Annotated in this window: 403 protein-coding genes, 4 tRNA genes and 1 riboswitch (2 of these 408 cut by a window edge); of the genes, 174 read left to right on the forward strand and 233 right to left on the reverse strand. The window is 47.5% G+C overall.

Annotated features, from left to right (window positions below; genetic code table 11):
• Positions 1-82, forward strand: partial view of a DUF6157 family protein gene (locus WBG78_RS11715; protein WP_337326614.1) — the end only. 329 nt of this gene lie to the left of the window's left edge; the window shows 82 of its 411 coding nt (coding positions 330-411); its start codon lies off the left edge, out of view; its stop codon occupies positions 80-82.
• 9 nt (positions 83-91) lie between these two features.
• Here the strand turns inward: WBG78_RS11715 and WBG78_RS11720 are convergent, their stop codons facing one another.
• From WBG78_RS11720 to WBG78_RS11745, 6 genes are all read right to left on the reverse strand, one after another.
• Complete coding sequence (locus tag WBG78_RS11720; RefSeq protein ID WP_337326615.1) at positions 92-1,441, reverse strand: glucoamylase family protein; 1,350 nt, start codon at positions 1,439-1,441, stop codon at positions 92-94.
• A gap of 27 nt (positions 1,442-1,468) precedes the next feature.
• Positions 1,469-3,448 carry a glucoamylase family protein gene (locus WBG78_RS11725; RefSeq protein ID WP_337326616.1) on the reverse strand — a complete coding sequence of 660 codons (1,980 nt, stop codon included), beginning with the start codon at positions 3,446-3,448 and terminating at the stop codon, positions 1,469-1,471.
• A gap of 96 nt (positions 3,449-3,544) precedes the next feature.
• Entirely contained in the window at positions 3,545-4,627 is a 1,083-nt protein-coding gene (locus tag WBG78_RS11730) for a LamG-like jellyroll fold domain-containing protein (RefSeq protein ID WP_337326617.1), read from the reverse strand.
• Between the two features lie 25 nt (positions 4,628-4,652).
• Positions 4,653-6,194 carry a RagB/SusD family nutrient uptake outer membrane protein gene (locus WBG78_RS11735; protein WP_337326618.1) on the reverse strand — a complete coding sequence of 514 codons (1,542 nt, stop codon included), beginning with the start codon at positions 6,192-6,194 and terminating at the stop codon, positions 4,653-4,655.
• Between the two features lie 5 nt (positions 6,195-6,199).
• The gene (locus tag WBG78_RS11740) at positions 6,200-9,229 is read right to left on the reverse strand and encodes a SusC/RagA family TonB-linked outer membrane protein (protein ID WP_337326619.1); all 3,030 of its coding nucleotides are present in this window, start codon (positions 9,227-9,229) and stop codon (positions 6,200-6,202) included.
• Between the two features lie 532 nt (positions 9,230-9,761).
• The gene (locus WBG78_RS11745) at positions 9,762-11,681 is read right to left on the reverse strand and encodes a 7TM diverse intracellular signaling domain-containing protein (protein ID WP_337326620.1); all 1,920 of its coding nucleotides are present in this window, start codon (positions 11,679-11,681) and stop codon (positions 9,762-9,764) included.
• Positions 11,682-11,850: 169 nt separating this feature from the next.
• On the opposite strand from WBG78_RS11745, the gene WBG78_RS11750 reads away from it, so the two are divergent.
• The 19 genes from WBG78_RS11750 (at position 11,851) to WBG78_RS11840 (ending at position 29,268) form a co-directional block, all read left to right on the forward strand.
• Positions 11,851-13,284 carry an ArnT family glycosyltransferase gene (locus WBG78_RS11750; RefSeq protein ID WP_337326621.1) on the forward strand — a complete coding sequence of 478 codons (1,434 nt, stop codon included), beginning with the start codon at positions 11,851-11,853 and terminating at the stop codon, positions 13,282-13,284.
• 523 nt (positions 13,285-13,807) lie between these two features.
• Positions 13,808-14,722 carry a DMT family transporter gene (locus WBG78_RS11755; RefSeq protein WP_337326622.1) on the forward strand — a complete coding sequence of 305 codons (915 nt, stop codon included), beginning with the start codon at positions 13,808-13,810 and terminating at the stop codon, positions 14,720-14,722.
• Between the two features lie 35 nt (positions 14,723-14,757).
• Entirely contained in the window at positions 14,758-15,300 is a 543-nt protein-coding gene (locus WBG78_RS11760) for a GNAT family N-acetyltransferase (protein ID WP_337326623.1), read from the forward strand.
• Positions 15,301-15,317: 17 nt separating this feature from the next.
• Positions 15,318-15,815, forward strand: coding sequence for an OsmC family protein (locus WBG78_RS11765; protein ID WP_337326624.1), 498 nt, complete (start codon positions 15,318-15,320; stop codon positions 15,813-15,815).
• A 29-nt stretch (positions 15,816-15,844) separates the two neighbouring features.
• Positions 15,845-16,369 (forward strand): DinB family protein, encoded by a 525-nt coding sequence (locus tag WBG78_RS11770; RefSeq protein WP_337326625.1) that lies wholly within the window; start codon positions 15,845-15,847, stop codon positions 16,367-16,369.
• Between the two features lie 84 nt (positions 16,370-16,453).
• Entirely contained in the window at positions 16,454-17,881 is a 1,428-nt protein-coding gene (locus WBG78_RS11775) for a pyridoxal phosphate-dependent decarboxylase family protein (RefSeq protein WP_337326626.1), read from the forward strand.
• 146 nt (positions 17,882-18,027) lie between these two features.
• On the forward strand, positions 18,028-19,104 hold the full coding sequence (locus WBG78_RS11780) for a branched-chain amino acid aminotransferase (RefSeq protein WP_337326627.1): 1,077 nt from the start codon (positions 18,028-18,030) through the stop codon (positions 19,102-19,104).
• Positions 19,105-19,224: 120 nt separating this feature from the next.
• Positions 19,225-20,223: a zinc-binding dehydrogenase gene (locus WBG78_RS11785; RefSeq protein WP_337326628.1), complete on the forward strand. Its 999-nt coding sequence runs from the start codon at positions 19,225-19,227 to the stop codon at positions 20,221-20,223.
• Between the two features lie 106 nt (positions 20,224-20,329).
• Complete coding sequence (locus WBG78_RS11790) at positions 20,330-20,740, forward strand: GNAT family N-acetyltransferase (protein ID WP_337326629.1); 411 nt, start codon at positions 20,330-20,332, stop codon at positions 20,738-20,740.
• Positions 20,741-20,833: 93 nt separating this feature from the next.
• Positions 20,834-21,475 (forward strand): pyridoxamine 5'-phosphate oxidase family protein, encoded by a 642-nt coding sequence (locus WBG78_RS11795; protein ID WP_337326630.1) that lies wholly within the window; start codon positions 20,834-20,836, stop codon positions 21,473-21,475.
• 127 nt (positions 21,476-21,602) lie between these two features.
• A complete protein-coding gene (locus WBG78_RS11800) occupies positions 21,603-22,100 on the forward strand; it encodes a DinB family protein (RefSeq protein WP_337326631.1) in 498 nt (165 codons plus the stop codon).
• A gap of 3 nt (positions 22,101-22,103) precedes the next feature.
• Entirely contained in the window at positions 22,104-22,493 is a 390-nt protein-coding gene (locus tag WBG78_RS11805; protein ID WP_337326632.1) for a VOC family protein, read from the forward strand.
• Positions 22,494-22,538: 45 nt separating this feature from the next.
• Positions 22,539-22,949, forward strand: coding sequence for a Dabb family protein (locus WBG78_RS11810; protein ID WP_337326633.1), 411 nt, complete (start codon positions 22,539-22,541; stop codon positions 22,947-22,949).
• A gap of 341 nt (positions 22,950-23,290) precedes the next feature.
• Entirely contained in the window at positions 23,291-24,706 is a 1,416-nt protein-coding gene (leuC, locus tag WBG78_RS11815) for a 3-isopropylmalate dehydratase large subunit (protein ID WP_337326634.1), read from the forward strand.
• 22 nt (positions 24,707-24,728) lie between these two features.
• Positions 24,729-25,313, forward strand: coding sequence for a 3-isopropylmalate dehydratase small subunit (leuD, locus tag WBG78_RS11820; protein ID WP_337326635.1), 585 nt, complete (start codon positions 24,729-24,731; stop codon positions 25,311-25,313).
• A gap of 6 nt (positions 25,314-25,319) precedes the next feature.
• Positions 25,320-26,426: a 3-isopropylmalate dehydrogenase gene (gene leuB / locus WBG78_RS11825; protein WP_337326636.1), complete on the forward strand. Its 1,107-nt coding sequence runs from the start codon at positions 25,320-25,322 to the stop codon at positions 26,424-26,426.
• A gap of 77 nt (positions 26,427-26,503) precedes the next feature.
• Complete coding sequence (locus WBG78_RS11830; protein WP_337326637.1) at positions 26,504-27,664, forward strand: 2-isopropylmalate synthase; 1,161 nt, start codon at positions 26,504-26,506, stop codon at positions 27,662-27,664.
• Between the two features lie 266 nt (positions 27,665-27,930).
• Positions 27,931-28,770: a sugar phosphate isomerase/epimerase family protein gene (locus WBG78_RS11835; protein WP_337326638.1), complete on the forward strand. Its 840-nt coding sequence runs from the start codon at positions 27,931-27,933 to the stop codon at positions 28,768-28,770.
• A 114-nt stretch (positions 28,771-28,884) separates the two neighbouring features.
• Positions 28,885-29,268, forward strand: a complete 384-nt coding sequence (locus WBG78_RS11840; protein WP_337326639.1) for a hypothetical protein — start codon at positions 28,885-28,887, stop codon at positions 29,266-29,268.
• A 109-nt stretch (positions 29,269-29,377) separates the two neighbouring features.
• On the opposite strand, the gene WBG78_RS11845 is transcribed toward WBG78_RS11840, so the two are convergent.
• From WBG78_RS11845 to WBG78_RS11875, 7 genes are all read right to left on the reverse strand, one after another.
• Complete coding sequence (locus tag WBG78_RS11845) at positions 29,378-30,961, reverse strand: MutS-related protein (protein ID WP_337326640.1); 1,584 nt, start codon at positions 30,959-30,961, stop codon at positions 29,378-29,380.
• A gap of 206 nt (positions 30,962-31,167) precedes the next feature.
• Positions 31,168-31,308: a hypothetical protein gene (locus WBG78_RS11850; RefSeq protein ID WP_337326641.1), complete on the reverse strand. Its 141-nt coding sequence runs from the start codon at positions 31,306-31,308 to the stop codon at positions 31,168-31,170.
• A gap of 131 nt (positions 31,309-31,439) precedes the next feature.
• Entirely contained in the window at positions 31,440-32,114 is a 675-nt protein-coding gene (locus tag WBG78_RS11855) for a M15 family metallopeptidase (RefSeq protein WP_337326642.1), read from the reverse strand.
• A 45-nt stretch (positions 32,115-32,159) separates the two neighbouring features.
• Complete coding sequence (dtd, locus tag WBG78_RS11860; RefSeq protein WP_337326643.1) at positions 32,160-32,612, reverse strand: D-aminoacyl-tRNA deacylase; 453 nt, start codon at positions 32,610-32,612, stop codon at positions 32,160-32,162.
• A 60-nt stretch (positions 32,613-32,672) separates the two neighbouring features.
• On the reverse strand, positions 32,673-33,308 hold the full coding sequence (locus tag WBG78_RS11865; protein WP_337326644.1) for an oxidoreductase: 636 nt from the start codon (positions 33,306-33,308) through the stop codon (positions 32,673-32,675).
• Positions 33,305-33,703 carry a YkvA family protein gene (locus WBG78_RS11870; RefSeq protein ID WP_337326645.1) on the reverse strand — a complete coding sequence of 133 codons (399 nt, stop codon included), beginning with the start codon at positions 33,701-33,703 and terminating at the stop codon, positions 33,305-33,307. Before WBG78_RS11870 ends, WBG78_RS11865 begins: the two co-directional genes overlap by 4 nt.
• Before the next feature lie 63 nt (positions 33,704-33,766).
• Positions 33,767-34,288: a DUF7935 family protein gene (locus WBG78_RS11875; RefSeq protein WP_337326646.1), complete on the reverse strand. Its 522-nt coding sequence runs from the start codon at positions 34,286-34,288 to the stop codon at positions 33,767-33,769.
• Positions 34,289-34,355: 67 nt separating this feature from the next.
• Between WBG78_RS11875 and WBG78_RS11880 the strand changes: the two genes are divergently transcribed.
• A complete protein-coding gene (locus tag WBG78_RS11880) occupies positions 34,356-34,679 on the forward strand; it encodes a HesB/IscA family protein (protein WP_337326647.1) in 324 nt (107 codons plus the stop codon).
• A 5-nt stretch (positions 34,680-34,684) separates the two neighbouring features.
• Here the strand turns inward: WBG78_RS11880 and folB are convergent, their stop codons facing one another.
• From folB to WBG78_RS11895, 3 genes are read right to left on the reverse strand one after another with little or no spacing between them, the layout of a single operon-like run.
• A complete protein-coding gene (gene folB, locus WBG78_RS11885; protein ID WP_337326648.1) occupies positions 34,685-35,044 on the reverse strand; it encodes a dihydroneopterin aldolase in 360 nt (119 codons plus the stop codon).
• The gene (locus tag WBG78_RS11890) at positions 35,041-35,763 is read right to left on the reverse strand and encodes a DivIVA domain-containing protein (protein WP_337326649.1); all 723 of its coding nucleotides are present in this window, start codon (positions 35,761-35,763) and stop codon (positions 35,041-35,043) included. Before WBG78_RS11890 ends, folB begins: the two co-directional genes overlap by 4 nt.
• Entirely contained in the window at positions 35,760-36,689 is a 930-nt protein-coding gene (locus tag WBG78_RS11895; RefSeq protein ID WP_337326650.1) for a WD40 repeat domain-containing protein, read from the reverse strand. The genes WBG78_RS11890 and WBG78_RS11895 overlap by 4 nt, the downstream gene beginning before the upstream one ends.
• Positions 36,690-36,738: 49 nt before the next feature.
• Between WBG78_RS11895 and WBG78_RS11900 the strand changes: the two genes are divergently transcribed.
• A complete protein-coding gene (locus WBG78_RS11900; protein ID WP_337326651.1) occupies positions 36,739-37,374 on the forward strand; it encodes a 4'-phosphopantetheinyl transferase family protein in 636 nt (211 codons plus the stop codon).
• Positions 37,371-37,946 carry a redoxin domain-containing protein gene (locus WBG78_RS11905; protein WP_337326652.1) on the forward strand — a complete coding sequence of 192 codons (576 nt, stop codon included), beginning with the start codon at positions 37,371-37,373 and terminating at the stop codon, positions 37,944-37,946. The genes WBG78_RS11900 and WBG78_RS11905 overlap by 4 nt, the downstream gene beginning before the upstream one ends.
• Before the next feature lie 46 nt (positions 37,947-37,992).
• On the opposite strand, the gene WBG78_RS11910 is transcribed toward WBG78_RS11905, so the two are convergent.
• A complete protein-coding gene (locus WBG78_RS11910; RefSeq protein WP_337326653.1) occupies positions 37,993-38,424 on the reverse strand; it encodes a cytochrome B in 432 nt (143 codons plus the stop codon).
• A gap of 172 nt (positions 38,425-38,596) precedes the next feature.
• Between WBG78_RS11910 and WBG78_RS11915 the strand changes: the two genes are divergently transcribed.
• The 3 genes from WBG78_RS11915 to WBG78_RS11925 are packed head-to-tail and all read left to right on the forward strand — an operon-like array spanning position 38,597 to position 41,315.
• Complete coding sequence (locus tag WBG78_RS11915) at positions 38,597-39,421, forward strand: SMP-30/gluconolactonase/LRE family protein (protein ID WP_337326654.1); 825 nt, start codon at positions 38,597-38,599, stop codon at positions 39,419-39,421.
• 53 nt (positions 39,422-39,474) lie between these two features.
• Positions 39,475-40,764: a DUF2157 domain-containing protein gene (locus WBG78_RS11920; protein ID WP_337326655.1), complete on the forward strand. Its 1,290-nt coding sequence runs from the start codon at positions 39,475-39,477 to the stop codon at positions 40,762-40,764.
• Entirely contained in the window at positions 40,761-41,315 is a 555-nt protein-coding gene (locus WBG78_RS11925) for a GDYXXLXY domain-containing protein (RefSeq protein WP_337326656.1), read from the forward strand. Before WBG78_RS11920 ends, WBG78_RS11925 begins: the two co-directional genes overlap by 4 nt.
• Before the next feature lie 6 nt (positions 41,316-41,321).
• Here the strand turns inward: WBG78_RS11925 and WBG78_RS11930 are convergent, their stop codons facing one another.
• The 6 genes from WBG78_RS11930 to WBG78_RS11955 form a co-directional block, all read right to left on the reverse strand.
• Entirely contained in the window at positions 41,322-42,215 is an 894-nt protein-coding gene (locus tag WBG78_RS11930) for an MBL fold metallo-hydrolase (RefSeq protein ID WP_337326657.1), read from the reverse strand.
• Between the two features lie 104 nt (positions 42,216-42,319).
• The gene (locus tag WBG78_RS11935; RefSeq protein ID WP_337326658.1) at positions 42,320-44,077 is read right to left on the reverse strand and encodes an OmpA family protein; all 1,758 of its coding nucleotides are present in this window, start codon (positions 44,075-44,077) and stop codon (positions 42,320-42,322) included.
• A gap of 197 nt (positions 44,078-44,274) precedes the next feature.
• A complete protein-coding gene (locus WBG78_RS11940; protein ID WP_337327154.1) occupies positions 44,275-45,129 on the reverse strand; it encodes a transglutaminase-like domain-containing protein in 855 nt (284 codons plus the stop codon).
• Positions 45,130-45,189: 60 nt separating this feature from the next.
• On the reverse strand, positions 45,190-46,818 hold the full coding sequence (locus WBG78_RS11945; RefSeq protein ID WP_337326659.1) for an acyl-CoA carboxylase subunit beta: 1,629 nt from the start codon (positions 46,816-46,818) through the stop codon (positions 45,190-45,192).
• Between the two features lie 209 nt (positions 46,819-47,027).
• On the reverse strand, positions 47,028-47,978 hold the full coding sequence (locus tag WBG78_RS11950; protein WP_337326660.1) for an MlaD family protein: 951 nt from the start codon (positions 47,976-47,978) through the stop codon (positions 47,028-47,030).
• A 38-nt stretch (positions 47,979-48,016) separates the two neighbouring features.
• Positions 48,017-48,796 (reverse strand): N-acetylmuramoyl-L-alanine amidase family protein, encoded by a 780-nt coding sequence (locus WBG78_RS11955; protein ID WP_337326661.1) that lies wholly within the window; start codon positions 48,794-48,796, stop codon positions 48,017-48,019.
• Between WBG78_RS11955 and WBG78_RS11960 the strand changes: the two genes are divergently transcribed.
• Entirely contained in the window at positions 48,765-51,662 is a 2,898-nt protein-coding gene (locus tag WBG78_RS11960; protein WP_337326662.1) for a putative LPS assembly protein LptD, read from the forward strand. The genes WBG78_RS11955 and WBG78_RS11960 overlap by 32 nt on opposite strands.
• Before the next feature lie 545 nt (positions 51,663-52,207).
• On the opposite strand, the gene lysS is transcribed toward WBG78_RS11960, so the two are convergent.
• A complete protein-coding gene (gene lysS, locus WBG78_RS11965; RefSeq protein ID WP_337326663.1) occupies positions 52,208-53,944 on the reverse strand; it encodes a lysine--tRNA ligase in 1,737 nt (578 codons plus the stop codon).
• A gap of 139 nt (positions 53,945-54,083) precedes the next feature.
• Entirely contained in the window at positions 54,084-55,301 is a 1,218-nt protein-coding gene (locus tag WBG78_RS11970; protein WP_337326664.1) for a proline dehydrogenase family protein, read from the reverse strand.
• Positions 55,302-55,369: 68 nt separating this feature from the next.
• Here WBG78_RS11970 and aroB point away from each other — a divergent pair, with 68 nt between their 5' ends.
• Positions 55,370-56,410: a 3-dehydroquinate synthase gene (aroB, locus tag WBG78_RS11975; RefSeq protein WP_337326665.1), complete on the forward strand. Its 1,041-nt coding sequence runs from the start codon at positions 55,370-55,372 to the stop codon at positions 56,408-56,410.
• A gap of 9 nt (positions 56,411-56,419) precedes the next feature.
• Here the strand turns inward: aroB and WBG78_RS11980 are convergent, their stop codons facing one another.
• On the reverse strand, positions 56,420-56,614 hold the full coding sequence (locus WBG78_RS11980) for a hypothetical protein (protein ID WP_337326666.1): 195 nt from the start codon (positions 56,612-56,614) through the stop codon (positions 56,420-56,422).
• A 97-nt stretch (positions 56,615-56,711) separates the two neighbouring features.
• Here WBG78_RS11980 and WBG78_RS11985 point away from each other — a divergent pair, with 97 nt between their 5' ends.
• Positions 56,712-57,938: a 3-phosphoshikimate 1-carboxyvinyltransferase gene (locus WBG78_RS11985; RefSeq protein WP_337326667.1), complete on the forward strand. Its 1,227-nt coding sequence runs from the start codon at positions 56,712-56,714 to the stop codon at positions 57,936-57,938.
• 362 nt (positions 57,939-58,300) lie between these two features.
• On the opposite strand, the gene WBG78_RS11990 is transcribed toward WBG78_RS11985, so the two are convergent.
• From WBG78_RS11990 to WBG78_RS12010, 5 genes are all read right to left on the reverse strand, one after another.
• Positions 58,301-59,344: a PAS domain-containing sensor histidine kinase gene (locus WBG78_RS11990; RefSeq protein ID WP_337327155.1), complete on the reverse strand. Its 1,044-nt coding sequence runs from the start codon at positions 59,342-59,344 to the stop codon at positions 58,301-58,303.
• 72 nt (positions 59,345-59,416) lie between these two features.
• Complete coding sequence (locus tag WBG78_RS11995) at positions 59,417-59,929, reverse strand: YfiR family protein (protein ID WP_337326668.1); 513 nt, start codon at positions 59,927-59,929, stop codon at positions 59,417-59,419.
• A gap of 91 nt (positions 59,930-60,020) precedes the next feature.
• Positions 60,021-60,203: a hypothetical protein gene (locus WBG78_RS12000; protein ID WP_337326669.1), complete on the reverse strand. Its 183-nt coding sequence runs from the start codon at positions 60,201-60,203 to the stop codon at positions 60,021-60,023.
• A 99-nt stretch (positions 60,204-60,302) separates the two neighbouring features.
• Complete coding sequence (locus tag WBG78_RS12005) at positions 60,303-61,373, reverse strand: M42 family metallopeptidase (RefSeq protein ID WP_337326670.1); 1,071 nt, start codon at positions 61,371-61,373, stop codon at positions 60,303-60,305.
• A 110-nt stretch (positions 61,374-61,483) separates the two neighbouring features.
• Complete coding sequence (locus tag WBG78_RS12010; RefSeq protein WP_337326671.1) at positions 61,484-63,055, reverse strand: acyl-CoA carboxylase subunit beta; 1,572 nt, start codon at positions 63,053-63,055, stop codon at positions 61,484-61,486.
• A 118-nt stretch (positions 63,056-63,173) separates the two neighbouring features.
• Here WBG78_RS12010 and WBG78_RS12015 point away from each other — a divergent pair, with 118 nt between their 5' ends.
• Positions 63,174-64,124 (forward strand): Ppx/GppA phosphatase family protein, encoded by a 951-nt coding sequence (locus tag WBG78_RS12015; protein ID WP_337326672.1) that lies wholly within the window; start codon positions 63,174-63,176, stop codon positions 64,122-64,124.
• 3 nt (positions 64,125-64,127) lie between these two features.
• Here WBG78_RS12015 and WBG78_RS12020 read toward each other — a convergent pair whose 3' ends face one another.
• Together WBG78_RS12020 and WBG78_RS12025 are read right to left on the reverse strand one after the other, a co-directional pair.
• Complete coding sequence (locus WBG78_RS12020) at positions 64,128-64,640, reverse strand: YfiR family protein (protein ID WP_337326673.1); 513 nt, start codon at positions 64,638-64,640, stop codon at positions 64,128-64,130.
• 5 nt (positions 64,641-64,645) lie between these two features.
• Complete coding sequence (locus WBG78_RS12025) at positions 64,646-66,622, reverse strand: TonB-dependent receptor plug domain-containing protein (RefSeq protein WP_337326674.1); 1,977 nt, start codon at positions 66,620-66,622, stop codon at positions 64,646-64,648.
• Positions 66,623-66,950: 328 nt separating this feature from the next.
• Here WBG78_RS12025 and WBG78_RS12030 point away from each other — a divergent pair, with 328 nt between their 5' ends.
• Positions 66,951-68,039 (forward strand): Ldh family oxidoreductase, encoded by a 1,089-nt coding sequence (locus WBG78_RS12030; RefSeq protein ID WP_337326675.1) that lies wholly within the window; start codon positions 66,951-66,953, stop codon positions 68,037-68,039.
• 54 nt (positions 68,040-68,093) lie between these two features.
• Here the strand turns inward: WBG78_RS12030 and WBG78_RS12035 are convergent, their stop codons facing one another.
• The 33 genes from WBG78_RS12035 to rplC form a co-directional block, all read right to left on the reverse strand.
• Entirely contained in the window at positions 68,094-68,639 is a 546-nt protein-coding gene (locus tag WBG78_RS12035) for a hypothetical protein (RefSeq protein WP_337326676.1), read from the reverse strand.
• An 8-nt stretch (positions 68,640-68,647) separates the two neighbouring features.
• Positions 68,648-68,941 carry an FtsB family cell division protein gene (locus WBG78_RS12040; protein WP_337326677.1) on the reverse strand — a complete coding sequence of 98 codons (294 nt, stop codon included), beginning with the start codon at positions 68,939-68,941 and terminating at the stop codon, positions 68,648-68,650.
• Positions 68,942-69,234: 293 nt separating this feature from the next.
• Positions 69,235-70,512: a phosphopyruvate hydratase gene (eno, locus tag WBG78_RS12045; protein WP_337326678.1), complete on the reverse strand. Its 1,278-nt coding sequence runs from the start codon at positions 70,510-70,512 to the stop codon at positions 69,235-69,237.
• A gap of 39 nt (positions 70,513-70,551) precedes the next feature.
• Positions 70,552-71,661, reverse strand: a complete 1,110-nt coding sequence (gene carA, locus WBG78_RS12050) for a glutamine-hydrolyzing carbamoyl-phosphate synthase small subunit (protein WP_337326679.1) — start codon at positions 71,659-71,661, stop codon at positions 70,552-70,554.
• 243 nt (positions 71,662-71,904) lie between these two features.
• Positions 71,905-72,468 (reverse strand): 50S ribosomal protein L17, encoded by a 564-nt coding sequence (rplQ, locus tag WBG78_RS12055; RefSeq protein ID WP_337326680.1) that lies wholly within the window; start codon positions 72,466-72,468, stop codon positions 71,905-71,907.
• Positions 72,469-72,472: 4 nt separating this feature from the next.
• Entirely contained in the window at positions 72,473-73,462 is a 990-nt protein-coding gene (locus WBG78_RS12060) for a DNA-directed RNA polymerase subunit alpha (protein ID WP_337326681.1), read from the reverse strand.
• 29 nt (positions 73,463-73,491) lie between these two features.
• Entirely contained in the window at positions 73,492-74,097 is a 606-nt protein-coding gene (gene rpsD / locus WBG78_RS12065) for a 30S ribosomal protein S4 (RefSeq protein ID WP_337326682.1), read from the reverse strand.
• 30 nt (positions 74,098-74,127) lie between these two features.
• Positions 74,128-74,526: a 30S ribosomal protein S11 gene (rpsK, locus tag WBG78_RS12070; protein WP_337326683.1), complete on the reverse strand. Its 399-nt coding sequence runs from the start codon at positions 74,524-74,526 to the stop codon at positions 74,128-74,130.
• 17 nt (positions 74,527-74,543) lie between these two features.
• Positions 74,544-74,924, reverse strand: coding sequence for a 30S ribosomal protein S13 (gene rpsM / locus WBG78_RS12075; RefSeq protein WP_337326684.1), 381 nt, complete (start codon positions 74,922-74,924; stop codon positions 74,544-74,546).
• Positions 74,925-74,930: 6 nt separating this feature from the next.
• A complete protein-coding gene (ykgO, locus tag WBG78_RS12080; protein ID WP_079690082.1) occupies positions 74,931-75,047 on the reverse strand; it encodes a type B 50S ribosomal protein L36 in 117 nt (38 codons plus the stop codon).
• A gap of 103 nt (positions 75,048-75,150) precedes the next feature.
• Positions 75,151-75,369 (reverse strand): translation initiation factor IF-1, encoded by a 219-nt coding sequence (gene infA, locus WBG78_RS12085; protein ID WP_073141607.1) that lies wholly within the window; start codon positions 75,367-75,369, stop codon positions 75,151-75,153.
• The gene (gene map, locus WBG78_RS12090; RefSeq protein ID WP_337326685.1) at positions 75,348-76,142 is read right to left on the reverse strand and encodes a type I methionyl aminopeptidase; all 795 of its coding nucleotides are present in this window, start codon (positions 76,140-76,142) and stop codon (positions 75,348-75,350) included. Before map ends, infA begins: the two co-directional genes overlap by 22 nt.
• Before the next feature lie 6 nt (positions 76,143-76,148).
• Entirely contained in the window at positions 76,149-77,465 is a 1,317-nt protein-coding gene (secY, locus tag WBG78_RS12095; RefSeq protein ID WP_337326686.1) for a preprotein translocase subunit SecY, read from the reverse strand.
• Complete coding sequence (gene rplO, locus WBG78_RS12100) at positions 77,465-77,911, reverse strand: 50S ribosomal protein L15 (protein ID WP_337326687.1); 447 nt, start codon at positions 77,909-77,911, stop codon at positions 77,465-77,467. The genes secY and rplO overlap by 1 nt, the downstream gene beginning before the upstream one ends.
• A 1-nt stretch (position 77,912) precedes the next feature.
• Positions 77,913-78,092, reverse strand: a complete 180-nt coding sequence (gene rpmD / locus WBG78_RS12105) for a 50S ribosomal protein L30 (protein ID WP_337326688.1) — start codon at positions 78,090-78,092, stop codon at positions 77,913-77,915.
• Between the two features lie 5 nt (positions 78,093-78,097).
• Positions 78,098-78,616, reverse strand: a complete 519-nt coding sequence (gene rpsE / locus WBG78_RS12110; protein WP_025538643.1) for a 30S ribosomal protein S5 — start codon at positions 78,614-78,616, stop codon at positions 78,098-78,100.
• 12 nt (positions 78,617-78,628) lie between these two features.
• Positions 78,629-78,976, reverse strand: a complete 348-nt coding sequence (gene rplR, locus WBG78_RS12115; protein ID WP_337326689.1) for a 50S ribosomal protein L18 — start codon at positions 78,974-78,976, stop codon at positions 78,629-78,631.
• A 62-nt stretch (positions 78,977-79,038) separates the two neighbouring features.
• Entirely contained in the window at positions 79,039-79,596 is a 558-nt protein-coding gene (gene rplF / locus WBG78_RS12120) for a 50S ribosomal protein L6 (RefSeq protein WP_337326690.1), read from the reverse strand.
• A 10-nt stretch (positions 79,597-79,606) separates the two neighbouring features.
• Entirely contained in the window at positions 79,607-80,005 is a 399-nt protein-coding gene (rpsH, locus tag WBG78_RS12125) for a 30S ribosomal protein S8 (RefSeq protein WP_337326691.1), read from the reverse strand.
• Positions 80,006-80,166: 161 nt separating this feature from the next.
• Positions 80,167-80,436 carry a 30S ribosomal protein S14 gene (gene rpsN / locus WBG78_RS12130; protein ID WP_337326692.1) on the reverse strand — a complete coding sequence of 90 codons (270 nt, stop codon included), beginning with the start codon at positions 80,434-80,436 and terminating at the stop codon, positions 80,167-80,169.
• A gap of 3 nt (positions 80,437-80,439) precedes the next feature.
• Complete coding sequence (gene rplE / locus WBG78_RS12135) at positions 80,440-80,997, reverse strand: 50S ribosomal protein L5 (protein ID WP_337326693.1); 558 nt, start codon at positions 80,995-80,997, stop codon at positions 80,440-80,442.
• Positions 80,997-81,353 (reverse strand): 50S ribosomal protein L24, encoded by a 357-nt coding sequence (gene rplX, locus WBG78_RS12140; protein ID WP_337326694.1) that lies wholly within the window; start codon positions 81,351-81,353, stop codon positions 80,997-80,999. The genes rplE and rplX overlap by 1 nt, the downstream gene beginning before the upstream one ends.
• A 3-nt stretch (positions 81,354-81,356) precedes the next feature.
• A complete protein-coding gene (gene rplN / locus WBG78_RS12145; RefSeq protein WP_337326695.1) occupies positions 81,357-81,725 on the reverse strand; it encodes a 50S ribosomal protein L14 in 369 nt (122 codons plus the stop codon).
• 2 nt (positions 81,726-81,727) lie between these two features.
• A complete protein-coding gene (rpsQ, locus tag WBG78_RS12150) occupies positions 81,728-81,982 on the reverse strand; it encodes a 30S ribosomal protein S17 (protein WP_337326696.1) in 255 nt (84 codons plus the stop codon).
• A 5-nt stretch (positions 81,983-81,987) separates the two neighbouring features.
• Complete coding sequence (gene rpmC, locus WBG78_RS12155) at positions 81,988-82,182, reverse strand: 50S ribosomal protein L29 (protein ID WP_337326697.1); 195 nt, start codon at positions 82,180-82,182, stop codon at positions 81,988-81,990.
• Between the two features lie 72 nt (positions 82,183-82,254).
• Positions 82,255-82,677, reverse strand: a complete 423-nt coding sequence (gene rplP / locus WBG78_RS12160; RefSeq protein WP_025538658.1) for a 50S ribosomal protein L16 — start codon at positions 82,675-82,677, stop codon at positions 82,255-82,257.
• 71 nt (positions 82,678-82,748) lie between these two features.
• Positions 82,749-83,594, reverse strand: coding sequence for a 30S ribosomal protein S3 (gene rpsC, locus WBG78_RS12165; RefSeq protein WP_337326698.1), 846 nt, complete (start codon positions 83,592-83,594; stop codon positions 82,749-82,751).
• A complete protein-coding gene (rplV, locus tag WBG78_RS12170; protein ID WP_337326699.1) occupies positions 83,594-84,064 on the reverse strand; it encodes a 50S ribosomal protein L22 in 471 nt (156 codons plus the stop codon). The genes rpsC and rplV overlap by 1 nt, the downstream gene beginning before the upstream one ends.
• Before the next feature lie 2 nt (positions 84,065-84,066).
• Positions 84,067-84,345 (reverse strand): 30S ribosomal protein S19, encoded by a 279-nt coding sequence (gene rpsS, locus WBG78_RS12175; protein WP_337326700.1) that lies wholly within the window; start codon positions 84,343-84,345, stop codon positions 84,067-84,069.
• Positions 84,345-85,172 (reverse strand): 50S ribosomal protein L2, encoded by an 828-nt coding sequence (gene rplB, locus WBG78_RS12180; protein WP_337326701.1) that lies wholly within the window; start codon positions 85,170-85,172, stop codon positions 84,345-84,347. The genes rpsS and rplB overlap by 1 nt, the downstream gene beginning before the upstream one ends.
• A 10-nt stretch (positions 85,173-85,182) precedes the next feature.
• Positions 85,183-85,470, reverse strand: coding sequence for a 50S ribosomal protein L23 (gene rplW / locus WBG78_RS12185; RefSeq protein WP_337326702.1), 288 nt, complete (start codon positions 85,468-85,470; stop codon positions 85,183-85,185).
• Positions 85,470-86,102 carry a 50S ribosomal protein L4 gene (gene rplD / locus WBG78_RS12190; RefSeq protein WP_337326703.1) on the reverse strand — a complete coding sequence of 211 codons (633 nt, stop codon included), beginning with the start codon at positions 86,100-86,102 and terminating at the stop codon, positions 85,470-85,472. Before rplD ends, rplW begins: the two co-directional genes overlap by 1 nt.
• The gene (rplC, locus tag WBG78_RS12195; protein WP_337326704.1) at positions 86,102-86,734 is read right to left on the reverse strand and encodes a 50S ribosomal protein L3; all 633 of its coding nucleotides are present in this window, start codon (positions 86,732-86,734) and stop codon (positions 86,102-86,104) included. Before rplC ends, rplD begins: the two co-directional genes overlap by 1 nt.
• Positions 86,735-86,919: 185 nt before the next feature.
• Between rplC and WBG78_RS12200 the strand changes: the two genes are divergently transcribed.
• From WBG78_RS12200 to glgP, 3 genes are all read left to right on the forward strand, one after another.
• Positions 86,920-87,936 (forward strand): FecCD family ABC transporter permease, encoded by a 1,017-nt coding sequence (locus WBG78_RS12200; protein ID WP_337326705.1) that lies wholly within the window; start codon positions 86,920-86,922, stop codon positions 87,934-87,936.
• Positions 87,937-87,982: 46 nt separating this feature from the next.
• Positions 87,983-88,945, forward strand: a complete 963-nt coding sequence (locus tag WBG78_RS12205) for an ABC transporter ATP-binding protein (protein ID WP_337326706.1) — start codon at positions 87,983-87,985, stop codon at positions 88,943-88,945.
• Positions 88,946-89,219: 274 nt separating this feature from the next.
• Positions 89,220-90,869 (forward strand): alpha-glucan family phosphorylase, encoded by a 1,650-nt coding sequence (gene glgP, locus WBG78_RS12210; protein ID WP_337326707.1) that lies wholly within the window; start codon positions 89,220-89,222, stop codon positions 90,867-90,869.
• Between the two features lie 175 nt (positions 90,870-91,044).
• Here the strand turns inward: glgP and WBG78_RS12215 are convergent, their stop codons facing one another.
• Complete coding sequence (locus WBG78_RS12215; protein ID WP_337326708.1) at positions 91,045-91,623, reverse strand: DUF4956 domain-containing protein; 579 nt, start codon at positions 91,621-91,623, stop codon at positions 91,045-91,047.
• A 292-nt stretch (positions 91,624-91,915) separates the two neighbouring features.
• Between WBG78_RS12215 and WBG78_RS12220 the strand changes: the two genes are divergently transcribed.
• From WBG78_RS12220 to WBG78_RS12235, 4 genes are read left to right on the forward strand one after another with little or no spacing between them, the layout of a single operon-like run.
• Positions 91,916-92,767 (forward strand): MOSC domain-containing protein, encoded by an 852-nt coding sequence (locus WBG78_RS12220; protein WP_337326709.1) that lies wholly within the window; start codon positions 91,916-91,918, stop codon positions 92,765-92,767.
• A complete protein-coding gene (locus tag WBG78_RS12225) occupies positions 92,748-93,278 on the forward strand; it encodes a CopD family protein (RefSeq protein WP_337326710.1) in 531 nt (176 codons plus the stop codon). The genes WBG78_RS12220 and WBG78_RS12225 overlap by 20 nt, the downstream gene beginning before the upstream one ends.
• The gene (locus WBG78_RS12230) at positions 93,275-93,976 is read left to right on the forward strand and encodes an SCO family protein (RefSeq protein ID WP_337326711.1); all 702 of its coding nucleotides are present in this window, start codon (positions 93,275-93,277) and stop codon (positions 93,974-93,976) included. The genes WBG78_RS12225 and WBG78_RS12230 overlap by 4 nt, the downstream gene beginning before the upstream one ends.
• The gene (locus WBG78_RS12235) at positions 93,976-94,410 is read left to right on the forward strand and encodes a c-type cytochrome (protein ID WP_337326712.1); all 435 of its coding nucleotides are present in this window, start codon (positions 93,976-93,978) and stop codon (positions 94,408-94,410) included. Before WBG78_RS12230 ends, WBG78_RS12235 begins: the two co-directional genes overlap by 1 nt.
• 45 nt (positions 94,411-94,455) lie before the next feature.
• Here the strand turns inward: WBG78_RS12235 and WBG78_RS12240 are convergent, their stop codons facing one another.
• Positions 94,456-95,709, reverse strand: a complete 1,254-nt coding sequence (locus WBG78_RS12240) for a serine hydrolase domain-containing protein (RefSeq protein ID WP_337326713.1) — start codon at positions 95,707-95,709, stop codon at positions 94,456-94,458.
• A gap of 118 nt (positions 95,710-95,827) precedes the next feature.
• Positions 95,828-96,247: a DUF2141 domain-containing protein gene (locus WBG78_RS12245; RefSeq protein ID WP_337326714.1), complete on the reverse strand. Its 420-nt coding sequence runs from the start codon at positions 96,245-96,247 to the stop codon at positions 95,828-95,830.
• Between the two features lie 319 nt (positions 96,248-96,566).
• Here WBG78_RS12245 and WBG78_RS12250 point away from each other — a divergent pair, with 319 nt between their 5' ends.
• From WBG78_RS12250 to WBG78_RS12270, 5 genes are all read left to right on the forward strand, one after another.
• Positions 96,567-97,046: a (2Fe-2S)-binding protein gene (locus WBG78_RS12250; protein ID WP_337326715.1), complete on the forward strand. Its 480-nt coding sequence runs from the start codon at positions 96,567-96,569 to the stop codon at positions 97,044-97,046.
• A gap of 21 nt (positions 97,047-97,067) precedes the next feature.
• A complete protein-coding gene (locus WBG78_RS12255) occupies positions 97,068-99,236 on the forward strand; it encodes a xanthine dehydrogenase family protein molybdopterin-binding subunit (protein ID WP_337326716.1) in 2,169 nt (722 codons plus the stop codon).
• 144 nt (positions 99,237-99,380) lie between these two features.
• On the forward strand, positions 99,381-99,791 hold the full coding sequence (locus tag WBG78_RS12260) for a c-type cytochrome (protein ID WP_337326717.1): 411 nt from the start codon (positions 99,381-99,383) through the stop codon (positions 99,789-99,791).
• A 92-nt stretch (positions 99,792-99,883) separates the two neighbouring features.
• Positions 99,884-101,041 carry an XdhC family protein gene (locus tag WBG78_RS12265; protein WP_337326718.1) on the forward strand — a complete coding sequence of 386 codons (1,158 nt, stop codon included), beginning with the start codon at positions 99,884-99,886 and terminating at the stop codon, positions 101,039-101,041.
• 137 nt (positions 101,042-101,178) lie between these two features.
• Positions 101,179-101,808, forward strand: a complete 630-nt coding sequence (locus tag WBG78_RS12270; RefSeq protein WP_337326719.1) for a nucleotidyltransferase family protein — start codon at positions 101,179-101,181, stop codon at positions 101,806-101,808.
• 144 nt (positions 101,809-101,952) lie between these two features.
• Here the strand turns inward: WBG78_RS12270 and rpsJ are convergent, their stop codons facing one another.
• The 22 genes from rpsJ to recF all read right to left on the reverse strand — a co-directional run bounded on the left by rpsJ (position 101,953) and on the right by recF (position 124,363).
• Complete coding sequence (gene rpsJ, locus WBG78_RS12275) at positions 101,953-102,258, reverse strand: 30S ribosomal protein S10 (protein ID WP_025538266.1); 306 nt, start codon at positions 102,256-102,258, stop codon at positions 101,953-101,955.
• Positions 102,259-102,304: 46 nt separating this feature from the next.
• Positions 102,305-104,416, reverse strand: a complete 2,112-nt coding sequence (gene fusA / locus WBG78_RS12280; protein ID WP_337326720.1) for an elongation factor G — start codon at positions 104,414-104,416, stop codon at positions 102,305-102,307.
• Between the two features lie 18 nt (positions 104,417-104,434).
• Entirely contained in the window at positions 104,435-104,902 is a 468-nt protein-coding gene (rpsG, locus tag WBG78_RS12285) for a 30S ribosomal protein S7 (protein WP_025538269.1), read from the reverse strand.
• A 12-nt stretch (positions 104,903-104,914) separates the two neighbouring features.
• Complete coding sequence (gene rpsL, locus WBG78_RS12290) at positions 104,915-105,337, reverse strand: 30S ribosomal protein S12 (RefSeq protein WP_337326721.1); 423 nt, start codon at positions 105,335-105,337, stop codon at positions 104,915-104,917.
• A gap of 315 nt (positions 105,338-105,652) precedes the next feature.
• Positions 105,653-106,792: an IPT/TIG domain-containing protein gene (locus tag WBG78_RS12295; protein ID WP_337326722.1), complete on the reverse strand. Its 1,140-nt coding sequence runs from the start codon at positions 106,790-106,792 to the stop codon at positions 105,653-105,655.
• 247 nt (positions 106,793-107,039) lie between these two features.
• Positions 107,040-108,233, reverse strand: coding sequence for a MauE/DoxX family redox-associated membrane protein (locus WBG78_RS12300; RefSeq protein ID WP_337326723.1), 1,194 nt, complete (start codon positions 108,231-108,233; stop codon positions 107,040-107,042).
• Positions 108,234-108,251: 18 nt separating this feature from the next.
• A complete protein-coding gene (locus tag WBG78_RS12305; protein ID WP_337326724.1) occupies positions 108,252-108,578 on the reverse strand; it encodes a DUF3467 domain-containing protein in 327 nt (108 codons plus the stop codon).
• A gap of 60 nt (positions 108,579-108,638) precedes the next feature.
• Positions 108,639-112,952 carry a DNA-directed RNA polymerase subunit beta' gene (gene rpoC, locus WBG78_RS12310; protein WP_337326725.1) on the reverse strand — a complete coding sequence of 1,438 codons (4,314 nt, stop codon included), beginning with the start codon at positions 112,950-112,952 and terminating at the stop codon, positions 108,639-108,641.
• Between the two features lie 70 nt (positions 112,953-113,022).
• On the reverse strand, positions 113,023-116,895 hold the full coding sequence (gene rpoB, locus WBG78_RS12315; protein ID WP_337326726.1) for a DNA-directed RNA polymerase subunit beta: 3,873 nt from the start codon (positions 116,893-116,895) through the stop codon (positions 113,023-113,025).
• A gap of 153 nt (positions 116,896-117,048) precedes the next feature.
• On the reverse strand, positions 117,049-117,429 hold the full coding sequence (gene rplL, locus WBG78_RS12320) for a 50S ribosomal protein L7/L12 (RefSeq protein WP_337326727.1): 381 nt from the start codon (positions 117,427-117,429) through the stop codon (positions 117,049-117,051).
• 37 nt (positions 117,430-117,466) lie between these two features.
• A complete protein-coding gene (gene rplJ, locus WBG78_RS12325; protein ID WP_337326728.1) occupies positions 117,467-118,003 on the reverse strand; it encodes a 50S ribosomal protein L10 in 537 nt (178 codons plus the stop codon).
• Positions 118,004-118,014: 11 nt separating this feature from the next.
• A complete protein-coding gene (rplA, locus tag WBG78_RS12330; protein WP_337326729.1) occupies positions 118,015-118,713 on the reverse strand; it encodes a 50S ribosomal protein L1 in 699 nt (232 codons plus the stop codon).
• Between the two features lie 8 nt (positions 118,714-118,721).
• Positions 118,722-119,165 carry a 50S ribosomal protein L11 gene (gene rplK / locus WBG78_RS12335; RefSeq protein WP_337326730.1) on the reverse strand — a complete coding sequence of 148 codons (444 nt, stop codon included), beginning with the start codon at positions 119,163-119,165 and terminating at the stop codon, positions 118,722-118,724.
• 7 nt (positions 119,166-119,172) lie between these two features.
• Positions 119,173-119,730, reverse strand: a complete 558-nt coding sequence (gene nusG, locus WBG78_RS12340) for a transcription termination/antitermination protein NusG (protein WP_337327156.1) — start codon at positions 119,728-119,730, stop codon at positions 119,173-119,175.
• An 11-nt stretch (positions 119,731-119,741) separates the two neighbouring features.
• Positions 119,742-119,933 (reverse strand): preprotein translocase subunit SecE, encoded by a 192-nt coding sequence (secE, locus tag WBG78_RS12345; protein ID WP_337326731.1) that lies wholly within the window; start codon positions 119,931-119,933, stop codon positions 119,742-119,744.
• Positions 119,934-120,192: 259 nt separating this feature from the next.
• A tRNA-Trp gene (locus WBG78_RS12350) sits at positions 120,193-120,268 on the reverse strand.
• 191 nt (positions 120,269-120,459) lie between these two features.
• Positions 120,460-121,647, reverse strand: coding sequence for an elongation factor Tu (gene tuf, locus WBG78_RS12355; protein WP_337326732.1), 1,188 nt, complete (start codon positions 121,645-121,647; stop codon positions 120,460-120,462).
• A 393-nt stretch (positions 121,648-122,040) separates the two neighbouring features.
• Positions 122,041-122,112 (reverse strand) — tRNA-Thr (locus WBG78_RS12360).
• Between the two features lie 109 nt (positions 122,113-122,221).
• A tRNA-Gly gene (locus WBG78_RS12365) sits at positions 122,222-122,294 on the reverse strand.
• A gap of 198 nt (positions 122,295-122,492) precedes the next feature.
• Positions 122,493-122,575 (reverse strand) — tRNA-Tyr (locus WBG78_RS12370).
• Positions 122,576-122,901: 326 nt separating this feature from the next.
• The gene (locus WBG78_RS12375; RefSeq protein ID WP_337326733.1) at positions 122,902-123,201 is read right to left on the reverse strand and encodes a DUF721 domain-containing protein; all 300 of its coding nucleotides are present in this window, start codon (positions 123,199-123,201) and stop codon (positions 122,902-122,904) included.
• A gap of 58 nt (positions 123,202-123,259) precedes the next feature.
• On the reverse strand, positions 123,260-124,363 hold the full coding sequence (recF, locus tag WBG78_RS12380; RefSeq protein WP_337326734.1) for a DNA replication/repair protein RecF: 1,104 nt from the start codon (positions 124,361-124,363) through the stop codon (positions 123,260-123,262).
• Between the two features lie 75 nt (positions 124,364-124,438).
• On the opposite strand from recF, the gene pdhA reads away from it, so the two are divergent.
• The 3 genes from pdhA to ribH all read left to right on the forward strand — a co-directional run bounded on the left by pdhA (position 124,439) and on the right by ribH (position 126,869).
• Positions 124,439-125,482 (forward strand): pyruvate dehydrogenase (acetyl-transferring) E1 component subunit alpha, encoded by a 1,044-nt coding sequence (pdhA, locus tag WBG78_RS12385; RefSeq protein WP_337326735.1) that lies wholly within the window; start codon positions 124,439-124,441, stop codon positions 125,480-125,482.
• 95 nt (positions 125,483-125,577) lie between these two features.
• Positions 125,578-126,267, forward strand: coding sequence for a tetratricopeptide repeat protein (locus tag WBG78_RS12390; RefSeq protein ID WP_337326736.1), 690 nt, complete (start codon positions 125,578-125,580; stop codon positions 126,265-126,267).
• A 128-nt stretch (positions 126,268-126,395) separates the two neighbouring features.
• Entirely contained in the window at positions 126,396-126,869 is a 474-nt protein-coding gene (gene ribH / locus WBG78_RS12395; protein WP_337326737.1) for a 6,7-dimethyl-8-ribityllumazine synthase, read from the forward strand.
• Between the two features lie 107 nt (positions 126,870-126,976).
• Here the strand turns inward: ribH and icd are convergent, their stop codons facing one another.
• Complete coding sequence (gene icd / locus WBG78_RS12400; RefSeq protein ID WP_337326738.1) at positions 126,977-128,203, reverse strand: NADP-dependent isocitrate dehydrogenase; 1,227 nt, start codon at positions 128,201-128,203, stop codon at positions 126,977-126,979.
• 211 nt (positions 128,204-128,414) lie between these two features.
• Here icd and WBG78_RS12405 point away from each other — a divergent pair, with 211 nt between their 5' ends.
• The gene (locus WBG78_RS12405; RefSeq protein ID WP_337326739.1) at positions 128,415-128,990 is read left to right on the forward strand and encodes a CAP domain-containing protein; all 576 of its coding nucleotides are present in this window, start codon (positions 128,415-128,417) and stop codon (positions 128,988-128,990) included.
• A gap of 162 nt (positions 128,991-129,152) precedes the next feature.
• Complete coding sequence (locus WBG78_RS12410; RefSeq protein ID WP_337326740.1) at positions 129,153-129,404, forward strand: hypothetical protein; 252 nt, start codon at positions 129,153-129,155, stop codon at positions 129,402-129,404.
• 248 nt (positions 129,405-129,652) lie between these two features.
• Here WBG78_RS12410 and sucD read toward each other — a convergent pair whose 3' ends face one another.
• The 4 genes from sucD to WBG78_RS12430 all read right to left on the reverse strand — a co-directional run bounded on the left by sucD (position 129,653) and on the right by WBG78_RS12430 (position 134,074).
• Positions 129,653-130,534, reverse strand: a complete 882-nt coding sequence (gene sucD / locus WBG78_RS12415) for a succinate--CoA ligase subunit alpha (protein ID WP_337326741.1) — start codon at positions 130,532-130,534, stop codon at positions 129,653-129,655.
• 151 nt (positions 130,535-130,685) lie between these two features.
• Entirely contained in the window at positions 130,686-131,573 is an 888-nt protein-coding gene (locus WBG78_RS12420) for a hypothetical protein (RefSeq protein WP_337326742.1), read from the reverse strand.
• Between the two features lie 284 nt (positions 131,574-131,857).
• The gene (locus tag WBG78_RS12425; RefSeq protein ID WP_337326743.1) at positions 131,858-132,736 is read right to left on the reverse strand and encodes a hypothetical protein; all 879 of its coding nucleotides are present in this window, start codon (positions 132,734-132,736) and stop codon (positions 131,858-131,860) included.
• Between the two features lie 21 nt (positions 132,737-132,757).
• Positions 132,758-134,074, reverse strand: coding sequence for a CHASE2 domain-containing protein (locus WBG78_RS12430; RefSeq protein WP_337326744.1), 1,317 nt, complete (start codon positions 134,072-134,074; stop codon positions 132,758-132,760).
• Between the two features lie 55 nt (positions 134,075-134,129).
• On the opposite strand from WBG78_RS12430, the gene meaB reads away from it, so the two are divergent.
• A complete protein-coding gene (gene meaB / locus WBG78_RS12435) occupies positions 134,130-135,137 on the forward strand; it encodes a methylmalonyl Co-A mutase-associated GTPase MeaB (protein ID WP_337326745.1) in 1,008 nt (335 codons plus the stop codon).
• 13 nt (positions 135,138-135,150) lie between these two features.
• On the opposite strand, the gene WBG78_RS12440 is transcribed toward meaB, so the two are convergent.
• Genes WBG78_RS12440 through WBG78_RS12450 form a run of 3 tightly spaced genes read right to left on the reverse strand, consistent with a single transcriptional unit; the run spans position 135,151 to position 138,468 of the window.
• Complete coding sequence (locus WBG78_RS12440; RefSeq protein ID WP_337326746.1) at positions 135,151-135,345, reverse strand: DUF5522 domain-containing protein; 195 nt, start codon at positions 135,343-135,345, stop codon at positions 135,151-135,153.
• The gene (locus tag WBG78_RS12445) at positions 135,346-136,443 is read right to left on the reverse strand and encodes a YncE family protein (RefSeq protein WP_337326747.1); all 1,098 of its coding nucleotides are present in this window, start codon (positions 136,441-136,443) and stop codon (positions 135,346-135,348) included.
• A gap of 54 nt (positions 136,444-136,497) precedes the next feature.
• A complete protein-coding gene (locus WBG78_RS12450; protein ID WP_337326748.1) occupies positions 136,498-138,468 on the reverse strand; it encodes a TonB-dependent receptor plug domain-containing protein in 1,971 nt (656 codons plus the stop codon).
• A 44-nt stretch (positions 138,469-138,512) separates the two neighbouring features.
• Positions 138,513-138,714: riboswitch (cobalamin riboswitch) on the reverse strand.
• A gap of 99 nt (positions 138,715-138,813) precedes the next feature.
• On the opposite strand from WBG78_RS12450, the gene WBG78_RS12455 reads away from it, so the two are divergent.
• From WBG78_RS12455 to WBG78_RS12465, 3 genes are all read left to right on the forward strand, one after another.
• Complete coding sequence (locus WBG78_RS12455; protein WP_337326749.1) at positions 138,814-140,055, forward strand: ABC transporter substrate-binding protein; 1,242 nt, start codon at positions 138,814-138,816, stop codon at positions 140,053-140,055.
• A gap of 14 nt (positions 140,056-140,069) precedes the next feature.
• Positions 140,070-140,414: a hypothetical protein gene (locus tag WBG78_RS12460; protein ID WP_337326750.1), complete on the forward strand. Its 345-nt coding sequence runs from the start codon at positions 140,070-140,072 to the stop codon at positions 140,412-140,414.
• Between the two features lie 239 nt (positions 140,415-140,653).
• Positions 140,654-140,929 (forward strand): hypothetical protein, encoded by a 276-nt coding sequence (locus tag WBG78_RS12465; RefSeq protein WP_337326751.1) that lies wholly within the window; start codon positions 140,654-140,656, stop codon positions 140,927-140,929.
• On the opposite strand, the gene WBG78_RS12470 is transcribed toward WBG78_RS12465, so the two are convergent.
• The 4 genes from WBG78_RS12470 to WBG78_RS12485 all read right to left on the reverse strand — a co-directional run bounded on the left by WBG78_RS12470 (position 140,892) and on the right by WBG78_RS12485 (position 149,622).
• Complete coding sequence (locus WBG78_RS12470) at positions 140,892-141,773, reverse strand: transglutaminase family protein (protein ID WP_337326752.1); 882 nt, start codon at positions 141,771-141,773, stop codon at positions 140,892-140,894. The two genes, WBG78_RS12465 and WBG78_RS12470, sit on opposite strands and share 38 nt — an antisense overlap.
• Entirely contained in the window at positions 141,773-144,334 is a 2,562-nt protein-coding gene (locus WBG78_RS12475; protein ID WP_337326753.1) for a circularly permuted type 2 ATP-grasp protein, read from the reverse strand. The genes WBG78_RS12470 and WBG78_RS12475 overlap by 1 nt, the downstream gene beginning before the upstream one ends.
• Positions 144,335-144,343: 9 nt before the next feature.
• Positions 144,344-147,781: a transglutaminase family protein gene (locus WBG78_RS12480; protein ID WP_337326754.1), complete on the reverse strand. Its 3,438-nt coding sequence runs from the start codon at positions 147,779-147,781 to the stop codon at positions 144,344-144,346.
• 464 nt (positions 147,782-148,245) lie between these two features.
• On the reverse strand, positions 148,246-149,622 hold the full coding sequence (locus WBG78_RS12485) for an MBL fold metallo-hydrolase (RefSeq protein ID WP_337326755.1): 1,377 nt from the start codon (positions 149,620-149,622) through the stop codon (positions 148,246-148,248).
• A 119-nt stretch (positions 149,623-149,741) separates the two neighbouring features.
• On the opposite strand from WBG78_RS12485, the gene WBG78_RS12490 reads away from it, so the two are divergent.
• Entirely contained in the window at positions 149,742-151,859 is a 2,118-nt protein-coding gene (locus WBG78_RS12490) for a WG repeat-containing protein (RefSeq protein WP_337326756.1), read from the forward strand.
• A gap of 95 nt (positions 151,860-151,954) precedes the next feature.
• On the opposite strand, the gene WBG78_RS12495 is transcribed toward WBG78_RS12490, so the two are convergent.
• The 4 genes from WBG78_RS12495 to proS form a co-directional block, all read right to left on the reverse strand.
• On the reverse strand, positions 151,955-153,211 hold the full coding sequence (locus WBG78_RS12495) for a TolB family protein (RefSeq protein ID WP_337326757.1): 1,257 nt from the start codon (positions 153,209-153,211) through the stop codon (positions 151,955-151,957).
• Between the two features lie 266 nt (positions 153,212-153,477).
• Positions 153,478-154,479 carry a flotillin-like protein FloA gene (floA, locus tag WBG78_RS12500; protein WP_337326758.1) on the reverse strand — a complete coding sequence of 334 codons (1,002 nt, stop codon included), beginning with the start codon at positions 154,477-154,479 and terminating at the stop codon, positions 153,478-153,480.
• Between the two features lie 9 nt (positions 154,480-154,488).
• Positions 154,489-154,965 (reverse strand): NfeD family protein, encoded by a 477-nt coding sequence (locus WBG78_RS12505; protein ID WP_337326759.1) that lies wholly within the window; start codon positions 154,963-154,965, stop codon positions 154,489-154,491.
• A gap of 167 nt (positions 154,966-155,132) precedes the next feature.
• Positions 155,133-156,611, reverse strand: a complete 1,479-nt coding sequence (proS, locus tag WBG78_RS12510; RefSeq protein WP_337326760.1) for a proline--tRNA ligase — start codon at positions 156,609-156,611, stop codon at positions 155,133-155,135.
• 158 nt (positions 156,612-156,769) lie between these two features.
• On the opposite strand from proS, the gene WBG78_RS12515 reads away from it, so the two are divergent.
• Both WBG78_RS12515 and WBG78_RS12520 read left to right on the forward strand, forming a co-directional pair.
• Positions 156,770-157,993 (forward strand): hypothetical protein, encoded by a 1,224-nt coding sequence (locus WBG78_RS12515; RefSeq protein WP_337326761.1) that lies wholly within the window; start codon positions 156,770-156,772, stop codon positions 157,991-157,993.
• 166 nt (positions 157,994-158,159) lie between these two features.
• Positions 158,160-159,665 carry an OmpP1/FadL family transporter gene (locus WBG78_RS12520; RefSeq protein WP_337326762.1) on the forward strand — a complete coding sequence of 502 codons (1,506 nt, stop codon included), beginning with the start codon at positions 158,160-158,162 and terminating at the stop codon, positions 159,663-159,665.
• Between the two features lie 148 nt (positions 159,666-159,813).
• Here the strand turns inward: WBG78_RS12520 and WBG78_RS12525 are convergent, their stop codons facing one another.
• Genes WBG78_RS12525 through WBG78_RS12535 form a run of 3 tightly spaced genes read right to left on the reverse strand, consistent with a single transcriptional unit; the run spans position 159,814 to position 161,971 of the window.
• The gene (locus WBG78_RS12525; RefSeq protein WP_337326763.1) at positions 159,814-160,314 is read right to left on the reverse strand and encodes a shikimate kinase; all 501 of its coding nucleotides are present in this window, start codon (positions 160,312-160,314) and stop codon (positions 159,814-159,816) included.
• Entirely contained in the window at positions 160,311-161,426 is a 1,116-nt protein-coding gene (locus WBG78_RS12530) for a BT_3928 family protein (RefSeq protein WP_337326764.1), read from the reverse strand. The genes WBG78_RS12525 and WBG78_RS12530 overlap by 4 nt, the downstream gene beginning before the upstream one ends.
• Entirely contained in the window at positions 161,423-161,971 is a 549-nt protein-coding gene (locus WBG78_RS12535; RefSeq protein ID WP_337326765.1) for a DUF1599 domain-containing protein, read from the reverse strand. The genes WBG78_RS12530 and WBG78_RS12535 overlap by 4 nt, the downstream gene beginning before the upstream one ends.
• Positions 161,972-162,005: 34 nt before the next feature.
• Between WBG78_RS12535 and folP the strand changes: the two genes are divergently transcribed.
• The 4 genes from folP to WBG78_RS12555 all read left to right on the forward strand — a co-directional run bounded on the left by folP (position 162,006) and on the right by WBG78_RS12555 (position 167,709).
• Positions 162,006-162,911, forward strand: a complete 906-nt coding sequence (folP, locus tag WBG78_RS12540; RefSeq protein ID WP_337326766.1) for a dihydropteroate synthase — start codon at positions 162,006-162,008, stop codon at positions 162,909-162,911.
• A 59-nt stretch (positions 162,912-162,970) separates the two neighbouring features.
• The gene (gene cdaA / locus WBG78_RS12545; protein WP_337326767.1) at positions 162,971-163,828 is read left to right on the forward strand and encodes a diadenylate cyclase CdaA; all 858 of its coding nucleotides are present in this window, start codon (positions 162,971-162,973) and stop codon (positions 163,826-163,828) included.
• Positions 163,829-163,907: 79 nt separating this feature from the next.
• A complete protein-coding gene (locus WBG78_RS12550; protein WP_337326768.1) occupies positions 163,908-167,087 on the forward strand; it encodes a caspase family protein in 3,180 nt (1,059 codons plus the stop codon).
• A 169-nt stretch (positions 167,088-167,256) separates the two neighbouring features.
• Positions 167,257-167,709 (forward strand): hypothetical protein, encoded by a 453-nt coding sequence (locus tag WBG78_RS12555; RefSeq protein ID WP_337326769.1) that lies wholly within the window; start codon positions 167,257-167,259, stop codon positions 167,707-167,709.
• Between the two features lie 103 nt (positions 167,710-167,812).
• Here WBG78_RS12555 and kbl read toward each other — a convergent pair whose 3' ends face one another.
• Both kbl and WBG78_RS12565 read right to left on the reverse strand, forming a co-directional pair.
• Positions 167,813-169,009: a glycine C-acetyltransferase gene (gene kbl / locus WBG78_RS12560; RefSeq protein ID WP_337326770.1), complete on the reverse strand. Its 1,197-nt coding sequence runs from the start codon at positions 169,007-169,009 to the stop codon at positions 167,813-167,815.
• 2 nt (positions 169,010-169,011) lie between these two features.
• Entirely contained in the window at positions 169,012-169,593 is a 582-nt protein-coding gene (locus WBG78_RS12565; RefSeq protein ID WP_337326771.1) for a hypothetical protein, read from the reverse strand.
• A gap of 273 nt (positions 169,594-169,866) precedes the next feature.
• On the opposite strand from WBG78_RS12565, the gene WBG78_RS12570 reads away from it, so the two are divergent.
• The gene (locus tag WBG78_RS12570; protein ID WP_337326772.1) at positions 169,867-170,841 is read left to right on the forward strand and encodes an NAD-dependent epimerase/dehydratase family protein; all 975 of its coding nucleotides are present in this window, start codon (positions 169,867-169,869) and stop codon (positions 170,839-170,841) included.
• Between the two features lie 18 nt (positions 170,842-170,859).
• Here WBG78_RS12570 and WBG78_RS12575 read toward each other — a convergent pair whose 3' ends face one another.
• A complete protein-coding gene (locus WBG78_RS12575; RefSeq protein ID WP_337326773.1) occupies positions 170,860-173,244 on the reverse strand; it encodes a T9SS type A sorting domain-containing protein in 2,385 nt (794 codons plus the stop codon).
• A 458-nt stretch (positions 173,245-173,702) separates the two neighbouring features.
• Here WBG78_RS12575 and WBG78_RS12580 point away from each other — a divergent pair, with 458 nt between their 5' ends.
• The 15 genes from WBG78_RS12580 (at position 173,703) to WBG78_RS12650 (ending at position 197,464) form a co-directional block, all read left to right on the forward strand.
• A complete protein-coding gene (locus WBG78_RS12580) occupies positions 173,703-174,485 on the forward strand; it encodes an enoyl-CoA hydratase/isomerase family protein (protein WP_337326774.1) in 783 nt (260 codons plus the stop codon).
• Positions 174,482-175,924, forward strand: coding sequence for an oligosaccharide flippase family protein (locus WBG78_RS12585; protein WP_337326775.1), 1,443 nt, complete (start codon positions 174,482-174,484; stop codon positions 175,922-175,924). The genes WBG78_RS12580 and WBG78_RS12585 overlap by 4 nt, the downstream gene beginning before the upstream one ends.
• A gap of 33 nt (positions 175,925-175,957) precedes the next feature.
• Complete coding sequence (locus tag WBG78_RS12590; RefSeq protein WP_337326776.1) at positions 175,958-176,968, forward strand: sugar nucleotidyltransferase; 1,011 nt, start codon at positions 175,958-175,960, stop codon at positions 176,966-176,968.
• Positions 176,965-178,734, forward strand: a complete 1,770-nt coding sequence (locus WBG78_RS12595; RefSeq protein WP_337326777.1) for a tetratricopeptide repeat protein — start codon at positions 176,965-176,967, stop codon at positions 178,732-178,734. The genes WBG78_RS12590 and WBG78_RS12595 overlap by 4 nt, the downstream gene beginning before the upstream one ends.
• A complete protein-coding gene (locus WBG78_RS12600) occupies positions 178,727-179,485 on the forward strand; it encodes a DUF4292 domain-containing protein (RefSeq protein WP_337326778.1) in 759 nt (252 codons plus the stop codon). The genes WBG78_RS12595 and WBG78_RS12600 overlap by 8 nt, the downstream gene beginning before the upstream one ends.
• Entirely contained in the window at positions 179,472-180,653 is a 1,182-nt protein-coding gene (locus tag WBG78_RS12605; protein WP_337326779.1) for a murein hydrolase activator EnvC family protein, read from the forward strand. Before WBG78_RS12600 ends, WBG78_RS12605 begins: the two co-directional genes overlap by 14 nt.
• 315 nt (positions 180,654-180,968) lie before the next feature.
• The gene (locus tag WBG78_RS12610) at positions 180,969-181,175 is read left to right on the forward strand and encodes a Sec-independent protein translocase subunit TatA/TatB (RefSeq protein WP_337326780.1); all 207 of its coding nucleotides are present in this window, start codon (positions 180,969-180,971) and stop codon (positions 181,173-181,175) included.
• 6 nt (positions 181,176-181,181) lie between these two features.
• Positions 181,182-182,606, forward strand: a complete 1,425-nt coding sequence (gene gatA / locus WBG78_RS12615; protein WP_337326781.1) for an Asp-tRNA(Asn)/Glu-tRNA(Gln) amidotransferase subunit GatA — start codon at positions 181,182-181,184, stop codon at positions 182,604-182,606.
• Between the two features lie 6 nt (positions 182,607-182,612).
• Positions 182,613-184,241 carry a lytic transglycosylase domain-containing protein gene (locus WBG78_RS12620; protein WP_337326782.1) on the forward strand — a complete coding sequence of 543 codons (1,629 nt, stop codon included), beginning with the start codon at positions 182,613-182,615 and terminating at the stop codon, positions 184,239-184,241.
• Between the two features lie 602 nt (positions 184,242-184,843).
• A complete protein-coding gene (locus tag WBG78_RS12625; RefSeq protein ID WP_337326783.1) occupies positions 184,844-187,123 on the forward strand; it encodes an NADP-dependent malic enzyme in 2,280 nt (759 codons plus the stop codon).
• A gap of 316 nt (positions 187,124-187,439) precedes the next feature.
• Positions 187,440-188,033 (forward strand): Holliday junction branch migration protein RuvA, encoded by a 594-nt coding sequence (ruvA, locus tag WBG78_RS12630; protein WP_337326784.1) that lies wholly within the window; start codon positions 187,440-187,442, stop codon positions 188,031-188,033.
• Positions 188,034-188,096: 63 nt separating this feature from the next.
• Positions 188,097-195,254, forward strand: coding sequence for a T9SS outer membrane translocon Sov/SprA (sov, locus tag WBG78_RS12635; RefSeq protein ID WP_337326785.1), 7,158 nt, complete (start codon positions 188,097-188,099; stop codon positions 195,252-195,254).
• Positions 195,255-195,478: 224 nt separating this feature from the next.
• Positions 195,479-195,853 (forward strand): glycine cleavage system protein GcvH, encoded by a 375-nt coding sequence (gene gcvH, locus WBG78_RS12640; protein WP_337326786.1) that lies wholly within the window; start codon positions 195,479-195,481, stop codon positions 195,851-195,853.
• Between the two features lie 75 nt (positions 195,854-195,928).
• Entirely contained in the window at positions 195,929-196,816 is an 888-nt protein-coding gene (gene lipA, locus WBG78_RS12645; RefSeq protein ID WP_337326787.1) for a lipoyl synthase, read from the forward strand.
• Between the two features lie 132 nt (positions 196,817-196,948).
• Entirely contained in the window at positions 196,949-197,464 is a 516-nt protein-coding gene (locus WBG78_RS12650) for a hypothetical protein (protein ID WP_337326788.1), read from the forward strand.
• An 11-nt stretch (positions 197,465-197,475) separates the two neighbouring features.
• Here the strand turns inward: WBG78_RS12650 and WBG78_RS12655 are convergent, their stop codons facing one another.
• The 8 genes from WBG78_RS12655 to mutL form a co-directional block, all read right to left on the reverse strand.
• A complete protein-coding gene (locus tag WBG78_RS12655; RefSeq protein WP_337326789.1) occupies positions 197,476-198,810 on the reverse strand; it encodes a TolC family protein in 1,335 nt (444 codons plus the stop codon).
• Between the two features lie 34 nt (positions 198,811-198,844).
• The gene (locus WBG78_RS12660) at positions 198,845-201,982 is read right to left on the reverse strand and encodes an efflux RND transporter permease subunit (RefSeq protein WP_337326790.1); all 3,138 of its coding nucleotides are present in this window, start codon (positions 201,980-201,982) and stop codon (positions 198,845-198,847) included.
• Positions 201,983-202,227: 245 nt separating this feature from the next.
• Entirely contained in the window at positions 202,228-203,310 is a 1,083-nt protein-coding gene (locus WBG78_RS12665; RefSeq protein WP_337326791.1) for an efflux RND transporter periplasmic adaptor subunit, read from the reverse strand.
• 201 nt (positions 203,311-203,511) lie between these two features.
• Positions 203,512-203,790 carry an ArsR/SmtB family transcription factor gene (locus WBG78_RS12670; RefSeq protein ID WP_337326792.1) on the reverse strand — a complete coding sequence of 93 codons (279 nt, stop codon included), beginning with the start codon at positions 203,788-203,790 and terminating at the stop codon, positions 203,512-203,514.
• Between the two features lie 187 nt (positions 203,791-203,977).
• A complete protein-coding gene (locus tag WBG78_RS12675; protein ID WP_337326793.1) occupies positions 203,978-204,991 on the reverse strand; it encodes a DUF481 domain-containing protein in 1,014 nt (337 codons plus the stop codon).
• Between the two features lie 134 nt (positions 204,992-205,125).
• Positions 205,126-206,013, reverse strand: coding sequence for a rhomboid family intramembrane serine protease (locus tag WBG78_RS12680; protein ID WP_337326794.1), 888 nt, complete (start codon positions 206,011-206,013; stop codon positions 205,126-205,128).
• 3 nt (positions 206,014-206,016) lie between these two features.
• The gene (locus WBG78_RS12685) at positions 206,017-206,643 is read right to left on the reverse strand and encodes a rhomboid family intramembrane serine protease (protein WP_337326795.1); all 627 of its coding nucleotides are present in this window, start codon (positions 206,641-206,643) and stop codon (positions 206,017-206,019) included.
• 35 nt (positions 206,644-206,678) lie between these two features.
• Positions 206,679-208,490, reverse strand: coding sequence for a DNA mismatch repair endonuclease MutL (gene mutL / locus WBG78_RS12690; RefSeq protein WP_337326796.1), 1,812 nt, complete (start codon positions 208,488-208,490; stop codon positions 206,679-206,681).
• A gap of 279 nt (positions 208,491-208,769) precedes the next feature.
• On the opposite strand from mutL, the gene WBG78_RS12695 reads away from it, so the two are divergent.
• The 12 genes from WBG78_RS12695 (at position 208,770) to WBG78_RS12750 (ending at position 228,230) form a co-directional block, all read left to right on the forward strand.
• Entirely contained in the window at positions 208,770-211,718 is a 2,949-nt protein-coding gene (locus tag WBG78_RS12695) for a serine hydrolase (RefSeq protein ID WP_337326797.1), read from the forward strand.
• A 65-nt stretch (positions 211,719-211,783) separates the two neighbouring features.
• The gene (gene bshA, locus WBG78_RS12700) at positions 211,784-212,923 is read left to right on the forward strand and encodes an N-acetyl-alpha-D-glucosaminyl L-malate synthase BshA (protein WP_337326798.1); all 1,140 of its coding nucleotides are present in this window, start codon (positions 211,784-211,786) and stop codon (positions 212,921-212,923) included.
• A gap of 257 nt (positions 212,924-213,180) precedes the next feature.
• On the forward strand, positions 213,181-213,801 hold the full coding sequence (locus tag WBG78_RS12705; RefSeq protein WP_337326799.1) for a sterol desaturase family protein: 621 nt from the start codon (positions 213,181-213,183) through the stop codon (positions 213,799-213,801).
• A gap of 381 nt (positions 213,802-214,182) precedes the next feature.
• Positions 214,183-215,280, forward strand: coding sequence for a vWA domain-containing protein (locus tag WBG78_RS12710; RefSeq protein WP_337326800.1), 1,098 nt, complete (start codon positions 214,183-214,185; stop codon positions 215,278-215,280).
• A gap of 35 nt (positions 215,281-215,315) precedes the next feature.
• Positions 215,316-216,839, forward strand: coding sequence for a magnesium chelatase (locus WBG78_RS12715; protein ID WP_337326801.1), 1,524 nt, complete (start codon positions 215,316-215,318; stop codon positions 216,837-216,839).
• Positions 216,840-216,931: 92 nt separating this feature from the next.
• Entirely contained in the window at positions 216,932-217,630 is a 699-nt protein-coding gene (locus WBG78_RS12720) for an AlbA family DNA-binding domain-containing protein (protein ID WP_337326802.1), read from the forward strand.
• A gap of 291 nt (positions 217,631-217,921) precedes the next feature.
• Positions 217,922-219,259 carry a PhoH family protein gene (locus WBG78_RS12725; RefSeq protein WP_337326803.1) on the forward strand — a complete coding sequence of 446 codons (1,338 nt, stop codon included), beginning with the start codon at positions 217,922-217,924 and terminating at the stop codon, positions 219,257-219,259.
• Positions 219,246-219,641 (forward strand): hypothetical protein, encoded by a 396-nt coding sequence (locus WBG78_RS12730; protein ID WP_337326804.1) that lies wholly within the window; start codon positions 219,246-219,248, stop codon positions 219,639-219,641. The genes WBG78_RS12725 and WBG78_RS12730 overlap by 14 nt, the downstream gene beginning before the upstream one ends.
• Before the next feature lie 172 nt (positions 219,642-219,813).
• Entirely contained in the window at positions 219,814-222,234 is a 2,421-nt protein-coding gene (locus WBG78_RS12735; protein ID WP_337326805.1) for an ABC transporter permease, read from the forward strand.
• Between the two features lie 454 nt (positions 222,235-222,688).
• The gene (locus WBG78_RS12740; RefSeq protein WP_337326806.1) at positions 222,689-223,027 is read left to right on the forward strand and encodes a PadR family transcriptional regulator; all 339 of its coding nucleotides are present in this window, start codon (positions 222,689-222,691) and stop codon (positions 223,025-223,027) included.
• A 37-nt stretch (positions 223,028-223,064) separates the two neighbouring features.
• Positions 223,065-225,698 (forward strand): ABC transporter permease, encoded by a 2,634-nt coding sequence (locus WBG78_RS12745; protein ID WP_337326807.1) that lies wholly within the window; start codon positions 223,065-223,067, stop codon positions 225,696-225,698.
• 144 nt (positions 225,699-225,842) lie between these two features.
• The gene (locus tag WBG78_RS12750; RefSeq protein WP_337326808.1) at positions 225,843-228,230 is read left to right on the forward strand and encodes an ABC transporter permease; all 2,388 of its coding nucleotides are present in this window, start codon (positions 225,843-225,845) and stop codon (positions 228,228-228,230) included.
• A gap of 346 nt (positions 228,231-228,576) precedes the next feature.
• Here the strand turns inward: WBG78_RS12750 and panB are convergent, their stop codons facing one another.
• Positions 228,577-229,398: a 3-methyl-2-oxobutanoate hydroxymethyltransferase gene (panB, locus tag WBG78_RS12755; protein ID WP_337326809.1), complete on the reverse strand. Its 822-nt coding sequence runs from the start codon at positions 229,396-229,398 to the stop codon at positions 228,577-228,579.
• 240 nt (positions 229,399-229,638) lie between these two features.
• Complete coding sequence (locus WBG78_RS12760) at positions 229,639-230,142, reverse strand: phosphoribosyltransferase family protein (protein ID WP_337326810.1); 504 nt, start codon at positions 230,140-230,142, stop codon at positions 229,639-229,641.
• A gap of 379 nt (positions 230,143-230,521) precedes the next feature.
• On the opposite strand from WBG78_RS12760, the gene WBG78_RS12765 reads away from it, so the two are divergent.
• Positions 230,522-231,958, forward strand: a complete 1,437-nt coding sequence (locus WBG78_RS12765; RefSeq protein ID WP_337326811.1) for a hypothetical protein — start codon at positions 230,522-230,524, stop codon at positions 231,956-231,958.
• A gap of 155 nt (positions 231,959-232,113) precedes the next feature.
• Here WBG78_RS12765 and WBG78_RS12770 read toward each other — a convergent pair whose 3' ends face one another.
• On the reverse strand, positions 232,114-232,593 hold the full coding sequence (locus WBG78_RS12770) for an Lrp/AsnC family transcriptional regulator (RefSeq protein WP_337326812.1): 480 nt from the start codon (positions 232,591-232,593) through the stop codon (positions 232,114-232,116).
• A 524-nt stretch (positions 232,594-233,117) separates the two neighbouring features.
• On the opposite strand from WBG78_RS12770, the gene WBG78_RS12775 reads away from it, so the two are divergent.
• From WBG78_RS12775 to WBG78_RS12785, 3 genes are all read left to right on the forward strand, one after another.
• On the forward strand, positions 233,118-233,672 hold the full coding sequence (locus tag WBG78_RS12775; protein ID WP_337327157.1) for a methyltransferase domain-containing protein: 555 nt from the start codon (positions 233,118-233,120) through the stop codon (positions 233,670-233,672).
• Between the two features lie 39 nt (positions 233,673-233,711).
• Positions 233,712-234,845 (forward strand): acyltransferase family protein, encoded by a 1,134-nt coding sequence (locus WBG78_RS12780; RefSeq protein ID WP_337326813.1) that lies wholly within the window; start codon positions 233,712-233,714, stop codon positions 234,843-234,845.
• Between the two features lie 490 nt (positions 234,846-235,335).
• On the forward strand, positions 235,336-236,139 hold the full coding sequence (locus WBG78_RS12785; protein ID WP_337326814.1) for a hypothetical protein: 804 nt from the start codon (positions 235,336-235,338) through the stop codon (positions 236,137-236,139).
• Between the two features lie 70 nt (positions 236,140-236,209).
• On the opposite strand, the gene WBG78_RS12790 is transcribed toward WBG78_RS12785, so the two are convergent.
• The 5 genes from WBG78_RS12790 to WBG78_RS12810 all read right to left on the reverse strand — a co-directional run bounded on the left by WBG78_RS12790 (position 236,210) and on the right by WBG78_RS12810 (position 242,604).
• On the reverse strand, positions 236,210-236,884 hold the full coding sequence (locus WBG78_RS12790) for a glycosyltransferase family 4 protein (protein ID WP_337326815.1): 675 nt from the start codon (positions 236,882-236,884) through the stop codon (positions 236,210-236,212).
• A gap of 538 nt (positions 236,885-237,422) precedes the next feature.
• Positions 237,423-238,640 carry a glycosyltransferase gene (locus WBG78_RS12795; RefSeq protein ID WP_337326816.1) on the reverse strand — a complete coding sequence of 406 codons (1,218 nt, stop codon included), beginning with the start codon at positions 238,638-238,640 and terminating at the stop codon, positions 237,423-237,425.
• An 8-nt stretch (positions 238,641-238,648) separates the two neighbouring features.
• Positions 238,649-240,523, reverse strand: coding sequence for an asparagine synthase (glutamine-hydrolyzing) (gene asnB / locus WBG78_RS12800; protein WP_337326817.1), 1,875 nt, complete (start codon positions 240,521-240,523; stop codon positions 238,649-238,651).
• Between the two features lies 1 nt (position 240,524).
• Positions 240,525-241,676 (reverse strand): glycosyltransferase family 61 protein, encoded by a 1,152-nt coding sequence (locus WBG78_RS12805; RefSeq protein ID WP_337326818.1) that lies wholly within the window; start codon positions 241,674-241,676, stop codon positions 240,525-240,527.
• 10 nt (positions 241,677-241,686) lie between these two features.
• Complete coding sequence (locus tag WBG78_RS12810) at positions 241,687-242,604, reverse strand: glycosyltransferase family 2 protein (RefSeq protein WP_337326819.1); 918 nt, start codon at positions 242,602-242,604, stop codon at positions 241,687-241,689.
• A gap of 193 nt (positions 242,605-242,797) precedes the next feature.
• Here WBG78_RS12810 and WBG78_RS12815 point away from each other — a divergent pair, with 193 nt between their 5' ends.
• Both WBG78_RS12815 and WBG78_RS12820 read left to right on the forward strand, forming a co-directional pair.
• Positions 242,798-243,862, forward strand: a complete 1,065-nt coding sequence (locus tag WBG78_RS12815; RefSeq protein ID WP_337326820.1) for an acyltransferase family protein — start codon at positions 242,798-242,800, stop codon at positions 243,860-243,862.
• A 73-nt stretch (positions 243,863-243,935) separates the two neighbouring features.
• Entirely contained in the window at positions 243,936-244,769 is an 834-nt protein-coding gene (locus WBG78_RS12820; protein WP_337326821.1) for a hypothetical protein, read from the forward strand.
• Here WBG78_RS12820 and WBG78_RS12825 read toward each other — a convergent pair.
• From WBG78_RS12825 to WBG78_RS12850, 6 genes are all read right to left on the reverse strand, one after another.
• The gene (locus WBG78_RS12825) at positions 244,731-245,855 is read right to left on the reverse strand and encodes a glycosyltransferase family 4 protein (RefSeq protein ID WP_337326822.1); all 1,125 of its coding nucleotides are present in this window, start codon (positions 245,853-245,855) and stop codon (positions 244,731-244,733) included. The two genes, WBG78_RS12820 and WBG78_RS12825, sit on opposite strands and share 39 nt — an antisense overlap.
• A 33-nt stretch (positions 245,856-245,888) precedes the next feature.
• The gene (locus WBG78_RS12830) at positions 245,889-246,587 is read right to left on the reverse strand and encodes a class I SAM-dependent methyltransferase (protein ID WP_337326823.1); all 699 of its coding nucleotides are present in this window, start codon (positions 246,585-246,587) and stop codon (positions 245,889-245,891) included.
• 17 nt (positions 246,588-246,604) lie between these two features.
• Positions 246,605-247,645, reverse strand: coding sequence for a glycosyltransferase (locus WBG78_RS12835; RefSeq protein ID WP_337326824.1), 1,041 nt, complete (start codon positions 247,643-247,645; stop codon positions 246,605-246,607).
• A gap of 69 nt (positions 247,646-247,714) precedes the next feature.
• Positions 247,715-248,575, reverse strand: coding sequence for an FkbM family methyltransferase (locus WBG78_RS12840; protein ID WP_337326825.1), 861 nt, complete (start codon positions 248,573-248,575; stop codon positions 247,715-247,717).
• Positions 248,576-248,599: 24 nt separating this feature from the next.
• Positions 248,600-249,826 carry an ABC transporter ATP-binding protein gene (locus tag WBG78_RS12845; protein ID WP_337326826.1) on the reverse strand — a complete coding sequence of 409 codons (1,227 nt, stop codon included), beginning with the start codon at positions 249,824-249,826 and terminating at the stop codon, positions 248,600-248,602.
• Between the two features lie 40 nt (positions 249,827-249,866).
• Entirely contained in the window at positions 249,867-250,697 is an 831-nt protein-coding gene (locus tag WBG78_RS12850; protein ID WP_337326827.1) for an ABC transporter permease, read from the reverse strand.
• A 131-nt stretch (positions 250,698-250,828) separates the two neighbouring features.
• Between WBG78_RS12850 and WBG78_RS12855 the strand changes: the two genes are divergently transcribed.
• Entirely contained in the window at positions 250,829-251,914 is a 1,086-nt protein-coding gene (locus WBG78_RS12855; RefSeq protein ID WP_337326828.1) for a glycosyltransferase, read from the forward strand.
• On the opposite strand, the gene WBG78_RS12860 is transcribed toward WBG78_RS12855, so the two are convergent.
• Together WBG78_RS12860 and WBG78_RS12865 are read right to left on the reverse strand one after the other, a co-directional pair.
• Complete coding sequence (locus WBG78_RS12860; protein WP_337326829.1) at positions 251,866-253,074, reverse strand: hypothetical protein; 1,209 nt, start codon at positions 253,072-253,074, stop codon at positions 251,866-251,868. The two genes, WBG78_RS12855 and WBG78_RS12860, sit on opposite strands and share 49 nt — an antisense overlap.
• Before the next feature lie 132 nt (positions 253,075-253,206).
• Positions 253,207-254,418 (reverse strand): tetratricopeptide repeat protein, encoded by a 1,212-nt coding sequence (locus WBG78_RS12865; RefSeq protein ID WP_337326830.1) that lies wholly within the window; start codon positions 254,416-254,418, stop codon positions 253,207-253,209.
• A 148-nt stretch (positions 254,419-254,566) separates the two neighbouring features.
• Between WBG78_RS12865 and WBG78_RS12870 the strand changes: the two genes are divergently transcribed.
• Positions 254,567-255,193, forward strand: coding sequence for a hypothetical protein (locus WBG78_RS12870; protein ID WP_337326831.1), 627 nt, complete (start codon positions 254,567-254,569; stop codon positions 255,191-255,193).
• 124 nt (positions 255,194-255,317) lie between these two features.
• Here the strand turns inward: WBG78_RS12870 and WBG78_RS12875 are convergent, their stop codons facing one another.
• A complete protein-coding gene (locus tag WBG78_RS12875; protein WP_337326832.1) occupies positions 255,318-256,517 on the reverse strand; it encodes a DegT/DnrJ/EryC1/StrS family aminotransferase in 1,200 nt (399 codons plus the stop codon).
• 68 nt (positions 256,518-256,585) lie between these two features.
• Between WBG78_RS12875 and WBG78_RS12880 the strand changes: the two genes are divergently transcribed.
• The 13 genes from WBG78_RS12880 (at position 256,586) to rlmB (ending at position 271,861) form a co-directional block, all read left to right on the forward strand.
• Positions 256,586-259,552: a glycosyltransferase family 117 protein gene (locus WBG78_RS12880; RefSeq protein ID WP_337326833.1), complete on the forward strand. Its 2,967-nt coding sequence runs from the start codon at positions 256,586-256,588 to the stop codon at positions 259,550-259,552.
• Between the two features lie 433 nt (positions 259,553-259,985).
• Entirely contained in the window at positions 259,986-261,308 is a 1,323-nt protein-coding gene (locus WBG78_RS12885; RefSeq protein WP_337326834.1) for an aspartate kinase, read from the forward strand.
• Between the two features lie 173 nt (positions 261,309-261,481).
• Positions 261,482-262,642, forward strand: coding sequence for a Na+/H+ antiporter NhaA (gene nhaA, locus WBG78_RS12890; RefSeq protein WP_337326835.1), 1,161 nt, complete (start codon positions 261,482-261,484; stop codon positions 262,640-262,642).
• 66 nt (positions 262,643-262,708) lie between these two features.
• Entirely contained in the window at positions 262,709-263,428 is a 720-nt protein-coding gene (locus WBG78_RS12895; RefSeq protein ID WP_337326836.1) for a type III pantothenate kinase, read from the forward strand.
• Positions 263,415-264,698, forward strand: coding sequence for an OmpP1/FadL family transporter (locus tag WBG78_RS12900; RefSeq protein WP_337326837.1), 1,284 nt, complete (start codon positions 263,415-263,417; stop codon positions 264,696-264,698). Before WBG78_RS12895 ends, WBG78_RS12900 begins: the two co-directional genes overlap by 14 nt.
• 115 nt (positions 264,699-264,813) lie before the next feature.
• A complete protein-coding gene (locus tag WBG78_RS12905) occupies positions 264,814-266,163 on the forward strand; it encodes a hypothetical protein (RefSeq protein ID WP_337326838.1) in 1,350 nt (449 codons plus the stop codon).
• 17 nt (positions 266,164-266,180) lie between these two features.
• Complete coding sequence (lptC, locus tag WBG78_RS12910; protein WP_337326839.1) at positions 266,181-266,738, forward strand: LPS export ABC transporter periplasmic protein LptC; 558 nt, start codon at positions 266,181-266,183, stop codon at positions 266,736-266,738.
• A gap of 31 nt (positions 266,739-266,769) precedes the next feature.
• Entirely contained in the window at positions 266,770-266,931 is a 162-nt protein-coding gene (locus WBG78_RS12915; RefSeq protein WP_337326840.1) for a hypothetical protein, read from the forward strand.
• On the forward strand, positions 266,928-268,187 hold the full coding sequence (locus tag WBG78_RS12920; protein ID WP_337326841.1) for a hemolysin family protein: 1,260 nt from the start codon (positions 266,928-266,930) through the stop codon (positions 268,185-268,187). The genes WBG78_RS12915 and WBG78_RS12920 overlap by 4 nt, the downstream gene beginning before the upstream one ends.
• Positions 268,188-268,295: 108 nt before the next feature.
• Positions 268,296-270,404 carry a SurA N-terminal domain-containing protein gene (locus WBG78_RS12925; RefSeq protein ID WP_337326842.1) on the forward strand — a complete coding sequence of 703 codons (2,109 nt, stop codon included), beginning with the start codon at positions 268,296-268,298 and terminating at the stop codon, positions 270,402-270,404.
• A gap of 64 nt (positions 270,405-270,468) precedes the next feature.
• Complete coding sequence (locus WBG78_RS12930) at positions 270,469-270,732, forward strand: DUF493 family protein (RefSeq protein ID WP_337326843.1); 264 nt, start codon at positions 270,469-270,471, stop codon at positions 270,730-270,732.
• A 139-nt stretch (positions 270,733-270,871) separates the two neighbouring features.
• Complete coding sequence (locus WBG78_RS12935; protein WP_337326844.1) at positions 270,872-271,108, forward strand: 4a-hydroxytetrahydrobiopterin dehydratase; 237 nt, start codon at positions 270,872-270,874, stop codon at positions 271,106-271,108.
• A gap of 9 nt (positions 271,109-271,117) precedes the next feature.
• The gene (gene rlmB, locus WBG78_RS12940) at positions 271,118-271,861 is read left to right on the forward strand and encodes a 23S rRNA (guanosine(2251)-2'-O)-methyltransferase RlmB (RefSeq protein ID WP_337326845.1); all 744 of its coding nucleotides are present in this window, start codon (positions 271,118-271,120) and stop codon (positions 271,859-271,861) included.
• A gap of 103 nt (positions 271,862-271,964) precedes the next feature.
• Here the strand turns inward: rlmB and acs are convergent, their stop codons facing one another.
• The gene (acs, locus tag WBG78_RS12945) at positions 271,965-273,857 is read right to left on the reverse strand and encodes an acetate--CoA ligase (RefSeq protein WP_337326846.1); all 1,893 of its coding nucleotides are present in this window, start codon (positions 273,855-273,857) and stop codon (positions 271,965-271,967) included.
• A gap of 306 nt (positions 273,858-274,163) precedes the next feature.
• Between acs and WBG78_RS12950 the strand changes: the two genes are divergently transcribed.
• Together WBG78_RS12950 and WBG78_RS12955 are read left to right on the forward strand one after the other, a co-directional pair.
• Positions 274,164-274,952 carry a class I SAM-dependent methyltransferase gene (locus WBG78_RS12950; RefSeq protein WP_337327158.1) on the forward strand — a complete coding sequence of 263 codons (789 nt, stop codon included), beginning with the start codon at positions 274,164-274,166 and terminating at the stop codon, positions 274,950-274,952.
• A 227-nt stretch (positions 274,953-275,179) separates the two neighbouring features.
• The gene (locus WBG78_RS12955) at positions 275,180-277,552 is read left to right on the forward strand and encodes an ABC transporter permease (RefSeq protein ID WP_337326847.1); all 2,373 of its coding nucleotides are present in this window, start codon (positions 275,180-275,182) and stop codon (positions 277,550-277,552) included.
• Positions 277,553-277,808: 256 nt separating this feature from the next.
• On the opposite strand, the gene WBG78_RS12960 is transcribed toward WBG78_RS12955, so the two are convergent.
• Both WBG78_RS12960 and WBG78_RS12965 read right to left on the reverse strand, forming a co-directional pair.
• Complete coding sequence (locus tag WBG78_RS12960; RefSeq protein ID WP_337326848.1) at positions 277,809-278,681, reverse strand: alpha/beta hydrolase family esterase; 873 nt, start codon at positions 278,679-278,681, stop codon at positions 277,809-277,811.
• Positions 278,682-278,804: 123 nt separating this feature from the next.
• Positions 278,805-279,593, reverse strand: coding sequence for a ZIP family metal transporter (locus tag WBG78_RS12965; protein ID WP_337326849.1), 789 nt, complete (start codon positions 279,591-279,593; stop codon positions 278,805-278,807).
• A 148-nt stretch (positions 279,594-279,741) separates the two neighbouring features.
• Here WBG78_RS12965 and ruvB point away from each other — a divergent pair, with 148 nt between their 5' ends.
• A complete protein-coding gene (gene ruvB, locus WBG78_RS12970; protein WP_337326850.1) occupies positions 279,742-280,776 on the forward strand; it encodes a Holliday junction branch migration DNA helicase RuvB in 1,035 nt (344 codons plus the stop codon).
• 1 nt (position 280,777) lies between these two features.
• On the opposite strand, the gene WBG78_RS12975 is transcribed toward ruvB, so the two are convergent.
• Positions 280,778-282,763: a sensor histidine kinase gene (locus WBG78_RS12975; protein WP_337326851.1), complete on the reverse strand. Its 1,986-nt coding sequence runs from the start codon at positions 282,761-282,763 to the stop codon at positions 280,778-280,780.
• A gap of 15 nt (positions 282,764-282,778) precedes the next feature.
• Complete coding sequence (gene hemB, locus WBG78_RS12980; protein ID WP_337327159.1) at positions 282,779-283,750, reverse strand: porphobilinogen synthase; 972 nt, start codon at positions 283,748-283,750, stop codon at positions 282,779-282,781.
• Positions 283,751-283,894: 144 nt separating this feature from the next.
• Here hemB and WBG78_RS12985 point away from each other — a divergent pair, with 144 nt between their 5' ends.
• The gene (locus tag WBG78_RS12985; RefSeq protein WP_337326852.1) at positions 283,895-285,016 is read left to right on the forward strand and encodes a serine hydrolase domain-containing protein; all 1,122 of its coding nucleotides are present in this window, start codon (positions 283,895-283,897) and stop codon (positions 285,014-285,016) included.
• Here the strand turns inward: WBG78_RS12985 and WBG78_RS12990 are convergent.
• Both WBG78_RS12990 and prmC read right to left on the reverse strand, forming a co-directional pair.
• The gene (locus WBG78_RS12990; protein ID WP_337326853.1) at positions 285,013-285,810 is read right to left on the reverse strand and encodes a Rossmann-like and DUF2520 domain-containing protein; all 798 of its coding nucleotides are present in this window, start codon (positions 285,808-285,810) and stop codon (positions 285,013-285,015) included. The two genes, WBG78_RS12985 and WBG78_RS12990, sit on opposite strands and share 4 nt — an antisense overlap.
• Before the next feature lie 165 nt (positions 285,811-285,975).
• Positions 285,976-286,827, reverse strand: a complete 852-nt coding sequence (gene prmC / locus WBG78_RS12995) for a peptide chain release factor N(5)-glutamine methyltransferase (protein WP_337326854.1) — start codon at positions 286,825-286,827, stop codon at positions 285,976-285,978.
• Positions 286,828-286,930: 103 nt separating this feature from the next.
• Here prmC and ribD point away from each other — a divergent pair, with 103 nt between their 5' ends.
• The 3 genes from ribD (at position 286,931) to WBG78_RS13010 (ending at position 290,543) form a co-directional block, all read left to right on the forward strand.
• The gene (ribD, locus tag WBG78_RS13000; RefSeq protein WP_337326855.1) at positions 286,931-287,965 is read left to right on the forward strand and encodes a bifunctional diaminohydroxyphosphoribosylaminopyrimidine deaminase/5-amino-6-(5-phosphoribosylamino)uracil reductase RibD; all 1,035 of its coding nucleotides are present in this window, start codon (positions 286,931-286,933) and stop codon (positions 287,963-287,965) included.
• A 208-nt stretch (positions 287,966-288,173) separates the two neighbouring features.
• Positions 288,174-288,677, forward strand: coding sequence for a GAF domain-containing protein (locus WBG78_RS13005; protein WP_337326856.1), 504 nt, complete (start codon positions 288,174-288,176; stop codon positions 288,675-288,677).
• A gap of 9 nt (positions 288,678-288,686) precedes the next feature.
• Positions 288,687-290,543 (forward strand): MutS-related protein, encoded by a 1,857-nt coding sequence (locus tag WBG78_RS13010; RefSeq protein WP_337326857.1) that lies wholly within the window; start codon positions 288,687-288,689, stop codon positions 290,541-290,543.
• A gap of 183 nt (positions 290,544-290,726) precedes the next feature.
• Here WBG78_RS13010 and WBG78_RS13015 read toward each other — a convergent pair whose 3' ends face one another.
• Complete coding sequence (locus WBG78_RS13015) at positions 290,727-291,872, reverse strand: cysteine desulfurase family protein (protein WP_337326858.1); 1,146 nt, start codon at positions 291,870-291,872, stop codon at positions 290,727-290,729.
• Between the two features lie 14 nt (positions 291,873-291,886).
• The gene (gene glmM / locus WBG78_RS13020) at positions 291,887-293,287 is read right to left on the reverse strand and encodes a phosphoglucosamine mutase (RefSeq protein WP_337326859.1); all 1,401 of its coding nucleotides are present in this window, start codon (positions 293,285-293,287) and stop codon (positions 291,887-291,889) included.
• A gap of 155 nt (positions 293,288-293,442) precedes the next feature.
• On the opposite strand from glmM, the gene mazG reads away from it, so the two are divergent.
• The 9 genes from mazG (at position 293,443) to WBG78_RS13065 (ending at position 309,489) form a co-directional block, all read left to right on the forward strand.
• Positions 293,443-294,258: a nucleoside triphosphate pyrophosphohydrolase gene (mazG, locus tag WBG78_RS13025; RefSeq protein WP_337326860.1), complete on the forward strand. Its 816-nt coding sequence runs from the start codon at positions 293,443-293,445 to the stop codon at positions 294,256-294,258.
• 361 nt (positions 294,259-294,619) lie between these two features.
• Complete coding sequence (locus tag WBG78_RS13030) at positions 294,620-295,897, forward strand: sensor histidine kinase (RefSeq protein ID WP_337326861.1); 1,278 nt, start codon at positions 294,620-294,622, stop codon at positions 295,895-295,897.
• A 242-nt stretch (positions 295,898-296,139) separates the two neighbouring features.
• A complete protein-coding gene (locus WBG78_RS13035; RefSeq protein ID WP_337326862.1) occupies positions 296,140-297,684 on the forward strand; it encodes a glycine--tRNA ligase in 1,545 nt (514 codons plus the stop codon).
• Complete coding sequence (dgt, locus tag WBG78_RS13040) at positions 297,651-299,030, forward strand: dGTP triphosphohydrolase (protein WP_337326863.1); 1,380 nt, start codon at positions 297,651-297,653, stop codon at positions 299,028-299,030. The genes WBG78_RS13035 and dgt overlap by 34 nt, the downstream gene beginning before the upstream one ends.
• 175 nt (positions 299,031-299,205) lie before the next feature.
• On the forward strand, positions 299,206-300,834 hold the full coding sequence (locus WBG78_RS13045) for a sensor histidine kinase (protein ID WP_337326864.1): 1,629 nt from the start codon (positions 299,206-299,208) through the stop codon (positions 300,832-300,834).
• A gap of 150 nt (positions 300,835-300,984) precedes the next feature.
• Positions 300,985-303,417: an efflux RND transporter permease subunit gene (locus tag WBG78_RS13050; protein ID WP_337326865.1), complete on the forward strand. Its 2,433-nt coding sequence runs from the start codon at positions 300,985-300,987 to the stop codon at positions 303,415-303,417.
• A gap of 115 nt (positions 303,418-303,532) precedes the next feature.
• Entirely contained in the window at positions 303,533-306,994 is a 3,462-nt protein-coding gene (gene ileS, locus WBG78_RS13055) for an isoleucine--tRNA ligase (RefSeq protein ID WP_337326866.1), read from the forward strand.
• Positions 306,995-307,007: 13 nt separating this feature from the next.
• Positions 307,008-307,703, forward strand: coding sequence for a lipoprotein signal peptidase (locus tag WBG78_RS13060; protein WP_337326867.1), 696 nt, complete (start codon positions 307,008-307,010; stop codon positions 307,701-307,703).
• A gap of 325 nt (positions 307,704-308,028) precedes the next feature.
• A complete protein-coding gene (locus tag WBG78_RS13065) occupies positions 308,029-309,489 on the forward strand; it encodes an amino acid permease (protein ID WP_337326868.1) in 1,461 nt (486 codons plus the stop codon).
• A 333-nt stretch (positions 309,490-309,822) separates the two neighbouring features.
• Here WBG78_RS13065 and WBG78_RS13070 read toward each other — a convergent pair whose 3' ends face one another.
• Together WBG78_RS13070 and WBG78_RS13075 are read right to left on the reverse strand one after the other, a co-directional pair.
• A complete protein-coding gene (locus tag WBG78_RS13070; protein ID WP_337326869.1) occupies positions 309,823-310,512 on the reverse strand; it encodes a response regulator transcription factor in 690 nt (229 codons plus the stop codon).
• 176 nt (positions 310,513-310,688) lie between these two features.
• The gene (locus WBG78_RS13075; RefSeq protein ID WP_337326870.1) at positions 310,689-311,951 is read right to left on the reverse strand and encodes a sensor histidine kinase; all 1,263 of its coding nucleotides are present in this window, start codon (positions 311,949-311,951) and stop codon (positions 310,689-310,691) included.
• Between the two features lie 303 nt (positions 311,952-312,254).
• Between WBG78_RS13075 and WBG78_RS13080 the strand changes: the two genes are divergently transcribed.
• Together WBG78_RS13080 and WBG78_RS13085 are read left to right on the forward strand one after the other, a co-directional pair.
• A complete protein-coding gene (locus WBG78_RS13080) occupies positions 312,255-312,713 on the forward strand; it encodes a DUF1573 domain-containing protein (RefSeq protein ID WP_337326871.1) in 459 nt (152 codons plus the stop codon).
• A 208-nt stretch (positions 312,714-312,921) separates the two neighbouring features.
• On the forward strand, positions 312,922-315,483 hold the full coding sequence (locus WBG78_RS13085) for a phosphoenolpyruvate carboxylase (RefSeq protein ID WP_337326872.1): 2,562 nt from the start codon (positions 312,922-312,924) through the stop codon (positions 315,481-315,483).
• A gap of 151 nt (positions 315,484-315,634) precedes the next feature.
• Here WBG78_RS13085 and WBG78_RS13090 read toward each other — a convergent pair whose 3' ends face one another.
• Positions 315,635-315,988, reverse strand: a complete 354-nt coding sequence (locus WBG78_RS13090; protein ID WP_337326873.1) for a four helix bundle protein — start codon at positions 315,986-315,988, stop codon at positions 315,635-315,637.
• Positions 315,989-316,398: 410 nt separating this feature from the next.
• Here WBG78_RS13090 and WBG78_RS13095 point away from each other — a divergent pair, with 410 nt between their 5' ends.
• Positions 316,399-317,484: an outer membrane beta-barrel protein gene (locus WBG78_RS13095; protein WP_337326874.1), complete on the forward strand. Its 1,086-nt coding sequence runs from the start codon at positions 316,399-316,401 to the stop codon at positions 317,482-317,484.
• Positions 317,485-317,602: 118 nt separating this feature from the next.
• Here the strand turns inward: WBG78_RS13095 and WBG78_RS13100 are convergent, their stop codons facing one another.
• The 3 genes from WBG78_RS13100 to pheS all read right to left on the reverse strand — a co-directional run bounded on the left by WBG78_RS13100 (position 317,603) and on the right by pheS (position 320,314).
• Complete coding sequence (locus WBG78_RS13100; protein WP_337326875.1) at positions 317,603-318,157, reverse strand: Rieske (2Fe-2S) protein; 555 nt, start codon at positions 318,155-318,157, stop codon at positions 317,603-317,605.
• Between the two features lie 100 nt (positions 318,158-318,257).
• Positions 318,258-319,136 (reverse strand): 3-hydroxyacyl-CoA dehydrogenase NAD-binding domain-containing protein, encoded by an 879-nt coding sequence (locus WBG78_RS13105; RefSeq protein ID WP_337326876.1) that lies wholly within the window; start codon positions 319,134-319,136, stop codon positions 318,258-318,260.
• A 146-nt stretch (positions 319,137-319,282) separates the two neighbouring features.
• Positions 319,283-320,314: a phenylalanine--tRNA ligase subunit alpha gene (pheS, locus tag WBG78_RS13110; protein ID WP_337326877.1), complete on the reverse strand. Its 1,032-nt coding sequence runs from the start codon at positions 320,312-320,314 to the stop codon at positions 319,283-319,285.
• A gap of 11 nt (positions 320,315-320,325) precedes the next feature.
• Here pheS and WBG78_RS13115 point away from each other — a divergent pair, with 11 nt between their 5' ends.
• The gene (locus tag WBG78_RS13115; protein WP_337326878.1) at positions 320,326-320,547 is read left to right on the forward strand and encodes a hypothetical protein; all 222 of its coding nucleotides are present in this window, start codon (positions 320,326-320,328) and stop codon (positions 320,545-320,547) included.
• Positions 320,548-320,696: 149 nt separating this feature from the next.
• Positions 320,697-321,266, forward strand: coding sequence for a hypothetical protein (locus WBG78_RS13120; protein ID WP_337326879.1), 570 nt, complete (start codon positions 320,697-320,699; stop codon positions 321,264-321,266).
• Positions 321,267-321,377: 111 nt separating this feature from the next.
• Here the strand turns inward: WBG78_RS13120 and WBG78_RS13125 are convergent, their stop codons facing one another.
• The gene (locus tag WBG78_RS13125) at positions 321,378-321,623 is read right to left on the reverse strand and encodes an alpha-amylase family glycosyl hydrolase (RefSeq protein ID WP_337327160.1); all 246 of its coding nucleotides are present in this window, start codon (positions 321,621-321,623) and stop codon (positions 321,378-321,380) included.
• A 420-nt stretch (positions 321,624-322,043) separates the two neighbouring features.
• On the opposite strand from WBG78_RS13125, the gene WBG78_RS13130 reads away from it, so the two are divergent.
• The 5 genes from WBG78_RS13130 (at position 322,044) to WBG78_RS13150 (ending at position 327,123) form a co-directional block, all read left to right on the forward strand.
• Positions 322,044-323,282, forward strand: a complete 1,239-nt coding sequence (locus WBG78_RS13130; RefSeq protein WP_337326880.1) for an alpha-amylase — start codon at positions 322,044-322,046, stop codon at positions 323,280-323,282.
• Between the two features lie 18 nt (positions 323,283-323,300).
• Entirely contained in the window at positions 323,301-325,154 is a 1,854-nt protein-coding gene (locus WBG78_RS13135) for a glycosyltransferase family 4 protein (RefSeq protein WP_337326881.1), read from the forward strand.
• A gap of 106 nt (positions 325,155-325,260) precedes the next feature.
• Positions 325,261-326,166, forward strand: a complete 906-nt coding sequence (locus tag WBG78_RS13140; RefSeq protein ID WP_337326882.1) for a carbohydrate-binding family 9-like protein — start codon at positions 325,261-325,263, stop codon at positions 326,164-326,166.
• A gap of 107 nt (positions 326,167-326,273) precedes the next feature.
• Complete coding sequence (locus WBG78_RS13145) at positions 326,274-326,537, forward strand: YciI family protein (protein ID WP_337326883.1); 264 nt, start codon at positions 326,274-326,276, stop codon at positions 326,535-326,537.
• Between the two features lie 112 nt (positions 326,538-326,649).
• Positions 326,650-327,123: a hypothetical protein gene (locus WBG78_RS13150; protein WP_337326884.1), complete on the forward strand. Its 474-nt coding sequence runs from the start codon at positions 326,650-326,652 to the stop codon at positions 327,121-327,123.
• Between the two features lie 63 nt (positions 327,124-327,186).
• Here WBG78_RS13150 and WBG78_RS13155 read toward each other — a convergent pair whose 3' ends face one another.
• The 5 genes from WBG78_RS13155 to WBG78_RS13175 all read right to left on the reverse strand — a co-directional run bounded on the left by WBG78_RS13155 (position 327,187) and on the right by WBG78_RS13175 (position 332,295).
• Positions 327,187-328,239 carry a glycosyltransferase family 4 protein gene (locus tag WBG78_RS13155; RefSeq protein ID WP_337326885.1) on the reverse strand — a complete coding sequence of 351 codons (1,053 nt, stop codon included), beginning with the start codon at positions 328,237-328,239 and terminating at the stop codon, positions 327,187-327,189.
• An 82-nt stretch (positions 328,240-328,321) separates the two neighbouring features.
• Positions 328,322-329,143, reverse strand: a complete 822-nt coding sequence (locus WBG78_RS13160; RefSeq protein ID WP_337326886.1) for a glycosyltransferase family 2 protein — start codon at positions 329,141-329,143, stop codon at positions 328,322-328,324.
• A 4-nt stretch (positions 329,144-329,147) separates the two neighbouring features.
• Positions 329,148-330,380, reverse strand: a complete 1,233-nt coding sequence (locus WBG78_RS13165; RefSeq protein ID WP_337326887.1) for an O-antigen ligase family protein — start codon at positions 330,378-330,380, stop codon at positions 329,148-329,150.
• Positions 330,377-331,096 (reverse strand): glycosyltransferase family 2 protein, encoded by a 720-nt coding sequence (locus WBG78_RS13170; protein ID WP_337326888.1) that lies wholly within the window; start codon positions 331,094-331,096, stop codon positions 330,377-330,379. The genes WBG78_RS13165 and WBG78_RS13170 overlap by 4 nt, the downstream gene beginning before the upstream one ends.
• Entirely contained in the window at positions 331,093-332,295 is a 1,203-nt protein-coding gene (locus WBG78_RS13175; RefSeq protein WP_337326889.1) for a hypothetical protein, read from the reverse strand. Before WBG78_RS13175 ends, WBG78_RS13170 begins: the two co-directional genes overlap by 4 nt.
• Positions 332,296-332,518: 223 nt before the next feature.
• Between WBG78_RS13175 and WBG78_RS13180 the strand changes: the two genes are divergently transcribed.
• From WBG78_RS13180 to WBG78_RS13200, 5 genes are read left to right on the forward strand one after another with little or no spacing between them, the layout of a single operon-like run.
• Positions 332,519-333,787, forward strand: coding sequence for an oligosaccharide flippase family protein (locus WBG78_RS13180; RefSeq protein WP_337326890.1), 1,269 nt, complete (start codon positions 332,519-332,521; stop codon positions 333,785-333,787).
• 28 nt (positions 333,788-333,815) lie between these two features.
• Entirely contained in the window at positions 333,816-334,481 is a 666-nt protein-coding gene (locus tag WBG78_RS13185; protein WP_337326891.1) for a class I SAM-dependent methyltransferase, read from the forward strand.
• Between the two features lie 12 nt (positions 334,482-334,493).
• A complete protein-coding gene (locus WBG78_RS13190; protein WP_337326892.1) occupies positions 334,494-335,399 on the forward strand; it encodes a glycosyltransferase family 2 protein in 906 nt (301 codons plus the stop codon).
• Positions 335,396-336,199, forward strand: a complete 804-nt coding sequence (locus WBG78_RS13195; protein WP_337326893.1) for a glycosyltransferase — start codon at positions 335,396-335,398, stop codon at positions 336,197-336,199. The genes WBG78_RS13190 and WBG78_RS13195 overlap by 4 nt, the downstream gene beginning before the upstream one ends.
• 34 nt (positions 336,200-336,233) lie before the next feature.
• Entirely contained in the window at positions 336,234-337,091 is an 858-nt protein-coding gene (locus tag WBG78_RS13200) for a glycosyltransferase (protein ID WP_337326894.1), read from the forward strand.
• Between the two features lie 7 nt (positions 337,092-337,098).
• On the opposite strand, the gene rfbD is transcribed toward WBG78_RS13200, so the two are convergent.
• From rfbD to WBG78_RS13245, 9 genes are all read right to left on the reverse strand, one after another.
• Positions 337,099-337,965 (reverse strand): dTDP-4-dehydrorhamnose reductase, encoded by an 867-nt coding sequence (gene rfbD, locus WBG78_RS13205; protein ID WP_337326895.1) that lies wholly within the window; start codon positions 337,963-337,965, stop codon positions 337,099-337,101.
• A gap of 3 nt (positions 337,966-337,968) precedes the next feature.
• On the reverse strand, positions 337,969-338,517 hold the full coding sequence (gene rfbC, locus WBG78_RS13210) for a dTDP-4-dehydrorhamnose 3,5-epimerase (RefSeq protein ID WP_337326896.1): 549 nt from the start codon (positions 338,515-338,517) through the stop codon (positions 337,969-337,971).
• Positions 338,514-339,398, reverse strand: a complete 885-nt coding sequence (rfbA, locus tag WBG78_RS13215; RefSeq protein ID WP_337326897.1) for a glucose-1-phosphate thymidylyltransferase RfbA — start codon at positions 339,396-339,398, stop codon at positions 338,514-338,516. Before rfbA ends, rfbC begins: the two co-directional genes overlap by 4 nt.
• Before the next feature lie 152 nt (positions 339,399-339,550).
• Positions 339,551-340,459 carry a Gfo/Idh/MocA family protein gene (locus tag WBG78_RS13220; protein WP_337326898.1) on the reverse strand — a complete coding sequence of 303 codons (909 nt, stop codon included), beginning with the start codon at positions 340,457-340,459 and terminating at the stop codon, positions 339,551-339,553.
• Positions 340,460-340,472: 13 nt separating this feature from the next.
• On the reverse strand, positions 340,473-341,060 hold the full coding sequence (locus WBG78_RS13225; protein WP_337326899.1) for an acyltransferase: 588 nt from the start codon (positions 341,058-341,060) through the stop codon (positions 340,473-340,475).
• Between the two features lie 9 nt (positions 341,061-341,069).
• A complete protein-coding gene (locus WBG78_RS13230; RefSeq protein WP_337326900.1) occupies positions 341,070-342,194 on the reverse strand; it encodes a DegT/DnrJ/EryC1/StrS family aminotransferase in 1,125 nt (374 codons plus the stop codon).
• A gap of 75 nt (positions 342,195-342,269) precedes the next feature.
• A complete protein-coding gene (galE, locus tag WBG78_RS13235) occupies positions 342,270-343,289 on the reverse strand; it encodes a UDP-glucose 4-epimerase GalE (protein ID WP_337326901.1) in 1,020 nt (339 codons plus the stop codon).
• Positions 343,290-343,303: 14 nt separating this feature from the next.
• Entirely contained in the window at positions 343,304-344,554 is a 1,251-nt protein-coding gene (locus tag WBG78_RS13240) for a nucleotide sugar dehydrogenase (protein ID WP_337326902.1), read from the reverse strand.
• Positions 344,555-344,557: 3 nt separating this feature from the next.
• A complete protein-coding gene (locus tag WBG78_RS13245; RefSeq protein ID WP_337326903.1) occupies positions 344,558-345,580 on the reverse strand; it encodes an NAD-dependent epimerase in 1,023 nt (340 codons plus the stop codon).
• 75 nt (positions 345,581-345,655) lie between these two features.
• Here WBG78_RS13245 and WBG78_RS13250 point away from each other — a divergent pair, with 75 nt between their 5' ends.
• The 7 genes from WBG78_RS13250 to WBG78_RS13280 all read left to right on the forward strand — a co-directional run bounded on the left by WBG78_RS13250 (position 345,656) and on the right by WBG78_RS13280 (position 352,695).
• Positions 345,656-346,525, forward strand: a complete 870-nt coding sequence (locus tag WBG78_RS13250) for a Wzz/FepE/Etk N-terminal domain-containing protein (RefSeq protein WP_337326904.1) — start codon at positions 345,656-345,658, stop codon at positions 346,523-346,525.
• On the forward strand, positions 346,515-347,171 hold the full coding sequence (locus WBG78_RS13255) for a heme exporter protein CcmB (RefSeq protein ID WP_337326905.1): 657 nt from the start codon (positions 346,515-346,517) through the stop codon (positions 347,169-347,171). The genes WBG78_RS13250 and WBG78_RS13255 overlap by 11 nt, the downstream gene beginning before the upstream one ends.
• Before the next feature lie 52 nt (positions 347,172-347,223).
• Positions 347,224-347,901, forward strand: coding sequence for a cytochrome c biogenesis protein CcsA (ccsA, locus tag WBG78_RS13260; protein WP_337326906.1), 678 nt, complete (start codon positions 347,224-347,226; stop codon positions 347,899-347,901).
• Complete coding sequence (locus WBG78_RS13265) at positions 347,885-348,121, forward strand: CcmD family protein (RefSeq protein WP_337326907.1); 237 nt, start codon at positions 347,885-347,887, stop codon at positions 348,119-348,121. The genes ccsA (WBG78_RS13260) and WBG78_RS13265 overlap by 17 nt, the downstream gene beginning before the upstream one ends.
• 108 nt (positions 348,122-348,229) lie before the next feature.
• A complete protein-coding gene (locus WBG78_RS13270; protein WP_337326908.1) occupies positions 348,230-348,637 on the forward strand; it encodes a cytochrome c maturation protein CcmE domain-containing protein in 408 nt (135 codons plus the stop codon).
• A 21-nt stretch (positions 348,638-348,658) separates the two neighbouring features.
• Positions 348,659-351,190: a cytochrome c biogenesis protein CcsA gene (gene ccsA, locus WBG78_RS13275; protein ID WP_337326909.1), complete on the forward strand. Its 2,532-nt coding sequence runs from the start codon at positions 348,659-348,661 to the stop codon at positions 351,188-351,190.
• A gap of 74 nt (positions 351,191-351,264) precedes the next feature.
• Complete coding sequence (locus tag WBG78_RS13280; protein WP_337326910.1) at positions 351,265-352,695, forward strand: amidohydrolase; 1,431 nt, start codon at positions 351,265-351,267, stop codon at positions 352,693-352,695.
• Positions 352,696-352,835: 140 nt separating this feature from the next.
• On the opposite strand, the gene WBG78_RS13285 is transcribed toward WBG78_RS13280, so the two are convergent.
• The 9 genes from WBG78_RS13285 to guaB form a co-directional block, all read right to left on the reverse strand.
• Positions 352,836-353,801: an AAA family ATPase gene (locus WBG78_RS13285; RefSeq protein ID WP_337326911.1), complete on the reverse strand. Its 966-nt coding sequence runs from the start codon at positions 353,799-353,801 to the stop codon at positions 352,836-352,838.
• 2 nt (positions 353,802-353,803) lie between these two features.
• Entirely contained in the window at positions 353,804-355,186 is a 1,383-nt protein-coding gene (locus WBG78_RS13290; protein WP_337326912.1) for a peptidylprolyl isomerase, read from the reverse strand.
• 1 nt (position 355,187) lies between these two features.
• A complete protein-coding gene (locus WBG78_RS13295; protein WP_337326913.1) occupies positions 355,188-356,129 on the reverse strand; it encodes a peptidyl-prolyl cis-trans isomerase in 942 nt (313 codons plus the stop codon).
• On the reverse strand, positions 356,068-358,041 hold the full coding sequence (locus tag WBG78_RS13300) for a peptidylprolyl isomerase (protein WP_337326914.1): 1,974 nt from the start codon (positions 358,039-358,041) through the stop codon (positions 356,068-356,070). The genes WBG78_RS13295 and WBG78_RS13300 overlap by 62 nt, the downstream gene beginning before the upstream one ends.
• A 12-nt stretch (positions 358,042-358,053) precedes the next feature.
• A complete protein-coding gene (locus WBG78_RS13305) occupies positions 358,054-358,473 on the reverse strand; it encodes an ATP-binding protein (protein ID WP_337326915.1) in 420 nt (139 codons plus the stop codon).
• Positions 358,463-358,807 carry an STAS domain-containing protein gene (locus tag WBG78_RS13310; RefSeq protein WP_337326916.1) on the reverse strand — a complete coding sequence of 115 codons (345 nt, stop codon included), beginning with the start codon at positions 358,805-358,807 and terminating at the stop codon, positions 358,463-358,465. The genes WBG78_RS13305 and WBG78_RS13310 overlap by 11 nt, the downstream gene beginning before the upstream one ends.
• Positions 358,808-358,871: 64 nt before the next feature.
• The gene (locus tag WBG78_RS13315; RefSeq protein WP_337326917.1) at positions 358,872-360,944 is read right to left on the reverse strand and encodes a GAF domain-containing SpoIIE family protein phosphatase; all 2,073 of its coding nucleotides are present in this window, start codon (positions 360,942-360,944) and stop codon (positions 358,872-358,874) included.
• Positions 360,945-361,066: 122 nt separating this feature from the next.
• Positions 361,067-364,630 (reverse strand): T9SS type A sorting domain-containing protein, encoded by a 3,564-nt coding sequence (locus WBG78_RS13320; protein WP_337326918.1) that lies wholly within the window; start codon positions 364,628-364,630, stop codon positions 361,067-361,069.
• 180 nt (positions 364,631-364,810) lie between these two features.
• Positions 364,811-366,283: an IMP dehydrogenase gene (gene guaB / locus WBG78_RS13325; RefSeq protein ID WP_337326919.1), complete on the reverse strand. Its 1,473-nt coding sequence runs from the start codon at positions 366,281-366,283 to the stop codon at positions 364,811-364,813.
• Positions 366,284-366,397: 114 nt separating this feature from the next.
• Here guaB and WBG78_RS13330 point away from each other — a divergent pair, with 114 nt between their 5' ends.
• A complete protein-coding gene (locus WBG78_RS13330) occupies positions 366,398-367,087 on the forward strand; it encodes a septal ring lytic transglycosylase RlpA family protein (RefSeq protein ID WP_337326920.1) in 690 nt (229 codons plus the stop codon).
• A gap of 155 nt (positions 367,088-367,242) precedes the next feature.
• The gene (locus WBG78_RS13335) at positions 367,243-368,028 is read left to right on the forward strand and encodes a sulfite exporter TauE/SafE family protein (protein ID WP_337326921.1); all 786 of its coding nucleotides are present in this window, start codon (positions 367,243-367,245) and stop codon (positions 368,026-368,028) included.
• Positions 368,029-368,032: 4 nt separating this feature from the next.
• On the opposite strand, the gene WBG78_RS13340 is transcribed toward WBG78_RS13335, so the two are convergent.
• Complete coding sequence (locus WBG78_RS13340; RefSeq protein WP_337326922.1) at positions 368,033-369,493, reverse strand: flavin monoamine oxidase family protein; 1,461 nt, start codon at positions 369,491-369,493, stop codon at positions 368,033-368,035.
• A gap of 67 nt (positions 369,494-369,560) precedes the next feature.
• Between WBG78_RS13340 and WBG78_RS13345 the strand changes: the two genes are divergently transcribed.
• From WBG78_RS13345 to WBG78_RS13360, 4 genes are all read left to right on the forward strand, one after another.
• Positions 369,561-370,100: an ATP-binding protein gene (locus WBG78_RS13345; protein ID WP_337326923.1), complete on the forward strand. Its 540-nt coding sequence runs from the start codon at positions 369,561-369,563 to the stop codon at positions 370,098-370,100.
• Positions 370,101-370,238: 138 nt separating this feature from the next.
• Entirely contained in the window at positions 370,239-371,477 is a 1,239-nt protein-coding gene (locus WBG78_RS13350; protein WP_337326924.1) for an MFS transporter, read from the forward strand.
• Positions 371,478-371,562: 85 nt separating this feature from the next.
• The gene (locus WBG78_RS13355; RefSeq protein ID WP_337326925.1) at positions 371,563-371,967 is read left to right on the forward strand and encodes a DUF2721 domain-containing protein; all 405 of its coding nucleotides are present in this window, start codon (positions 371,563-371,565) and stop codon (positions 371,965-371,967) included.
• Between the two features lie 54 nt (positions 371,968-372,021).
• Complete coding sequence (locus tag WBG78_RS13360; RefSeq protein WP_337326926.1) at positions 372,022-373,305, forward strand: aminotransferase class V-fold PLP-dependent enzyme; 1,284 nt, start codon at positions 372,022-372,024, stop codon at positions 373,303-373,305.
• Between the two features lie 60 nt (positions 373,306-373,365).
• On the opposite strand, the gene WBG78_RS13365 is transcribed toward WBG78_RS13360, so the two are convergent.
• On the reverse strand, positions 373,366-373,665 hold the full coding sequence (locus tag WBG78_RS13365; protein WP_337326927.1) for a hypothetical protein: 300 nt from the start codon (positions 373,663-373,665) through the stop codon (positions 373,366-373,368).
• 117 nt (positions 373,666-373,782) lie between these two features.
• Between WBG78_RS13365 and WBG78_RS13370 the strand changes: the two genes are divergently transcribed.
• Positions 373,783-374,985 (forward strand): sensor histidine kinase, encoded by a 1,203-nt coding sequence (locus WBG78_RS13370; RefSeq protein ID WP_337326928.1) that lies wholly within the window; start codon positions 373,783-373,785, stop codon positions 374,983-374,985.
• Positions 374,957-375,697, forward strand: a complete 741-nt coding sequence (locus tag WBG78_RS13375; RefSeq protein ID WP_337326929.1) for a LytR/AlgR family response regulator transcription factor — start codon at positions 374,957-374,959, stop codon at positions 375,695-375,697. The genes WBG78_RS13370 and WBG78_RS13375 overlap by 29 nt, the downstream gene beginning before the upstream one ends.
• Positions 375,698-375,980: 283 nt before the next feature.
• Here WBG78_RS13375 and hemH read toward each other — a convergent pair whose 3' ends face one another.
• The 4 genes from hemH to WBG78_RS13395 all read right to left on the reverse strand — a co-directional run bounded on the left by hemH (position 375,981) and on the right by WBG78_RS13395 (position 380,202).
• On the reverse strand, positions 375,981-376,988 hold the full coding sequence (gene hemH, locus WBG78_RS13380; RefSeq protein WP_337326930.1) for a ferrochelatase: 1,008 nt from the start codon (positions 376,986-376,988) through the stop codon (positions 375,981-375,983).
• Positions 376,989-377,050: 62 nt separating this feature from the next.
• The gene (locus WBG78_RS13385; protein WP_337326931.1) at positions 377,051-378,220 is read right to left on the reverse strand and encodes a hypothetical protein; all 1,170 of its coding nucleotides are present in this window, start codon (positions 378,218-378,220) and stop codon (positions 377,051-377,053) included.
• The gene (locus tag WBG78_RS13390; protein WP_337326932.1) at positions 378,217-379,719 is read right to left on the reverse strand and encodes a sensor histidine kinase; all 1,503 of its coding nucleotides are present in this window, start codon (positions 379,717-379,719) and stop codon (positions 378,217-378,219) included. Before WBG78_RS13390 ends, WBG78_RS13385 begins: the two co-directional genes overlap by 4 nt.
• 66 nt (positions 379,720-379,785) lie before the next feature.
• Positions 379,786-380,202: a hypothetical protein gene (locus WBG78_RS13395; protein ID WP_337326933.1), complete on the reverse strand. Its 417-nt coding sequence runs from the start codon at positions 380,200-380,202 to the stop codon at positions 379,786-379,788.
• A gap of 134 nt (positions 380,203-380,336) precedes the next feature.
• On the opposite strand from WBG78_RS13395, the gene WBG78_RS13400 reads away from it, so the two are divergent.
• Positions 380,337-380,714, forward strand: coding sequence for a helix-turn-helix domain-containing protein (locus WBG78_RS13400; protein WP_337326934.1), 378 nt, complete (start codon positions 380,337-380,339; stop codon positions 380,712-380,714).
• Here the strand turns inward: WBG78_RS13400 and WBG78_RS13405 are convergent.
• From WBG78_RS13405 to WBG78_RS13460, 12 genes are all read right to left on the reverse strand, one after another.
• Entirely contained in the window at positions 380,711-381,340 is a 630-nt protein-coding gene (locus WBG78_RS13405) for a class I SAM-dependent methyltransferase (RefSeq protein WP_337326935.1), read from the reverse strand. The two genes, WBG78_RS13400 and WBG78_RS13405, sit on opposite strands and share 4 nt — an antisense overlap.
• A gap of 47 nt (positions 381,341-381,387) precedes the next feature.
• On the reverse strand, positions 381,388-382,206 hold the full coding sequence (locus WBG78_RS13410; RefSeq protein WP_337326936.1) for a hypothetical protein: 819 nt from the start codon (positions 382,204-382,206) through the stop codon (positions 381,388-381,390).
• 57 nt (positions 382,207-382,263) lie between these two features.
• Positions 382,264-383,151: an ATP synthase F1 subunit gamma gene (atpG, locus tag WBG78_RS13415; RefSeq protein WP_337326937.1), complete on the reverse strand. Its 888-nt coding sequence runs from the start codon at positions 383,149-383,151 to the stop codon at positions 382,264-382,266.
• Between the two features lie 17 nt (positions 383,152-383,168).
• Positions 383,169-384,749 carry a F0F1 ATP synthase subunit alpha gene (gene atpA / locus WBG78_RS13420; RefSeq protein ID WP_337326938.1) on the reverse strand — a complete coding sequence of 527 codons (1,581 nt, stop codon included), beginning with the start codon at positions 384,747-384,749 and terminating at the stop codon, positions 383,169-383,171.
• Positions 384,750-384,761: 12 nt separating this feature from the next.
• The gene (gene atpH / locus WBG78_RS13425) at positions 384,762-385,322 is read right to left on the reverse strand and encodes an ATP synthase F1 subunit delta (RefSeq protein WP_337326939.1); all 561 of its coding nucleotides are present in this window, start codon (positions 385,320-385,322) and stop codon (positions 384,762-384,764) included.
• 2 nt (positions 385,323-385,324) lie between these two features.
• Complete coding sequence (locus WBG78_RS13430) at positions 385,325-385,819, reverse strand: F0F1 ATP synthase subunit B (protein ID WP_337326940.1); 495 nt, start codon at positions 385,817-385,819, stop codon at positions 385,325-385,327.
• A 90-nt stretch (positions 385,820-385,909) separates the two neighbouring features.
• The gene (gene atpE, locus WBG78_RS13435) at positions 385,910-386,155 is read right to left on the reverse strand and encodes an ATP synthase F0 subunit C (protein ID WP_337326941.1); all 246 of its coding nucleotides are present in this window, start codon (positions 386,153-386,155) and stop codon (positions 385,910-385,912) included.
• A gap of 263 nt (positions 386,156-386,418) precedes the next feature.
• On the reverse strand, positions 386,419-387,462 hold the full coding sequence (gene atpB, locus WBG78_RS13440) for a F0F1 ATP synthase subunit A (protein WP_337326942.1): 1,044 nt from the start codon (positions 387,460-387,462) through the stop codon (positions 386,419-386,421).
• 90 nt (positions 387,463-387,552) lie between these two features.
• The gene (locus WBG78_RS13445; protein WP_337326943.1) at positions 387,553-387,927 is read right to left on the reverse strand and encodes a hypothetical protein; all 375 of its coding nucleotides are present in this window, start codon (positions 387,925-387,927) and stop codon (positions 387,553-387,555) included.
• The gene (locus tag WBG78_RS13450) at positions 387,924-388,160 is read right to left on the reverse strand and encodes an AtpZ/AtpI family protein (RefSeq protein ID WP_337326944.1); all 237 of its coding nucleotides are present in this window, start codon (positions 388,158-388,160) and stop codon (positions 387,924-387,926) included. Before WBG78_RS13450 ends, WBG78_RS13445 begins: the two co-directional genes overlap by 4 nt.
• Positions 388,114-388,545, reverse strand: coding sequence for a bactofilin family protein (locus WBG78_RS13455; protein ID WP_337326945.1), 432 nt, complete (start codon positions 388,543-388,545; stop codon positions 388,114-388,116). Before WBG78_RS13455 ends, WBG78_RS13450 begins: the two co-directional genes overlap by 47 nt.
• 12 nt (positions 388,546-388,557) lie before the next feature.
• A complete protein-coding gene (locus WBG78_RS13460; protein WP_337326946.1) occupies positions 388,558-389,418 on the reverse strand; it encodes a M23 family metallopeptidase in 861 nt (286 codons plus the stop codon).
• Positions 389,419-389,513: 95 nt separating this feature from the next.
• Between WBG78_RS13460 and porW the strand changes: the two genes are divergently transcribed.
• From porW to uvrC, 3 genes are all read left to right on the forward strand, one after another.
• Complete coding sequence (gene porW, locus WBG78_RS13465; RefSeq protein WP_337326947.1) at positions 389,514-392,099, forward strand: type IX secretion system periplasmic lipoprotein PorW/SprE; 2,586 nt, start codon at positions 389,514-389,516, stop codon at positions 392,097-392,099.
• Positions 392,050-394,386: a transglycosylase domain-containing protein gene (locus WBG78_RS13470; protein WP_337326948.1), complete on the forward strand. Its 2,337-nt coding sequence runs from the start codon at positions 392,050-392,052 to the stop codon at positions 394,384-394,386. Before porW ends, WBG78_RS13470 begins: the two co-directional genes overlap by 50 nt.
• A gap of 116 nt (positions 394,387-394,502) precedes the next feature.
• Positions 394,503-396,437 (forward strand): excinuclease ABC subunit UvrC, encoded by a 1,935-nt coding sequence (uvrC, locus tag WBG78_RS13475; RefSeq protein WP_337326949.1) that lies wholly within the window; start codon positions 394,503-394,505, stop codon positions 396,435-396,437.
• A gap of 167 nt (positions 396,438-396,604) precedes the next feature.
• Here uvrC and porN read toward each other — a convergent pair whose 3' ends face one another.
• From porN to WBG78_RS13510, 7 genes are all read right to left on the reverse strand, one after another.
• Positions 396,605-397,516: a type IX secretion system ring protein PorN/GldN gene (porN, locus tag WBG78_RS13480; RefSeq protein WP_337326950.1), complete on the reverse strand. Its 912-nt coding sequence runs from the start codon at positions 397,514-397,516 to the stop codon at positions 396,605-396,607.
• Between the two features lie 3 nt (positions 397,517-397,519).
• The gene (gene porM, locus WBG78_RS13485; protein WP_337326951.1) at positions 397,520-399,115 is read right to left on the reverse strand and encodes a type IX secretion system motor protein PorM/GldM; all 1,596 of its coding nucleotides are present in this window, start codon (positions 399,113-399,115) and stop codon (positions 397,520-397,522) included.
• Between the two features lie 53 nt (positions 399,116-399,168).
• Positions 399,169-399,990, reverse strand: coding sequence for a type IX secretion system motor protein PorL/GldL (gene porL, locus WBG78_RS13490; protein ID WP_337326952.1), 822 nt, complete (start codon positions 399,988-399,990; stop codon positions 399,169-399,171).
• 61 nt (positions 399,991-400,051) lie between these two features.
• Positions 400,052-401,137 (reverse strand): type IX secretion system lipoprotein PorK/GldK, encoded by a 1,086-nt coding sequence (porK, locus tag WBG78_RS13495; protein WP_443092780.1) that lies wholly within the window; start codon positions 401,135-401,137, stop codon positions 400,052-400,054.
• A 125-nt stretch (positions 401,138-401,262) separates the two neighbouring features.
• The gene (locus WBG78_RS13500) at positions 401,263-402,213 is read right to left on the reverse strand and encodes a PorP/SprF family type IX secretion system membrane protein (protein ID WP_337326953.1); all 951 of its coding nucleotides are present in this window, start codon (positions 402,211-402,213) and stop codon (positions 401,263-401,265) included.
• A 111-nt stretch (positions 402,214-402,324) separates the two neighbouring features.
• Positions 402,325-403,101 (reverse strand): uroporphyrinogen-III synthase, encoded by a 777-nt coding sequence (locus WBG78_RS13505; protein ID WP_337326954.1) that lies wholly within the window; start codon positions 403,099-403,101, stop codon positions 402,325-402,327.
• Between the two features lie 18 nt (positions 403,102-403,119).
• Positions 403,120-404,226 (reverse strand): DUF4271 domain-containing protein, encoded by a 1,107-nt coding sequence (locus tag WBG78_RS13510; RefSeq protein WP_337326955.1) that lies wholly within the window; start codon positions 404,224-404,226, stop codon positions 403,120-403,122.
• Positions 404,227-404,414: 188 nt separating this feature from the next.
• Between WBG78_RS13510 and hemW the strand changes: the two genes are divergently transcribed.
• Together hemW and WBG78_RS13520 are read left to right on the forward strand one after the other, a co-directional pair.
• A complete protein-coding gene (gene hemW / locus WBG78_RS13515) occupies positions 404,415-405,581 on the forward strand; it encodes a radical SAM family heme chaperone HemW (protein ID WP_337326956.1) in 1,167 nt (388 codons plus the stop codon).
• Positions 405,582-405,632: 51 nt separating this feature from the next.
• Entirely contained in the window at positions 405,633-406,001 is a 369-nt protein-coding gene (locus WBG78_RS13520; protein ID WP_337326957.1) for a hypothetical protein, read from the forward strand.
• 311 nt (positions 406,002-406,312) lie between these two features.
• On the opposite strand, the gene rho is transcribed toward WBG78_RS13520, so the two are convergent.
• Positions 406,313-407,890, reverse strand: coding sequence for a transcription termination factor Rho (gene rho / locus WBG78_RS13525; RefSeq protein WP_337326958.1), 1,578 nt, complete (start codon positions 407,888-407,890; stop codon positions 406,313-406,315).
• 275 nt (positions 407,891-408,165) lie between these two features.
• Here rho and serS point away from each other — a divergent pair, with 275 nt between their 5' ends.
• The 3 genes from serS (at position 408,166) to WBG78_RS13540 (ending at position 411,026) form a co-directional block, all read left to right on the forward strand.
• Entirely contained in the window at positions 408,166-409,440 is a 1,275-nt protein-coding gene (gene serS / locus WBG78_RS13530; RefSeq protein WP_337326959.1) for a serine--tRNA ligase, read from the forward strand.
• Between the two features lie 21 nt (positions 409,441-409,461).
• Positions 409,462-410,493 carry a nucleoid-associated protein gene (locus WBG78_RS13535; RefSeq protein WP_337326960.1) on the forward strand — a complete coding sequence of 344 codons (1,032 nt, stop codon included), beginning with the start codon at positions 409,462-409,464 and terminating at the stop codon, positions 410,491-410,493.
• Positions 410,494-410,606: 113 nt separating this feature from the next.
• Positions 410,607-411,026, forward strand: a complete 420-nt coding sequence (locus tag WBG78_RS13540; protein WP_337326961.1) for a hypothetical protein — start codon at positions 410,607-410,609, stop codon at positions 411,024-411,026.
• A 524-nt stretch (positions 411,027-411,550) separates the two neighbouring features.
• Here WBG78_RS13540 and WBG78_RS13545 read toward each other — a convergent pair.
• From WBG78_RS13545 to dxs, 3 genes are all read right to left on the reverse strand, one after another.
• Positions 411,551-412,300, reverse strand: a complete 750-nt coding sequence (locus WBG78_RS13545) for a hypothetical protein (protein WP_337326962.1) — start codon at positions 412,298-412,300, stop codon at positions 411,551-411,553.
• Positions 412,301-412,460: 160 nt separating this feature from the next.
• Entirely contained in the window at positions 412,461-413,216 is a 756-nt protein-coding gene (locus WBG78_RS13550; RefSeq protein WP_337326963.1) for an alpha/beta fold hydrolase, read from the reverse strand.
• Positions 413,213-415,138 carry a 1-deoxy-D-xylulose-5-phosphate synthase gene (gene dxs, locus WBG78_RS13555; RefSeq protein WP_337326964.1) on the reverse strand — a complete coding sequence of 642 codons (1,926 nt, stop codon included), beginning with the start codon at positions 415,136-415,138 and terminating at the stop codon, positions 413,213-413,215. Before dxs ends, WBG78_RS13550 begins: the two co-directional genes overlap by 4 nt.
• 130 nt (positions 415,139-415,268) lie before the next feature.
• On the opposite strand from dxs, the gene WBG78_RS13560 reads away from it, so the two are divergent.
• A complete protein-coding gene (locus WBG78_RS13560; RefSeq protein ID WP_337326965.1) occupies positions 415,269-416,081 on the forward strand; it encodes a segregation and condensation protein A in 813 nt (270 codons plus the stop codon).
• Positions 416,082-416,212: 131 nt separating this feature from the next.
• Here the strand turns inward: WBG78_RS13560 and WBG78_RS13565 are convergent, their stop codons facing one another.
• The 6 genes from WBG78_RS13565 to WBG78_RS13590 all read right to left on the reverse strand — a co-directional run bounded on the left by WBG78_RS13565 (position 416,213) and on the right by WBG78_RS13590 (position 421,145).
• Positions 416,213-416,611 (reverse strand): YybH family protein, encoded by a 399-nt coding sequence (locus WBG78_RS13565; protein WP_337326966.1) that lies wholly within the window; start codon positions 416,609-416,611, stop codon positions 416,213-416,215.
• Between the two features lie 235 nt (positions 416,612-416,846).
• On the reverse strand, positions 416,847-417,560 hold the full coding sequence (locus WBG78_RS13570; RefSeq protein WP_337326967.1) for a sensor histidine kinase: 714 nt from the start codon (positions 417,558-417,560) through the stop codon (positions 416,847-416,849).
• Positions 417,561-417,567: 7 nt separating this feature from the next.
• Entirely contained in the window at positions 417,568-418,263 is a 696-nt protein-coding gene (locus tag WBG78_RS13575) for a hypothetical protein (protein WP_337326968.1), read from the reverse strand.
• Between the two features lie 6 nt (positions 418,264-418,269).
• Complete coding sequence (locus WBG78_RS13580; RefSeq protein ID WP_337326969.1) at positions 418,270-419,643, reverse strand: sigma-54-dependent transcriptional regulator; 1,374 nt, start codon at positions 419,641-419,643, stop codon at positions 418,270-418,272.
• Between the two features lie 152 nt (positions 419,644-419,795).
• The gene (locus WBG78_RS13585; protein WP_337326970.1) at positions 419,796-420,509 is read right to left on the reverse strand and encodes a hypothetical protein; all 714 of its coding nucleotides are present in this window, start codon (positions 420,507-420,509) and stop codon (positions 419,796-419,798) included.
• Between the two features lie 150 nt (positions 420,510-420,659).
• Positions 420,660-421,145 (reverse strand): ABC transporter permease, encoded by a 486-nt coding sequence (locus WBG78_RS13590; protein ID WP_337326971.1) that lies wholly within the window; start codon positions 421,143-421,145, stop codon positions 420,660-420,662.
• A gap of 362 nt (positions 421,146-421,507) precedes the next feature.
• On the opposite strand from WBG78_RS13590, the gene WBG78_RS13595 reads away from it, so the two are divergent.
• Both WBG78_RS13595 and WBG78_RS13600 read left to right on the forward strand, forming a co-directional pair.
• Positions 421,508-421,783, forward strand: a complete 276-nt coding sequence (locus WBG78_RS13595; protein ID WP_337326972.1) for a hypothetical protein — start codon at positions 421,508-421,510, stop codon at positions 421,781-421,783.
• Positions 421,784-421,947: 164 nt separating this feature from the next.
• Positions 421,948-424,332 (forward strand): ABC transporter permease, encoded by a 2,385-nt coding sequence (locus WBG78_RS13600; RefSeq protein ID WP_337326973.1) that lies wholly within the window; start codon positions 421,948-421,950, stop codon positions 424,330-424,332.
• Between the two features lie 146 nt (positions 424,333-424,478).
• Here the strand turns inward: WBG78_RS13600 and WBG78_RS13605 are convergent, their stop codons facing one another.
• The 5 genes from WBG78_RS13605 to WBG78_RS13625 form a co-directional block, all read right to left on the reverse strand.
• Complete coding sequence (locus tag WBG78_RS13605; protein ID WP_337326974.1) at positions 424,479-425,243, reverse strand: creatininase family protein; 765 nt, start codon at positions 425,241-425,243, stop codon at positions 424,479-424,481.
• 181 nt (positions 425,244-425,424) lie between these two features.
• Positions 425,425-427,041, reverse strand: coding sequence for a sulfatase family protein (locus WBG78_RS13610; RefSeq protein WP_337327162.1), 1,617 nt, complete (start codon positions 427,039-427,041; stop codon positions 425,425-425,427).
• A gap of 106 nt (positions 427,042-427,147) precedes the next feature.
• Positions 427,148-428,677 (reverse strand): sulfatase, encoded by a 1,530-nt coding sequence (locus tag WBG78_RS13615; RefSeq protein ID WP_337326975.1) that lies wholly within the window; start codon positions 428,675-428,677, stop codon positions 427,148-427,150.
• A 28-nt stretch (positions 428,678-428,705) separates the two neighbouring features.
• Positions 428,706-430,139, reverse strand: a complete 1,434-nt coding sequence (locus WBG78_RS13620; protein ID WP_337326976.1) for a RagB/SusD family nutrient uptake outer membrane protein — start codon at positions 430,137-430,139, stop codon at positions 428,706-428,708.
• A gap of 20 nt (positions 430,140-430,159) precedes the next feature.
• Positions 430,160-433,213: a SusC/RagA family TonB-linked outer membrane protein gene (locus WBG78_RS13625; protein ID WP_337326977.1), complete on the reverse strand. Its 3,054-nt coding sequence runs from the start codon at positions 433,211-433,213 to the stop codon at positions 430,160-430,162.
• A 431-nt stretch (positions 433,214-433,644) separates the two neighbouring features.
• Here WBG78_RS13625 and WBG78_RS13630 point away from each other — a divergent pair, with 431 nt between their 5' ends.
• The 3 genes from WBG78_RS13630 (at position 433,645) to WBG78_RS13640 (ending at position 435,800) form a co-directional block, all read left to right on the forward strand.
• On the forward strand, positions 433,645-434,451 hold the full coding sequence (locus WBG78_RS13630) for a helix-turn-helix domain-containing protein (protein WP_337326978.1): 807 nt from the start codon (positions 433,645-433,647) through the stop codon (positions 434,449-434,451).
• A gap of 229 nt (positions 434,452-434,680) precedes the next feature.
• Positions 434,681-435,298: a DinB family protein gene (locus tag WBG78_RS13635; RefSeq protein ID WP_337326979.1), complete on the forward strand. Its 618-nt coding sequence runs from the start codon at positions 434,681-434,683 to the stop codon at positions 435,296-435,298.
• A 49-nt stretch (positions 435,299-435,347) separates the two neighbouring features.
• Positions 435,348-435,800 (forward strand): nuclear transport factor 2 family protein, encoded by a 453-nt coding sequence (locus tag WBG78_RS13640; protein WP_337326980.1) that lies wholly within the window; start codon positions 435,348-435,350, stop codon positions 435,798-435,800.
• A 26-nt stretch (positions 435,801-435,826) separates the two neighbouring features.
• Here WBG78_RS13640 and WBG78_RS13645 read toward each other — a convergent pair whose 3' ends face one another.
• The 8 genes from WBG78_RS13645 to WBG78_RS13680 all read right to left on the reverse strand — a co-directional run bounded on the left by WBG78_RS13645 (position 435,827) and on the right by WBG78_RS13680 (position 445,504).
• Positions 435,827-436,771, reverse strand: a complete 945-nt coding sequence (locus WBG78_RS13645) for a lytic transglycosylase domain-containing protein (protein ID WP_337326981.1) — start codon at positions 436,769-436,771, stop codon at positions 435,827-435,829.
• Positions 436,772-437,008: 237 nt separating this feature from the next.
• Positions 437,009-439,741: a DUF5686 and carboxypeptidase regulatory-like domain-containing protein gene (locus WBG78_RS13650; RefSeq protein ID WP_337326982.1), complete on the reverse strand. Its 2,733-nt coding sequence runs from the start codon at positions 439,739-439,741 to the stop codon at positions 437,009-437,011.
• 23 nt (positions 439,742-439,764) lie between these two features.
• Positions 439,765-440,340 carry a nicotinate (nicotinamide) nucleotide adenylyltransferase gene (gene nadD, locus WBG78_RS13655; RefSeq protein ID WP_337326983.1) on the reverse strand — a complete coding sequence of 192 codons (576 nt, stop codon included), beginning with the start codon at positions 440,338-440,340 and terminating at the stop codon, positions 439,765-439,767.
• A gap of 115 nt (positions 440,341-440,455) precedes the next feature.
• A complete protein-coding gene (gmk, locus tag WBG78_RS13660; protein ID WP_337326984.1) occupies positions 440,456-441,025 on the reverse strand; it encodes a guanylate kinase in 570 nt (189 codons plus the stop codon).
• Position 441,026: 1 nt separating this feature from the next.
• Positions 441,027-441,302: a zf-HC2 domain-containing protein gene (locus WBG78_RS13665; RefSeq protein ID WP_337326985.1), complete on the reverse strand. Its 276-nt coding sequence runs from the start codon at positions 441,300-441,302 to the stop codon at positions 441,027-441,029.
• A gap of 3 nt (positions 441,303-441,305) precedes the next feature.
• Positions 441,306-441,896, reverse strand: a complete 591-nt coding sequence (locus WBG78_RS13670; RefSeq protein WP_337326986.1) for a sigma-70 family RNA polymerase sigma factor — start codon at positions 441,894-441,896, stop codon at positions 441,306-441,308.
• A 47-nt stretch (positions 441,897-441,943) separates the two neighbouring features.
• Positions 441,944-443,497: a glycosyltransferase family 2 protein gene (locus tag WBG78_RS13675; RefSeq protein ID WP_337326987.1), complete on the reverse strand. Its 1,554-nt coding sequence runs from the start codon at positions 443,495-443,497 to the stop codon at positions 441,944-441,946.
• A 135-nt stretch (positions 443,498-443,632) separates the two neighbouring features.
• Complete coding sequence (locus tag WBG78_RS13680; protein WP_337326988.1) at positions 443,633-445,504, reverse strand: vWA domain-containing protein; 1,872 nt, start codon at positions 445,502-445,504, stop codon at positions 443,633-443,635.
• A gap of 86 nt (positions 445,505-445,590) precedes the next feature.
• Here WBG78_RS13680 and WBG78_RS13685 point away from each other — a divergent pair, with 86 nt between their 5' ends.
• The 4 genes from WBG78_RS13685 (at position 445,591) to WBG78_RS13700 (ending at position 449,971) form a co-directional block, all read left to right on the forward strand.
• The gene (locus WBG78_RS13685; protein ID WP_337326989.1) at positions 445,591-446,154 is read left to right on the forward strand and encodes an RNA polymerase sigma factor; all 564 of its coding nucleotides are present in this window, start codon (positions 445,591-445,593) and stop codon (positions 446,152-446,154) included.
• A 46-nt stretch (positions 446,155-446,200) separates the two neighbouring features.
• Positions 446,201-447,748 carry an energy transducer TonB gene (locus tag WBG78_RS13690; protein ID WP_337326990.1) on the forward strand — a complete coding sequence of 516 codons (1,548 nt, stop codon included), beginning with the start codon at positions 446,201-446,203 and terminating at the stop codon, positions 447,746-447,748.
• Between the two features lie 150 nt (positions 447,749-447,898).
• The gene (locus WBG78_RS13695; protein ID WP_337326991.1) at positions 447,899-448,549 is read left to right on the forward strand and encodes a DUF4230 domain-containing protein; all 651 of its coding nucleotides are present in this window, start codon (positions 447,899-447,901) and stop codon (positions 448,547-448,549) included.
• A gap of 6 nt (positions 448,550-448,555) precedes the next feature.
• Complete coding sequence (locus tag WBG78_RS13700) at positions 448,556-449,971, forward strand: phytoene desaturase family protein (RefSeq protein WP_337326992.1); 1,416 nt, start codon at positions 448,556-448,558, stop codon at positions 449,969-449,971.
• A gap of 81 nt (positions 449,972-450,052) precedes the next feature.
• On the opposite strand, the gene WBG78_RS13705 is transcribed toward WBG78_RS13700, so the two are convergent.
• The 6 genes from WBG78_RS13705 to WBG78_RS13730 all read right to left on the reverse strand — a co-directional run bounded on the left by WBG78_RS13705 (position 450,053) and on the right by WBG78_RS13730 (position 456,226).
• Positions 450,053-451,456, reverse strand: coding sequence for an HTTM domain-containing protein (locus tag WBG78_RS13705; RefSeq protein WP_337326993.1), 1,404 nt, complete (start codon positions 451,454-451,456; stop codon positions 450,053-450,055).
• 165 nt (positions 451,457-451,621) lie between these two features.
• Positions 451,622-452,365 carry a LytR/AlgR family response regulator transcription factor gene (locus WBG78_RS13710; protein WP_337326994.1) on the reverse strand — a complete coding sequence of 248 codons (744 nt, stop codon included), beginning with the start codon at positions 452,363-452,365 and terminating at the stop codon, positions 451,622-451,624.
• On the reverse strand, positions 452,362-453,483 hold the full coding sequence (locus WBG78_RS13715; protein WP_337326995.1) for a sensor histidine kinase: 1,122 nt from the start codon (positions 453,481-453,483) through the stop codon (positions 452,362-452,364). The genes WBG78_RS13710 and WBG78_RS13715 overlap by 4 nt, the downstream gene beginning before the upstream one ends.
• Positions 453,484-453,837: 354 nt before the next feature.
• Positions 453,838-455,031 carry a pyridoxal phosphate-dependent aminotransferase gene (locus WBG78_RS13720; protein WP_337326996.1) on the reverse strand — a complete coding sequence of 398 codons (1,194 nt, stop codon included), beginning with the start codon at positions 455,029-455,031 and terminating at the stop codon, positions 453,838-453,840.
• A gap of 283 nt (positions 455,032-455,314) precedes the next feature.
• Entirely contained in the window at positions 455,315-455,923 is a 609-nt protein-coding gene (recR, locus tag WBG78_RS13725; RefSeq protein WP_337326997.1) for a recombination mediator RecR, read from the reverse strand.
• Positions 455,924-455,944: 21 nt separating this feature from the next.
• Complete coding sequence (locus tag WBG78_RS13730) at positions 455,945-456,226, reverse strand: ATP-dependent Clp protease adaptor ClpS (protein WP_337326998.1); 282 nt, start codon at positions 456,224-456,226, stop codon at positions 455,945-455,947.
• Positions 456,227-456,711: 485 nt separating this feature from the next.
• Here WBG78_RS13730 and WBG78_RS13735 point away from each other — a divergent pair, with 485 nt between their 5' ends.
• Entirely contained in the window at positions 456,712-458,175 is a 1,464-nt protein-coding gene (locus WBG78_RS13735) for a sodium:solute symporter (RefSeq protein WP_337326999.1), read from the forward strand.
• A 28-nt stretch (positions 458,176-458,203) separates the two neighbouring features.
• On the opposite strand, the gene WBG78_RS13740 is transcribed toward WBG78_RS13735, so the two are convergent.
• Both WBG78_RS13740 and WBG78_RS13745 read right to left on the reverse strand, forming a co-directional pair.
• Positions 458,204-460,381 carry a xanthine dehydrogenase family protein molybdopterin-binding subunit gene (locus WBG78_RS13740; RefSeq protein WP_337327000.1) on the reverse strand — a complete coding sequence of 726 codons (2,178 nt, stop codon included), beginning with the start codon at positions 460,379-460,381 and terminating at the stop codon, positions 458,204-458,206.
• Between the two features lie 114 nt (positions 460,382-460,495).
• Positions 460,496-461,373 carry the final stretch of an ABC transporter permease gene (locus WBG78_RS13745; protein ID WP_337327001.1) on the reverse strand. The gene runs 1,498 nt beyond the window's last position, so only the last 878 of its 2,376 coding nucleotides appear in the window; the start codon falls outside the window, past its right edge; the stop codon is at positions 460,496-460,498.

Raw genomic sequence — 461,373 nt, forward strand, 5'->3', positions numbered from 1 at the left:
TATGGAGTCATCCGACTATTCAAAGTTTACCAAAGATAAATCGCTTGAGCACGTTAAGGCCATGCGATCGAAAAGGGCGTAGCCGCCACACTTACCTGAAACCAAGTTTTTCCTTTGCAACGGATACTTCAGGACAGGACATAAAGAGTTTCCAAAGCAGGCCAGACCGGTAGTTTTCAATCATAACTACAGCCGGTCCCTGATCGATAGCGAGGTATCGCGGCAAATACCAATTCGCCTGCTCACTAAAGGCATCATAAAATCCATATACGCCAAAAACCTTGTCACCAAGGTCCTCATACAAATGACGAATTACCTTTATTGATTCTTTAGGTGTATACACTATTGAAGAAATCGCTGCCGTCGGAGATATTACTCCGAGGTCTTCATTTGGACTGTGGGCAGCGTAGCCGTTGATTGAATAGCTCGCTGTCAATCCCCAGCAGTTCTCACCATAACCTTTGAACTTTTTTGGATTCGCGATGCAATACTGCCGGTTGATGAGAGTATGATTTGTATTGTCCTTCCAGTAATCTGCGTAATCGTCTTTTAGATTTCTGGGATCCAAACCGAGGTAAGAATAATGCGACCAAAATAACGGGCCACCGAACTGCGCCGCAAAGTTATGTTTCAATTCAAGATGATATCCGTACTGCTGATGGTTCGGGTCATTTCTGATCCCTCCGTTTCGCGCCCATCCTTTGTGATAGGCGCTGGCCGGTATGCTATACGTTGGCGAACCGGCAGCGAGAAAGTACATGATCAGACATTCATTGTAGCCCTCCACGGGAAAGTTCATCTTCCAACCTTTGTCAGGCGACCAGTGCCAGTACAGCACATCCTGCCCGTTCTGATGCCAGGAGAATTCGACTTCACGCCAGAGCTTGTCGATACGCTGAGAAAGTTCCTTTTCCTGTGACGTCCCATCCTTGAAGTATTGTCTCGCACAAAGCAAACCCTGAAGCAGGTAAGAGGTTTCCACCAGATCGCCACCATTATCATCGGGACTGAATGGCTTCACCTTCCCCGTCTCGCCATTAAGCCAATGAGGCCAAACACCATGAAAGCGATCCGCGCGCCCCAGCCAGTCAACGAGCTTATTAAGGCGTTGGAATCCCTCCTCCCGGGTAATAAATCCCCGCTCTATGCCAACGAGAATGGCCATGACACCAAATCCGGTTCCGCCACTCGTGATTATATGTTTGTCATTCTCCGGATAAACATTGTCCGTGTGGAATCGCTCACGTGCTGCCCCGGAAGTCGGTTCAGCTCCGTCCCAGAAATACTGAAACGTTTTGTACTGAACAAGAGTGAGCAAAGAGTCATCACTAAGGTGTGATGCGCTTTTTTGGGTAACTGTTTTATGAGAACAGGAAACAATAAGCAGAACGAAGGGTACAACCCGCACAAATGTTTTGAAGACTGGCACCAGGTGTTTCATGTTGATATTTTCTGCCTGAATAATAACTTAATAAACAAAATTCAAATTATTGCTGCCCTGCTGAACCTCGGGGGCCGACATGAACAGGTCCCACAACAAACCGGTTCTGTAATTCTCAATCATGACAATGATCGGACCCTGATCGATCGCCAGATACGATGTAGCGGTCCACTGGCTGGTAAGATTAAACGCATCATAGAAACCGTACTCTCCCCACAATCGGTCACCCATTGTATAATAGAAAAACTTAAGTGCCTTCATCGATTCTTCCGGAGTATAAGGTAGCGAAGATATGGCAGCAGTCGGCGTGATCACGCCTTTATCGTTGGAGGGTGAGTGCGCGTCGTACCCACCCTGGTTATCGCTGGAAGTGAGTCCCCAGCAGTTCTCCCCGTATCCAACGTAGTCTTTTGGATTCTCCAAACAGTATGCATAATTGATGCGGGTAGCCGTTACGTTCTGCTCCCAATAGTTGGCATACGCATCGGAAAAATGAGGATCAAGTCCCAGGTAAGAATAGTGAACCCAGAACAGTGGCGACGGCGACCCGAGTGGTAATTTGTAACCGTAGTAACTTTGATTCCTGACAATGCTGCCATTCAATCCATACCCATTTGAGTACACCGTTAATGGAATACCGTGAGAAGGTGACGAGGCTGCAAGCAAGTAGGTGATCTGCTCTTCAAAATATCCGTAAAGAGGAAAATTCATCTCCCAATTAAAATCAGGTGACCAGTGCCAGTAAAGCACCTCCTCATTTTGCTTGCGATACCAATCCCATTCAACTCCCTCCCACAACGATGTGATTCGGTCTCTCAGGTTGGCCTCTGCAGGAATGGCAGCGTTAAGATATTGACGGAACGTGATCAGTCCCTGCACCAGAAAAGATGTTTCGACCAGATCTCCGCCGTTGTCTTTTGCACTAAAGGGAACTACTTTTCCCGTCGACCCATCAATCCAATGCGACCACGCACCATGAAACCGATCTGCTTTCTCAAGGAAGGTCACGATCTTCTCCATCCTGGCCAGGCCATCATCACGTGAAATGAATTGACGTTCCATACCTACGATCAATGCCATGATGCCGAAGCCCGTGCCTCCACTGGTGACCACGTCCCCAGACGTATTGCGCTCCCGGGCCATGCCACTAACCGGATGACCAAAGTCCCAAAAGTATTTGAACGTTTGCTGCTGCACCACCGAAAGCAAATCGTTGGTATTGTCTGCGTCAGAGTCTTCATCGTGTGGAAGAAGGGGTAACATCGGAACGGTGTTTACCGTAGTATAGTACTCCCGTTGCACGCCATCAAATGGCTCTCCGTTTACACCTTTAAGGCCTTGACTAATATTTAACTGAAAACGTCTCAGATGCTTCAGCGGGACCGAGGGTAGTATTGTTATTTGATTGTTACTCACAACTGTTGTCGTGGGTATTGACGTCCCATCCTGCTTCAAGGAGATAGTGGTTGATGTTGTTGTTAGCGGGTCAACTGGCGATGCAAAGGCGATAACGATCTCTGAAGAAAGTGGCACCTCATCAAGGATACCGGAAACGGAAAGTGCGTCCCTTCCACCGATCGAAAAACTAACTATCGAAAGCTTTGATGTGATGGTCTTAAACTGGATCGATACTGCATCGAATCCGCTCCCATCTACCGCCTTGAGTGCGCTTGTTATGTTAATGACATAAGTGGAGTTCGATTGGAGCAATGCCTTTGGGAAAAGGATCACCATTTTATCTTCAGACGAAAATGATATGTCTGCAACTACTGGTGTCGTGCCCTGCATCAATGAAATGGCACCAATCGTTGAGCGATCTATGCCCTTCGAAAAGTTCAGGGCTACTGATTGATCAATGGCCACATCGCCTGTAACTGCCCCCAAACTCAATTGTTGGGATCCAACGAAAGCTGACAGCAAAGAAAAATTACCGGGCACGGAATCATTGTCATTACAGCCCACTAGTAACCAGCACATCACGATAAAGACATTTCTAATTCCTGGCATACCTGATTCTTCTTAAAGCAATGAGGACTTCAGATTGCTCCGAAATCCTCATGCAAGTTTAAGGTTAATGAAAATTGGTTAAAAGTCTTTCGGGTTCTATTGCATAAGTGCCTGTACCTCCGCCTGTGTCAATGCTTTGTTGAAGATCCTCAACTCGTCGTAGAGACTCAGATCCGAAAGGTGGTCCCATTCTACAAAGTTGGGAGCTCCTGAGCCAATGCTTAATGATGTACAGTCTGTCCAGTCGACACCATTAAAGTTTCCCGATGACACCACGTTCCCATTGATATAAACGGCAGCTTTTGACTGTGATATCGTGATCGCGATGTGTATCCATCCTTTTGTAACTGTCGGATCTATGGATGCTGCATCACCCCCGTTAAACCAGTCGTCCGACTCTCCATTACCTACGTTTAAGGAGAAGGTCTGTTTGGTTGCACTTCCTTCGCGGAACAATCTAAAGCCGCTTGTTCTTTTGTTTGGTTTTTCAGCTTCCGGATCCGGCGGACTGAGTGTAAGTATCCCGGAACGATCAGGAGCGGCATTGATTTTATACCAAAATGCAGCTGAGAACTCGTCGTTCATTATGTCTGCAGCATCAAAGGTGAGATAATCACCTGCAACACCTTTGTAGCTCTGACCGGACTTGGCGTCGTCGGCAAAACCAGGATTACCAACTTTAGTTGCTTCCTTTACACTAACGAGGTCAAGGAATACAGCATACTCCGCATCGAAGGGCATGTAAAAGATCTCGCCATCATACTTTGTCTTATAAGGCTCAAACTTTTCGAAGTTCACTACCTGAGAGGCTACCTTGTTTGACATGTCGGTAGTCTTAACCTCAAGCTTGTGAGGACCGTTGTTCAACGTCTCATAAGTGTAAGACACGACCGCTCTCCGGTAATCAAGAAAACTGGTATACGTATTAATCGTTTGACCATCCAGCATCACGTCAATCTTCTGAATCTCGATGTCATCGACTGACTCGAACTTAATGGTGATCGGAGCCACGTCCTCTTTTACCAGAACCTTTGTTCCTTCAAGTGGATAGGTAATGTTAACAGTAGGTGCAGCGGTGTCTTCTCCGGGAGCAACAGGTGTTATCGGATCGATGCCATCATTACACGCTACAAAGGCAAGAGCTATTGCCCCATATAGAATTCTATTGATCGTACTCATCTCATTTCTGGTTTAGCATCGAACATTATTGAGGTTTCAGCACAGGAAGGCGATCAACCTGGCCCTGAGGATATGGAAGATAGGCCTTGTCTTCTGAAAACGTCCGACCATCATAGCTGAGTTCATCATACTTTTTAAGGCGGATCATATCAAAATATCGCGTTCCCCATTCCATTGCCAGCTCGGCAAATTTTTCATCCATTACCTGCGCATTGGTAACACCAGACAATGGCGTCATGTTCGCGCGGGCACGCACTGCATTCACAGCTGCATCCGCCGTCATAGCACTGCTGTTTGCCCCGGAAGTAAGTGCTTCTGCATGCATGAGCAAGATTTCAGCGTATCGAAGACAAATAAAGTTCTTGTTCTCTCCATAAGCGGTCCTTCCTGACGTAAGCTGATCTGAGGGAAGATAGTGTTTGCCGCTCGCGAACATTTCACGATTGAAGTCATTGATCTGATCTCCCGAACGAGTGACGTTCTTTACAAACGCTGGTAGTGTTGCAAATTCCGGGTCCTTCTTGATTTCAGTGATACCCCTGTTTGTAAAAAGCACGCTGGTTTCCAAACGTTCAGTCTCCCCTCTCTTCAGCATGAACTTGATCCACTTCATGCTGGGTTCATAGAATCCCCAACCACTGCTTGCACCGGTAACTTTCGGCGTCCAGTTCTCAGGACCGAAGAAGGCGAACAGATATGAGAAGGATGTTCCCGAGCCTGTGCCCAGATCAGAGTATTGAAGTTCAAGAAGATTCTCCTGTGAAAGTTTACCGGGAATCTTGAACAGGTTGTAATAGTCCGTCTCCAGTTTGAACTTACCTGATGTAATGATTTCTCCCGTTGCATCAGCAACAGCCTGAAACTTGCCCATTTCAAGATTGGCAAGCGCCTTAATGCCAAGTGCTGTATGTCGGGTTACTCCTCCTACAATGTCAGCGCGGTCCCGCGGATGAACAGTCGGCAACAATGGTATTGCCTCATCCATCTGATCAGATATGTGCTGCATTACTTCTTCTTTGGTGGACAGAGGAACAGCAAACAAATCTTCAAGGTTACTGCTTTTAGGGATGATGATGTCTCCCCATACGCGCGACCACTGCAGCAAAAGAAACGCGCGCATCACTTTAGACTCTGCAATATACTGATCAGCAAGCGCTGGATTGGGAGCAAACTCCTTGTAACGCTCTATTTGTTCGCGTGTTGATTCCATTACGAGAATATCCTTAAGGAGATTCTGCCAAACGGAATTATACATCCAGTAGCTGTTATCGTACTTGTAAAGGTCTGTGTCGCCAAAGGCCTGCTGGTCTCCACGGCCACCGGCATTTACGTCATCACCGCGAACGGAGATCAAAGGATAATCTTCCCAACCTCTTGTATAGAATTCAGCGTAAGCGCCGATCAGAGGACGGATCATGTTTTGGGTTTTCGTATAATCTGTCTCCGATGCCAGCCTGACGTTGAGTGCAGGTTCATCAAGCTTGTCCGCACAGCTTGTAGCAAACATCGTCAACGTAACCGCTAGAGCAACGATTACTGTATGTCTTGATTTTATAATCATCTTCATAAAAATCAGAATTTAACATTGAGACCAACTGTGTATATGGCGGGTATGGGATAGGTTTGAGTGTCTATCCCGTTGCCAAGCTCCGGATTGAATCCGTTGTACTTGAATACCGTGAGCGGCCTCGTCGCCGTGAGGGAAATTCGTGTCTCTGGCATACGGGCTCCGAATACCTCTGCTCCTTTTATCCTGTACCCCAGCTGCACGTTTTGTATGCGGAAGAATGATCCGTCTTCTACAAAGAAATCACTCATCTTCAGGTTCCATACTCTGCGAAGTCCTGCAGAAGAAGGATAGTCGTTTGTTGTTCCTTCTCCGTGCCACCGGTTCTTTGCAAGATCGGCGTCCATGTTTGCATCTGAGGTCCAGTTGTATTCGCCGCGTTTACGATTCAGGATCTTGTTACCGGCCTGTCCCATAAGATCGACGTTGAGGTCAAAGTTCTTCCATCCTATTCCTACGTTTGCTCCATAGGTTATCTTCGGAAGAAATGAACCCAGGATCGTGCGATCATCAGCATTGATGAGTCCGTCATTATTCAGGTCTTTGTATTTGAAATCACCGGGCACAAGCCCGTTAGCCACGGCAACCGGATCGGCAGCTACTTCTTCATTGTTCTGATAAACGCCATTCGTTTCATAGCCAAAGAACGCAAGCAACGGGTGGCCTACAATTGTCCGCTGCAGAAACTCAGCAGATCCTCCATCAATGTATGCCTGCCCATAGATGTCGCGGGTTTCGTTCTTAAGGGTTGCAAAGTTTGCACCTATGTTGTAGCGGAAGTCTTCAGAAAAGTTGTCGCTCCAGGTTCCCGAAAATTCAAACCCCGAATTTCTGATTACACCGAGCGAGCGATTAAACGTCTCACCAGTAGGTGCGGTAACCTGGATAGCAGCCTGTTCCGTATCGCGGATGTAGTAGTCCGCATCGATGGCAAGGCGATTATTCAAAAAGCGGGATGTTAGTCCAAAGTTCCATTCCTTTGTCGCTTCCCATTTGAGGTAGCTGAATGTGCTTGAAGTGGTTTCGCCGGAAGCGATCACATCTCCGAACACCGTCAGTATTTGTGAAGTGACATTTGACCCGCTCGATGCATTGATCTTGTCATTACCCAATACGCCATAACTTGCGCGGAGCTTCAGGAAATCGATAAAGCCCGAGTTTGCCATAAAATTCTCTTCCGACAGCACCCATCCAACACCGAATGAAGGAAAGTATCCCCAGGTCTGCTGGTACTTCGAGCTTCCGTCGGCGCGGAACGTGGCATATGCCAAATATTTGTCCTTATAGTTGTAGGCAACACGTCCGAAATAAGACAGTCCATAATAACGCTGACCCGCATCATCTACGAGGTCCGTTGAAATGTTTTGCGCCTGATGCAGATACCAGTTCTCCTTACTCAGATCAGTGAAGCCAACTCCTGTGGCCGTAAGACGTTCATAAGCTTCATCGCGGAACGAAACACCCCCCATAACGGTAAGGCTATGATCACCGAAGAAGCCATTGTAAGTAAGTATGTTGTCCCAGATCTGGTTGACGCTGGTTTCATTTACTCTAAGTAATGAAGCATTCTCACGCTTGAAGTTTGTTCCTATGAAGTAAGGAAGTAACATCTTTCGCCGGTTCTGGAAAGACGACCCGTTATTATAGGTTGTCTGAAAGGTCAGCTTATCTTTGATCAGATCGATCTTAACATAAAAGTTGGTGAGAAACCGATGTGTCTTGTACTGGTCATCAATAAAGTCGATGGTCGGAAAAGGATTCTGTCCATTGCGATAACCAATATCCTGAGCGTTGGCGTAATTAATCGGTACCGCAGTAGTTAGATTGGGATCATATTTTGGCAGCGTTGGCACTGCGAAGTATACGTCGTTCCACACAGCGGAATCAGGCGCCTGTTTCACCGCATTGCTGATGACAATGTTCCCGCCTACCGTCAGCCAGTCGTTGGCATGGTAGTCCAGGTTCATGCGAAGATTGAAGCGCTCATAACTGTTGTTTCCAGTCAGAATCCCGTCCTGTTGGAAATAGTTGCCAGCGACGGAGTAGGTGGTATTTTCACCGCCACCGGCAACTGTTAGACTGTGGTTTTGGATGGGCGCGACACGTAAAGTCTGATCGTACCAGTCAGTGTTTACATCTGGTACATTGGGATTCACGCGACTTCGACCATAACGCTGCATCGCACTTCCGATGGCAGCTATATCGTTCGGTGATCCGGATTCATTTGCCATCGTAGCAAACTGCTCCGAATTGGCCATCTTTAAGACGTTCTGGGCAACCTGGGCACCGTAGTACCCATCATAAGTAATTTGTGCCGGCTGATTAAACTTACCGGTCTTGGTTGTGATTAGGATAACCCCGTTGGCTGCTCTCACTCCATAAATAGCAGCTGCTGAGGCATCCTTTAGTACTGAAATGGATTCAATGTCTGTCGGGTTGAGAAAGTCGATATTATCAAAGAACACACCGTTCACTACATAAAGAGGGTTCTCATTGTTTTGTCCGACCACTTTACCTGGATACGATCCTAGTCCACGAACCCTTACCACGGGTGTTTCGCCCGGCGCCCCGGCACTAACAATCTGAAGCCCCGGTACCTTTCCCTGAAGGCTCTGCATGGCCTGAGCCGAAGGCATGCGGGTGATTTCCTCAGACTTTACAGTAGAGATGGCCGAGGTCAGATCTTTCTCTCTCTGTGTTCCGTAACCCACAACGACGACCTCTTCCAAAGAAGTCGCATCTTCTTCCAGCACCACATTAATTGTAGTCTGATCACCCACCTGAACCGTCTGCGACGAGAACCCGACAAAGGAATAAACCAGTGTGTTCTCTGATGCGGCTAACTGAATCGTGTAATTGCCATTGACGTCTGTGGTGGTTCCTTTCGTGGTACCGAGTACCACTACATTCACTCCGGGTAAGGTAGTTCCGTCAGCTTTTGACGTAACCTGACCGGTAACTTGTTTGCTCTGCGCAAGGCCGACTGTGACCAACAGGCTGAGCATCAAACATGTAAACAGTAGTTTTCTTATCATACGCACGCTGTTAAGGCTTTCACTTTAGATCAATTTCAAAATTTCCACTGCGAACGCGGAATTTTGGCCTTAAAACACTGCTAATTATTGCGGTTGCAGGAAGCGTTTTATGCGATCCATTTTCCAGATTAAAAACATTGTTTCAAACGATTTCAGATGCCATAATGGGGTTTTAAGCTACATTGTCTACTAGCTAAAAAACATTCATTTTGAATCGTTGTAACAAACGTGATTTCGCGTTCAGAATAATGAAACCGATGATCGGGACGAGTGGGTAGAAATCTCAACATTTTCAGATTGAACCATCTGAATTCCTCTTGCCCCTTCTAGACAGACAGCCAAAACAATAGCATTGACAAAATGGCATGGGAGCTTCAGCTTCATCATTGAAATCATTTTGACCGAGCCTCCATAAACCCTCAATAAAAGGTCAATAAAACCTACACTCATCTCCGCAACGGAATCGCAGGCCGCGCTCCATACGTTTTTTTTGATTTAAGAATCTGAAAGGACTCGAAATCTTGCCACAATGTCACGCGGAAACTTTCCGTCGATTGGACGAAGTCGATTTATCCGGTTCCTCGGTGATGAGGATGATTTCCTCCCAACGCGAAGCATGAGGAATGTGCCCAACGCCCTGCAGAACAGTGATACGTTCAGACACCTTTTGCTTGAACGACCATAACGTATTAATACGCATATCCAGTTGCCTGGCAAGTACCTCCAGGGTATGCTCCCGGTTTCCCGAAACACCCAGAAAGGCAACATAGAAGGCTTTCTCTATCGGAAACTTGATGCTGTGAAAAATGGTGTAACTGGTGATGGACTCATTGTATCCACACTTCGTACAACGGCGCGAAAACTTTTGCGCGCCGTCAAAGTACTTGCTATTGCCGCATTTCCGGCAGCTAAATCCTTTCTCCCATTTCAGCTGATCCAAAAAACGATAGCAGGCGAGCATGTCTGGGTATAACGTTCTGAACTGCGCGTAGTCCATGGCCTTTTCCATAATACGATCATTCAGCACTTCCTTGAGACTGTTCTTCAGCTTCCAGTTGTCGAGATCCAGCATGGAATTGATCTGGTTGATTTCGCGTGACTGACGCTCAAGTTTCTTGTTGGTCTGTTCAAGCTCATGGTTCTTTGAATTAAGCTCTATCGTCCTTTCCTGGACCTTCTGCTCTAACTCCCGGTTGACTTTGTCCTTCAGCTGCATGTTTATCTCGTGCTCCTGAATGATCCTCTTCAGCGCACGATCCCGCATCGCCTTCAAAATGCGAATGCGATCCCCGAGTGCGAACGTGAGGAAAACCATTTCCAGCACAAACGCTATATGCAGACTGTAGTGCAGTGGCGTTGTGAAGGGCAGGAGATTGAAGTAAACCAGCGTGCGTACAAAGAATCCCGTGAATAAAATCCCATAGGCGATGACGAAAAATCGCGCCGGCCGGTAGCCACGCTTCCAAACATAGATGGCCGTGAAAAAGATAAGCGACAGCGGGATGATTTCGACGTTCCGGTACGACAGCAAATGAGAAAACGCCAGGAGTTCGATAGCGAAGAACATCGACCTGGCGATGATCATCACGACCAAAGCCTTGTCGAGCAATGGAGCATTGGCTTTGGTGTTCAGGAACCTCCGCGTGAAAACGAGGGCCCAAAGGATGACAGAGTACAACGTAACCCCTACAGCATAATCATTCCATTGCGGATGCTTCGGCCACAAATACTGAAATCCGATACCATCGTAGCTCATCGCATACGCCGCCACGCTCAGAATGTAAAAGATGTAGTATATGTTTTTGATCTCTCTGATCGCCAGAAAAACCAAAAGATTGTACACGCTGATGATGAGAATCATCCCATAAAAAGTCCCAAACAGAAAGTATTCGTTCAGCGCGTAAAAGATGAAGCGGTCAGCGGATCGGAGTGCCACGCGTATGTCCGCAAATTCATGAGAGCGGATCCGGAAGTAGTAATAGAGAACTTTGTCGGTGTCTGTATTCAATACGATCTCGAAGTTCTTATGACGGAACGTGCGCTCGGAAAATAGCTGACTATCCCCCAATCTAAGGTGTTTGTATGCTCCTGTTGCCTGGGGCAGAAAGGCATCAATCTGATCAATCGTTTGATCATAAAACTCCAGTAACCAGATATTGCGTGTAGGTCCGGCGCTTTGAATGGGAATCCTTACCCAATAAGAGGCGTTAACATTGAAATCTTTATTCTGATATCCTGGATGTGGCTGGAAGTTCCTGGCAAACTCGGCCGACGAAACGTCTTTAAGCTCTAATGTATTTTTCTCGTCAACGTAATACGTTAGCTCGTGGGGCATGAAACTATACTCTGAAATCGAGTCGTTGATCTGCACCACTTCTTGCGCGGCAAGCCTCATGCCTGTCAACAGCAGGATCATTAACACAACACCCGATGCCACCACATTCCTGACCATGGATTAAATGTAAACGTTCAGCAAATGAAAGGCAACCAACAAGGGATGCCCGGACGAGTTGAAAAATGTGATCACCTGATATCCCGGTCGTAAGTGTTGAATTTATTACCCGTCAGGTTCAATCGCAGTGCAGCCCGACTTGTTGAATTGCCTTTAATTCCACTATTTCATGCTTCCAACAATTATGCGCGATAGAAACATTGTATCCCGATACGCAGGCGACATCCGGGTTTGGATCGGCCTCTTCTTTCTCCTTCACCTGACAACTATAACACTACCTCCTCTCGAGCCTGCATCAACATGGAGGCAGACTGACGGATTGATGGTGGCGCGCAATTTTTACGAAGTCGACTCCAACATTATGTATCCACGGGTAGATGTCGGAGGTGATCGGACGGGCATTGTTGGCTGCGAATTCCCGTTCCTGAACTACATCATCTATCTGATCTCCCTCCTGTTTGGTTACCAACATTGGTATGGACGACTGGTGGATCTTATCGTCTCATCAGTCGGTGTGTTCTTCCTTTATCGCCTCATCAAAGAATATGTCGATGAGAAAACTGCCTTGCTAACCGGAATAATAGTTCTGTGTTCACAGTGGTTTACCTACTGTCGAACCAATATACCCGACACATTCAGCACGTCACTTTGCATTATCGCACTTTATTATGGTATTCGTTATTTATACGATGGACGGTACTACAGGCTTGCGATTTATCTGGTGCTGGGATTGCTTGGATGCATGAACAAGATCTCGGTGGCATCTATCCTGACCGTTATGGCAATTCCCTTCTTACAAAAAGGTGTAGCCCTCGACCGGAAGGTCTGGATTGGAGCAGCATCGATCTTAATACTTGGCGCTGTATTCGCGTGGTACTTCGTGTGGGTTCCTCACCTGAATGAAACTTATGGTTTCGGAGAACACTTTTTTATGGGCCTACCTCTCGAAGAGGGTGTTCGCCAAATTATTGTATTGTGGCAACCAACGTTAAAACGATTTGTCGTTACCCCGTTCAAGTATTCCGGGTTCGTTCTTTTCCTTTTTGGATTATTCGTCATGATCAGAGGAAAGATGCGCATTCGCCTTTTGGCCTTCGCTCTTCCCTTCTTCTCATACCTCATCGTAGTATTGAAATCGGGATACGGTTTCCAGCTGAACCCTTACTATGTAATAGCTTTCATTCCTCCTATGGCATTTGTAATCGCCACGGGCCTTGCCTCGATTGAAAAATCCTGGATCGTGGTTGTATTAATGCTGGTCATCGCCGGTGAGGGCATCGGAAATCAGTTCCACATCTTCAGCATCCGCGAACCCGCCAGGTCTATGGCAGGAATTGAATCGGTTCTTGACCAATATACGGACCGTGCCGACCTCATAGTGATTAACGGGACCATTGGAGGGGATCCTACGCCGATGTACTTCGCACATCGAAAGGGAATTACTATTGGCAATGCTGAGCTGGATGATCCTTCGTACAAGGATCGATTTAGCAAAGCGGGTATCAAATATGTGGTAATCCTTCCGAAGATGTATGGCGATGTCCAGCCTGCGCTTCCGCTGGTGGCCGACACGGGCTATGTAAGGATTTATCGGATGGAATAAGCCCCACACTGCTGCTTCTTGTTTCCCATGTAGCAGGCACTAAGCAGGCACTAAGGCCGCAGCATTTTGGCTTCTGGTTGGCTACCGCCAGGCGGCATTTTCGCTTCACCTTCCGAAGTCGCTCCCTGGATTTTCCCATCTTTTTCCCAAGTCTTTCCCAACCCTTTCCCGGCTTTTTCCCAAGTCCGCCCAGACTTTCCCAGTGGTCTGCCCAACTTTTCCCAGACTTTCCCAGACTTCCCTCACTGAACCCATCCCCCGGTTTTTCTCAGATGATGTGACCCGTTTGTCATGACATGTGTCTGATGCACGCATAAGTTTGAGCGAGCCTCAATGAACCCTTAATGAAAGGTCAATGAAACCTACACTGAGCTAAAACCCGTAAAATCCTTTGCAGCGCCAACGATTTCGCTCGACGCGTCCACTATATTCAACAAACTGATATGGTCAAAGTTTACGAAACTGAAACTGTTTTATCGCCGTATATATAGGCAGTTTTGATACACTTTTAACAAGCTCTCCCGTGAAAAAAGATCTACTGGCTTATCTGGCGTTAGCTGCCATATGTCTGATCTGGGGAACAACCTATCTCGCCCTCCGCGTCGCGGTGGTTGGCTTCCCTCCATTCCTGTTCGTTGTCATCCGACAAATTATCGCCGGTGGAATTCTCGTGGCACTCATGCTAACCGTGGGCAAATCGAAACTCCCTGCTCCAGGTGAAATACTGAAGCAGGCCATCGGAGGTTTCTTTATGCTCTCGATGGGTAACGGACTGGTGGCTTATGCAGAAGTAACGATACCCAGTGGCATCGCGGCTATTATCTGTTCTATGATGCCAATGTGGGTCATCCTCATTAACCTGACCATAAATCGTGATGAACGTCCGACGCTCCCAATTATGATTGGAGCCGCTCTTGGTTTCAGTGGCATTATTCTGATATTCATTCAGGACCTCGAAGCACTGTCGAACACAGCCTATAGCCTGGGCATTTTCCTTACCTTTCTCGCTACCATAAGTTGGGCAAGTGCCAGCATATGGCTGAAGAAGCGTAAGTCTACTTCCGATCCGTTTATGAATGCCGGACTGCAGATGTTCTTCGCAGGAGTATGGCTTATTCCATTCACACTCGTATTCGACGATCTGTCGAATGTCACCTGGTCTTCGAATACGGTCTACGCGATGATTTATCTCATCGCCGTCGGATCCATTATTGCATACGGATGCTACACCTATGCTCTTAAGAAACTACCGATGACAATCGTGTCGCTGTACGCCTACGTTAACCCACTGGTCGCAGTCGCTCTCGGATGGCTTATACTGGACGAGCAACTTAACGCACGTATCGGCGTTGCGTTCCTCCTTACAGTGGCGGGCATCTACCTGGTGAACCGAGGCTATATGCTGAGGAACAGCTTTAAAACGCAGCTGTCGAGATAGTAACTGGTTTCGAATCTCATCAACAATACCGACTTATGGAAACAGAAGTGCATTCAGGCAGCACAGTCTCCATCCGGCATGCAACGCTGAGTGATGTCCCGCTATTAATCGAACTTGGTGTAAAAACCTTCTACGATACGTTTGCAGAGGTGAACACAAAGGCCGACATGGACATGTATCTGGAAAAGAATTTCAGCGTGCCCCAGGTAACTTCGGAGATTAAAGATGTGAGTAACATCTTTCTCATTGCCGAAGCTGATGGCAAGCCTGCAGGTTATGCCAAACTTCGCAAGGGCACGACGCCCCCGGAGCTGAACGGTGAACATGCCATTGAAATTGAACGCCTTTATGCAACAAAGGCTTTTATTGGGAAGAGCCTTGGCAAGCTGTTGATGGAACGCTGCATATCGCTGGCCAAAGAACAGGGATTCCCGACCGTGTGGTTAGGCGTATGGGAACACAACCTCAGGGCTATAGCCTTTTATCAGAAGTGTGGATTCGAGAAGTTCAGTTCACATCCATTCATACTTGGAACTGATTTGCAGACTGATCTGATGATGAAGAAAGATATTTCATAACCCTTATTGCTACAACCATGAAACATCACCCTTACAACGCAACGATAACATGGACCGGAAACCGCGGATCCGGAACTTCAGAGTACAAGGCCTACGATCGAAGCCACGACATTGGCATCAAAGGCAAACGGGTCATCGAAGGATCGTCTGATCCTTCCTTCAGAGGCGATCCTTCGAAGCACACTCCTGAAGATATGCTTGTCAGTTCGTTGTCAACCTGTCACATGCTTTGGTATCTGCACTTATGTGCGGTGAACGGTGTGATCGTAACAGATTACGTTGATCACGCAACGGGTGTTATGGAAGAGAATAGCGATGGCAGCGGACAATTCATTGGAGTGACATTAAATCCAGTGGTCACTGTTCAATCAGAAGAAATGGTGGAGCGCGCTATTGGTCTGCATCTCGATGCAACCCGAAAGTGCTTTATCGCACGCTCAGTCAATTTCGACGTACAGCACAAGCCACAGGTTGTTGTGGCCGGGACGACGAAGCCCGCATTTAGTGTGAGTTAAACATCAATTGCTTCTATATCATGCAATCCATGCCCTGGTTTGAGAGGAAGTTTGCGTTTGGCTTCATGCCAGCGATGCTTCCCTTTATGATTGAACGGCTCGAGGGTACGATTGTTCGCCTTGAGCATAAACTTGAACGCGTAAATGACGCTATACTGGGATACCCGCTGGACGATAAGTGGTCGGTAAAACAAAACATCGGTCACCTGATGGATGTCGACGATATCTCAGCAAAGCGTGTGAGCGAGATCATCTCAGGAGCAGCGTCACTTTCGCGAGCTGATATTCAAACTCAGGATGACTACAACGGCATGCCTATGTGGGTGATCCTGGAAGAGTTTACTTCGAAGCGTCGGAGTAACATCCGGCGAATGCGCGATCTCTCTGAGTCAGAACTCAGAATGACATCCCTGCATCCAAGGTTGCAGGTACCTATGAACATTGTTGATCTGGCATGGTTTGATGCCGAACACGACGATCATCACCTGGTACGCATTAACGAAATACTGAACACGCTTAAAAAGTCAGCATCCAGAAGTACAGTTAAAATCTGACGCACTCGGGCTCAGCTTGCGACTTAGATACTACACGTACTACGAACAACTCAGGACTAAGGACTAAAGACCAAGGACTAACTCATGGCCTCCAAATCAAATCTGAACACGACACTTGCCAACGACCTGGATACACGTCAGGATATTCTGAACGAAGCAATGGCCATGGCCACATCGTTCCTTGACAAACAAGACGACCTGGCACCTGGAAGAAATATACCTTCGTTGGATGCGGCTTCATTACCTGATAAGGGACGTGGCGCGATTTCAGCGCTTCGCCTGTTTCAAAAGGAATATGCCCATCTGCTCTCCAACAGTGCGGGACCAAGATACTTTGGGTTTGTCACCGGTGGATCAACGCCGGCGGCACTGGCAGCAGACTGGCTGGTAAGCGCATATGATCAAAATGCGTGCGGAAGCAATGATTCCATTGCTCCTCAAATCGAACATCAGACTATCGGATTCTTTCGTCAGCTGTTCGGACTGGATGACTCATTTTTCGGATCGTTTGTCACCGGTGCAACCATGTCGAACTTTACGGGGCTGGCCCTTGGAAGACAATGGGTGGGCGAACAACGCGGTGTAGACTTTAGCCAGGACGGAGCACGGGATGTATCGTACGTGAGTGGCACACCTCATTCAAGTGTTATCAAATCGCTGTCAATGCTGGGGGCCGGGAGACGATCGATGGTGTATGTGGATACTCTTCCCAACCGTGAGGCGGTTGATGTGAATGCCCTGGAAAAGAAGCTTAATGAAATCAATGGACCATGTGTTGTCATTGCCAATGCAGGAACGGTGAATACTGTTGACTTCGATGACATAGAAGCGATCGCAGATCTGAAAAAGCGACACAGCTTCTGGCTTCACATTGACGCCGCGTTCGGAGGGTTTGCTGCCTGCTCTCCAAAATTCGCTCACTATGCAGCTGGATTGAACCTTGCTGATAGCCTCACCGTTGATGCACACAAATGGTTGAACGTACCTTACGATGCCGCCATGCAGTTCACGCGGCATAAGCACATACAACTCAAAGTCTTTCAAAACAGCGCGGCATATCTCGGCAACCCCGAAGAAAGCCCCGACTTCTTTCACTATACCCCTGAGAACAGCCGGCGGTTTCGTGCGCTGCCTTCGTGGATGACGCTAATGGCATACGGACGAGAAGGGTACCGCGATATTGTTGAGCGCAACTGTGACGCCGCTTCCTATCTGGGAGAACTGATCTCGTCTTCTGATAATTTTGAATTGCTGGCGCCGGTGAAAATGAATGTGGTATGTTTCACTTTGTCTTCACATGATGAAGGGTCGGCACAGGCCATAAAGGCATTTCTCAATGCTGTTCGCGACGATGGAAGGGTGTTTTTTACACCAACTGTTCTAAAGGGCAGGACAGCCATGCGGGCGGCGGTTTCAAACTGGCAGACCGAAAGATCAGACATAGACATTGCCTTTTCTGCATTAAACGACACCCATAAAAATCTGCTTAATGTAGCTGCCTCCCGGGTATAGTCGCAAAAGCCTGAAACAGGCCTAAAGCCATCAAAAACGGCCTTTAAAAGCGGTTCCACGGTAGCGCTGAACGACGTAAAAATGTGACCGGGAACACATATAAATTGAAAGAATATCATGAAATTCACTTCTTAATTGGATGCAAAATGACAACGACAACCACCTCGTTCTCTGTTAAGAGAATAGCCAAGTCACGGATCAGTGAAGTTGACTTTAACAACCTTGAATTCGGGAAACATATCTCCGATCACATGCTTATGGCCGACTATGTGAACAACAAGTGGCAGGAACCAGTGATCGTACCCTTTGAAGATATCCCGATGTCACCGGCTATGCTCTCTCTACATTACGGACAGTCGGTATTCGAAGGAATGAAGGCATTCAAAAACAAGGATGGCAACATTTGCATTTTCAGGCCTCAAAAGCACAGTGAGCGATTGAACAAGTCGTTGGCACGCATGTGCATGCCGGAGATACCTGAAGAACTTTTCATTCAAAGTCTTCATGCTATTGTCGAAGCGGACCAGGCCTGGATACCCACTGCTGAAGGTGCTTCATTATATCTTCGTCCTGTTGTGTTTGCATTCGAGCCCCGTCTGGGAGTGAAGATTGCCGACCACTTCAAGTTTTTCATTCTCACCAGTCCTGCAGGAAATTATTTCAGCAAGCCTACACGATTGAAAGTTGAAGAAACCTTCGTACGCGCAGCGGAAGGCGGAACTGGCTATGCCAAGTGTGCCGGCAACTATGGTGGTGCATTTTACCCGACACAGCTTGCCCGCCAGGAAGGATTTGATCAGGTGCTTTGGACTGACGCCAAAGAGCACAAGTATATTGATGAAGCCGGTGTGATGAACATCATGTTTGTGATCGACGGAAAACTGATCACGCCTAAGCTTACGTCAGCATTGCTGGACGGCGTTACGCGCGATTCCATCATCAAGCTGGCCCCATCGCTGGGCATGACTGTTGAGCAGCGAAAGGTTAGTGTAGCTGAAATCGAGCAGGCTTTCAAGGACGGAACAATTACAGAAGCATTCGGCGCGGGTACAGCAGCCGTTGTGTCACCTATCGCCACCATAAATATCCACGGATTGGATTACAATCTGCCAGCTGCCAATGAACAAAGCTTTCAACATCGCGTGAAGGCCAAGCTCAACAGCATAAGGCTTGGTCACGAAGCTGATCCGTTTGGATGGAATTACATCATCAACGTTCACTAATCCATTCATTAAGCTGAACGTCCTGATTGCAGCAAGAGAATCGTGAGAGAAATGGCTATGCCTGGCCTTGAAGGGGCCGGGTAATCTTCAACTCTCAATTCTCAATTCAATTTGTATTCTATGAGAGCAGTTGTATTCAGAGGCAAGGATCGTCCTCTCGCCGTCGAACCGATAAAAAAGTTCAAACCAGTTAAAGACCAGGTGCTCGTGCGCATGCATAATGCCGCGCTCAATCATCGCGATATCTGGACATGGCGTGAACAAAGTAATGTGCCCGACAATGGCGTGATCCTTGGATCGGATGGTAGCGGTGTCATAGAGGGCGTCGGTGAAGACGCCGATCCGTTGCTCATAGGAATGGAGGTGATCATCAATCCAAGTTTAGATTGGGGTACCAATCCTATTGTGCAGGGCAACTCATTCCGGATACTCGGCTATCCGGATAACGGAACATTCAGTGATTACATGGTGATCTCGAAGAAGTACATCTTCGAGAAGCCCGAGCATCTCAGCTTTGCAGAGGCTGCAGCCGTACCGTTGTCCGCCCTTACGGCGTATCGCGCCTTGTTTTCAAAAGCGCGCCTCCGTGCGAAGGAGAAAGTGCTTATTACCGGTGTTGGAGGTGGCGCAGCACTTTGGGCACTTCAGTTTGCCAACGCTTATCAGGCGCGGGTATATGTTACCTCGGGTTCCGACGAAAAGTTAGCCAAAGCCAAAGCACTCGGTGCTATCGAGGGCTTCAATTATAAAGATCCCCTGTGGGCCGAGCAGGCTTTGAAAGCATCAGGTGGTTTCGATATCGTGATAGATAGCGCAGGGGGACCAGACTTTGGAAAGTTTCTGGAGATCGTTTTACCTGGCGGACGCATCGTGAATTTCGGCCGGACTGCCGGAAATATTTCGGAGCTGGCCACGAGGCTGCTTTACTGGAAGCAGATCTCCATTTTCGGTACGACAATGGGAACCCGTGACGAATTCTTATCGATGCTCGACTTCGTTGAAAGCCGAAGCCTCAAGCCTGTGATCGATCAGACATTTTCGATTGATCGCATTCAGGATGCACTGGCTCGTATGGAAGACGGAAGTCAGTTTGGAAAAATCGTACTGCAGATAAAATAACCCGGACGAAAGTTTGATTTCATACACGCTGTCCGGTTGCAGACGGCGCTGGAACAACACGTCCTGAAATTCGCTGGAAATAACATTATCTCTCAAAATATCGACTATGAACCCAATTGAATATCGGAGTGACAGGAAGCTTAGTATCGACGAATTTGCCGACGTATTGAAACGCACCTCTCTGGGCGCAAGAAGACCTATTGAGGATCGGCGGAAACTTCAGCTGATGCTTGATCATGGCAACGTGCTGATTACTGCATGGGACAACGACAAACTTATCGGTGTGTCGCGGGCGCTTACCGATTTCTCATTCTGCTGCTATCTCTCGGACCTCGCTGTTGACGAAGCCTATCAAAGACAGGGCATCGGTAAACGACTCATTGAAGAAACTCATCGCGTAGCTGGCCACGATACAACGCTCATCCTATTGGCCGCACCAGCAGCCAAAGACTACTATCCCCATATCGGGATGGAACGCTTTACCGACTGCTTTCGAATTCAACGAAAGACAGTTTGAGATTCCGGATCGCAGACAATAAAAGGCCTGTGTTGTCCATCGCCCAGGGTTCTCCCGTCACAAAGAAAACACTCTCAATCATACAAGAACACTATGTCATCATTTCCACAAACATCGAACAACACCATCACCCGGCTACCGAAGCGGGGCGAATATGACCGCGATGCAATTTATGCCATCCTCGACGAGGCCCTGGTGTGTACCGTTGCCTTCGTGCGTGACAATCTTCCCGTTCAAATACCAACTGGATTTTGCCGTATGGGTGACAAACTTTATATCCATGGATCCGTGGGTAGCGGTTACATGCGCGCATTGGCTGAACATTCTGTGAACGTTTGCCTGAGCGTAACTCACGTCGATGGACTAGTGCTGGCACGCTCTGCTTTTCATCACTCTATGAACTACAGGTCGGCGGTGATATTTGGGAAGACCTCGCGTGTTACCGATGAAGATGAGTTGTACAAGGCGCTGGAGGCGTTTACTAATAAGGTCCAGCCGGGCAGATGGGACGATGTCCGTCAACCGGATAAGGGGGAATGGAAAGCCACCATGGTGTTATCGATCAGCATCGATGATGCTTCAGGAAAGGTGCGGACAGGCCCTCCCAAAGACGACGAAGAAGATTACAGCCTTGATACCTGGGCAGGAGTTGTGCCTCTTAAGTTGCAACGCCAGACGCCGATACCGGATGAATTACTTAAGAATGGTGTTGAGCTTCCTCAATATCTGAAGTGATCACTATTAGGAGGTTTCGTTTATCAATTATATCAAAGATGATCTGATTACCTATCGGCCAATTGCGCATAAGGTTTGCGACGAGTTATTCGTTAATCAACATTAACTATGAAAACAAAGACTGTCAATGAGCTATAATATCCTGCAACACCTTGAGTTTAACGCCTGGGCTAATGGCGCGCTGGCCGACGTCATGCAACAGGTAAGTGACGAACAGTTTTACCGTGAAAACAAAGGAAGCTTTCCGTCGATCGGCAAGACCGCCCTGCACATCTTGGGCGCTCAATACATCTGGTACCGTCGTATGCGCGGGGAAAGTGTGAAGCAGGCGCCAATGGTTGCCGATCCCCCATCGAAACCTGAAATCTTATCAGGACTTGTAAGCTCTTCAAAAGATTTCATTTCATTCGTCAACTCCATAAATCCAACGCTTTTATCAAGTCGTTATCACTACACAAACCTCCGTGGCGAGCCATTTGATGACACGTACGAAGAAACTTTGTTTCATGTTGTTAATCATGGAACATATCACCGTGGACAGCTCGTTCATATGCTGCGTGAAGTCGGAGTCACCACTTTACCGGGTACAGACCTTATCCACTATTTACGCAGGCAACGCAAGTGAATTATGAAAATTGAACACGTTGCTGTATGGACACCCGACCTTGAAAGGCTTCGCTACTTCTACGAGAGGTACTTCGCGGCTTCCGCTGGTGAGAAATATATGAATGTGAAAAAGGGATTTCAATCCTACTTTCTCAATTTCGACGATGGCGCCAGATTAGAAATAATGCAGATGCCCGGCATTCAGGGATCGCCCAATTCTGCCGATGTACAGTGCATGGGTTTGATACACCTGGCAATCAGTGTTGGCTCTGTTGAGAACGTCGACCTCCTGACGGAAAGGCTCAGAACCGACAACTATAACGTTGTCGGCAATCCGCGTTGGACCGGCGACGGTTATTATGAAAGCGTTGTTCTCGATCCCGATGGCAATCGCATAGAAATCACGATTTGATTATTTACCTTCGCTCCGATGCATCAGCATCAAAATCAAAACAGAATGAAAAAACAAACGCGCAGAACCTTTGTTGCAAGTGCAGTCACGCTAGGTGCCGGTGCTGCAGCATCCGCTATGCCTTCTATGAAAAAGAAAAAGAAAGTACTCGTTCATCACGTGTTCTTCTGGTTGAAGAATCCGAATTCGAAAGAGGATCTGGCAAAGCTGTTAGCCGGCTTACAGACTTTGAGAAAAATCGAAACGATCAAAGAGATCCATATCGGTGTTCCTGCATCCACTGAGAAACGCGATGTGGTTGATAACAGCTATCACGCATCGGAGCTGATGTTCTTCGATGATCTCGCTGGTCAGAAAACTTATCAGGACCATCCTATCCACCAGAAGTTCATTGCCGATTGCTCAATGCTTTGGGACAAGGTTGTCGTCTACGACTCGATTGATGCTGAGGGCTGATGTTTGCTGGAAAGCTGAACCCGTAATGCTTGCTTTAGAGGATCGGTTATTGAGACCATTGTCCAATCGACTAATTATCCTACGCGAGGTTTCATTCGGTTCCGCTACCAATCAATCGTTAGCGGCGAAAACTTTTTTTTAATAATCTGTTGATGCTGGCTTCAACTTTGCTGATCTTCGTGCCGAAGACTCCTCAAGACCTGTAGCTTGATACAACACATCTCGAAAGAGATTAGGTATAGATAGTAAAAGCGCCCCGCCCGGCTAAAACCGCGGCGGGGCGGTTTCATTTTTAACGGTTTGTAACAAACTAACAGTTGTTACACGAAAGGAAAATCAACATGACTCAACATCGTAAGACACTCTTCGACAAGATCTGGGATGCCCACATCGTGAAGAGTGCCGAGGGTTACCCGGACGCCCTGTACATTGATCGCCATTTCATTCATGAGGTGACCAGCCCCCAGGCATTCGACGGCCTTCGTAAGCGTGGTATAGGCGTATTCAATACAGCCAGGACAACGGCCACTGCCGACCACAACGTCCCCACTATTGATCAACACCTGCCGATCCGTGAAGCTTTGTCGCGGCACCAGGTGGAGACCCTTAGAAAGAACTGCAAAGAGTTTGGTGTGGATCTTTACGACCTTGGACATCCGTACCAGGGCATCGTACACATCATTGGCCCTGAACTTGGACTCACGCTTCCTGGAATGACCATCGTTTGTGGCGACAGCCACACGTCAACCCATGGAGCATTTGGGAACATCGCCTTCGGGATCGGAACAAGTGAAGTTGAGCAGGTGCTGGCTACGCAATGCATTCTGCAGTACCGGCCCAAGACCATGCTTATTGAAATCAATGGCAAGCTGGGCAGAGGCGTTGTCGCTAAAGACATCATCCTCTACATCATTTCAAAGCTTTCGGCAAGCGGCGCAACCGGCTACTTCGTAGAGTACGCGGGCGAAGCTATCCGCAGCCTCTCGATGGAAGCGCGCATGACCATATGCAACATGAGCATCGAGATGGGTGCCCGCGGCGGACTGATCGCACCCGATGAAACAACTTTCAACTATATCAAGGGAAGAAAATTTGCTCCGCAGGGAGAAAACTATGAACGCCTGGTAGAACAGTGGCGTCAATTGAAGTCAGATGATGGCGCCCATTACGACGAAGTGATTCGCTATGACGCAGCAGACATCGGACCGATGATTACCTACGGCACAAACCCAGGAATGGGCATCAAAGTAACAGGAAAGATTCCTTCGTTGTCTGAGATGAAGAGCGAAAGCGAGCAAACTTCATTCTCAAAGTCACTTGAATACATGGGCCTCGAACCGGGCTCTGAAATACTAGGCAAAGCCGTAGACTACGTTTTCATTGGCAGCTGTACGAATGCGCGCATTGAAGACCTTCGTCTTGTTGCTGACATCGTGAAAGGAAAGCAGAAGGCTTCCAACGTCGAGGTATGGGTAGTACCCGGATCCAAGCAGGTGGAAACGCAAGCTCGTGAAGAAGGTCTGGATAAGATCTTTGAAGCAGCAGGCTTCCAGCTTCGTCAACCAGGCTGCTCAGCTTGTCTTGGCATGAACGAAGACAAGATCCCTGCCGGCAAGTATTGCATCAGTACATCGAACCGGAATTTCGAGGGAAGGCAAGGACCTAAGTCCAGAACATTCCTCGCCAGTCCCCTGAGCGCAGCAGCTGCTGCTATCACCGGGAAGGTTACAGACATAAGAGAGTTGGTACACGATTGATAACAATTGGTGAATTAACGCGATGAGCAAAGACAAGATCACAACATTGAAGAGCACGGCAGTACCCCTGCCGATTGAGAATATTGATACCGATCAGATCATCCCTGCGCGCTTTCTGAAAGCAACGACGCGTGAAGGGTTTGGTGAAAATCTGTTCCGCGACTGGCGATACAACTCGGACAATACTCCGAAAGACTTCGTCCTGAACAGTTCAGTTTATAAAGGAACGGTCCTGGTTGCCGGAAAGAATTTCGGCTGCGGATCAAGCCGCGAGCATGCCGCATGGGCAATACACGACTACGGATTCCAGGTCGTGATCTCAAGCTTTTTCGCCGACATCTTCAAGAACAACGCGCTGAACAATGCCGTGCTTCCGCTCACGGTGACTGAAGCGTTCCTGAAAAAGATATTCCAGGCAATTGAAAAGAATCCGAACACTGTTATTCAGGTGGATCTGCCTAATCAGAAAGTTACTTTAGAAGATGGTTCTTCTGAATCATTCGACATTAACGCTTATAAGAAGACCTGTCTGATGAACGGCTACGACGACATCGACTACCTCCTGAGCTTACGCGACGAAATAAAACACTTTGAATTAGTTCACTGATACTGGATGAAAAAGAACATTACCATACTGCCCGGCGACGGCATTGGAAAAGAAGTTACTGCGAGCGGAAAGAAAGTGCTCGAACAGGTGGCCGAGTGTTTCGGACATGAGTTTATTTTCGACTACGCTTCAATCGGACATGATGCCATTGAGGCCACGGGCAATCCTTTGCCTGATGAGACGCTGACTAAGCTCAGAAAGAGCGACGCCATTCTGTTTGGCGCAGTGGGTCATCCTAAGTACGATAACGACCCGAGCGCTAAAGTAAGGCCAGAGCAGGGGCTGTTGAAGATGCGCAAGGAACTCGGCTTGTATGCAAACCTTCGTCCCATCAAATTATTTGATGAATTGTTGGGTGCATCGAGCATTCGGCCCGAGATTCTTAAAGGTGCTGATATTCTCTTCTTCCGCGAACTCACAGGAGATGTATACTTCGGAGAGCGCGGCCGGAAAGAAAACAACAATACGGCATATGACACGATGATCTATTCCCGCTATGAGGTAGAACGCATCGCGCACAAGGCTTTCAAGGCAGCACAGACTCGCAACAAGAAGCTGACTTCTGTAGATAAGGCCAATGTACTTGAGAGCTCACGTCTGTGGAGAGAAGTTGTTCAGGAAATCGCGAAGCAGTACCCTGACGTTACTGTGGAGCATATGTTTGTCGACGCTGCAGCCATGAAGCTCATTCAAAGCCCTAAGAGCTTTGATGTTGTGGTGACGGGAAATCTCTTTGGTGATATTCTTACTGATGAAGCTTCTCAGATCGCAGGTTCGATGGGAATGCTGGCGTCTGCCTCTGTTGGTGACAAAGTTGGATTGTATGAACCTATTCACGGCAGTGCCCATGACATCACCGGTAAAGGCATAGCCAATCCGTTGGCATCTATCCTGTCGGCAGCGCTGCTGCTTGATATTTCGTTCGGACTCAAGGAAGAAGCGGATGCAGTGATCAAGGCGGTAGAGCAGTCGTTGAAAGACGGCTATCGCACCCGCGATATTGCTGATGCGACCACACCGCTCGAGAAAGTCCTCGGCACAGAGGTGATGGGCAATATCGTCTGTAACAATATTCGCATGATGAGCCCTGCATCAATTGAAAAGAATGCCTGACGCCATCACCAATCATACTAAAAGACGAAGTCTCCAATCAACAAATCAACTAATCAACAGATCAACAAATAATCTGCATGAGCAACAAGATTGAAATTTTCGACACCACCCTGCGCGACGGAGAACAAGTGCCAGGATGCCAGTTATCCACCGACGAAAAGGTAATTGTTGCCCGCAAGCTAGAGGAGCTCGGAGTAGACGTTATCGAAGCGGGTTTCCCGATCTCCAGCCCTGGTGATTTTCTGTCAGTAGTTGAGATATCAAAAGCGGTCAACGTAGGTGTATGCGCACTTACCCGTGCCCGTAAGGAAGATATTGATGTAGCGGGCGAAGCGCTTCATCATGCAAAACGCGGCCGCATACATACCGGTATAGGCTCGTCAGACGTCCATATCAAACATAAGTTCAACAGCACGCGTGAAAAGATCATGGAGCAGGGCGTATGGGCAGTGTCCTATGCTAAAGCCAAAGGCTGTGAAGTGGAGTTCTTCGCAGAAGATGCGGGTCGCGCTGATCTTGCCTTCCTGGCTCAGCTGGTGGAAGCCGTAATTGCCGCAGGTGCCGACGTAGTAAACATTCCTGATACAACAGGTTATTGTCTGCCTCATCTCTATGGCAAGCGCATTGCCTATTTGTTTGAGCATGTTAAGAACATTCATAAGGCAACCATCTCTGTGCATTGCCACAACGATCTCGGACTTGCAACTGCTAACACAATTGCTGGCCTTATGAACGGCGCGCGTCAGGCTGAAGTAACCATCAACGGTATCGGTGAGCGTGCTGGAAATACATCGCTGGAAGAAGTAGCAATGATCCTTCAGGTTCACAAAGACCTTGGCCTGTATACCGACATCAAGTCACCCATGCTTTACGATGTAAGCACGCTGGTATCCACGATGATGCGCATGCCGGTTCAGCCGAACAAAGCGATCGTTGGTGCCAACGCGTTTGCTCACTCTTCAGGTATTCACCAGGACGGCTTCCTGAAGAACGCAGAGAACTACGAGATCATTAACCCGGCCGACGTGGGTGTACCTTGTTCATCCATCATTCTTACCGCTCGCAGCGGTCGCGCTGCTTTGAAGCACCGTCTGGAGTTACTCGGTTACCAGCCCAACAAGCTGGAGCTTGATCAACTGTATGAGAACTTCCTCATCGTTGCCGACGAAAAGAAAAACGTTGTCGACGAAGACCTCATTCAACTGGTAGCCAACACGCCTATTCTGATCAACAAATAAGCAGAGAACAGCTCACACCAACATAGAGGTGCCTTGTAAGTTAACAAGGCACCTTTTTTATTTCCCGTTGCCTTCTTCATAATACACTTCCAATAAGGACCATCCATTGTTCACACATATTGCTAAGCGGGTCTTTTTGAGCCTGTACCTTAACCCAGGTAAACCCTAACTTTTGGCAATTGACATCGATAGCGGGACTTTTCCTCGAATCAGCTCATTGTCAGTAGTGTGCATTTTTCTAACTTCCGCCTCCAAACCGGCAATCCATGCTTCAATATTTTTTGCGGACGGCATTTGCGATTCTTCTGGCCTTCAGCGGCACTTCTATCCTTGCCCAGGAAGTAGGACTGGAGTTATATAGTCTCAGGCACCAGCTGGAAACAGATCCCGCCTCGGCCATGGCAAAGGTGAAGAAGATGGGATTTAAGGATGTCGAGCTTTCAGGAAATTATGGAATGGAGTTTCCGCAGCTGATCAAGCTGATCGCGGAGAATGAGCTTAATGTGATAAGCTACGGCGCGGATTTTCAGCGATTAAGAGACTTCCCCCAGCGCGTTGCTGATGAGGCGCGCTCTTACGGTGCACGCTTTGTTGTTTGCTTCTGGATACCGCACAGTAATGACACATTCAAAATTGCTGATGCCGACGAAGCTGCCTTTGTGTTTAACAACGCCGGTAAAGTAATGGCACGCAATGGCCTGATGCTGGTCTACCATCCTCACGGCTATGAATTCGGTAAACATGGCGACGGCACAATATTCGATCAGCTTGTTCAAAAGCTCGATGTAAGAGTGGTACAAATGCAAATGGATGTGTTCTGGATAAAGCAGGCCGGGCAGGATCCTGTTGCATTATTGAAGAAATATCACAACCGGTGGATTTCAATGCACCTGAAAGACCGAAAGCCTGGCACCCCAAACTCAAGCAATGGTAAAGCTGACGATGAGACGAATGTGGTATTAGGCCAGGGCGATGTTGGAATAGCCGACCTGATGAAGGAAGTGAAACGCCTTGGGATTCAGCACGTGTTCATTGAGGATGAATCGTCGCGCTCTGAAGAGCAGATTCCCAAAAGTCTGGAGTTTCTGAAGTCGCTGGAGCAATAGGCGATCAGTTGTGGCAGAACAATCTGCTAGAAAAAGCTATCGGGTTTTAAACCTGGCTTCCTGTTCGCAGTCTAACGGCGAAAATCCTTTACTGTCAACATTAAAGAAAATGAAATGAAAACGACCATTCTCGTCTTTTTAGCCGCCATTGCAATTGCGTTTCAGGCGAACGCCCAGGCCAGCCAGCAAATGAAAAACAGCACGCCAGAAGAACGCGCGCAAAAGATTACTGATTGGATGAAAACGAATCTGCAGTTGTCTGACGAGCAGGCAACCACCGTTCATGCGATCAACATAAAGTACGCGAATGAAAATGAGGCACTGAAAGACTCAGGGTCAGGGCGTCGGGACAAGTACAAGAAGTACAAAGACACTCAGGCCGCAAAGGACCAGGAATTGAAGGGCGCCCTTACTCCGGAACAGTTTAATACTTATCTGAGCAAGAAGAAGGAGCTTCAGGAGAAGATGCGTGAAGAGGTTAAGGAACGCAAAAATTGATAAGAGCGATTGAATCAGTAATCGTTACTGGCCTCAAATTTCTCCCTGCCAATCGATGTGCTTCCAATGTGAATACTATCCTGTCAGAGTTTTGCTGAAGGTGCAGTGATCAACGGTTGCTTTTTTCCGACTGCATCAACGCCGTATGTATAATCTCCGCGGGGTAGCCATTGTATTCAAGGATCCGGATCGCATTGCCATGCTTTAGCTTCCCCTTCTTAAGGATATAATCGAAGGACAATCCGTCGCGATCCAGGGTTTCGGAGAAGTGATACATGTCATATCCTTCCTCCAGCAATGAGGTTAGCTCCGAGTCATGAGTTGCTGCAACAGCAATGTTTTTCTTGTTCAGGTATTTCAGTACGGCATATGCCGCAGCTATCCTTTCCGTTGTATTTGTGCCCCTGTAAATTTCATCCAGAAGAAAGAGGCACTCACCCTCATTTTCGCTTCTCTTAACAAGCTCCTGAATGCTAAGAACTTCCTCCATGTAGTAGCTCTTCACCTCTATGAGATCATCGGCAATGTTCATTACGGCAAAGAGCTTATGATAGGATGATAAGAAGGAGGAGGCGAACGCGGTATTTATAGTATGAGCGCAAAGGACGTTGATGGCGACGGTTCGTATAAATGCACTTTTACCGGACATATTTGAACCAGTTATTAATAGCGAACGGTCCTCAAGACTCCAGGAGTTTCGCCTGCACTTCGCGATCAGCGGATGGAACATGCCCTCTGCGTCTATTGCACCTTTTGCTGCAGTTACACGGGTAGGAATGCATGACGAAGTCGATTGCCTCACCGACAATACAGAAATACATCCATCGATAAATCCAACATACTCAAACAGGATACGAACATCTTCCTTCCTGTTTGCAAGCTTCTTTATTACACTGAAGAAAAGAATAGGCTCAATAAAAAACAGGATCTTGACGTACTCACGTATCACCCAGGAGAGTTCAGTCGCATCAGAACCACTGCCCGGAGTACCACCCAATATGGTCCATGATTTGGCAACCTCGCGGACTGACTTCAACGCTGCGGCTACCTTGTCGTTCCTTTTGTAAGGAAAAGACAGCGGCTGTAATTCAGATGTTGCTGCCGTCAGAAGAACCAGTTGGTCCATAGCAAGATTGTACTGCTGAATAAAGGCCTTGTAGTAATAATGAAGCAGCGTGTTAATGCCGAGCATTATTATCAAAGGCACGAATAGAGCAGACTGAAACAAAGTACCAATGAAGATTACCACACTCAGAACGGACTGGAGCTTGAGAAGCGGCAGCACTCCGGGAGGCCTGGGATTGGGATTAAAAAACAAAGCGCACAACCCATAAGCATTTTCATGCTGCAGTCGCGTCAACGCCATTTGAGCAGTCAGTTTCTTTTGCTCATTCGCAGCAGCAAAAGCAATCGTGCTTTCAAATTCAGCGACATCTTCGTTTGGGCCGTAAGATGCAAGCCTGCTAAACAGCCACTGCTGGCCTACACGCGAAACTGTCCTGTCCAGGAAACAAAACAGTTCTGAAAAATCCAGTGCCGAAATAGTCTTGTCAGACAATACGTGCACGCCAGGATCGAATTCTTTGCGCGCGTGATATCTTGCAACCTGATAAACGTTCAAAGGAGCATCTTTTATTCTGCCCCACTCTGCTCTCAGTTTTTCGAGCGCGTTCTTCCTTCTGGATCCAAACATAAGTTCATTATACGGAGAAATAGAACAATTGTCGTTTCGGTAAAGCCGGCCGCAGACAATAAGTCACAGAATTTCCCGAATAATTACAACACAAACAGGCGGTCTTGATATCGAATGCATTGTTCCGGGGAGATGCCACAGTATCGCATTACCCTGGTGCCTGCGTGCCGTGAGTTCTTCCTTGCCGGGAACGACCGTAGTATAGATCACTCTTCAACTACGTCCATGAATACTCTGAAACCAACAGAGGCATCTGGTCGGTTATAATGCTTTACACTCCTGATTGTTGACTCCTCAGGAACATCGTTCCAGCTACCGCCACAGGCCACACCCGATTTATCGATCATTTCCGCCACGTTACCAACAACATCATAAAGGCGGTGCTGCTATTGCTCACGATTTGCTATCACGCGCTAAAAGGAACCCGCGTGAATCCCATTGATATGCTAAAATATGAATAAGGGAACGCAGGGTGAAATCACTCGAGCTCTTCAAAGTCGATGTCCAGAACCTCGTAATTCTTCCAGCCAATGAAGTCATAATGCCACCACTCGGAACTGTTCACTTTAAAGCCATGCTTTTCCATGGCATTAATAAGAAGCGTACGATTCTTTCTGGCTTCAGGATCTGCTACAGGAGTGGATGGCCAGGCCGCTTTTTGAAATGAATCGTAACCGGTAGGCATCTTTAACTCCTCCCCTGTCTTTAGGTTGATGACGGTGAGGTCCAGCGCACAACCGCGGTTATGCCGGGAACCACGATAAGGTGAAGCAACATAAGTGGTATCATGATACACTTCGTAAAACCTAACGGTAGCCTTATACGGCCGATATCCATCAAATATTTTGATTCCCAGACCCTGCTTTTTCAGATCGGCCTGGATCTTCATGAGCGCTTCTGCTACAGGCTTTCTCGCATATGCGCGGGCAAGGTTATAGATCTTCTCGCCCGTGAAATTGTTGGTAGTCGCATAACGAATGTCGAGTACAAGTCCGGGGACAAACTTCTCAAGATTGATCAGTTCCTTGTCAGGGTTACTTTTTACACTCGCCAGGTAGCCATCCTTCGTTGTTGCCTTAAGGCCGTACTTGTATTGTGCATGGATACAATTGGAAATCATAACGAGGCTGACAACAAGGAATATTTTTCTCATAAGGTCGATATGGCTATAGATCAATATGCCTGCTTAACGCAGGGCTCAGTTCTTGTTTTTTGTATCAATGATGATCGTTACAGGGCCGTCGTTCAGGAGGTTCACTTTCATATCAGCACCAAACTCTCCGGTCTGCACAGTCTTGCCCAGTTCCTGCGATACCACTTTCACAAACGACTCATACAACGGTATAGCTGTTTCGGGCCGTGCTGCCTTGATATACGAAGGCCGGTTGCCCTTCTTTGTGCTGGCGTGTAAAGTAAACTGGCTAACAACTATCACATCGCCACCTTCATCTTTCACACTTACATTCATTACACCAGCCTCATCGTTGAAGATCCGCAGATTGACAACCTTCGTGGCAAGCCAGCTAACATCTTCGCCATTGTCTGCTTCCTCGATGCCTAACAGGACCAGCAGTCCCTTGCCAATAGAACTTTTTACAATTCCTTCTATAGTGACCGACGCGTTCGTCACGCGTTGTATTACTGCAATCATCTATTTCTGTTGTTTAGAATGAATGTCGGACATAACACGGCGAATGTTTCTGCCATCACATCAAAAGGCCTGCAGTTCACCCGACTCATGAATGTGCTTCCCCGATTTGTCCTGTAACGCATAGTGAAGCATAGCCCGGGCTACGCTGCCCGCGTCGATGCCTTTATATTTTTTGGGAATGAGAAGGCCAAAAATTTTGTAGAAGACTTTTGCTGCATCCTCGCCTGTACGTTTCTCTTCACGATGCCCCAGCAACAATGATGGTCTGAAAATGTGCAAGGAGCGATAACCTGCCTGTGAAATTGCATCCTCCACTTCACCCTTTACGCGGTTGTAAAAGATCGATGACGACTTATCTGCACCCAATGCAGATACCAGCATGTATTGGCTCGCACCGTTGTCCCGAAGTGATTTTGCCATCACCGTCGGGAAGACAAAGTCTACCTTTCTGAAATTCTCCTTCGAACCGGCGACGGCGATGGTTGTACCCAGACAGCAGAAAACGTCATCGACACGAACGTCTGCATAGCTTGCAACGTCCGCCATATCCGCCGTCAATTGTATTAGCCTGGTATGTTCAGGAAGAGGCTTCCTGGTGATCGCGTAGACTTTACTATATCTGTCTGCTGACAACAAAAGTGGAAGGAGCTGACTTCCAATAAGGCCACTTGCTCCAGCTACAAACGCTGTCTTCATAGTGGCCGGGCGCGTGAGGACTCCCAGGCCTGAAACTTCTCAATTTCGGTTCCTAACGAATTATACACCCACACCAACACAGCAAAGTCATCCGTGAGGCCAGCAATCGGAATCATATCCGGAACGAGGTCCAGAGGATTCACAAAATAGATCACAGCGGCAAGAACCACTAACATGGTTCTCCATGGCACCTCGCGATACTCACCCACGGCATATGCCCTGGCAAGTCGCCCCAGCGTGAAGAGCTGAAGTTTTAACTGCTCGCGCTGTACGCCGCTCCAGTTTACGTCCCGCATCTTAGTACCAAATCGGGTAACCAGCATCAGCATTCTGCCACTCTTTCCGGCCAGCCGCGCAGCCTGGGCCAACGCCATCTCAAAAAACCTGTTCTTCATATCGTATCGGTTTAATGCAAAACACGAACCATATCTAAAAATAAGCATTTTGACAGTCGCCTGTCAGAAAGTTTGCTGGATCTCTTTCTTGAGCTCGCTTAACGCATGATTCAACGGGTCTACCTGCTTGTTGATGGATTTCTCGAAAATCCGCTTCGACAGATCGAGGCTTGTAGCCTCAGGAAGCATTTCCCCGGCCGCCTCATTGATGGAAACAATGAGGTCCTCCTTTGCATTCTTTATGAGGTTCCACGCGTTCTCGCTGATATAAACCTGTTGAGAAACGTTGTGATTGTATTCGTTCCGTATCTCAGAAAGCAACAGCTGATGAAACTCTCTGGCCGGCATACTGCTCACATTGAGTCGTACCAGCAGGTTCTGCGGCGACATCCTCTCCAGGAACAATACCATTCGCTCGTATGCCTGCAATCTGTTTGGAAGAAGGGTTTCAATACTCTTACCGCGCACCTCAAGGCGCTTTAATTCCACCTCTTTCATGATAAAGCTTCTCACCATCAGATAGGCTGCATACAGCACGATGGTGGCAGGAACCAGGATTTTTACAAACTCGACCAGTGCGTCCATAGAATTTATTTACGGGCAATTTTGTTTGAAATTTAGATAATTTTAAACGCAAAATACGAGCGCCTGTATGTTTGATGACATCGTGCCCATTACCATATCTGATCGCGCCGCTGCAGAGATTCAAAACATCATGACGACAAAAAATATCCCGGCAGGATATGGACTTCGGGTGGGTGTGAAGGGTGGCGGATGCGGTGTATCACTTTTGATAGGCTTTGACAAACAGAAGGAAGCCGATCGGATGTATCAGGTGAAGGGAATCGAGGTCTTTGTCGACCGAAAGCACGCGATGTATGTAATCGGCAAAGAGATCGACTTCGTTGAAAACGAGGAAGCACGGGGCTTCATGTTCGTGGATCAACCGTCTAAGCCGGCTATTAACGCGAATTGAAAGGCTTAACGCGACTTGAACAGGCTGATCGTTGCCTTCTTCGCCTTGCCTCCAATAGGTGGATTTACCTTGGATATTTTAAGACTTACGCTTAGGGCAGCAGGTAATTCTGAAAGTACATCATTGACGATCTTTTCTGCCACCGTTTCAAGGAGTTTTGATGGCTTGTCCATCTCATCCTTAACGATGCGAAAGAGCACTTCATAGTTCACCGTTCCGGCGAGCTCATCGGTATAGGCAGCCTCGGAGAAGTCTGTTTCGACGGCGATGTCCACCTCGAACCAATTACCCGACACCCTCTCGTGTGGATAGAGACCATGGAAGGCATGGAACTCAAGTCCCTCCAGTTCGACTTTGCCGATCATCCGATCTCGTCAAAGAATGACTTCTGAACTTTCTTCGGTTGTGGCTCTGCGGCCGGGTTACGCTCTTCGAGAATGACCTCGCGCTCACGCTGCTTCAATACAGGTTCTGGTATATGAGTCGGCTGATCATGCATGGATGCACTGAACACACGCTTGGCCTCACGACGGGCCAGGGCAAGGTGCTTATCTGGATCAAAATCCTTTGACAAGGCCCGGGCGCGATCAACGCGCTCGATCGCTTCGGTAGCGAGGTGCTTGAAATGGGCCAGCATATCGATGCGGGCTGCTTCCAAACTCTTATAGCTATCGATCATCTGCTTCAGGCGATCTTCCATTTCGTCGAGGATTTCGCGGGCAGTCATCTCTGCTTCTTCGATGGTGTCTTTAGCTCTGGTTTTTGCTTCCTGAGATATCAACTCAGCCTGTATCTGTGATTCACGAAGATGAAGGTCCGCTGCTGTACGAGCCTGCTCTATTACGTTTGCTCCTGTGTCTTCAGCCGTTTTCAAAGTCTTATACAAAGTACCCTCTACTTCGCGCAACTTGGTCACTTCGCGTTCGGTGGCTTCAAGCTTTATGCGGAGTTCTTTGTTTTCGTCGATGATACGTTCCCACTCCTGGGACAGCGTAAGCAGGAAAGCATTTACCTCCTCCTTTTCATAACCTCTGAAGTTCTTCTCAAAGGTCTTTTGACGTATGTCCAATGGCGTGATTCTCATAGCAAATCGTTTTCAAAATTAATGTTCCACACTGATATCGTGCGATCGTCGCTGGCACTCAGCAGTTGTTGATGAAATGAAGTCCAGAGCACTTTGTTGACTGACGTTCCGTGACCCGCGTGACGGGCCCTGTCTATAACCTTCAGCAACCTCATCTCATCCGTTCCCCACACTTTCACGGACCTATCCATGCTACAAGTTACGAAATGTTTACCATCCGGACTAAGATCGAGATGATTTATAGCGTACAGGTGAGCGATCACTTCCTGCTGAAGGCCATATTTCGATTGCACATTCCAGGCTTTAAGACGGGCATCTCTGGATCCACTGAACAACCTTGTACCCGCCGCGTCGTACCGAAGAGTAAAGACCGAATTTTGATGCGCCCTCCACTCCCGGATCAATGACAAATCATCGGCCGAATAAACGCGAATGAAATGATCACTATAACCAACGGCAACCTCGCCTGTATGCGCATTCACAGCAATGGTGCGAGCGCTCTTCTGTGATAGCAATTGCTTCGTCCCTACAATTGTCAGTGAGCGGCAATCCACTTTGATCAGGGTACCATCACCGGTCGCTATGAACAGATACTGCCCCAGTGATTGAATATCGAATATCGCTGCACCAGTCAACTGCAGTGAGCCAACTTCCTTTCGCTCCTCCCAATCTAACAGATGAATGCCATCATAATTGTGTCCGGCGATCAACAAATTGCTGGGCTGATGAAAATGCAAAGCATAGATCGAATTTGAGAGGCGGGCAACGAGATGACCGCTCTCGGGTTGTTCAAGGTCCCACATAGCAACCATTCCATCGCCCGCTGCCGAGAACACGACGTTTAATTTTGATGAAGGCTGAAGTGCGTACACACTCTGGTTATGTCCAGTGAGCGTATGCAGCTTATCCACTTGTACTTTCAACACTACCCGCTTAAGTTTCCGAAAGTTCTTACTTTCGCTCAGCTTATTCGTTATGCCGCTTGAAAAAATTGTTATAGAGGAAGATCGTGCGTGGGCGTTGTGGCGCGTAACCGAAGATGAGGAATCTCTTCGTCATAAGTTGCCTGAGGTGGAAGCGTTCCCGGAGAACATCGCTCATGCTTCCAAACGCATAGAATGGCTTGCAGGCCGGGTACTTCTCATGACGTTATTTGAGGCGTTATCTCTGCCATTCAAAGGGATCACCAAGAATGACTTTGGCAAGCCTTTTCCAACTGACTCCGATCATCATCTGTCGTTAAGCCATTCGTTTCCTTTCGTGGCTGCCATTGTTGATAAAAACGGGCCTGCAGGAATTGACCTGGAGCAGCCTAAAGTGAAGCTGTTCAAAGTAGCACATCGTATCTTTCACAAAAGGGAATTGAAGGATGCAGGAAATGACCTCATCAAGCACTGCGTTTATTGGTGTGCTAAAGAGACGCTTGTGAAGATATATGGTAAGAAAGACCTGACTTTTGCCGAGCACCTCCTCATCGACCCCTTTCAACTCGGTGAAGAGGGTGATATTCGCGGCAGAATCATTGTTGGTGGTATCGAATCCGTCATACCTTTGCATTACGAGGTGTACCCGGGTTTTGTACTGGTCTTTAACCGCTCAGTCAATTTATGAATTTAAAGCTTCTTTTCATTGTCGTGCTAAGCCTTGCCGGCGGTACTTTATCCGCACAGCAGGTGAGCAACTTCTCCCTCAACAATGTGCTCAATGGGAAACCCGTTTCGCTCGAAACCTATCCGTCATGTTCGGGAGTTGCAATCATATTTACGAGCAACACGTGTGCATTCGATGAGTATTACCGTGGCCGGATCGCTAAGCTTTCAAATGAGTATAGTGATCGTGTTCCGGTATTGTTGGTGAATTCCGGCATCGAGCCTGGCGACAGTGAAGAGGCAATGGCAAAAAAGGCGGCGCAATTAAATCTGAAAGTACCGTACCTGAGCGACAAGGACCAGACTCTTATGAAGCAACTCGGTGCAAGCAAAACACCGCAGGTATTTCTCCTGAAGAATTCTTCCGGAGTATTTTCAGTGGTTTACAAAGGAGCCCTCGACGACAACGCACAGGTTGAAGCGGACGTTCGTCATGCCTATCTCAAGGATGCGATCGACATACTACTCACCAATCAGAGCATCCAGACACCTGAAGTACGGCCCATGGGTTGTTCTATCAAAAAGAAACCATAATTGGTTCGATCATGAACCATAACTGATACCAGGAAATAACCGGTACTTAGCCTATCAGCTTCCGGTCGCTGATCAGAATGATCGCGACAATTACCACCAGGGCTACAAAGTTGAAGATGAACATGCGCTTGTGTTTAGCATTGTCATCAGTCATTCGCTTTGAGGTGGATCTTGCCAGGGTGATCAGGACTACGGCTACAAGCATTCCAAAAATATGCTCAACACTCCAGTAGCGGGTAATCTTGTCGCTCATAGTGGTTCCATCAAACTTTACAAATGGGCTGACAAAGTATAGGATCAGACCTACCAGCAATTGGGTATGCGTCGCTATAAACAAAAAGAGACTGAGCTTATTGTCCGTAGGTGTGAATGGCTTGCGATTTAACCAACCCATCAGGGAGGTGACGATCACAATGAGCAATCCGAGAAGCACTAAATAGCGAAGGCCTGAGTGGGTATGAAGAAGTCCTTGATACATGGGTGTTAGATGGTTAGATCTGCAGTAAGTGATTTTGAAAATCAGTGGCGAAAGGTAACAACAAAATCCCGAAGGGTCCGATAAATTTGGAATGATCCGGATGGGGACCGATGTTTACGCTCTCATTTTGATTTTGAGTCGGTTTGAACCAACTAATCTAACTAACCAGAATATGAAAAAAGCACTTGTCATTGTTTTGCTGGCATCAGGCTTTGGTGCCACGGCGCAGTCACTAACATTAAAGTGGAAGACTCCACCGAATATTCCCGTTCCGGAATCAGTGGCATTTGAGCCTAAGGGGAATGTCCTTTATGTGGCCTGTATCAACGGAAAGCCTGAAGAAAAGGACGGAAACGGTACCATTGCCAAGGTCGGTGTTGACGGGAAGATCGTAGCCGTAGATTGGGCGACAGGTCTCGACGCACCCAAAGGAATGGGTATTTACAATGGGAACCTCTACGTTGCCGACATCACTCAGGTGAGAACAATTTCCCTGGCAACCGGAAAGATCACCAGCTCTCTTGAAATAGAAGGCGCTCAGTTCCTTAACGATATCACAGTAGACAAAAAAGGAAATGTTTATGTCTCTGATACCCAGACCGGAAAGATTCACCTGGTAAAAGGTGGAAAAGCAGAGGTGTACTTTGAAAGCCCTGAACTGAATGGGGTGAACGGCTTACTTGCGCTTGACAACGGTCTGTATATTGTAAGTTTTGCAACGGGTAACAGCTATAAACTTGGCGCAGACAAGAAACTCACTCCTTTCACTAAAGTAGTGGAAGGTGCCGACGGCATCGTGGCAGTTGGTAAAGACGAATACCTCGTGTCCAACTGGCACGGAGAAGTGTACTATGTCGACGCAAAAGGTGCCAGGAAGCTCGTGGATACAAAAGATAAGGTTAATGCTGCGGACATCGAGTACGACGCCAAAACAAAGACCCTCTATATCCCTACGTTCTTCGCCAACAGCGTTGACGCCTATACATTTTCAAAGTAATTGATGGAAAGGCTGCGTAACGGCACTGCTGTACGCAGCCTCTCTTTTTGACCATGAGCAAACACCTTCTACGCGCCTTGCCGGAACTTGTAGCGGCGGGAATTATAGACAACGAAACAGCCGAACGCATCAGACTCCATTATGAACAGAAAGATGGAGCCTCTTCCAATCGCCTGTTCATTGTCTTCGGTATTCTGGGTGCTTTGCTCGTTGGCCTGGGAATCGTCCTGATCCTTGCCCACAACTGGGACGATCTTTCACGAATAACCAAAGTTGTGATTGGTTTGATTCCATTGCTCGTCGGTCAGGTGCTCACTGGCTGGCTTATTCTGAAACCTATCGAAGACCGCGCGTGGCGGGAGGGAGTTGGTGCATTCCTGTTCTGTGCCATAGGTGTAAGCATTGCCATCGTAAGCCAGGCCTATAACATGGGAGGCAGCCTTGCAGATTTTCTGCTCACGTGGACGGTATTAAGTGTACCTATCATATACGTTCTCGGTTCGGGAATTGTAGTCATGCTTTGCCTCGGAGGAGCAACATGGTACGCGTGTGAGTTGAGTTACTTTAGCTATCTGGGAACTGATGCCGCTCCAATGTATTGGGTGCTTCTCGCTACTATAGTCCCTTATTATTATCGCGCCTTTTTGCTTCCTCAACGAAAGAACAATTTTTATGTGCTGATCTCATGGATGTTTGTGATCTCGCTGTCGATTTGCCTCGCAACGGTTGCTGAGAACACCGGAAGGCTTTTCATGATTGCCTACATGAGCATGTATAGCCTGTTTGTAATGGCGGGCGAATCAGACATGTTTAAAACAGGTCGTGTCCTATCTAACAGTTTTTTGGTGGTGGGTAGCCTGGGCGTTATTTCCATTCTTCTAATAGCAAGCTTTACTGATTTCTGGGAGTGGGAAAGTACACCCGACGGAACTGCTTATAAACTTATTGGCATGGCTGTGATAGCCGGAGTGGCGTTGCTTGCTGTTGTTGTTCTGTTCAGGCAATTTCAGTCGAAAGGTTGGGGCGGAATGAACACAAAAGCTTTCTCGTTCCTGTTTTTCATTGCTATTTACTTCATTGCTGTACAGACGCCGTTGGCAGGTGCCTGGCTGATCAATTTCTGCGTATTGGCGCTCGCCATTTATACGATCAGGTCTGGTGCCAGACAAAATCATCTGGGCATTCTCAATTATGGATTGCTCATTATCACCGCACTCATTGTGTGCCGCTTCTTTGATACAGATCTAAGCTTTGTCTTGAGAGGACTTCTCTTTATCGTCGTAGGCATTGGATTCTTCGCAGCTAACTATTACATGATCAAACAAAGGAGGGCACGGTCATGAGAGGGTTAATTGTCGGTCTGTTTATCGTGATGTGCATTGCTCAGCTCGCGGTTCCCGGGAAAATGATTTGGGACCGTGAAAACATCGTTAGCAGCGGTACACCTTACAAATTTCGCACGCAACCAATAGATCCCTCTGATCCTTTCCGCGGGAAATACATTACGCTTAATTTTCTTGCTGACTACGGTTACGACACAGGAGAATGGTCGTCAGGCGAGAGCGTGAACGTGGTGTTTGAAACGGACTCTGCCGGTTATGCTAAGGTGAATCGCTTGACGCGGGACGAGCCCGATGGTCCTTACCTGCGAACCACGATCTACTACATTGACAGCGATTCCATTGTACACTTCACTATCCCATTCGACAGGTTCTACATGGAGGAATCGAAAGCATTGCCTGCGGAGCAGTACTACAATCAATCGACCCGCGACTCTGCGTCTGTTTGCTACGGCCTCGTAAGGATCGGGCGCGGGCAAGCGGTTATCACCGACGTATTTATCAATGAACGTTCGATCGTTGATCTCGTCAGAGGGGCGAATGATGGCAATTGACTCTAGTCACTTCCCCGAAGACAATCTGGTATACATTGCGCGTACCGATCTGTCTGTTGATGTCTTATTAGCGCCATAGCCAGGGTGAGTACTGAGGTTAACTGTTCTCACGGTCTCGTCTGAAGTCTTGCCAGCCTTTATGCATTGCCGCACTTGTTTGAGCATGTCGGCCAGGTAGTTCCGTTGCAGGATTAGCGTGGTTGATGTGGCCAGCTCTCCATGTCCTGGCACAATTGTTCTCACCTTCCAGCCAGCGAGCGTGTCAAGCACGTTCAGCCATTTGTCGTAGTCGGCATCCGGGTCTGCAACATTATTGCCCCAGGGGTTTCCGTTAACAAAAAGATCACCCGTAATCAGTATACTCTCATTAGGAAGAAGGGCAACTGCATCTCCCATTGTGTGGGCAGGCGCCATTCTGATAAACTCAACCCTGTGAGTTCCATCGTCAAAGACGAGCGTGCTATCAAAAGTCATAGTGGGAAATACTTGCGTATAGCCATCCAGTGGCTGACCGCTGTAGTTGTCATTCCACTCCTTTCGTCCCAGGGTCTTCATTTCGTTCGCCGCGTCCGTAGTGGAAACAATAGTTGCTCCTGCGGCAGCAAATATTCCATTGCCGAAGGTGTGGTCGTGGTGATAATGTGTATTCAATACGAACCGAACCGGCTTGGATGTGGTCTTGCGAATCTCCTGTAAAATCTCTTTCGCCGCCCACGGGTAATTTGCATCTACAACTACCACATAGTCCTTGAAGACTACCCACACACAATTGGCTGATCTGTGCTGCAGCTCATCACCGTAATAGTAGAACACGCCGGGTGCCAGTTCACGAACGGACGCAGTCTGGGCGTTTGACAAATACCCGACGAACAAAAGTATCAGTATAGAAATGGATTTCATTGGCACCTAAACTACTATAACGTTTAGTAGGTGCCTAGACTTCAGTAAAAAAGAAGGGGCCTTTCGGCCCCAACCCCTTATTAATCATTAACCACTAATGCATTCTAGATTTTCAACACCGTGAACTCAACGCGTCTGTTCACTGCTCGGCCTGTATCGGTGTCATTCGTTTCGATGGGCTTACCTTCTCCATAGCCATGTGCACCAAGGCGCGAGCTGTCAATACCCTGGCTGACGATGTAGTCTACAACAGATTGAGAACGTCCCTGAGAGAGGTTGATGTTGTAATCATCGGTTCCCTTGTTGTCGGTATGTCCGGCAATTTCAATTTCAATGTTCGGATTCACTTTCAGGAATTCGACCACCTTATTGAGTTCAGGAAACGACTCCTTCTTTAACGTGGTCTTGTCGAAGTCGAAGTAAATGTTCTTCAATCGAACTGTAGTACCGATCTCAACCGGTGCGAGGTACAGGTCACGTGAGAATGGTGACTGATCGTTGTCGGCAACTTCGATGCTGTCGGTACTGTTTAAGTAACCCTCAGCTGATGCCGTAATCACATACCATCCCTTCTTTGAAATCTCTTTTCCATACCGGCCACCATCAGCAACCATTTTCAACTGTGCCGATTTGTCCTCCTTCAACACAACTGAAAGCTTGGCCGTGATCAGCTGTTCCGTTTTCTTGTCGTACACATTGCCGACAAGCATAAGCTGCTTCGGAACAGGCTTTAACAGAACCTCAATATTTAAAGTAGTATCGTTGTTGAGTTCAGGAACAGTAAATGATTGCTCATAGGAAACGTAGCCTGGTGTGGCAGCCGTAACCTTATATGACTTCACTTCGGGCAGACGGGTCTCAAATTTACCTACAGTGCTAACCTTCATTTTCTGCGGCTCCTTTTCAAGAATCTTAACCTGTACGTCGGCCTGCAATGGCTGCATCGATCTCTCGTCCATTACGAAGCCAACGAGATTGATCTTGATTGTCTTAGGCACGAGCGCATAGAGGTCGAGTTGGCCACCATCCATTGCTTTGTTTGCACGGCTCGTAAAAATATTGCCCGCCTTATCAATGGTGAAGTAATAATCCAGCGCTGAAGTGTTGATGGGTTTGCCCATGTTGATCGGCTCCGACCAATTGTTCCAGGTGTCGTCCAGGCGCGTCGTACGGTAGATATCTACTGTACCCTGTCTGCCAGGTGCGTTTCTCGCACTGGCGAAGTAAAGTGTCTTTTGATCGGGACCTATGAAGGGACCTACATCGTCTGTGCTCGTGCTGAGGGAAAGTTTTACAGGCTTTGAATATGAACCATCAGGTTGCTGGTGGCTGATATACAAGTCACTGTTAGGACTATTTGGCTGTTCGCCAAAATACATCACAATATGTTTCAGGTCAGCTGATATGGACGCACCATAGAATCTGCCTTTGTTCATCTCCTTGAAATCCTTCACGTCGAGTTCCTTCAGTGAGCCGCCGGTCACGATAGAGAATCCCTTCTCTCCTTTTGAACGACCTCCCTTTATGAAGAGGCTGCCGTCCTCTAATACAGTGAACATCTGATTAGACCTGTGAATGTTAAACGGACTTCCCATGTGTTCAGCCTGCGACCATGCGCCGCTTTCGTCGCGCTTCGACATCCAGATATCCTGCGTATCCTCTTTACCCATCGTGTTGTCGGGGTGATTCTGAACGAAAAAATACAGCGCGTTGCCATCCGGTGAAATTACCGGCGCCGCTTCGTGTCTGAACGTATTCACCGTCTTGTCCATTTTAACAAGCTCGTAGCGCGGTGAAATCTGTTGTGCGGCTCCTGGAATTGTGAGCACGCAAATGAGGACAACCGTAGAGAAAAATTTCATAAACAGGGTTTTGGCAGAGTAAAAATAGCCCTGATAAATTGAATCATGACGCGCCTTGCCTGTGAACCGACGGTATGGCGGTCAGGAGGCATTAGCCCCCGATCTCCTGATTCAGAAAGTAGAATGAAATAATTGCAGGCGAATAAAGTGATGTTGCTTTATCCCGATATGGTCCTTAGTCTCAAATCCATGCAGCACTAGACACCCAGATCAGCCCCATCGGCAATGATAAGCAACAGCTCTTTCACTTCTTCGGCTTTCGCATGCTCTCCCATTTTGTCAAAGGACATGATCAGATTGCGAAACACTCTACGAACAATTTCAAGATTTGAGCACGGCTCAAAGAATGAAGGCTGATGAGTGAGGTGCAGTTCATTGATATAGTTCTCAATATCCTGCCGTGAGAAAATCAATCCCTTGTTAAATACATTGATGTAGAACTGCGAGTGCTTTACATCCTTATATGTAAGTACAAAAAGATTGGGAAGATTTACGCCTGCTACAGGAAGCTTCAGCTTTTGAGCAACCAACATGTAGATGATGCACAATGTGATTGGATTGCCACGTTTGGTCTCCAGCACCACATTGATCATTGAGTTGCCCGGTGAATGGAAGTTCTTCGTGTTAGCGCCGAACTTCAGCTTATTAAAAAGAACGCTGTTGATTACCTTGATTTGATCGAACGGATACAGGTCCGGCTTAAATTCAAGCCACGTCTCATAATAGATTTGCTCAAGGTCCTGCTTGAGTTTGAGTAATTCAATATCAGGATACTGATATGTTGCAACAAGCCACATGCCGGTGAGCAGGTCCTGGTCGTCGCTTGCATACCACTGTTGTATGCGCTCTTTCAGCAACTCATACTGAAGCGTATGAATGATTTCCTCGATGCGACGTTGTACCGTAGGATTAAAATTGCTTTCCCATTCTTCCTCAAGGAACGGAATGATCGTAGTTCCCAGCGACAGAATTTTCTGTTCAACATGAGTAACGATCTGCGCATCTTCGTCATCCAGTAAGGATACAAGTGCTTTAAGTTCTGTGTCCTTCATCTCCATATCAGGCAACTTCAGTAAAATATTTGACAAGACGAACTTTCGCAGCCTTGAATTTCAGGTTTGAATTACGCCGACGTTGAATTTTTCTACCTGGCCGTGGTTAGCAGCCTCAATTCCCATTGCAATTATACTACGTGTTTCTGCGGGATCAATGATGCCATCAACCCAAAGCCGGGCGGCCGCATAGTACGGCGAAAGCTGATCATTATATCGGTCCGTAATCTCGCTAAGAAGTTTTTCTTCTTCTTCTTTAGTTATCTGTTTTCCCTGTGCCTTCAGTGCACTGATACGGATCTGCAGTAAAGTCTTTGCAGCCGCGGCTCCGCTCATCACAGCAATTTGTGCAGTCGGCCACGCATAAATTAAACGGGGATCATATGCCTTTCCGCACATAGCATAGTTCCCTGCTCCATAGGAGTTTCCGACGATGATGGTAAACTTGGGGACGGTTGAATTGGCCATCGCGTTAACCATCTTCGCTCCGTCTTTGATTATGCCACCGTGTTCGGCTTTGCTTCCCACCATAAATCCACTCACGTCCTGAAGGAACAGAAGCGGTATCTTTCGCTGATTACAATTCATGATGAAGCGCGCCGCTTTATCTGCAGCATCTGAATAAATGACGCCGCCCATTTGCATCTCACCCTTCTTTGTCTTTACCACTTTGCGCTGATTGGCGACGATACCTATCGACCATCCTTCGATGCGCGCGGTGCCGCAGATGAGTGTCTTTCCGTAAGATGATTTGTACTCCTGAAATTCCGAACCATCGATCAGGCCGTCGATAATCTCCTGCATATCGTACGGTTTCGTACGGTCTGATGGAAGCGCGGCATATACATCTTTAATTTTTTTAGCAGGGGACTTTGCATCAACACGGTTAAACCCAGCCAATGTTGGTTGACCAAACTTTGCGAACAGGTCACGGATGTAGTCGAGACAGGCCTGATCGTTAGGAAACTTGTTATCAGTAACGCCCGATATCTCACAATGCGTCGTTGCACCTCCGAGTGTTTCGTTATCGATCTCTTCTCCGATGGCCGCCTTTACGAGGTAAGAACCGGCCAGAAAAATAGATCCTGTCTTGTCTACGATCATGGCTTCGTCAGACATGATGGGCAAATAAGCGCCTCCGGCAACACAGCTTCCCATGATGGCAGCTATCTGAATAATTCCCATGGCAGACATCTGTGCGTTGTTTCTGAACTGACGCCCGAAATGCTCCTTGTCGGGAAAGATCTCGTCCTGCATAGGGAGGAACACGCCTGCGCTGTCGACGAGGTAAACAATAGGAAGCCTGTTCTCCATGGCAATTTCCTGAGCACGAAGATTTTTCTTAGCGGTGATGGGAAACCATGCTCCGGCCTTAACGGTGGCATCGTTGGCTACGACAACGCACTGCCTACCCGCAACGAACCCGATCACGACAACAACTCCTCCTGAAGGGCAACCACCCTGTTCAGCGTACATCCCATCGCCCGCAAACAAGCCAACTTCTATTGAAGGAGATTTCTTATCCAGAAGGTACGTGATGCGCTCTCTTGCGGTGAGCTTTCCCTTTTGGTGTTGCTCATCTGTTTTCTTAGGGCCGCCACCCTCCATTACTTTAGACGCTTTCGAATGCAAGGTTTTGAGAAGAAGCACAAGCTGCTCGCCGTTGCCGTCAGATTTGGAATTCGCCATATCTCCGAACTTTATTGTGGCTAAAGATTGGAATTATGATGCATTGCTGCAAACGAATGCAACTTCAACGTGTGGGTGGAGACGCAAGGCATTGCGTGATGGGAGATGCAAGGCATTGCGTGATGGTGCAGGCGCAAGGCATTGCGTGTGAGAGACGCAAGGCATTGCGTGGGAGAGACGCAAGGCATTGCGTCTCTACAGTCGTATCGTTATTGGGTCTTCTTCTTATCTTCCGCTTCCTTTTTCAGGTCGCGATCGATCTTCTTCTTGCTTTTGCCCAACGGCGCCAGGAAGTGCTTGGGGTTCTTGTTAAAATGGATTGCCAGCGAGTCGACCGAATACAAAAGTTTGTTAAGGTTAACGTATAGCGAATCCTCGGTGAGCAACTTACTTGCTGTGTTGTCTCCGCTGCTCAGCTGGGACAACGTTTGGTTTATACGCGCGAGACTCTGCTGTGCTTTATTGAGTGTGTTGTTGAGTTGCATGAGCTTCAGCGAATCGGACAGCGTCTTGAAGTTGGCGAGCGTAGGCTTCAATTCCGTGAGTGTACCATTGAGGTTACCTGCGACAGATTTAAAAGTGATTCCAAGTTCATCGATGTTTGAATTGGCCGTGCTCAGTGTACGATTCAAGAGAGCAGGCGTTGTCTGGAGGCGAAGGAAAATCGTGTCCATTCGTTTCGTATTCGCCGCCAGCGATTCGAGAACCGTATTAAGATTCTTCAAAACCATCTGCATATTGTTCGCCACGGGCTCGGCAAAATCAAGCATACCTTTCGCCATGTCGGTATGAATGGTGTCATTCGATTCAAGTACGTGCCCCGGAGAGACCTTAAGTGTTATGAAGCGCGAGCCCAGAAGTTCGCCATCGAGAACGGCAACCGTTGAGTCAGTAACCTTTATGTTAGAATCAATGTCGAGCTCAACAATAACACGGTTTTTGGACTGCTGAATGGTGATATCGCTGACGCGACCTACGGCAAGTCCATTGAGAAACACCTGATTTGATTCGGTGAGTTTGTTAATGTCTTCGTAAACGGCGTAGTACTTATTGGACGTGCTGAAAAAGTCTATCCCCTTGAGAAAATTGAAACCGAAATAAAGCAACGTGATCGCCACGACCATGAAAAGGCCGACCTTAAATTCCTTCGATAATTTCATCTAGTCGTATTCTTTTCGGTCATATTCCTTTATGTGCCTCAATTTATGGATTCTACGTCACTTTTATAGTCTTTGAACGCCCGGTAAATGCCCGAAGCGATAAGTTCTTGTCCCTCATCGCCCGCCAGGAATTTTTCCTCGGGGCTATTGGTAAGGAATCCCGTTTCAATTAGCACGCTGGGCATAGTCGTGCGCCACAATACCACGAAGCCCGCTTGCTTCACTCCTCTGCTCTGCCGGCCCACACGATCCTTGAACTGCGATTCAACTTTCGAAGCGAACTTCAGACTGCTTTCCTGGTACGTACTCTGCGTAAGCGTAAAGAGTATGTACGATTCGGGACTGTTATCGAAGCCCTCGTAGCGTTCCTGATAATTCTCGTCCATTAGAATTACAGAATTCTCGCGTTGCGCGATAGCAAGGTTGCCTTCGTCTTTGTGAAGCCCCATTACAAAAGTCTCTGTACCAAACGCCTTCGTATTCGGGTTGGCATTCGCGTGAATACAGATAAAAAGGTCCGCCTTATTTTTGTTCGCGATGGCGGCGCGTTCATCGAGAGCGATGTATGTATCGTCCTTCCGCGTATAGATCACTTTTACGCCGGGCACGTTCTTTTCTATGTAACTCCCTACTTTGAGGGCGATCTTTAGGGCAAGATCCTTTTCTTTAAGGACTTTTCCATGGGTGCCATTGTCGTGTCCCCCATGACCGGCGTCTATCACTATAACGTCGACCTTTGAGTCCGCCGGAGGCACGCTGCCCGTAGACTTATTTAGCCTGTAATCGATGACTCTGAAGCTGCTTGAAGAGTTTAGCAAGGTTATTGCTACCAGCAGCGCTGTTAATCCTATATTCCTCACGGCCCTTACGATGTTCAGAGTATTTGCAATACCTTTATGCAAAATTGTGAATTTTTCACTAAAAGGTAAAGGACCGGACGACAACTTCCTCCCTGTGCAGCGCGCTGTTATCTTCATTTTTTTCGTTGTTTGTGCGCATAGTACGTTGGCGCAACTGGAGCCAAGGGTTAAAACACCGCCCGGGCTATTGCCTGTTAAGGCCGATACCACCAGGACACCCTCCGCTCCCCGCGACTCCCTTTTAATAGCCTCCGATACTCTTAAAAACCCCCATGATTCTGTTAGCGTTCAACGCCGGGGTGACATCGAGACAACAATCAATTATTCAGCCAGAGATTCGATCCGCGCCAGCATAGACGGCAAGCTGGTTTGGCTATATGGCGACGCCAAAATCGTTTACGGCGAAATTGAACTCGAAGCCGAAGAAATCATGATCGATTATGCGAATAGTACTCTTTCGGCGCACGGCCTCCGCGATTCCCTGGGCCAACGGGTAGGGTATCCGGTCTTTAAGAACGGGGCAGAACTATACGAAACCAAAGACATCATCTATAACTTCAAAACCAAGCGGGCCCGGATAACCGAAGTAGTAACTACCCAGGGAGATTCGTATCTGCATGGTGATATTGTATATAAGAATGAAAAGGGCGAGCTGCTGAGCATTCGGAACAGCTACACCACCTGTAATCTTGAGCATCCGCACTACGAGATCAAGGCAACGAAAACCAAAGCGATACCGAATGATAAGATCGTCGCGGGACCGTTCTACGTTCAGTTCAATGACATTCCTCTTCCAATAGGGTTTCTCTTTGGAATGTTCCCATCACCTCAACGCAGTGCATCAGGCATTATTGTCCCTCAGTATGGTGAGGAGCGCCGACGTGGGTTCAACCTGCGTAACGGTGGCTACTTCTTTGACATCAGCGACTACTGGAAGCTAGCGCTGACCGGCGACGTGTACTCCAAGGGTGGTCACGCTCTGTATGCCAATTCAAACTACATGAAGCGTTACAAGTACACGGGCACCGTAAACTTTGGCTATTCGAAAAACCCCGATGGTGACGACAAGATTGAAACCAAAAATTTTACGGAAGACTTTCGTATCACATGGACGCATTCGCCCCAGTCGAAGGGTACAGGAAGATTCTCTGCTTCAGTGAATGCAGCAACCTCCACCTACAATCAAAACAATTATCTGGGATACGGTACGCAGGGAGGCACGTACAACAACCCCAATCTGAATAATATCACTTCGAAGCTGAGTTCCAATATTTCCTACAGCAAGCGGTTTGGGTCAAGTCCTTTTTCGATGGGTATAAACCTCAGTCATAACCAGGATCTTCAAACGAAAGTGGTCGACCTGTTGCTGCCTAACCTCAGTCTCAACATGACAAACATCTATCCATTCCAGCGGAAGGATGGACGAACAGGACCACTTGACAACTTCTCCGTTGCCTACTCGATGGCGGCAATGAACAGGGTTACGAATAACCTGGGACGTATTCCGCCGGAGGCAACGAAGGATAGTATTGCGGCATTCTCGATGTCCAATTTTTCAAAGTTCTTTGCCGATGGCCGTAAAGGGATGCGCCATCAGATTCCTGCGTCGTTCTCATTTAAGGCGCTGCGTTTCTTTACCATATCGCCTTCGTTTAACTATGAAGAGAAATGGTATGGCGAGCAAATCGAGTGGGGCTATAAAGATCCTACCGGCGATCCGGCAGATTCGACGGTCATAAAGAAGAGTATAGACTACGGTTTTCATCGCGTTGCGAACTATTCAGTGAGTGTCGGTCTTCAGACGCGTATTTATGGAATGTACACGATGAAAAACAAAGCCAGCAATATCAAAGCGATCAGGCACGTCATAAATCCATCAATATCCTTCGGAATGACACCTGACTACCGCAAGAACAGCGGTTACTTCACGTCACTCGATAAATACGTTTGGGATCAAGACCAAAAAAAGGTGATTACAACACCTGTATACTATGACCGCTACCAGGGCTCGGTGTATGGTGGATCCACGCTGGGAAGGAGCGGCTCTATAGGATTTGGCATCGGTAACAACCTTGAAATGAAAGTGCAGAAACCAGCGGATTCAGTTGCACGCAAAGTCATGTTGCTGAACAACCTTTCCCTCAACAGCAGCTACAACCTCATGGCAGACTCGTTTAAGCTTGCCGCGATTTCAATTTCGGCGAATACCAACATCCTGAATAACCTCATCAACATGAACGTGAGTGCGAGCCTGGATCCTTATCAGATTACGGTTAATGACGAGACTGGTCGCGAGACGCGCGTAGACAATATTGTTTGGAAAACCGGTAAGGTGGGCCGGATTACAACTGCCACTGTTGCCCTCAGCACAAACCTTAACCCCAAAGCCCGAAGCAAGGAAACATCCAGTCGCGAAAAGATCAGCAAGTCAGACTTACCCGAGCAGGAAAAGGAATTCCTGCTGGCCAACCCCGATGCCTACGTCGATTTTGAAATCCCCTGGAGCATGAACATCAACTACAACCTTTCGTATGGCCATGCGCTCAACGCTGCTCCTTCGGTAACTCAAACGATCAACGTGCAGGGCGATGTGTCTTTGTCGGCGGCCTGGAAAGTCACCTATAGTACGGGCTTTCATATTGAGGCGAAGGAGTTCACGCAAACGAACTTTGGTGTCGCGCGCGATCTTCATTGCTGGACGCTCCGGCTCAACTGGACTCCGTTCGGCCGGTTCCAGCAATACAACTTCACCATCGCGGTTAAGTCATCTGTCCTGTCTGACTTAAAACTGGAACGTCGTAAGCCGTTCTTCGATAACCTGTAAAGCTATAGCCGGACTAATTCCTGAACATGTAAAGTCCCAACCGGAGTGACCCAGATTGTATAGGTCTTTCCGGACCGGACATTATCAACTAAATGACTGGGGAAGTCTGGTGATGGTGTGGGAAAGACTGTAACGGGTGCGACAAAGAGCGTTGGTAGAGCGACAAAGAGCGTTAGTAGAGTGGCAGAAGAGCGTTGAGAGAGCGGCAAAAGTGCGGAAGGGGAGCGTTACAAGAGCGTTGGGAGAGCGTAAAAAGTCTTACCTCTGGTAAGTCTCTGGTAAGTCTCAGGTAAGTCTTTGATGATTAACCTAATCCCAGACTGTAAGGTTGTCCCGGACCGTACAAAAGTCCGATGAAGTCTGGACGAGTCCGATGAAACTCCGATGGTAGTCCGATGAAAGTCCGATGCGACTCCGATGAAAGTCCGATGGAAGTCCGATGACACTCCGATTCAAGGCCGATGAAGGACTTACAAATCCTCCCTGCGTCGCAATGCTATTCAGCTGTTTCGTGTAGTCCTTACACTTTAAAAATGGCCGTGCCTTCAGGCCTTAAGCCAGCCTTCCACTTCCTCCATGGTCGGATTAGCAACCTCCAGCTTCATCTTCTTTCGCAGACCACACACATCATTGAACAGCTTTGATGCCTTCATCGACTTAAGTTGTTCGATCGAATTAATGCCCATCTTCTGAAGGACAGGAATCAATTCCTTGCGAACACCAATCGATTCGAAGTTCGTATCGGAGGCTTGTGATTGAGGCGTCTCAGGCTTCATCTGCGGGAAGAACAACACATCCTGAATAGAAGGTGAGTTCGTCATGATCATCGAGAGTCTGTCGATGCCGATACCCAGCCCGGCCGTTGGCGGCATGCCGAATTCCAGCGCCCGAAGGAAATCTTCATCGAGTGTCATCGCTTCCTCGTCGCCGCGCTTGCCCAGTTCGAGCTGCTCTTCAAAGCGTTCGCGCTGGTCGATAGGATCGTTGAGCTCACTGAATGAATTGGCAATTTCTTTACTGTTGCAGATCGCCTCGAAGCGCTCAACAAGACCAGGCTTGGAGCGGTGCTTCTTTGCCAGCGGTGACATCTCTATTGGGTAGTCTGTGATGAATGTCGGCTGGATCAGCAACGGCTCGCATTTCTCACCGAATATCTGATCGATGAGTTTACCCTTGCCCATCGTATCATCCATGGGCACGCCAAGCTGGCGGCAGGTATCGCGAAGCTGAACCTCATCCATTTCCGAAATATCAACACCTGTAAAATGCTGAATTGCCTCAAACATGGTGTAGCGTTTCCATGGCCGTTTGAAGTCGATAAGTTTATCACCCACCTGAACTTCAGTCTTGCCGTGAAGATCGATAGCAACTTTCTCGATCATCTCCTCTACCAGTTCCATCATCCAGTAGTAGTCTTTATAGGCTACATATAATTCTATTTGCGTGAACTCAGGATTATGAAACCTCGACATACCCTCATTGCGGAAGTCCTTTGAAAATTCATAGACTCCGTTGAATCCGCCGACGATCAGGCGTTTCAGATATAACTCATTCGCTATACGCATGTACAGCGTCATGTCCAGTGTATTGTGGTGCGTCTTGAAAGGACGGGCGGCCGCGCCACCATACAACGGTTGGAGTATGGGCGTTTCAACTTCCAGGTAGGCTTTGGCGTTAAGATACTGGCGCATCGAATTAACCAGCTGCGTACGCTTGATAAAAGTTTCACGTACATGCGGGTTCACGATCAGGTCGACGTAGCGCATCCTGTACCGCTGCTCAGGGTCCGTGAATGCGTCGTGCCTGGTAACTTCGCCTGTCGTTTCATCCTTTGTCGTCTTCACCACGGGAATCGGCCGCAATGCTTTAGACAACACTGTGAGCGAAGTGACGTGGATGGAAATCTCTCCTGTCTGAGTGGTGAACCCATACCCTTTAACGCCAATGATGTCGCCAATATCAAGGAGCTTTTTGAAAACAGTATTGTACATCGTTTTGTCTTCACCCGGGCACAAATCGTCCCGTCGGATGTACAATTGGATGCGCCCGGTTTCATCCTGCAGCTCGGCAAATGCAGCGTTGCCCATGGGGCGGAGGTTCATGATCCGGCCGGCAATTGAAATCTGGCGGTAGTCGCTCTTCTGGCGCTCGTAGTTCGTCAATATTTCCTGGGCCGAGGCGTTGACCTCAAATAATTCTGCCGGATAGGGATTGATGCCGAGTTTACGAAATTCCTCAAGGCTCTTACGGCGAAAGATCTCTTGCTCGCTTAAATGCTGCATGCTCTCAAATTTGGGGCAAAAATAAGGGAATTCGCATACACGCAGCCGACGTGCCTCAATTTCCTCAGAGTATTAATGACCGCGAAGGTCATTTCGCATCAAATCCTTTTGGAAAGGGACTTATGGAGGTGGCAAGAAACTAAGCGTCGCCGGCCGCCTTCCGGCGCTTTAATTCCTTACGGATCAGCATGAGCTCGCGGCTGCTTTGTCCAGCCACAGATGTGTTTTCGGCCGCCCTTCTGAGGAGGTAAGGCATAACCGAGCGCACCGGGCCATAGGGCATGTACTTGGCAACGTTGTAGCCCCTGTCGGCCAGCACAAAAGAAATATTATCGCTCATACCATACAGCTGCGCAAACCAGATCCGCTTGTACCCGGGATCAAGTTTCGACTGGTTCATGAGTTGAGTGAGATAGTGGTTGCTGTACTCGTTATGGGAACCGCACATCAGGGCGATCACGTCGTGGTGGCGGACGCAGAACTCCAACCCGGTATTAAATGCCGCATCGGTAGCCGCCTTGTCAACGTGAATCGGACTGGGATAGCCCATTGATTCTGCACGTGCGCGTTCCTTCTCCATGTAAGCGCCCCGTACCAGCTTGGCCCCAAGGTGGTAATTACCGGCCGCGGCGGCGTGGGCCTTTTTGAGATTATCGACTCCGTCGGCGCGGTACAACTGGTAAGTGTTGAAAACGATGGCCTTTGTCCGGTTGAATCGGGCCATCATGTCGTAAGCCAGCTGATCAATCGGGGTCTGAATCCAGGTTTCTTCGGCATCCACCAACACCGGAACGCCCAGGTCGTGTGCTTTACTGCAAATGGCGAGCACGCGTTCCTTTGTTCGCTCGAAAGAGGCATGCTCATCGCCGGAAAGAGATTGCCCATCGTTGAGCTTCCCCAGGATATCACTGGAGCCGAGCCCGGTCGTTTTAAAGACCGAGAACGGAATGTTTTTAGATGAAGAGGCCTTTACTATGGTTCGGATGATCTCGTCTCTGACGCGATCAAAATCGGCGTCGGAGTCCTCGCCTTCTACGGAATAGTCAAGGATGGTGTTCACTCCGTACTTTCCCAGGTGCGCAACGGATCTGTCGGTACGCTCTATGCTTTCCCCTCCACAGAAGAGGTCAAAAACAGTGCCCCTGATGATCGGTTCCACCGGCAGACGCATCGAAAGGGCCAGCTTAACGGCCCCGGTCGCGAGAGCCGACATCCAGGGATGATTAACTACGGAAAAAATGAAGTTGGCTTTCCTGATCGCCGCATTAGACTTATACCGGAATGCAATTTCCGTGTCCTCAAAACTACCTGCCGCTTCTTTTGTCATATCGATAACGGCCGCAAATATAAAGCTCATCGCCATAACCTTTCGTTCTCAAAATTTGCTTTTCCGTCGTTTTAATTACTTTCGGCCAAAATCGTCCCATGACCATACCTGACAATGTGCAGTTCACGGCTGACCCTGCTGAATCCCTGCGAGCCTTCTTTTTGTCGAAAAATTACAGCCAGATTGTTGTACTAACAGATGAAAATACCCGGCGCCATTGCTATCCTTTGATATCAGCGGCGACTCCCGTTTCTCTGATCATTGAAGTCAAAAGCGGAGAGGCGCAAAAGACCCTTGAAACTTGCATCCACATCTGGCAACAGCTAACAGACAGTTTGGTTGACAGGCACGGGTGCCTGGTGGTTTTAGGGGGCGGAGTTTTGGGCGACATGGGCGGGTTTTGCGCTGCTACCTATAAGCGGGGAATTGATTTTGTGCTGGTGCCAACTACGCTACTGTCGCAATGCGATGCGAGTATCGGCGGCAAGCTCGGAGTCGATTTCAATCACTTTAAGAATCACATTGGTGTCTTTTGCTTTCCAACCCTTACGCTACTGTACAGTGGCTTTTTGAAGACCCTTCCGCAGCACGAACTGCGCTCAGGGTTTGCCGAGATCATCAAGCATACTTTGATCAGCGATCGGTCGATGTGGAACCAGCTTTCATCAAAGACAATGGAATCGCAGCCATGGGATATTCTTGTCAGGCATTCCGTTGAGTTCAAGGCAAAGGTGACTGCTGAGGATCCTAAGGAGAAGGGATTGCGGAAGATTCTCAATGCCGGTCATACCATTGGTCATGCGCTGGAGACACACCTGCTTAACCGAGGCGAACAGGTCACGCACGGCGAGGCCGTTGCTGCAGGATTGATTGCAGAAGGATATATCGCAAACATTCGTGGACTACTTTCAAAAGAACAGCTTGATGAGATTAGCAGATATATCAGGTCCGTTTATCCGCGAATTGAAATTGACAGGAGAGCTGAAGAGGAAGTTTGCCAGTTGATTTTACAGGACAAAAAAAACAGAGGCAATAAGATACTGTGTGTCCTGCTTAACGGCATCGGACACGCCCTGTGGGATTACGAGATTAACGTTGACGAAGTAAAAAATGCATTGACGTTCTATCAAACGCTGTAAGATCAGGCATTAAACGTAAAACGCCTCATCTTCCTGAACAACTGCGCGGTCGACCTTCAACACGTCTTTGAGGTTCTCGGCTTTTTTCACAACGAACTCTCTGGTCTTAACTCTCCGGCCACCGGTCAATAACCAGGCAGCCAACAGCGCACTTGAAGCAATCCCTACTGTAAGAACTAGTTTTCCTCCTGTACTCATACTCATATATTAACATTAACCCGGCAAATGGCTCAAATGTTGCATCTCATTCAAAAAAATCTCACACAAAACGTATTTTGCACCCCTTAATTCAAAGGGATAATTGAACTCTATCATCCGACTCAAACGAACGACTGTTCTTAACGGAACAGCATCACTATTGCCTGCATCCAAGAGCATCGCCAATCGTGCGTTGATCATAAATGCTCTCGCTGGAAATACAGCGACCTTGCACAACCTGTCAGACGCCAACGATACTCAGCTTATGCTGCGTCTCGTCGGATCGCCCGAAAAGACAATAGACGTTGAGGACGCCGGTACAACGATGCGGTTTCTTACCGCCTTCTTTGCAGTGACCGGCAAGAACAAAGTCCTTACCGGAACTGACCGTATGATGGAGCGTCCAATAGCCCTCCTCGTTGACGCGTTGCGCGAGCTTGGAGCAACAATCAACTACCTGGGCAAGGAGGGCTACCCTCCACATGAAACGCTGGGCTTTTCAAATCAGCGCATATCAACGATACGGATACGCGGCGACGTGAGCAGCCAGTACATATCTGCCCTCATGATGATCGGGCCTCTCCTTCCTCAGGGACTTACCCTGGAGCTTACAGGTCGCATCGGCAGCCGCCCTTACATTGACATGACCGGTGCCATCATGAAGCACTTCGGAGTTCAGTGCACGATGTCAGGAAACGTTGTTACGATTCCGCATCAGGCTTATAAGTCAGCCGACTTTACTGTTGAATCCGACTGGTCGGCGGCCAGCTACTGGTTCTCTTTTGCTTCCCTTGCAGAAAGAGCAACTATTCAGCTCCCCCGACTGTCGCTGGAATCTCTTCAGGGCGACAGTGCTGTCGTGAATATCATGAAATCGTTGGGGGTAACCGCTTCGATGAAAGATGGATTGCTGAATCTCACGAAGACTTCGGATCTGAGCGAATTGAAGTGGGATTTCACCCATTGCCCGGACCTTGCTCAAACAATCGCGGTTGTTTGCGCTGCCAGAGGAGTTAAGGGTCATTTTACAGGACTTGAGAGCCTTCGCATCAAAGAGACTGATAGAATTGCCGCGCTTCAGAATGAACTCCGTAAGATCAATGCAGACCTGGTTGAAAACAACAGTGAGAGCTGGACGCTGATACCATCTTCAAAGCTTCCGGCGACTGCTCGCTTTGCCACCTACAAAGATCACCGGATGGCCATGGCATTCGCACCTCTGGCTGCTATAATGGATGTGGATATTGAATCACCGGAAGTCGTTAGAAAGTCGTATCCCAACTTTTGGAACGACATCGCTTCTTTCGGCGTGCCTGTAGCGAGTGAGTGATTGGTTCAGAGAATTGCCTCGAACAATATTCGCATGACTTCCTGTTGTCTTACAGACGTCGATTAGAAACTGCTGTAATCAGAACTTCGCAAGAACCATCTGAGGAATCAGCTGGGGAAATATTGCTGTTCAGAAAAACATATCGAGTGATGATGCAGGGGGTGTTGAGAGGAAAAAAAAACGTACACAGCACACAAAGAAAAGACCCTCTCTGTAAAAACTTTGTGGCGTGTACGTTTAATCTTTCAAACCGCCATTGGCGGAAATGCCCGCCTGCTGCGAGCCATGTCTTTAAAAATCGTACAGGGCACATAGAGAAAAGACCCTCTCTGTAAAAACTCTATGACCCCGTACGAAACTCTTTATGCAACCGCTACATTCTGATGCAGCTGGTTGGGTATTCTGATGAAGAATGTTGTGCCTTTACCGACAACAGAATCCACCGTTATTGATCCATTCAAGCGCTGTATAGTGTCCCGAACGATGAACAGTCCGAGACCAGTCCCGTTGGCCTGATCAGTAGCCCTGAAGAACAAGTCAAAGATTCTATCCTGAAACTCTTCTTCGATTCCAATGCCATTGTCCGCAATACTAATCTCGCAAAATTCGGGAGTGATGCGCGTGGCAATTTTGATGAAAGGATTCTGCTTTTGCAAATCCTGATACTTGATAGCGTTCGAAAAAATGTTGTTGACAATTGTCTTTACCCGAATCGAATCTGAATACCAGGGCAGGCTTTCATCATGATTCACGAGAACATCAATGTTCGTTGTTGAAGCGACATTGATGAGTGACTCCTGAACCTGTTGCAGCATATCTCTGAAGTCGATGCGTTCGCGCTGGAGCGCGAGCTTTTCATTGCGAAAGAAATTATTCATTTCTTCAATGTAAGCATCGAGACCCTGGAGACTCTTCTTGATCAAACGAATATACTGATCCTTTTCTTCGTCACGCGCCCGTTCTGCAATCTGGATCAATCCCAGCGCAGAAGTAAGCGGTGCCTTGAGATCATGTGTCGTTTTATAGATCACCTGGTCCAAATGCTCATTGGACCTTTTCAATTCACGCTCTCTCAGTTTTTTATCGGTTATGTCGTGCAGCTTGAGAACAACTCCCTGAACACTATCCGAGTCAAGGAGGTTAGCTACGTGGACATCAAAATATCTTTTTTGTCCACCGACATATACCGAAAACTCATCTGAACAGGACGAGGTTACCTGCCTCAACAAGTCGCGCCAAGGGGCAATCTTGTCCTGCTCAATGTATTCGAATATATTCTTTCCAACCACTGACGGCGGGTCGAAACCAAACACCGTGCTCACAGATGATGAAATATACCGAATATTAAAATCGCTGTCCGTTACGATTATAATGTCTTCCGAATTCTCTACCAGTTCCCTAAACATCTCCTTCACAAATCTCGCGCTCTAATGCTACCGGTTGGGAGGGGTGGACGTCCCCGGAAACATGTGTTATTACTATATCAGGATGGCCATCGAGCTGAGCTGCGTCGAAACCTTAAGGTTCGAGCTGCTGACAGTTGCCTGATTCAATTCAAATTTCAATTTACCATCAACTACTTTAAAGTTGATGCAGCTACCCTTCTCACCAAGTCCGTTTCCGTCAGTAATAGTAAGGATAGATTTGCCATTCACGCTGGTCTTGATGTTTTCAAAGTCTTTGTTCTTTGATTTACCAACGTAAACCACCTGGCAACTATTGGCTTCATCAGCAGAAGAAAGTTTTTTGATCACATACTTCTTTGTGCCTTTAGGCTTGCCGTCGTACCATGCCTTAAGTGTATTGAATACTTGCTCGTCGCCGATTACACCGACAACGAATTCGCCACCGTCAGCTTCGTTAGGCCATTGTACATACTTGATAAAGTTGTAAAGCATCGCAGCGTGGATCTCATGCGTAGGGCGATCTTGCGCCATACCATTTATCGCGATTCCAAGGGCAAATGCAAGTAGTAAACATGTGCGTTTCATAGGTCAGAATTTATTGGGCTTTTTAGTATCGATTTATTTGTTTTTAGTTCATTTCTAATTGTCACTTTCGGTAACCGTCGTTCGTCGTCTGTTACTTCGTTCTAACGGAGACCGGTTGTAGTTTCAGTTTCCCGCCACGTCCCTTGTCGCTATCGGAACGTCCGGAAAATGTATAGGTAGTCGTACCGTTGTCTTCCGTGTTCTTAGTATTAGCAAATCGGCTGCCAGTCCAGCTTGCTGCAAATCTTCTGACTAATCCAATTATCATGTTCATAGTATTTCCAGTTTGCAGATACAAAAATAGGCCCCCCCACAACGGTGGAAGAGCCTATTAGGATCGCAAACTTAGCGATGTAAGGTTTTGAGTCAGGATTTACTTCAGATACCTGAAATCATGGCCGGATTTGAGCTGTAACAGGAATTCGTAGATCAAATTAATTACATTCTCCACGTCATCTTTGTGTACCATCTCAACAGTTGTATGCATATATTTTAAAGGAAGGGAGATCAGCGCCGATGCAACGCCTTCCGCAGAATAAGCAAAAGAATCTGTGTCCGTTCCGGTTGATCTGGAAACCGCCTGGCGCTGAAAAGGAATTTTCCTTTTTTGGGCCGTATCGAGTACCATTTTGAGAACGTTTGTTTGAACCGCTGGCCCATAACAAAGCACGGGACCGGCACCTGCTTTCAGGTTTCCGCTTTCCTTTTTATTATACATCGGTGACTGAGTATCGTGAGTAACGTCAGTACAAATGGCGACGTCAGGTTTGATCCTGCGCGATATCATCTCAGCCCCACGTAAACCGATTTCTTCCTGAACGGCATTAACGATGTACAGACCAAAGGGAAGTTTCTTCTTATTCTCTGACAGTCGTCGGGCAACTTCAGCGATCATATAGCCTCCCATCCTGTTATCCAGTGCTCTTCCTACAAGCCACCTCTTGTTCATCTCCATCAACTCATCTTCAAAGGTGATGACGCATCCGACGTGAACACCCATGGCTTCCACTTCTTTCTTGGATTCAGCACCAACGTCAATGAATATGTTCTTAAGTGACGGAGCTTCCTCACGCGCAGCATCCCGAACGTGAATAGCCGGCCAGCCAAACACTCCCTTCACAATTCCGTCTTCTGTATAGATGTTGACGCGTTTGGAAGGTGCAATCTGATGGTCCGAACCACCGTTTCGCCTCACATAGATGTAACCATCTTCGGTGATGTAATTCACAAACCAGGAGATTTCATCGGCGTGAGCTTCGATAACTACCTTATACTCCGCTTTCGGATTGACGACACCGACAACAGTCCCGTACGTATCAACAATGTGAGAATTAATATAAGGTTTGATGTAATCAAGCCATATCTGCTGGCCCGACGACTCAAAACCAGTAGGCGATGAGTTGTTTAAATACCTGAAGAGAAAATCCCTGCTTTTTTTATCCATGATAGAATTGATTTATGAGCGTGTTTAATGACTATCCTTTTCTATGATTTGAAACAATCTTTTACGGCCGTCGTAATTCTGCTTGCCGTAACCCCGGGTATCCGGTCAAGTTACAGGGGAATATTGCCGTGCTTCTTCTTTGGCTGCTTTGCCACTTTATTTTCCAGCATGGCAAATCCCCTTATAAGCTTTTCCCGTGTCTCATCCGGATAAATCACTTCGTCGATATATCCACGGTGCGCGGCGCGATATGGGTTAGCAAACTTATGCGTATAGCTGTCGACCATTTCTGCAAGCTTTGCTTCAGGATCGGCAGCTTCAGCAATTTCCTTTTTGAATATAATTTCAGCCGCACCTTTGGCGCCCATCACAGCAATTTCGGCTGTTGGCCAGGCGAAGTTCAGGTCAGCTCCGATATGTTTCGAGTTCATCACATCATAAGCACCGCCATATGCCTTTCTCGTGATAACCGTAATCCGTGGTACTGTTGCTTCTGAAAACGCGTACAACAACTTCGCTCCATTGGTAATGATTGCATTCCATTCCTGGTCAGTTCCCGGTAAGAATCCCGGGACGTCTTCCAATACCAGGAGCGGTATGTTGAAGCAATCGCAAAATCTTACGAACCGGGCACCCTTTACGCTTGAATGAATATCCAGCACGCCTGCGAGCGAAGCAGGCTGATTGCCAACAATACCAATGCTACGTCCGGCGATACGCGCAAAGCCCACGACAATGTTTTCCGCGAAGTTCTGATGTACCTCCATGAAAGAATCCTGATCCACGACAGCCTGGATGATCTCACGCATGTCATATGGCTGATTCGGATTTGCCGGGATGATGTCGTTCAGCAGCGGACGCTTTTCGTCGCCAGGCGTATAGGGAAGCCGTGGAGCGTCATCTTCGCAGTTTTGCGGCAGATAGCTTAACAGGCTTTTGATCTTCATAATGCATTCAGCCTCGTTGGCACAGGCAAAATGAGTTACGCCGCTTTTAGTGCTGTGGGTAATGGCGCCACCCAACTCCTCCGCAGTAACTGTTTCGTGCGTTACTGTTTTCACAACGTTCGGTCCGGTCACAAACATGAACGATGTGTTCTCCACCATAAATATGAAATCGGTAATAGCCGGAGAGTAAACTGCGCCGCCGGCACATGGACCCATAATAGCGGATAACTGAGGCACGACACCAGAAGCCAGAGTGTTGCGATAGAATATGTCCGCATAACCGCCCAGTGATACTACCCCTTCCTGAATACGTGCACCACCAGAGTCATTCAACCCTATGATTGGGGCACCATTCTGCATGGCGAGATCCATAACTTTTACGATCTTCTCGGCGTGGGTCTCTGAAAGAGATCCGCCGAAGACCGTAAAATCCTGAGAAAATACGTAGACCAGCCGGCCGTTGATTTTGCCATAGCCTGTTACGACGCCATCGCCCAGATAGTATTCCTTATCGAGCCCAAAGTCCTTGCTTCGGTGCATGACGAACTTACCCAACTCCTCGAATGTGCCTTCATCCACAAGTAGCTCTACCCGCTCCCGGGCAGTGAGCTTGCCCTTTGCATGCTGCTGGCTGATTCGTTTTTCTCCGCCTCCTAACAGCGACTCTTCGTTCTTGCGTTCCAGCTCATCAAATCGGGTTTGCAGCTGCTGGTCTTTGGTTATTCGTCTTGCCATTCGTGACGTGTGGTTTAGGCGTTAAATATAGCCGGTTTTGGCGTTTCACAGCGTTATTGGCGGCGTTGCCCGGCACTCTAAAATTCGTATCTTCACGCGCCCTAACCCAGCCCGCCCTTTGGAGACCAAGATCGCGATTATAGACATGGGTACGAATACTTTCCACCTGCTCATTGCAGAAGCGGATAGTCGCGGCTACCATATTACCTACAGAGAACGGCTGGCCGTGAAAATCGGCAAGGATGGGATCAACAACGGGGTGATTACTGATCAGGGCTTACACCGGGCCCTACTGGCCATGCAGAGTTTTAAAAACACTATCGATCAGCAAAAGGTTGGAAGGGTTTATGCATTTGGCACAAGCGCTCTTCGCAATGCAGCAAACGGTGAAGATGTCGTAAACCGCATTAAGGAGATTACTGGCATCGAAGCAACGATCATCAGTGGCGATCTGGAAGCTGAATACATTTGTATGGGTGCCCGTGCTGCCATGGATATCTCCGAAGTGTCGCTCATCATGGATATTGGAGGAGGCAGCGTTGAGTTCATCATCAGTGATAACGACCGTATCTATTGGAAGAAGAGTCTGGAGATTGGCGCCCAGCGTCTGCTGGAGCAATTTCACAAGAGCGATCCGATTACATTAGATGAAGTAGCCGCTCTTGACAAACACTTCGATGATACTCTTAATCCTCTCTTCGAAGCATTGACAAAATTCAACCCCCGAATTCTTATCGGGTCATCCGGAACGTTCGACACGCTGAGTGATATTTTCTGCATCACACATGACATTCATAAGGGACTCGAAGAAATAGAAACGCCATTATCTCTTGACGGCTTCTATGAGATCTACGAGGATCTGTTGCATAAGAACCGGGAGGAGCGGATGCAGATTCCAGGAATGATTGAAATGCGCGTGGATATGATCGTCGTAGCCTGTTGCCTGATCCGTTATGTACTATCGAAACACGCCTTTAACCGGATCCGGGTTTCGACCTATGCGCTTAAAGAAGGCGTACTGGCAACGCTGATTCGCGAAACATCGCCCAGGGGCACCGTTAGCGTATAACCTTTATAGGATGGTATTTGCCAGGGCCGTGAGATTCTTGGAGATCTTAATCTGACGCTTCTCGAGCTCCGCATTGTTAACATCAAACCTGAGGGTGTTGTTATCAGTTACCACGAAACTCAACCCGGCTCCTTTGCGAAAAAGTCCTTCGCGCTCGCATATGATCATCACGGGGCGACCTTCCGTTGCTTTCAGGACCTCATCAAGGGTATTACTTTTATTATCGGCAATATAAATCACACTTGCTTTTTGGAGCACTGAGATGTCGTCGGACTGAGTCACTTTCAGCGTGTGGCCATTCACGTTCTTACCGTTTTGCTTTAGTAATTCATCGTAGGCTTTGGACTTTCCATAGCTCGCGATTTCGAGTTCGCCCTGCAGCTGAGGAAATTCAGAATATTTGGCAATGTTCACAACAAACAAAGCATATACCTGGTAGTTGGTGGTCTGAGCAATGCTCCTGGATGAATTGACAACCAACGCAATAATCAAAAATATAAATACGAGGGGGCGCATGGATTCTATTTTTTGAAATCGAGTTGATAAGAGAGTTTCACAACATATTCACGGCTGCGGCCAGGAATCGGAGCATAGCCACCGTTGTAAGCTTCCGGGATACCCGGACGCTGATTCGCGATATCATAAGCACCGGCTCCAACGCTCAAGCCCGGGAGCACATTCGTGTAGTGCAGGAATGCATTTACCAATAGATAAGGCTGCATCTCTCCTATTACCGGCTCACCATTTTCATCAATAGACTGATACGCAAAGCGTCTGCTTGCATACACCAATGACGGATTAAAGCTAAGCTGCTTCAATAGCTGGAAGTTTGTATTTAGTGTGACCTTGTTCTTGGCAAAACCAACGTACTGACTTTGTCCGGGAACTTCATATGTGGTTACTGTATTCTTACCAGCTGTACTGTAAGAATAAGTCACCGTCCCGTACCACCATTTTCCTCGAACATTGTAAATAGCCTCGAAGCCCTTGCTGCCGCTTCGCGCATAGTTTTCATACCACTCATTAAACGACTCCCCCTCTCCTTCCGATCCATATATGAGCACGTCTCTCGTAGTGATTACGAATGCATTCACAGCAAACAGCATCTGAGGTGTGAACTGATATCCTACCTCGAATTCGAAGACATCCGACTTTTCGGGCTTGACCGAACCATTCAGTGCTATGTTGATATTTTGTATTGAAGGGGCACGAAAGGCCTGACTGTACAATATTTTGAAATGAAGATTCTCAATCTTTTTCGTCACAGCGATACGAGGCACAAAAGCTGCCCCGTAGCGATTGTTCTTTTCATACCGAAACCCAACGGTGGCGTTGGCCAACCGGTGCTTAAACAGTCCTTCGCCGTAAAAGGCAAAGTTGCTCAATCGGAGAGATTGCTCTCCATTAAACAAATCACCATTCAACAGATCTTTGCCCTGGTCCTGAAAATAGATGGCACCAGCAGTTACACTGGCCTTCCTTGAGATTGCGTAACGAGTTTCTACCTGACTGAGGAAACGGGTAGCGCGTACTTTGAATTGTGTCTCTCCAGTTTCCCGGTCGCCATAGCTCCATGGTAACTGATTGTAGTATTTTATCTGAGGTACGATGGTGAGTTTTTTGTTTACCTGCCAATCATAATGCAGGTCAGCATAAAAGCCCTTGTTAGAGACAGACGTGATCGGATCCGAAGTCTCATAGCGATCGTACATCCCGCGGAATGAAAGTCCTTTGTACCTGATTCCCGCATTGATATTAGTAGGGTCGGAGCTGGTTACTTTCGATAAGTCCTGCACTTCCCCGTTTTGAAACAGGTCCTGGTATTTTCCATCACTAACGATACCCTTACCCGCAAAGACTGAGAAATCCCACGACAAATCCTGTCCTTTTTGTCCCACCATGACGCCGGCGTTCGTGCGTCCAGTAGCCTGAGCGTGGAAACCACCTGTGGCGTAAACAGCGACACCGTTCAGACTTTCTGCTGCCTGAGTTACAATGTTTATTACTCCGTACTCTGCCGATCCGCCATAGGTTGCCGAGCCCGGTCCGCGTATGATTTCTATTCTTGAGATAGCGTCGATAGGAAAGCGGTTTCCAAGCGCCACTGTTTGATACAGAAGCTCATTCATCGGGTGGCCGTCGAGCATTACAAGGACTTTACCTTCGTTCGCCCAGCTGCCTCGCAATCCGATACCGGTAACAAACTGCAGATCCTGCAACACATCAAAACCAGGTACGAGTCTCAACAAATCTCCAAGGTCACGTGCGCCGCTGTTTCTGATCTCCTCGCTGGATATCACACTAACGATACCTGGCGTCTCGCGTGTGGTAAGTCCGTTCTTTGACGATACGGCTACACGTTGGTTAAGTATTTTCTGGAGATCACTCTCCGCTGTAAATGCGTTGAGGTTCATCAGTGAATCCAGGTCCTGCGCACCCGTACGAAGGCACAGGATTGTGCAGGCTGCAACCAGAAAGACTCGGTTATAGAAAGTCATTATATGGAGATTTGTAGAATCTTCTATTTGGGGAAACGGGCAACAAATAGCGCCTTGTTAAAAAAAATCATTCTAGACCGCAAAAAAGGAGAGGCGGCTTTCATTTCGAAATTACTATAAATACACGCACGTCATTTTCCTTCTGGCGACCCTAATGGCAAATAGCCAGTTAATTCCGTGCATGATATTGGAACAGGTCGGATGACCTTAAGGGAAGGCGCTGTGATCTCTGGACGCTCCCCATACTCTATGAACCCATAGATATGTTGCTCTGATTAGCTTATAAAACCAAACATTGACGACCGGGCATAACTCCTATATTTGCCGAATGACAGATCCTGTATACTCTTATCAGTCGCTACACCAATTTGCTCATTCAATTTTCACACGCATTGGATGCAGTACAGAAGAAGCTACCCTTGCGACGGATGTCCTGTTGCGGGCCGACCTTCGCGGTATAGATTCGCATGGCATTGCCAGGTTATCCGGGTATGTGCGGCTGTGGGAAAAGGGTCGCGTTAATTGCGCCCCCAGGATCAGCGTTGTGCATGAAACTCCCAGTACGGCAGTGGTTGATGGAGATAAGGGCCTCGGACTTGTGGTGGCGCCCAAAGCAATGGAGATAGCTATTAGTAAGGCGCGGTTGGTAGGTACAGGCTGGGTTAGTGTTAAGAATTCGAATCACTTCGGAATTGCCGGGTATCATGCCATGATGGCTTTGCCGCACGACATGATTGGCATCGCCATGACAAACGCGAGCCCATTGGTTGCTCCCACTTTTTCAATCGAACGCCTTTTAGGGACCAATCCCATCGCCGTAGCCATCCCTGCAAATGAACAGCCTCCTTTCGTGGCAGACTTTGCCACAACGACTGCAGCGAACGGCAAACTTGAAATCCTTCAGCGAAAAAATCAATTAGCACCGTTGGGTTGGGTTCAGACCAGCTCCGGAGAACCTACAACCAACCCGAACGAAACGAGACAGGGGGGCGCTCTTATACCACTTGGAAGCGACCGGGAACACGGAAGTCACAAGGGCTTCTGTCTTGGCGCATGGGTGGACATCTTTTCAGCGGTATTATCAGGCGCCAACTACGGGCCGTGGGTCCCGCCGTTCGTTGCCTTCCTCGAACCTCCAAATGATCCAGTTGGCGAAGGCATTGGCCACTTCTTTGGAGCCATGCGCGTCGATGCGTTTAGGCCAGCCGTTGAGTTCAAGAATCATATGGACAACTGGATCCGTCGCTTTCGTTCAGCAGCAACTGTCGATGGACAGGACAGCGTGATTATTCCTGGTGATCCTGAAAGGACCTTGCATGCACAGCGTGTGGAGGAGGGAATACCTTTAAATCAGAAAGTCGTCGACGACCTGGAAGATCTTGGCAAGCGGCTGCAGATACCTTTCAGTCAGGCATGATAGTTCGATCCAGTGTAAATCCGGATATAAATATGAATGCCAGCGGTAAAATTTCTAAAACCCGGCAGTGATGCCAGCGCGAAGAACTAATGGGGTGCTGTAGGGTGAATTGTCCTGGTAGCTGAAGTTATACAGCGCAAGCAGAAAAAGTCCAGCTCTGCGTCCGACGGGTTGAAAGATTCCACCGCCGGCCATAATACTGTTAAATCCCGTCCGAATGAGTTCGCCGTTTCTGTTATAGGTCTGGTAGTTTAGATATTCGTATTCGCCGTGCAGGAAGAAAGGTCCATAGACCTGAAAACGTACAAATGGACTGATACCAAAGTCGTTCGTAGTGATGTCAGGAGCATTGGTGTATTTGTACTTGGTGTAGCGGTAAATAAACTGAACGCCTGTTGCCAGCTTCGGCGTTACAGCAACACCAACCAGAGGAGACACAGAAATGAAGTCGTTATAACTGTTAAACGCCGCTCCAATACCGCCACCAGTAAAAACGCGATCACGGAACTTCGGCTTGTCTATCATCTCTTCTTCCCCCCACTGCGCAAATGCCATTGATGCGCATGCGCAGAGCATTGATACCAGGACGAACTTCTTCATGACAATATTTATTCTGTTTCCTCTACGATGAAAATATCTTCTGACTCCTTCTTCATCAGGTACTTTTCACGGGCAAACTTCTCGAGTGATGCGCGGTCACCAAAAAGCTCATCGTGGTCCTTCTTCACTTCCTGGATCTTCTCTACGTAGTACTCCTGCTCATCTTCAAGACGGCCGAGCTTAGAGCTCAATTCATGGCGAGTGAAAACGTTATTCGAATCAAGTGCAATCATCCAGAAGACAAACAAGAACGTTGTCAAAAAGTAAAAGTTCTTAAACAGTTTGGGGATTCTCTTAAGCATACGTTAAAAAAGTACCACAAGATAATCAAAATTATTCTATTGCCTGAAAGCCCGTTCACCAGGAACATGCAACAAGGACCCTTGCAAGAGGCCCGCGGCTCTTACTTAAATGGATCACCAGCCCGGCAATTGTCTTTTAAAGGCCGACTCGTTCCAGCCATGAAAAGCATTCGGCGCTCCTACCTAACTGACACGTTTTCACGACCCAAAGTTTAAAGCGATCATAGATAAAACGAAAAAAGCCATCGCATATGTTGCGATGGCTTCTCTATTTTCAGTTTGACGATCAGCAATTACATCTTCTTGCCCGGGAAATAAGCGATCTCTCCCAGCTCTTCCTCGATGCGGATGAGTTGATTGTACTTCGCCATTCTATCGGAACGGGATGCAGAACCGGTCTTGATCTGGCCTGTGTTCAAAGCCACTGCAAGGTCAGCAATCGTGCTGTCTTCAGTCTCGCCTGAGCGGTGAGACATTACACTCTTGTAGCCGTTGCGTTTTGCAAGGTTCACAGCGTCAATTGTTTCGGTCAGGGAACCGATCTGATTTACCTTGATGAGGATCGCGTTTGCAATGCCATCGTCGATACCCTTCTGAAGGCGTTTTACATTGGTCACAAACAGGTCATCACCAACGAGCTGAACCTTGTCGCCGATGCTGTCTGTGAGAGCCTTCCAGCCAGCCCAGTCATCTTCGGCCATACCATCTTCAAGAGAGATGATAGGATATTTCTTTGCCCAGTTCGTCCAGTACTCCGCCATCTCTGCAGGCTTCAATTTCTTGCCTGATGATTTCTTGAAGTGATAAACCTTCGCCTTGGGATCGTAGAATTCAGATGCCGCAGGATCGAGTGCAATGAACATGTCTGATCCTGGCTTGAAGCCTGCCTTCTCGATTGCCTTCAATACGACTTCGATAGCTTCCTCGTTCGAAGAGAGGTTTGGAGCAAATCCACCTTCGTCGCCAACGTTAGTTGACAATCCTTTATCGTGCAATACTTTCTTTAGTGTATGAAATACTTCAGCACCCATACGGAGAGCTTCAGAGAACGAAGCTGCACCTACGGGCATTACCATGAATTCCTGAAAATCAATAGCATTGTCTGCGTGGCTACCACCATTAAGAATGTTCATCATTGGCACTGGCAAAGTATTAGCGCTTACACCGCCGATGTAACGATACAGTGGCATGCCAGCTTCCATTGCACCAGCCTTAGCAATTGCCAATGATGTTCCGAGGATAGCATTAGCTCCCAACTTTGCTTTGTTAGGTGTACCATCCAAATCGATCATGATCTTGTCGAGAAGGTTCTGTTCAAACACATCGAATCCAACAACTTCAGCCGAGATCTTTGTATTGACATTTTCTACGGCCTTTAACACACCCTTGCCAAGAAACTTCTTCTTGTCACCGTCGCGTAATTCAACCGCTTCGTGCGTTCCGGTTGATGCACCAGAAGGAACTGCAGCACGTCCAAAAGCACCTGACTCAGTGACCACATCTACTTCGATGGTCGGATTGCCGCGGCTGTCAAGGATCTGACGTGCGTGAATGCTCTCAATTAAACTCATACAGAAAAATTGGTTATGGATTGATGATTGGTTAAGTCTTTATGCTGTGGCGTGTTCAGTGACAGGGGCCTTGATCATAGCAATGAACTGATCGAAAAGGTAGCGCGAATCGTGAGGACCGGGAGATGCTTCCGGGTGATACTGCACACAGAACGCCTTCTTGTTCTTAAGTCTGAAGCCCATGATCGTTCCGTCGTTCAGATGCACGTGAGTCACCTCGACTTCGGGGTTCTTTTCAATATCTTTTTCGCTTACAGAGAAGCCATGGTTCTGAGACGTCATTTCTCCCTTACCTGTAATGATGTTCTTAACCGGGTGATTTAACCCGCGATGACCATGGTGCATCTTGTATGTTGAGATACCTGATGCCAATGCCATGACCTGATGTCCGAGGCATATACCAAATACTGCCTTGTCGGTATCAAGCGTTTTCTTAACGGTCTCAATCGCATAGTCCATCACTGACGGATCGCCAGGGCCATTGGAGATGAAGTAGCCGTCGGGCTTCCATGCGGCCAATTCCTCGAAAGGTGTTTTGGCAGGGAATACTTTGCAGTAACATCCTCTCGCAGCGAGGTTGTCGAGTATGCTTTTCTTGATACCAAGATCGAGTACAGCTACCCGTACCGTTGCATTCGGGTCGCCAGCATAATAGATCTCTTTCGTCGTCACTACCGAAGACAATTCGAGTCCGTTCATGGACGGAACCGTTTTGATTCGCTCACGAAGTTCCTCCGGAGAAAGTTCAGAAGAAATGATTGCATTCATTGCTCCCTTGCTTCTGATGTAACGAACCAGCATACGCGTGTCGACATCTGAGATGCCAACTACGTTGTGACGCTCAAGATATTTCTGCAGGCTTTCAGTGGCCGATTTACGGCTGTACTCCTGCGCAAATTCATTCACGACAAGTCCTGCAATTTTTGGTGCTTCTGACTCCTGTTCGAGATCGAAGCCACCATAGTTACCAATGTGCGCTGTCGTATTTACAACGATCTGTCCATAGTATGAAGGATCAGTATAAATCTCCTGATATCCCGTCATACCTGTGTTGAAACAGATCTCACCACCTGAGGTACCGATTTTACCAATGGCCTTTCCCTCCACCAGGAGGCCATCTTCAAGAAGTAGGTAAGCTTTTTTCTGCATAGCGTGTACAAAAGTAAGATATTATAAATCTAGTCCTAGATAATAGTCCTGAGTCCTGAGTCCTTAGTCCTGAGTGGGTTTTTAGTACTTAGAGAGACCTTAGAAGATGTAGGGTACATGGGCGCAACTATGGACTCAGAGTACTGGTAACCAAACTAAGGACTCAGGACTAAATACTTAGGGCTAAAAAAAAGGGATTGAACAAAAGTCCAATCCCTCTTTATATGTGATGCTGTTAGTCACTTATTCTTTGTCCTTCGCTTTTTTAGTAGCGGTCTTCTTGGGAGCTGCGGCTTTTTTAGGCTTCTTCTCCTCTGCTGCTGGCTTGGCTTCTGCCGATGCATCTGCTACAACTTCTGCATCGGATACACCATCAGCCTTCTTGCCACCACGGCGGCTTCTTCTTGTCTTCGCTTTCTTCGCTGCGCCATCCTTAGTGTAAAGCGTGTTGAAGTCTACGAGTTCGATGAGGCACATTTCGGCGTTATCACCCTGGCGAACGTCTCCCATCTTAATGATGCGTGTGTATCCACCTGGTCTGTCAGCAATCTTCGAAGCCACTTCACCGAACAATGTCTTCACTGACTCTTTGTTCTGGAGGTACGAGAACACTGTTCTTCTTGAATGCGTAGTATCATCCTTTGCCTTAGTGAGCAGAGGCTCAACATACTTTCTCAGGGCCTTTGCCTTGGCAACGGTCGTCGTGATTCTCTTGTTGAGGATCAGCGAAGAGGCCATGTTCGAAAGCAGTGCGTGCCTGTGCGACGACGTCCTGCTCAAGTGATTAACTTTCTTACCGTGTCTCATTTCCTTAGTCTTCTTCGAGTTTATACTTGGAGAGATCCATACCGAAAGTAAGGTTCTTCTCCGCTACGAGTTGCTCAAGCTCGGCCAGAGACTTCTTTCCGAAGTTTCTGAACTTCATCATATCAGAAATCTCAAGCTGGACGAGGTCTCCGAGAGACTTCACGTCTGCTGCCTTGAGGCAGTTGTAAGCACGTACTGAAAGATCGAGGTCGTGAAGAGGCGTCTTCAACAGCTTGCGCATATGAAGCATTTCTTCGTCCACCTGCTCAACTTCAGCATCTTTTCCAGTCTCAAGTTCCATCGACTTGTCAGAGAACAGGGCGAAGTGCTTGATCAGGATGTGTGCCGCGCCTTCAAGCGCCTTCTCAGGATGGATTGAACCATCCGTCTCAATATCCACCACGAGCTTTTCGTAGTCAGTCTTTTGTTCAACGCGGGTGTTTTCAACGCTGTACTTCACGTTCTTAATTGGCGTGAAGATGGCATCGATCGGAATGAATCCGAATACCTGTTCCGTTGGTTTGTTTTCTTCTGCAGGGAGATAGCCTCTTCCTCTTTCGATCGTCAACTCAATTTCGAACTGAGCAGATTCGTCGATGTTACAGATCACGTGATCCGGATTGAGGATCTCGAAAGCAGATGAGAACTTGGTGATGTCACCAGCTTTGAACTGCTTCTGCTTGCGTATGTTAACGGTAACTTTGCTATCGAATGAATCAGCTACCTTCTTGAACCTCACCATTTTCAGGTTGAGGATAATTTCTGCCACATCTTCAACAACACCCTCGATCGTAGAGAATTCGTGCAATACACCTGGAATCTTGATGCCCGTGATGGCATACCCTTCCAATGATGAAAGCAGAATCCGTCTCAGGGCGTTACCAATCGTTACGCCATATCCCTTTTCCAGCGGTTTGAATGTAAAAAGCCCATGGAAGTCATCGGCCTTTTCCATCGCTACCTTCTCTGGCATTTGAAATGCTAATATTGACATAGTGATGTTGTTAACTGTTAAAGTTAAAATTACTTCGAGTACAATTCAACGATGAGCTGCTCATTGATATTCTCAGGAATATCAGTACGCGGCGGAAGGTTGATCAATTTACCCGACATTTCTCCATCGTTCCACTCCAGCCAGTTATACTTCTTGGCACCCTGGATCGAAAGGCTGTTGGTGATTACTTCGAGAGACTTTGAACGCTCGCGAACTTCCACTACATCTCCAGGACGCAGGCTGAAAGAACCAATATTAACAACATCGCCATTAACCAAAATGTGCTTATGCAAAACCAGCTGACGCGCTGCGCGTCTTGTCGGTGCGATACCCAGGCGGTATACAGTGTTGTCGAGTCTTGACTCGAGCAACTGAAGCAACACCTCACCTGTTACACCCTTCTTGCGGGAAGCTTTCTCGAATACCTTAGCAAACTGGCGCTCGAGAAGTCCGTAGATGTACTTGGCCTTTTGCTTTTCCGCAAGCTGCGTTGCGTATTCAGACTGCTTGCGCTTTTTTCCACGACCGTGCTGTCCAGGAGCATAGCTCTTCTTCTGAAGTGCTTTGTTCTCGCCTAGAATCGGCTCATTGAAACGTCTTGAAATTCTAACTTTAGGGCCTGTGTATCTTGCCATGATAACCTTGTGTTATTCTTGCTTACTTTCTTAAACTCTTCTTTTCTTAGGAGGACGGCAACCATTGTGGGGCAGCGGAGTAACGTCGCGAATTGCTGTTATCTCAATGCCTGAACCCTGAATAGTACGGATCGCAGACTCACGTCCGGCGCCCGGGCCTTTTACAAAAACCTCCACTTTACGAAGTCCCTGTTCAAATGCCTTTGAAGCACAGTCCTGGGCAGCTACCTGAGCAGCGTATGGGGTATTCTTCTTGGATCCTTTGAATCCCATCTTACCCGCAGACGCCCAGGAGATAACCTGGCCAGTCGTGTTAGTCATCGAAATGATGATGTTGTTGAACGTAGCACGTATGTGCGCATGGCCAACAGCCTCAACGTTTACGGTGCGCTTCTTTGCCTTGTCTTTTCTCTTTTCAGTAGTCGCCATTGTGAAAAGTTTATCTATTAACCTTTAGTTGCCTTCTTCTTGTTCGCTACAGTCTTACGCTTACCCTTACGAGTACGCGCGTTGTTTTTCGTCGTCTGACCGCGAACCGGCAGACCCTTACGATGACGAAGTCCACGATAACATCCGATGTCCATGAGACGCTTGATGCTCAACTGAATCTCAGATTTCAGTGAGCCTTCGATCCGGAACTTCTCTGCGATGATCGCACGAATGGCATTCGACTCTTCGTCGTTCCATTCTTTTACCTTCTTATCGAGGTTTACGTTCGCATCCGACAAAATTTTCTGCGCTGACCTGCGGCCAATGCCAAAAATGTAAGTAAGGCTGATTTCGCCTCGCTTGTTATCCGGAATGTCTACACCAGCTATACGTGCCATAGTATTTTAACCTTGTCTTTGTTTATACCTAGGATTCTTCTTGTTAATAACATACAGTTTGCCCTTGCGACGAATGATCTTGCAATCGGCACTGCGCTTTTTGATGGATGCTTTAACTTTCATCGTTTTAAGTGTTATCTGCACCAACTTGTTAGGGTCAATGCAATCGCCTTATCATTTCTGCGAGGCTGACCACTTTCGTATCAACCCAGCTTTGTTATTCCTCTTACTTGTACCTGAATACAATCCGACCTTTTGTCAAATCGTATGGAGACATTTCAAGTCTCACTCTGTCGCCCGGCAGGATTCGGATGTAGTGCATCCTCATCTTTCCGGAAATGTGAGCCAGAACTTCGTGCCCGTTTTCAAGCTGAACGCGGAACATGGCGTTCGACAATGCTTCCGAGATCGTACCGTCCTGTTCTATTGACTTTTGCTTCGCCACTTATATGGATAATTTTCTTCTATATACTTATGCGTCGTCAATATCTCCGTCACCTCTTCCTTTACAGCCACCGTATGCTCAAAATGGGCCGACGGCTTTCTATCTGATGTTCTGATCGTCCATCCGTCACGCTCCTGGACCACATTTCTGGTCCCGCGGTTGATCATCGGTTCAATCGCGAACACCATCCCCGCGACGATCTTCACTCCCTTCCCGCGTTTACCGTAGTTCGGAACCTCGGGCTCTTCATGAAGCTTCTTTCCCACACCGTGTCCCACCAACTCGCGAACTACGCCGTAACCAAAGTCTTCGACGTAACTCTGAATCGCATGACTTACATCGCCGATCCGGTTTCCCGCTTTCGCCTGGGCAATGCCCAGATATAGCGAATCATACGTCCGGCTCAGCAACTGGAGGGTCTCAGCATCCACCTTCTCTAACGGGTAAGTGTAGGCCGAGTCACTATGAAATCCCTTGTAGTACACACCACAATCAACTGAAATGATGTCGGTATCCTTAAGTACATAATCACCAGGGAAACCGTGAACCACCACCTCGTTAACCGAGATACAAAGTGCCGCCGGAAAACCATTATAGTTCTTGAACGACGGTATCGCTCCATTATCTCTGATGTACTCCTCTGCAAGTTTGTCCAGATCCTTCGTCTTGACACCAGGCTTTACTAACCTGGCAATCTCCCCGTGAGCTTTACCCAAAATCTGGGCTCCCTCTTTAATGATCTGAATCTCCTCCTCAGTCTTTAAGTGCACCATTCAGCATCAGGCTGCAGCAAATTGAGAACGTCCTTTTACTCTGCCAGACTTCATCATTCCTTCATAGTGTCTCATCAGCAGATAGCTCTCAATCTGTTGCAGGGTATCGAGTACCACACCAACGAGGATCAACAGAGACGTACCACCGAAAAACTGTGCGAAGTTTTGGCCCACACCTGCCTTCACTGCAAATGCAGGAAGTATCGCTATAGCGGCCAGGAACAATGCACCAGGCAAAGTAATTCTTGAAAGAACTGTATCTATAAACTCAGCGGTCTGCTTGCCTGGCTTCACACCAGGAACAAATCCACCGTTTCTCTTCAGGTTATCAGCAATGTCGTTTGAGTTGATCGTGATCGCCGTGTAGAAGAACGTGAAGATCAAAATCATTGAAGCAAACAACAGACTGTACTGCCATGAGTAAGGATCAGAGAACGTTGAGCTGATATAGGCACCAACATCACTGTCTCTGAACATACCCGAAATCAGTGTCGGGAAGAACATCAATGCCTGGGCAAAGATGATTGGCATTACACCGGCAGAGTTCAACTTCAAAGGAATGAAGTCGCGCTTTCCGCCATAAAGTTTGTTACCAATAACCTGCTTGGCATACTGAATTGGAATACGACGCGTAGCCTGTGTGAGTGCAATTACAGCAACCACGATTCCGAACAGAACAAACAATTCAACGATGAAGAAGATTGCGTTGCCCGGGAACTTGGCATCAATCTCCGATAGCAGAGCCAGCGGAAGACGCGACACGATACCAATCATGATCAGCATAGAGATACCGTTACCGATGCCTTTATCAGTGATACGCTCGCCAAGCCACATACAGAACATCGTGCCGGCGATCAGAATGAATACGCTGGTGATGTAAAAGAACGGGCTAGGGTTCGCGATCACTGCAGGATCAACAGCACCTTTGAGGTAGCTGTATCCCTGGAAGATCGTTATGAAAATTGTAAGTACACGAGTGTACTGATTAAGTCTCTTTCTGCCAGAGTCGCCCTCCTTCTGTAATTTCTGGAAGTACGGCACTGCAAAGGAAAGGAGCTGCACGATGATCGATGCCGAGATATACGGCATGATACCCAATGCAAATATTGAAGCATTGTTGAATGCACCTCCGAGGAAGTTGTTCAGATATCCGAGAATACCAGTCGAGTTACGGGAAGGATCCAGGAGATTAGGATTAATACCTGGAAGCACCACATATGACCCAAGGCGGAAGATCACCAGAAAACCAATGGTGTTCAGGATCCTTACCCGGAGGTCTTCGATCGAAAAGATATTCCTTATGGTCTGAAAGAATCGTTTCATTATTTCACGGTTGTGGCTGTGCCCCCTGATTTTTCAATCGCCTGTGTTGCTGATGCCGAGAAGGCATGCGCTTCAACAGAAACCTTTGACTTCAGTTCGCCTCTGCCAAGTACCTTTACCTTGTCATTCTTTCCAACGATACCGTTGTCCACGAGCACCTGGATGCTGAGTGCACCGCCCTTAGTCTTTTCAGCCAGGCTTTCGAGCACGTCAAGGTTAACTGCCTTGAAATATACCTTATTGTTGTTCTTGAAACCGAACTTGGGAACACGACGCTGCAATGGCATCTGACCACCTTCGAAGCCAGCCTTTGCAGAGTTACCAGAGCGCGACTGCGCACCCTTGTGACCACGACCAGCTGTGCTTCCGCCAGAACCCTGACCACGGCCAAGGCGCTTGTTCGTTTTTACAGAACCTTCCGCAGGTTTAAGTGTGTGGAGTTTCATCTTATATCTCTTTTACGGAAATCAAATGATTCACTTTTGCAATCATACCGGCGATCTGGGGCGTGAGCTCCACTTCAACGGTTCTATTGAGCTTACCAAGTCCCAACGCCTTGATCGTACGGATCTGCGTTTCAGGTCTCTTGATGGTGCTTCTCGTTTGTGTGATCTGTACCTTACCCATGAGCCTTAGCCGTTAAATACTTTAGACAATGATACGCCGCGGTTCTTAGCGATGGTAAATGCATCGCGCATTCCAGTCAAAGCCTTGAAAGTTGCCTTAACCACGTTGTGCGGGTTAGAAGATCCTTTCGACTTCGCCAACACGTTGTGTACGCCGGCGCTCTCCAGCACTGCGCGCATTGCACCACCTGCGATAACACCTGTACCAGGCGAAGCAGGCTTAAGCAATACCAGTCCACCACCGAATTTTCCAATCGACTCGTGAGGAACAGTACCTTTAATGATAGGAACCTTTACAAGGTGCTTCTTAGCATCGTCGATACCTTTGGTTATAGCGTCGGTTACTTCATTAGCCTTTCCAAGACCGTACCCAACAACGCCGTTACCGTCTCCTACGACCACGATCGCAGCGAAGCTGAAACGACGACCACCTTTCACCACCTTAGCAACACGCTCGATGGCTACTACGCGCTCTTTCAGATCGATCTCACTTGCTTTTACTGTGCTGATAGTGCTTACTGACATACTTTCAGTTTCTTAGAATTTTAGTCCACCTTCCCGGGCACCTTCAGCCAGGGCTTTGATATTTCCATGATACAGGTATCCGTTGCGATCGAAGACAATAGTCTCAACGCCTGATGCCTTTGCCTTTTCGGCAATCTTCTTACCGACGTTCTTAGATGTTTCCTGGTTAAGCTTCTTCAGGCCCAACTCTGCAGTTGAAGCTGAAGCGATTGTTGTGCCTTTAAGGTCGTCGATTACCTGTACATAGAGGCCCGTATTCGAACGGAAAACCGACAAGCGCGGACGATCCGTGGTACCGCTTATTTTCTTACGGACACCTTTCTTAATCCGCTCTCTTCTTTCGATGTTCTTACCTGCCATAGATCAATGCTTTATTCTATGATGTATTCCGCTTTCGCGTCTATTTCCTTTATCCGTTATTCTTACTTAGCAGCAGCCTTACCAGCTTTTCTGCGTACATACTCACCAGTGAAGCGAATACCCTTGCCCTTGTAAGGCTCAACCTTACGGAGCGACTTCAATTTCGCTGCTACCTGACCGATCAATTGCTTGTCAATTCCCTCAAGAATGATGGTAGGGTTCTGACCTTTCTCCTGCATCGCCTGAACTTTAATTTCAGAGGGGATTGCAAGAAAAACGTTGTGTGAATAACCTAAGCTAAGTTCGAGAACATTTGACTGAGCAGATGCCTTATAACCAACACCTACAAGTTCCAACTGGTGGCGGTATCCTTTAGATACACCTTCAACCATGTTAGCTATCAAAGCGCGGTACAAACCATGCATTGACTTGTGATGCTTCTGGTCTGAAGGACGCTCAACGGTCACTGTAACATCCTCATGTTTGATAACAAACTCAGGATCGATCTGCTGATGCAGTTCGCCTTTAGGACCCTTTACAGAAACAGAGCTCTTCTCTTTAGAAAAGCTGAATGTTACGCCCTTGGGCAATGTGATGGGTTGTTTACCTATACGTGACATGGCTCCTGAATTAATATACGTAGCACAATACTTCTCCACCCACGTTCATTGAACGGGCTTCCTTGTCAGTGATAACACCCTTCGAAGTCGACAGGATTGCAACACCGAGGCCGTTCATAACGCGCGGCATCGTGTCAGTTCCTGTATACTTACGCAAACCAGGTGTACTGATTCTTTCCAGCGATGTGATCGCTGATTCCTTCGTCTCGGGATTGTACTTGAGCGCGATCTTGATAACGCCCTGGTAGTTTACGCCATCCTCAAATTTGTAATTCAGGATGAACCCTTTATCGAAGAGCACCTTTGTTATCTCCTTCTTGAGGTTGGATGCGGGGATTTCTACCACTCTGTGGTTCGCCTTTATGGCATTCCGCAACCGGGTTAAATAGTCTGCAATAGGATCAGTCATCGCTTTATTATCCTTATTCTTATATAATAAATAAGCCCGCGTTTAAAAACCGGGCTGCAAAGATATCGAACAATTTCAATTATCCAAACTGTTATCTGGTTTCGCCCCTCGCAAAATGCGGGGTTTGACCTTGACACTCAGCAACCAATATGTATGTTAAATTACCAGCTTGACTTCGTCACCCCTGGTATCTTTCCGGCTGACGCCATCTCACGAAATACGTTACGGCAAACTCCAAATTTACCCATATATCCTTTGGGGCGACCCGTCAGCTTGCAACGGTTCTTCAATCTTACAGGAGATGCGTTGCGAGGCAGTTTGTCAAGTGCCGCATAGTCGCCAGCTTCCTTAAGGGCTTTACGCTTAGCCGCGTTGTTTGCAACCAGTTTCTCGCGCTTAGTCTGCCTAGCTATTACTGATAATTTAGCCATTGCTTAGTTGTTATTCTTGTTTTGGAAAGGCATTCCGAATGCTTTCAAAAGCTCGAAGCTTTCCTCATCCGTCTGAGCCGTTGTTACAAAAGTAATATCCATACCGCTGATCTTCGTAACCTTATCGATCGAAATCTCAGGGAAAATGATCTGTTCTTTTACGCCCAGGGTATAGTTACCACGGCCGTCGAAACCTTTAGATGACACGCCACGGAAGTCACGAACGCGAGGTAATGCAATGTTCATGAGTCTGTCCATGAATTCATACATTTTGTCGCCGCGAAGAGTCACGCGAACACCAATAGGTTGATTCTCACGAAGTTTGAAGTTCGAGATAGCCTTCTTTGACTTTGTCGATACAGCTTTTTGTCCAGAGATCGTAGTGATCTCCTCCAAAGCTACATCGATGAGCTTCTTGTCAGAAACGGCCACGCCCATACCCTTGTTGATACAGATCTTCTCGATCTTGGGAACCTGCATGATTGACTTGTATGAGAACTTCTGCTTCAGGGCAGGAACGATCTCACCAACGTACTTTTCCTTTAATCTTGGAGTTGCCATTATTTGATAAATTCTCCGGTTTTCTTTGAAAATCTCTGAAGCTTGCCTTTGCTGTTCACCTTGCGTCCAACGCGAGTCGGTTTGCCAGAAGCGGGATCCACCACCATCAGGTTGCTGATGTGCACTGGGCCCTCGATCTTCTTGATACCACCTTCAGGCTTACCTGCAGACGGCTTAGTGTGCTTGGTGATCATGTTGATACCCTCAACAATGGCACGGTTCTTCTCAGGGAAGATTTCGAGCACTTTGCCCGTTCTTACTCTTTCCTTTGTGCTCTTATCGTCGCCGGCAATCACCTGTACAGTATCGCCCTTCTTGATATGCAGCTTCAACTTCTTGGTTGCTTTCTTTTCCATGGCTTAAATAACTTCTGGTGCCAATGAAACAATCTTCATGAACTGCTTCTCTCTGAGCTCGCGGGCAACGGGACCGAAAATACGGGTTCCGCGTGGCTCGTCCTGAGCGTTCAACAATACAGCAGCATTATCCTCAAAACGGATATAAGATCCGTCCTTTCTTCTTACTTCCTTGGTCGTGCGCACCACCACAGCCTTCGATACGGTTCCTTTCTTAACCTGGCTGCTAGGCATGGCAGACTTAACAGTCACGACGATCTTGTCTCCAACTGAAGCATAGCGTCTTTTGGTTCCACCAAGCACGTGCATACAGAGCACTTCTTTGGCTCCGCTGTTATCGGCGACGGTCAGTCTTGATTCTGTGGTTATCATGATTACTTAGCTTTTTCAACTATTTCAACTAATCTCCAACGCTTGTCCTTGCTCAAAGGACGTGTTTCCATGATACGAACCAGGTCACCGATACCGGCTGAGTTGGTTTCATCATGCGCCTTGAACTTAGTGGTCTTATTCACAAACTTACCATAGATAGGATGTTTAACCTTACGGTCAACGGCAACAGTGATGGTCTTCTGCATTTTGTTGCTTAGCACTTTGCCAACCCTTTCTTTACGATCGTTCCTTTCCATGGGACTTATTTTTGCAATTCTTTAGCTCTCTGTTCAGTTTTCAGGCGCGCGATCAACTTGCGGCTCTCGCGAAGTTTCATCGGGTTCTCGATAGCAGTTACCTGGTGAGCAAACTGCATCTTACGGAGGGCTTCCTTTTCAACATTTACCTTGTCGTTAAGTTCCGCAAGGCTCAATGCTTTGATATCCGAGTTTTTCATACCTTTCATCTGGTCGTTCTTAGTATCCAGTTGATCGACTCCTTCAGTCCGAACCAATCACCGGATGGTGCTTTATTTTTCTACGTAGTCGCGTTTGATCGTGAACTTCGTCTTCATCGGAAGCTTACCTTCGGCGAGTTTCATCGCTTCTTTCGCAGTAGCAATGTTAACGCCTCCAGCTTCGAAAAGGATAGTTCCTGGCTTGATAACGGCTACCCAGTATTCCGGAGCACCTTTACCTTTACCCATACGAACCTCTGCAGGCTTGCGTGTTACAGGCTTATCAGGGAAGATGCGGATCCAAACCTGACCTTCGCGCTTCATTGCGCGAGTAACCGCAATACGTGCTGCTTCAAGCTGGCGTGCTGTGATCCAGCCACCTTCAAGAGCCTTCAATCCAAAGGATCCAAATGCAATGGTATGCCCACGAGTGGCCATTCCCTTTACACGGCCCTTTTGCATCTTTCTGAATTTCGTTCGCTTCGGCTGTAGCATATTAATCTATTTGTTGATCTGTTGATTTGTTGATCTGACTCTCACTCAACAGGTTTCACATTCATTTAAAATTACCTTCTTGGACCACGGTTATCACCGCCACGACGGTCACCACCTCCACCACCACCACGACGATCGCCTCCGCGGTCGCCACCACGACGGTCACCACCACCTTCATTTCTGCGACGGTCACCACCACGACGATCTCCACGATCAGAACCACCGCGCTGCTGGCCCTGTCCACCGCCCTGGGTATTGCTTGCTGCACCTACGTTAGGCGACAAGTCGCGCTTGCCGTAAATCTCACCCTTGAAGATCCACACCTTGATGCCGATCTTACCGTATACAGTCTGCGATTCAGAAATGGCGTAATCGATATCACCGCGCAGTGTATGCAGTGGAATACGCCCTTCCTTATACTGTTCCGTTCTCGCCATATCAGCACCCGCCAAACGGCCAGAACATTTAATCTTGATTCCTTCTGCACCTACACGCATCGCAGAAGCAATTGCCTGCTTCATAGCGCGCTTGTAAGAGATACGAGCCTCGATTTGCTGAGCGATGGATTCACCTACAAGCTTAGCATCAAGTTCAGGTCTCTTAATTTCAAAGATGTTGATTTGAACATCTTTGCTGGTGAGTTTCTTCAACTCTTCCTTGATCTTATCAACCTCGTTACCGCCTTTTCCGATAACAACACCAGGACGTGCAGTGTGAATAGTGAGCGTTATGCGCTTAAGAGTTCTTTCGATAACCACCTTAGCGATACCACCCTTGGGAATACGTGCCTCCACGTATTTTCTGATCTTCTGGTCTTCTACCAGCTTATCTGAGAAGGTTTTTCCACCGTACCAGTTGGAATCCCAGCCGCGTACGATGCCCAATCTAAAACCTACAGGATTAATCTTTTGTCCCATTATGCCTTGGTGTTTTCGGTCGTTGTTGTTTCGGCGCTGCCTTGCTTCTTAAGGCTATCCACGATCAATGTAACGTGGTTAGAGCGCTTGCGCACCCGGTGCGCACGTCCCTGTGGAGCGGGTCTCAAACGCTTCAGAATTCTGCCGCCATCGACGAAGATCTCTTTTACAAAGAGATCAGCATCTTCAAGCTTTACATCAGTATTCTTAGCTGCCCAGCTGGAGATTGCTGACAAGAGCAATTTCTCCAATTTTGGCGCACCAACTTTTGGTTCGTATTTCAGAATATTGAGAGCCTTGTTGACACGCTCGCCGCGAATAAGATCAGCTACCAAACGCATCTTGCGAGGTGACGTAGGCACGTTCTTCAACTTCGCTACTGAGGGGCCATTCTTAGCCGCCTCTTTGCGGGCGTCGCGCTTAGCGCGCTTCAACACCGACTTCTTTTCCTTTTTCGCTACAGTTTCCATGCTTACTTAGCGTTATCTTTCTTATTTCCTGAGTGTCCGCGGAACGTTCTGGTTGGGGCGAATTCACCCAGCTTATGACCGACCATGTTTTCTGTTACATAGACCGGGATAAACTTGTTTCCATTGTGCACGGCGAATGTATGACCTATCATTTCAGGTATAATCGTCGAGCGGCGTGACCAGGTCTTGATAACTGATTTCTTTCCAGATTTCTCAGTTGCCTCAACCTTCTTAACTACGCGTTGGTCACAATACGGACCTTTTTTAATTGAGCGTCCCATTATTTTTTCCTCTTAGCAATGATTAGGCGATCAGAATATTTCTTAGGGTGACGGGTCTTCTTACCCTTAGCGTACAGACCCTTGCGTGACCTAGGGTGTCCACCAGATGCGCGACCTTCACCACCACCCATCGGGTGATCAACAGGGTTCATAGCAACAGCACGCGTGCGAGGACGAACACCTCTCCAACGGCTGCGACCTGCCTTGCCTACACTTTCATTCATGTGATCCGCGTTAGAAGTCGCACCAACCGTAGCCATGCAAACTTCCATTACGTTGCGCATCTCGCCTGAAGGCATCTTCAAAGTAGCCAGTCCGTTCTCACGGGCAAGCAACTGAACAAAACATCCGGCACTGCGCGCTATTGCACCACCTTTGCCTGGCTTCATTTCCACGTTGTGTACGATTGTACCAAGAGGAATCTTTGCCAGCGGAAGTGCATTGCCCACTTCAGGTGCTACATCGGCGCCGGAGATAACCTCCTGGCCAACCTTCAACCCTTCGGGAGCGATGATATAGCTTTTCGAACCATCCACGTAGTACAGCAACGCGATACGTGCCGAACGTGTAGGATCATATTCAATAGTCTTTACAGTTGCAGGTACTCCAGTCTTGTCGCGTTTGAAGTCGATCAATCTGAGTTTCTGCTTATGACCACCGCCGATGTAACGCATTGTCATGCGTCCATTGCTGTTACGACCACCAGTCTTCTTGATGGTAGTCACGATCAGCGACTTCTCAGGCGTAGACGTAGTGATGTCGTCGAATGACGTAGCGAGTCTGTGTCTGGTACCCGCAGTAATCGGTTTTAATTTCTTTAGCGCCATCGCCTGTCAATTATACGTTGCTATAAAAATCAATTACTTCACCTTCTGCCAGTGTTACGATTGCCTTCTTGTAGCTGGGCTTGCGACCCGCCAGCACTCCGGCCTTTGTGTAACGGGTCTTCTTCTTACCCATTACAACCATCGTATTCACCTTCTCAACGTTCACGCCGTATTGTTTTTCAACGGCCTTCTTAATCTCAACTTTGTTGGCGTCAGAGTCCACGATAAATCCGTACTTGCCCTTTTCGTTCAAGGCGGAAACCTTCTCAGTCACCAATGGCTTTCTCAGGATGCTCATCACGCTTTGTTTAATAAGTTTTCAACTTTGCTGATAGAACTTTCCACGAAGATCACGCGATCTGCATTCATCACATCATAAGTGCTGATCTGCTCGGCCGTTGTAATCTTGGCGTGCTGTACGTTTCTTCCTGACAACACAACATTCTTGTTGGCTTCAGAAAGGACAAGAAGAGTCTTCTTATCAGTTGCTGAAAGTGCCTTCAACAGTGCCAGGTAATTTTTAGTCTTCGGAGCGTCGAAGCTGAAGTCTTCGAGGATAGCAATAGAATTGTCTTTTGCCTTATATGTAAGAGCCGACTTACGAGCCAGGTCTTTTACTTTCTTGTTCAGCTTGAACGAATAGTCACGGGGCTGAGGACCGAAAATCCGTCCACCACCTTTGAACTGAGGGTTCTTGATGTTACCCGCACGAGCACCACCAGTTCCTTTTTGCTTCTTCAGCTTCTTGCTGGAACCGGAGATTTCGTTACGTTGCTTGGACTTGTGTGTGCCCTGGCGCTGGTTGGCCAGATAGCTCTTCACATCCAGGTATATAGCGTGGTCATTTGGCTCAATACCAAAGATCGCATCGGACAGACTAACCTTTTTCGAGGTCTGTTCTCCACTCGATTTTAATACTGCTACTTCCATTATTTCTGAAGGATTACAGTTGAATTCTTGGCACCTGGAACAGAACCACTCAGGATGATGAGGTTTTGTTCAGGCATGATCTTAACAATCTGAAGGTTGGTAAGCTTAACACGGGCGTGCCCCATACGACCAGCAAGACGCTTGCCTTTAGGTACCCGTGATGCGAATGACGCGTTACCCATAGAGCCGGGAGCGCGGAGTCTGTTGTGCTGACCGTGAGTCTGACCACCAACACCGGCAAAGTTGTGACGCTTAACTACGCCCTGGAAGCCTTTACCTTTGGAAGTCCCAACAGCATCAATGAAATCGCCTTCAACGAACACGTCCTGGATACGGACTTCTTTGCCAAGCTCTGCGAGTGTTTCAAACTCTTTTCCGTAATCACGGAATTCAACAACTGCACGCTTAGGAGTAGTGTTTGCTTTTTTGAAATGGCCAATAGCCGCCTTGGAGGTATTCTTCTCCTTTTTCTCGCCGAAAGCGAGCTGAACAGCTGAATAGCCGTCCTTTTCCTCATTCTTTACTTGCGTTACTACGCAAGGACCAGCTTCGATTACGGTGCAGGCGATGCTTACGCCCTCTGCTCCGTAGATGCTGGTCATTCCTATTTTCTTTCCTATAATTCCAGGCATGTCTATGACCGTTTATGCTGTTTTTCAGGACTTTTTGAACACATCTTTCAAAAAGGACTGCAAAGATAGGAACTAAAGCCTAGTTAGCAAATGCGACCTCAAAAATTTTGGAGGCGTGTGCGCCTTATCGGTCATTTCCGCACAATATTCGAAAATGGCGTATCATTGCCGAAGGCCTACCATCGATGAAACAGTCTGGCAATAAACCGTGGTTTTTCCTCCCTTTTATACTGATTTCCAGCTTTGTGCTGAATCTTTATTTGGGCAGCGTTCATATTCCCCTCCCCGATCTTGCCGGAATTTTGCTGGGAAAAAAACCTGAAAATCAGATCTGGTCAGATATCATCTGGCAGTTCCGAATGACCAAGGCGCTAACCTGTATCCTTGCCGGAGCAAGTCTTTCACTGGCCGGACTGGCCATGCAAACTCTCTTCAGAAACGCCCTTGCCGGACCCGACGTGCTAGGCATAAGTTCAGGATCAAGCCTCGCGGTCTCGTTGATTATCATGGGGCAGGCAGCGTGGCTTCCCAGTATCGCAGCAGGTCCGTGGACTACAGCTGGTGCCGCCTCTGTCGGCGCAACGGCCATCCTTTTGGTTGTTTTTGCCATTTCAAGACAGCTGAGGGACAACAACTCACTGTTGATCGTCGGCCTGATGATTGGCGCGACCGTCACCTCACTGGTTAGTGTGCTCCAGTATATCAGCAACGCGGACGATCAGCAAGTGTACCTGATCTGGACTTTTGGGAGCCTGGGGGGTCTTAGTTATCCTGAAATTGCTGTCCTTGGATTGGTCCTTTTAGCCGCTGCTGGCACGCTCGTTTTTGCTTCTAAATCAATGAACGCCTGGCTCCTTGGGGAGAACTACGCGACAAGTCTGGGTATCGATCCCCAATCGGCGCGGATGGTGATGATCCTTGCCGCCTGCATCCTGACCGGAGCAGTGACAGCGTTTTGCGGGCCCATTGCTTTTGTAGGTCTCGCTGTGCCTCATTTCAGCAGAATCATCTTTAGAACTCACGACCATCTGGTGCTTATACCTGTTGTGGTTGTCAACGGAGCGATCCTGCTGCTTCTGTGTGATGTGGCTTCTCAATTGCCAGGTACATCATATGTTCTTCCTATCAATGCCATTACCGCCCTGGTGGGCGCGCCGGCAGTAATTTCCATTATTATGAGAGCTCGGCAGGTATCGTTATGATTGCGTCGTCCATGGTCATTCGCACTACAGAGGTCATTCACATATAATGAAAGGTGCCCAGTTACTAAATACAGCAAATCTATCCGTAGGCTATAATGAAAAGCCTGTGTTTGATGGCTTGAATCTCGGATTGAGTTCCGGGAAATTTACTTGCTTTATGGGGCCGAATGGGATTGGAAAGTCCACCCTAATTCGAACACTTGCTGGTTTGCAAAAACCGCTTGGCGGCGCTGTCAGCAATAAAGACCAGGGCCGCCATCCCGCGGTAGTGCTGACCGACCGGATTGCCGCAGGTTACATGACGGTACGGCAACTCGTCACCTTCGGTCGCTATCCCTATTTGTCATGGAATCTAAAGCTTGGCAAGACCGATTCGGATGCAATCGAATCAGCGATTGCCAGGCTTCATCTTCAATCGCTGGCGGATCGGCGCCTTCATGAATTGAGCGATGGACAAATTCAGCTGGCACAAATCGCAAGGGTGCTGGCACAGGAAACCAATATCATACTGCTGGATGAACCAACCGCCCACCTGGATCTAAATAACCGACTGGAGATAACTTTACTGCTTCGCCAGCTGGCTCATGAGGGTAAAGCTGTACTGATGGCAACCCACGAACTTGATCTTGCGCTTCAGACGGCGGATGAAGTATGGCTCGCCGGAGGTCCAAAGGGTATCTTAGTTGGTGCACCTGAAGACCTGGTATTGCAGGGTGCCTTTGATGATATCTTCCGGCTTAAGGGCTTTGATCTGCTGACGGGTAAAGTTCTCCATAGTACCAGCCGCAAGATGACGGTGGCTGTACCAGGCGATCATCCCGCTGCGCTTTGGACCCGAAACGCCCTGGAACGATCAGGATACCTGGTCCAGACCGGTGACGCGGATTTGACCATTTCCCTTTCCCCACGGCACAGTGCCGGGCTTGAATGGACGATCGATGGTGGCGAAAGGCATAGAAGCATAGAATCCTTGCTGATGGCACTTCATCATCTTGAGCACGGCCGGTAAGAGCCGGAACAACGGGGACGGTATACGCTCAGATCCGCATTCCCTGGTCGATATCATCGACCATTCAGACAGTTTCCATGTATTATCTCGAAAACCCCGAACGTCTCTTTGGCCAGCCCAGCAAAAATTTCCCGTCCACAGATTTCATAACACTTAGTTTACATTGGACTTTTTTTCAATCGTTTGAAATTGCTCTTGTAAGATTCTGCCAGAAACAGACACCTTCAATTCTCAGGGTTTTCCTTAGGTTTGGAAAATAGACCCATATAACACCATGGTAAACCTTAACGAGATCTTTCCCTACGAATTTGATAAGAAGTATAGCAAGCCGGTCGCCTATTTCTCAATGGAATTTGCTGTTGACCAGCCTCTGAAAATATATAGCGGTGGCCTCGGTTTCCTGGCCGGGTCTCACCTCCGCAGTGCTTATGAACTGAAGCAGAACCTAATCGGAATCGGCATCCTTTGGAAAAAGGGATATTATGACCAGGAACGAAATCAGGACCAAACCTTGAAAGTAAGCTTCAGAGACAAAGACTATTCGTTTCTGACTGACACTAACATAGTATATCCAATTACTATTCACGGTGCAAAGGTGTTTGTCAAAGCCTACCTGCTAAAACCAGGAGTTTTTAACTCTGCTCCGCTGTTTCTTTTGAGTACCGATATTCCTGAGAACGACTATCTGGCTCAAACCATAAGCCACCGCCTCTACGATCCAAACGAAACTACGCGCATAGCCCAGTCGATACTGCTTGGAATTGGTGGCGCCAAACTTCTCGATGTTCTCGGTCGTCAGACTGAGATCTATCACATGAATGAAGGTCACGCGCTGCCCATGTGTTTTTATCTTTTAGATAAGTACAAAAGCGTTGACGAGGTGAAAAAACGCGTTGCGTTCACAACACATACTCCTGAGAAGGCCGGTAATGAGGAACACAGCATTCCACTTCTCAATAGTATGAGCTTCTTCAACGGTCTCACTGTTAAGCAGGTTGAGGATTACGTTGCGCCGGAGAATGGAGTATTGAATCATACACTTACTGCCCTGAGACTGTCGCGCGTTGCCAACGCCGTGTCCCAGTTGCACGGTGAAGTTTCCCGTAAGATGTGGGGTGGTTACAAGGGAATTTGCGAGATCAAGGCCATCACTAACGCGCAGAACAAGACCTATTGGAAAGATGACGAGATGGAAGCAGCCCTTGCCAATAACGACAATGAAGCACTGGCCAGACGAAAGAAAGAATTAAAGAAGAAATTGTTCCGTGTAGTGGCCAATCAAACGGGCAAACTGTTCGATGAGAATGTGCTGACCATTGTATGGGCGCGTCGCTTCGCAGGTTATAAGAGAGCCAATCTTTTACTATCGGACTTCAATAACTTCCTTCGCCTGGCCCTGAGCAAAGATTTCCCGATTCAAATTATCTGGGCAGGTAAGCCATATCCCGAAGATTACAACGCTATCAATATCTTCAACGAGATTTACTGGAAGACCAAAGAACTGCCTAACTGCACTGTAGTAACCGGTTATGAACTATGGCTATCTGGTCACCTTAAAAAGGGATCAGACGTATGGCTGAACAATCCCAAATTGTACCATGAGGCATCCGGTACTTCTGGGATGACTGCAGCGATGAACGGATCCGTGAACCTGTCGATCCCTGATGGATGGATACCCGAGTTCTCTCAACACGGCAAGAACTCCTTCCTCATCAGAACCGCAGACGATTCACTTAGTCCCGAGGCAAAAGACAAGATCGAAGCAAAGAATCTTATCAGCGTTCTCGAAAATGAAATAATACCTGTTTACTATAAGAAGCCTGAAGCCTGGCTGAACATTGTGAAGCAGGGTATGCGTGACGTAGTGCCAATGTTCGATTCAAATCGAATGGCAAATGAATACTACGAAAAGCTGTACTCTTAAACTGTATTGAATATCCATTAAAAAACATTGGTGCGGCGGACGGATAATTTCAGTTTTTGAAGGTGTCTGTCCGCCTTCTTATATCACCATACCCAAGTTGTCAATGGCCTTTACAAGGGACGGATGTACTTGATCGAAGGCTATATTCAATAGATGCCCTACTGGTTAGAGGAGGCTAATAGAAGTAAACCCTGATCATTAATCTTGCCTTCGTAAAATCGATCTCTTCTATCAGAATCTTCTTGATGTCCAACCCTGTTTTCTGCTTTAGGTCTGCAATCAGCAGATGATGGTTTTCCGGCTGCATATTGTCGAGACTGTTGTACTCGACCAGCTTCGTCTTTTCATTCTTGATGATACGATTCCCATCAATCACAAAAACAACAACAATTATCAGCAGATTAAGCGCGATGATCTCCATATAAGATCCCTTCATAATCGAATTGATCAGACCGATGGTCATGATGATGAAAAGGTACGTCATGTCCTTTGTTGTGATCGTTTCGGTTCGGAACCGGAGCAAGGAAAATGCAGCCAGCAAGCCAAAGGCACTACCCATTGAGTTGAATGCCTTTGTTTTCTCAAGCATGTAAGCAAGCAGGAAGATTATGAAGTTGAGCAGGAAGAACGTAAAGTAGTAGTCCCTTTTCTCGTAGATGTTGTAATAGACAACACGAATAAGCACGATCATCGATATCGTGTTGATCAGAATACGGATAAGAAAATATTCTGTAAAGATTTGAAAGGTATCCATAACGAGGGCTAGGCTCACTAAAGATAGCCTTTTTTATGAACGTTGCTGCATCGGCTGACGCGGGCGATATCTCCTGGTGACTACGGTCTGGCACAGACGTCAGCGGTGGAGAAGTAACTGCTTACGGACGAATACCTTTTCCGGTGTCCTGGGTTCCAATAGGGACGCCGTGGTACTGAAATAAACTGTGTAATGCGGGGGGACGCAGGTGGCTCTCATCATTATCTGTTCCTCATGGAAATGTGAAGGATATCTTGGTTAGTTTAGCGCAAAATTCTCCTGAATTAGTCCCATGCTCACCCTGAGTGAAATACGCATCTACCCAATCAAATCCCTGAGCGGGATTTCTAAGACTCAATCCAGACTATTACCAAAAGGTTTGGAGCACGACCGTCGGTGGATGCTCGTGGACGAGAGCGGCATGTTTATGACACAGCGTGTGCACACGTCGATGGCATTGTTTCATATGCAAGAATCGGCGGAAGGATTTGTTGTCTCGCGGGAAGGAGAAAGTATCGTCTTACCTTATGTGCAATCCGAACCATCAGGCGCCTTCGAGGTACAGATCTGGGACGACCGGGTTTGGGCCTTCGAAGTCAATCCGGCGTTCAGCTCGTGGTTCACCCGAAAGCTGGGTATCATTTGCAGACTGGTTGCGTTCCCGGAGCAAAATGCGCGACAGATCGATCCGTCATACGCTGCTGCCGGCGAGAACGTCAGTCTCGCAGATGCATACCCGCTTATGATCATCGGTGAGTCCTCACTGGCCGACCTTAATTCAAAACTTCGGGACCCATTGCCAATGACGCGATTCCGACCAAACCTGGTATTCAGCGGTGGTGCACCCTTCGAGGAGGATACCTGGAAAGAATTTACAATCGGCGAAAACGCATTCACAGGTGTAAAGCGATGCGCGCGGTGTGTGCTCACTACTATAGATCCACTCACCGGACAAAAAGGCGCCGAACCCCTGAAAACACTGGCGACCTATCGTAAGGCGAACAATAAGATTTACTTCGGTCAGAACGTGATCGCGCGCACGACTCATGAAATTAAGATCGGGGATAAGATCAACCTGATCACCACACATCAGGCCATTCCCAGGCTAACTAACAACGCGCAATATGACAGCGCTATATCTTAAGGCAGTACATATTATCTTCGTCGTGACCTGGTTCGCAGGCATGTTCTACATGCCAAGGTTATTTGTATATATCATCGAAGCCCATTCGAAACAGGAACCTGAAAAAACAATTCTTATCAGACAGCTCAACATGATGGCCTCCCGCCTCTGGTTTGCAATCACATGGCCATCGGCAATTATAACGCTGTGCATGGGCGCCTCGCTGCTGATAAACACTCCGTCATGGCTTGAGTATGGTTTCATGCACATCAAGCTCACGCTCGTATTCCTTCTGTATTTATATCATCTTTCACTACATCGGATCTTCAGGCAACTACAGAGGGGAATTGTTAATTACACTTCTCAGCAAATGCGGTTTTGGAATGAAGTTTCCACGTTGTTTCTCATTGCCATTGTATTCATTATTGTTTTAAAGGATGCGCTGAGCATGCTGTGGGGGCTCCTTGGACTCTTTGCTATTATTATTCTTATTACACTTGGAATCAAAATCTATAAGAAAAACAGGAAATGAAAACGCATCACGATAAGAGCAGTCTGAATAACTCATTCATCCTGACATCACCTAACAATACAACGATCAAATGGAGCAGGGTTAGCGTCTTCGTTGTTTCTACCCTGATATTACTTCTGGCATTTACCGCCTGCGTCAAAAAGGCTGAACCGCCTTTACCAATCTATGGCGAACGTGAACTCGTTGGCAAGGACACGGTCTATCATACGATTGGCGATTTCAGTTTTCTGGATCAGGATAGCGCAACCATCACCAACAGCACGTTCGATAATAAGATTTATGTTGCTGACTTCTTCTTTACGTCCTGCAGGACTATATGTCCTATTATGAAGACACAGATGATGCGTGTCTACGACTCTATTCAAAACAACGATGGTGTCCTGCTCTTATCGCATACGATAGATCCGGAATACGACACGGTAGGACTCCTTCACGATTACGCCGACCGGCTTGGCGTAAAGAGCAACAAGTGGCATTTTGCAACAGGCAAACCCAAAGAAGAAGTTTATAAGCTGGCTCAGTTGAGTTACTTCTCTACGGCAATGGAAGATAAGGGAGATGCCGATGGTTTCATCCATAGCGGTGCTTTTCTGCTGATTGACAAACATCGACGCATCAGGGGAAAGTATGATGGCACAAAGGAAGAAGACGTCAATCGCCTCCTCACAGACATTCGCCGACTTGAAAAGGAAGGTTAATGCGAGGATTGATTATACTTGCATTGATCTGTTGGGCCTGCGGAAAGCCGGGTGGTAGCGAGCATCCAAACTCCGCGAAGTTCCAGCAATATTATAACCAGGGCGAGCAGTTGTACAGTCAGCACTGCAGCAATTGCCATCAGAAAACAGGTACCGGCCTCGGCCTGGTCTACCCGCCATTAAACAAGTCAGACTTTGTTGACCAGCATTTCGAAGAAGTGATTTGCCTTATGAGAAATGGTCGTAAAGGCGAATTGATCGTCAATGGGAAGATGTATAATCAGGCGATGCCCGCTACGACCTTGTCAGACCTTGAAATTGCAGAGATCGCGACCTACATCTACAATACATGGGGCCGCGACCGTGGACTCCTCGAGGTAAATCAGATAGCCACACAGTTGCAGCAATGCGATTCAGTTCCCTCCGTTCGTTAGTGTTTTAACTGCGTCCGAGTTTTCACTATGGCTGCAATGATTTCGCTACGGAGTTGTGGTGCCGTACTTGCCGTAAACGGCATCTTTGAATTCCTTGTGAACCGGATTATCGAAAGGAAAGATCTGAAGAAACAGCACTGCCGTCAGATCGTTCTTCGGGTCAACCCAGAATAATGTGCTCGCAGCACCGTCCCAAAAGAATTCACCCACTGCGCCCACTTTTTCGTCGGGTCCCTGAGCCGGCTCAAGGCGAACTGCGAAGTCAATACCGAAGCCTACCCTGCCCTTCGATGGCAACCACATTCTCTCAGTTACGCTATCCGACAGTTGGTTTGTGGCCATCAGCTTCACAGTCTCTTCTTTCAATATCACCGCGTCGTCCAGCTTCCCGCCATTGACCAGCATCTGTGTGAAACGCATGTAGTCATCGACGGTAGATGTAAGTCCAAAACCACCTGGCTTCAAAGACCACTCCTGACCATTAAATCCAATGGCGATCGAATCGGCGACGCGATTGAGCTTCCCATCGGCGCGATTGTACAATGCAGCAAATTGCTTCATATCCGTTGGCACATAGCGCGTATTATTCATCTTAAGAGGATTCAGCACATTCTCAATAACGTATTGGTCGAATGGCTTACCGGAAAGTTTCTCTACGAGATAGGCTTGAACATCAACGCAGACGCCATACGACCATTGTTCACCCGGATGAAAAGCCAGTGGCAATTGTGAGAGTTTCTCTGCGAACTGAGTCAAAGTATTATTCTTATTCATCAAGTCAGCCTTTCGGAATACCTCACCCAAGTCCTTATTGCCGGCATTCAGAAAGCCGGCAGTGTGGCGTGTAATGTCTCTTACTGTAATGGCACGATGAGGAGCTTCAAGTTTCATTGCCCCTTTGTCGTCAAAGCCTGCAAATACCTTCACGTTTGCAAACTCTGGCGCATACTTGCTGAGAGGATCATCCAACTGGAACAACCCCTTTTCATAAAGCTGCATGAGGGCCACACCCGTTACAGGCTTTGTCATTGAATATATCCGCACGATTGTATTTCTATCCATCGGCACATTGGCCTCGCGGTCGGCCAGGCCAAATGCATTGAAATATACTTCCTTGTCCTTTTCAAAGATGAGTGCAGATATACCAGCAACGCGATTGGTATCGATAAACGACTTGAGCGTAGCATCTATACGTGCCTTTGCTTCTTCAGTAATAATATTTCCCGTTGACTTTTCTGGTTGCTTACACGAGATGCTTATAAGCAACACAATCAGAATTGAGGGGAGTGCGAATTTCATATTGACCCGTTTGTTCAGGTCAATATATTGAAATAAAAGAACCCCGCGAACATTTTTCCACGACCGGAGTTGCATTTCAAATCACCCAATCACAAGTTCAAAAAATCACCAAATGAATCTAGGGGTATCTCATCTTTAGCTCCTGCTTTACGGTTGAGCTACGCACCTCAAACTTTGCTTTGTCATAGGAAGGCGGTCCCTTCTTTCCCATAACATTGTTACTAAATGCAAAACCTTCCTTTGGGATGCCCAGCTTGGTTTTATCCAAATCACCGTTCTCATTCGCATCGTGAATGACGCTCAGGGCATATGTCCCGGCAGGAACATTTTCGAATACAATCACAACTGATTCAGCGGTGGCCTTCGCGATCTTTCCCTCTACAGGTGTCTTGAGATAATTGCCTTCGTTAAACAACCCGACGCGAAGGTTGCCCTGACCGGGTTTCACACCTGTCAATTTAACTTCCACAGTTGTCTGTGCACAGGCACCATATACTGTTCCGAAAAACAAAAGCAACGTCAGGGATAGTAGTCTCATGTGTTATTCGATTATTCGACTTTGCAGATAGTGGTCAGATTGTCCGTGATGCCTGGTGTCAATTCTGATTTCGATCATGCTGACGCCGACTGCAAATAAGATGCCATCGGACGAGGAATTAACTAATGAGCGGGATACATTTCCGAACCGTTTCATATACAGTGTTATTAATTCTATCAGGATTAATTAGCCTTTTATACCGGGCAACCGTCCTCCTGTCCGGTGATGCTGATGGGGCCAGAGTATTGCGCTTTCCTTCCCGTATTATTGGATGGGCAAGTTGCGCCAATTTGTTAAATTCGAACATATTCCAGAATCTATGGCCTCTATTAATCTTAAGATCAACAACAAGAGTTACACTGTCGATGCTGATCCTGCCATGCCTTTACTATGGGCCATCCGGGATCTGGTTGGGCTTACGGGCACTAAGTATGGTTGCGGTATCGCGCAATGCGGGGCATGTACTGTGCATCTCAACGGCGTGCCGGTACGCTCCTGCTCTCTGCCCGTGTCAACGGTCGGAAACAAAGAAATAACCACCATTGAAGGTTTGTCAACGGACAACTCTCATCCCGTGCAACAGGCGTGGATCCAGGAGCAGGTTCCTCAGTGTGGTTATTGTCAGTCGGGCCAAATCATGGCTGCAACGGCGCTGCTCAAAAAGAATCCGAACCCTAATGACAAAGACATCGACACTGCCATGCAGGGACACATTTGCAGGTGTGGCACATATCCAAGGATTCGAAAAGCTATCAAGACCGCTTCATCGATCATGGGGTCAAAAGCATCTATAAAATAGGTTGTTAAAGGTTCTGAAATCATGACAGCGAATTCGAAAATATCACGAAGGAATTTTATTCGAATCTCTTCGTTAAGCAGCGTTGCACTTACTCTTGGTTTCTACAAGACAGCGACCGGAAGTGTTGTTTCAGTCATCAAACCAGGTAGTGAAGCAGCAGTAGCAAATGTTGAGCTTAACGCGTGGATTTCAATAGATCCTCTTGGGAAGGTCACCATCATCAACCATCGTTCGGAAATGGGCCAGGGTTCATTTCAGTCCGTGCCCCAGATCATTGCCGAGGAACTGGAAGTAAACCTGAACGACGTCAATATTGTATTTGCGCAGGGGAGCCAGACTCTCTATGGCAGCCAGATAACCGGTGGAAGCTCGACGATTCGCGGATCTTACAAGAAGCTACTGCACTTAAGTGCAACAGCTCGCGAGATGCTGATCTCTGCGGCTGCTAAAAAGTGGAACGTGCCTCAAAGTGAATGTTATGCGGAAAATGGCCATGTCATTCATCGTGGTTCAGGCCGTAAGGCAAACTACGGGTCGCTTGTGGAAGAGGCCGTGAAGCTACAACCGCCGGCAAATGTTGCGCTGAAAGACCCGAAAGATTATAAGATCATCCGAAAGCCGATGCCGCGGCAGGATACGCCACTGAAAACCAACGGTACGGCTATCTTTGGCTTGGACAAGCGCCTCCCTGGCATGCTCTATGCAGTTGTTGAGCGCAATCCTCGCTTCCTGGGCAAAGTAAAATCCTTTGATGACTCTGCAGCAAAGGCAGTACCCGGCGTCAGGCATGTGCTCAAGGTTCAGATGAATGTCTTCTCACACAAACGCGAAGGCGTGGCTGTTGTGGCCGACAACCTTTGGGCAGCCATGCAGGGCCGCAAAAAACTTAAAGTTGAATGGGACGACGCCGGCTTCGATCACCACAGTACGGACCAGCTATACGCCAAGATGCGTGAAGATGTCAAGAGTGGAAAATTGCTCTCCTATAAGACCAAAGGCGATGTCGATCGTGTTCTTACCTCGTCGGCAAGCACCCTTGAAGCTGTATACGAAACACCATATGAGGCACATGCATGCATGGAGCCGTTGAATTGCATAGCTGATTTCAAAGATGGGAAATGCGTCATCTGGGGACCTATCCAGGGTCCGGACTGGGTTCAGGCCGATGTAGCGCCAATGCTTGGACTCAAACCCGAAGACGTTACTGTAAATATGACTTTCCTTGGCGGCGGTTTTGGGCGAAAAGCGTTCCTGGACTATCCTCATGAAGCCGCAGTAATTTCAAAAGAAGTGAAGGCGCCGGTTCAGGTTGTCTGGACACGAGAAGACGATATGACACAGGGCCCGTTCAGGCCGGGTATGGTTTATCAATGCAAAGGCGCTTTGTCTGGAAATGGTGGCATCGCTGCATTCGAAACACGCATCGCCGGTCAGAACATGGGTCATCAGAATCCAGGTGCCGACCGAAACAGCTACAACGACAGCGCAACGGAAGGGCTGCCCGAAACCTATCTCAATAGTCTTCCCAATTATCGCTTCGGGGATGTGCCACTTGAATCACCGGTACCGGTGATGTGGTGGCGTTCGGTATATTCTTCTACCAACGCCTTTGCCTTTGAGAGCTTTCTCGATGAAATGGCAATTGCTGCCAAAAAAGACCCGATCGACTTCCGCAAGCAACATTTTTGGGACGGACGCTATCATGCCGTGCTTGACAAGTTGATGGAAGTGTCGAACTGGAAACAACGAAAGGCTAACGACGGATACGGTATTGCGCTGACAGAATGTTTTGCAACTATCGTTGGGGAAGTTGTTAAGGTTTCCAGAAAGGCTGATGGAAAAATTCAAATCGATAAGGTTTGGGCAGTAATGGACTGCGGCTGGTATGTTAACCCGGACGTGATTCGTGCGCAAGTGGAAGGAAGCATCGTAATGGCCTATGGTGCATCCAATTTCCATGCTACGGAGTTCAAAGACGGCAAGGCGGTGCAGCAAAACTTCAACACGTATCGCATGCCACGCATCAACGACATTCCTGAGATAGAAGTGCACGTCATGGACAACGAAGAAAAAGCCGGCGGAGTAGGTGAGCCCTCTCTTCCACCATTTGCACCAGCTCTCACAAACGCCATTTTCGACCTCACGGGGAAACGTATCAGAAAGTTGCCATTCGCTTTAAACGAGGCATAATCTTCGCTTATCAAAATGAAGCAATCGAAAATCGGTTGCTTCGTTTGCTTTCAGTAGATGATTGGCTGCCCCGCTTGATGAGTAGTTGGGAAATACGCAGCATCACTTGTACTTTGAATACTAATTAGAACTACGAGATAATACATGAAAAAACTTATCATAATCGCCGGTTGTATTGTGGTGATGACAACAGTGGTAGCATTCAAGCCGGTTCAAAAATTTGACCTTAAAGCAAGTATAGAGCGTGGCAAGGAGGTATATACTGTGCAGTGCATTACCTGCCACATGGAGCAGGGAGAAGGAATTGAAGGTGTATATCCACCGCTGAGTAAATCAGATTACCTGATGGGTGACAAGAAACGCTCCGTTGATCAGGTCCTGCATGGCTTAACCGGAGAAATAAAAGTCAATGGAAAAACGTATGATGGCGTGATGACTGGCTTCGACGCATTATCGGATACAGAAGTGAGCGACGTGCTTAACTATGTCAGAAACTCTTTTGGCAACAAAGGGGCGGCAGTCACACCGGAAGAAGTGAAGGCCCTGCGAAAATGATGTGCTTGTTGTGAATGTTGTCTTGTTGCCTGTGAAGCAATGAAGCCTATGCCTTGCGATGAATAGCGCAGCAGTTATATGAGAAAATTGCAATGAAGGAATTCAAAAGCATACTGAAGGAACTTGAGAATCTCGATTTGTCAACGAGGCGCGCAGCTATTGCGACCGTTGTGCAGGTACGGGGATCCTCGTATAGAAGCCCTGGCGCCCGTATGTTAATTACTGACGATGGCAGATGGGTTGGATCTATCAGCGGCGGTTGTCTCGAAGGAGATGCTTTAAGGCAGGCCCGTCAGGTTATGACTGACAAGTTACCACAGACGGTAACTTACGATACCCGCGAGGGATCCAATCAAAACCTTGGAATTAGCCTGGGTTGCAATGGAATTATTGATGTTCTCATTGAACCGGTCGACATCACCGATGGACTGCATACCGTCGATACCTACAAAAGTCTGGTTGGATCAGAATCACCGGTGGCAATGGCCACGGTGTTTGGCGGACCCAAAACCGAAATTTCAAAGAAACTTCTCTACCGCGAGGACGGCGGCATAGTTAGTAGCATAGGCAACCGACGGCTCCAGGATCAGCTTGTAAATGATCTGGAGTTACTGTTGCACGAACGAACATCACAGGCAAGGGATTATGCTGTTGAAGGGATAGAATATCGCGTTTTCCTCGAACTCATCCAGCCCTCGGTATCACTAATAATCTTCGGTGGTGGTTTTGATGCGCGGCCTGTAAGCAGCCTGGCAAAAAAGCTGGGCTGGGACGTTACCGTAACTGACGAATGTGTCGCCCATATAGCACCTCTTTTTTTTCCAACTGCTGACAAGTTATCGTTGTGCCAGCGAACATATATCGATCGTGATTTTCGGATCACGGCCAATACAGCATGCGTATTGATGTCGCACAACTATGAATATGATCGCGATGTACTCAAAAAACTTCTGAGTACTGGTACCCCCTTTATTGGAATCCTTGGTCCTCGTAAGCGGTTCGATAAGATGCTCGAGGAATTTAGCAATGAAGGAATATCAATTAATCCAGATGATTTCGAAAGAATCCACTCTCCCGTAGGACTGGATATCGGAGCTGAAGCTGCTGATGAAATTGCCGTTTCAATCATTGCAGAGATTCAAAGTAAATTTGCCAATCGGGAAGGGGGCTCATTGAAATATCGCAGTGGCCCAATTCACGATCGCGACTCAACGAGTGACCAGGTTTTTAAGCAGTTGTACATCAACTGATGTGAAGCGGAAAGGATTGGAGATTAACTCTGAGCCGAACCGTCGACATCCAGTGTGTATCATCAAAGCGGGCCCATTGTGAGCGTATATTTGTGTACCTTGTCTCAACGACTCCAATCTTCGTTCGCCCTGCTTCCTTGAAAGAAATCTCCCATCCCGACACCGTGACTATTCTCCTGGCAGCAGGCTCATCTTCGCGAATGGGTCAATCAAAGCAGCTGCTCGATGTGAAAGGAGTTCCACTTCTACGTCATTCCGTTCACACAGCGTTAAGCGCAGGAACCTCGCGCATCGTTGTCGTTCTCGGAGCCAATGAACCCTCACATCGAGAGGTGATCCGTGATTTGCCTGTTGACATTGTTGTTAATCACTATTGGCAAAGCGGTATGGGCAGTTCAATTAAGACCGCTCTGCATTACATTATCCGTGAGCATGCAGAAGCTAAGGCTGTTTTGATGATGGTTTGTGATCAACCGAAAGTTACATCGAAACACCTTCACGCACTTGTAAATGAATACTTCAGGTCAGGGAAGAAAATAGTAGCCTCTTCATACGCAAATGCTGTAGGTGTACCGGCGGTGTTCGGCAGATCGTTCTTCTCCAATATGCTAATGTTGAAAGATGACGAGGGAGCAAGAAAGATCATAGCTCAATTCTCTGAGCTCTCCACCACTCTGCCCTTTCCAGACGGCGCCCTGGACCTTGATACCATGGATGACTACACAAAGTTCCGGGACCAGATCACGCCTCCGAAAGAGAACATCTGATCACTTTCCGCCCAGTAAGCTCCTGTTAGCCGTAACGAGTTGCTCTCTCTGGCTATACCGATCACCGAGAAGCAAAAAAAAAGTCACAGGAAGGGCCCGTGACTTCAATATGCACTTGTAAATGTTAGTACTGCCTCGCGGAGACTACACTTTGATTTCTACGTCAACACCACTGGGAAGCTCGAGCTTCATCAACGCGTCTACTGTTTTAGCGCTGTTTGAGTAGATGTCAACCAGACGCTTGTAGGTGCAGAGTTGAAACTGCTCGCGCGCCTTCTTGTTTACGTGAGGTGAACGGAGTACAGTAAATTTCTCCTTTTCAGTAGGAAGAGGAATTGGTCCACTCACTACGGCGCCTGTTGCTTTCACAGCCCTCACAATCTTCTCTGATGATTTGTCAACGAGGTTGTGATCGTAAGACTTGAGTTTTATTCTAATCTTTTGGTTCATACTATCAGTGTTAAGGAAATCGTCTAAATCCTTTATTAGTTTCTAATTACTTCGATACGGCAGCGCCTTTTACTTCTTCGATCACCTTGTCGGCAAGGTTCTTAGGAACAGGAGCATAATGCGAGAACGTCAATGATGCTGAAGCGCGTCCAGAAGTGATTGTACGCAGGTCAGTTACATAGCCGAACAATTCTGAAAGTGGAACATCTGCCTTGATAAGCTGTGCACCACTTCTGGTATCCATACCCTTCATCAATCCGCGTCTTCTGTTAAGGTCACCCGTTACAGAACCTGTGAATTCATCGGGAGAAGTTACCTCAACACTCATGATCGGCTCGAGCAATTGGGGAGCACATTTCCTTGCCGCTTCTTTGAAGCCAAGGCGTGCAGCCAATTCGAACGACAATGAGTCAGAGTCAACATCGTGGTACGAACCATGGAACAAACGAACTTTCATTGAATCGATCTGGTATCCCGCAAGAGGACCATTCGACATAGATTGTTCGAAACCCTTCTGAATTGCAGGGATGAATTCACGAGGAATAACACCACCTACGATGTCGTTCACAAATTCCAGACCTTCTTTTCCATCTGAAGTGTCGCGTGGTCCGATCTCAAACACGATATCGGCAAATTTACCACGACCACCGGTCTGCTTCTTGTATACTTCTTTGTGCTCAACAGATTTTGTAAGGGCTTCTTTGTAAGCCACCTGGGGAGCACCCTGGTTAATCTCAACTTTAAACTCGCGCTTAAGACGATCGATGATGATCTCAAGGTGAAGTTCACCCATTCCGCGAAGGATGGTCTGGCCAGTTTCCTGGTCAGTGTTCACACGCAACGTAGGATCTTCTTCCACAAGTTTGGCGATCGCCATACCCAGCTTATCCACGTCAGCCTGCTTCTTAGGCTCGATAGCGTAACCGATAACCGGTTCAGGGAACACCATTGACTCAAGAACAACCTTGTTCTTTTCATCGCAAAGGGTATCTCCAGTCTTGATGTCTTTGAAACCTACTACGGCGCCAATGTCACCGCAGTGGAGTCTTTCAATCTGGTTCTGCTTATTGGCGTGCATCTGGAACACGCGCGAGATACGTTCTTTTTGTGAAGACCGCGTGTTGTACACATACGATCCTGACTCAAGTACGCCTGAATATGCACGAACGAAGCACAAACGACCAACAAAAGGATCCGTCGCGATCTTGAAAGCAAGTGCAACGAAAGGGCCTTTTTCGTCAGGTCTTACAATTACTTCGGCTTCAGTATCAGGGTTGGTACCAATGATCTCATCCTTGTCCATCGGTGAAGGAAGAAGTTCCATCACATAGTCAAGCATAGTTTGTACGCCCTTGTTCTTAAATGAAGAACCACATACCATCGGAACGATTGCCATGGCGATCGTTGCCTGACGGAGTGCCTTCAAAATTTCGGCTTCAGTAATGGAGTTCGGATCCTCGAAGTATTTCTCCATGAGGGTCTCATCGAATTCCGCTACTGATTCAAGGAGCTTCTCGCGATATTCCTTCGCCTCCTCAACCATATCATCAGGGATTGGGACGACCTTGTAAGTCATGCCCTTATCCTCTTCATTCCAAATAATACCACGGTTGTTTACGAGGTCAACCACGCCTTTGAAGTTATCTTCTTCACCGATTGGGAGCTGAAGTGCAACAGCCTTGCTTCCCAACTTTTCTTTCACCTGTCTGCAAACGCCGAGGAAGTCTGAACCTGCACGGTCCATCTTATTGACGAAACCGATCCGGGCTACTTTGTAGTTGTCAGCCAGACGCCAGTTGGTTTCAGATTGAGGCTCAACGCCATCAACTGCAGAAAACAAGAACACAAGACCATCCAATACGCGAAGTGAGCGGTTTACCTCAACGGTAAAGTCCACGTGACCTGGCGTATCGATAATGTTTACGTGGTAGTCGTTTTCACGATACTTCCAGTATACAGTAGTGGCAGCAGATGTGATAGTGATACCACGCTCCTGCTCCTGTGCCATCCAGTCCATCGTAGCGGCACCATCGTGAACTTCTCCTATTTTGTGGTTTACACCGGCATAATAAAGGATACGCTCAGTTGTAGTCGTTTTACCGGCGTCAATGTGAGCAGCAATACCAATGTTACGCGTGTATTTAAGATCTCTTGCCATGGAAATATGTGTCCCTGATTAGATTCTGAAATGAGAGAACGCTTTGTTCGCCTCAGCCATGCGATGGGTGTCGTCCTTTTTCTTGATTGCCGCACCTTCGCCTTTTGATGCCGCGATGATCTCGGCAGCAAGCTTGTCCATCATGGTTTTCTCACCACGCATTCTGGCGTAGTCGATCATCCACTTAATGGTAAGGTTAACCTTGCGCTCAGGACGGATTTCAACAGGAACCTGGAAAGTAGCACCACCTACACGACGGCTTTTTACCTCAACTGAAGGAGTAAGGTTGCTCATCGCACGCTTCCACACTTCAAGACCAGGCTCGTTCGTCTTCTTTTCTACGTGCGCAACCGCATCGTAGAAGATATTGTATGCAACGCTCTTCTTACCGTCTTCCATCAGGTAGTTAACGAACTTCGTTACCAACGTGTCCTGAAATTTGGGATCAGGCAGTAAGTATCTTTTCTTAGGTTTTGACTTTCTCATCGCTCTCGAATATTATTTTTTCTTAGCTGGAGCTCCTTTTCCTGCTGCTGGCGCTGCTGCACCTGGCTTAGGACGTTTCGCGCCGTACTTAGAGCGGCTCTGCTTACGTCCGTTTACGCCTGCCGTATCAAGGGCACCGCGTATGATGTGATAACGCACACCTGGAAGGTCTTTAACACGACCACCACGGATCAGTACGATTGAGTGTTCCTGAAGATTGTGACCTTCGCCAGGTATATAGGCGTTCACTTCCTTGGCGTTTGTAAGGCGAACACGGGCCACTTTACGCATGGCTGAGTTCGGCTTTTTAGGCGTCGTAGTGTACACGCGGGTACACACGCCACGGCGCTGAGGGCAGGAATCCAGAGCAGGAGACTTTGACTTGAACGTCAATTTGTTCCTTCCCTTTCTCACAAGTTGCTGAATGGTAGGCATTTATAATTTAATTAATAGACCTCTCAAAAATTTGGACTGCAAAGGTATCTAAAGGCAAACAGCTTGCAAAGTGTTTTTCGAAAGATTTTGGACCTATTCGCAGGACAAAGGTGCAGACAACCAGCCGATTTATGCCTCCATCCGTAAAAAAATAGCATTTTCTTAACGCAGCAGTACTGTGCTCCACCTGCAAAAAAAGGCAAAGGCGCCACCAAGGGGCGCCTCTGTAAGCTATCACAAAACATCTCTCTGCCCCAGAATCCTCAGATCTTCAAGAGACCGGACTATGAGCAGGGTTGTCCAAAATCCGAACGATTATTCAGGCGTGTACTCGTAAACATCGTGCAGAAGCACATCGCTGACGGCACTTGCTCCAAATCCCAGGTATAGCTTATTTCCGATAGAAAAATGGACTCCCGAATATACCTGCTCGCCAATAAAGGGTGCTTTTTGTATCCATCGGTTGTCTGGCGCGCTGTACTGCCAGAATTCCATCACATTGTAGGATTCGCCAATAAACGCCTGCTGCCCTGCTCCCTGAAGGATTTCCGGATTTGCAGACACACTCGCCGGTGAGCTGGCCTTCTGAACAACTGACGCCGGCGTTGTGGCAGTGGTAAATTCGTACAGTTTTAAGCCTGAAGCGAGGAAGTATACTTTATCCGATGTAGATACCGTAGTGTAAACATCTTTGGGCATAGAGGGCACATTCACACCTGTCCATGTATCGGTAGCTGGGGTGTACCTGTAAAGGGTGCGATCGGAAAGCAGCACATACCCGAATTCGCCCACAGAAAAGGCACCCAAAATTCCAGATTGTTCAGTCCCGTAGAAATTAAGAGCCTTCTTTGCTGTCCACTTGTCAGTTTCAGGATTGTACTCATGAAGATCGCCGCCCGATGGCTCAATCATGTAGCCTTTTCCGTCAATGACAAAACCTTTCGAGTCGAAAGATTGCGCATAGTCAACGGCAATCGGCGTGCGCTCAGTCCAGGTATTCGAGACCTGGTTGTACTGCCAGAACTCATTTTTGTCGCCGGACTCTTCGTAGTGCCTGACTGAAAAGTATGCAGACTGCGCGATCGTGAAGGCAACAGTCGATGACTTTTCCGCGATGAACGGAGCCTTTGCTACCTTTTTCCAGGCGCCGCTTGTGACTGTAAAGCTCGATGCGCTCTCAATGCGCTTGTCGCCTTCTGATATTGTGATGCTCCCGGATTTACTTCCGACAGGCACAGTAACAACCAATTGGTTAGGGCTTACAGAAACAATTGTAGCCTCAACACCGTCGAAAGAAACGGCATTAAATTCATCGAAGTTGCTTCCAGTGATCGTAACCTGGTCGCCATAGTTTCCTACCGAGGGTGAGAAGGACACGATTTCAGGATTGGACTCTTCCTCCTGACAGGACGCTAAAAGAATGACTGATAGTAGAATAAGGGATAACTTTTTCATGTGAACCGGGATTAACGGTTCCCAAAAGTATTGCAGCCATGATCTCCGGTTCCGCGACTGTCTGGCAAAATCTTACGTGTAGGCATATTGTCGCTGCAATTAAAGGACGCATTGGTGCCGATTGTAGGATACTTCTATCCGGCGACTCTGGTGGCAATTAATCCAGATACGGATATCAATGTGAGTGTGGTAACAAACGAATTTTCGTAGCCAGGGAGTGGTGAGTTGGTAGTACACGACCAGGAACTTACTGACTAACAGGCTCTGGTTTCTTATCGCAGGTAAAACGTGTTACCTTCTTCTCATTGCCGACTTTTGCGATTTCCAGGAAGACAAGGCCACTCTCCTCAATCCCCAACGCGCAAAAGAAATCTGAGACCTTTTGAAATGTCCTTGTTTCCGGATAGAACGGCACGCCCAGTTCTTCTCGTGCCCATAAGTCAATGTCTATCATTTTTCCTCCAGACATTCCTGCAAGGGGGACGCTGTGCTTTTGAATTTCAGAAGGTATTTTTTCAAGCTGATCGTCGCGGATAGCGACGTAGAAGAACGATGGTTTATTGGAAAACAGTGAAAACGACAAATAGTGATCAACGTGCCCTGTAAGGTTAAAGGCAGGCACGATCCAAACAAGCACTAAGGCAGCACTGAGTAATGCGACCTGAGCCAACTGACTACGAACGTTGTTCATCAATTGACGCAGAGCGCCTCCAAAACCTGGCGCCTGACCTATAAACAACAAGAAATTGAATATGATCATTGCCACGTTCCAAGGCACCAGTACCAGATTGTTTTGCAGGCGGTCATGAATTCCTATGTAGCCAATAATCGCAAGATGCATGACGAGTACAAAGCAAAGTGCTGATCGCCGTGTCTTATCAAACAGCAAACCCACGCCTGCCAATGCTTCCAGTAGCCCTACAGCATATCCAGCAACTATAACAAGTCCCTGCTCCGGATTAAGTTGTATATCAATAGTTCCTGAAACCTCCCCGATAAATAATCTGACGAAATTGGGGTTCATCTTATGAACACCACTCCATAGGTAAACGCCACTCATCACGAGTTGCCAATAGGCAAATGATATGACGCTGGTCCTCGCGGAAATCACAAGTGGAAACAACATGATCATGTACAAATACACCCATGGCTGCCACTTCATTTGATCCAGCACCATAAGGCACAACAAAGTGAGAACAGCAACGGAAGCAAACATCCGTTTCGAGGAAATGACTACCCCGGATAATGCCAACAGTAAAACCGCTGTCAGCACATTGACATCGTCAAATTGAATATCTGGTAATGGAAGAGTTGGAAACAACGAAGGTTTCCACCATAACCTGAAGGAGGTTAGTACGCCCGCTATCAGACCGAGGGCAATACAGCGCGTAATGGCCTGCTGTCTCCACGGCTTGCGCACAGGAATGTCTGGATTTTCCATGAGCGCCAGGCGGTACGACTATGCTTCGCCGATTGTTCCCCCAAAGTTCATGGGGAACTTGGGCATATCTTCGGTACGCTTAATAGCGCCAAAACTCGCCTCGTACTTGTCGATATTATCCTTCAGCGCTGCAAGGAAACGCTTTGCGTGTTCCGGTGTAATGACGATACGCGACTTTACCTTTGCTTTCGGCACGCCGGGCATCAGCCGGATAAAATCAATTACGAACTCACTGTTTGAGTGAGCAATCATCGCCAGATTTGAATATATGCCTTCGGCGATCTCCTCAGATAACTCGATGTTGATCTGATTTTGGTTTTGTTGCTTGTTCTTGTCTTCTGCCATGGCTTTTACAAAAAAAAGGGTTGACCCTCACGGATCAACCCTCTGGTTATTAATGTCTGATTAGTCTTGCAACTCTTTTTCTCTGTCGCGTGTGCGTTCAGCGGAAGAGGCCGTGGTACCATCATACTCATCAGCGTGAGTAACGATGATGTCATTGTATTTGCGCTGACCAGTTCCTGCAGGGATGAGGTGACCTACGATCACGTTCTCCTTGAGGCCCATCAACCAGTCCGTCTTACCACGGATGGCAGCTTCGCTCAACACTTTAGTTGTTTCCTGGAAGGACGCAGCCGACAGCCAGCTTTCAGTCTTCAACGATGCCTGGGTGATACCCTGCAACGTTGGCCTTGAAACTGCTGGCATAGCATCGCGAACTTCAACAAGTTTAGCATCACGACGACGCAGCTGTGAATTTTCATCACGGAACTCGCGCGGAGTAATAATCTGACCTGCCTTCAATGTGTTCGAATCGCCAGCATCAATTACAACCTTCTTATCAAGAATCGCGTCGTTGTCTTCGCGGAACTGAAGCTTATCTACGTACTCATTCGTAAGGAAGCTTGTGTCTCCCGGATCAATGATCTCAACCTTCTGCATCATCTGGCTTACGATAGCTTCAATGTGCTTGTCGTTGATTTTCACACCCTGGAGGCGATATACTTCCTGGATTTCGTTCACAAGGTACTCCTGAACTGCAGTCGGACCTTTGATAGAAAGAATATCCGAAGGTGTGATCGAACCGTCTGACAACGGCTGACCTGCTCGCACGAAGTCATTATCCTGTACAAGGATGTGCTTCGACAGCGGAACAAGGTAACGCTTCTGTACTCCGTCGCGCGACTCAATGAAGATCTCACGATTACCACGCTTGATACCTCCGTAAGTCACCACACCATCAATCTCACTTACAACCGCAGGATTCGAAGGGTTACGGGCTTCGAAGAGTTCAGTTACCCGTGGCAGACCACCGGTGATGTCTCGCGATTTACCCATAGTACGAGGAATCTTCGCCAGTACCTGACCAGCTTTGATCTTCTCTCCTGAATCAACAGCCAAGTGGGCCCCCACAGGGATGTTGTAAGACTTAGAATCTGTTTTACCGCGAACGATAATTGCAGGGTTCTTTGTCTTATCACGTGTATCGGTAATTACCTTCTCACGGTGACCAGTTTGTTCATCTGATTCCTCCTTGAAAGTGATACCCTCGATGATCGATTCATATTCAATTGTACCATCGAATTCAGAAAGGATAACCGCGTTGTAAGGATCCCAGTAGCAAAGCTCATCGCCTTTCTCTACCGTAGCTCCTTCTTTCACCGTAAGGAATGAACCATAAGGAACGTGGTTTGTGATCAGCACGCGGGTCTTATCCTTATCAGTGATACGGATTTCACCTGTGCGGCCCATCACCACATTTACTGTATTGCCTTCGCGGTCAGTTGTTTCAATGGTACGGATACCTTCGAATTCAACTACACCACTGAATTTCGCTTTAATGTTTGCGTCAACTGCGATGTTAGACGCCGTACCCCCCACGTGGAAGGTACGAAGTGTAAGCTGCGTACCTGGCTCACCGATGGACTGCGCTGCAATCACACCGACCGCTTCACCAGCCTGTACCATCTTACCTGTAGCAAGGTTACGTCCATAGCACTTCGCGCAACCACCGATCTTCGACTCGCAAGTGAGCAATGAACGAATTTCGATTTCCTCGATGTTCGTGTCTTCGATAAGCTTCGCCAGTTCATCAGTGATCTCCTGGTTAGCGTCGCAGATTAATTCATCAGTCAACGGGTCATAAATCGCGTGTACCGTTGTACGGCCAAGGATACGCTCTGACAAAGGTTCAACGATATCTTCGTTGTCTTTCAATGCTGTTACCTTCAAACCACGAAGTGTTCCGCAGTCCTCTTCAGTGATCACAAGATCCTGCGCAACGTCAACAAGACGACGAGTCAGGTAACCTGCATCGGCAGTCTTCAACGCCGTATCGGCAAGACCTTTACGAGCACCGTGTGTAGAGATAAAGTACTCCAATACGTCCAGACCTTCCTTGAAGTTAGAAAGGATCGGGTTCTCGATGATCGATCCCACAGAACCTGCAAGATTCTTCTGAGGCTTCGCCATCAGACCGCGCATACCGCCCAGCTGACGGATCTGCTCACGCGATCCACGGGCACCGGAGTGCATCATCATGTAGATCGAGTTGAATCCTTGCTGATCTTCCTCCAACTGCTTCATCAGCGTGTTGGTGAGAAGTGTATTCGTACGGGTCCAGATATCGATCACCTGATTGTAGCGCTCGTTATCTGTGATAAGACCCATCATATAGTTGTTCCAAACGCTGTCAACTTCTTCTTGCGCGTTGGTAACAAGTTTTGCCTTTTCATCGGGAACCTTCACGTCGTTAAGACCCATTGAAAGTCCGCCTTTGTACGCCATCTGGAATCCAAGTTCCTTGATATCATCGAGGAACTTCGCGGCCTTCGACTGACCTGCCTGCTTGAATACGTCTGCAATGATTGTCTGCAGTTTCTTCTTTGTCAGGAGTTCATCAACAAAACCTACCTCTTCAGGTACGTACTGGTTGAAGATTACGCGACCTGCAACTGTCTCGATTGTTTTGAATTCGAGTTCACCAGTCTTCTTGTCGCGAACCTGAGCACGTACTTTGATGATCGCGTGCTTGGAAAGTTTGCCTTCGTTGAAAGCAATGATAACTTCCTCAGCTGAGAAGTAGCGCTTGCCTTCACCCACGATCGGATGATCGCCTTTGCTCTTGCGGCCCTTTGTGAGGTAATAGAGACCCAATACCATGTCCTGAGAAGGTACGGTAATAGGTGCACCGTTAGCAGGGTTGAGGATGTTGTGTGACGACAACATCAGCATCGATGCTTCGAGGATTGCTTCCTGTCCAAGCGGAACGTGAACCGCCATCTGGTCACCGTCGAAGTCGGCGTTGAAGGCCGTACATACGAGCGGGTGCAACTGGATAGCTTTTCCTTCGATCAGCTTAGGCTGGAATGCCTGGATACCAAGTCTGTGGAGGGTTGGAGCACGGTTCAGGAGCACAGGGTGACCCTTCAATACGTTTTCCAAAATATCCCAGATCACAGGATCCTTGCGATCAACAATCTTCTTGGCAGACTTCACCGTCTTCACAATACCTCTTTCGATGAGCTTGCGAATGATGAACGGCTTGAACAATTCTGCCGCCATATCTTTTGGCAGACCGCACTCGTGGAGTTTCAACTCAGGACCAACGACGATTACCGAACGGCCAGAGTAGTCAACACGCTTACCGAGAAGGTTCTGACGGAAGCGACCTTGCTTACCTTTGAGCATATCACTCAAAGACTTCAGGGCGCGGTTTCCATCCGAGCGGACTGCGTTTACTTTTCTTGAGTTATCGAACAATGAATCAACTGCTTCCTGGAGCATACGCTTCTCGTTACGGAGAATCACTTCAGGTGCCTTGATATCGATAAGACGCTTGAGACGGTTGTTACGGATGATCACACGGCGGTACAGATCGTTAAGATCTGATGTCGCGAAACGACCACCATCCAACGGTACGAGTGGACGCAACTCTGGCGGAATCACAGGCACCATCTTGATCACCATCCATTCCGGCTTGTTCTCGATGCGTGTGCGTGCATCGCGGAAAGCCTCAACTACTTTAAGACGCTTCAACGCTTCAGCCTTACGCTGTTGTGAAGTATCTGTCGCTGCTTGGTGGCGGAGATCGTAAGACAATTGATCGAGGGCAGTGCGCGCGAGCAACATCTCCAATGCATCAGCACCCATCTTCGCGATAAACTTCTTAGGATCGTTGTCGTCAAGAAGCTGGTTTTCGCGAGGGAGTTTATCAATGATGTCGAGGTATTCTTCTTCAGTGAGGAAGTCAAGGCGCTTCACGCCATCTTCTTCCTTAACACCTGGCTGAATAACTACATACCGTTCGTAGTAAATGATCTGATCAAGCTTCTTCGTAGCAAGACCGAGCAGATAACCAATTTTGTTAGGCAATGAACGGAAATACCAGATGTGTGCAACAGGTACCACCAGTTCGATGTGGCCCATGCGCTCACGACGTACTTTCTTTTCAGTCACCTCAACACCGCATCGATCGCAGATGATGCCTTTGTAGCGGATGCGCTTATATTTTCCGCAGTGACATTCCCAGTCTTTCACTGGTCCGAAGATGCGCTCGCAGAACAAACCACCCATTTCAGGCTTATAAGTTCTGTAGTTGATGGTTTCTGGTTGCGTCACCTCACCATGCGAGCTCTCCAGAATTGATTCAGGAGATGCCAGGCTGATGGTGATCTTCGAGAAGTCGCTGTTGATTTTCTTATTTTTTCTGAATGACATATTGTATTGTTTAACCCCCGCCAGCCCGGCCGTTGCTCACGCCCGGGCTGGTAGAAGTAGTACCAGAAAATTAATCCATAGTGATTTCGAGTGCAAGACCTCTGAGTTCGTGCACCAATACGTTGAACGACTCAGGGATATTCGGCTTCCTCATGTTCTCGCCCTTAACGATCGCCTCGTATGCTTTCGCACGACCGATAACGTCGTCAGATTTGATCGTGAGGATTTCCTGGAGGATATGAGACGCACCGAATGCTTCGATCGCCCACACTTCCATTTCTCCGAAACGCTGACCACCAAACTGTGCCTTACCACCGAGCGGCTGCTGTGTGATAAGTGAGTAAGGACCGATCGAGCGTGCGTGCATCTTGTCATCGACAAGGTGACCGAGCTTCAGCATATATGCCATACCAACCGTTACAGGCTGATCGAATTTCTCTCCTGTGAGACCATCGTAGAGATATGAACGTCCGTAGTCAGGAAGACCTGCCTCGTGAAGTTCAGTCTGCACCTGATCAAGTGTAGCACCGTCGAAGATCGGCGTTGCATACTTCTTGCCCAGCTTGTGACCTGCCCATGCGAGAACTGTTTCATAGATCTGACCCAGGTTCATACGCGAAGGTACACCCAGCGGGTTGAGACAGATATCGACTGGCGTTCCATCCTGAAGGAATGGCATGTCTTCTTCGCGCACGATACGGGCAACAACACCCTTGTTACCGTGACGACCGGCCATCTTATCCCCTACCTTAAGCTTGCGCTTCTTCGCCACATATACTTTTGCAAGTTGTACGATACCAGTAGGGAGTTCATCACCCACTTCGAGGGTAAAACGCTCGCGCTTAAAGTCACCGGCGTAAGAGTTGCGCTTAAGCAGATAGTTCTTCACCGTCTGCGCCACGAGCTCATTCGTGTGATCATCAGGCGTCCAGTTTTCAAGGCTCACGTCAGCAATCAGGTTCACTTCTTCCGGAACGTTGTAATTGCTTTCGTCGCGGTAGATGTTCTTGTCAGGGAACAGGTTGTTGTCGATTACCTTTTGCGAGAATTTCACGCCTTTGGTAACGAGCTCGTCTCCAAACTTGTGCTTCACGCCATTGCTGTTCTTGCCGTTCAGCAATGTGGTAAGCTTGTTAATCATTTCATTTCGAAGATCGAGCAACTGCTTGCTGTACTTAGCCTTCAGTGCATCAAGTTCCTTCTTCGATTTGGTGCGTACGTCCTTATCACGCTTAGGTCTCGAGAACAATTTCGTTTCGATAACCACACCTTTCAATGATGGAGGCGCCTTAAGGGAAGCATCCTTCACATCGCCAGCTTTGTCACCAAAGATGGCACGGAGGAGTTTCTCTTCAGGTGTCGGATCAGTTTCTCCCTTAGGAGTGATCTTACCGATAAGGATATCGCCTTCTCGAACTTCGGCACCGATGCGAATGATACCATTCTCATCGAGGTGCTTCACAGCTTCTTCGCTTACGTTCGGGATTTCCGAAGTAAGTTCTTCTTCGCCGCGCTTGGTATCGCGAACTTCAAGTTCGAATTCCTCGATGTGGATTGAAGTGTAAACGTCCTCGCGCACAACACGCTCAGAGATTACAATCGCATCCTCGAAGTTATAACCTTGCCATGGCATGTATGCCACGAGCAGGTTGCGTCCCAGGGCAAGCTCGCCGTTCTGGGTTGCATAACCCTGGCACAGTGGTTGACCTTTCACAATCTTCTGTCCCTTCATTACAAGAGGCGTAAGGTTGATACAGGTATCCTGGTTAGTTCTGCGGAACTTGATCAGATTATATGTCTTAAATTCATTGTCGAAGCTGGCGAGCTGTTGCTCTTCGGTCACCTCATATTTGATGGTGATCTTCTTCGCATCGACAAATTCTACTACGCCGTTACCTTCAGCAAGGATGAGTGCGCGTGAGTCAAGAGCTACGCGACCCTCGAGACCCGTACCTACGATAGGCGCTTCAGGACGAATAAGGGGCACAGCCTGACGTTGCATGTTCGATCCCATCAGGGCACGGTTTGCATCGTCGTGCTCGAGGAAAGGAATCATGGAAGCCGCCACGGACACGATCTGGTTAGGAGCGATATCCATGTAGCGAAGGTCTTTAGGCTCAACTACAGGGAAGTCACCCTCGAAGCGCGCCTTGATCTTCTCGTCAACGAACTCACCGCCGTTCTTCAGGGCAACCTTAGCCTGGGCGATGTAGTGTGTATCTTCTTCTTCGGCGGTAAGGAAAATGACAGGATCTTTCACCTTCACTTTTCCGTTTTCCACCTTTCTATATGGTGTTTCAATGAATCCCATCTTGTTCACTTTCGCGTGAACGCAGAGAGATGATATCAGACCGATGTTCGGACCTTCTGGTGTCTCAATAGTACAGAGACGGCCGTAGTGCGTATAGTGCACGTCACGAACTTCGAAGCCGGCACGCTCGCGGGAGAGACCACCGGGGCCGAGCGCCGACATACGGCGCTTGTGTGTTATCTCTGCGAGTGGATTGGTCTGGTCCATGAACTGCGACAACTGGTTCGTACCGAAGAACGAGTTGATCACTGACGACAAAGTACGCGCGTTGATAAGATCAACAGGCTTGAACTCTTCGTTGTCGCGAACGTTCATTCTTTCTTTGATGGTACGCGCCATACGCGCGAGACCTACACCAAACTGCGAATACAACTGTTCGCCTACTGTACGCACGCGACGGTTGCTCAAGTGGTCGATATCATCGACAACTGCTTTCGAGTTGATGAGTCCGATGAGATACTTAACGATAAGGATGATGTCATCCTTAGTTAATACTCTATGGTCAAAGCTCAGGTCGAGACCAAGCTTCTTGTTAATTCTATAGCGTCCTACTTCACCCAGATCATAACGCTTTTCGCTGAAGAAAAGGCTTTGGATGATATCACGGGCAGTTTGTTCATCAGGAGCTTCAGTGTTACGCAGCTGGCGGTAGATGTACTCAACGGCCTCCTTTTCGGAGTTTGACGTATCCTTAGCCAGTGTATTGAAGATGATGTGGTAGTCGGCGATGTTAATGTCGTCGCGGTGCAGGATAATCGACTTCACACCAGACTCCAGAATAACGTCAACGTCCTCTGCAGTGAGTGTGTGGTCGCGCTCCAGCAACACTTCGTTACGATCGATGGATACCACTTCACCGGTATCTTCGTCAACGAAGTCTTCCGTCCAGGTCTTGAGAACGCGGGCGGCGAGCTTCCGGTCTACTACTTTCTTCAGTGTGTTTTTGGTAGCCTCAACTTCTTCAGATAATCCGAAGAGATCAAGAATATCCTTATCTGATCCGTAACCAATAGCGCGGAGCAGTGTGGTTACAGGGAATTTCTTTTTACGATCGATGTATGCATACATCACCGCGTTTACGTCGGTCGCAAACTCGATCCATGATCCTTTGAAAGGAATGATACGGGCCGAGTACAGCTTCGTACCGTTCGTGTGTTTGCTCATGGCAAAGAACACACCTGGTGAACGGTGCAGCTGGGATACGATAACGCGTTCAGCTCCATTGATTACAAAGGAGCCTTTTTCCGTCATGTACGGAATATTGCCCAGGAACACTTCCTGTTCAATAGTTTCAAAATCTTCGTTGTCCTCGTCGTTACAGGTCAGTCTCAGTTTAGCCTTCAACGGCACTGAGAAGGTCAATCCCCGGTCGATGCACTCGTCGACATTGTATTTCGGAGGATCGATGGTATAATCCACGAACTCCAGCACGAAGTTTTCGCGGGAATCACTTATAGGGAAGTTTTCCGCGAACACCTTATAAAGACCTTCATTCTGTCTTTTTTCGGCTGGTGTTTCGATCTGCAAAAAATCTTTGAATGACTGGAGTTGAAGATCCAGAAAGTCGGGGTAGTCGAGTACTCGTTCGCTTGAAGAGAAATCGATTCTACCGTTTATTGTCTTTTTTGTCAAGGTGAGTAACGTTTAAGTAAGAGATCCTGGACGAGAACAATGGAAAACCAAAAGTTGTTCAAGGCCACAAATGGGAATAGACCCCGTCCAGACAAACGCCTGGACTGGGGTCTAACCGATGATTTTTAGACGGTTCCCTGGCCTTTCAAGAACTTACTTCAACTCCACTTCGGCGCCAGCCTCAGTAAGTTGCTTCTTGAGATTTTCGGCTTCGTCCTTAGGCAAGCCTTCCTTGATAGTCTTAGGAGCGCCGTCAACGAGATCTTTAGCTTCTTTCAAACCAAGACCAGTGAGTTCTTTCACCAGCTTAACGATTTGAAGCTTATTTGCGCCAGGGGCTTTCAATACTACGTCAAAATTAGTTTTTGCTTCAGCAACTGCACCACCTGCTGCACCACCAGCTGCAGGACCAGCTACAACAGCAGCGGCTGCTGGTTCGATGCCATAGGTTTCTTTAAGGTAAGAAGCTAACTCAGTAACTTCTTTAACAGTGAGTTCAACGAGTTGATCTCCGAGTGCTTTGATGTCGGCCATTTTTGTAAAGTTTAATAGTTCTGTTCTTGTTCAATAATTATTTAGTTCCGCGTTCTTCCAGTGCTTTCACGAGGCCAGCAACTGTGTTCTTGCTACCGCTAAGCAGTGCAGAAACAACATTCTTGGCAGGTGATTGGAGCAATGCAATAACGTCGCCAATGAGTTCATTCTTAGATTTGAGCTCACTGAGCATGTTGAGATTCTCGTCGCCTATGAAAAGGTCAGACTGAATCGCGGCAGCCTTCAATACTGGTTTGCCTTCGAGTTTCTTACGAAACTCTTTAATCACACGTGCAGGTGCATTGCCGCTCTCCTTGGAGAATATTACTCCGGAGAAACCGTGCAACGCCTTAAACAACGGTGAATAGTCAACTTCCTTGTTACGCTCAAGGGCCTTGCGGATCAACGTGTTCTTGTACACGCGATACTCAACACCGCTCTTGAAGCACAACCTTCTGAAATTATTGATTTGCTCAACGGTAAAACCGGTGGCATCAGTAATATAGAAGTGGTTGTTCTCAGCAAACTTAGCCGAAAGCTCCTCTATAATTTGTCCTTTTTCTTCTCTGGTCATGTTGTAAGTTCTTAAATGCCAGCTATGGAATTAGTATCGATCACGATTCCAGGACTCATCGTCGTCGACAAGGTGATACTTTGGAAGTAAGTACCTTTTGCCGATGCAGGTTTCAGTTTCGATACCACATTGATCATTTCGGCCACGTTGTCTCTGATTTTCTCAGCTGAAAAGGAAGCTTTTCCAACGCTTACGTGAATGATACCTTGCTTATCAATTTTGAAGTCGATCTTACCGGCTTTTACTTCTTTCACCGCCTTACCAACTTCGAGCGTAACAGTTCCTGATTTAGGATTGGGCATCAAACCGCGCGGACCGAGAATCTTTCCGAGCTTACCCACTTTAGCCATAACGGTTGGAGTACAGATGATCACATCGATATCTGTCCATCCTCCTTCAATTTTCGTGAGGAATTCATCGAGGCCGACGTGTTCAGCGCCTGCATCTTTAGCTTCCTGCACTTTGTCTGGCGTGCACAATACAAGCACGCGCACTACTTTACCGATACCGTGAGGTAACGCTACCACGCCCCGAACCATCTGGTCAGACTTCTTCGGATCAACTCCGAGACGAATGTCCACATCAACAGAGGCATCGAACTTCGTGAAGGTAATTTCCTTCACCAGTTTGGAAGCATCTTCCAGCGAGTACTCCGTTGCAGGATTAAACTTCGCCTGAATTGCTTTTCTGTTTTTAGTAAGCTTTGCCATCTCCTTAATTATTTGTCCCAAGGGGGAGTACCGGAAACTGTAATACCTAAGCTTCTTGCCGTACCTGCCACCATCTTCATAGCTGATTCAATCTTGAAGGCGTTGAGGTCTGGCATCTTTGTTTCTGCGATGGTCTTCACCTGGTCCCAGGTTACTGAACCCACTTTCGTGCGGTTCGGCTCAGCAGATCCTTTTTGTTTTTTAGCGGCATCCAAAATCAATACAGCAGCGGGCGGTGTCTTGATGACGAAATCAAACGACTTGTCGTTATAGATCGAAATCAGAACAGGAAGCACTTGTCCTGGCTTGTCCTGAGTACGTGCGTTGAACTGCTTGCAAAAGTCCATGATATTAAGACCCTTGCTACCCAACGCAGGACCAATCGGAGGTGCCGGATTTGCGGATCCACCCTTTACCTGTAGTTTCAGATAACCTACAATTTGTTTAGCCATGTTATCTTTAGTCTAGCTTTTCTACCTGCATATAACTCAGCTCTACCGGAGTGTTCCGGCCGAAGATCTTCACCATTACATTGAGTTTCTTCTTGTCTTCAAAAATCTCCTCAACTGTCCCGGTAAATCCGCTGAAAGGTCCATCCATTACCTTTACAGACTCACCCTTGATAAATGGTGTATCGAGCTTTTCTTCGAGTTCGTCAATCTCATCAACTTTACCGAGAATCCTGTTAACCTCCGATTGACGAAGAGGAACGGGATCCTTGGAAGCCCCGGTGCCGTTGTTGCCGAGAAAACCTATCACGCCCGGAATGCTATTGACAGCGTGATGTGCCTCCCCGTTTGAGAGATCTGCTGAAATCAGCACGTAGCCAGGGAAGAAGTTCCGCTCCCTCACCCGCTTCTTGCCGTTTCTCATTTCATATACCTTTTCAGAAGGGATCAATACCTGCGGAATAAAATCCGTAAGCTTTGAGCGCTCTATCTCAGTTTCCAGGTAAGACTTTACCTTCTTTTCCTGGCCGCTGACGACCCTGAGAACGTACCACTTCAGTTCGCCCATGACCTTCTGCATTAGAATTCTCTGTAAAACCACTGAAGACCTGTCTTGAATACCCAGTCGATCGCTCCGATCACAAGGGCAAAGATGGTTGACGCCACCAGAACAAGCACTGCGCTGCCCTGCAGCTCACTGTACTTCGACCAAGTAACCTTGTTCTTGATCTCATCCCATGATTCCGCGAAATAGGTCTTAAGTTTCTCCATGGACTGTTGATTCTTTATAATGTCAAATACGGAATGCAGCTTTACCGGCCTTCCGTATCAATTATTCTTCCCCTCTTCGGCCGTCATTTCTGTTGGCCATTCTGGCTTCGCAACCCCCTCTGTCCTTATTGACAGCTTTTTAACCTCCCTGCAATTAACCCAACACTGGGCCTTTTCATTTGCTGGTCGGTACAGTTCCGAACCTTATCTATTTTAAAAATCACCTGCTTACGCAAGCAATCAATTTTGACATCTTTGGTGGCACGGGTGGAGAGACTCGAACTCCCAGCCAACGGTTTTGGAGACCGCTACTCTACCAATTGAGCTACACCCGTTTCTATTCCTTTATTGCCTTTTTCGCCCTGTTCGGCGCCTTTTTACGGACTTTAGCGGTGACAGCTCAAACTCCTGAGCCGTAAACACCTACCTCAGCCCAAAAGGACTGCAAAGGTAGAACAATGGAACAGAAAACAAAAGCGTTCCTGAAAAATTTCAGAAACGCTCTTTATTACTGAATATCAGTGAATTAGTCCAGAATCTCAGTTACCTGGCCAGATCCTACCGTACGACCACCTTCGCGGATAGCGAAACGGAGACCTTTCTCCATAGCGATCTTGTTGATAAGCTCAACTTCGATAGAAATGTTATCACCAGGCATAACCATTTCAACACCTGCAGGAAGTTTTACTTCGCCAGTAACGTCAGTTGTGCGGAAGTAGAACTGAGGACGGTATTTGTTGAAGAATGGCGTGTGACGACCACCTTCTTCCTTCGACAATACGTAAACCTCAGCTTTGAACTTAGCGTGTGGCTTCACAGAACCAGGCTTACAGATAACCATACCGCGACGGATCTGCTCTTTTTCAATACCACGGAGGAGGAGACCTACGTTATCGCCGGCTTCACCTCTGTCGAGGATCTTACGGAACATTTCCACACCAGTGATAGTAGACTTAAGGTTCTCAGCACCCATACCGAGGATTTCAACAGCATCGCCAGTGTTAATAACACCGCGCTCAATACGACCTGTAGCAACAGTACCGCGGCCAGTGATTGAGAACACGTCTTCAACAGGCATAAGGAAATCTTTGTCGATAAGACGAACTGGAAGTGGAATGTACTCATCAACCGCCTTCATCAGTTCTTCTACCTTTTCAACCCACTTTGGCTCTCCGTTGAGTGCACCAAGTGCAGAACCACGGATAACAGGCATAGTGTCGCCAGGGAAGCTATATGCTGACATGAGTTCGCGAACTTCCATTTCCACGAGGTCAAGGAGTTCAGCGTCGTCTACTAAGTCAACTTTGTTCATGAATACAACAAGTGCAGGTACACCTACCTGACGAGCCAAAAGAATGTGCTCGCGAGTTTGTGGCATCGGACCGTCAGTTGCAGCAACTACAAGGATAGCACCGTCCATCTGAGCAGCACCAGTAACCATGTTCTTCACATAGTCAGCGTGACCAGGGCAGTCAACGTGAGCATAGTGACGATTTTCTGTAGCGTACTCAACGTGTGAAGTGTTGATTGTGATACCGCGTTCTTTTTCTTCAGGAGCGTTGTCGATTGAAGAGAAGTCACGCATTGAAGCAAGACCCTTAGACGCCAACACTTTAGTGATAGCAGCAGTCAAGGTAGTTTTACCGTGGTCAACGTGACCGATAGTTCCTACGTTTACGTGAGGTTTTGAACGATCGAAATGTTCTTTAGCCATATTTGAAAATCCCAGTTAAAAGTTTAAAGTATAGTCTCTAATAGTGAATGATTACTACTTTTCGTCTCTGCCATCCGCAGATTAACTACACCCTAAACATATTAAGCCTGTCGATTAAGGGTCGCCTACGCGCTTGTCGTGAACACGGGTTACCTGGGTTCGCTACGCCCGGGACTATTGTCGTTTTCACAACTGTTAAAAACATTTTTGTTGCTGTTGCCATCTTGCATAACAGCTGAATTCGTTAAAGAACTCTTTGAGTCCGGGGTCAACAAGCACCACAGCTCTGAGAGCTGTTGATGAGGATTGAACTCACGACCTTGGCGCGCCACGCGCCATGCTCTACCACTGAGCTCTGTCGATCGTCAGGTCAACGAACATCAACGCTTTGAGAGCTGTTGATGAGGATTGAACTCACGACCTCTTCCTTACCAAGGAAGTGCTCTACCACTGAGCTACAACAGCAGAATCATTTGCCGATGTCGTGAAATTGTGATTTAGAAATTTGGTTTCAGCGCTTCGCGCTGGCACAAAATCCCCAAATCCCTAAATCACAACATCTCCAAATGGATTGAGCGGGAGACGAGGTTCGAACCCGCGACCTATAGCTTGGAAGGCTATCGCTCTACCAACTGAGCTACTCCCGCAGAACATTTGTTGATTTGGTGATCTGTTGATTTGCTGATTTAAATACAAATCCAGTTTCACCAAATCGACGAAGGTACGTCATACCTTCAATTTAATTCACCTAATCAAAGTGGTGCCCTGTCCTGATTGCTACCAGCCCTTCGGGCTGCATTTCCAATCAACAAATCAACAGATCACCAAATCAACAAATGAATCGGTGGGGGAAATAGGATTCGAACCTATGAAGTCATAAGACAACAGATTTACAGTCTGTCCCAGTTGGCCGCTTTGGTATTCCCCCTCAAAATCTCTAAGAACGAATGAAAAGCCTCCCGACGTAAATCAGGAGGCTTTTTTTAAAGAGAGTGCAAAATTATACGGTTTTCCACTTTTTCAAAACTTATGGCAAGTTTTTAAAAAACGATGCGAACGCCTTTCCAAACGCCTTTTTTTAACACGGGTGTTTAACTGACCAACCTTATGAGACTGGGGAAGTCTGGGAAAGTGTGGACTGACTCTGGAGAAGATTGGGGGCAGACCGGGGCTTAACTGGGACTTAGCTGGGGCTCTACTGGGGGAACCTTCATTCAGCCGCGAGGCCCCAGGGACTACTTTGGAAGAGCTGCCCTACATCGCAACAATCTCCGTGATAACCCCCGGCCCAAATTCCTTCTTAAACATACCGAGGATGTGCTCCTTGTGATACGAAAAATCCCGTCGCATCGTCGGTGAGTCGAACTCAACAAACAGCACTGTATTTCTTATCGAAAGTTTTTTTGTTCGCCGCGAAATAGGCTTCCCGACAATACGCTCCCAGGAATCCATAATATTAGCCTCGTCAAACTTCGAGCTCAGCTTGTAATTATTCAGCATGTCGCGAATGGCCTGGCCAACCGATTGAATGTCATCCTTTTTTCCTCCGCGCATAGCTTTTATCCAGGTATTCGTTATTCAGGTGGCAAAGATAAACAAGACACTGGCACCGTTACTTCGGCGAACGCACGCTGCCATGCTCAATATTATAGAGCGCCGACTCTATTCCCGCATTCTGTAACAGTCCGGCCGTCCGATCAGGTCGCGCATCAGTAATGAACAGCTGCCCCAATCCGCCTGAAATGAGCTTTAGCAGGCGTTCAATTCTTTCGTCGTCCAGCTTATCAAAGATATCATCTAACAACAGAATTGGCTCGAAGCCTTTATACTTTTTCAGGATTTCCCGTTGCGCCAATCGCATGGCTATTACAAAGGACTTTTGTTGTCCCTGCGATCCAAGTTTCTTGATCTCGTGGCCGTCCATCCGGAAAATAAAGTCGTCCCTATGTATGCCAAAATTAGTGCGCTGCAAGGCCATATCACGCGTTCTTGATTTTGTGAGGGCCTCCAGGTAATTATTTTCGGAGACTTCACTCTGATATATCATAGTGTAGCGCTCCCTGCCAGAAACGATGTATGCGCAATACTGCTCAAATGCCGGGGCAAACTCCTTTGCAAAATGCTTCCGCCGTTCGTGAATGATGGTACCACTTCGGGCCAGCTCATGATCGTAGGATTCAATGGCAATCCAGTCGATGGTTCCTCGGTCCTGGCCCATTCGCAGGAGGCTATTCCTCTGCTTCAGGTGATGTGTATAGCGTATCAGCTGCTCCAGATATTCGTGATCCACCTGAGAGATCAGTGAGTCAAAGAATTTCCGCCGGGGTTCACTTCCTTCTCTTATGAGGTCGACATCATCGGGCGCGAACAGAATAACAGGGTATCGACCGATATGATCGCTGATTTTTTGATAGTCCAGACCGTCGACCTTGAAAGTCTTTCGGGCACCCCCCTGCTGCCCGCTGGTGACGGTATGCATTCCTGAGTCGTCGAGGAAACTTCCTTTGACCATAAAATAGGGTTGGTCATGCCGGACCAGCTGGGCGTCCTGGGTGGCAAAAGCGCTTTTTGTGAATGACAGGAAGTAGATGGCATCAAGCAGGTTCGTTTTTCCGCTGCCGTTTGGGCCGACAAGGACGTTGATGCGGGAAGGGAATGCCAGACGTGCCTCTTCATACCCCTTAAAATTCAACATATCGAGTGTTTCGAGCCGCATCTGGGAATTAATGTGGAAAGTTTGGCGAATGTTCGTTTGGCAATTAATTTCGCAACTCGGACTAAAAATAGGGATATGCCTACGACAACCAAAGCGAAGAAAGAACCCGCAGCTGATGCAAAAGGCGACCAGCAGGAATTCTCTAAGGAAACGTACCTCTTCTGGTACGAAAGCATGCAGCTCATGCGAAAATTTGAGGAAAAGGCGGGACAACTTTATGGCATGCAGAAAATCAAGGGCTTTTGCCACTTGTACATTGGCCAGGAAGCATGTGCCTCCGGATCGGTTTCGGCCCTGAGAAAGGGTGACAAGTATATCACTGCGTACCGCGACCACGGACATCCATTGGCTTTGGGTACAGACCCTAAGGCGTTGATGGCAGAGCTTTACGGTAAAGAAACAGGCACGACAAAGGGAAAAGGTGGCTCCATGCACATCTTTGATAAGGAAGTAGGGTTCGTAGGCGGGCATGGTATTGTTGGGGCACAGGTGCCTCTTGGTGCGGGCCTTGCGTTTGCTGAGAAATACAATAAGACAGGCAATGTATCCATCACCTATATGGGAGATGGCGCAGTACGTCAGGGTGCTTTTCACGAAGCATTGAACCTGGCAATGCTCTGGAAGCTGCCTGCAATTTTTGTTATAGAGAACAATGGCTATGCGATGGGAACATCAGTACAGCGCTCATCCAATGTTCACGAATTATATACTCTTGGTGAGGCTTATGATATGCCTTCTGAGGCTGTCGATGCAATGAACGTTGAAGACGTACATCGCGCAGTAGCACGGGCCGCAGAGAGAGCGCGCGCAGGTGAGGGCCCAACCTTGCTTGAGTTCAGAACTTATCGATATAAGGGGCACTCTATGTCAGACCCTCAGAAATATCGCTCCAAGGACGAGGTAGAACAGTATAAACAACGCGACCCAATTGAGGTAATACGCAAAACCATCCTTACGAAAGGTTTCTCCACTGAAGCAGAATTGAATGCCATTGACGAGAAAATCGTGGGTCAGGTAGAGGAAAGCGTGAAATTTGCGGAGGAATCGAAATTCCCCGACCCATCAGAGGCTCTTACCGACGTGTATGTCCAAACGGACTACCCGTTCATCATGGACTAATCAAGACGATTTGTTAAGTACCGTGTAATTCGTAGTTTTGCGCCCCGACTACCTGGACCGCATCGGTCCGCGTACGCGGAAATTTCAACAAAACAATGGCTAAGAAGGAAGAACACAAGCACGAGCTCCTTGAGAACCCCGAAGCGCTTAAAGAAAAGCTGATTACCGCTGAGACCTGGGTTGAAAGCAATTCGAAATTGGTTGTAGGCATCGGTGCGGTGATCGTGCTGGTCGTGGCAGGGTACCTTGGTTTCATATGGTACAAGAACTCACAGAACACGCAGGCTCAAAAGGAAATGTTCCAGGCCGTTTATTACTTTGAGGCTGACAGCCTCGGTAAAGCCCTCAATGGCGATGGTAATAATCTCGGTTTTTTGGCCATCATTGACGACTACAAATTTTCCGATGCTGCAAATCTTGCGAACTACTATGCAGGCGCGGCGTTCCTGAAACAAGGAAAGTTTGAGGCTGCCCGTCTCTATCTCGAAGACTTCAGCTCAAGCGATCTCCTGGTTCAGGCACGGGCATATAGCCTTATCGGCGATACCTACATGGAAGAAGATAAGTTTGAAGACGCGGCAAAGTTCTACAGCAAAGCTGCAAACTACGAGCCCAACAAATACTTCTCGCCTACCTATCTGATGAAAGAGGCCCTTGCCTATGAAAAACTGAATCAGAACGACAAGGCAAAAGAGACATACGAAAAGATAATCAGTCAGTATTCTGACTCAGGCGAGTATCAAAACGCCCGCAAGCAGAAGGCTCGCCTCGAGACCAACGGCTAGCAGATCTGATAAATCTTCAGCATAAAAGGCAACAAAGTCGGAAACGGATTGTTGCCTTTTTTTATGTTGATTTCATTCGTTGCTTTGTGACTTATCGCAAAGCACAGTACAAATAAAAGTAATTGAATATGGCAGGTCCGCTAACCTCGGGCAAGGTGAAAAGCAAGCCTTCCCTAAGGAAGAAAAAAATTGCAATAGTCGTGGCTGAATGGAATTCCGAAATAACGGAGGCCCTATACACAGGGGCAAGAGAATCTCTCCTCTCCCATGGCATCCCCGAAAGACATATCATCAGACGAAATGTTCCCGGCACGTTCGAACTTACACTGGGCGCGTTGTGGATGGCCGAAAAGAAAAGTATTGACGCCGTCATATGCCTCGGCTGTGTTATTCAGGGTGAAACTCCGCATTTCGATTACATCTGCCAGGGCGTAACGGTAGGCCTAACAGAAGTCACCGTTAAAACTCAGAAGCCGGTAATCTTTGGGGTGCTTACTACGCTAAACCAAGAACAGGCTCTCGATCGTGCAGGTGGAAAGTGGGGCAACAAAGGAGAAGAGGCTGCTCTCACTGCCATCAAAATGCTCGACTTCGAACATTAAAAACACAAGGGTCGAACTCTCCGGTTAAGCGTAAGAATCATCATCATGAAAAAGGGGGCCTAAGCCCCCTTTCAATTATCAATTATCAATTGTCAATTATCAATTGCCTACATGTTCTTCACCACTTCCTGTGCGAACTCAGAACACTTTAAAAGTGTCGCGCCTTCCATCAAACGGTGGAAGTCATAAGTTACACGCTTCTTGGAAATAGCCGCTTCAAGTCCCTTGTAGATCAGGTCTGCCGCTTCAACCCAGCCCAGGTGCTCAAGCATCATTACGCCAGAGAGAATAACCGATCCAGGATTAACCTTGTCTTGTCCGGCATACTTCGGAGCTGTTCCGTGAGTTGCTTCGAATATAGCGTGACCGGTTACGTAGTTGATGTTACCACCAGGAGCGATACCAATACCACCTACAATGGCAGCAAGTGCATCAGAGATGTAATCACCGTTGAGGTTCAAGGTAGCTACAACTGAGTATTCATCAGGACGCAACAAAATCTGCTGAAGGAATGCATCGGCGATAGAATCCTTAACGATGATTTTATGATCACCCTTTTGAATTACCTGCCATGGACCTCCATCGAGATCAACTGCTCCAAATTCAGACTTCGCCAAAGCGTATCCCCAGTCGCGGAAGCCGCCCTCAGTAAACTTCATGATGTTGCCTTTGTGAACGAGTGTCACGTTAGGCTTCTTGTGCTCGATAGCATACTCGATAGCAGCGCGCACAAGACGCTCTGTTCCTTCCTTGGAAACTGGCTTGATACCAATACCTGAAGTTTCAGGGAAACGAATCTTCTTATAGCTCTTTGCAAAGTTGTCCTTCAGCAACTGAAGGAACTTCTTGTTCTCTTCAGAGCCTTCCTGAAATTCAATACCGGCATAGATGTCTTCAGTGTTTTCGCGGAAGATTACCATGTCAGTCTTATGTGGCTCTTTCACTGGGGAAGGAACACCCTTGAACCAACGTACAGGGCGCACGCACGCATAAAGATCAAGCTCCTGACGAAGCGCAACATTAAGTGAACGAATGCCTCCGCCTACGGGTGTAGTCAAAGGTCCTTTAATGCCGACCAGATATTCTTTGAAAGTATTCAACGTTTCCTCAGGCATCCAGCTTCCGGTCTTGTTGAAAGCTTTCTCACCCGCTAATACTTCCTTCCAGTTTATCTTGCGCTTTCCATTGTATGCCTTCTCAATAGCTTTGTCGAAAACGAGTTGAGATGCTGGCCAAATGTCAACGCCGGTGCCGTCACCTTCGATAAATGGAATGGTAGGATTATCCGGTACATTAAGCTTACCGTTACGGATGCTGATTTTCTGATCGCTCATTGTTCTTGATTTAATGTGATAGTGAAAGGTGCTCAATTTTTTGAGCGCGGAAAATTAGGAAATTCAGCTTAGAAATGAACATATTTTTACAGGCGCGCAAACCCCTTCCTGCAAAAAGAAAGATGTAAGAAAATGGCTTCTTTTTAAGCGCCGTCAGGGGACGAAACACCGGGGTGATGCGTTGTATCACGTGGCCAAAACAAAAGCTCTTATGAAATCGATTCCGATCCTGATACTATTCCTTTCACTCGTTGGTTTCGACATGCCTCCTACTGAACGAACAACCGCCTGCCTATCGCCTGAGGAGAAAAAGCTATATGATCTTATTATGGAGTACCGCAAGGAGAACAAACTGCCTGCGATTCCTCTCTCAGAAAATCTGACGTTCGTCGCTCAGACTCATGCGCACGACCTGATGCAGAATTACCAATTTGACGTAGGAAATAAGTGCAATCCTCATAGCTGGTCATCAAAAGGTAAGTGGTCAGGATGCTGCTATACAAACGATCACAAGAAGGCAAGCTGCATGTGGGCCAAGCCCAAAGAGCTTACAGGATACGCTGGAAACGGATTTGAAATCGTTTACTTCAGCTCCGCCGGCGCCAATGCAAAGGAGGGCCTCGATGGCTGGAAAGTCAGTCCGGGCCACAACCCTTTGCTTATCAATAGCGGTACGTGGGCGAACGTTACCTGGAAGGCAATTGGTGTCGGCATATATGGTAGTTATGGAATGGTGTGGTTTGGCGAAGAAACAGATGCCGCAGCACCCGCATTCTGCAACCCCTGATCACCGCACCCTGGGCTTACTTTTCCCAGGTAGAAACGCTGGGAAAACACCTGTCCCGAATCAGGAATCAGGCAGTTGAAAACCTGCGAAATTGGCTCAAATTCAAAGATTTTTCGGGTGGCCCCTGATTTGAATATTGTGAGTGAAAAACCCATAAAGGTTATGTTCACCCAATTTTTCTTTCAACGTCTTTCTCCCGAGAAACAGGTTAACAAACTTAAAAAGAAGGGCGTAGCCCTCGGTACGCGCGCCAAAAACGGCAGAAAGATTCACATCTACATGCTTGGTTCGCTGTTCGTCGAGGTCATGTACATCGGCGACAATTCAGACAACAATCCGGAGCAGGTTAGTATTCTCAGAGGTTTAAAGAGCCTCAATGATTATCTGGAGAGCGAGTTCAGAACATCGTTCTGATTCTAACTCTCGAGCGCGGATCTTCTCTGCTGGACGTTCGGCATTTCTCCTGGGCTCTTAGCTGGTAGACTAAGAACTCAGGATTCTTTTTTTTCATCTCGAACCCTCATAAGACTCAGCTGCTGCTGGCCGGTCGGGAGCAATTTTAAAGAAAACCGCCAACGTATCAGTGCCAAGGCTCAGAAGTGAATAATGAAAAAGGGGCCGCAAAGGCCCCCTTCTAATTCTTAACTCTTAATTCTTAATTCTTAATTCTTCTTCGCCAGCACCTTCGCCATCGTGTCCCCGATCTCCGCAGGCGACTCAACAACGTGGATGCCGCATTCCTGCATGATCTTCATCTTCGCAGCAGCTGTATCATCTGCACCTCCGATGATCGCTCCTGCGTGTCCCATACGTCTGCCAGCGGGCGCTGTCTGACCTGCAATGAATCCCACAACAGGCTTCTTGTTACCGGTCTCCTTAATCCAACGGGCAGCAATAGGCTCATAGTTTCCACCGATCTCGCCAATCATCACGATAGCATCGGTCTCCGGATCATTCATGAGGAGTTCCACTGCATCCTTGGTCGGCGTTCCGATAATCGGGTCTCCACCTATTCCTATGGCAGTAGATATGCCCAGTCCTGCTTTAACGATTTGATCGGCCGCCTCGTAAGTAAGTGTTCCTGACTTTGAAACAATTCCGACTCTTCCCTTCCTGAAGACAAAGCCCGGCATGATACCGACCTTAGCTTCACCAGGCGTAATTACACCAGGGCAGTTCGGACCGATCAGCACTACACCTTTGTTTTGCAGATACTGTTTAGCGGTCATCATGTCCTTTACCGGAATACCCTCGGTGATGGTGATTACAACCTTAATTCCAGCATCAACAGATTCCATGATCGCGTCGGCCGCGAAAGCAGGAGGAACGAAAATTATAGAAACATCAGCGCCAGTCTTCTCGACCGCTTCTTTAACCGTATTAAATACCGGTCTTCCAAGGTGCTCGGAGCCGCCCTTGCCAGGTGTAACGCCACCTACTACGTTTGTTCCGTATTCAATCATTTGACCGGCATGGAAGGAGCCTTCAGATCCGGTGAAACCTTGTACAATTACCCGCGAATTCTTGTTGACCAGTACACTCATCGAATTGGTGTTTTTTAGAGATGCACAAAAATAGGAGAATATCGCGTCCTGCCAAACCAACACTGTCGCAATGGTAGCCGGCATGAAAAAAGGCACAACTCTGAAGTTGTGCCTTTGTGCTGTGTGTGCTTATTTCTACCTGCCTCTGACCTTACTTCTTCGACTTGATGCCATATCGAAGGAGGAAATCGTTGTAGAAATCTTTATAGTCGGGGACGTCCGGAGCAAGTTTGATGGCCTCCTGATAGTACGGTATCGCGTCTATAAGAAGATTGTTTTGCTCAAAGAACGCAGCTATCGCCATTTTGTTGATAGCAGTTGGTTCAGATGTAGTGGCAGCAATCTTCGCGTATTCAGTCTTGATGCGTTCCTTGTCTGCCTTCGACAGGCGCTTCAATGTATACTCATCAGAGATCTTGTTCTTATTCGTCTTGGACTCAACCGTAACAATGATGTTGTCTTCGTTCATGAAGCTCTTGTTGCCCAAGTCAACGGTAAGAAAATTGTCGCTTGTCTCCATCGAAGCAAGTTCATCGCCGAACATGCTCTTGAACATCACAACATATGGTGACAGTGATTTATCTTCTTCCCAGTTGATGGTGACCTTGTCGCCGTATACAATGGCCAGCTCAGGTCTGGGCAAATACACTTTGATTGCGCTGCCTCCCCTGTCTACTGCCCCAGTTGCTGCAAGGGTATTCTTCGGACCTGTGTTAGAGCTCAAAATGAAGTCGGTGTACTTGTTCAGTACATTGGCAGGTTCCTTGATTTCCTTTGCCAGATCGATGACCTTGTATTTACCAGCCTTCCTCACCTCAATAGCCTTTCCGGTTGAGTGAACGAGTCCGAGATAAGCGTTTTCAGCGATCCTCAGTTCATCGTCCTTTTTCAGCGTGGTACCCACTTTGAGTTGCTGCCAGCTGTCTCCGGCTTTCAGTTCGTTCTTGCCCTTGTTCGCCAGAACCTTAAATGCATAATCCTGCGCATAGGCCTGCCCTACGACGACTAAAATCGCAAACAAAGCCAACTTGGTTTTCATGTCTTTAATGGGATTTTTTTGAGTCAACCCCTGCTCCATTGCATCGGGATTGTTGACAAAACAGAACGGAAAATAGAACAATTGGTTCTCATTTTCAAGGAAGATAAATATTTACGGAAAGGCGGTTACCAATTCAATTAAGAATTAAGAATTAAGAATTAAGAATTGTTCTGCCCCCCCGGGTTGATCTATACCTGGTCGCCTTAAAGGCATAAAAAAAAGCCTCTTTTAAGAGGCTTTTTTCAGTCGGCAATTGGCAATTGTGAATTATCAATTCTTTTCTTCTATTGGAGATTGTTGCGCTTGAGGAACTCAGTATAAGATTCCTTATAAGCTGTTACATCCGGTGCAAGTCTGATAGCGTCTTCGTAGGCACCAATGGCATCGATGTACAATTTGTTTTGTTCGTAGAAGCCGGCGAGAATATAGCTGTTGAGAGCCGTCTCTTCCTGAGCAACCGTATTAATATCTGTGAGTGACTTCTCGATACCTACATGATCTGCAGCGCCAAGCTTTTTGATCATGTGGCGCTTCGATTTCTGGTTAGGGTCTGTCTTTGATTTTACCTCGACGATTACGGCATTTTCACGGGCAAATTTCGCATCATTCATATCGAGCTGAATGCTTGTTTGTTCCGTCTCATAGATGGCCAGTTCTTCATCGAACATGTTCATCACCGTTACTATGAAGGGAGCCTTGATGTTGTCGCCAGTCCAACCCACAGGGGCTACGTTGTGATAGATACCTGCGTGTTCGGGAAGGGCGATACGGATGGCGTGATATTCGCCGCGATCAACAGCTCCTGTCGCACTTAGGTTATTCTTTTTTGTTTCCGGAGATGTGTTGCTGAGGATAAAGTCGGTGTATTTAGACACAATACCTGAACCGCTGCTGACCTGGGATTCAAGCTGTGCAACCTGATAGCTACCCGGCGTTTTCACTTCCAGTGGTTTGCCTTTCTTGTGTACAAGGCCGATGTATCCATTGGATGCCAGTTTTAGCTCGTCACCCGTGTGCAGACTTGCACCGGTTTTCAACGGCGTCCAGGCACCATTGGTTTTGATTTCATTATTGCCTTTGCTGGCAAGTACCTTAAACGAATAATCCTGCCCTGTAGCAACGGTTGCGATAAGGGCCAAAATAAGGGTAGAGGTGTATTTCATGATGTCAAAAACAGCCCTAACTCATTGTTTTTCGGGCGTTTCTGGCGTTAATACGTCGGCGGGCTTCGGGGTAAGCGAGAACTTAGCCAGAATCTTTAAGTAAAGGTTTTTGATCACACTCATATAAACCTCATAGACGTCGCCCACTACGGCCACGGCGGCGAGTGTTATCGTAATATCGAGCTTGAAAGTGTACCAGTGAAAGATCAACACCATAAGCGCAGAATAGGCCAGCAGTTGTATCAGCTGCAGCAGCTTGGTAATGCCATCATAATACAGTGGGAGATGAGTATTGATAATAGAAAAGAGGGCTACGTTTAACAGACAGATCAATATCGCCATGACAACCTCCTGCCATTGCGGCATTTGTTCTACGTAGTCCCCTTTAAGGATCATTGAAACGATATTGGCATGTATCACGGCGCCAAACATATCCGGATTTGCCTTTCCGGCTAATTTCTTGTTGAGGGGCGTATAAAACTTATCGGCCCATGACGGATCCCCCAATTCGCCTCCCATGAATCCCATTATGACGATCTTGTCTTTGATCATTTCCGAAACAAAGTTCTCAGTAAATACATCGTTAACGTCAAGCGTGTAAAACATCTGGGGATAGTTGGTCGTGCCGTGGATGTCAAAAACATTGCCGCGATAATTGATCACTTCCGAATAGTTGTTTCTCCTGATGAATTGATTTGTTTTAGCTGAGTCGTAAACATTTGCCAGTTCAACGGAAAATGCCCGATGTGATGAATCCGAAACGATCATCACCGGATTAAATGATCTGCAGGTTTTTACATCATCCTGAAACGCCGCCCCGGTTTCCAGGTTGGCAAATCCTTCGGCGGCAGCGCCATCCCGAAAGGCTGGATCCGAACGCCTCAGTGAATCAAACTCGTTCTCTGAAGCAGTATCCGAACTCAACAGCTTTGTCACAAGCACAACGTTTCCCGCGCTCCTGATCGCTTCACCCAGCATCATGTTCCCCAGTTCGTCTTTCATCTGAGGGCAGCTGACGGTGTCATAGAGTCCCGTCCTGCAGTCAAAGAATCCATCAATACCTATTACCCGTGGTTTGTACTTGCTTATGATTGAAATTTGCTGGGCAATATCGCGTCTGCTAAGATTACCAATGTTGACCAAAACTATGTTCTGATCTACGTCCGGATCATCACGCAATCCAGAAAAAACATAATCGGTTAACTCTACATCAGACAATGCCTCCCCGATCGAATCGAATGCGTTAAATACCTGTAGCTGGGTAAGCTTTAATAAACCTATCAGGGCAAGAAACACGAATGCTGTTGCAAACACACAGTCGAGCCAAAATTTTCTCATGTTGTGGGGCTATCTCGTGTAAATTTAGAAATTTAAACTCTCATAGTTTTTCAGCGTGAAGCAGCAAGCCAGGCAAAGACCCACTCTTGAATCGTTAGCCGACGGCGTCCTCAACGGCGATCGCATCCTGCTTGCACAGGCCATCACATTAATTGAAAGTCACCGGCCGGATGACGAGGCAACAGCCATCGCACTCCTTGAAAAAGTAATGCCCCATACTGGTAACTCCCTCCGTATCGGTATTACCGGTACCCCGGGAGTGGGTAAAAGCACGTTCATCGAATCGTTGGGACAGTTCATTCTTAAAAACAACAAAAAGGTAGCAGTTTTATCAATCGATCCCACCAGTCCCGTCGGCGGAGGCAGTATTCTGGGCGACAAGACACGCATGGAGACGCTGTCAAAAAACCGGAATGCTTTCATACGACCAACTGCATCTCTGGATTCGCTCGGCGGCGTCGCTCAGAGGACACGTGAAAGCATGCTCCTGGCTGAAGCCGCTGGCTACGACTTCATCATCATTGAGACGGTAGGTGTGGGTCAGTCGGAATATTCAGTGAAGGAAATGGTCGACTTCTTCTTACTGCTAATGCTTCCGGGTTCAGGCGACGACTTACAGGGAATGAAGAAGGGCATCGTAGAGCTGGCCGACGCTATTGCCATCACAAAAGCCGATGGCGACAACGTTAACCGTGCACGTCAGGCACAGGCCATGTATGCTCAGGCCATTCACACTGTCTACACCGGGGCAACCAATACCCCACCCGTGATACTGACCTCTGCAGTTTCAGGTGTTGGAATCGAAGAAGTCTGGACTGCAATTTCAGACGCTGTAGCCAGGACGAAATTGTCCGGCGCTTTTGACCAGCAACGAAACCGCCAATATGTCGCCTGGCTTAACGATCAGTTCGCTGCCCTTCTGAAGTCTGATGTCTGGCAATATGATCAGGTGCGTACAGCCCAGTCGTTACTGGAGTCGGAGGTGACTTCAAAAACCAAGTCACCCCGCAAGGCGGCAAACGAACTCCTTGCTGCGTACCATCGCCAAATTAAAGGTAGCTGACGAAGACAACAATTCAGTCGTCTTTACTCTTTTCGTCTTTCGCAGAATCTTTTCTGAATCCGTAAGGACAATGCCGGCAGCCGCGCTTACAACAGTAGCCGCGTTTCAGCAGGAAGGTAGCCTTGAAAACGATGAGACCGTTTTCAAGATAGTAATACTCATTTTCCTCTTCCCGCTCACCTTCCGTACTCTGCCGATCTTTATCCATCTATTCGTGAAAGGCAAACCCACCAGGGCCAATGCCTGTAGTGAAATTGTCTATGGCATCGCCATTTAGCTGATACCGGTAAACAGTGCCCTGCCCGGCAAAGGCTTTGCTGTCTGCCACATAAATTTCGTTGGTTCTGCGATCAATGCCAATACCATAATAGCTGGTTCCGGCCGTTCCCTCTATAAAAGCACCGGATGGCTTTGTCGTATCGGTGATATTTAACCGGTACACTTTCGTGTCGGTGAAATAAAAGATACTGGTCCTGTCGGGACTGATGGCCGCCTTCGGATAAGCCATGTTGATACTAAGTGAAATTGTCTTCACGACGCTCTCCTCACTTTCCTGTTTGCTTTTGGAAGGATCTATCTGCACAAGTGCCCCATCGTTTCCACCGTAGTTGCCACCGCATACTACCCAGATCTTACCATTTGCATCCTCCAGCAGCTCGCCAGGAGATGCAACCACTTCGATGGTTTTGATTATCTCACGGCTATCAGTATCAATAACGGTAACGGTATTGGCAAAGCTGTTGGATACATAAAGCAGGTCGTTATCCTCAAGTATGTTTTCCGCACCATATCCAACCGTGATCTGCTTCACGATCTCACGCTTATTAATATCCACTACACTTACACGTCCCGGATCGGTAAAGCTTACCCATTCTGTGATATAGGCGAAGTCATCATCAACGGTAACATATCGCGGCAGAGAGAGTTCCTCGATCGTGTAAAGAGACTCGAATGTGCTGGCAGTAACTACTTCGACCTTCTTGCTGTTGTTCACAACAACATACCCGATATTATCTTCGATCGTCATACTCTGCACCACATCACCAAGTGCACGGCCGTTGTTCACCAGTCCAAAAACATCCTGAGTGGCAATCTTGTCATCGCTGAAATGCGTGATATTTCCATTGCCCTTACCAAAGTTGCCTTCATTTACAACAAATACACCATCCGCATATTCTCCCGAAGGCTTGTTATCATCGTCATCACAAGAAACAGTAACGCCAATAACTGCTATTACCCAAAGTAAAACAGTTACGCTTCTCATTAACTTACTAAATCCAGTACCAATCCAATTCCTGAAATTCATGTGTAGTTGTTTATCTAATTTTCAATTATTCAATTCCCAATTAATTCTTAATTCTTAATTCTTAATTCTATCCCACCTGACCTTCACACTAACACCCACATTCGTCCCCGGCATAGCATGATTCTCCAAGGTTTCGTAGTACACATTAAATATATTCCGAACGTTGGCCGTGAATTCTGCTGTTAGCTTCGTCCATTGTACTCGTCGCGACACACCTGCATCAAGCAGAAAAAAGGGATCAAGAGAATACGACGACACATTATCGATAGTCGTATACCTGCAGCTTGTGTAGTCGCCGCCAACGAACATCGCCCAGCTCTTATAGCCTGCTGAGACATTTATTCTAAGACTGTGATTGGGTACATAGGGCAACTGATTGCCAACTGTTGACTGATCACTGGCACTGAGCGCATCACGATTAATGGATCGCGTGAACGCATACTGCAAAGACGTTTTTAAAGAACGGTCGTCCGTCTTCCATTTTCCAGATACACCTGCTTCAATTCCAGACAGGTCAACGTTCTGAAGGTTCTGAGGCGACCAGAAACTTCCGGCAGGACGCCACACAATCATTTCGTTAACCCAGCCCCTATATGCCGTCAGGCTTGATTCAAAACCGAATGAATCCATTGTTCGTTTCCAGTTAACTCCCACCTCAGCCTGCCACGCATCCTCAGGCTTTAAAGTTGGATTTCCTCCTGGTATCCAGTAGCGATCATTCAACGTCGGGACGCGATATGCCCTCGATGTCTGACCACGCAATGAAAGCTTCTGTGTTTCCTGGTTCAGCAGGTAATACTCCATACCAAATGATGGAGTAAAGGGTGCATACTTCCCATCATAAAGCGCCTGTCTCAGATCCAGATTCATCAACCAGTTTCTGCTGACCATATACCGTGAGCTCACATAACCATCGAACCTGTATTCGGCGAGATTGTCATCAAAGTTTGCTGACGTCGCACTATAGCGCGCGTAGCTGAGACCATATCGGACATTGAGCCTTGATCCATAATCCTGGTTAAAGCCCGCCTGCAACACCAGCTGGTCTGAACGATTAGTAGATGTTGTTCCGTTGACGTAATCTTCATCGTTGAATACATACGCTGCAGTCGCAGTGAGAATTCCCGCCGACATCTGGTTATGGTAGTTTGCACTTACCCGCGTGTTCCGGTCATTCAGAACTTCGTGAGAATCGTTGTTCGTTACCGGAGGTTGAACGTGGCGATGATTATCCGTGTACATCGCCTCAACGCCAACGTATTGCCGGTCGTTGATCTTATACTGGACCTGCTGATCAACGCCATAGTTCCTTACTGAAGCATTGTTCTGTTTCTTTTCATATCCAACGGCCGGTGAGTGGTAGGGGAAATCATTGCCGAGATACGTATGAATTGCCTTTGTACTGAATTGCCAGCGACTGCCGCCCCACGCTGCTTTCATGCCAGTATCGAAACGCCCGAAGCTGGCAATCTGTTGATCGAATGTGAATGTTGTTCGTTTTATGAACGATGGTTGCTGTTGCCCAAGCAGGATACTTCCTCCGATGGCATCCGATCCGTAAAGGGCGCTTGCTCCTCCGTAGCGCACCGACAACTCATCAAACAGATAAAGTGGAAGCAGTGCCAGATCACTTTGACCGAGCGTAGGTGAATTGATATTGATTCCATTCCACAGCACTGCCGTCTGAGAAGCTGTTGTTCCGCGAATCGATATCGTCGACAACTGATTGTTGCCATACGATTTCAGATACAACGGTATGTCGCTTCTTAGTTTGTCTGAAAGAGTTCCAACGCCTCCGGCTTCGAGTTGATCTACCTTTGCTCCAACGGCATGGCTGGTGACCGGTAGTCCGTACACCTGAACTTCCCTCAGATAGGTTGTATCCGTCTGGGCCATGCTTGCCTGCACCCAAACCACACAAAGACAAACGAGAACGCCTGCGCGCACGATCATGTTGATAAAAACATTCAATGACTTTGCAGACTCAAAGCCCTGAACAAAAGCGTGACCCGTAGATCCGAGCAATACCCGATTGAAGACTACTTCGTCAGCCTTTCTCCCGAAAGCTTTGAATCAAAACAGATGAGGCAGGTCTCCTGGCTTTTCACTTTGCTGACGCCTTCCCATCTCGCCGAAGCGGAAAGTGGCACAGATTGTCAGCAATATAAATGTGAATCACAGTTGCGGGGACAGCTCCGGCATTCCGGTATTCCCTTTTAATTTGCTGACGTTGTAACACAGCAGCAAAACCGTCAATCCGGCACAAACATAGATAAAAGAATCATTCGTAATACGGTGCCCGCAGATTTTGATTTCATTTCGCCTATGTTTGATGTCAGTAATTGATCGAACCACTAACTGATCACCCTCATGCATCTGAAATCCAATCATCGTTCGCTGTCTGTCGTACAACTGTTGATAAAGAGAGCATGCAGGTATTCTAACATTGCGCGGTACAATTTCATATCAAAGCGATTACCAAATCTGATCGTTGTATCGTTGATCCTGCTTCTGTGCACTCAGTGCAAAACTGACAAGCCTGACCACGCGACCACCGTCAACGGAGATCGGGTCCAGAGCCTGAAGTATGCACAAGGCTTTACTGTACGATACGACGGCAACAAGAAATGGGTAGAAGTAAAAACTCCTTACCAGGGGGCTACTTCCGGTTACACCTATTTGCTAGTGCCCCGCGACGAAGAAGTTCCTCCGGTTGATGCTGACGTTAAAGTAATCCGCGTTCCATTAAATTCAATTGTCTGTACCTCTACATCACACTTACCATTGCTTGAATATCTTGGTGAAGACAACAAGCTCACCGGATTCCCCGAAACAGATTATATCAGTTCGGAAAAGATCAGGCAACATGTCGACGCGGGCAAAGTATTCGATCTTGGCGTTGATAAGAGCATGAACCTTGAACAACTGGCGAATCTGCATCCTGACCTGGTGATGGGTTATTCAATGACCAGTGACTACGGACAGTTCAAAAAGATGGAAGCGCTGGGCGTACCTGTTGTTATCAATGCCGAATATCTTGAGAAGCATCCACTGGGACGAGCTGAGTGGATCAAGTTTATGGCGCTATTCTTTAATAAGGAAGAAATAGCCGATTCAATTTTCAATAGCATTGATCAGCTATACCAGCAAACGAAAGCCAGTGCCGACACGGTGGCACTCAGGCCTACCGTATTGAGTGGAATCGTTTATGGTGATGCATGGTTCATGCCGGGGGGACAAAACTACGCGGCAAAGTTATTTGCAGATGCAGGTTGCAATTATCTTTGGCGAGAAGATGCCTCCACAGGATTCCTGGAGCTTGACTTCGAATCGGTTTACAGCAAGGCGCATGAAGCGGATCTATGGATCGGCGTAGGCAGTCACTCTACTCTCAAATCACTTGGCGACGGCGATCATCGTTACAGGAACTTCAAGGCGTTTCAATCAGGCAAAGTATTTACCTATGATGCACTTAAGGGCGCTAAAGGAGGAAGTGTCTATCTTGAGCTTGGATATCTCAGGCCCGATATTATTTTGAGAGATCTCGTCAGGATTGCGCACCCTGCTCTTTTGCCTGATTATTCTCTTTACTTTCATCGTCAGCTGGAATAGGTTGGCTTAACAACATGAGATATCGCGTTTATGTAATCGAGCTTTCGAAGAAAGTCTTCACTGAGAATGCAAGATTCAGAACCGCCAACCCTCAATTCAATGGTGTACTTCAATGCCTTTACGTCGGCATGACCAGCAAGTTGCCTGCGGAACGCTTCATGCAGCATCGGACGGGTTACGTCAATAAGAAAGGTCACAAGCTGTCGGCCAGTATCGTCTTCAAATACGGTATGTATTTACGTCCAAGCTTATACGAGCAATTTAATCTCAAGCCGATGTCGAGAGAGGAGGCGTTACTCATGGAGGAAAAACTTGCCTGGGATCTGAGGCGGCAAGGATATGCAGTTTGGTTCAATTGAAGACAGACTCAGGAATAGAACGCGACCCCGTAAATAGCGTGCTGTAATGATGATGTTACAAGTGGGATGATCTGATGGCTGTTTTCCGTTATCTCATAAAATAAGAAAGGAAGTTCTTCGTCTACCGAAGAAATATCGATGGTCGTTCGCCGAGACATTCTCTGCCACGACCCTGGCAGGAACATTCTCTGCTGCGATAACAAGTTCAATTTCCGGTTGTCATCAAAAACGGGGCGCTCATGAAGGCATCAACAGAACGAATAATTCTTCGGTGGGTACACATTGTACCTAGCATCCCGATAATTGGGTACATCTATGGCCCGGTCTCACAGATACCTGAAGCAGTTATTGCCGTTCGTTGGGTAATGTTTCCCATCGTAATCCTTAGCGGACTCTGGATGTGGAAAGGGCAATGGGTAAAGAAGTTAATTCAAAAGAAGGATGCTGACAGGCACAAGGGTACAGGCAGGCAGGAAACTATTCGGCAGAACGCACTACGTCGACCTTCACGGTGAGGCTCTGTTTTCCGGAGCCGAACACAATTCCCCGTAATGGTGCCACATCGTGGTAGTCGCGACCATACGCCACAGTGATGTGGTGAAACGTTGGATGAAGACAATTGGTCGGATCGAATTCAACCCAGCCAATGGTGGGAAAGTAAACTGAAACCCACGCGTGTGAAGCGTCTGTGCCCACAAGCTTTTCCTTTCCTGGCGGAGGCACAGTCTCTATGTACCCGCTTACATATCGGGCCGGCAGGCCCATGTTGCGCAGGCAACTGATCATGAGATGAGCGAAGTCCTGGCATACTCCCTTCTTGTCGCGGATAACATGTTCCACCGGCGTATTGATGGTCGTAAATCCGGGCTTGAACTCGATCGACTTATAAATCTTTTGCATCAATACATTGCAGGCCGACCACAATGTCGCATCCTCCTGGAAGCAACTCTTTGCAAACTCACGTACCGCCTCGCTATGCGGAATGTATTGAGAGGGCAACGTATATTGAAACACATCGCTTGCCAATACTCCGTCGGCAATGATCAACGCAGAAACGTCGTGCCACAAAACGGAAGAGCTGAACGCAAGATCAGTTTCCTGCCTGCCACTCAGGTTCACATGACTTACCGAAGTTACCTGTAACGTGTCGTGTTCTTTATAGCTGGAAAAATAAGCCACCGTATTACCGAAAAAATCAGTGCGATAGTTGAACTCATCAGGGCTGGGTACGACGCGAATATCGGATACCTGGCACGTCTGGTGACTATTGTTTCTCGGCGTGAGACATACACGATTATGGCAGAGCCCTACAGGCTCCTGATACTTGTACTCTGTTACGTGGGTTATCTTGTATCGCATCAGACTTCAAGTTTAAAATTGTCCTTCTCCTCTGCGCTTTGGTAAGTAGTATGACTGAAGTACTGCGCGGTGAGCGAGACGGAGATCCTGGCAATCTTCGCGCTGAGCTCCTCGCATGTCTTGTCGAGTGCCGCGCGGAACTCCACCTCAGGATCAACCTTCAGCAACTCCTCAATTGACAACAGTCTCACCTTGCTGTAACATTCGAACACCAGGTTCGAAATGCTGGTTTCATGCACGCCCTTATCCACATGAGGCAACTGATCAATGAATTTCAGCAACTGCTCCAGCTGCGAAAGGATGGAAATTGGATTCTGTTTGTTAAGGAAGAGCAAATCCAACGCAGGGGCTATATCAAAGTAGGTACGGTATACCGACCGGTAGTTCGACAGGTTTTGGTTGCTCACCAGCAGTGCTTCCAGAATCTGGAATTCAATGGCCTCATCAAACTGGAAAGCCAGCAAGGCCCTGTATTGCGTGAGCTCGAGCGACATCTCCTCAATGAGCTGTCCTATCCGATACATAAGCCATCCCTCTCCGCGATACATGCTCTGCCTGTTCATCTCGAGGAAAGACAGCAAGCTACCGTTGAGATTATCAAGGGATGTAAAGACGTGCCTGATTCCCTCCGGCTCGAGAGCTGCAAGCTTTCTGCTCGCATCCTCCATGTCGTCTATGATGCGCCAGTTGTCCACCGTCCAACGGTCGCGCACAGCGTACATGGCCTTCAAAAGATTGTTGACAGTGAAAAGGATACTGCCCTCGACGGAAGGATTGCAGATCAGCTTATGGATTTCATTGAGACGATCGTTGAGCTGCACTTCATTTTCCTCATCATCGAGAAATCCGGGATAAGTGCCGGTGAGGTGCGTAATGGTATGAAGCAAAGAGCGGGTAGCCTCTGATTCCTGACCAGTTCTGGAGTAGCCGCCCTGGGTAAGATTGCGCAATACGATACGAATAAACCGCGACGTACGGAGCACCCGTTGCGAGTAGCGTCCGACCCAGTATAAATTCTCAGCTGCACGGCTTGGCAGTACAGCCTTTCTCTTCACATCTGAATTATGGAGCAGTGAAGTATTGATGCCCCGCACGGCCGTCTCAACCCAGGTGTCTTTGGCGATACCGCCATCCTGGTTAGATACAATAAAGCTTCCTTTCTCGGGTGAACATCGTGTAAGTCCGCCGGGCATGATTTCGTATCCACCATTAGCCGCTACAAGGAATGTGCGCAACACCGTGTAGCGAGGTTCAAGCTTATCGCGATTAAAAACCGGCGTAGTTGAAAAGCTTACCTCTTCCTGACCAACGTACAGATAGGGTTGCGCCTTGATCCTGCGTATAAGATTATCTTTTTCGGCACGCGACAGCTGACTGCCGATCACCGTGCCGGACCCGTTCGTTCTGTCGATCTTCTTGATCACCAACTCGTCGAGATGCTGGATCAGATAATCCATCTCTTTCTTCTGACCACCCCACCATGTCGCCACCATTTTGAAGATCGGATCTTCGTTCAGGAAGTACTTGAAGATGTTGTGCATGAAGGCCATCAGCCCTGTATTCTCCAGGATGCTGCTGCCTAACGGATTGGCTACTGAGACATTCCCTTTTCTGATCACCTCGAGGAGTCCTGGAATGCCGAGATGTGATCCCTCGTACAATTCCATCGGGTCACAATAGTTATCATCGATCCGGCGGAGGATGATATCAACCTTTTCAAGTCCTTCCACTGTTTTGATCCACACGTATCCGTCACGGGCGATAAGATCATCTCCCTGTGCCAGCGTGAATCCCATATGTGATGCCAGGAAGGCGTGCTCAAAGTACGTTTCGTTTCTGGGTCCGGGCGTGAGCAATACGACGCGCGGCTGCTCTTTTCCCTGTGGAGCAATATCCAGGAAGGCCTGCATCATGCTGTTGAAGAAGCCGCCGAGCTTGGTTACGTTATGGTCTTTGAACAACTCAGGCACTACACGTGCCAGCGCACTCCGGTTTTCAAGTGCGTATCCCATCCCTGAAGGTGCCTGTGTCCGGTCTCTCAACACCCACACTTTGCCATCGGGCCCGCGCGACAGGTCGGCAGCATATAGTATCAACCTGTTCTTGCCAGGCTGCACCACCTGATCACACGGTCTGAGAAATCCGGAGTGGGCATAAATCAATTCGGGTGGTACGATGCGTTCCTTCAGCAGGCGACGTTCACCATAAAGGTCTTCCAGGATCTTGTTCAGCACAAAAGCACGCTGTTTCATGCCTCGCTCAGTGATCCTCCATTCCAGGGGTGAAATGAGCAATGGCATCGAATCCAGCTGCCACGGCCTGTTCATGCCGTCAGTATCACCGTAAACATTGTAGGTGACACCGTTTTCCTTCAGCAACTTCAGCAGCTCGAGCTGTCGATTCGTGAGCTCTTCAACTCCAAACTTTTCGACGTTATCAACAAGCCGCTTCCAGTGGTTCTTTACTTCTCCTTCGAAACCAAAGCATTCATCAAGCGATTTGTTCGTGAAGTAACCCTTGATGAGGGTTTCCAACGGTATATTCGGATTGATGCTTTGCATTGAGAAAAGTTAATACTGCCGCAAATCAAGTGTATTAGGGTATTCAGGATTTATCACGACAGAAGGCGGATCAAATTTCCTTGGAATAGTATTCTTTTCCAAATAGCGGGTAACACCTGCGTAAGGATTTGTCGGTGTATAACTTCCCTGGGTATGGCCCTCGTTCCAGAACCTGCTGATGCGGCGACCTTCGGCCTCGTAAGCGTTCACCGGGAATGTGTCGTAAGCACGACCGCCAGGATGCGAGACATGATAAACACAGCCACCGACCGAGCGGTTATTCCAGGTATCAAAAACATCGAATACCAATGGAACATCTTTTCCGATCGTCGGATGCAGGGCGGATGGCGGACTCCAGGCCCGGTAGCGCACGCCTGCCACCCAGGTTCCCTTCGTTGTGGTCTCGCGCAACGGCACAGGTATACCGTGGCAAGTCACCAGGTAACGCTCCGCATTAAAATTGATCATCTTCACTTCTATTCGTTCAACAGACGAGTCGACAAAGCGCGCGGTTCCCCCGCTTGCTGCTTCTTCACCCAGCACATGCCACGGTTCAATTCCCTGCCGGAGCTGAAGCTCCATATCGAGCACGTCGATCTTTCCGCACAAGGGAAAACGGAACTCATAGAAGGTGTCGAGCCAGGCTATCTGAAAGGGATACCCCGCCCGTTGCAGGTCTTCGCAGACTTCCTTCATGTCTTCGTACACATAGTGCGGAAGCATAAACTTATCATAAAGCATGGAACCCCATCGTACCAGCTTCGACTGATACGGGTCGTTCCAGCAACGTGATACTATTGCCCGGAGCAGAAGCAACTGCACAATACACATCTGCTTGTTGGGCGGCATGTCAAAAGCTCTGAACTCGAGTATTCCAAGCCTTCCGGTTGAACTGTCCGGAGAATACAACTTATCAATACAGAACTCAGCGCGATGTGTATTGCCGGTAATATCGATCAGCAGGTTGCGGAATATCCTATCCACCATCCAGAAGGGAATGAATTGTCCCTGGGGCACCTGCTTAAACGCGATCTCAAGCTCATACAACATCTCCGGACGGCCTTCATCAACACGCGGCGCCTGGCTGGTCGGACCGATGAACTGTGAAGCAAACATGTACGACAATCCCGGATGGTTCTGCCAGTACGTTACCAGGCTCTTCAAAAGATCCGGTCTCCTTAGCAATGGACTATCCGATGGCGTTATCCCGCCAATAGTAATGTGATTTCCTCCGCCTGTTCCCGTGTGTTTTCCATCGAGCATGAACTTCTCACTGCTAAGCCTGCTGAGCCTGGCCTGTTCGAACAGAATGTCGTAGTTGTTAACCAGCTCCTTCCATGTTTTCGCGGGATGAATATTTACTTCCACAACGCCCGGGTCAGGCGACACGCCAAGTTTGGCGAGCCGGTTGTCGCGCGGAGGTTCATAACCTTCGATGACGACCCTGACGTTAAGCTGTGCTGCTGCGGCTTCAATGGAAGCAAGCATGTCGAGATAATGGTCGGCGTATTGCAGGGGTGGCATGAACACACAGATCTTCCCATCGCGAAGCTCAAGACACAATGCGGTCTTAATAGTATAGATGTCGAAGGTTGATTCGGGTTCTTTTGGCTTTTCCTCTGGCTTTTTCCAGTGGGGATCAGTCTTGTCGGGCTCCGCCTGTTCGATCTTGTACTGCGTGTAGTACTCCCGTGGCAACTCCGGAGGCGGAATTGGTTGAAGGTACCTCCGCTGCACTTTTTCGTGGGTCCGCTCCAGAGTTGTCTCCCGTTCGAAGGGACTACGTTCTACTTCCCGAGGCATCCTGCTGGACGATGTAAACGAAAGTGATTTCAGGGGAAGCCTTAATCCGATGGGCGAATTGCCAGGCATCAGCATGAGCCTGTCATTCCTAAACTCCCACCGGCAGCTAAGCCAGCGATTATTCCAATAGTTCCATTCGACAGGAAGCACATAGCCAACAGGCGTATCCAGCCCGTTGTTAAGTAGCTGGGCAAGCCGCTGACGCTCGAGCGGATCGTTTAAGTCCGCCTTGTAAGGATCGATGTTCACCGGCACGCGGCTTTCTTCCCATAGGAAATAGAAAGCGTCCTCAAGCGCGGGTTGCAAATGCTCCGAAGGCACCCCGAGGAATTTGGTTAACAATGAGCCGAGGTTCCGAACATCGGCAATGGTGTAGTTACTTTTTCCATCTTCGAGGTCGAGCAGCCTGTCGTTCTGCCATATGGGATAGTGATCGTGCCTCCAGATCGCCGTGTAGTTCCACCGTGGCAAGGGCTCGCCCGGATACCATTTACCCTGACCCTTGTGTATCAATCCGCCGGGGCCAAACTGTTCCTTCAATCTCTTTATCAGTTTGGAAGCGAGTGCCCGCTTCTGCGGACCGTCGGCAGTTGTATTCCACTCTTTCGCCTCCATATCGTCGACCGATACAAATGTCGGCTCGCCGCCCATCGTCAGTCGGGCATCGCCCTCGAGCAAATCTTCGTCAATCTTGTTTCCGAGGGCCAGAATAGTGTCCCACTGTTCTTCAGTATACGGTTGGGTTACGCGCGGATCTTCGTGAATGCGGAATACCTCATTAGAGAAGTTGAAATCTATAACCTCACATACATCAGACATGCCTGTAACTGGTGCGGCACTTACCGGATCCGGAGTACAGCAAAGTGGTATATGTCCCTCACCGGCAAATAGTCCGGACGTTGGATCCAATCCGATCCAGCCTGCGCCGGGAATATAGACTTCACACCAGGCATGCAGATCGGTGAAATCCTTCTCCGTACCTGATGGTCCGTCAAGCGCTTTCTGGTCCGACTTCAGCTGTACCAGGTAGCCCGACACAAATCGCGCTGCCAGTCCGAGCTGCCTGAACAACTGCACCAGCAGCCATCCTGAGTCGCGGCACGACCCCAGCTTCAGCGTCAATGTTTCGTCGCTCGTTTGTACACCAGGCTCCATGCGAATGGTATAAGCCACCCTTTGCTGAATGCCCTGGTTCAGCATGACGAGCATGTCGATCGTCCGAAGCTTCTTCAGTTTCGGCCTGAATTCATTCAACAACTGCTGCAATAATGGGCCGTTGTCAATTACTTCAAAATATGGAAGCAGTTCCTTCTTTAGCTGAGCATCGTACGCAAACGGGAAGTGCTCGGCGTAGTCTTCGATAAAAAAGTCGAAGGGATTGATCACAATGATCTCGGCGAGTACTTCAACCTCGAACGCCAGCTGCGTGGTCTTATCCGGGAACACTACCCGCGAGGTGAAGTTGCCGAACGGATCCTGCTGCCAGTTGATGAAATGTTTCTCCGGTGTGACCTTGAGGGAATAAGAAAGAATGGGTGTGCGGCAGTGCGCTGCCGGCTTAAGTCGGAACACGTGAGGTGACAGACTTACCGGACGATCATAAGTATAGGACGTCTTGTGCCGTATAGCAACTTTTATCGACATAGGTTCAGGCAGGAGAATTGGTACCTAATTATAACCAATAATCAATCAACTTGAACGGGCTTAAGGGCTGTTGGGTGATGATGCTGTCAGCGAATGCCAAACGGCGTATTCTCAATCGATTGAATGAGAGATCATCGGTTCATAATTTTCTGCGCAAGGGGCGATTGATTTCGATATCGTCAGCACTTCCACCTGTCGCCACCCTGAGAGGGGCCGGGTCAGGGTAGAATGGTTTTAGAATACGGAACAGAAGGAATACAGATGCAATACATATCCAGTAGGATACGGGTCTGATACGGGTCTGATACGGGTTTGATACGGGTTTGATACGGGTAAGATACGGATCTGACACGGGTCTGACACGGGTCTGACACGGATCAGATACCAATATGATACAGCTGTAGCAACAAGAGCATATGACTACCTCAATAAGTGAAACGTAAATTCGGCGGCCGGGTGAAGGCCTACATCACAACCGGCTCCGACTCGGTTGGCAGCCCCGCCTTTTCCAGGGTCTTGAAACCGCCGTACACATTGATCAGGTCCGTAAAACCATGGTTCTTCATGATCGAAATGGCCGTCATTGAACGGTACCCGCCACCACAATGCACTATGTAAGGGGCGTCTTTGTCAAGCCCGGAAAGGTTCTTCGGAAACTCAGATAAAGGAAGGAACGATGCTCCCTCCAGGTGACTTGCATTCCACTCGTTTGGTTTACGAACATCCAGTACCGTGGCGCCTTTTTCTATCTCGGGAATAACACCGCCTTCATCTACAGAGTGAACTGTGTCCAGCTTTTGATCGTAACCCTGGGCTCCGCCCTCCAGATAACCCGCTACGTTCTCGTAACCCACACGCGCGAGGCGCAAAATTGTCTCGCCTTCTTTTCCGGGATCGGTCACAAGCACCAGGCGATCGCTGATCTCAATAAGTGTCCCGACCCAAACGGCGAACTGTCCATTCAGGCCGATATTGACTGAACCAGGAACGAAGCCTTTTTCAAAAACATCTGCGGGACGCGTGTCGAGTATAACAGCGCCATTCTTTACCTCCTCCCGCAGGGCACCAGGCGTTAAGGGTTTGCTGTTTGCTTCTATCACTTTATCGATGGGGTCGTAACCTTCCTTGTTGATGCGGGCATCTTCGAAGAAGTAGGCTGGCGGAGGCTGTATCCCGTCCGTTATTTTTTTGATGAACTCTTCACGGGTCATCTTTTGCAACGCGTAGTTGAATCGCTTCTGTTCTCCTATGGTAGATACCGTTTCCTTTCCGATGTTCTTTCCGCAGGCTGAGCCAGGGCCGTGCGCCGGATAAAGAATTACGTTATCAGGCAACGTCATGACTTTGGTGCGAAGGGAATCGTACATCATACCCGCCAGTGTTTCGCTGCTCATGGTTCCATCCAGCAGATCGGGTCTTCCCACGTCACCAACAAAGAGCGTGTCGCCGCTGAAGAGCGCGTGTTCTCGTCCCGATTCATCCAGCAACAGGTAGCAGGCCGACTCAGGGGTATGTCCGGGAGTATGAAGAACTCTGATCGTTACGTTGCCCAGCTTAAACTCCTCTCCGTCGTGGGCGTTGTGAACATCGTATTCCGTAGTTGCGCCGGGGCCATAGATGATCGGTGCGCCAACCTGCCTCGAAAGGTCGATATGTCCCGACACGAAGTCGGCGTGAAAGTGCGTTTCAAAAACGTATTTGATTCTGGCACCCCGCTCGGCCGCCAGGCCAACGTAAGGTTCTGTTTCTCTGAGTGGATCTATGATCGCAGCTTCTCCCTCCGATTCGATGTAATAGGCTGCCTCAGCAAGGCAGTTTGTGTACAGTTGCTCGACGTACATAGTGTTTCAGGATACGTGTTTTGTCATTGGTCGGGTTTTTCAAAACTTGCCAGACCTTTTCGTCACAAATTTGATCAAAATTCCCCTGAAATCGCGTAGGTTCCTAACTTTGGGAACTGATGAAGCGCGCGAACTGCATTTTTTGGCTTCTGCTGGTCTATTTTTCGTCGACAGCCAGCGGGTTTGATGTTTTTAACGAGAACGGCAAGGTCGGTCTTCGAGATACTGACGGAAAGATTATTATTCCAGCAAAGTATGATGCTTTAGGATGGAGCAAGTCGCCCTTTAAGGTGATCGACAACACCATTGGCTTCAAGGAAGGCGGCTACTGGGGCCTGATCAGTCTCGACAACAAGATCGTCACTAAGTCACAATTTGAAGATCTTAATCCCGGCGACGGCTCGCTCCTCATCGCGCGAAAGAAATCCAACCTTTCGCTTCGAATGGTTACTGGTTGCATCAACACGGGCGGCAAGGAGATCCTGCCATTCCTTTACGACGGCATCACTTTAACCAATCTTCGCGCAGTAGTTTACACCTACATCGGCAATCAATATCGCTATGGGCTTGTCGACCTTGACAACAAGGCGCTCATCCCACAACAATATCAATTCATCAAACCGGTTGGAACACTGCGCTTCGGTGTACAAAACTTCGACAACAAGACAGCCTTGTTCAACGACACCGGCAAGCAGATGACCGGCTTCACCATCGATAGTATTTCTGCTTACAAAAAGAACTACGCAATCATCTACCAAAACACATCGCAGGGGCTACTGGACGCCAAAGGCGATGTTCGGATACAGCCTGTTTATCGCGAAATAAAAATTGATGACGATGGCAGCGTGTTTCACCGCGACATTGACGAATGGGAATTCCTTGACGGCCAGAATCAGCTGATCCATAAGAAGAACGCCGACGTCATTAAGCCAATCGACAAGAACCTGATGCAGGTATCCGTGAGCGGGGCTGTGCAGCTCACTGATGACGCACTTAAGCCGATCAGTGCTACGGTGTTCGCCTGGCTCGACGATTTCCACAATAACGTTGCTGTCTTTGCAACCGGTGGCAAGTATGGACTGGCACGTCGCGACGGATCCATTATCGTTCCTGCGCGCTACGATAAGATGAAGCGCGATCACGATTTCTTTATCGCCGGACTTGTGCTCGGCACAAAAGAGTCCTGGACACTCCTCGACAAGCAGGGCAATGCATTGTCATCGAAACCCTATGAGAAGATCCATCCTTATACAGGCAAGGTATTTCCCGTTGTCAACAGGAACTTCTGGGGTGCCATTGATGGCTCTGGCAAGGAAATCATCGCCTGTGCCTACGACTCTATCGTGCAGCAGCTGGGAGATCATGTCGTGGTAAAGTTCAAAGGACAGTACGGTGTGATCGGCCTGCCTGAAGTATGGAAAGTGACCCCGCGCTCAAACCGGATCCATCTCATCTCCGATAATCGGTTCGTTGAACAGGACTCAAAGAATACTTATCTCAAATCCCTCGACGGCAATACTATTTACTTTACTGAAAATCCCATCGATGTGATGCCTACGCATCTGGTGGAACACATCCCGTCAGGTGCGTTATGGCAGATCGATCTCGACGGAGTGATCGTGAACCGGAAGATCCAACCTGATGGATCGATCGAACGACTTTATCCCGAGACCGAAGGCCTTCGCGGCATTAAGAAGAACGGCCAGTATGGCTTTGTTGATTCCCAGGGAAGATTGCGCATAGCCAACCGTTATGAAGGCATTGAACCTTTCAGTGAAAAGCTCGCCGCTGCCCGCATTCGAGGTCACTGGGGTTTCATCAATCATGAAGACAAGATTGCCATTCAACCCGTGTACGACGAAGTGAGCGCGTTTCACAACGGTGTGTCTGTTGTTAAGCAAAAAGGAATGCAGGGCCTCATCGACCCAACAGGCAAGCTGGTATTGCTCACCCGATATGAAGCCGTGGAGGTTCTTGAAAGTGGCAATGTTCTGATTAAACAGGGTGGGCTGTACGGTCTGGCAGATAAAGAAGGCAGGATTCTGATCAACCCCAAATACCAAAGCCTCGAAGACGAAGGGAATAACTATGTCATCGTACAACGCGATGGCAAATTTGGAGTGGTGTCATCCAAAGGCATCAGCACCATTCCGCTCGTATACGATCAGATCACTTACAATCCGCATAGCGGGCAGTTCCTCGCGTTGAAGAAGAGTGCGTGGGTGAAGGCGATCTAGGGAGTCCTGAGTCCTTAGTCCTTAGTCCTGAGTGGGTCTTGAGTACTTTGAGTATTATAGAGACCGGATAACACCATAATTCTTAATTCTTAATTCTAGTCTAACGTTATCTTGACAGGAACTGACTTCGTATTCTTAAAGGCTGTTATCAGGATCTCGTGATCATTGAGCCATTGCAGTTCAGTGTATCTTTCATCGAACAAATAACCTTCAATCGGCGTGACTTGCACAGTCCTGGACTTCGCCACATCATAAACCCAGAGCTCTCCGCGTCCGCTTCCGTCAGAGGTAAAAGCTATTCTGTTGTTATCCGGGGATATTGCAGGATTTGATTCGAACCATTGTGGCGAAACAACAATGGGTGTGATTGCTGCTGAGGAAATATTCACTTTATAAATATCGCTCTCGTACTTCTGGATGTTATAGCGGCCTGCCAGATACACCTCTTCTGCGTTATGGGACCAGTCGTAACGCCCGCCGGTATAAAACCCCTTCGATTGGAAGCTTGTGATCCTCTGTCGTTGCAATGTGATCACGTCCATTTTCCAGAGATCGTAGTAGCTTTTGTCGGGGTTGTTTTCATTTGAAAAGAACGTGAGCTCATCCGCATTGCCTGTAAACTCCGGGTATTGCAGACTAAAATTCGGATAATCGATCGAAAACAACGTCGTCGACTGACCTCCTGCTGTAGTCAGCAGTCTGAGCTCATGTGGATATCGGGAGATGCCACTTGTAGTAGTGGTGATATACGCAAGCTGGTTCGAGTTCTTTGACCAGGTAGCTCCGTTTGCGTTGGTAGCAACGTACTGTCCGGACGCTGAGCCGCTCTCTCTATAATAAAGGTCACTGCCCGCGTTGTATGAGATATAGTTTCTATCGAACGAGGTGGTAAGCGTTTCCACAGATTCATTTACATCCGGAAAATACGACTCTGTAGCAAATGCCCTGGAGGGAATGGTCATAACGGTATCTGTAAGCGCCGAAGTAATTCCTTGTCTTGCGGCCGTTACAAAGAAATAGTAGCTCTTACCGTTCGTGAGCTTATCGACGGGCACCTGGGTCACATCTGTGCCAACCTTCGTTAGCGGTGAAAAACTAATGTTGTCTTCTGAAACAAAAATTTCAAAGTAATCCGGAGTCGTCGGAGGAGAAACGTACTCAGTAAAGGGCCGCGGATCGGTCAACAACAACGTCGCCTGAGCATCGCCTTTTAACACAAGAATTTTAGGTGACCAGAGAAAGGCGTTGCTATTGCCTTCCTCATCGTCGTTGCACGCGTTGAGGGTGATAAGAATTAGAACGCTAACCGCAAGCAGGATCAGCCCTTTGAGGTTGTGTAAAGATCTCTTCATAGGTTTTTATTAGCACATCGTTTATGGTTAGACACCTCGGTCGGCAAAAAGGTTGTGGCCACTATTTCCTACCATTCGGAGTACGTCTGGACGCTATCGTCGTTATGGCACTCTTAAATATGTATGGAACGTGCAAATGCGCTTATCCTATATACCAACAACCCCAACAAAAAGGAGATAAGAAAGACCCATAAAAAAGCCCAGATTCCTCTGGGCCATGGCGCCCGGGCGCCATAATTCTCAATTGTCAATTGTCAATTATCAATTTACTTGTCTTTCTTCTCCCCCGTACCCGGAGAGCCGCCTTTTCCTGACCCGGAAATCGCCTGCCGCATCTCCGTGTCCGCCTGTACATTCTGCATCTTGTAGTAGTCCATGATGCCCAGGTTGCCATTGACAAAAGCAGAGGCTATAGCTTTTGGAATCTCCGCCTCGGCCTCGATAACTTTTGCCCGGGCTTCCTGTGCCTTGGCTTTCATTTCCTGATCGAGGGCGACAGCCATGGCACGACGTTCCTCAGCGCGAGCTTCGGCAACTTTAAGGTCGGCGGAAGCCTGATCGATCTGAAGCTTTGCTCCGATGTTTGCTCCTACATCAACGTCGGCAATATCAATAGAGAGAATTTCAAATGCCGTTCCGGCGTCCAGCCCGCGCGATAGCACGAATTTTGAAATCTTATCGGGGCTCTCCAATACTTCCTTGTGAGACTTTGCCGTACCAATGGACGACACAATACCTTCACCCACACGGGCAAGGATGGTATCTTCTCCGGCACCACCTACCAGCTGAGCAATGCTTGCACGAACAGTAACACGGGCAACGGCGATCAGCTGTATACCATCGGATGCAACAGCTGCCACCTTCGGAGTCGTGATAACTTTTGGATTTACGGAGATCTGAACAGCCTGGAACACGTCGCGACCGGCAAGGTCGATAGCAGTCGCCTGCTTGAAGCTGAGATTGATATTTGCCTTGTCGGCCGAAATCAAAGCGCGGATAACATTCGGAACGTTTCCTCCGGCGAGGTAGTGCGTTTCCAGTTCATTCGATGAAATCTGAAGACCGGCTTTGGTGGCGGTGATCAGTGAATCGACAACGACCCGTGGCGGCACCTTTCTGATCCGCATAAAGACCAGTTCGAAAAGGCCGACCTTAACGTTCGAGAACACCGCAGTGATCCAGAGGTTGACGGGCACGAAATAGAGGAAAACAAAAACCAGGATGATTCCGCCAAAGACGAGAATCAGTAGGGAAACGGCGTTATCCATGTGGGGTTGTTATAGTTTGGTTACAGGTTCAACAACAATTTGATGTGATTCTATTTGTGTGATCTTCACCCGTTCACCACTGCTGAGGTAGCCACCGGATGTTTTCACTTCGAATGCTCTTTCATGAAATTCTGCCTTTCCCATAGGTCTGAGGCTCGACAATGTCACTCCTTCGTCGCCTACCCGTACCGATGTAAGCAGTCCTTCATTGACTTTGCTGTCGATCGATGACTTGAGTGAGAATCGCGACCAGGCACCCGTTCGGAAACTGTACAGGATGCCGCCTAGTGTGGCCGTTGACATTCCGATAAGAACGTACAGCCCGACCGTGTTGCCGAAATGCTGATAGCAAACGACAATCCCGACGATGGCAAAGACAAGTCCCAATAACCCGACGACTGTTGTTCCCGGAATAAAAACCAGTTCAACAAGGATCAGCGTGAGACCGATGAGGAGAAGAGCGATAATGACAAACCACATTAACATAGGCAGAAGGTGTTCGGAGCTGGCCCAACCCAGTGATTATTGGTATTTACGGCCGGACAACCCGTGCAGTTTCAACCAGACACAGAAGATGAGGAACCCGCTCCTGTACCGACAGGGGCAATTCCAAAGATAACAAAAATTCCAGGCGGAACGACGTCACCGCAACGCTAGTAGGCGCGCGCAAACAGCACTCGTCGCGTTGATGGCTTTCCGGAGTAAATGCACACGCCCGTTTCTTCAATTGCGCTAAGTGGAATACAGCGAATGGTCGCCTTTGTTTCTTCCTTTATCGCCGTTTCGGTCTCCGTGGTGCCATCCCAATGGGCAGAAATGAACCCGCCTTTATCGTCGAGCAGCTTTTTAAACTCATCATAGCTGTCGACCCGTGTGATATGACTATCGCGGAAGGCCAGGGCCCGCTGATAAATATTCTGCTGAATCTCCTCCAGCAAGGCAGGAACATAGGTCACCACTTCGCTCAGCTTGACCACCTGCTTCTGCTTCGTGTCGCGTCGCGCTACTTCAACCGTACCGTTTTCCAGATCACGGGGTCCTACTGCCAGTCGGACAGGAACACCTTTTAATTCCCATTCGGCGAACTTGAACCCAGGCTTTTGTGTGTCGCGGTTATCGAACTTCACGGACAATCCCTGCTTGCGCAATACCTTAGAAATCTTGTCTACTTCTGCTGTGATCTTATCAAGCTCATCCTGGTTGCGGAAGATCGGAACGATCACAACATGGATAGGAGCCAGTTTTGGAGGGAGAACAAGGCCGTCATCATCAGAGTGGGCCATGATCAACGCACCCATGAGCCGCGTGCTCACACCCCATGAGGTTCCCCACACATAGTCGAGTTTACTTTCCTTACTCGCAAACTTCACATCAAACGCTTTTGCAAAGTTCTGTCCGAGAAAGTGAGAAGTGCCTGCCTGCAACGCTTTACCGTCCTGCATCATGGCTTCGATGCAGTAGGTGTTTACCGCTCCGGGAAAACGCTCCCCTTCTGTTTTAACACCCTTGATCACCGGAAGAGCCATAAACGACTCTGCAAATTCGGCATACACATCGAGCATTTGTTCTGTCTCTTTAACCGCCTCTTCAGAGGTGGCATGAGCAGTGTGCCCTTCCTGCCATAAGAATTCGGCCGTTCGTAAAAACAACCGCGTGCGCATCTCCCAGCGAACCACATTTGCCCATTGGTTGATAAGCAATGGCAGATCGCGGTAAGATTGGATCCATCGCTTGTAAGTATTCCATATGATTGCCTCGCTGGTAGGACGAACGACGAGTTCCTCCTCGAGCTTAGCGTCAGGGTCGACCATAAGCTTCCCTGGCCTCTTGTCGTCTGTTTTAAGGCGGTAATGCGTTACTATCGCACACTCCTTCGCAAACCCCTCTGCATTCTTCTCCTCTGCTTCGAACATGCTTTTCGGAACAAACAGCGGGAAATAGGCATTCACGTGACCGGTATCCTTGAACATTTTATCGAGGCCCTGCTGCATTTTCTCCCAAATGCTGTAGCCGTATGGTTTAATAACCATACAACCGCGAACATCAGAATGCTCGGCCAAATCTGCACGTTTAACTAACTCGTTGTACCACAATGAATAGTCTTCTGAACGAGATGGTATTTCCTTTCCCATGCTGGTATAATTATTGTTCCTTTTTGATAAGGAAGGGCAAATATAATTTTAGCTTCCATTTCCTGCGAAATTTTTGCTATTAGAGAATACTTTTGAGCGAATTAACGTTAGTATATTTAGTTAGATGTTTGGTGCCCGTCTCCAAAATCTTTAAAGCTATGAGAAATAAGTCTTTGGCCTTAGCGGCGTCCGCCCTGTTCCTCGCAACAACTGTGATGGCACAGTCTATCGAGTATGATGACATGTACTTCAACGGAAAGGACCGGAAAAAACTGAAGGAAAAGGAGGCAAGCGAGCAGGCTGCCTTCAGCCAGTCGCCCGCAAGCCGACACAATAAAAGCAACGGCGGTGGTGAGGTTTACGCTGACAACAGCGATGCTACTACCAGCTATTCTGCACGCAATCAGAACCCTGAGTTCACGTCAAGGTCAAAGTCTAAGGCCGCGACGGATGAGGATGATTATTATTCATCATCCTATTCCAGTTCATACAACAAGTCTTCCGGCTATAGCCAGTTCAACAACAGCTACGGCAACTGGTACAACAGTCCCTGGGTAGCGAACAACTATTGGGGTTCATCTATCTATGGATGGAATACTCCTTATTACGGAAGCTACTACGACAGCTGGGGCAATCCATGGATGAATCCTTATTACGGTTCAGGATGGTCCACTTCGTTTTCTTTCTATGGTGGTGGCAACCCTTACGGCTACGGCATGATGAATGGCGTCAGTTTCGGACTGGCCTATGCATTCGGAAACCCTTATCATAACAGCTGGTCGGGATGGGGTTATCCTTATTCCTCCGCTTATGGCTACGGTTCTCCTTACGGTTACGGTGGTTATGGTTATGGCGGCGGCAGTTACTACAATAACGGTGGATATACTATAATTGACAACGGACAAAATTACGCTTACGGGAAGAGGGGAACTTCGAACGGCGCGGTTACACGCAGACAGGCTACAACGAGACCGAATGTGCAGCCCGTTACTTCTGGTACTAACAATGGCACGATAGGCAATCAGCCAGTTTACAACGGAAGCGCAGGGGGCCGGATGGCGGCTACTTCTTCCGTGTCAGCTCCTTCACGCGGACAGGTGACACGTCAGGATGACTACTATAACAGAAACTGGAGAACAGCGCGTCAGGCGGATGTGTATGGTGGATCCTCGTATTCTCAGCCTTCAAGGTCGAGCCAGTCTGGCTGGAACAACTCGAGCTGGAACAATAACAATAACAATTCTTCGAATCAAAATCAGTGGAACCGTTCCAGTGGGTTTGATAGCGGAAGAAGCAGCTACAGCAACGGTAATTCGGGCGGCGGCCTTCACTCCAGCGGTAGTTCTGGCGGTGGTGGAGTCCGGACCAGGGTTCGCGACTAAGCCAGTTTTGCTGCGCACATATTAATGAAAAAAGTACGATCAGGTCCTGCAGAGTTTAGCCTTCAGGACCGGATCGTTGCTCTGCCGCCATACCCGGACCTGATATCTGAACCATTCAAAAAGGGGAATCTTCCCGTTAATCAATCTTTCACTTATTGCTATTAATATGCAGAGGAGTGCGTTTTTCCTCTTTGGAGTAATATTGATATTCATCTCCTCAGGAGTACTCGGCCAAAGTTATGTTGAATCGGCGCTGATGTTCAGCCGTACGAATCCCGGTGGTAGTGCCCGCATTCAGGGTATGGGGTCATCGCAGACTGCGTTGGGCGGAGATTACAGTTCGGCATATTCAAACCCCGCTGGTCTCGGGATGTTCAACCGATCCGAGTTTACCTTCACACCAGCATTCTCCAGCTACAAAACTTCTGCGTCATATCTTAATGGAAAAGATGAAGCCACAGATTCGCGCTTCATTATACCAGGCATTAGCGGCGTGTTTCATCTGCCCATTCAGAACTCGGGATTTCTTAGCGGCTCGTTTGCTATTTCAATGACAAGGACGAACGACTTTAATCAGTCTACCTACTTTCATGGACGTAATACGGAAACCTCTATAATTGACTCATTCATTGACAATGCAAATGGTGCTACAGAATCTCAATTCAATAAAGGGTCCTATAATTATAACACACCAACGGGACTTGCCTACTACGAATATTTGATCGGTCCCCTCAGTGTTGTCAATCCTAACGATGCCGATGACGTCTATTTCACCGATGTGAAAGGCGTTCCCAATCAGGAGGAAAATCTTAAGTCGAAAGGTGCTTCCAATCAATGGAATTTTGCCTACGGCGCAAATTATAAGGACAAAGTATTCTTCGGACTATCAGTCGGGCTGGTCAGTCTGAAGTTTAAGAGTGACCGTACCTATGGAGAGAACTTCGCAAACGACGATGTCTTCAATAATTTGCAACTGAACGAAAAGCTCGATCTAAGAGGAAATGGTATAAATGCAACTCTGGGTGTGATAGGACGTCCCCTGGACTTTTTGCAGGTGGGCGCCTCATTTACGACTCCCACCTACTATGAAATGAATGAAACCTATGAGGCCACTTTAAGTTCGTCATGGAAACCGAATCTTGAGTATTACGATGGTTCTCCGCTAGGGGACTTCACCGAGTCAACCCAGCAGGTGATATCAGACTATACGCTTACCACTCCTTTGAAGTTTAGTACTGGCCTCGCCTACCTGTCGAAATACGGAATCATTACAGCCGATGTAGACTTTGTTAATCCGTCCAAAGCAAAGTATAAGTCGAACGTTTCGGGCGTTTCTTTCGACGGTGAAAACAACGACATCAAAGCGACTTATACGTCGGCAATAAACTATCGCATTGGAGGAGAATTCCGCTATAAGATACTGCGTGTTCGCGCCGGGTATGGGATGCAGGGCAACACTTACAACAGCGAGCTGAATCTCGACAACAGCATTAAGACCATTAGCGGCGGTATCGGCGCGCGCTGGCAGAAGTTCTACTTAGATTTCGCCTATATAAATACGAGTGGCGTAAACTACTACCAGCCCTATAGCTTCTTTGATGGTCCCGGCCCTATTGCTGATCTGAAGCGAACAACGAATACGGGGATGCTGACGTTTGGGTTCACGTTCTGAAGGAATAAGTCCTTAGGCCAGAGTCGTTAGTCCTGAGTACTTGGTCCTGAGTTCCTTAGTAGTAAGACATCAAATGATGAATAAATAATCAGGACCGCAGATCCTGCAATGCAGTTCCGGCGGGCAGCCGCATCCCAATTCATCATTCTTAATTCTTAATTCTTAATTTCTCCAGCACTTTGCCTACAGTGGGTGACGACACAATGATCGAGGCTTGCTGATAAAACGGTAAACGCGCATCCCGCAGTCGCTGCAGTTTGCTGCGCATATCCTCCACGTTAGCCGACTGAAGCAAGGGACGATGCTGATTATTTTCAAGTCGCGCGACAATCACTTCGATCTGCTCGTCAAGAAACACGCTTACTCCGTTATTATTGATAACACTAATGCCATCGTAAAAGCACGGCGTTCCTCCACCCGTCGACATAATGAAATTCCGATCAAGAATTGCCCACTGACGCAGCATTTCCGACTCTACCCGTCGAAAGTAATCCTCCCCTTTCGAAGAAAAGATCTCAGGGATGATCATCCCCTCCTTCGCTTCGATCTCCTTATCAAGATCTACAAACTCCATAGCAAGACGCCCTGCCAGCGCTGCCCCGATCGTTGACTTTCCCGAACCCGGCAGTCCTATGAGAAATACTTTCATGGATTGGCAATCAGTTGAAGCACTTCCGAAGCTTCAGGCGTATCGTTGTGGTGCCACATTCCCTTCACCGTTCCATCAACCCATAACGTGATCCCCGGATTTGAACGGACTATGGTCTTTAATACAGTCGCATCGGCGAAGTAATAAGGAACGGCCAACTGGTACTCATGACGGAACGGTTCGAACTGCTCCGACAATGACGATGTCAGAATCATCATCTCCACCTTGCCATCAAGATCACGTGTAAGCTTTTTAATCTCATCCATGTGCGCTGTAGAAGCCTTAGTAACATCATAAATGATAAACAACAGCTTGGCTCCTGTGAAGGTCTCCTGTGTTACGTCCTCACCCTCGGGGCTGGACACGGCATAGTCGGTGATCTTCGCCTTCGTTTTATCCTCGTTGGTCTGTCGCACACCGACATACTTGTATTCAAGTGTGTCCCCCAGATATTTCTCTGACTGAATCAACGATCCATCCTTCTTGCGGAACGTGTATTCAAACTGAGGTTGCTCAGGCGCGATCATCTGTTGAGGAATGTTGTTGCCAATCATATAGGCACGGAAGTCGATGAACGGTAAATGTCGTATGGCATATACGCCGAGAAATAAACTCACAGCCGTAACAATACCAATGAGAACATCGCCCGTTCGCTCACTAAGCGTGGGCTTGTATGTCTTGCGATACCAAAAAAGGTGCACGACAAAGAACATGAGGATCACATCTTTGCCAAACGACTGCCATGGCGTTAGCTTGATCGCATCGCCGAAACATCCACAATCTGTAACCTTATTGAAGTATGCGGAATAGAAAGTCAGGAACGTAAAGAAGATCATCAGCAACAGCATCACCACCGTTGTGATGCGCATGCGATAATTTAACAGAACAGCAACACCGATCACCACCTCGAGGATGACCATGATCATGCCGATCTCCAGCGCGATGGATTTAAAAAACAGGAAGAACTCACCGAAGTCGTCGGCGAACACTTCGAAGTACTCTTCCATCTTGATCTTGGTGCCGATCGGATCGTTGAGTTTAATAAGCCCCGAGAAGATGAATAAGGCTCCGACAAAAAAGCGCGAAACCTGATCAAAGAAGCGCTGCATCATACTGTTTTTGCTTTAGACAGGATCATGGCAAACACGGCATAGTTAATCATGTCCTGATAATTTGCCTTCACGCCTTCGCTGACGAGGGTCTTGCCCTGGTTGTCTTCAATTTGTTTCACGCGAAGAAGTTTCATGAGGATAATGTCTGTGATGGATGTCACCCGCATGTCGCGCCAGGCCTCACCGTAGTCGTGGTTCTTGTTCTGAAGGAGATTGAAAGTTTCCTCCACTGCCGAGTCATACAACGGCTGAACATCACTGACTTTCAAATCCATATTGCTGGAGCCCTCCAGCCTGATCTGGATCAATGCCATGATACAGTAGTTAATGATCCCAATGAATTCGTCCTGTATCGGGTCACTGACTTTTTGCGTTCCCTTTTCCTGAATGCTCCTGATCCGCTGGGCTTTAATGAAGATCTGGTCGGTGATAGAAGGCAGGCGGAGAATACGCCAGGCAGTGCCGTAGTCGGCGGTCTTCTTTAGGAACAATGACCGGCAGTGGTCAATTACTTCGTTGTACTCCTGTGATGTTTTTTCGACCAAGACGATATGCTTTTAGGAGGCAAACATCGTTAATTTGGCACCTATTACCATCGCCATTCCGATGAATTCTGGACCTGAAGCCCGATTTTTTGAGACCTATTCGACGATTCGGATCGGCGATCGCCTGATCGATCTGCAAACACCGAAGATCATGGGCATCCTAAATGTTACGCCCGACAGCTTCTTCGATGGCGGCCGTTACGAAACCGAATCGGCCATGCTCGACCACGTTGAACTGATGCTTCGCGAGGGGGCAACTTTCATCGATGTTGGTGCCTACTCTTCAAGGCCAGGCGCTGCAGACATACCTCCCGATGAGGAACGCTCGAAAGCATTGTTTGCTGTACGCAAAATCGCAGCATCATTTCCCGAGGCTGTTATTTCCATTGATACATTCAGAAGTGAAGTTGCGCGCGCATGTGTTGATACCGGTGCTCATATGGTGAACGATATTTCAGCCGGTGAGCTCGATCCGCATATGCCGGACGTTGTGGCATCTCTCGGTGTACCGTACATCGCCATGCACATGAGAGGAACTCCGCAGACGATGAAATCACTGACCCAATACGATGACCTGTTAAAAGAAATCGTTGACTATTTCCACAGAAAGCTGGCCCTGTTCAACTCTAAAGGAATTAAGGACATTATTCTCGATCCCGGCTTTGGGTTCGCTAAAACCATTGATCAGAATTTTAAGCTGCTCAACAATTTTGATTACCTGCGGGTATGTGGCCGGCCAATTCTGGCAGGACTTTCGCGGAAGTCTATGATCTGGCGTACGCTAAATCAGTCCGCAGCTGATGCTCTTAACGGAACAACAGCATTGAACAGCATAGCACTCACAAAGGGAGCATCGATACTGCGTGTTCACGATGTGGCAAAGGCGAATGAAGTTATTCAGTTGTTCACGGCCATGCGCAACGCTGCGGCTGGCGATTGAAAGGATTAATAATCGCCGGGCGACTCGAAACATTGTAGGGATGTTCTAACTTTGTATGGATGGTGTTGCTATTCAGGATCGGATTTCTCGACGTAGGATGGGTTGATTTTGTCGACATCACGCTCGTGAGCATATTGCTGTATCAGGTATACAAACTGATACGCGGCAGTATCGCGGTAAACATCTTCCTTGGAATACTGGCATTGTACCTGGTGTATCTCATCGTGCGGGCCGCACAGATGGAATTGCTCACCACCATCCTCGGTACATTCATGAATGTGGGTGTCCTGGCCATGATCATCCTGTTTCAACCTGAAATCAGAAAATTCCTTCTTGTGATCGGTCGAGGAACGGAGTTCAGGGAAAACATATTCAAGACCATCGCCAACTGGCGCCATCAATACCATGATGACTTCGACGTGGCGCAGGTAATCGAGGCCGCCAAGACCCTTAAGGCAACCAAGACCGGGGCATTACTGGTCTTCTCACGCGACACTGAACTCAAGTTCTATGCTCAAACGGGCGATGCGCTTGATGCGGAGGTGAGCAAGCGGTTGCTGTTATCCATATTCAACAAGAACAGCCCACTTCACGACGGCGCCGTTATCATCTACAAAGGGAGGGTGAAGGCTGCGCGCTGCGTATTACCCGTAAGTGAAAATGATCACATCCCACCCAACTATGGACTGAGGCATCGCGCCGCCATTGGGATGTCGGAGAATACTAATACTCTGATCCTGGCAGTGTCTGAGGAAACAGGGCGACTGTTGCTGGCGCGCAACGGCAAATACCTCCGTTCGCTGAAACTGAAGCAGGTAGAACAGAAAATCCTCGAATATTTGCACGACACGGAGCCAGTCCGTTGGGAGGACCTGAAGGAGGAAGAGGCCGAAACGGCGGAACCGGCGAAGAGCTAACCTCAATTTTTTTATCATCATGGGTCGGCAACGACATTTTTTGCGCATTTGCGTTCTTATATCCGCAATCACTTCTGCTTTGCTTTCAACGCTTCACGGCCAATCGCTGGAGACAATCATCCAGCAGGGACATGAACTTGCCGTTGTGAGCGTAGCCGTAAGTCCCGACAGCAGTTTTCTCGTTACCGGCAGCCGCGACAAGTCAGCAAAGCTATGGTCTTATTCGAGCGGAAGGGAAGTACGAAGCTTCCTTGGTCACGAGGCAACCGTGCGCACTGCCGCGTTTACACCCGATGGCAAACTCCTGCTCACCGGATCGAACGACAACTCGATAAGACTTTGGAATATTGCTGACGGATCCGTCCGGCTACAGCTGACGATGCCTGAAATCGTCACTTCGGTTGCCGTTGATCCAAAGTCACGCTTCTTTGCTGCAGGAGGAAACAGCGACTCCGTCCTGGTGTTCGATGCATCGGGAAACACCATCAAAAAACTTCCGGCATCACCTGACAAGGGAATGGGCAGTGGTGTCGATATCACCATTAGTCCCGATGGCAATTTCCTGTCGGTAAGTGAAGACAATCGCATCATCAACATCTATCGCACAACGGACTGGGTACTAGCTAAGACATTATCTCTTACCGAAGGATTCTGCGGCGGCTGTGGGACGCGTGCCGTGTTTAGCAACGATGGCCGCTGGCTTTATGCCGCTTCAAATCATAGCCCTCTGATAAAGTACTCCCTTCCAACTTTCGAAATAGCAGGAACGATTTCCAATAAGTCGGAAGCCATCACCGGCCTCGCGATCAGCAGCAATGGGAAACACCTGGCGCGGGCAACGGAGAAAACCGTGACCATCTGGGACCTCGTTAAGGGTGACTCTGTTGAGATCAGTGCAGAGGGCAAGGGCGAACTTCACCAGGTAACTTTCAATGGCGATGGAAGCGAATTGCTGATCGCCTGCGACAACAATACTGCCATGCGATGGAATGTCGCATCAAAACAATTCGGCAATCCCTTTACAGGCCTTCTTAATCAACGCGACCGCGGCGGCCTCGACTACGATCCAAACTTCTACTGGCAGTCGGCGATTGCGCGCTTCATCAGATTCAAAAACAATATCATTCTTTCGAGAGACGGCAAGTCACTCATCAAGGGAAAGCTGGGCACCAGGGTTAAGCAATGGGACATCGCTTCCGGGAAAGTTGAGATGGAGTACGTCGGCCACGAAAAGGCGGCACTATGTTATGAACTATCTGCCGACGGCTCGCGCCTTCTCACCGGTGGCGGCGATGGAAAGATCATTGTATGGGATACGCGCAGTGGCGAGGCATTGACTACGATCACTGCTTACCGCGAGCCAGTGTTTGATGTTCACTTCAATACCGATGAATCCAAAGTGATTTCCTCCAGCTGGGACGGCACCCTGCGTATTCACGACATCAGCACTCAGAAGGGACTCACCTACGTTGAGTTCGAAAAGGGATCAGCATATAACATCCTCATGAGCAAAGGTGATCTCTACTTTGTCACGGCGCGCCTTGATAACTCACTTCAGATGTGGGAAGTCGACACTAAGAAGGAGGTAAGAAATTTCATTGGTCATTCGGACATTGTTTCCGCTATCGCATTTACCAAAGATCAGAAGAACCTTCTTAGCGCCAGCTGGGACGGAACGCTAAGAATGTGGGATGTCGGCACCGGCCTGATGACGAAGAAGTTCAAAGCTTCATCGTCGGCAATACATACCGCCATACTTAGCGCGGACGAGAAAAACATATTCGCAGCGGGCGCCGATCGTCTTATCCGCGTCTGGGATATCGCTACAAATAAAGTGGTAAGAGAGTTCCGCGGCCATAAAGCCGAGATCACCTCTATTGTTTTAAGCGCCGACAACAAGATGCTCATCAGTCACAGTCTCGACGGCGTAACCAAATTCTGGGACCTTAATACAGGCAAGGAATTCTTCGAACACATATTGATCGGTGAGCACGACTGGATGGCTAAAAGTCCCGAAGGATATTTCAGCGGAACGGATGAGGCGAGACATTTCGTTCATTTCGTCAGTGGCACGAAGACGTTTGCCGTAGACCAGTTCTTCAATGAATACTTCCGGCCTGATCTGCTGCCAAAGCTGTTTCAAAGCCGCGGCGGGTCATCGCAGGACAAGAGCATCCAGGGCAAACTGAAAACATCGGCACCACCCACCGTGAAAGTTGCCATCGTTCCGTTATCACCGGGCAAGGCTGAGGTATTTGTTCGGGTAACAGACAACGGCAGCGGTGCCGGCAACCTGAAACTGTTTCACAATGGAAAGAACGTAGCACTCAATCACGAGCAGCTATCGATGCCAAAGGCCCGCGGCGAAGCAACCACCTATAAACAGGTTATCGATCTCATAGGCGGCAACAATGTGTTTTCCGCGCAGGCCACTAACCGCGACAACATTGAGTCGGATCCTCAAACAGTCAGCTACTTTTCAGAACACGCAACGAAGAGCAGCACGTGTTATATTCTGTCGGTCGGTATAAATCAGTACCGGAACACTAAGCTTAGTCTGAACTATGCTAAGTCAGACGCGCAATCGTTCTCTGAATTGATGAAGGGGCGATCAGGTCAGCTGTTCCGGAATGTTGAACTGATATCACTGTTTGATACTGAAGCGACGAGGTCGCGGATTCTGGCGACACTGGAGGACCTCGCAGGCCGGGTGAGCGCTGAAGATGTTTTTATCTTCTACTACGCTGGTCACGGAAGCATGGTCGACAACCGTTTTTATTTCATTCCAACGGAAACATCGCGGCTCTACGACGAGCGCGCACTGAGCAAAGAAGCAATAGAGGCAATCTTATTGCAGGATAAATTCAGGCAGATAAAAGCGTTGAAGCAGTTGATCATCATGGACGCGTGTCAGTCGGGCGGATCGGTGGAGCTGCTCGCTACGCGCGGTGCTGGCGAAGAAAAAGCAATCGCTCAGCTATCCCGGAGTGCAGGGATACACGTGATGGCGTCGGCGGGAAGTGAGCAGTTTGCTTCGGAGTTTGCATCGCTGGGTCATGGCTTATTTACGTCGGTGTTGATTCGCGCGCTTGAAGGCGAGGCCGACGGAGCTCCAAAAGATGGGAAAGTCACCATCTATGAACTCAAGTCATTCATCGATGATCAGGTACCGGAAGCCTCGAGAAAGCTGAAAGGCAATCCTCAATATCCATATACATTCTCGCGTGGTCAGGACTTTCCGCTCGTGCTGAACAAGTGAGTTTGACATCAGGCGTGCGAACTTCATCAAAGAAAAAGTAGCGCGCTGGTGTTGAAAGCCTTTATGAAATGGTACACACAATATTTCGTTCTTCGAAAAGTTAGTTGTATACTAAGTTGCGATAACATTTTGCCGTATCTTTGGTTAACTTTTTGTTAAGCTTATCGAAATGGTAGAAGCTAACCCCGCCAAGTTTTATTTCGCCAAGTATTTCTTCCTTGGTTTCAGCGCGCTCCAATGGTTGGTAGCCGGTACGATATTCTTTCGTCACCCTTTCAATGCACGAACGTTCTTCGTCGCTCTGGTATTTGTCACGATGGGCCTTATTTGCTTTGCTTTCTTTCTGCTTCTGTCTGACAAGATTCGCAGAGTGGCCGTGGGAAAAAACAAGATTGTTGTATTTGAAGGCGACAAGAATATCAGGTTCAGCTGGCCGGAAGTAAAGTCGCTGGAGATCGTTCCATTCTTTAATCTCTACAAGCTGAAGGTTAAGGGTAAAAAGGGATGCATCTATTTCTTTCCTTCTCAAAACATCGATCCGGCGTTTGGACTGATGAATCGCGACACCTCCAAGATGGGTGACATCGTTGAAAAGAGAAAAAAGGAATACGGCTTAAAGTAAGCTGCTGACCATTTGTGGTCTCCTTCCTGCGAAAATTTTAAAGTTCTCCCCCACTTCTTACACGGCAAAACGAGCCACTGCGGATTGTTCCGCGACAAAGCTTTTACTTCAGAAGGCCAAGCTCCTTACCTCCTTCAGTAAAGGCAGCAATCGCTTTATCGAGGTGTTCGCGTTCGTGAGCGGCAGAAATCTGAACGCGTATTCTAGCCTTGCCTTTTGCTACCACCGGGAAGAAGAAACCAATTACGTAGATACCTTTCTGTAACAGGAGGTCGGCGAACTTCTGAGCGAGTGCCGCATCGTACACCATGATCGGAACGATTGGATGAACGCCAGGCCTGATGTCGAATCCAGCATCCGTCATAGCCTTGCGGAAGTATCGGGTATTGGACTCCAGCTTGTCGCGAAGCGTGGTAGTTTCCGAAAGCATGTTGAAGACTTCGATCGAAGCACCGGTAATGGAAGGCGCCAGAGTGTTGGAAAACAGATAGGGCCTCGAACGCTGGCGGAGAAGGGAAATGATTTCCTTCCGGCCGGAAGTGAATCCACCAGATGCACCACCTAACGCTTTGCCGAGCGTGCCTGTAATGATGTCCAGCTTGCCATGCACGCCACAATGCTCGGGAACACCTCGACCGGTCTTGCCGATGAAACCAGTGGAATGGCATTCGTCCGACATCACCAATGCTTCATAACGGTCGGCCAACGCGCAGATCTTGTCCAACTGTGCAATAGTGCCATCCATTGAAAATGCGCCATCGGTAACAATGATCATTTGCTTCGCTCCCGCTTCTTTCGCCGTCTTCAGTTGAAGCTCGAGATCATCCATGTCGTTATGCTTGTAGCGATAGCGCATAGCTTTGCAAAGACGGACGCCATCAATGATTGATGCGTGATTGAGCTCATCAGAGATGATAGCATCTTCAGCACCGAACAGAGGTTCGAACACGCCACCGTTGGCGTCGAATGCTGCAGCATAAAGAATGGTGTCTTCGGTGCCGAGGAATTCAGATATCTTTTGTTCGAGCTCTTTATGAATGTCCTGAGTGCCGCATATGAAACGCACCGACGACATTCCAAATCCATGGGTATCGATGGCACGCTTGGCCGCCTCGATAACACGCGGGTGTGACGATAAACCGAGGTAATTATTCGCGCAGAAGTTAATGACTTCTCTCCCATCCGTTGTTTCGATCACGGCACCCTGCGGGGTTGTGATAACGCGCTCGCGTTTGTACAGTCCGGCACTTTCAATGTTTTCTAGTTCGCGCTGAAGAACGGGTTGGAGTTTATCGTACATGTCTAGTCTGTTTTTGGTTTTGGTTTAATCACTGGCCGTGGGATAACGGGTCTTGGTTGTTTGACAACGGGTGGTGGCGTTGGATTCTCAGCTATAGGCTTTGTATCCGTGCTATCAGATTCTTTTGAAACAGGCACCGCTGATTCGCCAGTCACCGATGGAGTGGAGTCGGAAGGTTTTGAGTCAGTATCTGTTGGTTTTGTTTGCTCCTGTTCAGCACTCGCTGGTTTTGTAATTGTTGATTCAGCACTTGCTGGCTTTGCAATCTTAGGCATGCCCGGACGCGGAATTTTTACTGCAGCACCTGTCACCGGAGCAGCAGGTTTTGCTGAGGGTGCAACAGGTTTTGCCACGGGCGCCGATGCCACCCTGGCTGCTTCCGGTGCTGTGACCTTTGGAGGATCAACAACAGTAAGCTGATACTTTCTGCGAATCGGATTGATCAGATTCAATTTCTGAACAGTGAAACTATTGGGATGCATTTGTCCAAAGTCGGATCTCCACGATTGCCACACCTCCGGCTCTGCTGCCTGGAAGCGGGCACTGTCAATGCGTTTCGATGTGAGATAGGATTCAAAGTCCATGTAGCAAAAATAGTTGAAAAATGACAATTGATAATTGCCACGCTTGCTCCTAAGCACTCATATGTCGTACCGTAACCCGGAAAGTTATTCGTCAATCCTGGCACTTATTCAATCCTAGTGAGCAGGTAGATTAAACACAAATGAATCAAAAGACAAAATGAAAATTTCCTTTTCACTGCACTTGCCGAACATCCTGTTACCCGCTTGGCCAATGGCAGTACAGAATTGATGGTCAATTATCAATTGTCATTTTTCAATTAATTTTGCCTTTACATGACACACCAGAAGGTACTCGTTATTGGAGCCGGCGGTCAGCTGGGTTCCGAACTTACACAGGGCTTGTGGCGATTGTATGGCAAGCAAAACGTTGTAGCTACCGATGTTAAACCAGCAGAAGGCGTGCTGGCTACCGGAGAATTCGAGATACTGGATGTATTGAATTCGGATCAGCTGCAGAATCTCGTTTCCAAAAATAAATTCACTCAGATCTATCATTTGGCTGCCGTGCTGTCGGCCACGGGAGAAAAGAATCCCAAGCTTGCATGGCGTCTGAATATGGAGGGGCTGATCAACGTGATGGATATTGCTGTTGATCAGAAAGTGTCGCGTGTGTACTGGCCTAGTTCGATTGCCGCCTTCGGACCTACAACACCTAAGATAAAAACGCCACAGGATACCATCATGGATCCAACGACGGTGTACGGCATCAGCAAACTTGCCGGTGAGCGTTGGTGTGAATGGTATTTCAAAAACAAGGGACTGGATGTACGCAGCCTTCGCTATCCTGGGCTCATCGGATACAAGACAAAACCTGGAGGAGGAACTACGGACTACGCCGTGGATATTTTCTTCAAGGCATTAACGGAAAAGAAGTTTACCTGTTTTCTGAAACCGGATACCTATCTCCCGATGATGTACATGGACGACGCGGTGAAGGCGACGCTTCAGTTGATGGAGGCTCCGGCGGCAAATGTGAAGGTGCGTTCCAGTTACAACGTGACGGGTATGAGTTTTTGTCCGGCGGAAATAGTGAAGGAGATCCAGAAGTTCATTCCGGAATTTGAAATCAGCTATGCTCCGGACTTCAGACAGCAGATTGCAGACTCATGGCCGAAGTCAATCAACGATGCCCCTGCACGCATTGACTGGGGCTGGGAACCGGCCTTCGATCTCGATGATATGACGGCGGATATATTGAAGAATCTTCCAAGTCTGTTGGATGTTCCGGCGCCGGCCATGCTCCACTGATGCGCACAACTAAAGTGCCTACTGAACAACCAAACGCACCACTTTGCTTTTCCCTGATGATGCAACTCTGACGAAGTAGATTCCAGGCGTTGTGTTTGATGGTAATTCCACCAGCCTGGTCTTCACGTCAACTGTAGTTGTAAATAGTAAATAGCCGCGGGAATCACATACAGTAAGGCTGGCAGGTTGATCGAATTCATCGCCAATGTCGATGGTGAAACTTTTGTTAATTGCCGGATTCGGATAAAGACTCAATCCATGGGCAAAACTCCAGTCTGCGGTAATAACCTGAAAGTATTCGAATGTGTCATCTACATCTACCGCTTTCAACCTGTAGTAATTCCTGCCGTTAACGGGTTGTTTGTCGAGTGATTCGTAAACAGTTTTGACCTGAAGACCGCCTTTTCCTTCTACTATTGCGATGGTAGAAAACTCAAGATCTGTTCCACTTCTTTGAACTTCGAAGTGACTGAAATCCTTTTCCATGCTGGTTGCCCACTCGAGTGAGATACCCAACTCGTTCACGCTGGCCACTTTGAAGTATTGCAGTTTTACTGGGAGAGGGCTGTTAGGAAGCGTCGACACCCAAGTATAAAAAGAAGGATTTGTAGACTGCATCTGGGCCACAGTCGCCATATCAGAGTCAATTGTCCCGCCACTGGTGCTTACACTGCCATTAACATAAAAACCATACGGGGTTGAAGGAGTTCCGAAGTTTGGATTGTTGTTGTTGACGGCTCCGCCACTGGAAGAGTTGGAAACAGAACTGCCCGTTCCGTCACCGTCAATATATACCTGGCCTCCAACTGGAACCCCACCCGACGTACCACAATTTTCTATGTTGAACTGAAGACCACCGCCGCCACTGAGGGTCAAATCACCAAATACAGCGACCCGTCCATTGCATTTGACATTGATATTATGACTCGTCTGAGCAACGTTGCCCTCAACAACAAGATCCGCATACTTGGCCGGGCTACCAGGTGTGCCGTTCCCAACTGTAAGTCCTGATCCAGTGAGGTTGAATGTTCCCCGCACTGTCATTCTTGACGAACTCGAGGTTCCGGGTGACAACTGCACCGAACCTGAAATATTTGCCGCACCGGATATTGTTGTTGTGCCGGTATTCGTGAACGTTCCTCCACTGTTGCCCGTAGTTAGTGTAGTTGCAGTAATTGTTCCGCTGTTCGAGAAATTTGAAGCGGTTGTCAAAGTTGTGCCTACTGATAATGTACCGCCGTTCGTTACCGTCCCTCCTGAATTAGTAAACGATCCCGCGACGGTTATGCTGCCTCCACTGCTATTGAAGGTTGCATATTGAGTAAGGTTTCCACCGACAGTGAGTGTACCTGAATTTGAAAACGTTCCACCGCTATTAGTAAAATCAAAATTACCGGCGTTTATGATCTGGAACACACCGGAGTTTGTGAACTGAGCGGCTGAAACACCTCCTGTGTTAGAACCCGTGTTCACTATTACTGTTGATCCTGTATTGTTCGTGAAACTTGATGAACTGTTAACTGATATCCCGTTCGTCGTAACTGTAAGCGTGCCTCCGTCTCCAGTGAACGAAGACCCACTTACGCTCAGAGATCGGATTGAGGCTGTTCCTCCCGACATTGTGAAAGAGCCTGAGGATTGGACTGTAAGGGAATTATTGACGGTTAGTGCTCCACCTTCGACCACTAATTTTCCGCCGTCAATTGTCAATCCGGAAGCATAGGTTAGTGAACCGGTCTTAAGTCTTACAGTTGAATTAGCTTGACTGATTGCAATAGATGATGGTGTATAAGTTCCAGAAACGAGATTCAAGGTTGACCCACCGCTTACGTCCATGTTGCCACTTGAAAGCACATTTAATGTGGATCCATTTCGCAGCGTAACAGCTCCCGGCAGAGAGATATTCGGTGAGTAATTGAACGTAGCTCCAATCCCGACAAACAAACTGGTTGACGTAACTTGTATTGTCCCTGATGTATATGTGATACCTGAGTTATTATTATTGTCAGGTATTGTTATCGCTCCTCCTTTGACAGTACCTCCCGAAAGGGTCAATTTACTTTGATCAACACTGAGAGTTCCTGTTACTTCAAGAGTACCTCCAGATTGCATACTAACGGAAACTCCGCCACCAACAAATGTGAGACTTCCAGAGCGATAAAGTATCCCACCGTCCTTTACAATAATGCTGCCCCCTGCTGACCACGCGGTGTAAGAAGTTGACGTGTAAGTGACTTTATGAGTTATGGTTACATTATCGTTTACACCAGGCGCAGATGCCGTTCCCCAGGTTGTGGGATCCGTCCAGTCGCCATCTTTTTTAGACGTGAATACTGCCGCAAAAGCAACCTGGCTTACAATAACCAGAAATAACACGAAGAGAGGCCGTAAAGCTTTAATCATCACCTTGGTATTTTTGCACACAATTCCCCCTTTGCAATATCTTGTCAGCACTTGTGAATCAAATAATAACGCCTGGGCTAAACGGAGAACTTGGGCTCGCAAAGCTAAGCAACAATCCGACCACCCTCCTAAAAATTGAGGAAACATTTCCCCCCTTTTTCCATGAACCACTTTAAGGCAAAACACTATACACCGATTGCGCTGTGCCCAAACGTTATCCTCGCTTCCAGTTCGCATTACCCGAACGTCAGCCTCTCATTTGACAACTTTAGAAAATTCAATCATCCGTGCTCCGTGTAAAACCCAAGCATTCCAAAATGGGCTACCTCCGTTTTCAAAATGGGAAACGAAAACAAACCTATATTTGCAAATCATGGGACGACTTGCCCGGCGACGTGCCCGTCTCAGGTATTGTCTCGGATATTTTCGTTGCCCCATACACCAATCTGTAACCGGCTATGACAGCAAAACACCTCCGCATCGACCTCCAGAACGGGATTCAAACCCTAACCATTTCACGTCCCCACGCCCTCAATGCCCTGAACCAGGAACTCCTCGAAGAGCTCCGGGCGGCAATGCTTGAATTCTACAAAAACGAAGAGGCACATGGGATGATCATCACCGGCGAGGGCGAGAAGTCGTTCGTTGCGGGCGCCGATATAAAAGAATTCTCATCCATAAATCCGGGCGAAGCTGCAGCCTTTGCCCGTCGCGGCCAGGACCTCTTCCGAATGATTGAAGTCTCCCCTAAACCCGTGATCGCGGCCGTCAATGGTTTTGCACTGGGAGGTGGATGTGAACTCGCCATGGCATGTCACCTTCGTATAGCCACACAGAATGCAAAGTTCGGCCAGCCGGAAGTTACATTGGGTATCATCCCCGGCTATGGAGGAACACAACGACTCACACAACTGGTTGGCCGCGGCAAAGCGCTCGAACTCATGATGACGGCCGACCTGATCACTGCAGAAGAAGCAAAGGCAATCGGACTTGTGAATCACGTAGTGGCTACCCGCCAGGCACTAATTGAGTTGTCCGAATCCATCATGAAGAAGATCCTTTCCAACGGTCGCATCGCCGTCGCCAATGTTATAAAAAGTGTTAATGCAGGCTTCAGCTTTGAAGGAGCCGGATATGAAACAGAAGCCGAAAGCTTTGGCGCCTGCGTCCGTACAAAGGACTTTCGCGAGGGCACTGCCGCCTTCGTTGAAAAGCGTAAACCGAAATTTACAGGCGAATGAGCAAAATCAAACGCCTTGCAGGCGAGACAGTATTATATGGACTGGGAAGCATGCTTCCCAAATTCCTGAACTTCCTCCTTGTCAGACTCCACACCGATGTTTTTCCGCCTGAGCAATACGGCATCGTAACCAAGATACTCGGATTTGTAGCCGTCCTGAATGTCATCTACACGTTTGGAATGGAAACAGCATACTTCCGTTTCTCAACCCGCGAAGGTGCCGACGAACGAAAAGTGTTCAACATCACGCAGACAGTCGTGATGGGCATCAGTTTCTTCTTCACCATCGTCTTCATCGTTTTCGCAACTCCCATCGCTAATGGGCTCGGCCTTCCAGGCAGTGAAAACGTGATCGTATGGATTGCGTTGCTCATTTTCACTGACGCAGTCGTATCTATTCCTTTTGCACGTCTGAGACTGCAGAGAAAGGGAACGCTGTTCGCCATTTACCGCATCGTGAACATCTTCGTCCTCATTGGCCTGAATATTTACTTTCTCAAGTTCGCCTTCGATCCGGCGATTGGCATCAATTACATCTTCATCGCCAACATGATTGCCAACCTTTTATATATAGTGTTCTTTTTCCGTGTGCTGATTCAATGGCGTCCGGTTTATGATCCTGTTCTTTCACCAAAGATCTTTCAATACGCTTACCCGGTAATGATCACCGGCCTGGCGGGCATGACCAACGAAATGTTTTCAAGGCTTACACTTGATGAATGGCTTCCCCGGAACTTCTATCCCGGTCGCACGGCCGAGTATGCGGTGGGAATATTCGGCGCCTGTTATAAATTCGGAATGTTCATGAACCTCACCGTACAGGCCTTCCGTTATGCGGCCGAGCCGTTCTTCTTTTCAAATGCATCAGATAAGAACTCACCGACTCTATTTGCCACGGTAAACCACTACTTTATCATTGTGTGTTGTGTTATCCTCCTCGGCGTATCTATTAATATGGACCTGATCAAATACTTCCTGGGCGATGCAGCCTACTTTGAGGGGATCGGCATTGTTCCAATCCTGCTGCTTGGCTTTCTCTTTCTAGGAGTGTATTACAACATCTCGGTGTGGTTTAAACTTACTGACCGGACTTACTTCGGAACCATCATCACCGTAGGTGGCGCAATCATTACTATCGTGGGAAATTATTTCCTCATCCCGGTACTCGGTTATGTGGGTAGCAGCTGGGCAATGCTGATCTGTTATTTTACAATGACAGCAGCATGCTATATCATGGGACAACGATACTATCCGGTTCCATATAAAGTCGTTACCGACCTTGGCTATATTGCATTCACTGCAATGCTGGTATGGTTTGTGAATAGCCGGGACTTCGGTTCACAAATCGTGAACACCGCGTTTCATTTGGGCGTGATCGTGATCTATATGCTGATGATTTATATCATCGAAAAGAAACACTTCAAAAAGCCGGCGACGTGAATTTTATGTAGTTTTAAGAACCAAAAGAATCTCATGAACATTATCATTCCAATGGCGGGACTGGGCAAGCGTATGCGTCCCCATACTCTAACTGTCCCCAAACCATTACTGCCTATTGCCGGTAAACCGATTGTTCATCGTCTGGTAGAAGACATTGCAAAGGTTTGTCCTGAAAAAATAGAAACAATAGGGTTCATTATTCATCCCTCATTTGGGAAAGAAGTAGAAGAAAGTCTTAAAAAGATTGCCACCAGGGTTGGCGCAACGGGTAAGATATACTACCAGGAACAGGCCTTCGGAATCTCTCACGCCTTGTTGTTCGCGAAAGAGTTATTTAAAGGTAAAGTAATTGTTGCTTTTGCTGACACCTTATTTAAGGCAGACTTCAAGTTAGATACAAATCAGGATGGAATCATCTGGGTACAGAAGGTAGATGACCCGTCGCAGTTCGGTGTTGTTCGCATAGACAAGGACTCTGTGATAACGGAATTGGTTGAGAAACCAACTTCTTTTGTGTCCGATCTCGCTATCATCGGAATATACTATTTCAAAGATGGAGAAGCTCTCGGGCGTGAGATGCAGTACCTCATTGATAACAACATTAAAGACAAAGGCGAATTCCAGTTCACCTCCGCGCTGCAGGGACTGCAGAAGAAGGGTGCACGCCTCGTTCCCGGGCAGGTAACTGAATGGCTGGATTGCGGGAACAAGAACGTCACCGTCCAAACCAATCAGCGCTATCTTGACTTCATTAAGGACCAGCAACTGGTTTCATCGAAAGCATCCGTTGTCAACTCTGTGATCATTCCCCCATGTTACGTGGGCGATGGAGCAGTCATCGAAAATTCCGTCATCGGACCTTACGTTTCTGTAGGGGAAAAAACGCGGATCGTCGACAGCCGCATCAAAAATTCCATTATTCAATCGGAAACGGTGGTATCGCAGGGGATGCTGGAGAACAGCATGTTGGGGAATTTCGCTACCTTTGAAGGTTCGAGTCAGGATCTAAGCCTGGGCGACTACAACGTACTCAAAGCAACGTGAAAATTACAGGCTTCAATAGGGTAACAGTTTATGCGCTAATTGTAGCGTTTTCAATTGCCCTGCCTGCTTCAGCTCAGCGAAAGAAAAAGTCATCCGATGACACCCAGGCTTCCGGGATCAAACTTAGGGAAGCCGAGTTCTATTTTACAGAGGGCGAGAAGTTCTATATCCTCGAAGATTACGCCAAGGCATTACTGTATTATCAGCGCACGCTCGAGATCACTCCCGACAATGCTACAGTTCATTATAAGGTCGCTGATGTGCTGGCGCACAGCAACAAACAGGATGACCTGCTTAAGGCATCACTGAGCATCGAGAACGCACTAAAGCTCGAGCGGAAGAACAAGTATTTCTATCTGCTCGCCGCCAACATCTACAACTCGATGACCTCGTACGAAAAAGCGGCGGCTACTTACGAGACTATGCTCAAGGAAGTAAAGGGCACTGAGGAGTATCTATTTGAACTTGCCACTGTTTATCAATACGCCGGAAAGAAAGACGAAGCCATCAAAACTTATAACCGGGCCGAGGCCGCTTTGGGAATAAATGAAGTGTCCTCTATTCAGAAGCTCAGACTTTATCTTGAGCAGGGTAAAAGAAAAGAAGGCCTGGCGGAGGGTGAAAAATTGATCCAGGCATTCCCCGGCGATGAGCGTTATGCAATGGGATTTGCCGAAGCACTTTCCCAACAGGGAATGCGCAACGAGGGCATCGCGTTGCTCGAAAAGTACGTTGCTGAAAATGCTGACGCTGGTCCGGCCAACATGCTCCTTGCAGGCCTTTACCGCGATGCCGGACAGGAATCAAAAGCCCGCCCCCTGTTGCTAAAATTATTTGATGACCCATCTATCGAGGTTGGCAGCAAGCTCATCATCCTTGGATCATACAGCAATGAGCTCAATCAGGCCCGCGCCAAAGGCCAGAAGGATCCTGAAAAAGAAGCATTTGCCCTGGAATTGTTTCAGAAGCTGCAGGCCTCAAATGCCTCGGATCCAAACGTCCACATTATCGGCGGTGACCTTTACCTTTCTACCGGAAAGAGTCGTGAATCACAGGCCGAATATCTGAAGGCTATCGAATCAGGGGACGTCAATTTCGAAGTTTGGGAGAACCTACTTTATCTGGAAACTCAAATGGCGAAGTACGACGACGTGATCGCCCATGCCGAGAAAGCCCTCGAGTTGTTTCCGAACCAGGCCGTGATCTATTATTTCAACGGGTTTGCACACCTTCAGAAGCGCAACTACGACGAAGCGATATTCGGCTTCGAACAGGCACGCAAACTATCATCTAAAAATCCGAAACTGGCTGGCGACGCAAACGCCATGCTGGGCGACGCATACAATGCGATGAAGATGTACGACAAGTCGAACCAGGCTTATGAACAGGCGCTGGCGATTGATCCAAACAATTCAAATGTTCTGAACAATTACAGTTACTTCCTCGCACTTAGAAAGTCTGATTTGGAGAAGGCTGAAAAAATGTCGGCGCTTCTTATTAAGAATAATCCCGATAATCCTGCATATTTAGATACTTATGCCTGGGTACTGTACTCTCGCCAGAAATATAAGGAGGCAAGAAAAATCATTGAACGCGCGATTGTTACCGGCAATGCTAATGCAACACACTTTGAACACTACGGAGATATACTGTTCCAGCTCGGGGATGTGACGGGTGCTGTGCAGCAATGGGAAAAAGCCCGAGGTCTGAATGCTAACAGTGAGATCCTTAACAAAAAGATTGCGAATAGAAAGATCTATGAATAGACTCACATGGATGATCCTTCTCGGGGTTTCGCTCGTTGCCCTGTCATGCAGCAAGAAAGTCGTCAGTCCTACTCTTCCCGTAAGTCCTCCCAAACCGACCCTCAACGTTGAGGAAACCGACTTCGTCTATATGGACGGCAAGGCACGCATGATCCTTCGTGATGCAAACAAAGAGCGGGAAGTAAAGGCAAACATTCGCGTTAGAAAAGACAGCGTCATCTGGATGACATTCTCTGTGATTGGTGTGCAGGGGGGTAAAGCATTGATCAATCATGATTCAATCACCATTGTAAGCAATGTGGACAAGGAGTATTACGTTTTTGAATATGCAGAGCTTTCCAAACGCTACAATTTTGAGATCAATTACGAGGTGATCGAAGCTGCCATACTGGGTAACCTGATCATGCCACGCAAGGAAAGCGATGAGGTAAAGCAGGAAAGCTCCTTCTTCATCCTGCATCAGATTGCGAATAACATTACCGTCGACAATTACGTGAACGCCGCCAGCAGCAAGGTAGAGAAGGTTGAATTGAAGGAGAGTGCCAGCAATAACTCTCTGGTGATCAACTATTCTAACTTCCAGCCACTGGGCTCCAAACTTCTACCATATAACGGAACAATCAACCTGTTCTACAAAGCGGTAAGCGGCCTCCTGAATACAACCGTTATTTTTGAATACAATAAGGCCGAGGTGCGTGATAAAGAGCTGAAGTTTCCTTTCAATATTCCCAAGCGATATGTTCGCAGGTAGATCATTACTTTTTTTCCTGCTTGTTTTCACTTCAATATTTCCTGCATTAGCGCAAAAGGGCAACAAGGCGCAACTGCAAAAGGAAAAACAACAGAATCTTGAAAAGATAAAAGAGGTTGAAAAGATCATCGAAGAGACCTCCACAAAAAAGAAGACCAGCATTGGTCAGCTCAATGCCCTTAATCATCAGATCAGCGAGCAGGAAAAACTGGTGAAGTCTATCAAGGGAGAACTGGATCTCCTGGATGCAGACATTGCCGACAACAACGACATCATCGTTGCCCTTGAAAACGACCTTGACCGTCTCAAAAAAGAATACGCCTCCATGCTCTTCGCGGCACAAAAGGCCAATAACAGCGTGACCCGTCTAACCTTCCTGTTTTCTGCCCGCTCGTTCGATCAGCTGGTGATGCGCATGCGCTATATGGAACAATACTCTGAAACGCGTGTACTTCAGGCGGAGCAGATTACTAAAGTTCAGGAAGAACTGTCGGGCCAGGTGAAAGAGATCCGGGTCCGTCGCGAAGAGAAGAACAAGCTGTTCAATGAGCAGGTAGCGGCAAGCGAAAACCTGGCAGTGACGAAGAAGAAGCAAAACACAATGGTTCGGTCACTGGAGAAAGAAGAACGTAAGCTGCGCCGCGACCTCGAGGACACAAAGAAGGCAGTTGCCCGCCTTGATAAATTAATAGACGAGATCATCAAGGAAGAACTGGCAGCCGCTGCAAGGTCCAGCAAGAGTGAAACGGTAGCGCTTTCCAATTCTTTCGAAGACAACAAGTCGAAGTTCATGTGGCCTGTTACTTCCGGCTTCGTATCGCAGAAGTTCGGGCGGCAGCCTCATCCGGTGCTTAAGGGGATCATCACGAATAACAATGGTGTGAATATCCAGACTCAGGAGAATGAGAAAGTGAAGACGATCTTCGAAGGTGAAGTGAGACGGGTAGCTTTTATACAGGGACTTGGAAGCACGGTAATTATCAAACACGGAGATTACCTGACGGTGTATGCCGGTCTGAAGGAAGTCTTTGTAAGAAGCGGTCAGAAGGTCACGACAAACCAGGAGATTGGAAAGGTGTTTTCGAATACTGAAGGCGTATCGGAACTCAGGTTCCAGATCTTTAAGAACACGACAGCCCTGGATCCACAGGGTTGGTTGAGGAATTGAAAATTGATAATTGACAATTGAGAATTAAACCCGGCCTTTTTGGGCCGGGTTCAGCCCCAATCATTGGGGCTTTTCATTTAATACAGTCTTTAAGCTTTTTTTTATGTCCGGATTCGACGAACGACACTCGGGTGTTTAATCCACGCAATACGGCCCCGGAATGGGGCCTGGCGCGCCTCGCGCCATAATTATCAATTATCAATTGTCAATTATCAATTGCCTTCATACCTGAAGGCGTCCACCCATCACCAACCCGTTTTGATTCTGATCCTTTTTTCGTCTATTTTTGATGTTCGATTCAAAAAAATAATCGCCATGAAAGCTACATTTTTGTTTTTGCAGGGGGTTGGATTCCAGGAAATTCTGCTCATAGGACTTTTCGTGCTCGTGTTCTTTGGCGCAAAGAAGATTCCTGAATTCATGAAGGGATTGGGAAAAGGCGTTCGTGAGTTCAAGGACTCAGTTAAGGATGTTAAGAAAGAAGTAGAAGACGCAAACAAAGCTGCTAAACTCGAAGACTAACCGATCTTGAGAACTTACGCTTCATTTCGCGAAATCCAGCACGATCTGCAGCACGGTAAAATCTCATGCCAGGATCTGGTTCGTCACCATCTAAGTAATATCAAGTCAAAATCGCACCTCAATGCTTTTTTGAGCGTGTATGAGCAGGAAGCGCTCACGAGGGCAGCGGAGATTGACACAAAGATCAAAAACGGAACGGCCCGCCGACTGGCGGGCCTCGTTGTTGGTTTGAAGGACGTGTTGGCTTATAAAGATCATCCCCTGCAAGCCAGCAGCCATATCCTCGACGGTTTTATATCTCAGTTCAATGCAACGGCAGTACAGCGCCTTCTCGATGAGGACGCTATCATCATTGGCCGTCAGAACTGTGATGAATTTGCGATGGGCTCCTCCAACGAGAATTCCGCATTTGGCCCCGTACTTAACGATGCTGATAATAGCCGGGTCCCCGGAGGATCGTCGGGTGGTTCCGCCGTTGCGGTACAGGCCGATATGTGCCAGGTTTCCCTGGGTTCGGACACCGGAGGATCGGTCCGGCAGCCTGCCGCTTTTTGTGGCATTGTAGGGCTGAAACCGACCTATTCACGGATTTCACGCTACGGACTTGCCGCATATGGCTCATCTTTTGACTGTATTGGGATATTTGGGAAGTCGGTAGAAGATGTCGCCCTGGTTCTGGAGGTTATCGCCGGAGCTGACGAGGAAGACAGCACCGTCTCTCAAAAACCGGTACCCGCCTATCTTGACGACGTGCGCCGCGATGATGGCCGCAAGTACAAGGTGGCTTATGTAAGTGAAATCGATAACTCGGACGGGTTGCAGCCTGAAATAAGGCAGAGCATCCTGGCCCAGATAGAAGAAATTAAAGCGGCAGGTCATGAAGTGGAACGAATTGACTTTCCGTTAAACGAGTACGTGCTGCCGACCTATTATATTCTGGCAACGGCAGAAGCGAGCTCAAATCTTTCGCGTTATGACGGAGTCCGTTATGGATTCCGCAGTAGCAGCGCCAACGACCTTCAGTCGCTCTATAAGAAGAGCCGCTCGGAGGGCTTTGGAAAGGAAGTACAGCGGCGGATTTTATTGGGCACCTTTGTGCTCAGTGCCAGCTACTACGATGCCTACTATACGAAGGCCCAAAAGGTCCGCCGTATCATCCGCGATAAAACGAAAGAACTGTTAAAACAATACGACTTCATCGTCATGCCGATCACGCCTACCACAGCGTTTAAACTTGGTGAGCACACAGGCAATCCGCTGGAGATGTACCTGGCAGACTTGTTTTCCGTACAGGCCAATGTAGCCGGCGTCCCGGCAATTGCAATACCCTGCGGAACCGACAATGCCGGACTCCCCATCGGAATGCAACTGATCGCGGATGACTTTGAAGAGTCGAAGCTCTTGCATTTTTCGGATTCACTTTTGAAATGAACCAACATGGAAAAGCCCTTTCCCTGGGTCATGATTTTTAAGTCCGCATACCATTTTTTTATTGCGCGGACGGAGTCTAGACTTTCACTAATTCCAGTGTCACCAACGCGTGCCACTCAGATGCGACATCGCAGGCCGGCGTCATTGCTGTTGCCCGCAATAGCCATGCTTTTGTTGAGCTCAGTCTCATCATTCGCACAGCAAACAATTCAGATCCAGCCCGACTCAGTCGTGGTTGACTCGCTGGAAGTTGCCGATGCGGAGGAAGACATGATGCTCAAAACGGACACCATTGACTTCGTGTACTTTGCTGCTCCCAGCACCTTCGAACACGTTCCAGGTGACGACAACCCTGCGCTGATCGCAGATCGCCTGGCCTGTATCGAGAGGACGATGCCCCTCACGTACAACGACCGCATCCAGGCGTTCATCAACTACTTCACCATTAAAGATCGCGAGTATACCCGCATGATGATGCGCCGGAAGAATCTGTACTTCCCTATCTTCGAAAAGTACCTCGCAAAATACGGACTCCCTGACGAGCTGAAATATCTCTCCATCATTGAATCCGGCTTGAACCCCCGGGCCATGTCGCGTGTTCGCGCAGTCGGCCTCTGGCAGTTCATGTCGGCTACCGGCAAGCACTACGGACTGAGCAACAACTGGTACATCGACGATCGCATGGACCCTGAACAATCTACGGATGCAGCATGCCGTTTTCTACGCGATCTCTACAACATGTTTCACGACTGGGAACTTGCACTTGCAGCATACAACACAGGGCCCGGAAACGTGAAAAGAGCTATACGCAAATCAGGTTATCGCAAGCCAGAGGGTAATGTTTACACTAAGCTTACATTCTGGGACATCTATCCGCACCTGCCACGGGAAACACGCTCATATGTTCCTCAGTTCGTGGCAATCACATACGCGATGAACTACCTCGACGAGCATAACTTCTACGATGAAGGAGAAGAAATGCTTCCGACAGCCGATACTTTACAGGTCTCGAAGTTCCTTCACTTTGAAACTTTCGCTTCCCTTACGGGAACGTGCGTGGAGGATCTGCAGCGTCTGAATCCTTCCATCCAGCGCAACGCCATCCCTGAGACCAGCAAGACCTACACGATGTACGTTCCATCTGATGCCAAGCGCATGCTCGAACTCAACCGCCTCGCGATTCTCGACTCAGCATCGAAGACGGGTCGCAAGGAAATCGAGGCCCTTGCCAAGAATACAGAAAGCACTACCTACGGCCGCGACCGCATCGTTTATCGCGTACGGAATGGTGACGTACTCGGTTCGATCGCCATGCGCCACGGAGTAAGCGTCACAAACCTTAAGCGCTGGAACAACCTTCGCAGCAATACGATCCACGTTGGACAGCGCTTGAACATTTTCCCAAAGAACAGTGGTGGCACCTCGTCGTCAACGGTGCTTGCAAGCAGCAAGACATCAAGCAACGCCGGCCCCTCTCCTATCCCGAACTCCAAAACGTACGTCGTGCAGCCTGGAGATACGTTATGGGAGATCTCGAAAAAATTCGAAGGCCTGACCATCGAGAAGATCAAGAGCATGAATCGTCTTGGCAATGCAAAGCTGCAGCCTGGACAGAAGCTTATCATCGGACTGTAAAAAACAGAGTGAGGAACAGTGTGAGAGCGAATGGGTTGCGTCCATTTCTTCTTCACTCTCACACTGTTCCCCATATAAATCAGAGTGAGTGTGGGAGCGAGTACAACCGGGTTTAGTCCACTATCTTCACTCTCACACTGTTCCTCACTCTGATTCTCCCCTAGCACAAACATGCACCAATTCCAACAACCGCTTTCCAGTTAGCTGGAGCTACTTGTTGATGATTGTAGTTACTTTCAATTATCAGTCCCCCATGAATGAATTCCGTCGGGCTCCTGATGAATAAGATCCGGTTATTCGGCTTGCCTGCTTTGTCCCTGCTCTGTCCAGGCTGGCTGGCTACTGCTTGTCCACTGCTCGGCTTGTAGCCGGCCTCAGCCGTAAGCATTGTCTAAGCTTTCTGTAGGGTTTCTGTAAGCTTTCTCTAGGCTCTCTGTAGACTTTCTGTAGGCTTTCTGTAGGCTTTCTCTAAGCTCTCTCCAGGCTTCTGAACACTTTCCTCTTCACTCTCACACTGTTCCTCACTCTGTCTCCCACTCTGTTTTCTCACTAACGACTGTTCATTATTTTTCTATCTTTGGCGCTTAACCAACCAGCCCGACATGTCTATAAAGATCCGCAAACAGGATGCCTTGAATTATCATATGCAGGGGCAGCCTGGAAAGATTGAAGTCGTTCCAACCAAAGTTCTCAGTTCTCAGTTTGATCTTGCTCTCGCTTATTCTCCCGGTGTAGCCGAACCGTGCCTCGACATCGCAGCCAATATCGAAGATGTTTATAAATACACAGCCAAAGGAAACCTGGTAGCTGTCATATCCAACGGTACGGCTGTACTCGGACTTGGAAATATCGGCCCCGAAGCATCCAAACCTGTGATGGAAGGGAAAGGCGTTCTCTTTAAAAAGTTCGCCGGCATTGATGTATTCGACATCGAGATCAATGAAACCGATCCTGATAAGTTCATCCAGATCGTGAAAGCTCTCGAGCCCACTTTCGGAGGTGTGAACCTTGAAGATATCAAAGCACCGGAGTGTTTCAAGATCGAAACGGAATTGCGCGAGAGGATGAACATTCCCATCATGCACGACGATCAGCATGGAACGGCTATCATATCAGCTGCTGCATTGTTGAATGCACTGGAAATAGTTGATAAGAAGATCGACCAGGTAAAGATTGTAGTGAACGGTGCCGGCGCGTCTGCCATCAGCTGCACGAAGTTGTACTGCTCTCTCGGTGCGCGTAAGGAAAACATCGTGATGTGCGACAGCAAGGGCGTGCTAAATAAATCACGCACCGGTCTTGATGCGATCAAGTCGCAGTTTGTTACGTCGCGTGATGTGGAAACCTTACAGGAGGCAATGAAAGGATGCGATGTCTTCATCGGACTTTCAGTAGCCAATTCAATAACTCCTGATGATTTGAATGCCATGGCAAAAGACCCGATCGTCTTTGCACTGGCCAATCCGGATCCTGAAATCAACTACGAGCTCGCGATGAAAACGCGTCATGATATTGTCATGGCAACAGGTCGTTCAGATCATCCTAACCAGGTGAACAACGTTCTTGGTTTCCCTTACATTTTCAGAGGAGCACTCGACGTTCGTGCGCAGGAGATCAACGAGGAGATGAAGCTAGCAGCAGTCCATGCGTTGGCTGCTCTGGCAAAAGAGCCTGTCCCCGATCTCGTGGTAAAGGCCTACGGCGCAGATAAGATCCGTTTCGGTCGTGAATATCTTATACCGAAACCGTTAGACACCCGTCTTATTACGACGATATCACCTGCCGTTGCCAAAGCAGCGATGGCATCGGGTACTGCGAAGAAACAAATTACTGACTGGGCTGCCTACAACGACGAACTGCAACGTCGGATAGGTATCGACCAGAAGCTGATGTCGCGCGTTATCGATCGTGCCAAGAAACAACCGAAGCGCGTCGTATTCACGGAAGCTAATCATCCGAAGATATTGAAGGCGGCACAGATCCTTCACGACGAAGGCATAGCCTATCCGATATTACTGGGTAATCGCCAGGAGATCCTTCAGCTTATCGAGGAACATAAACTCGATCTCCACGACTGTCAGATCATTCATCCCCGCGAGCAGGATGAAACCAAGGAGAAGTATGCAAAAGCATTTTACGAGAAGAGACAACGCAAGGGCTTAAGTTATCCCGATTGCCTCCGTCTCATGGGTGAACGAAACTATTACGGAGCGATGATGGTGGAGCTTGGCGATGCAGACGCGCTCGTAAGCGGACTGACGAAGGATTACCCTAAGACGATCCTCCCCTCTCTTCAGATCATTGGAACGGCCGATGGTGTTGATCGTGTTGCCGGCATGTACATCATCATCAACAAGAAGGGTACTTTCTTCTTTGCCGACACAACAGTGAATGTTGATCCTAATGCTGAGGAGCTTGCAGGCATTATTGAATTAACCGCGCGCGGCGTGAAGTTCTTTAACATGGATCCACGGATCGCGGTTTTGTCATATTCGAACTTTGGCTCTTCGAAAGGTGATATTCCGACCAAGACGAAGCGTGCCGTTGAGATCGTAAAGGCGCGCAATCCATCGTTACTCGTTGAAGGCGATATTCAGGCCAATGTCGCCTTGAATACACAGTTGCAACAGGAGTCATTTCCATTCAGCAAGCTTGCTGATGAAGCAGCGAACACGTTGATTTTCCCTAACCTGGCTGCCGGAAACATCGCTTACAAGTTGCTCATGGAAATAGGTGGTGCTGAATCGATCGGTCCAATCCTGCTGGGCATGAAGAAGCCGGTGCATGTCCTGCAGCTGGGAAGTTCTATCCGCGAGATCGTGTACATGGCAGCGATTGCCGTTGTGGACGCTCAGCTTCACGATCGGGATGACCACTTATAGCAATTGATAATTGACAATTGATAATTGATAATTGGGAGGGCCTGTCGGCCCTTAATACAGAAACCCGTGAATTCCCGACGCAACAGGTGCTATAGAAGGTTCCATCAAATGGTTAAGAAAAAGCCCGCGTTAAGCGGGCTCCAAAATTATCAATTGTCAATTATCAATTATCAATTGCCATCGGTCGCACTGGTAATCAATACGTCCGATGACCCAGTCAATGACCGGAGCCAGGGTGGCATTTGTCAGTGATTCTTCTATCTTAGCGCATTTGAAGGTTTTTGCCGACTCAACGGCAATTTTTTAACTGTCCAGGATGATCGCATTTCTTAAAGGGCGCCTTGTTCACAAGGAGCCAACTCAAGTTATTATCGACGTTAACGGCGTGGGATACCAGGTCGCTATTTCTCTTTTTACCTACGGCGAAATCAAGGACCAGGAAAACATCCTTCTGTTCACTCACCTCGCTATCCGGGAGGACGCACATGTACTTTTTGGCTTCAGTGGCGAATTGGAAAAACGGCTCTTTCAGCAGCTAATCTCGGTGAATGGCGTTGGCCCGAGCACGGCTATAGTCATGTTATCTTACATGAGTAGCAATGAACTAAAGACGGCCATACTGAAAGAGGATGCCGCAGCGTTGCAATCGATCAAAGGTATCGGAGGCAAGACCGCACAGCGAGTGATCATAGATCTGAGAGATAAGCTCAAGAAGGAAAGTTGGGAAGAGTCGCAGCCAGCTATTTCGCTCGGTGGTCACAATACGATTCGAAAGGAGGCGTTATCTGCTTTGCTCACTTTAGGGCTGTCTAAACCGGTGGCCGAGAAAAGCGTCGATGCAGCCCTGAAAAAATCGGGAAACACGATGACTTTAGAAGAGTTAGTTAAACAGGCCTTAAAAAACGCATAGTACGTTTTGACTGTTTTTGTACAGCAGCACTCCTTAACGCTCGGCCGGCTATTCGTTTTTTGGTTGAGCATCCTACTCCTGCCTGACGAGGTATTTGGTCAGGAACAGGCGCGTCCGGCTGCGAGTGACACTACAGGAAACAATCAACCTTATCAGCCCAGCCGGAGACCCACTTACAGGGCCACCGACCGATACGGCGATCCTTTCTCGAATAAGCCTTCACAGTCACCCATGAATCTGAAGGACCCGAATTCGATGAAGATGGACGTCGAAATCGATACTTCGGGAAACTATACCATCCGCGAAAAGATGGGCGACCTCGACTATCGGGCGCCGTCGACCATGTCGTTCGAGGAATACAAACAATATCAGGACCGGGAGATCTTAAGAAACTACTGGAAGAACCGCTCCAAAGAGCTGGACGGAGAAAGTTCAGTAAGTGGCCGCAGCCTGATCCCCAAGATCTTCATCAGCCCTGTTCTCGATCGCATTTTCGGAGGCAGCTATGTTGAGCTGATTCCCCGCGGCTTCGTGACCCTCGACTTCGGTGGTGCCTGGCAGCGCATCAACAACCCGGCAATCCCCATTCGTCAGCAGAAGAACGGCGGCTTCGAATTCGATCAGCAGATCAACATGAGCGTGGTGGGAAAGATCGGCGAGAAACTTGCCGTCACCGCCAACTTCGACAACAACAATTCCTTCGACTTCCAGAACAACATGAAGGTCGAATACACCGGATTCAAGGAAGACATCCTTCAGAAACTTGAGATCGGTAACGTAAGTCTTCCGCTGAACAACACACTGATCCAGGGCGCTCAAAACCTTTTCGGTGTAAAGGCGAAGATGCAGTTCGGTAAACTCGATGTCACTACCATCGCCACTACACAGCGGGGCAAAACTCAATCGATCAACCTCGGCGGACAAAGCGGCGGACAGGGGCGACCATTCGAAATCATCGCCTCCAACTACGATGAGAACCGCCACTTCTTCCTGGGGCATTATTTCAGAGATAACTATCGTAACTGGCTGGCAAATCCTGCTCAGGTTAATTCAGGGGTGAACATCACACGCGTTGAAGTTTACATCCTCAACCGTAACAGTGAAACACAGACATTGAGAAACGTGGTAGGTCTCATGGATCTTGCCGAACCAACGCGCATATACAATACCGGCGCAGTGAAGGCAATTGATTCGAATTCACCCAATGCCAATGGAGCAAACAATTTGTTTAGCACGGTAAGCAGATTTAACCGGAACAACGATGCCATAGACACTGACCTTACAAATCAGGGACTCGTTGGCGGCGTCGACTACGAGAAGATCAACGGAGCGCGCAAACTTGCTCAGACTGAATTCACCTTCCATCCGCAGCTTGGTTATGTCACCCTCACCAGAAAATTACAGAACGACGAAGCACTTGCTGTTGCTTATGAATACACATACAATGGCCGTGCCTACCAGGTTGGTGAATTGTCGAATACCTACAGCAGCCTCAAGGATGATGAAGTGGTGTTCTTAAAACTTCTTCGTCCCCGGAAGGTGGCGATCCGCGATGTGAACCGGAGGATCATTCCTACCTGGGACCTGATGATGAAGAACATTTACAATCTGAATGTTAATCAGTTGTCACGAGACCAATTTCAGCTGCGCATCATCTACCGCGATGACCGCACCGGTATTGACAATCCACAATTACAGGAAGGAGCGACCGTTCGAACCCGCCAGCTCGTGGAGATCATGGGCCTTGACCGCCTGAACCCGGTGAACGATTTCCAGCGCGATGGTAACTTCGACTTCGTTGAAGGTGTGACGATCAATTCGACAACGGGTCTCATCATCTTCCCCTGGCTTCATCCGTTCAGCGAAGCCCTTCGGGACGCATTCAAGGGCGAGTCGAATGAAAGCTTCCTCATTCAGAAATACGCATATGACACGTTGTATCACACTACGAAAGCCGATGCGGAATTATTTGCAACCAAGAACAAGTTCTACATCAAGGGTCTTTATAATGCCGGGTCAGCAAAGGAAATTCTCATTCCCGGTTTCGGCGTATCGCAGGGATCCGTCAAAGTATATGCCGGTGGTATTCCTTTGAATGAAGGAACAGACTTCGTGGTGGATTATACTTTCAGCAAGGTAACGATCATGAACGATCAGATCCTTAGCTCGGGTAAGGACATACAGGTGCAGTACGAGACGTCGGATCCGTTTGCTTTTCAGACGCGAAGTCTTGTAGGGTCGCGATTTGATTATCACCTCAGCGAAGATGTAAACTTCGGTGGTACTGCGTTATACTATAACGAAAGGCCGCTGATCAGCCGTAACCAGATCGGAACGGAACCGGCGCGAAACTTCCAATACGGACTTGACGTCAACGTCAACAAGAAGAGCCGCCTGCTAACCAAAATTGTTGACGCGATACCATTAATTCAGACGAAAGAAATTTCATCGTTTAATTTCTCAGGTGAGTTTGCGCAGTTGCTTCCAGGTACGTCAAACAAAATCAACGGTGAGGGTACTGCATATATTGATGACTTTGAAAACACTGCCACGCCTTATTCGCTGATGAGTCCGTTCGGCTGGAAGCTCGGCTCCGTTCCGCGTTCTGACGACAACAGGTTCGATCCTAGTGCTGGCGCTCAGAATGATGTGCGCGCGGGATATAACCGTGCAAAGTTAGCGTGGTACATTGTCGATAATCAATTGTATCGCGATGTTGGCACGTTTAAGCCCGATAATATTACTGATGAAGATCTTAAGATGCACTACAGCCGTCCGGTGGATCCACAGGAGATCTTCCCGAAGCGTCAGCTGACGCAGGGGCAATACTACGAGCAGATCTTCGATGTTGCTTACTATCCCACTGAACGAGGCCCCAACAACTATAATCCAAGCCTCGACAATTCCGGATTTCTGAACAACCCAACAAATAACTGGGCGTCGATCACGAATGCAATTCGGACTGAGGTAGACTTCGACAAAGCAAATATTGAATATGTGGAGTTCTGGCTTCTCGACCCATTTATCAACACAAACTCAGGCTATGGCAAGATCGATGACGGTATTCATGCGCCAAAATCAAATACAACTGGCGGGCAACTCATCTTCCAGTTGGGAAGCATCTCTGAAGATGTGATGCGCGATGGAAAGCACGCTTTCGAAAACGGACTCCCTGCGGATGGCAATCTTCCTGTCGGTGCAACACAAAACAACTGGGGTTGGGTCACATCGCAGCAATACCTTACTCCGGCGTTCGAAAACTCGACAGCAGCGCGCCCTAACCAGGACGTAGGTTACGACGGTATGCCTACTGAAAAGGAAGTGCCTTTCTATGAGCCTACGTTTCTCAATCAACTTTCGGGGGATGCAAGGACACGGGCTCAGGCCGATCCTTCAGCCGACAACTTCCATTACTTCCTGGGAAGTGATCTCGATGCGAATGATGCGAAAATATTAGAGCGCTACAAAGACATCAACGGTCAGGATGGCAACTCCCCGATCGTGAGCGGCAATAGCGACATCTCTCCTTCAGGAAGTCAGAACCCTGACAACGAGGACCTGAACGCCGATAACACGCTTAGTGAAGAGGAAGCTTACTATCAATACAACGTCGACCTCAAGCCAGGCCAGCTCGATATAGGGAAGAAGTATATCGTTGACAAGATCACTAGAAAAGGCGATAAATCTCCCGAAGAAGTCACCTGGTATCTCTTCAGAATCCCTGTGAGGCAATTCGATTCACAGTTCGGAACGATCGACGGATTCAAATCGATCAAGTATGCCCGCATGGTGCTCACCGGATTTGCTGAGCCGGTGGTGTTGCGTTTTGCCAACTTCCGGATGGTGGGAAGCCGCTGGAGAAGATATACCGACAACCTTCGTGAAAGCGCGCTTATTCCCGATCCGGAACCAGGTGCCGATAACTTTACGGTGAACGTGGTGAACCTCGAAGAGAACGCCGCAGATGGTGGTAATAAGTCGCCTTACGTGATTCCTCCAGGCGTTGTACGCGATCGCGATAACACCTCTTCTGTCCCTCGTCAGCTTAATGAACAATCCGTACAGGTTTGTGTTGATGACCTTCAGGACGGAGATGCCCGCGCAATCTACAAGAACGCAGCAGCCGATCTTTTCAATTACGGCAGACTGAAAATGTACTATCACGCGAACAGTCTTGCCGCCGACAATGAACTTACTGCGTTCCTCAGGCTGGGTACCGACTTCGATCAGAACTTTTATGAAATTGAAATACCGTTGCAAATTTCTGAAGCCGGAAATTCTGATCCGTACGAAGTATGGCCCGAGCAGAATACCATCGACCTGGCATTGAATGAACTCTATGCTCTCAAAGCACAGCGCGATCGGGAGGGTTTTCCGCTAACGGAGTTGTATCCACGCGAGGGACCTAAACTCGTTGATGAAAGACACAGCATCCGGATCTTTGGTCGTCCGGACCTGAGCAGCGTACAGGTGATGATGATTGGGGTTCGCAATCCGAAGACGAGCGACAAACGTCCGATCTCTGTTTGTATGTGGGCAAACGAACTTCGCGTAACCGACTTCGACAGAACGGCCGGCTGGGCTGTCAACTCTACGCTCAGTGCAAAGCTCGCAGACTTCGCGCAGGTGAATGGCGCCATCAGACATACTACATTTGGTTTCGGTGGTGTAAGCTCAAAGATCTCGGAACGTACCCGCGACGAAACAACTGCCTACGACCTCTCGGCAAACGTAAATGTCGACAAGCTGATTCCTGGCAATACAGGTATCAAGATTCCTATGTTCCTCGGCTATCAGAATACGACGATCAATCCGAATTACGATCCGGCCAATCCCGACCTGCGGATTGATGCCGCACTTCGATCGTTTAACACGGATGAGGAGCGAAGTAATTACTTAAAGATTATACGCGACCAGGAGACGCGAAAGAGTATAAACTTTATAAACGTCAGGAAGATCAAGACCCGACCCGATGCCGTCAGTCATCTATGGGACATTGAAAACTTCTCAGTAAGCTATTCCTACAGTGAGTCGAGGCGCACCAACTTCACCATAGCGGAAGCGCTTACGAAACAATACCGCGGATCACTTGCATATACATTTACGCCGAAAGCCGTAGGGATTGAGCCGTTCAAAAACTCCACCGGTTTGAGTTCGCCTTGGCTGAGGGCCATCAAAGACTTCAACTTCAGTTTCCTGCCGAGTAGCCTTGGCGTTAGATTTGACCTCAATCGTTCCTTTGGTAAGAACGTCTATCGCAACGATGGCTTCGAGTCTGCGCCGAACTACCTGAAGTATTTCACCTTCGACAGGCAGTACAACATGCGTTGGAATCTGTCGAAGAGCCTGTCGTTTGAGTACAATGCGCTGGCGAACTCTATCATAGACGAGCCCGAAGGTGAAGGCGATACCGTTCGGACTACGATCATCAAGAACCTCAAGAGCTTTGGCCGCATGAAGAACTTCGATCAGCGGTTCACTGTGAACTATGCTATTCCGCTCGATAAGTTTCCTGTAACGGAGTGGCTGGGCGCTGACTACCGCTGGCAGGCATCTTACAACTGGCGTGCAGGACCGTTGAACAGCCCTGATGATGAGAACGTACCCGGAGATATCCCTGACTATCTCGATTTCAGAAACACCATCCAGAACGCGCGCGACCAGAATCTTTCCGGACGCGCCGACCTCGTGAAGCTTTACAACAAGGTAAAGTTCCTCAAAGAATTGAATACGCCCCCCAGGCAGGTTTCTACACGACCTGGGCAGAACCCAAAAGTTCCGGTGCGCCCCGATCCAAAAGCGGATACTGTTAAGAAAGCAGGAATACCTCCGCTTGTCAAAGGACTGCTGCGCATACTTATGTCAGTGCGTTCCGTCAATGGTACTTATTCATTAACCGAAGGCACAACCCTCCCCGGCTACGACAGGACTCCTAAGTTCCTGGGCATGGATGACGGATGGCATTCACCGGGATTTGGATTCATACTCGGTAGCCAGGATCCCAATATCCGGTATGACCTGGCCGACAGGAGTATGCTCACGTACAACACAACACTAACGAATCCGTTTACGCAACGGCGTGACCAGGCAATAAACCTCCGTGCCAACGTCGAACCGTCACCCGACTTCAAAATCCAGCTGGACATGAAGAAGGAGACAACCAACATCTACCAGGAAATTTTCCGCTATAATGATTCAGACACACTTCAGGGCTACGCGTCACTGAGTCCGAGTCGTGGAGGCGCGTATCGCATTTCGTTCATTGCTGTTAAGACAGTATTCGAAAAGTCTAATGACGAAGTGGACTCAAAGGTGTTTCACCAGTTTGAAGATAACCTGGATATCATTAAGGAACGCTTCCGTTTGATGCAGGACAACCCCAACGCAGAGTTTGATACAGCTGCCCAGGACGTTCTCATTCCGGCATTCATCGCCGCCTATTCCGGTAAAGATGCAAGAAGCATGAGCTTGTCTCCATTCCCGAAAACGCCGTTGCCCAACTGGCGAATTGATTATACCGGATTAAGCAAGATCCCCGCTATCAAAAACATATTCCAGTCCGTCACGTTGTCGCACGCATATCAGTCGACCTACAGTGTCTCGAATTATTCAAACGCTTTGGACTATAGTAGCAAGTACATGGACAATCTGCAAATCAACCGGCCCGTCGAAGACTATAACAATAAGTACTTTGCAACGGTGTCCGGCAATAAACTCATGCCGGTTTATGTAATCAGCCAGGTGCTGATATCGGAATCATTTGCCCCGCTCATTGGTATTAACGTTCGTACGAAGAGCCGCGTCACGGCAAACTTCCAGTACAAGACCAAGCGCGACCTTGCACTCAATATTTCAAATGCGCAGATCACGGAACTTAATACCAAGGATGTATCGCTCGAACTGGGTTTCACGAAAAACAATATGAAGCTTCCGTTCAAGTCGCAGGGTCGTCTGATCGTACTTAAGAATGATCTTACCTTCAGATTGAATGGCAGCATTGCCGATACAAAAACCATCCAGCGGAAGATCAACGAGCTAAACACCGTTACCAACGGAAGCATTAACTACCAGCTTCGTCCGAACATCAGCTATGTGGTGAATCAGAAGCTGAACGTGCAGTTGTACTACGAACGAACCATCAACGATCCGCTTGTGTCTAATTCGTATCGCCGTGCAACCACGCGCGTGGGTGCGCAGATCAGGTTTAGCCTTTCGCAGTAGGGATAGTCCTGAGTATTTAGTCCTTAGTCCTGAGTTTGGTTAGTAGTTGAAATAGTCTTGAGACGCTGCTAATAACTATAAGTACTCAAGACCCACTTATGGCTCAGGACTAAATACTCAAGACTAAATTCTCAGGACTAAGCCAACTACCAACCAAACTCAAGACTCAGGACTTAAGGACTCAGGACTTTTCACTATTTTGCGGGCCTAAAATTCCGCACTCCATGAATATTCCCGACTCACTTCAATACACAAAAGACCACGAATGGATCAAAATCGAGGGCACTACTGCAACCATCGGAATCACCGATTTTGCACAAGGCGAACTGGGCGATATCGTCTATGTTGATATCTCGTCAGTTGGAAAAGTGGTAAGCTCCGGAGATGTATTCGGAACGGTAGAGGCGGTGAAAACGGTATCTGATCTCTATATGCCAATCACCGGTAAGGTATTGGAAGTCAATTCATTGCTCGATGGAAGCCCGGAGAAAGTGAACGAAGATCCATACGGCGACGGATGGATGATCAAGGCGGAGCTTACAGGAACCCCTGAAGGCCTGCTTACAGCCGCTCAATACAAAGAACTAATTGGCAAGTAGGCCTTGTTATAGTATTCGCCGGCCGGGGTTCACCTGTTGTCATCTGCCGGTATTTAGAACTATAGCTGAACGGAAATGATTGAACTGCCTGTCATATCATCGGAAGAAAACCGCAAGCGCAAGCCGAACTGGCTGCGCGTAAAGCTGCCCGTCGGACCTGACTATGCGCGCGTGCGTCGCCTGGTGGACGACTATAAGCTTCACACTATATGCGAAAGTGGCAATTGCCCTAACATGGGCGAATGCTGGGGTGCCGGCACGGCTACTTTCATGATCCTTGGAAACGTATGTACCCGCAGCTGTACTTTCTGCGCGGTAGCAACGGGGCGCCCCACGGAATATGACGCAGAAGAACCAAAGCGTGTTGCCGAGGCCATCAAGCTGATGGGCGTTAAGCACGCCGTTATCACCTCAGTAAATCGCGACGAGCTGAAAGATCGCGGTGCCGAGATATGGTATCAGACCGTTGTGGAGACAAAGGCAGTCAGTCCTGAAACGACAATTGAAACACTCATCCCCGATACTAAAGGAAACTGGGATGCACTTTACAGAATGATTGAAGGCGGCCAGGAAGTGGTCTCTCACAATATGGAGACCGTTGAGCGCCTTTACAGGATGGTGCGTCCGCAGGCAAGATATAGCCGAAGCCTTGAGCAGATCAAAAGGATTCGCGAAGCAGGCATGCGCACCAAGTCGGGCATCATGCTTGGGGTCGGTGAAACAAAAGAAGAAGTCTTTAAGGCGATGGATGATCTGGCCGCACATGGCCTCATGATCCTTACGCTCGGTCAATACCTTCAGCCAACAAAACTTCACCTTGAAGTGGCAGAGTTCATTCATCCCGAAACATTCGAGATGTACAAGGAAGAAGGCTTGAAGCGAGGCCTCAAATACGTGGAGTCTGGCCCGCTGGTCAGGTCGTCCTATCACGCGGAACGACACGTGCACGTGCCGTTCAATTAAGAATTAAGAGTTAAGAATTAGCCGCCAGCCTGCGGCTGATTGCAGGGCACGACCAAAGGTCGTGGTTGTTAATTCTTAACTCTTAATTCTTAATTCTTAATTCATTCCCTATTTTTGCTCAAAATCGCCTTCGTGCATCGCAAGTTTTTTCCGCGCGACAAGAACTATATCCTTGAGCAAGCGCAGCTTTCCAACCGGGAGGCTATGCTTCAATACCTTGTCGACTTCGTGAGAGTAGAGTACCTGATGCGTTGTAACCCGCTGGGACTTGCCGACGATACATCTATGCGGATTCAGGCAACATCGGTCGACGACTTCACCAAGCTTTACGACTTCTATCTGACTTTGTCCGGGGTGTTCCGGTACAAATACTACGGCGACAATCAGCTGCAGTTCGGCTTCGACGGTCGCGATGACTTTGAGCGCTATCAGGAAGAATGGATCACCACATTCAAAAGCTGGACACGTACGTTCTGTCGTCACGAGAACTTCCTGAAGGCCATCCTTGAACTAACGGTGCTCTACCCCGACGACTATACGCCGCAGATGGCCGGCCTGCGTCTCAGCTATTTTATCACTAAGACCTTTGAAGTGAAAATCGACGGAGCCAAAGGCATCGTTGATGCAAAGGCTGCCGTCGCTAAATAATCACTTCTCTCCTATTCTTCCCGTCCCATCAGTTTCAACAGAGCGATTCTGGCAGAAAGGTAATCGTATACCGCTTCGAGGTAGTTAGTTTGCGCGTTTGCAAGGTCCAGTTCTGCGTCCGTGAGTTCAAGTCTTGACGACACGCCTTTCTTGTAACGATACTCTACAATGGAGTAACTCAGACGGGCTGTTTCGCTCACCGAAGCTGTCGTTTGAAGACGGTCTAACGACTCGCGGTTGTTGGCAACCAACTGATGTGCCGTTGCGCGAAGTTGTTCAAAGGCATTGGTGGAACGCAATTTCCATTGGCTCGTTTCGATGGCAGCGTCGCGCACCTTTGCCTGGTTGCTAAGTCCTGTGAACAACGGAACAGCTACCTGTAGTCCGATAAACGACGACGTTGGGAAGTATGCGTTGTTATAGTTAAAATCTCGCGTCTGGCTGTTCACCTGATAAGCGGCGATCGCCGATACTGTAGGCAATCTTCCGCCGGAGGCGATCTTCTCCTGGCGCTCAGAGATTTCCTGCTGGAGGGTAAGTACCTGATAAGTTGGATTGTTCGAGCGCGCTTCCGCATAAACTTCATTCTCTGATGGTATCACAGATGCCTCCCGAAGATAAAGTGAATCAGAAAGCTGAATATCAGTAAGCGAATCGATGCCCAGTAATGCCTTCAGCTGGAGTTCCGCAGTCTGCTCGGCAAACTGAAGTTTCAGAAGCAGCGGCTCCAGGTTCTTAACCGATGTGAAGGCACGCAATGTATCGACGCGTAAACCTTTACCCTGCGCAAACAACGACCGCGCATCCTGCAAGGCGAGCTTGTTCCTATCGATGCTCTCTTCCTGAACTTTAATTCGTTCATGGAGAACAAGTGCCTGCAGGTAAGTCTGCTTCACCAGTGCTACCGTTTCGAGTTGCTGAGCTTTGTACGTCAGACTGCTTTCGTGTTCCTTAAGCTTCGCCCTTTGAATCGCGGGATACGCCTGAAAGTTCAGTATCGGTTGCGTTGCAGCAATAACGGCGGCCAGCTGATCTTCACCGCCAAATCTGCCGTACGGTATTTTGTCTTCTGTCGTTGCTTCGCCAAACCCAAAGAACGGCGTTTGATTGAAATAATGGTTCACAACGCCTGAGGCAGTGACGTTGGGGAGTAAAAGGCTTTGAGCAATCTTCCGTTGTTGCTCAGAGCGGGAGATGTCCAATGCTGAGGCCTTCAGCATTGGGTTCTCTGATTTTGCAATGGTAACGGCATCATCGAGCGAAAGCTTCTGCTGTGCCGACGCAGCTATTGCTATGGTAGTGCTCAGCACCAAAGCGAAAGCACGTTTATAGATTTTGTTTTTCATTTCCTTGTAATGATTGGTTGTAACGTTTGACAACTTATGCCAGGGCAACTTTATCAGATTCGGGATGTGATGGCGATCCTGCTGGTGGTGTTGATTCAGCTTTTCGCACATGTGCACGTGAGAAATACGAATACACAGAAGGTATTACATACAGAGTAAGTATACCTGCAAAGATCAACCCGCCTACTACTGCGATACCCAGCGACGTCCTGCTACCCGATGCTGTTCCGAGTGACAATGCAATAGGCAGTGTTCCGAAGATCATGGCCAGCGTGGTCATCAGGATAGGACGGAAACGGGAGGCAGCAGCTGCCAGTACGGCGTCCTTAACGGAGAGCCCCTCCTCTTTTCTCTGGTTCGCGAATTCAACGATCAGGATACCGTTCTTGGTAATGAGACCGATGAGCATGATGATCCCGATTTCACTGAACACATTAATGGATTGTCCCGTGATCCAGAGACTCAGCAACGCGCCCGTCAACGCCATGGGTACTGTAAGCAGAATGATGAAAGGGTCAACGAGGCTTTCAAACTGCGCGGCAAGCACGAGATAGATCAGTACGATTGCAAAGATGAAGGCGAAGATGAGACTTGCACTGCTTTCAGCGTAGTCGCGGCTTTGTCCTGCCAGGGCGGTATTAAAGCCTGGAGGAAGTATCGGCTTGGCAATGTTATCCATCTCGGCAATCGCTTCTCCCAAACTGACGCCTGGGGCAGGCGTTGCAGAAATTGTAGCACTGTAAGACTGATTGTATCTGTAAATCGCCGGCGGACTTACGGTCTCATTAAGCGACACAAGATTGTCGAGTGAAACCATCTCACCGTTGGCACCCTTAACAAAGAGCGACCGAAGATCCTCCGGAGCAGAGCGTTCCTTCCTGTCGAGCTGCCCGATAACTTCATACTGACGATCATTATAAATGAAGTAGCCATAGCGACGTCCGCTCAACGCCAGCTGAAGAGTTCTTCCAATCTCCTGCGTTGATATTCCCGCCTGAGCAGCCTTCTGACGATCGATGGTAATACCAATTTCGGGGCGATTGATCTTGAAGTCAGGGTCCTGAAAGCTCAGCTTGCTGCTTTGATAAACACCACCCATAAGTTTTGGCATCAAATCAATTAGGCTCGGCAGGTCAGGCGCCTGAATAACATATTGCAGCGGTTGTGAACTTGAAAATCCACCGATAGTAGGAATCTGGATAGGGATAGTGATCACGTTGCGGAAGCGCCCTGAAGCAGCCACCAGCTTTTCATAAACCTGTTGTTGCGTCATTCCATGTTTACGATGTTGGGGGTCTTCGAGGAAGATCCATTGAAATCCACTATTCACGGGCTGCACAAGCGTTCCTGAAGAAGCGGCAACGGCAGCATAGGTGGTGTTCTTGTTGAGATCAGGAATGGAGTCCGAGACAAATTTGTTGATCTCCTTCATGGTTTCCTCCATGCTTTCGTACGACGTACCCTCCGGTGCCAATACCGCGAGCCCAATCATTGAGCGGTCTTCCAGCGGAGCGAGTTCTGAAGGCAACTTCGGAAGCAGGTACCAGGCAATGGCGAATGAAAAGACAAGCAGCACAAACCCCAGCCACCGATGTTTGAAGAAATGACCAAGTGAACGTTCATAGGCATGATTGAGTGCCTCGAACCAGGGTTCTGTCTTACGATATAACCATCCTTGTGATGCACCAGCTTTAAGAAGGTAAGCGCTCATCATAGGGGAAAGTGTAAGAGCAACGAAGGCTGATATCAACACTGATCCTGCAACCACGATGGCGAACTCTTTAAATAGTTGTCCGGTGATACCACCCAGAAACAGTATTGGAAGAAACACGGCAGCCAGTGTGATTGTCGTCGAGATTACCGCAAAGTATATCTCGTCAGCACCCTTACGTGCGGCCTCAAGAGGTGACATTCCCTTTTCAATCTTTCCGTAGATATTTTCCAGCACCACAATCGCATCATCAACAACCAGCCCGATGGCCAGTACCAGTCCAAGCAACGTCAATACGTTGATCGAGAAGTCGCCGAGGTACATGATGAAGAATGCTGAGATGATCGATACCGGAATGGCGATGAGGGGAATTACGGTACTGCGCCAGTCGCGGAGAAAGATAAAGATGATGATCGCCACAAGACCGAAAGCGAGTAAGAGAGTTTCCTCAACTTCCGAGAGCGAATTACGAACGGGGACGGTGAAGTCTTTTCCAAGCGAGATGATGTACTCTTTGGGTGCTGTCTGTACGATCTCATCAAAGCGCTTATTGAATTCGTCTACGATCGCCAGCGAGTTCGCACCACGCTGTGGCTGCACGCCGGTACCCACGCCATAACGAGCAGTGTTTCCTTCGCCCACGATCATCGCGGTACGCTCATTCTGCGACGACATGATCGCAGTTCCTATATCGCGGAAACGCACTATCGCACCCGCCTCCTCGCGGATGATCATGTTATTGAAATCGTCCTCTGATACCAAACGTCCCTGAGTCCGAAGCGTCACTTCAGTATTCTCTCCTTCGATGCGACCACTCGGAAGATCGACGTTCTCGCGCTGCAACGCGGACTGAACATCGGCCGGAGTTAAACCATAGGACGCCATCTTGATAGGATCCATGCGCAATCGCATGGCACGCTTGCGTCCGGCATATGAATCAACGAGACGCACACCGGGTATCGATTGAAGGCGCTCCTTAATATTGATATTGACGAAGTCAGTGATGTCTTCCAGGCTCCGCGTATCACTCTGAACGGTGAGGAACACGAGGAAATCGGGAGGGCCGAGTTTCTCTACGATCGTGGGCTCAATGTCCGCCGGCAATTGCTGACGTGACTTCGATACCTTATCGCGCACGTCGTTTGCCGCTGCTTCAAGGTCTGCATCGAGATTGAACTCCACGGTAATAATACTCACCTGTTCACGCGACACCGACGACAACGCCCGGATGCCGTTTGCTTCGGCGATTGCTTCTTCTAGAGGCTTGGTTACCTGCGAAGCAATAATGTCTGCACTGGCTCCGGGATATACTGTCGTTACTGCTACTATCGGCGAATCGGTTACGGGATACTCCCTTGTTCCAAGAAAAGTATAGCCAACAATGCCGAAGAGTACGAGCAACACAGACATCACACCTGCGAGTACAGGTCTTGATATACTAACTTGTGATATGGCACTCATGGGGAATTAAGAATTAAGAGTTAAGAATTAAAGAGTAGTCCTGAGTATTGAGTATTGAGTATTGAGAAATTTCGCAGCCGCGTGGTTTAAAGAGAGAAGTCTTTTTGATGCTTCGAAGCTGTTGCAACTACACACACTTACTACACGAAACTTTCAGGCAAATGCCTCCACTGCTGGAATCTCCTTCCAACTATTGACTACGATTACTAAGAACCAACTAAGGACTAAAGACTCAGGACTAAATACTATTGTATTGTCACAAACTGCACCGGTACACCTGGAACCAATCGGAGCAAATTGCTCGTGATCACAGTGTCACCTTTGCTAAGGCCGTTGGTGATCTCGACACTTCCGGTGCTGCGTTGGCCAATCTCAACAGCTCTGGCTTCGACCAGACCACCACGGGAAACGTACACATTGTAACCTTTCGATGTTGGCAGCAGGGCCTGAGACGCTACAGTTATTGCATCACCCGAAGAGCTCAACGCAAGACTGAGACGAGCACTTTGTCCTGGCAGCAAATGCCCTTCAGGATTCTTTGCAAGCGCATGCACCAGCAAAGTTCGTGTGTTCTCATTCAGGCTGGCAGCGCGCGCTGCAACGGTTGCGCTATACTGTCGTTTGTCAGAGGCAATTGTAAAGGTGTGCGTGCTTCCGGGTGCGATAACATTCGCATACTTCTCAGGCACTGAAAACTCTACTTTCACCACGCTGTTGTCTTCGATGTCCGTCAGCACATTGCTCACTGATACAACCGATCCGGGATAGACCTTGATGATACCTACCTGACCGTCGAACGGCGCAACGATGTGCGTCTTGCCAATTGTAACCTGGATCTCCTGGATCTGTGCTTCAAGAACTTTCAGATTGGTAATTGCCTCATCGTAATCCTGTTGGGCAATCGCTTCATGGGCCAAAAGATCTTTCAGACGTTGCTCATTAAGAATAGCGAGGTTCTCCTGCTGACGAAGACGTTGAAGCTGTGCCTGTAAGTCAGCGTCATCAAGCTGAAACAGTGGAGTGCCGGCACGAACTCTGCTCCCCTCCTTTACGTGAACCTTTACGATTCGTCGGGTAAGTTCGCTGACAATATCAACTTGTTGATTGGCTACAAGGGTAGCCGTGACTTCTAACTCCTCACGTACAGTTCCAGGCTTAACCACCACACCATCAACCGGAGTACCGGCAACAACAACAGCAGGCTTGGAATTGGAATCAGTGAGACTATCGGCCTTGGAGATGCAGGCCGCAACCAGCACGACAATAGAAAGAATGAATAAAAGGGGCTCGGCATATTTATGCCGAATGAAGCTGGATGGATGTTCCATATGTAACGAGGTTTTATTGATTTATCGAAATGTATCAATACATTTCTTATGTGAGTTACAACCAACGGGCCCCCATCCTTAGTTCCCGCATCTAAGATTTATTTAAATATTTCGATAAATCATGCAAAAAAGAAAGAGGGCCGGTAAGGCCCTCTCCCAAATTATCAATTATCAATTGTCAATTATCAATTATCCAGGAGGCTACCTCTTAAGCGTCTCCAGGAAAGCTATATACTCGTCAATCACCTTATTATTGAGACGGTACTTTACATTGCGGCCTTCTTTCTCAGACTGGATGATTTCAGTATCCACCAGCAGCTTAAGGTGGTGCGCTATTGAGGGTTGTGCGAGGTTCAGCGTGTCATTGATATCCACACAATAAAGACACTCCTGCTTTTGTCGCTTGATCTCCTTAAGGATCTGCAATCGATTGGGATCAGCCAAAGCCTTGGATATCTTCTCGGCCTTCTTCTGGTTCATTTGTGTCACTGTTTCCATAACAAATTAACCATTTATTAATCTAAATAATTCAATAATTGTTATCCGTTGGTCGGGAGCGGCTGTCCGGCGGTCGTAAACCACTAATTCCATTCCGGCATAACCTGAACCCCATCGCAGCATGATTCAAAATCCATTCCAAAATATCTGGTAGTACATTTCAAAAAGGTCAATCCCATTTCCACCCGAAAGTGGTTTGACAAACGTAGTCCGTATCGCTCGCACCTTCCACCGGGCGGTTATCATAGTTCACGGTCACGCCAATGCTCACGAAAAAGTCGAGTGGCAAATCGTATTTCGTGTCAAGGGAGAAGTCGGCCCGGAAACGCCCAGATTCTGTTAGACTGGGATATCCCACCACCCGCGTCATAAGACTAAGATCCCCGATGTCAAATAGATTAAGCTCCGTGCCCATAAAGCTTTCCCAACTTCGCCTGTGAGGAGTATCATCAAGGTAAGTTTCGGTATTGTAGTTGGCTCCCACAGACAAGCCCCAGTACAATTTATTGGTATGAAGAAAATACTTTCCGATGCCGCCCTTGCCCAACAACCTTAGCTTAAGTAATTGCTCAGTATTGGAAAGAAAGCTGATGGAGAGTGGCACGTACCAATCCTTCGGCAGAAAGTAATTATAGTTTATGCCGCCGTCTTTCCGGTCAATGTCGGGGATGTCATCCTGCTTCGAGAAAACAGAATTATAGGAAAGATCGGATGCCCATCTCCTGGCACTGTAGCTTACGGCGCTCCTGACCGAAAATTGTTGTGCGTTTTGAGCTTTGGTTATACTGTAGCCCAGCGAAATATTTGCCTTAATCCTGTCTTTAATTCCCTTGCTCACAGGCTTCATCGAAACAATATCACCAAGGAGATGCTGAGACCGGCCATCAATGGCGCCTATAAGAATAACATGAACCGAGTCAATGGATTTGATCACGCCACTGAATCGATCGCCGTTTTTGAGGGTCATAAGAAAAGTAGATGTCGTCCGTATCTCTTTTAGTTTATTCCATTCAATTGTAAAGTCGTTCTTACTGTATGGCGTTTCGATCGTGATCACTCCTTTCTGCATCGACTTGATTTCACCAAAGACACTATTGTTATTATAGAATGAAAGCGTATCCTGGCTAACTACTGAAAAGGGCAGTAATGCTATGAGCACAACGAAGAGAGGCACCGTCTTCATAGGCGTTGTTGTTTGAATGATTAAGCAAGATAGGTCGAACGGCGGTATATGAAGCCGTCGGGCCACCACACATCAGGTGCTGGCCAATATTAATGTAGAAAAAAAGTTGGTGCGGTAGTACGCTGGTCTCAGCGCTACTTCTTGCTGGCGTTGAAAAGCTTTTCCTTTTCCTCTTTGGTGAGGCTGTCATATCCGCCATCAGAGATCTTGTCGAGGATGGTGTCTATCTCATCCTGTGAGATAGAAGGCGTACGTGGGGCACCCGGGCGGGCCTCAGTTGCTTTCCGATAGGACACCTTCACATGGCGACGTGCTGAAAACAAACGACGGAACCAGTCAAGAGTGCGGGTGATCCAGGCCCCCCAGTTGTTACCTGCCTGCAATTGCTTGATGTATACGAATCCGATCAGGGCACCTCCAAGGTGAGCGATGTTTCCGCCCGCATTGGAACCCACTGAACCAAGAAGTGATATGAAGATGTAAACCGCGGCGATGTATTTGATACGAACCGGTCCGAGGAACAAAAGGAAGAATGTATAGTCGGGCAGCAGCGTGGCCGTTGCAACTGCCACTGCGTATACCGCGGCCGATGCACCGATCATTCCGCCACCGGGTACGCGTTCCTGATAGAATGGGATCAGGTTATAAACAGCGAGATAGGCAATCGCACCAGCGAAGGCTCCCAGAAAATAAACGGCAATAAGCTTGTCACTTCCCAGGTATTCGACGAACAATTTGCCGAACCAGTAGAAGAACAACATGTTAAAGAGGATGTGGATAATACCACTGAGATCATGCGAAAACGCATAGGTGATGATCGTCCAGGGCTTTTGTATGAAATCGCCGATCAATGCCGGGATGGCGATCTGCTGATGTATGAACGAAAATATCTGAGGCTGCTGTGCGATATCGAAAATGACCATCAGCAAGCCCATAACGACAAACGCGACCACATTGATGATAATCAACTGGACGTGGCCATTGTTATGGCGCTGAAATGCATGCTTAAACTCCTCTAACATACCCTAATTCCTCCCCTGACTTCGCCAAGCGGTAATAATAATGAATGCAAATATCACACCCCCCAAATGCGCAAAGTGCGCAACATTGCCACTCCGGTCCAGCAAGAAATTAAGGCCCCCGAGCACTAATACGAGATACTTCGCCTTGATAGGAATTGGAGGTATCAGCAATTGAATCTCCATGTTAGGAAAAATCATACCAAATCCCATTAATAATCCATAGATGGCGCCCGAAGCGCCCACCATCGTCCCAAATTCCCCCACTCCAAGAAAGGTGGCCATCAATATGTTAAAGATCCCCGCACCGATTCCTGTTACCAGGTAAAACATCGTAAATCGCCCCTGTCCCCAGTAGTTTTCGAGGATTGGACCCATGAACGCGAGCGTCAGCATATTAAAGAAAATGTGGCTGAAGCCCCCGTGCACGAACATATAAGTAAACAGCTGGTAGGGCTTAAAACATTCCGTCTTCGAATTATAAAGTGACAGAAACCCTGACACAACGTCCTTTTCCAGTCCGACACCGCCGAAGCAATAGCCGAAGTCGCCCTTCGGTCCGAGCATTTCGGCTATAAAAACGATTACGTTGATTATAATCAGGGTTCTGACGACCGGGGTGAGTCTTAGCATAAGTAATTGGTTCCGATGTTTGTTTCGCTTATAGCTTACCTAAAATAGCTTTCAATTTTATTCAATTCAAAAATAAAGAACGTGGGACGGCCGTCTGGCGCATAGTTTGGATTACGGCACACGAACAGATTATCCACGAGTGTTTTCATTTCCTCTCTTACTAACGGCTGGCCCGCCTTTAACGCCGCACGCCTCGCCAGCGACCTGACAAGATTTTCGCTTAAAGGCACTGACAATTGTGACTGGTTAACCTTAAACTGTTCGATGAGGCCTTCGAAAAGATCCTTCTCGCGGTTGGCAGGAATATTTGCCGGCACGCCTGTGACAAGAAACGTATTCTTTCCAAATACCTCGATGCGGAAACCAAGCGTTTCAATTTCCTTCTGCATCTCGAGGACTAAAGCAAAGTCGGCAGCGGAGAATGTTATCGTTTGAGGAAACAAACTCTGCTGACTCTGCGCGGTGCGATGTTTCACCTGGGCAAGAAACTTTTCAAACAGTATGCGTTCGTGTGCAGCCTGTTGGTCGACAAACATCATCCCTGAACGCACCTGTTTTACAACGTAACGGTTATGCAGTTGAAAACAAAAGTGTTCTTCGCTGGTTTCCTGGCTGTTCATCGAGCTCTCGAAACGCAGCGTCTGAGTTTCCGGAACGGGCTCCGGTTCGATGCGTGGCACTTCTGCCGGGCGATGAATAGGTTCGCCTTCAAAGATCTTTTGCCAGTGTTCAAGATTTGACCGGTTCAAACCTGAACTGAATCGCTCTTCGAAATATACTTCCTTAGACTGCGAGGAGGCGTTGCTCAGCTTGGCGATGATATTGACATCGCTGTTAAAATCAATCGCCGGTGTAAGATTGTGAGAGCCGATTGCCTGTCTGGCTGCAGAAAGAACAACAGCATAAATCGCGCGCTCATCATCAAACTTTATTTCCGTTTTGGTAGGATGAACGTTGACATCGATGTGCTTCGGATCAATGTCTATAAACAACACGTAAAATGGAAACGTATTCTCAGGCAACAGGCCTTCGAAGGCGCTCATGATAGCGTGATTGAGATAGTTGTTTCTTATAAATCGCTTGTTGACAAACAAAAATTGCTCTCCCCTCTTTTTGCGGGCGAAGTGAGGTTTGCCGATGTATCCTGAGATGCGCACCTGTGCTGTTTCCTCCTGACAGGGCGCAAGTTGTTCCTGATATTGTTTGCCAAAGATGCCGACGATGCGCTGACTTAATTTACCAGGTGCGAGGTCGTATTCGACGGCATCTGTTTCAACCAATTGAAATCCGATCTCGGGGTTCGCGAGGGCTATACGCTGAAACTCATCAACGATGTGCTGGTATTCACTCGCATTCGACTTCAGGAAATTTCTTCGTGCGGGAATATTGTAGAAGAGATTCTTTACGGCAATGCTCGTGCCCTTATCACTGGCTGCCGGCTCCTGTCGTTTTACTTCGGAACCCTCCACAACCAATAATGTCCCCAGCTCTTCCGATGCCATCCGCGTCTTCATTTCCATTTGAGAGACAGCGGAGATTGCAGCAAGCGCTTCGCCTCTGAATCCCATGGTGCGCAGCGTGAACAGGTCTTCTGCCTTGCGTATTTTGGATGTGGCGTGCCGCTCAAGACTCATCCGTGCATCCGTTTCCGACATACCCTTGCCGTTGTCGATTACCTGCAACAACGTTTTACCGGCATCTTTAACGATTAACCTGATGTTCGTGGCTCCCGCATCCAATGAATTTTCCATCAGTTCTTTAACCGCCGATGCAGGGCGTTGCACGACCTCACCTGCGGCGATCTGGTTAGCAATGGAGTCAGGAAGCAGCTGAATGATATCGGGCATGCGACTATAGACGTAAACTCAAAGGGCAAAGGTGCAGATTAGCCACCGAAGTGCAAGGAAATTTAGACAAAATGCTTCATCCTGCATCGCTCTCCCATCAGGGAACACAATGCACAGGAAACGTCCCGATCTGAACAATGTTTCCGCATTCTTGTCGTTGCGCTTAAAAATTTTCCACGGCATGTCGTATTCGTGGATTAACTCAACCGCCAATAGTATTTTAAACTCGCTACAAAGTCCTAACTTTGTAGATTCCGTTCCCAACGGCATTTTTTAATCATGCTAAGAGTATTTACTTTTTTTGCGTTCCTCGTGATCGCGCGCATTAGCGCCTTTGCACAAGTTGACAAGACCCATTGGGTCGACAGCGTCCTGAGCACATTGAGTGTTGATGAAAGAATAGGACAACTGTTCATGCGCGCGGTGCCGGCACACGCCACGGACGATCAGTTGACTGAGGTGCGGAATGACGTGAAAGGATTTGACTTAGGTGGCGTCGTCTTCCAACAGGAAAATCCGGCTCATCAGGTGCGGAACACTAATATCCTACAGAACACGGCCAGAATCCCCCTGCTGATCGGACAGGATGGTGAATGGGGCGTAAGCCAGTCGGTTGATAGCACAATTCATTTTCCACGTCCTTTAGTGCTTGGTGCCATCACCAACGATACGCTGGTGTATGAGATGGGTCGGGAAACGGCAAGGCATATGAAAATACTTGGTGTCAATCTCAATTTCGCTTCGCTTGCTGATGTAAACACCAATCCCAATGATCCGATCTTAAGTTATCGCTCCTTTGGAGCCAGTACGGCAAATGTGGCAAATAAGATAACGGCATTCGTTCGGGGCATGCAGGACAATGGAGTAATTGCCTGTGCCAAGCAGTACTCAGTTACCGGCGTTACCATAACGGATTTCAATAAAGAGGTGCCTAAGATACGGGTTACCATCGATTCACTTACATCGTACGCTTTCACCAAACTGTTTGAGAATAACGTACATGGTGTTATGCCGGCCCCTTCGCGGGTGCCTATCTTTTATGATAAAGTCAAGAAAAAGGAGGGATTCGATGCTGCTACAATGGCGCATCTGTTCACTGGCCAATGGTTGAAAACTCAGCGAAAGTTCAAAGGTCTTTCGTTTGTTGATCTGCAGTATGTGAAGGTCGTGGCGGACAAGAGCCGCGAGGGTGATGAAGCAGTGTTTGCATTTCAGGCGGGCAATGATGTAATGATCGGTGCGGAAGACATCGGCGCTGCGGTGAGAAAGATCAGGAGGTTAATTAAGTCGGACGAGAGTTACGAAGCGCAGCTTAATACTTCAGTTCGTAAAATCCTTGAAGCAAAATATGATGCGGGCCTTTCGGACAAACGATATGTCAACCCTGACAACCTGATCGCACGTCTGAATGCGCCATCGGGAAGTGTCATCACGGAACGGCTATATGAAAATGCGGTTACCGTTATCAAAAACAATCGCAAAATCCTACCCATCACACAACTGGACAACAAGCTCATCGCCTATGTTACCAGTGATGCAACGGCACCCAACAAACCTTTCTACGGGGACCTTTCAAAGTATGCTCACGCTTCCTATTTCACGCTGGACGAAAAGACGGACCTGATCAAGCTTGCCGATGCGCTTTCAGGTCACCAGGTAGTGATTATCGGCGTGTTCCCTCAAACGACAGCATCAGTGCTATCGCGAATGGAACGCATGGTTGCGCTCTTAAAACCGAACGTCGAGATTGTCTTCTGTGATTTCGGTAATGAAGCCTTCATCCAATCCATCGATAAGTATCAGACCTCACTTACTGCGTTCTGCAATGCTCCCGAGGCGATGGTTGCAGCTTCAGAAGTATTGTTCGGTGCCATCGGTGCAAAAGGAAGACTACCCTTTCCTGCCTCGCGCGAATTGGCTACAGGCGCGGGTGTGGATACCAAATCCGTACGACGGTTGCGCTATGCTACTCCTGAAAGTGCCCGGATGGACAGCCGCATGATGGCACGGATCGATTCGATTGCTAAGGAAGCCATAGCAACCGGGGCAACGCCTGGCATGCAGGTAATTGTCGCGCGTGGCGGTACCGTTGTCTATGAAAGGAATTTCGGTACGCTCAACTATAACAAGAGCAACCCCGTAACCTCTGAAACGATTTACGATCTCGCTTCGCTTACGAAAGTGTCTGCTACGCTGCAGGCAGTGATGTTCATGCAGGAACGTGGGCTCATCGACATCAACAAAAAGGTATCTTATTATTTGCCTGAGTTAAAGAAGTCGAACAAGAAGGATATCACCATCCTGGAAATGTTGACACACCAGGCAGGACTTGCTCCTTTTATTCCGATGTGGCCGGAGACCGTTAAAGACACGACTTTCCTCCCAACGTATTATAGCAGAACCCGAAACACAATTTATCCATTGCAGGTCGGACCGAATCTATATGGATCAATGGCCTTGCGCGATTCCGTTTGGTCGTGGATCGTTAAGTCCAAACTTATAGAAAAGGCGGTGCGAACTCCTTACGCATACCGTTACAGCGATCTCGGGTTCCTTATTCTTCAACGTCTGGCTGAAAAGTTGTTGAATCAGCCGATCAATGAATTTGTAGAGCAGAATTTTTACGAGCCTCTGGGCGCCTATACTGCTGGCTTCATGCCACTTGACAGATTTCCGAAACAACAGATAGCACCTACCGAGTACGATCGGATTTTCAGGCGGGCGCTTGTTAACGGAACCGTACACGACGAACGCGGGGCACTGATGGGTGGGGTCGCGGGACATGCCGGTCTCTTTGGTACCGCCACGGACCTCACCAAACTAGGACAAATGCTTTTGCAGGAAGGATATTATGGAGGCTACCGGTATTACAAGCCTGAAACGGTGCGCCTGTTCACCAACAAACAGTTTGATAAGAGCCGCCGCGGCCTTGGATGGGACAAGCCTGTGCAGAGCGATTGGAACAGCCCAACGTCCTTGAAGGTTTCGCCCCGTACGTTCGGCCATACCGGTTTTACGGGGACTTGTTTGTGGGTAGACCCCGAATTTGACCTTGTTTACGTGTTTTTGTCCAACCGTGTATATCCGGACCGAAGTGGCAAACTAATCAGCGCAAATATTCGTTCTCGCATACAAGACGTAATTTATGACGCAATCTTTACGTACTGTGATGATTTTCAACCTTCACCAGTGGCACTGCAGAACCCTGTGGTTAGCAGTCGCCGGTGACGACAATATTTCGCAGGCGGTTGCGTCCTATACAATAGTCGAGCATTAGACCACCATACCTGCTTATGAACATCGGAATCGTGTGCTACCCAACTTTTGGCGGTAGCGGCGTTGTGGCCACTGAACTGGGAAAAGCTTTAGCCCAGGAGGGCCACAAAGTTCATTTCATCACGTACTCGCAGCCTACCCGGCTCGATTTCCTGAATGAAAATCTCTTTTATCACGAAGTTGAATTCCATTCTTATCCACTGTTTGAATACCCTCCGTATGAACTGGCGTTGGCCAGCAAGATGGTGAGTGTGGTGAAGAATGAAAAGCTGGACCTGTTGCATGTGCACTATGCAATACCTCATGCTTCGGCTGCCTACATGGCCAAACAGATCCTGAAGACGCACGGGATCACCATACCAGTAGTCACGACGTTGCACGGCACCGACATCACGCTCGTCGGGAAGGATGCTTCGTACGAACCAGTGGTAACGTTCAGTATAAATGAGTCCGATGGCGTTACTGCGGTTTCTGAAGACCTGCGCCGTGAAACTTACCAGTCGTTTGCAATCACTAATAATATAGAAGTGATTCCTAACTTCATTGATCTCGAGAAGTTCAAGAAGCAAAAGAAGGATCACTTCAAAAAGGCGATCTGCCCCAATGGTGAATCACTCATCGTGCATACTTCAAACTTCCGCAAGGTGAAGCGCGTGAACGATGTCGTAAAAATATTTGCCAATATTCATCGTGAGATTCCGGCCAAGTTGTTAATGATTGGTGACGGCCCTGAACGGGCGAAGGCAGAGGCTATGTGCCGTGAGCTGGGTATCTTCAATGACGTGCGCTTCCTGGGCAAGCTTGAAGCGGTTGAAGAAGTTTTGTCGGTGGCGGACCTGTTCGTCATGCCGTCCGAAAAAGAAAGTTTTGGACTTGCTGCGCTGGAAGCAATGGCATGCGAGGTGCCTGTGATATCAAGTAACACGGGGGGACTACCTGAATTAAATATTCAAGGGGTTACCGGGTTCATGAGCCCTGTTGGAGATGTTGAGGACATGACGCAAAAGGCATTGTTTGTTCTTGATAAGAACAATCTTCCCACGTTCAAAGAGAATGCACTGAAGCGGGCGAAGGAATTTGACATCACTCAGATCTTGCCGCTTTATGAAAGATACTATCAGAGGGTAATAGAGAAGGCTGCTGTTAAAGTACACTGAAGAACAGAGTGAGGAACAGTGTGAGAGCGCTTCCTACTTCACTCTCACACTGTTCCTCGCTCTGCCTCGTTCCTCACTCTGCCTTTCACTCTCGCACTGTTCCTCACTCTACCTCCCTCTGCCTCACTGGCGGACGACTAGTCGCAAATATTGAAAAAGTCGCCTGAGCCTCTTAATTTCGCTCCATTAGCCAAGCCTCTCATGGTATAATATTTCGGGGGGGGTGCGGTGTATGAGGTTCATCAAAAGAGATGACTATGGAGACAACCGATGTACGACCGAAGAACACTGGAAGCAAGAAACTCTTTAAGAGTCCTGTGCTTGAAAAATTGTCGCGCACGCACATATCCGTTCCGTTAACAATCTTCATTACGTTCTCGGGTTCATTGCTGTACTGGAGCATCACTCATACGTCGTTAACCACGTGGCAAACTATTGGGATGTTCTCTTTGGGCGTGCTGACGTTTACCTGGTTTGAATACAACATGCACAGGTACGTCTTTCATATGTCCACTTACACTAAGGCACGTGCCAAGTTGCAGTATCTGATTCACGGCGTACATCATGAGTTTCCAAAAGACAAAGACCGGCTCGCGATGCCTCCTTTATTGAGTGTGACGATTGCAACGATACTTCTGCTGGTCTTTAAGTTAATCCTTGGTGACTTGGTGTTCTCGTTTCTTCCGGGATTCGTGGTAGGCTATGCATACTATTTGTCAGTGCACTACATGGTGCACGCGTTTCAGCCTCCGAAGAATTTCTTCAAGTGGCTGTGGATCAACCACGGCATACATCATTATAAGAATGGAGATGTGGTTTTTGGAGTGTCGTCGCCCCTGTGGGACTACATTTACGGGACGATGAAGAAGAAGAATTGACCCGAATGCTGGGGATCCTCAACAATTCTCAATTCTCAGCTTTCAATTTTAAATTCTTAGGGCAGGCATAACTAAGCAGCCCACCAGCTGGGTTCATTACCAACACCACAATGGAATTGCCCGAGGTGACTACGTTAACACGCGTCTGGCCGGAATTTCCATTTTTCGAACTAGAGTTTTTCATAAAAGGTTTTCTAAAAAAGTGCGGGTTTCCGCGGTCAAAAACACAATAAACAAAAATAGCCAAACACAATTGTGCAATCTTTAGGTTTTGGCGCTATATATTACATGTGCTCTTAATGTTTGATAAAATATTGTTCCGGGGCCAAACAGTTTCCCGGAATTCGTGGTTCTTAAGGAAGTTGAGTAAGGAGAAAGATTATGCTGGGGTATCGATTTTCCAATTACACTCCGCCTCCGGGCAAGGCTGGAAGTGATTTTGAAAAACTGCTGAAGGTTTTCATGCAGTTGGTGCTCATTACAGGTGGCAACGTTGCCGAAGCCCTGCAATGGCTCACAGAGGTGGACAGACAGTATGGCCTGACCAATGACAAGTATGGGATGGGCGATTTCATTGAAGACCTCAAGAAGCAGGGTTATATCACCGACGAGGGACCGAAGGGAGAGTTTAAGCTAAAAGCGAAGAGCGAGCAGCAACTGCGTCAGTCGGCGCTCGAAGAAATCTTCGGTAGGCTCAAGAAGTCAAAATCCGGCGAACACAATACGCCACACAGCGGACGCGGTGATGAGCAAACGACAGAGCGCCGCGACTATGAGTTCGGCGATACGCTCGAACAAATATCCGTTACCGATTCACTGAGGAACGCGCAGATCAATCACGGTGTGGAGAACTTCTTTATGACGGAAGAAGACCTCGAGGTGGTAGAGAGCGAGTATAAAGCTCAAACTTCGACCGTACTGATGATCGACATCTCTCATTCGATGATCCTTTATGGCGAAGACCGGATCACACCTGCAAAGAAGGTAGCCATGGCGTTGGCTGAGCTCATCACGAAAAAATATCCTAAGGATACTCTCGATATCCTGGTGTTCGGCGATGATGCCTGGCAGATTGAAATCAAAGACCTGCCCTATCTGCAGGTTGGGCCCTATCATACCAATACCGTTGCAGGTCTTGAGCTTGCCATGGATATTCTGCGGCGCAGGAAGAATGCCAACAAGCAGATCTTCATGATCACCGACGGAAAGCCAACGTGTATCAAACAAGGCATCAAGTATTATAAGAATGCATTTGGACTTGATCCGAAGATTCTAGCACGAACTCTAAACCTGGCCGGACAATTAAGAAAGCTGCAGGTTCCTGTGACGACGTTCATGATTGCAACGGACCCCTATTTGAAAGCCTTTGTGCGCGACTTTACAAAAGCAAACAATGGCAATGCCTACTACAGCAGTCTCGAAGGATTGGGCAACCTCGTATTTGAAGACTTTAAGAAGAACCGGAGGAAGAATCTCTAGTAAGAGTTCCTCACATTATAAAAACATTACCACTAATGGATCACACAAGCATAAAGACACTCGGAGAACTGAAGCGTGCGGGTTATAAATCAAAGACCATTAAAGAAGAGTTGCGTGAAAACCTTATCCGTAAGCTCAAGGCGAAAGAAAATGTTTTCGAAGGCATCTGGGGATACGAAGAGACCGTCATACCGGATCTTGAACGCGCAATATTAGCAGGGCATGACGTCAATCTGCTGGGCTTACGCGGGCAGGCAAAAACGAGGCTCGCACGACTCATGGTGAATCTTCTGGACGAATACATTCCCATTGTTGAGGGATCGGAATTGAACGACGATCCTTTCATCCCCATCTCAAGACATGCACGCGACGTGATCGCTGAACGTGGTGACCTGACTCCTATCAGCTGGGTTCCCCGCAGTGAACGATATGCAGAAAAGCTGGCAACGCCTGACGTATCTATCGCCGATCTTGTTGGTGATGTGGATCCGATAAAGGCGGCAACGCTGAAGCTGCCATATTCAGATGAACGCGTACTTCACTTTGGTCTAATACCGCGCTCCAATCGGTGCATTTTTGTAATCAACGAGTTGCCAGATCTGCAGGCGCGCATTCAGGTGGCGCTGTTTAACATTCTGCAGGAAGGAGATATTCAGATCAGGGGATTCAAGATTCGAATGCCTCTAGATATTCAGTTTGTCTTCACCGCCAACCCCGAAGACTACACGAATCGGGGAAGCATTGTAACACCTTTGAAAGACCGGATCGATAGTCAGATCATTACACACTATCCAAAGACTCTCGACATCGGTAAACGCATCACACAACAGGAGGCGCGGCTCAAAGATGTGCAGCGCGCAAGAGTGTCGGTAAATGAAATCGCGAAAGACCTTGTGGAGCAGATTGCTTTTGAAGCACGGGGCAGTGAATATGTAGACGCCAAGAGCGGTGTGTCTGCGCGCCTCACTATATCAGCATACGAGAATCTTGTCGCGGCGGCGGAGCGGCGAAGCATCATCAATGGTGAGAGCTCAACGAAAATACGAGTGTCTGATTTCATTGGTGTAATCCCGGCAATCACCGGCAAGGTGGAATTAGTTTATGAAGGAGAACAGGAGGGTCCTGGCATCGTCGCATCGAATCTCGTGGTGAAGGCAATCCGCACCCAGTTTGTTAATTACTTTCCCGATCCTGATAAGTTCAGGAAACAAAAGGATAAGAGTCCTTATAAGAAAGTGTCGGATTGGTTTGGCGATGGTAATACTGTAGACCTCCTGAATGATATGACTCAAACGGAATACGAAGCGACTTTGAAGCGTGTTCCAGGCCTGAATGATATTGTGAATGAGTTCCACAAAGACAAAGATGCATCGACCAAGTTATTCTTCATGGAGTTTGTACTCCACGGGCTTGCAGGATATAGTTTGATCAGCAAACACTCGCTCACGGCAGGACTGCAGTTCAAGGATCTGCTCAGCGGAATGTTCACGATGCCCAAACCCGGGCAGGATGACGATGATGATGAAGAAGAAGATAACTTCAGGCGAAGAAAGTATTGATGATGTTCGCGCATAGCTAGCGAACGTCGTTGACGTCCTCAAATTTGTTATCTTCCCGTAAATTCATTCAACACTTGACTCAGCCATTGTTTATGAGATCGTGGAGTGGAATTAAGAAGCAGGATGCACTCGTCTTCGATGCTGAACTCTTCGAGCAGTTGCAGATACTCGTCGCGCAGGGTGAGAGTCAATATCTTGAGTTCAAACGCAAGGTATCGGAGGGCGGCGAAAAGATTGTACGCGAGCTCATCGCATTTGCCAATTCCTCCGGCGGAACACTGCTCATTGGTGTTGGTGACGATAAAACGATTCCTGGCGTTAAATATCCGGAAGACGAGTCGCTTGCCGTTCAGCAGGCACTTGAGAAAGTACAGCCGGCACTTAATATAGAAGAAACCTGGATTGCCATTGGAAACAACAGGACAGTATTGCAATACGTTGTGCACGTAAGTGATAACCGTCCGCATTTTATAGCTGATGATCAGGGAGCACGGGAGTATTTTATAAGATCTGCCGACAAGAGCATTCGTGCCAGTCGTGAAATGCGTGAAATCATTAAGCGCCGACTGAAAAAAAGGGACATCCGTTTCCACTATGGGGAGCATGAACACTTCCTCATGCAATATCTGGCTAACAATAAAACCATAACACTGAGCGAGTTTGTTGGATTGTCAGGGTTGAAAAAGTTTTACGCTTCAAACAAATTGATATTGCTCGTATCAGCGAATGTACTTCGCATTATTCCCAGCGAACGCGGCGATCAATTCACACTCGCCTTCACAAAATCTTAACCTGGAATCTTCAATTACTGAGTCGACAACAGTGATTACGATAGTAATGCAGACGATGCCATGTGCTGCGAAACAGAAAGTTAACACAAAAAACTGAGGAGAAACTAAATCAGATGGTGACCTTCTGTTTCAGTCACGGATTGACTTCCTTTAAGATGCCTGCTGAGTACACGCGGCACTTACCTGGCAAGCGATTCTTTATTTCATTGAATTAAAAAAATATTAACGCATGAAATCTTTTCAAAAAGATTTTTCATTTGTTACATTTCGTAAACCAAGTTCTTTGTGCAGATGTCCAAGACCAAAAAGGAAAAAAAGATCTTCGTACTTGACACTTCAGTTATAATCTACGAGCACAATTCAATCCTCAACTTCGACGAACATGATGTAGGTATCCCGATAACGGTTCTTGAAGAACTGGACAACTTCAAGAAGGGAAACGATACAAAGAATTTCGAAGCACGCGAGTTCATCAGGCTTATTGATAAGCTGGCGAAGGGCCAGATGCTTCATAACTGGAATCCTCTCAACGGAAAAACGAAAGGCTCATTCAAAGTGCTCATGGATACCAGGAGCGCAGTGGATGCCAACAAGATCTTCAACGAAGAGAAGGCCGACCATAGAATTCTCAATGCAGCCTTGCAGCTTCAGAAGGAGCAAAAGACGAGGAAAGTCATCCTTGTATCGAAGGATGTCAATCTCAGACTGAAAGCAAAAGCTCTCGGACTGCAGTCCGAGGATTACACTACCGGAAAAGTACAGAACATCTCATCGCTATATACAGGGAAGACGATCATTGAAGACATCGATGCCAACATGATCAACCTCCTGTATGAGAAAGGTTATTGTCCTCCAGGCGAACTTCTGGGCAAGGTCGATGTCGTTAAGAATCATTACTACATCCTTCGCAGCGGAAAAAAATCTGCGCTTGCATACTACAATCCGCTCAACCAAATGCTCGAGCATGTTGAGAAGCGAAGCGTGTACGGCGTTAAGCCGCGCAATGCAGAGCAGGCATTTGCTATTCACGCTGCTCTTAAGCCGGAGATTAAGCTTGTATCTATTCAAGGTGTCGCCGGAACCGGAAAGACTCTTCTCGCGCTTGCCGCAGCATTGGAACAAAAGAAAGAGTTTAAACAGATCTATCTCGCGCGTCCAATTGTACCGTTGAGCAACAAGGACATTGGATATCTACCCGGTGACATTAAGTCCAAGGTGAATCCCTATATGGAGCCGCTTTGGGACAATCTCAAGTTCATTCAAAATCAGTACGGCGAGACCGACAAGGAATACTCGCGCATTACTGAAATGGTGAACCAGGAAAAGTTAATGATCACTCCGCTTGCTTATATCCGTGGGCGGAGTTTGTCGAACATATGTTTCATCGTTGATGAAGCCCAGAACCTTACGCCGCATGAAGTAAAGACTATCATCACGCGGGCGGGCGAGAATACAAAGATCATTTTCACCGGCGACATTTATCAGATCGATACACCGTATCTGGATTCTCAGAGTAATGGACTGTCGACGCTGATTGATCGCCTGCAAAATCACGATCTGTATGCGCATATCACATTGGAGAAAGGTGAGCGAAGTGAACTTGCAAACTTAGCCAATGAGCTTCTCTGATTTACCAAAGGATCGAGCCAAGCTCAAATACATTGCGTTCTTCCATGTCGCTATGGGAACAAAGGAAGGGCCTGCTCATGTATTCATGGCCCTGGATGTAGAGCGTGACTATCTGATAAATCTTGGTGTGGAACCCGAGGTTACAGATGATGTAGTTATGAAGCACATCTACTTACTGACTGAACATCCGGAATTCGAACCTCATTGCAAGGACGGCTTCACATTGGTTATGGAGGATCATAGTAAGCTTGCCCAAAAAATTCAAAGTATAATTGGCCCGTGCAAAGGGACGGTCCTATTCGATAAGGCGCTCAATAACAGTCTTTCCAATCCTGTACTGATTCACCTCATGGGATCTTTGAAGAATCTCAAAAAGGAATGATTATCCTCTATCGACCAAGCGTGTGTCATTTCCGGACAAACGTTAAGAACTCATTCCATTCTGCTTAAAGCCCAAAGTGCGAATCCAGCGCGAGGAGTACATTTTGTAAATAATCAGGACCACTAAGATTGTGGTACTATTTTAGCAAAGGGCAGCGCAGACCAGTATTCCTATGTTAAAGAATTTCTTCACCGTTGCAATTCGCAGTTTCCTGCGCAACAAGGCAATATCATTCATTCACGTTGCAGGACTTTCTATTGGCATCAGCGCGTCGCTGCTGATCTTCCTGATTGTTCATTTCGAAAATAGCTTCGACAAGTTTCAACCTGATCGCGATCGGATCTATCGCGTTGTGATGGATCTCAATATGAATGGTGTTGATGGTCATAGTTCTGCGGTACCAGCGCCGCTGGCCAACGCTATGGCTGAGGTATCAGGTGTCGACGCCGTTGTGCCCGTGATGACCTTCCAGGGCGACGCTAAAGTAAACGTGACGCTGACAGAATCGCCTCAAAAGATCTTCAAAGAACAGGAAGGCACAATATTCACGACCGCAGGCTACTTCAGCATTATGCCATTCGAGTGGATTGCCGGCGCCCCTGAGCGGGCATTGAACGAACCGTTCTCCGTTGTCCTTACGGAAAGCAGAGTTAAACTGTACTTCCCCGGATTACCCCTGGAGGCCGCTATCGGCAAACAGCTAAACTATAATGAAGAGGTAACGGCCACTATAACGGGCATCGTCCGCGACCTTCATGAGACAACGCATCTTAACGCAACCGATTTCATTTCCTACGGCACCATCTCAAAGACGGTATTGAAAGATAACTTCATGATGGACAACTGGAACGACTGGATGGCCTATTCGTCGCTCTATGTGAAGCTGGCGGAACGCAACGATCGCGCTGGTGCAAGCGAACAGGTCAATGCCATAGCAAAACGATTTCGCCAGGCAGAAAGCCAGAATACACTCACCTATGTACTTCAGCCGTTGTCCGACATACACTTCAATGGGGCTTATAACGGATTTAATCAACGCATCGCCTCGAAATCAACGCTATGGGGATTGGTCCTGATTGCTGCATTCATCCTCACTCTGGCGTGCATCAATTTTACAAATCTCGCCAGTGCACAAACTTCGCTGCGCGCGAGAGAAATTGGCGTACGAAAGAGTATTGGAAGCTCGCGGAAGCTGCTGATTTTTCAGTTCCTGAGTGAGACTTTTCTTATCGCGCTGCTTGCCTGCTTTTTGTCTATGGCGCTCACACCGGTATTGCTGGACCTATTCAGCGACTTTATCCCAGCTGGTGTTCTGTTCCAGCCCCTGGCCCAGCCAGAAGTTATAGCATTTCTCATCATACTAATTACAACTGTATCGCTGCTGGCTGGTATCTATCCCGCGCTGGTATTATCAGGGATCAAAGCCGTGTCAATTCTTAAGGGCAATGTATTGCCATCAGGTTCCGGCAGCACTGTGTTAAGGAAAGGACTTATTATAACACAGTTCATGATCGCTCAGGTCTTTATCTTCGGTGCGTTCATGGTATCGAAGCAGGTGAACTACTCGCTTCACGAAGATCTAGGTTATACAAAAGATGCCATCGTTTATTTCGATGTGGACCGCATGGCTAAAGACAACCGCGAGCCGTTGCTAAATGAGATCAGTAAACTTCCCGGTGTTTCTAAGGCGACGATCGGATTCCTTCCTCCGGCAACCGAAGGAGCAGCCTTTGGTCGCATCACCTTTAAAAATCAGAAAGAGGAGATCAAAGAAAGGGTTCAGGTAAGGTGGGGCGATCCGGAATTCATCGACGTTTACGGTATCGATGTGGTCGCCGGCAGAAACATAAGAAAAGGAAAAGATGTGCATGAAGTCATGATCAATGAAACATATGCAAAGGTTATTGGTTTTACCGATCCTCAGATGGCGATTAACGAGCAGCTCTTTAATGGAGAAACTCCATTTACGATCGTGGGTGTTATGCGCGACTTTCATGAGTCGTCAATGCGATCACCAATTGGGTCACTCGTGTTTTTAAACAATGATAACAGCTTCTTCTTTCACATTGCATTAACACCTGAGAGCACCGGCTGGTCATCTTCGATTGCATCAATCGGAAATCTTTATAACCGATTCTATCCGGAGCGGGAATTCAAGTACACCTTCTTTGATGAATCCATTGCAAAGTTTTACAAAGAGGAACAGAATACTGCAAGGTTACTCGGCTGGGCAATGGGAATTTCAATATTGATAAGCTGCATGGGGCTGCTGGGACTTGTGATGCACACCTCAGAGACGCGTACAAAAGAGATTGGCATTCGAAAGATCCTGGGTGCGTCGGTGAGCAATCTGATTTCCATCCTCTCTGTTGATTTCATTGTGCTTGTGGCCATTGCCTTTCTGCTCGCGGCGCCGCTGAGCTGGTGGGCGGCCCATAAATGGCTTGAAGGGTTTGCCTATAAGACTTCTATCAGCCTGTGGGTATTTGTAGTGAGTGGGGTGGTGATGATCGTTGTTGCTGTTGTGGCCCTCGGCTTTCACACGTTCAAGACCGCCACATCAAATCCGGTGAAGAGCCTTAGATCTGAATAAGTTTTCCTGGTTCATAGCGCCAGAACTTTGTCCATGCACTTATGGTTTGCGATGTCATATGAGCGTTGTTGTCCGCGATTTGTCCAGACGTCCTGCGGCTAAAAGTCACTTTCCATGTATGTCGGATCTACAACCCGTAGTACCAAGCAGCGACGAGATTCAGTTGCAAAAGATATTGGCGAGTATAGAGAAGTCTAGAGAAGTATAGAGAGGGTATAGAAAAGTATAGAGCGGATATAGAGAAAGTATAGAGCAGCTATAGAAGCACTATAGGAGATCTATAGAGAAAGTCGCGCACGAAATAACACGTGTCATTATACACTTATCACTTATCCAACCTCGACCTTTTGGTCTATTGGAAGCCAATCCAAAGCTTTCGAAAGTATTTTAACTGCAATTACGAAATAAATGTAACTATATTTACTGCAATTACGAATAATACCAATATCCACTTATGAAAAAGACCAAGCTTGGGGAATTCGAAGAATTGGTGTTACTCACTGTTGCCTCGTTACAGGAGGAAGCTTATGGCGTGGAGATCAAGCGCGAGCTGGAGAGCAGATTGAATGAACGACTTAGTGTCGGCTCAATTCAGTCGGCATTGAAACGCATGGAAGAAAAGGGGTTCCTTACTTCTGAATTCGGCGAAGCAACGCAAAAACGCGGGGGTAAGCGCAAGAGAATATACGCCGCTACGCCATATGCCCATCGCGTTTTGCGCGAGCTGAAAGATGTACGCGCGGGTCTTTGGGAAACCATTCCTCACCTCGCCCACGATCTTAAGTCAGCATAGTAACTGAAACACCAGGAACCCTTAAATGCGTGTTACGATGAAAGACTCTCCGAATAAAAGCGATCATCCATCACAAAAGACATCACCGCCGAAGTGGCCTCTTAACCTTCTTCGGTTGTTTATCAGAAAAGAATACCTCGAGGAGATCGAGGGTGACATGGAAGAGTTATTCCACGAGTGGGCGGCGCAACGGGGATCCTATGCGAGAGCCCGCAGACAATACATATGGGAGACACTGCGGCTTGCGCGCCCCATCCTCATGAAGCATTTCAGTTTGACACGACTTCGCAATCCCTCTCCCATGTTTACTAACTACTACAAAACATCGTTCCGGAGCCTGACCCGACATCCGCTTACGGCGTTCATCAACGTGTTTGGTTTGTCGGTTGCTATTGGCATTTGCCTGCTTGTCTACAGTTTCATGGCTTATGATCAGCGAATCGATCAGTTCCACGAGAACAAGAGTAGTATATACCTGGCAACATTCAACGCGTCGCGGGATGGAAATGCTCAGCAGTATGGCCTTACACCACGCCCTCTGGGAGAAGCGCTAAAGCATGATCTGCCTCAGGTAAAAGAGGTGTGCAGGATTGATGAAAGCAATATTGTGCTTAAGTACAGGGACAACGTGTTTCATGAACGAGTAAGGTACGTTGATCCGTCGTTCCTGCAAATGTTTACGTTTCCGTTAAAGTGGGGTGTAGCCAGTTCGTTGACTGATCTCAACAGTCTTGTGATGAGCGAGGACATGTCGACCAAATACTTCGGAGACGAGAATCCGGTTGGACAAACAATGACGATGATCTTCAGCGACAGTATTAAGAAGGACTTCATTGTTGCCGGAGTTGCCTCTGAGTTTCCCAAAGAGCGCGACCTGGACTTCGGACTGCTGATCAACTACGACAACCTGAAGACAGCAAGTGCTGCGTTCAAACCCGACGACTGGAGTCAGTTTCTCAGAGCTACATGGGTACAGATTGAGACGAAGGATTTGAATGCGGTGAATGATCAGATGAAAAAGTATCAGACCATTCAGCATGCAGCGCTTCCTGAATGGAACATCACTTCTTTTAAGCTGGAGCCGCTTACAAGTTTACATGAGCGATCCTCAGGCATCCGCGACGCAATCGTTCAGGACTTCAACGTAGAAGGAAGAATCGGAATGCCCATTATTGCCATCTTCATGATTGTGCTCGCTTGCTTCAACTACATCAACATTGCTATTGTGTCGGCGGCAAAGCGTCTGAAAGAAATCGGTGTGCGCAAAGTTATTGGCGCCAACCGGCTGCGGGTGATCTTTCAGTTCCTCACTGAAAACATCTTCGTGACGTTGTTTGCTCTGATGATCGGCGTGGCCCTTTGCTATTTTATCTTCATGCCCTGGTTTGTGCAGTTTACAGGATGGCCGCTTGAGCTTAACTTCCTGAACAAAGGCATCTGGATGTTTCTCATCGGCCTCGTGCTGTTCACGGGCGTAGTATCGGGCATCTATCCGGCGTTTTATATTTCGCAGTTCGATGCGGTCAGGATCTTCAAAGGCTCACTTCAATTCGGGCGAAAGAATCCTTTGACGAGGATCTTCCTGGGCGTTCAGATTGTACTTGCCTGTATGACCATAACGGCCGGGGTAGTGCTCACGCAGAATAATCGATTCCAGCATGAACGAAGCTGGGGTTATAATCAGAAGGACATGCTGTACGTGAAGGTCCCTAACAGACAGGCATACGACAGGATGCAGGCGGCAATGATCAGCCATCCCGATGTAGTTGCAGTGACCGGCTCGGCGGACCATGTGGGAAAAGCAGCAACAACCTCCATCATCCGGACTTCAACCAATCAACAATTGGAAACCGACCGGTTTGCTGTAGACGGAAATTACTTAGAGACCATGGGACTTCAGTTACTACAGGGCGCTTCCCTTCGTGAAGATTCAGAATCCGACGCTCACGCAGTGCTGGTCAATGAACTGCTCGTTAAGGAACTGGGACTGAAGAGTCCGATCGGCGAATACTTTACTATTGACAGCGTGCGATACGAGGTGACCGGCATAGTGAAAGACTTTCATTCGCGGGATTTCTTCAGCAAGGTTCGTCCTGCTGTATTCACCAAAGCGCCGAAAGAGGATTATCATTTCCTAACGATGAGGCTACGTGCAGGCGCTGACAACAATGCTCTGCAAAGTTTGCAGAAGCAGTGGGCCTCGCTCTACCCCGAGATTCCTTTTCAGGGTGGACATCAGCAGGATGTCTGGACCAGTTATTTTGAATCCGTCGATCGCTCACAGGAGTTCACCAATGTCGTTGCCGCGGTTGCAGTGCTGCTGGCCAGTCTGGGTCTGTATGGACTCGTAACACTGAATGTTTCCGGCAGGGTAAAAGAATTCAGTATCAGAAAGACTCTTGGAGCGGGGCTTTCGGGTATCTCCGGCGTGATCATGAAACAATACCTGGCACTTACGCTTGTCTCAATGACACTGGGAATACCCGCCAGCTACCTGTTCACAAAGGCCTACCTGAACATGCTGTTTGCGTATCCGATGCCCATGGATTATTCAGGAAGTCTCATCGCCGTAGTTATATTGATCGGTGTTCTTCTTATGGTGATTTCAACGCAGATCAGAAAGGTGTTGAAACTCAATCCTGTTGAGGGTTTAAAGGCAGACCAGGGCTAAAAAGCACCGACCGTGCACTTGTGCAATTTTTCGGGAAACAAATCGTCCCGGGACTGCAACCTTTTTTACATTTTTTAGTCTTAAACAAGATAGTTCAGGCTTCTGAGCTGATGCCGTACCTTTGGTAACCTAATTCCGTAAAAAATGTTTCGAAACAATCTGCGACTCGCCTTAAGAAACCTCTGGAAACATAAGGCTATCACACTGATAAATGTTGTTGGTCTCACGTCTGGGCTCGCCTCGTGCATGCTTATCGTGCTGTTCATTCAGCATGAAATGAGCTTTGATGGATTTCAAAAGAACGGCGATCGCATTGTTCGCGCTATCATGGAATACAGTTTCGATGGTGGCACCGAAACCAATAAGGGGAACTGGACCAGTGCTAAGGTGGCAAACGTGTTATCAAGCACGTTTCCGGAGGTTGAGCGTGCGATGCGCCTCTCGAGTGCTGACATGATCGTCAAGAAAGACGATACGCCGGTTACGGAGACCAACTTCCTTTTCGCAGACTCGACGTTCTTCGAGATGTTTAACTACGAGCTGGTGCAGGGCGATGCAAAGCATGCTCTCGATGGTCCACGCAAGCTTGTTCTCACTGAAACAACTGCACACCGCTACTTTGGTAATGAATCACCAATAGGCAATACGTTGCTTCTTGGCGGCAATGCGGAGCCCTACCAGATCACTGCAGTCATCAAAGACTATCCAAACAACTCGCAAATTTCTTTTGATATGCTTGCGTCGTTTTCATCGCTTGGTCAAAATCAGCACAAAGATTACTGGAACGCAAACTACACTACTTATGCGATGTTAAAGGATGCCGGCTCCATGGCAACGTTACAGCCAAAGCTGGATCCATTCATGGACAAGGAGATGAAAGGTTCAGGTGCCAAAATCAGGCTCTCACTGGAGGCGTTCAACTGGATCCATCTTCATTCTCCGTATGCCGGCGAAGTACCGAACACGAGCATAACCTATCTCGTCATTCTGGGTGCCGTCGCTGCGCTGATTCTGATGATAGTGTGCTTCACCTATGTCAACCTCAGCACTGCCCGCTCCATTGAACGAGCCAAAGAAGTAGGAGTACGAAAAGTTTCAGGCGCTGCCCGCGGACAGCTGTTCTGGCAATTCATCGGTGAGTCATTTGTACTGGTTACCGTTTCTGTTCTGGTGAGCATACTTGTGGCCGCAATTCTTCTTCCCTATTTCAGTTCGTTGATTGAAAAGCCACTTCAAATTTCAGGGCTGATGAAGCCGTCGTTTATTGGCGTAGCATTCGGCGGCACTGTGCTCGTTAGCCTCATCGCCGGGGGCTATCCCGCTGCGATACTGTCCGGAATGCAACCCGCCCGTGTGTTGAAAGGCATATTCAGGAATACACCGGGAGCAAAATGGATTCAACAGGGACTCGTAGTATTTCAGTTCGCGATTACCGTTGTCTTAATTATCTCGACGATTATCATCCAACGCCAGCTTCAATATCTGCAGGAACGAAATCTTGGATACGAACGCGACCAGGTTGTTGAGCTGAGGATTGACTGGGACATGACTCTTGACAAGGCGAAGCTACTGAAGCAACAACTGCAGTCGAATCCCGACGTATTATCTGTATCCCGAACTGCAAATAGTCCTGTGAAGATCATGAGTGGTTACACGATGCGCAAGAAATCCGCCCCCGACGATCAGGCCATATCCGTGAACGCCAATCCTATTGACGAGGATTTCCTGGCCGTGAACGGACTGCAGCTTGTTGCCGGCACCAACATCAACGACCAGGACATGAAGCTGGCCTCCGACGGCGAATGGGACGACTGGCAATATCATTTTATCATCAATGAAAGCGCCGCGAAACGGCTGGGCTGGACGCCAGAAGAAGCGATAGGCCAGGAAATGGAAACGCAAAGGCCGGGAGTGGTGCGTGGTGTGGTGCGAGACTTCAACTTTCAATCGATGCATGGAGAAATCAAACCGCTGGTCTTGTTTACGAGCAGTTACGGTGGTCGTGTGCTCGTGAAGCTCAGCGGCAGAAACACAAGCGAAACACTTGACTTCATTGGCAAAAAGTGGAAGGAGCTGTTGCCTAACCGGCCATTCGAATATCATTTCATCGACGACGACTTCAACAGGATGTACCATGCCGAGGCACAGCTTGGAAAGGCCATGAATATATTCGCTTCAATCGCCATTGCGCTGGCAACTCTCGGTCTGTTCGGATTATCCAGTTTCATCGTCCAGCAGCGCACGAAAGAAATCGGTATCCGGAAGGTGATGGGTGCATCGTTGGTTCATTTGCTTACGACAGTGTCTAAACGGTTCGTTACTCTTGTTGTGTTATCGGTAGCAGTCGCGTCCCCTGTGGCTTATTTGCTGATGAAGGAGTGGCTGATGGGCTTCTCCTACCGCATAGGACTATCGTGGTGGATATTTGCGGGAGCCGGTTTGCTGACCATGATTGTGGCGATTGCAACGGTGAGCATACACGGATGGAGGGCGGCGGTGGTTAATCCGGTGAAGAGTTTGAGGTCGGAATGACCCATTAGCTATTGCAATTACTTTTAATCAACCTGTAAAGCTATAGCCGGATTAAGCCCTGGAACTGCAAAGTCCCAGCCGGAATAAACCAGCTTTTAAATGTTTTTCCGGATCGGACCTTTAATGGCTTTCCGGAACGGACAAGGGCTAAACATGACCGGGACAGTCGGACAAGTCCGATGAAGTCTGGACGACTCCGATGAAAGTCCGATGCGACTCCGATGAAACTCCGATTCGACTCCGATGAAAGTCCGATGGAACTCCGATGACAGACCGATGGAAGACCGATGACAGACGATTCGATTTCGCGCGTGCGGTGGCTTGTTGCGGATCTAATGCAAGCGGATCAATACTGCTCTTTTTCGTTCGGGAAGCTTCCGGCCTTTACGTCCTGGATGTAGTTTGAAACCGCCCCGGTTACGACGCCATTGAGGTCGGCGTATTGGCGTAGAAATCTCGGCTTGAATTCCTTGCTGATGCCGAGCATGTCCTGCATAACCAGGACTTGTCCATCGACGTCGGCGCCAGCGCCTATCCCTATCGTTGGGATATTCACCGACTTCGTGACTCTACCGGCAAGTACTGCGGGAATTTTCTCCAGCACCATGCCGAAGCAGCCGCATTCCTCAAGCATTTTGGCATCTTCGAGGAGTTTGTTGGCCTCGTTTTCTTCTTTGGCGCGAACTGTGTAGGTGCCGAACTTGTAAATCGATTGTGGCGTAAGGCCCAGGTGACCCATCACCGGAATGCCGGCGCTAAGAATACGATCGATCGAATCCTTCACTTCTTTGCCACCCTCAAGCTTCACAGCATGTGCACCGCTTTCTTTCATGATGCGGATCGCCGACCTGAGCGCCTCACCGGAGCTGCCCTGGTAAGTACCAAAGGGAAGATCAACGATCACGAGACACCGCTTCGCGGCCCTCACCACCGATGAAGCATGGTAGATCATATGATCCAGTGTGATGGGAAGAGTTGTTTCGTATCCAGCCATTACGTTAGACGCGGAGTCGCCAACCAGAATGATGTCGATTCCGGCGCCGTCAATGATACGGGCCATACTGAAGTCGTAGGCGGTGAGCATAGCGATCTTTTCACCACGGCTCTTCATCTCGCGTAGCTGATGCGTTGTGATCCTTCTTATTTCCTGTTTCCTGGCGGTCGACATGGCGCAATTAGTATTTAGTCGTTAGTCCTGAGTCCTGAGTTTGGTTACTAGTAACAAGGTATTCTCGTCAGACATCAGGACTGGAGAATATGTTTTTATTATGGTAGTTATCTGGTGAGTTTATCGGGTTGTAGTAGTTGATCTTAGGTACTAAGTTTATTTAACGCTGATCGGGAAGCTTTGTATTAATTGTACTCACGACCCACTCAGGACTAAGGACTCAGGACTCAATACTCTTTATCATACCAGATAAACCGCAGCCCCTTTGCCCAGGTTCACCTCAACGTGGTCTTTGATGGTCGTAGCGAGGGCATATCCTGTGTATTGAGGATAGATCGGAAAAAGGGTATGGCTCCTGTTCACGAGTACGGCAGTCTCAATCTTCTTTACCTCCACATCCAGAAATGGTTTCATGCCATAGGCGAACGTACGGCCCGTATTGAGCACGTCGTCGACGAGGATGATGCATTTCTTCCGGAGGGTCTTTACGTCGCAGTCGAGGGTAATGCCGCTCTGTGAAGGGGCAAGTTTATCGAGGGTGACTTTTACGAGCAGGATTTCGAGGGGAGAAATCAGTCGTACCTGTTTTGCCAGTTCGGTGGCGAGTACGTATCCCTGTCCGTCGATGCCGGCGATAACGATGTTTTTCTCTTTGAAGTTGTGTTCGTAGATCTCGAAGGCCATGCGGCGGATCTTCTGTTGAACCTGCCTTTCGTCGAGGATCAATGATTTTTCTGCTACCATATGGATATGACATGCCTCACTTGCGGTGAGGGCAAGGTCAAATGTAAGGATAATTTTGGATCGCCACCGTAGGCCGATCTGGCGTGAAACAACACGCTTGTGAGTGAACAGTTTCCTGGTGTCTGCAAGGTATAGTTTGAGGTGTTGAAACTGTTGCTACACCTTGAATTTTAAACCGTCAACTGTGACCAAATACACAAAGGAATCTATCTTTGTTTGACAATTGGCCTTTCTTTAGTAAAGGCAGTTTTTAAACTATCGACTATTCACTGCAACTTAAAACTGCTTTGGCTGGCTCCGTCACAGATTTAGAACACTTCCAACTTCATTGTCCCTTTCAGGAAGACAACATCCTTCTTTCAATAGTAATGCGGCCAAAATGATGACCCAATTGTTGCAGATTTTCGGTTCTAAGAGAGCAAGCGTTATACTTCTTGCTCTAAACATCGCTACGAGTTTTGTAATATTTTTAGTCGCGTCAAAAAGTTATTTCCCCGATCAAACCGGATACGTTCATCTGGGAGAAAGCTTCGGTCATGGGACCTTTTCCTCGTGGTACTTTCTTCCAACGCAGGTACCGGAGACGCTCAGGACCTGGGGCTATCCCTATTTTCTGTTTTTAATACGGTCGTTGAATGAGAGCCTTCTGTTCGTCAAAATCATACAATACTTATTCTATCTGACAAGCCTGTGGCTTTGTTTGCAGCTCATTGAGCAATTGACAAACTCAAGAACATCGATTAACATATTTTTGTTGTTGGCCGTTATCAATATTCAAATACCCTATTACACCGGTCTGATTGCCGCAGAAGCACTTTGTATCTTTTTCACGTTGCTCTACTTCTATTTTCTTGTGAAGCAGTTGGAACTGAAACTGACCGCTTGGGGCGCGCTGCTTTGGGGATTGACGGCATTCATAAACTTTCAGCTACGACCGGCTTTCATAGTCATTCCGGTTGCTACTGCTGCATTCCTTCTCATCAGATCTTTCAAAAGTCATCGCGTCGCCATGGCAAGTCATCTACTCATATTTGCTGTAGGATTGATGCCCTTTGCATTTTGGAACCTGAAGCATCACGGAGTATTTAAGTTTACACCACTACAGGGTGGCGCAGGCGTAACTCACATAGGTTATTGGGCTTACCTGTTACCTGCAAACTATAAAGAGTATTATCTGTGGTCAAACAATGTAGGTGATGACATTTTTATGAATCTCGTGGCTGAAAGGAGCGAAGAGCATGCCGCTGATTTCGAAGAAGAGTGGGCTCAGATCAGGTCAAGCACGTCGGAATATCTAAGTGCGAAAGACTCGGTCATACTTTCCGCCATGGCGAAGTCTAACCCAGGAATGTTTGTCACTTACAATTCTGAGTTCACAAAAGCTCAGGAAAAGCTCTTATGGCATTACACTTTTAAACACATCAAAGAGCGCCCATTTTTTTTCTTTAAGACAAGATTAATTTCAGCGTGTCGTGTGTGGTTCACGGGAATCAATAGAACTGAATGGCGAAAAAGTGACGGGTTGGTAAGCAGAATAAAAGCTCTTACACCATTCCTAATCTCGTTTACATTTGCCTTTGGAGGCATAATCTACATCGCCATCTCGCTCGTACGCAACAAGGCGTTGTTTCGGAAATACAGTATTCTGCTTGGTCTTATTCTGATTTGGGGATTGTGTCACTCACTGTTCGCTATACAGGCGCGTTATGGCGTGCCTATGCATTTGATTATTTTGTTAATGGTTGCCTGTATTTCGACGGAACAAATCCTTTCACTCGAACACAAACCTACACAACGTCAACGGTTTGCTCCGTGATTATCTCATTTATAAAGGCGACCTCAGACAACCTGGACCATGCACAAAAAGACATATACATCTCGTTGCAAGGAGGCGCCTAAGATCACCGTAATGCTCTGAGCAGTTAACCTGAGTTTCAGTTAGACCTTCGGCCAACTGTGCTTGCCAGCCACCTAGACCGTAACCGGCAGCGGCATCGACTTGCTGTCCTTGAATGTCGAGAGGATCACCATCGACTGAAGGCTGTCGACCACTTCGATGTTGGAGACTTTTTCGAGCATAAGTTGCTGGTACGCTGAAATGTCGGCTGCGACGATCTTGAGTATGAAATCGCCGGCGCCGGTGATATGGTGGCATTCAACGATCTCATCGATCTGACGGATGGCCGATATGAATTTTTCGATGTTGTCCTTGTTGTGACCTTTGAGAGTAACCATTACAAAGGTACTAACGCCGATTCCGACGCTTCCCGGATCTATCACCGCATGATAGCTTCGTATGACGCCGGAGCTTTCAAGTTTATTTACGCGCTCGAGCGTCGGGGCCGGAGAAAGGCCGATTTCCTTCGCGAGCTGGGCATTGGTGATGTTGGAGTTTGCCTGGAGAATTTCGAGGATCTTGCGATCGGTAGCGTCTATTTTGATTGGTTTCATGTTGAGATTGTTGTGTTAAATTCCTTAGGGCCTGATACTCACGGAATTCGTGAATTCGGCGGCCGTTCAGGCGTGTTGCTAAAGAGGGTTGATTCCAAATAAAATTTGGCGAAAATAATTAAAAAAGGGATGTTAATAGGTCAGTTTATAAAAAAGTTTACTTTTTTATCGCCAAAGCGTAATACCAGGCTGGGCTTCCGGCTTGCAGGATCTAAATTCATTAAGCCTCAAAATTGCAAGGCTTCTGTCTTTTTTTGTAGCGTTGGATACAAAATGATTTAAGAATTATGTCGCTGATCGAAGCTATCAAAAAACTGGTGCATCAACTTCGTTTTGGTGGAGGTCCATTTAGATGCATCGTTTGCGGAAGGAGGGTTCGTCATTACTTTCCGTTTTCACATTCACTTGAGTCCAAGGCCAAGACAAATGGTTTTCCGTATGACTTTAGACGAATGGAAACTCTCAATTATTCGCATTGCAATTGCCCATTTTGCCTATCATCCGATCGAGAGAGGCTCTACTTGATGTACTTGGAACAATTCATTCTAAACAAAAGCCAAAAAATACTCAGGATCATGGATTTCGCGCCGAATACTGTTTTTGCAAACAATATGAAGGCAAGGAACAAAGTGAGCTACACATCCGCCGATTTTAATCGACTGGATTATGATATCAAGGTTGACATAACAAACATGCCTGAAGTAAAAAGCGATTCATATGACGTGCTCATTTGTTCTCATATCCTTGAGCATGTAACGAGCCCTTCGCTGGCATTAAGAGAAATCTACAGAGTTCTTAAGAATGGAGGTATCGCTATCATCATGGTTCCATTGTTTTGGGATGTTCAAGAAACTGTTGAGGATTTATCGACTACATCGGATGAGCAAAGACTTAGGCTCTTCGGTCAAGATGACCATGTGCGATTGTTCTCAAAGAAAGATTTTCTGCAGCTTATAAGTTCGGCAGGATTTGCTGTTCATACCTATACGCCCGATAATTTCAGCCCGAACCTTATTTCCGAAAATGCTATTTCGGACAATAGCATTTTGTACGCATGTGTAAAAGAATCTATATACTAAAAATTGAGACGATGACTATTCGGAGCAATTTTCAATTGGATGCATAAGTCAGTACGAGGCGGTCCACAAAGTCATACCGTCGATCAGATGAAGGGACGGGATATTGGATTAGATTTTTTACGAGGTCTGGCAATTCTGCTCGTATTGTTCAGACATCAGCCTTTAAGTGAACTAACGACAAGGCTGGGTTGGATTGGCGTCGATCTTTTCTTTGTATTAAGTGGATTTTTGGTCTCGGGCCTATTATTCAAAGAGTTTAAAAAGACTGGCCGTATTGATTATACTCGTTTCCTAATCAGGAGAGGGTTCAAAATCTATCCACTCTACTACATCACCTACTTGCTTTACGTGCCTTTTCTCTTTGCCGACGACCACCTTAACCTAATCGGACTACTTTCGGATCTTACATTTTTACAAAACTACTTGTGGGGATGGGGATATGCGTACAGCGCGAGCTGGTCTCTTGCCGTGGAGGAGCATTTCTATTTTCTATTGTGCATTGTCCTTTGGACAGTCTTAAAATACAGGTCGAAAATACTCGTGAACAACATTCACTTCCTTCCCGGAATAGCCGCATTGATTATGCTTGGTTGCTTGACAATGAGAATGTTTTCTGTGATGCATTCCGATACCTTTAGGCCTGGCAACTTTACAAGGACTCATTTAAGAATTGACTCCCTGTTTCTTGGTGTGGCCATATCGTATTTTTACAATTTTCAAATCGCAAGGTTCAAAGCGTATTTATCGAAGTTTAAATATTTCCTATGCTTTATTAGTGTGTCGTGCCTGGCCTGGACACCGTTTATCGAGCCCGTCGGGTCGATGTTTGTTCTTACAGTTGGATTCTCCCTAACTTCAATATCCTTTGGGATAATATTGAGTTATTTGGTGACGTCTCCTAACGCCAGTGAAAACTTAATGCGGGTATTGAGCCCGTTTATTATTAAAATAATTGCTCGCATTGGCTTTAGCTCCTATGCTATATATCTAACTTATTCTGCCGTTCTACTGTCTCTATACAGATTAGAAATTCCCTTTTACTACGCTGCTCCTGGTTGGTTAATCTTTCTGGTCAGCGCCTCAGCGTGCATACTATTTGGAATGACAATTACCTACAGTGTTGAAAAGTACTTCCTGGGTGTAAGAGATAGATTCTATCCGAGCAACTCTTAGGTGCGCGGGTCATTGTCAATGTGACTTAGAATGCTCCAAGCATATTGAGATGCCAATGCTACGTGACTCTCTGCCACTTGAATTCACCTGTAAAGTACATGTCGGGAAGCACCTATTGTGTATGACTTTAAAATCTTAATTTCCGCTCAGGATGCCACAATGCGTCAAAACTTGGGTTAGCGAACCGACGTCAAGACTCACAAGAATTGGCATCGGGAGCTATATGCACTTGGTACCGGATGCCTTTGATAAACAGAATCTAAGAAAATGCGAACCAGCAAGTTCGCTCAACTATGTTTGTATCAAGAAACCAGAATGTAAAGTGATCTATTAAGATAAGATATGTGATGATATGCTTTTGCACCAGGTGAACCATAGTCCGACCCTTTTTTCCAATTTACACAGTGAGAGTTTCCGTAACACTTTCGAAGGCCCTACCCTACTTAGAACAATTAGTCATCTCCACGATGTAGACCCAATGTTGTTCAAGATGCATGAATGGATTGTGCTTTTTAATGTTAACCAAAATATTTCATCATGGACAATAGATGCTCCATTGGAAAAAAGCCGAGTCTATATCATTTACGATGAGAGCGGAAGAGTTCCATTTGAGCTTGCGGATAGCAAACGAGCCATAATCCTTCATGCATACCTCAAGGAATATAGTGACGTTCTGAAAAGCTTAAGCATCGCGCATTTTCCGCTTTGCTGCAACTCATCAGTGCCTGAACTTCCCTATATACCAATACAAAGCCGTAAAATTAATGTGTTCTATTCCGGGAATCTTCATGCAGGCAGGACGAAGCTGTTTCAAGCGTTGACGGGTTGGCATGCTTTGCCACTATCAGTGCTTTCCCGGGTGCATAGGTTTTTCAGACTAAAGTTTGATTCAAAATTTAAAAATTCTTATATCAGATTTTCAGGCGGCTTTGGGCAAGGCTTGAATAACATTGAATACGCAAAAGCTTTAAGTGAATCTAAGATTATTCTATCTCCTCCTGGTATTTCAAACGATGAATGCTTTCGGCACTATGAAGGTTTACGCGCAGGATGCATTGTGATCGCCGAAAGGCTACCGCCAAAACCTTTTTTAGAAAATTCTCCAATCATTACTGTAACTGATTGGACTAAGGGATTCGATGAAATTGCCCGCCTTCTTTCTGATGAGAACGCGCTAGCTCACAGGAGTCAACTCTCCCGAGACTGGCACCTGAATAACTTCTCTGTTACGGGAGTTTCAAATTACATACAAAGAACCTTAAGCGACTTTTCAAGTACTAACCCTCTGCAATAAAAGTTGCTGGCATTGGCTTGAAATAGCGTTTCATTTTTTCTTAAGCTCGTATAGCCCGACGAAGAAGGAGCTATTTTTTGATAGCCGATAAGTACACGTCAGCCAATTTTCCGCTAGTGTTTTGATGTGAGAACTTTTCTCTAACATGTGAATAGGCCTTGGCTCCCATTTTTTGTCGTAGTTCGTTTTTTGTCATGAGCAATTCCATTGCCTGCGCCATGGCATCAATATCCTTCAATGGCACAAGGATTCCAGTCTCACCATCAATAATGATTTCTTCTGGACCACCACAACGAGTCACTACAACTGGACGCCCGTTAAATTGGGCTTCCAAAGTCGTGAGCGAGAACGACTCTGAATCTGAGAAGTTCAAAATGAATGCAGCCTCCTGATAGTGCAACACAAGGTTGGTTGCAAAATCAAGAAATTCGATGCGATTTGACAATCCGAGCTCTTGCGAGCGCTTGATCAATGATGACTTGTAAGCTTTATTTTTACTTAGCCCCATGTCGCCGCCAACGAAGCGAAGTGTCCATTCTTGAAACTTATCTGCTATTTTCGCGAATGCCTCAATCGCATAGTTTTGGCCTTTGCCTGTGATGTAATTCGCAGGAAACACAATCAGTTTACTCACGCCGGGACTAAACTCAACTGAGTATTCGGGAAGCTCATTATAAATGACCATGTTTTTTTCAGAAGCAGGCAGTTCGCGCCTAACGGCTTCGGAAACACCAATGATCTTCACGGAGAATTTGTTATGAAGATCAAACCACATATTCGCCAGTGGTCTGGGGAACTTTGACGGCATAAATCTTACATAGCAAACGTACTGTGTCTTCAAACGCATCATGGACGATACAACTGGCATTAGATTATAGAAATCATTGTTCACTATAACTGCCGCATTCCTATTCTCCGCAAGTCTTTTGAATCTTATGCCGTTGGCAATCAGTGCCGGTAGATAGAATAAAACAGATAACGAGGTGCGCCGCAGTTCCCTCATTGGAATAATCCAGGTTTGGAAGCCAAAACCGCGAAGGGTATCTGCGGCACGTCCTTCGCTTGGGAGTATGAATTCGAATGTGAAGTATTCACTCAAGAATAAGCTACTTCGAATAATCGAAAATAGACTGCCCGTCGCGTCTATAGCATTTTCTATCACCATTATTGTGGGCTTATTCATAATCAATCTCCCTTAGTTCTCATCACCTGTTATAATGCGGCAGATTCCTCACCTTTTTCGCCTGCAATTGTCACCAGGTCTCTGCTACAAACCGCGCGTGTTAAAGCCGCTTTGTGAGCGATGGGTGCAACTGAACTCTCACAACCTCAATCCACTTGCTACTTATTGATGTCTCGTTGAAATCAGCCATTCGTGCGGCAGCGGCAGTACCTAAAGATTGTGACAATTCGCGATTAGTCAGCAGGGCCTTCGCCGCCTCCGCACAGGTGTTATAAGCATGAGAAGAGTCAAGCATCGGCACCAGTACTCCATTTGTAGTCCAGATAGCCTCCAGTATTGGGCCATTAAAATAACCTGCTCCGAAAATTTCGCGTGGACCGTATGGACAATCGCACGAAATTACCGGCACCGAAAGACACATCGCTTCTGCTAAAGCGTTTGGAAACCCTTCCCATGATGATGACAGCACAAAGAGCTTGGATCGTCGTATTAATGGAAAGGGATTACTTTGGTGTTCGAGAAAAACAACGTCAGTTTTGTAAGCTATTGCATGGTCACTTTCGGCTACGTTTAGTTCCAACTCTTGTGCAAGCCTGACCAGCTTTGATTTTAAATTGCCCGAACCTAGAATAAGGAGGCGAAATACTAATCCCTGGTCTTTCAAAACCTTCACAGCATGTAAAAGACCTTCATGGTTCTTTTGAGGATGTAGCCTCCCACTTGTTGCAATGACTGGTCTGGAAAATATCGGTTCTACGTTAGGGTCAATTGGCGCTTGTGATGCTTTAACAATACCTTCAATGTCATATGGATTGGAAATTACAACAATCCGGTCTCCATCCAATCCCATCAACGTAATCAACTCATTCCGAATTCCCTCGCTGACTGCCACGATAAGATCAGCCTTAGGATACAGAATTTTCATAAACACTGACTTCCTGAGGAAACCCAGAAACCCACTAATTTCACGATCCCCGAACTTCGAACCTCGAATACTTAGTACGATTTTATCATTTACGTCAGATAGCACATTGACATAATCGGCACCCTCCAAAAAACTTATGCTTATATCAACGCCCAGCGTTCGCTTAAGTCGACGCAGGCGAATCACCCTTTGAACAAACTTCCATGCCTTATCAAATACATTGGATCCGGCCGTTACATCAAGAGAGTGAATCGTCCCTGTCGACGGGTATGTCGGAAGAGTTTGCTTATTGAAAACCACAAAATGAACATCGAAATCCTCCGCGAAGATGAAGCTCAATTTGGCGATCGATCGCTCAGCGCCACCCTTTCCAAAGTTTGGCAAAATGAGCATGAGTTTTTTTAGTTTACCTTCTCTATCCATGTCTTATGCCACATTACGAAACTCAGGATTCTCCACATCTTCTCAATGTTATACTCCTTGCCGCGTTGTTTATAGTATTTGTACTTAGTAAGCTCACCTTTAACTTCCTTCGAATTGATGTACGAAAGCCGCTTCAGGGAGTCATCTGACAGATAGTTCTCAAACATTTCATCAAGGTCCCGACTGAACCACGCAAAGATGGGGATGCTGAAACCGCGCTTCTTTTGCTGAATCAAATGCTCAGGCAAGTATTTCCCCAAAAGGCTTTTCAAAAGATACTTAGAGATTCCGTTCTTGACTTTGAGGGTTGCGGGAAGTCCAACAGCATATTCAACAAGTCGATGATCGAGAAAAGGTTCTCGCGCTTCAATACCAAAAAACATTGATGCCCGGTCAATCTTTACCAAAAGATCATCAGGAAGGTAGTAGCTGATATCCCAATCCGACATATTCGCCAACATTTCATCTCTTTCATGATTTGAAGGCAAGTCGGGAACAATAGTTCCTTTAAGAAGCTGCAAAACTTCAGGCTTCGATTGATTAGCGATAAAGGCCTCGTAAAACTCAAGATAGTTGCCAGCACTCAACAATTCCTCAACGGCAGAAAGTTTGTGTTCAAAATTCAGTGCAACTATCTGCTTCCTCCTTTCAGCCGAAACAAGTCTACGCGACACGGAAACAAGTGTCCTCCGTACCGACCTCGGCATCCGCGAGAACCTCTTATAAAGACGATAGGCATCCATGTAGTGGTTGTATCCGGCAAACAATTCATCGCCACCATCGGCAGACAAGACCACTTTTACACCAGTTTCTTTTGCAAGCTCAGATACGCACGCTACCGGTATACCAGACGTATCTGCAAACGGTTCATCGTATATGTCATAGAACTTATACAAAAACTTCTTTGCCTCGTCGAGTTCCAGGATCTTCTCAACATGCCTGAAACCAAGATGATTGGAAATATTACGCGCGGCCATGGACTCATCAAACCTCGGCTCGCTAAATCCGATAGTAAATGACTGAAGACCGCCACCTACATGTTGCTTTAGAATGGAAGCAAGCAAGGAACTGTCAACGCCTCCACTAAGGAACAAGCCAACCGGTACATCTGAAACCATTCGAAACTTAGCGGAGGACACCAGCAATTCTTCGATAGTTCCAAGTACAACGTCCTCCGAAATTCCCGCAGACATTTTTGACGACCAACTCCAGTACCTCTGCAATACTGCTCCTTCGGAACCTATCCTCATGAATGTTCCTGGCTCCAACTTATGCACGCCATCAAATGCTGAGTATGGTGATGGCACATACCCGAATCGAAAATAAAGAGCCGCAGCCTCTACATTGACTTCAGCGTTTCCCTGCATTAATACAATTGCCCGGGGCTCGCTGCCAAAATAAAAACCCTTTGCAGAAGTCGAATAATATAGCGGCTTCACTCCGAGCCTATCACGACAGAGAAATAATTCATTCTTGATTCGATCATATATCGCAAATGCAAACATTCCAATGAACCTGTTTGGCGCCCCACTCCCCCATCGATGAAATGCCTTTATAACAACTTCAGTATCTGAATTTGAAACAAATGAATAACCTTCGGATTGCAGCTCTTTTCTAACATCTTTGAAGTTGTATATTTCTCCATTGAATACAAGTGCCAGGTGTTCGAATCTATAAGGCTGGGAGCCTAATTCAGAAAGCTCGATTATAGCAAGCCGCGTGTGGATCAGCCCGACGTTATTGTGCACATAGCTGCCGTTTGCATCTGGCCCACGATGCACCAGACAGGTGGTAAGGTCTCTGATTATCGTCCTTGGAACTTCTGCATTATAATATCCGGCAATACCGCACATGCTATTTCAATTCCTTTTTATTAATGAAATCATCCAGATCAGAACTAAACGAATCTGCGTCAACGTAAAAGCCTCCAGAAAATCGCTCGCTCGGTTGCCTGCCAATTATCGCACGATATTCGAAACCTTTCAATTTCGCCAGCATGGCATAGTGAAAAGGAAGATATCCCAGATCTGGAGGAGCAAAGATCTCATAAACCTTACATTTTCCATTACGAAACATCATATTGGTAAGTCCTGCCCCATGAATTCCAACTATCAGAGCCGCACTTGAAAACAACTCTATCTGCTGAGGTAATGTTAGATCACCCGCATCAATTATTTCTATGTGGTGCAATTGACAGACTCTTTCAATCTCATCAATATTATCAACAAAACGCAATCGTTCACGTTTGCGTGTGACAAAAATCCGGCGTATTCCTTTGGGTGCAGAAGTATTGAGTGGCTTGAATACATCGGTCAGGAGACCCGCACTGTGCGTTGGTGCCTTGCAAAAGATTACTCTCTCACACTCGATATACTGAGTGGACTGTATCAACCAGTTTAACCCGGACAATTCTTTCGATGAAGCAAGCATGTGCTGAAAATATGGTTTTGTCCATAATCTTTCTGCAACAATGATTTTGACGGACTCGAGAAGAATACCAAAGTCCTTCAGGTATTTTACTTTAGTGAGAATGTCGTTATAGAAATGAAAGTAGTTTTCTTCTCCTGTATCGCGGAATGAAATGGCAAATCCAACTTTCTCCACTGAACGTCTGTTCCAATAGGCAAGTAGATCTGGTTTCTTTTGATGATCCGTTCTGGAATAGGGAAGTGACTGATACACGAGACCGTTAGCTCCTTTTATCCCCCATCCGTGAACAGGTTCAATAACACAAAGGGATTTAAAGTCGAGAATATACTGATCTTCTGACCATGTACGCCAGAATTGCAGGTAAGGAAACTCTGGGCGAATTTTTAGCTCATCAAAACTATACAGTTCCCCGGCAAATGGACTATGAATAGTTTTATAGACAAAACTTGAAGGATCAATCACCACTTCCCGGTAGCATACTTTATCGAAAGTAGAAATCTTAAGCTTATTATATACAAGGAAAGCCTTCTTGAGAAATGCTATCGGAAAGATTCGCTTCAGCAGTACTTTGACCAAGGACACAGATTCAATTGAATTTTCTTGAATAATTCAGTACGTGTCTCCAAGTTGCCCAAAATCGCTTGCGTAAACAAACAGCTGGGGTTGTCTTTAAAGCCCTCCATAGGTAAGCTTTTGATTCAGCTACGTTCTTTAAGTTGACAATACTTAGCAATGCAAAAAAGGTATATCTGTCCGCCTCAAAAATGCGAAGATATCTGCGAAAAGTAGCAACAAAGGGCTGATCTGCCAGAAGGTATTTCAGCATCTTTGTATCCCTTGTGATTACTTGTTCCGTCGAAATTGTCTCCAGGCTTCTGTTGGCATGATTTCTAATCTGAAAGGTAATGGCACTGCAACGCATCAATTGGGTTCTACTAGCCAGCCTTAACCAAAGCTCCCAATCTTCGGATGATGCCATTTGTCGGTCTTCGTTAAATGGATTAGTAAGAAAAAGATCTCGTTGTACAAACACACTATTACATGCGAGGTAGTTGGTTGAAATGAGTCGCCGCTTCGTATTTGCCGAAGAGGCACCACGTTCTTCCGATAACACCGTACCATTCATATCTGCAACCTGATAGCACGTATGGAAAAATTGAACATCCCTGTTGTTCAATATGAACGTCCATGCAGCCGAAATATGGTTATCCAACATTATATCATCGCTGTCAAAGAAGTTCAAAAACATTCCAGTAGCCACACTGCCTCCCAAATTTCGAGCAGCACCGCGTTCTTTATTTTCCTGAAAGATATATCGAACAGGTCCACGCTGGGCGTGCTTCATGACAACTTCGCGGGTATTATCGGTACTCCCGTCGTCAACGACGATAATCTCCAGAGCTTGATCCTTTTGCCTTAAAGCCCGCCCTAACGATTCATCCAGCATGGCCGCCCGATTGTATACAGGTATGATAATAGAGATCTGGGGGGGGTGCTGATTCATTCGATAGTTAGGTTCTGAATGCTGCTAAATTTATAACCGAAAGTTACGAATCTCTAATTGAAAGCCGACAAGGAATAGGCACTTGGACTACCTACCGTTCAAAAAAAATCGTCGATCGTCTTATCTCACGAAATCAAAATTGCATACAGCAATTTTTTGAGTAGTTTTCAATCCGGATTATCTACCGCGTTTCTTGCGTTCTTCTAAAAATCATATACCATCAATTGACGGATTGCGCGCTGTCGCTGTTCTCTTCGTAGTACTATCCCATTTATCAGTAACACGGTCATTGACCGAGAAATGGAATCAGTACATTGGATGGTTCATTGACGGCAAGACAGGGGTCGATATATTCTTTATAATAAGTGGATTCTTGATCACTCTGCTTCTTTTGACCGAACGTGAAAAGTATGGTTCGGTCAATCTGAAAAACTTCTATATTCGACGAGTTCTACGGATATTTCCAGCCTTCTACTGCTATCTGGGTTTCATTTTGATACTTAGCATTTTAGGGCAGATTGAAGTCAGTTCGCGCGCACTTCTTGCAAGCGCTCTATACATCTATAACTTCAACATAAGCGAACCGAATTGGTACGTCAATCACAGTTGGTCACTTGGCGTAGAAGAACAGTTTTACATTCTGTTCCCTGTCTTTATTCTTAGACTAAAGCTCGGACAAGCACGTATCGCCTGGATTATTTCACTGATCGTTGGATCCGCGATGCGAGCATTGTACTATAAGTTTCCGGAAAACTCATCTTATTTCCTTTCTGGATTTTTCCTGCATGCCGACTTTTTGGCGACAGGATGTTACATAGGATTTCTGTACAGTTATAAACGCGATTGGCTGAGAGAAATTTCTAAAAAAATGACTCCAATAATTCCATTCATAGCGATTGCTGCCATCTTGCTCGTTTATTCGTTTCAATACCATCCAGTTCTGGACATCGTACTTATTCCGCTGGGGAGAACAAGCACAAACCTTTCAATTGGCATTGTCCTGATTTATTACATATTTCCAAGGCAAAGCCCTGTTTATGATGTACTCAATGCCAGCCCAATGACCTGGTTAGGTAGACTATCTTACAGCCTGTACCTCTGGCAGCAATATTTTATTAGCGGAAAAGACAAAATGATAAGCTCATTTCCACAAAACCTCGCTATCCTGTTTGTTGTCTCGATTGCTTCATACTATTTGATCGAGAGACCATTTTTGCTCTTTAAATCAAAGTTTACTCCAGACCGAGACATTCAATGAAATCGAAGAGAAACTTTACCTCAAGAATCAAATAATTCGAAAGTCTCCGTGAAGAGTATAAAATTTCGTTTCGATGCCGGGATTAATTGTTATTGAACCATTTGGCGGATTGGGGAACAGAATGCGAGTTATCGTAAGTGCAATAGCACTCTCGAAGTCGTTGGGAAAGGACCTAAAAGTAATTTGGAAGACGGGGGAAGATCTCAAATGTAGCTTTAATCGATTATTCGAGCCCATTAACAATGTGAACATTGTCCAGGAAAATGTGGGTACAATATATTCCAGTTTCAACAAGTCATGGATAAAACGAAAAACCATACAAGCCATCAACCTCCTTAACGGTTTCAACTTAGTCGTTCATGAGCAAGATCATTCCATCGTGTTTGCCGACGATGCAACAGCCCGTAAGATTCTTCAGACCTATACCAATGTTTATATAAGAAGTTGCGAGCACTTCTATCTTGCTGACAATGATTGGACGGTATTTGCACCAATTCAGCAACTACGTATTGTCATCGACGATCTAATTCAGAATTTTAAACCGAACATTGTAGGTGTGCACATAAGAAGGACCGATAACTACAAATCAATACAAGTAAGCAGTCTTGATAAATTTATCGAACTTCTAAATGATCATAGTATCAAACAGTGCTTTCTTGCTACTGATGACCCTCTCGTACTTCATGAATTGAGTTCAAGAATTGCAGACAATAGACTGATAATTTACAGCAAAGAATTTACAAGATCAACGGAAAAGGGTGTACAGGATGCGCTTATTGAGTTGTTCTGTCTTGCGAACTGTTCAAAAATCTATGGCTCATATTGGAGTTCATATTCAGAAGTAGCAAGCTATTTGCAAAACAAAGAGTTAATTATTGTAGGTAGCCGTCCGGACATTGCTGGATAGAAGATCCAAATATTGGGGCAGGACATTGTCAATATCAAATCTCCTCGTAATGGTGTTGTGCAAATTTTCCCCAATGTCTGGTCGGTTTTGCCAAAACTTGTGAGATATGATTTCAATCGCCGTGTTCGCAAAGTTTTCTGCATCAGCTACAAATCCGTTTGTACCATCAATCATATATTCATTAAAATCGCCGACGTCCTTACAAAGCAAAACCGGCTTTTTCAACAGCCCGGCCTCTTTGATTACCACACAACTTGACTCCAAAAGAGAAGGGTGTAGGACAATATCAGCAGCTTCGAGAAAGTCCAAAACATTCGGGACGTGTCCTTTAAAAAACACACAGTCAGATAATCCGTTTTTTGACACCTCATCCTCAAGTTGCTGACGCATTGGTCCGTCCCCTAGAAGCAATAAAACTGCATCTATGCCACGTTGTTTTAGTCTTTGCGCTATTTCCACTGAAACATCTGGGCGTTTATATTGCGTAAGTCGTCCAATTGTTAGCATGACAATTTTTCCTGAAAAGGAACGTTTGATGCTGGCAGCGGCATTCAAACTGGGAAGCGGATAAAGTCTGAAATTGTAACCAAGATTGATGTGTCGTATCCTCTGCAGAGCTATGCCTTCGATTTCATGCATATACGTCCGTGCCCGTTCCGAAACCACAATCATTTCCCTGACCAATGCATTGGTCGCCACATATGTCCGGCTGTGGCTGTATTTGTATAATGCAGCTTCATTCACATGATGCCTGCACAGGAACACTCGTGCCTTCACGAAATACTGCGCAACTGAAGCAATGAAATTTGTAGTATCCAGGTGACTGAATACAAAGTCGACTTTGTTGCTCCGGCAAAATCTAATAAATGCCCAAACGTGTTTGACTAAATATAATATTGACCCATCTCCTGGTATTTCATGACAATGAGTAGATATACCTTGACTCGCGACAAAATTACTGAACTCAGTATCACAATTAAGATTAAGCGAAATAATGTGATGCCCCTTTTCTTTAAGGGCTATCATAACACTCTCCACATCACGAGCGCGTTTTACAAATGGGCCATAAAACAGAATTGTCGACACGCTAAGTCTATAAAGAAGTTTCGACGAGTATGTTTAAGTCTTTTTTAACCGATAAAACGTGCGAGATCCAAAATATTTCCATAGCCCCGGAACCTCGTTCCGAAAGTAAGTTTTCGGCACTCTCGCCGGCAACACTAGTTCCGACGATTTGAAGAGTTCGAATTCGAATCCCAGACTTTTTAGCCGTGCAAAAATTGATGGTAGTTGAATATAATTGACGTAAGGCTGTCCTCCCTCTGTGTAAGGCTTTCTAATCACTTTCCGATACAAGCACCAAATACCAAAAAGGTTGAAGTAGTTTGGACAAGTCAAGATTAGGGTCCCACCTGTCTTTAATACACGGTGCATTTCTTTGAGCGCTAGTAATGGGTGCGGCACGTGCTCGATGGTTTCGCACGAAATTATTACGTCAAACGTTTGTTCAGAAAAACTCAGCTTTTGAATATCCTCCTGTTGCCAGGTAATTTTACCAGTCTTTGGGGCGTTTGCGCGACCAATCTCGATAGCCGTTGGAGAATAATCACATGCAAACAACTGTTTTATATCGGGGTATTTATTGACGATAAAATTTGAAAACCCGCCACGGCCACATCCGATTTCCAAAATCACCGAATTATTGACAGCTAATTTTTGCACTTGTGCTTTAGCAAAATTGTGCCATGGCGTATCAATGTCATTGTCGGCGACATGTGCACCATGCCATGAATCATAGTTTGTTGCTTTTTCAGGCATAACAATAAGGCATAATCTTACATATGCAGCAGGTGTCCATTGCTCCTCACATACTCTCCGGGCGATTCACCTTTTAAATTCCTTTGAATACGATCGTAAATTAATGTGAACGTGGAACCTTTCGTTGACAACCAATAAATACTCTGTAACCTCTGGTAGAACATACAGAAACTATAAAACTGACGACCGCCAAAAGCCATTCGCGGTGCAAAGTATAAAAGTTCCTTTAAAGCACCAGAAAGAAACCTAGAGCGTAATTTTAGTGCTGATTCGAGGGAGCCTTCGACAATGTTTTCAAGTATATATAGATGAACTATGTCGTCTATCACAAGCAAATTGGGGAACAAGTAGTACTTTCGCTCCAATCGGTTTTCCGGAATCTCATGGTGAAAAGTTATCTCTGATGAGTAATAGACTTTAAACCCTAAGAATCTCGCCATGCAACAGATCTCAGCATCACCTCCTGAACTAACAGCTTTTCCCTTCCTATCAGATAGTTGGAACTTAATGCTTCTCTTCTCCAGTAGGTCAAAGACTTTCTTACGTATGACAATCCCTGCGCCAAACACCCATGTTTGGAACCCACTTTGTTTTCTTTCATCCCCTACTGCCAAGGCCGTAAAAAAGTCCTTCAGCCATTCCCGCCCCTTGATAGAAAATTTTGGCTGCGAATAGCCACCAAGAATGCCTATGGTCGAGTCTCTGTCCAGCATTGCAAAGGCACCAACCAGATATCCTTCGTCCAGGTGATTGTCATCATCACAAAAGACTATGTAGTCAGATTGCGACTCGCGAATGCCTCTCATTCGCGCATTTGCCAATCCTGGATTTTCTTCATGGACAACACGAAACTCAATTTCGTTTCGGTCACAATTGCGCCAAGTTTTCAGAGCAGTCTGTGCAGTGTCGTCGGTAGACGCATTGTCAACTATTAACACTTCGACTTTGAAAGAGGCAGGAACAATTATCTTCGAAAGATATCGAAGGGTCGTGCCGATCCGGCGCGCACTATTATAGCAACACACTACAATCGAAACACTATGCGTATTTATTGCCATTGCTTACCTCAAAAAAACTACAACTCATTTCAAACATCTCCAAGTAAAGGTCGTTAGGATTTGCTTGGGCTATACTAAACTGTTCCGAAAGCCGAATAGGGTCTCTCCCCTTTCCAATAATTGAAATCCGTATTGTTCAAGTCCTTTTACAACACGATTATTGGTATCCTCATGCACTTCAATTGCTATTCGGCAGGTTCCCTTCAGACCCGAAGCCAGACTCAAATCTTTCTCAAAAATGTCGACTTCTGCACCTTCAATATCCAACTTCAAGATGTCGAATTGTTTAAAGCCAGAACCTTCGAGAGCGCTAGCGATTGTGGATGCAGCCACCTTCGTAGTACCGGAAGGGGCAACATGTCGAGACCATTCTCTTCCGTCGCGGTAATCAGCAGCGAGAAAGACTTCCCCTGTTTCCCACCAAATTGCATTATTTACACATGAGACGTTTGCTAATTTGCTTAACTCAATGTTCTTCTGAAGAATTTCAAAATTATCCTTGTCTGCTTCCATTGCAAAAACCATTGCATCCGGAAAGTGAGCTTTTAAATATAGTGTTGTGCATCCAATGTTAGCACCACCATCCAGAATCGTTGGTCTTAACAGCTCCTCAGTTTTTAATAAACTATATTCCTCACGAATGAAGACCTGATTAAAAACCATAAAATCAGAGCTATTCCAACGAAGGATCATTTGAATAGAGGATGAACAGAAAGCAAACTTAATTCTCATATGATCCTTCTCAGGCAGGGCCTCACCTTTGTGATCATGTAAGAAGGTCAAGATTGATCTCGACTCTATCAGGTTGCTATCAAATAGAAAATGCCAGATACTGGACTTAAGTCTCACGAATTGAAAGAATAAAATAGCAAGGAGTGCCGGATACTTCTTCAGAGGATATGCATTCAGTATAAAAAGAATTTTGCTCACGACGATCCTTTTTTTGAAAAGTACCTATTGATGATTGTTGCCATCAACTAATTCCCACCTACATCTAACAAAAACATCACCATAAAACCATCGGTTCTCAAAGTGGGTAAATTCAGAGCCACCATCATAAATTGAGAATTGACAGATTTGATCCTTCATGTCATATCCAACAGTATTAGGAATATGTAATGCTAACAGAAGGGAATATGTGCCTGGAGTGAGGGTACTCCTGGGAATTGTAACTTTAAAGGTATTTTCATCTTCGCTCAGCGTGTAGTCATCTAAGCAAATGTCAGACGAAAAAATGCGCTGGCCATTCTTGTTGTTTACCGCCGCCAATAGATGAACATTCTTGATTGTCTCGTTTCTACCAAAATTTGCCTCAATACAGATTTCTTCAGCGTGACTATAGGTAGCTGCGGATGCCCCATCAATTGAAAGCGTCCTTACCCGTTTAAAAAAGTAGGGCTGAGCGTTCGCTTTGCCAACCGCACTGAATTCATTGTTGACTCCGACAGAGTCCATGTATTTGTCAATAATACTGGACGACTCTCCCTGCGCCAATACAGTTCCATTGCCGAGCAAAATCGTATTCTTGCAGAGTTTACTTACCAATCCGAGTTGATGGCTTACAAAGAGCAAAGAACTTCCTCCTTTGGCCACGCTCTCCATCTTATTCATACACTTTTTCTGAAATTCAACGTCTCCAACCGCAAGTACCTCATCAATTATCAATATCTCCGGCTCGAGAAAAGCGGCAACTGCAAATGCTAGTCTAAGTTGCATGCCACTTGAATAATGCTTCAGTGGTGTATCAAGAAACTTTTCGACACCACTGAAGTCTACAATTTCATCAAACTTTCCCTCAATCTCACGTCGCATCATCCCTAAGAGCGAACCGTTGAAATAGATGTTTTCCCGACCAGTTAGTTCTGGATGAAACCCCGTACCCACTTCGAGTAAACTAGCGATTCGACCGCGGGCCACGATTCTTCCTTTTGTGGGTGGAGTTATTCGAGAAAGTATCTTCAAAAGAGTGGACTTCCCTGCACCATTCCTTCCGATAACACCTAACGACTCGCCAGGCGCGACATCAAAAGAAATATTCTTCAATGCCCAAAAGTCCTCGCGGTCCAGACCCTCTCCGCGAAAAACACCTAATAGCCTTTCTCGCAAACTGAGATAACCAGCAGACTGATGGCTAATTTTGAATAGCTTAGCGATGTTTCGTACCTCGAGAATTGGCCTCATTTAGTCCTATTTAAAAACAGACTTGCATCATCACTTACCTTCAAGCAAGGTCTGCAAAAAAATCTTCAGTCCGCCTGAAGTAATATATTCCAATGGCCATGAGGAGCAATCCAGACACTACGCTCATTAAGACTAGTGAGTGGTTAAGCTCAGTATTGGTTAATGGCAACCTAAAGAGCTCCACAGCCGCATACATCGGTGAACAGGCTAGCACATATTGTAAGAAGGGGTACTTAAGTAAATTGATTGGATAAATGACTGGAGTCAAGAAAAACAAGACCTGAATCAGGAATGGTATCACATATCGAAAGTCACGATACTTTACATTCAAACTAGAGAGCAAGCAGCCAGGGCCCAACGTTGCAAAAAGAGTTAGTAGGATGGCGACTGGCCAAGCCCATATAACCATGAATGAAACTGGCTGACCGTAAAAAACAAGCAAAGGCACGAATAACAGGAAGGCCATTAAAAAGTCAAACAATGCCACGAGGATCGAAGAAACTGGAATAATCAGCTTTGGAAAGTATATCTTCTTTATGATATGCGCATTGTTAACCATACTATTGGCTGAACTGGTCAGACCAGAGGAAAAGGTATTCCATAACAACAAGCCAGAGAAAACAAAAATTGGGTATGGTAGATCCTGCGACGGTATATTCAACGCCCTGCCAAAAAAGAACGTAAAGATGATCATCATCAATAGTGGCTGCAACACAGCCCAGGCAAACCCTAAAGCTGTCTGCTTGTACTTGATCTTAATATCGCGCCAGGTAAAAAAGTAAAAGAGCTCTCTGTAGCTCCATAATTCCTTCCAATTAAGCATCCGCCGTCGATCGGCGTCGACCACGAATTCGATATTGTCATTCATCATATCTGGTCGCTGGCGTATAGACACGGGCTCGGAAATACCAGCGCGAAGTACTTTGATGCAAGTTATAGAGATTTGCCCAGTATGCCAATTGGCGATTTAGCCTATGCCCCAAAATTGGTATACTTGCGACTGTGCCCAAGCGAAAAAAAGTTCTATTCATAACACCTTATCCGGAAGGTGAAGCACCTTCTCCGAGGTTTCGCTTTGAGCAGTATTTCAAGGTTCTTCAATCGAATCAGATTGATTATGTCGTCCAATCATTTCTCACTCTTTCCAACTGGCGCATCTTTTACCAGCCCGGAAATGCTCTGAAAAAAGCCATGGCCTTGCTCCAGGGATATTGCCGTCGAGTGGTAGGTTTAATCGCCGTGCTACAGGCTGACTTCGTATTTATCCATCGCGAAGCTTCACCCGTCGGACCCCCAATCTTTGAATGGGTTATTGCAAAGCTTTTAAAAAAAAGGGTTATATATGATTTCGACGATGCCTTGTGGCTTTCAGATCGAAAAGATGAATCCCTAATCATACGAGTATCAAAATGGCGTGGAAAAATCTCCTCAATCTGCAAGTGGTCATTCCGCATTAGCTGTGGCAATGCCTATTTGTGCGACTTCGCCCGACAATTCAACCAAGCCGTTACGCTTAATCCGACCACTATTGATACTAACCGTCACCATCATTTGTTGAACTCTGGAAAAGGAAATTCCAGGGAAATTATCATTGGATGGACTGGCTCGCATTCTACGCTGAAATACTTCGAACAACTTGAGCCCGTGCTCAGGAAGATTGAAATCAGATTTCCTATGGTTAGTTTCCTCATCATTGCCAACAAACCTCCAAACACTGCATTAAAGCGATTGACCTACATTCCATGGAGCGAACGGACAGAAATTGAAGACCTGTCAAGAATTGACATTGGTGTCATGCCTCTTCCAGACGACGAATGGTCCAAAGGAAAATGTGGTTTCAAGATCCTCCAATATATGGCGCTCGGCATACCGAGCGTAAGTTCTTCGGTTGGAGTGAACAGCAGTATTGTTCAGAACGGAGATAACGGATTCATGGCTAATTCTGAACAGGATTGGATTGAACTTCTCGGAAAGCTTATCGCCGACTCAAAATTGCGGCAGGAGATTGGCGTAAAAGGCAGGGAAACTGTGGTTAGCCGCTATTCAGTAAGTTCCAATACTCCGACGTTTCTTTCTCTGTTTGAATAGTCGGTGATTAGTATCAGAGATAAGGCGAAGAACGGTAACAGCGGAATTTTATACCGAACCAAAGTGCCGAAATTGTAGGTCGACACTCCCACGGCAAAGGCAAAGGTTAATGAAAAGATAAGGGAAAAGAAAATCGGTGGTTGTAGAAAGACTCTAAAAATGCGAAGGTTGTAGCGAAACAGAATGCGTAAAGTCGCCACCAGAAAAACCACGCTTTCCAGACTGGATAACAACATCAAGGGGTTGTTTACTTCCCACAAGTAGGGGCGAAACAAGGATACATTAATTGCCTGCGGCGCAAGGGCAATCATGGAACCAAAGGTGCCATCAAGCTCACCAAGGGTATAACCAGATCCTGCGTCCTTTCCCGACAAATATCTGATATCATAAGCGGTAACCTGTGCGGTTTTAGCAATAGAATTAATGGAATATTTCGCATTATCTTCACTGGCCTTGATCATGGCGAAATAGGCGATGACGGTTGCTATTGTAATTACGGATGGGAACAACATGATTCTCAATACAAGTGACTTCAAAGAATCAAGGTTTTCCAGGAACACCCACACAATTATTGCGGGCAGATAAACAAGCAGGATGTAGATTTTGATTTTAAATAAACCGAGTAAGGCAACGAGTAGCAAAACAAAAAGGTCAAAACGGAATTTACGCTGAATAAAAATCCTGTGTATTGTAAATGTTGCAATTCCAAGACAACCTAAGGTGAGTGTATCTTTCAGAAGTCCTGAGCCCCAAAAGAATACTGAAGGAATGAAGAAGATTGCTGTTGCCAACAGCCGATGGAGGTCGGGATAACCGTGGTAAAACGTCAAAAAAAGCATCCACACTCCGATGAAACAGAATACTGCAAACAAAACGGCAGTTGCTGAGTAGGCGGAGAATGTAAATAAATCGAAAAATCCAGCAACTCTCACTACTGCATATGAGCTCGGATCATAGAAGAATAGGATTCGTGTGCTATAATTATAAATGCCCGTCGCATCAGTGTTGTCACCAAAAACGAGCTTAAACCACTTGGCTGGGGAATCAAAAAATGCTTCCCATATAATTCTACTGCCCCAGGTATGGTAGTTATAGGTATCTCCACCCCCATAATAGAACTGGTAAATCATCCCCACTGCCAACGCTCCAATAATCTTCACGGTCAACGCTGGAAAAAAGTAGACACGATTTATCGAGTCCGTAACCAAAGGCCTTACCAAATATGCCACTGCATATATGATAATAATCCAAACTGGTGTTACTACTAAATCGCGTGCGTCCACTCTTCAAAGTTAATCATTCCCCCGCTCCATCCTCTTCAACCTCCTCTTCGCATCCTTCCACGCCTCGTCCTTTCTATCCGCCTTCTTGGTCACTGCCTTAAACCACTTCTTCGCCTCGGCGCTGTTGCCTTCCCGCTCCGCGATCTCTCCCAGCGCTATCATCGAAAACAAATAATAACCCGAATCCCCTGCATCAACAGCTTCTGCGTACTTCATGCCCGCCTGGTAGTAGGTCTTCGCTTCGGGATACTTTCTTCGCGCTTCATAGATCTGCCCCAGGAAAAATGCGGCGTACCTTCCACTCGTCGCTTCGTAACCCACCTGCCCGCTGTCTATGCGGTTGATGATCGCCCGACATACTGGCTCTGCTTCCGTGAACTTCCCCTGATAATAAAGCATACGGGCATAGTACCGATGAAAGTAAGGATTATCAGGATACGTCTGATGCAGGTATTCACTCAGCTGAAACGCCCTGGGCTGGTCGTTTTCATAGCTGTTAAGAATGCGCATCAACCACACCATTGCTTCCGTGCGGGTATAAAAAGCGTTATACGAAACCTCCTTCAACTGCTGAAGTCCCAATGCCTTGTCTCCTTTTCTGAAGAACCATAAGAACGGCTTCAGTGCTGGATAATTCTCAGGTACCCAAACTGAAAAGTAGTTGTACAGGGCATCACCGAACAGCAACTCGGGACTTAACCCCTCCTTTGACTTGCTCGCCTCCAGATAGTTGATGGCGCTCTTTCCCACCGCCGCAGACTTCACCCATGCTTTGCGTTCTTCATCGGCATAAAGCCTGCCCTTAAATCCATAGGCCGCGGCGAGAAAGAAAGCTGCTTCGGTCTTGTAAGCCGGAAAATCATCGTACAGCCGCTCACCCACCCTTATTGTAGAGTCCATATAGGCGAGAAAAGTATCGTCATGCGAGGTGTCTTTTGTGTTCGGCATGATCTTCCACCATTCGATAAGTCCCATAAGAAAATATGGAAGGGGATGCCAGCCGTATTCGGCACGCAGGTAACGGAACTGGTATTCTGCCTGGGGGAATTTGAAGTTGTAGAGGTCGTTGAGGGCCTGCTGGCATTCGAGCTGGATGCGCAAATCCGACAGCAGGATAATGGTTGTATCTTTTTTGAAAGTCTGTTGTGCCTTAACAAACGTTGGCGCGACTAATAGCACCAGCGCAGCAGCTACCGGGATGAGTATACGTGATCGATGCAATGAACACGATCTAAGTAACGAAACCAAACGTCGGGGGGTGCTACAGGTATTGAAAATTTGACCAACACGGTCTGCCCTCTTTTGGAATAAATGCCGAAGCGTCATAAACTTGCCACAATGCGCTGCTCTCAACTCGCTTTTATAGGTCATGGAACACGAAACTAAGTCATTCTTCGGAGCCGACAAAAGGTTACTCTTTGTGTTGCTGTGCCTTATCACGCTGTTATTGCTTTATGTTAAGATCACCCTGATCGAAAATGAAACCGCGGCCTTTGAATTCCTTCAGGATCGGCCCGAAGGTGCTATCCTTCGGATACTGAACGCGGTCAAGTTCTTCTCCATCCCGTTCGTTTACCTGTGGAAATTCACGGTGATCGCCTTCGTGATCTGGGTCGGGTGCTTCATGTTTGGCTACCGTGTCACCTACACGCAGTGCTGGGGCGTCGTGATTGGAGCCGAATACATCTTCCTCATCCCGGAGGTTCTCAAGATCATTTGGTTCATGACGGTACAAACAGATCCGACGTTGGGTGATATCAGCGCTTTTTATCCGCTGTCGCTGATGCACTTCTTCGACTATGAAGCCATTGATAAGCGATATGCATATCCTCTCCGGGCCCTGAACCTCTTTGAAATCGTTTATTGGTATGCGCTTGTCGAGGGAATTAATCACTTTGCGCGAAAGGATAAACGGTATGTCTGGACGATCGTCCTTTGCTCTTACGTGCTCCTGTTTTTTCTGTGGCTCGGTTTCTATATGATTGTGTATAAGTAGCACGCGAAGGTGCCTGCAAACCCGATATATCTTCGATGCATCGCCTTTATATAGCCTATGCATCGTCTTTGTAATGTCTTTTCGAGCCTTTGTGAGCCTTTGTTGGCCTTTATGCCATCGCTGATTACCAGAAGCTCCTCACCTCTTTGACAACTCTCAACACCTGCTGATCCGTCATCCCAACCCACAATGGCAAACTAAGCACTTGTTCTGAAAGACGTTCAGCAATTGGAAAGGCCCCCCGCTTATATCCGAGATACGAATATGCTTTCTGAAGGTGAGGTGGCACCGGATAATGGACCATGGCTTGAATACCCTTGCCAGCCAGATACTGTTGCAATTCATTACGCCGCGCAGTTTGGACCACGTATAAGTGATAAACGTGTTTGCCTCCCGGCGTAACCCCGGGTAGAATAAGATCTCCACAACCGCTTAAGTGGGTGTCGTACATTCTGGCAATGATCCTTCTTTGTTCATTCCATTTATTCAATCGAGCCAGCTTCACCGACAGCACAGCAGCCTGAATTTCATCGAGCCTGGAGTTCATACCAATAAAATCACAGATGTCTTTCGAGCTGTATCCATAATTTCTTGCTCTTCGGATACGGTCTTTAACGATCTCACCGTTGGTAGTGACTGCCCCTCCATCGCCGAGAGCTCCGAGGTTTTTGGTAGGATAAAAACTTGTAGCGTTTGCCTCGCCAAAGGAACCGGTTGTCTGTTCATGATCGGATCCTGCAATCCTGAACGTCGCCCCATGGGCCTGGGCATTGTCTTCGATAACCTTCAGATCGTGCTTTCGCGCCAGCTCCATTATTGACCCCATGTCACATGGATTCCCATATAAATGAACGGGCATTATGGCCTTTGTACGAGGAGTGATGCGCTCCTCTATCCGTCGCGGATCGATGTTAAGAGTAGCGGCATCCGGTTCAACAGGCACGGGCAGGCAACCTGCATTTGAGATCGCGAGAAAAGTCGCGGTGCATGTGTTGGCCGGAACCAGGATCTCATCGATTAGACGTTCGTTGGAATGATGAACACCTTCTCGATGCGGAGACAATAGCTCAGCACCAGGGCCCTGCACATTAGTATCCGAGTCCTGCTTCCCCAGACCCAATCCCTTCATTGCCAGCACCAATGCATCGTGGCCATTACCCGTTCCGACACAATGCTTCACCCCAGTGAAGCGGGCGAACTCCGACTCGAACGTCTGCAGCCGTTTGCCCAGCACAAACCAGTCGTCTTTTACAACGGACAACAACGCGTCAATGACAGACGCATCATGCTGAGGCGCTAGCCTGTTAAATGGGATCTGCTCCAAAGGGCGACAACTTGTGAAATCTAAAGTACAATTTCCTTATTTTCGGGCCTTATTTTGATTTACACTAGATGAACTTTCAGAAAATCAACAACATAGCCGGTTGGTCCGTGTTCTTCGTGGCCCTGGTCACGTACTGGCTTACGATGGAAGAAACGGCGAGCTATTGGGACTGCGGCGAATTCATCGCGGTATCATACAAGCTGGAAGTACCTCACCCCCCGGGTGCACCCTTGTTCCTGCTGATCGGACGGATGTTCTCATTCCTCGCCTTTGGTGACGTCACCAAAGTGGCGTATTGGATCAACTTCAGCAGCGTGCTGGCCAGTGCCTTTTGCGTGCTGTTCCTGTTTTGGTCGATAGTTCTCTTTGGCAGAAAGCTCCTGAAGGCCGAAAAAGAGGAAGACCTCACGCCGGAAAAGATGTGGGTACTGGTTGGTGCCGGCATTGTTGGATCACTTTGCTATACATTTTCTGAATCAGCATGGTTCTCTGCCGTTGAAGCGGAAGTTTACGCGATGTCGTCGTTCTTTACTGCATTCGTCGTGTGGGGAATTCTCAAGTGGGAGGTAATTGAAGACGAGTCGAAAGCGAACCGCTGGCTGCTCCTCATCTTTTACATGATGGGCCTTTCAATCGGCGTTCACTTGCTGAACCTCGTAACGATACCAGCTCTTTCACTCATCTACTATTTCAAAAAGTACAAGCCTACAACGTGGGGTGTCATCGCGACTATGGCGATCAGTCTTTTCATCATCTGGCTGATTAACGACCTCATCATCCCTGGACTGCCTACCTATTCAAGCTACTTCGAGATCTTCTTCGTCAATAGCCTGGGTCTCCCATTTGGATCCGGAGTGATCTTCTTCGCTCTCGTACTGCTCGGTGCTCTCGTGTATGGAATTATGCATTCCCAAAAGAACCAGAAGGTGGTTCTGAACACGTTCCTCACGGCGGTAGCCTTCATTCTGATCGGTTACTCATCTTATGCTTTGGTGGTGATCCGCTCCGGCGACAATCCTCCGATCGATGAAAACGATCCTTCGGATGTCATGAGTTTCGTAAGCTACCTGAAGCGCGAACAGTACGGAAGCCGGCCTTTGCTTTACGGACCCTACTTTACCTCGTCGCCGGTTGACATGAAAGAAGGAGCTCCGATCTACAAGAAGGGAAAAGACAAGTACGAAGTGAAGGATCACAAATTCGAATACGTGTATCCTCCGAATGAGCAAACCTTCCTTCCAAGGGTTTGGAGCTCTGAGCATGCAGCGTCCTATCGTGAAAACCTTGGATTAGCAGAAGGCCAAAAACCCAGCTGGGGTCAGAACATTGGATTCATGCTTCAGCATCAGATCGGCTGGATGTATGTGCGTTATTTCTTTTTCAACTTCGCAGGACGCGAAAGCGACATTCAAAATGCCGACTGGCTTGCCCCTACGGGTTGGTTCGAAGACCTTCCCGAATTGCTGGCGAACAATCGCGGTCGTAATAACTTCTTCATGATTCCCTTTGTGCTTGGGTTGATTGGCATGTTCTTTCAATCGTCGAACAACACGAAAAACTTTGTTGTGGTGTTGCTCCTCTTTGTTCTTACTGGTGTGGCGCTGGTAGTCTATCTGAACTCGCCTCCAACAGAGCCTCGTGAACGGGATTACATTTATGCCGGCTCCTACTATGCTTATTGCCTCTGGATAGGATTCGCGATTATAGCGATGGCACAGACTTTCGTTCGCTTCACAAAAAATCTTAAGACTGCGGCGATCATCGCGACAGCAATTGGTATGTCGGCGCCGATTCTCATGGCTGCTCAGGGCTGGGATGATCACAACCGTTCTAATCGCTACTTCTCCGTCGACTCTGCAGTTAATTACCTGCAATCATGTGCTAAGGATGCTATTCTTTTCACAGGCGGCGATAACGATACATTCCCTCTCTGGTATGCACAAGAGGTTGAAGGCGTTCGCACAGACATGCGCGTCGTGGTGCTCAGCTACTACAACACCGACTGGTACATCGAGCAAACAATGCGTCAGGCATACACATCGAAAGCATTCCCCTATACGCTGACCTCCGACAACTATGTTCAGAATGGCTTGAATGACTATCTGCCATATGCTGATGCTGGCATCAAGTCGATGGACTTAACAAAATTCCTTGAACTTCTGAGAGACAATAACAAGGGACTTCTGCATCCTAACTATGGTGGTACACGCAACATGCTTCCTACAAAGGAAATTGTGTTGAAGGTTGACGTTGAGAAGGTGAAATCTTTGGGCATTGTTCCTGAAGGCATGGATAGTCTGATCGTGCCGGAGATGCGTCTCCGTGTTCGCAGCAGCGGCCTGGAGAAGAAAGACCTTGCCATGCTCGACGTACTGGCTACTTCGAACTGGGAACGTCCGCTGTACGTGAATAATACTTCACTTGCTCAATTCAACGTAGACCTGAGCCGCTACGTGGTACAGGAAGGCAATGCTTATCGCATTCTGCCAATCTATAATCCACGTCCGTTTACGCAGCTTGAACTTGTTAACACCAAGGTGAGCTATGAAAACATGCTGAAGAAATTCCAGTTCAGAAACGTTGACAACCCAAAGGTTTACTACAACCAGGATTACAGGAATTTTATACTCAACCATCGCAGCAGCTTCAATGCGCTTGCACAGTTCCTCATCCTGGAAGGTGATACTGCCAAAGCCCGTGAGGTGTTACTTTACTCCATGGCAAAGATGCCGGATGCATCTGTACCATATGATTATACTAACGCGCAGACCGTCGAGATGCTGCTTGAGGTTGGCGAGAAGGAGAAAGCAATGGAGATTGCCAACACGATGGCCCGTCGTTCAGACGAGCTTGCTTCATACTATATCCGCAAGCGCGATCTTGGACGTGAGCTGCAGGTGAACGTCGTAATCCTCGGCGAACTGCAACGCGTACTTCACCAGTATGGCGAGTCAGAATTGGCAGCTAAGATTGAAGCGAATTATGAAAAGCATGCGGCCGTTCTCCAGGGAGGAAGGGGAGACGGAGCGTACTAACATACAATTGATAATTGACAATTGATAATTGACAATTGATAATTTTTGGAGGGGGCTAGCAGCCCCCTTTTTTTTCTTACTTCGCTTCGGCACACATCTGGGAGTCGCCGTTCGTTACCGCGCCACTGTAGATGATGAAGCACGCAGGTCCCGACTCCGCATGCAGCTTCTTCGGTAGTTTCACAAACATGCCTGAAAGATCCACTGAGAAACGTTATAGTCTCCAACTTGAAGTATCAAAGGCACCAATGAGCATCGCGGCCACCTGCGCTTACCAATGAGCTTAGCCAATCAAAAAGGGATTCCAACCAAGCATACATTCGTCAGGTAAGAACAACCAAAAGCCCCGACAGGGGCTCAATAATTATCAATTGTCAATTGTCAATTGTCAATTGGATTTTATCTTTGCCCGCTTATTAAAATCACCCATTGTATGGTCGTTCTGAAATTTGGAGGAACCTCCGTCGGTAAACCCGAGCGGATGAAAAAGATTGCCGAACTTGTGTTAGGTACACCCGGCAAAAAGATTGTAATACTCTCAGCTCTGTCGGGCACAACCAACACGTTGGTCGCCATTGGTGATCATTTGCTCGTTGGTCAACATGCCAAAGCAGAAGAAGAAATCGCCAGGCTGGAGAAACACTACGAGGCCTTCATTAAAGAACTCTACACCAGTGAATCATTCCAGGCAATCGGTCAGGAGATCGTTAGCCGGTTCTTCATATTGATCAGGCTACTGGCTGCAGGTCAGTTTGACAACAAGAGCTATCGCGAACTCCTTGCACAGGGCGAGCTTATCTCAACAGAGCTATTCTATCAGCATTTGCTCGAGCGTAAGATCAGTGCGCGTTTGCTGCCTGCACTTTACTTCATGTCGATCGATGAGAACGATGAGCCGGAGCTCGATAAAATATCAGAGCGTCTTAAGCCGTTGCTGACATCACTTCAGCACGTGGATATCATCATTTCTCAGGGTTACATCTGTCGCAATCACCGTAACGAAATCGACAACCTGAAACGTGGCGGAAGCGACTATACTGCGTCGCTCATCGGTGCGGCTATACGTGCTGAAGAAGTGCAAATCTGGACGGACATCGATGGCATGCACAACAATGATCCGCGCATCGTTAAGAAGACTGTTCCCATTTCAGAGCTCACCTTCGATGAGGCGTCAGAACTTGCCTATTTCGGAGCGAAGATTCTTCACCCTTCTACCATTGTACCTGCCCAGAAGTATAACATTCCTGTTCGCCTCAAGAACACGATGGATGAAAAAGCTCCAGGCACAATCATCACCAGCAAGGGCTCTGAGGGCAGCTTTAAAGCTATTGCCGCCAAGGATGGCATCACGGCAATCAATATCCGGTCATCACGCATGCTGATGGCATATGGATTTCTCCGTCGAGTTTTCGAAGTATTCGAGAATCACAAGACGCCGATCGACATGGTTACTACTGCTGAAGTTGCAGTGTCTCTCACGATCGACAACAACAGCCGTCTTGCAGATATTGAAACCGACCTGAAAAAGTTCGGAATCATCAGTGTCGATAAAGACCAGACGATCATCTGCATCGTAGGCCAAAAGATAACTGAGCAAAAGGCTATGCTGAAAAAAGTATTCGATTCACTGGGAGAAATTCCTATTCGCATGGTATCCTGCGGAGGCAGCGCGAATAACGTTTCTATTCTGGTAGACAAGTCATACAAAGACAAAGCCCTCAATGCGCTCAACGAAGGTCTCTTTGACCTCAGATAACAGCGGCTAACAGATATACATTCAGAGTCGGTCAGCGGTTCTGGATTATGGGGAACCAACGGGGAATGGCATACATTCCCCGTTTGCATTTTGCTCCTTGCCTTCCCGATCTCAATTCTATATTCTTGTAAGGCAGCGATTCGATTTGACCGGATTTCTATACATTTTTACTCATGCGTGCAACCAGGCTATTCGACGACTTCTTTGAAAATGAACGGTCAGCTGGTCTGGTACTCATAGGCTGTACGTTGGCCTCGTTGATCCTGGCTAATTCCCCGCTGCAGCATGCGTACTCTTCCATTTGGAATTATGAGATCGGGGGCCACCACTTCTCACACTGGATCAACGATGGCCTGATGACCATCTTCTTTCTCCTCGTAGGACTTGAGCTGGAACGCGAAATCTACGTTGGGGAATTGTCAACGTTAAACAAGGCAATGTTACCTGTAGTTGCAGCCTGTGGCGGAATGATTGTTCCCGCGGCATTGCATCTTGCATTTAACTATGGAACACCAACACAAAGTGGCGCCGGCATTCCCATGGCAACGGACATCGCGTTTGCTTTAGCAGGCCTGTCACTGGTTGGAAAACGTGTGCCCCTTTCACTTAAAGTTTTTCTCACAGCGCTTGCTGTCATAGACGATCTGGGTGCCATTCTTGTCATCGCCTTGTTCTATACCGATTCTCTTCAGTGGACTAACCTTATCATTTCCCTTTCAACGTTCGGTGTATTGCTTGTCTTTAACCGGATGAAGGTGCGTAGCATGATTCCGTATCTTATTGGTGGTGTAATCATGTGGTGGTTCATGCTTCACTCGGGAGTTCATGCCACCATCTCCGGAGTATTGCTGGCGTTTGCCATGCCCTTTCAGAACGGTGATCCGAAATCCACATCATACATTCTGCAAAGATTTTTACATCGCCCTGTTCCCTTTTTGATCCTTCCATTGTTTGCCCTCGCGAACACGAGTGTTGCGCTTCCAGATGGTTGGGTCAGCCGATTAGCGGATCCCAACAGCATTGGAATCTTTGTGGGCCTTGTCATTGGAAAACCATTAGGCATTTCTCTCTTCTCCTATGTTTCGACTGCATTAAAATTCACTCGTCTCCCATCGGACATCAATTGGAAGCACATTGTTGGCGCCGGCATGCTGGGCGGCATTGGATTCACGATGTCGATCTTTATTACCTTACTGGCATTCAGTGACCAGTCAGTAATCGATCAATCGAAGATTGTTATTGCCCTCTCATCCACTATTGCGGGAATTGCCGGATACCTATATCTAAGTACGGTTGTGAAGCCATCCGTCGAGCAGGCAAGAGTGGACAATTAGCTGGCTGAGAATTCATTCTGAGCCCAAACGCCGTCGCAGTTCTTAAAGCACTACCTTGCGTCGCTCATGAACATAGCGATTGACTACGGAAACTCTTCGGCCAAGGTCGGAGTGTTCGACGGCCACGAACTTGTGGAACGAAAAATTTTCACCTCTCCGGAACAGCTTAGACCCTTCCTTCAAAACTTTTCGGGCGATTGTCTCATCATTAGTTCGGTCTCCCAGGATGCTGCTGAAGTTGCATCGTGGGGTGTACACATAAAAAAGCGCTTCATTTTGACATCAAGCCTGCCACTGCCGATAGAAAACCGATATTCAACTCCAAAAACACTGGGCGTCGATCGTCTGGCGGGCGTTTGCGGCGCACAGGCATTGTTTCCAAAGACGTCTGCGCTGGTCATTGATGCAGGCACCTGCATCACATTTGATTTTCTTGATAGCGGTGGAAATTTTCTTGGCGGCGCCATTTCGCCGGGCCTGAGGATGCGATTTCAGGCTGTACACACGTTTACGAAAAGGCTCCCTCAGGTCGAACCAAAAGGAAATTCTCCTTTGATAGGCGACAGCACGGAATCCTGCATTCAAAGTGGTGTGGAAAATGGTTTGGTCGCAGAAATCGACGGAATCGTCTCGCAATATCGATCCCTATTCCCCGATCTGAAAGTGATTTTGACCGGAGGTGACGTGCCCTTTTTTGAAAACAGACTTAAAGCACCCATATTTGCGGTCCCTGAATTGGTACTCAGCGGTTTAAACAGCATTCTGATACATAATGCGCGGTCTTAAGAAGTGGTTTTTGGTGGTTGCTGTTGTTTTGTCCGCAGCAAAATCGTGGGGTCAGGCGGCGCCGTCTCCATTTACAACCTATGGTCTTGGTGAATTCTATGGCAACGGACTGATTCATAATCAGGGAACCGGAACCGGTGTAGCCCAGCCTCAATACTGGTATATCAACAATCAGAACCCGGCTCTGCTGGTATTCAATAATATGTCCGTCTTCCAGGTCGGCGCGGTTGGAGAATCGCGTCGGATTCAGGGCGATACGACTAATGAAAAGAATTCCGGTGGCAATCTCAATTATATCGCGATGGCATTTCCCATCAAGCCCATGAAGTGGACAACCAGCTTCGGCCTGATGCCATACACAAATGTCGACTTCAAGTTTCAGTACCAGGACTATGCACACGATCCGGAGGGTGGAATTGTCGACACCCTGGTAACGCGGGAAACTGGAACGGGTGGACTAACCCAGGTGTACTGGTCAAATGGGGTCCGTATTACGAAGGACTTGAGTGTCGGTCTGCGCGCTTCTTACATGTTTGGACCTATATCAAATGTCTACACCAACGTACTGACCACCCAGCCTAATCAGGGTGATCCGTATCTGGTGAACATCGAAAACAAGAAGAATGTCCACGGCTTCAATTTTGGACTTGGTGTTTCATACAGTATCGATTCACTGGGGAAACGGAAAGATCGTCGCCTGAGTTTTGGAGCTGTTTATACGCTCGCGTCGGACTATAAGGCAAAAGTCAATAACCTGATCAGCCGAACCTCACTGGCAGGCGACACGCTTGAGACTTATCAGATCAATACCAGCGACGGCAAAGTACATCTTCCGGAATCCTATACGTTCGGCATTTCATATGCTCGCGGCAGCCGGTGGAATGTGAGCACTGAATTTTTCTATCAGGACTGGAGCAGCTTCACCAGCGTCAGCTCCGACGATGAAGGACTTGTTGAATCATGGCGCGCTGCTTTGGGTGGCGAGTTCACAGCCGATCCATATGCACTGGAAAACTATTTGAAACGCATCACTTTCAGAGCAGGCTTGGCCTACCAGGAGTATCCTTACTATGCCAATTCAGCCCGCGTTAAGGACTATGGCATAAATCTTGGTCTTTCGCTCCCGGCTGGCCGATCAAGTGTTGACCTGGCCGCGCAGTTTGGAAAGCGTGGAGACAAATCTGTGAATGTTCTGGAGGAAACTTATTTCAGAATCTTCTTCGGAATCACCTTCAACGACCAGTGGTTTATCAAGCGTAAGTTCGATTGATCGATACGCTTAGCGAGAACCTCTAGCTGGCGACCGATGTTGGAATCCACGATAGCTTGATCGGGCTGCGACAAATCATCAACGACAACTTTGCAATTTTTGGTTGTCGCTAACCATGGATGATATTCGACTGATGAATGCCGTGAACTTTATCCAGCATCTTTCGAAAGCCTTTGTGCTCGTACTGGCAGCTCAGTTATGCGCGGCGCAGTGCCAGGAAATTGTATGGCCGACGGACACCGCGGTCGCACAACAGGCAAAACTGGAAATCGCCCGGCTCCAAACCACCCGAACTGGTAAAGATTACCGAAATGCAACCCGTGCTCTGACATGGTTAGCCCGAAACGCACCCCGGGCAGATACAAATCTTTACATCGATGCTGAGCGCATATATGGCGAACTGCTAGACCGTGAGCGGAACGAGACAGTTAAAAGGATGTATCTCGATTCCATTTACAGATTTTACGACCTCCGTGTTCGTCATTGTGGGAAGGCTTTCGATGTCGACGATGCCCGTGCACTCGCATTGTACCGGCACTTTGTCGCCTCAAAGCCAGAGCTGGTACGCAAGGAATTAGATAGCATCATACGAAAGGATGGAGAGATTACCTCTGAACGCATTCTGCTTGCGTATATGGAATCCGTTAGAGTGGAGTTCAGGAAATATGAAAAACTAAAAGACAAGGACGTACTCCTGTATTACAACAGAGCAATGCGTATCGCTGAACTTAAGAGGGCCCACGTACGGAAGCTGAAGCAACAGGAAGAACCTGTCATGCGGTTAATGGATGACATTGACGCAATCCTCTTCAGCATGGTCGTGGTCGATTGTCAGTTCGTGACCAAGACACTCGGGCCGCGGTTTCGCGAATACCCGGACGACCTCATGCTGGCACGAAGAATCATCAGCCTTATGCTTCAGAGTCAGTGCATAGACGACCCGTTGTGGCTGCAGGCAGCAGAACGCATTTACATAGGGCAGGATAAACCTGATTTTACACTCGCGAAAAGCATTGGAATTCGTTACTACTCCAAGAAGAATTATTCGCAGGCCAGATATTATCTCTCAGAAGCAGCGACCCTGGCACCCACCGGTACCGACAAAAGTGAGATGTTACTGCTGGTCGGTCAGATCGAAGCTCGAAGTGATAAGCTAAAGGCAAGAGCAACGTTCAGACGCGCGATCGAAGCAGACAAAAACAATAAGGAAGGTTTCGAGCGCATCGGTGATCTTTACTTCAACAGCGAAAACTCCTGCATCGGGAATGAGAAGATCACGCCACTCCTGGTGTATATGCTTGCTGCGGACTACTACCAGAGAGCTGGCAATGGTCAAAAGATTTCCAAGGCCCGCGAACGATTTCCTACAAAAGACCAGCTCAAACAATGGGGTTATTCCGCAGGTCAGGAAGTCAGCGTCGAATGCTGGATACAGGAGACAACAACTATACGATCCAAAAACTGAGTAACTTTAGCGCACAGATGAGACCGTTCATGTTATCACTTCGCTTTAAACGCGTGTTGTCCTTCACATTGGTGAGCCTTGCCGCCAGTCTTGTCTTCGCATGTAATAACCCGGAGAACAAGGAGCCTGTTGAATACAAAGGTCCGCTGAGTGAAGCAGAAAATGTCGAGTTGTTTTTTAGCGAAAAGGAACGCGTAAAAATCAGGATGACGGCGCCACTCCTCTACGAATTTCAAAACGGCGATCGTGAATTTCCCAAGGGTGTGTTCATCGAGATGTTTAACGAGAACGGGAAAGTGTATGCAACGCTCCGGGCAAACCATGCCTACTTTTTCAAGAGCGAAGAGCACTGGCGTGGAAGAGGCAATGTGGAACTGAAGAACCTGGAGAAGCAACAGCAATTGAATACTGAAGAGTTGTTTTGGAAACCCAAAGATCAAAAGATCTACACGGAGAAATTTGTCACGATCCGGCAGGATGGCGACGTTCTCTACGGTGAAGGCCTCACTGCCAACGAAGATCTCAGCGAGTATGTGATTACCCGCCCTTCTGGCGATATGGAGATACAGGAATAGAAAGCCTGCTTTTCATTACCTTTAGGCTTTCATGAAACTGCCGGACATTTTAATACTGTCGCTCGCCGTTGTATTCACCATCATTGGAATACATCTTACCATGACCCTGGGAATTCAGGATGCCTACTGGGCCATCATGCTCTCGATTGCGTTGTACTTCCTCTTCGTACTGCGGAAGAAAAAACAAACATGAGCCTGCTTTTGATTGGCCTCCTGGTGGGCTCGCTACTGTTCGCCTCCTTTCTTGCGCTGGCAGATTACAGCTATCAGGCTGCTAATAAACTACAACTTGAACTGGAGAGCCGGCTGGGTAGCCGGACCGGAAGAATTCTCGGCATCTTTGCCAAGCGTCAACTATGGGTGCTCGGAACGACTTTGGTTGGTGTAACGGTATCGCTGGTTGTGTTTACAGCAACATTGTGCATTTTAACTACACCTCTGTTTTCGGTTACCACGCATGCCGGACGGCTCGGAGTGTTTGCATTACAGTCTTTAATGGCTGCGATTCTTCTTGTACTTGCTGTGGTTGTTGCTCCGAGGATGATGAGGATCTTTGATCCCAATGTCATCCTTTCGCGCATAGCCGTACCGTTTTTCATCTGCTTCATCCTATGCCTGCCGCTCACCTGGCCGTTTCTTATGGTTTCGCGATACATCAACGTGAGGCTTCTGGGCAGCCGGCATGATGAAACAAAACCCTTCCTCGGTACGCCGGCTAGTCCACTGATAGCCAGTTCTTCAGAAGACCCTTCGCCCTTTTTCGACAGTAAGATCGTACACAATGCACTTGCGTTCAAGACCGTGAAGATCCGGGACTGCATGGTACCCCGAACAGAGATCACTGCTATAGAACTCAATGCACCGATTGAGAAACTTCGGGAAACGTTCATTGAAAGCGGGCATTCGAAAGTGCTGGTCTACAAACAGGACCTTGATGATATTGTCGGATTTTGTCATTCGTCATCGATGTTCCGAAAGCCGCAGGAGATCAGGGAAGTTTTAACGCCAATCATCATATCGGCAGAGAACAACTCGGCGAATGATCTCATGATCCGCTTCATTCGGGAAAAGAAAAATCTTGCCGTGGTGATTGATGAATTTGGAGGCACTTCGGGCGTGGTAAGTATGGAAGACATCATCGAAGAGATCTTTGGAAAAGTCGATGACGAACACGATATGGCCGATGACCTCGTGGAGCAGCGGATCGGGCCCGACACCTACCTGCTCAGTGCCCGCCTCGAGGTCGACCATCTCAACGAAAGTTACGGCTGGCACCTTCCGGCTGGCGAATACGAGACCCTTGGAGGGTTGATTTTGGCCCATACCGACGATTTTCCAAGAGCAGGACAGGTCGTGGAAATTCCTCCGTTTACTTTTACCATCCGCGCCATCGGGAGGAACCGCATCGAACAAGTTGTCGTCATCGTTGGCGGAATGGCTCAGGGCTAGGGCCAACCCATTCATTTTCATGTACTTTCAGGTCGTCGGCTTTTTTCGTCAGCCTATTTTTCTTATAGCAAGAACCGGTTAAATTTGCGGCTCTTTAAAAATCAGAATATGGCATTGATTGGAACTTTGCGCAACAAGATGGGAACGTGGGTCGTGGTCTTCGTCTTTGTGGCAATTGCAGCATTTATCGTGGGAGACCTTTTTAGCGGGAATTCCTCGATTTTGAACTGGGGACAGAAGAGCGTCGGCGAAATCGGCGGTCGCGAAATCTCCATTGACGAGTTTCAATCGGCCATCCGTGAAAGGGAAAGCAACTATGCACTGCAATTCGGTCGTCAGCCTGGCGATCGCGAAATGCCGGCACTTCGCCAGCAAGCCTGGGATTTGTTGATCGCCCGTCACGCTATTCAGTCGCAATATGGCAAAGTAGGTGTAGAGGTTACTGGTGATGAAGTTTGGGATATGGTTCAAGGAAAGAACGTGGACGAAAGCGTCCGTCAGGCTTTTACCAACCCTGAAACTGGCCAATTCGACCCTAACCGCGTTGTTAGCTATCTGCAACAGGTAAGAACAATGCCTGAGAACTCTGAACCACGTATCCGCTGGGAGCTGTTCTACCGCGATCTGGGTCCGGGCCGTGAACGCATTAAATACGAAAATCTTCTCCTCAAGACAGCTTATGTAACAAAGGCTGAGGCTGAGCGCGAATACCATCTTCAATCGGACGTAGCTGAGGTGAAATACCTTTACGTACCCTACTATGCAGTGAGCGACTCTGTTGCGAACGTATCGGACTCTGAGATCAAGGCTTATTATGACAAACACAAAGAGCGGTTTAAGACTGAGGAAAGTCGCGATTTGAAGTATGTTTCCTTCCCGATCGAAGCGTCTCACGAAGATTCAGTAGTAGTTCAGGATGAACTGGACAGAGCTCTTGCCGAACTGCGAACAACTCAGGAAGACTCAGCCTATGCGAGCTCGCATTCTGATGGTCAAATGGCTTATGGACGATACAACCGCGGAACGGTTCCTGCCTTTATCCCTCAGGACAGCCTGAAGCAGGGCAAGGTATTTGGTCCCGTTCTCGACGGAGGCGTTTACAAAGTTGTAAAAGTATCGAAGATAACTACCGACACGATTTCAACAGCCCGTGCCAAGCATATCCTCATTAAGTGGGCCGATGCAACTCCTGCTGCTAAAGCAGAGGCAAAAGCGAAGGCTGAAAAGATCATAAAGGACATTCGTGGTGGTGCTGATTTCGGAGCGCAGGCTCGCGAATTCGGTACAGACGGAACCGCTTCAAGAGGTGGTGATCTGGGATGGTTCAGCTCAGGACAGATGGTGAAGCCTTTCCAGGATGCCGTGTTTGGAGCAACCCGCCCTGGCTTGCTGCCAACTCCAGTGGAGACTGACTTCGGTTATCATGTTATCTCCGTGACCGATGTGAAAAGTAATATTGCTTATGACCTCGCTATCGTAGAACGTGAGATAGTAGCAAGCGACGCTACCATCAATGAAGCCTATCGCCTTGCAGAAAACTTTGCTCATGGACTTTCCGGTCAGGCTGATTTTGAAAGCAAAGCCAAGGAGCAAGGATATCTTGTACAGGATGCCCGCAATATTCTCGCTGGTGACCGCCGCATTGGAACGCTTGGCGAGGCTCGTCCTGTTGTGATGTGGTTGTTCCGCGATGCATCCAAAGATGATGTTTCTGAAGTATTTAACCTTGACGAACAAAACGTTGTGGCTGTTATGACTTCGAAGATCAGTAAAGGCTACAAGCCTCTCGAAACTGTAAAAGCTGAGATCACCCCTGCAGTAAGAAACCAGGCAAAAGCGAAAGCAATTACTGAAAAGCTCTCTGCTGCTAAAGGCACACTTGAGGAAGTGGCTGCCGCTTTCGGATCAGACGCCAACGTATACACAAGCAGCGACCTGAAACTCAGCGGCAACTCCCTGCCTACTGTTGGATTTGATCCGTTGGCAGTTGGTACCGCCTTCTCATTGGAAAGCGGCAAGCGCTCTGCTCCCGTTGCTGGAGAAAATGGTGTTGTGATCGTTGAGATGCAAAACAAGACTATCGCTCCTGCAGCTGCAGACTACAGTGCGTACAAGAACCAGCTTGAGCAGACTGCCATCAACAGAAACTCGATTGGCATTTCTGAGGCGATTAAAGAAAATTCGAACATTGTAGATAAGCGCTACAAGTTCTATTAATAGAAGTAAAAATTACCGCGACGCCTCTCACGGAATCATCGGTGAGGGGCGTCGTCGTTTTGAGATGGACGAAAACTGGATAGAATCTTTTCGGCAAAAGCTTGATGAACATTATGCGTGGCCAGCTCTGTACACGTACAAGTTTATTGTGCCTAAGGGGAAAGAGGGTGAAGTAAAAGAACTGTTCCCCTATCATCAGGCTTCAGAAAGAAACTCCAAACAAGGCAATTATATCAGTGTGACCGTGCAATTGATGATGCAGTCCAGCGAGGCTGTTGTCGAAATTTACAAAAAGGCGGCCCTGATTGAGGGCATAGTGGCGCTTTAGCAATCAACATAATCGTATCTTGAGTCGACTTCGATGAAGTGGCGTTGCCATTAGAAAATTGGAGTAAGGTATATGGGGCATAAGATTCAGAACTTGCCCTGTGAAAAAGATCGCTTTGTTACACTAAAACGAATCTCACATGGAATGGAAAACTGAAGACAACCGGTTGAAGAAGACCTTCCGCTTTAAAGATTTCAGCGAAGCCTTCGCGTTCATGACAAGGGTGGCACTTATTGCAGAGAAGGCAGATCACCACCCGACGTGGACAAACACTTATAACACAGTAGCATTCGAACTCAGTACGCACGATGCAGGTGATGTGGTTACAGACAAAGACCACAAGCTTGCAAAGGCGATAGACGCATTAATAAAATAGAATTTCGTTATGGCAGGACCGGGAATGATTTACGGGACACGCGCGGTGATCGAAGCAATCCTGGCGGGAAAAGATATTGACAAGGTGATGGTTCAGACCGGACTATCCAATGAGCTCGTTCGCGAGTTGTTCAATGTTGCCCGTGAAAGAAATATTTCAATCCAATCTGTTCCTGCAGAACGTCTCAAGCGGATATCCTCCAAGAATCACCAGGGAGTGATCTGCATGCTGTCGCCTGTATCATTTGCTTCTGTTGAGAATCTTATCGCCCAGGCTTATGAAGAGGGCCGGGAGCCTTTCTTTATTATGCTTGACCGCGTCACTGACGTACGCAATTTCGGCGCGGTAGTTCGTACAGCGGAATGTGCCGGCGTTGATGGGATAATTATTCCTGATAAGGGAAGTGCACCTATTACTGCGGACGCCATGAAGACGTCTGCAGGCGCGCTGAACTATGTACCCGTGTGCCGCGAAAAGGATTTGAAGAAAACGATCCGCCTTCTCCAGGAAAGCGGTATCCGTATCGTTGCATGCACAGAAAAAACGGACAAAGATTTGTATCAATTCAGCCTCATCGGGCCGGTGGCACTCGTCGTTGGTTCCGAAGAAGATGGTATAAGTGATGCCATTCTCCGTGAGGCCGATGACCTGGCAAAGATTCCATTGAAGGGAAAGATAGGGTCTCTTAATGTATCAGTCGCTGCTGCTGTGGCGATGTATGAGATCGTGCGCCAGAGGGGAATTAAGAATTAAGAATTAAGAGTTAAGAATTAGCCGCCAGCCTGTCGGCTGATTGCATGGCACGACCGGAGGTCGTGGAGGCTAATTCTTAACTCTTAATTCTTAATTCTTAATTTCAGAGTTTTCCCTTCACGATTTCTTCCACCACCGCCGGGTCTGTCAGCGTGCTTGTGTCGCCCATGTTGGATAACTCGCCCTCGGCAACTTTTCTTAGGATACGGCGCATGATTTTACCCGAGCGTGTTTTGGGAAGGCCGCTTACGAATTGAATCTTATCAGGCTTTGCAATGGGACCAATGATCTTTGCTACGGTTTCCCTGATCTCACCTCTCAGCCCTTCATCATTGTCAGGTTTCTGATGGCAAATCACAAACGCATAGATGCCCTGTCCTTTTATATCGTGCGGGTAACCAACTACTGCCGTTTCGACAACGGAAGGGTGCTCGTCGATGGCGCTTTCCACTTCTGCGGTTCCCATGTTGTGACCTGAAACGATGATGATGTCGTCTACCCGTCCCGTTATCCGATAGTAGCCTTCATCGTCGCGCTTACAGCCGTCGCCGGTAAAATACTTTCCGGGGAATGTCGAGAAGTAGGTGTCTCTGAATCTTTGATGATCACCATAAATAGTGCGCGCCATCGAAGGCCAGGGGAATTTGATAGTGAGCCGTCCTTCAACTCCGTTATCTGTAAGCTCTTTGCCATTTTCGTCCATGACGGCAGGCTGTACCCCTGGTAGGGGAAGAGTTGCATGCGCCGGTTTAAGCTTCGTAACGTCAGCGATTGGCGTAATCATGAACCCGCCGGTTTCGGTCTGCCACCAGGTGTCGATGATCGGACAGTTCTTTTTTCCAATGTTCTCGTCGTACCAATGCCACGCTTCCTCGTTGATTGGCTCGCCAACGGACCCGAGTACACGCAGTGACGACAGGTCGCATTTTTCAACAAAGCTTAACGGTGCCAGTTGGAGCGATCGTATCGCGGTAGGCGCCGTGTAGAAGATATTCACCTTGTGGCGCTCGATAGCCTGCCAGAACCTTCCCATGTCGGGCCAGGAGGGAATTCCTTCAAATATCACTGTGGTAGCACCCGCGGAAAGAGGACCATACAATATATAAGAGTGTCCCGTGATCCAGCCCAAATCAGCTGTACACCAGAATACCTCTCCTTCTTTATATTGAAACGCTGTACGGAAGGTATAGTTGATATACACCATGTAACCTCCACAGGTGTGAACCATACCCTTAGGTTTACCTGTTGAGCCGGATGTATAAAGAATAAACAACAAGTCTTCTGAATCCATTTCCTCGGCAGGACATACAGAAGGTGCACTGTTCACAACATCATGCCACCAGTAATCGCGCCCCTCCTGCATAGGTGGCTTGGAATGAATGCAATCAAACACTACGACAGATTTTACAGTCGGACATTTTGGTAATGCATCGTCAACGATTTTCTTCAAATCAATTCGCTTGCCTCCACGGGATGCGCCATCTGTGGTAAGTACAGCGGAGCAACCTGAGTCTGTAATTCTGTCGACGAGAGATCCGGAGGAAAAGCCGGCGAACACCACCGAGTGAACGGCTCCGATGCGGGCGCACGCCAGAACAGCATAGGCCAGCTCGGGAATCATGGGCATATAAATGCAAACACGGTCACCTTTTTTAACTCCAAGATTCTTCAGCATGTTGGCGACTTTGCAAACCTGCTCGTGCAGCTCCTTATAGGTAATGGACTTTGGAGCATCCTTCGGATCGCTAGGTTCCCAGATGATAGCGCGTTGATCACCACGCTCTTTCAGGTGTCGATCAAGACAGTTTTCCGTGATATTCAGTTTTCCGCCAACGAACCATTTCACTGAAGGCTTGGCGAAATCCCATTCGAGGACCTTGTTCCATTTCTTTTTCCATACGAAATCCCGGGCCACTTCATCCCAGAATTTCTCGGGATCTTCGACACTGTTCTTGTACTGTTGCAGGTAGTCCTGATTGGATTGAATAAGATTCATGCGACGATGTCTTCCTGGTTGGTTTTTTTATTACAAACGATCGCGCTAAAATTCATCTCTTTTTTCGTCAATTTCAATTGTGTGCGAAAACACTTTTAGCCATTCCACACATAATCAGGAAAAATTGTCACAGGATTGAATGACCCAAACTTCCCATTTGATTATATTCGTTCTACAAACCGAGCCCTTCCCTTCCTGCCATCTGACGCTGCAAGAATTGATGCAGAAAATTCCTGCATGCGGTTGGCCGTGGCAATGGTTATTATCGTAAATAGTAGAACAACTTAGTCAGCATTGCCTTTGGGAGTGCCGTTTGACCATATCGCAAGCTATGATTCGCTCTTAACAAAGAGTGTGATCGGTCAACTGCAGCGAAAGCAGGTGTGGCGTTATTTGCAGCGCGTGACTCCGCAATTCAGGGGTTTGGAAATTCTTGAACTCAACTGCGGCGCCAACGAAGATGCTATGATCTTTAGCGAAAGGGGTGTAAACCTGGTTGCCACGGACATTTCGGAAGAAATGCTTAAAGTGACTACGGTTCGGGCCAATCAATATTCAATGCAAAACCGCATCAGCTCGCAGTTCCTTGATCCGGAGAGCTTTGATGAAACGGTGTTTGATAAAAAATTCGATCTCGTTTTTGCAAACTTTGGAGGACTGAACTGTCTGCACCCGGAGGCCGTCAAGAGACTCATTCATAATCTTCCTTCGATACTTGCACCAGGCGGGCGCTTTATAGCTGTTGTTACCCCAAAGTTCTGTTTGTGGGAAAGCTTGTATTTTATGATGCGATTGCGTTTTCGGCATGCATTCAGGCGAAATACCAGCCGCGAGTCTGTTGTTCAACTGGGTGGCGTCTCTTTTAAGTCATGGTATTATAATCCCGCACAAATTGCCAGGTGGTCTGAAGGCCGCTTCAAGGTAGTGCGGAAGATACCCGTTGGGCTATTAACGCCACCTGTCGCTCTGGAGGCGAAATTCCAAAAGCACAAGCCTTTGATATTTCGTTTGTCCCGATGGGGACGGCGACTCGACTCATCTTCATTCTTTTCTGGATTGGCTGATAATTTTCTCATCGACCTTCAGCTTAAGTAGTTACGTTTCGCTGATTCTCTTAGTTCGATCCCGCCATTCGATCGAATCCTCTATATAATACCCCTCCATTCTGATTGCAGAGCCACTAGCAGGCCAGCAGTATTTCAATCCACAGCTGCAACCTTTTCATTTTTCACTAGTCTAAAGAAGAAAAGCGCCTGGTATTCTGAAACCATCTGCAAAACGCGAGGTATACACATCGGATTCAATTATTTGACGTATCAATCATGTTCAGGAATTACTTCATCATCACTTTCCGCAATCTGTTTAAGAACGGATTTTACTCCTTCATCAACATTGCTGGACTTTCAATAGGAATCACCTGTAGCATTTTGATCCTGTTATGGGTAGTTGATGAAGTGACATACGACAAGTTCCTTCCAAAGGCGGATCGCCTTTATCAGGTTTGGGCAAACGCCGAGTTCGATGGAAAGAAACATGCCTGGACTTCAGTACCCCTGCCCACGCACGAGGCTATGAAACCTGCCAACAACCACATCAAACGAGCAGCTGTTGCTGATTGGGGATATGATCATTTGTTGTCCGTCGATAACGAACAAAAGAGAATCACCAAACGAGGTTACTACGTGAGTGATGAGTTTCTTAATATGTTTGAATTTCCCCTGTTAAAAGGAAATTCGACACAGGTACTCAACGATCCTTCAGTGATCGTAATCTCTGAGTCAACTGCACGGGCGTTGTTTGGCGAGGAAGATCCCATTGATAAAATAATTCATCTCGATAATGAAAAGGATGTCAAGGTAAGCGGTGTGTTTAAAGATGTGCCGAAGAACTCGACCTTTCAGTTTGATGTCCTCATTCCATGGAAATACAGAGAAGTAAACAATCCCTGGGTAAAAGAGAACCAAACCAACTGGGGCAATTACTCTTTCCAGGTGTTTGTAGAACTTGACGATCCAAAGAATGCCGATGATGCTGAGAAGTCCATTAAAGGACTCCTCGCCGAGCATGGTGAAAAAGAAATGAAGCAGGCATTCTTTCTCTATCCAATGCTTCGATGGAGGTTGTTCTCAAATTTTGAAAACGGCATCGAGGCAGGTGGACTTAACGACTACGTGCAGATGTTCACCGTCATTGCCGTGTTCATCATTGTTATTGCCTGCATTAACTTCATGAACCTGGCGACGGCGCGTTCTGAACGCAGGGCACGTGAAGTGGGAATCAGAAAGAGTGTCGGGTCGCGGCGCGCTGAACTGATCGCTCAGTTCATTGGCGAATCTACTATGATAGCTTTCCTTGCATTTGCTATCGCAGTGCTCGCAGCACAATTGCTTTTGCCTTACTATAATCAACTTGTTGAAAAGTCACTCGTCATACCGTATGCGTCGTCGAAATTCTGGATGGCATCAATAGGGATCGTTTTGCTGACGGGCATTGTATCGGGAAGTTATCCGGCATTCTATCTTTCATCGTTCGAGCCGGTAAAAGTGCTCAAAGGAAAAGTTTCGGTAGGAAAAGGTGCAAGTACACCAAGGAAAGTTCTGGTGACATTACAGTTCGGATTTTCTATCCTTCTGATCATTGGAACTATAGTGATCTATCGACAGATCCAGCTTGTTAAGAATCGTGAGCTGGGATACCAGCAGGAGAACCTCATTGCCGTAAACTACAATAATGAGATAAGAAAGAATTATAAACCACTGAAGCAGGAGCTGCTCGCAACGGGGGTGGTAGAGGCCGTGACCCGCTCGAACAGTGCGATCACTGAAGTGAACTCCAACAATTTCGTTGGCTGGCCAGGTAAGCCCGAAGACGTTCGTGTAATCTTCACCACCATCACCACTGAATACGACTATACCAGGACGATGGGAATCAAGATTCTCGAGGGTCGTGATTTTTCAGAAGATTTCACAAGTGATAGTTCTGCTATCATAGTGAATAAAGCGGCACTCGATATCATGAACCTGAAGGATCCCATCGGAACAGAACTTGATCTATGGGGCAAGAAGCGAAAGCTTATTGGCATTGTCGACAATGTACTTATGGATGACCCTTTCCTCCCGGTTAAGCCTCTGTTCATGATCTATCACGAGACCTGGATCGATAACATGACCGTGAGGTTGAAGAAGACGGAGAACTTATCAGAGAGTCTGAGTGCCGTAGAGAAGGTGTTTGCAAAATATGCTCCGGCTTACCCCTTTGAATACAAATTCGCAGACGTTGAGTTTCAGAAGAAGTTCACTCACATCAATCTCACCAGTAAACTCGCCAGTTTGTTTGCAGGGCTCACCATTGTAATTACTGGACTGGGTTTGTTTGGTCTTGCTGCATTTACAGCAGAACAGCGTACGAAAGAAATCGGAATCAGGAAGGTGCTTGGTGCGACAGTACCCGGCCTTGTGGGACTTATGTCGAAGGACTTCTCGAAGCTAGTAATACTTTCGTTCCTCGCATCGGCGCCTTTGGCGTGGTGGCTGCTTTCAATGTACCTCGAAAGATATACAATCAGAACATCTATTGAATGGTGGGTATTCCCATTAACAGGATTTATAGCGCTGGCATTTGCATTGTCGATCGTTAGTACACAGGCACTACGTGCTGCTCATGCAAATCCGGCGAGGTCGCTGCGCAGCGAATAATTTAGTATAGGGAGGGACAAGGCGGGACGCGTCTGAGAGAAATCTGCCCTGGTGCAGTAAAGCGTTCCGCCTTGATTTTAACTGAAGGCGTCGAATATGTTTACAGGTTTGATCGAGATGTTAACTGCTAGATGTTAACCGCAAAAGGTTTAACTGCAAGATGTTAACTGCGAGACGTTAACCGCAAAATGTAAAACCCTGAATGTAAAATGTAAAAGGGAGGGAGCTGTATTTAAGGCAATAATAAAGCAACAGGTCAATCCTTCATCAACTGACGCTTAAAAAAATTCCAGGCCTCGACGTGTACATCAATGTCGTTTGGATAATCGTGTTTGCCGTTAATTACTTTTAGCAGCGTCACCTCCGGATGTCCCTTTTCCTTGTACGTGTAGCGTTCGATGGTCTTGCCATCAGAAGGGTCTGAATCATCAAGTTTTGTCATCATCGGTTCACCATGATAGCCGGCCAGGTTCGCCCAGTAATGAAATGTCCGATCAGTAGACCTGACGTTACCCATGACAAACGTACCTGATTGCATCATTCCACCTTCATACTTGTTCAGTGGATCTGCTGTGCCGTTAATGATGAGAACCGGGAGCGGCTTCTTCGCCTCGGTGCAATCCATGTTATCATCGTCTGGTAAATTTGCAATGATGGCGGCAATAGCACGGAACCTTTTCGGCTCAGTAAGTGCCAGTTTATAACTCATATGGCCGCCACCAGAAGTCCCCACTGAGAAAACCTTTGAGTCATCAATGCCATACTTCTTCTTAAAATATGAGATCATCTCCCCGAAAAACTTGCCCTCGTTTATATCGAGCTTGTTTGCAAGAGAGCTTGCCGCTTTGCGACACTCGTTCCAGTAATGTTTGTAACCGTCGGCAAACACGAAGATCACAGCCTCGTCACGCGTGGTGTTTAACAAATTACTTGTTTGTTTCATAAGCCCCTGTCCACTTCCACCGGAGCCGTGCAATACAAAAACCAGGCTTGCACCCTTCGTTACAAACGCCGGCTTCATAAAGTGGAACGAACGGTAATTCCCGTCAATCTTTAGAGAGTCACTGATTTCCTGCGCAATGCAAAGATGGGCAGCAATAAGAAACAGGAAAGCGACGATGCATCTCATGGCATTATATTGATTCATTGCGTGAGTTCAGTATAGTTAATAGCCTTATTATAGTTTCGTTCAAATAATTGAAATCTCCGTCATGACCGATTTATTGCAGTGGCGATATCTGCTGCAATGGCCTTACAAAATATACTCAACTGCAACCGCTGCGAGAGCGCCAAGCACAACAACGGCCATTCGCTTTGCGTCGAACCGGTGCTCCGGACTTCCCTCAAATACTATGGTAGTAGATATGTGAAGAAAGTTTCCACTTACAATCGCGTACAAGTACACCAGACCCGTTGCCGACAATATCTCTGAATTAACCAGATACGTACTCAGCAACAAGCCTGCCGGAGCTGCAAAAGCAAATACCAGCAAATGCGGCAATGCCTTTATGCGCGAATGCAACTGGTGTGCCAATACGGTCATCAACGCGAACGCTGCCGGCGCGCGATGAAGCGCGATACCGAGCAATACTGCATTCACGTTGTAGAATGGATTCATACGAAACGGTTTGGCAAGCATAGCACCCTCCAGGAACGCATGAACACACAGAGCAAAGAGTAAGACGAGCGCTGATAATGCGCGGTTCGCCTGGTGATGATGCACATGTGTATGATGGTGATGGTTGTGATCGTGGTGATGACTATGGGAATGCATGTGCCCATGCTCCACACCGGCCGTGAAATATTCGAGGAACTGCTGGAGGAAGAAGCCGGTAAGGACAGCGAGGCCAATAAACTCTGTCCCAACATCTGATTTATACAGATCGGGAAGAATATGAATAATTGTGATTGCAAAAAGATAGGATCCGGCGAATCCCAATAGCAGGCGAAAATTTGTGTCCCTGCTTTTCGGCAATACATAGATCAACGCTCCTGACAACAACGGCGTAAGAAACAGTACCAGTAGTTTAGTAATCATCATTCATAAGTTATGCCTTTTCAATTCCAGGCGGCACATGAAATCGTCCTGACTTTGATTGCGAGGCGGCAAAGTTATCATTTTCGAATAAATGCAACATTGTTGTATCTGCAATTCAGGACAAAGTTGTTCCTTTTTCCTATTTTTCGGCATGCGCGAAGACTATCTGAAGGGTGACAATGAAGGCATGGGCTCAAGTGAGAAGGAGCTTGAGAAAGCGCTGCGTCCTTTATCGTTTGATGATTTCACCGGACAACACAAGGTAGTCGAGAACATCAAAGTGTTTGTTAGTGCTGCAAAACAGCGGGGCGAGGCGCTCGATCACGTGCTGTTGCATGGACCTCCCGGCCTCGGGAAAACAACCTTGTCGCACATCATCGCCAATGAACTGGCGTCGAACATCAAGATCACATCAGGGCCGGTACTTGATAAGCCCAGCGACCTCGCCGGACTTCTTACCAATCTTGAACCTCATGACATCCTTTTTATTGATGAAATCCATCGGCTAAACCCTGTTGTGGAAGAATATCTGTATTCAGCCATGGAGGATTTCCGTATCGACATCATGCTGGATTCAGGTCCGAACGCCAGGTCGGTACAGATCGGACTTAACCCGTTTACCCTTATCGGAGCCACTACACGCGCTGGTTTATTGACCGCTCCTCTTCGGGCACGATTCGGTATCAATTCCCGTCTTGAATACTATGATGCGGACCTGCTAACGCGCATCGTCCAAAGGTCAGCCGGAATCATCAATACACCGATTGACCCTGACGCCGCTTACGAGATCGCACGCCGTAGTCGTGGTACACCACGGATCGCGAACAATCTGTTGAGAAGAACGAGAGACTTTGCTCAGATAAAGGGTGATGGAACTATCACCATGGCTATCGCTCAATTCGCCCTGAAAGCACTCGACGTTGATCAGGATGGCCTTGATGACATGGACAACCGGATCCTGCTGACTATTATTGAAAAGTTTAAAGGCGGTCCTGTCGGTATTACAACAATAGCTACCGCTGTTGGAGAAGAGGCTGAAACGATTGAAGAAGTATATGAACCCTTTCTGATTCAGGAAGGCTATCTCAAGAGGACTTCAAGGGGACGTGAAGCTGCAGCACGCGCATATAAACACCTCAAGATGGTACCGCCTGCATCAAAGGCAACGGGCCTCTTTGATCAGTAAGTCAATTCCCAGCTGCCCTTATCTCGGCCGCATACATGGGTAACGAGAAATAGAATGTGGTCCCCTCTCCTTCCCTGGTTTCAAACCAGATTTTGCCTCCGTTCTTCTCGACGAATTCTTTACAAAGAAGGAGACCCAATCCTGTACCCTTTTCTCTTTGGGTGCCATCAGTACTGACAGTGGCAAGGGTAAAGATCTTGTCGATGCTTCTTTTTGGGATACCGACACCAGAATCGGCGACCGACACGACGATTTTGCTATTTAAACTATAAGCGCTAACGGTTATAACGCCCTGGCTGCGCGTAAACTTAGTGGCGTTTGTCAGAAGATTGCGAAGGACCGACCGAACCATATTTATATCTGCATATGCCTCAAGGGACCCACTCAGATTATTCACAAGGCTCACGTTCTTTTGCTTGCACTCTGGCTCGAGCAGTCTCACTACCTCTGCGACAACGTGGACAAGTTCGAGGCACCCAGGTTCAAAGCTCTCGCCATGCATCTGAAGTTTGGCCCACTGCAGCAGGTTGTCGATAAACTCGGTTGTTTGTGCGAGCCTTGCATCTAACTCAGTGGCTATTTGCCGAAACTCCGCTTCACTGATGGCGCCGGATTTTGCCAGACTGAGCGTTAGATGCAGGGAGCTTAAAGGGCCCTTGATGTCGTGTGATACAACTGAAAACAGTTTGTCCTTCACATTGTTCACTTCCTCCAGCTGTTGATTTTGCTGCTGAATCTCATTCGTTCGAAGCTTTACTTCCTTCTCCAGCCGTTCGTTCTCCTCCTGGTTGCGCTTCAGCTCAAGTTCTTTGGCGAGTCGGTTTTCCTTTTCAAGCGTGGCCCATCTGTCGCCGAGTGCAAAAGATATGAAGAGCGTCTGCAACACGCAGCCAATCATTACTGAAGCATAGTTCATGCTCAACTCGCCAGACATCATCCCCAGATTACTCAAAGTAAAAGTTGCTGCTCCGAGAAACGGGGCTATCCAGGCCATGAGGTAATAGCGCGCAGGTTTGTATTGCTTCATAAGGCAATAAGCTGCGGATATACAGGCAAGGAGGCAGTGGCTCAGAATGAAGATGTGGTGATACTTGTAGGATATGCGATGCATGAATATCAGCATCATCAGCATGGCGATCACATCCATAAACATGTTGGCCAGCAGCAGCCTGTCAAGAATACGGTTGAATCGTGCGAGGTCAAGAAATGTCCGCGTGAGCAGCGTGGAAGATATTATGAAGAAGGGGCCTGTCAGGATGGCGAAGTACTCGTTCAGCTCGGGATGGTTCGGATGAAAGTATAGAAAATTATATCCCTGGAAGAACGACATCGTATTTGTCATCGCTATCAATGTAAATACATAGAACAGCGTAATGCGGTCGCGCACGGAGAGAAAAAGGAACAGCTGATACAATGTCATCAGCAACATTGCTCCGTAGAACAAGCCGTTCAGCCACTGTATATGAGAGGATACGCGCGAGAATTCTTCTTTGGTCCAGAACACGATGGGGACCTGAACCGACGAGGTTGTGTGTACCCGCAAGTAGATGGTTCTTTGTTCACCCTGTTGGAAGCTGAAGCCAAAAACCGGATGACGATGCAGTTCATCGCGGATCTCTATCGGAAACGTGTCGCCGGAGATCTTGTGTGTCCAGGCTCCTGTTTCGTCCTGAATGAAGAAATCTACTCTGTCCAGGGGCGAGAAATTGATCTCCATCAGCCACTGGGGAACAGATGATGCATTGGAGATTTGCATCCGAAACCAGTAAGGCGTACGGTCAAAGCCAAAGTTTGCCAGTGATTCAGGATCAACCGGATGCATAGGCGCAGATGCCACGTTATCGATCGTGTAAGCATCCGCTTCATCGCGAATGTACATGATAGCGCCGCCGGCAGCGATCCGACCATCGTCACTCAGGGTCAACGTTTGTGCGCTGATGCAGCAAACTTTGAAGATTAAACCGATGACCCAGAGTGCCCTTTGCATGTTCTAATGTATTCTTTAACTCCTGAGGGAGCGCGCAAATTCCTTAGCGAAGTACGTCAGAATGACGTCGGCACCGGCCCTCTTTATGCTGAGCAGTGACTCCTTCATTACGCGATCACCATCAAGCCAGCCCTTCAGGGCAGCTGCTTTGATCATCGAATATTCTCCGCTTACGTTATATGCCGCGATAGGAAGATGGCTATTATCCCTTAACAGACGAATGATATCCAGATATGCCATGGCAGGCTTGACCATCAGGAAATCTGCTCCCTCCTGTTCATCAAGTGCCGCTTCGATGAGAGCCTCACGGCGGTTGGCAGGATTCATCTGATAGGTCTTCTTATCACCAAATTTGGGCGCAGAGTCAAGCGCATCCCTGAAAGGATTGTAAAAGCCACTGGCATATTTGGCGGTATAGCTCATGATGGAGACCTCGGAGAATCCATTTTGATCCAGCAACTCACGGATATAGCCGACCCGGCCATCCATCATGTCGGAGGGTCCGAGAATATCGATTCCAGTATCGGCCTGCGCGAGCGCCATTCTTCCGAGGATCTCTAATGTGTCGTCGTTAACGATCTTACCATCGCGCACCAGGCCATCGTGGCCATCTGAGCTATAAGGGTCCATGGCTACATCCGTCATTATCGTTGCCTCAGGAAACTGTTTCTTTATTTCTCTGAGCGTACGGAGGTAGAAAAACTCTGAATCATAGCTGCGCGTCGCGTGCTTGTCCTTCCACTGATCTTCAACGGCTGGAAAGACGTCGAAGACCCGTATACCAAGCTTGAGACATTCTTCAATCTCTTTCAACATTAAATCGACAGACAGTCGAAAAATTCCGGGCATCGAACCGACTTCGGTCTGCTTCTTAACACCGTCGATCAGGAACAGGGGAAAGATCAGGTCATCTGTGGTTACCCGCGTCTCCTCCACCATCGCTCTGATTCCTTCACTCTTCCTGTTTCTCCGAGGTCTTTTCGTGATATCGAATGCCATATATAACTGTTTGAAAAGCCCGAAGTTAACGCTTCCCGCAAAGCAAAAAAATAATGAACTTACGGATTGACATCTGCTGCCATGCTGGACATTCGGAATTCTGCATATGCTTGTGCTTCGTATATCGTCTTAATGATTTTGGTCTGCGGATGTAACCCAAAGGATAGCCGCAATTCTCCTGTTGCGCTTGAACTCGATCGCTATTTCAGCCAGCAATTTCCCGCGGAGGAACCGGGCGGGGCTGTTCTTCTGATCAATGGCGACTCCGTGATTTTCTCCAAAGGATACGGACTGGCGAACATGGAAACGAAAGAACCCGTCACAACCAATACGCTATTCAACCTGGGGTCTATCAGCAAGACATTTGTTGCCAGCTCCATTCTCATGCTTCACGATCAGGGTAAACTTTCATTGGAAGACAGTCTGTTTCGGTACTTCCCCACCTTTAAAAACAAGTCAATTGCCCAAAAGGTCAAGATCAAGCACCTGCTTACCCACACTTCCGGACTGCCCGACATTCGCAACGTAGAAGCCGACACGGTATTTTATCTCACTGCCAAAGACCAGGAAAACTGGGCCCCAATCCAGCAGGCAGACTCCCTTTTGTTCGAGCCCGGCTCGGAGTTTCAATATTCCAATCCGGCATTTAACGGACTGGCGCTCATAGTGGAACAGGTGGGCGGCGTGAAATGGCAGAAGTTTGTTAACGACAATATATTCAGGCCTTCAGCCATGGAATCGAGCACGATAACGGATGGCGATCACCCAAAAGACAGGGTCAGTCATGGCTATGTTAAGAACCACGGCAAGTGGATTGAGGACGATTATGGTGAAGAGCCTACTTTCCCTGCTGCCGGCAATGGAGGTGTCTGGAGTTCGGTAGAAGAACTGGCAAAGTATGAAAAGGCTCTTCAAACGGGTGCCTTCCTGTCAGTTGAACGGGTAGAAGACGCCCGTACGCCCAAAAAATTTCGCAACTGGAAGGGCATACGCCGCTTCTCAGCAAACTGGTCATGGTTTACGCCACAGGTTTATGACGGTGTGATGCAGCCCTTCATAGGCTGGTCGTGGTTTGTCGGGACGACTGCCGACGGCAGCAAGATTGTAGGACATACGGGAACGCAGGGTGGCTTCATTGCCAACTATGTCTCGATACCGCAGAAGAAAGTGCTGATCGTAATACTATGCAATTCACCACGGGATGTCTATGCGTTCACGGACAAAATCCTGGGTGCTCTGGATATCGACCACTAGTCTTCCTCCTCAGACTGATAGCGATCAACAATGTCCTGACTTATTACCCGATAAAGCTCCGCTGCGGGCTCATCGTCCTGTAGCAATTGCATATGACGGTCGAGCGTTTCAAAGTCACCACGGCGGGCCGGGCCGGTCTGTGCATTCTCTGGTCCCACCTGCAAACTTTTGGAGATCATTGTGGAGATCAATGGTTTCAGCCAATCATAACTCAGGCTATTCTCCTTCATAATCTCCTGTGCCATGTACAGCATGTGATTGGTAAAGTTGGAAGCAAACACGGCAGCAAGATGCAATGCCAGCCGCTCGGGTGACGTAATCTTCACAACGTTGTCGCTGAGCGCATGGGCTATATCCATCAGCACCTCTGCAGTTTCCGGATTTGCACCTTCAACGAAGAAGGGTACTTCGTTTAAATCAACCTCAACATTCCGGGTAAATGTCTGGAGTGGATATAATACACCTATCCGTGTCGTTGCTGCATATCGCAACACTTCCAGCGGCTGACTTCCGGACGTATGAACCAACACACATCCCTCGGGTAATACAATCTCACGAACAATGTCCTGTAAGGCATCGTCGGTCACAGCCAGGATGAAGATACCGCATGAGCTGGTTGAAAAGTCAAGGCTGGCTTTTACTTCAGCTTCATATAATCGTTCGACAAGCAATTCCGCGTGCGCCGGGTTCCGGCTGTATACTTCCCTGACAGCATATTCTGTATTATCTAACGCAGGGGCTAAGTGCCATGCAAGATTTCCCGATCCAATGAATGCTACGTACGTTGACTTCATTCTTTCTTTCTCATTTAAGGGATGCGCCAACCCGCGCTTCTCGTATTATTCAATATCATTCCGACAATGAGCAATTCAACTCAGGTGCGACCGTAGTGTCTCAATTATCTGCGCTGCCGAAAGTAAAATTCCAAAGATAACATAAACCAAACAGCAGCCCACGGGCTAATGACCTTTGCGCGAAAATACGAAGCGGTCTTTACCCGCAAGGTCCTTAACTAGTTCGACGTGCTGAAGTCCGGCATTTGCCATCAACGCGGCAACTTCGTTACCAAATCGTTCATTGATCTCAACGGCGAGCAGGCCGCCTTCGATAAGGCTTCTTACACCATGAGTGGCAATTGCTTCGTAAAAGAGCAATGGATTGTTGTCCGGAACAAATAAGGCGAGATGTGGTTCATGTTCCAAAACGTTTCGCTGCATTGACAGCTTTTCCCTGTCTGCAATGTAAGGTGGATTACTTACCAGGATGGCCACGTCGTGAACAGGCAGAGCATCCGTCAGAATGTTGTTTTGGACGAGGTTAACGTTCGCCTGAAGTGATGCGCCGTTGCGTCTGGCAACTGCAAGGGCTTCTTTGCTGATATCGGTGCCCCAGCATCGCATATTGGGAAGTTCGATAGCAAGAGTTATAGCGATGCATCCGCTTCCTGTTGCAACATCGACAATATTCTGATCACGAACATCCCGACCGACGTGATCGAGTATGAGGCCTACCAACTCCTCCGTTTCAGGTCTTGGAATAAGGACCGCAGGATCAACATAAAACTTTCGTCCAAAGAAATGAGCCTCGTGAAGGACATACTGCAAGGGCTCATGAAGATTGATACGCTTTACTGCTTCATGAAGCTTTGCCTCCAGCCTGGCAGGCACGGTCTTGCCGGACAGAAGATCGGCCGGCGACAGCTCACAAATGGACTCCATGAGATAAGTGGCAATCGCGCGCTTTTCCGGGTCACTCTCCTCCAGGCTGATCTCGTCGACCAATTCCAGTAAGAGCGATTTGGAATTCTTCATAGCTTGTGAATATTTGCGACCGCGGTTGCGAGCGTTTAAGCCACAGTGGGGTGGAATAGAAGCGCCTGAAATATACGGCCAAAGCCGTCTGCAATTATAAGCAATGGAAAAGCACGATCACGGTAAGGATGTTTTTTTTATGCGCAGGGCACTGGAGCTAGCAGACCGCGGTCGTGGCACAGTGAGCCCAAATCCATTGGTGGGCTGCGTGATCGTACACGATGGAAATGTAATCGGCGAAGGGTGGCATCAGCAATATGGCGGTCCACATGCGGAAGTACATGCTGTGCAAAGCGTGAATGATCAGCAACTATTGAGGAGCAGCACGGTGTACGTAACGCTTGAGCCATGCGCACATTTTGGCAAGACACCACCTTGCGCGGATATGCTGGTCCGGGCAGGAGTTCAGCGGGTTGTTATTTCCAATGTTGATCCCAATCCGCTGGTTGCAGGCAAAGGGATCGAAAAACTTATGAACGCTGGCATCGACGTTTCGGTTGGTGCGTTGCAGCGTGAGGGCCTTGATATGAATCGCCGCTTCTTCACAATGATTCAAAAAGGACGGCCATACATCATTCTCAAGTGGGCCCAGACTGCCGACGGCTTTATGGCACGGGAGAATTTTGATTCGAAGTGGATAAGCAACGTTTATTCGAGGCAGGTCACCCATAAATGGCGAACTGAAGAAGATGCTATTCTCGTTGGCACGAACACCGCCTTGCGCGACAATCCCAAACTCACTACACGAGACTGGACGGGAAGGAATCCGACGCGCATTGTAATCGACAAAAATCTAAGCTTGCCCCGGAATCTCAATTTATTTGATGGAAGCGCGCCCACGATTTGCTATAACCTTCTAACCAACGAAGATCGTCCTCATGAATCCTGCGTAAAAGTCGACGGTAAGGATTTTACAATGAGTATGCTTGCCGACCTTCAGAACCGGAAAATACAATCCATCATAGTCGAGGGAGGCCCCAGAACGCTCGAAGACTTTGTTGCACGCGGCCTTTGGGATGAGGTCCGGATGTTCGTAGCCCCGAAAAGGTTCGGTAAAGGACTGCCTGCTCCGCGACCTGCGGGAACCTCAACTGAGACCGACATCAACGGCGACCGGCTGATCACAATTCGTCAATAGGAAATTCAGTTGCTGCACATCGCATTGGCAGTACTTTGGCTATTGAATCGCATCGGCAGTACTTTGCCTGTATAGTAACCTGAAATGAAGGCCTGTTGCCAATCTCTCATTCAATCAGTCCAGCAGCGCGAAACTGTCTTTTGCCTTTTTGTGTTCTGTCTATTATATCGCATCATTGCGTACGATATTTCACTTGATAAGTAATCAAATGGCTGAAGAACTGATCATTGCATCCAATGCCGACAAGAAATCCAGGTATGAAACGCTGATCCCGCAGATAAAAGCGCTGACCGAAGATGAACCGGATCTGGTCGCTAACCTGGCCAATGTGTGTGCCGCATTGAAACAGACGTTTGATTTCTTCTGGGTAGGATTTTATCTGGTTAAAGGTGATCAGCTTGTGCTAGGCCCCTTTCAGGGTCCTCTTGCGTGCACCCGCATTGATTTTGGCAAAGGCGTATGCGGAACTACTTGGAAGGAAGGCAAGACTATTATTGTTCCTGATGTTGAGCAGTTTCCCGGGCACATTGCCTGCAGCAGCGCTTCAAAATCTGAAATCGTGATACCCGCCTTTGTAGACGGAAAAGTGTTTCTTGTGCTGGACGTTGACAGCGACAAGCTCAATGATTTTGATGATGACGATGCACAAGGCCTGGAGCAGATTATCCATTGCATTGAAGTCGTTGCCGGATCCAAAATGGCAAGGGCCTGATTGCAGGATATGGATGCGAACGATCATCCCCGCGTGCATTTGTACCGCGAACGCCTTGAGAGATTCTCGGCCGAGCTTGCAACTGTAAAAAGGAAAATAAACAATGTATCGAATCTGCGTATAGCTATCGCGATAGCATTTGTGTTGCTCTTCTATCGAGCGCTATACAATCCTTACCTTTTCCTGGCATTGCCTGTACTTGCAGTTGCGTTTGTAGTTCTTGTGCTTATTCATAGCAGACTCTTCATACAAAAAGTACATCTGGAAAATCTAACCCAGATTAACAAGAGTGAGATTGATTCGACTGCCGGCAAACGCGATTCACTTCACAATGGCAGCGAATTCATAGACCCGCACCATTCGTTTACTCACGATCTCGACATATTTGGCGCCGGTTCCCTCTATCAACTCATCAACCGGTGCAATACTTTTGACGGACGTGCGTCGCTCGCGAAACTGTTCAGCCAGCCTCTGGCTTCAAAAGAAGAGATCACAACGGCACAGCTGGCGGTCAAAGAACTTGCGCCTGAGATTAACCTGAGGCAAAACCTGGGCGCATCGGGTCTCGAAATAAACGAGCTTCCCTCCGACCGGCAACAGCTTCTCGCCTGGCTCAACATACAACCAATTGCCTATGGCAATTCCAGCGTGGCGTTGATGCTTTGGGTATTACCTGTTATTACGATCCTCTCGTGTATCCTCTATTTCTTTGACCTCATTCCACAAATTATCCCAGTTGCTTTTGTACTTATTCAATGGGGTATCTGGGGACGCTACAGCAAAAAGATCAATCTATTTCACGACTACATCAGCCGCAAAAAGGAGATCCTTGAAAAATATGCACAGATGCTGGCGGTTATCAGAAATGAAAATGTATTGTCCTCCACCGACAATGGCAGCGGTATTTCTTCACCGGCCGCATCGATGAATCACAAGGGATTTGAAAGTGCATTGTTGAAAGAACTTGTTGTTCAGGCTACTGATGCCGGCTCGAGAGTAAATGCGCTTGTTTCGCTCGTAGGTCAATTGAATGCGCGTCTCAACTTTCTTACGGCAATATTTGTCAACAGTCTGTTTCTTTATGACCTCCGTTGTGTATACCGGCTTGAAAAATGGAAGGCCGACAACGCCTTAAAGTTGCCACAATGGCTCGACGCCATATCACGCGCTGAAGTCTTAAGCAGCCTTGCCAACTTTGCTTACAATCATCCTCACTGTCAGTTTCCAATAATCCAGGACGAACAGGAAATCAACGCAGACGAATTAGGTCATCCGCTGCTAAACCCGTCGGAATGTGTTACTAACTCTGTTACGATAGGTCCTGCGCCGACTGTGCTGGTGATCACGGGCGCAAACATGGCGGGTAAGAGCACGTTCCTTCGGTCGCTTGGAGTCAATTTTGTACTGGCTTTGACTGGGGCACCGGTGTATGCAAAGGCCTTCAAATGCCCGGTCGTACCGTTGCGTTCAGGAATGCGTACAGCCGACTCGTTGAAGGACCACGAATCATACTTTTATGCAGAACTGAACAGGCTTAAGTCAATCATGGACGAGCTGCGCGAAAACAAACCGCTATTCATTCTGCTTGATGAGATACTGAAAGGAACAAACTCCAACGACAAGCAGAAAGGTTCAATAGCCCTGGTTCGGCAACTGATGGAGCATCCATGTCTGGGTGTTATTGCCACCCACGACCTTGCACTTGGAATGCTGGAGAACGAGTACCCATCTTCTGTTAAAAATCATTGTTTCGAAGCATCGATCGAAAATGACCAGCTGTCATTCGACTACAAGCTGAAATCGGGAGTCGCGAAGAATATGAATGCGACGTTCCTGATGAAGAAGATGGGGATCCTGAGAAATTAAGAATTAAGAGTTAAGAATTAAGAATTATTACCTGGCGGCTCGGCCGCGGGGAGTCTGCTTGTTTCCTCGCTCTCACTCTGTTCCTCACACTCCAGATTTAATTGCAGTGTGCAAGAGTGGGGAACAGTGCGAGAGTGAGGAACAGTGCGAGAGTGAGGATAAACCGAGGAATTAAGAATATTCTTAATTCTTAATTTCCGCACTGGTGAGCTCCACCAGCTTCCCCACCGCATAATCTATCTCTTCTTTCGTATTGAACTTGCTGAACGAGAACCGGACCGCGCCACGCTTTGAACCCGGATACAAAGTTCCCAGCACGTGAGAGCCTGTAACGGCACCGCTGGAGCACGCACTGCCTCCGGATACGGAGATACCCTGCAGATCAAGATTGAACAGGATCATATCGTTGTCGTCTGACTCCGGCAGGCAAACGTTAAGAACTGTATACAGACTCCGCTCGGGATGAGCTGAGTCACCATGGAAGTCCACACCCGGAATTTGCTCACGCAATCTTTCAATCATGTATTGCTTGAGGCCGCTAACCAGACGTATATGTTCGTCCATATCGCGATAGGCAATCTCGAGCGCCTTTGCCAGGCCAATAATACCATAAACGTTTTCCGTACCACCGCGCATGCTCCGCTCCTGACCCCCTCCATGAATGAAGGGGCGCAGTTTTTTGTCCTTCCTGATGAACATGAAGCCCACACCTTTAGGTCCGTGAAATTTATGGGCAGCAGCAGCCAGGCCATGCACTCTGATCTTTGAAAGATCGTGGCGATAGTGTCCGATCGTCTGGACTGTATCTGAATGAAAATAGGCGCCATGCGCATTCGCCATGTCTGCTACTTTCTGAATATCCAACAAATTGCCAATCTCGTTGTTGGCATGCATGAGAGAAACCAGCGCGTTACTATGCTTGCTTAACAAGGTTTCGAGGTGTGCATAGTCAACGTGTCCCTTGTCGTCGAGGTTTACATTGACTAATTGTATTTTGTTCTGAGCAGCAATTCGGTGCAACGTCTGCTCCACAGCATGATGCTCAATCGGCGACGAGATAACAGTCTTGATTCCGTACGTCTCTATGGCACCATTGAGGATGGTGTTGTCAGCCTCCGTTCCTCCTGAGGTAAATATGATCTCTCCCGCAGTGCAATGGAGCAGATCGGCCATTTTCTTTCGCGCTGATTCAATAGCGGAACGAACTTTTCTGCCATGTGAGTGTGTGGAGGAAGGATTCCCATAGTCCTCCAGCATGAATGGCTTCATGGCCTCAAATACTTCCAGATCCAGTGGCGTTGTTGCCGCATTATCAAAATAAACCCGCATACCTTTCCCCTTAGCTAAACCGCCTTCTCTGTGATGATCTCCTTAATGTCTGCAATTATCTTCTTCGCCAGCGCTTCAGCCTTTACCTCAAGATCCGCTTCAGCATAAATTCTGATGATCGGCTCTGTATTTGACTTGCGCAGATGCACCCATTCAGTCTCGAATTCGATCTTGACTCCATCAGCTGTATTGATGGGCTGCTTCTTATATTTCTTTTTCACCTGATCAAGTACCGAGTCCACATCAATGGTTGGAGTGAGCTCGATCTTGTTCTTTGATATGATGTAGTTCGGATACTTCGCCCGCAGTCTTGACGCCTGAAGACCTGTCTTCGCGAGCTGGGTAAGGAACAAGGCAATGCCAACTAACGCATCACGACCATAATGAAGCTCCGGATAGATCACACCTCCGTTGCCCTCACCACCGATGATGGCATCGTTTTCCTTCATTGCCTCCACCACATTCACTTCGCCTACGGGCGCTGCGAAGTATTTGCCGCCTGCCTTTTCAGTTATATCCCTTAGTGCGCGTGTAGACGACAGGTTAGATACCGTGTTGCCCTTCTTCTTTGCACTGGCATTCAATACATAATCCGCGACTGCTACCAATGTATACTCTTCGCCGAACGGAGTTCCGTCTTCAGATATGAACGCCAGGCGGTCGACATCGGGATCCACAACAATACCCAGGTCGTACTTGCCCTTGGTCAACTCCCGGCAGATATCCGTGAGGTGCTCTGGAAGAGGTTCCGGATTGTGAGGAAAGTGACCCGTAGGAGTACAATACAGTTCCTTCACTTTCACTCCCAAACGCTTAAGCAATGCAGGTACGGCAATGCCGCCCGTGGAGTTCACTGCATCAACGACCACGCTGAAGCCTTTTGCTTTTATTGCTTCGGCGTCTACCAGTGATAACTTCAGGATTTCATCAATATGTTTTTGAATGTAGGTATCATTCTTCTGATAGGTGCCCAGCTTTGCGACCTGCGCGAACTCAAAAGATTCCTTTTCAGCAATCTTCAGCATTTCCTCGCCGTCTTTGGCGGAGATAAACTCTCCCTTTTCGTTGAGCAGTTTCAGTGCATTCCACTGCACCGGATTGTGACTGGCTGTAATGATGATGCCGCCGGCCGCCTTTTCTATTGGCACCGCCATTTCGACAGTTGGTGTAGTCGACAAACCCAGATCGATCACATCGATTCCCAGCCCCTGTAGCGTTGAGCACACCAGGGTGTTAACCATGTCGCCTGAGGGCCGGGCGTCGCGTCCTATTACAATTTTAGTAGACCCGGATTTCTTCCTGATCCAGGTGCCGTAGGCGGCTGCAAACTTAACGACATCGACTGGTGTGAGGTTCTCTCCCGTTTTGCCACCAATCGTACCGCGTATTCCGGAGATAGATTTAATTAACGTCACAGCTGCTGGGTTTTCAAAATGAGGTCAAAATTAGGAATAATAATCGCCGTCAGCAAAAGACAACACGGCGTAAACAGGCCACGAAAAAAATATTCTATTCCATAAATCCCGGCTTATGATTGGCGATGTTTGCAATGACGCATAACCGGTACTTTATGAAACGACCACCTGTCACGCATGATTCAGATCGCCAGTCCAAACTCGAGGCGTTTGATAGACTTTTAACGATCATGGATGAGCTGCGCGAGAACTGTCCGTGGGACAAGAAACAAACGATGGAAACGCTTCGGCACCTGACTATTGAGGAGACCTACGAGTTGTCGGATTCCATCCTTGACGGCGATCTCAGCGAAGTAAAAAAAGAGCTGGGCGATCTTATGCTGCACATGGTGTTTTACGCACGTATCGCCTCTGAAACAAAGGCCTTCAACATCGCTGATGTACTTAATTCCATTTGTGAAAAACTGATCGAACGACATCCTCATATATATGGCGATGTAGAGGCAAACGATGAAGCGGCGGTGAAGTCAAACTGGGAGAAGATAAAACTCAAATCCGGCAATAAATCAGTTCTCGAAGGTGTACCCCGCACATTACCAGCGTTGGTAAAAGCCATTCGAATTCAGGATAAGGCTCGTGGCGTGGGCTTTGACTGGGAGAAAAAGGAGCAGGTATGGGAGAAAGTGGAGGAAGAAATGCAGGAGTTCAAGGCCGAGTTCAACGCCACCTCAGCCGAAGCTATCAACCGTGAAAAGGCAACTGAAGAGTTTGGAGACCTGCTGTTTTCACTGGTGAACTACGCCCGTTTCATTCAGATTGATCCTGAAGAGGCGCTGGAACGCACGAACAAGAAATTCATCAAACGGTTCCAGTACCTGGAGACTGCTTCGGCGAAGGAAGGTAAAAAGATGGGCGAGATGACACTCGCTGAAATGGATGTCTACTGGGAGGAAGCCAAGAAGATTCGCTGACGTTTTCGAATATCCCACGATCGACATCTGTAGCGGACACGACCGTCGCTTAAACACGCGGGGAGAGCTTCTGGTTGTAATGTTTTCTGTATTCTATCGATTCCGACGAAAGACTATCGGTTCGGTCTGGATTCACTCCAACTTTCATTGGACACACTAAGGTCCAAAAAGCCGCCATTCGCTGCTGATTTGTTCAACATTGTGTGTAGAAGCCCCATAATCAGGGGTATGTGCCCATCAGGCAGGTCTGATTCGGTTACTTTTTTCTATTAAACCTTGCATGCATGTTCTGACTTCTGAAAAGTGACCTTGTAAACGCGCTTATATCAGTCATTTTTGTGGTCTCGAAGATTTGGCGGGTATGGATAGTGCACAGACGATTCGGAATATCATTATTGGCAAAAGCCGGCGTATCGAATCGTATGTGGAATATAAACGCGCAATGGTGTCTGGCAAAATTGCGCTGCTGTACATCATGTTATGTCTCGGCTACATCGCCTATGACCTGCCAACGGGAAACCTCTCACAGGTTCCTGTACTCGGCGCGACCATCCTGTTGCTGGTGCTTTCCATTTGCTATCACCGTTACGGCGATCACAATGCGGCGCATTACTGCATGCTTACAACAGTTAACATAACGCTGTACCTCATAGCCTCAAGTGAATCGGTACACTCGTCGGCTATGATATTCTTCCTTGTTAATCCCATTGCAGCGTTCGCCTTACTCAGTTATCAGCAGCGTCTTCAGGCAATGCTCTTTGCTGTATTTACTTATACGCTTTTCGTTCTCTCATTCTTTGTGGATTACAGTATTCTTCCGGAACGTCACTATGACGAAGAAACACTGGTCTACTTTGTGATCCTTAATTTCTCTGCAGCATTGCCCGCTGCAATTCTATCTGTTAATCTGCTAGTCGCGTTAAACCGTTACAGCGCGCTGAAGCTGGTAGAGAACACCGACCTTTTGATGAAGACAAATGCTGAACTGGACAGGTTCGTGTATTCTACATCGCATGACCTTCGGGCACCACTGTCGTCGGTCATGGGTCTTATCAATATCACCGAGAAAAGCCGCGAGCCCGAAGAAGTGATCCGATATCTCGGCATGATGCGCGACCGCGTGATATCGCTGGACCGATTCATCCGCGACATCACAGATTATTCGCGTAACAATCGCCTTGAGGTGAAGCGGGAAAAGGTATTCCTTCGATGCCTGGTAAATGATATATGGGAAGGTCTTAAGTTTTCTGCTGACGCTGAGACCATTGATTTCAGAAATGAAATCCCCGAGCAGTTATTCATTCATGTTGACCGGGGTCGGCTTCAGGTTGTGCTGGGCAATCTCATCTCTAATGCTGTTCGCTATCATGACAGCGAGAAGGGCCAACCGTTCATCCTTGTTGAGCATTACATTACAGGAAATGTCATCTGTCTGAAGGTCGCCGACAACGGTCAGGGCATATCAAAGGAATTTCACACCAAGGTCTTTGACATGTTCTTCCGTGCCAACGAGAAGTCGAAGGGTTCAGGGCTCGGCCTTTATATCGTGAAGGAAGCCATCATGAAGTTATCCGGATCAATTCAGCTCGACTCCGAGCCGAGGGAGGGCACAACGTTTACGGTGCGGCTGCCGATATAGTGCGTCACAAGAATTAAGAATTAAGAGTTAAGAATTAAGAATTAGCTGTCACGACCTGCGGTCGTGGCGTGAACTAGTCATATGTACAGCACTACCTATTGTCGTATTGGCAATCATAATTCTGGCTCGGCCACAGGCAATACCAGCTATTCCTAAGCCTGGCACGACCGCCAGGTCGTGGCGGCTAATTCATAATTCTTAATTCTTAATTCTTAATTCCCGAATACTATCTTTGCCGGTCTATGGCTAATTCGGAAGATAATCTTTTCAAGAACGTGATCTCCCACGCAAAGGAGTATGGCTTCATTTTCCCCTCCAGCGAAATCTATGATGGACTCAGTGCTGTTTACGACTATGGTCAGAATGGCGCTGAATTAAAGAATAACATCAAAGAATACTGGTGGAAATTCATGACGCTGCTTCACGACAACATTGTCGGCATTGACGCGGCGATCTTCATGCATCCCACTACCTGGAAAGCTTCCGGCCACGTCGACGCGTTCAGTGATCCCATGCTCGACAACAAAGACTCCAAAAAGCGATACCGTGCTGATGTACTTATTGAAGATGCCATCGCTAAAATGGAAGAAAAGATTGAAAAGGAAGTGGAAAAGGCAGCCAAGCGATTTGGCGACGCTTTCGATCGGGAGAAGTTCATTTCCACTAATCCCCGTACAGTTGAATATCAGAAGAAGATCGACGATACGAATGCTCGTCTGAAGTCCGCAATGGGCTCAGCTGACATGGCTGCGATGAAGCAGATCATTATTGATCTTGATGTTGCTGACCCTATTTCAGGAACAAAGAACTGGACAGACGTTCGCCAGTTCAACCTTATGTTCTCCACAGAAATGGGTTCAGTTGCCGATGATGCGAACAAGATTTACCTGCGACCAGAAACGGCACAGGGTATCTTTGTGAATTTTTTGAATGTACAGAAGACCGGTCGTATGAAGATTCCTTTTGGTATCGCTCAGATCGGAAAGGCATTTCGCAACGAGATTGTAGCGCGCCAGTTTATATTCAGGATGCGTGAGTTCGAGCAGATGGAGATGCAATTCTTCCTCAAGCCAGGAGAAGAAATGAAGTGGTATGAGTTCTGGAAAGAGAAAAGGATGCGCTGGCATCAGGCACTGGGTCTCGGTGCTGAAAACTATCGTTTCCATGATCACCTTAACCTGGCTCACTACGCGAATGCGGCCTGCGATATTCAGTTCAACTTCCCTATCGGATTCAAGGAGCTGGAAGGCATTCACTCACGCACCGACTTTGACCTTAAGAACCACGAGAAGTATTCAGGTAAGAAGCTGCAATATTTCGATAGTGAAGAAAACCGCAGCTACATTCCTTACGTCGTTGAGACCTCTGTTGGTCTTGATCGCATGTTCCTCTCCGTACTTTCAAAAAGCTACACGGAAGAAAAGCTTGAAGACGGAACAGAGCGGGTGGTGTTAAGAATACCAGCACCTCTGGCGCCTCACAAAGTCGCCATCCTTCCACTTATGAAGAAGGATGGATTGCCTGAACGCGCCGAAGCCATCATGAATGAGCTCAAGTTTGATCTGAACTGTTTCTATGAGGAAAAGGATGCGATTGGTAAGCGCTATCGCAGGCAGGATGCTATCGGAACACCTTATTGCATAACTGTAGATCATCAGACATTAACGGACGACACCGTTACTATCCGTGATCGTGACACCATGAAGCAGGAGCGCGTTAAGATTGCCGATGTGAAAGCGCAATTAGTTGACGCATGCTCCATCAACAACCTGCTGAGGAAAATATAGTGAGTCGTACATTAACAATGCCCTGGAGCGACCTGCTAAGCAGTGCGCGTCCCGGTCAGCGCATCGATAATACCGGGGCGCCATCACGAAGTGCATTCGAACAGGATTACGATCGGATCATATTTTCACAACCCTTTCGCCGGTTGCAGGACAAGACGCAGGTGCATCCGCTTCCGGAGCATGACTTCGTGCACACCCGACTGACGCATAGCCTGGAGGTTTCGAGTGTGGGAAGGTCGCTAGGCAAGCGCGTAGGTGAAGTAGTTCTGCAGCGCCATGCAGCTCTTGCTGAACGCTATTCACTCTTTGATTTCGGCGCCATCGTAGCTGCCGGATCGCTGGCCCATGACGTTGGCAATCCACCGTTCGGGCATGCGGGTGAAACGGCGATATCTGATTTCTTCGTTCACCATCCCAATGGGCAGATCTTTCGTGATGAGGTAAGCGATGCCGAGTGGCAGGACCTCGTCCGCTTCGAGGGAAACGCACAAGGATTCAGAATACTAACCAAGAACCAGTACGGACTAAAGTGCACGTTCGCGACACTTGGTGCTTTTACCAAGTATCCGGTAGCGGCCAATTTTGGTCCACGCGATACCGGACGACGAAGCCAGAAGAAGTTCGGATACTATCAAACTGAGGCGGATGCCTTCAAAGAAGTTGCCACCACGACAGGCATGCTTTCATTGCCCAACGGTGCCTATGTACGCCATCCGCTGGCATTTCTCGTTGAGGCTGCCGATGACATCTGTTACAGCATTATTGACCTTGAAGATGGTTGTAATCTTGGTCTGGTATCGTACAACGAAGCGCGGTCGTTGTTTGAATCAGTGATTACCTCGGCGAAGAACAAGCTTGGAAAGCTTGATCAACTAACCAATCCCGCCGAGCGCATTGGATTCTTACGCGCGCTGGCCATAGGCGACCTCATGTCGGAATGTTCCAGCCTGTTCCTTGACAACGAGGAGGCTATACTAAACGGGACTTTCGATCAGGCCCTCGCCGATCATTGTCCTTCCAAAGGAGCACTTAAGCAGATCATCAAAGTATCCATAGACAATATCTACCGCGCAAGACAGGTTGTTGAGATTGAAGCAGCCGGCCATGAAGTTTTACCAGGATTACTCAATGAATTTACTCAAGCCGGTCATCATCTTTTATTGAAAAAAAAATCTGGTAAGTACAACAATCTTCAACACCTCATACCCCCCGATCTCCGGGGGGATATAACTCATCCTTCTGCAACCACATATACAATGCTTCGTGCTGTTCTTGATTTCGTATCGGGACTCACTGATCGGCATGCTTTAAGCCTTTACCGCAAAATCAAGGGGATTAGCCTCTGAAAAAGTTTAACCCGGGTAAGTACTGCACCACATTCGCAAGCTTATATCATTGATCCACCTCAATACATAGAGGAAGTATTACTGAATAGTGAGCCTGCCGTCGATGGGCACGCATTAAAGCATAGCGATACCGTTAAGCGATGGATGATTTGGGAGCAGTGAAAAAAAAACTACTTTGAAGCTGGCGGTATTTGGGCCATATATGCTTCGCACCAATTTCCTTTATTTAGTAGTAATTCTAATTGGCGGACTTCTGCTGGCCGACATATTCCTTACTCATTACAACAACAAAACTTTAAAGCAGAGTCGCGAGACAAGATCGGAGATCGCAAAAGTGCGGCGATATTACGACCAGGTCGGGAAGGTCATAATCCATTCTCTCGACATCGGATTGCGGGGATATGCGATCGTGAGAGAAGAGCGTTTTTCAAAGCCAATGGAAAACGCATTTGTATGGCGCGACAGCATTTATCAAAGTCTGGATGTTGCACTGGAAAAGCTGCACTTCCAATCCCCTTCGTATGGCTTGCTCAAGGATTCTGTTGATTCTTACACCGACTTCTGTTTCAAGCTAAAAGGAATGTTATCGCGTGGCGACACGGCACAGTTCCGTCGTAACTTCGCTAATGATCGCGGTGCTACTCTTTGGACACAATACCTGGCTCTTGAAACGGAAATAGACATCTACCTCGACGGCACGGATCAGCACGCTGTGGGTCAAATGGAAAAGGCCATGCTCCGAAATCAGATACTGCAGGTGCTCCTTTTCCTGATTTGCTTTCCTACGCTGCTATATACGGTTTACCATACCATGAAAACCAGCAGTATACTGGAGTTGCTGAGAATGGCGGAAGAGGACAAGAACAAGATTCTTTCAGAACAAAATCAGGTGCTGGAACGAAATGTTGCCGAGCGCACTCAGGAGATATTAGCGCAAAACGAAGAGATCCTTTCACAGACAGAGGAACTTGCCACGCAACGCGACGCACTCTTTCTTCAAAACAAAGAAGTGCAGCGGGCGCACACACTCATCGAAAAACAAAATCTCGAAATCCAATCCAGGAACAAGACCCTGCAGCAGGAAGTTGAACGGCAAACACAGGAGCTGCGAAACACCAACCAGGAACTTATTCTCCATAACAACTCACTTGAGCAGTTTGCTTTCATTGCTGCTCATAACCTTCGCGCACCGCTTGCCCGTATCCTTGGGTTGGCAAATCTTATCAACCTCAGTCATGATTTGAAGGACCGGGAGAATGCGCTCGAAAAGATCGTAACATCAACTCATGATCTGGATGGTGTTGTTCGGGACCTCAGTAGTATTCTCGACATCAAAAAGCATCACGGGAAGTTTTCAGTCGTACCACTGGCCCAGGCGTTGGAGCGGATTCTGAAGACCCTTGAGAATGAAATCGAGAAGAGCCAGGCTACCATCGAGATCGACCTAACTCAAACGCCTACCGTATATGCCGTGGCACCATATGTTGAGAGCATTCTTTACAACCTGTTGAGCAATGCCATCAAGTACCGGGACCTGGAGCGACCATCCATTGTTTCTGTCACCGGGCGGTGCATGAATGACCAGCTACTGATCACCGTTACTGACAACGGTCTGGGTATAGACCTGACAAGACACAAGGAGGCAGTTTTCAACTTATACAAGAGGTTCCACACTCACGTCGAAGGAAAAGGTCTGGGGCTGTTTCTGGTCCGGGCGCAGATGGTCGCGATGGGCGGCTGGGTTGAGATAGAAAGCGAGCCGGGGAAGGGGACGGTGTTCAGGCTCTGGTTCAAAAACAATTAAGAATTAAGAATTAAGAATTAAGAGTTAAGAATTAGCCGCCGGCCTGTGGCCGATTGACGGGCACGACCGTCTCGGTCGTGACGTAGTCGGCGATAGCCGGCGGCTAATTCTTAACTCTTAATTCTTAATTCTTAATTCTTAGATTTGGGCATGTGGAATAGACTAGCCGAATGGATCATCCGAAACCGCATGCCTTTGAGCGTGGTGATCGGGTTGATAACGATTGTGATGGGGTATTATGCGTCGAAGGTGGAGATGAGCTATGAGTTCGCAAGGACTGTTCCGCCCAACGATCCCGACATGATCTACCACGAGCAATTCAAGGCTCAGTTCGGGGAAGATGCCAACCTGATCGCCGTAGGTTTGAAGGACAGCGCCGTCTACAAACTGGACAATTTCATAGCCCTTCGCGAGCTCAGCGACGGCATCAAAAAGATATCCGGCGTTACACAGGTATTGTCGCTTCCGATGCTGAAGATGATCAGCAAAGACACTGTGAAGGCCTCCTTCTACCTGGCCGACGTCTTCAATGACACTATCAGCTCACAGGTCGAACTCGACAGCATGCTGCACATCGCGCGTGATCAGAAGATCTATGCCGATCAGCTTATCAATACTAAGAACGGTGCTACCATGATGCTGGTATCCGTTAAGAAAGAAGTGATGAACTCGGCGCTCCGGGTTGCTATGGCCAATTCGCTGATGGCCGAGGGTAAGAAGTTTGAAGACAAGACCCACATCCAGCTGCATTACGCCGGACTGCCCTTTATCCGTACCGTTGTGGCAGTGGCACTAAAGCGCGAGATGAACATCTTTCTCATTGCATCGGCACTTGTAACCGGCGTTATCATGTTCGCCTTCTTCCGTTCATTCCGCGCTGTGCTGTTTTCGATGATCATTATCGGAATCCTGGTGGTATGGGTACTGGGCACGCTGCAACTGTTCGGATACAAGATCACGTTGCTCAGTGGTTTGATCCCTCCGGTGATCGTCACGATTGGCGTGACTAACGCCATCTATCTGCTTAACAAGTATCACCTCGAGTACATACGTACGAAGGATAAGACAATGGCCATCCTCATTGTGGTACGCAAGATGGGACTGGCAATGTTCCTCACCAACCTGACCGTTGCTATTGGCTTTCTCACCCTGCTGGCTACCGACATCACCATACTTCGTGAGTTCGGGATCGTAGCAGGCATTAACATTCTGGCGCTGTTCTTTGTCTGTCTGGTGATGATCCCCAGTGTCCTTTACTGGCTACCCGTTCCATCGTCCAAGCACCTGCGTCACCTTGACTTTAAAATGATGGGTTCTTTCCTGAAGTCAGTTGACATCATGGTGCACAGGCAGCGCACGTGGATCTATGCCGGATCGTTGTTGCTAGCGGTGATCTCAGCCATCGGAATATCCAAGCTTGTTTCTGTTTCCTATATGGTCGATGATGTTCCCGAATCGAGTCAGGTGAAGAAAGATCTTAAGTTCTTCGAAGCGAACTTCAGCGGCTTCCTTCCGCTTGAAGTGATGATACAATTTCATACGAAGAAAAAGCGACCGATCCTGGATGTAAAGAACCTTGCCAAAGTTGAAGAGTTCGAAGACTTTCTGGACTCCATACCGCATATGTCGAGGCCGTTGTCAGTGTTGAGCTTTATCAAAGCGTCGAAGCAGGCATTTTACAATGGAAATCCCGAGAGATACTCTATGCCCTCTCGTCAGGAAGGCGCCTTCATATTGAAGTACATGAAAGGGCAAACCGACAATAGCGGGCTGTTCAAATCATTTGTTGATTCTACGTTTTCGAAGATGCGTGTTTCATGTCAGATTGCTGACATCGGTTCTAACCGGCTCGACTCGCTGGTTCATATTGCCATTGAGCCACGAATGAAAGCAATCTTTGCCACTGAAGGCCGCGACTCCATATCAACAGCGATCACCGGCTCAACGAAGATCTTTATAAAGGGAAACAAGTTCCTTGTCGCCAACCTGCAGGAGAGTCTGCTGCTCGCGTTTATTCTTATCACGCTGTCGATGGCTATTCTATTTGCCAACGTGCGCATGATCATTATTTCCCTTATTCCAAATCTGCTGGCGCTGATGATAACGGCCGGGCTGATGGGATTCTTTCATATTCCGCTTAAGGCAAGTACAGCGCTGATCTTCAGCATAACGTTCGGTATATCCGTCGATAACTCGATACGCTTTCTTGCCAAGTATCGCCAGGAGATACTTTCGAACAACTTCTTCATACCTCGCGCGGTGAGCGACAGCATTCTGGAAACAGGCAAGAGTATCATGTATACATCGGTGGTGTTGTTTGCCGGGTTCAGCATCTTCGCGTTTTCTTCTTTTGGAGGAACGTTCGCATTGGGGCTGCTTACATCGATCACGCTGGTGATTTCCATGTTCACGAACCTCATCCTTCTGCCTGCGCTGATTATGACTTTCGACCGTCCGAAGCGCAACAAGGGCGAACGGCTGATCATCGATGACTTCGACTCGACGTTCTATGGCGAGAACGAGGATGAGGAGATTGATCTTAGCAAGATCAGAATTCACAACAGGCATCCGTCGGCGGAGTGAGTGGTGTCGAGAGTTCATCAGAATCCCCAAATCCCCACCTCAAAAAATCTCCAAATGTCTATCTTTGCGCCTTATCTGAAATTACGATCCTGGGGATCACAGGCGGATCTGAACAATGGCTGAGAAGTATAGAGAGCACAAAAACGTCAATTTTGCCCAACTGGCGGCAGAAATCCTGGAATTCTGGAAGCAGGAAAAGATCTTTGAAAAGTCGGTGGGAAACCGCGAGGGCTCACCCGCTTTCACGTTCTATGAAGGCCCTCCAAGCGCTAATGGAACCCCGGGCATCCATCACGTGATGGGGCGCACGGTAAAGGACATTTTCTGCCGTTTCAAGACCCTCCAGGGCTTTCAGGTGAAGCGCAAAGGCGGCTGGGATACCCACGGCCTTCCGGTCGAACTTCAGGTCGAGAAGCAGCTTGGCATCACCAAGGACGACATTGGCAAGAAGATCAGCATCGAGGAGTACAACAACAAGTGCCGTGAAACGGTGATGATGTACAAGGATCAGTGGGACGACCTCACCATGAAAATGGGTTACTGGGTCGATCTGGATCATCCGTATATCACCTACGAAAAAGAATACATCGAATCGCTCTGGTGGATCCTTCAGCAGTTTTACAAAAAGGGCCTCCTCTACAAAGGATACACGATCCAGCCCTACTCTCCTTCTGACGGAACTGGCCTCAGTTCGCACGAGTTGAATCAGCCCGGTTGCTATAAGGAAGTGAAGGATACTTCTATTGTTGCTCAGTTTAAGGCGATCAGAAACAGTGCTTCGGAGCTCCTGTTCGAAGGTGGCGCCACTGACGCATGTCTCCTGGCCTGGACGACAACACCATGGACGCTTCCCTCGAACACATCTCTTGTGGTAGGCGAAAAGATCACCTATGCCCTGGTCGATACATTCAATCCCTACACATTCAAACCTGTTCGCGTCGTGCTGGCGAACGATCTGCTTGGAAAGTATTTCAGCGCGAAGAACAAGGATCTTAAGCTTTCCGATTATAAGCCCGGCGACAAGGCGATCCCTTACCAGGTGATCAAAACCTTAAAAGGCAAAGAACTCGTTGGAATCAAGTATGAGCAACTGATGCCCTACGTGCAACCACTGTATGATGCCGGCAAGGCATTCACCGTAGTGGCTGGCGATTTCGTAACCACCGAAGATGGCACTGGTATCGTCCATTCGTCGCCAACATTTGGCGCGGACGACTTCAGGATCTCCAGGCAATATGGCATTCCTCCGATGACCGTTCGCGACGAAGCGAACAACGAGGTGCCTACCGTTGACAAAAAGGGCCGCTTTATTCCGCAGATCGGCGAAGCGTTGATGGCCGGTGTTGCCAAATTCAAGATCAAGACTCATAAGCCTCTTGCTGCCGACGACTTCTACGTTAAAAACTATACTGACGAAGACGAGAGCAATCCCGACTATAAAACAACCGACGTCATCATCTCCATCATATTGAAGGAGGAGAACAAGGCGTTCAAGGTTGAAAAGTACGAGCACACGTATCCACACTCGTGGCGTACCGATAAGCCCGTGCTGTATTATCCACTTGATGCGTGGTTTATCAAGACCACTGCATTAAAGGACCGGATGGTGGAACTGAACAAGACCATCAACTGGAAGCCTGAATCGACCGGTACGGGTCGGTTTGGTAACTGGCTTGAGAACCTTGTCGACTGGAACCTATCACGGTCGCGCTACTGGGGCACGCCGCTTCCGATCTGGCGTACAAAGGATGGCAGAGAGGAAATCTGCATCGGCTCGATCAAAGAACTGAACGAAGAAGTGAGCAAGGCCGTGAAGGCCGGTCTGATGAAGGCGGAGCTCTCTGAGAATTTTGATCTTCACCGTCCTTATGTTGATGATATTATTCTGGTGAGTTCATCAGGACAACCCATGTATCGGGAAACGGACCTCATCGACGTGTGGTTCGATTCAGGTGCCATGCCTTACGCTCAGTGGCACTATCCATTCGAAAACAAGGAAGTCTTCAATGAAAACTACCCCGCAGATTTCATCGCCGAAGGCGTTGATCAGACACGAGGATGGTTCTTTACGCTGCATGCCATTGCTGTAATGCTGTGCGATAGCGTTGCGTTTAAGAATGTTATTTCGAATGGTCTTGTGCTCGACAAAAACGGCAACAAGATGTCGAAGCGGAAGGGTAACGTTGTTAATCCTTTCGACACGCTGGCGCAATACGGTCCGGACCTCGTGCGCTGGTATATGATCGAAAACTCGACGCCCTGGGACAACCTCAAATTTGACTTTGATGGCATCACCGAAGTGCAGCGACGCTTCTTCGGAACGCTTCAAAATACCTATGCTTTCTTCGCGCTATATGCGAACATCGATGGCTTCGTGAAGGATGAGATGAACAACGTGCCGGCTAGTGAACTCACAAATCTCGACCGCTGGATCTTATCCAAGGCACAATCGCTGGTTGCTGAAGTTACTGCAGCATACAACGACTACGAACCGACTAAAGCAGCACGTGCTATCCAGGAGTTTGTGAACGATCACCTCTCTAACTGGTACGTACGTTTGAACCGTAAACGTTTCTGGAAGCCCGTACTCGAAGAGACCGGAGGACGTCAGGAGCGTATTGAATTGTCGACGGACAAGAAGGCTGCGTACGAGACCCTGCATACGTGTCTCATGATAACGGCACAGCTGATGTCTCCCGTTGCGCCATTCTATGCTGAGTGGTTATACAAGAACCTTACGGATAACATCCGCGATCGTGCGCGTCAGTTCAAGACGCCGCTCCGGTTTGAATCAATCCATCTTACCGACCTCGTGAAGACTGACCTGCCATGGAAGGATGAAGCGCTGGAATTATCGATGGATTATGCGCAGCGCATCTGTTCACTGGTACACAGCATCCGGAAGAACAGCAAGATCAAAGTGCGTACGCCTTTGCAAAAGATCCTTTTACCGGTGATTGACAATTCGTTTGCCGAAGCAGTGAAGTCGGTCGAAGAAATCATTCTTGCCGAAGTTAACGTGAAGGCCATCGAATACATCGATGATGCATCTGGCATAGTCGTTAAAAAGGTGAAGCCTAACCTTCCAAAGCTCGGCAAGCAATACGGACCGAAGATGAAGGAAGTGACGCAGGTGATCAATGGTTTGACCAAGGAAGAGATATCTGCACTCGAAAAACAGGGCAAGTTGTCAAAAGGAGGTTTTGATCTCGTTGTCGACGATGTACTGATCAGTTCAGAAGATATTCCCGGATGGTCTGTTGCCTCCGACGGAACAGTAACGGTTGCGCTGGATATCACCATCACCGACGCGTTACGCAAGGAAGGTATTGCCCGCGATTTCGTTAACCGCGTTCAAAACCTTAGAAAGGAAATGGGCATGGAAGTATTAGACAAGATACAGGTAGCCGTTGAGCGCGACAGTGATTTTGTGAATGCAGCGCTGAGTGAATTCAGCAGCTATATCCAAACCGAGACCCAGGCAGTAGCGTTAACGTTGATGTCGAGTGTTGCCGAGGCCGTGCCCGTTGAACTCGACGACATCACGTTGAAGGTGAAAATAAATGTGAAGAAGTGACCGCGCGCCGTACATGAAGATCTACAAATATTTCCTGCTTGCTCTCGGTGTGATCATCATCGATCAGGTGTCGAAGCTATTGGTACACCATTACATGTTTCTCCACCAGGAGATCACTGTAATTGGTAACGAGCAGTTTGGATTCAAGCTTCACTACCTGCTGAATCCGGGCATGGCGTTCGGCATTCGCTGGAACAATGAGTTCGGCAAGCTGGCCCTTACAGTATTCCGCATTGCTGCCATGGTAGGCATCGCCTACTATCTGGTGAAGATGGCCAAAAGGGACTCCAAGGCGGGTTTTCTATGGTGCATGGCGCTCATTCTTGGCGGTGCGGTGGGCAATGTTATTGATAGTACCTTCTATGGTGTTTTACTGAATAATCATCCGACCAACTCCCCTACTCCATGGTTTCATGGTCAGGTGATCGACATGCTGTTCTTTCCATTGTTCGATTTCACATGGCCCACCTGGGTACCGTTTGTTGGGGGAGATTACTTCTTTTTCTTCAGTCCCGTATTCAACATTGCCGATTCATCCATATTCGTGGGTGTGGTGATCATTCTTCTTTTTCAACGTCGTTTCTTTGGCGAGAAACTACATCCGGAGGATTATGTTACGGAGGCGCCCGTGGAGGGAACACACGAAGTCCGTGGCAGTGATCCGGTGATCGACAATCCTGAGAATCTGAAGTCGAATACCGGCGAGTAACGGCCGGGCTGGCGGTGGGGTAAGCCAGGATAGGGGACCTTATGGCGGTTGAATAGGTAAGTCACGGGAGATTCCGACCGGGCGAACAACCGCAAAATGTAAAACGCCAAATATGAAATGTAAAAGGGGATCGTGTCTTATGGGCGCATCCCACTATAGCATCATTGAGGGATTATTGAATCATTGCAAGAATTGCGATGTCCAAACTGCAATCCGCGTATCAAAAATCCTTATCCGCAGACGCTTATTGTCAATTATTAAATTGTCAATTCTCAATTATGCCCCTATTTTTAGCGACTTATTAACCCTAACCTAAGCACTCCAAATGAGTTTATTCATCAAGAAGCCTTTGTCGCAGCTATTAGGCCAGAGCGGCGAAAACACCCTCAAACGCACGCTCGGACCTGGAAACCTCGTTGCATTAGGCATAGGCGCCATCATTGGTGCAGGTTTGTTTGTCCGTACGGCTGCCGCTGCCGGTGAAGCAGCGGGTCCTGCTGTAGTCCTTTCCTTCGTAATTGCTGCTGTCGGTTGCGCGTTTGCCGGCCTTTGCTACGCTGAATTTGCGTCTATGATTCCCGTTGCCGGTAGCGCTTACACTTATGCCTACGTGACAATGGGCGAATTCGTAGCGTGGATCATCGGATGGGCGCTGGTGCTCGAGTATGCCCTTGCTGCCGCTACTGTATCCATCGCGTGGAGCGAATATCTTAACAATCTGCTCGTCAGTTTTGACTTCGGCGCGGTACCTTATCAATGGTGTCACTCGCCTTTAGAAACAAGTGCCGATGGCGTTTCGGGTATCATCAACCTGCCAGCGCTGTTCATTCTTCTCATTCTGAGCCTTATACTTATTAAGGGTACACAGGAATCTGCGGTATTCAATGCAATTATAGTGGTCGTTAAAGTTTCGATCGTACTTATTTTCATCGCTCTTGGATGGCAGTTTATCAATCCGGTGAACTACGATCCGTTCATGATCCCTGCAAACACACCAGGCCACGAAGGATTCCGCGAGCACGGATGGGGTGGTGTACTTGGTGGTGCGGCTATCGTGTTCTTTGCATTCATTGGATTCGATGCTGTATCAACTGCCGCTCAGGAAGCTAAAAATCCGAAACGCGATATGCCCATTGGTATCCTTGGGTCACTGGTCGTTTGTACTATTCTATACGTGCTGTTCGCTCACGTACTGACGGGTATCGCTAACTGGGAGGAATTCAAGACCGCCGGTAAGGAAGCATCAGTAGCGTACGCAATCCAGACTTACATGCATGGCTATGGCTGGCTCGGTAAAGCGATCACTATTGCAATCCTTGCGGGCTTCTCTTCAGTGATCCTGGTGATGTTGCTCGGACAGTCACGCGTGTTCTATACGATGTCGAAAGACGGCCTTATTCCTAAAGTGTTTTCTGACCTGCATCCTACTTTCAGAACCCCCTATAAGTCGAACATGATCCTCTTTGTATTCGTGGGTATCTTCGCTGGATTCATTCCAGGAAGCATGGCCGGCGATCTTACTTCTATCGGAACATTGTTTGCATTCGTAATGGTGTGTGCGGGAGTGTGGGTGATGCGTAAGAAGGATCCCAATGCTGTGCGTCCATTCAAGACTCCTTTGGTACCGATCGTTCCTTTTCTTGGGATGTTGATCTGTACGGCGATGATTTTGTCACTTCCCGCCGAGACACTGCTGATGGCGTTGGGGTGGATGATTGTTGGGTTGTTTATCTACTTCGGATACAGTAAGGCGAATAGTGTGTTGAGGAAGGTCAGGAGCAACTAAATTCAATTGATAATTGACAATTGATAATTGATAATTTGGGAGGGGCCTTTTCGGCCCCTTTTTTTATGTTCTGTCTATTGTAGGGAATACTCAAATCACGGTTCTTCGATCACTGCTCCTGTTTTGTGCATTAGCTCCGAACGCAGCGAAAGCGAAGAGAAGTAGCCGATGTAGCCAAAAATCAGAAGCTGTAGCTAGAAATCGACTTGCAACATCAGTAGTTGTTAACCTCCAAACCATGTTCAACGAGCCATCAAAAAAGCCCCGACAGGGGCTCCAAAATTATCAATTATCAATTGTCAATTATCAATTGCTGCCGTCATCGCACAACACCTATTGCTCGGTTCTAAGTTCGAGTTTAAAGCCGACGCCGTGGTAGTTGACGATCTGAACGCATTCGTCGTCGCGCAGATACTTTCTTAGTTTGGAGATGAATACATCCATGCTACGCCCCATGAAGTAGTCGTCGTTGCCCCAGATCTGCTTCAGGATCTCTTCGCGCTTCAATACCCTTTCACGATTTTGATACAGTAAACGAAGTACGTCGGCTTCCTTCTGCGTAAGAGACTTTTCCGATGTGCCGAACCTCAGGAGCAGCTTGGAAAAGTCGAATTCGTAGCTGCCCAGGCGGAACAACGTACTGCCTATTGGCTCGCTTACACGATCTCGTTTCAGAAACACTTCGATGCGACACAGAAGCTCTTCGAGGCTGAAAGGCTTAGTAATGTAGTCGTCGGCGCCGATGCGAAAGCCTTCAAGCTTATCTTCCGTCATTGACTTTGCCGTGAGGAATAATATCGGAATACTCTGATCTCTGGCACGTACGCTTCGGGCAAGTGTGAATCCGTCCTTGCGGGGAAGCATGACATCGAAGATGCAAAGATGAAAAGCCGTTGGAGCAAACAAACGGTCTGCCTCCTCCCCATCGCGGCAAAGAGTGACGTCATAGCCCTTCATGCTCAGGTTGTCTTTGATAACGAAGCCGAGACTTGGATCGTCTTCTACTAAAAGGATTCTTCGCATAGCAGACAAGTATTTAGTCCTGAGTCCTTAGTCCTGAGTCGTGAGTTGTTAATAGTATTTATAGTATCAGAGAATAGCGTCATGAGATGTGTTTTACGTCATCTTTTTTATTGAAGTGCAACTAAAGTCTATCAATACTCATGACCCACTCAGGACTAAGGACTAAGGACTCAGGACTACAACGGAAGCGTAACCCGAAATGTAGAGCCTTTGCCCAATTCACTTTCAACCGAAATCCGTCCCTTGTGAGCATCAACAATTGTCTTCACGTAGCTGAGGCCAAGGCCAAAGCCCTTTACGTCGTGAATGTTTCCCGTAGGGACGCGATAAAACTTTTGAAAGATTCGTTTGAGGGAGTCTTGTCCAATACCGATGCCGTTGTCCTGCACTTCAATGACAATGGTGCCGGCAACCATTATGGTGCGCACGACGATGTCGGGCACGACCTGACAATACTTAATGGCATTATCGAGCAGGTTGTTGATGACGTTGGTCAGGTGTAATTTGTCGCCATCGAGTTCCTGACTCACAGCGTCCAGTGAAAGATTAACATTGCCACCCTTCTCCTGAAGTGCAACTGCCTGATGACGCACAGCATCCTGTATCAATTGATGAATGCTCACCTTTTCTTTCTTCAGGTTAATCTGCTCCTTATCGAGGCGGGCCATCTGCAATACGCGCTCAACCTGTTGCTTGAGACGAATATTTTCTTTTTCAATGATGGCTGCGTAGTTCATCAATCGTTCAGGCTGATGGACGATGCCTGGATCTTTCAACACTTCAGCCGAGACAGCAATTGTTGCCAATGGTGTCTTGAATTCGTGCGTCATGTTGTTGATGAAGTCCTTCTGTATTTCTGACAACCTGCGTTGCTTGAGGATTACGAACAATGTGTATGAAAAGAAAACGATCACCAGCAACAACACAATAGATGAGAACGACCAGATACCCATCTGATTAGTGAGGTGTCCTTCGCGGTTAGGGAACTGGACTCCAAAATAATAGCCTTGAATCGGCCACTTCGGAAACTTGTGTGTTGATTTTACCTCCTTCGAAGTTTGCATGGGCACGTAGTCGCCGTAGACCATCCGTTCGCTATGGCAATCGTAAACGCCGTATTCAAAGTCGGCGCGGATGTTACGTCGCTCGAATTCGTTTCTCAACAGGACCTCGAGAAGTCCTGGCTGCACTTCGCTGTTGACCATCACAACGAAATAATTCGTCGACACCTGCTTCACAGGGTTGTTTGCGGGCGACATCGTTTTGTTGATCTCGAAGATTTGCTGTGCGACGTTGTAAAGTGCGGTATTGACCGTTCTTTCGAACTCGGCCTCTTTTAAGTCGAACGCGCGTCTCACCCAATATACCTGGGTGATGGTGATCCCCACGATGCAGAGCGCCGCGAGAATAACGACAAGGCGAATTGTTGACGATTTCACAGCCAGAATGCGGATTGTAGACCAAAAATAAGCAAACGCGTGGGGAAATCCAGTGCGCTGTTGGCTGTTAACAAGTCATTAACAAGAATTAAGAATTAAGAATTAAGAGTTAAGAATTAGCGGTCACGACCTGCGGTCGTGGCGTGCAATCAGCCGAAGGTTGGTGGCTAATTCTTAATTCTTAATTTCTTCGGCCCCGCTCTCCCTTTTTAACAACCCATTAACAAGACTTACAAACTCATTAACAACCTGGCATTGATTCGTGGCCTTACTTTGTTGCACGTAAACCAAACAAATAAAACCATGAACGTTCAACTATTTCCTCTGCTCCTGTCGGCATCAATGGCTATTACAGCAATAACGCCAGACATGCCCGGAGCGGCTATCGTTGCTTATCCTAATGCCGGGATAGTGACTGCTTCCAACGATTTGCCCTGTGCAAATGAGGTAACTGAAATGCCTGACTTCGCATGGGAAGAGACTGCTTACGACTTTGGTGCAATCAAACACAAAGAGCCTGTTACCCATGAGTTCCGGTTCAGGAACAATGGCAGTGAGCCGTTGATCATCACGTCCGTACAGGCGTCGTGTGGCTGTACCGTTGCGAAGTATTCAACGGATCCTATCATGCCCGGCGGCGAAGGCTTTGTTACCGCTACTTACAGTGCCGCAACGCTGGGTGTGTTCAACAAAACCGTTACGGTTAATGCGAACACACAGGACAAGGCAGTTGTGCTGTCGATCCGCGGAGAGGTGAGGTGATTTCAGGTTGCTCGTGCGCTGATGACCTGCTGATGAGGTCGTCGGCACACGGGCAGCGTTGAATTCAGATCCTCCGGCATCTGAATGTCAAGCACTTCGTTATTTCGTAAACGTTTTCGAATATATTAATTGCAAATAGAGGCCCCATACCCATAGAGCATCGAGTATTTGATAACTTTGTTAAGCTCTCAACCTGCTCAACGTATCTATGGCCAGCCAATTCAATGATGCCGTATCCACCCGGTATCACATGTACAACAGTCTTTTCCTGAACCTCCCTTATAGTGGCATCTATCGGACGGGCACCTTGCTTCCCTTGCTGGAGCAGGCCTGCACCGACGGCTACAACCGGGGCAAAGACCCCAAGAGCATCATCAGGAACTTCTTTAAGGACTATACGCCACAGGCGACCCGCGAAGAGCAGATTAACCTGCTGTTCAGCTTTATCCAGTACATCGAACGACAGGTAGTTCTTTTCGATTCGATAGAGGATGCCGCATTCTCAGAGATCAACGATGTAAATGGCAAAGGATCACTCACCGAACTGCTCGCGCGTGTATCTGCAGAAGACCTTATTGACGAACTGAAGACGAAGCTGGAGACGTTCAGTGTGCGAGTTGTGCTTACTGCGCATCCTACCCAGTTTTATCCTGGAAGCGTGTTGTCGATCCTCAACGACCTCGAGCTGATGATGCACAACAACGATGTTGAGAACATCAACCTTTTACTTCGTCAGCTGGGCAAGACGCCGTTTATCAATCGGCAAAAGCCTACGCCCTTTGACGAGGCTGTAAGCCTTTCGTGGTTCCTGGAGAACGTGTTTTACCCAGTGATCCCAGAAATCATTGTAAAGCTTATGAACGGCCTCAACATGAGGCCTGAAGAATGGGTCAACTATGACCTTCTCAAGGTTGGCTTCTGGCCAGGTGGCGACCGGGATGGCAATCCTTTCGTTACGCACGACATCACACTGCGTGTGGCTGATCACCTTCAGCGTACCCTGATGCGATGCTACTATCGCGACATTCGCGTACTCAAGCGCCGACTTACATTTGTAGGCGTGGACAATATCATTTCCCGTATCGAACGGTCGGTCTACCCGCTGGCATTCGGTGGACAAGGTGAAGTCTATAAAAATCCGGACGCACTGCTTAACGATCTCCTCGAAGCACGCGAAGTGCTTATGCGTGATCATAAAGGTCTCTTCCTGAATTTGCTTGACTCGCTGATCCTTAAGGTGAGGATCTTTGGATTTTACCTCGGCAGCATGGATGTGAGACAGGACAGCCGGAAGCACGCGTATGCCTGGGAAGCGATCTTTGAAAAGCTTAAAGGAAAATACAAGGCTCTTAAGGATTTTGATGAAAAGTCAGAGGAGGAAAAGATCAACGTATTGCTGGGCCTTAACTTCAAACCTATTTCGCTGTCGTTTGAAGACGCCTTTGTATCCGAGCTGATTGAAAGCATCAGCGCTATCGGTGCAATACAGGCACGCAATGGTGTTGAAGGATGTCATCGCTATGTGATCAGCAACTGCCAGTCGGCATTGGATGTAATCCGCGTTTACAAGCTTGCACAGCTCATCCTTGGAAAAGGCGACGACCTGACTCTCGACATCGTGCCCTTGTTCGAAACCATCGAGGATCTTGCTCATGCGCCAGGCATCATGACGGCGCTTTACAATATTCCGGCCTATCGCGAACACCTTGTTCGCCGCGGCGGGAAGCAAACCATCATGCTTGGATTCTCCGACGGAACCAAGGATGGCGGGTACCTGCGTGCAAACTGGTCCATCTTCCAGGCAAAGGAGAACCTCACGCGCATCACGCGCGAAGCGGGCTTCGCTGCCATATTCTTCGACGGTCGCGGCGGGCCCCCGGCGCGTGGTGGCGGAAATACGCACGACTTTTATGCATCGCTCGGCGATACCATTGAAGACAAAGAGGTACAGATCACCATCCAGGGTCAAACCATTAGCTCAAACTTCGGCAAGCCTGTTTCCTGTAAGTACAATATGGAACAGCTGTTATCGGCCGGTATTCACAACGCCATATTCCATGACGCGCGTGCCCTTAATAAGGCAGAGACGGCGATCATGGATTCGCTTGCTGAAGAAGGGCACAAGGCCTATCTGGAGCTGAAGCAACACCCTAAGTTTGTTCCCTATCTCGAAAAGATTACGCCGCTGTCGCTCATTGGCGATGCCAACATAGGCTCACGTCCCACAAAGCGGTCGTCGGGAAGTCTGAAGTTTGAAGATCTCCGTGCCATTCCTTTCGTTGGATCGTGGGCACAGATGAAGCAAAACATACCAGGGTTCTACGGCGTAGGTACAGCCATCAAGGAACTTAAGAAGCAAGGTAAGCTACCGGAGCTGAAGGCGTTATTCAAACATTCGCTATTCTTCAGGACACTCCTGAGCAACAGCATGATGTCGCTTACGAAAACTTACTATCCTGCAACTGCATACCTCGGTAAGGACAAGGAGTTCAGCGACCTTTGGAAGAAGATGAATGCCGAGTTCAAGTTATCAGTTCAGATGCTCCTGGAAGTTTCGGGTTACTCGGAGCTGATGGAGAACACGCCAATGAACCGCGATTCCGTAAAACTTCGTGAACGCATAGTGCTCCCGTTGATTACCATCCAGCAGTTTGCACTGCAGCACCTCAGAGGCCTTGAGCCGATTGACAAACAATATGAGCAAACTTGCAGGAAACTGGTGATCAGATGCATGTTTGGGATTATTAATGCCGCGCGGAACTCAGCCTGATAGAAATTGACAATTGACAATTGATAATTGATAATTGATAATTGATAATTGATAATTGATAATTGATAATTGATAATTGATAATTGATAATTGATAATTGATAATTGATAATTGATAATTGATAATTTTGGAGCCCCTGTCGGGGCTTTTTCTATCTGAGGGTTTGTCGCGTTGTTTTGAGGATGCTGGTGAGGATTCTTATCAGTTCCTCTGCTTTTTCATGAAGAAGTTTAAACTTTGCTTCGACGATATAGTTGCTTGCAAAGAGTAGTTCGAGCCAATATAGGGTTTCATCACTTTCACGAAGGGCTACACCTAATTTGTAAGCAAAGTCTTTACGTGAACTTGCATTAATCGCCTCGCGGACATTGGCTCCTATAGAAGTGCCCGAACGCAGCAACTGCCTGCTCAAAACATATTCGCGACTTTCAATCAATTCCCGGCAACATCCAGCCACAATGACTGCAAACTGGAATGATTTAATTTTCACAACGTTATCCCTCATAATTGCGACTGCCTAAAAATCGATTGAGCAAAGAAAGCTTAACAGGCATATTGTCGCATAAGTCTCGACAATCGAAATTCCTGACAAAATACTTTGAAGTGAGAATTGAGGGGCGTCGCCGCCCCCATAAATTATCAATTATCAATTATCAATTATCAATTTTCAATTATCAATTCTTCTCTATCTTTCCGCCCTTGTTAGCAGCACCCAAAAGTCCCTCCGCTTTTGTTGTATCCTAATCATTTTCTGATCCGTGGCGAGAACGTTTCTCTCAATTCTAACAATTTGTATTTCTGTTGTTGCATTTGCCCAGTCTGACTATCAGCCGGGATTTGTTGTCACCAATAACCTTGACACACTTAAGGGACTGGTTGATTTCCGCGACGGATCAACGGGCAAATCAAGTTTGCATGTTCAAAAGGTCCTCAAGTGAATCTGCGACTACCTATTATCCGGGAGATGTCAAACTCTATGGTTTCACGGATAACAAAGTGCTTGAGTCGCGGAAGGTTACCGTTGATAACATCGAAAGGTGGGTGTTTTTGGAAGTTGTTGTGAGGGGGACGGTAACTCTTTTCAAGTTTAACGATATGTTCTGGGTGGAAAAGGAGGGGAAAGGATTTCACTACTTGTCGAATAACATTGCGGCACAATATTCAGTAAATGGCCAGGACCGGACGAAGATAAGAAACGACAATCGACATATCGGAACATTGAATATAATGATGTACGACTGTCCAAGTGTGAAGCGGGACATTGAAAAGGTCCAATTAACCAAACGCTCGCTCACAGCGTTGGTTTCGAACTATAACAAGTGCATTGGCGATGTTAAGGCGGTGACATATCAGTCAAAGAAGCGCTGGGCCCAGGCTAAATTTGGAATGCTGGCTGGGGCGAACATATCAAGGCTTAAAGTGAATTCGTCGGGGGATCCCGATACCGACGTAAACGGTCCTTCGCAATGGGTGACTTCAATGATTATTGGACCAACAATGGATCTATATTTCCCCCGCGCTGGTGAGCGTTTCGCGTTCACAACCGGATTGCTATACTTCGGGGCAACATATGACATGCATTTTACGACACAAATGCGTTCGGGATCAAAAACGTGGACCCTCGATGACTATATAACGGTCGATATTAAGCAACTGCAAATTCCTCTGGGTGCCAGGTATAGTTTTCCAAGCAGGAAGATCGCTCCATACCTTATCGGAGGTGTTATGTTTGTCAGAAATCTGGCACTTGATTCGGACTGGAAACAGGAACTCACTTTTAATTCGGAAGTCAAAGTATACGACAAGGATGGTTTCGTATACAAGTCCATACAGGTAGGATGCTGGGGTGGATTTGGAATACTTGCTCCGCTTACAAATAAGCTCGCGGGCGTGGTAGAATTGCGGGCAGATGTCACAAATGGAATAACACCGAGGGACGCTGGCAGCGTAACATCAACTGTTACCAACTATAAGGTCGTGGTAGGGATAAGGATGAGGTAGAGAGGAATTAAGAATCAAGAATTAAGAATTAAGAATTCGCTATCAGCCTTCGGCTGCCTGCCAGTCACGACCAAAGGTCGTGGTGGCTAATTCTTAACTCTTAATTCTTAATTCTTAATTATTCAATGGGCTCATCTGTAATAACCAGATCAGTCCCATTGAACTTTGTGCGGTATTGTCTTAATGGTCGCCACGCTAACCCGCCGGACGGCATTCCTGTATTAAAGTCGAAGTTCGAGCCGCAGCATGGGTCGGTCATAAACAGTGTAGAGACATCGATGTTTACGGTGGCGCAAGCTTCGTTTGGTCGATATGAGCAATTGCGTTCGTAGGCGTGATAGATACCAACGTCGACGCAATAAATAATGATACCACGTACGCCATCTTTGACGGTCTTGGAACCGCCTTTGCTGCGCAGTCCTATGTTTTCCGGAAGATTGAGATTGAGCACCTTGTCTGGAAACGAGACCGTAGGAATGGGATCATCTGAAGGATCAGTCGAGCACGAAGCAAATGCGATGAACAGGACAGCCACAAATGCAAAAGACCTGAATATGCTGAGCATCTCATGCCTGACTGATTGCTGATCTGGGCCCGAGCCCTCCTTTACTATAATCTGCTTTGAGTTGGTTGCGTTCATCCGTTGCTTTCCTCTCATGTATCCTGCTTCCACTTTCCCTTGATTAATTACTTTGCTCTATTGCTACCGTTGACGTGTTGACGCTTATCAAAATTGAATTTCGTTAATGACGTTTTACCGGCCATCTGGCTAATCATTGATTTCCAGAACCATCTTCCGGATAATCATAAAAGCCCTTTCCAGACTTCCGGCCGAACAGACCGGCGTCTACCTTTTGCTGTTGAATACGACTGGGCCGAAACTTCGGTTCGTAATAAAAAGCTTCATACAGCGACCAGCTTACTGCATAACTCGTATCGATGCCCACGAGATCAATCAGTTCAAAAGGTCCCATTCTGAATCCCGACGCTTTCATCAGGTTATCGACCACTTTAAAATCGGCAACATTTTCCTCCACCACCTTCAATGATTCGGCAAAGAACAGTCGGTTGATGCGATTTACGATGAAGCCGGGGGAGTCGTTTGCAAAGGCCACGGTCTTGCCTAGGCTTTGAGCGAAGAGTGTGAGGGTCTTCACCGTGTGTTCGCTTGTCGCGGCTCCTTTAACGATCTCTATCAGTTTCATGACGGATGCCGGATTAAAGAAGTGAAGTCCCGCGCAGCGCTCCTTGTGTTTTAACGGTGCGGCTAGCTGCGTAATGGAAAGCGACGATGTGTTGCTGACCAGCAGGCAGTCCATTGCATTGATCTTTTCCAGTTCCGTGAGGATCTTTTGCTTGATCTCCAGCTTCTCCAACACCACTTCTATCGCGAGGTCCACCTGCAACTGGCGAAAGTCGTGTACGGCCTCGATGCGGTTTATAGAAGCATCGCGTTGTGCTGCAGTAATCTTTCCACGAGCGACAAGATCTTCGAAGATCCGTCGCGTGCTTGCGATTGCCGTTCGCGTGAGCTCAGGCTGAATGTCGTACAGCAGCACGGGATATCCTGCAAGCGCACACAACTGCGCGATGCCCTGCCCCATTGTGCCGGCGCCGATGACTGCGATATTTTTGATTGACTCAACTGTCATAGTAGTCCTGAGTCTTTAGTCCTGAGTCCTAAGACAAAGGAGCTATGGTTTATAGTCAGCATTACGGGTGATAATCACCAACGTAAAGTATAGTAAGCGCTGAGGGTTGATTAGTATAGCACTTAAGATTGCTGTTGTTTCTGCCTTTAGGTTAGTGACTGGAATTGTTTCAAGAAACGTACATCGTTTTCAGAATACAAACGCAAGTCGTTAATCTGATATTTTAGCATTGTAACGCGTTCAATACCCATGCCGAAAGCAAAGCCCGTGAATTCGTCTGGATCAATGTTACAGTTCCTTAAGACGTTGGGGTGCACCATTCCTGAGCCGGCGATCTCTACCCAACCGGAATATTTGCAGACGTTACAACCAGCACCTTTACAAATGAGACAGGTAATATCGATCTCCGCGCTTGGTTCCGTAAACGGAAAGTACGAAGGGCGGAAACGGATGTCGATGTCTTTGCCGTACATCTCCTTGGCAAAGTGATACAGTGTCTGTTTGAGGTCGGCGAAGCCAACGTTGCGATCAACGTAAAGTCCTTCGACCTGGTGGAAGAAGCAATGCGCACGGGCAGAAATAGCCTCATTACGATATACACGACCGGGCATGATGGCGCGGATCGGCGGCTTCTGCTTTTCCATTAGACGGATCTGCACATTCGATGTGTGCGTTCTCAGGAGAATGTCCTGATCGCTGCCGTCGCCTCTCTTCTTCACGAAAAAGGTGTCCTGCATCTCGCGGGCGGGGTGGTTCTCGGGGAAATTCAATGCCGAAAAGTTGTGCCAGTCGTCTTCGATCTCCGGGCCATCGGCCACATTGAATCCGAGACGCTCGAATATTTCGATGATGCGATAGCGGGTCAGGCTAAGCGGATGAAGGTTCCCGATGTCGGGTGATACAGGCAACGTGAGGTCTACCTGCGGGATGGTGCTTTCCGACTCTTCCGATTCAGCTGTTAGTGAAGCAAGTTTTGATTCGGCCGCCTGCTTCAATTCGTTAAGCACCTTGCCCACTGCCTTCTTCTGCTCTCCTGGCACTTTTTTCAGTTCCTCGAAAAGCTCCCCAATGAGCCCCTTCTTGCTGACAAACTTTAGGCGGAATGATTCCACTGCCTGCTTGCCACGGCCCTTATAATCCTGAACCTCTCTTAACAAGGTCTGAATGCGTTCTTCCATGCTGCGAATTTATGGCAAAAAATGATGGTTCCATCGCAACGGCGAGGAATGAGCTTGAAATGACCGGTCTAAAGGCGCGCGGATCCTTTGGGCGTGGATTAAAGCTTAAGGGCCTGGCCTTAATTGAGAGTAAGCCGGTTCAATTGCACCATAGCAAGCCTTTAGAGTATCCAGGAAGACCAGGTATTCTGTCTGGTAGGGACCAGCAACAAGACATAGAAGAGAATTATTAGAACTGTTAGATATATGTTAGAGGAGAGTTAGAGCACTCTTAGGATAGACTTATAATATTCTTATAAGAATAATTGGAATTTAAGCATAAAAACCCTAGTTTTAATTGCGTAGATCAATTTTATTTCGATCAACTAAATCCGCTTCAGATATGTCTTTTGTAGAGAATAACCCCTTGCTAAAAGGTCATCGTGGCATGCTGGGAAGCACGCTCGTTTTCCGTCAGGTTAATGGAAGGACAGTTATTTCAGCTCGTCCAAAAAAGCGCGACAAGCCCACGGCTCATCAGCTAAAGACTAAGGCTAAATTCATGTTGGCAGTTGAGTATGCGAAAGCACAGATGAGCATACCGGAATTGAAGGAGATTTATAAAAAGGCTGTGAACAAGAACATCCCTAATGCATACACGGCCGCTCTGAAAGACTATCTCAATGCCCCGGTGGTTGACTCGATAAACGCCAAAGAATACAAAGGACGTGTTGGTGATATCCTCTTCTTTCACGCAACAGACGACTTTCAGGTCATGTCAGTTACTGTCGAAATACGTAGTGCCGCGGGTGAGCTACTGGAAAAAGGTGAAGCTTCTGAAAGGGAACTTCACAGAAATGCCTGGGAATACAAAGCTACTGTAGACAACACGAACTTGGCCGGTAGCGTGATCGTTGCAACGGCAAAGGACAGGGCGGCAAATTCCGATACAAAGGAAATGGTTCTTTCGTAAGCCGGCCGAGCTTTCTATAAACGAGGTATTCCGAGAGTGATTGCAAATCATTCCAAAGATTGTTGATGTTTTTGCCCGTCAAATCACGTGGCGACGGTTGCTCCTGGGTGTTCAAAACAGCCATATCTCCAAGAAAAGGCACGACAATAGATTTTCAATAATTCCCTCTAAGCTTCCAAAACAACTATCGACGTTACAATAGTCCATGATGTCGTATCCAAAGTCTGCCATCGGTGATGTGAAGATGGGCGACAGCCAAATAGTCTTAACACCAAGTTCCTGCAGGTAGTCAAGGCGCGTTCGAATTCCATTGAGGTCACCGATGCCATCATTATTGATGTGTGGAATGACCTGGATAAATCTGACAAATAATTCCGTGTTGCCACCGGCAGTATTCTATATCTTTATGAACGAGTTCCGGTGATACCATAGGTTAGCGTTGTGCTGAATATTAAATCGATGTACTGGTCCTTGTATATCGTTCTTTTTAATCAACGAAGATGCCGGCGCCGGAGGATATTAAACCTGTGTCACGAAGATTATGGTATCGTGAAAATGCTGAGGTTGTGGAGCTTTTGTAGAAAGTTTGTCGAAGACCAGTTGTCGATTTTACACGCAGCTTTGTACATTGTTCCTTGTCTGAAGTGATCATGTTGCAACGGTAAGGATACCTGCTGCGTGCGCGCCGACGAAAAAGTTGAATGCCGTTAAAGTGCATTCAGAACCTGATCATGGAATGATTTGTGTTATCCAAACACTATCTTTTTTTTAATTCATATGTTGCTCTTAAAAGAACCTAACCGCCCCCGCCTGGTGATCTATTTCCAGGTGCATCAACCGAAGCGGCTGCGCAACTATTCGTTTTTCGACATTGGCAGCAGGAAATCATACTTCGACGACGACCTCAATGGTCGGATAACGAAAAGGATTGCCAGTGAGTGCTATTTGCCCGCGAACGGAGTATTGCTCGACGCTATTCGGACGTGTCCTGAGATCGCTGTTAACTTTTCCATCTCCGGGACCGCATTAGATCTTTTTGAGCAGTTCGCCCCTGAAGTAATCGAAAGTTTCAAAGCTCTTGCACACACTGGCCGCGTCGAGTTTCTGTCGGAGACAAGTCATCACTCACTTTCATCATTATTTTCCGAATCTGAATTTACTCAGCAGCTGGATAATCATCGCCTGAGTATCCAGAAACTGTTTGGCCAAACGCCGTCAGTGGTTCGTAACACCGAATTGATTTACAATGACCGGATCGGAGCAATTATGGCGAGGCAAGGCTACAAGGGAGTGATCAGTGAGGTGAAGGTCGTCGACACTTCATCCACGCTTGAGTTTGATGTATACGAACATCCGATGGAATCCCACTTTAAAATGCTGCTCAGGTGCAATAAACTGAGCGATGCGATATCGTTCCGTTACCGGCAGGGGACGATCACGCTTCCACTTTCAGATTACATTTCCAGGCTATACGATAGTGCAGTAAATGCGAGGGTAATGGTTGTTGCACTTGACTATGAAACTTTCGGTGAACATTTCAAAGCCGATACAGGTATCCTTCGATTTCTTCGACGGCTTTTGATCAGGTTGATAAGCGACCGCCACGTCTTGTTATCGAAGGCAAGTGAGGCCATTGAGGGCCCTGAAACGATGATGTCTCTGTCGGTGCCCAGTTACACTTCCTGGGCCGACGAAAGCAAGGATCTTACTGCCTGGCTTGGCAATGACTTGCAGAAGGGCGCATTTTCAACCATGAAGAGTCTGGAATCACAATTAAAAGTGCGCCCCGAATTGAAGGACGCGTGGCGCCATCTTCAAACGAGCGATCATTATTATTACATGTGCACGAAGGGAGCACAGGACGGAGACGTCCATTCTTATTTTAGTCATTACAACAATCCTTACGAGGCGTACATTAACTTTATGAACGTGCTGAAGGATGTTGAGATAAAACTGGCAAGTGGTGATGGTAACGTTGTGTCGACAGAATCATCAATAGCAAGTACAGCAGATTAGTTAAAATTAAGAACACCGGTGAGAGTGCTCATGTTTGGCTGGGAATTTCCTCCGCACATTTCGGGAGGGCTGGGCACTGCGTGCGAAGGATTGACGCTTGCACTTAACAAAGCCGATATCGATATCCTCTTTGTTGTTCCCAAAGTTTACGGTGATGAAAAAACACCATTCAGCATAGTCAGTGCCAGTGAAGTTCCAATTTATATACGTTCACCTCGGGTTAGTCTGGTATCTGAAAAATCAGCGCTGGATTCGAAGTCAAACGATCAGGTTCGGAACATCGATTTCAGAAAGGGTGAAGTACGGGTGATGTCTCCATCGCGTCTTGCTCCCATTCAAACTACCGACAATCAGGCTAACCACCAGCCTATCGACGTTAACGGCGCTGATTCAGATTTACCTCCTTTTCCAAACTCAACAGAGACTGGAGATCATCAGGTGAGCAACGATACTGAAAGCGATATCAATGAAGGATTATCCTGGCGCAGAACGATTCAGACAATAGTTGAACAATCAGAAAGGAAGGCATTAGAGGTGATTGCTGTCTATACGAAACTAGTGCCGTATGCTCCTCCGGAAATTATACCCAACAGATCCTTCCGGATTGAAGAAGTCGAGGGATTGCCCTCCGTATCAGAAACTTTAACCTCAGGGCCTTATCGAAGAAATACAGTACCAAAGGTTTCCAGGCAACTGGAACGGATCGATAAGAACGGGAACACTGGCCATTACAAAGTAGTGTCCAACAATGGAGTTGCTGGTTCAGGCAGCGGAGAACTAACCAATTACACTGGGTCGTCAGAATCGGATAAAGACGGAATCGATGTTTCCAGTTCGGCGCCGGAAGTTTTCATCCGGGAAGAATTTGAGGAAACGCCGCCACCTGATCCAGGATTGCAAGCAACCCAAGACTCCATTCAACAAGAAGAGCCAAACTTTTATCCATTCTCAGGGCGGTACGATCGTGACCTGCTGCACGAAGTACTGCGTTATGCAGACGTCGCAGATGAACTTGCTTCGACGCATTCCTTCGATGTGATACATGCTCACGACTGGATGACTTTCGATGCCGGGATCGCGGCGAAAAGAAAGAGCGGCAAAAAGCTGGTACTGCATGTTCATGCTACAGAAATCGATCGGTCCGGCTCAAGTCCGAACCCGGAAATATTTTCGATAGAGCGTCGGGGATTGATGCAAGCCGACCAGGTTATATCCGTGAGTAACTGGACGAAGCAGACACTCATCAAACATTATGGCCTTGACGGTGACAAGATCACGGTTGTTCACAACGGGATTATCAATACTGATGCGCCCATCAAGAAGGCCATGGATGTTCTCAAAGTGCCAATTGTTTCCTTTGCGGGAAGAATCACGTATCAAAAAGGTCCGCTTTACTTTGTTGAGGCCGCATTTAAGGTATTACAAAAGTTTCCGAATGTTCATTTCGTGATGGCAGGATCAGGAGATCAATTGTCGTCGGTGATTGACCAGGTTTCGCATCTCAGGATGGACAGGCATTTCAGCTTCACCGGTTTTCTAAAGGAGAGGGAAATCGAGCAATTGTGGTCGATGACGAGCGTATATGTAATGCCTTCGGTTTCGGAACCATTTGGCATTACACCATTGGAAGCCATTCGCGCCGGTGTACCCGTAATCGTATCGCGTCAGGCCGGAGTTTCTGAGGTCATGCCGCATGCCATGAAGATCGACTTTTGGAATACCGATGAACTTGCAAATGCCATTTGCTCAGTGATTGCCTATCCGAAACTTGCCAGCACTCTCGCATCCAACGCGCGACAGGAACTTAAGAACCTTAGTTGGGGGCGGGCAGCGCTTTTGGTTAAGTCACTCTATGAAAAAGTCAGACAGTAGCAGAGCTATGGCTTGCCGATTAAAGTCATCGACCGTTCACATGCAAGCATTGTTGTTCCACGTAATCTGTTAAGCGCCATCTTCTGATATTCAGTTAATATTCAGCATGATTTCTCTGTGCTCTCGTCTGCTGGTGCTGACATCCTGCCTTTTCCTTTTCGGATTTGATAATCATCGGCAACAGACATTGACTTCATCACTTAGTCAGTCATCGAATGAATTTCCCTGCAGTCAATGGACTATCCCGAGTTATAAGTCGGAACGTATTGCCAGTCCCCTGGTGATTGATGGAAAGCTGAATGAAGCGGCGTGGCAGAATGCAACTAAGTCAACGGCATTCAGTGATCTTATAAAGGGAACGCCGGCTCATCTTGATACTCGTGCGGCAGTCTTGTGGGACGACCAGTATCTTTACGTGGCCTATTGGATTGAGGAGCCGAATGTAGAAGCAACTCTGAAGGAGCGTGATGCACCGATATATCAGAACAATGACGTCGAGTTGTTTATCGCGGGAAAAGATGGTTATTATGAATTTGAGATCAATGGTTATAACACTATCTACGAAGTTCTTTTTTTCTGGCGCGATGCCTACCAACGGGGTGGCTACTCAAAAATGCCGGAGTTCAATGAAAAGGATCCCCTCGCTAAGACATTCAATGGTGTTGGCTACAAAACGCACCCACGCGGGCTGAGAGTTGGTTTCTGGAGCTGGGACTTCCCAGGACTCAAACACGCTGTAGACATTCAGGGCACGATTAACAACAACAAGGATCTCGATCGCGGCTGGACAGTAGAGCTTGCGTTGCCCTGGTCCGGGATGAAGATACTGGCAAAGGGCGATGGGAGATCATTGCCACCAAAGCCTGGCGACGTATGGAAGATGGACTTCTCGCGGTTCAATACTTACAAAGACAAATCACCCGGCTCGGTTGACTCAGGAGGATGGGTTTGGAGCCCCCATGGAGCGTGGGATTCTCATATCCCTGAGTGCTTCACTAATGTGATATTTTAGATATCGTCTCTGCACACCCAGATCGGACTAAAACTTACCCGTTTGGGTCGAGGCTGAGCATCGTGGAATCATCTAAATTGTCAAACAACAACTGTTAATCAAATCTTATGAAGTCAGTAGTAATTGGTGAGTCATCCGGTGCTCCCATGGAGAAGATCATGGAGGTGTATCCCCGTCACAAAGTTGTCGTGGACAAGTTTATTCAACGCGGCGATGTTATCGGAATTGGGCCGTTTACGGACAGAGGCAACATGGCCATCTTCAGAACGCGTGCTGCAGCTGAGGAATTTGTGAAGGAGGATCCGTTTATGCTTGAAGGGTTAGTGAAGTCGTATACGATAAGGGAGTGGGGTAATGAGCTACTGAAGTGATTAAGCTTCAGGCCGCTTCGATGTTCAGTCCATGTGAGCAAGGGTTGCAAGGCATGCCTCAAGAAGCGTTGCAACTTTTTCATGCAATCGTGTGTCCAACAGACAACGATCTATGAAGAAGTTAATTATTCTCGCTTTGCTTGCTTCGGCCTGTCAGTCGGATGACGTGACCAACCAGGAGACTGCTGCTCCACGCTATATACTTTTCGGCCACTTCTATGGAGAGTGCCAGGGAGAAAAATGTGTTGAAATTTACAAACTCACAGAAGATGCCCTGTACGAAAATACGAATGACAAATACCCACCTGCAGATACTCCTTACGAGGGGAATTTTGAGCTCATGAGCAACTCCAATTTTGAGAAGGTGCGTGACCTCATGAACCAGGTACCAAATGAATTGCTTGAAATAAATTCATCGGTGGTTGGCCAACCTGATGCCGGTGACTGGGGAGGTGTATATTTTGGAATGGAAGAAAATGGAGAGCAGCGATTTTGGTTGATCGACAAGATGGACTCAAATATTCCTGAGAGCATAAGGCCATTTGTACGAAAGATTGAAGACAGTATCGAGGCCGTTGGCAGCTAAATGCTCCTTTCATGCGTTTGCATGATGAGCAGGAACCATTATCAGTTAGCTTTATCCAGGAGGTTATTCGGAAGAAAGGCGATTTAAAATCAACCGATCCAGGGTCACGCTCAGGACGAAGGAGAGCACCAGCAGGCCGGAGACTATATATATGTCTCCCAGACTATTGAACACTATTGCAAGGCTGATGTAAAAGATTTGAACCGCGCCTAGTATAAGTGTCGTTTGGCTGTGCGTCATTCCCAGCCTCATAATTGCATGGTGCACGTGGCTCTTGTCCGGCTTGAAAGGCGACTGGCCCTTGGACAACCGGAGAATTACAATGCGCAGTGTATCTACAAGAGGGATAATGATGATACAGGCAGCCGTGCCCACAGAGCCTTTGAACTTGTAGGGAGTCATTTCAGGCAGGCTGTAATTCACATTGATAAAATGAATGGTCAGAATAGCCAGCATCATTCCGATAACGAGGGCCCCCGTGTCCCCCATGAAGACTTCGGAAGGTTCCCAATTGAAGATGAGAAATGCGAAGATTGAACCCATCATGGCGAAGGCCAGGATGGAGAAAATCTCCTGATCGACCAAAAAGAACCATATCCCAAAAGCGAGCAGTGCGACAATAGCGATAGTGCCTGCCAATCCGTCGAGGCCGTCGATGAGATTAAACGAGTTTGTAATAACGATAAAGGTGAGATAGGTGATAAAGTAGCTGGCGGCTAGCGGCAACTCCTCGATACCAAAGAGGCCATAGAACGTTCTGATTCGAAGGTCAAAGAGAAAAATCACCAGTGATGCTGCCATCACCTGCCCCACAAGTTTCACCATCGCCCGCAAGGGAACAAGATCGTCGCGAACGCCGATAAAGAAGATAACGAACAGGGCGACGAGGATGAACTTAATGTATCCCCACTCCTGGATATCGGTCCAGATGAGGGAGGAAACGAAGAACCCAATGAAAATGGCAATTCCGCCCATAGACGGAGTGACCTTTTTATGGATTTTACGGCGGCCGGGAATGTCCACCAGGTTCTTCCTGAGGGAGTACTTAATGATCACAGGAACGATCAAAAAAGCGATAACAAACGATGTAATAGCAGCGGCGATCTCCTTGGCCATATTGCGCAAAAGTGGTCAAAAATAGTGAATTCAGGGATGCTCGACCAGAACAAAGCTCCAAACTTTGTGGAAACAGGATTCGCTAATGTTCCGGAAGGTACTGACTGAGGACGCGCCTGTTAATGTCCTGCCGTTGTCTGTCAAAAAACCAACCCCACTTGTTGAAGTAAATAAAGGCGCCATGTATGGCAAAAAACATCAGCTTCAAATTCTTGTAAGATCCCTTGTGATAGTAATGGTTAATCTGCGCCTCAGGATAAAAAATGGTCTTTTTACGGAGATGAATACGGCGACTAAGATCGACGTCCTCGACGTACATGAATATTTTCTCCTCGAAGAATCCGACTTCCTTCAAGACGCTGCATCGGAGAAACATGAAACAACCGGACAGGAACGGAATATTCATGATTTTATTGTATCCGGTAGGACGTAGCTCGTAGATCTCATTGCGGCTTGCGGCGCCAGGCATCCATGGGAAAAATCTGCGGAAAACGAGGTCGATTGGGGAGGGTAGCAATTTACATAGGTGTTGAATTCGACCGTCAGGATATAGTATCTGCGGCATTACGTGACCAACGTCTGGGTTAGCCTCCATGAAATGAAACAATTTGTCGAGTGTTCCTTTTCCGAAATAAACGTCAGGATTGAGTACAAGGTGATACTTGGATGTATCCACGGCTTTTTGCATCACCAGATTATGCGCTTTCCCGAACCCTAAGTTGGCACCATTGAACAAGTATTCGACTTTGGGGGACGAAGCCAGCGCACGAAGGCTGTCTGTTGGGGAATTGTCGACAAGAAAGATCTTTAGATTTATGGTATTGTCTAATGCACTCTCGATTGCCTGGCGAACATGATCAGGATTGTTTTTGAATACTACAATCGAAATTGATAAATCAAGCATAACACTAGTCTTTCTTACTGGGGCGTTTTAACGTAGCCAGCACACTGAACATGAATCCAAAAAAATTGACGCCGGCCCTTCTGCTCAACACAACCTCCACGAGAAAGTACGCCGCACAAATTACTATAAAATATGCAAACACCGAATTGCCGGTTGACCAACTCCGGACGAGCGGAACAGCGAGCAGAACCAGCAGTGCTACGATACCGAAAATTCCGAGGTCGAGCGCCGCATAGAGATATTCGTTATGAGCATTGTAGTTATCTTCAAATCCCCGAATATAACCGTGCTCAACGTAGGCCTTGTGCAAAGCCAGCTGACCATCGGCAGTGCCATAGCCAAGCGGAAATTTTTCTTTCAGCGCGTCGGCCGCACAGGTCCAAATTGCCAGTCGCTGGGTAATGCTATTCCATGCCCCGGAGTAGTCCCAATGGAAATCAAACTTTGTTTCCACAAAAAGTCTGTCGCGGAGAAAAGTTGCTCTCTGTAAGAATAACAATGCTCCCAACGCAATAATTGCACATACAATGAGCGCATAAAGACGATTGCGCAGACGAATGAGCACAGAAACAAACAATAATAGCATCATCACACCCAATCCAATCTTTGATGCCACGAGGACATTGGCCACTATGAGGAATACTATCAACGGCACCTTCCACTTCAGCCGTTTCATTGTCTCCAGGACTACGACAATAGAAAAGTTGATGTACATGCTTAAATAGATCGGATCGATGGCTGCAGGTTGTGTAAGGGGCAAATAGGAAAAATAGAAGTACTGTCTTTCGCGCAGTTCGACGACGCGGAGGCTTTGGTGTTCAATGATATTGGCGACGGCATGACCGAGACAGAAAAGTATTATCATGATACAAGCCATCACGAATGCAATTAGGATCATCCGGAGCTGATAGGGTGACAACGTATCCCTGATAACAAAGAACATGAAAGGGAATACGAGAAGTGGCAGACGCTTTTCAACCTGTTGCCATGCCATTCGCTCACTTGATGCCCATAGCATTCCGACGATGTAACAAGTCAACAAGAGAACGGGCAGGAGGTAAAGGTAATCCTTCCGAAGATCAAAACGCCGATATGGCCATCCGAGAATCAGGAAGTAAATGCCCATCGTCCATACAGCAATATTGTTAAACCGTGTGAAGTCATAGGTGACCCAAATAACAAGGGTAAACGCGGCGGGCATCCAGGAGCGGGGTTCTGTTGCTTTCTCTATAGTCATACCCGGCTGAACAATAGGCGTGGAATTAGCGAAGACAAGAGTCCGATCCTAAATTGCATTTTCTTAAGGAGTGAGTATTTGCTGGCCGATCCCGTAAATGAAGCATTGGCTCCATGCCGCCTGTAAAGGACCAGCGGTTTGTCAAAGAGCAACACCTTAAATCTTGCTTCAGCGAGCATGGCAATCCAAAAATCGTGCATGGGAATTCCGGAAGGAAAGGGAAGTGCCAGTGAGAGTACTTTCCTGTTGAATGCCATGCAGCAACCAATAAATGGACTTGTCTTTAATAGATTTCTGAAAAATCCAGATTTAGCATTTACGATCGAAAAATAGGATGGCTGCAGAACGTTCAGGTTTTGATCTACGATCTTGCAGTCGCATACGATCAGATCGTGATCGATGAATTTATCGAGAATCTGGCTGACACGACCCGGACCCCAAACGTCGTCCTGATCGGAAAGGAAAATGTAGTCGCCTTTAGCATGTTTCAGAGCGTTCTCAAAGTTCAGGATCGGACTGGCAAATTTCCGACCTTTGAGAATGCGGATTCTCGTATCCCCATAGGACTCGACAATTTCAAGTGTTCGATCGGTCGACGAATCATCCGACACTATTAACTCATCGGACGCTCCGAGCTGAGGCAGGATAGAATCTATCTGATCCTTGATATACTGCTCACCATTGTATGTAGCCATGCATACGGATATACTCTTCATTGCTTCGACTGGCTAGGTAGAACTTCCCTGGGGGCACCGCCCAAAACCTTAAGACATACCATGGCTATGAGAACCATATTTAGCCCAATGGGATTTGTCAGAAAAGGATTGGTAATAGATTCGACATACACAAAAACTACGGAGAGCATAAAGGCATTGGCAAGAGAATTGTTGCCATATGTGAGGGCTCTTTTATAAAGTTGCCAGACAACCAAGGCCAGCGCGAACCAGAAGAGTAGCCCAAAAATACCCTGCTTGTGAAACAATTCGAGGTAGACGATTTCCATCCTCTCAGGCCTTGACGGGACGCCCACGCCGTAACCATGCCCGATAATTGACGATAAAGGAGTTGTTCGCTCAATAACTTCCTGTACTTGTTCTACCCGCACAGAGTCTGATGTTGACCGCCCAAGGCTTTTCTGATAGTAGTATCCCCACAGGAGCATGACAGCAACCATCGTGGCAATCAGGAATAAAATAAGCTTAGAAGCATTGCGAACTATAAAGACATGGTAGAAAAGAAATGTCAAAAGTATGGATACAAAGAATCCTCTGGTAAATGTCAGGATTATTGCAACAGCCAATAATAAGAATGGTGCTTTGAGCGCCTTTTTTTCGCAGGCATAGAAAATTGCGCCGAAGCACATGTAAATAAAGCCCTTGTAGAAAAATGCAAACTCTCCGCGAAAGAAAAACTCTTGGGTAACAGTAACCTTTGAGTAAAAAAGGGCAAACGGCAAAATATGGGTATTAATCAGCACAAATACACCAACGTACAATATTGCTAAAGTAATACTACAGAATTTGAGCAACCTGACAACAAAGTCCACGTCGTTCAAGTCTCTGATCATGAAATAAAAGAATATCAGACCGTAGAAAGTCAGCAATGGCTTGATGTCGGCAAGTACAGTGGCCGTGGTGGCCCCGTTCAGTTTACCGATTATTGAAGAGAACAAGAACATTACTGTTGCGGCAATCAAGATTCCGGCAAATGTTGTATATATCGTTCGATGATTAAGTATCTCTGCGACACTGATAATAAGGGCGAGGATGAACAGATACATTCGTATGCTCAACGGCCCGACGTCAATCAATCTTCCGCCGCCACCCAGGAAGATCTCCAGCAACATAACGGCAAAGAGGAACTTTACCGAAAGCGGATGAATTATCGTGGTTGAAATGGTGGCGGAGATGCGCATTACTAAGAGTTAAATTTCCGACTTCTAAATTTCGGATAATATCGACATGATTGTACAAAACTAAAGAGTGGCGGCCGAACTTAAGAATCGATAGCAATAAAATATAGATTACCTTTGCTCCGCCGAGCTGAGTGGGCTATATGCAACGATTTCAATTCACAGATGTAAACAAATTGGCTGCCGCCTTAATCGACGCCTCGCCGGATAACGCTTCTTTTGACGAATGGTTAAGGTGAATTCGCTGATCAAAAATCTGGTGTCGCTCGGATCGCTCCAGGCTGTTAACTTCGCTATACCCATCATCACAGCTCCCTACATTATCCGGACGGTGGGTCTGGCTGAATATGGATCAGTTAATGTTGCGCTGGCGCTTGTGTCGTTTTTTTCTGTCATCTCCGACTACGGATTTAATCTATCAGCCCCCAGAAATATTTCCCTGTACCGTAACGACCGCGAGTACCTGAGCCGTTATGTCAGCAAGGTACTGGCGTGCAAAGGGCTCCTGTTGGCGTCGTCGTTAATCATTTATCTGGTCGTTGTGTTTGTGGTGGCAGACTTCAAAGGCGAGTGGCCGTTGTTTCTATTGAGCTTCCCCATCGTGGTAGGCAACACGTTGTTGCCGACATGGTTTTATCAGGGAATCGAAGATGTAAAACTATTCAGCTATATCGTCATCATCTTTCGGATCGTGTTCGCTGCAGTCTTATTCATTTTCATATCCGAAACTTCTGACTACATCTACATCAATCTGATCAATGCCACCGGCATGATAGGCGGCGCCGTCATTGGCTTATACTGGATGGTAAAACGTTACGGCCTTCGTTTCGTCCGTCCGGATCTTCATGGCCTTGGCGAAGAACTAAAGGCTGGCTTTTTGATTTTTGTGTCGAATATCTCCAGCATATTATACACCTTTTCAAATCTGCTTATCCTGAACTTTCTTTCGTCAGACAAAGTACTGGTTGGTCAGTATAGCGTGGTGGAGAAAATACTGACCATGATCAAGCAGGTCCTGGTAACATACTCACAGGTTGTGTACCCACATCTGTGCAATCTTGCCACCGGCGGGTTCAACAATGTGAAGGCATTTTTCAAAAAGAGCTATCTGGTGTTCTTTGGTCTTGTAGTATGTGGTTCGATTGCCCTCTCGCTGCTGGCGCCCTGGATCATTCAATTTTTTACGGGCAAATCCGATGATACAGCAGTGTTCTTCCTGCGGCTTGTCAGTGTCATCCCATGTATCATTGCATTGAACATCCCGTTCTTCCAGATCCTCACGGTTTACAACTTTAAGAAGGGATATTCGTCCGTGCTTACGTCAGCGGCTGTCCTCAACATCGCCCTGAACTTTATACTCACCAGTACTTACAGCGCTGTTGGTACGATTGCCAGCATAATTTTGACGGAATCATTTATCGTGATTGCTTTATTTTTGATCTTTAGAATCAGATATTATCAGCGCGTAAGCCACCCCGATTACCGACCACAATAGTTTTTAGTCATACAATTAATCGCCGCAGATGGATTTATACGAAGAAAAGAATAATCAGTATTTCAGTCATGTTCGCACTGACTTAATTCAGTTAATCCCTAGCAAGCCTGGTCTCAAGTTATTGGAAGTAGGCGCGGGTGGTGGCGATACCCTTGTGCACATCAAGAAATCCGGCATCGCGGCAGAGGTGGTGGGTATGGAATTGTTCGAAATACCCAATAGCAATCAGACTAATCCGATAATAGATCGGTTTCATGTGGCCAGCATCGAAGACGAAGCAAGTTCAAAGCAACCGGAAAATTATTACGATGTAATTCTTTGCGGCGACGTGCTGGAACATCTGCACGACCCGTGGACGGTGGTGAACCGCATGGCGAAATGGCTGAAGCGTGATGGCGTGTTAATCACAAGCATTCCTAATATTCGAATAAGCAGTGCGCTGAAGGCCATATACTTTAAAGGTGATTTTCGCTATACCGATGCAGGTACGTTTGACCGGACGCATCTCCGTTTCTTTTGTAAGAAAAATATGATCGAGCTGTTGACGACGCCCGAACTGACAGTGGAAGGCGCCTACCCCAATTTCCAGTTCACAACATACGACGGCATGACGCGACTGAAGAACAAACTTACATTCGGGTTGTTTGAGGAGTTCATGGCCTTACAGTTTTTTCTGGTAGCGCGTAAAAAGTAGCGGATACATTGGATGAAGCCTCCACTTGTAAGCATCATAATCGTAAACTACAATTCAAGGGATTTTCTTCATCAATGCCTCGTGTCGGTTTATCAGCATACCGAAGGTGCCGGCTTCGAGATCATTGTGGTGGATAACTCCGTGACTGATGGTGTGCAGGCGATGCTGCTTGAAAATTTTCCCGCCGTAACATACCTAAGCAATCCTCAAAACGATGGCTTCGGCGCGGCGAACAACAAGGGGCTGGCAATTGCGCAGGGCGACCTGATTTTCTTTTTGAATCCCGACACCGTGCTCACGAACAATGCGGTGAAATGCCTGGCCGACTACCTTCACCAACATCAGGAGGTCGGTGCATGTGGCGGTGCTTTGCTGAACGATGACTTAACCCCACAGATTTCATTCGGACGCTTTCCGACAGTGACTAGTTTGTTTTTTGAATTTTTCTTTAGGAAGGCATTCCCCGCTTATTATAATAATCACCTCGCCATGGAAGGTTACGTGGCCGGTCCTGATCCTTTTCCTGTACAATACATTACCGGTGCCGATATGTTGGTTCGGCGCGATGTGCTTGCACAGGTCGGTGCGTTTGACCTTGACTTCTTTTTATTTTTTGAAGAAACGGAGTTGTGTCATCGCATTGGGCGGGCGGGTTACAATCAGGTTATCGTGCCTGATGCCCGTATCATTCACCTTTGCGGCAAGTCGACATCACAGGCTGCATCCAGAAAGAAAATAGAGTGGTTCGAGCATAGTCGCCTATTGTTTTTGAGCAAGACACGGGGCCGGTTGTACGGGCGTCTTTACCGTCGTTGTGCATTGTGGTTGTGTCGGCTGGCGGTGATGTTAAAGGGAAATGCCGACTATTGGCTGTTTAAACGCGACGCACTGATGAGTTTTAAATACGACAAGTCATGAGCGACAAACCTCTTGTTTCTATCATCATTCCGAACTATAACAAGGGAAAGTACCTCCCTGAAACACTGGCATCAGTGTTCAAGCAGGGGTACACAAACTGGGAATGCATTATTGTAGACGACGGCTCGACAGATGAGCACACCTTACAGGTGCTGCGCGGCATTAAGCATGACAAAGTAAGCGTTGTATTTTCCGCGAACAAAGGTGTGTCAGCTGCGCGTAACCAGGCCGTTGCGCTCTCAAGGGGCAAGTATATTGTACCATTGGATGCCGACGATTTGATTGCAGACAGTTATCTCGCTGAAACGGTGTCGGTAATCGAGGGCGACCCGTCTATCAAGGTTGTGAACACCAAAGTGCAACTGTTCGGCCACAAGACAGGCACCATGGCGCTGCCTCCTTACAACCTGCAAACACTTCTTGCCAGAAATACAATGGTGGTGACGGCGCTATTTCGAAAGACAGATTTTGTAGCAACTGGCGGATATAACGTTAACATGCGGAAAGGGTTCGAGGACTGGGACTTCTGGCTTTCGTTTCTCGCTGATGGGGGACGCGTGCATACCATTCAAAAGCCGTTGTTTTCTTATCGCATTGTTAAAAATTCACGCAATCATTCGCTTACTCCGGGAGATTTGAAAGCTCTGCGTTACTCGATTTACGAAAATCATATCGCGTTGTATCAACGGTTTCTTCTCGATCCGGCCGAGTCGTTCGAATACGACCTTCTAAGAAACTCGCTGGACTATCGCATTGGACGATTGCTAGCCAAGCCATTGCGTTTTCTTCTCAGACGGTAACAACAGCTGAATACACATTACCTGACCGTATATAGTGGAACTGACAAATACCATATCGCCCGCGACCATTGCCGCTACAGTGGTGTTATATAACCCGGCTGATGATGTGTTTGAAAACGTTTCATCGTATGCAGGGCAGGTAGCGAAGGTGTTTGTTGTCGACAATTCAACGCGCTACAATGAGACTCTGATTCAACGACTGCGCGCATTGCCAAATGTAGTTTACCTGAACAACGGCGGCAACCTTGGCATTGCCCGCGCCCTAAATGCAGGAGCTGCTGCTGCGCAAGGGTCGTACAATTATTTGCTCACCATGGATCAGGATACGGCTTTGACGTTTGACTTTGTCTCCAGGTTGGCAACGGGATTTCAAACCCACACCAGTGCTGCTATCATAGCGCCACTATATACACAACCAAACAATACAAGCGGTAAAGCATTCGAGACCGTTGCATTCACTATGACATCGGGGAATATTCTGCGCCTGGACGCTTACAAAAAAGCAGGACCATTTATGGATGAGCTGTTCATCGACCACGTGGATCACGAATACTGCTTGCGCCTTCGTTCCCATGGCTATTCGATTGTTCAGGACAATTCGGTGTTCATCGCGCATCGGCCCGGGAATGTTATCGGCGGCCGAGTGCTGTCGCGTGACATTTCCTTCTCATCGCACTCGCCCCTCCGCTTTTACTATTTTGTGCGAAACGGCTTTTATGTATCCAGGCTTTATCAGGCACAGTTTCCCGACTATGGGAAATTTTTCAGAAAGCAATTGATGAAGGAGTTCGCGAAGTTGATTTTCGAATCGAGAAAAGGACTTCGTATTAAATATTTTTTTAAGGCATGGCGAGACTACCGAAGCAACAACTTAGGTCCTTGCCAGGATTGAAAAATACTTAGTGATCAAGTTTGCTAAGACATTCCTTAAGGCTATCGTACCAATACGGCGGCGATATTCCGAAGTTCTTCTTTATTTTCCTTTTATCCAGAACTGAAAAACGAGGCCTTACTGCAGGTGTTGGATATTCTTCTGATGGTATGGCATTGATCCTACACCTGGCACCAGTTGTCTGTGCAATAAACCATGCAAAGTCGTACCAGGATATCACGCCTTCGTCTGAAAAGTGATAGACACCGGGAATATCAACTTCTTTGGCATGCACTTTATCAACAATGCTGAGGACTACTGCGGCCAGGTTGCGTGCATAGGTGGGTGATCCCACCTGATCGCTCACTACATTCAGAGATTCGCGCTCTTTTGCCAGCTTAGCAATAGTCTTTACAAAGTTCTTTCCGAAGGTAGAGTAGACCCAGGCTGTCCGGATCACATAGGCGTTATCAAGCATATCCAGAACATGTCGCTCACCCTCCAACTTCGATTTGCCGTATACCGACAACGGTCTGGGTACTGCGTCTTCGCTGATAGGCAGGTTGCCTTCCCCGTCAAATACATAATCAGTTGAGATGTGAATCAATCGAATTGCCTTCTTCTTACATATCCCGGCCAATGTTTTTACAGAACCTGCGTTGATGCGATAAGCCAGTGCGCTGTCTTCCTCAGCTTTATCAACGGCTGTATAGGCGGCACAGTTTATCACGAAGTCAAACTGCTTTCCGTCAAAGAAGTCGTGCATCGCCTGATCACTGGCCAGATCCATTTCTGCGATGTCCACGAAAGTAAATTGATCGGACGTGCGACTTGACGAAAGTTCGCGAAGTTCACTGCCAAGTTGCCCGTTAGCCCCGGTTACTAGTATTTTCACTTATTAGAAATTATGGACTGCATTGATTAACATAGGATTGACCCGGTCTTTGTCCGACAGCACTGCTGCGTCCGGAGAAATCTGCCAGTCAATTTTCAAGGCTGGGTCGTTAAAGTATAAGCCTCCTTCGGATTCTTTGTTATAATAAGCATCACACTTATACAGAATTTCGGCAGTGTCGGAAAGGACTGCGAAGCCATGAGCGAAGCCTTTGGGAACATAAAGCTGCTTTTTGTTTTCAGAAGATAGCTCTACCGAGAACCACTTCCCGAACGTTGGCTCGGCGCGGCGAAGGTCTACAACGACATCCAGTATTTTTCCCTGAAGGACACGAACAAGTTTGGTCTGCGCGTAAGGGGCATTCTGATAATGAAGTCCGCGTACCACGCCTTGCGTTGAAAAGGATTGGTTATCCTGAACGAAGTTTGCTTCGAGGCCCAGGTCAGTGAGCACACGGGCATTGTACGATTCCATGAAGTATCCACGTGCGTCGCCGAACACTTTCGGCTCCAGTGCGGCAAGCCCACGGAACCCAGTTTCAATTAGCTTCATATGCGTGCAACGTTTTTCTCACTGATGATCTTCAGCAAGTATTGTCCGTATCCGTTCTTTGCCAGTGGTTTGGCGAGTTCCTTTACCTGCTCTTTGGTGATATAGCCTTTTCTGAAAGCAATCTCTTCAAGGCAGGCAATTTTCAGTCCTTGTCTTTCTTCAATAGATTCAACAAAGTTGGATGCGCTCAAGAGTGATTGATGAGTACCTGTGTCGAGCCAGGCCATACCTCTACCCATCAGTTTTACATTCAAAGTGCCCTCTTCGAGGTACATCTTATTGAGATCGGTAATCTCAAGCTCACCGCGGGGAGAGGGCTTCACTTGCTTGGCCTTTTCTACTACCGTTTTGTCGTAGAAATAAAGGCCGGTAACAGCATAGTTGGATTTGGGCTCAGTCGGTTTTTCTTCCAAAGAAACGGCTTGACCCTTGTCGTCGAATTCAACGACGCCGTATCGCTCGGGATCACTTACGTAGTATCCAAACACGGTAGCACCCTTGGCTAGTCGTGTCGATTCTTCAAGAAGTGAAGAGAAGTTGTATCCGTAAAATATGTTGTCGCCGAGAATGAGAGCGCAGGGGTCGCCGCCGATAAACTCCTCTCCTATCAGAAAGGCCTGAGCGAGTCCGTCGGGCGAAGGCTGAACTTTATAATGCAGCGTCAGCCCAAATTGCTTTCCGTCGCCGAGCAGGTTCTTGAAAAGCTGCGTGTCGCCTGGTGTGGAGATGATGAGAATCTCTTTGATATTGGCCAACATCAAAACCGACAATGGATAATAGATCATCGGTTTGTCGTACACTGGGAGGAGCTGTTTTGATATGGCCTTAGTAGCCGGATACAAGCGTGTGCCGGAGCCGCCGGCCAGAATAATTCCTTTCATTAGCAGTCAATTTATCGTTCGATGGCGGATTAACCCGCAAAAAATGCCGTTACAAACAAAAGCGCAAAATAAGGCTACCGCGCGTCAAACACCTAATTTTGAATGGCGAGTTTACGGTAACTCGTCCCTGTCAGTTGTCGATCTGACCGATTTCAAGGGCGGGCTCCCGCCTGCTGCCGTATGGCATACACGAGTTCCAGTGATGGCCGCGCCTCTGCAATTCCGAAGCCATTACCTTTTAATATCTCCGCGTAGCTTTTGGTATGGAGGTCTGTGAACCCGTCGCTGAATTCGATTTCAGTGCCTTCCATAGTCAATGTCCTGAAGGTTCGTTTGCCTGCAGCTTTCACATCAGCTGGCAAATGATCGTAATTAATACTGAGGAACCAGTCAACGTTGGCCTGCTTGAGTTTTAGTTTACCCGAAGCATGGTCGGCGCTGTATTCTGTCACTTCAACCGATTCAAGTCCGCCAAAAATCCATAGCAGCATGTCAAAGAAGTGGATTCCGATATTAGTGGCAATGCCACCTGCCTTAGCCATGTCGCCCTTCCAGCTCGACTGATACCAGTGCCCCCTGGATGTCATATAATGCAGCTTTACATCATAGACCTTATTCGGATCTGATGCTTTCACCTTTTCGCGAAGGGCGATGATGCTGGGATGCAGACGAAGCTGGAGAATGGTATTAACCTTACGGCCCGTTTCCTTTTCAATCTCTTCGATTGCATCGAGGTTCCAGGGATTAAGTACTAGTGGCTTCTCACAAATGGCTTCAGCTCCTGCGCGCAGTGTGAATCTGATATGCGAGTCGTGGAGGTAGTTAGGTGAGCAGATTGAGATATAATCAACCTTGTCTCCGCGACGTTTGAGTTTGTCGAGATGGCGATCGAAACGCTCGAACTCGGTAAAGAAGTCGGCGTTGGGAAAATAGGAGTCGAGAATTCCCACGTTATCGTGCTTGTCGACAGCTGCGACCAGGTCGCCGCCCGTTTCCTTTATCGCTTTGAGATGCCGGGGGGCGATGAAGCCGGCAGCGCCAATCAGAGCAAATTTCTTCATTGTCATCGGGATCTCATCCAATGCGTGTAACCACGCCGTTATCCAGTCTGTAACGTTGTCCGCTCTCCGGGCATGTAGCCAGGCCGTCGGAATCGAACAACAATTTATGTCCAAATTCACTCATCCATCCGACATGCCGTGCAGGATTGCCGAGGACCAATGCGTAGTTAGGGACATGCTTCGTAACTACTGCACCAGCACCAATAAATGCATACGCGCCAATGTCATGCCCACAGACGATGGTTGCGTTAGCACCTATTGTAGCACCTTTTCCAACGACGGTTTTTGCATATTGATCGCGGCGATTAATTGCACTGCGAGGATTAGTCACGTTTGTAAAAACCATAGATGGCCCAAGGAATACATCATCCTCGCAGGTTACACCTGTATAGATGGAGACATTGTTTTGAACCTTCACATTGTTGCCAAGCACCACTTCCGGAGACACTACAACGTTTTGTCCGATGTTACACTTCTGGCCAATGCGGCAATTGGGCATGATATGCGAAAAGTGCCAGATCTTTGTACCTGCTCCAATGCTGCAACCCTCGTCTATGACGGCAGTAGGATGTGCATAGTAATCTGTTTCTGGTGCTTTCATTAAGCTATTCTATTGGAAGTAGCCAAGAACTGATTTTGTAATGTGTTCGAGTTGCTCCGCAGTCATTTCCGTGTGGATCGGTAGTGAAAGTACAGTTTTTGAAAGTCTTTCGGTAATCGGAAATGATCCCGCCGGATACTCTTCGCGGGCGAAAGCCTTCTGAAGGTGAAGCGGCACAGGATAATAAATCATCGTTGGTATTTCCTGGCGGAGCAAGTGTTCTTTTAAAGCATCGCGATCTGCTGCCGAAACCTGAATGGTATACTGATGAAAGACATGCGTTGAGTTTGACGCACGTCCCGGGATCCGGATACCGGCATGGTTCGCGAAAGACTGATCGTATACTTCGGCAACGGCATTGCGCTTTGCCTCGTACTCTTCAACGTACTTGAATTTCACCTGGAGGATTGCCGCCTGCAGGGTATCGAGGCGACTATTAACACCTACGATTTCGTGATGATACTTCACGCGTTGTCCATGATTCGCGATCATGCGCATGCGTTCTCCGAGGGCTTCATCCTGCGTGAAGATTGCTCCACCGTCGCCATAACAGCCCAAATTCTTAGATGGAAAGAATGAAGTCGTTCCCACGGTGGCCATCGTGCCCGCGTGTGCCCGATCACCCGAAGAAAATGTATACACTGATCCAAACGCCTGCGCGGCATCTTCGATAACATGCAACTCATGCTTCCGGGCCAGTTTCAGCAAAGGTTCCATGTCGGCACACTGTCCATAAAGGTGAACAGGAACAATAGCCACTGTTCTGTCCGTAATTACATTCTCAACAGCAGCGATATCGAGATTAAAAGTATCATCGGAGACGTCGACAAAAACGGGTTTCAAACCAAGTAAGGCCATAACCTCCGCGGTAGCCACGTAAGTATGTACCGGAACGATGACTTCGTCGCCGGGTTTAAAGTTTAAAGCCATCATGGCGATCTGAAGCGCGTCGGTGCCATTGGCACAAGGTATGACTGACCGTACCTTTAGAAATTCGGATAAGGTTCTGGCAAACTCACCCACTTGTTTTCCCTGGATGAATCCCGCCGTATCGAGTACGTTCTGCAGGGCAGTATTGATTTCCTCCCGTATACGCTGATACTGCGTATTTAAGTCTACCATCTGAATCTTCATCGCCGACATTGATCTTGATCACTTACTGTCCGACTTATTGAACGCCGGGAGCAAATCGTGGATAGTTTCACTATTCTACTTGATATCCCTGAGCTTTTTCTCCCAGTTCCATGCGTGCTGCAGGGATTCTTCAATGGAGTATTTTGTTTTCCATTGCAGGATATTGTTGGCCTTTGAAACGTCGCCATATGTTTTCTCTACATCACCACTTCTACGTGGGCCAATAGCATAAGGAACGTTTACACCAGTAGTTTCAATAAACTTGTTAATAAGCTGCAGCACAGTAACCCCTTCTCCGGTTCCAAGATTGAACACCTCGAATAACTTTTCGGACCTGGATTTATGAAGGTACTCCAGGGCTTTAACGTGTCCCTGTGCGAGGTCAACGACATGTATGAAGTCGCGCACACAGCTACCATCCGGGGTGTCATAGTCATTGCCAAACACCGTTAGTTTTTCCCGGATACCAGCGGCGGTTTGCGTAATGAACGGAACAAGGTTATTGGGACGCCCGATTGGCAGTTCTCCGATTTGTGCTGAAGGATGTGCTCCTACCGGATTGAAGTAGCGCAATGAGATAACACGATATCCTGTGAGGTAAGCATCCTCCAGGATTCGTTCACACATCTGCTTCGTTGCACCATAAGGTGACTCTGCACGTTTGAACGGTGTTTCCTCATTTACAGGCACAACATCAGGTTGCCCGTATACAGTACAGGAAGAAGAGAAGATCAGATTAGCAACTCCGAATCCCTTCATTGTCTTCATCAATGAAACCAGGGATCCGAGGTTGTTGCGATAATATTCAAGCGGTTGCTCAACCGATTCGCCCACTGACTTATAGGCGGCAAAGTGCATTACTGCGGCAAAGGGGCCGGCCCATTCAAACACTCCTTTCAGGAAGCTGGTGTCGCCGCAGTCACCCTGGAAGAATTGCACCTTGCGCGAAGTAATTGACTCCACTCCTTCGAGCAGCGTTCGATCGCTTTTCGACAAGTCGTCGACTACGACGGGCTCATAGCCGGCATTAATAAGTTCGACAACTGCGTGGGCCCCGATGTATCCAGCGCCGCCTGTCACTAGCACTTTCTTCATAATGATATTTAGAATTACAATCTTGCAGTAACGCGTCCCTTGTCAAGCACACCTTTCACATCGTAAACGACCGTCTTTTCGTGGCTTATGATGTTCCAGTCCAGGCCTGTAAATTCCTGGTGAGCAACTGCCATCACGATGCCGTCATATTTCTTTGAGGGCGTTTTCACGAGCGGCATTCCATATTCATGCTGTACTTCTGAGGCGTCGGCCAGCGGATCATAAATATCCACCTGAATACCGAAGCTTTCAAGTTCGCGAATGATGTCAACCACACGGCTATTTCGAATGTCGGGGCAGTTCTCTTTAAACGTAATACCCAGAACGAGCACATTGGCATTGTGAATTGGCAGGTCATGCTGAGCCATCAGCTTTACTACTTTGCTGGCTATGTGAATGCCCATATTATCATTAATACGGCGACCAGAGAGGATCACCTCAGAATGATAGCCGAGACTTTCGGCCTTATGCGTCAGATAATAAGGATCGACTCCAATGCAATGTCCACCTACGAGCCCTGGCTTAAATGGAAGAAAGTTCCATTTTGTACCTGCGGCTTCCAAAACCTCACCTGTGTCGATGCCAATTCGTTCAAATATTAAGGCAAGCTCGTTAACAAAGGCAATGTTCACGTCGCGCTGAGAGTTTTCAATCACCTTCGCTGCTTCAGCGACTTTAATTGATGATGCTTTATGCGTTCCGGCCTGAATGATCGTCTTGTATAAGCCGTCGACTTTATCGGCTATCTCAGGTGTACTTCCACTGGTAACCTTCTTAATGGTAGTTACGCGATGGAGCTTATCGCCAGGATTGATTCTTTCGGGCGAATATCCGCAGAAGAAATCGAGGTTAAATTTAAGACCACTTACCTTTTCAAGGATTGGCACACATACCTCCTCAGTACAACCCGGGTACACCGTTGACTCATAAATTACGATGTCACCCTTTTTTATCGCACCGCCAACCGTTCTGCTTGCGCTCTCTAAGGGCCGAAGGTCAGGCTTCTTAAACTCATCGATTGGAGTAGGGACCGTGACGATGAAATAGTTTGCCTCTTTGAGGTCGGCAACGTCGCTGCTATATGTAAGATGGGTAGATGATTTTAATTCACCGGCATCTACTTCACGTGTGCGGTCATGAAACTTTTTCAGTTCGGCTATTCTCTCTTTGTTGATATCGAATCCGATTACTTTCAAAACTTTTCCGAACTCGACGGCGAGTGGTAACCCAACGTATCCCAGGCCAATAATTGCAACCCTTTCCATCCTTTACTTGCTGTTGTTGTAGTATGTTAAGTACCAATCCACAAATTTGTCAATTCCTTCTTCAATAGGAGTTGCCGGCTTAAAATCGACTTCCCTGATTAGGTCGTTAACGTCGGCGTAAGTCGCAGGCACGTCACCATCCTGAATTGGAAGCAGGTTCTTAATGGCCTTCTTACCAAGCTTACGCTCGATGGCTTCGATAAACGCCATTAGCTCCACGGGACTACTATTTCCTATGTTGAACACACGATAAGGAGCGAAGCTTGTTGCCGGATCCGGAGCCATACCATCCCAGGCTGGATTCGGAGCGGCCACCTTCGGAACAAGGCGCGATATGCTTTCTACAATGTCATCGACATAGGTAAAATCGCGCATCATTTTACCGTTGTTGTATACATCTATCGGCTTGCCTTCAAGAATTGCCTTAGTAAAAATAAACAACGCCATATCAGGACGCCCGTAGGGCCCGTATACTGTAAAAAATCTTAAGCCAGTAGTGGGTAGGTTGTACAAGCTCGAATACGTATGGGCCATTAGCTCATTTGACTTTTTTGACGCTGCATAGAGAGACAGCGGATGGTCCACATTATGATGGACCGAGAATGGCATTTTTTTATTCGCTCCATAGACGGAACTGGACGAGGCGTAAATGAGATGCTTTACCTTGTTGTGCCGGCACCCTTCCAGGATATTCAGGAACCCGTGCAAATTGCTTTGAACGTAGGCGTGTGGATTTGTTAACGAATACCGAACTCCCGCCTGCGCGGCAAGATTAACAACATAGTCGAATTTTTCTGATTCGAACATTTTCTTCATGCTGCTATCATCGGTGAGATCCGCCTGAAGAAATCTAAAGCCTGGCACATCCTTTAAAACCTCCAGCCTGCTCTGCTTGAGTCGGACGTCGTAATAATCATTAAGGTTATCTAACCCCACCACCTTGTAGCCCATCGCTGAAAGTTTTTTGGTGAGGTGAAATCCAATAAAACCGCCGGCGCCAGTGACTAATATCGAGTTTGAATGCATGTAATCGACTCAATTTAAGCCCACAAAACTAACAGATTAGGCCAGATTTGTAATATTTTCTAATTTTCCGTCACCATGGTAAAAACGCCTGATCAGGGTCGCGGCAGTGATGAGATTGACCTGCTCGACTTATTCTTTAAGTCCGTAATCGTTATTCGTGACAATTTCTGGTTGATTGTGATTTTTTTCGTGGTGGGCACGGGCATAGGCGTAGCTTACTTCATGGCCACCAAGAAGCAATATGAGAGCAAGATGATCATTGCCTCAAATATCCTGACGACATCCTATGCCAAAATCCTGTTCGACAACGCGAACGGACACCTTAGGGATGGTGACTATGATGTGCTGTCCAAGCAGTTCAATATGCCGGTTGAAACCGTGAAGCAGATTGCTTCGCTTCAGATTGAGTACCTCACGCGCGCAGAAGGAAATGACCTTAAGGAAAGTGACCGTTACCTGATTACGGTAAGGGTTTATGATCAAAAAATACTGCCCGCTCTTCAGGAAGGCTTGATTAATCATTTTGAGAACAATGAGTATGTGCGGATTAGAGTTCAACAGCAGAAAGCGTCTCTTACACAAATGTTAGCGGCAGTTGAAAAAGAACTTTCTGATATGCAGCAATTCAAGGGTGAGATCGTGAATGGTAAGTTCTTCTCTTCAGCGAAAGGAAATGTGATGTTTGACCCTACTTCGGTGAATTCCAAGATCATTGAACTTACGCAGAAAAAGATTGATACAAAGAACAACCTGGAATTGATTAACAGTGTTCAGCTAATTGAAGGATTTAGTCCATTCAAACATCACGTTAAACCTTCCTTTAGCATATCGGTGGTAGCTGGCAGCATGTTTGGACTAATCGCAGTGTCCGTTCTCATCGGCTTCAAATCAGTCAGACGTATACTTCGTATGGCTGAGGAAAAGAACACAAAAAATGCTGCTTAGCCTTATCCGTAAGGAATTCACCTTAGAACTGCGCCGGCGTTCCGTAGTATCAGGAATTGGTTTGTACCTGTTCGCGATAATCTTTATTTGCTACTTAACGTTCAGCCTTCGGAGAGGCAGCATAAACGAAGCCACCTGGTCTGCATTGTTCTGGCTGGCCATCCTGTTCTCGGTAATTAACAGTGTGGCGAAGAGCTTTATTGGTGAGAAGAAAGGGCTATCAATTTACTACTACTCAGTTGCCAGTGCATCTACCGTGATCCTTTCGAAGATCATTTACAACACTATACTATGTCTGTTGCTTTCGGTAGTGGGATTTGTACTGTTCTCACTTTTCATAAGCAACCCGGTTAAGGACACTCCCCTGTTTTTGCTTACCCTTTTTCTAACCTCCATCGGCTTTTCTGCGTCACTGAGTCTTATCTCGGCCATCGCTGCGAAGACCAATAACAGCAATGTACTGATGGCGGTGTTGAGTTTCCCGGTACTCATAGCGGTTTTGCTGATGGCCATCCGCGCAACCAAGAACATAGTAGACGGGCTGGAGCGCAGCACGAGCTATGATGAGCTCGTTAACCTGCTGGCAATAAATTGCATTCTAACGGCCCTCGCTTACATACTCTTCCCGTATATTTGGCGCAGTTAAAAACCTGGCTGGTAGGCTGCAAGCCGGCCTTCGTAAAACCGGACCGACGTTAATGAAACCCTGGTTAAAAATTCTGACTGTTGTCCTTATCGTTTATGTCCACATTGGCGGACTTCTCATCGGTGTTCCGCGTCTGAACATTCTCAACGAAACGATCAGAAACCTCTATTTCCACGTTCCTATGTGGTTCGGAATGACCGGTTTGTATACGATTTCACTCTATTACTCTATTTCATACCTTCGCAAACCGACAATTCAAACCGATCACAAGGTTGTTGCTTTTGCAACTTCGGGACTTGTCTTTGGTTTACTAGGATTACTGACCGGGATGCTCTGGGCCAAGTTTGCATGGGGTGCCTTTTGGACGGGAGACCCTAAGCTCAATGGCGCGGCAATTACCACGCTTGTCTACCTTGCCTACTTCGTTCTGAGGGGTTCGGTCGACAATCAGGAACAGCGGGGACGCCTGAGCGCCGTGTACAATATCTTCGCCTATGCGGCAATGATTCCGCTTCTATTCATACTTCCACGACTTTCAAGTTCGCTGCACCCCGGAAGTGGGGGAAATCCCGGCTTTAACGTGTACGATCTGGACAGCAAGATGCGCCTTGTATTCTACCCGGCGGTAATCGGATGGTTTCTGGTGGGCTACTGGGTTTCTACAATACGCATCCGGATCATGACGATTGAAGAAAAAACGGCAGAATTAGACTATGCAAAGCAAGCTTAAATATCTTTTCTCAATTATCACCCTCACGTGCGCGTCGTTTGCCTCACAGGCACAGGAATCTGTTGAAATGGCTGATGCGATGCGTTCCAATGGAAAAATCTATGTAGTGGTTGGCGTGATCCTCGTTATCATCGCCGGTCTCTTTACCTATTTGTTTTCACTGGACAAAAAAGTTACCCGCATCGAAAAAAACCTTGAAAAGGGTTCCAAAACCAAATAACCGGCCTTCCCGTTTTTGGTGTTAAAAAAGTCCTAAGGATTCTGGCTTTTGTGGCTTAATTTTGCCAGCCCGCCCCTCGGGGAAAGAGTATCTTTTTAGCGCTCCAATATGAAGAAATCGCACATTATCGTACTTGTGGTGATCGCAGCGGCCATCGCAATAATCGTGTCGACCGCTGGTGACGCCAGTACTTACGTCGATTTTGGCCAGGCAATGGCCATGTCGACTTCCGGCAACAGCAAAGAGATTCACGTCGTGGGCCAGCTGAAGAAAGATGCCCAGGGGAAGATTATCGGCATCGAGGAAGGTTCGGACCACGTGTCATTTTCCTTTCTGATGATCGACGATAAAGGACAAGAACAGAAGGTGTATTACAATCAACCTATGCCGGCTGACTTTACCCGTTCTGAAAAGGTGGTGGTCATCGGTAGCTATGTGGCAAATGATTTCCGCGCCAGTAAAATATTATTGAAGTGCCCCTCCAAGTATCAGGATGAGAAGAAATTGAATGTTTGAGGGTGAAAATTCCGCAATGTCATGCATTATCTGGTCGGTGACCTCGGTCACATTTTTGTAATTACTTCTTTTGTCACATCGCTGATAACGGCGTTTTCTTATTTCAAGGCTTCGACAACTGAACAGCCTGATAAGAAACTGTTCTGGTTACAAAATGGACGAATTGGTTTCGTGATACACGCCGTTGCCGTATTGGGTATTTCGGTGTGTCTGTTCGCGATCATCTTCAACCATTACTTCGAATATCATTACGCTTACAACTATACTGACCGAAAACTTCCTATCTATTACCTCATCTCTACTTTCTGGAATGGCCAGGAAGGTAGTTTTTTGTTGTGGTTGTTCTGGCAGGCGTTGCTTGGGTTGATTCTGATCCGGACCAACAAATTCTGGGAAGCTCCGGTAATGACAATATTCGCGACTGTGCAGGCATTCGTCGCATCGATGATACTGGGATTCGTCATCCCGGGAATCAACCTCAAGATTGGAAGCTCGCCTTTCATTCTTCTCCGTGACGCAATGCCTGAAGCTCCAATCTTCGCTGCAAATCCGGAGTACGTGCCAAAGGATGGCCAGGGATTGAATGAGTTGTTGCAGAATTACTGGATGGTAATCCACCCTCCCACATTGTTCCTTGGTTACGCGTCAACGCTGGTTCCGTTTGCGTTTTGCATGTCGGGAATATGGCTTCGGAAGTACAGAGACTGGGTGCGTCCAGCCCTGCCGTGGGCATTGTTCAGTGGTGCCATTCTGGGGCTTGGTATTCTGATGGGTGGTTATTGGGCATATGAGACGCTCAGTTTTGGAGGTTATTGGAACTGGGATCCGGTTGAAAATTCCGTTTTTGTTCCATGGCTGGTGCTCATCGGATCTATACACACGATGATTACCTATCGAAACAGCGAGACTGCTCTCAAGGCCTCGATGTTTTTGGTGATTGCCACTTTTGTCCTTGTGCTGTATGCGACTTTCCTTACCCGCAGCGGAATTCTTGGTGATGCATCTGTTCACTCTTTCACTGACCTTGGATTGTCCGGCCAGTTGTTGATTTACCTGTTGTTCTTTTTGGTCGCCGGAGTAGGTGTAGTTATCTGGCGGTGGAAAGAGATTCCTCACACTGAAGAAGAGGCTTCTGTTTATTCCCGTGAGTTCTGGATCTTCATCGGTGCGATTGTTTTGTGCCTCATGAGTTTCCAGATCCTTATCCCGACATCAATACCTGTCTGGAATAAGTTGCTCTCATCTGTTGGCATTGACGCGAACATTGCTCCGCCGGCTGACCAGGTTAAGTTCTATTCGAAGTTCCAGCTGTGGTTTGCGGTAGCCGTTGGGTTGCTTTCCGGAATAGGGCAATTCTTCTGGTGGAAAAAGGTCGATCGGGAAAAACTGAAGAAGGAGATCATCCCTCCTGCGTTGATAACCCTGGCACTGTTTGCTGCCATCATTACAATTGGCCAGGTATACAAGGTACCCTATATGGTGCTAACCCTTGCAGCTGTATTTACCCTTGTGGCTAACGCCAAGATACTTATAGATGTAGTGAAGAGCAGTCCCGGGCTTTCAGGTGGCGCAGTAGCTCACATTGGGGTGGGACTTATGCTGATAGGGATGATGTTTTCGTCGGGATATTCGCGCGTCGTTTCGCTGAACAATACAGGAATGCTGATCTCAAAAGAATTCAGCAAAGAATTTAATCGCGATAATCTCTTTCTGTTCGTCAATGAACCGCGTACGATGTGGGGTTATGATATAGAATATCTTGGAGAGCGCCTCGAGCCACGACATCACGGGGGATATATACGCAAGAGTGACGTTAACGAGACAGACGATCGCGATAAGGTGGTAGCCAAGTTCGATCTGAAGGTACAGGGTCACGCGTATAAACCGAAGGACACCATAGATATCAAGGGTGAGAACACCTTCTATGAGATCCAGCTTCGCCGTGGCGACAAAGTGTTCACGCTTTTTCCGCGAGCACAGATCAACCCTGAAATGGGTGGACTCCTTGTCTCACCTGATATCTATCGCACTGTATCCGCCGACCTGTTCACCAACGTTTCGTCTGTAATGAAGCCATCGGGTGAAGAGGAATGGAGCGATCTGCAGGAGATGCGCATCAAACAAGGAGAACAGTTCTTTGCAAACGATTATGTATGTGTCCTTGAATCGGTGGATCGTGTGTATGAAGTAGAGGGCATCGATCTTACGCCTGATGATGTTGCCGTGAAAGCGCATTTTCGTATTCAGGGTGAAAACGGTGACTACTTCGCTGAGCCTATATTCGTTATTAAGAACCGTCTTGTTGGTCGCATTCCTGATGAAGTACGCGACCTGGGCCTTCGCCTTGTTCTGATGAATATTCATCCTGAAACAAACGATTTCACTATTGCTACCCGCACCCGTCAAAAGGACTGGGTGGTTATCAAAGCGGTAGAGATGCCATACATCAATGTTGTGTGGATAGGGACTCTGGTGCTGATGGCGGGCTTCGGTATCGCGATGACGCGGAGAATTCGCGAGTTCAGAAAGATGAAAGCCAAAGGCCTGGAGTAATCTGCCGGCACACGACATACGTTTGACTGCGTCAGATGTTTTCATACCTTGTCGTTACCTAAACCTATTCCTCTATGCGCGCATCTCTCTATGCACTGGCCTTCCTTTCAGTGCACTTTATCACAGCACCAGTCAGTGCACAGAAAACAAAAAAAGAAGTTATACAGGCAATTGGCTCTAAGAAAGATTCTTATGCTGCAATAGCCCGGCAAATCTGGGATTATGCTGAAGTCGGATATAAGGAAGTCAGGAGTTCTGCACTGTTAGCCGAGACGTTGGAGAAGGCAGGATTTAAAATTGAGCGTGGTGTCGCAGGTATCCCCACGGCATTCACAGCAACATACGGTTCTGGCAAACCAGTAATTGGAATCCTCGGTGAGTACGATGCACTACCCGGTGTTTCGCAGGATGCTGTACCTGAGTTGAAATCAATACCTGGTAAGACATCAGGGCATGCGTGCGGCCACCATCTTTTCGGTACGGCCTCTGCTGCTGCTGCGATAGAAGTGAAGAACTGGATGATCGCCAACAAGAAGGCGGGTACAATCAGATTCTATGGAACACCTGCTGAAGAAGGAGGAGCAGGAAAAGTTTATATGGTCCGTGATGGTCTCTTCAACGATGTTGACGCCGTGGTGCACTGGCATCCGGATGCAGAGAATTCAGCAGGAGCTGGGGGGACACTGGCCAATAAAAGTGGTAAGTTCAGATTCTATGGCGTTGCGTCGCACGCAGCGGCATCGCCTGAACGTGGACGATCAGCACTCGATGCAGTTGAAGCCATGGATGCCATGGTGAACATGCTGCGTGAGCACGTGTCTGAAAAGACGCGTATCCACTACGTTATAACACGTGGCGGTGAAGCTCCAAACGTTGTTCCTGCATTTGCTGAGGTGTACTACTATGTTCGTCATTCTAATGTTGACGAAGTCAAGCAGACCTGGGAGCGCGTGGTAAAAGCCGCGCAAGGCGCAGCTATGGGAACTGAAACCCGTGTCGAGGTTGAAGTAACAGGTGGTGTTTATAACATGTTGCCAAATGAAGTTCTGGCAAAACTTATGGACAAAAACCTACATGAGATTGGTGGTTACACCTATTCGCCTGAAGAGAAAGCTTTCGCCGAAAAGATCCAAACGACTTTTACAAAGCCGCCAAAACCTGAAAGCACACAAAGCGTAGCACCCTTTGAACTTCGCGATGGAATCGGAAGTACCGATGTTGCAGACGTGAGTTGGGTTGTCCCAACTGTTGGGCTATCCACTGCGACCTGGGTTCCAGGCACAGCGGCCCATAGCTGGCAAGCTGTAGCGGCAGGGGGAACTTCTATCGGAGCGAAAGGTATGGACCTGGCTGCCAAAGCGATCGCTGCCACGACAATCGATTTGTTCGAACAGCCATCCACTATTACGGCAGCCTGGAAAGAACTGAACACTAAAAGGGGAGCTGATTTCAAATATGAGGCAGTGCTGGGAGATAGGAAGCCGGCGTTAAATTATCGCGACTAGAAAAAATTAAGAATTAAGAATTAAGAATTATGAATTGGCTACCGGCCTTTTGGCCGATGAAGCCATGACCCTTTTGGTCATGATTATTTACGGCGTACAGCCGCCAGGTAATTCATAATTCTTAACTTAATTCTTAATTTCTATATGATTTTCTCGATCAAATCGTCCACCCCAATGCCGTCGGCTTCAGCTTTAAAATTGCGAACGATACGATGGCGAAGAACCGGTTTTGCAATTGCCTGAACGTCTTCAATGTCAGGTGAGTACTTGCCATTCAGAAGCGCGTTACATTTTGCGCCCATAACCAGGTATTGTGATGCACGTGGACCTGCTCCCCACTCAAGATAATCTTTAGCGACTTGCGAGCTGTTCGCAACACCTGGACGGGTTTTGTTTGCCAATCCAACCGCATACTCAACAACGTTGTCTGCTACAGGAACGCGGCGTACCAGATGTTGATAATAAGTAATTTCACTTCCGGTGAGGACACGATCAGTTTTACGCGGCTCATCCGATGTCGTGTTCTTCACAACCTCAACTTCTTCTCTGAAAGATGGATAATCAAGCTTGATGTTAAACATGAAACGGTCAAGCTGCGCTTCAGGAAGCGGATACGTTCCCTCCTGCTCGATTGGGTTTTGTGTGGCCAACACGAAGAATGGTCTTGGCAGCTCATAGCGCTGGCCTGCTATAGTGACAGCGTACTCCTGCATGGACTCGAGCAAAGCAGCCTGAGTTTTCGGAGGAGTGCGGTTAATTTCATCAGCTAGCAATACATTGGCAAAAACCGGCCCGCGTACAAATTTGAAATTGCGTTCACGATCCATGGTCTCGGCTCCGACGATGTCGGAAGGCATAAGATCCGGAGTAAACTGTATCCGCTTGAATTCGAGATCCAACGCGGTGGCTATAGTATGCACTAACAAGGTCTTTGCAAGACCCGGCACACCGACGAGCAGTGAATGCCCCTGACAAAATAACGCCGTCAAAACCTGGCGGACTACTTCGTCCTGCCCGATCACGACCTTGGAGATTTCCGACTTAAGTTTCTTATATGCTCCAGCCAATGCGTTGGCTGCGTCTACATCAGAGGCAAATTGAGTCATTATCAGTCGTCTAGTAGTCCGCAATAATTAAAGGCAGGATCGATGTTTATGAACACGTCCTTCCTTGCCTTCTGAAACCATTTCTGAAGGATCTTGTCTTTCTTCTCATTCAATGTCGCCGCATAGATCTTCGTCCAGTCTTCCTCGAGGGAAGCCTGATGTGGAGCAATGCGAGACTTATAAAACAAAATACGAACGGCATCTTTACCGTCGTCTGTGCGATACGTTATCGGCTTTGAAACTTCACCGACCTTCATTGAGTCAAGCTTAAAGAAAACAATCGGATCCAGTTCATCAACAGTCAGTCGCGTGCCACCATCACGGTCGCTGAAGAATCCACCACTGCCTTTAGTCTGTACATCGTCAGATACTTCTTTGGCTGTTGTCTGGAACTTTATACTGTCATTTACAATAAGTGTTCTGACGCTGTCGAGGTAACGGGTCGCGTTCTTCAGATCTTCATCGGAAGGTTTGGGCGCCATGAGTATGTGGCGGGAGTTATATTCGTTACCGCGGCGTTCAATAAGCTGCATAACGTGAATACCAAACTGCGATTTGAAAGGCATGGATATTTCGCCTGGCTTCAGCTTAAAGGCCATCGCCTCGTACTCAGGAACCATTCGACCGCGTCCTGACCAGCCCATGTCGCCGCTATTGGAAACAACACTTGGGTCGTCGGAGTACTTCTTGGCCATTTCACCGAAGTTAGCACCAGAGAGGATTTGCTGTCTGATGTCCATCAGTTCGGCCTTCGTCTTGCTTTCCTGTTCGGCGCTGATCTTGGCAATGCGCACGATCTGCGCTACTTCTACGGACGCTGAAAAGAATGGTAAACTATCCTTAGGGATTTTGGCAAAGAATTTCTTCACTTCTGAGGGTGTAACCGTAACGTCCTTCGTCATCTCTTCTTCCATTTTGCTGACGATCATCTGTTCGCGGATCTGATCGCGTAATTCGAGACGAATCTGTTCCATCGTCTTACCATACAGCGCCTCAAGCTCGTTCTCGGTACGACCAGACTGAGCCATGATCATATCCATACGATTTTGAGTGTTCAAATCGACTTCAGCATCGAGCACGACGACTGAGTCGATCTCAGCTTTTGCAAGCATTAGCTTGTTACGAACGAGCATGGCAAAGTACTGGCAACGCGCCTGCTGCGATGGCGAGTTTCCATTGGTAAGATATTCCTGATAAGCGCGTTCGAGCTCAGAGCGGATTACTATATAGTTATCGACTTTTGCAATGATCTTGTCAACAACAAAACCCTTGTACTCCGATTCCGCGATCGGCTTGATCTCATCCTTTGAATCCTGAGCTTCTGCGCTGTTCAGCAACACAGTAGTTATCATCAGGACACTCAACAGCCATTTCAAAAATTTCATATCACTTGTACACTTCAAATTCTTTCTCATCTGATGCCTGCTTGTAAACTTCATTTTCAAGCTTCTTTGCCAGCTCGACTTTTCGTTTGTTCAGAATGATGTTCCGTATATCGTCGGTCACGAACTCCAGCGGAGATACATTATCCGAGATCCGGTATTGGCGTACCTTTAAGAAATAAAGATACGTATCATCGGATGTTTCGTAATACGGATTTGACTTCAGAAACTGTATTTTATTCGGTATTTCCGCGAGCGGTGAATTCCTTACCAGTTCATCGAATATCACCCAGTTGTCGTTAGAGATGTGGTATGCTGCCGAAAAGCTCAGGCAATAAGACCGCAGCTCCGCCTCATCGTTTTCATCGCCGGAGAACATCAAATCCTTGATTCGGTTCGTTCGCGGCGCATTTCGGGGCACCTTGATAAACGTACCCTGTACGATGTTTTGTTTGAGCAAAAAGTTGTCGACGTTGTCGTTATAATACTTTTCAATTTCTGTTTTGGAGACCGCCGTGTCGAGGTGTTGCTTTACGTAAAAGGCTTCGTACTCGTATGCGATGATGCTGTAGCGATAGTCAAGTATCTTTCTTTCGACCTGAGCTTCGTTAATGTCCATTTTGCGGGACGCCTCCTGGATCAGCAGCTTTTTGCGTATCCAGCTGTCGATATAGGCCTCTATCAGCCGGGCGCTGTCTGCCGCAGGCGTTCCGGGGGCCACAATGCCGGTCAATTCATCACGATAGAGGTAGGTGTCATTGGCACGGGCAATGGCCTCGCGGTCGTTATCTCCGGGGCCGTCGCTCCCTTTCATTTTGATCAGGTCGCAGGAACCAGCAAGGATGATCACCGCCAGGAACACGCCTGATTTTAGCCCAGCAAGGCTATTTCGAAGCAGAATTCTTGGATTCCAAGGTTGCGATAACGTACTGTTTCCCTTTTTCATTAACCTTTACCGGGTACTTCTTGCGTAGTTGATCCAGCCATTTCTTTTCAGTAAGAGACTGGAAATCGGAAATTACGGCAGGTCGCGCCTCCTCAAATGGCATAATACCGGGCGGCAGGACTTCCTTTAGCCACGCAAGGTAATACATTCCCTTGGTTTCCACGGTATAAACGCCTGGAGCCCAGGGAATCTTACTCAAAAGCTCCTTTTCGTCCTTCTTAAAAACGCCGGCCTCGATCCTGATCTTTTGAGCAATCGCGTACTCCTGAATCTTCCTTTCGTCCTTCGCAGCGATCAGCTCCTGGAGGCCAGGAAACCCTGACGATGAGCTCGCGCTATAAATCACCGCCCTGGTTCGATCGCCAGCCTGATACTGGGTTGAGTGGGCATGATAATACTGCTGCTGGCCCACAGAGTCGGCTGACGCCTTTGACCAGACCTCCTTTTCCATAATTTCAAAAAGAAGGATCCCTTCGTAGTATTCCTTCAACAGATAAACGAACGTGGGATCCCTGGCTATGATGTCGTCTTCAATTGCATCAAGGATGGTTGCTTCGGTAAAACTGTTGTACAACTGCTCGATATACCGTCGCGGGGTTTGCTGCTGACTGCGCTGGTTCCGGGCAACATAAGTATAGAATGACTTCACCGGAATACTTTTGCCTCTAAGCGTGAAAAGAGTCTGAGATGCAAGGGTCTGTGACGGGTTCCATTTTCCGGAGGTAAGCGTTGAATCAGCAAGATTGAAAACACTCTCTTTTACACCAGCGTTCTCCTGAAAACTGAAACGCTTTTGGTATTTGGCAAGCAGCGCCGTTCGTGAAACACTGGTACGTTCATCACGCGTCACTCTATTTCTGAGCGTTGGCGACAATGCTTCATATGAGGCCAATGGAATTTTTCGTTCCAGTTTGATGATGTGCCAACCGTACTGGGTATGGACCGGATCAGAGATGTCTCCCGGCTTTTGCAGCTCGAATGCAGCGCGTTCAAATTCCGGCACGGTCGCCATTCCACCTGTTCCGAATGGTTTCAGTTTTCCCCCCAGATCTTTGGTCGAGGGATCTTCCGAATATTGTTTGCAAAGGTCATTCCACGGTACGCCTGCCTGCAATTGTTCGTACACTGAAAAGATGATGTTCTTTGCTTTTTCGTTGTCCTGGCTTTCGCGAATGCGGACCATAATATGCGAAACCTCCACTTCGCCTTGCGCAGGGCGACGATCGGCCACCCGAATAAGATGGTATCCAAACCGCGTACGCACCGGATTGCTGATTTCGCCAACCTTCAGGCTATATGCGGCCGTCTCAAATGGATAGACCATCTGCAAAGCTGTAAAATATCCGAGATCACCCTTGTTGGATTTTGCTGAAGGATCTTCGGAATACTGTGCTGCAGCAGAACCAAAGTCCAATCCGTTGATAAGCCGGGAGCGCAATTCTGTCGCACGGTTATAGGCAGCAAGAGTGTCGGCAGGTGTTGCTTCCGGTTTCACGGTGATGAGGATGTGAGAAGCCCGAACTTCTTCCTCCATCCGGTTATAAGTCAATTTTGTAAGACTATCAACCAGTGTATTATCAGGCAGGAATGGCTTTCTAACTTCGGCTCGGTAGGAGTTGTATTCCTTAGTGAAGGCGGCCGTTGTATCCATTCCCCTTCGCTTAGCCTCTTCAACTTTAAGCTTAAAATCAATAAACAACTTCAGGTATTCATCAATTTTTGCCCTGGTGAACTCCACCGGTTTATCCTGATGATTTTTCTTATATAGATAGATGAACTCGTCGGTAGTAACGGTCGCACCACCGGCTTTGAACAGCGACTGCGGGGGCTCAGGATTCTTAGGGGATTTTTGAGCAAAAGCATGCCATGAGAATATCACGCAGAAGGAAACTACTGCCAGGCGACGAAGCATAGAGGACAGTGATTAATCAAAATTAACGGACTTCGACAGGCGGCAAATATTCTTATCGCCCGATTTTTTATACTCGATCTTATCCATGATCGATTTCACCAGCCTGATACCGAGACCGCCCTTGCGTTTCTCATGCACAATGCTGTCGAGATTGGGCGTTGCAAACTGATTAATATCGAAGACGGTTCCATCGTCGATCAATTCGAAAACAAGCGGGGTATTTTTTTCAACGTGTATATGCAATTCAAAGAGATCGTCGGGATTGCACTGATGAGAGTGGATCATCAGGTTCGAGCACATCTCGTCGAGCGCCAGCACGATCTCACTGATCTCCAGATCGGAGATGCCGTGATTCTTCAAAGAACCTCTGATGAAGTCCCTGACGTTCTTCAGATTCTCGATGCTGCAACCGACACTAACCTTATAGTTCATTGACAATCTGCTTTGCTTGAACTTTATCTTTTCCTATTTGCAGCAACTCATTCAATCCAAGAATACTAAATGTGTTCGCCACCTTCTCACTCATCCCAAACAATACCATTTTGATATCGCGATCCTTAAACTCCTCTATATATGACATGAACACTCCTAATCCTGCCGACGAAATATACTCCAGCGAACTGCAGTCGACGAGGATCTTTGTGAAACCCTCGCCTACGCTTTTCGCGATGGCCAGATCAAGTTCTATGGACGAGCTGGCGTCAATTTCGCCAATGAGTACGATGTAGTCTGCGCCGTCCTCTTGTAGTCGCTTGATGTGGATCATAGGTTATTAACGTTAATTGGGTATTAATGTTCGTTTTACATTTTAAGTTCTAACCATCTATAAATCAACCCCTTCCAATTGAGTTGAATTTTACGATCATGGTCGTGTAGTCGTCGTCAATGTTACTTGTGCCCGTAAATTCGTACAGCCTGGCAATCAGGTGATCCTGGATCTGCTTTGCCTCCTGTCCGCAAGCCTCGCTTACTGCAGTCTTCAGACGGTCGTAGCCAAATTCCTCTCCTTTGCCATCCTTCGCCTCAGTTATACCATCCGTGTACAATATCATGAGGTCACCGGGACCATACTCAAATTCATATGCCTGGATAAAATTTGAATAGCTCTTGTTTCGAACCATTCCCAGCGCAACACCTTTGTCTTTGAAGTACTCAAAAGATTTCTTTGCCGCGCAGTAGTACAATACCGGGCAATGCCCCGCCCGTGCGTAGCGAATTTTTTTCGTCCTGGTATTAATTATGAAATAGGTCGCTGAAATAAAGGATCCCCGCTCCAGGCAGTAGATCAACGCCTGGTTTGATTGTCGCATGAAGTCATCCGGTTCTATATCCTTCTGTCCGAGACTGTGGAATATTCCTTTCATCTGAGACATGTGGAACGCCGCCGTTGTGCCCTTTCCTGAAACATCGGCGATTATGATAGAGACCAGCTCTTCGTTTATTCTGAGGGTATCGTAATAATCGCCTCCTACCTCGTCAGCAGATTCAGAAAAGGCAGCTATCTCAAAGTCCTTGTCCTGCTCAAGCACCGCCGGAAGCAGGCTCTTTTGAACGGTCTTGGCAATTTTTAGTTCCTCCTTGTATCGTTCGTTCTGAAGGGCCTCTTCCATCAGGCGGAAGTTTTCGATGGAAATTCCAGCCTGATTTGAAAACGTCGACACAATTTTGGTCATCTCCTTATTGAACCCATCAGGAAGCTCCTTTAACAGAGCCAGCGTCCCGATGTTTTCGCCTTTAACATGAATTGGAAATGCCAGGATTGAGCGAAAACGAGATCCTCTCAGTGAGGCCAGGTGTTTCGATAAATTCTTTGTCTTTTCACTACCCTGATCAAACACTCCCTTGATATTATGGCTATTCAGGTGATTGATGATATCGTTTGACTCTTTGTCCGTGATCTTGTAGGTGAACAGTCGATGCTGTTTCTCCCCGTGGATTTCCAACCAGGCGGCATCGGCAAAGACAGAACTTACAGAAGTCTCGAGGAGAATGTTATATACACTTTCTTCGCTTTGTTCGGTCTGAATCGATTGGCTGATGCGTTGAAAATTAACAACCTCCTCGAGCTTTTGCTCGAATACTGAAGTAGTTGGAAGGTTGAACAGGATAACAAGGAATGAGAAGATGCTATAAACGGTTACAAAAACAGTAAGCGATACGATGAAGACGTGGTTTCTGTAATCAGTAAAGTACGCCGTCATGCCTTTGATGTCATCTGCAATGGAGTTGTTCGTATAGAACATGTACATCAGGTAGAATACTGTCAGTAACAACAACAGGAGACTTGTCCACTTCTGTCGAAAGTTCAGGAAGGCCACCCATTTCATGTTTCCCGAAAGCACGAGCGACAAGGTTACGAGTGTTCCATAGATGACAAAGTACAGCCATTCGACTTTTTCAATCCGGAAGCTGTTGTAAAGAAGTGCTACCAATAGGCCGACCTCGAAGATCAGCCATAACCTGAGCAGCCACTTGGACTTCTGATATAAGATGAGCCGTTTCCACGCGGCAAAAGCCATCGTCAGAAAGCCGATCATAAGTCCAAGGTTGATCATGTAGATCAGGTCCTTGAAGACGATGTGCGTTGTTAGTTTGGTATCATTCAGCAGATACTCCACCAGGCGCAGTGCCAGGGAGACCACGGTGGCGATCAGGCCGGTTGCGAACACACGCCAAAGCAAGTCGACGAAATTGAGGGCCTCTTCGCGTTCAATTTTGAGCCTGTAGTAGTAAAAAAGCGAAGCAATGAACAGGTTCAGCATGATGCCCGAAAGCCATGCCGGCACATCCGGAGGGATGTTGTTGGCCAGGCTCATCTGGACGGACAGGTCCATGAAAAGCAGCGCCAGCCAGGTGATAACCCCAACGGTAAAAAGCAGTCTGGTTATTGCTTTGGTGCGCACTGTAAGCCCTGATTCTTAATGGAAATGGTCAATTCCTGAAATTGGCCTACAATAATAGGAATAAAGTCAGAAAGAATGTGGCCCCAATCGCATGCAAGCCCCTGTTTTAAACCGGGGTGACGTCAATTGACGATGAGCTTCTGAGTCAGGATGAAAGACCGGCCCGTACGGACTATGTATATTCCCGGTTTAAGTCGTCCGGTCAACCTGATCTGCTCCTGAAACACGCCGGCCGATTCGATTTCAAAAGTGTTTTCGTAAACCACAAGACCCTGTGAATCAATCACCTGGACGGGGATAGGCTGCGCCTGACGGATTCCATTTACGATAATCTGGAATGTCGTTCCGTCTGATGGGTTAGGGAACACATGCAGCGAGGGAATACGCGGACCACTGTAGTCGACCGTAACAACTTTTGAATAGGTAAACTCGCCATCGAAGTCGGTTTGTTTGAGCCGGTAGTAGCTGCGGCCATAGAGCGGTGTAGTGTCGACGTGCGCGTAGCTGTTCGGTTGGCTGGTTGTTCCTGAGCCCTCGACCCTGGCTATAGGCGTGAATTCTTCAAGGTCTGCTGACCGTTCCACTGAAAAGAAGTCGTTGTTTAATTCGGATGCCGTTTTCCAGTTGAGATCAACAACGTCATTGCTGAGGCGGGCGGTGAAGGAGGAAAGTTCTACTGGAAGAGGGGTGGTACCAATATTAGTGGATGCAATTCGCCAATCTTTATTGTTCAAGTCTGCCAGTTGCAAATTGCTTCTGCCTACAGTGGGGCTGTTTGCTGTACCGGCAAAAGCTAATGCATTTCCGGCCAATGTTACTGTGTTGGCTCCGTTGCTTAATGCCAATCTCATGTTAGCTGTTACGCCATTTAGCAATCCGGTCATAGTTGCAGTAACTGTAAACCGCGTTGCCGCTGCAAAGGCCACACCGCTGTATTCCGTTAGAAACTGTGCATTATGCTTGCGCGTGATATAGACACCCGCACTTTCCAGATAACCCGGAGCTGTAAGGTCAGTGACCCCATCTACATGAGCGTGTCGGGCTGTTACAGAGCCTGCAGTTGTTCCATTGCTGGTGTTCGCCGTCGATACTATAGTTATTGGGCGATACGATCCAACATCAGAATGTCCTACAGGAAATAGTCCATAAAAATTACCTCCTGCAGTTGTATTGATTGCAGTGGAGACAGGCCAAAAGCGTTTAAATGAACCATTATACATCCAGCCTCCAACGCGGGCGAGTGTGGAAGTTGAGTTTGCTGGCACGGCCAGACCAAGGGTAAAGATCTGGTTGTTGAGATCGACTACACCTGAAGTCAAATCCAATCTTCTGGTAGTTGTAACGGTACTGTTAAAGGTTATTTGCGGGATAGTGCCTGACGTATTGTTTAACGCCAAATTATAGAAAGTCTCTCCGCTTGCCAATGCCGTTGTTAAACGTTGAGGATTTGATCCTGTAAAAGACACAGTCCTTGTGCCTTCAACAAACGGATCCGAACTTAAAGAATTTGTGACGTTCCAATCGCCCTTGATATTAATGTTTCCAGAGCCCGATAGCTGTGTAGTTGCATCACCCGCTATCGTTAAGTCTTTAGTGATGTTGATGAGACTATTATTGGATGTAGTGCCTGATCCTGTGATGTCAAGGTTATAAAACGTCTCGCCTGCACCCAATGTTGTAGTAATAACCTGAGCGCCCGATCCATCGAACGTAACCTTACGGGTGCCCTCAATAAAAGGATCGGCATTCGTACTTGTTACTGTCCAGTTGCCCCCGACTGTGAGATCCGTTGTAATACTTAACTGAGCTGTTCCTGAGATCGTCAGGTTATTATCCACATCGAAAACATTGGTGGAGGATTTTGTTCCGCTGCCTGCCAACGAAAGGATATAGAATACCTCTGTTCCGCTTGCATTGTTGATGGTCTGCGCAGTGCCATCGAAAGTCGTTGTACGGGTACCCTGCAGATAAGACGCGGCATTGACTGCGTTCCAGTTACCTCCGACATTGACGGAACCAGTTCCTCCCAGCACACCCGAATTCTGGATGTTTACGTCTCCTTCTACGTCCACTGCAAGAGCTGCTGACGATAATGTTGCAGCGTCGCTAATGGTCAGATCTCCGTTCACATCCACTGTGGCTGATGGCGTCTTATTGCCGCTATTGGAAAGATTCAGGTGATAGTACGTGGTATTCAATATGGACTGAACTCCAGCACCATTATAGTTGAATGTATTACCCGTAGTTGTACAATTTAGTGCTCCGTTGACGTCTGTGTCGAACGAGGTGTTTGGAGTTAATGACCAGTTCCAGGTGCCCGTTCCTCTATTGACGAAAATCGAGCCGTTAACTACCGTAGTAAAATTTCCGGTTTGGTTTATTGTCCCGCTGTTGTCGATGTCTGTCTGTCCACTGGTTGTTACAGAACCAAGGTTGAGCGTCGATCCAGTCGTATTGGAGAAAATGTCATTATCATCACCAGTTCCTGACGAAATAGTCCCTACGTTAGCTGTCGAGTTGTTTGTAAAGGTGTCGTTATCTTCGTCAAAATAGATTGTGCCTACCGTCAGCGGTTGGTTGTTTACGAACGCCGCGCCAGTTACACCGGTTTGGAATTCTAAGCGGTCGTTAACATTAAGTGTTCCCGTTAGGTTGTTATACAATGTCGAGTTATCGGCGTTGATAAGAATGTCATCGGTGACTGAAAGGTCACCTCCTCCTGACATATATACAGAATTGGTTGTATTAGACCCGATCACAAGATCTTCGATGGTTGCGCTGCCACCTGCATCGATTTGAAGATTAGCGCCTCCCACATCGGCATTGAACCGTATTTGTTCTCCCGTTATTGCGCCAGACGAACTATTAACAGCTCCTCCGCTCCTCACTCTGAAAAGTCCCTGCACAATGTCAAGAGTTACCGCGTTCGTATTGTACTGAAGCGTTCCGGTAGCTCGTACGTCAACGGCACCAGGAGCAATATTCGTGGTTGGTGGAACTCCTATATTCACCTGGCTTGCGGGCAAAGATACAGTGTGACCGTTTCCAATGATTGCGACCTGGCTGTTAAGTGGAACACAGCTGCAGGCAGCACCTGTATGGCTACTCAGTGACCAGGTCCCATTGGCGCTGTTGTCTGTCCAACTGCCGCTTTGTCTTGAATAAATTATCGGCGCCGCGGTAACGGTAACGTCATCAAAATAAAGGGCGCCTCCTAATGGCGAATTATCCATCCCTCTAATTGTGATTTTTACAGTGTTGGCAGCAACAATAGCACTTACGCCGGAGATTGTCGAACCCGAAAAGAAAGTCCCCAAGCGCTCTGCAAAGAGAACATCCGGACCACCGTCCAGGCTGTAATACAATCTTATGTAGTCTGCGTTCGACAACAATAAGCCTTCACGGGATAGTGAGACATCGATTACTGCATATCCTACGGATGCGATGTTGATTGTATTAGTAGACCACTCACCCTCAGTGTCTGTGTTGTTGATAGCGAACCTATCTCCGTTTGCACGAAAGCTTCCCGCTCCTCCACTCGGTGTAGTCGTAACAGACCAGGTGCCACCAATCGTACCAGTGGCTGCCCCGGACGTTGTTCCAGCGGAAAAGTCTTCGTACCAAAGCTGGCCATAACATGAAAAAAACAGGCCGGTAAAAAATAATAGTAAAAAAAACCTGTGCATCACAAGAATGAACCCTTCTTCCAACAATAAACGCCCACAACGCACGGGCTAAGCCCGCTAGCAGACGATCAAATCGAGTTCAAACTTATAATGCGATGAATTAAGTATCTCAGTTATTTGACAGACATTATTACGTGTAGCATTAAATACACATATCGCCCTGAGGCGCCTGGAAAACGTTTACTTCCTGCTGTAATTCGGTGCTTCCCGTGTAATCGTTACATCGTGAGGATGACTTTCATGCCAACCAGCAGAAGTTATCTTCACGAATTTTGCTGTTTTGAGTTTATCGACATCCTTTGCTCCGCAGTATCCCATGCCGGCCTTCAGGCCACCCGTTAGTTGATAGAGTACTTCTGATACCATGCCCTTGTAAGGAACACGTCCGGAGATACCTTCCGGTACAAGCTTCTTCACGTCGTCCTCAACGTCCTGGAAATAACGGTCTTTTGAACCATCTTCCATGGCCTCGAGCGATCCCATACCACGGTATGATTTGAACTTGCGTCCTTCGTAAATGATCATTTCGCCGGGAGCTTCCTCAGTTCCCGCGAGCAATGAACCGATCATAACGGTATCGGCACCCGCCGCAATCGCTTTCACTACATCACCGGAGAAGCGTATACCTCCATCAGCGATTACACAAACGCCGGATCCCTTTAATGCTTTCGCTGCTTCATACACGGCTGATAATTGAGGAAGTCCGACGCCGGCAACGATACGTGTTGTACAAATACTTCCGGGGCCAACTCCGACCTTCACTGCATCCGCTCCAACGGATGCCAGTGCCTTCGCTGCCTCACCTGTGGCAACATTTCCAACGATGAGGTCCAATTCAGGATATTTCTTCTTTACCTTCTTTGCGGAATTGATTACGTCCTTATGGTGGCCGTGGGCAGTATCGATGCTGATAACATCGACACCGGCGCTTTTCAGAGCATCTATCCGGTCAAAAATATCGGGTGTAACACCCACAGCAGCGCCAACTCTTAGCCTACCGTACGAATCCTGACATGCTGTTGGCTTAGCCTTTTTCTTTTGAATATCCTTAAAGGTGATCAGACCGATCAGCTTTCCCTTCTTGTTAACAATCGGCAGCTTCTCGATTTTGTATTTCTTCAAAGTGCCTTCTGCCTGCTCAAGGGTAATTCCTTCCTGAGCCGTAATCAGATTCTCCTTTGTCATGATGCGTGAAACGGGGACGTTCATGTCCTTCTGAAAACGCAGATCACGGTTCGTGATGATTCCAGTAAGGCTGCCGGCTTCATCAATGATTGGAATTCCTCCGATTTTGAACTCCCGCATGATGTTTTCAGCCTGTTGAACAGTCGCATTAACATTCAGCGTAATAGGATCGAGGATCAGGCCGCTTTGGCTGCGCTTCACTTTGCGCACCTGCTCTGCCTGCAACTCAATCTTCATGTTCTTATGAATGAATCCGATACCGCCTTCCATAGCGATACTGATGGCCAATTCGGCTTCCGTCACGGTATCCATGGCGGCAGATACCAGCGGAATATTCAGCCGGATGTTTTGGGTCAGATTTGTGGAAGTGTCGGTTTCGCGTGGGAGGACCTCAGAGTAGGCCGGAACAAGAAGCACGTCATCATATGTGAGCGCCTCGTACAGAAATTTGGAAGTGTCGAGCGGCATGGCAAATAATTTTGGATCTATTATTTGCCGGGCAAATTTAACTTAATTGGCGGCATCACATTATTTTTGACACGAATATTTTTTGAACACCTTCACCGACACCATTTCATTCTCATGAATTTCATCAAATCATGCCTGGCAATCGTTATCGCCCTTTTAGGAACTATTTCATATGCGCAGGTGCAGACGGGCAAAGCTTCGTTCTACGCCGACAAATTTGAGGGGACCATTACCTCAAGCGGTGAGAAATACAAGCACAGCAAGCTGACAGCGGCCCACAAAACTTTGCCATTCGGAACAAAAGTGAGGGTGACGAACCTTGCCAACAATAAAACTGTTGAAGTGGTTATCAATGATCGGGGACCGTATGTTGACGGCCGGATCATCGATTTGTCCCGCGCCGCCGCTGAAGCACTGGGGTTTGAAAACTATGGCCTTGCCGATGTGAAGCTTGAAGTAACCGATCCGGGCGATGGCAAGGTTAGCGAGATGGGTCGCACAATTGATCAGGTCTCAGTTGATGAGAAGGAGTTCTATGAGTTCGAGATCAAGCGTTCAAAACCAAAAGGGTTTGGCGTCCAGGTCGGTACTTACGAAGAACTCGTAAACCTCATGCGCCTGTCCGATAACCTGAAAAACTCTTACAAGAAAGAAGTCACTGTTCAGGTAAAGGTTATCAATGGTGTAAAATACTATGGACTTATTCTTGGGCATTTTTCGTCCCGTGTAAAGGCTGAGCAGTTTCGGGAAGAGATCCGCGAAAAATTCCCGGATGTATTTATCGTAGAATACGATCGCCTTTAGAATCGGGAGCGAATAATATTACTTCAGAGCGGCCAATAGAAGATGCTTGAGTAATTTCACGCGCAGGATCATCCATGATAATTCTACCCATTAACTGGGGATTGATTATAGCATAAACGTTTCGATGATCTTCATGAACTCACCACCAGGAGATCGTGGAAATACTGGGATATATTGCTTCGATTTGTATTGGTCTGATTCTCGGCCTTCTGGGTGGCGGTGGTTCAATATTGTCAATTCCTATTTTAGTATACCTGTTCCACGTCGACGCTATTGAAGCTGCGGCTTACAGTTTGTTCATAGTCGGCACTACCAGTTTATTTGGTGCTATCCCCAAGTATCGGGAGCATCTGGTTAGCATGCGCACAGCCGCTTTGTTTGGGATCCCCTCTGTCGTAGGTACATTTTTGACCCGAAAATTCATTGTTCATAGTATACCTGAGATCCTTGTACAGGGCGAGCACTTTGCTTTAACCAGAAGGTCGCTGGTTCTCGGACTCTTTGCAATACTCATGGTGCTCGCATCCATCTCGATGATCAGAGGACGAAAAACAGAATCGGACGATGATCGGGTAAGGCCGGGTTGGCTCCTCTTTCAGGGTTTGTCGATTGGTGCACTAACGGGGCTGGTAGGCGCCGGCGGAGGATTTCTTATTATTCCCGCACTGGTGATGCTGACAGGTCTTGAATTCAAAATTGCAGTAGGCACCTCGTTGTTCATCATTGCTGCTAACTCTTACTCCGGATTTATCGGAGATTTATTTAACATGAAGATGAACTGGCAGCTGTTGCTCCCTATTACTGCGCTTGCAATATTGGGCATATTGGTGGGAGGCCGGTTGACAAGGCTGATTGACGGAACAGTCCTCCGAAAAGCATTCGGATGGTTCACACTAGCCATGGGCTGTTTTATCCTGATCCGCGAATCTGGTATCTGGTAGTCTGCTACGCTCCAATAACTTCTGCTACGGCGCGCTCAGCAGATAACAATGCACCATTGATGGTGCCGAATTCTCCCGTATAATCCGTCGCCTCGCCTGCGAAGAAAAGTTTCTTACTTAGCGATGCTGCCAAATCCTTACGATGCTGATTTGTACCTCCAGGCTTAGAATAGCTTATCCCTCCCTTAATAAAGGGTTCAGTTGTCCAATCCTGAATAACGGCAACCATGTTATCGCTTGGATCATATCTGATATGATTGGTTGCTTTGCCGGCAAAGAGAGCGTCCAGTTCAGCGATCAGCAGTGGGATCATATTTCTTCCCATGGACGAGTAAGCCAGGGCTTTAGATCCGCTCAACGTAACGGCTAAAGTGCGGGCGCCCATATCACTACGGCCAACGCCGGCGTTGAAATATTCTGGCGCTTCAGAAGCTCCATACAAAAAGCCAGATGATTCGCCCCAGAAATTTGCTTTGAAGTCCAGCAACACACGGAGGCTTGGATCCATTTCCATTGTCGACAATGCCGTTACCTTGGTCGCAGGTAGCGCAGGCACAAATTCGATACCTCCTGACTTGAGAATGGATATCGGTACAGTTACAATCACCTTTTCATATGACAAGGAAAATGACTCACCTGTAACCGAGTTAACCCCCTCAATGGCAACGGTTGCCCCACTGTAGTTGATTCGTTTTACCTGATGATTGGTGTGGACATCCGTTGCCACTTTGCTGAAACGCGAAAGCAATGCATCCTGCATCGGATTATCCATGAGCGTCAGCGATTCATTGCCGCGATTCCTTTTCGAAATCGAGTCGGCCAATTGCTGCATGCTCAAACGATCATTGGAAGTTGAATATTTATTACCAATCCATGCATTCAAAATGGCATGCATGCGACTGTTGATTCCGGCTGACTCGATTGCCGCCTGAACGGTTGCAGTACCGGTTTGTGAAGCGAGATTGTCGTAAAAGTTCTTTGCTGCGATGAAGTCGGCATCGGAGGCAATGTCGGCGCCAGACACAAATGCATTATTCACGACGTAATTTTCGGTGGCGGAATTCGTGACGTTTACCGTGCTGATTTTTAGCTGTTCGACGAAACGGCCCCAGGCGGAGTCTGCCCCTAATACTACACTTGCTCCAAGCTCATTGGGGAAGTCACTGCCAATTTCTGTTGATGAAGTGAATATTAGCGATTGGGTTGCTTTGTCTGTCGACTTCAACGACCGAACGCGACCGCCAATGCGATCTGAAGCTTCGAAAATAACTACCTTAATGCCCTGTGCCTTAAGGATGTCGGCGGCGTATAGCCCTGCAGCACCAGCTCCCACAATGGCAACGGTGCCCTCATAATCGATTTTTGGCGCAGGGTCTTCGTCCTGACAACTGCTCAGCAGCGGTGGCAACACAAGACTGGCGGAAAGGCCAAATCCGAGGTTCTTTAATAGCTCTCGACGATTCACAGTTTCAGCAACTTAGGAAACTCAAGTATCGCTCGAATTTCTAGTAAATAGTACCGATTTTCGACCTGTGAATTCATTTAGCCCTCCAAGCGTCAAAAAAGTCGCGGTAATTGGTCCGGAATGCACCGGAAAATCAGAACTGTCAGCCTTTCTGGCGACCCATTTTCAGACCGAATGGGTACCCGAATATGCCCGTGGATACATCAACAAACTTGTCCGCCCCTACACACAGGATGATCTTCTGACGATTGCACATGGCCAGCTTCGCATTGAAGATGAGTTTATGCGCGACAGCAATAAGGTTCTCATCTGCGATACCAATCTGTACGTGATCAAGATCTGGAGCGAGTTCAAATTTGGTAAATGCGACGACGAAATCCTTCGGTACATTTCCACACGCAAGTATGATCTTTATCTGTTAACCTATGTCGATATCCCGTGGCAGGAAGATCCTCAACGGGAGCATCCAACCAAACGACAGGAGTTATACGACATCTACCTGCGGGAAATGCAAAATCAGCAGGTGCCATTTGTAGAAATTAAAGGCGAACGGGAACTTCGTCACGAATTGGCGGTTAAAGCAATTGAAAAACAATTTGTTAGTTGATTCGCTGTCTTTGTTTTTAGAATCCAAGAGGACCACGTTATACAATCTATCGCATACGTTTTCACCAACCTATTCACAAAAAACTAAAGCATTGTCAGTTGGCGAGTTACCGATTGATTTTTCCAACGCTACTTATCGATGACTATACCTACAGGCCCATACGCCGCCCTCAACGTTCCTGATTTTCGTCTGTTTGTTTGTGCGCGGTTCTGCATCACTTTGGCAATACAAATACAAGGCGTGGTTGTTGCCTGGCAGGTGTATGACCTTACGCACGATCCGTTATCGCTTGGATTCATTGGTTTATCAGAAGCGATTCCCTCAATAGCTGTTTCACTTTATGCAGGACACCTTGCCGATGTTGTACAACGAAAGAAGATCATCCTTACCTGCGTTTCCACGTTGTTACTTTGTTCCATCGCGCTCTTGTTCTTTACTCTCGACATCGGCAGTTCAATATTACAGTACGGTGTGATCTCCATATACTCTGTTATTTTTCTCAGTGGCATCGCCAGGGGGTTTCTGACGCCGGCATTATTTGCCTACATGCCTCAATTGATTCCGCGTGAGTTGTATAGCAATGCAATCACATGGAACAGTACATTATGGGAAACAGCCGCTATCGGCGGGCCTGCAGTCGGAGGATTATTATATAGCTTTCATGGTGTGCGTGCATCTTATGCGGCCGATGTGTTTCTCATGGTTCTTGGATTATCGCTCGCGATTGCTGTTACCAATAAACCACTACCTCCCGAGAGCGAAGAGCAGGGCATTCTGGAAAAGATCAAGGCGGGACTTCGTTTTGTATTCAGCAACCAGATTATTCTTGGGGCCATTTCGCTCGATCTCTTTGCTGTTCTGTTTGGTGGAGCCGTTGCCCTGTTGCCGATCTTTGCAAAAGATATTCTCAACGCCGGTCCAATAGCCCTTGGGTTGCTGAGGGCCGCGCCTTCCGTTGGCGCGCTCATGATGGCATTCTACATCACGCATAACCCCATCCGCAAAAACATGGGACGTGTGCTCCTATTCTGCGTTGCAGGATTTGGCGTGAGTATGATCCTGTTTGCCCTTTCAGTGAATCTATGGCTTTCTCTTGGTTTGTTAATGATCAGCGGAATGTTCGATTGCGTAAGTGTAATCGTGCGGGGTACATTACTTCAAACGTTAACGCCAGAAAACATGAAGGGTCGCGTCTCGGCGGTAAATAATGTTTTCATTGGCTCTTCAAACGAGATAGGCATGTTTGAGTCGGGTGTGGCGGCACGCTTGCTGGGCGTGGTTCGCTCGGTAATATTCGGAGGATGCATGACGCTGGTATCGGTTGGAGTAATCAGCGGAATGGCCAAATCGCTACGGAAATTACAGCGCGTTCAGTAATTTCGTTGCAGCTTTACCGCTCGACTATTTGTCGATTCTTTAAGACCGGTTTGAAGTACAGCTCCAGGACTAACTATTACACACGATGCAGCAAATATCTATCAATACGCCGGCGCTTCTGTTCCCAGCAATTACGTTGATGATGCTTGCCTATACAAATCGCTTCCTGGCACTGGCGACACTGATTCGGAATCTGCATGCCAAGTACAAACAAATTCAGGAGGATCGCGAAATCATAAAGGCACAGATCGCCAACCTCAAACGGCGTCTGGTGCTTGTCAAGCAAATGCAGGCTATGGGCATAATAAGCTTCTTTTTTTGTGTTCTTAGCATGCTCTTCTTTTATTTCGATAAAACCAGCTGGGCTTTCTCGATCTTTGGGCTCAGCTTACTTTCCCTGCTGATATCGCTCGCGCTTTCTCTGAATGAAATCATCATCAGCACAAAGGCCCTTGAGATAGAATTGAGAGACATGATGGAAGAGAAGTAGTTCTGATTTCTCCGATTATTTTCTATCTTCCTCTCCGTTCAAAACCTAAACTCTATGTCGAGCCGTCGTACCTTTTTCAAAAAATCCATTGGCATTGCCGGTGCATTATCTGCCACATCTGTTGCCATGGCCGCAGAAGACGTCAGCGATGCGCTGATCCAATTGAACAAACTGTCTCCAGTCGAGTCTGCAAACGATGAAGAGCTTTGGAACAGACTGGCACAGGCGTACACGGTGTCTCCAACCATCCTGAATCTCAACAATGGCGGTGTGAGCCCGCAACCGAAGGTGGTTCAGGATGCTGTTGATCGATACTACCACTTGAGTAATGAGGCGCCCACCTACTACATGTGGCAAATCCTTGACAAAGGCAGGGAGCCGTTGCGCAGAAAGCTTGCTGACCTAGCAGGTACTTCTGCTGAGGAGATTGCAATCAATCGAAATACGACTGAAGCGCTGGCGACCGTAACCTGGGGACTTACTCTTCAAAAGGGCGATGAAATCGTGATGACCAAACAGGACTATCCCAACATGATTCACGCCTGGAAGCAAAAGGAGCTGCGTGATGGCATCAAGATTAACTGGATCAGCCTTAAACTGCCTATTGAAAATGAAGATGAATTTGTGCGCGCCTTTGTCAATGCGACCACTTCGAAAACGAAGATCTGGCACGTCACACACATGATCAATTGGACGGGGCAAATCATGCCGGTAAAGCGGTTGTGCGAAGAAGCGAAGAAACGCAACATCATTTCCATCGTAGATGGCTCGCACACATTTGCCCACATGGACTTCAAGATCAGCGATTTCAATCCAGATTACTTTGGGACCAGTCTTCACAAATGGCTGTGTGCCCCCTTTGGAACGGGGATGCTGTATGTTAAGAAGGATAACATAGCAGGCCTGTGGCCATTGTTCCCTAATGACAAACCTCAGAGCAGCGACATACGAAAATTCGAAACCCTCGGAACCCGCTCATTTGCTCCGGAGCAAGCCATTGGCCAGGCCATAGATTTTCATCTTGCCATCGGTAGCAAGAGGAAGGCTGAACGACTGCATTATCTAAAAAACTACTGGTGCGAAAAGGTAACTCACAATCCTCGTGTGAAGCTGAACATTAGTCTCAAGCCAGAGTACTCATGCGCACTTGGAAACTTTTCTATTGACGGAATAGAGCCCGAAACGGTAGCGAGCAAGCTGATGGGAGAACATCAAATCCATACGGTGTCTATAAAGTGGGAGAACATCAGCGGCGTTCGCGTAACACCTCATGTGTATACCACAACAAGAGATCTTGATCGTTTTGTAGACGCTGTACTGAAGATTGCAGGTACCTGACAACCCTTTTAACAAAACAGGGCCGCATCTAACCTGATGCAGCCCTTATCAATCTAAACCTCAGACCGACGTCTTCGATCTGATTTTCTTCAAACCGCGTGATGTTCGCGTTTTATAGTCGTTAAGCAATTGATCAAGGTGCTTTCGCTGTTTCTTTTGTCGTATGTCGACCGTTAAATTATCGATCTTAACTTCATGCATCAGCGCATTGTTGGCGTCATAGAATCTAACGATCGAATACACGCTGTCCCGCGTGTGGTTTTCAACGACCCAATATTCTCCGCTCATAGCGGCATGCTGCCCCATGCCCGCCGTGGACGTGATCATCGCTAATACGGCAATAAAAATTGTCTTTTTCATAACTTATAATCTTTAAGAGAAGATACGGCAACTCCTAACCTGGATTTTCGTGAAGTAGACCAGGCACTTGTTTATAGTTCTATATAGGCATGACGCCCCCACAAAACTTCTTCGTCTATGGTACTGCCACTTTCGTCGACAATTGACCGGCAACAACTTCTTTCTTCAAACAATACCGTAAGTTTCGTTATGAACGGCTTCTTCTCGCATCTCGCGCTGTCGCCGGAAAGGGGCTACAGGTTTACCCGGCATTTTATTTTCTGGGCGACGTGGTGGTTGTTCTTTGGTTTCATTTATGGTGTTCCAGCCTCAACAGGAGCAAAGCACACCGTCTTTCTCGGACTCGCCTTTGTTGAGGCACTGCTGTATCTTCCTCAGCATATGTTTCTGAGCTACGGCATTATCTATGTCATTTTGCCAAAACTGCTTTTGAAAGGTCGGTGGTGGACAGGACTACTAGCCGTGATTGTACTTATTCTTTTGACTGCGATGATGTCGCAGGTGGTCGCTGCTTATGCAATCATCCCCATCAGGACGTCATTGAATATACCGTACCAACCGAGCACTCAATTCTATGCCTCGCTGATGGCAGGACTTCGCGGATCAATGACTGTAGCCGGATTCGCAGTAGCCATTAAGTTGATCAAGCTCTGGTATGTTAAGAAAATGGACAACGAACGTCTGGAGAAAGCCACCCTGCGCGCTGAGCTCGAACTGCTCAAAGGACAGTTGCATCCACACTTTATGTTCAACACGCTGAACACGATCTATTCTTTTGCACTCAACAAGTCTGACAAAACGCCGCAGGCAATTCTTGAACTTTCACAACTCATGCGCTACATGCTGACCGACTGCGCAAAACCTCTTGTTGAGCTTGGCCGCGAAATCCAGATCCTAAGGGACTATATACAACTTGAACGGGAACGGTTCGGGCCGCGCCTTGACATTTCCATTAACTGCACCGGTGACATCGACAACAAAATTATTCCACCATTGTTGCTCATGCCTTTCGTAGAGAACAGCTTTAAACATGGCGCAGGTCAAATGATCGAACAGGCCTGGATAAGCCTGGATCTGACGGTTAAAGATGATGTTCTCAGGTTCAAATTAATCAACGGCAAACCGACAGAAGTCCATAGCAAACAATCATCGCTTGTGGGACTCTTAAATGTCAGACGAAGACTGAACCTCCTGTATCCACAAGCTCACGATCTTCGTATTAGCGAAGACGAGGATATGTTTGTCGTCAACCTGACTCTTCAACTAAACAAGGTAACGCTCCCGGAAGTATATGAACACATTTCGATGTCTGCTCATTGATGACGAGCCTCCGGCGCTTGATGTACTCCGCACGTATATCCAGTCAACGCCCATGTTGCAGGTTGTGGGGGAGTGCCACCACGCCATGGCAGCATTCGAACTCATACAGCAGCGCCAGGTGGATCTAATCTTTCTGGACATCAACATGCCGCAGTTGATGGGGACAGAATTTCTCAAGACGCTTACCCATCCTCCCCGAATCGTCTTCACGACAGCATTTCGCGATTATGCTTACGAAGGCTTTGAGCTCGGCGCGGTGGACTACTTACTAAAGCCCTACTCTTTTGAAAGATTCCTGAAGGCAGTACACAAGGTGCTGCAACTTGATCATAAATCACCACCATCGTCAGGTGAACCAACGACTCAGGCAACAGACAAGTTTCTTTACGTTCGTGCCGACCGCAAAATGGTAAAAGTGATGGTGCATGAAATTCTCTACATAGAGAGCCTGAAGGATTACGTCCGGATATTTATGCCTGGCAATCAGGTCATCACCAAGCAAACCATCTCCTCACTGGAGGACATGCTTCCGGAAGACGAGTTTCTGCGCATCCATCGGTCGTTTATTGTACCGGTCAGGCGCATCGATTCCTATAATCAACATGCCGTGTTTATAAATAAGACTGAAATACCGGTTGGCCCGCTATACAAGAATGAATTGATGAAGCGACTCCATCAGACTGAACATTCAGGTCGTTCGGGAAATATCTGATCTGGTGTCGACATCGGCCCGACATAAAGATTTTCAATTCTCAACCGCCCCTAGCGTCTGTTACAAGACTGTATCCGAACGGTTCTAATGTACTGGTATATCGGTATTAGCCTCCTATCAAACCTGTATCAGATCCGGGTCAAACCCGTATCAAAGCCGTATCAAACCCGTGTCATACCCGTGTCATACCCGTGTCATACCCGTATCAAAGCCGTGTCAAAGCCGTGTCTAATTTACAGGGTACCCGTCGGGTATCCGTCTGTAAGGACAGGGAACGGCAGGTTTAGGCAGTACGCACAAGATCTTCAAGACACTTGATCCAGGTAGGATGATCGTTCAGGCTTTCTACCAGCTGAACCTTGTCACCACCGTTTTCTTTGAACAAATGCTGATACTCATCGCCGATCTCAATCACTGTTTCGAGGCAGTCAGCAGTGAAGGCAGGCGAGAAAACAAGGATCTTCTTCATACCTTTTTTGGCGCATTCCTCAACGACCTTATCGGAAAACGGCTGCAACCACTTTTCATCCAGGCGCGATTGAAAGCAGACGGTATATCTATCAGACGATATTCCCAACTGGCCGGCCAATAGTCGGGTAGTTGCGTAACAGGTGGCCCTGTAGCAAAACTTGTTTTCCTCATTGACCTCGTGCATGCAATTATCCTTGCACACTCCGCTCAAATGGACTTTGTCGACCTGGCGCTTTGGCAGGCCGTGATACGAAAACAGAATATGGTCGTAGCTGCTGATATCATATTGACGCGCACGTTGGACGAACGCATCAATAAACAAGGGATGATCGTAATACTGACTGACAACCTTGATCTGCGGAATCACCCACCACTTGCTGATAACATCCATAACTTCCTGAACGGCAGAACCGGTAGATGCAGATGCGTATTGAGGAAACATGGGAAGCACCACAATCGTCTTGTAGTTGCGTTTTCGCATTTCCTCAAGGACATCCGGAACTGATGGGTTCTTATATCTCATGGCCAGATGGACGCCGAAATCAGGTCCCAGCGATTGTTGCAGAAGCTTCCCGGCATTTTCACTATGGTAAAGAAGGGGTGAGCCTTTATCCGTCCATAGTTTCTTATAAATGGCAGATGACTTCGGAGCACGAAACGGCACAATAACCAGGTTGACAAGCACCTTACGGCTTAGCCACGGGATGTCTATGACCCTGGGATCATTGAGAAACTGTGACAGGTAAGGCCGAACGTCGCCTACGGCTGGACTATCGGGCGTACCCAGATTGACTAAAAGAACTCCTGTTGTGGCTCCCATAACGAATATTCCGGCACGAAAGTAAGGCAAAAAATGCGCTTCTCGCTGAGGCAGAAAGCGGGCTAATGAAGAATGGGCGCCCGTTTAAATGGTTTTGTCTCGTCGAACAACTTCCTGTAGGTCGCGTGACGTTTGCAAACCTTGCCGCCAACCTGCTCCACCACGACAATCATTTTGGGATTGAAGTCGCCGATCCAGTTCATCTCGTACTCGTCGTAGCGTTTGTATTCGTCCTGCAAGACGCGGCGCATATTCAGGACCATGCCCCCATCGAGGCCCTTTCCCTGATGTTCAGGGACTACACCGAACAGGATGCCGAAAGCCTTTCGATTGGTTCGCCGGAGCTGATGCCAGGCAAATTTCAACTTACCCACGACATTGAGCTTGCCATCAACATACTTGATAAGCTGATTAATTTCAGGTAGTGACAGGAAGAAACTTACAGGCTCTCCCTTATAAAACCCAAAGTACAGTATTCGCCGATCCATGATCGGTTTCATTTGTTTAACGAGGAGCTTTGCCTGGGCCATTGACAACTCCGGATTCTCTGAACGGTTTGCCCAGGCTTTGTTGTAAACATTGTAGATATATTCAGGGAGTCTGGGCATTTCGTCTTTCCGCAGATACCGAAAAGCGTAATCAGGGTCCTGCTCCAATCTTTCCGCTTTCGACCAAAGCTTGGGAGAAAGAGGACCTGCTATCGTTCTATGAAACGTTAACTGATAGAAATAAACCTGGAATCCATATTCTTCAAAAAACTGCTGATAATAGGAAAAGTTGTAATTGCATTGATAGTTCGGTTCCTTGTCAAAACCTTCTATAAGCAGTCCCCACCATCGGTCACGGCTGCCGAAGTTAACGGGGCCGTCCATTGCTTCCATCCCCTTCGAACTGAGCCAGGCCTTGCAGGTATCCAGCAAAAGAAAAGCGGCATCTCTGTTATTAATGCATTCAAAAAAACCTATTCCTCCAGTAGGCTGTGCGTTGCCCTTGTGAACCGTTTTCTGATTGATAAATGCTGCCACACGACCAATGGTCATACCGTTGGCATCCAGCAGTATCCAGCGTGTACATTGCCCGTGCCTGAAAGTCTTATTGTGTTCCGGATCAAAAACACTTTCAACATCCTTATCGAGAGGTCGGATCCAGGCAGATGTATCTTTGTAAAGTCGGACGGGAAGCAGCAAGAATTCTCTGGCGTCCTGAAGCGTGGATACTTCCTTTATCTTCATTTCTCCAATATATCGGCAGGCTTAGGAACCACGTTGATGACGCTGTTAATACGATTGGGCAGAATGATCGTGAACCTTGTTCCCTGCCCCAGTCGGCTGGCTACACTGATCTGGCCTCCGAGCTTTTCTACGGCATTTCGAACAATATAAAGTCCTATGCCTGATCCATCGGATTGTTCGGTTGCACGATAGAACATCTCAAAGATCTTCGTGAGGTTAGCTTCATCTATGCCGATACCATTGTCGGCGAAGTTGATCTCTGCACGCATGTTGTCGACATTAACCCTGATCCCTATTTCGGAGGCGCCATGATCCAGCTTCCGGTATTTGATTGCATTTGAGATGAGATTCCTCATGATCTCTGCAATGCGCCATGGATCACTGTAGAATTCAATACCTTCTATGCGCTCGATGCGGCTAATTCCCTTTGCTCCTTCGAGATAGTTCAGGTCCTGGAAAGTCTGGTCGATAATTTTACCAAAATCGACCATCGCCACCGAAACTTCCATCTTCAGGTTCTTTGAATGGCTAAGCACGTCGCCGATGAAGTTATCGAGATGTTCAACCTTAGAACCAATCAGTTCGATGTATTCAATCGGATTGTCGGTGTTACCGGGAAGCTTGGCCAGGTTTACGAGACCGAGTATTGAAGAAAGGGGTGCTCTGAGATCATGCGAGACTTTGTAAACAAAGTTATCGAGCTCAGCGTTTCTGATCTTCAGTTCTTCCTCTATGCGTTTGCGTGTAGTGATATCGATATATACGCCATAAATCCCGATGGTCTGACTATCGAACTTTACCGGCATTCCATACAGTAATACGTTCAAAGGCCGTCCACTTCTGTGCAGTCGAACCGTCTCCCGAAGTATGACATGATTCGACGCGACAACATTATGGAGGTCTATTCCTTCGTGGGCCAGTTCTTCCGGAACGATGAAGTCGTTGATGCTTTTGTCCCTGAGTTCATCGAGTGTGTATCCAAACATCTCCTCAAACCCCTTGTTCACCTGTGACACTTTGCCGTTCCCTGTTAGGAGAACTACAGCCATAGGAATGGTTTGAAAGAGCTGCTCGAGAAGGGTTTCATTTTTCTTGCTTCGTGCTTCAAGCGATCTGTATCGAAGCAATTCCTCCTCGTGGCTGGTCTTTCGCTGTGTTATATCCTGAATAATACCGCGGCGCTTAAAGCCTCCGTTAGCGAGTGCCTGATGACTCGAGTTGATTTCTACCCAACGAACGGCGCCGTCCACAACAATCCTGACTTGTGCGTCAAATTCACTGCCTCCGCTGTGTGCGTCCTGAAGTTTCCGCTGGAAAACGAGCAGATCATCGGGATGGATGATCTTTTTGTAAACGTTGTTGTCGGTAAGCAACTCGTTGTGAGGAACACCGAGGATCCGACTGCACGATTCACTTACAAAATCAATAGTAACTCTCCCATCTTCATGGATAGTAGATTCATAAATAGCGACTGGGAGATTTTCAATGAGGTCGTGCATGGGCAATAACGAGCAAGATACAGGGCAGGGCTCCAAGCTGCAACTGCGTTTCGCCCAAATACTTTGCTATAAAACGGTCATCCGGCGTAACCATTGCTTCGCATCGCGCAACGTTTCAAAATAACGCACCTTCATTATATCGGCTTCCTGCGTCATTTCGCGAATGGTCAGTTGGGTGAATTTGTTGGTTGGCACAACTATGGCCAGGTATCGAACTCCCGCTTTTTCCATTGCTGGCATGACCTGATCGCGGAAATGCATGATATCCTCATCCAGGACGGGCCCTGCCGAAGAGCTATCCGTGAGCATGTGAAGCTTTGGGTAATTTCTTATTTCCTGGGCCATGAGCTCCAGTCGCTTCGCCTGGACCAATTGATAATGGTCGCTGCCCTTCGGGACGCCTCTAAGTGTCACTTTAACGCATGGGATCGTGTCGTCGAACTCGATAACCGCGTAATCGTCCTCAAAAAAGGGCTTCGTCATAATACAAAATTGAACGTTTGGGAGAAACGTGTTCACCCACGCAGGGTTATAGCACAAAATGTAAACAAATAGGTTACATTAGTAAAGAAAATCAGCAGGAACGTCCACATTTAATTTACGTTATAGGAATCGCTATGGAGATTGTAGAAATAGGAGAGAAAATCAGGGAGGTTTTCGAGAACCGCAATATGAGGCTCACGGACTTCGCCGACGAACTGGGGACGGTGCGACAGAATGTGTACCGCATTTTCAAGAAGCGCCATGTTGATACCGGGCTCTTACTTAAGATCTCGCAGGTACTTGGCTATAACTTTTTCCAGTACTACGTTCCTGCTTCGGCAGATTCAATACAGCTATCTATTTCGGATGAATCAGCAACGGTTGAAGTACAGCGTCAGCTTGATCTTTCCCGAAAGGAAATTGAATACCTGAGACGAATTATAAGCTTAATGGAGGAGAAGGCCGATCTTGTTCAGCAACTGAGTAAGGACGGAATCGTCGCTACGTCTTAGCGGGGCTTTTTATACAGTTCGCTAAAGATAAAGCTACCCCAAAACGCGCTTGAGCAAAGGCGCTTAAACCCAAGTTCTGCAATAATACTTCGCCAGGGCGCGAGGCGTTTAGTTGTCAGCCCTGTCGCCATCCCGAAGAAGATATACATTACTCTCAGGAGCATCGCCTGCCAGGCGGTGTCGTTTACAAAGTCCGTGCAGAGAAGGCGGCCACCAGGCTTCAAAACATCCCTCAGGCGCCCGATTACCTGATACAATTCATCAGAGGGAAACATGTCGGCGAAAAAATTAATGACAACAGCATCGAAGTGATCAATTTGAAATACGGCCTTCTCGGTACCATGGACGAAGCTAACGCGACGGCTATCGGCATCTGAAATCTTCTTCTTTGCCATGGCAATCATCTTTTCTGACGCCTCCAAATACAACACAGTTGCGGAGGAGTTAACCTTCAGAAGTTCCTCAAGGAACCAGCCTGTCCCCCCTCCTAGTATGAGTATTTCGTTACTCTGTTTCAATTCCTTTAAGTGAACCAGTTGCGATTTCCGTATGGCCGAACCGTAGACCATTCGGGCGAGACGATCGTAGACACCAGCAATTGATTCATAAGAATTAAGCTTGCTCACTTGCGGACAAGAATTGAATCAGGCCAACCCGGCCAGGGAAGTGAAGTTCACCAAACCAGGTATAACAATGGTAGAATAAAGACCCCATCGCCAATCATTCGCTGAACAAGGAGGCGATCAGGTCTTTGATTTCCGACGTAAATCAACATCAAAATCGCCTCCATTGCTCCTACGACAAGACCGGGCCACGTCAGCGTTTTATAGTATATCTGAGCAATGGTGAGCATCATACATAGGGTGAATGATGTCCAGATCATTACCTGCGACATGCGTTTTCCGGCGATCAATGTAAAGGAGGTCAGGCCGTCTTTAAAGTCCATTTCACGGTCAAGCCAGGACAATATGAGCAGGTTGGTCAGGGCAACGAGACTGAATTGTATAAAAAGTAACGAATGGGCTATTGTATAGCTGGTCCTTGCCTGGGCGATTGACGGCAGCAATACTCCGCATGTGTAGAGCACAGAAACAACAATCTCGCGCAGCCAGGGCAATGCTCGTTGCATTACGATCAGCAAAACAACCAGGAAAGCGAGAAAAACACCTCCCATAATCACAGCACGACTTACAAACAAAAGACTGATCAAATCGAGTAACAAAGCCACACCGACGGCGACGAGCATTCGCTGAAACTGCAATTGATGAAACAGGTGCCTGGGGCTTGATGCGGCGTGTCCGATCCTTCGTGCGTCCATGAGATGGTCTGCCGTGTAAATGATCCAAACGGTAAGGGCTAGCGGTATCAGGGAGAATGAAACTTCCGTCTGCAGCACTTTGATAAAAAAAAGCGCGCATATAACTGCTCCGGCCACTACATCGAGGCTGAGGATACTAATCAGGCGATATGCAGATGCGATACCCTTAGACATGAAAAAGTCTTCCTCCGAATAATACGAAGGAAGACTTCAAAGTTAAAGGATTTCGTTTTAAGCGGATTTGAGTGCTTCTGCACCGCCAACGATCTCGAGGATCTCCTTGGTGATGGCTGCCTGACGGGATCTGTTATAGCTGAGTTTAAGCTCTTTCAAAAGCTCTCCGGCGTTTTCGGTGGCCTTGTCCATAGCGGTCATACGTGCACCGTTTTCGGCAGCGTTCGAATCAAGCAAAGCCTTGAAAACCTGAATGCGTAGTGCCGTAGGCAGTAACTCAGAAATTATTTCCTCCTGAGAAGGCTCAAAAATGTAATCCACTGGATTTGATTTCGATCCTTCTGCTTTTGGAAGCATTACCGGAAGAAGTTGCTCTGTCCGCAGTATTTGCGTAGCAACGTTTTTGAACTCGTTATAAACCAGCTCTACCTTATCAAATTTACCGTCTTTGAAAGCCTTCATCACATCGTCAGCGACGGCAGCAGCGCTATTAAAAGAAAGTGTATTCAATATCTCTGCATGCTGATGCAGTGTCTGGAAATTACGCTTCTTGAAATATTCGGCTACCTTTCTGCCTACAGGCAGGATAACAACATTACCCTTCGCATATTGATCGTTATACTTCTCAGTAATGAGTCGCATAACGCCTTTGAAGATTGTGCTGTTAAATGAGCCGCACAAACCGCGATCAGAGCTCACCGCAACGATGAGGATACGCTGTTCATCACGAGGCGTGCTGAACCAGCTGTCAATATCGCCGGAGCTTTGTGCCTCCGACAGGTTCCTGATTATTGCCTCAAGCTTCACCGCATATGGACGCATCTGCGTGATGCGGTCCTGCGAACGGCGCAACTTTGCCGCCGCCACCATCTTCATGGCTTTGGTGATCTGTTGCGTGCTTACAACGGAGGCGATACGGTTCTTTACTTCTTTTAAATTCGGCATATCAGGCTTTATTCAAATCAGGCAGCGAATTTTGAAGACAGATCCTGAGCCACCTTCTTGATGACATCAACATCTGCATCGTCAAATTTACCGGCTCTGAGGTTGTTCAAAGTATTGCGGTGGCTAAGGCGCATCAGTTCGAGGAATTCTTTTTCGAATTGTTTCACCTTACCAACGGGGACGCGGTCCATAAATCCACGGGTCGAAGCAGTAATGATAGCTACCTGCTCTTCAACAGGAACCGGAGCATATTGATCCTGCTTCAGGATTTCAGTATTGCGGCGACCGCGCTCGATCGTCAATTTCGTTGCAGCATCGAGGTCAGAACCGAATTTAGCAAAGGCTTCAAGCTCGCGGAATTGAGCCTGGTCGAGTTTCAACGTACCGGCTACCTTCTTCATCGACTTGATCTGAGCAGAACCACCTACCCGTGATACCGAGATACCCACGTTGATCGCAGGACGGATACCAGAGTTGAAGAGGTTTGTCTCGAGGAAGATCTGTCCGTCAGTGATAGAGATCACGTTCGTAGGGATATAAGCCGAAACGTCGCCAGCCTGTGTCTCGATGATTGGAAGAGCTGTCAGTGATCCACCACCTTTAACAAGATGCTTGATAGAGGCTGGAAGATCGTTCATGTTCTGTGCAATAGCGTCGTTGTTGATCACCTTCGCAGCACGCTCAAGAAGGCGTGAGTGCAAATAGAACACGTCACCAGGATAAGCTTCGCGTCCGGGAGGCCTTCTGAGAAGCAGAGACACTTCGCGGTAAGCTACGGCCTGTTTTGAAAGGTCATCGTAGATCACAAGTGCAGGGCGGCCGGTATCACGGAAGAACTCGCCGATAGCGGCTCCTGTGAACGGTGCGAAGAACTGCATTGGAGCAGGGTCAGATGCCGAAGCACAGACGATAACGGTATATGGAAGAGCACCAGCCTTTTCAAGTGATGCAGACACTGCTGCAACAGTTGATGCTTTCTGACCGATGGCTACATAGATACAGAAAACTGGCTCTCCTTTTTCATAAAACTCCTTCTGGTTTACGATAGTATCAAGAGCAACTGCAGTCTTACCAGTCTGACGGTCACCGATGATCAATTCGCGCTGACCACGACCTACAGGGATCATAGAGTCGATCGCTTTGATACCCGTTTGCAAAGGCTCGTTTACAGGCTGACGGAAGATTACGCCAGGAGCTTTGCGCTCAAGTGGCATCTCGTACAATTCACCTGTGATGTTACCCTTACCGTCGATTGGTTGACCCAACGTATTCACTATACGGCCCAGCATGCCATCGCCAACCTTAACGGATGCGATTTTGCCGGTACGCTTCACAGTATCGCCTTCGCGAATACCTTCAGACTCTCCCAACAACACGGCTCCGACGTTGTCTTCTTCGAGGTTAAGAACGAGTGCCTTAAGGCCATTCTCGAATTCGATAAGTTCACCGGCCTGTGCCTGAGTGAGGCCGTAAATGCGCGCCACACCGTCGCCCACTGTGAGAACTGTTCCCACTTCCTCGAGCTGCGCTTCAGTGCGCGAGCCGGAAAGCTGTTCCCGCAATATTGCCGATACTTCTTCTGGTCTTATCTCTGCCATGATATTAGGAGATTAAAATTCTTTGATGTATGGATTATGACTAAACTTCACTTGCAATGACTTCAGCTTGTTCTTCAGCGAAGCATCGATCTGACGATCTCCTACATTAAGGACGAAACCGCCGATCATATTCTTGTCGATGTTTTCCGTGAGGTCTACATCGCTCTTTTTTGACAACTGCTGAACCAGTGCGCGGATCTGCGTACGCAGAGCGTCATCCAACGGTACGGCTGTAGTTACAGTAGCCTTCCCGATCTGCTTGTATTCGTTGTAAGCATTGTGGAATTGTGCTGCGATCGCCGGAAGCAAAGGTTCGCGGTTCTTCTTTGTCAGGATGTCTAAGATAGACATTGTGAGGGCATTCACCTTGCCCTTGAACAGTGCTTCGAGAACGTCGCGCTTCTTATCATGTTTGATGATAGGACTGCCCAACAACAACTCGAACGGTTTGTTTTCGCGAACGATCTTTGAAAACAGTAACATGTCCTTATGTACCTCCTCGAGCACGTTCTTATCCACTGCCAGTTCAAGCAATGATTTTACGTAACGTGCCGCGGCTCTTGAATCAACCATGGTTAGTTAACCTTAATGTCCTTGAGATAACGATCCACCAGTTCGCGCTGCGACTTATCATTTGAAAGCTTCTCGCGCAGGAGTTTCTCCGCAATTTCGATGGAGAACGTTGCCACCTGTTCTTTGATGTCGCGCAGAGCGGCATTCTTTTCAATGTTGATTGCAGCACGGGCATCATCCAGGATTTTGTCCGCTGCTTTTTTGGCTGCTGCCTCAGTCTCTTCCTTCAGGCGGCCGGAAGCCTCACGAGCTTCGCGCAACATTTTGTCGCGCTCTTCGCGAGCCTGCTGGAGAAGGTGTTCGTTGTCAGACTTCAGTTTAGAAATCTCCTGACGTGCTCTTTCAGCTGTGTCAAGCGCTTCCTGAATCGACTTTTCGCGATCCTTCAACGAATTGAGAATTGGCTTCCAAGCTAGCTTTGCCAGCAGGAATACAAGCAGAACAAATACAATTGTCTGCCATATGATTAGACCAGTGCCTGGGGTTAAGAGATCCATATTTTCAACGTAAACTGATAGTAGTCGCCTTCAGATAGTGATGTAATGTAAAAGGTCTGCCGGGCCCATTGCCCAAACAGACCTTTAAGCTTAGCCTTTGAACGAAATCAGCAAGCAAATAACCAGCGCGAAAAGCGCAGCCACTTCGATAAGGGCCGCGATAATCAACATCGCACCCTGAATCTTACCAGAAGCTTCAGGTTGACGAGCGATACCTTCCATCGCTGAGCCACCAATGCGACCGATACCAATTCCAGCGCCAATTGCTGCCAGACCTGCACCGATGCCAGCGCCCAAGATTGCGTAGCTGATGTCCAACAATAATGCTAATAACATAACTATGTATTTATTAAGTGAAACAAGCCGGCTCGTTTGTCGGGCCGGATATCTTTAGCAAGTCCTGAGTCCTGAGTCGTTAGTCCTGAGTACTTGGCCGTTAGTATTTTTAGTTTTTAGTAGCTGTCCTTCTGACAGTTACTCAAGCTTTGATCATTTCCTCTTTGATCTGGTCTATCTGTTTGTCCTTGCTCCGATCCTATCCTGGTCCGTTACTAGAAGCGACCCAACTCAGGACTAAAGACCTCAGGACTCACTACTATCTAATGGTGTTCCTCGTGTTCATGCTCTGCAGTAGCCATGCCGATATAGAGCGAGGAGAACAGTGTAAATACATACGCCTGGATTCCCGCAACCAATAATTCAATAAGGCTAATAAAGAGCACAATAGCGCTCGACGCAAAACCAACAAATATGCTTTTGAAAATGAATGTGAGGCTGATCAAGCTAAGCAACACAATGTGACCTGCGGTGATCGCGACAAAGAGACGCACTGTAAGTGAAAACGGCTTAGTAAATATCCCCACGATTTCAACGGGTAGGATAAATATCCGAAGCGGCAGCGGAACGCCCGGCGTCCAGAAAATGTGTTTCCAGTATTCCTTGTTACCCTTAACATTCGTGATGATGAACGTAAGAACGGCCAGTGTTAAAGTCACAGCAATATTTCCGGTAAGATTACCTGCACCTGGCAGCAAGCCCAACAGATTTCCGAACAATACGAAGAAGAACAGCGTAAGCATGTAGGGCATGAACTTTTCGTAGTTCTTGCCAATGTTCGGCTTCACAATTTCATCGCGAACGAATACGATGATGGGCTCCATGAACGACTGAACACCCTTGGGAGCCTTTCCGCGATTGTTCTGATATCCCTTGGCTACCGCAGCAAATACTAACACCAGCAGAGTGGCATTAATGAGGAGCATAGCTACATTCTTGGTAATCGAAATGTCCAGTACTGACTGGCCATTGAGGGTGATATGTTCGTGCTCGTCCAGCACATACCCGTTATAAGGCACCTTGTTGTGGTGTTCGTCGTAAAAGTTGCGGGACGAGAAAACATCCAAACCGCCTTGCTGGGAGTAAACAATAACGGGGAGGAAGATTGTGCCACCATGGTCCCAAAGATGCCAAACATGGTCGTCCATGACGTGATGGATGATAATGTTGGGATCAAACGCTTCGTGCTCCTCCGCAGTGTTTGTCTCATGCCCTTCCTGGGGGGCCGCAAAGGCGCCAGAAAAAGTTAAAAAAAACACTACCAGATAAAGGGAAAAACGCTTTGCAGGGCTCCAAAATATGCTCATTCAGCGCAAATTTCAAGGTTTTGAAATACGAGCGCAAAGGTATTAAAGAATGCTGCAGAAAAAAATGTTTTGCGAAATATTTGCCCTTACTCAATGAGGTCGATTTCCAGCGATTTTTCGATGCAAAAAGCCGACTTCAAGGGCCGTGAAAACCACGTAGAGAATTAGGAAAAACAGGACGTTGCTGTTCGCCCCCGGTTTGTCATCCACGATCATTAACACAACATACACACCGTAGGCGATGAGCTTGATGGTCATCGACAGCAGATAGATTTGAATGAACAGCTCTGGCTTTTCGATCTTGTCAAGATACCGGTAAATGACGATTGTAAACACCGCAAGAATGGCAGCAGTCTGCATGGAGTATGAGGGGGCAGCCTCAATCCAGCCTTGATTTTCAGATAACATGACTACCAGGATGCAGCCAACGGCAACAGCCATAACTATCCCGACAAATCGAATCAAGGGTTGTCGCGTTTTATGGAACGATAGACCTGGTACATCATCCCGCCAAACGCCATGAAACCGAACGTGAGCATAAAGGCCGGAAACTGTAAATGGAGTTTCTGATCGAGCAGGTATCCAAGCCAGCCTGACAAAGCGATGGCAGCCACCAGCTGTAGACCGAGGCTGCTATACTTAAGGTAGTTATTATACGGTTTTAGCTTCTTGTTGGGGGAGGGTTCGGCTGGAGCCATTCTCGCCTATTTTAATATCCTTGATTACCGCACCCATTTTGCAAGTGCCATTAAATACGGCGCCTGGCTCTACCACCATTTTGCCTGTAAAGATATCGCCATTGATGACCGCGGTTGCCTTCAATACAAGGAGTTCAGTTACTTCGATCTTGCCTTTCACTTCGCCTTCGATGTCGGCGTTTTGTGCAAGAATGTTCCCGTCAACCTGCGATGCAGGTCCAAGTGCTACCTTCGCCTTGCAAATGAGATTACCGGTCATCTTGCCCTCGATGCGGATATTACCATATGTTTCAATATCGCCTTTGAGGAATGTGCCTTTGCCAATGTTGTTGCTCGAGTTGCTGATCTCGTCGGCTGCCCGTTTCTGTTCTTTCGAAGTTAGCATGTCTAAAAAAGTTTAAAAAGTGACGAATTCTTCCGGATTCAGGGAGTTTCCATTGTACCATAACTCGAAATGGAGATGTGGACCGTTTGTAAGCTCCCCGCTATTGCCAACTATGGAGATAATTTCTCCGCCGTTAACAAAAGTACCAACTTTTTTTAAGAGTTGAGCATTGTGTTTATACGACGAAATGAGGTTACCTCGATGCTGAACCATGATCACGTAACCCGAATCCTGCGTCCACGAGCTAAAAACGACCGTTCCGTCGGCGATGCATTTTATAGGCTCATTCACTTTGGCGACGACATCGACGCCCAGATGCCCTTTTTTGACATCATATTGGTCAGAAATGAATCCAGAGATCGGTGAGTAGAAAAACGTTTCCTGAAGCTCGCGGTATTTGGAACTCGTCGGAATGACAGACATGCCCGATCTTTCAAACTCCTTGCGAAATACCGAATCTGTAGAGCTCGCATGTAGATCTGCCGGCCGATTAAGCGGTTGGTTCTCTCCACGGAGCGCTTCGGCGGGATCTTTGAAATTACTGGTGTCTCCGCTCAATACCTGCTGCAAATTTGAGATGAATTGATCCTTGCGCTCCACTTCAATGCCCAACGAATCGACCTTGTTTGCCAACTCAAGCAGTTGCTGATTAAGCACCAATTGTTCGTGCTTGGGATCAAACCACCGAGCTAAAATGGTCTTCGCCATGAACAAACTCATGATGAACAATCCCGTGAAGAGAATCAGGGAAAAAAAGATAACTTTGGAATAAGTAAAAGCCATGCTCGTTTTCTCCGCGAAGTTTTCTTCGTTCCGGATAACAAGCTGATAACGGGTGGCTAACCAGTTTGATAAGGTTTTTTTCTGCTGCAAAGTATTCCCGTATTTTTGCACAAAATTAGAGATTCCGTATCATTTAAATATGGAATTCAGGTTTTTTGCGTTTTAGTCATCTAGACAATACGTCCTTGAGAAGTGCTTTTTATTTTTTGCTGCTCTGTGTGGCCTTTGTATTGATTCAGTCGTGCTCGCCCGAAAAAAACACTTGGACCAGCAAAGCATACCACAATACAACGGCGCATTACAATGGATATTTCTATGCCCGCGAAGAAGTTCAGAAAATAGAAAATACCATATGGGCCAGCTTGTCCGATGACTACAATCGAGTTCTTCGGCTCTATCCAACGGTCGATACCGCACTGGCGAAGAGTTATGACAAAGACATTCAGGAATCCATCAAGATGGCTTCCCTGGCAATCCAGAGACACCCTAACAGCAAGTGGGTCGACGACTGCTATATTCTGGTTGGCAAGGCCAGATTGTATAGCCTCGATTTCGGGAATGCCGTTCAGACCCTGAAGTTTGTCAATACAAAGAGCAAGGATCCCAGCGCACGGCATCGCGCAATTATTCAGCTAGTCCGCACATTCACAGAATACAAGGAATACAACAATGCGCAGTCAGCGATCGACTACGTATCCAAAGAAAAGCTTGACAAAACAAATCAGAAGCGTCTTCTGATGGAGAAGGCATATTTCTACCAGGAGCAGGCTGATTATGACAATATGGTTCGGAATCTCTCTCAGGCTGCGCCCATGCTCCGTAAGAAGGACAGGCCCGGAAGAGTTTACTTTATCATTGGTCAGGTTTATCAAAAACTTGGTTTTGAATCTGAAGCGTATAACTATTACAAAAAGTGCCTGGCTACTAATCCGGAATATGAAGTTGATTTCTATGCCCGGCTTTATATGGCGCAGGTTACAGAAATATCCCGCAGCAAGAGCGTTAATGCAGCGATGAAGTCTTTCAGGAAGCTTCTAAAAGACAGCAAGAATAAAGAGTTCAAAGACAAGATTTATTATGAGATGGGCGTGTTCGAACTCAAACAAAAGAACATCAACAACGCTATCACGAGCTTTAAACAGTCAGTGCGTGAAGGAAACAACAAGCGCGTGGATGGTGAAGCTTTCCTCCGGCTTGGCGAGATCTATTACGACACGCTGCGCAACTACAAACTTTCTCAGGCATACTATGACAGTGCCACACAAGCATTGCCACCTGACTACGAAAACTACGAGGCAATCAAGGCAAGGCAGGAAATACTTGACGAGTTTGTTGGCAATCTTAATGTAATTCAATGGCAGGATAGTCTGCTCCGTTTATCTTCCCTCGACTCCGTTGGACTTCGTTCCATTATCGACTCAGCATACCAGGCGAAGAAGGCACTGGCCGAAAAGAGTGTTGGTAAGAAAAAGAAGCGCAACCGCATTGACATCGAGACTACTGACAATGTCTTCGGCAATATTGAGGGATCCGGTAATGACGAATCTGCAGATTGGTACTTTGGCAATCCTTCCGCCATGGCTTTGGGACAAACTGAATTCCGGAGAATCTGGGGTGATATTGTACTCGAAGACAACTGGCGACGGTCACTTCGATCTTCGAAGGCGGCGGTGACGAACACCGCTTCGATGGATTCTACTACTATTGTAGCCAGCCAAAAGGAGGAGACAGAGGCGGCGCCTGCCGACCCCGTTGGAGCCGAATACGCAAAGGTCAACGCGCAGATTCCCCGAACCGATGACCAAAAGAAAGAAGCACTTAAAAAGATCGAAGACGCCTATTTCAATGTCGGCGAAATCTATTACTTCAAACTAAAAGAACCCGAAAATGCCGCCGACTACTTTACCAGGCTGCTTAAGCGGTTCCCTGAAACTGAATACGAGCCCGAGATACTGTATCACATGTATCTGATCTATAAGGACAGCAACCCTGCGAGGGCTGAGGAATATGCTAACCTGCTCCGTACGAAACATCCTGAGTCCACATTTGCCAAGACGCTCGACAATCCCGATTACATGAAGGAATCGAATCTCGCAAATGAGAAGCAAAAGTCATTGTACCAGGAGGCATACGCGAGCTACCAGGATGGCGACTATAACAAGGCCACTTCACTTATCAACGAAGCTCGTGCCATCGGCGTAACGACCTTCACACCAACGCTGAGGCTACTGGAAATACTCATCGTTGGGAAGACGGACGACATTTCGAAATATCAGTATCAGCTTGGTGAATTTGCTAAAGAGAATGTAGCCACCGATCTGGGCAACTACGCACAGAAATTGCTGGAGGCTTCACGTACAGTTCAGGACGCACAAACCATGAAGGCCGGCGTTACCTACATTCGCTCACTTAATGAGCCTCACTATTTTGTGATGATCTACCGCAACGACGAAAAGCTGGGGAATATGCCCACACTTACGCTCGAAAAGTTGAACACTGATAATTTCAGAGAGCTGAACCTGAAGACGTCAAACATGGTGTTCAATCCCGAAAACACAATGACCCTGGTTGATGGTCTGCCGCGCGTGAGCTTTGCGATTGAGTACATGAAATCATTCAACGAAAAGCTAGCTACACTCACCGAGTTAAGGAGCCACAAATTCCATAGCTTTGTGATCACAAAAGACAATTTCGATATCTTATACCGTACAAAGGGACTGGATGAATACCTTCAATTCTTCGAAAAAAATTACCCGAAAGAAGCCGAATAAGGATATTCTGCTGACAAGGAGTGTGTGGTTTAAACGCGGCATCAAGGGAATATGGATCGCATTCCTTTGTATTGTCCTAGGACTGCCATTATACGTGCTGGCAGTCAGCAATGACTTGTTTGGAATGTTCGGTGGCATGCCGAGCCTGAGAAGCATTGAAAACCCGGAGAACGATTTGTCGTCCGAGTTGATTTCTGCTGACGGAGTTTCGCTCGGAAGGTATTTCAAGTACAATCGCAGCCAGGTAACATATGATCAGCTCTCTGCTGATCTCGTTAATACACTGCTGTATTCGGAGGATCACCGTTTCTATGAGCACTCAGGACTTGACTTTCAGGCTTACCTGCGTGTTGTTTATGGTATCCTCACGTTTAATTCCGGTGCCAAAGGCGGTGGTAGTACGATCACGCAACAGGTAGCAAAGAACCTTTTCAATACACGTGGCGAAGAATTGCAGGGCTCACTCAAGCTGAGTGGTTCGCTGAAGAAGCTGATCAACAAAACCAAAGAGTGGGTGATCGCGGTACAACTTGAGCGAAATTTCACGAAGGAAGAAATCATTGCCATGTACCTGAACACCGTTTCCTTTGGGCGAACGACCTTTGGTGTTAAAGTGGCATCGGAAACGTACTTCAATAAACGCCCGGATCAGTTAAACATTCCTGAGTCTGCGGTGCTGGTTGGATTGCAGCAAGCTGTTACCCGTTACAATCCGGTTGACAACCCGGAGAACTCACTAAAGAAGCGCAATCAGGTTATCGGGAAACTATTTGACCACGGTTACATCAAAAGCGAAGCCGTATACGATTCACTTCTTCGTACACCTATCGACCTTAAGTATCGTGTTCTGAATCAAAACGAAGGTATAGCAACGTATTTCCGCGCGGTTATTAAGAACGACCTGATACGCTGGTCGCGTGCACGAAACATCGATCTTGAAGAGTCAGGATTAAAGATCTATACAACGATCGATACCCGCATGCAACGCTATGCCGAGGAAGCAGTGTGGGAATCGATGAAGTCGCAGCAGAAGATTTTCAGCACGCACTGGAAGGGATCAAATCCCTGGATCGACGATGACCGGGTTGAAATCAAAGGCTTCCTGCAATCCAAAGTGAAGAAGACTGATGCGTACCGATACCTTGTTGCACGGTATGGTGAAGGCAACGATTCCGTGAAAGTTATGCTCAACAAAAAGAAGAAGATGAGCATCTTCACCTATACTGGTGAACGCGATACGTTGTTCAGCACGATGGATTCACTCAATTATTATCTGCGTTTCCTTCAGGCTGGCTTCATGTCTATGGATCCTGCAACCGGAGCGATCAAGGCCTGGGTGGGTGGTATCAATTACAAGTATTTCAAATACGATCACGTTCGTCAGGGTAAGCGTCAGCCTGGTTCGGCATTCAAACCATTCGTATATGGCCGTGCTATGGAAGACGGCTATTCGCCATGCCAGCAACTACTGGATGTTTCTCCGACTTTTAAAGTTCCAGGCGGAACGTGGAGCCCTCCGAATGCTGAAGGCGATCGCGGTACTGGCGTTTCTTATAATCTCCGTCAGGCAATGGCGCGCTCACTTAACTCGATTACCGCGCAGGTGATGCAGAAAGTTGGTGAGGCCAATGTGGTAGACTTCGCTCACCGCGTGGGCATCTCCAGCAAACTCGACGCAGTTCCTGCGCTTTGCCTTGGAGTAAGCGATGTTTCCTTGTTCGAACTGATCGGGGCGTACAGCACCTACGTTAACGGAGGAATTCATACGTTGCCTTTCTATATTACGCGTATTGAAGACAAGAACGGCAACGTTATTGAGAACTTTGTTCCCAAGACACGACAGGCGATCAGCGAGCAAACTGCCTTCAAGATGATCTACATGCTCATGGGTGGTGTTGAAGAACAAGGCGGTACTTCCGTTGCACTACCCTGGGACCTCAAGTCTGAAAACGAGATCGGTGGAAAAACCGGAACGACAAACAATGCGTCAGACGGCTGGTACATGGGGGTAACACACAACCTCGTATCAGGCGCATGGGTTGGTGGAGACGAAAGATCAATCCACTATCGCAACTGGGCGATGGGGCAAGGAGGAACAACAGCGCGGCCGATCTGGGTTAAATACATGCAGCGCGTTTATGCAGACAAAACACTTGATTACAAGAAAGGACAATTTAAACGTCCGTCAGGTGGGCTCGATATCTCATTGGATTGCAGCGCTTATGCAACTCCTGATGCTCCCGGTTTGAACACACCGAATGACGAGACCTGGGACCCCAATAATTGATCTATTTGTTCACTTGTTGATTTGTTGATTTAAAGTCAGAGTTGGTCAATCCTGCGTTTAGACTTACTCTTAAGTCATGCCTGTAATGGCTTATATTTACGGCAGGAGTCCTTGCCATGTCATCACCATACGACAAATTGAGAGAGGTTGTTCAGCGCCTGCCGGAGTCTCCGGGCGTTTATAAGTTCTTCGATGAAGAGAAGACGCTGATCTACGTCGGCAAGGCAAAGAATATCCGCAAGAGAGTAACCAGTTACTTCACGAAGAATTCCGGCGTCAATCGAAAGACGCTAAAGCTTGTTTCGGAGATATCTGACATCGATTTCACAGTCGCGAATACGGAATTTGATGCGTTGCTCTTAGAAAACAACTTCATCAAACAAAATCAGCCTAAGTACAACATCCTGCTCAAGGACGATAAGACGTTCCCATACATCTGCATATTGAATGAGCGTTTTCCACGCGTTATCTATACGCGCACTTACAACCTGGACCAGGGCGAATATTTCGGCCCCTATTCAAGCGTTGTAGCAATGAAGAATGTACTGGAACTGGTACGGAAACTCTACTCTATACGTACCTGCAGTTTGCTGCTCAGTGAGCAGAATGTGGCTCAAAAGAAGTTTAAGGTGTGCCTGGAATATCATCTCGGCAATTGTAAAGGTCCGTGCGAAGGATATCAGGATGAAACCTCCTATCTGGAAGAAATCGATCAGGCACGAAATATCCTGAAGGGTAGTTTGAGCATTGTTTATCAAACTTTCACGGCGAACATGAAGGAAGCCGCGGGAAGCATGGAGTTCGAGCGAGCCCAGCATTACAAGGAAAAACTTGATACGCTGGAGCGGTTCCAGACAAAGTCGTTGGTTGTAAACCGGGATCTCACAGACATCGACGTGTTCACTATCACGAGTATTGAAGGATACGCCTATGTAAACTACATGCAAATCAAGGAAGGATCCATCATCTACTCAAAGACGATGGAAGTGAAAAAGAAACTCGATGAGCCAGATGATGAATTGTTAAGTATCTCTGCAGTAGAACTAAGGGAGCAAACGCACAGTACGAACCGCCTTATCCTGTCGAACATACCTATCATAGTTCTTGAAAGCGAAGTTGAAAACGTCATACCACAGATTGGCGACAAGAAGAAGTTAATTGCACTGTCGATCAAAAACGCCCTGGAGTTGCGCCGGGAACGCGAGATTTTCAGAGAGGGTAAAAAATCCAAGCAACGTGAAGTCCTTGAAATCCTTAAGAAGGATCTTCAAATCCAGCAGCTGCCTGAAATCATCGAGTGCTTCGATAACTCGAATATCATGGGTACTGTTCCAGTCGCGTCGATGGTGCGTTTTGTAAATGGCAAACCCGACAAGAAAGGCTACCGGCACTTCAATATCAAGACGGTTGAAGGTCCCAACGACTTTGCCTCGATGAAGGAGATTGTCGGAAGGCGTTACAAGAGAATCCTTGAAGAAGGAGAACAGTTACCCAGCCTCATCGTTGTGGACGGTGGTAAAGGCCAGCTGAGCAGCGCATGTGAGGCCTTGAAGGAGCTGAATATGTATGGACAGGTGCCCATCATAGGCATTGCCAAGAAACTTGAAGAGATCTATTACCCGGAAGATCCACTCCCGCTTCATATCAGCAAGAAGTCGCCGGGGCTACTTCTGCTCCAATACATCCGCGATGAGGCGCACCGTTTTGCTATCACCTTCCACCGGCTGAAGCGCAGCAAGAAGCCGTTAAAGTCAGAGGTGCAGGGCATGGAAGGAATCGGAGAAAAGACTGCGACAAAATTGTTACAGCATTTCCGGTCGGTGAAGAAGATGCGCGAAGCATCGCCTGAAGAGATTGAGCAGGTGGTTGGCAAGGCAAAGGCAAAGCTGGTTTTGCAGGCGCTGTCGGGAAACAAAGAGGAACCACAAGCCGACGGATCATTGCCGGAGGTATCGTCATCATCAGACGCATTGTCATCAGATTCATCACTCGCCCCATCAGAGTCGGATATGCTGGACGCGTCCCCGTCTGACAAATCTGAGCCTCAATAATTTCGGATCCTGATTACGTGTGATGTATGGTGTAACGTGTCAAAGCGATACGTCAAAGCCTGCACGCGCTCAACTCGTGACAAATCAACATATCAACCAATCACCAAATAAAAAGGGCTGCTCTTTCGAGACAGCCCTTCTATTATCAAAAAGCAAGAGAATAATTCTTAGAACTCCCAGAGGTTGTGCTCTTTTTCCATGAGCATCATCTCTGTCCACTCCCGTGCCCAAACACTTTCGTAGTACGGTCTGCCGTTAGCAGAGTAAGTGTCTGTGATCGTTTCGTCGTCAGGATTCTGGATCTTGTAGATCGTACCCTGGAAGAGGCGGAGCAAAATGGCATCTGCAAAGTTTTTGTTCTGCGCAGTGTTTTGGCGGTTAAACCAAACAGCCTTTGGAATATTGTTCCGGAACAACTTCTCGAGGTCCTTGTACTTGAACCAACCTAATGACAGGTCGATGTTAGTAGTAGTCTTAGCACCTGGGATAAGGATCTCCACACCCTGAATGTCATAGTAGAGGCGTGATCTTCTTCTGTCGAAGATCACATCTTCCATGAGGTGAAGAGTGCTCATATCGTTCGTTGCATAATTCAAGCTACTTCCCTGGGTAGTTGATGCCCAATAGTCGGTTGCATCCTCGCTGGGAGTAACGCCACGGCTATCTGCCACAGCGCGCCAGTTTTTTCCATTGTATGCCACTGGATCATCAGTGAAATAATCCTTTGCAGGATCCCAGGCTTCGTACGTCTGACCTTGCTCCTGTACCAGACGCTGAAGGAATTCATCCTTAGCGATCTTTACTGACAGTGAGTCATCTCTATAGATGTCGGTCAGCTCACCGGAACGAACGGCGTCGATGATGAGCTTGGTGATCTCGCCGTTCTTGGCAAAGAACCCTTTGTTTTGTTTTTCCTTGAGATCTATGTTTCTCCACACGCGCACTTTGTAGTGCTGCTCGTACACCGGGATGGGATTCAGGGAGTTAGGATTGTACTGGATTTCCAGATCCTGAACTTCCTGCGCCAGCACGGAGCCGAACGCTGCAGAGAACAATACAATGAAAAGTGATTTTTTCATCTCTTAGTTAATTGGAATGCTAATGATACCACTTGATCCGGTGACAGTCACCTTCTCTTCTTCATCCTGGTACGTCTTACGAACAACATCTTTGATGTCGATTACGATACGGTCACCAGGTCTCGCCTGATTTGTCCATGCACGCAGGTCAGGGTTTTCATTGTTTGCTTGCATACGCTGCACACCTGCAGTACCACGACCGAGGATAACCTCAGCACGTTTGATACGGTAGCGAGCGTCTTTAGGAACTTCTTCCTTAAAGTTAGCCTCCGGATCAGCAGAGAAACGCAAGTTTGCAATCTGGTTAGCCTTGATACCATTACGCAGGTCAACTGGAGTGTTACCCAGATAAGCTACATAACGGGGAGCAGGAACGTTCTTCACATCAAAACCTTGAGAACCGATGTTCATACCGCCGTTATTCACAGCAATAGAGATCTTACGTTGCTTAGGAATGATAGTCACTTTTCCTGGCTTGTCGCCCTTTATAATCTCAGCACCGCCTGCCGCATTGAACGAAGGATTGTAGTCCGTGCCCAATGTTGGTACTTCGATGTTTACAGTGTTACCACAGTTCATGTAAAGAGTCGGTGCGTTACCGGTCGTTACTTTGATTGTAGGCTGCGCTACGAAGTACTCGATGTTCTGAGTAAACGTCTGGCCCTTCACTTTAATCTCTGCTTTGAAAGATTTCTTTGCAAGACCGTGAGCATCGTATCCACCGCCCTGAGCCGTGAATTCAACTTTACCCATCGTTACACCAGAAGCATCTGCAACAGTCGGCAGTTTAGCGCCGTCTTTGAAGAAGTCAGACTGCAAAGCAGTTGATGAACCAGTGAGGAACATTTGAGCTTCGTACTTAGCACCGGCTGCAACTGTCGATGACTTTGCACGCACCATAGGGATGAACTGGTCGAAGCTAATGCGGTTTGCACCTGCATCTTTCGCGAGTTTATCCAAAGCACGAGCTTCCAGGTCCAACACTTCAGTTTGTGCCTGAGTTACAGAGGCAAGAGCTGCGATTACTGGCGTGTTCTCGAAGGTGAACGTGAGGAAATCTTTTCTCACGTGGTCTTCGTCAGCTGCGAAGATTGGAATATCCTTCGGAGCCTTGGCGATCTTCTGAAATGGGGGTTCAGGTTTTGCCAGTTCGTTTACTTGCTTCACATAGTCATTAAGCAATTTCTCATAGTTCTTACCTTCGGGCGAATTCACGTCGATCATCATCGTTGCCACTTTTGAGCTGTGGTCATTGATGAGTTTCTCGTCGATTTTATCCGTACCAGCTGTCGTCATCATCTTTTTCTTAAGACCGTCGATAGCTGCTATTGTATTCTTGGTAAGCTCCCGTACTTTTTCTGCGTTTGCCTTTGCCGCGAGAACGTTAGCATCCTGGCTCTGACCAGCATCAGCGACGATGCCTTGCAGAATCTGATTGCTCTTCTTCTCTCCTTCGGTGATAAGGCTGCTGAGGGTCACGTTGATGATCGCGAATTTCTCGAGTACCGCGTTGCTGACCTGGAGCGCGAGGAGCGCGGTCAACACCAGGTACATCATCCCGATCATTTTCTGACGCGGAGTTTCTTTTCCACCTGCCATTTGTAAATACCTTTTTTAGAGTTTAAAAAGTTAACGTTAGTAAACAGGTTTCATTATGCCTGGCCGCCACCTTTCATGGCTGTAAGCATGCTGCCGTATACTTTGTTCAGTGAAGTCAGGTTATCAGTAAGCTTACCGAGCTCAGTTGTGAACTTCGCAGTGTTGTCACCAACCTTAGAAAGTCCGTTCATAGCTCCAGTGAGGCTTTCGTAGAACTTGTTCATGTTCTTCACGTGGCTATCTGCATCCTTCAGTTCCATTTCGTAAACTGAGTTCAAAGCAGCCAGGTTCTTAGTAACCTTCTGAACTTGTGAGTGGTACTCACCTGCATCTTTAGATGCATCAGACATGCTCGATACAGCCTTGATAGCAGTATCATATGACTTATTCATTTCGAGAAGTTGCGTAGAAGCCTTCTTCACGTTATTAGCGTAGTCGTTAGTTGCTACTGCTGCGTCAGAAAGTGATCCCATCTTCTTAGCAGACTCAGCAAGGTTGTTCAAACCTTTTCCGAGGCTATCCAACAATTCAGGGCCGATCTTCGCTTTTTCCAAAGATGCATCCAACTGAGCTGTCAGTGAAGGACCATTTGACTTGTTCGATACTCGGGTAGGAACTGTCGGGCCTTCGTAATCTTCGCCAAGCTCAGGATATACCTTTGACCAATCTGGCTCCTGGTGTGGTGGTTCAAACGCGCTCAGGAAGAAGATGATCGCTTCAGTTGTAAGACCGATGAACAACATCTGATCAGCACCTTCATAGTGAAGGATCTTAAACAACGCACCGATGATAACAACCGCTGCTCCGATACCATACACCTTCGGCATGATGGTCTTATAGAGTAATTCAACGAAGCCGCCTTTTTTCTTGCTCATTGTAGTAATGGTTTAGTTTGCCTTTTGATATGTAAAAAAATTGTGTGTGTGTAGTCAAAGTTTAAAATTCAGATCCAGATGAGCGACCCAAGTGCGTCATAGCGCATCTAAATCCGATGTAGGCACGTGTAGAGTCTTTGAATTCATAAGTACGTGTGCCAGTCTCCAGGTAATAAGCCACGTCCTTCCATGAACCACCACGAACGACCTTCTTAGGTGGTACTTTAGGATTGTATTTTGAGCTCTCCGGATTAGTCCGGGGATCGATGTATTGCGGGTTCAAATCCCAAACAGTAGGAACCGATGCAGGGTTGAAATCGTCGAGGCACCATTCAGAAACGTTACCTGACATATCATACAGTCCGTAGTCGTTAGGGAAATAAGCTTGTGCAGGTGAAGTGTAAGCAAAGCCGTCGTCGTAGAAGTTACCGCGTCCAGGCTTGAAGTTGGCAAGCATACAACCTTTTGAGTTACGGATGTAAGGGTTACCCCATGGATACTTCGCCATGTCGCGGCCGCCGCGTGCTGCGTATTCCCATTCAGCTTCAGAAGGGAGACGGAATGCAGGCATCGGGAAGTCACCAACGCTCTTGCGATAGTCGTTAAGATAAGCAGTTCTCCACTGACCGAAGAATACGGCTGCATCCCAGTTTACACCGACAACAGGATACTGATCGTAGCCAGGGTGCCAGTAGTAATAGTCTTGAATAGGATCACCCATGTGGTGAGCGAAATCGCGTACCCACGATGCAGTATCGGGATAATACTTCTGACGGAATGTTTCAGCGTCTACGGTTTCGAAACCTTCGATGCTTCCGTTATCAACCAGGAAGAAGTTAGTGAACTGACGATACTCATTGTTTGTGATTTCGGTGTCGTCCATGAAGAACGGACCGATCGTTACCTGCTTGTTGAAGTTGATCTGCGTAGAAGCAGGATCTTCATCGGCCTGTCCCATGTGGAACGTTCCGGCGGGGATCGGAACCATACCATAAGGAATGGTCATGACCCAACCTTCACGTCCTGACACACCGACCAGCTCTCCGGAGTCTCCTCCTTTTTTGCCGCCCAGGCCAAGCAATCCGCAGGCACTGGCAAGAGCACCCGTCATGACCAACAATAATTTTGAAACAACCGACTTATTCATACAGAATTCTAAGTTTTCTTTTTTTAAAAAATGCGGTTTTTAAACCCTCTCAAATGATTGACTTAGTAAGTGAGAAACGATCAGCAAATTCGTTAAAACAGTCCGAATCCCCCAGATTTTGTCGCTTAGTGCCTATACCTTGGGGTCCGAACGACTTTTTTGCCGCCTTTCACGCTGACCGGAAGGTCGTAACTAAGCATGAACTCCATTGAAAAATTTTCTTTAGCGGCCTGGTCCTTCACAATAAAATCTACTGCAGCGCCCAATTTCAGTGATTTGTCCTTGAGCAAAGAGTATCCCAACAGCAGACTGGCAGCCTCGGATTGTCTAAACGCTAATCCGCCGTACATCGTATCTTTTATGTGTGCAATTCCTGCAACATCGAACTGATATTTGTTCAGATCGGTTCTAACGGCGGCTGTAAACTGGAGTTTCAAGTCAAAGCTAACTTCGTAGAAATAACCACCTGTAAGATTGATATGATTTTCAAGAGCACCGCGGGTGCTGTCTTGTCCGAAGTCAAATTCGGAGCGCAGGAGGTGGTTGAATCCGATACCTGCATAATATTTTTCGGCGCGATAGAATAGTCCGGCACCCAGGTCGGGGCGGACTTGAGATTCCTTCCCTTCTGTAACGAGAGGGTCAGGGTTCTGAATGGCTCTGTACTTTGAGCCATCGATAGTTTGTGAGTAGAAGCCTAACTTAATTGCAAAGCTCAGTTTTGATTCTTTGATGCCGAGGTGATAGGCATACATGAGCTGAGCTTCAAGATTGTTCACTGGTCCGAGTCTGTCATTCAACACATAGGCACCAATACCACTGTGAAGTTTAAACATCGGAGCATTGAATGACACCATTGATGTCGTTGGAGCACCACCGTCGCCAAAGCTTGATTGATAACCGAGCCATTGTTGGCGATGTACAGCTGTGAACCGAGTCACTCCATCAACACCAGCATATGCAGGTGTCATATACAGGTTGTTAAACATGTATTGAGTGAATAGCGGATCCTGCTGTGCAAATGCGCTAACTCCGGGGTAGAGGAGCGCGAGCATATAAAAAATCCTTTTCAGCATTAAGTCAAAAAAGTAGGATACGAAGTAAACCTTTTTTTACGACACTTTCAACTGATGTAAGTTGAAGTGTAATAAAATAGATCACTTTCTAAAATTCAATAAATGAAGCAGTTACTTAATGCCGTTCGCCTTCTTAATATACAATTCCAGCGCTCCGGTCATGGAGGGAGCATTGGGCAGAGGAGCCTCAATATCAAGGATTAAACCCGCCGCAACGGCTGCCTTGGCGGTTGTTGGGCCAAATACAGCTATCCGCGTATTGTTTTGCTTGAATTCCGGAAAGTTTACGAACAGTGAATTGATACCTGAAGGGCTGAAAAATGCCAGGATGTCGTAAAACACTTCTTTCAGGTCAGATAGGTCAGAAGCAACGGTATGATAAATGATTGCTTCCGTGTAGTTGTATCCCCCGTCTTTGAGGAAATCCGGAATGTCATTTTTCCTGATATCCGAACAAGGGAAAAGATATTTCTCGTTTTTATGCTTCTTAAGAATCTCAAGAAGGTCTTGCGCTGTTTTCAGACCTGTGAAGATCTTGCGCTTGCGAATCACAATGTATTTCTGAAGGTAATTGGACGTCTGCTCCGAAATACAAAAGTATTTCATCTCGGGAGGCATCTCGAGCTTCAATTCCTTGCAGATATGAAAGAAATGATCAACGGCGTTACGGCTGGTAAAAATGATAGCCGTATGGTTGAGTATATCTATCTTTTGTTTTCTGAATTCTTTTACCGGCACCGGCTCAACCTGGATAAACGGCCTGAAATCAATTTTAAGATTGAATTTCTCAGCAAGCTTCAGGTAAGGAGAGTTGGTGTCGGCTGGTGCTTCCTGGGTCACGAGGATACTCTTTACTTTTCGCATCCTGTCAGTAGCTATTTCACTCATCACGTAAAGAATTCAGGGCTAGTAATAAAGAACCTTGACAGTAATCAGAAAGGGAATTAATTCTGTGGCACAAATGTACGAAAATAAATGGAACATAGAATGCTGTAGTTGCCGCTGCAGCTTTAAAATGATCAGCACCATCCATCCGGCGAACACCCAGGCGATCGCATGCAGAAGGAAATCATAGAATCCTTCACGTGTTCCACGAGTGATAAAGTAGAAGAACACGATCACTGTCAACACACCAAATACTCCTACGAGAAGCCGTACCCAGTTGAAAAAATGTACACTGCCCACTTCCTTCATTCCGAAGACGTACGACAGCCCGTAAACCATCACGATCTTTCCGAAAAACAACGCAAGGACTATCAGACTTAGTTCTCCCCACTCGAGGATAGCATCCCAAAATGTGGTGGGCTGAAAATACAGTGCTGTAGGATATTCGTGTGGCAGGAAATGATAGACAATCATCAGAAAATAGCCCAGCATCAGACTGCTATAGGCGTAAAAAAGAATGTTAATACTGTTGGTAATCCGTGACTTTGACGGGCCATCTTCCGCTTCACGCAGAGAAAATATTTTGGAAATAGAAAAATAATCAGAAGCCAGCTTGGGGTTAAGCTTGATGATCGTAATAATCATCACCAACAGCACCATGATGCCAATAATGGCGAAGTCGCGGAACGCCGAATAATTTGGAGTAAGAGTCTCACCAAAACTCGGGTTTGTCTTTAAGGCGATGACTGATGTCTTGAGGCCATCCACGTTAATTGGTTGCTGATGAACTGCGAGTTGCAATAACGTCGTTCCATAGCGTGAGGCCAGGCTATCGATGTTTAGCAAATGGGGAACCTTCGACTGGACTGAAAGCTGGCCATTTATGAAGATACTGTACCTGGAAGGGCTCGAAACCTTCAGATGCATTCCTGAAAATGCGGCGGCATCGAGTTTAAAATAAACGGTTGTTACTATGCCGTGTGCGTTCCCGTAGGGCACGTACTGGCCTTCATGGAAAACCATCCAATCGTTGTGCAGGTCCTTGACAAGCGCATTGCCCTGGGCTTTGGCTGAATGATTTAGGGGGACTGCAAAAAATAGCAACAGTGCGTAGAAGACAGCCTTCATAAAATAGTTGCTGCAAAAGTATCAGATTCCATCATGATATCCGAAATACGGAAGTCTGTCGGCTGAAATGGCAGCTATTTATGCTCAGGCTCCGTTCGAACGTATGTGCATGTCATAACATTTTCAAGGAGTTGGTTACGAAATGAAACAACAGGTATCTGTTTCGGCGGTTGTCATAACTGCAAGTTTTGATCAATCTTTGCGCCTACGTGGCTGGCATTTATATCCATATTCCCTTTTGCAGGCAGGCCTGCTTTTACTGCGACTTTCACTTTTCCACCAATCTACGACCCCGGGAGGACATGGTGAAAGCCATCGGGCACGAGCTGAGTTTGCGCAAGGACTACCTTAAGGGTTCGGCGATCCAGACGGTCTATTTTGGTGGTGGTACGCCTTCATTGCTTAGCCGGCAGGAACTTGAGCACATATTTAGTCAGCTGCATCAAAATTTTGCTATCGACAGTGATGCAGAAATCACACTTGAAGCCAATCCGGATGATCTGTCTGATGATGCCCTCACTCTTTACAAGGGCATTGGTATAAATCGCCTTAGCATTGGCATCCAGTCGTTCGACGACGCAGTTCTCAAATCCCTGAACCGCGCTCACAACGGTATGGCCGCCCGCTCCGGTGTTATGAGAGCCCAGGACAAAGGCTTTAATAACATCAGCATAGATCTTATCTATGCGATTCCACAGCAGGATATTGATCGCTGGGCAGAAAATGTTGGGGAAGCGATACGTCTTCAGCCACAGCACATTTCATCATACTCTCTCACAATCGAAGAAAAAACAATGTTCGGCAAATGGGCGAAGCAGGGTAAGTTCAAGACTGCTGATGATGATGTAGCTGCCGGCGAGCATGAGCGTCTGGTTGATCTGCTCAATGCGGCGGGTTTTGAGCATTACGAAGTATCCAATTTTGCACGCCCAGGCTACCGGTCGCGTCACAATACGAGCTATTGGCTGGGGAAACATTACCTCGGCATTGGTCCAGGAGCACATTCGTTCGACACTAATACACGTCAGTTTAATGTTAGCGACAACCGAAAATATATCAGCAGTCTTCAGCGCGATGAAATACCATCTACCATTGAGACCCTGAGTGCGCAGGACAAGCTGAACGAGTATCTGATGATCTCTCTTCGTACAAGCTGGGGCGTCGATCTCGCCCGGGTGCGTCACCAATTTTGTGTCAATCTTTCTGAAGATCGGAAGGATTATATCAGGAATCTTGAAAAAGAAGAGCTTGCAACCGTAACCGGCGAGATGCTTGTGCTGACACGCAAAGGTTTGTTACTGGCCGACGAAATTGCCATGAATCTTATCCCGTCAGGGTCACAACTACCGGGCTAGCCGTATTGATGCATGCGAAATGTTTGTATTTTCGCCCACTCCCTACCCAGAATGAAAACTATTGAGGAAAAAAAGGTTCACTTGCTGCTCAAGGCGGTGATCTTTCATTACCATGGTCTTGATGAAGAAGAAAGACTGGACCTTGCCAAGACAGCCGCAGAACTCAATGCCACTGAAGAATATCAATGGGCCATTGATTTCGTTGCCCTTGACTACCTCACAGCTTTTGACCGTGCCCGCGACTACATGAATGCCATCATCGGCGATTACAATCGTGAAAAGCGCATCGAACTCATCAACATGGTTTGGATGGCGAACAATCTTAAAGGCTATGTTACCGAAATGGAGGCAACGGCCATGCTGAAGCTTGCCAAGGATTGGAATGTACAGAAGGAGCTTATTGATCTCATCACGATTTAGTCCTGAGTCCTGAGTCTTAAGTCCTGAGTTTGGTTACTGGTCGCCTTAGTAATTAGGATGTTCTTTCAATCCAAGTGGTAGACGGCTTTAGTTAGTTGTTTCGGGTTAACCGCAAAATGTAAAACGCTGAATATAAAATGTAAAAGTTAAAAGTGGCCTCTAAATGCGGGTGACGAATTACCAGGCTGCGACACTTATAGATTCTGGTTCAGGCATTAATAAAGCACAAAGGGCTCGACTAAGTCGGGCCCTTTGCTTTTTATAGCTCGAAATTTCAATATCAACAGATCTTCAATCGATCTGGATAGTTGCTATCCATTCATTGACGCCAGGAACTCGTCGTTGTTGCGAGTACCCTTCATCTTACTTTGGAGGAATTCCATGGCTTCTACTGAATTCATGTCGGCCATGTACTTGCGCAGGATCCAAACACGCTGAAGTTCATCTTCGCGAAGGAGGAGATCCTCCCGTCTGGTACCTGATGCAGGAACATCAATAGCAGGATATACGCGACGGTTGGAAAGCTTGCGATCAAGCTGAAGTTCCATGTTACCCGTTCCTTTAAATTCTTCGAAGATAACTTCATCCATCTTGGAGCCTGTATCAATCAAAGCAGTTGCAATGATGGTAAGGGAACCACCGTTCTCGATCTTACGAGCTGCACCAAAGAAACGCTTGGGTTTATGCAGCGCGTTGGCATCCACACCACCGGAAAGGATCTTACCAGAAGAAGGAACCACGGTATTGTGTGCACGTGCCAAGCGAGTGAGAGAGTCGAGAAGGATCACGACATCATGACCACATTCAGTCATGCGTTTTGCCTTCTCAAGAATGATGGAAGCAACCTTCACGTGACGCTCAGCCTGTTCATCGAACGTAGAGGCTACTACCTCGGCGCGCACGCTGCGTGCCATGTCTGTAACTTCCTCAGGACGCTCGTCGATGAGTAACACGATGAGATAAACCTCAGGATGGTTTTCAGCGATGGCGTTGGCAATATTCTTCAACAACACCGTCTTACCTGTCTTAGGTTGAGCGACAATCATACCGCGTTGCCCTTTACCTATCGGCGAGAACAAGTCGAGAATACGAGTCGATAAATTATCATGAGTTGTGCTGAGCTTCAGCTTTTCATTCGGGAAGAGCGGAGTAAGGTACTCAAATGCTACGCGATCGCGGATCTCTTCTGTAGTCTTGCCGTTAACAGATTCGACCTTTAGCAACGCAAAGTACTTCTCCCCTTCTTTGGGTGGTCGGATGAGACCTTTCACAGTATCACCAGTCTTCAGACCAAACAATTTGATCTGTGAAGGCGACACATAAATATCGTCGGGGCTTGCCAGGTAGTTATAATCTGATGAACGCAGGAAGCCGTAGCCATCCTGCATGATTTCGAGGACGCCTTCATTGTTGATAGCTCCATCGAATTCGCGAATCGCTACACGGAAAGGCGTTTGACGCTCTTCGCGTTGAACTTCTGGTTTTGGCGGGCGAACCTGTTCTTCCTGTACTATTGATTCAGGCTCGGAGGCGCCATTTATTGCGCTGTTTGCAGGTGTATCGAAATTGATTTCGATAGAATCGATCATGTCGTCATTTGAAAAATCCGATTCAGCTTTAGGTGCTGGTGGAGGAGCGTTTGTTACGTTTTCACGACGACGGGGACGAAGTTTACGTTCTTCGGCGGGTTGGGGAGCTGAGACAACGGGTGTAGACAGAGCAGGTGCTTTTTTTTCGGGAGCAGAGTCCCCAGACACTGCTTGTTGATCAAGAATCTTGTAGATGATGTCCTGTTTCGAAAGCTTTTTGGCGTTTTTTACGCCCATCCCCTCCGCGATTTCCTTCAATTCTGAAAGAAGCCTGACATTCAGGTCGTCAATAGTGTACATGGTGAGTTAGAATGGATTGAAAAAATTGATGATGAATAATAAGGTTGAGTCAGCGCGTTGCTGAGTTACGTGAATAAATCGACTAACTAGAGAACAAAAAACGAACAGTAAAATTCCGGATTTTGATTCAAAGGCTTGAGATGAAGCCTGATTGACTGTACAAACATAGGCACATTTTTAACGATAATCAACACGTCAAATTATTTTTTATTGATCGAAAAAGGCCCTAAAGCATGCAAAAAAACTAATTTTAGCCTCTCAAATAAAACATTGGAATGCTACAGGTATCGATCATACGCGATCAATTGGACATAGTGCTGGACGGACTTGCCAAACGAAACTTTAAACAAGGCAAAGAGCTGCTGGACAATATTCTTGACAAAGACAACGCGCGGAAGGAGACGCAACGAAAGCTTGATGACTTAAAGGCAAAAGCAAATGCAGATGCCAAAAAGATCGGAGAGCTGATGAAGGCCGGCAAGGCAAGTGAAGCCAACGAGCTTAAAGCAGGAGTAGCGGGTTCAAAGGAACTCACCAAGACATTGGAATCTTCTTTGACAACGCTTGAGACGGAAGTGACTGAACTTCTTTATAAGATACCTAATGTACCTCATAAGAAGGTACCCGCCGGTGTTGGAGCCGACGACAATATTACGGTTCATACTCATGGTGACCTGCCAAACCTGGCTGCTGATGCTTTGCCTCACTGGGAACTCATCAAGAAGTACGACATCATAGATTTCGATCTCGGCAACAAAATATCGGGTGCTGGCTTTCCTGTTTACAAGGGGAAGGGCGCGAAGCTTCAGCGTGCACTGATCAATTACTTTCTCGACGAAGCTGAAAAGCAGGGATATAAAGAAGTGCAGCCTCCAATTGTTGTTAACGAGGCATCCGGCTACGCCACGGGACAGCTACCCGACAAAGAAGGCCAGATGTATTATATTGGAGAAGACGGACTTTACCTTATCCCTACTGCCGAAGTTCCTATTACAAATTTGTATCGCGACGTGATCGTTCCCGAAGCAGATCTCCCTGTAAAACATGCGGGCTACACGCCGTGTTTCCGCCGTGAGGCCGGGAGCTGGGGTGCGCACGTTCGCGGTCTCAACAGACTGCATCAATTCGACAAGGTAGAGATCGTCCAAATCACTAAGCCTGAGCAATCCTACAACGTCCTTGATGATATGTGTACTCATGTGCAGGGACTGCTTGAAAAGTTGCGTCTGCCTTATAGGAAATTGCTGCTTTGTGGTGGTGACATGGGTTTCAATTCGGCCTTAACATATGATATGGAGGTATTTGCTGCCGGGCAGAAGCGATGGCTGGAGGTCAGCTCGGTCAGTAACTTTGAAACTTTCCAGGCGAACCGGCTCAAATTAAGATACAAGAACGCGGATGGAAAGATCCAGCTGCTGCACACTTTAAATGGAAGTGCCCTTGCTCTTCCGCGCATCGTGGCGGCAATCCTGGAAAACAATCAGACGCCTAAGGGTATCGTTGTGCCTGATGTACTTATACCATATACGCGATTCGATATTATCGATTGATCGTATTCAACAATCCGGAGTATGATCAATTTCTCTCAAACCAGAATAGAAGGCCTGGCTGTACATGGTATCGGCAACCGGCTTAATGACGGAGTACTAAAACTGTCAGCCCATCCGTTGGATCTGGGCGGTGATCTTCTGCAATCTCTGATATGCCGATGGTTCTTCGCCCCCTTCCGCGATCCCTCGCGGTATACGTTTGGAGACGACGACCAGGGACAGTCACTGCTGGCAATGGCTAACTATGTTTTTGCGAATACCCCTTCGTTGCATGAGAATTCAACGATTATGGCGGAGCGCCTGTTCAACACAACCGAGCATCCCAACATCAAGCCCGGCGAATTGTATATGGGGTGCTTCTCAAACGTTGGCTATAACGATCAGATGTGTGATGCCATCGGTCTATTTAAGTCGGAGACCAAGGAAAATTTTCTCAAGGTTGAATCTTCGCGCAGCGACTTCAAAATGAGTGCTCACGAAGGCATAAGTATTAATAAGCTTGACAAAGGTTGCCTGATTCTTCGTGTCGAAGGCGAAACCAAGCCCGTAGTTCTGCTGGTCGATACCGCCAACAGATCTGATGCACGATTCTGGAAAGAAGACTTCCTTCGTTTGGTGCCCATGCAGGATGCCTTCAATCAAACGAAGAACTTCATGAGCATGACCAAGCAGTTTGTTGATGAAGAGATGCCGCAATCATTCAGTACCTCTAAAGCCGACAAGGCCGACATGCTTAATCGTTCCATGGACTTTTTCAAGTCGCATGAAACGTTCAACCAGGAAGAATTTGAATCAACAGTTCTGGGTGACGAAGCTGTGATTGAATCATTCAGAAACTATGGCAAGGAGTTCAATGAAGAACAGACCGTCGTTGATAACTTCGAGATCTCTGCCCAGGCTGTTAAGCGTCAGGCGCGGGTATTCAAAAGCGTTATCAAGCTCGACAAGAACTTTCACATTTACATCCACGGCAATCGCGATCTGATTGAGAAAGGATTCGATGAGATTGTTGGAAAGAACTATTACAAGGTTTTCTTCGACCAGGAAACCTGATTGAAGAACCGCATATCGCTCCAGTTAATTCACGGTTAAGTCTATAATTCACCTGCTACGGCTTAGTAGAAGATGAAAATCGGTGCTAATTTAGATTACCAATAAAAACCCCTATGGAAACTCAGACTTTTGGTGAACGTGTAAAAAGAACCGGCAAGAAAGTGCTACGCATTGTTATTATTTCCGTGATCGTCATTTTGACTATCACGTTCGGCTTCATGTACTGGGGTGTATACGAAGATGGCGTAATGGCCGGAAAGATATTGCGCGTAAGTGAGAAGGGAATGATGTTCAAGACGTATGAAGGAAAAATCAATCTTGAAACCTTTGGGGCGTTGCGAGAAGCTAGTCCCATAGCAGAGTCGTTCGATTTCTCAATTGAAAAGAGTGATGAGGCTCTTATAGCCGAATTGAAGAAAGTGTCCCTGACCGGGGAACGCGTGAACCTATACTTTGTGAAGCGCTATATGACGTTCCCCTGGCGTGGCGACACCAAGTACTTTGCCACGAAAGTGGAGAGGCTCGGAAAATAGGATCCCTCCAGCTTCAATAGTTCCCAGATAGGTTAAAGACAGGCACCTGGCGTTTGACATCGTCAGCAACACGGGGCCCAGGCCGCTATTAAAGCCGCCAAAGACATCCGTCATATATTTAAGTTCAGACTAATAACTGAAGGAGTAAACCCCGGGGCGCGGCTCCCAGGGCATGACGTGGTGCCCGGAACCCGATGATTAGTCCACTGATTCGAAAGGTCCCCAGGCGATTGTTCCCCCAAAGAACGGCCTTGTTGCGGTGGCAACAAGCGGCTAGCCTAACCAAAGCTGAACCTCAGCTAACAGCCAGGTGACCCCTCGAGTGCAGGATGAGTGCAGGATGAGTGTAGGATGAGTGTAGGATGAATTGTTGCGGTTGTACCGGAGGAGTGCAGAACAACGAGTTGCGGTTGCCAATGTGACTGTGGCCCGAGTCAAACCGCAAATCCGATACTAGTACCGCCATTAAGGTAACAAAAAAGGGGCCTAAGCCCCCTCTTTCAAATATTTTTAATGTTGCCAGCTTAAGCTGTGGCTGCTGAAGTCTCTTCGAATTTCTGAGATATCTTCAGGACGACAGTTTTCTTAGCCTTGTAACCGCAGTAGCCACACTGGAAGTGCTTCAGCAACTGACCTTCTTCGGATACACTTGGTGCCTTGAGGATTTCCTCGCGGACAACCTTAAATGTCTGATAGTTACACTCAGGGCACTGGAGCGCGTGCAGGTGACCAGAGTATCTTTCGATCTTTACGTAGCCAGTTTCTTCGTCCTTCCACACATCGTAGTCGACAGAGAAAACATTTTCTTCAGCCTGCATACCTTCGTCGAGGTATGCATCTTCTTCCTGTTCGCCAAGGAGTTTCATCGCCTTACCGGTCTTTGGAGAAATCCGTGGCTTGTAGCGCAGGGCCTTAAGGCGCTTCTCGATAAAGAAAGGGTAATAGAACTTTAACATGTTCTGGATGATCAGGGCCACAATCATACCCATCGCGAATGTTGTAAAACCGAGAACGAAGATCCAGAGCGTGCTTAGCTTCTGAATGTTGGAGTTAGCAATGAAGCAGCAACCCACAATAAGGATGATTGCAGCAACCCACAAGGTTTTGATTTCGCTACGGTTGATGTAGTCGTACTTGAGTTTTGCGTCAGTCATAGTGGCGAGGCGGATGACGTGGTAGAGAACGATCAGGATCGCTATCGCCCAGGCGGCGTATGCAATGTTTTTGGCCATCGCATTCCATGCGTCATAATTTTCGGTAGCAAATTCTTCCATGGTTCCGGATTGGTTATAAGGATTGTGAATATAGCAAAATTACGCCCCCTAAGCTAGTCTTAGTAGTTGTTGGGGTAGATTCTGAGTTAAATGGCTTAAAGTTATTAAACAAAAAGTTTAGTTGTGATACCCATCAATGGCCCGGAGGTAACTGGCCAAGTCATATTTTTTTCAAAAAATCCTTAATTCGTTCGGCCGCCCCTACCGGGTTCTCGACCATGCCCATATGGGCCACACCTTCCATTACATGAATTTCACACGTTTTACAACCTTCGGCTTGCTCATAAATGGAGGCAACGGGGATACCACTGTCTTTGGCGCCGGCGAGAAACAGTGTAGGTTTTTCGTATGTTCTGATTGTTTTGGTCCTGTCAGGACGGTCTCTCATGGCTTTTGCATAGCCTACAACGGTGCCCTTAACAGTCGTTGCCGCTATTTGTTTGATCCTTTCGATGTCAGCATGCTGCGGATCGGCGAAGAGGGGAGCGATGAAGTTGGTGGTGAATTCCTTCGCCCCGTTTCTGTTAACAAAGTCAATCACCTTGTTGCGTGATTCCTTTCTATCCGCGGAGTCGGCCAGGGCGGTTGAGTGAAAGAGGACGAGTCCATCGATCATTTCCGGTCGCTTTGCAACCATGGCGAGCGCCACATAGCCCCCCAGTGAGTGACCGATCACAACGGCATTCCGGAGCTTGTGTGTCTCCAGAAACGAGAGTACTTCAGAGGCAACATCGTCGAGTGTAAACCCTTCCGGAAGCAAATCGCTCTTGCCGAAGCCGGGAAGGTCGAGTGTTACGGTTGTATAGGAAGATATGAAATGATCGGAAAAGGTATCCCAGATTCCCTGATGCATCGGAAATCCGTGGAGAAAAATCAACGGCCGTCCCTGACCCCTGATCTTTGAAAAGATTCTCATCGCACCCTGGTTTCGGTGTTAAGCATCGCCATTACTGCGCGCTCGATTCCCTCTGCATCGAACCCTGTTTCATGATGAAGTTCGTGTTGTTCACCATGCTCGACCACCCGGTCGGGTATGCCCAGGCGCCGGACATTTGCATGATATTGATGATCGGCCATGAACTCCAGAATGGCACTACCGAAACCGCCCTGAATGCATCCATCCTCGACTGTAATGACACATGAGTAAATCGAAAATACTTCATGCAACAGCTCCTCATCCAGCGGTTTCGCGAAGCGCATGTCGTAGTGCCCGACATCGACGCCCTTCTTTGATAACCGTTCACAAGCAACAGCAGCAATGTTCCCAATGTGGCCAAGCGACAGAATGGCTAACTCCCGCCCTGTACGCAACCTGCGTCCAGTGCCGATTGCAATTTCTTCCATGGTTGTACGCCACTTGGGCATAACGCCCTGTCCTCTCGGATATCGTATAGAAAATGCTTTTCCTTTACGTGGAAGCTGCGCTGTATACATCAGGTTTCTCAACTCCGATTCATTCATCGGTGCAGAGACGATCATATTAGGTAAACAACGGAAATAAGCTATGTCGTACGCGCCATGATGGGTTGGCCCATCTGCCCCGGCGAATCCTGCGCGATCAAGGCAGAAGTTCACGGGAAGATTTTGAATGCAAACGTCATGAACAACCTGGTCGTACGCACGCTGCATGAAGGTGCTGTAAATGTTACAGAAAGGCACCAGCCCCTGCGTTGCAAGTCCCGCCGAGAAAGTCACGGCATGTTGTTCCGCGATACCCACGTCGATGGCGCGATCAGGCATTTCCTTCATCATTATATTTAATGATGAGCCCGACGGCATGGCGGGAGTAATACCGACAATCTTGTCGTTCGCCCGGGCCAATTCAACCAGGGTATGACCGAAGACGTCCTGATACTTAGGCGGCTGCGGTGTCTCGTACGTCTTGGTGTGGATCTCTCCCGTAATCTTATCGAAGGTGCCGGGAGCATGCCACGTTGTAGCATTGCCTTTTTCAGAAGGACCATAGCCTTTACCCTTCACGGTAATGCAATGGAGGATCTTCGGACCCTTGATATTTTTCAGATCGTTGAGGACAGTAACGAGATGGTTCACGTCGTGACCATCCACTGGTCCGAAATAACGAAGATTAAGAGATTCAAAAAGATTACTCTGGCTCAGCAAGGCTGCCTTGATCCCGGATTCAACCTTCGATACCACTTCCTGTGCGCTCTTTCCGAAAGATGAAAGCTTGCCCAGGACGTTCCATACGTCGTCCTTCAACTTGTTGTAGGCCCGGCTTGTGGTGATATCGGTCAGATAATCCTTAAGGGCACCGACATTGGGGTCGATGGCCATGCAATTATCATTTAGTATGATGAGCAGGTTGGTATCTGAAACGCCGGCATGATTGAGGCCTTCAAATGCCATTCCACCGGTTAGTGCGCCATCGCCAATAATGGCAATGTGCTGTTTATCTTCAAGTTTCTGATACTTGGAAGCGAAGGCCATGCCCAGTGCCGCCGAAATGGAAGTGGATGAATGGCCGGTGCCGAAGGTATCGTAAGGGCTTTCGCTGCGCTTGGGAAACCCTGATAGTCCCTGATAAAACCGGTTCGTGTGGAACTGATCTCTCCGTCCTGTCAGAATTTTATGTCCATAGGCCTGATGGCCTACATCCCAAACGAGCTGGTCGTAAGGAGTATTGAAAACGTGGTGCAATGCTACGGACAATTCCACGACGCCAAGACTGGCACCGAAGTGACCACCGTAAACAGATACGTTGTCAATTATAAAGTGTCGCAGTTCGTCGCAAAGCTGCACCAATTGCGCCTGGTCCAGTTTTTTCAAGTCGTCTGGACTGTTGATTTGCGCAAGTAATTTCCCTGGCGTTATGAGCATGTTGCGTATTCTAACAAACTACTGAATGTAAGGGATTTAGCCGTCACTTCCGCAACTGCTAAGCAACAAAGGTAGTTATTTCCACCGTGCCGGCAGTTTTTACGGGATTATTAAAATAAATTTGTGCCCCATGACAACAGCACCGGAGAACTTTGAGGTAAAGCTTCCTCTTTTTGAGGGTCCCTTCGACCTGCTACTCTTCTTCATCGAACGCGATGAACTGGATATCTATGATATTCCAATCTCGAAGATCACAAACGATTTTCTTGACTACGTACGTCAGATGGAGGAGCTGAACATCGAAGTAGCGAGTGAGTTCATTCTCGTAGCGGCTACCCTGATGCGCATCAAATCGAAGATGTTGTTACCACGACCTGTACTTGATGAACAAGGTAACGAGGTCGATCCCCGTGAAGAACTTGTAAAACACCTTCTCGAATACAAAAAGTATAAGTCTGTCGTCGACAGCTTCCACAAGATGGAAGAGGACGAACTATCGAAAGAAAAGCGCGGCAACCTTTATAAGGAACTGAAACAGCTGGCCGAGAATACGAATGTCGAAGCAGAATTGCAGGATGTTACTGTATTCAAACTGATGAACCTCTTTGAGCGCATTCTAAAGCGCCAGGCTGCAGAGAAGAACAAACCCGTGCACCAGGTTATCCAATATCCATACACTGTCGAGCAACAGAAGAAGGTTATCGTTGAAGCGCTCACTGCAAAGCCACGTATGGCATTCACAGAGATCCTGGAGATGTATCCTACCAGAATAGGATTGATCTTCAATTTCCTCGCTATTCTTGAGATGCTGGCACTGCAAATATTGACCATTCAGATCGGAGAAGGATATAGCAACTTCTGGATTTCAAAGGCAGAGAATGCACCTAAGCTCGGCGACACAGCAACTGAATTGAGCGACGGTTCGGATGAAAATATCCTTTGATCTGAATCTATTTCTGTGATTCTCTAATCGCGGCTGATTAAGATCTTAACGGGACAGAAAAGTCGAATACTTTATAAACAAACGAGGCCACCTGAAAAGTAGCCTCGTTTGTTTTTATAATCAGTTTGAATTCAGTTTTGGCTTACACTTGTGTTCCAGATGTCTTTATCAAGACGCCAGTTTCCTTTTTCCTTCTTCCAAACTACAATGTATTTTCCTCTGTCTAACGACTGGCCATCTTGTCCTCCCAGTTCGTATTCTCCGACTTCGATGGCAGTTTCGCCGAACTCATCAATTTGTCGGGTTGTGAGCTTAGCCGTTTTGATTCCCATTTCCATCACCATTTTCCAAAAGACACCGATAGCATTTTGGCCCTGCTGCGGCGGAGCTCCTGGTGGCATTAGTAACGCATCATGTGTGTAAAGCGATGCCATTCCGGTTGCATCGCCACTTGCGAATCGTTTTTCAAATTGCTGGTTCGCGCTCTTGATATCTTCCTGAACATCCGACGCGTTAACGAGTGTTGCCATAATGAGAAGGGTTAAAGTGAAAACTATAAATAGATGCTAAAATCCGAGGAAGGAGTTCTACCGAGTGGGTCGGTAATTAAATGTAGTGTAAAAATTAAGAATTAAGAATTAAGAGTTAAGAATTAGCCGCCGGCTATCCGCCGACTTTGTCACGACCGCGACGGTCGTGCATGTCCGACAGCCGTCAGGCTGGTGGCTAATTCTTAACTCTTAATTCTTAATTCTTAATTTCCCTTCAGTCCGCACAAGAGAAACTAACCGTAAACACACTTCCCCGTCCGGGAGAGGATCGAACAGTTATTTTGCCCTTTTGTTTCTGCATGATCTGCTGAGAAATACTCAGCCCTATTCCGGAGCCACTCTTCTTTGTTGAATAAAAGGGGACGAAGATTTGTTCAAGGTCATCAGAGTCGATGCCGCATCCGGAATCAGCTATGTGCACACTCACGAAGTGGGCGCCCTCCCTTTCAACGCTCATGGAAATCGTCTTACCTTCTTTGAAATTAGACATTGCCTCTATGGCGTTTTTGACGAGGTTAATAATTACCTGCATCGTCAGTATGCGATCTGCGTATATCGTACCCGTTACGTGATCGGGATGGGTGAAGGCAATGGTCTCACGTTGAAATTCCTGATCAAACAGTCTGCCTACTTCGCTGAGGATTTCATCCAGCCTTACCTTATCGATAACTGGTTCAGGCACCTGATTTACGCTTTTAAAGTTATGAACAAACTCTTTGAGGGAACGGCTTCGCTGATCGATGGTCTTCAGACTCTCGAGAATATCTGCCCGCTCCTGTTCCGTTAGTTTTCGCTTCTGCTGCTCGGCCTCTTCCACTAATTCATATATGTAAGATGATAACGTAGACAATGGAATAGCGGAATTGGATATCTCATGAGTCAAGACGCGCAACAGCTTCTGCCATGCTTCAGCTTCTTTGGCTATCAACTCGCTGCTAACGTCGGTAAAGGGCTACAAGTTTGAGTTTTGCGCCCTGGAAAACGAGATGTCGCGATGTAACCGACAGATAAAGAGATCTTCCCTTTTGCACGATCCTGAACGAGGATTTCTCACCGTCGGATATCTCGCGAAGAAATTCAGGCAACGAACGATCCACGCGCCACAGCGAATCGATCTTTTGAATGAAAGGAACCTGAAACAATGACTTCGCTGCGTCGTTAACGAGAAATACATCTTCCTCGCTTTCATGAAAGCAGATTAGCGGAACGGCCGCGTGTTCAACGATGACTTGCAGTAAATGGTGCTGGGATTCCTTTTCAGAGCGGAGGTTTTTGAAAGTATCATTCAATGAGTTGAACGCCTGATGAAGATCGTAATCATCGCTGGAACTGTTTTCCGGAAAGGTTACAGAAAAATCATTCTGACGCAGTGACTGGAGAAAGGCTGTAAGCTTTCGCTCAGACTGGTCGACATATCCGACTGTTGCATGGAACAGCCCGACCGTAGCGAGTGCTGTCCAGATGCCGGCAAGCCAGTATGGTGAGCCGAAAAAGAGATATCCTGTGAGACATCCCAATGAACAGATTGCAATGAGGCGAATCGCGATTTTATACCTCAGGGTTCGCTTAAGAGTTGTCCTGCTGTCAGCAGGCAATCGGGTTTTCAGGTCGACGACTGCATCACCTGCCATTGCTATTTAGTTTAGTCCATATTCATCCAACTTTCGATACAGGGTTGTTCGTCCGATTCCCAGTTCTTCGGACGTACGCGTAAGGTTACCGTTGCATTTCGCCAGCGCTTTACGAATCACGTCGCGTTCCACGTCGGAAAGGTTGAAGCTGTTAAGCTCGCTACCATTTGAGTTTGGCGAAACGTTTAGTTGAAAATCAGCCTCCGAAAGCACTTCGTTCCTCGTCATAATCACTGCTCTCTCAACGGCGTGCTGAAGCTCCCTGACATTTCCCGGCCAGTTGTAACGTATAAGCCGTTGTTTCAAACTTTCACCAATTGTGAGGCGTTTATTGTAATGTTTGCAATACTCATCAAGGTAATAGTGCGCCAATGCGATGATATCTTCTGATCGCTCGCGCAGTGGAGGCAATTGTATCTCCACTGTCTTAATGCGATAATAAAGATCCTGCCTGAACTGCCCCGTGCGAACGAGGTCGTTCAGTGTTGCATTGGTGGCGCAAATGACGCGAACATTCAACGGCAGAAGTTTGTTTGAACCGACGCGACTGACGAGCCTGCTTTGCAAAACTGACAATAACTTGACCTGCAATGCAGGAGTGAGATTTCCAATTTCGTCCAGGAACAGCGTACCGTTGTTGGCGAGCTCGAACTTCCCGATCCGTGTTTCGCGCGCGTCTGTAAAAGCTCCCTTTTCGTGACCGAACATCTCAGACTCAAACAATGTTGGTGGAATGGCTCCAAGGTCCACGGCGATGAATGCTTCATCAGCACGGTTTGAGCGATCATGAATCGCGTGCGCCACAAGTTCTTTGCCCGTTCCATTTTCACCCAGTATCAACACGTTTGCATCTGTTGCTGAAACCTGCTCTATGGCATTCAACACCGGCTCCATCGCAGGAGACGAAGCGATGAATGAATGCTGAGCGCGGTTCAAATGATGATTCATTGCTTTCTGACGAGTCTTTAATTCCCGGTTCTCTTTTCGCTCACGCGCTTGCTGGAAAGCATTTAACACAGTCGTCACCAGCTTCTCCTTATCCCAGGGTTTAGGAAGAAAATCAACCGCGCCTTCCTTAATGGATCGGACAGCCAGTTCGATATCACTGTAGGCAGTCTGCATGACCACCTGGGTATGGGGTGTTAACTGCCGGAGTCGGTTCATCCAGAAGATACCTTCATTGCCAGACGTTACCCCTGCTTTAAAGTTCATATCCAGTACTACCACATCATATTCACGCTGCTTCAATACTGACTCCATAGTTTTCGGCGATGCTAAGGTGTCGACAGTTTCAAAGTAATTCTTCAGGATCATTCTCGACGTCATGAGGACATGCTCATCGTCATCGAGTATCAGAATATTGCCGTTGTATTTTTTCATTTACTGATAAACCAATTTAGTTCGTTTTGAAAATAGTCACTGTGTCCGTTAGTGACAGGCGTTCGCTTAAATGTCAGATATGTATGACGGAGGTAATAAGACTCCATACCATCAAACGACCACCACAACTACTTTTACTGAAGATTGCAACATCAGTATGCTATTGATGCAAATCCTTTTTCAACGGACTGCAGCAAGCCAGAGTAACGCATTTCCCAGAGAACGGATTGGACAACCATAAGCAATGTTACGATCGCGTATGGTCTGAAATCCTTTTTCCTTGCAATGTCAACGATAAGGAAGCCGAACGCCACCAATGCGACGATGATCAAGGTTGACGTTACAATCAGCGGACCTGGCACGCCGAACCAGATTCCCATGATCCGGCCAAGGCCCGGTCCGATCATCATGATACCCGTTCCAATCATATAGCGCATGTGGTAAAAGGTTCGATGCCTGTTGCTGATAGCAAGCCCATAGAGTATGGCAAAGATGGGAATGCTGGGGACACTGAGCGCGATCTCCGCATAAGCATCGGGGAGTGTGTGCTCCTGAACATTCCGATGAAATACCATCTCAGAAACGAGATAGATGGACAACATGATCAAAGGCGCTATCACAAAGGAGGCACGACCCACCAGTTGATGAAGGTGATGTTTCCGGCTAGCAATAAAGAGGGGTTGCACGATCAGCATTCCCATCCACAGCAACATCATGAAGCCATGGAAGTGCTGAACGAAAAGAAATCCCTCGAAAGAAGGAAAAAAGACGGTGTAGGTTCGATGAAAGCCCCATAGCAGGATGAGAAGAATTACACACGAGATTACGCTCGATCGCGTATAGCTCGAGGGTTGAACGGTTTCCATATTATAATTTTAAAAAGGGTGTAACTGTTACTTGCTGCACCAACCGGTGACTAATATGCCAGACCAACCGGAGATCCAGCGCGCCGCCCCTTCAACACTCATTCAAAACAACTTGCCTCCTCAGCACTTTCTCAAATTGTGTCAGCACCCTCACTTGCTTCGAAGTGCTTTTACCGGGTTAGAGTTCGCGGTTCTATATGTGTGATAAATCACCGTTAACGCAGATATTAACATAGCAGATGCAAGTGGCACCATCACCGTGTCCAACCCCAATGAAATGCGGCTGGGATAATTTTGTAGCCAACTGTTGACGGACCACAAACCAAAGGGTATACTCATCAATGCAGCTGCCAATAGCAGTTTCAAATAGTCGCTTGCGAACAACCACATCAGGCTAAAAACGGAGGCACCCATCGTCTTGCGCACTCCAATTTCTTTCGAGCGAGTGTTTATGTTGTACAGATTCAATCCAAAGAGACCCATGCATGTAATCATTATACCTACTATTGCAAAGAATCCGAACACTCCAGCGAACTGACGCTCTTCCTTGTAGAAGGTATCAAAAAATTCATTAAGAAAGAAATAGTCGAAGGGCGCTCCAGGAAAGAGGCTCGTCCATTCCTTTCGGAGTTCCAACAGCGATGATGAAATTCCTTCGGCTTTAAGCTTGATCAGAAAATAATTGAAGTAACTCTAAGAAGCAACGGATCAATATTTTCAGATAGTTGAAGAGCATAAGAACGTGCCCGGTAATTCAAAGGGTGTGCCCCTGTGACAAAGTAAGTTTGGAAACGAATCAGGCCATTTCTGTTGGACGCAGTCGATCTGTTCGTTCTGAAATGGAACGTTTCATTGTTCCATTGTGATACAAGATGCATTTCAGTGCGTTTTGATTCAATCGCCGGAGTGAATATACCGTGGTTACGCTGCCAGGAACCCACGCCAAAAACCTTCGCAGTGGAACCTTCGGGAATTGTTTCTACAAAGTCGTACTCTAAGTGCGTCAGTCCGCATTTGATGCAATGCAGGAGCTTGTTGAATTCAACGATCAGTACCAGGGCATAAAGTTTGTCGGTTGTCTGACGAATCAACAATCCGATCGTATGGCAAAGAAAGAAACTTCCACAGAAAAAGCCCGGGACAAGATGAGACCCGATGAGGGACATGGCTCCAAGGGATCGTTTGGAAATGATGGCGACTTCAACAAAGCGAGTGATGACGATAAGAAGGCAAAGCGCAAAGCATCCATCGTAACGATTAAGGAGGCAAAATAAGATCGATTTGACATTCTGTTAAAGACTTGGTAGCAGGATCGGCGACCAGGATCGTTCGTGCACGGCCGTGCCCGTTCAAATCCGGACAAACGCAGCCCCCTAAACCTTCAAATCAGCGTCAGAAAGGCGCTTTTTAATGGCATATTTGTTGGCAATCGGCGTGTATGCTAAAGAACCACCTCCTCCTCACACTTCGAAGTCTCGCTAAGAACAAGGTATTTGTCATTATCAATGTCGTGGGCATGAGCATCGCCATTGGCTGTTGCATCGTGGCTTATTTTGCCTACGCCTATGATCTCAATTTCGATGACGTTCATAAGAACCGTGAATCGATTTACAGAGTAAGTGCAGTCCGTACATTCGAAAATACTACAACGAAGTACGGACGTGTACCTCTTGCGTTGGGTACAGCGATAACATCGGCCTTTCAGGGCATAGACTATGCATCGCGTTATTCGCGCGTGATTTCCAACTTCAAAAGAAATGATGATCTGTTCGCGTCTGATCTTGCCTACGTCGATCCGGCCTTCTTCAACATGTTTACTTTCGAATTTGTCAGTGGCAGTTCTGCCGCGATAGGAGACGTCTCCAGCATTATCGTATCCGAGTCGATGTCAATCCGTTTTTTCGGATCGCCAGAAGAGGCTATCGGGAAAAGCATCACTCAGGTCCATCCGCATGGACTAAAGGAGGTAAAAGTAGCGGGTGTTTTTCGCGACCCGCCAATGAACTCCAGTTTTTTCAGAATGAACGGGATCGCCTTTACTAGTTTTGAGAATTATGGTGATGATCAACGCGCCAGTGAAAACGACTGGTTCAGTGACGCAATGGTATTTGTTCAGGTTAAGAATCGCTCAAATCTGGCGTCGGTTGAAAAACAGTTAGACAGTTACGTGAAGCAAAACAATCAGGTACGGGAAAACTTTCATGTTAAGGCTTTTGAAATTGACGCGTTTACATCGATGGCTCATCGTGACCGGGATGAAAATGTACAATCTGAAGTCTGGCCCGCCCCACCGGCGGCAGCCATCATCGGTACTCTGATAATGAGCTTCCTGCTTTTACTTATTGCATGCTTTAACCTGGCCAATACGTCTATCGCCATGTCTGCAAGGAGACTCAAAGAGATTGGTATGCGGAAGGTAATGGGTTCCATGCGCTTGCAAATCGCTCTTCAGTTCATGGGTGAAACCACATTTATTTGCCTCATCGCGCTTGCTGTTGGATTGGCTTTGGCCGATGTATTAATCGCAGGATGGAATATTATGACAGATAACATGATCCATCTTGAGCCAAGCTACTTTGAAAGGTCTGGCTTTCTTCTATTCCTCCTGATAGTCTTGACCACTACAGGGGTAATAGCCGGCAGCTATCCGGCAATTTATCTCAGTCGTTTTCAGCCCGTCACAATATTGAAAGGTAAGCTCAAACTGGGAGGAACGAACCTGTTCACTCGAACTTTGCTGGGGCTGCAGTTCACAATTTCGCTGATCACTCTTGTAAGTGCGGTCGCCTTTCTTCAAAACGCCCGCTACCAGGAAGCATATGATCTGGGATTCGATGTACGCGGAACTATTGTAACGTGGGTAAATGGTAAGGGTGAGTTTGATACTTATCGCAATGCGTTACAAAGCAATCCGGATATAATCTCGATAGCTGGATCACGCGGCGGTATCTTCTCAGACAGAATGCACGAAGCCGTTGCTTTTGAGTCGAAACAGGCGCAGGTAGACATTATTGATGTCGGCGACCAATATCTGTCAACTATGGGACTGGATCTGACAGAGGGCCGCGACTTTATCAAAGATTCCGAAACCGATCTGCGCGAATCAGTGATTATTACCGAAAACATGGCTAAACTGTTTGGATGGCAGGATGCCATAGGGAAAGAACTGATGTGGCGCGATACTATTCGACTTCAGGTCGTCGGTGTAGTCCGGGACGTCTACACGCAGGGCTTGTGGCGTGAGATGGAGCCGATGATGATTCGTTATGTAGCTCCTGAGTCGTACACACAATTGATCGCACGCACGTCTTCTCAAAAGTTGTCATCGGTAAATGCTTACATGGATGAGCGCTGGAGCGAAATTTTTCCGACGCGACTTTATAACGGATATCTTATGGTTAAAGGCCTTCAGGAAACAAATCGCCTGAATATGGGTATCACGTCGGGATATGCTTTCCTTGGTTCCATGGCACTACTTCTTTCTGTTACAGGGTTGTTTGCTCTGGTGACGCTTAACATGATGCGACGGATCAAAGAAATAGGGATCCGAAAAATTGTTGGCGCCTCGATAGCGGGCATTGCTCAACGGGTCAACCGGGAGTTTGTTATTACATTGGTTGTTGCTTCGATGCTGGGATCTTACGCAGGCTATATGTGGTGCAATACCCTGATGGCAACGATCTGGAAGTATCATCAGGGGGTGGGAGTCTTAACGATGCTGATTGCTGTGTCTGTGATGCTTCTCGCCTCTATTGGAACAATAGCTTTCCGCGTGTTCAGCATTGCAAACACAAATCCCGTAAACACCTTACGAGACGAGTAAAACAAAGTGGCATCTATGAAATTCTAATATTCATAGATGCCTTATCATAATTCGCGACATCGTCCTAGTCACGCCATTGAGAACTGCGCTGGCACTTTCTAACTAAAGTCACTTTTAAGCCGCGCTTGAAGCCATAAATCGTGAAGCTATGCATAAAGATCGTTGCGATCGGCCTTCGCTACTTCTACAAAGAATTCGGATACCTTCCTGGTAACGTCTCTGAAGAAACGATCACCCTTGTCTGGCGTTGCCTTTCGCGGATCACCGACTCCTGTATCTTTCGTTACCTGTGTCCATCTTCGTTCTGCCCATGCCCAGCCTTCCCGGATGCCTGCCATTCGAAACTTCTTTGCAGCTCCATCGCCAGCCTCAGTTATTGGACTCACCAGGTCCGGCGTTAAATGCATCATTACACTGGTTTCCATTTCTCCGCCATGATCGTCCTTGTTTTCGAAATACGGTTTTTGATCCAGCGCCTGATACCAATTGCACTGGCATAGAAACATCTTTGGAAACTGCAGGCCAAGCTCACGAATCATTGTCCTAAAGTCGTTTCCGCCGTGGCTATTCAATATGATCAGCTTATAGATATGGTGGCGATTCAGCACATCAATCACATCTTTCAATACCGCCAGCTGCGTACTTGGATTCATATTCATGTCCAGCTTCACATCAGATTGGCCGGTGTTCACGCCGAACGGAATAACGGGAAGAACAGTAATCTTTGCTCCATGATCCCACGCCTGACGTGCAGCATCGGCAGCAACGCTCTCCGCTTCAATAATGTCAGTACCATAGGGCAAATGGTAGTTGTGTGCTTCACAGGCTCCCCAGGGGAGTACAGCAACTTCGTATTCCGTTTCCTTTACAGTGCGCCAGGTGTTTTCGGCAAGAATGTAGGGACGAACCATGTTATTTATTGATTAGTTGATATGTGTATATTGATTGGGTCGGGATCAAAGGTTGTGAATGGTTCCATCTTATGCAAGAGGGGTGATTTGACTGGGGTGATACAAAAAAGAGGTGAGTGCCGCGCTTGCCACTCACCTCTTTACAGAAAAGGTCTTTCTATTTCAGAACATCATCAGAACATCAATTTTCAGCTGCCAATATTGCTGCCGCCTCCTTGTCATCATATTCTTTTATCAGTTGCTGTAATTTTGATTTCAGTTCTGTCACTGCAGGGCTGGAACTGTGTTCATCGTAAATGTTGTTAATCTCCTTTGGATCTTTCTCCAGATCATACAATTCCCAAAAGTTCTTTTCGCCATAAAAACGGACGAGCTTATACTTAGCAGTGCGCACTCCAAAGTGAGGATGTACGTGATGAGGTTGCGGGAATTCGTAGTAGTGGTAGTAGGCTGCATCGCGCCATGGAGTAGCGCTACCGTTACTGCTCAGCAATGGCAGTATCGACCTGCCCTGAATATCGGAAGGGATGGAAACGCCGGCGATGTCAAGGAATGTCGGTGCCCAGTCAACATTAAGCACAAACTCGTTGATCTTTGTCCCCGGCTCGATAACGCCCGGATAGCGCATCACCATTGGCGTCCGTAATGATTCCTCGTAAATAAAACGCTTGTCGAACCAGCCGTGCTCGCCCAGGTAGAATCCCTGATCCGAGGCATAGACGACGATCGTATTTTCTGCGAGACCATTCTGATCGAGATAGTCAAGCAGGCGACCGATGTTTCTGTCCAGAGAGCGGGCCGTCGACAGATAGTCTTTCAGATATCTCTGATACTTCCATTCTACCAGTGCCTTTCCGGATAGTTTCTTTTCATCAAACTCCTTGCTGATCCTATCATAATATCCAAAGAAGGCTTCGCGTTGCTTGTCGGAAAAGCGTTGATAGGTGCCCCGACGGAGAAAGCGATCAATTTGCTTTTCCTGTTCCGGGGTCAGCTTCTTACCTGCATAATTTGATTTAATAAGTGCTTCGCGCCTGGCTGCAATGGATTTCTCGTCGGGTGCATACTCTTCATGAATCTTCAGGTCTTCCTTTAGTCGCATGGTCTTATCGATCGTCATATCCTGATCGCCGGCCGCGAAACGACCTTTGTAATCGTCATAGAAAGTTTCAGGCAATGGAAAATCAATGCTGTCGAATGCACCGAGGTCCTGAATGTCGGGCAGCCATTGGCGATGGGTTGCCTTCTCTCCTACCACCATAAAGAAAGGTTTTGCAGTGTCGCGTTTTTCAAGAAAATCAACGGCATAATCCGAAATAAGGTCCGTCACATATCCCTCGCGTTGTACAGTGTCCTTTGCCGTAATGAAATCAGGATTGTAGTAGTGTCCCTGGCCGGGCAGAATAGTCCAATAGTCAACGGCGTCACCAGGCGCAGTCCCCAAGTGCCATTTGCCCACCCACGCAGTCTGGTATCCGGATTGACCCAACAACCGCGTGAACAACTGCTGGCTTACATCAAATTTTTCTTCATTGGCCTTATACCCATTCAAGTGACTGAATTTCCCTGTAAGCAAAGTAGCCCGGCTGGGTCCGCATATTGAGTTTGTGACAAAGACGTTGTTGAATATTGCTCCCTGACTTGCAATACGGTCGATATTCGGAGTTGGCATCAGTTTGCCACCATACGCACCAATCGCCTGGTAAGCATGATCATCGGAGAAGATAAAAATGATGTTTGGTTTCTTAGGAGGTTCTTTCCTTTCCTCCTGCTTGCATGCCATAGCAAGACCAAGCATCAGGCACAGCATCAAACGGCTGTAGCTGACACGGAGAATTCTTTGGTTGATGAGTGAACTTATATACATGTTAACTGATAGGTTTCAATTGAAGGTTTATCCACTACTATTTCTTTTGGTGCTGAAGTATCTCATTCGGAAATGGCACCTTTCTGCCATCAGCAAAGGATGGCATTTGGGCATTCGTTCGCTTTAATTCTTCCGTGAAAAGCCTTGCAAGTTCCCGTGCCTTTTCAGGGCGGATACTCAGGAGATTGTTTTGTTCTCCAATGTCATTCCGGAGGTTATATAATTCAAGTGTGCCCCGTTGGTAATCATACAGAAGCTTCCAGTCGCCCCTGCGGACTGCACCCGCCCAGGCTGTCAGCTGGCCCTCGTCTGCAATCCAACGGTTGGGATGATGGTAGAGGATCACTCGTGATGTGTCGATGCGGTTAGAACCGGTCAGTGATTGAGCATAGCTTTTTCCATCGATAACCTGCTTCACTTTTGGCGACTTCACTCCGGCGAGTTCCAGGATCGTTGGAAACAAGTCCTCGGCGACGACAGGTTGTTCGCTTACAGTAGCGGCTTTCGTCTTGCCTGGCCATAACACTATTAGAGGGACGCGAATCCCACCTTCGTAAACAGAACCTTTGCCCGACCTGAGAGGAAGATTGTGAATGTCACTTTGATCACCGCCTCGGGGTGGTACACGACTCAAACCACCATTGTCTGACGTAAAGATTATGATCGTGTTATCCGCAATCTTTTGCTCAGCGATAAAGTCCAGTATTTCCCCAAGGGACTTATCCATTCCTTCCACGAGAGATGCATATGCCGCCTCCGTACTGTCGAGGCCGGCTTCTCTGTATTTTGGAGCAAACCGCTCGTCTGCCTGGAGAGGAGTGTGTACTGCATAATGCGCGAGATAGAGGAAGAATGGTTGCTTGGCGGCAATTGGTTTTGAAATTGCCTTCAGGGCCTCCGTTGTGAGTACATCGGTAAGATGCACGTCCTTGCCGTGGTAGGCTTCCAATCCGGGCACCGCATTTCGGTTTGGTTTGCCGTCGCGGGGATGATCGAAGTTCTCCTTGCCAGAATAGCTCGCAGGATGTCCAATTTCGCTTCCGGCGATGTTTACCTGAAATCCCAGATTCAACGGGTTGGATCCGGGTGTGTCCGCCGACGCAAAGTGAGCTTTTCCGCTATGCACGGTGTAATACCCATTGTCGCGAAGAAGTTGAGGCAATGGAGTGCCAACAAATGTTGCAGGTATCCCAGGCGTTGGACTAAGGCCGTTTATATTCCAGGGAACAGGCACCATGATCTTATCAGGGTAATCGGTACTGCGATCGCGATATGGCGAAGTCCATTGGGTAACCCGATGTCTCGCCGCGTTGACGCCCGTAATAATGCTTATACGTGTTGGAGTACATACTGGCATCGCGTATGCGTTCGTAAACTTGATGCCTGCAGCAGCCAGACGTTCCATGTTGGGTGTGTGGTAACGTCGGTTAAGTGGAGTTGTTGCTGACCAGAATGGTACCGACGTATCCTGCCAGCCCATGTCGTCGACAAGAAATAAGATGATGTTTGGCTTACTGCCTGATTGTGCCGTCGCAGGCACAATCAAACAAAACAACAAGCCAGTCATCAAGATGTTAGCTACAATGAATCTAATTTTATTTATAACCATCGTTCTGCTCAAGATTACTATTCCGGTCGATCTCGGACTGCGGAATCGGGTAAAGTACCTGATAATCGAAGGCCACCTTACCACGACCCTTACCATACTCGATAAATTTACCGTGACGCACAAGGTCCTGACGACGTAATTCTTCAGAGAAGAACTCCCATCCGCGTTCCTTCAGAATATGACCACGCAAGGCTTCTTTCGCTGCGAAGTCTGACAACACGAGTAACGGTACGCCAGCTTTTGCCCTAACCTGATTAATCAGATCGATTGCTTCCTGTGACGGACCATTTAATTCATTGAGTGCCTCAGCATGGCTAAGTAAAATGTCGGCATATCGAACAACCGGAAAGTCATTACCCATATCGGCACCCGTTGCTGGCAGATCCTCAGGAAACTTAAAGCTGCGTGCGTCATCTACACCAAGCGTCACGATCTGGCCATTTGTGTTTTCATAAGATGTAATGAAAGCATTTTTTCGCTGATCGGCAGGATGAAATGAATTGAAAAATCCGGATAGCGTTTTAAGCTGAGTTGCATAGTTGGTCTTCGCCGCTCCTTTGAATTTATAATTAGGGGGGGCCACGTGCCCAAGATAATTTGTGCCCAGACCCGGTGACGCAATGTGTGGTCGGGTGTATATAAATTCATTGTTCAGCTCATTTTCGATCTTAAACAGATCGGTACGGATGGCTCCATTGTAAAGACCATACACTCCAAGCCCCTCAACAGCCTGAGCCGTTTCGACCGTCTTATTCCAATTCTTCAGGTTGAGATAAAACTTCGTCAGGAACGCTAATGCTGCTCCTTTGGTAGCTCGGCCATATTGTGTTTGTGTTTTAGGCAGGAGGTCTGCTGCCGCGGCCAATTCCTCAGTAACAAATTTTACAAACTCTTCCTGTGTGGCACGCGCGGGTCGGTCATCACTGCTGACGCGGCTCGTTGTTATCAGCGGCGTCGGACCGAACAAGTCATAGAGCGAAATGTATCCGCTTGCCCTGAGAAATTTGGCTTCAGCAATGATGACGGCCTTTCGCGCTTCATCCATTGGAATGGCTGGCACTTCGTCCACGACAAGATTGGCTCTGAAGATGGAATTGTAATAACGTGTCCATGCCGTGCTGAAAAATTCATGCGACGCATTCCACGTAAAATCCTCCAGAGGCTGCGCGAGACCACGCAAACCACCTTCGCGTACAATCAGCAGATCGGTGTTCACCTCGGCCATCAGAAGAATATTCCGAAAGCCGTCGGTGCCTTGTTTCTGTTCTGCGGCATAAGCTGAATTTAACAGCGCTTCGGCATCACTGGCGTTCTTAAAAAAATTGCTGGGACCGAATGTTGAGTACACTTCTTCGTCCAGTGCGTTCTGGCACCCGAATAAAGAAGCAACTAAAATCAGTGTTGATATAATTCGTTTCATAGTTGTCGTAGTGGAATTGATTAAAGGCCAATAGTTGCACCAATACTGAACGTGCGGGTCAATGGATATGCGTTAAAATCCGCTCTTACGTTGGATGTGCCGAAGGCACTTACCTCAGGATCATAGCCTGTATAATCCGTGATTGTGAACAGGTTCTGGCCGGTGACGAAAAGCTGTGCGCTTCTCACTTTCCATCGTTCCGGAATCGGCACATGAAATCCAAGCTGCACACTTCTCAGCCTGATGTAAGACGCGTCTTCCACGGCACGACTATTCACATTGCTTGCGTATGAGACCGCCACAGGAACGGAAGACGAGTTTGCGTTTGTCGGATTCTCCGGAGTCCAGCGGTCGGTATAAGCGATTTCAAGTCTGTTGCGTCGGAACGAGATGGGGTTTTCTGACTCCGTTCGGTTCATATTGAAGATCGTTCCTCCCTGTACACCCTGAAAGAAGATTGCAAGAGTGAATGGTCCATATTTGAAGTCATTATTGAATCCGAATGTGTAGTTCGGGAAGGGACTTCCGAGGATTGTACGATCGTCGGCGTTAATCCTTCCATCGTTGTTAACGTCCTTGTACTTATATTCTCCAGGTCTCGCTAAGGGCTGAGCTGACGAAGCGATGTCATCATCCAGCTGAAACACGCCATCCACAACATAGCCATAGTATGAATTGAGAGGATCACCCTTTCGAATGATGGTGAAGTCACTGATGAATCCCGCAGATCCGCCAAGAATGAAGGGAAGGTCACCGATGCCAGTCACTTCGTTCTTCACCGTCGAAATGTTGAAGGTCGTGCTCCATTCAAAGTTCTTGTTTACCACATTTTGTGAGGTGAGTGACAGCTCGAAGCCACTGTTCTTCATCGATCCGATGTTGGTAAGCTTTGTGCTGAATCCAGTTGTACGCGGGATAGGAAGGTTCAGCAGGAGATCATCAGTGTTCTTAACAAAGTAGTCGATTGCTCCGGTGAGTCTTCCATCGAAGAAGCCAAAATCAATACCGGCATTGAACTGAGATGTTGTTTCCCACTTCAGATCGGGATTTGGTAATTGAATGGCGCTAATGCCAACCTGAGAAGCACCTCCAAGAACTGCGGTACCCTGAGGGCCGAATAAAATCTGTGAATTATAGTCGCCAATTTCCTGTGAACCCGTCTGACCGTAGCTCAACCGAAGTTTTAGTTCTGACAATACTTTAACTGGCAACAGGAATGATTCCTCACTCAGACGCCAGCCGATCGCTGCTGACGGGAAGTAACCAAATTTGTTGTTTGCTCCAAACCGGGATGATCCATCTGCGCGTATTGAGGCCGTTAGAAGATAGCGTTCCCTGTAGTTGTAGTTAACGCGACCGAGGTATGACTGAAGCTGGTTGCGCGTGTGATTCGTTGCCAGCGTGAAAGTATTTTGAGCACCAGCCGCCAGGTTGTCTGTCTGAAGGGCATCTAAGGGGAAATTCTGTGCGCCTGCAGTCAGAGTCCGGTATTCAAATTCCTGGTAAGTGTATCCACCCAGAATTTCGAACTGATGTTCCCCGATGGTTTTGTTGTACCGGGCCGTTAATTCAATGAGGTTGTTGCCTCCTTCATTGCTTCTGACGTCGGCAATGCCGCGTGTGCCCTCACCCCGCTTCAGCAATCTTGATACGTATGCATCTCTCCTGCTCTGTTGCAGGTCGGTTCCAAGGTTTAACTTGGCTGAGAACTCCGGTGTAAAATGATATTCTCCAAAGACGTTGCCGAAGATTCTCAATGTCGAAGCGTTATCGTTTACCTCCTGTGTCAGTGCATAGGGATTTTCCAGGTTCACAATGCGAGTGATTCCGTAAGTGCCATCAGCGTTGTAAACAGGTAGTGTCGGATCCTGATAGAGAGAAGAATAAATCACACCGGCGCTTTCATTGATGCTCACACCGCTCGGCGCAAACTGGTCCTTGACGAGACTGGAGTTAAGATTCACTCCCATGTTGAACTTCTCTCCCTGGTAAGCTACGTTTATACGCGCTATGTACTTCTTGATCCCTGAATTCAGTACGTTTCCATCCTGATCGACATAATTGAAGCCGCTGTAGAAGGAAAGGTTATCTCTTCCACCCGACAGCGTTAGTTGATGGTTCTGAAACCCAGCAGTTCTGAATACTTCCTTTTGCCAGTCGGTAGATGCTGAGTTTGCAATTTGCTCTTCGGTGAATTCAGGAGCCTGATTCTGGTCCGCACGAATGTCATTGAGAAATGCCATGTATTGATCAGCGTTCAATACTTTCACCTCGCTGGCAACCTGCGAAACGCCAGTGGACACAGAATAGTCAACGTTGAGCCTATCCGCGCCTCCCTTTTTTGTCGTAATAATAATGACACCATTTGCGCCGCGTGAACCATAGATAGCAGTAGCCGACGCATCTTTCAGTACTTCAACAGACTCAATGTCGTTTGGGTTAAGGGAGTTTAAAGGGTTCCTGGGAGCGGGATCATTTACGGTTGCAGCACCGGGAGTTACCGACTGGTTGTTGATGGGCAGACCGTCGATCACATAGAGTGGTTCATTGCTGGCGTTAATGGAGTTTGCACCGCGGATCCTTATTGTTGAACCTCCACCAGGCTGATTGCTGGATTGTGTTATCTGCACGCCGGTAACCCGCCCTGCAAACAACTGATCTGCGGCCTGCACGAGGCCCTTGTTAAAGTCCTTGCCACTAACGGAGGCGATAGCGCCGGTAACTTCACGCTTGCGCTGAACACCATAGCCGATTACAACCACTTCGTCCAGCAGATCGCCGGAAAGCAACGTAACCGCTACTGGCTCATCCGGGATTTCATAGATTTCCAGTTCGTATGACCGATGACCAACAAATGAAACTGCAAGTGTAAACGGCAATTTATGTTCTGCACTCAGCGAAAACCTGCCTTCAGCGTCGGTGATGGTACTGATATTAGATGATCTGATAAACACAGCTGCCCCTGGCAAGGGAGCACCGGTATCATCCTGAACGGTGCCGGTAACTATTTTCTGTTGCGCAATGGCAAATAAGGAGGCGGATAACAGAAATAGAATAGATAGAACTCTTCTCATCGTATGATGTAAGTGTTAGAGGTTAATAAATAGAATGAAGGAAGGACCTGACTGGGTCCGAAGAAGGTTAGAAGGAAATCTGCGATGGGAGATCTCGATCAGAATTCAATGCGACATGCCCGAAGGCATAGCATTGCCACCAATACTGGGATATTGTTATTCATAGCTCGTAAAATGAATGGACACTATTGCTCATTGATTGGTGGCTCAGGAGCAATAATCTATTAAACCGATAGACAAAAGTATTAAATCTTTCCTTTGATGCAAATCCATGACCTTAACTTCACCCCGAAATTTCATCAGCGGTCAATTAGTGTGGGAGGATGGTCTTCCAGCAGTACACTTTGTGACAACGTTTTATCCATCAACTGCAATGTGGGAAATGATCATGATGTCGGTTCGGGCGCTTTTGTTATATTCAACAACCATAAATGCAGTACACAAAATTTAAGCCTGGTGCGCTACTGGCCCCATTCGTGGAGTGTTATTACCATTGGGAAGGAGTTGCAGCGGAGCCGCTCACTGTGCAATCTCCCCCAAACGGATTTGGTGCCATCGTTTTCAACAACGGAGCACCCTATCAGTCATCGCAGAATAGTAATATCCAGGTGCCGATCCCGAAGGCGTTTGTGTCCGGCCAATTCACATCGAATTACAGGCTGCATCTTCACGGGACCATTTCCAACATTGGTGCGGTACTGCGGCCAGCAACGGTGCATAATTTCTTTAGCGTGCGCATGTCACACCTTGTGAACACACGCATCTCACTGGATTATCTGGCAGGTATTGATGGCGACAGCCTATGGAATGAAATGAACACAAAGTTAACGGTTAGCGACCGTGTTGCATTCCTGGAAGAGTTCCTCGGTCGCTACGTTAGCACAGGGAAGTCTAACCTTTCTATTATAGATGAGGCTATAGAACACATCGACAGTATGAAAGGTTGTGTAACGGTCGACTCTGTAGCAACGCATCTGCGCATCAGCCGTCGCTATCTGGAGAAGAAATTTCTTGAAAAGGTGGGCATCTCCCCTAAATACTATGCGCGAATAAAAAGGTTCTCTATCCTGTCAAATGAAATTGCACACACCAAACGTATCGACTGGCAGCACATTGTTTCTCAGTACGGGTTTCACGATCAATCTCACCTGGTAAAAGAGTTTCTTGAATTCAATCAAATGAATCCGACGCAGTACCACATGCTGCACAGTGAAATGGTGAGAATAATTAAGAATTAAGAGTTAAGAATTATGAATTACCTGCCGGCTGTCCGCCGTACTGCTGTCATAACCCTTCGGGTTGTGGCTGGCAATCGGCCATCAGCCGGCAGCTAATTCATAATTCTTAACTCTTAATTCTTAATTATTCTCCCGTTCGCATTTTTACAACCAAGGCTTCGCCCCGTGCGCATTTTTACAATCCCATCCTCTGCCTGTATTCTAGGTTTGTATTGTTAATCAAACACCAATGCACCGCGTTAAAACAACCCTCTTTCTTTTATTCATTACGGCATCGACATCTTTTGGACAGGAAACCAAAGCATGGACGGAGGCCGACCGAAAATTTCTGCTCGACAATCTGACACGCTCACGCGACGAGCTGATCAGGGAAACAAAGGACCTGTCGAAAGCACAATGGTCATTCAAAGAATCTCCCGATCGCTGGTCCATCAACGAGATCGTCGAACACATCGCCATCTGGGAATTATTGCTATGCGATCGGATTAGCAATCAGCTGGAGTATGATGCTCATCCGGAACTGATCGCGCAAGCGGTCCCCGACAGTGTAAAGCTCGGTTTTATCATGGAAGAGAAGCCCCATCATTCTGCAGACTATACAAAGCCCTATACGTACACAATACCAATGGGTATAAATGAGCTGAAGTCAAACATAGCGTGGCTGTTAAAAATGAGGAACGAATCCATCAACTACGTGAGCTCTGCGCAGGACGACCTCAGAGCGCATTTCTTACCTGGCAGCAAAACGAATACGCATGGTACTTTCATCACGCTGTTTGGCCACACGGATCGCCATTTGCGTCAGATAAGAAAAGTTAAACAGCATCCTGCGTATCCAAAGAAATAGGTCATACAAACCCCGGAAATATCAACTCCAACATTTAAATTACTATACCATGAACATCACAACTCAACAAAAGGAAAACGTCGACATTCTTGCCAGGAAAGGAACCTGTATTGAATTCTTCTCGGCCTATCAGGACATGGATGTGGAACGAATGCTATCGCTGTGTGCTGACAACGGAACGATTTCGTTTATTCCGCTTGGCGCCGACTATACGGGAAAGATCAATGAAATTGGAAAAGGTGTATGGAGCGCATTGATGGATGCATTCCCCAACCTGGACAATACTGTTAAAGAACAGCAGTATGATGAATCCAATGATTCAGTGAATTGCAAGGTGGTGATCTTCGGAAAGCAGGAAAAGGAGTTCGCCGGTCTTGCTGCGAAGGGAAATGAGTTCGATAGCGAGCACATTTTTATATTCCGCTTCGACGAAATCGGAAAGATCAGCAACATCAACATCAGCTGGGATCACGACAGCTTCGTACACCAATTGACGAAGTAGGCTTCAGCCGGAATCAATCTATTGCCTCAGGCAGGTATAGCGATCTGATACTTCCTGCCCTTCTTAACCGTTAAGCGATTGTCGCGCAGCCACGGATTATGGCGCTTAATGAGCTTATAGTTGGTACCTTTTTCCTTTGCAAACTTTACGAGGTCGGTGATCGTTTCATCGACCTCGATGTATTTCAAAGGTTCTTCACTGTACAGGTGATTAGGATCTATTTTAAAACCATAGCGAAGTGGATTCTCGGCAATCTCCTTGATCGCCAGAATTCGAAAAACATAGCGCGAGGTCTCATCATTCAGATATAAGTCGTAGTATGTATCCACCTGCTGATCTTCCAGTGCGCGGTCCATGCCGCCCATGCCCCGATTATATGATGCAGCAACCATAGTCCAGTTACCGAACTTGTTATAAGCGCGTTTCAGGTATTTACATGCGGCCTCAGTTGCCTTGATAGGATCATATCGCTCATCAACTTCGTCAGTGATTTCCAGGTTCAGTTCCTTACCGGACGCTTTAAGGATCTGCCAGTAGCCCACTGCTTCTTTTGGAGAAGTAACATTCATGAGGTTGCTCTCAATAAGCGGCAGGTATTTAAAGTCTTCAGGTATGCCATACTGTTCCAGGAGCTTTTCCATCTGTGGAAACCAGCGATGCGCACGCTTGATGAGGAATATAGTGTTGCTGTGGAGATAGCAGTTGATCTGCAATTCCTTGTCGAGTCGTTCATGCACATCGGGAATATCCAGTGGAACGGCCTCGCCGGCAAATGTCATGTCCTTGGGTACGGCGAACGACACGGCTGGTAAACGTTCAACTGAGCCCGTCACGCTTACCGTTTCATAGGGAGCTTCGATGACGCCATCATCTGAAATTGCATCAGGGCGCCGTGGTGATGCTTCCTTGTAGGCGATATATCCCAGCATCAGTACGATCGAGCAGATCGACAAAAAAATAGCCGGGTTCATTTTTTCCTGGTGAACAGACACGAGTGGGATTCTTTTTGTGATGAAAAATCAAAAATAAATCATCCGCACCGCTGAAATGAGAAAGAATCGATGAAAGGTCCGGTGATGTAACAAAATCAGTAAAAACGGGGACAACTTAAATGCAGCAGGGTGAGGAACAGTGTGAGAGCGAAGGTTAAACAGTGTGAGAGCGACTGCTAAATATCTATTTGAAGGGTGGTAACTGACTCGCTGCGGCTAGTTGTCTGAAAAATTTCCCATGAAATTAGACGTGATACCAATGCGGAATCCGTAGTCGAGGTACTTTCCATCCTGGAATGAAACAGCGCCTTCAAGACGGAAGATGCGCAGGATTCCATCGATCGTGTAACCCACTTCAGTATAGTTTTTCGAAGTTGGTGTTGCCAGATAGTTCACGAATATGTTCTCCCGGATGCCTGCCAGTCGAACAAGCGGAATATTTGTGACGAGGAATTTCCTAAACTGGTAATGCAGATTACCGGAGAAGTATTTGTCGGCAGTACTGAACCGATAGTAGTCGAGCAGGCGGAAGCTACCCACGGGGTCGCTTGTGACGAATGGTGTTTCATTACCGAGGAAGTGTTTGTAATCCATGAAATACATGGCATCGGTATTAAAGAACATTCCCGCGCGAAGGTAGAAGTCAAGGTTACCGCGAACACCGATGCTGAGCCTGTGCCGCGCGCCCAGTTCCAGCTGATCGTACTGAACGCTGCTATTAAACACGTCGGAGAACGCCCGGCGGTATTCCACCTTAAACATTGGTGATGAGTTCGGCACTTCATGCTTGTGCCCGTTTCTGATGGTGTACTTGAGCCATGGCCGCGCCGTTAGCGCTACGCTGCCAATAAAGGCACGGTGGTTGGGGAACGATGTATCGGTCAGCTCGTCGTTGACGGGAGCATTGGGGGTATATCCTTCGATGCTGCCGCGATCGACCCATTTATAGTTCGTATTATTTGTGAGCTCGCGGCGTTCGGCAAAGGACCAGTCGGTATTGATACTGTAATAGGGATTTATCTGGTACTGATAACCGACGTCAATGTAGTCGCGGTCATAAAGTTTCATGAGGTTTTTCTCCATCAACAACGTCGTGAATGCGTTCACCAGCGGCAGGATCGGCTCATCGGCATTGTATTGCTTGATGTAACGACCGCCCTGTACGTCGAGGCGATGTTTTTTGTTTCTCAACGCAAAATTGAGGTATCCGGAAGCTGTTTCCCTCGAAAATGCATAGCGGAATGCCGGTGTAACGGTGATGCGGGTACGATTGGTATCCTGAAGAATTGTTCCGTACGACACTTTATATACGAAGTTCCATCCATCGACGGTATTGAAGGAGGGCACCGGAAAGTGAATCTTGAAGTTTGAGTGCTTGCCGATATGATAAGAATCACCAATGAGAATGTCCCAGGGCTGGAAGCCAGCATGCTTGGATGCTTTCGTTGTATCGCCTTCTTCCTTCTTGCGTTCTACTGTGGCCAGGCTGTCCATCTTTTGATAGCCTTTCACTTCGATCTGTGTAAGAGGAACAGGTCGCACCGTGTTCCAGTACGTCGTGTCCTTCTTATACGCACCGCTGTCGATGGTGAACGTATTATCTGAAATTACCTCGGGCTCTTTCTGCTGCTTCTGCTCCTGCTTCTCGTAATCCTTCAGAATCGTGTTCAGCTCTTTCCTCGTAATTTCTTTCCCTGAAGAAAGGCGCTCCTGTAAGTCGGCCGCCTCCGCCGCTTTCTTTGCTTGTTTAGCCGACTGTGGTTTTGAACTTTGGGCGTTTTTGGTAGCCGCCTTAGTTGCCGCTTTTTGATCGGCAATCGCCTGGGCCTTATCCTTTTCAGTCTTTTCGTCTACTACGTCCATCTTCCTGGTCTCGACATAGACTTCCGGATTCATTTCGATTTTGTAGTTGCTCACAGTAGCCAGATAGTTGTACTCGAATTCAAATCCGAAGATCTTGCCTCCTGCAGTAAAGCGATGCGAAACGGGTAGCCAGGCCTTGTCTTCAATGGGTGCATACATGCCCTTGATATTTACTTTGATCCCCATCTTCTGCGTGTTGATGTCCATGCTGTGAATGGCCCACCAGTCTTCTACAATATTCACAACGCCATCAATTACGTTGTCTCCCTTGCTCCGTGGAATCACCTTGACTCGACTCACCTCATACTCGCGGTCTTTAAAAGTGCCCAGGTACTCGAAGCGATAATAAGAAAATGCTTTTGGCGACAGCGGTGAAATGGTCTCCGCGATTTCAGGTTCATAGAAACTTCCAAAGATGTATTGATTGGGCGATGTGTTGTTGTCCTTGCCATCGCTGCGGATAGAGATTACCTTCTCTTCGAATTTATTTGGACGCGTGTACTTGATGTCGCTTACCGACTCCGTTACAAACGCTTCACCTTTCTTGATGCCTTCTTTTTCGATTGCCTTCTTGGCAATCCACGGATAGTCCTTTAACTGACCTGTACCCTTGATATAAACCCGCGCACTGTAGCGATCGATCTGTTGCTGATGATAACGCGCTTTGCCAATTGCTTTACGCATGATAGCATAGGCAGGATCTTCAGCGTCGCTGGAGATGATCACCGTTTCCAGTTCCTTCGCCTGTTCCTTTAAAGTGATATTGAGCGTTATGAAAGTATCGCCGACCTCGACCTCACGCACAACAGTTTCATAACCGAGGTATTGGAATGTTACCTGATATTTTCCGGAGGGAAGTAGCAGTTCGTAGGCGCCTCTTCCGTTTGCCACGGTACCGCTGCCTATTTCCTTGACGAAGATCGTCGTGTAGGCCATGGGTTCGCCCTTTTCGTTTGTGACGACACCACTGACTCCACCTCCAAACAAAGCAATAAAGGTCAGAAGGAAAGGCACGGTAAGGATACCGCGTTTTAATGATGATGTTGAAACTCTGAATGTCGGAGGGCGCAACGTAAAAACAATCATGGAGACTTGGCTGTAAACTTTGGTTAGTCCAGATAAAACCCCTTCGCTCTGATCATCTCCTCCACGGCATCCGGAACAAGATAACGTACAGATTGACCCTTTCGGATGCGGTCTCTTATAAATGTTGCAGAGATATCGAGCAATGGCGCCTCAACTACTGTAACGTTAGGATGCGAACGAAGTTCGGAAAGTTGCGTGCCTGGTCGAGGATAAACGTAAAGTCCGTAGTGGTCAAGTATTTGGCGATGGTTTTTCCAGCGCGTAAAGTTGGCCAGATTGTCCTCTCCCATGATCACCTTAAACTGTTTATCGGGGTGCTTTTCCTGGAGATGCACAAGCGTGTGAATGGTGAAACTTGGTTTGGGGAGATGAAACTCTACGTCAGAGACCTCGAGCTTATAATTGTCAAAAACCGCAGCGCGCACCATGTCGTAGCGGTCGAACTCATGCAATAGTCCTTTAGCAGGCTTCAGCGGGTTTTGGGGAGAAACGACAAACCAAACTTTGTTCAGATCCGAAGTCCCGGCCATCAGGTTGGCGATGATGAGATGACCGACGTGGATGGGGTTGAAGGAGCCGAAAAAGAGTCCGATTTTCATAGCTCAAATTAAGAATTAAGAATTAAGAATTATGAATTAGCTACCAGCCTACGGCTGACAGGCAGTCACGACCGCAGGTCGTGGTAGCCAATTCATAATTCTTAATTCTTAATTCTTAATTTCCTTTGAATCTATCGTACAGCTCCTGCGCCTCTTTCAACGAGCGTTGCAGGTCCTGATTCACCAGTACGACATCAAACTGATCTGCGAATGACATTTCAAAATTCGCCTTGAAGAGTCTTCGTGAAAGACTTTCTTCGGATTCTGTGCCACGGTCGTTGAGGCGGGTCTTCAGCACTTCAATGGAAGGAACCTTTACGAATATTCCAAGGCCGCGGTCGCCAAAGTATCTCTTGAGATTGAGACCTCCCTTTACATCTACATCAAAGATGACATTCTTTCCTTCGCTCCAGATCCTTTCGATTTCAGATTTCAGGGTGCCGTAAAAGTTGCCTTCATACACTTCTTCCCATTCGATGAAGGCGTCTTCATCGATCTTGTTTTTGAATTGTTCGGGTGTAAGGAAGTAATAGTCTTTTCCGTGAGACTCGGTACGGCCACGTTTATCACGGGTTGATGCCGATATGGAAAAGCCGAGATCGGGATTATTCGCGAGCAGGTGTTTAACTATGGTAGTCTTGCCAGAACCGGAAGGTGCTGAAAAGATGAGCGCTTTGCCAGTCATTCTAGGAGGCCAGGTTTCGAATGACCTTTGCCTTGATACTATCTACGAGTTCCTGAGGAGCGCAGTCGCCGGTGCACTTTGACTTGAGCATTTGGCGGATGGCCACTTCGAGGTGGTAGTTGTTAAAACAGGGTAAACACTCGTCGAGGTGGTGTTTCAGGAAGTGATCCTTCTGTTCTGCGGTTGCCTCACCGTCTAAGATGAGTTGAAGCATCTGCATGCATTCTTTTTTGTTGGCGCAGTCTTGCTTCATACGACTCTGGTCAGGATTACTCATAGTTTATGCCGTTTTATAACCCATTTGCTTCGCATATTCACTCAGTTTCTCTTTCAGCAGATTTCTTGCTCTGTGCAATCGGCTCCTGACGGTTCCAATTGGAATGTCAAGGATCTTCGCCATCTCGTCATATTTAAAACCTTCCAGGTCACACAGTATAATTACTGTTCTGAAATCCACATCCAACGAGTTGAGCGCGTTCGAAATCTCGTCACCGATCATATCTTTAAGCGCCTCCACACGCAGATCGGGCGTGATTTGTCTATCTACTTCCTCGGAGTTATAATAACTTTCTACCTCCTGGTAATCCACCTTGGAAGGCTCTTTGCTCTTCTTCCGGTAGTCGTTGATAAAGCTGTTTTTTAAAATTCGAAACAGCCACGCTTTAGCATTAGTTCCCTGCTGAAAGGAATCGATGAATCTATACGCTTTCAGGTACGTGTCTTGTACGAGGTCTTTTGAGTCGTCCTGATCGAGTGTAAGTCGATAAGCAAAATTGTACATAGAGTTAATGTGCGGCATAAACTCGTTATCGAATATCTGCTGCCTCTCGGAGTCTGTATAGTGTTGCTTTGCGGTTTCTTCTAATTCCATTGACCTGCAAAATAGGGAAAAACGACGTAGAATGTATATTAAACCCTTTATACGACCTTTAAATACTTGTTAATACCATTGTCGCACTTGATAACTTTCTTCTCGACAGTGTCTTTGAGGATCTGGTCATTGACCGAAAGAGTGTCGCGACGACTTTCCGGATGGTACAAATGGAAAGCGGCGCCGGCAAACTTAAGATGAAATTTTCTTACACCGGCGTGCTGCAGGCGGGCTATGAACTCAGAGTCCTCACGGCCCCAACCGACGAAATTCTCGTTGAATCCGTTTATTGCCAGGACGTCAGTTTTCCAAAAGGCCATGTTGGCACCCCTGACACGCAAGATATTCTTGTTAAAGTAAGAGAACAGTCTACTTAGGATACCGCTTCGAATGATGTTTTTCCGATTCGTAACATCCCCGGAAAAGAATGAAAAGTGAGTATCATTCTGATGAATGGCCGCCCTGGTGAAATTCTCTCCGAGCAGAACACGGGAACCCTGAACCACGCGACCCGGCCTCGCGGCCCGTTTATGATCAGCTATGAAGTCGGCAGGCATTACCATGTCTCCATCGATCATAACGATATAGGGATTCTTCGCCATGGCAATGGCTTTGTTTCTGATAGTGGCGAGCCTGAATCCGCTGTCTTCGTGCCAGCAATGTCTTATTGGTATTGAAAACCGAGAGGCAAATAAATCAACCAGGTCTTTTGTTTCATGCGTAGAGCCGTCGTCGGCGATGATGATCTCTTCAGGCATTACCGAAAGCTGCAATGCACTGTGTAACACTAATTGCAATGCGTCAGGCCTGTTATAGGTCGTAATGATCAACGTAGTGGGTACCCGCTTGCCTATATCCGCATTGAGTTCACGCAGGATACTATACTTGGTAAACGTGTAAGTGGAAATGCTGATCGATATCGCCAGCCCATCGAAGCCGTAAAAGACCCCTCGCTTGAAAATATAGTTCCGTACAAATGCAAACCATGCCTTGAACGAGATCAGCATTGCATTACTCGAGCGGATACCAACGTTTGAATGAGCATAGATTGTCGCGTAGGTATATGCCTTTTTGAAGAGCTGATCATAACTGTCGTATGCTTCATGAAGAATTTCTCCCTCAAGCTTTCTTACCGACGTTCCCCTTCCCACAATAACATGATCGTGCGGATTGTACCCCCCCCATCGGCCGTATTGCTTAAACCATAGCCGTGTCTTTCTGTCAGGATACCAGTCTGTCGCGCGGATCCATCGTCCTCTGATGCTCGACAGTCGCGCCATAGAATATGCCTGATGGGCCGGGTTATCTTTAATGGCGAGGATGGATTTGGTAAGTTGTTCAGATAAATATTCGTCAGCATCCAGCGACAACACAAAGTCGTGGGTAGTCTGAGAGAGGGCAAAATTCTTCTGTTCGATATGACCCTCGAAGGCGTGCTCAATAAAACGAACCCCTCGCCCCTCACAAATCTTCCGGGTATTGTCGGTTGAATATGAATCAACCACAACGATCTCGTCGGCAACTTTGAGCAATGCGTCAATGCAGCGGCCGATCTTCTCTTCCTCGTTATAAGTGATGATTACCGCGCTGATCCTGGCCATACGATTCGATACTATATCCAGGCAATTTTTGCCCTGGGTGTCGGAAAGAGTTTGGCAAAGATAGCTGTAAACAGCAAATCCAAAGCAACATGGTCGCTCTGGATTTGCCCCCTCACTTCAAACACCATTGTTTAGCTAGTGTGTACCGCCAGGGTTCATGGCCTTCACAAGGTTGATGAATTCAATACGATAACCTTCCTTATCTGCACCTTTTGAGCTGCTGGCCAATTGAAGCACCTGGCCGTAGGTGAAGCCATTTACATACTCCGATTGACGAAGGATCATGCCGAATCCGGCAACCGCTGCAGACCAGCGAAAGTTATCGGATGTTTTAGACATGGCAGTCTCATTATCATTAAGCGTATGGGTGATCAGTTTGCTGGTTACACCGTCTGGCTTCTTGTAGCGGAGCTTAATGGTCATCAGCTCATTCGAAAAAGAACCACGGTTTGATTGCCGTACCGGCGGCTTCTGATATTTCAAAGGGTCGACACTGTCAACCGGGGTGTCAGCTCCTACAGGTACGATCTCGTACAACGCAGTGACTGTGTGTCCTGAGCCGAGCTCGCCTGCGTCCTTCTTGTCGTTGTTGAAATCTTCACTGGCAAGCATTCTGTTTTCATATCCGATAAGGCGGTATGCTTTAACGTTGGCAGGATTAAACTCGATCTGCAGCTTCACATCTTTAGCAATCGTAAACAACGTCCCGCCGAATTCATTGACCAACACTTTTCGCGCTTCGGTAATATTATCGATATAAGCATAGTTTCCATTTCCCTTATCAGCGAGCACTTCCATCTTCGAGTCCTTATAGTTACCCATACCGTATCCAAGAACTGTAAGGAATATTCCCTCCTCGCGTTTCTTTTCAATAAGTCTTTCCATGGCAGCGTCGCTTGATTCGCCAACGTTAAAGTCGCCATCAGTAGCAAGGATCACACGGTTATTTCCTTCAGATTTAAAATACTTTTTCGCAGTTGCATAGGCGAGCTCGATACCTTCGCCGCCTGCAGTCGAGCCTCCGGCTTCAAGTCTATCAAGTGCGTTGATGATCGTCTTTTTGTTAGCACCTGAAGTCGGCTCCAGTACCAACCCTGCAGCTCCGGCATACACAACGATGGCAACATGGTCTTCGTCGCGTAATTGTTCAACGAGCATCTTCAGTGAGCTCTTCAGGAGCGGAAGTTTGTTGACATCAGACATAGAACCGGAGACGTCGATAAGGAATACCAGGTTGGATGCAGGAAGGTCTTTGGTCGGAATGGTCTTGCCCTGGAGACCGATGTGAACGAGGCGGTGCTTCGTATTCCAGGGTGCAGCTGATACCTCGGTGATCACTTCAAAAGGATGCTCACCTGTAGGCTGGCGATAGTCATAATCGAAATAGTTCACCAACTCTTCAATTCGTACGGCATCTTTCGGCGGTGTCTGACCATTGTTAATGTAGCGACGCATGTTAGCATAAGAAGCCGCGTCCACGTCGATGGAGAATGTGGATAGTGGATTCTTGGTGGCATCGCGGAAACCGATCTCGTGGATGGCATCGTATTCTTCAGTGTTGTGCACGATAACCTGTTCGGTGTAGCGATCTTCTGCTTCATATGACATTGTTGGATAACTCTCCATAACACCAGCCGGTGCCTGGGACTTCATAAGGTCGCGGCGGCTATGTCCTTTCGAAATGACCACCACTTCGTTTAGCGAGACATTGTCGGGAGTCATCGTGACATTGATTACCGTCTTGCTCTCCGTTTTCACTTCGATAGTCTGATACCCCACAAAGGAGAACACGAGAGTCGATCCAAGAGGAACATTAATCTGATAGTTACCGTGTGCGTCGGTTGCTGTACCGATAGTTGTTTTCTTTACCGTGACATTAATGCCCGGCATCCCTGTTGTCCCATCTGAATCCACAACGCGCCCCGTAATCGTACGAGTCTGCGGCGCTGTCGTGAAAGCCGACGACACCACAAGCACAAGCATCATAATCCACCCTGTATTTTTCATATCGTTTGATATTTGATTTGCAGATGAGATGCGCGGCCTGACGGCATTCCATAAATCCATTGTTTCTTTTTTCTTAATTTTCAACGGTGCCCGTACTGTCGACCTATATATCAAAGAATGACCTGGAACTGCTGGACCTCTATAAGTCAGGTGGCGAACTGGACGTTCTGGGGCTGCTTTATGGCAGATATACCAGTATGGTGTACGGGGTTTGCCTTAAGTACCTGAAGGACCGGGAAGAAAGTAAGGATGCGGTGATGCAGATATTTGAAAAACTGGTAACGACTCTCAGGACGCATGAGGTCGCCCATTTCAAGAGCTGGCTTTACGTTACCGCACGCAACCACTGCCTGATGCACCTGAGGAGCCAAAAAGGCAAGTATTTTGAGGAAATTTCGCCGGTCCTTATGGAAAATGAGTCGGCGGAGCATCCTGAGGAAGGGCCTGAATTGGAGGCAAATCTCAGTAAATTGGAGAACTGCATTAAACGGCTGGTACCGGAACAGCAACAGTGTGTTTCGCTGTTTTACTTACAGCAAAAGTGTTATAAAGATATCGTGACCCTGACGGGCTACGACGATAATAAAGTGAAGAGTTATATTCAGAACGGTAAACGGAACCTGAAAATCTGTATGGAGAGCAACACATAATTAGCTGCCCGGTGTGAATAAGACAATGGGCGTGGTTATGTGACAAATGATGGCTGACCTTAACGACGATATTACCCGATACCTCAGCGGACGAATGACGCCGGCGGAGATGCACGCGCTTGAAAAGAAGGCGCTTGCCGATCCGTTCCTGGCCGATGCGTTGTCGGGTGGTGAGTCTGTTGATGCCGACGAGTTTTCGGCCGACCTTAACGACATTCATGACCTGCTGAACCGAAGGATCCATCGCGATTCGGCAACGGGGGGCATACAGGAAGGAGCCGGGGCGCCGAAAGGCAAGCAAACATCTCTGTGGAGCTGGCCAGCGCGCATAGCGGCCGGGTTGCTGCTTATCGCCAGCGCTGGTGTTGTGCTGTTTTTTATCTCCGATAAAAAAACAGATCAACTTGCATTAAACAGGGAACTGGGAGAACCGCGCGACTCCCGCTTACAGCAAGACAAGGCCCTTGAATCCGGCGATGCCAGCAACATCATTTCTGATTCGGTGTCCGGTGCAGCGGCCGATGAATTCAAATCACGTGCTGCAGACCAACCCACGGCAGGTCCATTGGCGAACAACGAAAAGCTGCAGGCTGATCGCTCAGAGTTCAAAAGGAAAGACGCACCTGCTAAAGGTGAATCGGCTGATCAACAATCGAAGGCATTGTCGGGACGGGTTGCCGGTGCAGAGGGCACTCCGGCGGAGCCTGGTGCCGCTGCAGAGTCTGCCGGCGTATCAGAGGACGTGACCGGCATTGCATCTGATGCGGAAGGTCCTCCTGCGCAACGTGCTGAGCAGAGAGCAGCAGAACAGGTTGCCAGGGAACAAGCAGAATCAGAAACGTCGAAGATTGCAGAGATCACGGAACGCGACTTGAAACAAAATGAGGTCGCTTCGTCTCAGTCAGGCAGCCGTGCGTTGAAGAAAACGGACATTACGCCGGCACCATCGGCAAACAACAGGGCCGACGCGGCTACGGTGAAAAATGTCTTTACCGGAAAAGTCGTTGATGCCGATGGCACCGGCATTCCCGGAGTAAATGTTGTGATCAAAGGAACGAACACCGGAACGGTTACCGATGTTAATGGCAACTATCAGCTGGTTGACGAAAGCAATCGCCCTACCCTTGTGTATACTTTTATAGGGTATACGAATGTTGAAGAAGTTGCTGACGAAAAGACATCCACAACTGTTACTCTGAATGAAGACCTCACACAACTCAGCGAAGTGGTGGTAGCTGGCTATGGCGTAACGCGCGACACAGATCCGCTTGAAGCTACTTATGATTTTGCTTATCCGGCTGGTGGCAAACGTGCTTTCAAACAATACCTTGAAAAGAACCTTCAGTATCCTCAGGAGGCATTGCTCAATAATGTAGAAGGAAGAGTGACCGTGACCTTTGCCGTTGAACCAACGGGAGGTCTAAGCGATTTCAGAGTTATTAAAGGGATTGGAAGCGGTTGTGACGATGAGGTGATACGCCTGATCAGGCAGGGACCCAAGTGGACACCGACAAAGCGTGATGACGTGGCGGAGAAATCAGTAATCAAGGTGAGAATGAGGTTTCAGCTGCCGAAAAAGAAAATTAAGAATTAAGAATTATGAATTATGAATTGAGAGGCAGCTGTCCGCCGTACTGGACTTCATTACCCGTTGTGGAGCCGTAAAGGCTTTATCCAACTTTTCAAACGTTTATTCCTCAAATTCCATTCTTAATTCTTAATTCTCAATTCTTAATTGTGACCTATGTTTTCAAACCGTAAGATTGTCCTACTCATTCTACTCGTTGTCACGGCAACTATCGGTGCCTATTGGATTGTAGTCGTCATTCCAACGAGGCTGGCGGAGAAGACGTACGAAGGTGCCAAACAGATCGGGCGTGACTTCGCGAAGGTATTTTCATTTACTCCTGAAGTAACTGTTAACAATACCGTTGTATTGCTTCAGCAAAGTCCGGTGCTGGAACTCGCCACGCTGTCTCAAAAGTTCGAGCATCACTACGACTGGACCAATACGTGGTTGGGCAGCACAAAGAAGATCGGCATCAAAGGAGGTTTTGAAGCAAAGGTAGGATTCGATCTGCGGAAGAAGTTCAGCATTCAAATCAACGATGATAAGGCAATAGTGTATCTGCCACCTCCACAGTTGTTATCCATCCAACCCCTGGACAACGTGACGTTTACTGACGAGAGCGGTGTGTGGAACTGGGTGAGCATGGAAGATCGATCAAAAGCGATGAATGCATTCACAGCGGATGCGCGCAAGTATGCGGCCGGAGCCGGTTTCACGGATGCTGCGCGCGAATCGATGGTGAAGCAATTAACGGAGATACTTGCATCGCACGGTAAGACTGTCGAGGTCAGGTATGAAGAAGGTCCGATACTTCGACCCATGTAGAATACGATGGAATACGATGCCGTTGTAGTTGGATCCGGGCCAAATGGACTATGCGCCGCCATTACCATGCAACGGCAGGGCCTGTCCGTTCTGCTCATTGAGGGTAGGGATACCGTTGGCGGAGGTCTTCGATCAGGTGAGTTGACAATTCCCGGCCTTATACACGACAGATGCTCTGCAATTCATCCCATGGCGGTGGCGTCGCCATTAATGTCGGAGCTCCCGCTTCAGAAATTTGGCGTAGACTTTATGTTTCCTGATATCTGTGCGGCTCATCCCCTGGACAATGGAAATGCTGTTGTGTTGCGCCGATCCCTCGGCGATACAGCACGGGCACTGGGAACCGATGCCGGCGTCTACAATGATCTGATTGGTTCTGTTGTAGAGTCATGGCCATTGATAAGCCAGGACCTGCTCGGACCGTTAGCTGTTCCGGCACATCCCATTGCCTATGCAAAATTTGGTTTGAAAGCGATCCGATCATCGAAGGCATTAGCAAACAAATTCAAGACTGCTGAGGCAAGGGCTTTGTGGGCTGGCATGTGTGCACATTCGATGGTCCCTCTTTCATATGCAAGCACAGCTGCTATAGGTTTTGTTCTTACTGCAGTGGGACATGTTCACGGTTGGCCTATAGTGCGGGGCGGGTCACAGCGCATCGCTGACGCGCTCGAAGCTTATTTCATTTCGTTGGGCGGCACTATTAAGACCGGGATGTTCATCAAATCGTTAAGTGAGCTGCCTCCCAGCAAAGCAGTACTTCTTGATGTATCCACGAACCAGTTATTACAGATCGCCGGACACAAGCTATCCTCGATATATAAGTGGCAGCTGAAGCGCTATCAGTACAAAATGGGCGTCTTCAAGGTGGACTTTGCTGTCGAGGGGAAAATACCTTTTAGGGCTGAGCTTTGCAGAGAAGCCGGTACGGTACATCTAGGCAACACATTTGAAGAGATAGCCCATTCTGAAGATGCTGCATGGAGTAACCGGCACTCTGAAAAACCTTTCGTACTTCTGACTCAGCAAAGCGTACAGGATCCCTCAAGATCGGACGGCCGTCATCATACAGTGTGGGCATACTGTCATGTTCCAAATGGTTCCGATAAAGACATGACGACGGCCATTGAACAACAAATTGAACGATATGCTCCGGGCTTTCGCGACAGGATCGTCGCCAAACATATTACCAGCGCATCGGCGTTCGAACAATATAATCCCAACTACGTGGGCGGCGATATCAACGGTGGGGCTATTGATGTTAGTCAGTTGTTTACTCGTCCGGCTCTTCGCTTTTCGCCCTATAAGACTTCAGCAAAGGGAATTTACATCTGTTCTGCCTCGACACCGCCGGGTGGTGGTGTACATGGAATGTGCGGATATCATGCCGCAAAGCGGGCAATGAAAGATCTGGGCTATTGATTTATTGGGGCACTTGTTGATTTGTTGATTGGATCGGCTTCCGCGTAAGGCGTTGGTCCACATCAATAACACGCAGTATGACTAGTGTTTGCAACGCTCTTTTAGAGGATTTTGACCGACTGGCCTGAAGTAGAAATAACGGCCGGCCAGCAAGTTCATTTTTGGAAGAATATCATGAGTCTCGGGGCGAGATTCATAGTACGTCTCTTCTTTTCCGTTCCGGCGAAAGATCACCCAGAAGTCAGGAACCTCGCGTGAACGGATCCTGCGCAACTCAAGATAAACCACCAGGTCGCCATGATCACGCGCGGTAAGCAGGTCGGGATCATTTGTGTCGACGATTTCAACCAGGTCCTTTTGCCAGTTCGTGATTTGCATGTTGGATGGCATCAGTAAGTGATTTGATACGCCACCTTCAGTGTGAAGATTGCTGAACATTGAATAGGAGCTTTCCGTCCGCAAACCAAAATAGGGACCCAGACCATTTACAGAAGCGATGATAGGGAAGATTGCCAGAACCGGATATGCTGATAGCTGCCCTTCCATAGCCTGCTCGCTTTTCCGGAATTTCAAAGCGCTTTGGCCAAACAGTACGAGACACAACAGCAGGTACATATAGAATCCAAGGAATCCAAGTTTCGTAATATGCCGTAACGCATCGTCTAGGCGCAGGGCGGGAACCAATCCTCTAAGCGTCCAAAGCAAAACACCAAGCAGGAACAACGCCAGTATCAATCTCCAGATTTTGGTCATCCACTCCGGTGGCTTAAGGTCTGCAGCCAGTGCTGAAGAAAAGAATGTTGTGTAAAGGGCGAAGATCGTTGCTGAGAAACTAAAAATACCAATATGCCCATGCAACGCCAGTATCCCGTGAAACAATAAACCTCCCAGGATGGCCAGGAGGCGCGTTCGATTAATCAGGAGCACAAACGGTATGGCCAGTTCAATGATAAGTGTCCCATACATGGCAAGATATTGGGCCCACAATGCGGTTGGCAAGAAAGGTATGCGTTCAGTTATATCAAGGTGTAAGCGTGCTCCGCAGCTGCATTCCGGATTGAGGAAGGAAACATTCACCTTATGAAAGAATGTAAACCAATACAGTATACACACCATTACACGTGCCCAGGGAACAAAAGCTGCAAACCACTGTGATGCGAAATCTGAGTTGAAATCACCTTTGTTTCTGATCGCAACAATCACGAAAGAGGTGAGTATGCAGGCATTCAGGACCCACGAGAAGACGATATGATTGGGATGTTCGGGGAACGCGATCCCGACAGAAATCCAGTCAATCAGTAAGTATACGAGGAAACGTTGCCACGACGATGGTTTGAGAAGAACGGGAAGGATTGCAAGTGAGAGAATGATCCCCTTAGGGTCGTGCCATCGCCAATTGTCAAACGACAGCTGATGAAACAATCCGGCAAGCGCCCACGTGAAGGCGAATATTGTAAACCCTGCTGACTGACTAGACTTATTCAATCACCTTGATTTCATCCTAATTACGTGTTATTCCAGACAACAAAAAAATATCTCCATCTAATGTTCGGCTGCTGATCATAGCGGGGCCTGAAACGCGAAAGCGCAGAGGCACTGATTGTCTCAGCATCCCTGCGCTTCCTGCGTTATCGGGCAGCATTCAGCTGCTTATACTACTTTCTTGCGTATTAATTTTGCATAGGTTCTGCTTACGGGGAAACTCTTTCCATTCAACATCTTCACCACCATACCACCGTTGAAGTGCTTTTCGATCTCCTTAAGGTTGTTGATGTTGATGATCGTACTGCGGTGTACCCGGATGAAAGTTTCCGGATTGAGGATTTCTTCCAGCTTGCCTATACCTGATGAACTAACGAACTGATCGTTCTTAGTTGTAAGGATGGTGTAATCGCCGGAAGCTTCGAGGTATACAATCTCTTCAACAGGAAGATTGAGCAGCTTCTCAGACTTCTGTACGAAGATGTGAGAATCGTATTGCGTCTTATTTTCCGTCTTGAGGTTACGAAGGAGTTCGCCCACGCTGTTTTCATCGACCTTCATGCGGCCGATAGCGCGTTCCACAGCAAGTCTGAATCGTTCCTGATCCAGAGGTTTCAGGATATAGTCAACCGCATTCTTTTCAAATGCCTTGAGTGCATACTGGTCGTAGGCCGTGCAAAAGATCACGAAGGGATCGTGATTGATTTCCTCCAGCACATCGAAACCGGTCATGCCCGGCATCTGCACATCGAGAAACACCAGATCGGGTTTGAGCTTGTCGATTAGTTCGACAGCATCTTTGCCTTTAGAGGCCTCCCCCACAATCTGGATGTTTGGGATTTGTTGCAGATACTCCTGGAGGAGATCACGGGCTAACTTTTCGTCATCGACGATAACACAGGTTATGTTCATACAGCTTTGCTATTTAGGTCTTGCATGGTAAGTTGTTGTACTTTGTCGTCTTCGATCGGAATAAAGAAGCTGACCGAGTAACCCCACTCATTGGAGCGTATCCGAAGCCCTGAACCAGGACCGAATATGCTCTTCAGACGTTGATCAGTGTTCTTCAGCCCAACGCCACCGCTGGGCGTCCCGTCCATCACCTTCTTGGCATTCGAACCTAATCCGTCATCCTTCACCTCAAAAAATATCATGTTATTGAATCGCTTTACCGTAAGGATAATGGTACCTCCATCGTCCTTCGGGGCAATTCCATACTTTACAGAATTCTCTACCAACGGTTGCAAAATCATCGGAGGGATGGCAACGCTAAGACAAGTAAAATCCACCTGTTTCACGAATTGCATCCTTTCACCGAAACGCACCTGCTGTATGCGAATATAGTTATCTATAAAGTCAAGTTCATGTATCAGGCGAACCATCTGATCGCCGTGCGAATCCAACGCATACCTGAAGATATCAGAAAGTTGCGTGATAACCTTGCGCGCCTGCTCCTTGTTTGCGCCAATCAGTGTATTAATTGAATTCAGGGTGTTAAAAAGGAAGTGCGGATTGATCTGAGACTTCAGCAAAGAGATCTGCATCTCGCGGTTTTTCAGGGTGAGCTCGCTCTTTTCCTTCTGCTGATTCTGCAAACCCTGGAAATAGCGGATCACGTAGTATACGCCAACCGTGATGATATATTGATCGTGAAAGTGCAAACCCTCCCAACGCAGGAGGCCGACGAGGTGATCTTTCCAAACATCCCAGCCGATATAACCTTCGCGGTAATTCTCAAGATAGTACGAAAGTGACCCCATAGCGAGGAAGTGCACCATCGTTCCGATGAGATGACCGGCCACCTGAACATAAACACTGAACTTGAATAGCCAGTCACTGTAGAAAAAGATACCTATGATAAGAATAACGAGGGCCTCAAACAGGTGTGCTGCATTCCAGAAGACATATGTATATGGAGTGTTTAGCTTCCACTCAATGAACGCACCTACTCCATAATTGATCGCAAACCAAAAGCAAAGCCATAAGTAGGCTCGCTTCCAGGTGTTAGGTATATCGTCAATTAACTTCAAGCTTGGCAAATTGCGGAATAAAGGTACAGAATGAAATGCAAAACCGCTCAGGAAAGGTTTGCGCCGTTAAATCTTATTTTTTACAGACGAGACGCGGAAATTGGGGTTGAGTGGATGGGGTGGGTGCAGCCCAAAGAAGTAATTGACAATTGATAATTTATAATTGAGAATTGTGGAGGCCCCTTGTCGGGGCCTTTGGATTGTCCAAAACGAGATTGCTGAAATAAATGCGGCCTCTCATTCAAAGCATCTCCAGGCTACGACTGATACTGAGATCCTTAAAAGAGTAGCCAATAAAAAAAGGGGCCGAAAAGGCCCCTCCACAATTATCAATTATCAATTATCAATTGTCAATTACTTCAACTCAGCAAGCGCTGCCTTCATGCGCTTCATCGCTTCCTTCAGATCTTTTTCTGATGCTGCATAGCTGAGGCGGATGCAGTTCTCATCGCCAAACGCTCCACCAGATACCGTCGCAACATGCGCCTTCTCAAGAAGGAAGAGACACAGATCGTCGGCGTTCTTGATAGCAACACCATTGTTTGACTTTCCATAATAGGCGCTTACATCCGGGAAGAAGTAAAATGCTCCTTCGGGAAGGTTAGTCTTAATGCCTGGAATTTCCTTCAGTAAGTTATAAACTATCTCACGACGCTGACGATACTCAGCCACCATCTTATTCGTAGGCTCTATGTCGCCTGTTACTGCGGCCAATGCTGCGCGCTGTGCAATCGAGCAGTTAGCAGAAGTGATCTGGCCCTGAACCTTGTTACAGCCGTCGGCGATCCACTTTGGAGCAGCGATATATCCTACGCGCCATCCTGTCATGGCAAAGCCTTTGGCGAAACCATTGACTGTAATAGTGCGATCGAACATACCGGGGAACGAAGCGATGCTTACCTGCTCGCCAGTGTAGTTGATATGCTCATAGATCTCATCAGCAATGATGAGGAGGTCCTTATGCTTTAGAACGACATCAGCAATAGCTTTCAACTCAGCGCGTGAGAATACCGACCCCGTTGGATTACAAGGTGAAGAGAAGATGATCATCTTCGTCTTTGGAGAGATGGCCTTCTCGAGTTGAGCAGCTGTCACTTTGAAGTCGTTTTCAATTCCACCTTTGATGATCACTGGAGTGGCCTCGGTAAGTCGAACCAGGGCATCATAGCTAACCCAGTACGGGGAGAACACGATACATTCATCGCCAGGATTCAAAAGAGCAAGCATGGCATTGGCGATGGATTGCTTCGCGCCGTTTGACACGACAATGTTCTCTGCCTTATACGGAACGTTGTTTTCCTTCTGATACTTTGCAGCAAGAGCTTCGCGCAGATCCTGATATCCTGGAACAGGAGGATAAGCAAACCACTTACCTTCATCGATCGCTTTCTTAGCGGCCTCGCATATATGTTGAGGTGTTTTAAAGTCAGGCTCGCCAAGGCTGAGGCCAATCACGTCGATTCCTTTTTGCTTGAACTCGCGTGCTTTTGCGGCCATGGCCAATGTTGCAGATTCCTGAATGGCTTCGATGCGGTCAGAAAGTTTCATGGTTGATAAATTTTAGCGGCGGCAAAGAAAACAATTATAATCGAGAATTGACAATTGATAATTGATAATTGACAATTGACAATTGATAATTAATAGGGGCCCTGGCGGCCCCTCTAAACCAGTGATATTACACGGATCGCGCAACCAATGGTTAGCGGGTGACCAATATAAAATTCGATCGAACACACGTTCGCCTCTCCCTCTTCACAATTGTACACAACCCGGCAACAACAAAAAAGGGCCGCAAGGCCCTCCAAAATTGTCAATTATCAATTGTCAATTATCAATTAAAAAGCGTTCTGCCCAGTATACTCCGCCCCAGTGTAATCTCATCCGCGTACTCCAAATCGCCTCCAACCGGCACACCGCGGGCGATCACGCTCACCTTTAATGAAATGTCTTTCAGTCGTTTGTTGATATAGAAGGCAGTGGTGTCGCCCTCCATGGTGGGACTCAATGCAAGGATCACCTCCCTGATTTCACATGGTGTACAGCTTACCCGGCCAACGAGTGTTTCAATCTTGATATCAGAGGGACCAACACCATTCATTGGCGAGATCACTCCTCCGAGCACATGATATAGTCCATTGAACTGCGCCGTGTTCTCAATGGCCATCACATCCTTTACGTCTTCAACAACACAAAGGATTGCACGGTCGCGCTTATGGCTATTGCAAATAGAACACACATCGCCATCGCATATGTTGTGGCAGGTTGAGCAGAAGCGAATGTTGGTGCGTAATGTATTCAGCGCATCGGTAAGCGCAGCAGTGTTCTCCTGTTTTTCACGGATAAGGTGAAGCACAAGACGCAATGCCGTCTTCTTACCTATGCCGGGAAGTTTCGCGATCTGGTTAACCGCGTTTTCAATAAGTCGGGAAGGATAATCCAATGAGTTTAGATAGTCTACAGATTATATGATCTTCGCGTCGATGCCTGCTTCACAAATCGATTCTCTCATGGGACGCAGGAAGTCATAAGCGCCTGTCTTTACTGTGCATTTGCCCTTGTAATGGATAAGCATGGTGCACTGTTCTGCCTGCTCCGCTGTATGCTTGCACACGCGTATAAGCGTGTTGATTACGTGTTCGAAAGTATTATAGTCGTCGTTGAAAACAACGAGGTCCATGGCGTCGGTAGTCTCCACTACTTCCAGCACATCTTCCATTACATCTTCCTGATAGCTGGGTCTCATTGTACAAAGGATTAAGGAACAACAAAGATACCCAATTTAGGGCTTTCACGGAACAGAAACCGATGCCTTCCGGTTCAAAAACTTTAAAGATTAAGGATAGGAGTTTCGACCGGTTACTGATTGACCTCAGGCCTTCAGATCGATCCACGGCCCGTGGCCTTTCCCGGAACCTGTGAGAAAATGAGGCGACGTATAAATCAGATCGAACCTAAGATTGGTGTTTTTTTCCAGGGCTTCCCTGAGGACCTATCCTGACATTTGGACAGTTTTGAGTGTGGTTTGGAGCAGTTTTTCCCGTTGCGAAGCTCATTCAGAGGTTTTGTGTAGGTTTCATTGACCTTCGGTCAAGGGATTATTGAGGGTCTACATAAGAGACGCCTCAAATTCAGCGTGTCATTCTGTCACTAACTGGCCTGGAATCGAACCTCGGATTTGGATTTTCCCGGATTTACATGATTCTTTGATATTCACTTTTTTGCGCTGGCATGTCTCCATTCCTCGTCGTTTCCATCCTGATCGTCTACTTCGCCGCCCTCATCGCCATTTCGTATTTTACGAGCCGCGGAGCCGACACCAACACATTCTTCACCGCTAACCGCCAATCGCCCTGGTATCTCGTTGCCTTCGGAATGATCGGTTCTTCTCTGTCGGGGGTAACTTTCATTTCTGTACCCGGAGCCGTTGGGAAAGTCGGTTTCGGCTATTTCCAGGTTGTCCTCGGGTACTTACTTGGATACTGGGTGATCATGGGAATTCTTCTTCCCTTGTACTACCGGCTGAACCTCATCTCGATATATACCTTTCTGGAACAGCGCTTCAGCTTCTGGTCTTATAAAACCGGAGCTGCGTTTTTCCTCGTGTCCCGCACAATCGGTTCATCCTTAAGACTTTACCTGGCAGCCACCGTTCTACAGCTCTTCCTGTTCGATGTCTGGCATGTACCTTTTATCGTGACGGTCGCTACCACCATCGTTCTTATATGGATCTACACTTTCAAGGGCGGAGTAAAAACCATTGTCTGGACGGATTCTTTTCAAACTCTATTTCTGGTGACCGCGGTTTGCGTTGCCGTATGGGAGATCACTCATAAGCTCGGCATGACGGTTCCGGAGATGCTTTCCACTATTAAGTCGAGTCAGTATGCGAGAATGTTTTATACAGACGATCCGAACTCGCCAATGTTCTTTTGGAAACAATTCCTCGGCGGGGCTTTCATTACTATTTCAATGACGGGTCTCGATCAGGAGATCATGCAGAAGAATCTTACCTGCAAGAATTTGGGAGAAGCTCAGAAGAATATGTTCTGGTTCAGCCTTACGCTTGTAACGGTTAACCTTTTGTTTCTGATCCTTGGTGCCTTGTTGTATCTGTATTCTGCGAAGTTCAATCTTCCGATTCCGGCAGCTTCTGATGAACTGTTCCCGCGGCTTGCATTGAATGAGCTTGGACTTGGCGTTGGAATATTCTTCCTGCTTGGCATCATTGCTTCGTCGTATGCCAGTGCAGATTCTGCTCTCGCAGGACTGACGACTTCCTTCTGTATAGACTTTCTTGATTTCAAGCACAAAGACGAAGCGACGAAACGGCGGCAGAAGTTCATTGTACACGTAGGCTTCTCGTTGCTTTTCCTTTTGATCATTGTCATTTTCAGAGAGATCAATGAGCGATCGGTCATTGATGCTGTGTTGAATATTGCCGGTTACACCTATGGCCCGCTACTGGGCTTGTTCACATTTGGAATTTTTACGAAGCGGGTCGTGAATGACAAGCTCGTTCCGTTCGTGTGTCTCGCATCGCCTGCGTTATCATACCTCCTCAGCTTAAATTCTGAATCGTGGTTTGGTGGTTATAAGATAGGACTCGAAGTGTTGCTCATTAATGGAGCGATTACATTCCTCGGCCTATGGCTGGTTTCGAAGGCACCTTCGGCCAAAGCAGTTGTCAGCTGAGGGGCATAGTAAACGCCGACTGCCACTCTTAAGCCCAATCAAAAGGAATCGCGGCAGGTTGCTTGCCCGTGAGTGAATAGATCGCATTGGCCATCGCCGGCGCAAGCGGTGGGACCCCTGGTTCGCCGGTACCCCGGGGCGGATCGTTGCTTTCTATGATGTGTACTTCGATTTCAGGCACCTCATTTATACGCACCATCTTATAATCGTTAAAATTAGACTGGACGACACGGCCGTCTTTCAGATGTACGCCTCCATACAAAACTGCCTGCAGTGCCCACACGATTGAACCCTCAAACTGGCCCTTTACGATAGAGGGGTTAACGGCGGTGCCACAATAAACAATCACGTCCACTCTTTTTAGCAACGGCCTGCCATTCATTATTTCAACGTGAGCGATATGCGCACACGTGCTATGCATTGTGGTGATGGCAACGCCCGCACCTTTCCCTTTACCAGGCCATAGTTCTCTCGCTCTTTCCAGGACACGAACCAGCGCCTGACGATCGCCGGAAGCCTTCTTCAACCATTCGGAAGGATTCTTTTCATTTGAAGGAACTATCAGGTCTTTCTTCAACCAAGCAATTCTGAAATCCAACGGATCTTGTCCCAACGCCGCGGCTATGCGATCGACCGCGCACTCCCGTGAGAATGTGTTGCGATGAGGATTCACCGATCGCCATGGGCCTACTTGCACGGGTGATTCGAGCTCTACCAGCGACAGACTTCGCGATGGCACGGAATCCATGTAGGGGTTCCAGGTGTCTTCGAGGAAGACATTATTGAAAGTGAGTCGTTTTCCATGCCATGCAACTACGTCTCCCGCTGAATCGAGTGTCACCTCATCAAGGTGCCGCTCGCAGGCGTGATAATAGTCGTGGCGAATTTCATCCTCGCGGGTCCAGAAGCATTTAACGGGTTTGCCAGCATGTCTTGAAATCAGTGCCGCCTCCACAACAAAGTCCGCTTCCCATCGGCGACCGCTTCCCCCTCCGGAGGGCAGGACATGGACGTTGATGCGATCAGCCGAAAGGGAGAGTATCGGAGACAACTGTTCCACTATACGTTTGGCAAACTGGTGTCCACTCCATACTTCGCACGAATCTGCCTTAACATCACATACGGTATTGAGTGTCTCCATCAGCGCATGCGCCTGAAACGTTATATCGTAGCTTGTATCGATCCGCCGATCTCCGGGTTGACGTTCGCGTAAAACACCAGCGTCTAATATCTTTCGCCCGTCCTTCGCTTCGGATGAAGACAGCAAAGCGTTAATGCGCTGATCGCTTGCTGCTCCATGCTTACCGTAGTCCCAGTTTATTTTCAATACTTTCCGGCCCTGGATGGCCGCCCAGCTATTGGTAGCGATCACAGCAACTCCGTCCTGAACTGTATAGAGATACGACGGACTCATGTTCTCAGAAGCAGCGTCACGACGAAAGCCTTCCAGAGGAAATACATCAACTACACCCGGCACCTTTCGCGCCGCGCTATCATCAATGCTGGTTGCTTTACCCAGGAACACAGGACAACGTTCAATTGAGGCATAGAGCATTCCAGGCAACGCGACGTCCATACCGTATTGATGGCGTCCGGATACGATCGCACCAATGCGAACATTCGGTAAGGGTTTACCGATGTACTGAAACTCCGACGCTGGCCGCAGCACAACATTGATCTTTTCTTCCGGCAATACAAAAGAGATCAGCTCACCGAACGTGATGCTTCTGTTTTTCACCGGATCGATAACACGCGATCCCCGTGTCGTATAGCCATCTGGTGATTCCTTCCAATACCTGCCCGCCGCAGCAAGGAGGCGGATTCTGAGCTCTGCTGCTGCTTTCCGAAGTGGCTGCCAGCCAATAGATGTCGAAGAGCTTCCACCTGTAATCCCCTGCATGGCAAGTGAGAAGGATCGACTGTAATCAGCGTTGATGATTTCCATATGTTCCAGATCCGCACCAAGCTCGTCAGCAAAGATCATAGCATAACCAGTACTAATCCCCTGCCCCATCTCCTGCTTCGGCAAATTGAAGACGACGCGATTATCCGGATGAATGTTTACATAGAGCGATTGAATGGGAGCTCCTTCCGCCCGCGCCGGATTTCCATTCAGCATAAGATCGGGTAGCCATAGCGATGCAGCGAGAATGCCGGATCGCTGCGTGGCAATGGAGATGAACTGACGACGGTTAAGTTTGGTCATGGCATATGAGTATTTAGTCGTTAGTAGTGAGTCCTGAGTAGTTAATATTTGGATCCCGTTAGGGACTTCGATCATTATCATTCCGTTGCTAATGATCAAAAGTTTCTACGGGAATTACTCTCGCCTTAGTGCTTTCACAGGATTTTGCATGGCCGCCTTTAAGGCCTGCCAGCCAATAGCAACCGCAGACGTAAAAACCGTAACTCCGCCTGCAACAATGAATGTTATCCATCCTACATCGATACGGACAGCATATTGATTCAGCCATTGCTGCATGAGTATGATCGTTAACGGGATGCTGATTGCAAATGCAATGAAGATCATCCGTAAGAAGCCACCCGACAGCAGAAACACTATGCCAGCTGCCGTGGCACCAATTACCTTTCTGATACCAATCTCTTTTTCGCGTTTAAGAATTATGAAGGAAGATATTCCAAGAAGTCCCATGCTTGCCAAAATCAATGCCAACACGGCAAAGATTCCCGCTATGCTCGACACCTGTTGCTCCTGTTTGTAGAGATTATTAAAGTATTGATCCTGAAAGAAACCTTCCATCGGATACTCTGGCAGGAAGCGGGCCCAGGCTTCTTCAATGCTACTAACTGCCGTAGATGGGCTTCCGGAAATGCTGATCATCATATAGCGTTGAGATCTCAACGTATCGAAATAGAAAACCATTGGATTGATTCGTTCGCTCATCTTAGCAAAGTGGAAGTCCTTCATTACGCCGATTATTTTTCCCTGTAGATCTCCGCTGCGACGGAAGTTGGCATTGATGGGGTCCTTCATCTGAAACTGCCTGACAGCGGTTTCATTCAGGATGTATGATGTGCGCATATCTGCAACGTTATGCCACTGAAAATTACGGCCAGCGATCAATGGCACGCCAATCAGACGGAGAAATGCCGTATCGATGGCGATGTTCTTTGCAAAGGTATCCGGTGTTTGGTCTGGCATATGATCCGGATGAAACGTATCTGATCCCGGCTCGC

Origin of the sequence: Chryseolinea sp. T2 (genome assembly GCF_037203685.1) — a bacterium.
Taxonomy (GTDB): Bacteria; Bacteroidota; Bacteroidia; order Cytophagales; family Cyclobacteriaceae; genus Chryseolinea.

Excerpts from the sequence above, each read along its gene's own strand:
- atpH (WP_337326939.1), bottom strand. The coding sequence starts at position 385,322 with ATGGTTGATTCAAGAGCCGCGGCACGTTACGTAAAATCATTGCTTGAA.
- WBG78_RS13620 (WP_337326976.1), bottom strand. The coding sequence starts at position 430,139 with ATGAAACGAATTATATCAACACTGATTTTAGTTGCTTCTTTATTCGGG.
- WBG78_RS12425 (WP_337326743.1), bottom strand. The coding sequence starts at position 132,736 with ATGAAATACACCTCTACCCTTATTTTGGCCCTTATCGCAACCGTTGCT.
- WBG78_RS13580 (WP_337326969.1), bottom strand. The coding sequence starts at position 419,643 with ATGAAAAAATACAACGGCAATATTCTGATACTCGATGACGATGAGCAT.
- WBG78_RS13280 (WP_337326910.1), top strand. The coding sequence starts at position 351,265 with ATGCGCGCATCTCTCTATGCACTGGCCTTCCTTTCAGTGCACTTTATC.
- WBG78_RS11720 (WP_337326615.1), bottom strand. The coding sequence starts at position 1,441 with ATGAAACACCTGGTGCCAGTCTTCAAAACATTTGTGCGGGTTGTACCC.
- dgt (WP_337326863.1), top strand. The coding sequence starts at position 297,651 with ATGCTCCATCAACAACCTGCTGAGGAAAATATAGTGAGTCGTACATTA.
- WBG78_RS13300 (WP_337326914.1), bottom strand. The coding sequence starts at position 358,041 with ATGCTTCGTCGCCTGGCAGTAGTTTCCTTCTGCGTGATATTCTCATGG.
- WBG78_RS12490 (WP_337326756.1), top strand. The coding sequence starts at position 149,742 with ATGAAGCGCGCGAACTGCATTTTTTGGCTTCTGCTGGTCTATTTTTCG.
- WBG78_RS11865 (WP_337326644.1), bottom strand. The coding sequence starts at position 33,308 with ATGAAGACAGCGTTTGTAGCTGGAGCAAGTGGCCTTATTGGAAGTCAG.
- rplK (WP_337326730.1), bottom strand. The coding sequence starts at position 119,165 with ATGGCTAAACAAATTGTAGGTTATCTGAAACTACAGGTAAAGGGTGGA.
- WBG78_RS13150 (WP_337326884.1), top strand. The coding sequence starts at position 326,650 with ATGAAGAAGTTAATTATTCTCGCTTTGCTTGCTTCGGCCTGTCAGTCG.
- WBG78_RS13500 (WP_337326953.1), bottom strand. The coding sequence starts at position 402,213 with ATGCTGAAAAGGATTTTTTATATGCTCGCGCTCCTCTACCCCGGAGTT.
- WBG78_RS12265 (WP_337326718.1), top strand. The coding sequence starts at position 99,884 with ATGAAGGAATTCAAAAGCATACTGAAGGAACTTGAGAATCTCGATTTG.
- WBG78_RS13310 (WP_337326916.1), bottom strand. The coding sequence starts at position 358,807 with ATGATCCACATCAAGCGACTACAAGAGGACGGCGCAGACTACATCGTA.
- rplL (WP_337326727.1), bottom strand. The coding sequence starts at position 117,429 with ATGGCCGACATCAAAGCACTCGGAGATCAACTCGTTGAACTCACTGTT.
- WBG78_RS12850 (WP_337326827.1), bottom strand. The coding sequence starts at position 250,697 with ATGATGAATGACAATATCGAATTCGTGGTCGACGCCGATCGACGGCGG.
- WBG78_RS12710 (WP_337326800.1), top strand. The coding sequence starts at position 214,183 with ATGCTGGGGTATCGATTTTCCAATTACACTCCGCCTCCGGGCAAGGCT.
- WBG78_RS13085 (WP_337326872.1), top strand. The coding sequence starts at position 312,922 with ATGGCCAGCCAATTCAATGATGCCGTATCCACCCGGTATCACATGTAC.
- WBG78_RS12390 (WP_337326736.1), top strand. The coding sequence starts at position 125,578 with ATGGCTAAGAAGGAAGAACACAAGCACGAGCTCCTTGAGAACCCCGAA.
- WBG78_RS12520 (WP_337326762.1), top strand. The coding sequence starts at position 158,160 with ATGCAGAGGAGTGCGTTTTTCCTCTTTGGAGTAATATTGATATTCATC.
- WBG78_RS11890 (WP_337326649.1), bottom strand. The coding sequence starts at position 35,763 with ATGAGAATCACGCCATTGGACATACGTCAAAAGACCTTTGAGAAGAAC.
- rplN (WP_337326695.1), bottom strand. The coding sequence starts at position 81,725 with ATGATAACCACAGAATCAAGACTGACCGTCGCCGATAACAGCGGAGCC.
- WBG78_RS12670 (WP_337326792.1), bottom strand. The coding sequence starts at position 203,790 with ATGAACCAGAAGAAGGCCGAGAAGATATCCAAGGCTTTGGCTGATCCC.
- recF (WP_337326734.1), bottom strand. The coding sequence starts at position 124,363 with ATGCGGCTCGAAACACTCGATATGTTGAATTTTAAGGGGTATGAAGAG.
- WBG78_RS12555 (WP_337326769.1), top strand. The coding sequence starts at position 167,257 with ATGGTAGAAGCTAACCCCGCCAAGTTTTATTTCGCCAAGTATTTCTTC.
- WBG78_RS12760 (WP_337326810.1), bottom strand. The coding sequence starts at position 230,142 with ATGGTAGCAGAAAAATCATTGATCCTCGACGAAAGGCAGGTTCAACAG.
- WBG78_RS13245 (WP_337326903.1), bottom strand. The coding sequence starts at position 345,580 with ATGCATTCAAACTCGATATTAGTCACTGGCGCCGGCGGTTTTATTGGA.
- WBG78_RS13180 (WP_337326890.1), top strand. The coding sequence starts at position 332,519 with ATGGTTAAGGTGAATTCGCTGATCAAAAATCTGGTGTCGCTCGGATCG.
- rpsG (WP_025538269.1), bottom strand. The coding sequence starts at position 104,902 with ATGAGAAAGTCAAAACCTAAGAAAAGATACTTACTGCCTGATCCCAAA.
- WBG78_RS13030 (WP_337326861.1), top strand. The coding sequence starts at position 294,620 with ATGGATAGTGCACAGACGATTCGGAATATCATTATTGGCAAAAGCCGG.
- WBG78_RS13385 (WP_337326931.1), bottom strand. The coding sequence starts at position 378,220 with ATGAAGATAAAGGAAGTATCCACGCTTCAGGACGCCAGAGAATTCTTG.
- WBG78_RS13220 (WP_337326898.1), bottom strand. The coding sequence starts at position 340,459 with ATGAAGAAATTTGCTCTGATTGGCGCTGCCGGCTTCATCGCCCCCCGG.
- secY (WP_337326686.1), bottom strand. The coding sequence starts at position 77,465 with ATGAAACGATTCTTTCAGACCATAAGGAATATCTTTTCGATCGAAGAC.
- WBG78_RS12780 (WP_337326813.1), top strand. The coding sequence starts at position 233,712 with ATGCATAAGTCAGTACGAGGCGGTCCACAAAGTCATACCGTCGATCAG.
- rplQ (WP_337326680.1), bottom strand. The coding sequence starts at position 72,468 with ATGAGACACGGTAAGAAAGTTAATCACTTGAGCAGGACGTCGTCGCAC.
- leuB (WP_337326636.1), top strand. The coding sequence starts at position 25,320 with ATGAAAAAGAACATTACCATACTGCCCGGCGACGGCATTGGAAAAGAA.
- WBG78_RS11875 (WP_337326646.1), bottom strand. The coding sequence starts at position 34,288 with ATGGACGCACTGGTCGAGTTTGTAAAAATCCTGGTTCCTGCCACCATC.
- atpA (WP_337326938.1), bottom strand. The coding sequence starts at position 384,749 with ATGGCAGAGATAAGACCAGAAGAAGTATCGGCAATATTGCGGGAACAG.
- ribH (WP_337326737.1), top strand. The coding sequence starts at position 126,396 with ATGGCAGGTCCGCTAACCTCGGGCAAGGTGAAAAGCAAGCCTTCCCTA.
- ykgO (WP_079690082.1), bottom strand. The coding sequence starts at position 75,047 with ATGAAAGTTAAAGCATCCATCAAAAAGCGCAGTGCCGATTGCAAGATC.
- WBG78_RS13250 (WP_337326904.1), top strand. The coding sequence starts at position 345,656 with ATGGTAAAAACGCCTGATCAGGGTCGCGGCAGTGATGAGATTGACCTG.
- WBG78_RS12935 (WP_337326844.1), top strand. The coding sequence starts at position 270,872 with ATGGAATGGAAAACTGAAGACAACCGGTTGAAGAAGACCTTCCGCTTT.
- WBG78_RS11870 (WP_337326645.1), bottom strand. The coding sequence starts at position 33,703 with ATGAAGAACAGGTTTTTTGAGATGGCGTTGGCCCAGGCTGCGCGGCTG.
- WBG78_RS12200 (WP_337326705.1), top strand. The coding sequence starts at position 86,920 with ATGAAACAGTCTGGCAATAAACCGTGGTTTTTCCTCCCTTTTATACTG.
- rplF (WP_337326690.1), bottom strand. The coding sequence starts at position 79,596 with ATGTCACGTATAGGTAAACAACCCATCACATTGCCCAAGGGCGTAACA.
- WBG78_RS11950 (WP_337326660.1), bottom strand. The coding sequence starts at position 47,978 with ATGAAATTATCGAAGGAATTTAAGGTCGGCCTTTTCATGGTCGTGGCG.
- WBG78_RS13185 (WP_337326891.1), top strand. The coding sequence starts at position 333,816 with ATGGATTTATACGAAGAAAAGAATAATCAGTATTTCAGTCATGTTCGC.
- WBG78_RS13065 (WP_337326868.1), top strand. The coding sequence starts at position 308,029 with ATGAGTTTATTCATCAAGAAGCCTTTGTCGCAGCTATTAGGCCAGAGC.
- porM (WP_337326951.1), bottom strand. The coding sequence starts at position 399,115 with ATGGCAGGTGGAAAAGAAACTCCGCGTCAGAAAATGATCGGGATGATG.
- rpsL (WP_337326721.1), bottom strand. The coding sequence starts at position 105,337 with ATGCCTACCATTCAGCAACTTGTGAGAAAGGGAAGGAACAAATTGACG.
- WBG78_RS13550 (WP_337326963.1), bottom strand. The coding sequence starts at position 413,216 with ATGAGAATCTTTTCAAAGATCAGGGGTCAGGGACGGCCGTTGATTTTT.
- WBG78_RS13735 (WP_337326999.1), top strand. The coding sequence starts at position 456,712 with ATGTCTCCATTCCTCGTCGTTTCCATCCTGATCGTCTACTTCGCCGCC.
- WBG78_RS11945 (WP_337326659.1), bottom strand. The coding sequence starts at position 46,818 with ATGGCGAATTCCAAATCTGACGGCAACGGCGAGCAGCTTGTGCTTCTT.
- WBG78_RS12295 (WP_337326722.1), bottom strand. The coding sequence starts at position 106,792 with ATGAAAAAGTTATCCCTTATTCTACTATCAGTCATTCTTTTAGCGTCC.
- WBG78_RS12990 (WP_337326853.1), bottom strand. The coding sequence starts at position 285,810 with ATGAAGTCAACGTACGTAGCATTCATTGGATCGGGAAATCTTGCATGG.
- map (WP_337326685.1), bottom strand. The coding sequence starts at position 76,142 with ATGGTGCACTTAAAGACTGAGGAGGAGATTCAGATCATTAAAGAGGGA.
- rho (WP_337326958.1), bottom strand. The coding sequence starts at position 407,890 with ATGTACACTATTGACGACCTGAATGTCAGGCTTCTTTCAGAATTGAAG.
- WBG78_RS12515 (WP_337326761.1), top strand. The coding sequence starts at position 156,770 with ATGAGAAATAAGTCTTTGGCCTTAGCGGCGTCCGCCCTGTTCCTCGCA.
- WBG78_RS12585 (WP_337326775.1), top strand. The coding sequence starts at position 174,482 with ATGAGCAAAATCAAACGCCTTGCAGGCGAGACAGTATTATATGGACTG.
- WBG78_RS12680 (WP_337326794.1), bottom strand. The coding sequence starts at position 206,013 with ATGTTAGAGGAGTTTAAGCATGCATTTCAGCGCCATAACAATGGCCAC.
- WBG78_RS13170 (WP_337326888.1), bottom strand. The coding sequence starts at position 331,096 with ATGAAGAGTATATCCGTATGCATGGCTACATACAATGGTGAGCAGTAT.
- WBG78_RS13265 (WP_337326907.1), top strand. The coding sequence starts at position 347,885 with ATGCAAAGCAAGCTTAAATATCTTTTCTCAATTATCACCCTCACGTGC.
- WBG78_RS12590 (WP_337326776.1), top strand. The coding sequence starts at position 175,958 with ATGAACATTATCATTCCAATGGCGGGACTGGGCAAGCGTATGCGTCCC.
- WBG78_RS13625 (WP_337326977.1), bottom strand. The coding sequence starts at position 433,213 with ATGAGAAGAGTTCTATCTATTCTATTTCTGTTATCCGCCTCCTTATTT.
- WBG78_RS12020 (WP_337326673.1), bottom strand. The coding sequence starts at position 64,640 with ATGCGCCCCCTCGTATTTATATTTTTGATTATTGCGTTGGTTGTCAAT.
- kbl (WP_337326770.1), bottom strand. The coding sequence starts at position 169,009 with ATGTACGATAAACTCCAACCCGTTCTTCAGCGCGAACTAGAAAACATT.
- mazG (WP_337326860.1), top strand. The coding sequence starts at position 293,443 with ATGAAACGACCACCTGTCACGCATGATTCAGATCGCCAGTCCAAACTC.
- WBG78_RS13610 (WP_337327162.1), bottom strand. The coding sequence starts at position 427,041 with ATGCTTGGTCTTGCTATGGCATGCAAGCAGGAGGAAAGGAAAGAACCT.
- WBG78_RS12885 (WP_337326834.1), top strand. The coding sequence starts at position 259,986 with ATGGTCGTTCTGAAATTTGGAGGAACCTCCGTCGGTAAACCCGAGCGG.
- WBG78_RS12260 (WP_337326717.1), top strand. The coding sequence starts at position 99,381 with ATGAAAAAACTTATCATAATCGCCGGTTGTATTGTGGTGATGACAACA.
- WBG78_RS11845 (WP_337326640.1), bottom strand. The coding sequence starts at position 30,961 with ATGTTTGGATCCAGAAGGAAGAACGCGCTCGAAAAACTGAGAGCAGAG.
- WBG78_RS12010 (WP_337326671.1), bottom strand. The coding sequence starts at position 63,055 with ATGGCAAGACGAATAACCAAAGACCAGCAGCTGCAAACCCGATTTGAT.
- WBG78_RS13360 (WP_337326926.1), top strand. The coding sequence starts at position 372,022 with ATGTCGAGCCGTCGTACCTTTTTCAAAAAATCCATTGGCATTGCCGGT.
- sucD (WP_337326741.1), bottom strand. The coding sequence starts at position 130,534 with ATGAGTGTACTGGTCAACAAGAATTCGCGGGTAATTGTACAAGGTTTC.
- WBG78_RS11925 (WP_337326656.1), top strand. The coding sequence starts at position 40,761 with ATGAGAGGGTTAATTGTCGGTCTGTTTATCGTGATGTGCATTGCTCAG.
- WBG78_RS11735 (WP_337326618.1), bottom strand. The coding sequence starts at position 6,194 with ATGAAGATGATTATAAAATCAAGACATACAGTAATCGTTGCTCTAGCG.
- WBG78_RS12605 (WP_337326779.1), top strand. The coding sequence starts at position 179,472 with ATGTTCGCAGGTAGATCATTACTTTTTTTCCTGCTTGTTTTCACTTCA.
- WBG78_RS12035 (WP_337326676.1), bottom strand. The coding sequence starts at position 68,639 with ATGAAGAAGTTCGTCCTGGTATCAATGCTCTGCGCATGCGCATCAATG.
- eno (WP_337326678.1), bottom strand. The coding sequence starts at position 70,512 with ATGAGTTTAATTGAGAGCATTCACGCACGTCAGATCCTTGACAGCCGC.
- WBG78_RS11940 (WP_337327154.1), bottom strand. The coding sequence starts at position 45,129 with ATGAAGGACACAGAACTTAAAGCACTTGTATCCTTACTGGATGACGAA.
- WBG78_RS13575 (WP_337326968.1), bottom strand. The coding sequence starts at position 418,263 with ATGGCAGGTGATGCAGTCGTCGACCTGAAAACCCGATTGCCTGCTGAC.
- guaB (WP_337326919.1), bottom strand. The coding sequence starts at position 366,283 with ATGCCGCTCGACACTTCCAAATTTCTGTACGAGGCGCTCACATATGAT.
- WBG78_RS13600 (WP_337326973.1), top strand. The coding sequence starts at position 421,948 with ATGCTAAAGAACCACCTCCTCCTCACACTTCGAAGTCTCGCTAAGAAC.
- WBG78_RS12030 (WP_337326675.1), top strand. The coding sequence starts at position 66,951 with ATGACAGATCCTGTATACTCTTATCAGTCGCTACACCAATTTGCTCAT.
- WBG78_RS13370 (WP_337326928.1), top strand. The coding sequence starts at position 373,783 with ATGGTACTGCCACTTTCGTCGACAATTGACCGGCAACAACTTCTTTCT.
- WBG78_RS12240 (WP_337326713.1), bottom strand. The coding sequence starts at position 95,709 with ATGAAATTCGCACTCCCCTCAATTCTGATTGTGTTGCTTATAAGCATC.
- WBG78_RS12480 (WP_337326754.1), bottom strand. The coding sequence starts at position 147,781 with ATGTCGATAAAAGTTGCTATACGGCACAAGACGTCCTATACTTATGAT.
- WBG78_RS12305 (WP_337326724.1), bottom strand. The coding sequence starts at position 108,578 with ATGGCAGAAGACAAGAACAAGCAACAAAACCAAAATCAGATCAACATC.
- rfbA (WP_337326897.1), bottom strand. The coding sequence starts at position 339,398 with ATGAAAGGAATTATTCTGGCCGGCGGCTCCGGCACACGCTTGTATCCG.
- porL (WP_337326952.1), bottom strand. The coding sequence starts at position 399,990 with ATGAGCAAGAAAAAAGGCGGCTTCGTTGAATTACTCTATAAGACCATC.
- WBG78_RS13115 (WP_337326878.1), top strand. The coding sequence starts at position 320,326 with ATGGCAAAAAATGATGGTTCCATCGCAACGGCGAGGAATGAGCTTGAA.
- WBG78_RS12610 (WP_337326780.1), top strand. The coding sequence starts at position 180,969 with ATGAAAGCTACATTTTTGTTTTTGCAGGGGGTTGGATTCCAGGAAATT.
- WBG78_RS12715 (WP_337326801.1), top strand. The coding sequence starts at position 215,316 with ATGGATCACACAAGCATAAAGACACTCGGAGAACTGAAGCGTGCGGGT.
- porN (WP_337326950.1), bottom strand. The coding sequence starts at position 397,516 with ATGAAAAAATCACTTTTCATTGTATTGTTCTCTGCAGCGTTCGGCTCC.
- WBG78_RS11780 (WP_337326627.1), top strand. The coding sequence starts at position 18,028 with ATGACAACGACAACCACCTCGTTCTCTGTTAAGAGAATAGCCAAGTCA.
- WBG78_RS13355 (WP_337326925.1), top strand. The coding sequence starts at position 371,563 with ATGCAGCAAATATCTATCAATACGCCGGCGCTTCTGTTCCCAGCAATT.
- ccsA (WP_337326906.1), top strand. The coding sequence starts at position 347,224 with ATGAAACCCTGGTTAAAAATTCTGACTGTTGTCCTTATCGTTTATGTC.
- WBG78_RS13080 (WP_337326871.1), top strand. The coding sequence starts at position 312,255 with ATGAACGTTCAACTATTTCCTCTGCTCCTGTCGGCATCAATGGCTATT.
- gcvH (WP_337326786.1), top strand. The coding sequence starts at position 195,479 with ATGAATATTCCCGACTCACTTCAATACACAAAAGACCACGAATGGATC.
- WBG78_RS12235 (WP_337326712.1), top strand. The coding sequence starts at position 93,976 with ATGCGAGGATTGATTATACTTGCATTGATCTGTTGGGCCTGCGGAAAG.
- rpsN (WP_337326692.1), bottom strand. The coding sequence starts at position 80,436 with ATGGCTAAATTATCAGTAATAGCTAGGCAGACTAAGCGCGAGAAACTG.
- WBG78_RS12720 (WP_337326802.1), top strand. The coding sequence starts at position 216,932 with ATGAGATCGTGGAGTGGAATTAAGAAGCAGGATGCACTCGTCTTCGAT.
- pheS (WP_337326877.1), bottom strand. The coding sequence starts at position 320,314 with ATGGAAGAACGCATTCAGACCTTGTTAAGAGAGGTTCAGGATTATAAG.
- WBG78_RS12230 (WP_337326711.1), top strand. The coding sequence starts at position 93,275 with ATGAAAACGCATCACGATAAGAGCAGTCTGAATAACTCATTCATCCTG.
- serS (WP_337326959.1), top strand. The coding sequence starts at position 408,166 with ATGCTACAGGTATCGATCATACGCGATCAATTGGACATAGTGCTGGAC.
- WBG78_RS13605 (WP_337326974.1), bottom strand. The coding sequence starts at position 425,243 with ATGGTTCGTCCCTACATTCTTGCCGAAAACACCTGGCGCACTGTAAAG.
- WBG78_RS12060 (WP_337326681.1), bottom strand. The coding sequence starts at position 73,462 with ATGTCAATATTAGCATTTCAAATGCCAGAGAAGGTAGCGATGGAAAAG.
- bshA (WP_337326798.1), top strand. The coding sequence starts at position 211,784 with ATGAACATCGGAATCGTGTGCTACCCAACTTTTGGCGGTAGCGGCGTT.
- WBG78_RS11835 (WP_337326638.1), top strand. The coding sequence starts at position 27,931 with ATGCTTCAATATTTTTTGCGGACGGCATTTGCGATTCTTCTGGCCTTC.
- WBG78_RS11915 (WP_337326654.1), top strand. The coding sequence starts at position 38,597 with ATGAAAAAAGCACTTGTCATTGTTTTGCTGGCATCAGGCTTTGGTGCC.
- WBG78_RS12505 (WP_337326759.1), bottom strand. The coding sequence starts at position 154,965 with ATGTTAATGTGGTTTGTCATTATCGCTCTTCTCCTCATCGGTCTCACG.
- panB (WP_337326809.1), bottom strand. The coding sequence starts at position 229,398 with ATGTCGACCGCCAGGAAACAGGAAATAAGAAGGATCACAACGCATCAG.
- WBG78_RS11760 (WP_337326623.1), top strand. The coding sequence starts at position 14,758 with ATGGAAACAGAAGTGCATTCAGGCAGCACAGTCTCCATCCGGCATGCA.
- WBG78_RS12255 (WP_337326716.1), top strand. The coding sequence starts at position 97,068 with ATGACAGCGAATTCGAAAATATCACGAAGGAATTTTATTCGAATCTCT.
- rplW (WP_337326702.1), bottom strand. The coding sequence starts at position 85,470 with ATGAGCATCCTGAGAAAGCCATTGGTGACTGAGAAGGTTTCCGCCTTG.
- WBG78_RS13240 (WP_337326902.1), bottom strand. The coding sequence starts at position 344,554 with ATGGAAAGGGTTGCAATTATTGGCCTGGGATACGTTGGGTTACCACTC.
- WBG78_RS12685 (WP_337326795.1), bottom strand. The coding sequence starts at position 206,643 with ATGCTAAGACTCACCCCGGTCGTCAGAACCCTGATTATAATCAACGTA.
- rplV (WP_337326699.1), bottom strand. The coding sequence starts at position 84,064 with ATGGAAACTGTAGCGAAAAAGGAAAAGAAGTCGGTGTTGAAGCGCGCT.
- WBG78_RS12750 (WP_337326808.1), top strand. The coding sequence starts at position 225,843 with ATGTTTCGAAACAATCTGCGACTCGCCTTAAGAAACCTCTGGAAACAT.
- rpsS (WP_337326700.1), bottom strand. The coding sequence starts at position 84,345 with ATGGGACGCTCAATTAAAAAAGGTCCGTATTGTGACCAACGCGTAGTT.
- WBG78_RS12955 (WP_337326847.1), top strand. The coding sequence starts at position 275,180 with ATGTTCAGGAATTACTTCATCATCACTTTCCGCAATCTGTTTAAGAAC.
- WBG78_RS12665 (WP_337326791.1), bottom strand. The coding sequence starts at position 203,310 with ATGGAACATCCATCCAGCTTCATTCGGCATAAATATGCCGAGCCCCTT.
- WBG78_RS13390 (WP_337326932.1), bottom strand. The coding sequence starts at position 379,719 with ATGCACGACCTCATTGAAAATCTCCCAGTCGCTATTTATGAATCTACT.
- WBG78_RS12745 (WP_337326807.1), top strand. The coding sequence starts at position 223,065 with ATGAAAGACTCTCCGAATAAAAGCGATCATCCATCACAAAAGACATCA.
- nhaA (WP_337326835.1), top strand. The coding sequence starts at position 261,482 with ATGCGTGCAACCAGGCTATTCGACGACTTCTTTGAAAATGAACGGTCA.
- nusG (WP_337327156.1), bottom strand. The coding sequence starts at position 119,730 with ATGGGCGAACTGAAGTGGTACGTTCTCAGGGTCGTCAGCGGCCAGGAA.
- cdaA (WP_337326767.1), top strand. The coding sequence starts at position 162,971 with ATGGTGTTGCTATTCAGGATCGGATTTCTCGACGTAGGATGGGTTGAT.
- WBG78_RS12675 (WP_337326793.1), bottom strand. The coding sequence starts at position 204,991 with ATGAAGACGGTGCCTCTCTTCGTTGTGCTCATAGCATTACTGCCCTTT.
- WBG78_RS11930 (WP_337326657.1), bottom strand. The coding sequence starts at position 42,215 with ATGAAATCCATTTCTATACTGATACTTTTGTTCGTCGGGTATTTGTCA.
- folB (WP_337326648.1), bottom strand. The coding sequence starts at position 35,044 with ATGATCGGCAAAGTCGAACTGGAGGGACTTGAGTTCCATGCCTTCCAT.
- WBG78_RS13005 (WP_337326856.1), top strand. The coding sequence starts at position 288,174 with ATGGCTGAAGAACTGATCATTGCATCCAATGCCGACAAGAAATCCAGG.
- WBG78_RS12795 (WP_337326816.1), bottom strand. The coding sequence starts at position 238,640 with ATGCTCATTTTGCCAAACTTTGGAAAGGGTGGCGCTGAGCGATCGATC.
- WBG78_RS13700 (WP_337326992.1), top strand. The coding sequence starts at position 448,556 with ATGGAATACGATGCCGTTGTAGTTGGATCCGGGCCAAATGGACTATGC.
- WBG78_RS13255 (WP_337326905.1), top strand. The coding sequence starts at position 346,515 with ATGCTGCTTAGCCTTATCCGTAAGGAATTCACCTTAGAACTGCGCCGG.
- carA (WP_337326679.1), bottom strand. The coding sequence starts at position 71,661 with ATGCAGAAAAAAGCTTACCTACTTCTTGAAGATGGCCTCCTGGTGGAG.
- WBG78_RS13140 (WP_337326882.1), top strand. The coding sequence starts at position 325,261 with ATGATTTCTCTGTGCTCTCGTCTGCTGGTGCTGACATCCTGCCTTTTC.
- WBG78_RS12600 (WP_337326778.1), top strand. The coding sequence starts at position 178,727 with ATGAATAGACTCACATGGATGATCCTTCTCGGGGTTTCGCTCGTTGCC.
- WBG78_RS12565 (WP_337326771.1), bottom strand. The coding sequence starts at position 169,593 with ATGGACTTTGAATCCTATCTCACATCGAAACGCATTGACAGTGCCCGC.
- WBG78_RS11980 (WP_337326666.1), bottom strand. The coding sequence starts at position 56,614 with ATGAGTATGAGTACAGGAGGAAAACTAGTTCTTACAGTAGGGATTGCT.
- WBG78_RS13195 (WP_337326893.1), top strand. The coding sequence starts at position 335,396 with ATGAGCGACAAACCTCTTGTTTCTATCATCATTCCGAACTATAACAAG.
- WBG78_RS13410 (WP_337326936.1), bottom strand. The coding sequence starts at position 382,206 with ATGTCTAAGGGTATCGCATCTGCATATCGCCTGATTAGTATCCTCAGC.
- ribD (WP_337326855.1), top strand. The coding sequence starts at position 286,931 with ATGGAAAAGCACGATCACGGTAAGGATGTTTTTTTTATGCGCAGGGCA.
- rpmC (WP_337326697.1), bottom strand. The coding sequence starts at position 82,182 with ATGAAAAACTCGGATATCAAAGCATTGAGCCTTGCGGAACTTAACGAC.
- WBG78_RS11855 (WP_337326642.1), bottom strand. The coding sequence starts at position 32,114 with ATGAGAAAAATATTCCTTGTTGTCAGCCTCGTTATGATTTCCAATTGT.
- rpsK (WP_337326683.1), bottom strand. The coding sequence starts at position 74,526 with ATGGCGACTACTGAAAAGAGAAAAGACAAGGCAAAGAAGCGCACCGTA.
- WBG78_RS13305 (WP_337326915.1), bottom strand. The coding sequence starts at position 358,473 with ATGAACTATAAGGTTAGTGTCGGTTGCAGCATCGAGAATCTGAAGAAC.
- WBG78_RS12025 (WP_337326674.1), bottom strand. The coding sequence starts at position 66,622 with ATGACTTTCTATAACCGAGTCTTTCTGGTTGCAGCCTGCACAATCCTG.
- secE (WP_337326731.1), bottom strand. The coding sequence starts at position 119,933 with ATGGAGAAACTTAAGACCTATTTCGCGGAATCATGGGATGAGATCAAG.
- prmC (WP_337326854.1), bottom strand. The coding sequence starts at position 286,827 with ATGAAGAATTCCAAATCGCTCTTACTGGAATTGGTCGACGAGATCAGC.
- WBG78_RS13680 (WP_337326988.1), bottom strand. The coding sequence starts at position 445,504 with ATGAAAAATACAGGGTGGATTATGATGCTTGTGCTTGTGGTGTCGTCG.
- uvrC (WP_337326949.1), top strand. The coding sequence starts at position 394,503 with ATGTCATCACCATACGACAAATTGAGAGAGGTTGTTCAGCGCCTGCCG.
- WBG78_RS12810 (WP_337326819.1), bottom strand. The coding sequence starts at position 242,604 with ATGAATCAGCACCCCCCCCAGATCTCTATTATCATACCTGTATACAAT.
- rplC (WP_337326704.1), bottom strand. The coding sequence starts at position 86,734 with ATGCCTGGAATTATAGGAAAGAAAATAGGAATGACCAGCATCTACGGA.
- WBG78_RS13165 (WP_337326887.1), bottom strand. The coding sequence starts at position 330,380 with ATGACTATAGAGAAAGCAACAGAACCCCGCTCCTGGATGCCCGCCGCG.
- rpsJ (WP_025538266.1), bottom strand. The coding sequence starts at position 102,258 with ATGAACCAAAAGATTAGAATAAAACTCAAGTCTTACGATCACAACCTC.
- WBG78_RS13015 (WP_337326858.1), bottom strand. The coding sequence starts at position 291,872 with ATGCGGGTTTATTTTGATAATGCGGCAACAACGCCACTGGATCTGGAA.
- ruvB (WP_337326850.1), top strand. The coding sequence starts at position 279,742 with ATGCGCGAAGACTATCTGAAGGGTGACAATGAAGGCATGGGCTCAAGT.
- nadD (WP_337326983.1), bottom strand. The coding sequence starts at position 440,340 with ATGAAAATCGGACTCTTTTTCGGCTCCTTCAACCCCATCCACGTCGGT.
- rpsQ (WP_337326696.1), bottom strand. The coding sequence starts at position 81,982 with ATGGAAAGGAACGATCGTAAAGAAAGGGTTGGCAAAGTGCTAAGCAAC.
- WBG78_RS13320 (WP_337326918.1), bottom strand. The coding sequence starts at position 364,630 with ATGCACAGGTTTTTTTTACTATTATTTTTTACCGGCCTGTTTTTTTCA.
- WBG78_RS13330 (WP_337326920.1), top strand. The coding sequence starts at position 366,398 with ATGAATTTCATCAAATCATGCCTGGCAATCGTTATCGCCCTTTTAGGA.
- WBG78_RS12475 (WP_337326753.1), bottom strand. The coding sequence starts at position 144,334 with ATGCAAAGCATCAATCCGAATATACCGTTGGAAACCCTCATCAAGGGT.
- WBG78_RS12005 (WP_337326670.1), bottom strand. The coding sequence starts at position 61,373 with ATGGATAAAAAAAGCAGGGATTTTCTCTTCAGGTATTTAAACAACTCA.
- WBG78_RS12740 (WP_337326806.1), top strand. The coding sequence starts at position 222,689 with ATGAAAAAGACCAAGCTTGGGGAATTCGAAGAATTGGTGTTACTCACT.
- WBG78_RS12925 (WP_337326842.1), top strand. The coding sequence starts at position 268,296 with ATGGCATTGATTGGAACTTTGCGCAACAAGATGGGAACGTGGGTCGTG.
- acs (WP_337326846.1), bottom strand. The coding sequence starts at position 273,857 with ATGAATCTTATTCAATCCAATCAGGACTACCTGCAACAGTACAAGAAC.
- WBG78_RS13095 (WP_337326874.1), top strand. The coding sequence starts at position 316,399 with ATGTTCAAAAGGTCCTCAAGTGAATCTGCGACTACCTATTATCCGGGA.
- floA (WP_337326758.1), bottom strand. The coding sequence starts at position 154,479 with ATGGATAACGCCGTTTCCCTACTGATTCTCGTCTTTGGCGGAATCATC.
- WBG78_RS13450 (WP_337326944.1), bottom strand. The coding sequence starts at position 388,160 with ATGGCTCCAGCCGAACCCTCCCCCAACAAGAAGCTAAAACCGTATAAT.
- WBG78_RS11775 (WP_337326626.1), top strand. The coding sequence starts at position 16,454 with ATGGCCTCCAAATCAAATCTGAACACGACACTTGCCAACGACCTGGAT.
- WBG78_RS12375 (WP_337326733.1), bottom strand. The coding sequence starts at position 123,201 with ATGCGCGGAGGAAAAAAGGATGACATTCAATCGGTTGGCCAGGCCATT.
- WBG78_RS12900 (WP_337326837.1), top strand. The coding sequence starts at position 263,415 with ATGCGCGGTCTTAAGAAGTGGTTTTTGGTGGTTGCTGTTGTTTTGTCC.
- WBG78_RS12660 (WP_337326790.1), bottom strand. The coding sequence starts at position 201,982 with ATGAGTGCCATATCACAAGTTAGTATATCAAGACCTGTACTCGCAGGT.
- galE (WP_337326901.1), bottom strand. The coding sequence starts at position 343,289 with ATGAAGAAAGTGCTAGTGACAGGCGGCGCTGGATACATCGGGGCCCAC.
- WBG78_RS12830 (WP_337326823.1), bottom strand. The coding sequence starts at position 246,587 with ATGCCTGAAAAAGCAACAAACTATGATTCATGGCATGGTGCACATGTC.
- WBG78_RS12225 (WP_337326710.1), top strand. The coding sequence starts at position 92,748 with ATGACAGCGCTATATCTTAAGGCAGTACATATTATCTTCGTCGTGACC.
- rfbC (WP_337326896.1), bottom strand. The coding sequence starts at position 338,517 with ATGAAGCTAATTGAAACTGGGTTCCGTGGGCTTGCCGCACTGGAGCCG.
- WBG78_RS12735 (WP_337326805.1), top strand. The coding sequence starts at position 219,814 with ATGTTAAAGAATTTCTTCACCGTTGCAATTCGCAGTTTCCTGCGCAAC.
- WBG78_RS12915 (WP_337326840.1), top strand. The coding sequence starts at position 266,770 with ATGAAACTGCCGGACATTTTAATACTGTCGCTCGCCGTTGTATTCACC.
- WBG78_RS11725 (WP_337326616.1), bottom strand. The coding sequence starts at position 3,448 with ATGCCAGGAATTAGAAATGTCTTTATCGTGATGTGCTGGTTACTAGTG.
- WBG78_RS12820 (WP_337326821.1), top strand. The coding sequence starts at position 243,936 with ATGCCGGGATTAATTGTTATTGAACCATTTGGCGGATTGGGGAACAGA.
- rplE (WP_337326693.1), bottom strand. The coding sequence starts at position 80,997 with ATGGCAACTCCAAGATTAAAGGAAAAGTACGTTGGTGAGATCGTTCCT.
- WBG78_RS12845 (WP_337326826.1), bottom strand. The coding sequence starts at position 249,826 with ATGAGGCCAATTCTCGAGGTACGAAACATCGCTAAGCTATTCAAAATT.
- WBG78_RS11900 (WP_337326651.1), top strand. The coding sequence starts at position 36,739 with ATGCCGCTTGAAAAAATTGTTATAGAGGAAGATCGTGCGTGGGCGTTG.
- atpE (WP_337326941.1), bottom strand. The coding sequence starts at position 386,155 with ATGTTATTAGCATTATTGTTGGACATCAGCTACGCAATCTTGGGCGCT.
- rplD (WP_337326703.1), bottom strand. The coding sequence starts at position 86,102 with ATGGAAGTAGCAGTATTAAAATCGAGTGGAGAACAGACCTCGAAAAAG.
- WBG78_RS12770 (WP_337326812.1), bottom strand. The coding sequence starts at position 232,593 with ATGAAACCAATCAAAATAGACGCTACCGATCGCAAGATCCTCGAAATT.
- WBG78_RS13130 (WP_337326880.1), top strand. The coding sequence starts at position 322,044 with ATGTTGCTCTTAAAAGAACCTAACCGCCCCCGCCTGGTGATCTATTTC.
- WBG78_RS13350 (WP_337326924.1), top strand. The coding sequence starts at position 370,239 with ATGACTATACCTACAGGCCCATACGCCGCCCTCAACGTTCCTGATTTT.
- WBG78_RS12880 (WP_337326833.1), top strand. The coding sequence starts at position 256,586 with ATGAACTTTCAGAAAATCAACAACATAGCCGGTTGGTCCGTGTTCTTC.
- rplX (WP_337326694.1), bottom strand. The coding sequence starts at position 81,353 with ATGGAAAAGAAAGCAACCAAGAAGTTGAAGCTGCATATCAAGAAGGGC.
- WBG78_RS13395 (WP_337326933.1), bottom strand. The coding sequence starts at position 380,202 with ATGACGAAGCCCTTTTTTGAGGACGATTACGCGGTTATCGAGTTCGAC.
- WBG78_RS13050 (WP_337326865.1), top strand. The coding sequence starts at position 300,985 with ATGTGGAATAGACTAGCCGAATGGATCATCCGAAACCGCATGCCTTTG.
- WBG78_RS12920 (WP_337326841.1), top strand. The coding sequence starts at position 266,928 with ATGAGCCTGCTTTTGATTGGCCTCCTGGTGGGCTCGCTACTGTTCGCC.
- WBG78_RS11830 (WP_337326637.1), top strand. The coding sequence starts at position 26,504 with ATGAGCAACAAGATTGAAATTTTCGACACCACCCTGCGCGACGGAGAA.
- lptC (WP_337326839.1), top strand. The coding sequence starts at position 266,181 with ATGAGACCGTTCATGTTATCACTTCGCTTTAAACGCGTGTTGTCCTTC.
- WBG78_RS13630 (WP_337326978.1), top strand. The coding sequence starts at position 433,645 with ATGCAGTACACAAAATTTAAGCCTGGTGCGCTACTGGCCCCATTCGTG.
- WBG78_RS13635 (WP_337326979.1), top strand. The coding sequence starts at position 434,681 with ATGCACCGCGTTAAAACAACCCTCTTTCTTTTATTCATTACGGCATCG.
- WBG78_RS12655 (WP_337326789.1), bottom strand. The coding sequence starts at position 198,810 with ATGAAAAACAAAATCTATAAACGTGCTTTCGCTTTGGTGCTGAGCACT.
- icd (WP_337326738.1), bottom strand. The coding sequence starts at position 128,203 with ATGAGCGATCAGAAAATCAGCATCCGTAACGGTAAGCTTAATGTACCG.
- rpsC (WP_337326698.1), bottom strand. The coding sequence starts at position 83,594 with ATGGGACAAAAGATTAATCCTGTAGGTTTTAGATTGGGCATCGTACGC.
- WBG78_RS13710 (WP_337326994.1), bottom strand. The coding sequence starts at position 452,365 with ATGAACATAACCTGTGTTATCGTCGATGACGAAAAGTTAGCCCGTGAT.
- ccsA (WP_337326909.1), top strand. The coding sequence starts at position 348,659 with ATGCATTATCTGGTCGGTGACCTCGGTCACATTTTTGTAATTACTTCT.
- WBG78_RS12905 (WP_337326838.1), top strand. The coding sequence starts at position 264,814 with ATGGATGATATTCGACTGATGAATGCCGTGAACTTTATCCAGCATCTT.
- pdhA (WP_337326735.1), top strand. The coding sequence starts at position 124,439 with ATGCCTACGACAACCAAAGCGAAGAAAGAACCCGCAGCTGATGCAAAA.
- WBG78_RS12445 (WP_337326747.1), bottom strand. The coding sequence starts at position 136,443 with ATGAATTTCAGGAATTGGATTGGTACTGGATTTAGTAAGTTAATGAGA.
- fusA (WP_337326720.1), bottom strand. The coding sequence starts at position 104,416 with ATGGCAAGAGATCTTAAATACACGCGTAACATTGGTATTGCTGCTCAC.
- WBG78_RS13190 (WP_337326892.1), top strand. The coding sequence starts at position 334,494 with ATGAAGCCTCCACTTGTAAGCATCATAATCGTAAACTACAATTCAAGG.
- WBG78_RS13365 (WP_337326927.1), bottom strand. The coding sequence starts at position 373,665 with ATGAAAAAGACAATTTTTATTGCCGTATTAGCGATGATCACGTCCACG.
- WBG78_RS13665 (WP_337326985.1), bottom strand. The coding sequence starts at position 441,302 with ATGAGTAATCCTGACCAGAGTCGTATGAAGCAAGACTGCGCCAACAAA.
- WBG78_RS12530 (WP_337326764.1), bottom strand. The coding sequence starts at position 161,426 with ATGATGCAGCGCTTCTTTGATCAGGTTTCGCGCTTTTTTGTCGGAGCC.
- WBG78_RS13505 (WP_337326954.1), bottom strand. The coding sequence starts at position 403,101 with ATGAGTGAAATAGCTACTGACAGGATGCGAAAAGTAAAGAGTATCCTC.
- WBG78_RS12960 (WP_337326848.1), bottom strand. The coding sequence starts at position 278,681 with ATGAGATGCATCGTCGCTTTCCTGTTTCTTATTGCTGCCCATCTTTGC.
- WBG78_RS12835 (WP_337326824.1), bottom strand. The coding sequence starts at position 247,645 with ATGGCAATAAATACGCATAGTGTTTCGATTGTAGTGTGTTGCTATAAT.
- WBG78_RS13455 (WP_337326945.1), bottom strand. The coding sequence starts at position 388,545 with ATGCTAACTTCGAAAGAACAGAAACGGGCAGCCGACGAGATCAGCAAC.
- WBG78_RS12485 (WP_337326755.1), bottom strand. The coding sequence starts at position 149,622 with ATGTACGTCGAGCAACTGTACACAAACTGCCTTGCTGAGGCAGCCTAT.
- WBG78_RS13035 (WP_337326862.1), top strand. The coding sequence starts at position 296,140 with ATGGCTAATTCGGAAGATAATCTTTTCAAGAACGTGATCTCCCACGCA.
- tuf (WP_337326732.1), bottom strand. The coding sequence starts at position 121,647 with ATGGCTAAAGAACATTTCGATCGTTCAAAACCTCACGTAAACGTAGGA.
- WBG78_RS11790 (WP_337326629.1), top strand. The coding sequence starts at position 20,330 with ATGAACCCAATTGAATATCGGAGTGACAGGAAGCTTAGTATCGACGAA.
- WBG78_RS12000 (WP_337326669.1), bottom strand. The coding sequence starts at position 60,203 with ATGAACATGATAATTGGATTAGTCAGAAGATTTGCAGCAAGCTGGACT.
- rplB (WP_337326701.1), bottom strand. The coding sequence starts at position 85,172 with ATGGCGCTAAAGAAATTAAAACCGATTACTGCGGGTACCAGACACAGA.
- WBG78_RS13545 (WP_337326962.1), bottom strand. The coding sequence starts at position 412,300 with ATGGAAGAATTTGCTACCGAAAATTATGACGCATGGAATGCGATGGCC.
- WBG78_RS11745 (WP_337326620.1), bottom strand. The coding sequence starts at position 11,681 with ATGGTCAGGAATGTGGTGGCATCGGGTGTTGTGTTAATGATCCTGCTG.
- WBG78_RS11960 (WP_337326662.1), top strand. The coding sequence starts at position 48,765 with ATGACTCTGAAGCTGCTTGAAGAGTTTAGCAAGGTTATTGCTACCAGC.
- WBG78_RS12220 (WP_337326709.1), top strand. The coding sequence starts at position 91,916 with ATGCTCACCCTGAGTGAAATACGCATCTACCCAATCAAATCCCTGAGC.
- WBG78_RS12430 (WP_337326744.1), bottom strand. The coding sequence starts at position 134,074 with ATGAGAAAATTTTGGCTCGACTGTGTGTTTGCAACAGCATTCGTGTTT.
- WBG78_RS12695 (WP_337326797.1), top strand. The coding sequence starts at position 208,770 with ATGCTAAGAGTATTTACTTTTTTTGCGTTCCTCGTGATCGCGCGCATT.
- WBG78_RS11910 (WP_337326653.1), bottom strand. The coding sequence starts at position 38,424 with ATGTATCAAGGACTTCTTCATACCCACTCAGGCCTTCGCTATTTAGTG.
- WBG78_RS13650 (WP_337326982.1), bottom strand. The coding sequence starts at position 439,741 with ATGATTGTTTTTACGTTGCGCCCTCCGACATTCAGAGTTTCAACATCA.
- WBG78_RS13175 (WP_337326889.1), bottom strand. The coding sequence starts at position 332,295 with ATGCGCATCTCCGCCACCATTTCAACCACGATAATTCATCCGCTTTCG.
- WBG78_RS13295 (WP_337326913.1), bottom strand. The coding sequence starts at position 356,129 with ATGAAAAAGGGAAACAGTACGTTATCGCAACCTTGGAATCCAAGAATT.
- rplO (WP_337326687.1), bottom strand. The coding sequence starts at position 77,911 with ATGAAACTCCACACACTTAAACCTGCGGAAGGTTCTGTAAAAACGAAC.
- WBG78_RS12765 (WP_337326811.1), top strand. The coding sequence starts at position 230,522 with ATGATGACCCAATTGTTGCAGATTTTCGGTTCTAAGAGAGCAAGCGTT.
- WBG78_RS12465 (WP_337326751.1), top strand. The coding sequence starts at position 140,654 with ATGAAGGCATCAACAGAACGAATAATTCTTCGGTGGGTACACATTGTA.
- WBG78_RS12460 (WP_337326750.1), top strand. The coding sequence starts at position 140,070 with ATGAGATATCGCGTTTATGTAATCGAGCTTTCGAAGAAAGTCTTCACT.
- WBG78_RS11840 (WP_337326639.1), top strand. The coding sequence starts at position 28,885 with ATGAAAACGACCATTCTCGTCTTTTTAGCCGCCATTGCAATTGCGTTT.
- WBG78_RS13070 (WP_337326869.1), bottom strand. The coding sequence starts at position 310,512 with ATGCGAAGAATCCTTTTAGTAGAAGACGATCCAAGTCTCGGCTTCGTT.
- WBG78_RS13155 (WP_337326885.1), bottom strand. The coding sequence starts at position 328,239 with ATGGCCAAGGAGATCGCCGCTGCTATTACATCGTTTGTTATCGCTTTT.
- WBG78_RS13145 (WP_337326883.1), top strand. The coding sequence starts at position 326,274 with ATGAAGTCAGTAGTAATTGGTGAGTCATCCGGTGCTCCCATGGAGAAG.
- WBG78_RS13090 (WP_337326873.1), bottom strand. The coding sequence starts at position 315,988 with ATGAGGGATAACGTTGTGAAAATTAAATCATTCCAGTTTGCAGTCATT.
- WBG78_RS13225 (WP_337326899.1), bottom strand. The coding sequence starts at position 341,060 with ATGAAAGCACCAGAAACAGATTACTATGCACATCCTACTGCCGTCATA.
- mutL (WP_337326796.1), bottom strand. The coding sequence starts at position 208,490 with ATGCCCGATATCATTCAGCTGCTTCCTGACTCCATTGCTAACCAGATC.
- WBG78_RS11770 (WP_337326625.1), top strand. The coding sequence starts at position 15,845 with ATGCCCTGGTTTGAGAGGAAGTTTGCGTTTGGCTTCATGCCAGCGATG.
- WBG78_RS12870 (WP_337326831.1), top strand. The coding sequence starts at position 254,567 with ATGGAACACGAAACTAAGTCATTCTTCGGAGCCGACAAAAGGTTACTC.
- atpG (WP_337326937.1), bottom strand. The coding sequence starts at position 383,151 with ATGCCGAATTTAAAAGAAGTAAAGAACCGTATCGCCTCCGTTGTAAGC.
- gmk (WP_337326984.1), bottom strand. The coding sequence starts at position 441,025 with ATGACTGGCAAAGCGCTCATCTTTTCAGCACCTTCCGGTTCTGGCAAG.
- WBG78_RS12250 (WP_337326715.1), top strand. The coding sequence starts at position 96,567 with ATGGCCTCTATTAATCTTAAGATCAACAACAAGAGTTACACTGTCGAT.
- rplA (WP_337326729.1), bottom strand. The coding sequence starts at position 118,713 with ATGGCAAAGCTTACTAAAAACAGAAAAGCAATTCAGGCGAAGTTTAAT.
- WBG78_RS13010 (WP_337326857.1), top strand. The coding sequence starts at position 288,687 with ATGGATGCGAACGATCATCCCCGCGTGCATTTGTACCGCGAACGCCTT.
- WBG78_RS11990 (WP_337327155.1), bottom strand. The coding sequence starts at position 59,344 with ATGTTTAGGGAACTGGTAGAGAATTCGGAAGACATTATAATCGTAACG.
- WBG78_RS12975 (WP_337326851.1), bottom strand. The coding sequence starts at position 282,763 with ATGCAAAGGGCACTCTGGGTCATCGGTTTAATCTTCAAAGTTTGCTGC.
- WBG78_RS11785 (WP_337326628.1), top strand. The coding sequence starts at position 19,225 with ATGAGAGCAGTTGTATTCAGAGGCAAGGATCGTCCTCTCGCCGTCGAA.
- WBG78_RS12965 (WP_337326849.1), bottom strand. The coding sequence starts at position 279,593 with ATGATGATTACTAAACTACTGGTACTGTTTCTTACGCCGTTGTTGTCA.
- rpmD (WP_337326688.1), bottom strand. The coding sequence starts at position 78,092 with ATGGGTAAGGTACAGATCACACAAACGAGAAGCACCATCAAGAGACCT.
- WBG78_RS11935 (WP_337326658.1), bottom strand. The coding sequence starts at position 44,077 with ATGAAATTTTTCTCTACGGTTGTCCTCATTTGCGTGCTCACAATTCCA.
- WBG78_RS13285 (WP_337326911.1), bottom strand. The coding sequence starts at position 353,801 with ATGACTCAATTTGCCTCTGATGTAGACGCAGCCAACGCATTGGCTGGA.
- WBG78_RS11970 (WP_337326664.1), bottom strand. The coding sequence starts at position 55,301 with ATGAGCTTTATATTTGCGGCCGTTATCGATATGACAAAAGAAGCGGCA.
- WBG78_RS11730 (WP_337326617.1), bottom strand. The coding sequence starts at position 4,627 with ATGAGTACGATCAATAGAATTCTATATGGGGCAATAGCTCTTGCCTTT.
- leuD (WP_337326635.1), top strand. The coding sequence starts at position 24,729 with ATGAGCAAAGACAAGATCACAACATTGAAGAGCACGGCAGTACCCCTG.
- WBG78_RS13105 (WP_337326876.1), bottom strand. The coding sequence starts at position 319,136 with ATGACAGTTGAGTCAATCAAAAATATCGCAGTCATCGGCGCCGGCACA.
- WBG78_RS13670 (WP_337326986.1), bottom strand. The coding sequence starts at position 441,896 with ATGGAATTAGAAGAAACCGCAAAGCAACACTATACAGACTCCGAGAGG.
- WBG78_RS12455 (WP_337326749.1), top strand. The coding sequence starts at position 138,814 with ATGCATCTGAAATCCAATCATCGTTCGCTGTCTGTCGTACAACTGTTG.
- WBG78_RS13645 (WP_337326981.1), bottom strand. The coding sequence starts at position 436,771 with ATGAACCCGGCTATTTTTTTGTCGATCTGCTCGATCGTACTGATGCTG.
- WBG78_RS12625 (WP_337326783.1), top strand. The coding sequence starts at position 184,844 with ATGTCTATAAAGATCCGCAAACAGGATGCCTTGAATTATCATATGCAG.
- WBG78_RS11805 (WP_337326632.1), top strand. The coding sequence starts at position 22,104 with ATGAAAATTGAACACGTTGCTGTATGGACACCCGACCTTGAAAGGCTT.
- WBG78_RS12300 (WP_337326723.1), bottom strand. The coding sequence starts at position 108,233 with ATGGAAAATCCAGACATTCCTGTGCGCAAGCCGTGGAGACAGCAGGCC.
- WBG78_RS13740 (WP_337327000.1), bottom strand. The coding sequence starts at position 460,381 with ATGACCAAACTTAACCGTCGTCAGTTCATCTCCATTGCCACGCAGCGA.
- rplP (WP_025538658.1), bottom strand. The coding sequence starts at position 82,677 with ATGCTACAGCCGAAGCGAACGAAATTCAGAAAGATGCAAAAGGGCCGT.
- rpsD (WP_337326682.1), bottom strand. The coding sequence starts at position 74,097 with ATGGCAAGATACACAGGCCCTAAAGTTAGAATTTCAAGACGTTTCAAT.
- WBG78_RS11750 (WP_337326621.1), top strand. The coding sequence starts at position 11,851 with ATGCTTCCAACAATTATGCGCGATAGAAACATTGTATCCCGATACGCA.
- WBG78_RS12620 (WP_337326782.1), top strand. The coding sequence starts at position 182,613 with ATGGAAAAGCCCTTTCCCTGGGTCATGATTTTTAAGTCCGCATACCAT.
- rplR (WP_337326689.1), bottom strand. The coding sequence starts at position 78,976 with ATGGCAGGTAAGAACATCGAAAGAAGAGAGCGGATTAAGAAAGGTGTC.
- WBG78_RS12575 (WP_337326773.1), bottom strand. The coding sequence starts at position 173,244 with ATGATTAAAGCTTTACGGCCTCTCTTCGTGTTATTTCTGGTTATTGTA.
- WBG78_RS12420 (WP_337326742.1), bottom strand. The coding sequence starts at position 131,573 with ATGAAAACCAAGTTGGCTTTGTTTGCGATTTTAGTCGTCGTAGGGCAG.
- WBG78_RS13160 (WP_337326886.1), bottom strand. The coding sequence starts at position 329,143 with ATGCTTGATTTATCAATTTCGATTGTAGTATTCAAAAACAATCCTGAT.
- WBG78_RS12245 (WP_337326714.1), bottom strand. The coding sequence starts at position 96,247 with ATGAGACTACTATCCCTGACGTTGCTTTTGTTTTTCGGAACAGTATAT.
- WBG78_RS13230 (WP_337326900.1), bottom strand. The coding sequence starts at position 342,194 with ATGAAGATTCAGATGGTAGACTTAAATACGCAGTATCAGCGTATACGG.
- WBG78_RS12705 (WP_337326799.1), top strand. The coding sequence starts at position 213,181 with ATGGAGACAACCGATGTACGACCGAAGAACACTGGAAGCAAGAAACTC.
- lipA (WP_337326787.1), top strand. The coding sequence starts at position 195,929 with ATGATTGAACTGCCTGTCATATCATCGGAAGAAAACCGCAAGCGCAAG.
- dtd (WP_337326643.1), bottom strand. The coding sequence starts at position 32,612 with ATGATTGCAGTAATACAACGCGTGACGAACGCGTCGGTCACTATAGAA.
- WBG78_RS11905 (WP_337326652.1), top strand. The coding sequence starts at position 37,371 with ATGAATTTAAAGCTTCTTTTCATTGTCGTGCTAAGCCTTGCCGGCGGT.
- WBG78_RS13675 (WP_337326987.1), bottom strand. The coding sequence starts at position 443,497 with ATGGCCAGGATCAGCGCGGTAATCATCACTTATAACGAGGAAGAGAAG.
- WBG78_RS11765 (WP_337326624.1), top strand. The coding sequence starts at position 15,318 with ATGAAACATCACCCTTACAACGCAACGATAACATGGACCGGAAACCGC.
- WBG78_RS13120 (WP_337326879.1), top strand. The coding sequence starts at position 320,697 with ATGTCTTTTGTAGAGAATAACCCCTTGCTAAAAGGTCATCGTGGCATG.
- hemH (WP_337326930.1), bottom strand. The coding sequence starts at position 376,988 with ATGGGAGCCACAACAGGAGTTCTTTTAGTCAATCTGGGTACGCCCGAT.
- rplJ (WP_337326728.1), bottom strand. The coding sequence starts at position 118,003 with ATGACCAGAGAAGAAAAAGGACAAATTATAGAGGAGCTTTCGGCTAAG.
- WBG78_RS12725 (WP_337326803.1), top strand. The coding sequence starts at position 217,922 with ATGTCCAAGACCAAAAAGGAAAAAAAGATCTTCGTACTTGACACTTCA.
- WBG78_RS13290 (WP_337326912.1), bottom strand. The coding sequence starts at position 355,186 with ATGAAATTTTTGAAATGGCTGTTGAGTGTCCTGATGATAACTACTGTG.
- aroB (WP_337326665.1), top strand. The coding sequence starts at position 55,370 with ATGACCATACCTGACAATGTGCAGTTCACGGCTGACCCTGCTGAATCC.
- WBG78_RS12570 (WP_337326772.1), top strand. The coding sequence starts at position 169,867 with ATGACACACCAGAAGGTACTCGTTATTGGAGCCGGCGGTCAGCTGGGT.
- WBG78_RS12930 (WP_337326843.1), top strand. The coding sequence starts at position 270,469 with ATGGACGAAAACTGGATAGAATCTTTTCGGCAAAAGCTTGATGAACAT.
- WBG78_RS12205 (WP_337326706.1), top strand. The coding sequence starts at position 87,983 with ATGAAAGGTGCCCAGTTACTAAATACAGCAAATCTATCCGTAGGCTAT.
- WBG78_RS12525 (WP_337326763.1), bottom strand. The coding sequence starts at position 160,314 with ATGAAAGTATTTCTCATAGGACTGCCGGGTTCGGGAAAGTCAACGATC.
- proS (WP_337326760.1), bottom strand. The coding sequence starts at position 156,611 with ATGGGAAAGGAAATACCATCTCGTTCAGAAGACTATTCATTGTGGTAC.
- rpoC (WP_337326725.1), bottom strand. The coding sequence starts at position 112,952 with ATGTCATTCAGAAAAAATAAGAAAATCAACAGCGACTTCTCGAAGATC.
- rlmB (WP_337326845.1), top strand. The coding sequence starts at position 271,118 with ATGGCAGGACCGGGAATGATTTACGGGACACGCGCGGTGATCGAAGCA.
- WBG78_RS12405 (WP_337326739.1), top strand. The coding sequence starts at position 128,415 with ATGAAATCGATTCCGATCCTGATACTATTCCTTTCACTCGTTGGTTTC.
- asnB (WP_337326817.1), bottom strand. The coding sequence starts at position 240,523 with ATGTGCGGTATTGCCGGATATTATAATGCAGAAGTTCCAAGGACGATA.
- ruvA (WP_337326784.1), top strand. The coding sequence starts at position 187,440 with ATGATCGCATTTCTTAAAGGGCGCCTTGTTCACAAGGAGCCAACTCAA.
- glgP (WP_337326707.1), top strand. The coding sequence starts at position 89,220 with ATGGTAAACCTTAACGAGATCTTTCCCTACGAATTTGATAAGAAGTAT.
- WBG78_RS13730 (WP_337326998.1), bottom strand. The coding sequence starts at position 456,226 with ATGAGACCCAGCTATCAGGAAGATGTAATGGAAGATGTGCTGGAAGTA.
- WBG78_RS12495 (WP_337326757.1), bottom strand. The coding sequence starts at position 153,211 with ATGAAGAGATCTTTACACAACCTCAAAGGGCTGATCCTGCTTGCGGTT.
- leuC (WP_337326634.1), top strand. The coding sequence starts at position 23,291 with ATGACTCAACATCGTAAGACACTCTTCGACAAGATCTGGGATGCCCAC.
- WBG78_RS12580 (WP_337326774.1), top strand. The coding sequence starts at position 173,703 with ATGACAGCAAAACACCTCCGCATCGACCTCCAGAACGGGATTCAAACC.
- rpsH (WP_337326691.1), bottom strand. The coding sequence starts at position 80,005 with ATGACTGATCCTATTGCAGACTATTTAACCCGGTTGCGGAATGCCATA.
- WBG78_RS13535 (WP_337326960.1), top strand. The coding sequence starts at position 409,462 with ATGATCAATTTCTCTCAAACCAGAATAGAAGGCCTGGCTGTACATGGT.
- WBG78_RS13520 (WP_337326957.1), top strand. The coding sequence starts at position 405,633 with ATGAAAACTATTGAGGAAAAAAAGGTTCACTTGCTGCTCAAGGCGGTG.
- WBG78_RS11800 (WP_337326631.1), top strand. The coding sequence starts at position 21,603 with ATGAGCTATAATATCCTGCAACACCTTGAGTTTAACGCCTGGGCTAAT.
- lysS (WP_337326663.1), bottom strand. The coding sequence starts at position 53,944 with ATGCAGCATTTAAGCGAGCAAGAGATCTTTCGCCGTAAGAGCCTTGAG.
- WBG78_RS13640 (WP_337326980.1), top strand. The coding sequence starts at position 435,348 with ATGAACATCACAACTCAACAAAAGGAAAACGTCGACATTCTTGCCAGG.
- rpsE (WP_025538643.1), bottom strand. The coding sequence starts at position 78,616 with ATGTCAGTAAGCACTATCAGCACAGTAAAAGCAAGTGAGATCGATCTG.
- WBG78_RS13400 (WP_337326934.1), top strand. The coding sequence starts at position 380,337 with ATGGAGATTGTAGAAATAGGAGAGAAAATCAGGGAGGTTTTCGAGAAC.
- WBG78_RS12775 (WP_337327157.1), top strand. The coding sequence starts at position 233,118 with ATGTACTTGGAACAATTCATTCTAAACAAAAGCCAAAAAATACTCAGG.
- WBG78_RS12785 (WP_337326814.1), top strand. The coding sequence starts at position 235,336 with ATGCATGAATGGATTGTGCTTTTTAATGTTAACCAAAATATTTCATCA.
- WBG78_RS11795 (WP_337326630.1), top strand. The coding sequence starts at position 20,834 with ATGTCATCATTTCCACAAACATCGAACAACACCATCACCCGGCTACCG.
- WBG78_RS11880 (WP_337326647.1), top strand. The coding sequence starts at position 34,356 with ATGTTTGATGACATCGTGCCCATTACCATATCTGATCGCGCCGCTGCA.
- WBG78_RS13540 (WP_337326961.1), top strand. The coding sequence starts at position 410,607 with ATGGAAACTCAGACTTTTGGTGAACGTGTAAAAAGAACCGGCAAGAAA.
- WBG78_RS12470 (WP_337326752.1), bottom strand. The coding sequence starts at position 141,773 with ATGCGATACAAGATAACCCACGTAACAGAGTACAAGTATCAGGAGCCT.
- WBG78_RS12985 (WP_337326852.1), top strand. The coding sequence starts at position 283,895 with ATGATTTTGGTCTGCGGATGTAACCCAAAGGATAGCCGCAATTCTCCT.
- WBG78_RS13560 (WP_337326965.1), top strand. The coding sequence starts at position 415,269 with ATGACAACAGCACCGGAGAACTTTGAGGTAAAGCTTCCTCTTTTTGAG.
- WBG78_RS13470 (WP_337326948.1), top strand. The coding sequence starts at position 392,050 with ATGAATACCTTCAATTCTTCGAAAAAAATTACCCGAAAGAAGCCGAAT.
- rpsM (WP_337326684.1), bottom strand. The coding sequence starts at position 74,924 with ATGGCACGTATAGCTGGTGTAGACATTCCGGATAACAAGCGAGGCGAA.
- WBG78_RS13690 (WP_337326990.1), top strand. The coding sequence starts at position 446,201 with ATGATGGCTGACCTTAACGACGATATTACCCGATACCTCAGCGGACGA.
- WBG78_RS11810 (WP_337326633.1), top strand. The coding sequence starts at position 22,539 with ATGAAAAAACAAACGCGCAGAACCTTTGTTGCAAGTGCAGTCACGCTA.
- WBG78_RS13270 (WP_337326908.1), top strand. The coding sequence starts at position 348,230 with ATGAAGAAATCGCACATTATCGTACTTGTGGTGATCGCAGCGGCCATC.
- WBG78_RS12895 (WP_337326836.1), top strand. The coding sequence starts at position 262,709 with ATGAACATAGCGATTGACTACGGAAACTCTTCGGCCAAGGTCGGAGTG.
- WBG78_RS11850 (WP_337326641.1), bottom strand. The coding sequence starts at position 31,308 with ATGATCGATAAATCGGGTGTGGCCTGTGGCGGTAGCTGGAACGATGTT.
- porK (WP_443092780.1), bottom strand. The coding sequence starts at position 401,137 with ATGAATAAGTCGGTTGTTTCAAAATTATTGTTGGTCATGACGGGTGCT.
- WBG78_RS13375 (WP_337326929.1), top strand. The coding sequence starts at position 374,957 with ATGAACACATTTCGATGTCTGCTCATTGATGACGAGCCTCCGGCGCTT.
- WBG78_RS13060 (WP_337326867.1), top strand. The coding sequence starts at position 307,008 with ATGAAGATCTACAAATATTTCCTGCTTGCTCTCGGTGTGATCATCATC.
- WBG78_RS13615 (WP_337326975.1), bottom strand. The coding sequence starts at position 428,677 with ATGACTGGCTTGTTGTTTTGTTTGATTGTGCCTGCGACGGCACAATCA.
- WBG78_RS13720 (WP_337326996.1), bottom strand. The coding sequence starts at position 455,031 with ATGAAACTTTCTGACCGCATCGAAGCCATTCAGGAATCTGCAACATTG.
- WBG78_RS12440 (WP_337326746.1), bottom strand. The coding sequence starts at position 135,345 with ATGGATAAAGATCGGCAGAGTACGGAAGGTGAGCGGGAAGAGGAAAAT.
- atpB (WP_337326942.1), bottom strand. The coding sequence starts at position 387,462 with ATGAGCATATTTTGGAGCCCTGCAAAGCGTTTTTCCCTTTATCTGGTA.
- WBG78_RS13585 (WP_337326970.1), bottom strand. The coding sequence starts at position 420,509 with ATGGAAACCGTTCAACCCTCGAGCTATACGCGATCGAGCGTAATCTCG.
- WBG78_RS13510 (WP_337326955.1), bottom strand. The coding sequence starts at position 404,226 with ATGAAGGCTGTCTTCTACGCACTGTTGCTATTTTTTGCAGTCCCCCTA.
- WBG78_RS13695 (WP_337326991.1), top strand. The coding sequence starts at position 447,899 with ATGTTTTCAAACCGTAAGATTGTCCTACTCATTCTACTCGTTGTCACG.
- WBG78_RS13430 (WP_337326940.1), bottom strand. The coding sequence starts at position 385,819 with ATGGATCTCTTAACCCCAGGCACTGGTCTAATCATATGGCAGACAATT.
- WBG78_RS12215 (WP_337326708.1), bottom strand. The coding sequence starts at position 91,623 with ATGGATACCTTTCAAATCTTTACAGAATATTTTCTTATCCGTATTCTG.
- WBG78_RS11995 (WP_337326668.1), bottom strand. The coding sequence starts at position 59,929 with ATGAAACGCACATGTTTACTACTTGCATTTGCCCTTGGAATCGCGATA.
- WBG78_RS12410 (WP_337326740.1), top strand. The coding sequence starts at position 129,153 with ATGTTCACCCAATTTTTCTTTCAACGTCTTTCTCCCGAGAAACAGGTT.
- WBG78_RS12040 (WP_337326677.1), bottom strand. The coding sequence starts at position 68,941 with ATGCTTAAGAGAATCCCCAAACTGTTTAAGAACTTTTACTTTTTGACA.
- WBG78_RS12730 (WP_337326804.1), top strand. The coding sequence starts at position 219,246 with ATGAGCTTCTCTGATTTACCAAAGGATCGAGCCAAGCTCAAATACATT.
- WBG78_RS11920 (WP_337326655.1), top strand. The coding sequence starts at position 39,475 with ATGAGCAAACACCTTCTACGCGCCTTGCCGGAACTTGTAGCGGCGGGA.
- dxs (WP_337326964.1), bottom strand. The coding sequence starts at position 415,138 with ATGCTCATAACGCCAGGGAAATTACTTGCGCAAATCAACAGTCCAGAC.
- WBG78_RS11740 (WP_337326619.1), bottom strand. The coding sequence starts at position 9,229 with ATGATAAGAAAACTACTGTTTACATGTTTGATGCTCAGCCTGTTGGTC.
- WBG78_RS13565 (WP_337326966.1), bottom strand. The coding sequence starts at position 416,611 with ATGGCAACACTCGTTAACGCGTCGGATGTTCAGGAAGATATCAAGAGC.
- ileS (WP_337326866.1), top strand. The coding sequence starts at position 303,533 with ATGGCTGAGAAGTATAGAGAGCACAAAAACGTCAATTTTGCCCAACTG.